Raw genomic sequence first — 461,373 nt, forward strand, 5'->3', positions numbered from 1 at the left:
TAAATTATAATGCTCAAAACCGCTTTTAACCACTACATCAATAATTTTAAAGGATTTACAAGAGAAATTTGGATACTTACTTTAATTACTTTTATAAATCGTGCCGGTACAATGGTACTGCCTTTTTTATCTAAATATTTAAAAGAAGATCTTCATTTTTCATATAATCAGGTTGGATGGATTATGGTTTCTTTTGGTTTAGGTTCTATGCTGGGTTCCTGGCTTGGGGGAAAACTCTCTGATAAAATTGGATTTTACAAAATCATGATTTTTAGTTTGTTTACAACCGGAATTTCAATGTTTCTTGTACAATACATTACTACTTTTTTGGGTTTATGTGCCGCTATGTTTGTTTTAATGGCGATTGCAGATATGTTTCGTCCTGCAATGTTCGTTTCTTTGGGCGCTTATGCAAAACCCGAAAACAGAACGCGTGCCTTAACATTAGTACGTTTGGCAGTTAATTTAGGTTTTGCAGCTGGTCCTGCTCTTGGTGGTTTAATTATCATGGGAATGGGATATTCCGGATTGTTTTGGGTTGACGGAGCTTCGTGTATTCTTTCTATTTCCATTTTTGCCTTACTGGTTAAAGAAAAGAAAAAGACTGATCATAGTGATAAAACCGAAAGTGCTTCTAATACTAAATCAGTTTTTCATGATAAAATATTCTGGGTTTTCTTATTTGTAAGTTTTGTTACAGCTATGATTTTCTTTCAGCTTTTTACAACTTTGCCTTTATATCATAATGAAAAATACGGTTTAAGCGAACTGCAGACGGGGCTGTTAATGACTTTAAACGGACTTTTGATTTTTGCTTTAGAAATGCCCACTGTTGGTTTTATGGAAAGAAAAGCTTTTCCTAAAATCAGAATCATTATTATAGGATCGTTTGTAATGGCTTTTAGTTTCATTTTATTAATGATTAACATCTGGGCCGGAATTCTCGTTATCAGCATGATTTGTATTTCTGTTGGTGAAATCCTTACTTTTCCTTTTTCTAATGCCTTTGCATTAAGCCGTGCCCCGCGTGGTCAGGAAGGTCGTTATATGGCATTATACACGATGAGTTTTAGTCTTGCACACATTGTTAGTTCTAAGGTGGGTTTCGAAATCATCTCTAATTTTGGTTACCAGATCAACTGGCTTTTTATGGCAAGTATTGGAATCTTTGCAACACTTTGCTGCATCTGGATTAAAAAAGCGCTTCTTCAGGAAAAGAAATAATAAATTTCCAATTTTTACATAAATCATTATTATTCAAATCATTAACTTTGGTTCTGAATTGCTTTTCTATGCTTTAAATTCAGCTTAAAACGAAATTTTTAGTTAAATAACTATTTTTATAGTTGCGTAACTAAAAAAATAGTTGTAGGTTTGAATTAAAATTAGAAAACATGCAAAAGTTAACCAACAAAGAAGAAGAGATAATGCAGATTTTATGGAAGCTTAAAAAAGCTTTTGTAAAAGAAATTCAGGCAGAAATTACTGAAGATCAGCCGCATTATAACACGCTTTCGACAATTGTTCGAAATCTGGAGGAAAAAGGTTTTGTGGCGCATAATGCTTTTGGAAATACGCACCAATATTATCCTATTGTAACCCTTGAAGCGTACAGCAAAAAATATATGAAAACTGCTATTGACAATTATTTTAACAGTTCATATAAAAATATGGTTTCGTTTTTTGCTAAAGAAGAAAAGATATCTGCAGCAGAGTTACGCGAAATATTAGATATGATCGAAAATCCAACAGAAAAAAAATAATCATTATGGAAGCACTATTTATTTATATCGCAAAATCGGCAGGTTTAATTACTATGTTTTATTGTGCTTACTACTTTTTACTTCGAAAAGAGACATTTTTTAACAGCAATAGATGGTTTTTACTTTTTGGTTTAATTACCTCAGTAATATTACCACTTATTGTGTACACAAAAGTAGTATGGGTAAATCCTGCTTCTATATCTGATTTAACTTTTTCACAAACCAATTCAATTGAAACTGCGTCAAATACATCATTTACAATCAATTGGGTTTACTTGATTCTTTTTGCTTACAGCATTGGATTTATATCGCTTTTAATAAAGTTTGCCATTGATTTTTACAGTTTAAACTCGGTTTTAAAAGGAAAAAAGATTTACCAGCAGGCTGATTTTAAATTTATTGATACAAACGAAAATATTGCGCCTTTCTCCTATTTTGAATATATAGTGTACAACTCATCAATGTACACAGCATCAGAATTAGAAAATATTATTGAACACGAAAAAATACACAGCGATCAAAATCATACTGTAGATGTTTTGATTTCCAGAGCTTTTTGTATGCTTTTTTGGTTCAATCCCATAATATGGCTTTATAGAAAAGCAATTATTCAAAATCTGGAATTTATTGCAGACAAAGAAGCCGCTAAAAAATTAGAAGATAAAAAAGCGTATCAGTATACACTTTTAAAAATAACAACACATGAAAATTGTGTTGCCATTACCAATCATTTTTTTCAATCATTAATCAAAAAACGAATAGTTATGTTAAACAAAAATCAATCTAAAAAGAGAAATTCATGGAAGTACTATGCGGTAATTCCTGCCCTTGCAGCTTTTGTTTTATTATTTCAAATTGAAGTAATCGCAAAAGAAAAACAGCAGACTGTAAAGGAAGTATCTGGAGAAATTAAGTCTGTAGATGTTTACAAAATCAAGAAAAACTCAACAGATGCAAATTTGAATGAAATTAAGGAGAAACTGAAAAAACTCCACAATGTAGATTTTGAAGTTTCTGAAATAAAAAGAAATTCTAACAGTGATTTGACTTCTCTTAAAGTTAATATCAAAAACGGAAAACAGACAGCACAGTCAATTCAAACTGGAGAAAATAGTCCTATTAAAGATTTTGCAGTTATTGTAACTACCAATAAAGATGACAGCAAAAGCGTAGGCATTCAGACTTATGACGAAATAAAAAATTCTAAAACTGACGGCGAACCTAAAGTCGCAATAAGCAAAAAACTACAAACCAAAACAGAAACTAATGGAAGCAATAATTCTAATGTTAGTTCAAAAACTAACACTAATACTAACACAAATACTAGCACTACTGTAATAGTAAATTCTGATAATGACACCAAAGTAATTACTACTACAAAAGGTTCAACAGCTTCTTATTCAAACGGGACAAAAGTAAGCATCAATGAAACTGACAAACTTATTGTTGTTGATGGAAAAGAAATGCCAAGCGGTTTTGACTATAACGATATTAATTCAAAAGACATTAAATCTGTAAATGTTTACACTGGAACCAATGCAGTGGATAAATATGGAGAAAAAGGTGCCAATGGCGTAATCGAAATTGAAACCCGAAAATAAAAGTCTTTAACTTTTAACAACCAACAAATGCAAAAACTAACCAACAAAGAAGAAGAAATAATGCATATTTTATGGAAGCTCAAAAAAGCTTTTGTAAAAGAGATTCAGGCAGAAATTACCGAAGATCAGCCGCATTATAACACACTTTCGACAATTGTGCGTAATCTCGAAGAAAAAGGTTTTGTTTCGCATAATGCCTTCGGAAATACACATCAATATTATCCCATTGTAACCTTAGAGGCATACAGTAAAAAATATATGAATACTGCAATTGATAATTATTTCAATAGTTCGTATAAAAATATGGTTTCATTTTTTGCTAAAGAAGAAAAGATTTCGGCAGATGAATTGCGGGAAATTCTGGCTATGATCGAAAACCCTAAAGAAGAAAAATAATCATTATGGAAGCACTTTTTATTTTTATAGTTAAATCGAGCAGTTTAATCGCATTATTTTACTTTGCTTATTTCTTTCTGCTTCGAAAAGAAACTTTCTTTAATAGCAGCAGATGGTTTTTACTTGCCGGTTTAGTTACTTCAGTTGTACTGCCTTTAGTAGTTTATACAAAAGTTGTCTGGATTGATCCGGTTCCGGTTTCTGTTTCTTCGTATACAACTGCAGCGAATTTTCAATATGTTTCAAATTTTCATCCGCAAACTGCCGAAAAAGAATCTTTTGAAATAAACTGGAATCTGGTTTCTCTGGTAATTTACGGTATTGGATTTGCTGCATTTATGATAAAATTTGGGATCGATTTTTACAGCTTAAATTCTGTTTTAAAAGGCAGAAAAATAGAACAGCAAGCCGATTTCAAATTTGTAGATGTAAATGAAAACATTGCTCCTTTCTCCTATTTTGATTATATCGTGTACAACTCATCAATGTACAGCGAAAAAGAATTAGAAAGTATTTTGGAACATGAAAAAGTGCACAGCGATCAACATCATACTGTTGATGTAATAATTTCAAGAATCTTCTGTATTTTATTCTGGTTCAACCCAATAATCTGGTTGTACAAGAAAGCTATTCTTCAAAACTTAGAGTTCATCGCCGACAGTGAAGCCGCTAAAAAAATATCAGATAAAAAAGCATACCAATACACACTTTTAAAAATCACAACACATGAAACTTGTGTTGCAATCACCAATCATTTTTATCAATCATTAATCAAAAAACGAATTGTCATGTTAAACAAAAATCAATCAAAAAAATGGAATTACTGGAAATATTATGCTGTACTGCCTGTACTTGCATTATTTGTACTATCATTCCAAATTAAAACAATCGCACAAGAGAAAAAAGAACTTCGCGAAAAAGCGGCGCTGACTTCTAAAAACCAAGATCCAGAAGTTATAAAAATTACAAAATCAACTACAGATCAAGAGCTTAAAGATTTGACGGCAAAACTAAAAACCGATCACAACATTAATCTTGAAATTTCGAATATCAAACGAAATAAAAATAATGAGCTTACAAGTATTAAGATCAGAGTTGTAAAAGATAACGGTAAAGTACAGATTATCGAAATGAACAGTACAGAAGCCTTAAAAGACTGTTCTGTTGTAATTAATACAGATGAAAATGGATCAAAAAGCGTTAGTTTAGTTACTGCAGACCAAATTGAGCATCCTATCGTAATTAAAAGAGACGTTGCAATAAGAGATACTAATGATTCAGCTGACGAGAATGACGACGATGCTATTGCTCCTATAGCTCCTATCGCACCAGCGGCTCCAGCTTTTCCCGCAGGATTAATTCCGCCTTCTCCGGTAGATATGTCGAAAATGCCTAAAGCACCAATTGCTCCAAAAAACATTAATGATAAAGCTGCCTGGAGTAAATTTGAAAAAGATATGGCTGAATTTGATAAAAAAATGAAGGTTATTGAACCACAGCTTACTGCATACGGAGATCAAATTGAAGCTATTATGGCTGAAAGAGAAGCTATCTACGAAAAACAAATGGCTAAATATGAAGTTGCTATGCAAAAATTCAATTTTGACATGGAAAAATACAGCAGAGATGTAGAAATTAGATATGGTCTAGATTCTAAAGATTACGAAAAAAGCATGAAGCAGTATGAAAAAGACATGAAGCAATATGAATTGGACATGAAACAACATGAAAAAGATATGAAACAGCATGCCAAAGACATGAAACAACATGAGAAGGATATGAAGGAATGGGAAAAAGAAAACAGAAAATCTTAATTTTTACTTCTAAACTTCATAAATGAAAAAAATATTTAATGTTTTCTTGTTTCTGTTTGTTCTAAATTTCAGCTTCGGCCAGAACACAAATAACAAATTAACAGAACAAAAAATAGACAGTTACATAAAAGAAGTAATTGAAGTAAATGAAATTCCAGGTGTAGCACTCGCCGTAATAAAAAACGGAAAAGTCATTTATGAAAAGTATTTTGGAAAAGCTTCTCTGGAAGATAATAAAGCAGTGGATAAAAACACTGCTTTTAAAATTTTTTCTACAACCAAACTAATCACAAATGTTGGTGTATTTCAGCTTATAGACAAAGGAAAACTTTCTTTAGAAGATCCTATTTCAAAATATTTAGAAAATCTTCCTAAAGAATGGCAGGATATAAAAATTAAAAATCTACTGACGCATTCTTCGGGTCTGCCTGATTTCGTTAAGTTTAATGATATTTCTATTTCAATTCCATATTCTGAAAAACTTGCGGTTTTATCAAAAAAGCCAATGGAGTTTGCAACCGGAAATGAATATCGCTACAATCAGACTAACTATTTGTTTCTTGCTAAAATTATTGAAAAAATTACGGGACAGACTTTTGAAGATTATATCTTACAAAATCAATTTCCATCAATACAATCTGGTGTTTATTTTTCATCAAACTTTGGCGAAGCACATCCTAACAGCGCTTTTAGGTATGTTGACTATAATTTTGAAACGAAGAAATACACTAAGAGTACAACAAACAGCGGTTTTGATGCTCACTCATCTAATGGCCTGAATATTACATTGCAGAATTTTATAAAATGGAATAAAAATCTGGATAATGATATTTTTCTAAAAAAGGAAACCAAATATTCTATGTGGAAACCATTTTCATATGGTAATCAAACTGATCGTTTTGGGTACGGATGGGAAATTACACCTTTGAACAAAATTTTATCTTACGGATTCAGCGGCGGTAACGAAACAGCTTTTAGAAAGTTCGTCAATAATGATTTGACTATCATATTTTTATCTAACGGACATAAATATTCTAATTTATACATTCACAGCCAGGTGATTAATCATGTGGCTTCAATCGCAGATCCAAGTCTTACGGATGAATATTTATTAGCAGATGAAAAAATAACTCAGGATTTTTTAAAACTTGATATTGATAAATCAACTCAAAACTATTTCAATTTAAAAAAAATTCATCCTGAATGGGATTTTGAATTTCGCTTAAATGCTATTGGTTATACTTTAATGAATTACGGCAGAATTAATGATGCAATAAAAGTATTTGAAATAAATACAAAAGAAAATCCAAAATCAGGAAATGCATTTGACAGTCTGGCTGAAGGATTCTTTAACAACAATCAATTTGAAATTTCGAAAGAAAACTATAAAAAAGCATTAGAATTAAATCCAGACAATACTAACGCCAAAGAAATGCTGGATAAAATCAAAAAGATTACAGAAAAGAAATCGTAAAAGAGTTCTTCCTTAAACCCCAAAAAGACTTTGCCAGCTGCAAAGTCTTTTTTTATATCTTTGAAGAAACAAATCTGCTATGTATAAATTTTTAGCCAAATTAAATAAAATTCTGCTGCCTAGTTTTACCAAACAAGGACTGGACATTTCAAAAGCAAAGAAATGGCAGATGGCGATAATTGGTTATCGCGCCTTTGTTACCAAACGAGCTTTAGGCAATTAAATCAAATATATCTTTTTGTTTAACAGAAATGGGCTCATCTATATTTCTGTATTCCCTTTTATGAAAAATAAAGAAATTAAACTCCCTCCTGTTCCGGCCGTATTATTAGCTATTATTAGTGTGCAGTGCGGCGCTGCAATTGCTAAAACACTTTTTCCCGCAATTGGAGCAGCAGGAACTGCTTCTATACGTATTGGTGTTTCGGCGCTGATTTTATTACTGGCTTACAGACCTAATTTGAAAGCCATAACGCCTGATCAATGGAAAATTGTAATTCCGTACGGTTTGTCTTTAGGAGCAATGAATTTGATTTTTTATTTAGCTATCGAAAGAATTCCTATTGGCTTAGCCGTTACTTTAGAGTTCGTAGGTCCTTTGCTGCTAGCCATTGCAGGTTCAAAACGTTTAGTCGACTATTGCTGGGTTTTATTGGCAGCAATTGGTATTTTATTAATTGCACCCTGGACAAATGACCGCTTAGATCCTTTGGGAATTTTATGCGCACTTTTAGCCGGGGCATTTTGGGCAGCTTATATTGTTTTAGGCGGAAAAATTTCAAAAATAATGAACGATGGTCATGCAGTGTCAACCGGAATGTTGTTTGCTGCTATTTTAGTATTGCCTTTTGGTTTCATTGAAAACGGATTAGCCAATCTTACGCCAAAACTTTTCGGAATGGGTGTCGCATTGGCTCTTTTATCCAGTGCTATTCCGTTTACTTTAGAAATGAAAGCATTAGGACAGCTTCCTCCGCGTACTTTTAGTATTTTAATGAGTTTAGAACCAGCAGCAGCATCTATATGTGCTTTTATTTTCCTGCAGGAAAGTCTTAGTTTTTATGAAATTTTAGCTGTTGTTTGTGTTGTAACTGCTTCTGCCGGAAGTACTTTAACAGCCAAAAAATAAAAAAGTCCTGCTTTATAAGCAGGACTTTTTCAATATAGGTATTCTGTTTTGGAGATCTTATTATTTTTTTGGTAATAATACTGCATCAACTACATGAATAACACCATTTGACTGATTCACATCTGCAATTGTTACTTTAGATTTATTACCATTTTCATCTGTAATATATAAATCTTTTCCTTTCATCCACGCTGTAAGAGTACCGCCGCTAACCGTTTTTAGAGTTGCTTTTCCTTTTCCTTCTTTTATTGCTTTTGCAATATCAGATGCGTTCATTTTTCCTGCAACAACATGATAGGTCAAGATAGTTTGAAGTGTTTTTTTGTTTTCAGGTTTTAATAATGATTCTACAGTTCCTTTTGGTAATTTATCAAAAGCAGCATTAGTTGGAGCAAAAACAGTGAATGGCCCAGCACCTTGAAGTGTTTCTACTAACCCGGCAGCTTTTACAGCAGCAACAAGTGTTGTGTGGTCTTTAGAATTAACCGCATTTTCAATTATATTTTTATTTGGGTACATAGCTGCTCCACCAACCATTACTGATTTTTGAGCATTTGATGTAAATGCAAATCCTAAAGCTAAAACTGCCGCTGCTAAAAATTTTCTAGTTTTCATAATAAATGTTTTTAAGTTATAAGCTCATTTACGGGGATAAAGTTGTTTTGGTTTTATTAAATTTTCAAAAAAGTTTAATAAATATTAAAAGATCATCAAATAACACTGTAAAACAAAGACTTAACTCTCAAATTATTTTTTAATTATTTTTAAATTTGATCATGTCGATATGTTAAATTTATTTTTAACTTTAGTAAATAAATTCATTATTTTATGAAAAATCTACCTAAAAAAATAAGAAGCAAAAAATTAAGTTCAAGAGTTGATTTAACCGCAATGGTCAGCGTTTCTTTTTTGCTGATTATATTTTTTATGGTTGTTGGGGAATTGTCTAAATATAAGGCTATGGATTTGGGTTTACCAGACAAGGATTGTGACGATTGTCATCCTGGCTGTATTGATGCAACAAGACTTTATACAATTTTATTAGATAAAAATGACAAGATAATTACATATTCAGGTCTATTAGAATATCCTACTCATTTAACAAAAGAAATTGAGTTTGGAAAAAACGGTATTCAAAAAGAAGTTTTTCTTAAGAAAAAAGAAATACAGAACTATATGGCTGCGATGGGAAAATACAAAAGTGGTGTCATTGTAATTATAAAACCCAGCAAAAATTCAAACTATGGCAATTTAGTTGATATTTTGGATGAAATGAAAATTGCCAATATAGACACTTATGCTATCGTAAATGATTTTACTCCAGAAGAAGAAAAATTATTAGCTTCAAATTAAAAACAGAATAAGTGCAAACTTAAATTACTGCCGTTATGAAAAATCTACCACAAAAAGTCAGAAGTAAAAAATTAAGTTCTAGAGTTGATTTAACCGCAATGGTCAGCGTTTCATTTATGCTGATTATATTTTTTATGGTTATTGGAGAATTGAGAAAACCAAAGGTTATGGATTTAAGCTTACCGGATTATAATGCATACACTTGTGGATGGCGTGGCGGCTGTCATATGGGCATCGACAATCGCGTAATTACAATTATACTTGATGATAATAATAAAATAATAACCTATTCTGGATTATTTGGTTATTCAGAATATCTTCCAAAAACAATCGAATTTGGAAAAAATGGAATACGTAAAGAATTAGAAAAAAGAAGAAAAAACATTATTGAATACTCTGCTTCAGTAGGAAAACCTAAAAATGGACCTATCGTGATTATAAAGCCAAGTAAAAAGTCTAATTTTAAAAATTTAGTAGATATTTTAGATGAAATGGCTATTACAAAAATAGACACTTATGCTATCGTAAATGATTTTACTCCAGAAGAAGAAAAACTATTAGCTTCAAAATAGAAAAAAATCATTTTCAAAAGGATTCTCGACTCCGCTAGAACTGACAAACGGAACAAACTTGAAACCTAAAATACAAAAAAAGTCCCACATTGCTGTGGGACTTTCTATTTATAAAAAATCTAAGAATTATTTTTTCTCAGTTTTTTCCATTTTAGCTTTTAAAGCAGCTAATACATCATTGTTGTCACCTAAAGTCGCAGCTGGCGCGTTTGTAGATGCAGATGTAGTAGTTTCAGCAGCAGCTTTCACGTTTTTCTCTTCTTCTTCTCTGAAGATAGCAGTGTGAGAAGCAACTACTCTTTTGAATTCTTTGTTGAATTCAATTACTTTGAAATCAGCTGTATCACCTTTTTTCAATTTCTTTCCGTCTTCTTTTTCAAGGTGACGAGTAGGAATGAAAGCAACGATATCATCTCCGAATTCTACAGTAGCTCCTTTGTCAACGATTTCAGAAATCTCACCGTTGTGGATAGTTCCTACAGCGAAAGAATCTTCGTACTGATCCCAAGGATTAGCAGTAGTTTGTTTGTGACCTAAAGATAATTTACGTCCTTCAACATCTAACTCTAATACAACAACATCAAGTTTTTCACCAACGTTTACAAACTCAGATGGGTGTTTAATTTTCTTAGTCCAAGATAAGTCAGAGATGTAGATTAATCCATCAATTCCTTCTTCTAATTCTACGAAAATACCAAAGTTTGTGAAGTTTCTAACGATACCTGTATGTTTAGAACCTACTGGGTATTTAGAAGTAATGTCAGTCCATGGATCTTGAGTCAATTGTTTGATACCTAATGACATCTTACGATCTTCTCTGTCTAGAGTTAAGATAACTGCTTCAACAACATCTCCAACTTTCACGAAGTCCTGAGCAGAACGTAAGTGAGTTGACCATGACATTTCAGAAACGTGGATTAAACCTTCAACACCTTCAGCAACTTCGATAAATGCACCGTAATCAGCGATTACAACTACTTTACCTTTAACTTTATCACCAACAGTTAAGTTAGCATCTAAAGCATCCCATGGGTGAGCGTTTAATTGTTTCAATCCTAATTGAATTCTTGTTTTCTCATCATCGAAATCAAGGATTACAACGTTTAATTTTTGGTCTAATTCAAGAACTTCACTTGGGTGGTTAATTCTGCTCCAAGAAAGGTCAGTAATGTGAATTAATCCGTCAACACCACCTAAGTCAATGAACACACCATAAGAAGTAATGTTTTTAACAACACCTTCTAATACTTGTCCTTTTTGTAATTGACCGATGATCTCTTTTTTCTGTACTTCAATATCAGCCTCGATAAGCGCTTTATGAGATACAACTACGTTTTTGAATTCGTGGTTGATTTTTACCACTTTGAATTCCATCATTTTGTTTACATATACATCGTAGTCTCTAATTGGCTTAACGTCAATTTGAGATCCTGGTAAGAACGCCTCGATACCGAATACGTCAACGATCATACCTCCTTTAGTTCTACATTTAACAAAACCGTTAACGATTTCTCCAGTTTCATTAGCTGCAATAACTCTATCCCAAGATTTGATAGTACGTGCTTTTCTGTGAGATAATACTAATTGACCTGTTTTATCCTCACGGATGTCGATTAATACTTCTACTTTGTCACCTACTTTTAAGTTTGGGTTGTAACGGAATTCGTTTAAAGAAATAACACCTTCAGATTTAGCATTGATATCAACGATAACGTCTCTATCTGTAATTCTAACAACAACTCCTTCAACTACTTCTTCTTGATCTGTAGCGATGAAAGTTTTTGATACTAGTTCTTCAAACTCTTGTAAGTTTTTCTCATCTACTGCATCAATTCCTTCTTGGAAGTTATGCCAGTTAAAATTTGCTAAAAACTCTTCTTGTGATTTTAATTGTTCAGACATGCTGATAAAAAATTTGTATTCTGCTTTTCTCGAGTTTCTCCATGCGATAGAAAATACAGAAGTTGTTTTACATAAATGGTTGATACCTAAAGGAAACTCTTCTCTGCCAAAAGGTCTGCAAAATTACTACAAATATTTGGACTTACAAAATAAATTCAGATTGATTATCAATCATTTGTTTAAGAAGCAGAATGTTTTGTCTCTTTAATAACGTTTAGTCCCGCTTTCACTCCTATCTTTTATGGTGAACCCTACCATAAAAGGATATCCGCTCTATCGGGGCTAGATTAAATCCTTTTGTCTTTCATAACTACTACAGAGGGCCTCATGTATTAATATTAAAAGAAAACAAAAAGCATTACAAACACTGTAATTATAATAACAAGTGCCGTTATAAAAAGAGCTGAATTAATATCTTCTTTTCTTTTTTCATATTCTACGGCAAAAGTATCAGGATTTATATAATACACACTAAAAGCTTTAGGATGAATTCTTAAGTCGGGTCTAAAGTGCGATAATCCTAACAACAAACCTCTTACTAATTCAAGTTTGTTTGAATAAAGCATACTAAAAATATGATTCCCGGAAAATGTTTCTTTGTGAGCTTCTATATTTCCGTTTTCCGAAACGAACCAGAAAAACGCTTCGTGACTATATTTGCCGCTTCCTACCATTTTTGCAAAAACATCATATTGTAAAAGATCTGAATCAGATGAGGAATTTATTCCTGTTATTTTTCCTCTAAAATTGTCGCTCTTTTCAAAACTATTCCATGATATTGTATTTTCAATTTTATGATTAAATCTATTTACATAATGAATACCGCGATTATCAATAATCGTAGTGGTATGCTTCATCGTTTTTCTTAAGTAAATGACTTGAAGAATTATTGGAAGAATCAATAAAATGCATATGTAAATCATATTTTGTTCAAAAGGCAGAAAAAACAAAATAAAAAAGAAAACCCCTAAAACCAATAGAAAAGAAATCAACATTAGAAAACCTAAACCATAATTTTTGATTTTAGACGGACTAGAAGTTACTGAATGAAATGGAGGAAGATTTTTTGTTTGGCTGTTCATAGTCATTAAAAAAACACTAAAATATTGAAAAAATTGTAATCCTAAAAAACTGTTTACTGTTTAGAAAACCAAAAAATATATAATTGTAAAAATCAAGGCGCAAACTAATCCTGCTATAATTCCAATTTTTCTGCGTTGATTATAATCAATTGTATAACTTTCCATATCAATATAATGATTACTAAAAATTTCCGGATTTACAGTAATATCTGGTCTGTAATGCGCCAATCCAAGTAAAAAAGTTCTAATCAATTCTAATCGATTAGCATAGAGCATTGCAAAAAAATGTTTACCTAAAAACATTTCACTATGAACTTCTATTTTATTATTTATTAAAACCGGCCAGAAAAACTGGTCAAAAAAAGATTTTGATTGTCGAATATAAGAAACATCAAATTTTGGAGGTTCTAATATATAGGTGACTTTTTCTCTTTTTGCAAAATTACTCCAGCGAATTTCTTTTCTAACTTTGTTATTGAATGCATTCAAATAGCGAATTCCTTTTTCGTCAATTATAATTGATGTATACATCTTTTTTCTAGAATATATCATCAATCCTATTATCGCTAGAATAATTAGAGAAAAGACACAGAATAAGGCCAAAGTTCCTTTTTCATCCAGTCCGGTTTCTTCACGAGAATTTATTGATAAAAAAACGATTCCTCCTAAAAAGAAAAGCGCAAAGAATACCCAAAACAAACCAAAAACTGCATTTAAAAAAAACATTGGTTTTGAATTAACAGGCCTAAAAGGCGGAAGTATTTTTTTTTGCTGATACTGCATATTAAAAATTAAGAATATTATTTCAAATATACACATAAAGAAAAAAATCCCGTTTTCAATAAATCGAAAACGGGATTTTTTATAGGTCTAAAATATTAATGACTTAAATTTTCTATCTCTTTTGGGTCATGTTTGTGCTTAAACAAAACAGCAAAAGCAATTGCAATTACTAAAGCATAAATTGCAAACGAAAGCCAGATTGTATGCCAGTCTTTCATTAAAACCGGGTTTGAAAAAGCACCATCAGCAGAAATTGAATTTCCCTGACTTTTTACAAATTCAGCCATTTTTTGGTTAGAAGCATCTGTTTGTAAAAAACCTGCCAATTCTACGGTAGTATTAAACGATTTTGTAAAGAATCGATCGATTGCCCATCCAGAAGTCAAACTTCCTAAAACTGCTCCTACTCCATTGGTCATCATCATAAATAAACCTTGTGCAGAAGAACGAATTTTAGAATCTGTATTACTTTCTACGAATAATGAACCCGAAATATTAAAGAAATCAAATGCCATTCCGTATACAATACAAGAAAGAATAATCATCCATAAACCATTTACAGGATCTCCAAAAGCAAATAATCCGAAACGTAAAACCCAAGCCAGCATACTGATAAGCATAACTTGTTTGATTCCAAAACGTCTTAAGAAAAATGGAATCGCCAAAATAAATAACGTTTCAGAGACTTGTGAAATCGACATAATAATAGTCGAATATTGAATTACGAAAGAATCTGCATATTTTGGAAAATGTTTAAATTCATCTAAAAATACATCACCATAAGCATTTGTTAATTGTAAAGCTCCTCCTAAAAACATAGAGAAAACAAAAAACAAAGCCATTTTGTAGTTCGCAAATAATTTAAACGATTCTAAACCAAAAGTTTCTATCCACGAAGCATTTTCTTTTATCAAACGCTGCGGCTCACATTTTGGTAATGTAAAAGCGTAAATTCCTAAAATTAAAGCACCAACTCCAGCTATATAAAACTGATATTCAGTTGCTTTACTACCGCTTAGATTCGTAATCCACATTGCTACAATAAAACCAATAGTTCCCCAAACACGAATTGGCGGAAAATCTTTTACGATATTTTTATTGTTTAATTTTAGCGAAGTGTATGAAATAGAGTTACTTAAAGCAATTGTAGGCATATAGCAGCACATTGCCAAAAGCATTACAAGAATAAAATTATCAGGAGTTACAACTTGTGCAATTCCAAATAAAACTGCTGCGTAAACGATATGTAAAATTCCATATAATTTTTCAGCGTTAACCCATCTGTCGGCAATAATTCCGGTTAATGTAGGCATGAATAAAGAAGCAATTCCCATGGTTCCAAATACTAAACCAAATTGTGTTCCTTCCCAATTTTTGGTTCCAAACCAATAATTTCCAATTGTGATAAGCCAGGCTCCCCAAACAAAAAATTGAAGAAAGCTCATAAAGATTAACCTGTTTTTAATTCCCATATAATGAAATTGTCTTTTTAGTAAAAATGAAGTCGTAAAACTACCATTAAAAATAATATCTACAAAAAATTAATCTATTTTAACAACATCGTTTACTAATTCTAAAACTGCAGCAAATTGCTCTTCTTTATTTAAGTAAGAATTATCAATCTCAATAGCATCATCAGCAATTACCAAAGGAGAATCTTCGCGGTGCGTATCGATGTAATCTCTTTCTACTACATTTTTTAAAACATCTTCATAAGAAACATTATCGCCTTTTTGCTGTAATTCATCAAAGCGTCTTTGAGCTCGGGTTTCTGCACTGGCAGTCATAAAAATTTTAAGTTCGGCATTAGGAAAAACTACGGTTCCAATATCACGGCCGTCCATAACAATTGCTTTATTGGTTCCCATTTCCTGTTGCTGTTCAACTAATTTTGAACGAACTTGAGAAACTTCGGCAACTTTGCTTACAAAATTCGAAACTTCAATAGTTCTAATTTGTTTTTCAACATTCTCGCCGTTTAAGTACATTTCTGCAAAACCTAAATCACTATTAAATTTAAACTCTAATTGAATTTTTGGCAAGGCTTCTATCAAGGCTTCTTTATTAAAAAAATCTGCTCCAATAAACTTATTCTGCATGGCAAAATAAGCCACTGCACGATACATAGCTCCAGTATCTACATACACATATTCCAGTTCTTTTGCCAGCTGTTTCGCTAATGTACTTTTTCCGGTAGATGAAAAACCGTCAATAGCAATGGTAATTTTTTTCAATTGTTTATTTTTAAATTTTTATTCTTAATTCATTCTTTTTTGCGGAAACAAAATAAAACTATTGCAAATGTAGCCATCTTTCTTTTTAAATCGAATACTCAATAATATTAAACTTTTTCTTATACAGAACTGCTCAAAAATGCATTCATTAAAAAATCCTTTTACAGCCGTATTATACGATCACAAAAGGATATATTATTATTGAAAAGTGTTGTTATTGAAGGTTTAAAACCAACCCAAAAAGACTTGTATTTGCTGCTAATGTATATCTTGAATACGAATAGTTAAATTTTAACTTATTCATTCGTAAACCAAACCCTAGTGAAACTCCTGAAAAATTACGCTGTTCTTCAACACGTAATTCTTCTCCTCTTCTAAAATTATATCCTAAACGCACATTAAAAGCTCTTTGCGGAAAAAGCTCGACACCAAATACAACATGTCTCAAAGCATTATTTACAAATGAAACTTTTTCAGCATTTGTTGTTCCGTCTATATTGGTCTCGCCGCGCACAGGATTTGAAAAAGCGATATTCCATTGCTGTAAATTCTCTAAAGTAAGATGCCAGCGAAGAGGAATATGTTCTAATTCCTGAGAAATTCCGGCAGTAATTTCAAAAGGCAGATTTTCTTTTATTCCAGAATAGGTTTTAAATTGTGTGCCTATATTTCTAAATACAAGCGCATAATTTATATCGTTTCTTTCGTCTATATATAAAAATCCTAAATCTAAGGCGCCGCCAATCGAATTATAACTTTCCAGAGTAGAGGTTATCAATTTACCATTTACACCTATATGCAGATCTGTAAAAGGAACATTATAAGCATAACCAACTGATAATGCACCTTCACTTCCTGTAAAATCAGATGTTCTTTGACCGTTTTCATCATAACCTTCAAAAGATCCGTAATTAATATAATTCACTCCTGCATAAAAAGTCTGCAAGTGACGATCGTAAGTATAAGCATAAGAACCCGTTCCGTAAGAAGCTTCGCCGTAATAATTTCCATAATTTAACGCCAAATGATTGTCCATATCTGCGTTTAAGGCCGCTGGATTTGACATAGCCTGATTGACATCTTCATCATAAATGGTAATTATTTTACCGCCCAGTGCGGCCTGACGAGGATTGGTTGTCAGGTTAAGAAATTGATAAGTGTAACGCCCTCCAATCTGCCCGAAAGAAACCGAACATATTAGTATCATTAAAAATAAAACATAGTGTTTTAACATTCGTTTTGGGCGTTCCTATATATGGAAATAACGCAGATGCAAATATAAAATTATATACCTCAAAAAATGAGATACAATAAAAAAAATCCAAACTCCAATACAACAACTGGAATTTGGATTTTTATAGTTTTAAAATTAACAGAAGTTTATTTTAATGTCTTAGCGTTTTTTACATTTTGGTCTGTCAAAGCTATTGTTAAAACTTCGCTCATTTCTTTTACATAATGAAAAGTAAGACCTTCTAAGTATTCTTCTTTAATTTCATCTATGTCGCTTTTATTTTCGTGACAAAGAATAATTTCTTTAATACCTGCTCTTTTCGCTGCAAGAATTTTTTCTTTAATTCCGCCAACAGGCAAAACTTTTCCGCGTAACGTAATTTCTCCTGTCATAGCAAGGCTTTTCTTTACTTTCTTTTGTGTTAATAATGACACTAAAGAAGTAAGCATTGCAATACCGGCACTTGGTCCGTCTTTTGGAGTTGCTCCTTCCGGAACATGCAGGTGAATATTGTATTTTTGAAACAATTCTATTGCCAGCCCAAGTTTTTTAGCATTTGCTTTAATATACTCAAGAGCAATTGTAGCCGATTCTTTCATTACATTTCCAAGGTTTCCGGTAATAGTCAACGCTCCTTTTCCTTCAGAAATTAATGATTCAATAAATAAAATATCTCCGCCTACACTCGTCCATGCTAAACCAGTTACAACACCGGCAACATCGTTATTTTCGTATTTATCGCGCTCTAATCTCGGTACACCTAATACTTTTACGATATCTTCGTCAGTAACTTTTTTATTGTACTCCTCTTCCATCGCTACTGCTTTTGCAGCATTACGAATTACCTGAGCAATTTTTGTTTCTAAATTACGTACTCCAGATTCTCTTGTATAACCTTCAACGATTTTTTCTAATTGTTTTTTACCAATAGTTAAATCTTTAGAAGTTAAACCATGAGCTTCTAATTGTTTTGGAAAAAGGTGTCTTTTTGCAATTTCTACTTTTTCTTCAATTGTATAACCTGACATTTTGATGACTTCCATTCTGTCACGTAATGCCGGCTGAATTGCTGCCATATTATTTGAAGTCGCAATAAACATTACTTTAGATAAATCGTATCCCATTTCAAGGAAATTATCATAAAAAGCATTGTTTTGCTCCGGATCTAAAACTTCTAACAAAGCAGATGAAGGATCGCCGCTGTTCCCGCTTGATAATTTATCAATCTCATCCAGAATAAATACCGGGTTTGATGTTCCTGCTTTTTTCAGACTTTGTATAATTCGTCCGGGCATTGCGCCAATGTAGGTTTTTCTATGACCGCGAATTTCTGCTTCGTCACGCAAACCACCTAACGAAATACGAACATATTCACGTCCTAAAGCTTCTGCTACAGAACGGCCAATAGACGTTTTACCAACTCCTGGAGGCCCTGTTAAACATATAATTGGCGATTTCATATCATTTCGCAATTTTAAAACTGCCAAATGTTCAATCATTCTTTTCTTTACTTCGTCAAGTCCAAAGTGATCTTTATCTAAAACCTTTTGAGCATGTTTTAAATCGAATTTATCTTTTGAGTATTCTCCCCAAGGCAATTCTAAAAACAACTCTAAATAGTTGCGCTGAATTCCAAAATCTGGCGACTGCGGATTCATACGGCGCATTTTAGATAATTCTTTTTCGAAATGTTTCTGCGTTTTTTCGTCCCATTTTTTGGTTTTCGCTTTCTGCCCCATTTCGTCCATTTCTTCTTCCTGCGAAACGCCTCCCAATTCTTCCTGAATGGTTTTCATTTGCTGATGAAGGAAATATTCTCTTTGCTGCTGATCTAAATCAAAACGAACTTTTGACTGAATGTCATTCTTCAATTCTAATTTTTGAAGTTCAACATTCATGTAACGCAATGTTTCTAAAGCACGTTCTTTTAAACCATTTATCGATAAAAGACCTTGTTTTTCTTTTACAGATAAATTCATGTTTGAAGAAACAAAATTGATTAAAAACGACTGGCTTTCAATGTTTTTAATTGCAAATGTTGCTTCAGACGGAATGTTTGGACTTTCTTTAATAATCTGGATTGCAAGTTCTTTTACAGAATCTAAAATTGCTGTAAACTCGCTGTCATTTTCATCCGGACGTTCTTCTGATACTTCTTTAATAGAAGCTGTCATATATGGTTCTTCAGAAACTACTTCGTCTATTTCAAAGCGTTTTTTACCTTGTAAAATAACGGTTACGTTTCCGTCAGGCATTTTTAAAACACGCAAAATGCGTGCTACTGTACCTATTTTGTGAATATCATCTTTTGACGGATCTTCGTCTTCTTCATTAATCTGAGAAACTACACCAATAATTTTTCCGCCCGCGTTGGCATCATTAATTAATTTTATCGATTTATCTCTTCCTGCAGAAATTGGAATTACAACTCCCGGAAATAAAACAGTATTTCTTAAAGGCAAAATTGGCAGAGAAACAGGAAGTTCTTCATTATTCATTTCCTCTTCGTCCTCTGGAGTTAATAATGGAATTAATTCTGCTTCTGAATCGAATTCTTGAAGTGACAGATTGTCAATAGTGAGTATTTTATGATTTGACATAATAATATATAAGTCGTTTTGTCATTAAAAGTTTAAAACTAACTGTAAATAAATTATCAAAAGCCTTAATTTCTATCAGGCATTGTATTTACAGGTTAGGTCGTAAAAATAGACAATCATTATGCCAAATCCAAAAATCGGCAGTTTTGAATTGTTTTAATAGTATAAAAAAAGCCGAAAGTTAATTTCGGCTTTTAAAATCTTTATTTTAAATATTCTTAATTTATTTTGTAAGAAGCTAGTTCTGAAGCTGAATCATTATAATTAAACTTAATAACCCCTACACCTTTAGCAATCCAATATTCTGCTTCGGTAGAACCGGCACTCTGTCCTTCTAATGATGTTTCAAGTTTTAGTTTAAACCTAATAACATCTTTATGAGTAACATTTTTTACAACAGTAGTTATTCCTTTTTCTAAAATTGTACCTGTGTATTTTGTTGTTGTTTTAATAGTTCCAAAGCCAGTATATGTGGTTTCTTGCGTATAAGTTCCTGTCCATGTTTTATTTACATCTAAATAATCCTTAAAGAAAATAAATTCATACCCGCTTATTTTTCCAGAAAAACCATTTGCACTAACATTAATATCATCTAGTTTTATAAAGTAATCTCCCTGCACTTTTTTAATCGATGCTGATGCTGAACCTGCAACTTCACTAGAAGACGACACAAATAATTTGTCGAATTTAAAATAAGTATCGTTGTTTACTTTTTGTGAGCTGACAATTTTCATTGAGGTTTCGGTTCCATTTTGGCTGAAAACCCATTGATTACCAACTGCTGCCGGCCAATAATCTCCTTGAGAATTTTCTGGTGCCGTATCATCGCTTCCAGAATCACTTGAACATGATGTAAATAAAGTTGTTGACACAAATAATGTCATTAACATTAGGCTTTTTAGTTTTTTCATGGTTTTAGATTTGTTAATGGTATATTGTAGGTAAATTTCTAACCAAAAGTAAACCGATCATTTTGTTTTTCCTTACGGCTTGACGTAAAAGCAGAAAAAAAATAAAAAAAGTTTATTCAAACTGTAACATCTTAAAAAAAGTAAAGTCATTATAATAAACCAGCAAAAATTACTTGAGTATAACTAATCAAAATATCGAAGAATTAATCGCGCTTTGTAAAAGCAAGAATCAAAAGGCTCAATTCGAAATTTACAATCGTTATTGTAAGGCTATGTATAACGTAGCTTACAGGATTGTAAAAGACGAGCATTTTGCACAAGACGTCATGCAGGAAGGTTTTTTGAAAGCTTTTACAAAAATTAACGATTATAAACAGGAAGTCGCTTTTGGAGCATGGCTTAAAAGAATCATTATTAATTCTAGTATTGATTTTTATAAAAAGAACAACGCTTTTCAGATGGAAGACATAAACAAAACGCTTTATAAAATTGAAGAAAGCGATTCTATTTTATCTGAAAGCATCGATTTGAATTCTCTTAAAGTGAAACAAGTTTTAGATACTATTTCAGGTTTAAAGGATAATTACAGAATGGTTTTAAACCTTTTTTACATAGAAGGCTACGATCAGGAAGAAATTTGCGAAATATTAAATATTAGTTATGCTAACTGCAGAACAACTATAAGCCGTGCTAAAGAAAGTTTACGAAAAAAATTAGAAGATATTGAAATCATTACTTAAAAGCAGATTAATTACCTGCCAATAAAAAAGATAACAGCAACACTTCTAAAAATAAATTTTGGATATATGAAAAAGGAAAATAACGAATTAGATCAATTATTTAACAAGTTTGAAAATCAATGGGATATTCATGAAATGAATCCGGATCATCAAATTGATTTCTTAAACAAGTTGAACAAAACAACATCAAGAAAAAAGAATTACGCCGGCTGGGCCATTGCCGCAACGATTGCATTGCTTTTAGGGGTATCGGTGCTTTACAATAATAATGAAAAGCCAAAGCAATTCAAATTTGCTTCAAAAGAAACCAAACGTACGGATTCTATCTTTAATATTTTGATTGAAAATGAGCTGGTTAAATTAAAAGAAAAAAATTCTCCCGAAAATGAACAAATCATAAACGACGCCTTAAAGCAAATGAAAGTTTTTGACGCCGATTATGAAAAAATCTTAAAAGAGGTTCAAAAAAATGGAGAAAACAAACAAATTATTTACGCTATGATAAGCAATCTGCAAACTAGAATTTCTTTTTTACAGACCGTATTACAGCGAATTGAAGAAAACGAAAATCTAAAAAACACAACTCATGAAAAAACATTATAACATATTAATCTTATTGCTTTTGATTCCTTTTTTAGGATTCTCAAACGATGACAGTTACATCTCTAAACAAAAAACAATTAAAAAAACATACATAGTAAATTCTAATGCCGGAATTGATATCGACAACAAATACGGCAATATTACTGTCAATACGTGGGATGAAGATAAAATTGATCTGGATATTGTAATTAAAGTAAACGGCCCCAATGAAAACTGGGTAAACGAAAAACTCAACAGCATCGATGTAAATATTACGGCTCTAAAAAGCCTTGTAACAGCCGTAACTTCAATTGGTAATTCGAGTTTAAAAAGCAAAGGAAGCAACAATAGTTTTGAAATTAATTATATAATTAAAATTCCAAAAAACGGTGGTATTAAACTAGTAAATAAGTACGGAAATATTTCTGTTCCAAACGCTGAAGCTTCAACAGATATAAACTGTAAATACGGTAAAGTCACTCTTGGAAAACTTAACGGATCTAACAATCAGGTTGAAATTGCCTATTGTCAAAACTCTACTATAGATTATATACAATCTGGAAATATCGACGCCAGGTATTCTGGTCTTAAAATTAATGATTCTGGAAATATAAATCTGGATGCAAACTACACAGATGTAAATTTGAATGATGGCCAAAACATTAAATACAACTGTAATTACGGAACATTTAAGTTTCAAAAAATAAACTCATTAAACGGTTCAGGAAATTATTTAACGGTTAATATAGGCGAAATATCGAGCAATTTATCTTTTGATACCAATTACAGCAAAATCAATATTGATAATATGAATGAAAAAGCAGGAAATGTAACCATCAATTCTGGATATACTGACGTTTCTATTGGATATGCCGCTAATTATGCTTTCGATTTTGATATTTCCGGAAGATATACCAATATCAAACATGATAATTCTTTAGATATTTCAGTTTCTGAAGTAAAAAGCAACAACAAAAGAATAAGTGGTTTCTATAAGAAAAAAGGACAAAACAAAGTCAATATTACTTCGGTTTATGGAAATATTTCACTGGCAAAAAATTAATCATCTAAAAAATCAAAACAATGAAAAAATCAATTTTACTCTTAGCACTAAGTGCATGTTTTATTACAGCAAAGTCTAATGCACAAACCAAAATAAACGGAAACGGAAACGTTGTAACGCAAACCAGAACAACCGGAGATTATGACGGTGTTAGAATTGCAGGTTTCTTTGATGTTGATTTAGTTTCTGGAAAAGAAGGAAAAATTATTATCAAAGGAGAAGAAAATCTGCTTCAGGCAATTAAAGTAAAAGTTGAAGGAAACGAATTAAAAGTTTATGTTGAAAAAGGAACTCAAATTCGTACCAGTTCTGGAAAAAAAATCGAAATAACGGTTCCTTTTGAAAAGATTTCAGCGGTTACTTTATCAGGTTCAGGCGATGTTAGGACTAAAAACAAAATTAACAGCGATGCTTTTTCTGCTAAGTTATCAGGATCAGGAAATTTTGATTTAGATGTGGATTCTAACAATTTTGATCTGACTCTAAGCGGTTCAGGCGATATTGTTTTAAAAGGAAAAACAGATTCTTTTACCAGCAAAATATCAGGTTCCGGTAATGTAAATGCTTCTAATTTAAAATCAAAAACGGCAGACGTAACAGTTTCTGGTTCTGGAAATAGTGTAGTAAGCTGTGAAACAAGTTTAACAGGAAGAGTTTCCGGTTCTGGAAATATTAAATATTTAGGAAGTCCAGAGAAACGTGATGTAAAAGTTTCAGGCTCTGGAAAAATTTATAAAGGTTGATTATTTAAATAAAATATCACGAATTACAAAAAAATCATCAATCAAATAATTTCGTGTAATTCGTGATATTGGTTGTTACTAAAGACGTTTCGATTAGTTTGAAACGTCTTTTTTATGTACTCTTCTTAAAAGGAAAATAGCTGTAACGAAGAATATCCCTAAAATTACAATTGCTGCACGCGGACTTCCTGTAATTTGATCGATAATTCCGTAAACACACATTCCAATTACAATTCCTATTTTTTCTGCAACATCATAAAAACTAAAGAATGATGCTGTGTCTTCTGTTTCCGGTAATAGTTTTGAATATGTTGATCGTGATAATGCCTGAATTCCTCCCATTACGAATCCTGCAATTGTTGCCATAACATAAAAGTGCATTGGCAGCGTAATAAAAAATGCAAGAGCACAAAATACGGCCCAGATTGCATTAATGAATATTAAAGTTGGAACGTTGCCAAATTTTTCTGAAGCTCTTGAAGTTAGAACTGCCCCAACTACGGCTACCAATTGAATTATTAAAATACACACAATTAAACCAATAGTGCTTTCTTCTTTAGAGGACCATTGTATTTCCTGTGCACCAAAATAAGTAGCAACCAGCATTACAGTCTGAACAGCCATGCTGGAAACAAAGAAACCTCCTAAATAACGTTTTAAAGGAATATTCTGTTTCAATAACGCCCAAACCTTTTTTAATTCTTTAAAGCCGTTAAATACAACAGATCTTGTTAGTTTTTGCCCCGTTTCTTTACTCCCTTTTGGTAAATAGTAATAAGTATACTGGCTGAATAAAATCCACCAAACTCCTACCATTACAAAAGAATAACGCATTGCTTTCATCGCTGCACCATCTCCCGTAATATTAAATACTTCCGGTTTCATTATCATTGCTAAATTGATTATCAATAAAATAACACTTCCAATATAACCCAAAGAGTATCCTTTTGCACTAATTCTGTCTTGCTGCTCTTCAAATGCAATATCCGGAAGGTATGAGTTGTAGAAAACTAAACTTCCCCAATAGCCCAGAAGTCCAAGAAAATAAAATAATAGTCCAACATAAATATTACCTAAATCAAACCAGTATAATCCCATACAAGATAAAGCACCTACATAGCAGAAAAACTTCATGAAAGATTTCTTGTTTCCAACATAATCAGCAATACCAGACAATAAAGGCGAAATAAATGAAACCACCATAAAAGCAAAAGCGGTTATAAAACTTATTAAAGCTGAATTTTTAAGGTGCATTCCAAAAACATCTATATAATGATCGCGATCGCTGAATAAGGCTTCATAAAAGATTGGAAATACTGCAGATGCAATTGTTAAAGTATAAACTGAATTTGCCCAGTCATAAAATGCCCAGGCATTTAAAAGTTTCTTATCTCCTTTTTGTAGGTTTTTCATAGAAATGATTTTGTTAACAGGCTACGAATTTATCTATTTTTTATGATAAACAAATAGAAATTATTCAATTCGTACATTATTAAATTATGAACTTCAACTAAATAAAAAAAGCCATTCAAAATTGAACGGCTTTTAAAATCATACTTTTTGTATGTAATCTTTATTTTATAGTACCAACTTTAAGGGCTATGGCTTTTGCCTCAGGTATTAAAGCTTTAATATTAGCAATTCTTGTAGCATCAGAAGGGTGTGTGCTCATAAACTCTGGTGTGCCTGATCCTCCAGATTTAGCCGACATTCTGCTCCAGAAAGCTACGGCATCTTCTGGATTATATCCTGCGATTGCCATTAATGTTAAACCAATTTTATCTGCTTCACTTTCGTTGCTTCTGCTAAATGGGAGCATTACTCCTACTTCGGTTCCCATACCATAAGCTTGAGAAAATATTTCTCTTGTCTGGGCAGATTTATTAGTTGTTGCAGCATCTAAAACTGCTCCTCCAATTTGCTGCAATTGTGCAGCACTCATTCTCTGTGCTCCATGATTGGCCAATGCGTGTGATACTTCGTGTCCCATTACGGTTGCTAAACCAGATTCATCCTGCGTAACCGGCAGAATTCCAGAATATACTACAATTTTTCCTCCGGGTAAACACCATGCATTTACTTCTTTATTATCGACTAATTTATATTCCCATCTATAATCCTTCAAATATTGTGACTGACCTAAATAGGTTAAATATTTTTCAGCAGCAGCTTTAATTTTAGAACCCACTAATTCTACTCTTTTTGCATCTGCTGTTCCTGTTATCACTTTATTCTCAGACAAAAAAGTGCTGTATTGCTGGAATGAAGTTGGAAACAATTCGCTATTTGAAACAAAATTTAAGTTTTGTTTACCTGTAATTGGGTTTGTAGCACAAGCCATTACAAGTGCTCCAAAAACTCCTAGAAACAAATATTTTTTCATAATTCAAGCTATTTTCAAACAAAAATACAATTATTAAAAATTAATATTTTATACAATTAATCAAAAAAATAACAGAATTTTACTTACTCTCCTACAATATGAAGTTCATTAAACTCTTTATCAACAATTAAGAAATTATTTAATTCGAAACTAACTTTATCAAACTCAATTTTTTCATTATCAATTTCTATTCCTGTAACTTTAAATGGCAGTCCAATAAGATTGATCTTGTATTTCGTGTACGGAGTTGTATATTTTCCTTCTTTGTGAAGCTGGATAATAAGTTCTTTTTCTTTTCCAATATTTCGTAACGATAAATAGCTGTAACGTCCTTTTTTATAATCGTAACCGTCTTGAGCATCTTCATAAACAGCTGACTGTTCTTTACCATTTTTGTAGTAAACATCAAGAGTTAATTCATCAAATTCAAGTTCGCCCACATATTGCTGCACGGGATATTTTGGAATAATTGCTCCCGCTTTTACAAAAACCGGAATTTCATCAAATTTGGTATCAATCCAGATTTCTCTTCCGCCAATAAAAAGTTCATTTGTCCAGTAATTATACCACTCGCCTCTAGGTATATACATACGTCTGCCTACAGCATTAGGTTCAAGTATTGGACATACTAAAATTTGGTTTCCAAAAATAAATTCATCGTTTCTGTAGTGCGTTTGTGTATCGTCCTGATCGTAATAAACAAGCGGTTTTAGCATTGGAACTCCTTCTTCAATATACTGCCAGAACATGGTATATAAATAAGGTAATAATTGATAACGAAGGCTGACAAATTTTCTGGTAATAGTAATTACTTCTTCATCAAAAGCCCACGGTTCCTGATTTCCATGATCTCCGGATGAATGTGTTCTGCAAAATGGATGGAAAACCCCAAGCTGAATCCAGCGTGCATACAATTCTCCCGTTGGCTGTTCTGCAAATCCTCCTATATCAGAACCAGTAAATCCCATTCCCGAAATTGACATTCTCTGCACCTGAATATTAGCAATCCATAAATGTTCCCAGGTTGCTACGTTGTCACCTGTCCATGATGATGTATAGCGCTGTGCGCCAGAATATGCCGATCTTGTAATTACAAACGGACGTTTTGGATAAGTAAAACGTTTTACACCATGATAGGTGGCCCTTGCCATTTGTGTTCCATAAATATTATGTGCTTTTCTGTGGCTGCAAGGATTTCCATCGTAGAAGTGGCGGACATCCATTGGAAATGTTTTATTTGGAACTTCCATTACGGCAGGTTCATTCATATCATTCCAAACTCCTTTTACGCCTATTTCCGAAACTAATTCTTTAAATAATCCAGCCCACCATTCTCTAACAGAGGGGTTTGTATAATCTGGAAAGTTACATTCGCCCGGCCATACTTTACCTTTCATATAAGGTCCGTCGGCTCTTTTGCAGAAATAATCTTTTTCTAAAGCTTCTTTATAAACCCAGTAATCTTTATCAATTTTAATTCCCGGATCTATAATTACAACTGTTTTAAAACCATCTTCAGCTAATTCAGTGACCATTTTTTTGGGGTCTGGAAAATAGTTTTTATTCCATGTAAAACATCTAAAACCATCCATGTAATCAATATCCAGATAAATAGCATCGCAGGGAATTTTAAGTTCTCTAAATTTTGAAGTAATCTCTTTTACTTTACTTTCAGGATAATAACTCCATTTGCATTGGTGATAACCCAAAACCCAAAGCGGCGGTAATTCTGGTTTTCCAGTTAAATCAGTGTAAGTTGTTACAACATCCTGCATTTGAGGCCCGTAAATGAAATAATAATTCATTTCGCCGCCTTCTGCCCAAAAGCTTGTTATATTTCTTCTTTCCTGACAAAAGTCAAAGAAAGTCCTAAATGTATTGTCAAAAAATATTCCGTAAGATTGTTTGTTATGCAGACCAATATAAAATGGAACTACTTTATATAAAGGTTCCTGATCTTTTTGGTAAGCATATTGATCTGTTGCAAAATTCTCAACTCTTTTGCCTTTGAGGTTCATTTGAGTTGCTTTATCCCCAAGACCATAATAACATTCACCGTCTTTAGAAAATTTACTCATTTTTACGATATTCCCGCCATATTCGTAGCTTTCTTCCCAATGAAAACCTAGTTCGTCTTCAAGAATTAGAAAATCATTTAAATCGTAAATTGAAAGGCGTAAATCTGCTTTTTGAATTTTACATTTTACTTTACTGGTTCTTATTTCAAAATAAGTTTCCTGCTCTGTAAGTTCCAGAAAATTATAACCATGAAGCTGGGTTTTATCAATTGCATACGAAAAATCGTTGCTGAAATACCCTTTTGTAGTAAATCGAAATCGAATTAAACTGTCCCTGAGAATAGTGACTTTTAAGATTACTTTGTTATCTGTATTAAAAAAAATCGAATCGCCTTCATGTTCATAAGAAACGATTTTAGATGGATATAAATCGCCTTTATATTCTAATGATGTGTTTGTAATCATATCGCCAATGAATTAATTATAACAATAATCTCTATTTCAAACATACGAAAAAAGTTAGTAAAGCACTATGAATAAAAGGTTTATTCACGAAAACGTTTTTTCTGGCTGAGAATTAAATTACAGCTCAAAAAATCGAAATATCGATAATTTATAATCGATAAAATGACAAAAAAGCACTTCTAAAAATAATTGTAAGATTTTTTCTAACTGAAAGAATATACCGTTACACTTAATGGCGGTAAAATTAATTCGGCCGAAAATTCCCTGCCGTCATACGGAATTGATTCGATTTTTAGAGATTTTCCATTTACTATACCGCTTCCTCCATAAATAGAAGCATCACTATTAAAAATTTCTTCTAATTTTCCTTTTTTAGGAATTCCAATTCTATAATTTTCTCGTATTACCTGCGTGAAATTACAAACTACAACCACATTTTCATCTGGATTATTTCCTTTTCGGATATAAGATAAAACCGCATTTTGATGATCTGAATAATTTATCCATTCAAAACCATCTCCTGTAAATTGCTTTTCATACAATGCAGGTTGAGTTTTATATAGTTGGTTTAAATCTGTAATTAATCTCTTTATTCCAGAATGAAAATCATATTGCAGTAAATGCCAGTCTAAACTTTGCTCAAAATTCCATTCGCCGGTTTGACCAAATTCTGCCCCCATAAACAATAATTTAGTTCCGGGATGCGTAAACATATAGCCATATAATAATCTCAAATTAGCAAATCGCTGCCATTCGTCGCCCGGCATTTTATAAATTAGAGATTGTTTGCCGTAAACAACTTCGTCATGAGAAAACGGAAGCATAAAGTTTTCGGTAAAAGCGTAGGTCATCGAAAACGTCAAATCGTTTTGATGGTATTTTCTATAAACCGTTTCTTTTTGAAAATATTTTAAAGTATCGTGCATCCAGCCCATCATCCATTTCATTCCAAAACCTAAACCTCCGGTAAAGGTTGGTCTGGAAACCATAGGAAATGAAGTGCTTTCTTCTGCAATAGTCTGAACTCCATTAAAATTAGCATAAATAACTTCATTAAATTCTTTAAGAAAACTTATACTGTCTAAATTCTCTCTCCCCCCAAAAATATTGGCTTCCCACTCGCCTTCTTTTCTAGAATAATCAAGATACAACATAGAGGCCACAGCATCTACTCTTAATCCGTCTACATGATAATTTTGAAGCCAGAAAACAGCATTGCTGATTAAAAAAGCACGGACTTCATTTCTTCCATAATTAAAAACCAAGCTTTTCCAATCCGGATGATAGCCTTTTCTTCTATCGGGATGTTCATATAAATGAGAACCGTCAAAATAACCTAAACCATGCGCATCATCTGGAAAATGTGACGGAACCCAGTCCAGAATCACTCCAATTCCTTCCTGATGCAGCCTGTCAACCAAAACCATAAAGTCCTGAGGTTTCCCAAAACGCGAAGTCGGCGCAAAATATCCTGTTAACTGATAACCCCATGAAGGATCATAAGGGTATTCCATAATCGGCATAAATTCTACATGTGTAAAACCGGTTTCTTTAACGTATTTTACCAGATCATCTGCCAATTCTAAATAACTTAAAAACCTGTTATGATCTGCTCGTTTCCAAGAACCTAAATGAACTTCATAAACAGAATACGGTTTATTTAAAGCGTTATGCTGCTGGCGGTTCTGCATCCAGTTTTCATCTTTCCATTTATAGTCTAAATCCCAGACGACAGAAGCCGTATGCGGTGGTTTTTCGCAGAAAAGGGCGAAAGGATCTGCTTTTTCAGTAATTACACCATTTATACTCGATTGAATTTTATATTTATAAAGAGCTCCTTTTGAAATATCGGGAATAAATCCTTCCCAAATTCCAGAAGAATCCCAGCGAACATTTAAATTGTGTTCACCATCTGTCCAGTAATTAAAATCGCCAACAACCGAAACCGACTGTGCCGTGGGAGCCCAAACGGCAAAATAAACGCCTTTTACTCCATTAACTTCAATTAAATGTGCTCCTAATTTTTCATATAATTTGAAGTGTTTTCCCGCTTTGAATAAATCTATATCAAAATCGGTAAATAGAGAATGTACGATTACTTTAGTCATGTTTGGTTTTTAAGGCAAAAATTGATATTGATATTGATATTGATATTGATATTGATATTGATATTGATATTGATATTGATATTGATATTGAAATTTAAAAATTATTCAATTCTAAAGTTATCTGATAAAGTAACTCCTTTTTTAATTACAACAATTCCGTCTTTAATACTGTATAATTCATTTGTAAAATTATCTAAATGCTTTCCGCCGCTAATGTGAACATTGTTCCCAATACGCACATTTTTATCTATCAGTGCATTTTTAATAAAACAATTTTCACCAATACCAACATGAGTTTTGTTAATACTGCTGTCATGATTCAATTCGTCTAAATCCTGATAAAAATCGTTCCCCATTACATAACAATTTTCAAGCACTGTTCCTTCTCCAATTCTTGAACGAATTCCAATTACTGAACTTTTTATTTCTTTTGCATTTATAATGCATCCTTCAGAAATCAAAGATTGATTGATAATGGAGTTTCTAAATTTAGAAGGCGGTAATAATCTTGGTCGTGTAAAAATTTTATTTTCGTTATCAAATAAATTAAATTCAGGAATATCTGCAGTTAAACCAATATTGGCTTCAAAAAATGATTCAATGTTTCCAATATCTGTCCAATAACCTTCATATTGATAACTTAATATTTTGTGTTTTCCAACGGCTTGCGGAATAATTTCTTTTCCAAAATCTTTTGTTTCCTGATCCGTCATTAATTCTTCTAACAGCGATTTATTGAAAATATAAATTCCCATTGAAGCAAGATATTTTTTTCCTTTTTCCTGCATTTGTTCACTTACTTCAGATTCCCATTCAGGAAGTAATGAAGCATCTGGTTTTTCTATAAAAGCATGAATATTATTTTCATGATCGGTTTTTAAAATTCCAAATTCCGGAGCATCTTTAGCATTTACAGGCAGGGTTGCAATCGAAATTTCAGCGTCAGCAGCAATATGTGCTTCCAGCATTTCGTTGAAATCCATTTGATACAGCTGATCTCCTGAAAGAATCAAGGCATGATCGAAATCGTGTTTCAAAAAATGTGACATACATTGCCTTACAGCGTCGGCAGTTCCCTGAAACCAGGTTGGATTATCAGGAGTTTGTTCTGCTGCCAAAATGTCGACAAATGACTGACTGAAAATACTAAAATTGAAAGTGTTTTTAATATGTGCATTTAAAGATGCAGAGTTAAACTGTGTCAACACAAATATTTTAAAAATATCAGAATTGATACAATTCGAAATTGGAATATCGACCAAGCGATATTTTCCTCCAATCGGAACAGCCGGTTTTGATCTTGTTTCTGTTAACGGGAATAAACGTGATCCCTGTCCTCCTCCTAAAATAATGGCAACTACATTTTTCTTTTTAAATTTCATTTTTACTGAATTATTAAGTTGTATATTTCGATATATTCTTGGCACACTCTTTCCCAGGAATGATCTGCTGCCATTCCTCGTCTTAAAACGGTATTAAAACTTATTTTATCGTCATACAATTTAACCGCACGGTTTATTGAATAACAAATATCTCCCACCGAAGCCTGATCGTGACAGATTCCGTTTCCATCATCCCCAAAATCAATAACCGTATCTCTTAATCCTCCAGTTCTCCTAACAATCGGAATCGTTCCGTATCGCATCGCATACATTTGATTAAGACCACAGGGTTCTACTCTTGAAGGCATTAAAATACAATCTGAACCTGCGTAAATCAAATGTGCTAATTCTTCGTTATAACCAATAAAAACATTGTAATTCCCTTTGTAGTCATTACGCAGCTGGGTTAACTGTGATTCTATTTCAGTATTTCCTGAGCCTAGAATTAAAATATTGATCTCTTCAAAATGCTCTGATAATGCTAGTGCAGAAGCTTGCGGGAGTAAATCACCTCCCTTTTCTTCAAACAAACGTCCTATAAAACTAAACAATGGTTTCGAAGGATCGAGTTCAAACTGTTCGCACAATTTTTCTTTATTTTTCTGTTTCCCAGTTTCAAAGTTTTCTATTGAATAATTATCTGCAATCATTTGATCTTTTAACGGATTCCAAACTTCAATATCAATTCCGTTTAAAATACCTTTTGATTTATTTCGAACAGAATTAAACAAAGACTCTAAACCATTTGCACTGTAATTAATTTCATTTAAATAACTCGGAGAAACTGTTGTTACAGCATTTGCACATTTTACACCAACAGCTAGTGAATTAATGCAATTATTCCACTCTAAAAACCCAATATGTTTTAAATCAAATTCTGGTAAATAATACAGCTTATCAAAACCAAACCATCCTTGATACAATCCATTATGAATTGTTATAACAGTTTTTACATCTTTCAGGCTTTCATATTTATAAGCAAATTGTAATAAAAATGGAATTAATCCGGTGTGATGATCGTGGCAGTTAATAATCTCAGGAACTTTATTTCGTGCAATAATCCAATCTAAAACCGCAATTTGAAAAGATAAAAATCGTTCAATATCATCTTCATAACCATAAACATTTAAACGATTAAATAATTCGTTGATTTCTATAAGATATAACTCGTAACCTAATTTATCTGAACTTTCTTTTAAAACACTAAACGGAAAATTAAAATTTCCCAATTTAACCGTTCCCCAATGTACACATTCAAAATTATTCTCTTTTCTAAATTTCGTATCATAAGCCGGAACAACAACTCTTACATCATTTCCTGCATTTTTTTGATATTTGGGTAAAGCGCCTACAACATCGGCCAAGCCGCCAACTTTAGCCATTGGATAACATTCTGCACTAATATGAAATATTTCCATTTAGAATTAATTTGTGATTATTTTTAAGAAACAATCATTAATATGCTACTTTTATGTTTTCTAAATTTAGCAAAAAAATAAGCAAGGTTCAGCTTCTAAATAAGTTTTATTGAAATGGCAAAAAAGGCAATTAATCCTACTAAATCATTAAAAATTCCACAGATAATTATAATATCTGCCAAAATTTGCGCATTTGTATCCACAAAATTGGCAACAAAATTCGCAGCAAGAATATTTACAACACCAATAAAACATAAAGTTCCCAAACGTGAGTTTGAAATGGATCGTAAAAGCATTCAAAAAAATGTTCATGTTCCCGCCATTAATAAAAGTGTTGTAACTTATCATTATGGTCAAAGTGAACGCAAAGTATTGTTGGTTCATGGATGGTCTGGCAGAGGAACACAGTTATTTAAAATAGCCGATGAACTTTTAGCAAATGGTTATTCAACAATTAGTTTTGATGCTCCGGCACATGGAAAATCACAGGGAAAAACAACGATAATGTCTGAGTTTATAGCTTCTATTCTGGAAATTGAAAAACAATTTGGGCCTTTTGAATTTGCAATTGGACATTCATTAGGCGGTATGTCGGTATTAAATGCTGTCAAAGACGGTTTAAAAGTAAATAAAGCTGTTATAATTGGAAGCGGAGATATTGTGCAGGATATTTTAGATGAATTTATTTTTAAATTAAAACTCAATAATGAATACAGCAGCCGACTGAGAATCTTTTTTGAAGATTTGTATAAACTGAAAATGGATGACTTTTCGGCTTACCGCGCTGCACAAAAAATTAAAATTCCTGTATTGGTAATACATGACAATGATGATCCTGAAGTTTCTGTTAAAGCAGGAATTCATATATATGAAAATCTGGAAAACGGCTCTTTATTTTTAACCGATGGATTAGGACACAGAAAAATACTTGGAAATCAAATTGTTATAAAAAAGATATTAGAATTCATTAAAATCAATTAACTTTATAGATAACTATTTCAATATCAACATTAAATAAAGTATAAGATGGATTTGTTTGGCGAAACTGAAAATTGGGAAACTAAATTAAAACCCATTTTAAAAAAATACAAGCACAAAAAGCATCCTTTAGATTATCAAAACACATATCAGCTTTTGGTAATGGTTGTTTTATCTGCACAGGATTCTGATGCCAATATCAACAAGATTGCTCCTGCTTTATTTGAAAAATATCCAACTTTGAAAAGTCTGTCAAAAGCTGATATTGATACTTTTATTTCTTACATAAGCAAAGTACGTAATTATCCGACTAAGGCTCAATGGCTTTTAGAAATTGCACACACCATTCAAAATCATAATGATATTCCTTTAACAATGTCTGGTTTGACCGCCTTGAAAGGAATTGGAAGAAAATCTGCCAATGTAATTTTAAGAGAAACTGAACAGCCGGCTGAAGGAATTATTGCCGATTTACATGTAATTCGTGTTGCACCTAGAATTGGAATAATAAAGGAATCTAAAGATGGTAATAAAGTCGAAAAAGACTTAATGCAGGCTTTACCAAAAAGTATTTGGTCAGAAATTGGAATGGCAATTTCATTTTTAGGTCGTGAAATCTGCAGACCAAAACCAAAGTGTGAAGAATGTCTTTTAACAGAAATCTGCTTGTATTATAACATTGTTGTACTAAAAAATTAGATTATTTTCTACGTGTATCAATCAGGTAAATAATTTTCCAGGAATCTTTTTCTTTAAATAATGTAAAAGTGTTTACTCCTGCATGACTTAATTTATCGTTTAAATAAAATTCATACGGAGCCCAAACATGAGCCATCGAACCGTCAATTTGAATATTATAACTCAAAATTTTCTCTTGAAATTTCATACTTGCAGGAATTGACGCAATTGATTTATAAAACTCTTTAGCCATTTCATTAGATAGTTTATTTCCTTTTAAAGGATTTTCACTAATAGACTGCAAGATAATTTTATCAGAACAAACCAATTTCATTTTAATAGAATCCTTTTGATGGAATCCTTCAAAAAATGTCTCGATGCATTTTTGAACTTCTTGTTTCTGAGCATTACAATAAAATCCCAAAAACATAAAAAATAAAACTAAAAAAACTCTCATAAAATAAATTTAGGTTAAACACCAAATTGAGATAAATGATGATCCAAATGTTTAGCAAACATATTATTCCATTCTTTAGAAGTTAGTTTACCAAAAGAAAGAGATTCTTTACCTTCAAATTCATTTTCCCCTAATTCTTGTGTTTTTATAATATAAGAAATCAGTCTGTTTTTTTCCAATTCAAAATTACAATCTCCTTTAATAATAAACTGTGGAGCTGTGCCAAGATTTCTTGGATAAGGTTTTTCGCTGACTACTTGTTTTTTAGCTAAAAGTTTCAACAAAAGTCTCATTAAAAGATTTGGTTTAGAATGAATATTATCATAAACCATTTCATAAGTAACATTACAATGAGCCAGCATTTGGTCAACTGACATTTTCCCCCAGAGAGGCTGAGAATCTGTTTTAAGCTGATTGATTCTACTAATAAACTGATCGCAATCTTCTTTATGAAAAACGTTTTGCATAGCTGGATTAACATTTAAGATTAAATACAGAAGTAAAAATATAAAATTTCTGATTAAAACTGTTTTACGATTTCTAATTATTTAAAATTTCAGTTTATTCCAAAAAAAAACTTCAACTAGCAAAAGCTAATTGAAGTTTTAGTACTCAGAGCGGGACTTGAACCCGCACGAACATTGCTGTTCACTGGATTTTAAGTCCAGCGTGTCTACCAATTTCACCATCCGAGCATTAAGTGGTACCTCCAGGGATCGAACCAGGGACACATGGATTTTCAGTCCATTGCTCTACCATCTGAGCTAAGGTACCTTTTTTACTTATATTTCTATAAGTAAATGTTAGAATAAAAAACCCCGTTTAATAAACAGGGTTTTCAAAAGAAAGGCGACGACATACTCTCCCACAAAACTGCAGTACCATCTGCGCAGGCGGGCTTAACTTCTCTGTTCGGGATGGGAAGAGGTGAGCCCCGCCGCAATAACCACCTTAAGGTTTTTAGTAATTAGTGCTTAGTGCATAGTAATTAGTGCTTAGACTCTTTGCTATTTACTTTTAACTAGTTACTGCTCTTGCGTCGAGCAAATATTTTAACATACTGAGATAAAGAAAAGTAAGTTTTGTTTTAGAAAGTTTCCTCCCGAGCCTTTCGGCCCGGGAAAAGGGTGTACATAAGCTTACGGATTATTAGTACTACTCGACTATGACATTACTGCCTTTACATCTATAGCCTATCAACGTGGTCATCTTCCACGATCCTTAAAAGAAATCTCATCTTGTGGTGGGTTTCGCGCTTATATGCTTTCAGCGCTTATCCCTTCCCAACGTAGCTACTCTGCGGTGCCCCTGGCGGGACAACAGATACACTAGAGGTTAGTCCAATTCGGTCCTCTCGTACTAGAATCAGATCCACTCAAATTTCTAACGCCCGCAGTAGATAGAGACCGAACTGTCTCACGACGTTCTGAACCCAGCTCGCGTGCCACTTTAATGGGCGAACAGCCCAACCCTTGGGACCTTCTCCAGCCCCAGGATGTGACGAGCCGACATCGAGGTGCCAAACCCCCCCGTCGATATGAGCTCTTGGGGGAGATCAGCCTGTTATCCCCGGCGTACCTTTTATCCTTTGAGCGATGGCCCTTCCATGCGGAACCACCGGATCACTATGCTCTACTTTCGTACCTGATCGACCTGTATGTCTCTCAGTCAAGCTCCCTTATGCCATTGCACTCTACGCACGGTTACCAAGCGTACTGAGGGAACCTTTAGAAGCCTCCGTTACTCTTTTGGAGGCGACCACCCCAGTCAAACTACCCACCAAGCACTGTCCCCCGCAGCACGGGGTTAGGCCTCAGATAAACAAAGGGTTGTATTTCAACAATGACTCCACAACGCCTGGCGACGCCGCTTCATAGTCTCCAACCTATCCTACACATCATTTATCCAAGGTCAATACTAAGCTATAGTAAAGGTGCACAGGGTCTTTTCGTCCCACTGCGGGTAAACGGCATCTTCACCGTTACTACAATTTCACCGAGCTCATGGCTGAGACAGTGTCCAGATCGTTACACCATTCGTGCAGGTCGGAACTTACCCGACAAGGAATTTCGCTACCTTAGGACCGTTATAGTTACGGCCGCCGTTTACTGGGGCTTCAATTCAATGCTTCTCCGAAGATAACATCTCCTCTTAACCTTCCAGCACCGGGCAGGTGTCAGGCCCTATACTTCATCTTACGATTTTGCAGAGCCCTGTGTTTTTGATAAACAGTCGCCTGGACCTCTTCACTGCGGCCCTGATTGCTCAGGGCGACCTTTCTCCCGAAGTTACAGGTCTATTTTGCCTAATTCCTTAGCCATGAATCTCTCGAGCACCTTAGGATTCTCTCCTCAACTACCTGTGTCGGTTTACGGTACTGGTACTAATTACCTGAAGTTTAGAGGTTTTTCTTGGAAGCCCTTAGGCGCACTATCTCTTTGTCCGAAGACTCCGAGTACTATCGTATTTCACCAGTTCCTGCGCATTTTACTACAGGACCTATAGCTAGGTACTTCAACGAACTATTCCGTCAGTTCGCGGCGCTTTCATCACTCCGTCACCCCATCACAGTAATTAGTAGTACGGGAATATTAACCCGTTGGCCATCGACTGTCCCTTTCGGGTTCGCCTTAGGACCAGACTAACCCACAGCTGATTAGCATAGCTGTGGAAACCTTAGTTTTTCGGTGTGCGGGTTTCTCGCCCGCATTATCGTTACTTATGCCTACATTTTCTTTTCTAACCAGTCCAGCCCTCCTTACGAAAAACCTTCAACCCTGTTAGAATGCTCCCCTACCACTTGCAATTACTTGCAAATCCATAGCTTCGGTAATATGCTTATGCCCGATTATTATCCATGCTCGTCCGCTCGACTAGTGAGCTGTTACGCACTCTTTAAATGAATGGCTGCTTCCAAGCCAACATCCTAGCTGTCTGGGCAGACAAACCTCGTTCTTTCAACTTAGCATATATTTGGGGACCTTAGCTGATGGTCTGGGTTCTTTCCCTCTCGGACTTGGACCTTAGCACCCAAGCCCTCACTGTTAGTGAACATTATACAGCATTCGGAGTTTGTCAGGAATTGGTAGGCGGTGAAGCCCCCGCATCCAATCAGTAGCTCTACCTCTGTATAACTTTATAACCAACGCTGCACCTAAATGCATTTCGGGGAGTACGAGCTATTTCCGAGTTTGATTGGCCTTTCACCCCTACCCACAGGTCATCCGAAGACTTTTCAACGTCAACCGGTTCGGTCCTCCACTGTGTGTTACCACAGCTTCAACCTGCCCATGGGTAGATCACACGGTTTCGCGTCTAACACTACTGACTAAAGCGCCCTATTCAGACTCGCTTTCGCTGCGGATCCATACCTGAAGTACTTATCCTTGCCAGCAGCGTTAACTCGTAGGCTCATTATGCAAAAGGCACGCCGTCACCCCACGAAAGGGCTCCGACCGCTTGTAAGCGTATGGTTTCAGGATCTATTTCACTCCGTTATTCACGGTTCTTTTCACCTTTCCCTCACGGTACTGGTTCACTATCGGTCTCTCAGGAGTATTTAGCCTTAGCGGATGGTCCCGCCGAATTCAGACAGGGTTTCACGTGCCCCGCCCTACTCAGGATACCACTATCTATTACATTTATTACCCATACGGGGCTATCACCCTCTATGGCGTCACTTTCCAGTAACTTCCGGTTCTGCATGCATAAAATGTCGTGGTCCTACAACCCCAGCACTGCCGTAACAGCACTGGTTTGGGCTAATCCGCGTTCGCTCGCCACTACTTACGGAATCACTTTTGTTTTCTTCTCCTCCGCCTACTTAGATGTTTCAGTTCAGCGGGTTTGCCCACCTATCGGTGTGCTATATCTTCAATATAGCGGGTTGCCCCATTCGGATACCTGCGGATCAATCTGTGTGTGCCAGTCCCCGCAGCTTTTCGCAGCTTATCACGTCCTTCATCGCCTCTGAGAGCCTAGGCATTCCCCATACGCCCTTATTTTGCTTATTGTACCAATCTTGTTACTTAAAACAAGACCGTTTTTTTTTGTTTTTTACAATAAAATTGTAAAAAACGCTTTCTACTTTCTTATTATTTTCTTATCTCAATATGTCAATGAACTTTATCCAGCCGAAGATCAAAAGTCAAAAGCCGCCAAGTGAATCACTTTGGACTTTATGACTTTAATCTTTATGACTAAAATCGTGGAGAATAACGGAGTCGAACCGTTGACCTCCTGCGTGCAAGGCAGGCGCTCTAGCCAGCTGAGCTAATCCCCCAATCTAATTATGAATTGTGAATTATGAATTAGGAATTATTTGTAATCCGTAATCTTTCAACTCTAGAATTTCCTTCTTTTTAAGCTTTTCAGTCTTTTTAATTAGCAATCAACAATTATTAATTGCCAATTCTTAAAAAGTAGTCCCGGGCAGACTCGAACTGCCGACCCCTACATTATCAGTGTAGTACTCTAACCAGCTGAGCTACGAGACTCTGTTTTACTTAATTTTTATCATTTTTTTTTAAATTAACAGCAAGAGTAATACAATCTAAAATTCAAAACCTTTAAATTTCATCATTTTTCCCAAGCGTGCATTACTGCTAACACCCGGGCTCTAGAAAGGAGGTGTTCCAGCCGCACCTTCCGGTACGGCTACCTTGTTACGACTTAGCCCTAGTTACCAGTTTTACCCTAGGCAGCTCCTTGCGGTCACCGACTTCAGGCACCCCCAGCTTCCATGGCTTGACGGGCGGTGTGTACAAGGCCCGGGAACGTATTCACCGGATCATGGCTGATATCCGATTACTAGCGATTCCAGCTTCACGGAGTCGAGTTGCAGACTCCGATCCGAACTGTGACCGGCTTTATAGATTCGCTCCTGGTCACCCAGTGGCTGCTCTCTGTACCGGCCATTGTAGCACGTGTGTAGCCCAAGGCGTAAGGGCCGTGATGATTTGACGTCATCCCCACCTTCCTCACAGTTTGCACTGGCAGTCTTGTTAGAGTTCCCGACACTACTCGCTGGCAACTAACAACAGGGGTTGCGCTCGTTATAGGACTTAACCTGACACCTCACGGCACGAGCTGACGACAACCATGCAGCACCTTGTAAACTGTCTTGCGAAAGATCTGTTTCCAAATCGGTCAGTCTGCATTTAAGCCTTGGTAAGGTTCCTCGCGTATCATCGAATTAAACCACATGCTCCACCGCTTGTGCGGGCCCCCGTCAATTCCTTTGAGTTTCAAACTTGCGTTCGTACTCCCCAGGTGGGATACTTATCACTTTCGCTTAGCCACTGAACTTGCGCCCAACAGCTAGTATCCATCGTTTACGGCGTGGACTACCAGGGTATCTAATCCTGTTCGCTCCCCACGCTTTCGTCCATCAGCGTCAATAAACTGGTAGTAACCTGCCTTCGCAATTGGTATTCCATGTAATATCTAAGCATTTCACCGCTACACTACATATTCTAGTTACTTCCCAGTAATTCAAGTTCAGCAGTATCAATGGCCGTTCCACCGTTGAGCGATGGGCTTTCACCACTGACTTACTAAACCGCCTACGGACCCTTTAAACCCAATGATTCCGGATAACGCTTGGATCCTCCGTATTACCGCGGCTGCTGGCACGGAGTTAGCCGATCCTTATTCTTACGATACCGTCAAGTCCCGACACGTCGGGATGTTTCTTCTCGTACAAAAGCAGTTTACAATCCATAGGACCGTCATCCTGCACGCGGCATGGCTGGTTCAGACTTGCGTCCATTGACCAATATTCCTCACTGCTGCCTCCCGTAGGAGTCTGGTCCGTGTCTCAGTACCAGTGTGGGGGATCTCCCTCTCAGGACCCCTACCCATCGTAGCCTTGGTAAGCCGTTACCTTACCAACCAGCTAATGGGACGCATGCTCATCTTTCACCGTTGTGACTTTAATTATAAAGTGATGCCACTCCATAATACTATGAGGTATTAATCCAAATTTCTCTGGGCTATCCCTCTGTGAAAGGCAGATTGCATACGCGTTACGCACCCGTGCGCCGGTCTCAAAGCCCGAAGACTTCTACCCCTCGACTTGCATGTGTTAAGCCTGCCGCTAGCGTTCATCCTGAGCCAGGATCAAACTCTTCATCGTATATTTTAATATTATATCTCGACGAATATCTATCGGTTCATTTCGAATCTTTCGATTCTATTACTCTTATTTCTTTTGTTCTAACATGTCTGTTAAAACGGCTGTCAATTCAATATGTCTACGAACGTAATTTCTTTGTCTTACCGCTTGTTTCTCAAAGCGGGTGCAAAACTAAAACTTCTTTTTGTTTCTCGCAAGAAAAATTTAAAAAAATTTGAAACTTTTTTTTCGTCTCTGTTTTTCTTCTTTTCCTGCCAGTCTCTCAATGAACTTTCCGTGTTTTGCGGGGTGCAAATGTAAAAAGCATTTTCAAATCCCACAAGCTTTTTCGAATCTTTTTTTTGAAAATTTCTTCTCTTTTAATTCGTATTGCCTGTCAGTATTTCTGTGAACGTTTTTCGCTGTTGCGGATGCAAAAGTACCACCTTTATTTACATTTACAAGCCTTTTCTTTATATAATTTCAATCTTTTTTAAAACTTTTTCTTAACTAACTCATAACAGCATCTTTACATTTTAAACTTTTTTAAATAACTGTGAGGTTTTTCTTGATTTGCATGTGGATTTCGTACTTTATGCAGGTTTGGGCTTGCCGATTTTGCGGAGTTTTCAGTCTTTAAGCCGTCTTTTTGATGTTATTTTAATCCCGAAAAGACATTGACGCTCAGTTTTCTTCTTCTTTATTCTCAAATCGTCTTTGCAAATCCAGAATTTCTTCTGAAAACTCATTCCCAGCCCCGATAGTTTTGCTTTTTTCTTTAAAAAAAAAGATTGAAACAAATAGCAGGATTTTGCTCCTTATTATATTCAAAATTCTAATCTAAAAATTCCAAAATCCAAAAACTATGGCTTCGACTACGCTCAGCCTGACAAATATTTACTCTTATATAATATAGTATACTTTTCTAATCTTATAATATGTATAAAAAAACAAACCCGACAGGTTTTAAAACCTGTCGGGTTGTACCTATATATAATAGTATATTATTTTTTATTGATCTCTTTAGCTTTTGCTTCCCAGTGCGTCATTAGACTATTATAATTTACCGGATTGGCTGAAGGCTGATTTACTAACCGTCCGGATTCAAATGCTCGGACAAGGATTGTTTCTATTAAATAATCTTCGTTAACTTCAAAAGGTTTGTATTCTGTTTTTAAACTTATATCAAATAAATTTGCTGTTGTATTTGACACAAAGGCCTTAAAACCACTTTTTAGAGTTTTTATTAACTCATAAGTAGTTTTTCCGGTTTGGCGGTGTACTAACTTTACAAGAATCTGCCCTTGTTTTCTGGAAAGCTTTTTAAGTCTGTCTTCAAATTCGTTGTTAAGATAGTCTTCTACAATTTTGAAATACTTCTTTTTTTCACGGCTCGTTTTTAATCTGGCCATTCCATTATTTAAAGCTGTTAGTCTATCTGCTGCAAGTCTTGCATACGGATATACCTTATAAACTCTCATCTGTAAAATCTGAAACTGCTTTAATTCTTCGGCACTCATCTTCTCACCTTTTGAAATAATAATTTCGGGCAATTGAATTGTATCGTTTAGAATTGAATCTTTTTCAGTTAAAATATACCCCATTTCTTGATTTTCTTTTGGAGTAACTTGGGCTTCACTAGTATATGAAATAAATAATAAAAATAAAATACAACAGGTAAATCTCATGGAGTCTTAATTTAGATGTAAAATTATATATTTATACACAACTCTGATACCAAATTTATAAATTAGCGCAAAAATATTTTTATGAGTACAAAATCTATCTTAACTGATACCTCTATAGCTTTTTTGGAAAGCTATCTAAATAATGCTTCGCCGACTGGTTACGAAAGCGAAGGGCAAAAACTTTGGATGAATTATTTAAAACCTTATGTAGATACTTTTATCACTGATACATATGGTACAGCAGTTGGAGTTATTAACCCTGATGCTCCTTTTAAGGTTGTTATTGAAGGACATGCTGATGAAATTTCATGGTATGTTAACTATATTACAGATGATGGTTTATTATATGTAATTAGAAACGGTGGATCTGATCACCAGATTGCACCTTCAAAAAGAGTAAATATTCATACCAAAAAAGGGATCGTAAAGGGTGTATTTGGATGGCCTGCAATTCATACACGTTTAAGAGACAAGGAGGAAATCCCAAAATTGAGCAACATATTTATTGATTTAGGATGTGAAACTAAGGAACAGGTTGAAGCAATGGGAGTTCATGTGGGATGTGTAATTACCTATCCTGATGAATTTATGATTTTGAATGAAAACAAATTTGTGTGCCGTGCGATAGACAACAGAATGGGCGGTTTTATGATTGCCGAAGTTGCTCGTTTATTAAAGGAAAACAAAAAAACACTTCCTTTTGGTTTGTATATAGTAAATTCTGTTCAGGAAGAAATTGGTCTTCGCGGTGCAGAAATGATCGCTCATACAATTAAACCAAATATTGCTATTGTTACTGATGTCTGTCATGATACCACTACACCTATGATTGATAAAAAAGTCGAAGGTGATTTAAAAATGGGTAAAGGACCAGTTATTGCATATTCTCCGGCAATCCAAAATAAACTTCGCGATTTAATTGTAGACATTGCAGAAGAAAAGAAAATTCCTTTCCAGCGTCATGCTACTTCTCGTGCAACGGGTACAGATACTGATGCTTTTGCATATAGCAATGGCGGTGTAGCTTCGGCATTAATTTCTCTTCCTTTAAGATACATGCATACTACTGTAGAAATGGTGCATAGAGATGATGTTGAAAATGTAATTCAATTGATTTATGAGTCCTTATTGAAAATTGAGAATAACGAAACATTCTCTTATTTCAAATAAAAGCACTTTCATGCTAAATTCGGCTGTTTATAAAAATAGCCGGATTTTCTAATTCCTCAAAGAATGAAAATATTACTGCTCGAAGACGATTTTACTTTGTCTAAAGAAATATCGGCTTTTTTTACCACTAAACAATTCGAGTGTACACCGTATTATGATGGATCTTTACTGCTTAAAAAATACTTTCCCTACGAATATGATTTAATAATTCTGGATATTAATGTTCCGGGAATAAATGGTATTGAGGTTTGCAAAGGTATTCGTGAAATTGATAAAAAAACGCCAATTATAATGCTGACGGCTTTTAGTGAAATTGAAGATAAACTGGCTTCCTTTGACAGTGGTGCTGATGATTATCTGGTTAAACCTTTTCATTTTGAAGAATTATATGCCCGTATTTTATCATTGCTTAGAAGAAAAGAAATTCCTCAGCAAACAGAAAAAAAAATCATTATTGAAGATTTAGAAATTCTGGAAGATGAAATGAAAGTTTTACGTTCTGGTGAAGAAATTAAGCTGACTCCAAAAGAGTTTAAGCTAATTCTAATTTTAGCTCATGCAAAAGGAAAAGTTTTATCTAAACAATTTATTGCTGAGAAACTTTGGGATTATCATATTGAAACCAATCAAAATACGATTGAAGTTTATATAAATTTTCTTAGGAAAAAAATCGATAAAGATCACGAAACAAAACTCATAAAAACCAAAATTGGTTACGGATATTATTTAAGTAACGAGGAATGACTTTAAAAAACAGAATATCATTATTAGTAAGTCTTTTGTTCACAATTCTTTTTGGATTGGCATCGACTGTGATATTTGTTTTATATTCTAATTTTAGAAAAGAAGAATTTCGTGAACGTCTTGAAATTAAAGCTCTTTCTAATATTAAACTTTTGGTTGATGTAAAAGAAGTTGATGAACAGCTGCTTAAAATGATTGACCAAAACTCAATCAATAAATTATATGATGAGAAAACTTTAGTTTTTGATTCACATTTTAAACTTATTTACAGCAGTATCGATGATGCAAAAATTAATTGGTCTGTTGAAGATTTAAAATATCTTAAAAAACATAAAACCTTTTTCAAACAACAAGGCGATTATGAAGTTTACGGCGTTTTTTATGATACTAAAGACAAAGACTTTTATGCTTTAATTTCTGCTACGGATGATTATGGAAAAAGAAAACTGCTTTTTTTAAGATATACATTAGTTGTATCCTATATATTCTTTACATGTCTCTGCTGGGTTCTAACTTCTTTTATGGTTAGAAAAGCAATGAATCCTCTTGGATTATTTCATCAAAAAATTAAAAATATCAACGAAAACAATCTTGATACTCGTATTGAATCAAAAAGCAATAAAGACGAAATTGACTTAATTGCAAACGAGTTTAATTTCATGATGGACCGAATTGAAGTTTCCTATCAAAGACAGAAAGAATTTACGGCTCATGCTTCGCATGAATTAAGAACTCCTTTATCGAGAATTACTGCACAAATCGAAAATACTATAGCCGATTCGACGACATCTCTTAAAGGAAAAAACTTTCTAACTGCAATTTTATCCGATGTCAATCATTTAACTGAATTAATCAGCTCATTATTAATATTATCTAAAATTGATACCAATAAAAATAATGAAGACAATGAAATTCACAGAATGGATGAGATTCTTTTCTCGGCTATTGAAAATCTAAAGAAAAGCTTTCCTGATTTTGTTATTTTATTTGAAATTGAAGAAAGCGAAAATTTAGACACAGCTCTGGAAATAAAAGGAAATAAAAACCTTTTGGAAATTGCTGTAATTAATGTTTTAAAAAATGCCTGTGTTTATTCAGATAATCAGCAGGCTTTATTAAAAATAAGCGCACCGGAAGATCATCTTATTATTTCTATTCTAAACACTGGAAAAACTTTAAGCGAAAGCGAACAAAAAAATCTTTTTGAACCTTTTATGAGAGGTGAAAATTCTAAAGGTACATCTGGTTTTGGATTGGGATTACGTATTGTAAACAGAATCTTAAAACTTCATAAATCTCACATAACTTACACTACACCAGAAGATAATGTAAATTTATTCCAATTATTCTTTCATTAATATTTTATTTTAAGCTAATTTTAAGGTAGATTTTAAGCCCGCTTAAAGTCTGCCAATAGCATATTTGTACAAAATAAAATAGATACAATGAGAAAACTATATGCATTATTATTACTTGTACTTTTTAATCAGGTAGTTATGGCTCAAAAAACAGTCACTCTTCAAGATTGTGAGAGCCAGTTTTTAAAAAACAATCTTTTTTTGCTAGCCTCTCATTATAATATTGATGCCGCAAAAGCCATGACCATTCAGGCCCGAATATGGGATAATCCAAACCTTACTGCAGAATTAAATGCATACAATCCTGAAAGGGATAAGTTTTTTGACATTGGTAAGCAAGGACAAAAAGTATTTGGTATCGAACAGTTAATCTATTTAGGCGGAAAGAAACGTAATGAAGTTAAACTGGCAAAAACTAACGAACAATTAGCAGAACTTCAGTTTAATGATTTATTAAGAACATTAAAACTGCAGCTGCGCCAAAGTTTTTACACCGTTTATTACAACACAAAAAGTCTTGAAATAACTGATAAACAATTGGTTCATATTGAAGATTTAATAAACTCCTACTCTATTCAGGCTCAAAAAGGAAATATACCTCTGCGAGATGTTGTGCGTTTACAGTCTCTGTATCTAAACTTTAAGAACGAACGAATGGAAGTAGTTAACAACAGCATTGAAGAGCAGGCAAATTTAAAATTACTGCTAAATTCAACCGAAACTATTATTCCGGATGTTTCAAAAGACGATTTTAATAAATACTTAAAAATAATTCCTTTTGATCTAAAATCTTTTGAAGATGAAGCAATTGCCAATCGTCCGGATTATTTAGCCAAACAAAAAGAAATTGAAGCTAATGAACTGAATGTAAAATGGCAAAAATCGCTTTCTGTTCCAGATATCACTTTGGGCGCTAATTATGATCAGCGAAGCGGTGCATTTAATAATGAAGCTAATATTTCTGTTGGAATTCCGCTGCCGCTTTGGAACAAAAACAAAGGAAATATCAAAAATGCTCAGGCCGTTTTAGCCCAATCTAAAGTAGAAAAGCAAAATTTTAATCTTCAACTGGAAACCGAAATCACATCGGCATGGAATAAATGGGATGAATCCCGAAAAAACTATGCGGTTATAAAACCAACTGTAAACTCAGACTTTGAAGCGGTTTATAACGGAATCTTAACCAATTTCCAAAAAAGAAATATCAGCTTATTAGAATTTACAGATTTTATGGAAAGTTATAATCAGGCTAATATTCAGGTTAATGAATTGAAGAAAAAATTGGCTTTATCCGGCGAAGAATTAAATACTACTATCAACAAGGATTTATTTTAAAACTAAATAATAATGAAACATACACTAATTATAGGAATTGCAATAGTAAGTTTATCACTTGCCAGCTGCAAAAAGGAAGTAGAAAATCCTCAAACTAATACTTCTTTCGCCTTAAGCGATAATATGCTGAAAACTACTACTACGGCAGATGCGAAAACCCAGACGGTGAAAAACGAACTAAGTTTTTATGGAAAAATTACGGCCGATAATAATAAATTAATTGATGTTTATCCGCTTGTGGGCGGAAACGTGATTAAAGTAAATGTAGAACTTGGAGATTATGTAAAAAAAGGCCAGGTATTAGCAACCATAAAAAGTACTGATGTTGCTGATTTTGAAAAACAATCCATCGATGCGAAAAATGATTTGCTTGTAGCAAAAAATAAACTAAAAGTTGCTCAGGAATTATTTGACGGAAAATTAAATTCTGAAAGCGATGTACTTGAAGCAAAATCTGAAGTCAATAAAGCACAGTCACAGCTAAGCAAAATTCAGGAAACTTACAAGATCTATAATATTAAAGCCGGTTCTATTTATGAAGTAACAGCGCCAATAAGTGGTTTTGTTATTCAAAAGAGCATTAATCAGGATATGCTTTTACGTTCTGATCGTTCTGAAAATATTTTTGACATTGCAGAAATCAGCGAAGTTTGGGCAATGGCAAATATTAATGAAATCGACATTAATAAAATAAAACTTGGAATTGATGCCAGCGTAACTACTCTAAGTTACCCAGATAAAGTTTTTAAAGGAAAAGTAGATAAAATCTTCAACGTAATTGATCCCGAAACCAAAGCAATGCAGGCGCGTATTAAACTTCAAAATCCTGGTTTTTTATTAAAACCGGATATGAATGCTAATATCAAATTATCCTATAATGAGAATGAATCAATGATTGCAATTCCAAGCAATGCCATTGTTTTTGATAAAAGTAAAAATTTCGTCATGATCTTTAAAGATCGTCATAACATTGAAACAAGACAAGTTGAAGTTTACCGAGTTGTAGGTGATACAACTTATATTTCAAGTGGTTTAAAGGAAAATGAAAAAGTTATTACCAACAATCAATTATTTATTTATCGCGCTTTAAACGATTAAAAGATGAACAAATTCATACGAAATATAATTGCTTTTTCGCTTAAGAATAAAGCATTTACCTTTTTCTGGGTAGGAATATTGGCTGTTGCTGGATTTATTTCCTTTAAAAATATGCCAATTGATGCTTTTCCAGATGTAACAAATACTCAAATTATTATCATTACGCAATGGAATGGTAAAAGTGCCGAAGAAGTAGAGCGTTTTGTAACGACACCAATCGAGATTTCGATGAACTCGGTGCAAAAGAAAACGAGTGTGCGCAGTATTACGATGTTTGGTTTATCTGTAATCAAAATTATTTTTGATGATGGTGTCGACGATACTTTTGCCCGCTTTCAGGTAAATAATTTACTTAAAAATGTTACACTTCCAGATGATGTTGAACCAGACGTTCAGCCTCCTTATGGCCCGACTGGAGAAATTTTCAGATATATTGTAAAAAGTAACAGCCGTGACAGTCGTGAATTATTGACTTACCAAAACTGGGTTATAGACAAACAATTACGTGCCGTTCCCGGTGTTGCAGATTTGAACGTTTTTGGCGGACAAACTAAAACTTATGAAGTTGGCGTTGACCCAATAAAACTGGCTAAATACAACATTACACCATTACAGGTTTATAATGCCGTTGATGCCGGAAATATAAATGTGGGCGGTGATATTATTGAAAAAAACGGGCAGGCATTTGTTGTTCGTGGTGTTGGTCTTATAAAATCCAGAAAAGACATCGAAAACATTATTGTAGACGAAGCGGGAGGAAATCCAATTTTGGTTAAAAATGTAGCTTCTGTTTATGACAGTTCTATGCCGAGAGTAGGACAAACTGGAATTGGAAACAACGACGATGCAGTAGAAGGAATTGTTGTAATGCGTAAAGGCGAAAATGCACAGGAAACTCTTGCTTTAATAAAAGATAAGATTAAAGATTTAAATGATAATATCCTGCCAAAAGATATTAAAATTGAAACTTTCTACGATCGTGACAATTTGATGAATTTCACTACCGAAACGGTAATGCATAATTTATTTGAAGGTATTATTTTGGTTACCTGCGTCGTATTTCTATTTATGGCCGACTGGAGAACTACTTTTACGGTTTCGATAGTTATTCCGCTTTCCTTATTATTTGCCTTTTTGTGTTTAAAAATGATGGGAATGAGTGCCAACTTACTGAGTTTAGGTGCTGTCGATTTCGGAATTATCATTGATGGTGCCGTCGTAATGGTCGAAGGATTATTTGTGGTTCTGGATCATCGGGCGCATCAGCTGGGAATGACGGCTTATAATAAAATTGCAAAAGGAAGCATAATTAAGAAAACCGGAACAGAAATGGGTAAAGCTATTTTCTTTTCTAAATTAATTATCATTACTGCTTTACTGCCAATATTTTCATTCCAGAAGGTTGAAGGAAAAATGTTCTCTCCCCTTGCCTATACCTTAGGTTTTGCCTTAATGGGAGCATTAATTTTCACGCTTACTCTGGTGCCGGTTTTATCTCATATTTTATTGAATAAAAATGTAAAAGAAAAAAATAATCCGTTTGTAAACTTTTGGGACAGAATTGTAGGCAAAGGTTTTGCATGGACATTTAAGCATAAAGTAAAATCATTAGTTATTTCATTATCTGTAATTGCTGCTACATTTTTCTCTGCTTCATTTTTAGGTACAGAATTTTTGCCTCAGTTAAATGAAGGAGCTTTATGGGTTACGGCAGAATTACCAATGAGTACTTCTCTGCCTGAAAGTGTAAAAACAGCTGCAATGATCAGAAAAGATCTTGAAAGTTTTCCTGAAGTAAAAAATGTGCTTTCACAAACTGGAAGAAGTAACGATGGAACAGATCCAAACGGGTTTGGATTTATTCAGCTCCAAGTCGATTTGAAACCAAAAGCCGACTGGAAACGAAAAATCAGCATGGATGAACTGATTAATCAAATGGACGAAAAACTGAAAGTTCATCAGGGAATTACTTATAACTATTCTCAGCCTGTAATTGATAACGTTGCTGAATCTGTTGCTGGTTTTAAAGCTTCAAATGCAGTTAAAATTTACGGAGATGATTTAGATAAATTAGACGAACTTTCTAATGAAGTTTTAGCAAAAATCAAAGATATTCCAGGTATCAAAGATGTTGGAATTCTTAGAAATGTTGGCCAGCCGGAAATTAGTGTAATTCTTGACAGAGAAAAAATGGCCGCTTACGGTGTAACTTTAAGCGATGCTCAGGCTGTTTTAGAATTAGCTTTTGGAGGAAAAACTGCTACTCAAAAATATGAAGATGAAAAGAAATTTGACGTTCGAGTTCGTTTTTCTAAAGAGTATCGTAAAGACGAAGAAGATTTAGCAGAATTAAAAGTTCCAACTATAAGCGGTGCAAAAATCCCGTTAAAAGAAATCTGCGATATTAAAACCATAACTGGTCCGGCATTTATTTACAGAGACAATACAAAACGTTTTATTGGAGTTAAATTTTCTGTTCGTGACCGAGATTTAGGAAGCACAATTGCCGAAGCACAATCAAAAGTAGCACAAGTAAAAATGCCTCCGGGATATACAACCGGATGGACAGGAGAATTTGAAAATCAGGTTCGTGCCAGTGCACGTCTGGCACAAGTTGTACCAATCAGTTTAATTGGAATATTTGTTTTGTTATTTATTCTCTTTGGAAACTTTAAAGATTCATTACTTGTTTTGGCCAATGTTCCATTTGCTGTAATTGGCGGAATTATAGCTTTACACTTAACGGGAATGAATTTTGGAATTTCTGCAGGAGTTGGTTTTATCGCCTTACTGGGAATTTGTATTCAAAATGGTGTAATCCTGATATCAGAATTTCATCATAATATAAAGGCAAAATTCTCATTAGAAGAATCCATTTTTATGGGAGTAAAAGCCAGAACAAGAGCAGTAGTCATGACGGCACTTATGGCTTCTATAGGTTTAATGCCGGCAGCAATTTCAACCGGAATTGGATCAGAATCTCAAAAACCTCTTGCAATTGTAATTATTGGAGGATTAGTAACGGCAACGATTTTGACATTATTGGTTTTCCCAATTTTATTCTGGATTTTCAATCGAAAAAAACACGCACCGATAGAATAAACGGTTTTATGATAAAATTAATTTGGTTAGATTAATTTGGTTTAGAAAGAAAAAGCATCATTATTTTTAATGGTGCTTTTTTGATTTAGATAATTTCTTAAAACAAGCAGCAAAAAAAACGGCCTTCTGCTCAAAGAAGGCCGTTATACTAACTCAAACGTTTAAACTTTTTAAAGCTTATTTTGCATCTTTTAAAAGTGCAATTGCATCTGCTGCATTTGATAATTCAGCATATTTTAATGCAGTATATCCTTTTTCGTTTTTATCAGATGGACGAGCTCCAGCTGCTAATAAAACTTTTATAATTTCTACTTTATTGTAACGAGCTGCTGTCATTAAAGGAGACATATCGTCTGCTTTTTCATTTACATTAGCACCGTATTCGATAAATTTCTTTACTGTGTCGATATCTCCTTTAGCTACTGCAACTACAAGAGGTGTTCCTTCATATACAGCAGATACTGTAATTTCATTTTTAGCAGCTGATGTGCTGTTTGAAGCCATAGAAACATTTGCAAATGCTACTAAAGCAAGACCTAAAGAAATAACTGATTTTTTCATAATGATTGGGTTGTTAAATTGATTGATAATTATTTGATTGATAATGAATTTTATATTCTATACAAATGTAAATTAAAAGCGGTATATTGTATAACAAAGTACTTTGTTTTAACTAATTCTTAACTTTTAATTAATGAATTCGAAATATTACTCTTCTAAAATTTGAATTCACTATAAAAGACGCAGCAAATGTAAAAATGTTACACCAAAATGAATATTTTTTTAAAATTTGTTATTAAGAAAGTATCAAAAATGAAAGAGAAAACGATACTCTTTTAACTATACAACAACAGCATGTATAAAAAAGGCAGAATTTTTTCATTAAAAGAAAAAAAATAAACCGTTTTTTATGGATTTGTGATGAAAATTATCAATGTAAGTAAAAAAACCAAAAAGAAAGAAAATACTTATTTTACATCGAAATAGTAACTCCTCATTTAATCATTTTAACATGTATTCTTAAGCTATTTTGCAGTATTTTTTAATAAAAATTTAGTTCCATATACATTTATCAAATCGTTTTCGAATAAAGTATACGGATCATTATAAAATTGAAGGAAATCAGGAACACTAATCTGCCCCGGAAAAGGTGCATAATAATGTGTTGAACTTACTGCATCATTTCGCCAGACTAAGACATAACAAAGCTTAATATTTTCTTTCTTTAATGATTGAAGCAAAACTTCTGTCCACCAGTTTTTATTTGGTATTGATTCTAAGCCGGTTTCTGTAAAAGCTGCTAATTTTTTCTTTTTAGTTGCAATGTCAAAAATAATTTTAAGCTTTTTTATTCCGTTTTCTAAGTCATATTTCCCATCTCGTCCAAAATCTCCATAATTATCTATCCCAAGCATATCAACATAATCATCGCCAGGATAACGTTCTAAATATTCTGACTCTGAATTAAATCGATTATCTGGTGAAAATGCATAAATAAAATTATGAACTTTTAAAGTATCTCTCAGGTATGACACAGTAAATTGCCAGACTTTTATAAAATCCTCACGCGATGTATATTTCTTTCCCCACCAGAACCAATCACCGTCAAATTCATGAAAAGGTCTAAAAATCATTGGAACCAATTTCCCATCTTTTGCTTTAGCAGAATTTGCAAAGTCAGCAATTGTTTTTAAAATTTCCTTGTATTGCTCATGATGCGAACCTCCTTTTTTTATTAAAGACATAGATGCGGCTGAAATAGAATCTTTCCAGTAAAATCCACCACCCGAAGCAGGATTATTAAAATGCCAGGAAACCGTTGTGATACCGCCTCGCTCATAAGTATCAATTACATTTTTTCTTAAAGTTTCTTTTGTTTTTTCAATTTCTTCTCTTGAACGTCCCGAAAAATCGCTGAAATCTATTCCTACAACTGCTGGATGTGAACCTGTAACCAATTTAACATCAGATTTATTGGGTTCGTTTGACCAGCCGTGTCCGTATTCTAAAGCGTGTTGATGCCCAAATAAAATATGCTCTTTTGAAATACTTTTTAGATTGCGATATAAGTTTTTTGTTTCTCTTGTTGCGCTTTTATCAATTTGTGCAAAAAGAAAATGCCCTGCTATCATAAATAGAGATAACAAGGCATTTGTTTTATTTAAGTTCATTTTCATGGTTTAAATAGTTAGTTTAAACCCGAAAATTACTATTTAGAAGTAAGGTATTGTAATACGTTTTTTTCAATACGTTGATCAATATTGTCAATATCAGCTTTTACGAATTTTTCTCCTAAAATATTTTCATACAATTCAATATATCTTTCAGAAACAGATTCGATATATTCATCTGACATATCTGGAATCTGCTGTCCTTCCTGACCCTGAAAACCGTTTTCGATCAGCCAGCGGCGAACAAACTCTTTTGAAAGCTGTTTTTGCTCCTCTCCTTTTTCTTGTCTTTCAGCATATCCATCAGCATAAAAATAACGAGAAGAATCCGGAGTATGAATTTCATCAATTAAAACAATAACACCGTCTTTTGTTTTTCCAAATTCGTATTTAGTATCTACTAAAATTAAGCCGCGAGAAGCAGCAATTTCAGTTCCTCTTTGAAACAAAGCACGCGTATATTTTTCTAAAACTAAATAATCTTCTTCAGAAACAATTCCTTTAGATAAAATAGCTTCACGAGATATATCTTCATCATGCGAACCATTATCTGCTTTTGTAGTCGGCGTAATGATTGGTTCTGGAAATTTATCGTTTTCTTTTAAACCTTCGGCCATTGTTACACCGCAAATTTGTTTTCTTCCTGCGGCATATTCACGTGCTGCATGTCCTGAAAGATAACCTCGAATAACCATTTCTACTTTAAAAGGTTCGCATAAATGCCCAACAGCAACGTTTGGATCTGGAGTTGCAATTAACCAGTTTGGAACAATATCCTGAGTTAACTCCATAAATTTTGTTGCAATCTGGTTCAAAATTTGTCCTTTGTACGGAATTCCTTTTGGTAAAACCACATCAAACGCCGAAAGTCTGTCTGTTGCTACCATTACTAAAAGTTCGTCGTTAATATTGTAAACTTCTCTCACTTTTCCTCGGTAAACTGATTTCTGATTCGGGAAATTAAAATTTGTGGTTGTGATTGTATTACTCATTATCTTGTTGTGTTGTTTTTTATGAATGCAAATTTAAAATTATTTCACAGAGTTACATCATCAAAAGAAAGAGATAAAGTAAGAAATGTAAAATATTTCAATTTTAAAGTTTTTGAAATAAAAAATCCCTAAACAATTGTCAGGGATTAATGTTCTAATTGAGATTAAAATCAGCTTGCTGCTAATTCTTTATCTAATATTTTTGAAGCAATATATCTTGCTACGCCGTCTTCGGCATTTGTTTTAATAATTTCTAAATCTGGCAGTGTTTCTTTTAAAACAGCCGGAGCGTTGCCCATAATTAGACCTTTCCCGGATGCTGACAACATTTGAACATCGTTAAAACCATCTCCAAAGGAAACAGCTTGTTCTAAAGTGTAACCTTCTTTTTCCAATACTTGTTCAATAGCAACGGCTTTATCTATAGATTTATCCATAAATTCCAAACAAGTCGGCAGACTAAAAGCATGATGCAGATGTTCTGAAGAATTAGCCAGAACGTCATCTTTTAATTTTACTAATTTCTCATGATCATCACATGAAAAGAAAATTTTAATGGCTCCAAAATCTTCCAGTTTTTTATAGTCAACTAATTCCGGACGGTATTTTAATTCAGCCTGAAAAGAATTAAGTCTTTCATTCCATTTATTGGTCTGCCAAACATTTTCTTTAAATAAAACCACCGTAATAGCCGGATCAATTTCAACATTTAATGCTGCTTTTACTACATCGCTGTCTAAATTAAAAGCAAATAATTCTTCTTTATTTGGTGAATGAATTCTCGCTCCGTTTGAACTCACTAAATAAACCGGCACTTCCAGCGTTTCAATAATTGCCATGGCATCGAGATGATGACGGCCTGTTGCAACAACTATAAGGTAATTTTGATTGTGAAGTTCCTGAAAAATTGATTTTGTATAATCTGAAATTTTGTGTTGAGGGTTAAGTAAAGTTCCGTCAAGGTCACTTACTACAACTTTTATATTTTTAAGTTTTGTCATATTAATATCAAACATTTATGATGTGCAAATTTACGGCTTTAAGCTCAGTTGAGCAAAGATTACAAGCCTTGATAGGCATAATTTAGATAAGTTTATTATTTATTTAACTATTTGGTTAAGCATTGCGTAATACACAATTTAAACTTTTATTATTCCAGATTTGTACAGATTGACTGCTTTTTGAATCACTAATTCAATTTGTTCCAAAGGAAGATCTACCTTAACATCCAGCATCATAATTTTCATTCTGGAACGTTTTTCCTGAATTAGAAAAGATTCTTCGAAATGTTTTCCTTCGACAATACCAATATAAGGCTGCCTGCTTTTTTTATGAATCCATAAATAGCAGAACATTTTTCCTTTATAACAGAAAAATGGCATTCCATATTTTAAAACGTGGGTAATATCTTTGTCTTGTTTTAAAATAATATTACGCAAAGCCAGAAATATCTCTTTTATTGGTTCTTCCTGATTAAAGTAGAAATCATCCAGCTGTTTCATTTTCCTGAATTTTAATTAAAAAAATATTCGTTTTACTCATTCTAAAAAAATGAATAAAACGAATATTAATAAATGTTAAAACACATTTTACGATTTACATTTAACATTTCACTAAAAATTAAATTTAGTCGTGATTTTCTATCTGTTTGTAAGCGTCAATTACTTTTTTCACTAATCTGTGGCGCACGATATCTTTATCATCAAGATAGATAATTCCGATGCCTTCTATATCTTTAAGAACCAAAAGAGCTTCTTTTAGACCAGAAATTGTTCTGCGTGGTAAATCGACTTGTCCTGGATCACCTGTAATCATAAACTTGGCGTTTTTCCCCATACGCGTCAGGAACATTTTCATCTGCGAATGTGTAGTATTCTGCGCTTCGTCAAGAATTACAAAAGCATTGTCAAGTGTACGCCCGCGCATAAAAGCCAGAGGTGCAATCTGAATAATTCCTTTCAGGATATAATCTTCGAGCTTTTCATTAGGGATCATATCACGCAATGCGTCGTAAAGCGGCTGCATATAAGGATCAAGTTTTTCTTTCATATCTCCGGGTAAAAATCCCAGGTTCTCACCTGCTTCTACAGCCGGCCTTGTTAATATGATTCTTTTTACTTCTTTGTCCTTCAGCATTTTTACTGCCATTGCAACCCCGGTGTACGTTTTTCCAGTTCCGGCTGGTCCAACTGCAAAAACCATATCGTTTTTTTTAATTGTATCTACCAGTAACTGTTGGTTAGGCGTCATAGCTTTTACTATTTTACCGCCTACACCGTGAACTAATATTTTGTCATGATCGTATGCTTTTTTTTCATCCTGACCATCACTCATTATTACACGTTCAATTACATTATCATCAATGTTGTTGTATCTGGTAAAATGAAGCATAAGCCTCTGAAATCTCTTTTCGAATTCATCTAAAACTTCTTTTTCGCCAAAGGCTTTTAAAGTTGTCCCTCGCGCTACGATTTTAAGCTTTGGGTAGTACTTTTTTATTATTTCAAGATGAGAATCCTGCGCGCCCCAAAAGTCTTTTGGAGCGATGTCTACTAGCTCAATAATTCTTTCGTTCAAATGAGTAATTTTAAATTAAAAATAAATTTGTTTTTTAAATCTATTGCTGTCGGGTTCTTTAAGTCGCAGTTATCGCCAATTTGCAGTTTTTATTATTATCAAAAAAGTACTTAAAATTTTCTTTAAAATCAACTTTTTATTAAAAGACTGAAAACTGAAACTGCTAACTGTGACTACTATATACGTTTACTATAATTTTATCGCAATTTGTCTTTTCTTTCTTTCAATTTGCATTTACTATTACTAGCTTTGCATTTCTCAAATTTAATAAAAATTCGAGTTAAATACTACCAATAGTTATAAACAAAATGATGTCAATAATTACCCTTACTACTGATTACGGCTTAAAAGACCACTTCGTTGGTTCGCTGAAGGGTAAAATCATTTCTGAACTTCCAGATGCAAGAATTATTGATATTTCACACGACATTGATCCATTCAACACTGCCGAAGCGAGTTACGTAATTGGAGCATCTTATTTGAGCTTCCCAAAAGGTACTGTTCACTTAATTGGAGTTGACATCGAACGCAATAAAGAAAACCAGCATATTGCCATGCAGTGGAACGATCATTTCTTTATTTGTGCCGATAACGGAATCTTAAGTATGCTTACGCAGAAGATTGTACCGCAGAAGATTGTTGAAATTAATATTCATGATCGTTTCCCGGCTGAATTCAGTGATTTGGATATTTTTATTCAAGTGGCCTGCCACATTGCAAAAGGAGGTTTGCTGAATGTTATTGGTAAAGAAATCCCAACTGTTAAAGAAGTAACCGAATTACAAGCCGTTGTTGCTGCCGATGGAAATTCATTAAAAGGTTACGTTATTTATATTGACCATTTTGGAAACATAGTTACGAATATATCAAAACAGCAGTTTTTAGAAGTTGCAAAAGGGCGTCCGTATGAAATTGTAATGAAGCCAAAAAGCATTAAAACCATTCTGCCTAATTATTCGGCAATTGCAACTTCAGACAAATATCCTATCAAAACCTATGAAGGCGAAAAACTGGCTATTTTTAATGAAGCCGGTTTTCTCGAAATTGCCATTTTTAGAAGCAATCCTTCAAAAGTTGGTTCTGCAAATAGTCTGCTTGGTTTGAATTATCGTGATGTAATTACGATCAAGTTTTCATAATAAACAGATCTCACATTTAATGGCTCGCAGATTTTGCTGATTGAACAGATTTATACTGATAACATTCGTATTTTGTCAATCGCGAGAATTTCTACAAAGATTTGTCTTTGCGAGGAATGAAGCAATCTCATTTACTTAAGCAATTAGTGATCTTTTATTAGTGCAGCTGCTTCTAACAATATTGCCGAAAAACTATATTTATAATATTTTATTTTTTATTAAAAAGAACAATCAATTTTGGTATTTTTGCGCACCTGAAATGCTTTTAGACTTCAACTAAATCTAAAAGCAGCAATTTAAAATCTAAAATTGAACACATGTTTGTTAGAATTGTAAAAATGAGTTTTCACGAAGAAAAAATTCCTGATTTTTTGGAGAATTTTGAATCTGTGAAAGATAAAATACGAAATGCAGACGGAAATCGTTTTTTAGAATTGTATCAGGATAAAAATGACAAATGTATTTTCTTTACTTACAGCTATTGGGAAACCGAAGCTGATTTGGAAAATTACAGACAATCTGAACTTTTTAATACAGTTTGGGATTTTACAAAAAAGTTATTCAATGCAAAACCGGAAGCCTGGAGCGTGGATAAAGTAGTTTCTTTAGTTTAAATTGTTTCAAGTTTCAGGTTTCAAGTTATAGGCTGAATCTGAAAATTGAAATGACATAACCGCAAAGAACGCTAAGATTAAATTACATGGTTTTGATGAAACACGAAGTTCGCAAAGAAAGGAACTTCAAACCTGAAACTTGAAACCAAAAAAAAAAATAAACGAATAAACGTTATACATGAAATCAATCATTTTAAGAGAAATAAAATCCTTTTTTGGTTCTCCTATCGGCTACTTGGTCATTGCGATTTTCTTAATCAGCAACGGGCTTTTTTTATGGGTATTTGAAGGAGACTACAATATATTGAATACAGGTTATGCTGATTTGACTCCGTTTTTCACTTTAACACCTTGGATTTTAATTTTTCTGATTCCGGCCGTTACAATGAGAAGTTTCTCTGATGAAAGAAAACAAGGAACGCTGGAATTGCTTTTAACCAAACCTTTATCGATCTGGCAGATTGTAAACGGAAAATTTCTGGGATCATTTTTCCTTATTATTTTAGCCATTATTCCAACCTTTATTTACGTGAAAGTAATTTCAAATTTAGGTTCTCCGGAAGGTAATATCGATATGGGAAGCACAATTGGTTCTTATTTCGGATTGTTGTTTTTGATTGCTTCTTATTCTGCAATTGGAATCTTTACTTCTACTCTATCAGAAAATCAAATCGTTGCCTTTATTATTGCCGTATTTATATGCTTTCTGTTTTATTTCGGTTTCGAAGGACTGGCTTCTTTAGTTCCGGGGCAATCGAATATCATTTCGGCATTTGGAATGCAGGATCATTTTAAAAGTATGAGCCGAGGCGTTATTGATACCCGCGATGTGATTTACTTTTTAAGTATCAGCGTTTTGTTTTTATCTTTTACCGTTTATCAATTAAAATCTTTTAAAGCGTAATGAAAGCATCTAATAAATTAAATCTTAAAACATTAGGCATTACAATTTTTATTTTAATTGTTTTAAATGTTCTTGGAAGCTTATTTTTTCATCGTTTTGATTTGACCAAAGACAAACGATATACTTTATCTGAAACATCTTTAAAAATTGTAAAACAGGTTAAAAACCCGTTGTCAATTAAAATTTATATGCAGGGAGAACTTCCTGCAGATTTTAGACGTTTACAACAGGAAACCAAACAATTATTAGAAGAATTTCAGGCTTACAATAATAATATTGTTTTTGAATTCGTAAACCCAATGGAAAACGAAGACGAAAGCATGGAAATGGTAAAATCACTTTACCAAAAAGGTCTTACTCCTGTAAATATAACAGTTGACGATAAAGGAAAACAATCGCAGGCAATGGTTTTTCCGTGGGCAATTGCGGTTTATAACAACAAAGAAGTTAATATTCCCTTGCTGAAAAACATTATGGGAGCTTCTACTACTCAAAAAGTGATAGGATCTATTCAGCATTTAGAATATTCAATTGCTGATGCGATCAATAAAATTACGAAAGACAGACAAAAGAAAGTTGCCATTATAAAAGGAAATGGTGAATTGTCTGAAATTCATATTGGAAAATTATTAAGACAAATCAAAGAAAGTTATTACATTGGCCCTTTTACACTGGATTCTGTTGCGAAAGATCCAAACGGAACTTTAGATGCTCTTAAAAAATATGATTTGGCAATTATCTCTAAGCCAACAGAAACTTTCTCAGATGAAGAAAAACAAGTTCTGGATCAATTTATCATGAACGGCGGAAAAACATTATGGCTGATAGATCAGGTTGCTGCAGATATGGACAGCTTATATAATGATGCCGGAGCAACACTTGCTTATCCAAGAGATTTGAATTTAAATGATATGTTCTTCAAATACGGTTTCAGAATTAATCCTGATTTGGTTAAAGACGAAAACGGAAGTCCAATAAAACTGGCAACCGGAGAACAAGGAAGTGCAACACAATATCAGGATTTTATCTGGAAATTTGCGCCTCAGGTTTATCCAACAAGCCAGCATCCTATCGTAAAAAATCTGGGCGGCATTAAATTCGATTTTGCAAGTCCAATTGATACTTTGAAAAACGGAATTAAAAAGACGGTTTTATTACAATCGTCTCAATATTCAAAACAAATTGGAACACCTTCAGAAATCAATCTGAACATGGTAACCGAAGAAACGTCTCCTAAGGATTATCTGAACAAAGGAAATCTAGTCCTTTCAGTTTTATTAGAAGGAAGTTTTAATTCGGTTTTTGAAAATCGTGTACTGCCTTTTAAAGAAAGTTCGTTTCAGGCAAAAGGAAAACCAACTAAGATGATTGTCGTTGCCGATGGAGATATAGCCAGAAACCAATTAGACAAAAACATGATGCCTGTTGAGCTTGGTTACGATCAAAGAACAGGGAATCTTTATGATAATAAAGATTTTATGATGAACTGTGTAAATTATCTTCTTGACGATACAGGACTTATTAACATTAGAAGCAAAGATGTCGAACTGCCGTTATTGGATAAAGAAAAAGTTTACGAAAATTACACCACAACGCAATTCATAACTATCGGGCTTCCAATCCTTATTTTATTGGTTTTCGGATTAGTATTTACCTTTATCAGAAAAAGAAAGTACAGTAAATAGATGTTAATAAAAAAATTGCGAAACTAAGAATGTTTACGATATATTTGTAAAACCTTACTTAGTTACAGAAAAACTGAGAAAAAGAGCAAAAAATAAAACAAAAGACGATGAAATTTATAGTATCGAGTTCGTACTTATTAAAACAATTACAAGTATTAGGAAGCGTTATTAACAGTAATAATACACTTCCTATTTTAGATAACTTTTTATTTGAACTAGACAATAATGAGTTGACAGTTTCGGCTTCAGACCTTGAAACTACAATGTCTGCTACATTATCAATCGATTCTACAAGTAAAGGAAGCGTTGCCGTACCGGCAAAACTTTTACTTGAAATTTTAAAGACATTTCCAGAGCAGCCTTTAACTTTTACAGTTGAAGACAATAATACAGTCGAAATCAGCTCTAATTCAGGAAAATATGCATTAGCGTATGCTGCCGGAGAAGAATTCCCTAAGTCTGTAAATCTGGAAGATCCGTCTGTAACTTTAGTTCCTGCAGATGTATTGGCAACTGCGGTAAGTAAAACCATTTTTGCTGCCGGAAACGATGATTTACGTCCGGTAATGTCTGGAGTTTTCTTCCAGTTCTCTCCAGAAGGTTTAACTTTTGTTGCTACAGATGCTCATAAATTAGTAAAATATGCACGTGCAGATGTAAAAGCATCTCAGGTTGCTGATTTTATTATGCCGAAGAAACCTTTAAATATCTTAAAAAGTATTTTAGGAAGTTCTGATGCGGAAGTAAAAATTGAATACAACGATTCAAATGCGACTTTCTCATTTGACAATTATATCTTAATGTGTCGTTTAATCGACGGAAAATACCCTAATTATGAAGCGGTGATTCCTAAAGAAAATCCAAACAAATTATTAATCGATCGTTCTTTATTTTTAAGCTCTGTTCGTCGTGTTGCGATTTTCTCAAACAAAACTACACACCAAATTCGTTTAAAAATTGCAGGAGCTGAATTAAATGTTTCTGCTGAAGATATCGATTACTCAAATAAAGCAGAAGAAAGACTAACTTGTGATTATCAAGGTGATGATCTTCAAATTGGTTTTAACTCTCGTTTCTTAATCGAAATGCTGACAAACCTTCAATCTGATGTGATTATGTTAGAGATGTCATTACCTAACAGAGCCGGGATTTTAACTCCTGCTGATGGCTTAGAAGAAGGTGAAACAGTAACAATGTTGGTAATGCCCGTAATGTTAAATAGTTAACATTAAAGTTTCTTTATGTTACAGGGATTTTTTTTAATTTGAAATTAAAGACATATCATTGTAAAAAAAAATATCGCTATTAACCAACCATTTTTTATACCTAGAAACCGCAATTCTTTTTTAAGAGTTGCGGTTTTTTAGTTTTAGAGATTTTTTGTTTCATGTTTAAAGTTTCAAGTTGAAATACAATCAGACTTGTATCGTTATTCTATCGCAAAGCACGCAAGTTTTTTTACTATGCAGGATTTGTAAATAATGTAAAGTTCGCAAAGCTTTGTGTAAACTTTCCGCTCTCTGCGGTTAAATTTGACAACAAACCTGAAACTTCAAACCTGAAACAAGTTACCAGTCTTTTTTAATCCTTCTTCTTTTTAAATCCTAAATAATAATTCATTCCAAAACCTAAAGTTCTACTGTCGTATCTAGTTTGTGTTCTGTCTGCTTGAGCTAAAGCTTTTCCCATATTTACTCCTGTATAGTATAGATTGACAGCCAATGAATCATAATTTTTATCTGAAAGAATAATGTCTACTCCAATTCCTATTCCTATAGATTGCTGCCACTCGGTTACAATTTTCTTTTCAGTTTTTGACAGAGACGAATTATTCTGGTTGATTAAAGTATATTTTTCCTGAGCTTCAATTCGTGATATATTATAAATTGGCAGAATTTGAAGAAGCGCATCTCCGGCGCTATACTCACCGCAGGAAAGACATATTTTAGGTGTAAAGCCAAAATTTAAAGCACCTGCACTCAATTGTGATGTGCTTATAATATTTCCTGCTGCATCTGGTTTATTATAATCTTCAAGACTACCGTAGTAATAAGTTGTGGCAAATTCAGGCTTCAAAAATTTAAAAGCTTTAACTTCTATTCCTAATCCGCCCTGAAAATAAGTATTTCCTTTAAATTGAGTATTTCGATAAAGTGATAAATCAATTAAACCTCTTATTTGGGCATTTAAACCGACTGATAGCAAAATCAATAAAAAACAGAGTAAGTTTTTCTTCATAAAATGGTAAGTAACTGGTTATATTTTTTGCACTAAAATACTTTCTTTTTATATACAAAAATGAATTTCGTTTACTATTATTTACAGCCAACAAAATCTTAAATTTCAGGCCTTAAATAAATTTTTCTGTATTTTTGTAAAATGAAAATAGAAATTTGGTCGGACATCATGTGTCCGTTTTGTTATATCGGAAAAAGGCAATTGGAAACGGCCTTACAACAGTTTCCAGATAACGACTTTGAAATTGAATGGAAAAGTTTTCAGCTTGATCCAACAATTACGCCTGAGCCGGAAAAAGACGTTTATACGTATTTAGCGGAACGAAAAGGAATGACAGTCGAGCAATCTAAAGAAATGCACAAAGGTGTCGCAGAACGTGCTAAAAGCGTTGGTTTAGAGTATAACTTTGACAAAGCAGTTATTTCAAATTCTTTAGAAGCGCATAGAATTATCCAATTGGGTAAAACTAAAAAATTAGGCGACGAAATTGAAGAAATTTTCTTTAAAGCTTATTTTACAGAAGGACGGGATTTAAACGACGGCCCGACTTTAATTGAATTAGCTGAAAAAGCCGGATTAGATAAAAATGATGTTTTAAAAGTATTAAAAAGCGATAATTTATACTTAAAAGAAGTTGAACACGATATTGAAGAAGCACAGCAAATTGGCGTGCAGGGTGTTCCTTTCTTTGTTTTTGACCGAAAATATGCTGTTTCCGGTGCTCAGCCGGTTGAAGCTTTTGTACAAACAATAAAAGAAGGTTTAAAATAAAATTTCAATTATAAAAAAACGGATGAGTAAATTGCTCATCCATTTTTTTATAGTTTAATCGCAAAGAAAACTTACCGCTCCCAATAAAGCTGCAATTTCATTATCTGTAGAAATTGAAACTGCTGTTTGTAAATTAGATTCTTTTATTTTTTTATTGAATAAAGGCAGGAATAATTCGCTTGCGTTGGCTATTTTACCGCCAATAATAATATGATCTGCTGCAAAATTCTTTATCCACGGAATAACAACTTCTGCTAAATCTTCTCCCATTGTTTCAAAAGCTTTTATAGCCATTTGATCTCCTTGTAAGGCTAAATTATAAAGTTCCAGGCCATTGTTGAGATCAATATTCGTTAAAGATTTATAATCAGCCAAAAGACCTCGTGCTGAAACATAATCTTCTGCAATACCTTTTTTATAAGACAGATTATAAATTTCACCGTCGGCAGGAACAGAACTGCCTGAGTTAATCGAAACACCTTTATCAATAAAACAAGCGCCCAGTCCGGTTCCTAAAGTAACTGCCATTACTTTTTTACAAAGGTTTTCCTGTTGTTTAAAAACTTCGCCTTTTCCAAAACAAACGGCATCATTTTCGAAAAGAACAGGGAAGTTTTCAGGAAATTTTAGACTTTCTAAAAGAAGTTCCCGCACATTCAATCCATAAAAATGTTCGTATTTAGATTGATCTTTAATCCAGCAGATCCCTTTTTCGTAATCAAAAGGTCCAGGCATACAGACCGCTATTCCTGTTATGTTTTCAACTTTTGAATTTTCAATTGCAGTATCGATCACTCTTTTCCAAATATCCATCACCTGTTTTACAGGCAAATTAGAATCGAATGATTCTTTATAAATTGAAGCATCAACAATTTTCATTTCTGTTTTATTGATAACTCCTGCTGTAATATGTGTTCCGCCTATATCTAGCCCAATCGCGTATGATGTATTCATTTTTCCTTATTTTGCTTTAGTACTAGATATTTTTGTCTTTTAAAATTTGAGGATAATGAATGCTCGTATGTACAATCATTTCTCCAAAAAGTGTATTTGCCCACGCAAACCATTTACGGGTAAATTTATTCACGTCGTCTTTATGGAATGATTCGTGCATAAATCCTGTATCTGCATTGGTTTTAATTAAATTGCTGATACAAGCTTTTATTTCTTTTTCGTCTACACTTGTAATGGCTCTTAAAACAATACTCATAGGCCAGATTGTATCGACTCCGGTATGCGGACCGCCAATACCTTCTCCTGCTTTTCCTTTATAGAAAAACGGATTATTTTCTGAAAGCACTACTTTTCGTGTATTTAGATATAAAGGATCATTTGGAGCAATAGCACCTAAATAAGGTAATGATAATAAAGACGGTACATTGGCATCGTCCATCATGTGGAAACTGCCGTATCCGTTTACTTCAAAAGCAATAATTTTCCCGAATTTTGGATGATTGATAATTCCGTGTTCATTAAGCCCTTTTTGAACTTCATCTCTTAATTTTGTGGCTTTTGCAACTAAATCATTGTCTTTTAAAGCCGGTAAAGAGAAAATTTCAATTAAATAACCTAGTATTTCAATCGCAAACATATTACTCGGAATCAAATAACCAAACAAAGTAGAATCGTCGCTTGGTCTGAAAGTCGAAACAATTAATCCGCAAGGTTTTACAGGATAACCGTAACCGCCTAACGGAACTCCGTCTGTTGCCCACGCTGTCTGACGCTGAAAACTATACGGTCCGCCTTTGCCGTCCATTCGCTGCTGCTCTTTAAAAGTCTGCAGAATTAAAAGCATCGCTTCTTTCCATTTGGCATCAAATAAACTGATATCTCCTGTTTCTTTCCAATATCCGTGTGCTAATCTTACTGGATAACACAAACTGTCAATTTCCCATTTTCTTTCATGAATTCCGGGCTGCATTTTAGTAAGGTCATTTTTCCATTCGCTTTCCTTCGTAAAATCTTTATAAAAAGCATTCGCATACGGATCCAGCAGAATACATTTCGCCTGACGATTGATTACTCCTTTTACCAGTTCTGCCAGTTTTGGATCTTCCTTTACAAACGGAATATACGGCCAAATCTGCGCTGTACTGTCTCTAAGCCACATAGCATCAATATCTCCCGTAATTACATACGTGTCCGGTTTTCCGTCAATAATTTCAAAATCAACTGTTGTATCTAGTGTATTTGGGAAACAGTTTTCAAATATCCATGCTAATTCTGGATTGGCAATTTGCTTTTTAACACGTACGATAGCAGCTTCAATTGCTTTGCTTGTAAATTTTCTTTCGGCAACAGGTGGTCTTTTAGAAACAAAATCTTTTAGCGGAAACTGAAAAGTATCTGAATTAAATCCAAAAGCTTCTGTTTGAATTGCTAATAAACCTGCTGAAAAAATGCCTGCGTTTTTTATAAATTTTCTACGTGACTGCATATATATTTTTATTTTGAAGTTGAGTAAGAATATGGGTATGATTCTTTTGTTGTGCCTCTTTTTAAATTTGGAGAACTTGTCATATCAAAATTTAATTCTCCTCCTTTTAATACATCAAAATGATTGATATAATTTTTAGAATAAAGAGCATTATCCCATTTTAATTCATTTACATATCTGCTGGTTTCTGAATTATCAGGCGCGCTGATAATAAGCTTTTTTCCGTTTTCTAACTGCAAAGTTGTTTTCTTAAACAAAGGTGCTCCCAAAACATATTCTTCTGTTCCCGGACAGACCGGATAAAATCCCATTGCTGAAAATATATACCAGGCAGAAGTCTGTCCGTTATCTTCATCTCCGCAATAACCGTCTGGAGTTGGTTTATATAAGCGGTTCATTACTTCTCTTGACCAATATTGCGTTTTCCAAGGTTCGCCTGCATAATTGTATAAATAAATCATGTGCTGAATTGGCTGGTTTCCGTGAGCATATTGTCCCATATTCATAATCTGCATTTCGCGGATTTCATGAATAACAGAACCATAATAACTATCATCAAAAACCGGAGGAGTTGTAAAAACAGCATCTAATTTTGATGTGAAATTTTTCTCTCCCCCCATTAAATCAATCAAACCCTGAATATCATGAAAAACACTCCAGCTGTAATGCCAGCTGTTTCCCTCGGTAAAAGCATCTCCCCATTTAAACGGATTAAAATTAGGCGGAAAACTGCCGTCTTTATTACGTCCGCTCATTAATTCGATAGAAGGATTGTAAAGGTTTTTATAATTCATCATTCGCTTTTCAAGCAGATTAATTTCTTTTTTGGGACGATCTAAGGCTTTGGCTAATTTCCAAATCGTAAAATCATCATAAGCATATTCCAGTGTTCTCGCTGCATTTTCGTTGATCTTCACATCATACGGAACATATCCTAAAGAATTGTAATACTGAACTCCTTTTCTGCCTACAGCATCCATTGGTCCTTCATTATTGGCTCCGTGAAGTAAAGCTTCGTACAAAGTATTGATATCGTAGCCGCGTAATCCTTTCATATAAGCATCAGAAACTACAGAGGCAGAATTATTTCCTACCATTACATTTCTAAAACCCGGACTTGACCATTCTGGCAGAAATCCGCCTTCTTTGTAATCGTTTATTAATCCTTCCTGCATTTCTTTATTGATAGAAGGATAAACCAGATTTAATAAAGGATATAAGGCACGGAAAGTATCCCAGAATCCGGTTCCTGCATACATATAACCCGGCAGAACTTTTCCGTTATACGGACTGTAATGCACTATATCGCCGTCTTTATTGATTTCATATTGTTTTTGAGGAAAACAAACTGTGCGGTACAAACAAGAATAAAAGGTTTTTAACTGCTCTTCATTTGTATCTTCAACAGTAATTTTTCCTAAAACTTTGTTCCATTCATTTTTAGACTGAGCAACAGTTTCTTCGAATGAAGCTGTCCCCAATTCATTTTTTAAATTTAATTCTGCTTGTTCAAAACTGATAAAAGATGATGCAATTTTTACATTTACTTTTTCTCCTTTTTTAGTTTTAAAACTTACCACAGCGCCAGCATGAGTTGCAGTTAGTTCTAATTTGCCTTTTTCTAAAGTTTTATCATTAAAGGTTGAATTTACTGCAAACGGCTTATCAAAATAAAGCACAAAATAGTTTTTGAAATTATCCGGAACACCACCGCTGTTACGAGTTGTATAACCTATAATTTTATTTTCAGATGGTATAATTTTTATGTGAGATCCTTTATTAAAAGCATCCACTACAATTGACGAATTTTCATTTTCAGGAAATGTTATTTGAAAATGAGCCGCTCTTTCTGTTGTTGTAATTTCGGTTGTAACATCATAATCAGCCAGATAAACGCTGTAATAATAGGGTTTTGAAACTTCTGCTTTATGACTGAACCAGCTCGCACGTTCGTCTTCGGCGAAAGCCAATTTACCGGTAACCGGCATAATCGAAAACTGACCGTAATCGTTCATCCAAGGCGAAGGCTGATGCGTCTGCTTAAATCCCCTGATTTTTTCTGCGGTATAAGTATACGCCCATCCGTCGCCCATTTTTCCTGTTTGCGGTGTCCAGAAATTCATTCCCCACGGTCTGCAGATTGCGGGATAGGTATTCCCGTTTGAAAGATTATGAAGGGATTGTGTTCCCATTAACGGGTTTACATATTCTACTGGTTCTTTAACTTGTGCATTTACAGAAATGCAATACTGTATTAATCCAAAAAAAATTAAACTTTTTATTTTCATAGTTTTTACTTTTTTATGCTATACGCTTTAAGCTGCAGGCTATAGGCTTTAAAACTGAACTTTAATTTTAACCTATAAGGTTTTAAAACCTTGCAGGAAACTGAATGGTCTTACTTCTTAAATCTAAAATCTAAAATCAATTAGGCCTGTCCTCTTTCTTAACTCCAAATGTCATTGACGGTTTGCTTCCCATATATAATTTCAGCTCTCCGCCTTTTACAATCATTTCTTGCGTGATATATGATTTTGTATAAGGCTTTCCGTTATATTCTGCTTTTTGAATGTACATATTTGAAGTACTGTTATCAACAGCATTTATCATAAATGAAATCCCTTTTTTATGATGAATTACAGCATTGTTTACGAGCGGACTTCCCAAAACATAAATTCCATTTGCCGGATTAACCGAATAGAATCCCATAGAAGATAAAATATACCAAGCCGACATTTGTCCTAAATCTTCATTACCACACAATCCGTCTGGTTTTGTTGAGTAAAATTTCTCGTCGATTTCTCTAATTAATTTGGCTGTTTTCCAAGGTTGTCCGACATACGCATACAAATACGGTATATGATGATTCGGCTCGTTTCCATGTGCGTATTGACCAATTAAACCGCTGATATCTGGCGAAACATCCTCTCCTTCTACTTTATCAGTGAGCAGGAAAAGCGAATCCAGTTTTGCAATAAATTTGTCTTCACTTCCAAATAAATCGATTAAACCGTACGGATCTTGAGGAACCAGCCAAGTGTACTGCCATGCATTTCCTTCCACATAATCGTCTTTACGATGCGCTGATGAAAGCGGATTAAATGGCGTTCTCCAATTTCCATTTGCCAATTTACCACGCATAAAAGTGGTTTCTTTATCAAAATAGAGCTTGTATAAATTGGCTCTTTTGGTGAAATAATTATAATCGTCTGTTTTGTTTAAAGATTTCGCCATCAAAGCGATGCAATAATCATCTATGGCATATTCTAAAGCATTTCCAACAGATTCTAATAGTTTATCAGCAGGAATATATTCGAGTTTTTGAACATAATCCATTCCGTCACGCGTCTGCATGGCCGTTTTTTTAATGGCTTCGTATGCTAAATTGACGTCATAATCACGATATCCTTTTAAATAAGCATCGACAATAACAGCTATAGAATGGTTTCCGTTCATTGTATTGGTTTCATTGCCCATTAAGTGCCAAACCGGCAATCTGCCCTGCTGCTGGTAAATCGCTAAAAACGATTTTACAATATCATTGATTTTTTCAGGCTGCGTAATGGTATACAATGGATGCAGTCCGCGGTAAGTATCCCAAAGTGAAAAAGTAGTGTAATTGGTAAAATTGGCTTTTTCGTAGACTTTTTTATCTGTTCCAAGATAATCTCCGTTCGCATCATTAAAAATAGAAGGTGCAAACATGGTGTGATACAATGAAGTGTAGAAAACTTTCATTGTTTTTTCGTCTGCTTTTATCTGAACTTTATTTAACTCTTTATTCCATTTTGAATCTGCCAGTTTTACAATCGCTTCAAAATCCCAATTCGGAATTTCTGCTTTTATATTGGCTGATGCATTTTCTGTGCTAACTGGAGAAATCCCTACTTTTACCAGAATCTGTTTATTTTTTAAGGTTTTGAAATCTAAAACAGCTTTTATTTTTAAGCCTTCACCTTCTGTTCCTTTAACCACCGCTGTGCTGTCATAAACCATCATGCTTGTGATTGGCTCAGAGAATTCCATTGCAAAATAAATGCGCTGATCTGCTGCCCAACCTGTCGAATAACGATAGCCTTCAATTTTAGTTTCGCTGATTTTTTTAATGAACGTTTTTACGGGTCTGTCCCAGCCAATTCCATCGGCTAGATCAATTAAAATATGCGAATCGTTTGTGTTTTCAAAAGTATATTTATGAAAACCGACTCTTTCGCTGGCTGTTAATTCGGCTTTAACTTTATATTTATCTAATAAAACACTGTAATATCCTGGTTTTACGACTTCGTTTTTATGAGAGAAATACGAACCGTAACCGTTTACCATATCTTCTTTTGTTCCTTTGGTCAAATCGACTTTTCCGCTGACAGGAAGTACCAAAATATCATTTAAATCTCCAATTCCGGTTCCGCTTAAATGTGTGTGTGTAAAGCCCAAAATAGTATTACTGGCATAATTATACCCGCTGCACCAATCCCAGCCTTCAAAAATATTTACAGGTCCCAGCTGTACAGCTCCAAAAGGAACATTTGCACCCACAAATACGTGGCCATGCCCAGCCGAACCAATAAGCGGATCGACATATTGTGTATAATTTACATCTGCTTGTTTTCCCTTTTTTTGCTGTGAAACTGCTGGATTGGCAAAAAGTAAACTTAAAGCCAGGAAACCACTAAATACTATTCTCATATATTTTTTATTTTTGATTGCGCATTGTTTAGCCCGCTGATGAAACGGATTAAACTGATTGGCGCTGCTATTTTTTTAATTTCTATGTTAGACGCACTGCGATGCGTCCCTACAAAAAACCTTTGCAACTTAGAACCTTAGCTCCTTAGTATCTTTGCAAAACCTCAAACAAAGAATAAATCTTAATTTCCGGCTTCTTTATTTTCCCTTCAAACGAAATTATTTTTTCTTCTCCTGCATTTAGATCAAAATAATTATCACTCCATTTTCCATTATATCCTTTCATCGAGATGTAAACGTATTTTGCCATTTTCTGAGCTTTTATAATTACGTTATTTCCTTTTATTTCCCAGCTGATTTTTGGATCTTCTAAAGATAAATCTCTTGGGTGTATAAAATCAGTTTCTGGCTTTATATCGTCTCTGTACGCTTCTCGTATGGCATACCATGAAGCTCGTGGTTCGCGGTTATAATAATCTGTAATACTCCAGCTTGCTGTTGGCCAGCAGTCGTTTAACTGCCAGATTAAAGTTCCCATATTGTAAGGCGCCTTAGACCGATGCGTGCCTGCGATATTTTTAACAGCATAGTATTGGAGACACTGCGTTAAATAGGTATAATCTTCTAAACTTATATTTTTTATTTTAGCCGAATCGATAAAATACCTGTTCAAATAGGAATCCAGCTTTTCAAATCCTTTTCCTGATTTTTGATGCGCCAATACTATATCCGAATATAAATATCGGTCTTCAGGCAGAGTAAATGCTTCTAAAGACGAATAATTTGGCATCGACAGCATTCCGTATTCACTTACAAATCGTCCCGTTTTTTTCTGCACCGCTTCAATATCTTCCAATCCCCACCAGATTCCCCAATAATGGCTGTCTCCTTCGGTTACACTTTTAGGTTTTGACCAATGGTATAATGGCGAAGAGCTTAAATACGGACGTTTACCATCGACTTCTTTAACCCATTTCGGAATACTGTCATGAAATAAACGTGTGTAATCTTTCCACAAACGAATGGAATCCTGCTTTGAAATTTTTAATTTTTTCATCCAGCCCCAGTTTTTAAAGGCTTCATCAGACTCGTTGTTGCCGCACCATAAAACAATACTTGGATGATGACGCAGCCTTTTTACCTGATATTGAACTTCTTTTTTTACATTATCAAAAAAAGCATCGTCTCCAGGAACCATTGTACCAGCGAACATAAAATCCTGCCAAACATTTATGCCGTATTTATCGCATAAATCGTAGAAATAATCATCTTCGTAAATACCACCGCCCCAAACGCGAAGCATATTCATATTGGCTTCTTTGGCAGATAAAACTATTTTTTCATATTCTTTTTTATCTACTCTAGAAAGAAAAGCATCTGATGGAATATAATTGGCTCCTTTCATGTAAACTGGTTTTCCATCAATTTTAAAATAGAAAGATCTGCCTAAACTATCTGGCTCTTGTATTAATTCGATTTTTCGATTTAAGACATACGGTTTCTCAGGTTCTTTTTCATCATAAGCTTCAAATCTTGGTGTTTTCCATATGCCGCAGGTTGTGAATTTTGGTCCCCAATCCCAGCCAAAATGGTATTGGGCTTTGCGTACATAAGTACGCGGATTGTCTGGAATTACAAATGGGTAATCTTTTTTTGCCAATGAATCTACCACATTTTGTGCCGATTGAAATACGATTCGTAAATCATTATTTCCTGATTTCAAGACTTTTTTTACATCAACCCGCCATTGACGGAACATATTATCGGCTTTTAAAACCAGCTGATTGTTTACATAAACAGCTGCGTAAGTATCTAATCCGTCAAAAACTAATTCAGTATTTTTCTTTTTCAGCATATTTGCCGTAACCTGAAAAGCAGTTTTGTATTCCCAGTTTTTACGTTCGATCCACTGCAGTTTTTTTTCGTTATCTCTGTAAAATGGGTCTGGTATTAATTTGCTGTTTAGCAAATCGGTATGGATTTCTCCCGGAACGCTGGCCGTATACCATTTTTGTGTTTTTTCTTCACGATATGTCCAATTACTTTTTAATTCAATTTTTTGTGCAAAGGCAATTGATGTAAAACCTGCCAGACAAAGGGACATTATACAATGAAGTTTATTTTGATAATTCATTTTACTGAGTAATATATTAATACCTTCTAAAATTAGTAAAAAGGTAAGTAATTCGGACTATTGGCAGTTTCGAGAAGGAAAAGGATGTACTAAATCATTCCTTCTCTTTAGAATTTATTTTTCGTTATTAACTCAAAATACAACTAGAAATATCTTCTTTACCACTGCCTTAGGTTTTATTTTGGTTTTGATATGGATCATTTTAAATTGAAATAAACTTTAAATACAGCATTTTGATTTTTTTTTAAATGCAGAAAATAAATCCATCTTTTTCAGCAGAAACTGTATTGGTTTTATGCGAAAAAAAAGGTATTTGAAACTGCAAAATAAGGGTTCAAATGCTTTTTAAGTTCATTTAATTAAATGATTTAAAAATAAGCCGGGCATGCTCAGTACCCGACTTATCTTAACTAACCAACCAATTTAAAAATTATTTATCCCACCAGATTCTTGTGGTCATTAAATCTAAACCTTGACGTTGAATTGCTTCTTTATAATTAGCCTCATTTGTGATAAGTTCTGACTGATCATAAATTAACCTTCTAGGAATTGTTCCTTTTGTATCACCAGTTGGATCATTAACAGGGACTAATACAGGATAGCCTGTTCTTCTGTATTCAGAGAATGCTTCAAAACCGTTGAATAACAATACGATCCATTTTTGAGTAATAATCTGTTCAATTTTTTCTGCTTCTGTTCCTGCAGATTTAAACGGATAAGTTGTGATATAGGTGTTGTATTCTGCCGGCGTAACAGCAGGTACTTTATCTCCAAAAATGGTTAAAATATTCATTGCCGCTCTTACTCCATTATCATAATAAGTCTGAGCCGATCCGCCCACACTCCATCCTTTTACTGAAGCTTCAGCCAATAAAAACTGAACTTCTGCATAAGACATGATTAAAGTTGGTGCATCATAACGCAATACTGTAGAAGTATTTGGGTCTGAGAAAAGTTTTTTATCTCCTCCCGGAAATTCTTTTGCATCATTTGCCAAACCTTGCTGACTTGCCGGATTGTTATCTCCTGTTGCCTCTAGTTTCGCATAAATTCTTAAACGAGGATCGTTTGTATTTTTCAATAAATCGATAAATGTTTTACTGAATTTAATATTAGATTCTCCTCCGTTTAAATCATTTCTTACCCAAGCCGAAGTAATAGGATTGGTTTTAACTCCCGGAGGCCCTGCATCATGCTGTAAAACAAGACTGTCATCATTTGATGTAAAAACACCTTTTGAATATGCTTTTTCTACAAATTCTTTTGCTTTTGCAGGATTAACTTTAGACAAACGCATTGCTACACGCAGCATTAAAGAGTTTGCCAGTTTTTTCCATCTTGCAACATCACTTTGGTAATACAAATCGGCATTGCCAACAAATGGTTTTGTCGCATCAAGAGCTGTTCCGGCTTCGTCCAATTCTTTTAAAAGATCATTGTAGATCGCTTCCTGCGTATCATATTTAGGAGAAAATACGTTTCCGTTATATCCTTTTCCAGCTTCAAAATAAGGAACTTCACCATAAGTATCTGTCAATTTTTGAAACAAGAAAACTTTCATGATTCTTAATGCCTGAATCATATTGGTGTTTTCCGGAGTATTATCAACTACAGATAATAACTGGAAAATTTGGTTTAATCCTTTACCATACGTTTCTCCAAAAAGTGCTGCCGAATATTCAGAAGAATACGTGTATTTTGAACCTGGCCCGCCAAGTGAAGAAAATTGCTGCACGATTTGCGCTGCATATAAATTGTTTCCTCTGGTGTTAGAAAAATCCTGCCCGTCAACATAAATCTCAGCAAGCGTAAACATTGATTTTACAGCCGGATCTGTTAAAGCATTTGGATTCTTATTCATTTCTTCGAATCCTTTGTCGCAAGAAGCTAATGTCATGGCACTAACAATTGCGGCACAAAATATTTTTATATATCTATTTTTCATCTTTCTTAAGTATTAGAATTTGACATTAAGTGCAAAACCATAATTTCTTGTCAACGGCATTGAAGCTCTCTCCATACCCTGAGCATTACTATTTGAATAGTTTGACTCAGGATCAATGTTTGGAACTTTGTCATAAATAGTCCATAAATTATGAGCTGAGAATGATAAACTTACAGACTGAAATGGTGTTTTTTGCAAATATGTTTTTGGGAAGTTGTAAGCAAATGAAATTGCTCTAAGCTTAACAAAATCAGCATCGTAAACAAAGTTTGATGTAACATCGCTGTAACTTCTCCAATAATCGTATGCCGAAACTGTTGTGTTAACCGGGTTTCCGTTAACATCTTTTCCGCTTACTGCTACTCCTCCTTCACGGCCCGGAAGTGTAATATCGGATAATCCGTAACGTGTTCCTAACTGATTTGTAGCTGAATAGATTTCTCCTCCAAATTTAGCATCAACAAAAACAGAAAGTGTGAAATTTTTATATGAAAAATCATTTGAAAGCCCCATTGATGTTGGCGCTACACCTTGACCCGCAATAATTAAATTTCCTCTTAAGAATTTTCCGTTTGTATCCAGAACAATATTTCCCTGAGCATCTCTTAAATAATCATAAGCCTTAATAACACCAAAAGGCTGTCCTTTTTCTAAAACTACAGAAGCTCTACCGTCTCTGTTTCCTTCTAATGATTTAGTTGTGATTTTATCTGAAAGATTCAAAACTTCACTATCGTTATAAGCAAAATTATAGCCTACATTCCAAGAGAAATTTTCTGTCTTAACTGCTTTTACATTAATAGCAAACTCCACCCCTTTGTTTAGGATTTCTCCAACATTGATTTTTGTAGTTCTATATCCTGAAGCTTGAGAAACATCGGCATCTGTAATATCGTTCGTTGTTTTTTTGCTGTAGAAAGTCAAATCTGTACTTACTCTGTTGTTGAAAAATGTATTCTCGAAACCAAACTCAATTGTGCTTACGTTGTATGGTTTTAAAGTTCTGTTCGGAATTGTTTCTCCATTTACACCCAAAATTGGCTGTCCTAAAGAATCCGTCTGTCCGTCTGGCGTAATATAAGTCAATGCTAAAGCATAAGCTTCTGGAAGTGCACCTCCAACGTTACCCCAGCCTGCTCTAATCTTACCATAAGAAATCCACTCAGGAAGACCTATAACTTCAGAATAAATAAAACTTGAACTTACAGAAGGATAAAAAGTACTGTTATTTGACGGATCTAAAGTTGAAAACCAATCTTCACGTCCTGTTAAACTTAGATATAAGAAATCTTTGTACCCAATATCTGCAGAATAGAAAAGAGAGTTTACTTCGCTTTCTGAAAATAATTTCTCAGTTTTATCAGGCTGTGTATTTCCGTAGAAATATTTAAATGGAACAATAAAGTTGTTTCCTTTCATTTTAATGCCGCTGTATCGGTTATGCTGACGGTTTGCACCAACAAAAGCATCTAACGAAATATTTTTAGCGATATCTCCTCTGTAACCTAAGAAACCGGAAGCATTTACCTCAGAACGAGTTTCTATTCTGTTTTCAATTGATCCTCCTGGACTGTAATTTATTCCGGTAGGTTCAATTTCAGTATATTCATAATTGATATCATCAATACCAATAACAGCTTTAGCATAAATTTTATCTGTAATGTTATAATTTACTTTTGCAGAACCAATAAAACGCTTTCTTAAATCATCGTTTAGCGGCGATTTTGTAGCAAAGTAAGGATTTGTATGATATACGTTTGCTCCTAAATAATCTTCTTCTCCTCCATTTGCATCATAAGGATTACTTAACCATCTAATATCTGTACCCGGAGTCATAAAAGTAGTTGGGAAAGATGGGTTTCTTGGCGAATCATTTAAGTATGGACGGTTATGACTTTTCTCAGAAATGTATTGAGCATTTGTCTCGATGCTGATTTTTTTATTTGGAGCTGAGTTTAAACTCAAAGCTACGTTGTTTCTTCCAAAAGTAGTTTCCGGCATGATCGATTCGTCTTTAGTGTTTCCAAAAGACAATCTGAAATTTGTTGTTTCATTTCCGCCAGAAATTGCCAAAGTGTTACTGAAAGAATATCCGGTTCTGTAGAAATTCTCAACATTATCTTTCCCATAAGCCTGATACGGTCTTGTAGCACCGTCTAGAGATAATGAAGGCGTTCCATCATATTTATCTCCCCAAGCAAAATAGTAAGAATCTCTAAGTTCTTGTAAATTAGTGAATCTGGTTGGCACACCGCTCGCATTTGGAGCTCCAGCACCATATTGATCCTGCCATTTTAAAAGACTTACTGGTGTATTAAAAGTTGAATTTGTACTGAAATCTACTCCAATTCCCGTTCCGTTTTTACCTTTTTTAGTTGTAATTAAGATAACACCGTTTGATCCTCTATACCCATAAAGAGCAGAAGCGGCACTACCTTTTAAAACAGACATCGAAGCAATATCATCTGGATTGAAAGAAGACATACCATCTCCTTTATCAGCTCCACCCCACATTCCTGCATTTCCCTGCTGTGTGTTGTCAATTGGAATTCCGTCTACAACATACAAAGGCTGGTTAAGTCCTGATGCCGAAGTAGCTCCACGAATTACAACTCGGCTTGAACCAGATGGTCCCGTAACCGGCGCCGAAACGTTTACCCCGGCAATTTTGCCCTGAAGTGCGTTTCCTAAGTTAATTTCTTTATTTTTTGTCAGGTCTTCGCCCTTAAGCTCTCCAACTGCGTAACCTAAACTTTTCTTTTGTTTTTTAACTCCAAATGAAGTTACAACAACATCTTTTAATTCCTGTGTAGTTTCTACTAATGTCACAGCAACTCTAATCTCTTTTTCCTGAAGTACTACCAGTTTTGACTGAAAACCTATAGAAGATACATTAAGGGTAACTTTTCCTTCTGGAACATTCATTTTAAATCGCCCTTCGGCGTCTGTAATAGCACTAAATGGTTTTCCTTGAACCTCGACTGATGCAGCAACAATTCCCTTGTTCTCTGCATCTGTAACTATGCCGGTTATTAATCGATTTTGCGCAGCAGCACTTAAACTGCTCAGCAATATCACTCCTAACACTGCTAATATTCGTTTCATAAGCATTTTTTTTGGTTATTGGTTTTGATTTCGTTTTGTGTTTGTTTGTGTTTGTGTTTGCTTTAAATAATTAATAAAAATTTGAACTCTGTTTTCAATATTACAGCACAATCAGTATTTTAATATTGCGGCTGTTTTGGTTTTTAATAAATATCTCACCTTAATTATCGAACTGTAAACAGCAGTAAATCAAGGAAAATATTTACTAAATCGTTTTAGTGAAATGATTAAAAAAAAGTCTCCACTTTTTTCATTTCTAAATTTTAATTTGTTATTCGGTTGGTTAAACGGATTCTCTTATTATCAAAGTTCCTTTTTTGAGAACCTTTTCTATTTTAAAATCTTCAAAATTTGTCATCTGGCTCATCAATAACTGGATTGATTTTACAGCAATGTCTTCTATTGGCTGGGCAATAACCGAAATTGTCGGCGTATGCAATTTAAAACTGTCATGGTCATCAAAGCTGATAACCGAAATATCATCGGGAATTTTATAATTTAAAGTTCTAAAAGCCTGAAGTCCCGCAAGTCCCATATAGTTTGCACAAAAGAGAACGGCATCTATTTCTTTGTTATGATTAAAGAAATTTATAATTTCTTCAATTCTGCTTTTCTCACTTGAATGATAATCTAAAAGCAGCGTATAATTTTCATTATAAATTCCTTCCTCCTTAAGCGCTTCTACATATCCTTTTTCACGTAACTTCATCTGAATCATTCCAGACTTATTATTTACGACAGCTATGTTTTTGCGTCCTTTGCTGATTAAAAATTTAACAGCCGAGTAAGATCCCTCATAATTATCCATTACAACATGACTTACTTTTTGGTTTGCAAAATACCTGTCGATTAACACAACCGGTTTTTGCAATTTTAAAAGCTGGCTTATTGTTTTTTCTAAATTTCGGGTTGGGGTAATAATAAAACCTTCAACATTTGCCTGCAAAAGACTCTGCACTAATTCTTCAGAACGATCATTATCATCTCCTGTACTGCAATAAAAAACCCTGTAGTTAATATTTTTGGCTTCATCTTCGATAACTCTTGCCAAATCAGCAAAAAACTGATTAGAAATATCTTCTACAATAAGCCCAATTGATCTTGTTTTTCCAGTTCGTAAACTGCTTGCAATCATACTTGGCTTATATTGAAGTTTCTGCGCAACATCCTGAACTTTTTTAATAACAGCCGGACTAATAGCCATTTTTTCTCCTTTACCATTGATAACAAAAGACACGGTAGAAATAGAAACTTCTGCTTGTTTAGCAATATCTCTAATTGTAATCTTTTTCATCTGGTAAATAATTTATTATTGGATATTTTAGTACATCGCAAATATATGCAAACGAAACTTACAAAAACGTTTTAGTAAAATTTATTTTCAATAAATCGTTTTTTTATTGCCAAAATAAAATAGAATAATCAGTAAATACAGGTTTTTGATCAGTTATTGTCATTTTGACTTTTAATATTGATTTTATGATTTTCATACAGATTTGATAGGTTTTTGATGTGTTTCTTATCTATTTTTAATGTAGAATATTTCAAAAAAAGTCTCAAAATTTCATTTTTTTTAAAGGCATTATTTTACAGAATAAGTAAAAACTGATAAAATATGTAAATACAAAAAAGGCCAAAAGAATAATGATTACTCTTTTGGCCTTTTTTAAAAATCTAAATTCTAAAATCTAAATTCTAAAATCTAAATTCTAAAATCTAAATTCTAAAATCTACATTCTAAGATTCTAAATAACTCCCATTTTCTGCATCAGGAAGGTAGCGCTTCTATTCTGACAGATGCCGCTGCGAAGTTTATAATCAAAATGCAGTTCGTTATTTTGAATTTCTACTTCAAAACATTGATTGGTTAGAATATCAGGATATTCGTTTGTAGTCAAACAGACTTCTATATCATGCGTTGCAATGGCACCAATGGCGTTTTTCGCAATTACTTTTTTGACTACTTCAATAGTGCCGTTACGTTTATCATCAGAGTTTGTTCCCCTTAAAATTTCATCTAATAAAACAAAAGCAGAACCTTCTTCAAGAGCATCCATAATTTGTTTTAAGCGTTTAATTTCTGCAAAGAAATACGACTCACTATCTGCTAAAGAATCGGATAATCGCATTGAAACTAAAACTGGAAGTGGATGTATGTTAGCTTTTGAAGCACAAATAACTGATCCAATTCCGCCTAAAACCATATTTATTCCTAAGCTTCTCAAAAAAGTACTTTTTCCAGACATGTTCGATCCGGTTAAAATCATAAATGACTGAGGGTAAAAATAGGTGTCATTGCCTACTCTGCCCGCCGGATTTAATAATGGATGGCTTAAGTTTTCAAAACCTATTTTATATTCTGAATTGATTTCAGGAAAAACAAAATCAGGGTTATTATACGATAGATTTGCTAAACTGTTTAAAGCTTCAAATTCGCCAATTATATTAATCCATTTTTCAAGTTCATGCGCATAATTGTCTTTCCATTTTAAAAGAGCCTTTAAAACGTGCAGATTAAACAAAAAAGATCCGTTAAACAAAGTCGCAGTAACAAAATTGTTGATAGTCTCCATTCTTGAAAACAATTCTGACAGCTGTTTTAAATGAGAACTGGCAGAAGCATTTTTAGAAACCAGCTGTTTTTGCAGTTCAATCAGCTTTTTAGATTCAAATTTTTCAAGTTCAATTTTCTGAACCAATAAACTATATTGTTTTATGGTTTTATCGATATTATCAGCTTTAGCAATTTCAGATTGAATTCGCTTTAGTGATCTTCCCAAAACAATTAAATTGAAAATAAAAATATAAGTTACATAGGAAAGAATAATTGCTTTTGAAGTGATAAAATAAGCAATTACAAAACCAAAAAATAGAGTTGGAAGAATAATTGACAGTGCAATTAAAACTTTAGATAAAGAATTATTTTTAAATGAAATCCAATGAATTAATGAGTTATACGAATTCTTACTGTCAGTACTGACAATTGCAAGAGCTTCAAAATCCTGACGCCAGTCTATTTTAGTTTTTAATTCGTTTATGGCTTCCTGATTTTCAAGAATTGTTTCATTAGAAAATAGATTTAATAATTTATTCGCTAATGTTTTTTTGCCAATAAAAGTAGCTGTTCTGTTTAAATTTTGGAATAAGGAATGTTCTCCAAAAATATCTAAATCGTAAGCATAAGGATGATGAAAATGATTAAATTCAATTCCGTTTTCAAAAGGAAGTTTTTCTCTTTTTAAATATGCTATTTCATCTTCATTGATTTTTAAAACAGCTTTTGTCAATTCTTTCTGGAAAGAAAGTTTTGAATGGATTCTCATTAAAAAAAGAAAACCAACAAAAGATAAAAAAGCAGATAAGGCATATAAAGCTTCATTGGTTTTGATGTAGTAAAACAACATAAACAAACAAAAAAATATGCTTAATAGTCTTAAAAGACTTATGCTGTTGTATCTTTTGTTGATTTGAGTAAATATTTTTGAATACTGCCTGACCTTGCTTAAATATACTTCCATTTTTAAAATTTAATGAAATACAAATATAGGTTTTACACTTTCAAAAAAGCTATTCATTTACAGCAGAATTTAATTCTCATGCATTATCAATACTGGAATAGAAACCTCTTTTGTAATTTTCTGGCTAAAACTAGAATCAAAAATCCCTTCAAAGAAAGATCTTTTGTGCGTAATTGTAGTCAGGATGTCAATGTCCTTGTAAAGAATAAAATCAAGAATAGTTTCTTTAACTTCATCGCTTGGCAGAACCAGGAATTCTACATTATCATTTGCAAACTCTCTTTCCCACTCTTTAATTGTTGCATCAGAAACATCTGTGCTTGAAGTTTTAACATAAAGGCTTTTGACTTTTGCGTCTGTTTTTTTAGCAATTTTCAGCACTTTTTTAAGTTCGGCTTTGTCTTTTTCACGATATCTTGTTGTAAAACCTATGGTTTTGATTTTCTTGAATTTAGCATCTACCGGTACACATAAAACGGGAACTTTAACTTCTGAAATAACTGAATTTGTATTAGATCCTGTAAAGAACTTTGTCCAGTCTGAAACACCAGTTGTACCCATAATAACAAAGTCAATCTGATCTTCTTCTACTGCATTTCTTAGGTTATAAATTAAGTCGCCGTCCATTAAACGGTGCTTTATTACAATATCATCCAATTTACGTTCTGCTGCAATAGCGCGCAGTTTTGGAATTTCGTCTTTAAACATTTCAAATTTTGCCAATTCTATAGAACTGTATATCGACGCATAATTTTCTGGAAAAAACTGGCTGTCATAAACCGGAATCTCAAATGTGTGTAATAAAACAAGTTCGGCTTTGACAATTTTCGCAAATTCTAAAGCATGCACAAACGCATTTGTTGCTGCTTCAGAGAAATCTGTGGGGAATAATATCTTTTTCATTTTGTTGAGATTTTAGGTTTGTTACTCAAATTTAATCATTCTAAAAACAAATTGAACTGATAATTATCAGGAATTTAACACTTAATTTTTTCTTAATAAAACACTATTTTGTGTAGAGAATCTTATCAAACTGACGGTTATTAAGACTTTACAATTTTCTGCTTTTTTCATACCTTTGCAGCATGATAAATCAAGATTCTATAGTTGCATTAGCTACTCCATCAGGAGCTGGAGCTATTGCTGTTATTCGTATTTCGGGCGCTGAAGCTGTTTCAATAGGAAATTCTGTTTTTAAATCTATCAAAAACAAAGACTTAACGAAGCAAAAAACGCATACTTTGCATTTGGGCCATATTGTTGACAACGGAAAAACACTTGATGAAGTTTTGGTTTCTGTTTTTAAAGGCCCTAATTCGTATACTGGAGAAGATACAATAGAAATTTCATGTCACGGATCTACATATATTCAGCAGCAGATTATTCAATTATTATTGAGAAAAGGCTGCAGAATGGCCGATGCCGGTGAATTTACTTTAAGAGCTTTCTTAAATGGGAAGTTAGATTTATCTCAGGCAGAAGCTGTTGCAGATTTAATTTCATCTGATAATGAAGCTTCACACCAAATTGCCATGCAGCAAATGCGAGGCGGTTTCAGCAATGAAATTGCCAAATTGCGAGAAGAGCTTTTAAATTTTGCTTCTTTGATTGAACTTGAATTGGACTTTGCAGAGGAAGATGTGGAATTTGCCGACAGAACTCAGTTTCATGAATTATTAAACAGAATTGAATTTGTCTTAAAACGCTTAATTGATTCATTTGCAGTTGGAAATGTTATTAAAAACGGAATCCCGGTTGCTATTGTTGGTGAGCCGAATGTTGGTAAATCGACTTTATTAAATGCTTTATTAAATGAAGAGCGAGCGATTGTTTCTGACATTGCCGGGACAACCCGCGATACAATTGAAGACGAGCTTGTTATTGGCGGTATTGGTTTTAGATTTATTGATACAGCCGGAATACGCGAAACGAAAGATGTTGTAGAAAGTATTGGAATCAAGAAAACTTTCGAAAAAATAGATCAGGCACAAGTTGTTATTTATTTGTTTGATGGTTTAAAATTTAAAGCATCGAGTTCTGAATTTGTTTCGGAAATTGAACAAATTAAAAACAAATATCCTTTAAAACCTTTGATTATTGTGGTCAATAAAAAGGATATTTTATCTGAAGAAGAAGTTTTAAATATTACACAAAAGCTTGCAAATTTAAATGCGAAACTTCTATTAATTTCGGCAAAACAAAAAATTGGAGTTGAAGAATTAAAGAACGAATTATTATCATTTGTAAATACTGGAGCATTACGAAATAATGAAACAATTGTTACCAATACAAGACATTATGACTCTTTATTGAAAGCTTTAGATGAAATACAAAAAGTAAAATTTGGTCTTGAAACTAATCTTTCAAGTGACTTAATTGCACTTGATATTAAAGAAGCCTTATATCAATTCGGACTTATCACAGGTCAGGTCTCTAATGACGAATTATTAGGAAATATCTTCGCTAATTTTTGCATCGGCAAATAGAGAAACGAAAAACTGGTTTAGTACTGCCTGTTAAATTTATTCAAACGTATATATTCAGAGTTCTTTGTTCTATCAGCCAGGTGTAAAAAACTATATGACGGATTTTTCATTACAACGGTTGATAGAAGAAATATAAGTTAAAAAATACTTTCTCACTCTCATGCAGGAGTTTAAGAGACAAGGATTTATAGTGCTAAACGTTAATAAAAGCATAATTAAAAATTATTTTCTAACTTACTACTTTTTAATGGACTACATTTGACCAACATTAAATATTTAAGATGCAAGAAGGTACAGTAAAATTTTTCAATGAAGAAAAAGGATTCGGATTTATTACACCAAATAATGGTGGGAACGAAGTTTTTGTTCATGTTTCAGGTCTATCAGAAAACATTCGTGAAAACGACTTAGTTCGATATGACATACAAGAAGGCCGCAAAGGTCCAAACGCAGTAAACGTAACCATAGCATAACATACTATAGAACGAATTTGTAAAGCATCTGTTTAAACAGATGCTTTTTTATTTAAACTAGTCAGATCTGTTATACGCTATGTATTCCTAAATTAGTTTTTTTTAAGCTTTCCATTAAAAATAAATCCATTAAATGGGAAGACCATGCCAGTCTACTTTAACATAAGTCTCCGTGGTCTAAAAGCAGTAGTCTGATACGCAGTACTATTCATTATTTTAAATCCCTGCCAAGCTTCTCCCCGAAGTTTCATTTCGGCATATAAAATCATTTTAACTTCCTTTTTATTGGCATATACCCACCAGAAATCTTGCGTATATCCCAAAGGTATCAGTTTTATGTGCTCTTCCTCTTCTTGCTGCAACTCCAAAAATCTTACCGATGAATAAGTGTAAATGACACAGTCAACCAGCATAATACAATCCCATTTTTCAGCCTATCTCCCAAATTCCAGCAATGGTATATTGCTTGTTTACATGTTTTTTTTCTTGTCAATGCAACAGCCCTTTTTGAAACCAGCACCATTAGTTATAATCTGTTTTTAAGAAAAAAAAGATATTTCTTACTAAATAATAAATAAAACACATGTCAATTTCAACTAACATGATATCGTAGTGTTAAAGATATTCTTTGTTTAATAATTTTTAAAAAATATTAAACAAATTAAAAACTATTTTATTTAACTTAGCTTTGATCAGCTTGATTTTAACTCATAATTCATCAAAAAAATGTAAACATTAAAACAATAAGACAGCAAATCTTCCGATCGTAAACCGGATCGGATTAAAAGCTTGAATAATGTACTCCTTGGAAGATTTTGGATACCATTTGCGCTTCACTGAGCTGATAAAAAAGCTTTATAAAGAAAGAATAGAAGATAATCATTTCTAAACTTTGGAATAGAAGAGTTTAAATGCAAAACAAGCACATATAAAAATGTATTGAATGAAGTAGTACTTTATATACTTAAATCAGGCAGCTTATAATCTGCATAAAAATACCAAACCAAAAATCAAGGTAGTAATTATTGGAATTGTAATACTTTATATTGAAACGATGTAACTTAAAACCTTTAAGAAACAATAGATTCGCTTAATAACTATACTGAATAAAACCTAACCCCTCATGCATCAATATCCAAGCCTTTTACAAAATATAATTGACTCTATACCACTGCCCATTGGGGTGTATGTGGGAGATAATCTAAAAATTGAACTAGCCAATGCCGCAATGATCAAAACTTACGGCAAAGGAAATAATGTAATTGGAAAAAACTACCTCGACATAGTACCCGAAATTGAAAAACAACAGATTTTGGATCAGGCATTAAGTGTGCTTAAAACTGGAATACCCTTTCATGCTATTGGCAGAAAAGTAGATCTGGTAATAGAAGGAATAATGAAAGAACATTATTTTAATTATAGTTTTATTCCTCTGTTTGATAATGATGGAAATGTGTATGGTGTAGTGAATACCGGCACTGATGTAACCGATTTTCAACTAGCAAAAGAAGAAGTACAAAACTCGAATGAAAGACTTAAAATGGCTATTGACTGGTGCGGAATAGGAAGTTATGAAATAGATCTTACTACAAAAGAAATTAAAACATCTGGAAACTTCGATGCTATATGCTCGATTGACACCCCATTAACTATTGAAGATTTAATTGAAAAACTTCATCCTGATGACCTGACAGTACGTGAAAAAGCACATGAAGAAGCTAAAACAACCGGCAAAATAAGCTATGAGGCCAGAATTATTAAGGATAATGGTGAGCGCTGGGCAAAAATTAACGGTAAGATTATAGCGGATGACGATGGCAAGCCAAAAACCATAATTGGAATTATCCAGGATATACAAGAGCAGAGGGAATTTGAAGAAGAATTAAAAAAACAGGTTGACAGCCGTACAGATGAATTAAAACGATCAAATAATGATTTGATGCATTTTGCAAGTGTGGTCAGTCATGATCTTAGAGAACCATTACGTAAAATAAAAATTTTGGGAGTGATATACTTGTGTAACCTTCTAATTAAAATTTTTATATAATTTATCATATATATTAAAAGCAAAAGCCTTGAATTTCTTCCGGCTTTTAGTTACAGATATTTTAGATAGTTAGTTATTCAAAAAATACCCCTACTAACGGTAATGATCGCTTTCAGGGTTTATTTACAACTTCTAATTTTGGTTCGTATAGCGAAATGATTAAATGAGATCAAATGCTATTTCACTTTCAACTGGTTAAAATTTTGACCGTCATGAAAATTAGATTTTGAAATATGAAAAGCATTTTTATTAGTGCTTTTTCATATTTCAAAACTACAATGCAATTTTATATTAACTATAAACGACAATAAACATTTTATGCTATACTAGTGTATAGCAAAGTATACATTAGTATTGATCTTTGGCAATTAGATTATAAATATTTTCCTTTATATCTGTTTTGCAATTATCATAAGTTTTGAAGATAGGTTCTGCCTCTGCTAAATAAGGCTCTGCATTAATCCATTTTCTAAATTTTTCAGGTTTACAACTTTCATGGATTAATTGATCTAAACTCATTTTTCTGTAAATAAAACTATAGTCAGCCAATTTATGCTTACTGTCTTTAAAAATAAAGTGAAGTTTTTTAAAAATGATGAATGCATTTAAATCGACAAATATGTCCGGGTTTGGGTTTTCAGTAATTGTATCAACTTGAAAATTCTTATTCAGATCTTCACCAGGCTTTACAAAATGAATTTTTCCATCATTAATTGAAACATCGATATTAAATCGTCCAAGATTGATTTTAAATTGTGTCAATTCTTTTTTTAAAGTGGACAGTGTAGTCTTTTTAGAACCTTCATCCTCTTCTAATTTTCTCTTGACGTTTTTAGCAACCCATTCCTTTTCTTCTTTTTCTGAAAAACCATCCAATTTTCTATATGATTCTATTCTGTCTTTTTCCTTTATCCTTATTTGATCTTCAACTTCTTTTTCTGTTAAATCTTCCTCATTCTCTACTTTCGTTATAAGATCAAAAATGCAAACAATTCCTTCTTTTAGAAAAGTTATTTCGTTTAAATTAAAGTCTTGTTCAACCTTCTGTAAATAAAGCTGATCGTAGGTAAATATATCAGAAATATATGGACAGGAAATCCCTAACTTATTTAATCTAGTAATGGCTATTTTTCGATTTTCAAAAAGCCGCATTAAATTCCTCTCATTTTTAGATGGGTAAAATTCCATGGTAAAGTTGTTTGGATTTAAAATTATGAAATCTATTTTAGATAGTGATTAATGAATATAAGTATTTAGAAAGTAGAATTTGTTTTTTTATATATAAAAGAAAAACAAATTAGATAATGGGTAATTTTGATGACAATGGATATAAACCTTCAAGAATGTTTAATATTTTATATTTTCTGCTAGGAAGAAAAGTTTGGGGTTTATTTGAATTAAGAAATAAATTAGGAAGGTTTTTATTTAGAAAATTCGGCGTGAAATTTGTTTGGCTGGATTTACTAGTTAGAAGATTTAAAATAGCATCACATATCGAAATATATGATGCTAAAAGAAATATGATAATTGTTGATGGTAAATTACTTTCCTTTTATTCCAAGGAAGATGGTCATTATATAATGTATGTTTGGAAATATTAATATGAAAACCTGATCGGTTTTTCTAAATCATTACAATCTAAGTTTTGTAATTCTACTTGAAAGTTATCATTTAATTGTCTATTCCTATTGGCAGAATAAATCGATCTTCTATTTTCATCAATGGCAATTCGAGAGATTAAGTAATAAAAATAAGGTTTAAGATTACTTTCTAAGTAACTGAATAGTCTTTGATCATCATCAGTAACTACCCTAATGATTATTGTTGATTCGCAAAACTCAAACATATACCTAATTCTAGGTATTCTATTTAATAGACATAGTAAATATCTTCTAGCTTCGTCGTAACTACTGAAAGCGTCATCACTTAAATTTTCATCATAATCATAAGAAAGATGGTAATTTGGCATAATATTTTTGTTTAAGGTTAATTTTACCAAAATACTTAATTTGTAAATAATTTCTTTACGGTTTTCCGTAACACAAAAGACAGACGATGTTTTTTTATATATAAAGAAAAAATAACTTTTGACTATGAAAGGATTAGGAAAATACTTATTTAGTAAACTAGGGGTTAAATTTGTTTGGATAGATTATCTTATACGCAGATTCAAAATAGCATCACAAATTGAAATATGTGATTACGAAAATAATATCGTCAATATTGATGGTAAGCTTATGTACTTTTATCCACATAGCAAATTCAAATCACATTATCAGTTGTATAAAAAAACGGGAATGAGCATTGAAGAATTACAAAAACTAATGTGCCCCGTAAAAGGTATAAATCCTAAATTTTAATATTCAGCTTTAATTCCTTGAAGTAAATTATCACAAACAATGTTTTGTAATGAGTTCTTAAAATTATCACGTAGTGTTTTATTGCTATTCACCTCAAATTCTAGTTGATTATTAACTACTGATATTTCACTAACTACATAATAGAAATATGGCGATATATTAGTTTTAAAATATTGATAGAATCTATCAGAATCAAAATCGGCTTCTGAAAGTTCTAATATCAGTGTGGATTCACATAATGCACCCATTGATTTTAAATATTTGTTTGGGATAGATAAAAGTGTACAAAGCAAATATCTTTTAGCTTCATCGTAATTACCAGAAAAATGTTTTTTACAGTCAATAGTATCGTAGGAAAAGTGATAATATAGCATAATATATTGATTAAGGTTATTTCTGGCAAAATAAACTATTTGCAAATAATTTCCTTACGGTTTCCCGTAATTTGAGGAAGAATATTCTTTTTCTATATCTCTCTTGTATTCTTCTATTTGTTTTCGATGTTTTTCTTTCTCTATTTCAAATTCTTTCATTCGTTTTTGATAAAGTAGTTCCTTTTGGTAAAGTTCTTTATCAATTCTTTCCTCTTCTCTTTTTAATTCTGCAATATTGTGGCGACGTTTAATAAATATAACAGTCAGCACAACGAGAAGCGTTACTAGAACAATCATCTGAATTTGATAAGTATTAAATCTAATAAATCTTCTAAATTTCATACCATAAATATTTATCAGTTAATTATTTCAGAATGTATAAAGGTACAGCTTCCTCACCTAAAAACTTACTTAACTATGAGTTTTTATCTTTATCCGGCATCTGTTTTGAATTAGGAATATCAATTCCTCTAAAGAATTCTTCTAGACTTACATCTAGTAGCCTGCAGACTTTTATTAGAGTTTTTAATTCAAAGTTCGCCCCCGTTTCAAGTCGCCAATAAGCACTGCGGCTCATTTCTAGAGCAAATGCAATGTGCTCGTAATTAGAGTAGCCTTTCTCTTTTCTCAATTCTTTTAGGCGCAAAGCAATTGCATCTAATTCTTGTAAATTTTCTTTTTTTCTCGAGTGTTCCATACGTCAAATCTCAAGATTTTGTCTTTTCTGTGGTACTCTATTAAAAAGTACACTATATAATAGAATTTTTTCAATATATTTGTCATCGAAATCCTAACATTCCAATAACATAAAACCTTATTAAAATGAGAAAAATTACAATGAAACTATTGCTTTCACCTTTTGTTATTTTGTTTGTACTGCTTACCATAAATTTTGGCTGTTCAAGTAATGAAAAAGATGAAGACAAATCAGTTATTGATTTTGAAATAACCGAAATCACTAATGTGACGGAAAATTCGGCTGTCATAAATGCTGATTTAAAATCAAGCGGAAAGGAAAATATTCTATATCGTGGTGTCTGCGTTGCTATGCAAACTAACCCAACAATTAATGATATAAAATATGAAGAGGAAGGAAATATTTTGGGTCAATATGTTTCGAAATTTGAAAATTTGCAATACAATACAAAATTCTATGCCAGACCTTTCATTACAACAAATTCGAAGACTATCTATGGAAATGAACTAACGTTCACAACCAAAAACATTAGTGTTCCGGCTGTAAACACTTTAGAAGTTTCCTTGGTTACGCAAAATAGTGCAGTATTTAATGGTAAGATTGAAAGTGATGGCTCTTCTAAAATAGTATCTAAAGGTTTCTATTATAGCAAAACAAATCCTAAGCCTGAGTATAAAGATGAAAGAGTTGAAAGCACAGGTAATTTTGAATTTTCCAGTTCTATAACAGGTTTGGAGCAAAATACAACATATTATGTGCGTGCGTTTGCAAGCAATATTGCAGGATCTGCGCTAGGAAATGTTGTTTCCTTTAAAACATCCTCTTATGTTTTACCTATTCTTACGACAGCACAAATTTCTACGATTGGTGAAACAACGGCAATTGGCGGCGGCACAGTTATAAGTGAAGGAAGCCATCCTGTAACTGAAAGAGGTATTTGTTGGGCAGCTTATCCTAATCCTACCATTACCAATTCAAAAACAAAAGACGGAAATGGCATAGGTTCTTTTGTGTCCAATTTATACAGTTTACAACCATATAAGTTATATTACGTTCGAGCATATGCGACTAGTGCAGCTGGAACAGCTTATAGTGAGGGTGTTGTCTTTAACACAATAGGTGGTAATAAACCAAGTGTTGTTGCCTCAGCTAGAGCAACAGGAACAACTCTTTATGCGACTGTAACGGTTAAATCAAAAGGGAGTGATAATATTAAAAGTATAAGTATCGGCTGTTTTGACATGGATGGAAATAGTGTTGGAAAAGTATCCAGCAGTAGTGGTTGGAACAGTCAAGATGCTTCACCGTCTGTAAATTACGAAATTACAGGACTATCACGTAATAACAAGTATTATATTATTGGATATGCAACCAATGGTGTTGGAAAAGGTGCAAGTGAGAAAGTTTACTTCTCAACATTATAACGGATGTGTGAGTATTTTGTTGAAGACACTATTCAGTTTTTTGATGCCATAGCCAAAATAAAGAGTGGAAAAAATGAAGAAGCTTCTATACTTATTGGAAACAATGTGGATCATTGTCATCTTTTAAGATTCTTAGATGCTGTGAAATTGAATATTGTTGGTCGCAATGTGAACTATAATATTTATCTCGATTGTAAGGAATTATCATCAAATCCTGCGTGGAAATTTAATTCAACTTTACTTTTCCATTCTGATAATCATGACATCACTTATTCAGGCTTAAAATTCACTTATAACATTGAATCATATGACTTGATGGATGATCCAATTTTGAATTCGTTCTCAATTGTTTTCATGGAATTTTACAACTCAGAAATAAACTTTAAAGATTGTCATTTTAAAAATAGTACCGATAGGATATTTGAAATTATAGTCAAAAATGAATCAACTATCATTTTTGAAAAGTGCAATTTCGAAGGAAACTTCAATTTTATATTTGATATATCCTCAACCATAACTATCAAATAACTTAACCTTTTAAAAACATAAAACATGAACATTTGCAAGTGGTGTAATGCCAAAGTAGCCGATAGCGATACGGTTTGGTATCGACGAAATTTCGTACTAGGTTATTCCTTCTGTTCCAACAAATGCGCAACTCAATGGAAAAACAGCAATCAGGAATTTACCAACAACCGAAATAATTCTAATGTAGCTAAAACGGTTGAAGAGTTGCAGTACGAGCATGAAGAAAACAAGCTTCGTCAAGAAAAAGACGAACAGGAAAATATCGAAACAGCAAGAAAGACTATGGCTCTAATTCGAAAACTTGCACCACATTGGAAAATTATAATTCCGACGCTGATAGTGATTTTAAGTGTTGTATTTTATTTAAATCCAATGGGTGGACAAATATTATCATATATATACCTTCTGCTTATTATTGGGGCTTTATGGGCATATTTCACAGAGCCAAAAGAATAATCCATTCCTTTTAAAACATGACATAAAAGAAAACCTGGCTTTAAAGCCAGGTTTTTACTTTTCAAGAATATCTTCTTTCGAAAGTATAGTTGTTTCTTCTACGTTATTTGTAGCAACAATGCCATCAGGTCTGATTTCTGTAATTTTTAAATTTTCTTCTTCTGGATGTGTTTCAATATCTTGAATGGATTTTGATTCACTGAATTCCTGGTTTTGAAAATTTTCGTAGCTAAGTATCCTCTTCATAAAAACTCTTTTCTTTTATATATAAAAAAGAGTTTTCTTTCGATTATTAATTTAAAGAAGGAAGTTATGCCATCTTCTATTTACTTCATAGTTTAAATCAGTTCGATAAACAATATTTCTTAATTCTTCACTTTTAAGTATTCTTTCAACCCTCTGAAAATCTGATTTAGTCATTGATTTATCGTGGTCTCTAAGAAAATCATTACAGAAGTATAATACTTCATATCCTTCTGTTTTATCAACCTTTATTCTATCTAAATACTTTTTATAATGTGGATTGTCACCACCATCTGCTGCCCAGGAATAAGTGTAAAATAAATCGTTTCTAGTAAATTCCATAATATTAGATAATTAAGTTAGTTAATTCATGAATATTTTTTGATGATATCATTTAAAACTTCAAGGTGCCATTTGCTATCAATTCTAGAGTTTAATTCGGAACGTAAATCAATATCACTGAGGTCTTTATGACGAAGTAATTTCTCTACTCGCTGAAAATTTTCTTTAGTAGGTTCTTTATTAAAATTCAAAAGAAATGTATTACAGAAATATAATACTTCATATCCTTCGGTTTTATCTACCTTGATTTTATCTAAATATCCTCTGTAGTGTGCGTCATCACCACCATCAGCTGCCCAAGAATAATCATTATAAAACAAATCTTTTTCAGTAAACTTCATGATATTAAAATGTTAGGTTAGTAATATCAAATATATGAAATATTAAAGGAGAGAAATTGATATTTATATATAAAAGAAAATAATGATCATGAAAAAATATCTAAGTAAATTTTTACTATGTTTGTTTGGCTTTTTAAGCATAGCAATACCTTATTTTAAACAGAAATACATGACTTTATACAAAGAATCTATTTTAAGTGCTATAAATAGCCACAATAGAAATCACTTTAATTCATATAGTAATATTAATAGTTTCAATATAAAGGATGGTATTTTTGCTATTTCTAATATGAATTATCATAAAATACAATATGATATACTTTATAATAATTCACTTAGTTTTAAGGTAAATTTAATTTATAATGAGGGTTTAATCATCAAAACATTTTTTATACCCACAGAATGTGAAAATGGTGATCCTGTAAATGACTTTTTTAACCATTTTACATGTGATGTATTTGATTTTACAAACTTATTACAGCAGTTAACTTCTGCTGTATAAAAGTTATTTTTTTGGCTTATTAGGTTTATTTACCAAAGAAGAAAGTACATCTTTAAATTTCGGATTCTTTTCTGGAATTCTAAGATCTTCTTTTGGTTTTTCTATTTCTTTATCTTTTTTAGCCATGGACAAGCGTTTTGTAATCTAATCTTTTGTTTACTGCGTTTGTCAAAGCTACGTCAAATTTTGATGCATCCGAAATTTTTCTGTTATTATATCGAAAGCTAAATTCATTTACATATCTAAATAAGTGTTTTGAACTTATCTGATGATAAATTCCAATAATACCCCTCTTTAATATCGCCCAGAATCCTTCAATATTATTAGTATGGGCAAGCCCCTTTACATATTCAGCTGTATTATGCTTCACAAAATCATGAATAAAGTCTTTAGCTAATGATCTGTATGGTCTGTACTCATCAGTGTACACAGTACTACCTCTTTCAATTTTATCAAGCAATATAGGAAGAATCGTAGTTCTTTTTGTATCTAGAACAGGTGAAGCATAAACATTTCCATTACGATTTAAAATACCTAATATTGCTGTTTTGGTTTTAGTACTTCTACCTTGTGTTCCAGGTGTTCTTTTATGAGCATGCTTATTACTTTCTTTACCACCTATGTATGTTTCATCAATTTCTACTTCATCAGAAAACATTTCAGCATTTTGATTATATGCTTCTTTAACCCTATGAAGCATAAACCAAGCTGTTTTTTGAGTTACTTTAAGATCACGTGATAACTGATGTGAAGAAATACCTTTCTTATGTGCTGTAATAATATAAACAGCAATAAACCACTTTCTTAAAGAGATTTTTGTATCATGGAAAATAGTTCCCACTTTAACACCAAACTGTTTTTTGCATCCATAACATTTTAAGCGTTTGGTAGTTCCGTTTAATACTTTAACCTTTTCGCTTTCGCAATAAGGACAAGTTGGATTCCCATTCCATCTTATTGTAGCAAGATATTCTTCGCATACTTCTTCAGTAGTGAAATAATCCATTAACTCAAATAAACTATCAAAATCTCTTAAATCTTTTACTTTACACATAAACCTAGTATTTTTATAATGCAAATATATGCGTTTTATTTTGCAATTACGAATAATTTGCAAATAAATACGGAATATTTTATATTTGCACCATGAATAAAGATGTCAAATATTTATATATAGTCATAAAAGAGAATAAAGTTGTGTGCTTTGATACAAATTTGAAGAACTTTGTAGAAAAATTTCTTCTCATAGAAGAAGAAGCAAGAAACTATGACTATTTTTATAGGAAGTTTAAAGCAGATGATTATTTTGAATATAAAACAAAAAACGGAAAAAGTTTTATGATGCAAAAAATGCACTAATCATTTATAATAAAGCATACCTGTAAACAGGTATTAATACTCTTGTGAGGGAAATGTTTGTATTTTAAATTTGGCATTTTTCACATACACATGATTATAAATTTTGAAAACAACAAGGATTGTAATTGTTACAGGGATTTAGTATTGAATCCCGCTGATAGACAATCAATGAAGAATTTTGGCAGAAGATTTGATGCAAATTTGATGAGTGCTGCTGTGAAAGTGCACAACAAATTATTAAGTGCACCCAATGCTAGTATTTATAATTTAACTGTTTCTAACGACAACAAAATACAGTTGAAATCCGGAACACCCGATAAGGAATCTTTAATATTAAAAGTCAGAGTTCAAGATGCATACAGAAAATTTTTTAATTTCTACGTGTCGGACTCAACTGGTGTTGAAACATTTTGTCTTAAAAAAGATTGGACAGGACAATTTGATCAAATATCTAAGATATATGTTCATGATGTTAACAAACATGATTACAAAAAGTGATGGAAATAATGAATAAAGTAGAGGTGCTAAACCCTATGACATATTTCAATACCGTAGCAATGGAAATACAAGATATATGTATTGCTAATGATTTTGATTTTGTGCACATTTCTGATGCAATGGGATGGACTACTTCCAATTTAACAGCAATTGAAAAACTGAATAAAAAAGAAATTGGAAACATTTGTAGTGTTTTACAAAAAAGAGAATTGATCGAATATTTGATTTCATTTCAAAAAAATTATAACGAATCAAAGAAGAAAGCATTAGTAGACTACAAAGAGAATATAAGTATATACAAAAAGGTTAAAAGAATAGATGGCTTATTAAAAGGGGAATTTACTTCAAGTATTGATCTTCTGGGCGATATTTCGGACTTCTTGGGCATAGAAAATGAAAAAAATATATTTGAGGAAGTTCAGAAAAATATTGCCTTATATAGAATTTCTAATTTTGTACCGGACAACCTAAACCTATATGCTTGGTTAAAAAGAGGTGAATTAGACTTTTATAAACTAGATTTACCTGATTATAATGAAGAATTATTTTTGAATTGGATTAATTCAAATGTTTGGAAAAAACAATTAACTAATGTAAGTTACTTTTTAAGTATACCAGATATATTGAGAGAGTTTGGTGTTGGTCTTGTTTATACACCTTATTTGGAAAAAACAGTACACGGTGCAGTAAGATGGTTTGACGGAAAACCTTTAGTTCAAATATCTGACAAAGGAAAGTGTTTAGCTACTGCATGGTATACATTATTCCATGAATTTGGGCATATCATTAAGCATAGAAACGATGAAATTTTTGAAGGCAATCTTGATCTTCCAAAATCTAAAATAACTAAAAAGGAACAGGAAGCGAATGCTTTTGCATACGAATATCTGTTCAATGGGGATGGATTAAGGAAATGGTTGTTCGGACAAAAAAACCAGTTTGTAGATTACTCATTTGTAGATAATACATCCGCTAAATTTAATGTGCCAAAAATATTTGTTGCCTACTGGATGAAAAAAGCATTCATAAAATCAAAGACGGTAAATGATAATTTACCGAATGTATCATTTTAAGAATTAGTTATTTGATATATAAGGAAAGTTAAATGTAAAAAGTCATATTAACTAAAAATTGATTTTAAAAAATATACTACTATGATAACTATACATCAAGCCTGTGACTATATAATTTTCAGATTAAAAAGTGAAGAAAGTGGTTCTTTAAATCATTTAAAACTTCAAAAGCTATTATACTATGTTCAATCATGGCATCTTGCTTTTTATGGCACTCGTTTTTTCGATGGTAAGTTCCAAGCATGGATTCATGGTCCAGTTAACAGAGCCATATATGATAGATTTAAAGATACTAAATATATGTATTCCACAATTGATTTAGACGATCTTTCAGATACTGAAATTACTACAACATTACCGATCGAAGTGAAAGAGCACATAGACGTTGTTTTAGAAACGTATGCTGGCTTTTCAGATACAGATCTTGAAAGCAAAACACATCAGGAAGAGCCATGGATAAATGCTAGAAAGGGATTCAAACCCTCAGAAAGATGTGAAGTTGAGTTAGATGAAGAAATTATGAAGTCTTATTTTAAAGCTAGGTTAAGTTAAAATGTTACGTAGAAATAGTGAAAATGGAAAAATTCGCTTAGTTCCAGTTGAACCAACATCACAACATTCAAGGTTATTACCTAAAGATAATTCACAAATAAAGAAAATATATTGGTCATTTGGTTTTAAATTTTACAAACAAATAGATTTATTTGGCTTTAGCAACATTGAGCTGGAATGGTTTACATCTGTATTTGAAAGGTTGAGAGATACTTCTAAAATGGAATACACCGGAATGACAGGAGTTCTTGAAAACGGTTATAGATATCATATTATAAATTGGGACTCTAAAAAATGTCCACTTATTAGAGATCAATTCGATTGGATTGATTCCAATTATCTTCATAATGAAATTGAATACCCTTTTTGTCAATTTCACGTATCAAAAGGTAAAGGAAGAATAATAGGATTTTGGGATGAAAACAATATTTTCCAAATTATATTACTCGATCCATTACACAATCTACAGCCTTCTTCCAAAGTTAATTACGAAATAAGAGATACTTTTCCCATAATGAGTGAATATGATTCATTGTTAGTGGATGTGCAAAAAATACTTCAGAAGCCTTGCAATCATGATGATTGTTCAACAGTAAAAGAATTACAATCCTTACCGAATCGACTTAATGATTCTAATATAATATTGGCTCATCTTGATGATTCTTATTTTGAAGAATATTCCAAAATTTCTAAAGAAAAGACTATTAGTCAAATTTTAGAAGCTGGAATATTACATTATAGTGAAAATCGATGATGACATTTAAAATTTTCTATTATGAAAAGTAAACTAATTTCATTATTACAAGAATTACTTATGGAAACTGACCATATAGATATGATTGGTATAAAGGTCTCTATATTGGAAAGCACAGCATTTTTAGCTAATCCGAGAACAATTGGTGAAATTAGAAATATTTTGGATAATGTAAACGCATATATTGATTTACCTAATGATGCAAATAAGGTTAATATTGAAAAGCTTATTCAACGTATAAATGATAAATACTAAAATATATTAATATGGATTGGAATGTTTATCCGCAAAATAGACCTCATACTTCAAAAACATACCTTGTCTCTATAAAAAGACCTTATGAAAATGGCGACTTTACATTTAACTATATTGCTTATTACAATGCTGAAACTAATCAGTGGCATAAATGTGACGGATTCGATAATGACAGCATTAAAGATGTTATTAAAGGACAAGTTACTGCTTGGGTGAATGTAGTACCATTTCTATCTTAGGCGTATTTATTAAGGTAATGTCATGTTATAAATCTTATGATTGTAATCAAACCACAATATATGGAAACTGGCATTTTTACCAAAAAAACCTAATATTCTTGGTGCTTTATTCTGATCAGTATAAACGGCTATTTGATAAATAGTAGGCAATTTATAAACTTCTACGAATTTGTCGTAACCTAAAAGGGATTTTAATAAGTTAATCAAAAATTTCTTCTGATATAAGTCAACATCATGAAAATGAAATTTACGTTTAATAGCTGAATTATCAAAAAAATCTTTAATTTTTACTTTAGAAATTTGCTTTTTGAATTCAAATAACTTCGCGTAATCTACAGATGTGATAGTGTTATTATTAAAACATAAATCAGTATTGTTTAGAGAAATATAGTCAAAAGCAATTATTAATGACAATTCTTCAATTTCACCAATTTTTATAATTTTGTCGCCCTTTAAATATTTAATATTTTCATGCTCTTCTTCGCTCGCAAATCTATAAGACATTTTGACTAGATGTTAATATTTCTTTATAGTAATTACACATTGTTTTTAATGATATAGGTCGAGAAGATATATCAAAATATTCTAATCCCTCTCGTGCTTCAAGCCATGGCTTTTCTCGGTGGTTAAGAATCTCTAATTCAAAGGCTTCTTTTTTACCATAAGTTAAAAGAACCGAATCTATAAATTCTTTTTGATCTGGATTAAAACCAAAAGAATCAAATAATTTATCTAATTCTTCTCTTTTTAATTGGTTATCAAAAACTATAGGCTTTGCTCTGAATTTCTTATATTGTTGATAGACGCTAGGATAGACAGCACCATGAACCCAAGCTTCAGGAACTTCCTCAAAAAGAGGATTCTCATCAAAATATACTAGATGCCAAGCCTGGCTATAATATAATAACTTTTGAAGTTTTTTATTAGTTATAAGAGAACCTCTACTATTGAAAAAGTATATAATGTATTTTGCGTAATCTTTAATATTAATGTAATCCATAACATATATATAATTTTTCTAAAAAAAAGATTTAGTTTTTAAAGATTGATATCATTACAAATATATTAAAGATAGTAAGAAACAGGATAAGTATAAATACCTATATTAAATTTAATGATTAAATTTAATGCGTAAAATTTTGCGTATCGAAAAGAAGTCTCTATATTTGTATCCGTAAACGTATTACCAAGTAATATTAGTAATACCGTATTACTTAAAGTGCGGTTTTCCGTAATTTTAAGTAAAAAGAAAACCCGATAGCGGTAACTATCGAGTTTTCTAAGGTTAAAATTAGTAACAAGAGATCATCCATCTTATTAATTCAATTATGCCTGTAACACATAAATTGATAAAGATGCTTTCTAACAATTCAATAATTGTTTTTTTAGCCATTTTTGTTTGCTGATTAAAAGTTGATAATTCAGTTTGCAGAAGTAAACTCTACTGGTTTTCCATGAGTTTAGGGTTGCTTTCATAATGGTTGCATTATAAAATTGATTAATAAAAGAACGTAAAAATAAACCCTCTCGCAAAAGTGAGATAGGGTTTTTATTGCTTGGTAAAATTAAGATTTACTTTAAATTAATACAACTGATTCTTGTTAACAAAACATGACAGTTATCAACATATATAAAATAAGAAAAGCCACTTAAATAGTGGCTTTTTTTTAATTGTATTACAAAATTTTAGAATAAGGCTATTACGATATCAATCTCATGATTTATAATGTTCTATTAGGATAAACGACATGTTTTTATTTATATATATAAACATACTACTCTTGTAATTTATCATAAATTTATGCTATTAAATTCTTCGATTGTTTTATAGCCTAAGAATGAATGTCTTCTTTTTTTGTTATACCAATTCTCAATGTATTGATATACTTCCCCTTTCATCTGTTTTCTAGTTAACAGCTTTTTATCCGCAAGTAGTTCCCCCTTGAAAGAGGTAAAAAAACTCTCGCAGACTGAATTGTCAGTATGATTTCCTTTTCGACTCATACTTCTTCTAACACAATTATAAGAGTCTAGAACATCAGTAAAAATTCTATTAGCATATTGAACACCTCGATCCGAATGGAAGATTAGTTCCTCATTTATTTTTCTGTTTTTAACAGCCATTTGCCACGCAGGAAGAGTAGTTTGTTGAGTGCTCATTTTAGAACTTAAATTCCATCCCACAATTTTCCTATCAAATAAATCAATAAAAACTGTGAGATACACAAAGCCTTTTATTGTTTGTATATATGTAATATCTGAAACCCAGACTTTGCCAGGTTCACTAGTAGTAAATTGTCTGTTCAAAATATTAGGTGCAACATAGTGATTATGACGTGAATCAGTTGTTATTGTATATTTCCTTTTAATTTTTCGACGAAGGCCCAACATCCTCATGTATTTTTTTACTGACGAGTTTTTTATTTTAAATCCTCGATCTTGAAGTTCTTTCGTAATTTTTGTACATCCATATCTTCTCTTAAACTCATAATACACAGATGTAATTGCTTGTTTAAGTAATATCACACGAGATTCTGTATCTGTTATCTCTTGTTTTTTTCTTCTGTAATATGTGGTTTCTGATACTTCTAATACGGCTAACATTTTTGCAATTGAAAATTCAGATTTATTATTTTCAATAAATTGTTTAGTCATTGCTTTTCCTTGAGAAACATATATACTTCCTCTTTTTAAAATTTCAAGTGCAATTTTGGAATTTTTAATTTTCTTTTCAAGATTAGAAATTACAGCCTGCTCAGGGGTTAACTTTGGATGTCCTCTCCCACAAAAACTTCCAGATCCATACGTTTTAAAGTCTTTCCGCCAGCTATGTAAATAACCCGGGGGAATTCCCAATTTTCTTGCGAAACTTGCTAATTGGCGTTTTCCACAGTTATAGCTTAATTTTACTGTTTTTACTTTAAAACTTCGTTCATATATTTTCATAGCTTGAAGTTTGATAATTTATATAGGATTTTGCTCAGTGTAGATTATCCAGATATTCTAATATTTTTTCACTCATCTGTTCTTTTGATAAAAGTAGATTTAAGTCTAATAAATCAGATTTTAACGAATTAAAAAAGTTTTCAGTTATAGAATTGTCCGAATAATTACCTTTTTCACTCATACTTATCTTAATAAACTTGTAAGCTTTTAATTTATAAGTAAACATCTTGTTAGCATACTGAGCACCGTGATTAGAATGGAAGATTAATTCCTTATTTATTTTTCTATTTTTTACTGCCATTTCCCATGCTGCAATAGTAGTCTCTTTAATGGTTTGACCATCACTCAAACTCCAACCGATAATTTTCATATCAAATAAATCCATAATAATTGTTAAGGCTAAGAGTCCATTTGCCGTTTTTATTCGTCTTATACCCGAGATCCAAACTTTAGACGATTCTTCAACTGTAAATTGCTGATTTAAAATATTAGGAAAAGCATAGGGATTATAACATATAGTTGTTTTGGGTCGGCGATCTTTTCTAATTTTACTAATCAGTCCTAGTTGTTTCATATACATATAAATTCGTCCCTCTTTCACTTTAAAGCCACGACTTTGCAGTTCCGCAGTAATTCTTGCAACACCATACAACTCCTTATATTCATAAAAAATAGATCTTATTTCTTGCTTTAATAATTGATTTCTACGTTGCCTTGGTGAAAGAACCTGATTTTTCCATTTCGTATATGAGAGGTAGGATATTCCAAATGCTTTGCATATTTTTCCAGCTGTATATTTATCTGCATTACTTTCAATAAATTGATAAAACACTAATCTTCCTTGTGAAATATATTTAGCGCCATTTTTGAAAATCTCAAGTTTTAGTTCTGATTCTTTAAGCTCATTTTTTAGTTTTCTTTTTAGTTTGGAAAATTCTGTTTGCTCTTCATTTAATCTTGTTGAACCACGCCCGCAAAAACTTGATGAACCAAATTTAAGATACTCCTTTCTCCATTTACTCATATAAGAAAGACAAATACCAAGTTCTCTCGATCCTTTTGTGAGACCTATTTCAAATCCTAATTGGACTGCTTTTACTTTAAAATCTCTGTCGTAAATTTTTGGCTGTTCCATTCCTTAAATATCAAATTAAGTTATGTGCTAATTTAAGAAATGTAAAGATAATCAATTACTTACGTGTTTCATTGTCTTGATGATGCAATAGCTAATAAGTGGATTTCTTTTTCATATTTTAGAGTCTCAATATTTATATATATATACTTTAAAATAAAAAGGGTATATGAAAAGAATAATTTATAAATTGATTTTTAATTTTTTTAAAATATTTGGTATGAATAAATCAAATGCAAATTTGAAATTGCAAAACATGAATCGGAATTTAGAGAATATCAAAACAACTACTGCCGAATTAAAAAATGCTGAAGTATTTGATGAATTTTTAATTGCTAATCTTGAACAAAGCATGAACATCATTCAGTCAACTATTGAAAAAATGATAAATGAAAATGATCAAAGAGACGATAGTTTAAAGCATATAAAAAAGTTCTAAGGACTGTTTGAATCTTTACGAGGTTACACACGTATATCACTCCCAAAATTTTTAATACTCTGCTGCGAAATGATATCGAAAATGATGTTAATGAGAAATCTAAAAAATATCTCCAGAAGGTAAGCCAGTCTGCTCAGAGAATGGAAAATATTATCGAGGGAATTTTAACATATTCGACTTTAGATAAAACTTTACAGCATATCGAAACCATAGATCTTAATGAGATTATTAAAAACATAAAAATTGATCTGGAGCTGCTGATAAAAGAAAAAAAAGCTGTTTTAATAACGTCGGATCTGCCTGAAATCGAAGGGGCTCCTATTCTACTCAACCAGCTTTTCTATAATCTGATACAAAATGCCTTAAAATTTTCAAAAGCAGATCAGCCGCCAACAGTTATAATAACCAATACTATTATAAACAGTGATGGCCAGGATTTGTTGCAAATTACAATCAAGGACAATGGCATAGGGCTCGATAAGGCCTTTGCAGAGAAAATTTTTACTGCATTTGAAAGGCTGCATACTAAAGATGAGTACGAGGGTAATGGAATTGGTCTTGCACTATGCAGAAAAATCGTTAAAAGACACAACGGAAAAATCACTGCAGCAGGTGAAAAAGATAACGGAGCTGAATTTACAGTAACGCTTCCTCTTAGCCAAAAAATGGATACTATTTAAAAACCAATTGGAATTAACTTTTGCCACAGGATTTTAATTCTTAAAATAGCTGATTGATAACTAAAAACTCTCAATTTCTATTTTAGGAAGGATTTATCAGCAGCTGCTATCACAACATTAAAGGCTAAGAAAATATCGGTCGTTCCATTGGCAAAAACAACTATACAGCCAGCCTTTCAAGCTGCCGTTTTTATTTGATTTAATTTAGTAAATTTGCAGCTCTAAAGCTCTTACAGATGCTTTCAAAAAGTTATTTTACTTTTGTACAGAGCTATATGCCGCACAACTCTGCATCCAATCCCAATACTATAATCTTTAAAGGATGAAACCATTTCCGTCAGCAGTTAAGTGCTTTCCCAGAAAGACCTCGCCGATTTTATTAATGAAAAATATTCTCTGTCAGGCAAAGCAGAATGCCGCCTGCTCAAGACCGGAATAAATTACGGTATAGCCATTCTTGTAGAGCGTTTTTTATTTAATTGGTATGCAAAAGTCAACAATAGCTTTCCTTTCAGGATGTTCTTTAAAATTATTATAATAAATTTCAAAAGGCTCTCTGTCAGCTTTCTCATATCCATTTTCGTTCATCCAGAAAAACAATCCAGTCCACGACTTTTCAAATTCGTTTAATCCAATTTCAAAACTTCCAACAATAAATTTTCCAGCTTCTATTGTTGTCAGTCCTATTTCTCCATTTGTTTCCACTGGCTTATCAACTAAAATCGAAGCACTCATCCTTACTTTGCTGGCTTCAGTAACTTTAAAACTGTCATGATAAACCGTTATCATTTTTGTTTTGTCATTCATTAATCCTTTTGGTGTTGCCCATTGCACTAATTTTGCATAGCAACTTTCAAGGTTATGAGGACCAATACTTGATACATAAGCCAAATCCATTTTTGACATTTCTTTAATTTCAATTTTTGCTTTCATTTTTATCCAATTTTTAAGATTATTAATGATGCAAATGTATTTTTCATAGTCAGGATATTCTTGTCCATTCTTGCTTTCAAGTTGACGAATCTTGCTAAATCTATTTGGATTTTGGTTTTTAAATTCAGTCGGGCTTACTCCAAAATACTTTTTAAATGCTCTGGAATATGAAGAATTATCACTAAATCCATATTTATGTGCTATTTCAGTTGCTGTTATGTTTTTATGTAACAAATCAGATGCTGATTTTTCTATTCTTCTTCGTTTTACGTATTCATGCAGAGTTTCTTCTGTAACAAATTTGAAAACTCGATGAAAATGAAATGATGAGAAAAAAGCAATTTCCGAAACCACATCTAGTGATAAATATGATTCCAAGTTTTGGTCAATAAACTCAAAAACTCGGTTAATTCGATTTTTGTAATCATCTTGTATTTCTTTATCTTTTACTGTCATTTCTAAAATGCTGCACAACTTGTTTATGTATGAGAAACTACACAAAGCTATCCAAATTTGAATAACTTTATGTGATAATTTATTAAAAAGTATTAAGATTCACGCGGCATAATACTATAATAATCTTCAATTAACTGGTTAAATATTTGAATACTTTCTGCTGCTAAGAAAAAAGCTTCAGAGAAATCTCGAGTTTTTTTATTTATATCATTATGGTCCTCTTTGCGGTCACAGATTACAAATCTGCATTATGGCGTCTAGATGTTTGATTAAATGAGAACCCTTAAATTTAAATATGTATTAAATAATATGAATGAATAAAACGAGAATATTCTTAGATGTTTTATCTCAAGCGGCTCTACTATTCAGCGATAGTCAAGAAATTATCGATATAACAAAAGAAAAAGGAATTGATAATGATTTAAAAGAATCAAACATAAATATTATGGTGATGACCTTAAGCTAATTTATTGTATTTTTATAAATCCGTCTTTTTTAAAAACAAAGCATGGAGAAAACTTCAAGCTTGACAGTAAAAATCTTAAACAAATCTTATAAAAATGCAGCACATAGAAAATAAAGTGGCTTATATAACCGGCGCGTCGAAAGGCATCGGTCTGGGTATTGCAGAAGCTTTAGTGAAAAATGGCGTAAAAGCAGCGATATCGGGAAGGAATAAAGAAGCGCTTGAAAAGGCGCAGCAACAATTAGGAAAGCAGAACGTGCTGGTATTGCAGTCTGATGTCAGAAATTTTAACGACGAATTTAAAGCAGTCGAGCAGATTGTTGCAGAATTTGGAAAACTGGATATTATCATTGCCAATGCAGGGATTGGAAAATTTGCTCCCATAGATGAAATATCCCTGGAGGACTGGAACGCAATGATTGACACCAATCTCACCGGTGCTTTTCATACCCTGAAAGCAGCCTGCGAACAGCTCAAAGCAAACAAAGGCTATTACATATCTATTGCATCGCTGGCGGGAGCTAACTTTTTTGCAAAAGGCGCAGCCTACAATGCCTCAAAATTCGGACTGGTGGGGTTTACCCAGGCTGCCATGCTTGATTTGCGCGATTATGGAGTAAAATGCACCACCATCCTGCCGGGCTCAACTGCTTCAAACTTTAACGGCCATACTCCGGATGAAAATGACCATTGGAAAATCCAGCCCTCAGATATAGGGCAGATGGTTGTAGACCTGTTAAAAATGAATCCTAATGTGCTGCCAAGCAAAATAGAAGTGCGTCCAACAAAAACTAAGTAACTTAAATTTTCGTTAGGTAAAAAAAATACAAAAAGAAAGCAGCCTTTATAGCTGCTTTCTTTTTTCTGTAAAAATTAATACTCCTTAAAAGGTTTATCCCCGGCCGTTTCTTCCCATTTAAGAATTACAAATCCGATTACTTAGAGTCTACGCTCAGCGGCGGAAGATTCACTTTTTTTTCATTCATCATTTTTTTCACCTGTTCGATAGTTCTATAGCGCTCAATCTGCATTTCACCCGTAAAAGTTTCACTCTGCGGTGCTCTTGGAGGTATCTGAGCATATGTTTTCATGAGGTCTGCAATGGCCTGATTAAAAATGATGGCCGTCCATGTTTTCTCTGTCCAGCTGTTCATGAACAAATCATAACGCTCTTGAGGATCCTGCCACAAATTATAAATAGCCGGAACTGTCGCTACATAGGTTTCATCGCCTCTCCAGCCCAGCTGCTGTCCAGGAGCGTCACTGCCTGCAATCGCACCATTATCGCCGCGGGTATTAAATACTGCTTTGAATTTTCCGATTCTCACAGCTCCCGGCGATAATTCAGCCTCAGTAAAATAAAACCATCTATCGCGAAGCGGCGTTCCTTTTTTAAACAATACATTTGACATATCATAACTATCAAAAACCATATCTGCGCCAGCCCTGTCTTTTTTAGGAAGTTCTACTCCTGCAAGACTTGCAAATGTAGCCATAAGATCAAGTCCACCTACAATATCATGGCTTTGGCTTCCTGCTTCAATTTGTCCGGGCCACCAGGCAATTGCAGGCACACGGCTGCCGCCTTCCCTGTCTGTTCCTTTAGTACCTCTAAAAGGAGTATATCCAGAATCAGGATGCACATCCTGCCAGGCACCGTTGTCTACTGTATAAATAACGATCGTATTTTCGGCAATACCCAAAGCGCGAATCTTATCCATAATACGACCTACATTGTAATCCATCTCTACTACAGCATCTGAGTATTTGCTTTTACCTGGGGATTTGCCCGCAAACTGCTTCGAAGGAAGGTTAGGCTGATGGTTTTTAGCAAAATTAATGCACATAAAAAACGGATCTTTGCTTTTTCCATATTCATCAAGCTGTTTCAGGTTGTTTTCCACCATCATCATATCCAGCTCAGCAATATTCTCTTCAGTAACTTTGCTTATCTCGCGGGCTTTTCCGCCTGCTTCTCCTTCAAGTATGCCTGTGGTCACTTTTTTGAAAAGATCCAGCATCTCTGGAGACATCTCGGGATTCCAAGATTGGAAAGCATAAGTGTAAGCATTCAAATGATAAAGCACTACATTCTGCATTTTATCAAAACCATGAGCGATAGGCATAGAATATTCTGCTTCACCAAGGTGCCATTTTCCAGAAAAGTAGGTTTTATAATTGGCTTTTTTAAGCACCGAAGCTAGAGTCCATTCTTCTTTAGGCAGTCCGCCACCTTGTCCCTGAAAAGCAACGGTAGTCATACCGCTTCTATTGGGAATACGTCCTGTAAGCATCGCAGCTCTTCCAGGGGTACAGCTAGGCTGTCCGTAAAAGGACCAAAACTGCATCCCTTCCTTTGCCATTCGGTCTAAATTGGGCGTGGGCATGCCTCGCCCGACTCCTCCTCCATATACTCCCAAATCCCCCCAGCCGGTATCGTCTGAGATGACCATTATAATATTGGGCTTTTTTTTGGTCTGGGCCTCTGCATTAAAAAATGCCAGTACACTTAAAGCTGCAGCTAATAATAAGGCTTTCTGTTTCATAATTGTGATTTATCGGGATTAGTATCGCATAAAATTAGATACCAATTCTCATAATTATGAGCATTTCAATCCTTAAATGGTTTCAAATTATAAAATGAAACCAGTTGTTTTTAAAATGAAACATCATCTCATAAATTAACAGCCGGCAAAAACACCGGTCAAACCACAATAAATAAAATCTTAAAAACAAGAGAGAGAGAAGAAAATAGATTTTCCAGGTTATCAACTTACCGCATTCTCATTAGATTTGAATAACATTACTTTTTATAGTATTAGATATACCAGCCTGTTGCATGATAGCTATTTTATAAATGGAATTCATTATTCTGTAAAAAAAAATATACCTATCCTTTCTACATTTGTTAAAGAAGAAATACAAAGCAAGACAAGCACGGCAATCCGGAAGACTTGTTAGAGTACGCTCCATTAAAAATGATTGTAAAATTTAATTAAAAATATAAAATGATGAATGCAGATAAAAAAGAAAATTACGGTCAGGATGACAAGAATTTTCAAAATGCAGACTCCGGTAATAAGGTACAACAGAAAACTTCCTCCCCAGCAAGCCACCCTTTTACAGACAATGCCGAGCCGGATTACGGAAATGATTTAAGCACCAATGAGATTAGCAATCCCTATGACTCAGAGAATCTTGACAATGAATCGGACAGTGAATCCAAAGATATAACCGAGAAGGACATTGAAGAGGATCTAATACATAATGATCCCTCAGAAGGTTTTGAAACTGACATTGATACTTCAGGGAGCGATGACCCCGAAAACGGCAGCTTTGAAACCATTGAAACTGATCAGGACAATCCCGTAAACAAGGAATTCGAAATTGGGGAACTTGGAAACGAGGAACTTAAAGAAGATGAAATCACCAGAGATGAAACAGGCCGTGGTGCGCCCGGCAATTATAAACCTTCTCAGAGAAAATTTTAAAACCGTTACTAATAACGGTTTTTTTTATGGAGAGCATGTGACTGATCTTCTGTAAGCTGTAATAATACATAAAACAGCATCTATTAAGAGAATTGACAGTTTCTTGCAAATTAAGAAAAAACTAAAAAAAGTCCCTACTTTTACATCATGAAAAGAAATCACGAAATAATTATAATAGAAGACGATGAAGATGACAGAAATTTTCTTAAAGATATATTCGAGAGCCTGGGGTATCCAAACAAAGTAGTTTTTATTGAGGATCCTACCCTGGCTATTACTTATTTGTCTTCTCCTGATACAAATCCTTTTATTATTTTCTCTGATATCAATATGCCAAAAATTGACGGCTTTGAATTACGAAGACAAATTCTTGCTAATGCTGACATAAGCCAGAAATGCGTGCCGTATATATTTCTTTCCACTTCAAAAAATCCTGAGAATGTAAAAAAAGCATACTCTTATCATGTACAGGGTTATTTTAGTAAAGAGGAAAACTTTCCAGCCTATAAGTTAATGATACAAAACATTATGGAATACTGGCTGAAAAGTTTGTCACCTGTGTTTTCTTCCTAATTAATTATTGCTTTTTTATTTTAAATTACTGGCTTATTGGTTTATTAAAACACTATTGAGTTAATAATGTCATTTTTTTTCTTAAAAACCAGAGGGATTAACTACAGTAACACTTCAAACAAGCTAAGGAGTATTTATTCATATACAGTAGAATTTCTTTTATTGTAGTCTAAAAATATCAGATCAGGAAGACTTGCTGAAATTTACAGCTGCTGCAATTTTTTCATTTAAAAAAAGCAACAGCATGCTTAATATTTCAGCATCACCGGGATCATCATCTGCCAAAAGTATCTTTTTATATTTTCTTTACACTTTATTTTGAGCAGAGAACTGCTATTTATATTATACACATTATTCTTTACAGCTTTCATAAATGTTTTAAGATACAGGAAGAAAAATATGAAATGTACTTCCCTTTCCATATTCTGATTCTGCATACATCACCCCATGGTGATTGGTAACAATTCTCCTGCACAGTGCCAGTCCGATACCACTACCTGGATAGATATTCTGTTCGTGAAGACGTTTGAAGATTTCAAAAATCTGTTTCTCGTAGCCTTTTTCAAATCCAATTCCGTTATCGCTGAATAAAATATGATGATACTGTCCTTCAATAAGTGTAGAATCTGTAAACTGGGCTGCATACTGATTGGTTACCTGAACAGCGCTTATTTTTATTTTCGGCACAGTGTCAGGTCTGGTAAATTTCAAGGAATTCCCTACCAAATTATAAAAAAGCTGATTCATCTGCAGACCGACCGCCTTTACAACCGGCAGCTTTTCAACTTCAATTACTGCATTTTTCTCCTCAACAGCCAGCTCGAAATCAATCCAGATATTTTTAATAACTTCATTAAGATCAATCGGCTGCAGGCTCTTTTGAGGTTGTATTAGTCTTGAAAAACTAAGCAGATCGGTAATAAGCTGGCTCATCCTGGCGGCAGAAAAAGCTATTTTTTGAATCATTACTTTAGGGTCTTTTCTCGGTAGATTCTCCTGAAGGATGCCGGCAAAAATCTGAATTTTACGAAGCGGTTCCTGAAGATCATGACTTGCCACATATGCAAATTGTGCCAGTTCCTGATTTGAATGTTTAAGTGCATCATTAGAATGGCGAAGATCTGTATTGGCAGACTGCAGCTCTTTCAGCACTGCTTCAAGCTCATTTGTCCTGAGTTCCACTTCACTTTCAAGGGCAAGCTGAAGTTCTCTGTGAATTGTAATATCCTGAGCAGTCCCCTGAATCACCAACGGTTTCCCATCCAGATCAAAATAAGTCTGTCCTACTGCATGAATAACCTTTTCCTGTCCTGTAATTCCATGAATAATTCTATATTCAGCCTCATATCTGCCTTCTGATCCCGGTTTCTGGGCTGCAAAAAATGCCTCGGTCACCCGATTATAGTCTGAAGGTTTTATGAGTGCACGTATTTCCGAGGACGGCATTTGGTTTGCTTTTAATCCGAACATGGAAGCATGTCGTTCTGATACTGTAGTAATTCCCGAAGATATGTCCAGTGACCATGTTCCCAGCTGCGCCACTTCCACTGCAGAGCGGAGAGCAGACTCCGCCTGTTCCGCTTTTTTTATGGAAACAATTTCATCCGTAACATCCCAACCGACATAAAGCACAGCATAAACTTCCCCGCTCTCATCCGTAAGAGGGGTCAGGCTGATATTATGATAGTGCATTTCTTTCTCTGTTGTATTAATTCCAGGCATGCCGCTTTCATAAAAACTTTCTCCCGAGCGAAGCACCATCTGTACCGATTTTAGGAAATCCTCCGAATTACTGGATTTTAGCACTGTCTTAAGAGGCTGTCCAGCTATCGAACTTCCCTTATTAATGACAGCTGTAAAACGATCATTAGGGTTTTCAATTACTAAATCCCTGCCCACAAATACACTTATGGCAACAGGAGCAGCATCTAAAACAGTGCGAAGCTTGGATTCACTTTCCTTAAGCGCGATTTCTGTCAATTTACTTTGCGTAACATCGGTTGCATGAACAATTACACCTATCACTTCGCCTTCGTTATTTTTGTGGGGTGTATATACAATGCTCAGCCACCTGCTGATTCCCATGCGTGAAGGTGCAAACATTTCATATTTCTCCTGCTCTCCACCGTAAGCAATTTCAAGATGGGGAAGTGTTTTTGCGTACGCAGCTTCTCCTAGAAATTCCTTTACACTTTTTCCTATTGCTTCATTTTCGTCTACAGAAAACCAGTCCATAAAAATCCTGTTGTAACTCTGATAGCGCTGCTTCTTATCTAGATAGAAAATCATGGCCGGAACTGTATCGCGTAATAACTGCAGATGAGCCTCGCTCTCTTGCATTGCTTTCTGAGCGCTGACCTGTTCCGTAACATCGATGGCAATATCTAAAATAGCATAAATTTCTCCTGATTTGTTTCGCAGCGGTGTATAAGAAATATTATAATAATTATCATTCAGCACACCATTCTGCATTATTTTGACTAGTGAAGCAGGAGAAATAAAAGGAATTCCGGTTGTAAAGATATCATCAAGAATTTTAAGGTAAGCCTGGCCTTCAGAAATAAGTTCCGGCATGGCTTCCCTTAACGGCAGTCCTAAAATATCAGGGCCTTTGCCCACTATATCTATAAAAGTCTGGTTTGGGTATTCTATAATCAGGTCGCGGCCAGTAAAAAGACCTATACCTGCAGGTGCGGCTGCAATGAGGTTTTTTAGTTTGGTTTCACTTTCTTCTACTTCTCTACGGCTCATTACCTGTCTGGTAACATCGGTTGCAACTACCAATATAACAGTTTGTTCGCCTTGAGCATTACGGTTAATCTGGTAAGTCAGATCCACATAAATATGTTCAAGCTTTTCATTTCGAAGCAATTCGACCTCCACTTCCTTAGCGGTATAAGCAGTACCGGTGCGGATCACTTCTCTGAGAAGGTCATCAAAACCCTGTCCCTTGATTTCCGGAAGCGCCTCAAGAAGGGGTTTCCCGATAATATCTTTTGCTTTGCGCCCTACCAATTCGCTGTAAAAAGTATTGGCACTTATAAAAACCAGATCATCTCCTATCCCTATTGTTGCAATACCCACGGGCGACTGCTCAAACATAACTGCCAGCTCGTTGTGACTCTCTGCTGCCTGCTGCTGTGCTTTGACTGCAGGTGTTACATCAGAATACATAGCCAAAACTGCATAAACGCAGCCGGTTTTATCAAACAGAGGGGTCAGTGAATAATCGAAATACTGGTTCTTTTCTGATTCTTCTCTTTTTATTCTTGCTGCTGAAGCTTTATATTCTTTCCCAGTCAGATAAACTTCACTAAGTTTTTCATATAAATCATAATCATTTAGATCAGAAAAAACATCTTTTAATTTACTGCCGATAATATCATCTTCTTTTTCCCAGTATTGTAACACTGCATGATTGGCCAGTTCGATGTAAAACTCACTACCCCTGAATAATGCCGTACCTACAGGTGCTTTTTCAATAAGTGTCCGAAAACGAAATTCTCCCGCTTCCAGCTGTTCTTCTCTTTCTTTTTCAGCAGTTATATCGACTGCAATGGCGGTAATATATTTGCTGCCTGCCGTGTCACTTACAATTGAAACATTATTGTTTACCCATAGTATTGAACCATCACGTTTTACATAACGTTTTGTAATCATAAAATCTTTTCCGCTGCTAACGCATTCCCTTAGCAGCTGCATATTGCGCTGCAAATCATCCGGATGTGTCAGCTCACCTAGATTCATCTGTAATATTTCCTCACGGCTGTACCCCAGCATCTCGCAGTAACGGTCATTAACTTCTGTCACGCGGCCATCGATGTTAGCCTGTGCAATTCCTGCCTTGGACTGCATCAGAACACTGTTAAGCTGTGTTCTTAATGAACCTGATTTTATTACATTGGGAATAACCGCAGAATTTTCTATGCAGGTGCCAAATACTCCCTCAGCAGTACCGTTTTGATTAAAAACCGCGCTGCATCCAACAGTGAGGTAAACTTCCTGCATTGTATTATTTCTGCTTACAGCAGTTACAATATTAGATTCTAATCTGGTTGATTTTTGATTTATGACCTGTTCAATGATACCATATATATTTTCCCATCCAGAAGGTAATGCCTCTTTAAAGCTGGTTTTAAAAGGCAGTGGCTTTTTACTGTAATCAGGAAAAAAAGCGCTGAAAGCATCATTGTAAAAAAAGAACCTGTCTTTTCCCCATATCATAAACATCGGAACGCCTGAACCCAGCACAATTGACAATGAGGTACGCAGTGAATCCGGCCATTTCTCCAGCGGGCCTAAAGAAGTTTCTGCCCAATCAAACTCACTGATAAGAGAACCTAATTCTCCCATATTACTTAAAAACGGATGTTTATGTTTAGATTCCCTTCTGTCCAGCTGCACTCTTTCTACTATTTGATTTCAACTGGAAAGGTAGGGTAATTTTAATAAACCAACAATTATTTTCATTATCAAATCCTTCTGATTTTCATAAAATTGAATACTTAAGAAGTTAATTAGCTGCACGCTATCACAAGGAAAAACAAACGGGTAAGACAGGGAAAATTCCTTAGGAGTCTCCCGGGGAAACATTCTTTTCTGAAACAAAAAATAAATTTTTAACAGGGCTCAATAAAGCTTTGGCCCAGTGCAGAAAAAACACTTTTTTTAGTACAAGCACAAAACCGGAAAAAGAATTTGGTTTCTGGACATAGAGGTCTGCACCCTTATCAAAGGAATCTTTAATATCCGAAGGATGGTCCCAGGTAGACAGCATAACGGCAGGAATATCCTTAAGCTCTTTATCGCCCTTTATTTCTTCCAGCGCCTGCTTGCCTCCTTTAACGGGCATATTGACATCTATAAAAATAATATCGGGATCGGGCTGGGATTTATCTTTTAAGACATCCACGAGCTGCTGCCCGTTCTCCACGGTGACTACCTCAGAGGGGACTTGTGCCTCATCCAGGGCATCGATAAATAATTCCTGATCGTCCTTATCATCTTCGGCCAGTATAATCTTTACCGGCTCTTTTTCATTTAAGGGTATAGCGGCTTCGTGGGAATTCTCGGAACTTATCATCTTAAAGCATTTTATAACGTCAAATGTAGTTCATAAATGCCTAATAAATTTCAAATATTTTATAATCTTCAATTAACTGCCGATGATAAGCAGCTGTTGATCCAATACTTGAACATTTTTTATGCTCCAATTAAAAACATTACCAACTCTTTGAAGCAGAATGTTCTTTATGATATCATATCCAGTCGCCTGACTTTTTCCTCCATTCATTAAATTCCTTATCATTATTTAAATGCAGATCTAAAGCATCAGATTACTGCCTTTTTTCTATTACTAACGTACTAACTTCACATTTAAAATCAGGTAAAAATACTTGGCTTAGAAATAAATATTAGTTTTAAATTTAATGAATATTTAAAATAACACACTTATATACAATAACATACAGAAAAATAATTCTTAAATTTTATTAGTGAGTAATAATAATTTAAAAAGAAGAACTTATGAAAATTGGAATCATCGGCGTGAGCAGTCTAACACTTGAATTAGCCCGCAGAGCAGCACAGACAGGTTATGAAGTTATCATGCACAATCCCAGAGGAGGAAGTCTTATAAAGGATGTTATTCAAAAAATGGGAGCAAACGCACGTATTGGAACGCTTGAGGAATCTGCTGCTGCAGAAATTGTCCTGCTGTTTCTTCCAAAGGATGATTTAGAAAATATTATAAAGTCTCTTCCTGATATGTCTAATAAAATAGTAGTGCACACTAGCGGATTGATTTTCGATCCTCATTTACTGCTCCCAGGCATTATAAACGCCATGACTTATAAAATAACTGCTTCACTACTTCCTGAAGCTCATGTAGTAAAACTGTTCAATCCAGTTGAAATTAAGCCGAGACACATCTCCGATACACACGAAACAAAAGAGGAATTATTTTTTATTGCCGACCACTCTGATTCCAGAAACCAGATACGGATTTTTCTAAAAAAACTTCAGTATGTTCCTATGGACATTTCCTCCAGATTTCATCTGCATACTAAGGGGCTGAATCTAAAAAAATATATTAATCCTCTTTCAGTGAAACCTTTTAAAAACAGTCATAATTAAACAGTTTTAAGCACAACTATTACACTCAATCAAAGAAAAAGAAACGGCAAAATTCTGCATTCTAACGTTCTTATGCGCAATTTTTCTTTGCAATACAAACTGTTCTACTTAAAAATTCCGCCTATAATTTTTCCAATATCGGCAAAATCATCAAGGTTGCTTACTGCTCTTTTTTCTATAACTGTATTGTCAATTTTTGAAAAAGGATAAATTAGTATATAGTTATTGTTACTGAGTTTTTTATTTAAAATTTCAGGCACTTCTTTCATCTGAGGAAAATAAGAATGCATACCTCTGTCAGCCATTAAAATGATAAGACCTTCATCTTCTTCCAGACTGGCAGCAGTATTTTCAGCTTCCTGCCATGAGGTTACAGTATTAAAAACAGCTTCAATATTAGCCTTTACTACAATGCTCTTTAATACACCAATGGTTTTCTGGTTGGCATAAAAACTCATTTTGGCCCCCGTATTTTTTCCAATGTTCCAAATTCTTAATAAGCAATGAAAAAATCCTGGTTCGAGTTCAGCATTCGCAGGGATAAGAACTGTATATTTTTTAATGGTTGACACCGGCTGGACTGCATGATAGATAATCAAATTTATATGCTTGTTCTGCAGGTAACCGTTGTAAAGATTATAAATGAAAGATGAGGAAAATCCTTTTTCTTCTTCAAGTCCAATAATCAAATCAGTAATATTCTGTTCTTTTACCACATTATTAATCCCAGCAATCACATCATTATCATGCCGTGTTATTGGATTTAGTTTAACATCGGCGGATGCTGCCATATTTACAGCTGCACCCAGCAATTTTTCTGCATTCTTTGAGGATGATTCACTTTTGTCTTCGTTAATAACATTAAGTGCAAAAAGTTTATCTTTATTACTTCTTCCTTTTATGAGAAGCCCCAGATTAACCATTTTCTCAACGGTATGTTCATGATTTACAGCCAGCAGAATTTTTTCTTCCTGATCACCCGCATCTGCTGCGGTTTCTTCTTTATCTGCATCGGCAATTCTCTGAGCACTTGCCATTGACACAAATGATGAAATAGTACAGGAAACCAGTATAAGCAGAATGCTGCCGTTAAGCACATGTTCATTTAAAAGCCTGACAGGCTCTCCCGCTTCATTTTCGGATAAGATAATATTATATCCCACCATTACAGAGGCGAGCGTTGCCGCTGCAGAAGCTGCACTCATACCGAAAATAAGACTGCCTTCATCATCTGTAAATCTAAAAGTCTTTTTCGTTAAAAAAGCTGCCGCGTATTTCCCTCCTATTGAAGCTGTAAGCATAACTGCGGCTACTCCCAGTGTTTCCCAGCTCTGGATAAAAGCGTTAAAATCAATCAGCATACCAACACTAATAAGGAAAAATGGAATAAAAATAGCATTCCCAACAAATTCAACCCTGTTCATAAGTGATGAACTATGGGGTATAAGCCTGTTAAGTGCAAGACCGGCAAAAAATGCTCCAATAATGGCCTCTATTCCAGCCAGCTCTGCCAGAAGAGCAGCGAGATAAATCATCACAATAACAAAAATATACTGGGAAATCTTGTCTTCGACATTCTTAAAAAACCAGCGCGCCAAGACAGGAAAAAGAAGCAGAACTACTAAAGCAAAAACCAGCATGGAAACAGACAGCTTAACCCAGAACGAAGTTCCTACTTCTCCCTGCGACATACCCACCACAACAGCCAGCACTACAAGAGAAAGCACATCTGTAATCATAGTACCTCCTACCGTTACATTTACCGCCAGCTTTTTTGCTATCCCTAGTCTGCTCACCATTGGGTATACAATAAGAGTGTGTGATGAGAAAAGGCTGGCAAATAATACCGAGCTTAGAAGCGAAAAATGGAGTATGTAATAACCACCCAAAAGCCCCAGTGCAAATGGCACAATAAAGGTATAGAGTGAAAAAGTGATACTTTTCCATTTATTTTTTTTAAAATCCCCCATATCTATCTCAAGTCCGGCAAGAAACATTATATAGAGCAGTCCTGTAGTACCTGTAACCACTATACTGCTGTCTCTCGCAAGAACGTTAAAGCCATTTGGACCAATGATAGCTCCGGCTATAAGAAGGCCCAGCAAGTGAGGCACTTTTATTTTATTGAGTAAAAGAGGAATACATAAAATTATAATAAGCTCGATAAGAAATTTTAATACCGGATCTTCAATAGGAAGACTGACATGCTGTATACTTAGTAACATAAATTATTTTTTTTGAGGAAGTGCAAGTTCAACCGAAAATCTGGCGGAACAGTTGTCCTGTCCGGTAATAGTCTGCGTGCCTTTAATAATATTCTCTTTAATATCATCCAGAACCACATTCATTTTCACTCTGTTTTTTGAAACGCTGTCACTGATGAATTCAAGCAGTATCCTGTCTTTAAGGTATTTTGCCTTAAATACCCTTACCAGCTTTTTATTATTTATAACATTTGTAAAAATTCCAGTCGAATCAGACACAAATTCCCAAGTTTCATTACGCTGATCTCCTATAACATACTGACTGCAGTTTGATTCTCTGCACAGCATCTTACTATTCCAGAAGCCTTTGAGTGTTTCAGGCCATTCCGTAATTAATTCAGTATCATTATTGACAGTGTCTTTTAGGGCAGAGATGCTGTCACGCATGGCTAATAATGCTTTGTAGTCCGTTTCTTTTTTTTCAAATTCTTCTTCCCTTAATATTAAAGCTTTTTCTCTCTTCAGCAGGTCCTGCTCTTTTCTGCTTTCGCATGAGATTAAAATACAGGCAAGAATTAATAATATAGGTAATTGTTTCATAAATATTTTTTTGGATATACAATTTAACCAAAATATACCGCCGTACAAAATAAAAGGCCTCTAAAAAACAGAAGCCTGTACTAAAGTTCTGCACAGTCGGCAATAATAAGTAAATTTCATTTAAAGTAAGTCACACATTTACAAGCTATTTAATAATTCAAAATTATGTAACTCCAAGGCAGAATTCTGTAATTTAAAAGCTTCCCCAATCGGTTATTTTTGCCTCATACAATTATAGAACCACAAATAAATTACATTATGAAAACCACAGCAGCAGTGCTTCCAGTCATTACATCATTATCTCCATCAAGCAGACAGTCTAACAGCAATTTTTCAGACGCGTCAACTCAACGTGAAACACAAAATTTAGATCTTCTAACAGATTTATACCGTAAATTTGAGGATGAACCTGACTTTGACTGCGAATTTCTGCATGCAGCTCATAACCAATCCGAAAACGAAAGTATAATTGATCCTGAATCTGAAGATGATCTTTTGGATGAATTTGATGATAACCAGTGGGATGCAGATATCTACGACCCATACCTGGAGTCAACCTATTATTAAACAGCCAATCTCAAGTGTTTATTCTCAAAATTTTCCCATTATTTCTTTTTAGTTAAAAAAGAATAAACACTTAATTATTTTAAAAATTTTGGTTACCGTTCGTGAAAGACTATGGACAGGAATTAACTTGTCTCATCTTACAAGCCGGATTCCTGAAAACTGCCACTGGTGTCTTGGATGGAAAAAATTACGATAGGAAGCGCGGGTGTGCCCTTCCGGGGTAGCAGTTGAGCCTCCTCGCAGCACCATTTGGTTTACCATAAACTTTCCGTTATATTCGCCGATGGCTCCTGGCTGTTTACTATATCTGGGATAAGGAAGGTAGGCACTTGCTGTCCATTCCCATCTTTCTCCCCAGTAAAAATGATCACAGGCTGCTTCCCACTCTTCTTCTGTAGGAAGGCGCATTCCTTTCCACGCGGCAAAGGCTGAAGCTTCATAAAAATTAACATGACACAAAACTTCATACGGATTAATAGCCTTTAATCCGCCAAGTGTGTAATGCATCCACTTTCCATCGATAAAATGCCAGTATAATGGTGCTTTTGCCTGTTGCTGCTTTATCCAGTCCCATCCTTCAGAATGCCACCAGATAAAATTCTCATAGCCCCCTTCCTGTATGAACTGCAGATATTCTCCATTGGTTACAAGAGAAGACGCGATATCGAAAGCCTCTAAATATTTTTTATGCAGTCCCAACTCATTATCAAAGCTGAAACCAGTACCCTTAAATCCTATTTCATAAATACCCTCAGCCATTGAAATAAAACCAGAATCCATGACAGATAAATCCTCCTCCACACTGTCCGTTTCACGGTAAGCTGGAAAAAGAGGATTATGTCCCAGTATGTATTTAATATCTGTCATGAGAAGCTCCTGATGCTGCTGCTCGTGGTTTAAGCCTAATTCCAGTACAGCAGATACTTCATCTGAAAGTACTGAATTCTCCAGAAATACCTCCATCTGCTCGTCTACATAAGCCCTGTAGGCATAAATATCAGCAACCGACGGACGACTCAAGTTACCTCGGTCGGTGCGCAGGACTCTTGCTCCTACTGTTTCATAATAGCTGTTAAAAACAAAATTATACTGCGCATTAAATTCCTTATAACCTGAAAAGTTGGGAAGAAGAATAAAGGTTTCAAAAAACCAGGTCGTATGTCCTAAATGCCATTTAGGAGGACTCACATCCGGGATGGGCTGCACTACATAATCTTCTGTTTCCAGGGGACTGCAGAGGTGCTCTGACTGCATGCGTATTTTTTTATACTTTGCCAGTAAAAGCCGGGTATCAAAATGTGTTACTGTGTGTTCCATAATTACTCTTATTTAAACGGCTGTCCAAAAAACATCCACAAACCATTCCCTGCTGTCCATAATACTGTAAACCGTTTTAAATCCAGACTGTGAGGCCATTTTATGGGTATCTTCTATGGAAAATTTCTGGGATACTTCCATGTAAACAGGTTCATTTTCAGCAAAATGAAATACATCGCCGTCGAGAGAAACGCTCTGATCCGCCAGACTGATCAGATAACTTCTGCAGGCACCCGTTATGGGATCATAAGTTTCATAATGTTCAAACTGATTTAATGCAAAATCAGCACCAAGCTCTTTGTTAATACGCTCCAGCAGGTTCAGGTTAAACGAGGCAGTCACTCCTTCCGGGTCATTGTAGGCATTTAATATAGTATTAGGTTCTTTTTTCAGGTCAAAACCAATCATGACAACGTCGCCTTTATTAAGATTCTTGCGCAATTCAAAACAAAATCGATATGCTTCTTCCAGTTCCATATTTCCTATATTGCTTCCCAGAAACAAGATCACCTTTCTTCGGGAAGAAAGCTGGGATGCCTTATAAAGCATCTCGAAATATTCTCCCTCAAGACTTACTATATCAAGTCCTGGTATTTCTTTTTTCAGTCTTTCATCTAAAACCGAAAGAATATTGCCTGATATATCAATAGGCATATACCTGAAATCAGTGTCCAGATTTTTCAGGTATCGCAGCAAATGCATGGATTTAGAAGCATCCCCCGCCCCGAGCTCTATTAAATCAAAGGGAGTATTGTCTGCACTAATGCCTAGTGCTATTTCAGCGGTTTTGTTCTTAAAAATATCCATCTCACAGCGGGTCAGATAATAGTCTGGAAGACTCATGATTTCCTGAAAAAGCCGGTCACCGCGCTGATCGTAAAAATATTTTGACTGCAGTTGTTTGGGATGCTGCCGCAGACCCGCAGTTACATCTTCAAGGAAAGTATTGGTATTCTGCAGCTCTGTTTCTTTATTTTGTGCTTCTGATAACTTCATTGTTTTTTGTTTTTGTATTGTGGTACTGCAGCTCTATCCTAACTTAGGTATAAAGCCTGCTATTACATAAAGGTATATCTTGCCGCGCTGTAATGGGTTCTCTATTAAAAAGAATCTTAACTTAAAAAAACTGAAAACAGGGACTTTTTTATATCGAAAACAGTAAAATGGAGTTATAAATTAGATACCAGCCTCAAGTATTTAGTAGAAATTGTCAAAAACAATTTGAAAACTGGATCCTGTTAAATTCTAATAACTGTATCTGTAACCATACGATTAAGATGTGTAGATTTACTGAAAAATATTATAATGAAACTAAATAACAATCATATTTACATAATTGGGAATGGCGTAATTGGAAAAGCTCTGGCTGTCGCTTTAACCCTAAACGGGCGAAAAACCACCATTATTCGTGGAAGCATTGACAATCAGCCGGCAACAATTGAAAAGATACAGGTTGAAATTGAAAATAAGACACTGGATGCGGAAGTTCTTGTGAGTTCCCTTTCTAACTTCGAAAGCCTTGACGGAATTATATTACTCACAAATAAATCATTTGGAAATACCGTCCTAGCTGATAAACTGAAAGATCTAACCGGAAAATCTCCAATTGTTTTTCTTCAAAATGGACTTCATATTGAAAATAGTTTTATTGATAAAGATTTTGATCAACTTTACAGATGCGTTCTATTGGCAACTAGTGAATTTTTAGAGAGCAGCAAAGTCAGATTTAAGTTAGTGGCTCCGTCACCAATCGGCATTATTAAGGGCTCAAATGAAATTCTTCAGGAAATTGTTGATATTCTGGATACTGATCTTTTTTCATTTAGATATGAAAATGATATACAAACAATTATTTGGAAAAAAGTAATAAGCAACTGCGTATTTAACTCCATCTGCCCCTTACTGGAAACTGATAATGGAATTTTCCAGCGTAATGATGAAGTTTTACAGATTGCAAAAACGGTAATTGCCGAATGTTTATCAGCAGTAAAAGAGTATGGCATTGATCTAACAATGGAAGTTGTTTTAGAAAATATACTCGCAATAAGCAAGATGTCGGACGGACAAAAAATATCAACCTATCAGGATATTTTAAATAAAAGGGAAACTGAAATAGAAACTATGAATTTAGCTATTGCCGGATCTGCCATTTTAAAAGGAAATATAGCTGTACCTGTTACTGCTATGCTTGGTCAATTAGTAAAAATAAAGTCCGAAATATCAAGAAACTAATATTATCTTAGAATTATGACAATCCTCTATTACCTGCTCCCCTTTCTTCGTCCAAAATAAAAAACAAAAGAAGTCATAGTACGAATATATTAAACAAATAACATGGAAAAACAATTCTTTCCTGTTGCGTTTGAATTCGTATATTCGGCCTTTATTTTGAAAAAAGAGAATGATTGCAAAATTGAATGAAAAAAAATCCTATCCATGGATTGTTGTTGGCTTGCTGTGGTTTGTTGCTTTATTGAATTATTTAGACCGACAAATGCTGTCGACTATGAAATCCGCAATGATGGATGACATTCCTGAATTGGCTAAAGCTGAAAATTTCGGTCTTTTAATGGCTGTTTTCCTTTGGATTTATGCACTTATGAGCCCTGTTTCCGGAATTATAGCAGATCGGTTTAACCGAAAAAGAATCATCATAGGAAGTCTTTTCATCTGGTCTGGGGTGACTATGGCGATGGGTTATGCCACAACTTTCAATCAGATTTATATTTTGCGAGGCATTATGGGGTTTAGTGAAGCCTTTTACATTCCGGCTGCCTTATCCTTAATTGCAGATTATCATCAGGAAAAAACACGCTCTTTTGCCATTGCGATTCATACCACCGGAATTTATTTAGGGCAGGCACTTGGTGGTTTTGGCGCCACTATTTCTAAATATTTTTCCTGGCATTTCAGCTTTCACTCCGTAGGTTTATTTGGTGTACTTTACAGTTTTATACTGATATTTTTTATACAAGAAAAAAAAACGTACTTCTTAGATCCCACAAAAAAGTCATCTGTTGGCAATGAATTCAAGCAAATGTTCAAAGGATTGGGAATCTTATTTGGTAATATCTCCTTTTGGGTTTTGCTTTTTTATTTCTCTGCGCCAAGTTTACCAGGCTGGGCGGCCAAAAACTGGTTACCCACCTTATTTACTGAAACTTTACATTTAGACATGTCTCTTGCGGGACCAATTGCAACAGTAACCATCTCGATGTCTTCCTTTTTTGGCGTTTTAATTGGTGGTGCTATTTCAGACAGATGGGTGATGAAACATCTTAAAGGAAGAATTTACACCAGCGTTATTGGACTGTTTCTTACCATCCCGGCATTGTTTTTATTTGGCTATTGCTGTGACATAACTGCTATTCTTTTTGGCGCAGTCCTTTTTGGACTTGGATTTGGAATATACGACACCAACAATATGCCTATTCTTTGTCAGTTTGTTGCTCCACGCTACAGGGCTACGGGATATGGAATTATGAATTTTGTTGGTATTTCGGCGGGAGCTGTTATTACAGAGTTTTTAGGAAAAGCTGCTGATAATGGAGGAATGAGACACGTTTTTGTACTGCTCTTATTTGTAGTTTTTAGTGCAATTGTTTTACAACTGGTAAGCCTGCATCCAAAAACTATTGATATGACTGATGAGATTATCTGACAGTGCTTCGTACAAAATGGACTCTATCTGATAATCTCCAGCAATTAAAAGCGATCAGAAAGAAAAAAATAAAGAGAAGAAAATACAATCCTATTAACTAACAGTTTTCATAATCATGTAGAGCAAAATTGATTCTTTATTTTTTTCTAATCAGTGTTTTTACATATTCCATTTCACTATCATATCCTGCAAGATAATCCTTGATGGTTGGCTGTACTTCATAATCAGGTAAAACGCCGCGCCCAAAGGGAATTGTATCAGCTTTAGGTTCTATTACAAATTTACATAAGGGAATACGGCCTGTTACAGCTGAATTAGGAAGAGTGAAACTTAGAAAACTGCCGCTTGAATTCCCGTAATAACCACCGCCGGTTTCTTCGCCGATGAATTTTGCATGGGTATAGTTTTTTGCCAGTGCGGCAAATTCTGAACCTCCCGAAAAAGTAAGACCCGAAATTAAAATATAAAGGTCGCCTTTAAAGTTTTTTATATTCGGTTTCTCCCCAGTATAATGTCCCGCTTTATTTAAATACCTGCCGTCAGTTGAAAGATAAAAATCCTCCTTTAATTCTTCGATCAGGATTTCTTTTTGACCTGCGTAATTAGTATGCTCCAGAAACGAATAGGTAAATCCCGGAATCTCTACATATTTGTATTTTTTATACTCTTCATTAGTCAGGTAAGACAAAAAGTGGTCTTCCATTCCCTGTTCTCCTCCTTCATTTTTTCTGATATCAATAATAAGATGTTTTATTTTTTGAGAAGAAATACTGTCGAATGCTTTTTCCAGAAATAACTGAAATCCTTTTCGCTTATCAGTATAACTTCCAAGGCTAAAAGTGTTGACCGTAATAACAGCTGTTGAAGTTATTGGATCTATAGAAAAATCAGATGATTTGCTAAACGTATAATTAGGAACCTGCTTTTTAATTTCTTCATATAGTTTTGCGAACTCCTTAAAAGTGCAGGAAGGAATGTTTTCATAAACTATTTTAGCATTGTTATCAGGATTTAGAAGTTCCAGTGTAATAAACTTGGAAGCAGGAAAATACCGAGCGTAATATTTAGAAAATGCTCCTTCAATCCATCGGTATTTACTTGTCATATTAAATCCGTCTGCGGGCTCAATTTCCAGCATTTTTGCCATGATATTTTCTATGGCTTCACCGTTTATTTTGGAAAGAACAAGACCTTTTAATTTGAAATCTTTATAATCATTTATGACATATACTTTTTTATCTAAAACTTTAATTCCAAATGGCAGATACGTTCCCTTTTGTTTTAAAAAAGCTGTAGTTTCATCAGAAATTTTAATGTTGCAGTGTCCTTCCTTGGTAAACGAAACCACCGGCGCTAGTATCCTGTAAAATTCTAAAGCATTCATGGGTGCTTTTATTTTGCTTTTCTGTAGATTACAAATACTGTCAAATTGTGTTCTTGAATTGTACCAAAGACCAACTCTGGTTTCGTAGTAGGCATTCTGGAGTAAATCAAAATCAGAAAGAAGATTTTTAACCGGGATTTTTTCAAGTGTATTAGGAACTTTTTCCAGTCGAATTGTATATTTTCCAGACTCTGAATTTGATTTTTCATCAAGAGGTTTAATCCCAACTTCAAATTCATCGGTTTTGTCAGGAGAAAATAAAATTTTCTCAGGACCGTTCTTGCCATTTGGAGAGTCAACTTCGGCCACTAGTTTCCCTTTTTTATTTGTAATCGAAACTACAAGATCTATTCCCTGCTGTTGTACATTTATAGCGTAATAGGTGTCTGCCGTAAGTTTAATTTTAAAAAAATGTTCTTCACATCTTTTTATTTCAAGATCGTCAATCAGCTGATTTAGCTTGATACTCTGCTTTTTATGCTGTGCAGTAACAGATACACAAATGCATAATGCTAAAAATATTGAGAAAAATCCTTTTTTCATTTCATATCAGAATTAGAATACACAAAAATACAATGCTGTAACAAAACTCTGTTGTACGATATTGCAGTATTTAGGATACTTAAGAAATTTTATACTGCAGAGGTGTTACTCCGGTGAATTCTTTAAATTTTCTGCAGAAATGCGCTGTATCGTAAAATCCGCTTTCGATAGCGGCATCGGCTAAATCAATCCCATCATTGAGCAGAATTTTTGATTTTTCGATTCTCTTTAAAATGACATAACTGTTTGGCGTCATTCCTGTCTCATATTTAAATAGTCTCAAAAATTTATATTTGTCAAGCCCAAAACTTTTTGCAGCTTCTTCTAATGAAAATTTTTCACTAATCTTATCTTCCAAAAATCTTGAAAACAAGTTAATTTCGGAGTTTTTAAATTTTTGATTTTTCCCCCAGCGTAGTATAAGACTTTCTAATACTGCCAGCAATGCTTTTTCAATTTCAATATTATCAAAATTTTGTGACAAGAAATAAAACTCCCGAAACAGCTGTTCATCATAAATAATTTTCTGATCAAAAAAAACATCGTTGTTATTGTTGATCATTTTCATAACATCTGGTGCAATATAAAAGGTAAAAAATGAATTGCCGGTTTTTCCATCACAGGGTGTCGCATGGACCTCAAAAGGATTTGTTATTGATAAGGTTCCTGCCGGTGCCTGAAGATATTTATTAGTCAGTTTAGTGTCAAAAGTATGTTTTAAAATTAATGCAATGTTAAATGTATCGTGTGTATGATAGGGAAAACTTACAGTATTGTTTTGGGCATTTAAAAGCTCTAAACCATCTAGAATGGGAAGTTTGTGAAATGTATTATGATTTTTTACAACTGTCATAAATATTTGATTAAACTAATAAAAAACATTCCATTATAATAATTGATCCCTTTAATATTTCATGCAGAAAAAGAGCAGCTTATACTTCATTTACAACACAAATATAAACAGGATTTATTTACTTAATACACCTTCCTGAAATCTGTCTCTATTTATACCACAACAGTCTTTGACTTGATATCTTTTCTGCAATATCTTGACTGAAATGAAAGCTATATAACTACAAATCAAATTGAAATGGTAAAAAAGCTATTGAAATAATCTTCTGCCTTCAAAAATTTATTCTAAAATACATTCACTTTGAAACCAATAGTTTCAATAAAAAACTTTTTTTAACGTTATAAAAATTAATACATTTGCCACACATCAGAAATACAAAATGAAAAACTCAATTAACATCACTATCATTAGCAGTATTATTATCATTTGATAATGATCAGGGATGTTATATAAATAAGTACACAGATACAATTTAAAACCTCCCTTTTTGGGAGGTTTTTTTATTTAAAATATACATGAAAAATTCAGTACAAATTATCATTAGCGCAATTATCATTATTCGTTTGTTATGACGAGGCAGGATTCTATTGTGTAATAAAAACCTTTCTCAGTCATAAATGAGAAAGGTTTTTTTATTTCTAAAAAACACTAACTACTAATAATTCAAAAATCACACACTTTTTAAATGAAACAGGAATATACTTTTACCGCCTACACAGAAGATCAAATGGGGTTACTTAATAAAATAACAATCATACTTTCGCGAAGAAAAATCAGTATAAAAAGCCTCAATATCTCTACTTGCGAAATTGATAAAATGTACAGATGTACTCTGGTTATAGAAGAAACTTTTGAAATCGCCAGAAATATTGCGCTTCAAATCGAAAAAATAATCGAGGTTTTTAGATGCTATTACAGCACTAACGAAGAAATCATCTGGAAACAAATGGGATTGTTTAAAGTAATGACTTCAAGTTTCATTAACGAGGAAAATATGAACCATCTACTTAGAAAACAAAGCGTCAGATTTATAATAATAGAAAAAGATTTCATTGTATTTGAAGCAACAGGACAAGAAGAAGAACTCGATAATGTTGCTGCAGAATTGAGAAGCTTTGGATTAATCGAATTTATAAAAACTGCCCGAATTGCAGTTGCCAACAATAGTCATGCTTTTGATGTTTACTAACATCGGCAAATAGAGAAATATCACAAAACAAATTTATGTAAACGAGTTAAAATATTTAAACAATATTCTTAACTCGTTTTTTATACGTTTGCTTTTACACTAACCTTCAATAATCACTTTGCGATGCTTTATACCCCATTCTGCAAGATCATTTATGATAGTCTTTAATGTCAGTCCATACTCAGTGAGCTGATAATGAATGGTTACAGGCTGAGTATCTAAAACTATACGTTTGATAAGTTTATTGATTTCCAATTCCTTCAATTCTTTGCTTAACATTTTATTGGATATCCCGTTTACATCATTTAGAATATCTGTAAACCTTCTTTTGTTATGATAACAGATGGATGAAATAATAGAAATTTTCCATTTTCCATTTAATATGTCCATAGTATCGTGGACAGCCATTATCTCTTTTTTATGTTCAATCTGACATTCGTTACTCATAGGTTACTTGGTTACTCAAATGTTACTGTTACTTTTAGTTACAAAGTAACAATAATAAACTTCACTAAACTAACTTTGCCTGTATAAAATTTTAAAACATACTAAAAATGGATTTTACCAATAAAAATGTCCTTATTACCGGAGGTACTACAGGAATTGGATTAGCAACAGCAAAAGAGTTTATAAAAGCAGGCGCAAATGTTTGGATTACCGGAAGAAACAGCGAAAATCTTGAAAAAGCTGCGAACGAAATTAATAGTCAGAAATTAAAAACGATAGTTTCTGATACTGCCAATTTATCTGATCTTTCTCTTTTGGAAAAAGCTTTCGCAGAAAACAACGCTCCATTAGATGTTCTTTTCTTAAACGCGGGAATAGCAAGATTTTCTTCAATCGAAGATGTAACAGAAGCCGATTTTGATGCACAGTTTAATACTAATGTGAAAGGTCATTTTTTCACACTTCAAAAATTACTGCCGCATTTAACCGAAGGTTCATCAGTAATATTTACTTCCTCTACAGTAGCGACAGCTTCTAATTTAGGAAGCAGTATATATTCAGCTACAAAAGGAGCTTTGAACAAAATTGCTCAAATTGCCGCAAATGAATTAGCAGGCAGAAAAATACGCGTTAATATTGTAAGTCCCGGTCCGGTTTCTACACCTGGACTTCATAATGCAGTACCTGAGGAAGCAAAAGAATATCTGGCAGGTGCTACAGCAATGCAGAGACTAGGAGATTCATCCGAAATAGCCAAAACTGTATTATTTCTTGCTTCAGAAAATGCAAGCTTTATTACTGGAACAGAACTTTTAGCAGACGGAGGATATATAAACTATGCTCTAAAATAAATTGATCATTAAATATTTAACTGTCATAGTTTGATATAATTAAAATGCTAAATCATGTGATTTAGCATTTTTTATTTTCACATTGACGAAGCTGTCATAAAAACTGAAAATTATATATCATTGGTTTGAGTCTAAACGTTTCAAAATTAACATTCGTAAACGCGCCTCATGCTCATCTCCCCAATTCCCAATAGCTGAAATTACAGGAATTAATGTTTTCCCAAAATCAGTCAGGCTGTACTCTACTTTTGGAGGCACAACAGGATATATAATTTTTGAAACAAGTTCATGTTCCTCCAATTCCTTGAGCTGAATATTCAAAACCCGGCGCGAAGCATCTGGTATTTTACGCTGTAATTCACTTGGTCGTTTGTGTCCCTCGTTTATAAACCAGAGCAAACGTATTTTCCATTTACCGTAAAGTACTTCACCTATCAGGTCAAGACCGCAATTTAAGTTTGGGGTTGTTTTTCTTTCATACATATTGCAAATTTAAACGTATATCCCAATCCGTGCAATAGGGGAAAAATTTATCCCTATATGAATCGTAACTCCGTAATTGTGAGGAACTAACGTACTTCGGAGATTTGTACAATAGAAATTTTAATCAAATACAAGATGGATTATCAAAATGAATTATCAGGAAAAATTGCTTTAGTAACAGGAGGTACAAAAGGCACTGGAAGAGCAATTGCAGAAAGGCTGCAGCAAGCTGGAGCAACAGTTATTATTACCGCAAGAAATGCACCTGAAAAAGAAAACAGTAATATGCGTTTCATTGCTTCGGATTTAAGTAAAGCTGAAGGAACACAAAAAGTAATCAGTGAAGTGTTATCAGTATATGGAAAGCTGGACATTCTAGTAAATAACCTTGGTTTATCAACAACTCCTGCCGGCGGTTTTAAGGCATTAACTGATGAAGACTGGGAATCAACACTGCAGGCTAATCTCCTTGCTCCTGTTAGGCTGGACAGAGGATTTTTACCTCAAATGATAGATCAAAAAAGTGGTATTATTATCCACATAGCTTCAATTCAAGGAAGACTGCCATTATTTGATTCTACTTTACCGTATGCTGCCGCAAAAGCCGGATTGATAAATTATAGTAAAAGTTTATCAAATGAAGTTACGCCAAAAGGTGTTCGCGTTCTTACCGTTTCACCGGGATGGATAAATACAACAGCATCGACAGCCTGGCTGGGTGAGATTTCAAGAAACTCTAATATTACTGTAGAAGAAGCTCAGCAAAATGTCATGAATGCATTAGGCGGAATACCTTACGGAAGACCAGCCCAACCGGAAGAAGTAGCCGAATTAGTTGGTTTTCTTGTTTCACCAAGAGCCAGTTATTTAACAGGTACCGAATTTGTAATCGATGGCGGAACTGTACCAACTATTTAATAATCTATAAAAATAAAAAAACATGAATTTACCGAAAGTAATAACAGACCTGATTAATGCACAGAACAGTTTTGACAGCATTGCCTACGCCAATTGTTTTTCTGAAAATGCCGAGGTGTTTGATGAAGGCAAAATGCATAATGGAAGACTGGATATTCAGAATTGGATCGAAGAATCAAACCAAAAGTACAGATCAGTAATGAAACCTCTTGAATATACAGAAAACGGTACTTCAAGCATCTTATCAGCCGAGTGTTCAGGTACATTTGATGGAAGTCCAATTATCCTAAAATTTCACTTTAATATTGCTGATGGAAAAATCCAGGATTTAAAAGTAACAGGATAAGAAATCGAACGACATTAAAGTGCGAGAAATATCTAAAAAAATCTGAGCAAACAGCTCAGATTTTTTTTTAAACTAATTCAGGATATTCTATTTGCATCCGCTATCCAGTTGTAAGTTTCTGTTTGAGCCCTACGTGGATTTTCGTTATCTTCATTTTCTAATTCATTACCTCCCTGACTATTTACAATTCTTCTTTTGGTATTATCTTCTAACTGCAGCTGAATTATTTTATTGATCTCTTCAATATGTCTTTCATCATACAAAGGGAAAGCCACTTCTATTCTTCTGTTTAAATTTCGGCTTAGCATATCGGCAGAAGATAAATAGATTTTTTCCTGTCCGTTATTGGCAAATTTGTAAATTCTGGAATGCTCTAAAAACATATCGACAATACGATAGATTTTTATATTTTGTGAGATTTTTTTAATTCCCGGCAAAAGCGTGCATATTCCGCGAACTATTAATGTAACTTCAACATCTGCCTTACTTGCTTCAATAAGTTTATCAATAATATCTTTTTCATCAAGTCCGTTTACTTTAAAAAATACCGAAGCCGGCTTACCTGCTTTTTTGTTTTTTATTTCGGTATCTATTAATTCCAGTATTTTTTCTTTCATATTAAACCCAGCGGCTAAAATATGTTTTGGCTCAGTTGTTTTTTTCTTGGTTTTTAAAAATGAAAAAATCTTCTTTAAATCGTTTGTATATGCCGTTTCTGCTGTAAAAAAACCAAAATCTGAATATATATTTGCCGTACTTTCATTAAAATTTCCTGTTGACAGATATCCATAATTCTTTTTATTACCGTATTTATCTTTCATGGTAATCATGGCCGCTTTGGCGTGTACTTTTAAATTCGGCAGGCTTTGAATGATTTTTATGCCTGCTTTCTTCATTTCTTTAGACCAGTACAAATTATTATGTTCGTCAAAACGCGCTTTCACTTCAACAAAAACGGTTACTTTTTTGCCATTTTTTGCAGCGCTGATTAAAGCATTTGCGATTAAGGATTGAGAAGAAATGCGATACAGCGTAATTTTAATCTCGGTAACATTTTTATTAATTGCCGCCTGATTAAAAAACTGGAGCACATAATAATACGATTGATAAGGAAAATGAAGTAATTGATTTTTTTTATTTATGACATCAAAAATTGATTTATTATTTTCAAAAGGCAGATGCGGAAGATTTGGATAATACGCTCCCTGAAGCTTTGGGGTAACCGGATTTGGAAATCTGAATAAATCGAAAAAATTATGATGGCTTCCTCCCTTTATCATTTCACTTTTGTAAAGTTTGAATGCTTTTTTACAGATCGAAAAAGAATCAGCATCCATATTTGAATCATATAGAAATCTTGTGGCGGAACCTCGTTTACGCTCTTCAACCTTTGCTTCAATTTTGGCTATTAAATCGCCTGTATTTTCGTCTTCTATCAAATAATTTTCATCTCGGTTTAATTTTATGGCATTACATGAAATGATTTTATCTGCCGGAAAAATAAGTGATAAACATTTTCGAATTATAGTATCAATTGAAATAATATAATGTATGTTTTCTATACTTTGAAGCTGCTTAAAACGATCTAGTTTATCAGAAGGAATATTTAAATAAACAAAATTATAATTGCCTTTGCTGTCTTTAAGTTTTACTAAAAAGTATAAACTGCGATTGTTTAAAAAATAGGTTTTAGGCTGATTGAGCGTAATATAAACTACTTGTATATAAGAAAGAATAATACTTTTAAAATAATATTCGATCTCATTTAAATGTTCTGGCAATAGTTCCTGATATTCATAATATATAATATCATTTAAAGCCAATTCAGTCAGAATCGAATAACTCCATATTTTTCCAAATCTATTTTGCTGAAGGTTCACTTCATTTAAAACATTTTCCAGAAGATCACTGCTTTTCTTATTCTTCTTTTTTTGGAGTTTATTTATTTTAACTCTGAAAAACTCATCCAGATTAGAGGAATGTATAGCCAAAAATTTAATTCTGTCATATACTGCATTATTTAAGTCTTCAGCTTCATCCAAAGTACAGTTATTAAAAGAAAGCCAAGATATTTCTGAAGGAATAAGATAGTTATGCACGTTTTATATTTTATGATTACAACTGAATTAGTACTACTAACTTCGTAAATTTAAGTCATTATTTTTTCTATACTGCGTCACAAAATCAAGTAATTAACTAAAAAATAAAGTATTACTAACACTGCATACAATTATTCAGTCTGTTACTAATAATATTTACATGAAACATTAACTGTAGTTTAAGAAATCAAAAATTTAAAGAGAGAAAAAACTCTTTTATTGTTTCAGATACAATTAAAATTTAATAGTCAATTTTAAATTCAGTTTGAAGATTTTTTAATACAAATTAGTTCTAATTTACACTTTTGACTTTATTTTTTTATCAATTCCGGCAAAAAAAGCCTTATATTACAAATTGGGAAAGGCCAGTTTTGTTGGGATTTTGGCCAAATATTAATTTTTAAATTAGAAAAATGAAACGATTATTACAATGGACTATTATCATTCCGGCATTATCCTGGATCCTTTTCTTCAGCGGACTTATAGAGGGAAGCAGTATTTTTCAAATTACGGCCAGTATATTACTTATTTTAAGCGTTATGTCTGCTGTACACCATTCCGAAATAATAGCAGAAAGAGTTGGAGAACCTTACGGAACAATTATTTTGGCCATATCAATTACCGTAATAGAAGTTTCGATAATTATATCCTTAATGATGTCAGATGGTCCGGAAGCTGTTTCACTTGCCAGAGATACAGTATATGCGGCAACCATGCTTATTCTTAACGGGATTATTGGACTCTGTCTTTTAATTGGAGGTTTAAAACATTATGAACAGAATTTTTCTGCTTCTTCTGTAACTATTGGTTTGGTATCCCTTATTTCAATTATAGTATTTACACTGGTATTTCCAACTTTTACAGAAAGTGTTTCGGGATCATATTATTCAGAACCGCAGCTTGTTTTTGCTTCTATTGCCTGCATAGTAATTTATTCCTCTTTTCTATTTGCACAAACTACACGATACCGTCAATATTTCCTGACTGAGGGTGAGGATGAAAATGACCATACTGCTAAACGTATTACAATTGATACTAAAACATTCTATACCAGTTTGGTATTTCTAATTGTTAGTTTAGGCATTGTAGTATTACTTGCTAAAACACTCTCTCCTACTATCGAAAGTATTATTGTGAGTTACAGACTTCCAAAAAGTCTGGTTGGAGTTATAATTGCCATTATTATCCTGCTGCCCGAAGCTGTGGCTGCTGTTATCGCCGCAAGAAAAAACAGATTGCAAACCAGTATAAATTTAGCTTTGGGTTCTGCCTTGGCAAGTATTGGGCTCACTATTCCCAGCGTTGCAGCAGTATGCATTATAATGGATATGCCTATTATATTAGGACTGGATATTAAATCTATTGTTTTATTGGCCTTATCAGTATTTACGGTAATGCTGTCGCTTAGTAAAGGAAAGTCGAATATAGTTTACGGAGTTGTACTTCTGGTTAACTTATTTGCTTTTATTTTCCTTATGATATATCCGTAATCTTCTTTTTACTGCATCAAAGAACAAATCATAAGGGTTGTTCTTTGATGCATTTTATTTTTTTTAGAAGATGAAATTCTTTCAATAAAACCTCTATTGAATTTTCTAAAAGGAATGTTTCTCATTCCTATTCTCCACTTATTATTAGATGGGTCTTTAATTTTAAAAATTAAAGACAGTCAATCCTCTTTTTCACTGCATACAACATCTCTTTTACTTTTTTTCAGTCCAAAAGACTGCAAATGCATCATTTGTATTAGATAATGCATCAAATTTACTATTGAAATTATTGTTGTAAAACTAAATTTACAACCTTAAATAATGCCGATTTCGCACAAATAAAACAGCAAAATTATATTATTCATTAAAAAAATAAACTTCAATAACTAATACCAAAAATATTTAAGATATAAAGAAAACCTCCTAATGAAAAAACAAATTAAAAATTATGCCTTTCTACTGTTAGCTGTTTCTATGAACGGATATGCACAAACCAAAAAACATATGGATACCAAAAAACCAATTGAAGACCGTATTTCACTTTTGATGAAAGAAATGACATTAGAAGAAAAGGTAGGTCAAATGAATCAATATAATGGTTCATGGGATGTTACCGGACCAAAACCAGAATCTGGTTCTAATGAAGAAAAATACAATAACATAAAAAAAGGATGGGTCGGTTCTATGCTTACCGTTCGAGGTGTTAAGGAAGTCAGAGCCGTACAAAAAATCGCTGTTGAAGAAACCCGACTTGGAATTCCGCTTATTTTTGGATTTGATGTTATACACGGATACAAAACCCTAAGTCCTATTCCGTTGGCAGAAGCAGCAAGCTGGGATTTAGAAGCCATTAAAAATTCGGCACGAGTAGCAGCACTCGAAGCTTCAGCTTCAGGATTAAACTGGACTTTTGCTCCTAATGTTGATATTTCAAATGATGCCAGATGGGGAAGAGTTATGGAAGGTGCCGGAGAAGATCCATATTTGGGAAGTAAAATTGCAACGGCAAGAGTAAAAGGTTTTCAAGGTGAAAGTTTTAGTAATACCTCTATTGTGGCCTGCGCGAAGCATTTTGCCGCTTATGGTTTTGTAGAAGCAGGCCGAGAATACAATAGTGTAGATATGAGCAATTCTAAATTGTACAATACTGTTTTGCCGCCTTTTAAAGCAACAGTAGATGCCGGAATCCGCACTTTTATGAATTCATTTAATACCTTAAATGGTATTCCGGCAACAGGAAGTGTCTTCTTGCAAAGAGACATTTTAAAAGGTGCCTGGGGATTTAAAGGATTTGTAGTATCTGACTGGGCTTCAATCGCCGAAATGATTACTCACGGTTACGCTGCAAATGCAGCCGATGCGGCTAAAAAAGCGGCTATTGCAGGTTCTGACATGGATATGGAATCGAATGTGTATGTAACAGAATTAGTTCAGTTAGTAAAAAAAGGATCTGTAAAAGAAAGCGTGATTGACGATGCTGTACGCAGAATTCTTCGAGTAAAATTTGAATTAGGTTTATTTGACGATCCTTATAAATATTGTGATGAAGCTCGTGAAAAGGCAAACATTGGCAGTAAGGCAAATAATGATGACGTTCTGGACATGGCCAAAAAATCGATTGTTTTATTAAAAAATGATAAAAATCTTCTGCCTTTAAAAAAATCGGGAGCTAAAATTGCTTTAATTGGTGCATTGGCTAATGATAAAAACAGCCCTTTAGGAAGCTGGAGAATTGCTGCTGATGACAATACCGCAGTTTCTGTACTCGAAGGAATGCAGCAATATAAAAACAGCGCATTAGTTTATGAAAAAGGAACAGATGTAGCCTTAAATAAACAATTATTCGTAGACGAAGTAAAAATTAATACAACCGATTTTTCTGGATTTGAAGCGGCAAAAAAAGCAGCAAAAGAAGCAGAAGTTGTTGTAATGGTACTGGGTGAAATTGGTTTTCAAAGCGGTGAAGGACGAAGCAGAACAGAATTAGACTTGCCTGGAAACCAACAGCAATTATTAGAAGAAGTTTATAAAGTAAATCCAAATATTGTTTTGGTTTTAAACAACGGGCGTCCGTTAGCTTTACCATGGGCTGCAGAACATATTCCTGCTATTGTTGAAGCCTGGCAGTTAGGAACACAATCCGGAAACGCAATTGCACAGGTTTTATACGGAGATTATAACCCAAGTGGAAAACTGCCAATGTCATTTCCCAGAAATGTAGGCCAATGCCCTATTTATTACAATTTATACAATACCGGAAGACCTACAGATAAAGATAAAAATGTGTTTTGGTCACACTATTCTGATGTAGAAAAAACACCTTTATATCCTTTTGGTTATGGATTAAGCTATACATCTTTCGCTTATAAAAATTTAAAAATTGCAAAACCTTCATTTCAAAAAGGAGAAAAAATTGAAGTTACTGTTGAGGTTACCAATACAGGAAAATTTGACGGAAAAGAAATAGTTCAATTGTACATAAACGATCCTGCCGCCAGTATTGTAAGACCTGTAAAAGAATTAAAAGGTTTTGAACTTATCGAATTAAAAAAAGGAGAAACTAAAACAGTTCATTTTACTTTAACCGATGCTGCTCTTGGTTTTTATGACAACGACGGTAATTTTTTAGTAGAACCAGGTTTATTCAATGTTATGGTGGGCTGGAATTCTAACGATGGACTTACGACTAAATTTGAACTAAAATAAAGTATTTCAAAAAAATTAAACACATAGAAACATAGATTTATTATTTGTGAAGAAAGAAGTTAAAAAGAAACTCATTTCTCAAACACAGCTATGTGAATTAAAAATAAGTGAAACGCCTTTTTTTAAGTAAACAAAAGCTATGTTTCTATGTGTTAAAAAAACTATTCTGCTGGAGTAGTTTTTTTAACAGCTCTATATCCTGAGTACGATAATTCCTTATTTGGCTATTTATCATACTCAGGATTTTGGCAATATGCCAGATTTGAATAAAAAAAATTAAGTGTTCTGTTTAGTTTTATTAATATTGTTTTCTATATCCTAAAAAAATCATTTTACAAACAAGCGGATAATCAATACTGTTACATCTAAATGAAAAATACCACCTCTATCCTTTTATGCTTTTTCAGCTTTATAAACTGCCTGTTTTCTCAAGGTAAATTTGACAGCTATCAATTTAGAAGCATACAGGAAACTACCTCAAAACGAGCCGTTTCTTCTATCATTCAGGATAATAATGGTTTTATATGGATAGGCACAAACGGTGCAGGTTTATATCGTTATGACGGTGTAAATTATTTTGGATACAAATACGATAAAAAACCCGGTTCTGTAAACAGCAACTTTATTTATGCCACATTTATCGATTCCAATAATAACCTCTGGGTTGGTACTGATGAAGGTTTGTGTTTGTACAACAGAGATTTAGATAATTTTACCAAAATCAATATTGAAGATGTCATAACAAAAGGATATAGTGAGCCCATTACTGTAAAAACAATTATTGAAGACAATAACGGCAACTTATTCTTAGGCGCTTATGGTTTCGGATTATTCAAACTTAATATAAAGACTTTAAAGGCTTCTTTAGTACAGTCAAAAGTGTTGGACAAGCCCAATTTTTTAATAAAATCTTCGATAAAAAGTAAACAGGGAATTATTTATTTAGGAACCAGTTACGGCCTTTTGGAAATTGACTTAAACGGAAAAGTAAAACAGGTTTATAAAGACAAATTTAAAAGAGAACCTTTACTCGATGATATAGAAAATCTTGTTATAGATAAATTTGGATATATATGGCTGGGAACAACAGAAAACGGTTTGATAAAAATTAAACCCGAAACCGATAATTACCAATTTGAAAATTATCCTATTACCAAAAACAAAATCCTGTCTATTGTACAAAGCAGTCTGGATTATATTGTATGCGGTACAGAAAATGACGGATTACTGGTTGTAAATTACAAAGGACAAGTACTGCGAAAATACCTGCACAGCAAATACAATAATTTCAGTTTAAAATCTAATTCTGTCTGGTCGCTGTATGAAGACAAGGAAAAACGACTTTGGCTAGGATATTTCAATAAAGGACTTGGTGTTTTTGATAAACCAAATAACAAATTCAATTCGCTGGAATCTCTTGCCAATAATGACAATTCTTTGCAGACCAGTTATGTAACATCTGTAATAAAAGATAAAAAAGGAAATTTATTAATAAGCAATGAAGGCGGCGGACTCGACATTTATAACCTTATTGATAAAAGTTACATTCACGTTAACCAGACAAATCAAAACTATTATTCCGGTTTAGATGCAGTTGATATTCAGACCATATTTATAGACAGCAAGCAAAATATCTGGATAGGGAGCTGGGACCGCGGTATTTACTTTTTAAAAAATGGAACTTCCCGATTCGTAAATTACAATACAGCCAATACATCTGGACTGAAATCTAATCGAATTTTTAGTTTTGCCGAAGATTCTAAAGGCCGAATCTGGATTGGAACTTTTATAAAAGGACTGCATTATTTTGATAATAAAACCAGCACAATTGTACATTGCGACTCTAAACCATTTGCAGAAAACACCTTAGATAACGCTTTTATCCGCAAAGTTTTTGTAGACTCAGACAATGTACTTTGGGTAGGAACAATTTTAGGTTTGTATCAGGTTAATTTAAAAGATGAAACGAATTTTAAAGTAACAAAAATGCGCGATGCCATGTTTAGCGGCATAAATAAACACAATAGCATTCAAACTATTTTATCTATTTATGAATCTAACGATAAAACGATCTGGATAGGTACTGACGGTCAGGGATTATTTAGCTACAATAAAAAAAATAAGATATTTTCTAATTATGATGATTTTCCGGGTTTTAAGGAAAAATCTGTTCGTGCTATAATTTCAGACAATAATGGTTCATTATGGGTAAGCGGCGGATCTGGTTTGACAAAACTTGATTTTAAAAATAAAAAAAGCACCAATTTTAATAAAGATGACGGTCTTATTGACAACGATTTTAATAATAATGCCGTTTTTAAAGATGGAAATGGAGAATTGTATTTTGGCGGTTACGAAGGCGTAAATTATTTTAATCCCAACGAAATTAAAAAAGCAGAAAAAGCACCAAGATTGTATTTCAGCGATTTCAAATTATTTAATAAATCTGTAAAACCAAATGAAGAAGGTTCGCCTTTAACCAAAGTAATTTCGCAGACTAAAGAAATTACACTCAATTATACACAATCGGTTTTTACGATTGAATACGTGGGAATTAACTACAATTATTCTAAAAAAAATCAATACGCTTATTATCTGGAAGGTTTTGAAAAAGACTGGAATTATGCCGGAAATAACAGAACGGCAACCTATACCAATCTGGCGCCGGGCAATTATACTTTTAAAGTAAAATCGGCCAATGCAGACGGCACATGGAGTAACAGCCAATTAGAATTAAAAATAAAAATACTTCCTCCGTGGTGGAAAACCATTTGGGCGTATTTAATATATACCGCTATTTTAATTTTCCTGATTAGATACTTAAATAAAATCTATCAAAACCGATTTAAAGCGAAACAGGCCATTATTTTAGAAAAAGAAAAATCAATTCAGCTAGAGAAATTAAACAATAAAAAATTACAGTTTTTTACCAATATCTCACATGAATTCAGAACACCTTTAACGCTTATTATTAATCCGCTGGAAGACATTTTAAGAAGCAAAAAATTATCGCCTGAAATTCATAATAAATTAAAAATTGTACACAAAAGCTCTGACCGACTTTCGAGACTAATTAATGAGCTTATGGATTTTAATAAATTGGAGTTTAATAAAATTTCACTTCAGGCCAAAAAAGTAGATGTCACAGCTTTTACAGAAGGAATTATTGGGTATTTTGATGAAGAGGCAGCTGCCAGAAACATAACCGTTAACTTAGAATCATCCCAAGATGAACTTGAAGACTGGCTTGATCCTAAAATGCTGGAAAAAATACTTTTTAATATTATTTCTAATGCATTCAAATTTACGCCTGATAATGGTTCTATCACCATTTTTATAGACACAGCCGAAACAGATAATGCTTTAATAATTGATGGAGAAAAAGTTCCTTCCTACTCTATAACCATTACAGATACCGGTTCTGGAATACGCAAAAAAGATCTCAATAGAATTTTTGACCGCTTTTATCAGGTCAATAATGTAAACAAAGATTATTATGGCAGCACTGGAATTGGTTTAGAGGTTGTAAAAGAATTTATTGAACTTCATAAAGGAAAAATTGAGGTTGAAAGCCAAGTTGGAGAAGGCACAAAATTCAAAGTCACATTTCCTTTAGGCAATTCGTTTTATAAGAAAAGTGAAATTATCGATGAGGTTTTTAAAATAGAAAAGAACAAAAATCAATTTTTATTTGACGCTGCTAATAATCAAACAGATGAAGATGATTTTACAGAAACGTCAATCGACAACGCTGCAGAAGAAACTGCAAAATCATATACCGTTTTAATTGTTGAGGACAATCCTGAACTGCGAAATTACCTAAAACAGGAATTAAGCAAGTCATACAAAGTTATTACAGCCGAAAATGGTAAAAAAGGGTACGAACTTGCCGTACAAAAATTACCGGATTTAATCATTACAGACGTCATTATGCCGGTCATGGATGGATTACAGCTGTGTAAAAACATAAAAGGAGACTTAAAAACAAGTCATATTCCTTTGTTAATGCTGTCGGCAAAAGCAATGGTCAAAGACCGATTAGAAGGCATAGATTCTGGCGCAGATATGTATTTGAGTAAACCTTTTGAACTGGATATCTTAAAATCAAGTCTGGCGCAGCTTATTACCAGCAGGCAGATCATGTTTAAGAAATTTTACAGCGGTATTACCAAACAAGGAAAAGAAAAAACAACATCACTGGATAATGACTTCATTCAAAAAATTCTGCATTTTATCAATGAAAATATCAGTGAGCCGGAATTGACTGTAGAACTCCTGTCATCTAAAATCTACCTTAGCAGAAGCCAGCTGTACAGAAAAATAAAAACACTGACAGGCGTTTCTGTAAACGAATTTATTCGAAATGTACGATTAGAAAAAGCAAAACAGCTCATAGAACAAGGCAACAATAATATTAATGAAATAAGCTATAAAGTTGGTTTTACTTCTCCCTCCTATTTTGCCAAATGTTATAAAATTAAATACGGCTATCTGCCTACTCAGGAAAAAAGAACAAAAGAATAAAGCAGACAAAAAATTAATTTAAAAAGAGCTTCGATTGTAACCGAAGCTCTTTTTTTTGTCAGTGATTTTTTTCAAAAAACCGACTTTTGAATTTCAGGCAAAAATCAACATATAAAAAATATTGACTCGATATTTTAAAAAAACAGTATTTTTTATGCAAAAAAATTAGCAATACCTCAGTACTTGTTTTGATGCATCAGGGGGTTTATTTTACTGATTTAGGGGGTTCAGATGTTTTTTTTGCATCATCTGTTGCACAATATGCATCATCCGTTCTACAATACAACACCTCTACAATATACTTTCGTTAAGAAATATTTAAGAAAAAAGTGCTGCTGTCAAAACTCAAAAATACCAACAGGCAAAAGACCCAAATTTTAAATGTTTTTTATAAAACTTAACGATTAACTAATTATTAAAGTAAACTAACAACCAAATTTTTATGCAGAAAAGAACATTAAAAAAACTATTGTGCTTAATAGTATGTATGTGGGGGAATTTTTTCTACGCTCAAACTGTTAAAGGTAAAGTAACATCTGGCGGTGCCAGCCTGCCTGGTGTCAGCGTAATAGTACAAGGAACAAAAAACGGAACCGTTACTGATTTTGACGGTAGTTTTGTATTAAACAATGTAGAGCCAAAAGCGTTGCTGCTTTTTAGTTATGTAGGATATAAAAACCTCTCAATACCAGCAGATACAAAATCAGTTATGCAGGTTACTATGATAAGTGACCTCGAAAAATTAAATGAAGTAGTTGTTATTGGATATGGAACATCAAAAAGAAAAGATATAAATGGTGCCGTTTCCTCTATTAAAGCTTCTGAAATTCAGGACAAACCTTTTGTTTCTATCGATCAGGCGCTTGTAGGTAAAGCTGCAGGTGTAAACGTGACTCAAAACTCAGGAACACCCGGAGGAGGAATTTCTGTGCAGATTAGAGGGATTACGTCTATTAACGGAAATGAACCTTTGTATGTTATTGACGGAACTCCGGTTTTTGCTGATAAAAACAACGACACATTTTCATTCAGTGCTTTAGGCGGAGGAAACGGACAAACTAAAAATTCAGCTTTGTCTGGTTTGAATATTTCAGATATTGAAACTATTGACATTTTAAAAGATGCATCGGCAACTGCCATTTATGGTGCAAATGGTGCAAACGGAGTCGTTTTGATTACAACCAAAAAAGGGAAAAAAGGAAAATCAAAATTTACATACGAAACTTATTTAGGAACTCAGGAAATAAGAAATACCGTTGATGTTTTAAACCTGCCTGAATACGCCGCATATCAGGCAAAAATTTATAAATTAAATGGTGAGCCTGTTCCGTATCAATATCAAAAACCTAATTTATTAGGCAATGGAACAAACTGGCAGGATGAACTTTTTAGAACTGCTACCATGTACAATCATCAGCTGTCATTTTCAGGTGAAAAAGAAGGAACACGTTATTATACCTCTTTAAACTATTTTGATCAGGAAGGAATTGTTTTAAACTCAGATTTCAACAGATTATCTATGCGATTAAACGTTGATTCTAATGTAAAATCCTGGCTTAAAATTGGAAACAACCTATCAGTTAGTAAATCGTCTCAGCAAGTCGTACGAAACGATGACAGAGGCGGATTGGTTATGAACGCTTTAAGACAATCTCCAGAGTTACCGGTTAGAACTCCAGATGGTTCTTATGCGGGACCAACAAGCGGTTTAGGATCTTCGGCAAATGAGGCAACTAACCCAATCGCTTTGTCTGAATACAATAATTCGACTACCGAAAGATTTAAAATTAACGGAAATTTATTTGCCGATTTTACGCTGATAAAAGGATTAGTTTTTAGAACTGAATTAGGATATGATTTAAATTTTGCAAAAAGCAGCACTTTTGCCCCTAAATATACTTTAGGAAACGTAAATGAACTTTTAAACAAATCATTCAAACAGCAGGATCAAAGTTATTATTGGAACATCAAAAACTATTTGACGTACAATAAAACTATCGGCGAGAAACACAATTTTACTTTCTTATTAGGTCAGGAAGCGCAGGAAAGCCGTTATGAATATTTAAGCGGTTACAGATCAGGTGAATTTTTAAACAAAAATTTCACAAATTTAAATATTGGTGATATTGATACGGCAGTAAACGGAAATGGTTCTGGCAGATGGTCAATGACTTCTTATATTTCAAGGTTAAATTATAGTTTCTCTGATAGATATTCTTTCTCTGCCTCAATAAGAGCTGATGCTTCATCCAACTTTGGACCTAATAATAAATGGGGTTATTTCCCATCTTTTTCAGGAGGATGGACAGTTAGTAACGAAAAGTTTTTTGAACCTTTATCAAACAGCATCAATTACTTAAAATTCAGAGCAGGTTATGGTACAGTTGGAAATCAAAACATTCCGGCAAACAGATACCAGACTATCTTGTCATTGCTTTCTTCTCCGTTTGGAGGTGTATCGCCGACAATTGACAATTTAGGAAACCCAAATATAAAATGGGAATCTCTTAAATCATTCAATACTGGTTTCGAATTGGCAATGCTTAACAATAGAGTAAAATTAGATTTTGATTATTATGTTAAAAACTCATCTGATTTCTTAACCAAACAAATCAATGACGAATCAAATCAAAGTGCCCTTAATTATTACCTGAATACGGGTGAAATTGTAACAAAAGGTATCGAACTTACTTTGAATACAAGAAATATTGCAACCGAAAATTTTAACTGGGACACTACTATCATTTTTTCAAAATACAATAACGAGCTGACTCGTTTTCAAGGTGAAGGTAAATCGTTATTAGGAAAAGTTCAATTCGATTTATACAACGTTACCAGAACTACAGAAGGACAGCCGGTAGGACAATTTTACGGTTATGTAACCGATGGTTTATTTAAAAACGCTGCAGAATTAGCTGCAGGACCAGTTCAGGAAGCAGGAACAGGAATTGGAGATATTCGTTTTAAGGATCTTAACGGCGACGGAAAAATTGACAGTAAAGACCAGACTGCTATTGGAGATGCTATTCCTGATTTTACCTATGCTGTTACCAATAACTTTAGATACAAAAGCTTCAATCTTGGAATAGTTTTAACAGGAAGCCAAGGCAACCAGATCTACAATTTTACACGTCATTACATTGACGGAATTTATCCGGGATTTGGCGATAGATTTGGAAATGTCAGCACTCAGGCAATACATGCTTTTGAACCTGGTGTAAACGAAAATACTGATGTGCCGAGAATTACTCTTAATGATCCAAATGGTAACGGAAGAATTTCGAATCGATTTGTTGAAGATGGTTCTTACTTAAGAATTCAAAATGTTTCGTTGAGCTACGATTTACCAAGCAAAATATTCGATAACTCTTTTATCTCTAAAGTAAGATTGTATGTAAACGTTCAAAATTTATACACGTTTACAAAATATAGCGGCTTTGACCCTGCCCTTGGAAATTTAGACCAGAATATAACCTTGAGCGGAATTGATTTAGGACGTTACCCAGTACCAAGAACAATTTCTGCAGGAGTGAATTTAGAATTCTAAGATTGATAAAAAACACATTTAACTTAATGATTCATAATCATTAACATAAAAAAATAGTTATGAAAAAACTTTTTAAACTTTTTATGATGGGAATGCTGATACCATTGCTGTCTTTATTTTCTTGTTCAGATGATTTTTTGGATGCACCCTCTGAAAATCAATTAACACCAGGCGATTTACCTGAAGGCGTTATGGCTTTTGACGGAATTGCCGAGAGTTTGTATTTTAAACCGTGGTTTACCTTTAATGATAAATTCCTGATTGCTGTTGGAGACATGTACGCCGGTAATGCTTTTACTTTTGATGGTGCATATGCTCAGTTTAAAGATGCTCAGGTAACGTCACAAAATCCAATTCTGACAGAAGGATATGTTTCATTGTTTTCGGTTATCGATCAATCTAATAATTTAATGAGTTTAGTTGAGGACAGAAAAAGCGAACTGCCGGAAGCATCCTATAAAAATGCTATCGCTATATCAAGATTCATGAGAGCAAATGCTTATTTCTATCTGGTAAGAACTTTTGGAGCTGTGCCAATCATTAACAAAGCAGGTTCTGCAGCACAGCCAAAAAGAAATCTTGTTTCTGATGTTTATAAATTCATCAAACAAGACTTAGAATATGCCGTTGAAAATTTACCAGAAAGAGCCGCAAAAAAAGGATATGTGACCAAATATGCAGCAATGGGAATTTTGGCAAAAGTACACTTGACATTAAATGAATATGGAGAATGTGCTGCTTTAACCCAAAAAATTATTGGTAACCAATATATTTTAATTCAGGATTACGGAAACTTATTCAGCAGTCCGGAAAATAATAACAGTGCCGAAAGTATGTTTGCCCTGCAATGGAAAGCTATTGCAACAGAATGGGGAACACAAAATACCAATCAGGCATATATCGTTCCGGGAGGTACAGGAATTACAGGCGGTGGTGACGGATGGGGAGTTTACCTTCCTTCTATCTCATTACAAAATGGATTTGAACCAAAAGATACCAGAAAGAAAAGCACAATCATGACAGATGGTGACTTCTATCCTGAATTATTAAAAAATCAAGGCGGATTTACGTATAAAAAAATATACTCTTCTACAGCGGCTAATTTCAGAAAATACATTGTAGGTTCTGCCGCAGAAAGAAACGATGTATTCTTTATGAGAACTTCACAAAACACCATCATTTTAAGATATTCTGATATTCTATTAATGAATTCTGAGGCAATTTTGGCCGGGGCTGGTTCTACAACTTCTGCATCTGCTTTAAGTTCTTTTAATGAAGTAAGAGCAAGAGCAGGACTGCCGGCTAAAACAGTATTAACAAGAGATGAATTGTTTAACGAAAGAAGAGTTGAATTTGCATTGGAAGGACAATATTTCTTTGACCTAAAACGCCGCGGACTGGCTGAAGCAACAGCCATTATTTCACAGCAGGAAGTTGGTTTTTATTCTGATGATGCCAGAACAGAATTGATTTCAAGAAAGATAACTCCGGGAAGCAATTATTTTGAACTGCCGTTACCACAGTCTGCTATTGATACTAATCCATCATTATTAGAACCTCCGGTTCCATTTAACTTTAACTAACTTATACCATGATCAATAAAATAAAATATAGAATTCTGATTCTTTTGGCACTGGCTTCTTTTACAGCCTGCCAAAATGACGATGCGGTTACTGCAAACGTAGAAGCTATGGTTGCTGAACCCGGAGATTTACTTAATCAGGCGTTTCCTCAAAACAAAGTCAGAGTTGAAGGCAATGGTTTGCAGGGATTAAAAAAGATTACGCTGGACAATACTATTAACATCACTTTCAATCCCAACTATAATTCAGATAAATCGTTTATTTTCACTATTCCTTTTGATGAAAAATTAGGAAGCAGATTTGGTGTTCAGCCCATTACATTTACAACCGCATCTGGTTCAGTAACTAAGAATATTGAAATTTTACAACCTGATCCAACAATTACAAAAACAATTCCGGCAGCAGCAACTCCGGGATTTCCATTGGAAATTGAAGGAACATGGTTTTATAATATTTCATCAGTTACCTTAGGCGGAAAAGCGGTAAGTTATACTGTAAAATCATCTTCTTCTATTGTTATTGGTTTACCTGCAAATGCCGTTTCAGGATCAGAACTTGCCATTACTACGCCGGGCGGTACCGCAAAGAAAACAATCGATTTTGCAACAATCGTTTTAGTATCTGATTTTGACGGAAATGGCGCCAGAACAGAATGGACTTCTTACGGCGATATAGAAAGTTTTAATACCGCTACAGCAGGCGGTCCAACAGGAAATTACACCACATTAGTCTGGGGCGGTTCAAATGCAAATGGTTATAACGGAAGCAGTGGCGGCGGCGGAGCCAGTTTCTTAAGTGCTTCTAATACAGATGCAACAAAAGCTTTTATCGATATTGATGTAAGTGCAAATGTTGTTGGAGCTAATTTTGCAATCCAGTTAAATACTATCGACGGCGTAAACTATGGATATAACTTTAAAATCACCGATGTAAACTGGGCTACAAAAACCATTTCAATTGCTGATTTTAAAGATAATTACGGTTTTGGATCTAATACAGCTGCAACGTTAAATCCTTCTAAAATTAACGAAATTAAAGTTGGAGTGGCTCAGGGAGATTCACCTAATCCAAGTGCCATTAAATTTGATAATATTAAAATTCGTTATCAATAATTTATTTTAAATTAAAAAGAGGCTGTGGTCAAAACAGCCTCTTTTATAAAGTAAACTATATAACCCCATTGGTATAATTATGTTAACACATAGAAACATAGCTTTTATTTCTTGAAAAAGACTATAAAAAGAAACATGTTTCTAACACATAGCGCACTATGTTTATTTTCAATAAGTGAAACGCCTTTTTTAGGGCTTTGTAATCTATGTTTCTATGTGTTTATTTTTTTATGATTCTAGAAAAACGAATAAAGTAATTACAACCAATGTGTTATATAATAAAAAAACAGAAACTATAAATCAGAGTATTCATCTTAACAATAGAGAATATTCTATAATAAAAAAACAGTATGAAAAGTAAATTTTTATTAATGCTCATAAGCGTCGTCTTTTTTCTAAATGCGTGCTCAAAGGACGATAACGACGCCGCTGAAATTCTGGAAACACCAGTTGCCAACGCTCCAAAAGATGTAAATGATAACGGTTTTAAAGCAAAATGGAATTATGTTTCCCATTCAAAAAGTTATCTTTTAGATGTTTCAACCAGCGAAGATTTTACCACTATTCTTCCTAATTACAATTCAAAAGAAGTTACTGATTTAAATGAAGTTGTAACTGGATTAACCGGTGGAACACAATATTATTACCGAGTGAGAGCTAAGACAGAAGCCCAAATTTCCGATTATTCAAATGTGATTAGTGTGGTTACTACCGGCTCTAACGGCATTCCTGAAGATCCAACTTTTTTAAAGATTAAAGTAAATAAATTAGCGAACCCGTTTTTTGTAGGTATGGCAATAAAAGCTTCACAACTTACAAACGGAACGCCTTATGATGTTATCCTGAGAAATGAATTCAGCAGTATTTCTGCAGAATACGAAATGAAAATGGATCAAATTTCGACAGCAAGCGGTGTTTACAACTGGACCGTGGCTGATAAAATTGTAGCGTATGGAAATACCAATAACATCAATGTGCACGGTCATGCTTTAGTATGGCATAATGCAGTGCCGCAATGGCTGAAAGATTTCTCTGGTACTGATGCTGAGTTTGCTGCAGAAGTAAAAAAATACATTACAGATGTGGTTACACATTATGCAGGAAAAGTAAAATCATGGGATGTGGTTAACGAAGCTGTTGATGATAACGGCGGTGCTATGAGAAATACAATTTTCTTGCAGCGAATGGGACCAAACTATGTAAAAGACTGTTTTCAATGGGCCAGAAATGCTGCAATAGCGGCTGGTGACACTTCGTTATTGTTATTCTATAATGATTATGCTACGTCAACTAATATTGCAAAACAAGATAAAGTGTTTGCTATTTTAGAGGATTTAAAAACTGCAAAAGTTATTGACGGTGTTGGTTTTCAAATGCACAACACTTATTTGAGCCCAACCAAAGCACAGATAGAAACAGATCTAAACAGAGCGGTGGCAAAAGGTTTAAAAATTCATGTTTCGGAATTGGATATACAAGTAAACCAATTTAATGATATTTCTAATTTTACAAACGAAAGAAGACTGGCTCAAAAAGCAAAATATAAAGAAATGGTAAAAATTTATAATGCGCTTCCGGCAGCAAATAAATACGCCTTAACTATTTGGGGAATGAAAGATAATGAATCATGGATTCCGTACAGCACTGAACTGAATCATCCAGGAAATGACTGGCCTTTATTGTACGATTCTAATTTTGCAGTCAAAAGTTCACATACCGGATTTTTAGAAGGTTTAGATTAAATCTGAAGATTATCTAATAAAATAAAAGCCTGTGAAACATAGATTTCGCAGGCTTTTTTATTTGATCGTGATTTATGAGTTATTTTTCTAACAAATAGCCCCTATGTTTATTTTAAATAAGTGAAACGCCTTTTTTAAGGCTTCGGGATCTATGTCTCTATGTGTTAAAATTGACTCTTAAAATGGCAATATTAAATTGGTCTTTTGTAAACCGTAACATCATCTACCCACATCATTACAGTTGAAAATAAGTTTAGTTTATTCGGATCTATAAAATTCGAATCTTTTGAACCTACATTTACATTAAAAATAATAGCATGTGTGCCAAAATTATTAAAATTCAAATTCGACACACTGCTGTTTGTATACGTGGCAACTGTTACATTATCAACCTTAATGGTTACGGTAACTACGTTGTTTTGCATTTTCCAAAAAGATTCATATAAGTGCCATCCGTTATTTGCGTCTATATTAAAATTAGCAGGATAATTTCTTTCAGCAGAATTTCCTAATGAATTGTTTCCAACAGTAGTGCCGTAAAAAATGTTCGAAGTAAAACGACTTGCATTAGGCGCAAAAGAATAACCTTCCATAATATCGATTTCTCCTTTTGTAGGCCAGCCATTTCCTTGTACAGACCAAAAAGCCGGCCACGCACCATAAGTATCCTTAAAAGACTTATAAGTCCCGCCATCCATCGCTATTAATTTAATATTAGCCGAAAGCATATACTCTGTATTATTTTCCGGTTTGTATTGGTAATTAGAAGTAATAAAACCAGATTGGTACTTGTACGTGCTTAATTTTGTAGTCTTAATTTCCAAACATTGTCTTCCATCGCGCCATTGTGTTGTAGGTACAGAACTGGCATAGTCACAATACCAGGAATTGTAATCGGCACGTTGTTCTTTTGTCCATTGTGACAAATTCGAGCCTACATCAAAGGTATCTTCAAATTGTTTTACCCAGGGAGCTCCGGCTATTTTTTTAGTACTTCCATTTGTACTCATCTCTTCTGATGTTTTTTCTGTTACAGAATTTTCAGCGCAGGAACAAAATCCTAAGACACATGCCATCAATAATGTAATACTGTTTAACTTTCTCATAATTTGTGGTTTAGATGTTAATATTTATTAAATAATAAAAATAACTCTATATAATACAACAGAATACTACATTTGAGGCAGTTAATAGCATAGATGTTGTATTTTACGTTATTATGAAAAAATTGATGCAGAAAAACAGAAATTAGAAGCTGAAAAGTCTGCCTTTTTTCAGTAAAGATTAAGCCAGATTTGTGCGTGTAAAACTTGCTTCACAATAAAAAAAGCAGTTAACCTTTTGGGACTATAATTTGGTAATTTCCGCTCAGATGCATTAAACTAAAAAGGTACATTAATCCATCATAATACGGATCAAAGTAACCGTCTTCATAAGGTTCTAATTTCGCATTCCAAACCGCATGAACAAAATCTATACTTGCTTTATCTTTATTTACTAATGATGCTGTGGCAGCTGTTCCTACTAAACCAATTGAATGTCTCAGCTTTTTAACCGGACCTGCCTGAAGAATAAATTCTGGAGTAGAACCATCCAGGTTAAACTGATCTTCATAAGTTTCTAATCCTTTTGACCTCAGGAAATTTTGGAATCGCTTCGCATAATCTTCCTGCCATTCTTTGTCTTTTCCATACCAGGTATAATCCATTGCGATGTTCATAGGAACGCGCCACGAATCATAACGAAATCCGGGAGGAAGCCACGGAGTTGGATGCGGTTCGCCGCTAAACTCAGTATAATCTGAAGTCAGACCTGTTACAGGATGGCAGGCTTTGTGCAAAAATTTACGTGAGACATCAGCACATTCTTTATAAAACTGTTCGTGACCGTCTTTGGCGTACAATGCCCATATTTCGTAAAAAGCAGGAACATGATAAGAAGGATCTGTCCAGTTGTAACCGCCGCCTTCCGGTACAAAGGAAATCTGTTTGTGTTCCGTATTTATAATATTATAGATATTTCCGGTGCCGTCTTTTTTCCACATGGCATCTAAAATTCTTCTGGCTTCTTTATAGTAATTAATTCCTGTATCATTGCCCCATTTATTAGAAGCAAAAAGCAGACTGGTTATATAATACAATTCGCCGTCTGAAGCAGAACCGGCAGAATTCTGTTTTTTCGTCTGCGGATTGACACTCCATGCAAAGTATCCTTCTCTTGGTCCGTCCTGATGCTGCATATATTTTACCGACCATCGCCAGAGACGATCAAAAACATTCTTTTTATTGAATTGAACGGCAACCATCATTCCGTAGGACATGCCTTCGGTACGGGCATCTTTGTTTTTAACATCAGAAACGTATCCTAAAGAATCTCCTTCTTCAAAATAAACTTTATTGGGTCCTTCAAAAATATCATAATACGCTTTGGTTAATTTCTTATCAATATCATTCTGGCTGTAACCTGCTTCCTTAAAAAGATTACGGTATTGAGGCTTTTTGAGTTCTCTATCTGTTTTCTTTTTATTCTGGCTAATAACTAATCCCGGAACAATCAAAGCAAAAATCAATAGCAGAAGACGTATTTTACTCAGGTATCCATTTGTAATATTATGATGTACTGTCATATTTTTTGGTTTTTGATTTTCTTTTATCCTAAAAAAAGCCGAAAGCGCTTAAACTTTCGACTTTTTGAAAAACTAACTAACATAACTCAACTCTATAATAAAGCTATTGTATTGCGTTCAGGTTCTCAGCTTTATTTATAAGTGTATTTATAACAAATATAATCAAAAACAATGAATACGCAACCGATTGTAATTTAATTTTATGCTAATTATTCAAAAAATATCTAATTTAAAAAACATATATTCATTATTAAAGAACAAAAAACAAATAATACGCAACAACATGAATAATTTGCAATTTAAAAATAATGATTAAAATGAGTTTTATTGTTTTTATTAAAGAACTCGCAAAAAATATAAATGATCAAAAAACACATATTAACAACTATTTATCAACATAATACAATTTAAAAGTCCATATCAAAATAAATAAAAACCAAATAAAAACAACTGGTTGTGTAATTATATTTAAATTTTTGAATATTGAAAAAAGAATTTTCATTTTATTCAAATAAAAGTTTGAGTTTTAAAAATTATATTTTTCAATTTCTCAAACAAAAACAAGCATTTATATTCGATAGTTTTACTGAAACAAACTCATGCTTCAAAAATGTTATTATAGGCTTCAAAAATGATACACTTATTTCAACTTTCAGGCTATTTTTACAATAGCGTTCTCTATATAAGGAATGAGATAAAGTGTTTATTCATTTGATAAAAAACACTTTAAAGCAATTAAAATGGTAAAATAAAAGCCAATAAAAAAGCACTTGATATATTTATGAATACTACATTGAAGAAACTTTCTGTACTGGAAAAAATAGGTTACGGTTTAGGTGATTTTGCAGCGAATTTGATTTTCCAGACTCTGCTTACATTTTTGGCTTTCTTTTACACAGATGTATATAAAATTCCTGCCGGGACAGCTAGTGTAATTATTTTTACGGGCGGTTTTATTGGTGCTTTTTTTAATATCATTATGGGAGTTATCGCAGATCGTACTCAAACGCGCTGGGGGAAATTCAGACCCTGGATTTTATGGACTTCTTTACCTTTTGGAATTGCTGCTGTTCTTTCTTTTTTAAGTCCGGATTTTGGAATATCTGGAAAGATAACCTATGCCCTGCTGACTTATTTCTTCCTTGTATTAATTTACTCTGCAAACAATTTACCTTATGTAGCTTTAAGCGGTGTTTTGACAGGCGACATGAAAGAACGAAACAGTCTTTCCTCCTATCGTTTTGTTGCTGTAATGATCGCCCAATTTATAGTTCAGTCACTTTTACTGCCTTTTGTTTTAATTTTAGGAAATGGCGATAAAGCTGTTGGTTTTAAAAATGCCATGATACTATTTGCTGTTATTGGAGTGATTTGTTTTCTGGTTACTTTTTTTACTACCAAAGAAAGAATCATTCCGGCAAAAAATCAGGAATCTACCGTTAAGCAGGATTTTATAGATTTATCTAAAAACGGTCCGTGGCTGGTTATGTTATTGGTTACTATTCTGGTATTTATCACTTTATCTTTAAAAGGCGGTATGTATGTTTTCTACTTTAAATATTATTTAGATCCGGATGCCCAAATTATTTTTTTACATGATATTGGCTTTACAGCATTTATCGAACATTTGAATCATTCTTTAACGGCAATGGGTTTTATAGATTTTCACTGGCCGAAGGATGCACCGACATCTGCATTCAGCCTTTTTAATGCCGGAGGAATTATTTTTATGATTTTCGGAATTATGTTTTCAAAACCTCTTGCTGATGCTTTTGGCAAAAGAAACGTTTATATTACTTTCATTTTTTTATCTGCGTTAAGTCTGCTGGCATTTAATTTCTACAGCAGATCAGCTGTTGCTATGGTATTTTTGACTCAATTACTTCATGGATTTATTTATGGAGTGACTATCCCGCTTTTATGGGCAATGATTGCTGATGTAGCTGATTACAGTGAATGGAAAAACAACCGAAGAGCGACCGCTGTCATTTTTTCGGCCATGATATTTGGATTAAAAATTGGCATTAGTATTGGCAGTGCGTTAGGCGCGGCTTTTCTTTCTAAATATGGTTATGTAGCCGAAGAAGTTAATCAGGTCCCTGCAGCGGTAGAAGGAATTAAACTTTCAATAAGTATTTATCCGGGCTTTATATTTATTATTAGCGCTGTTCTATTATGCTTTTATGTAATAGATAAAAAAATGGAAATTCAAATTGAAACTGATTTGAAAGAAAGACGATAATCATGAGGAAATTTAGATTTTAGATTGCAGATTGTAGATTGCAGACTTTCGACTTTTAACTTTCCCCATCCTTACTAAAAAAATAAACAGCGCATTAAAATGCGCTGTTTACCTAAATACTAACTTACTTAACTCAATCTAACATAATTTAATCATTAATAACCAGGATTGTTATCGCTTGGTTTTATATTTGGATTAGAAGATGTTTCTCTGTTTGGAATTGGCCATAATTCATTTTTACCAGCCTGAAAACCTGTTCCTGCTAATTCTGTACTCGCAATGCCCCATCTGATAATATCATCAAAACGGCTTTGCTCTCCTGCAAATTCTACTTTACGTTCATGCACAATTGCTGCAAAAACAGCCTCTTTTGTTGGAGCAATGGCAGTTGTTAAACCTGCACGATCTCTTACTTGTGTGATATAGGCAATGGCGGCAGTTTGTGAACCTCCGTCTCTTTGGTTTTCACATTCTGCTTTCATAAGCAGTACATCTGAATAACGCATAACTTTGAAGTTGATACTCGATTGTGTGGCTTCATCCTCTTTTTTATAATAATTCTGGTATTTTTTCCAGCCTGCTCTTCTAAGTCCTGCAGATGTATTAAAATTTTGCGCTGTCATAGTTAGGGTTCCTTTTAAATATTTTGAACCCGGAACATAAAAAGTATCATCAAAACGTAAATCCCCAGCCTCATAAGAATCCAGCAGCGCATCTGGCGGATACACATTAAACCAGCTCAAATTACCGTATTCCTGTCCTCTAAGAGTTGACTCGGCAAAACCGGTTCCGCCGCTATTTCCTGCATCATCCCATTTGTTGCCAGTTCCGTTGTTTTCATTAAATTCAATTTCAAAAACAGATTCTTTTCCATGTTCTGTTTCTTCCATGAAGTTGTTGTAAAAACTGCCTTTATCTTCAAGGCTGAATCCTGTAACATTGTTTAAAGCGGCTAAAGCCAGATCGTATTTTTTTTCATAAAGTAATACTTTACCCAGATAAGCATAAGCGGCTTCTTTTGTGGCTCTTCCTGCTTGTTCACCGCTCTTAGAAAGAAGGTTTTGAGAAGCAAATTCAAAATCTGCTCTAATCAAATTATAAACTTCTGCTTTAGGGCTTCTTGCCGCGCCTACAATAGTTCCGGTTTTATAAATTGGTAAATCCCCAAAACGATTTACTAAAAGGAAATAATAATAAGCTCTTAAAAAATGTGCTTCTCCTAAAAATTTATTTTTTCTCTCTTGTGATAAAACTGAATCTGGCAGAGCATTAATCTTATCTGCATTATCCAGTACAAAATTAGCTCTGGAAATTCCCAAAAAGCAAGATTCCCAATAGTACTGAATAATATCATTTCCGGCATTAAAAGAAAAATCCTGAAAAGGTTTTTTATTACCTTCTAACTGCGGATTTCCTGCTGCATCCTGCCCCATAAGATCCATTGCAAAAGCAAGGTTTCGGGCATAAAGTCCTCTAGTCTGCAAATTTGCATACGCAGCATTTACAGAAGATTCTACCTGCGCTGCAGTTTTAAAGAAAGTGTCGGGCGAAAGCGTATTTGGATTTTTTAATTCTAATTCCGCAGTGTCGCATGACTGCATTGCAAAAACTCCCAACAATGCTGCAACTATATATTTTATTTTTTTCATCATCTTATAAATTAAAATTTAACATCAAGTCCAAAAATTACTGATTTAGGCTGTGGATATCTTCCTAAGTCGATACCTGCAGAATTTGCGTTTCCATCTGCACGTGCAATTTCAGGATCTAACCCTGTATACTTCGTAATAGTAATAAGGTTTTGACCGCTTACATAGAATCTTATATTTGAAAAATGATTATCAAATGTTTCTCCTGATAAGGTATATCCTAATGTGATATTTTTTAATCTCGTATAAGAACCATCTTCAATATAGCGCTGGTTTGCTGAAGACCAGTTAATATCTGCTCCCTGCGCTCTAGGCAGAGTTGCCGATGGATTTGTAACGACTCCATTCGCAACTATTGCTCTGTCTAAAACATCAGTACTGGCATTAAACAAACGATTCATTCCTTTTAAGTCAAAAGTGTTGGCATTGTAAATATCATTCCCCTGAACTCCTGTAATGAAACAGTTAAAATCAAACTTTTTATAAGCTGCTGTAATATTTAAACCATATGTAAAATCAGGATATGGATTTCCAATATTGGTTTTGTCGTTTGAATTGATAACTTTATTACCGTCACGATCCACAATTTTAATATCACCCGGCTGTATATTTGTCTGCCCCGGTCCAAAAACAGCATCTACTTCTGCCTGGTTTTGATAAATTCCATTTGTCTGGTAACCATAAAAGTAAAACAACGGCTGGCCTACTTCAAGTCTTGAAAAATTCTCTAGACCTGCTCTTGCAGTTGGACCTCCCAATACACTTGTAACTCCCGGTGCTAAACTTGTTACTTCATTTTTACTTGTTCCTAAATTCGCAGTAGCAGACCATGTAAAATCTCCTTTTCTGTCATTGTAACTTAAACTGATTTCATATCCGGATACTTTTACATCGGCAATATTTTGAATTTGAGTTCCGCCTCCGGCAGATCCAACAGAAGCTGCTAAAGGAACTGCAAAAAGGATGTCACTGCTTTTATTATTAAAATATTCAAAAGATCCTGTAAATTGATCGTCAAACAAACCAAAATCTACACCTATGTTTCTATCCTTTTTAGACTCCCATTTCAAATCAGGATTTGAAGCAACTCCAAGAGATACTCCCGGTGCATTTCCGCCTGCAATTGGGTAATTATAATCAGCAAGCAATGTAGCTGCGTATTGGTAATTGTCTATTCTGTCATTTCCGGTTGTTCCTGTACTTGCTCTAAGTTTTAAAGTGCTGAAAATAGAATTTTCCATAAAACTTTCTTTGGCTATATTCCATCCTGCCGCTATTGAATAGAAATTTCCCCAGCGGTTATTAGCTCCAAAACGAGAAGAAGCATCACGGCGTCCGGAAACAGCCAGCAGGTATTTATCATCATAATCATAATTGATACGGGCAATATATCCAATGTTCTTTTCTACGTAATTTGCAGAACTTAAATTTCCTTCATTATATCGCAGCTGATCAATTTCGTCTGAAATATTGTAACGGCTTCCTGCTACCAGATTTTGTGACTTTCCGTCAATTTTAGTTATAACACCTAAGAGTTCTAAATTGTGTTTTGCAGCAAAAGTAGTCTTGTATGTTAAACTGTTATCGTAAACAATAGTCTGTCCTTGCGAGTTGGTTTCATTTGTTGTAGAAAACGCCTGTCTGTGGTAAGAACCATCAGCGTAGCTGGGTACGAATGTATGATCTTTACCTGTATAGTAATCCAATGAAACTTGTGATTTAAATTTTAAACCTTTTAAAATCTCTAATTCAGCGTAGATATTTCCTATTATTGAGAGATTGTTTATTTTTTGATAGCCTAAATTTGCTACACGAACAGGATTTTCTGCATCATTGCCGTCAATAGCACTTGGTCCCTGATAACCTCCTAAACTAGCATCGTTGTAAACCGGTAAATAAGGCGCCATTTTTATTGCATGTTCAAGTAATGTTCTTCCTCCTGAGCTGCGTTCCGGATTGATTGTACTGAAAGATATTCCGATATTACTTCCTACTTTAAGTCTGCCGATATCCTGTGTATTGTTGGCTCTAAAAGAATAACGTTCAAAACCTGTATTAATAACGGCTCCTTCCTGCTTTAAATATTCGGCAGAATAACGGGCTGTAGAAGTTTCGGTACCATTTGAAAAACTTAAATTATAATCCTGCATTAAACCGCTTTGAAAAATCTGGTCCTGCCAGTTGGTATTAATGTTTCCAAATTCAGCTGCTCTTGCTGTTAAATCACTTCCCAGATCTTTAGCATACTGCAGGTATTGCTGTGTATTTAATACATCATATCTTTTGGTAATAGTTTGAAAACCGGCATAAGTGCTAAAAGTGAGCTGACCTGGTCCTTTTTTTCCTTTTTTTGTGGTTACCATAATTACTCCATTAAAAGCTTTTGAACCGTATAAAGCCGTTGTTGAAGCATCTTTTAAAACAGACATCGATTCGATATCATTAGGACTCAGTCCCGAAAGGTTTCCTGTCAAAACTCCGTCAATAACGTATAAAGGAGCGCTATTTCCCATAGTAGCCAAACCACGAATGGTAACGGTAGGATTAGAACCCGGTGCGCCATTTACAACAGTAACACCGGCAGCTCTTCCCTGTAAAGCCGATTCTGCATTTGTAATGGGCACTGCAGCAATATCTTTTGAGCCTACTGTAGAGATTGCTCCGGTTACTTTAGCTTTTTTTTGCGTTCCGTATCCTACTATAACTTCATTTAAATTTTGTGTGGATAATGCCAGTGTGACATCAATATTGCTTCTTGTTCCTACTGTAATTGTTTGAGAAATCAAACCTACAAACGAAAAGGTAATTTTATCAGTAGGGTTAACATCTTTTAAAGTATACTTTCCGTCAAAATCTGTAGAGGTGCTGTTTTTTGAACCTTCTACATTAACACCGGCACCCGGGAGAGGAAACCCCGAAGGATCTGTAATCACCCCATGTATAGTCTTAGACTGTGCCATTATAGTATGACTGCTGATTATTAGCAATGTAATTATTGCAAATTTTAATTTTAACATCATTTCAATTGGTTTTTTGATTAGTTTAAATAGTTATTCGGTTGTAAAGTTTTTTTATTTATTGCAGGCTTACTTATAAAATTGAAAAGCTGTTGCTCCTCTTCTAATTTTTATTCAAATAAGGATTCAATAAATAAGTTAGTGTTCATTTCATACTGTAATTTTTAAAATTGTTAATACTTGTTTTATGGGTTGTTTTAGTTTTCTTACAATCCAAAAATATAAGCTTAACCTAAATTTTGCCTATTAAAAATGATGCAAAAACTATCAATTTTGTAGCATGAAAACTACAGAAACCGCCTAATTAACGGATATTAAGCCATTTACTAAAAAAAAACAGAAATAGGATTTTAATAATAATGTGTTTCTTTTTTTATGCATGAAATAAAAAAAGATGCTGATTGCAATTATTCGATAATTACTTCAAAAGAAATCTGACGTTAATCATTCTGATTTTCAACAATTAAAACCTTCATATACCAAAAAGAAATCTGTTATTGGAGCGAAAAAAAGACGGTATAAAACCGTCTTTAGGAATAATTAAAAAAGAAACTGACTATTTATTATGAGTAGGCAGTTGTCCGTATTTTTCTTTATAACATTTTGTAAAATATGAAGGAGAACTAAAACCAACTTTAATACTAATCTCGGTTATATTATCATTGCCCAGTTCTATTAATTCTCTTGCTTTTTCTAAGCGTACATTGCGTATAAACTCATTTACTGAAACTCCTGTAAGTGTTTTAATTTTTCGGTACAACTGGCTTCGGCTTAAAAATACCTTCGATGCCAGAACCTCAACGCTGAGTTCATATTCGTTAATATTTTCATTGATATAATGCAGCACCGTTTTTATAAATTCATTATCCAGCGTAGTCGTTTTTTCTTTTGCCTTTGGCGTAATGCCGTTGTAGAATTTATTAAACATAATCTGCCTGCTTTTTAGCAGCTGTACCAGACTGGATCTTAAAATATCCATGTCAAATGGCTTACTCAGATACATATCTGCACCAGAATCTATTCCTTCGAGTTTATCTTTTATTAATGCTTTTGCCGAAAGCATCATTAACGGAATATGGCTTGTTTTTAAATCTGCTTTAATGCTTTTACACAACTCTAAACCATTCATAACCGGCATAATTACATCGGTCAAAATCAAATCGGGCAGTTTTTGTAAAGCAGTTTCTAAACCAATCTGACCATTTTCGGCAGTCAGTACTTTATATTCTTTTTTAAGTTCGTTTTTTAGATAATTTCTAAGTTCTGTGTTATCTTCAACAATCAAAATAGTATACACCCGGTCTTGTTTTTCCTGATCTTCCGGTAATTGAATTTCTTCTTTTTCAACTATGGGCGTGAAACTTATTTTTTTCTCCTTTTTTAATTCTTCATGCAGTATTTCATTTTCACTAAAAAAGTCTTTTCCTGTGGGAAATATTAATTTAAAAGTGGTGCCTGCTCCTAATACACTTTCGACTTCAATAATTCCTTTGTGGAGTTCAACAAAACCGCGAACTACTTCCAGACCTATTCCTGTACTTCCGTAATAGGCTTTATTCAAATTATTTACCTGATAAAAACGATCAAAAATTCGTTTAATATCTTTTTTGTCCAATCCTGCGCCGGTATCTTCAACAATAACCGAAAAAGAAGGATTTGTGTAGGCAGGAGTCAATGACGGAAAATAAACCAATTCCTGATTCATTACTAATTTTACCGTTATTCTTCCATTATCGGGAGTAACCTTAAAAGCATTTGATATTACATTAAAAATAATTTTCTCGAACATTTTAGGATCGATCCAGTCTTTTAATGTTTTCTTGTCCGATTCAAATTTAAGGTCAATACCACGGCTCAGGGCTTCTTCATCAAAATAACTTACAATGTCTTTTGTAAAACCCACTACTTCTAACTGCTGTACTTTGAGCGGCATTTTATTAAACTGCAGCTGATTAAAATCCATCAGCTCGTTGATTAATCTTGAAAGTCTGTCTGAACTTTTTTGAATAGTCTGCAGCTTATTCAAAACAGCGTTTGAAAGTTCTGTGCTGTTATTTTTAATTAAATCGGCTAAGGGATTTAAAATTAAAGTAAGCGGTGTTCTAAACTCGTGTGAAATATTGGTAAAGAACTGTAACTTTTTATCATTTAATTTTTCAATTTGAGCTGCTTTTTTCTTTTCAAATTGTATTAATTGTTTTTGTTTAAACCTGTTTTGATAATATTGATTGCCAAAATGAATTGCTGCTAATACTAATAAAGAATAGAATAAATAGGCAAATGATGTTTTCCACCAGGGCGGCAGGATTTCAATTTTTAATTCTAAAGGTTTTTGGCTCCAGACTCCGTTTTTTTCTGAAGCTTTAACTTTAAAAATATATTTTCCGGGTGCAAGATTTGTGTAGGTTGCTGAGCGTTTACTGCCTACATAGTTCCAGGAATCTTCAAAACCTTCTAAGTAATAAGCAAACTCTGTTCTGGCGGGAAAAGAATAATTTATACCAATAAAATCGATCGTAAAAACAGATTGATCATGTTTAAGGATTATCTTTTTTGTTTCTGATATCACTTTTATAAGCGGTGAGTTTTTTTCCAGCGGTTTTACAGATTTATTAAAAAGCTTCAGGTCTGTGAAATAAATTGGAAGCTGTTTTCGGCTTTTTTTCAAATTTGAAGGATCAAAATAATTTAAGCCTTCATAACCTCCAAAATAAAGAATTCCGTTTTCATCTTTTAATACCGAATTGTTGTTAAAATCATTCCCCAGTAAACCATCATAGGTAGAATAATTTACTGTTGTTTTGCTCTTTAAGTCCAGCCTGCTGATTCCCTTTTTGCCGCTTAACCATATCGCACCATCGTTAGATTCTACAATAGAAGCTATTGATTTTTCCTGAAGGCCGTTAAAATCTATATACCATTTTAGATCCTCCCTTTTTTTATTGTAGGTAAACAATCCCGCACCATCGGTTCCAATCCAGATTTCTTTATTTTTAGTTTGATACAGAGTATTGATAGTATGGGTGCTTTTACGATTTTTAAGCTTTGCAGACATTTTATCTCTTAGGGACATTACTGAAAAAGTTATAAAATTGGTAGTGCTCACTTTATATAAGCCGGTTGTAGACCCAACCCAGACTTCATCATCAGAATCGACCATGACTTTCCGAATGTCTGCATTTGCTAATCCAATTGCATAAAAAGATTTCTGATTGCAATGATGAAAACTACCGTCAGCTGGTGTATAATAATGAAGTCCTTTTGAAAAAGTTCCAATCCATATTACACCTCTGGAATCTTCGGCAATACTCATTATATTATCAGAGGTTAGATCTGGAGTATTTTTTGTGTTGTAATTAATAAAAGTACTGCTTCCTTTTTTTAGAAAAAAGATTCCTTCGTTCCAGCTGGCAAGCCAAATATTTTGTTTTTGATCAATAAAAACTTTTGTGATATTGTCATTTGTTAATCCCGAATAAAAACGGGTGTCTGATTTTGTAATATGTTTAAAGTTTTTGGTTTCGGGGTTGTAAATATCTACGCCTCCCCCTTCCATAGAAATCCATAACTGGCCCAGATGATCTTTGGCAATACCGGTAACACAATTGGTTTGAAGCGACTGCGGGTTTCCGGGAAGACTTTCTATTCCGTTTACCTTACTGTTTATCCGGTCAAAAACTCCCAACCCTTTATTATAATACCCCAGCCAGATTCTTTTTTCTTTGTCTACAAGTAAAGACCATACAGAATTAGATCCCAGACTGCGATTATTGTATTTGCTGTTTACATATTTTTTTTGAACAGCACCCTGTTCATCTACAATAATTAAACCGTCATTTTCGGTAGCACAAAGAATGGTGTGATCATCTGCTTCGCGAATGCACATGATTCTTTTTTTTGTAATTGGAAAAGAGACAGCTTGTTTTACCGCAGCATATAAATTGGCTTTTACCAGTCCTTTGTATCCGTTGCCAATCCATAGGTTTTGACTGCTGTCAAAAAACATAGATACAATTGATCCTGAGATTAAATCATTGTCTTTAGGAAGGATTACTTTTTTGACCTCATTTTTTACAGGATCTACTACTTTTAGTCCAGAATTAGTACCTAAATAAATAGTGCCTTTTTTATCTTTTACTAAAGAATTGATTAAATAATTTGAAACATTTGGAGTATCAAGTTTAAACCTTGTAATTTCATGTGTTTTCGTATCTAACCTAAGCAGACCATTACTAAATGTTCCTAAAAAAATGTTGCCATTATTATCTTCTATGATACTTTTTACAGAAACTACAGTTTCTTTGTCTTCTTTTTTTCGAAGATCAATGTTTTCAAAAGTATCTAAATTGCGATTGTATATGCATAAACCTTCATCAGTACCCACCCACAAATGATTCTGCCTGTCTACATAAACCGTATAAATTAAATTGCTGTTGATAGAATTATTTCGCTTGGAGTCTTGTTCATAACCAATATAATTGATTCCGTCATATTTATACAATCCTGCACCGTTTGTTCCCATCCACATAATGCCAAACTGATCCTTCGCAATGGTATATATACCGCTTTTTGAAGTCGTATTATCTACCAGACGAAATCGATAGTTTTCAAATGTATTTTGAGAAAACAAACTATTGATAATAAAAAACAAAGCAGCAAAACATTTCTTTGAAAACATTTTAAAATGATTTTTAAATTAAAATCTATATATGGCTGATTTTATAAAAACACAATATTCGGTTGATTATATCAGAAGATGTTCTTTCTATAATTTAGTTCACTATTAGTATTCCACCGTTGGCTGGAATTTTTATTTCTATTTCCTTGTTCTTTTTAAGATGTACTGTTTTTACTTTTCCGTTTAGTTTTTCATCATCAAAATAACAGGTTAATGATGCATCAGAAACCATCATTGGAAGTTTTAATTTCACGCTTAAGGTTTCCTTTTGAGCATTAACTCCTGCGATGTACCACTTTGTTCCTTTTGTGCGGGCCAGAATAACATATTTACCCGGATATCCATCTAAAAAACGAACTTCGTCCCAAGTCGTGGGAACTTCTTTCATGAACTTTACTGCCCAATCCGGAGCATCAGTTAAATTATTTGGTGCCAGTGCAAAATGCTGTACACCGCTTTGAAAAAGTACGGCCGTCGCCAAGGCAAACACATCTGAAGTAATTCGTTTTGAACCTTTATTGGGAGTATTGTCACTATTGTAAAATTTGTTTAGAGCGCTTCCGCCAAAATCCATACTTCCTACTGTATTTCTAATAAATGGATGTATCGACGCGTTCATCGCTTCTTTGTCACAGCTTGCTTGTCCAAAATGCAGATTTTCACTCGCTAACACCGCTTCACTTGAAGCATAATTAGGATACATACGCTCCCAGCCTCTTGGTAATGTACAGCCGTGAAAAATAACCATTATTCCAAAATCGTTAGCATCATTCAAAATATCTTCATACAGTTTCATGGTCACTTGTTTGTCTCCGCCAAAAAAATCTACTTTGATACCTTTTATACCAATTTCTTTTAACCACGCCATTTCCTTACGGCGAATGATACTGTTATCCATCATTCCTCTTGGTCCTTGAGGCGCATCGTTCCAATATCCATTTGAATTGTACCATAAATACAAGCCTACACCTTTTTCGACTCCATATTGTGCCAGTTCGGCGATTTTATCTTTTCCTATCTGAGTGTCCCAAAGTGCATCAACTAAAATGGTCTCATATCCCATGCTGGCACTGAAATCTATATATTGTTTCTGCACCGGAAACGTAGTATTGTTATCCATTTTTATAATCCAGCTCCACGAACCTTTGGTATATTTATATTCTTTTGAAGCTTCATATTTTGGTTTCACTAAATCAAAAGGAATTGTAGTTTCTACAATAGGATTCAGAGTTTCGCCCACAGTAATAGTTCTCCACGGCGTTTCGCCAATAAGCGGTATACCGGGAGCTGTTGTTCCGCTTCCGTTATTTTCTCCTGCCATTGGAAAACCAATACTGTACAATCCTTTTTCGTGCCCTATTAATCTGCTGGCGCAATAACCGCTGTCTACACCAGTTTCAGATAGTAAAACCCATCCGTTATTATTCACTTTAAAAAGACAAGGAAATGTATATCCTTCACCAATACCGTTTTTTCCTATAGGTTCGTCTAATGTATATGAGGTTTCATAGCTGGGCATAGTTCTGGCAAATCCGGTCATGGGTTTACTCTGCGGACAAAGAAATGTTGTTGTGCCTTCCGGCAGAAGAAAACCTGAAGCTTCTCCCTCTACCACGCAGGAACGGCTTTCCTTTTGCGGATATACTTTATATTTAAAAGCCGCATTGTTATTGCTCACTCTAAAAATAATGTCAATCGCTGCTTTATTTTCTTTAGTAAAAGATAAAACAGCTTCATTGGCTTCATAATGAACATTGCTGTTTTTTATATTAGGAAGCTGGTAGTTTTCGTTAATTTTATTTTGAACCGGATTTGTTTTTAATGCTAATCCGCTTGTAAAATCTTCAATATTGGTTTTAAGACCAAGCGGCGACTTTTCTAAAAACGTTTTTTCATTATAAGAAATACTATAAAAAGGCTGGCCGTTAGAAACAAAAAGAGAAACTTTAAGTTTTCCGTCGGGGCTTTTTATAACTGATTGTGCATTTAGGCTTAAAAAACTAAACAGACATAAACATAAAACATATTTAAAACTCATAATTCGCTGTAGATTAATTACTTTTTTATTTGATAAAGAAATTTAAGAGGCGGTCTTTTATTTACTGAATAAGCACTTTGGCTGTTTTTAAATCTTTAGTATCCGAACTGTTTCCATAATACACTTCGTATTCGCCGGAAGCTATATTCATTCCTCTGGTTTTAGCATCATAAAACTCAAACGAAGATGCGGGTAAATCGATTGTAACATTTTGTTTTTCGCCTGCCTTTAGCTCAATTCGTTTAAAAGCTTTTAATGTTTTCAACGGGCCTTCTGTATCATTTAATTTTCGGACATACACCTGAACAATCTCTGTTCCGCTGCGCTTACTGCTGTTTTTTATTGAAAATTTCAGCTGTGTATCTTCATTCGGTTTTATTTTGCTTTTACTTAGATTCCCTGCCTGAATATCGAATTTAGAATAGCTTAAGCCAAAACCAAAAGGAAACAAAACATCTGTGGTATAACGATAGGTACGCCCTTTAAGCGAATAATCTTCGAAGTCGCCTAATTTATCTGAGTTTTTATAAAATGAAACTGGCAGTTTCCCCGCAGGGTTATAATCTCCAAAAAGTACATCGGCGACAGCCTGTCCTCCTGATTCTCCCGGATACCACGCCTGCAGAATAGCATCACAGCTTTCTGTTTCTGGTGTTAAAGCAATAGCAGATCCAGAACAGTTTACAAAAATTACTTTTTTACCTGCTGCTTTAAGTTCTTTTAAGCATTTTCTCTGCACAGCAGGAAGTTCAATGTTGGTTCTGTCGCCTCCTTTAAAACCGGGAAAAGAAACAGGCATTTCTTCTCCTTCTAATAAAGTCGAAAGTCCTCCTGCAAAAATTACGGTGTCAATGCCTTTTAATTTTTGAATCAAGGCTTTAAAGTCGATATCAAACTCTTTTCCAAAATCAAATTCTAAGTTAGCCTGCCAATCATTGGATTGTGCAAAAAGAATTTCGATTTTATATTTCATGCCTGCTTCAACCGGAAACGGGATTTTTCCCGGAACAGTACGCCAGTTGGTATACTTTGCGATCGATTTACCGTTAACTAATAATTCAAAAGCACCTGTCGCTCCGGTTTTAAAAACAAGGTTTTCAGTTTTTTTTGCTGTAAATTCGGCTTCATATTTTGCAGAGAATCCTTCTAGTTTAACTCCTGAAGCAAATTCATGCTGACCTGCTGTGGTCATTTTTATAGGATTTAATATTTGCTGCGAAATAACACTGTTTCCTTCTCTATCAGCGTTATTCCAATAAACTGCTTTCATTCCTTTTTTTCCTTCAAAAGAAATTTGATCAAAATACGTCTCTGTTACTTTGTCTTCAACTAAATCACAAGATTTATCATACAGGACTTTATTTGCAGCCAGTTTCCCCTCAATTCCTTTTTTAATGGTAATGGTTTTATTGGGAGTTCCGTTATAATTTCCCCATAACATAGGTTCGTTATCAGCATTTGGACCTATAACTGCCATTTTATTTACGTTTTTATTTAAAGGCAGTATATTATTTTTATTCTGTAAAAGTGTCATTGACTTTTGAGCCATTTCTAAAGCCAATTGCTGATGTTCTTTACTATTCAGCACACTTGCCGGAATTTGAGCCCAAGGTACAATCGAGTCATCGTCCATTTCGCCCAAATCAAAACGGCCTATTAAAACACGAAGCAGACTTTTATTAATTTCTTCTTCCTTGATTAAATCTTTCTCAACGGCTTCCGGAAGTTTTTTAAACGGATATTTATCCCATACACATTCTACATCAGTTCCTGCCAATACAGCTTTTGATGCGGCATGAACCTCATCTGATGAAACCTTATGTGTGGTATAAAAATCAGTAACAGCACCGCAGTCTGAAACTACCAGATATTGAAATCCCCATTCATCGCGAAGAATACGCTGTAATAATCGGGTGTTGCTGCAGCACGGTTCATCGTCTAATCGCTGATAGGCACACATTACCTGTCTTACATCGGCTTCCTGTACTAATGCCTTAAATGCAGGCAGATAGGTTTCGTATAGTTCACGCGGCTTTACATTATTGAGATTCAATTCATGTCTGCTCCATTCAGGTCCTGAATGAACGGCAAAATGTTTAGCGCAGGCCAAGAGCTTTCTGTATTTTGCATCTGCTGGTCCCTGAAGTCCTTTTACAACCGAAACTCCCATTCTGGAAGTCAGATAAGGATCTTCACCATAGGTTTCCTGTCCACGTCCCCAGCGTGGGTCTCTAAAGATATTTACATTGGGCGTCCAGACCGAAAGGCTTAAAAAACGTTTGTTTTCATTTCCGTTTTGTATCCATTGGTTGTATTTTGCACGGCCTTCATCTGAAACGGCATCAAATACACGAAAAACCAATTGATCGTCAAACGATGCCGCCATACCTATTGGTTCAGGAAAAACAGTAACATTATCGTTATTGGCGTAACCATGCAAAGCCTCGCTCCACCAGTTAAACTTTTTGATTCCTAATCGGGATATTGCATCACTCTGATCGCACATTAAAGCTGCTTTTTCTTCGAGCGTTAATCGGGAAATTAAATCTTCTGCACGTTTTTTAGAACTAAGCGACGGATCTTTATAAGGATACTGCTGTGCGTTTAAATTGAAAAAGCATAGTAAACTTAAAAGATACAGATAATTATTTTTCATGTTTTTTCTTTTGAATTAAAGATGCTGCTGTTCGTTTATCATTTAATTTTTGTTCTCAAGATGGAAGTAATCAAAATCGACATAACCTCCTAAGCTTTTCTCTGCATAATTAAAAAGACCAAATCTGTAGCCCATAAAATGAGGAAGCGTGTAAGGCAGTTTTATTTCATTTCCTATTCTCATCCATTCTTTTCCGTTAAGGCTGTAGTAAAAGCGTCCTAAATCTGTTTTGTCTTTAAAATTGCATGAAGCTTTGAAATAGATTTTATTTCCGGAAAAAGGAACGCTTTGAATCTCTTTTGAAATGCCGTTTACTGTTTCAATCATGACAATTCTTTTTGATCCGTTTTCTGCTTTTACGCCGACTAAACCAAAATCTTTTTGAAATAAAGTGAGTCCGGCAAAATCACCTTCTTTCATTTGAGAAACTTCCAAAAGTGTCGTTCCTGAACATTCTGGTCCAAAAGTTCTTTGTGTAAGCGTATTTTTTGCCTGAGTTAAAGTGTTTGTTATAGAAGCGGTTTTTAATCGTAAGTATCCTTTTCTTTCCTGAACAGACCATAACGAATTATCAGGATTATGGTTCCACTGCCAGACTAAAGGCAGATCTTTGTCTTCCTTTTTTCGGCTGAAATCATCTGAATTCACAATTCCCGGAATTAATCCTTTACTTTCGGGTAAATCAAGATATTGAGGCACTTTATTATTTTCACCCAAAACAGGCCACCCATCGACCCATTTTACAGGCACAAAATATGGAATACGGCCAACGCCTCCATAATCTCTAAATAAGTACGAAAACCATTTTCCGTCTGGAGTGTCAATTAAACCTCCTTGTGCCACACCTAAATCCTGTAAACCAATCTTTCCTTCCCACGGTCCCGTAATTTTATCGGCTCTGTGAATAAGCACTGTGCGCATTCCGTCTTTTGGCCAGACAATGTTAAACAGATAATACTTTCCGTTTATCTTGTACAATTGAGAACCTTCTGCTCCCAGCATAATGTTATTTCCTGCCGGACTGCTGGCATTTTCAATTAATACCTGATCTAGTCCGTTTTCTTTTATTCCTGATAAATCTGATTTTAGTTCTTTAATAAAAAGTTTCCCATTTCCATACACCATGTAAACCCTGCTATCGTCATCAAACAAAATACTGTGATCGTGATACGCGGGACTAAAACTAATTTCTTTCCACGGCCCTTTTTCGATATCTTTTGTGGTATATACATACGTCTTTCCGGTAGTCTGGGCAAAAGTGGTTACATAAAACATATTATTATGAAATCTGATATTACTTGCCCATGAACCTCGTCCGTAAGTGTTTTTGCCATTATCCAGATTTAGTTCATCACCGCTTCCTAAAGTATCATACGCATAGTTTATTATTTTCCAGTTAATTAAATCTTTTGATTTCATTATAGGAACGCCCGGATTCATGTGCATCGTGGTACTACTCATATAATAATTACTTCCGATCCTGATAATGGATAAATCAGGAACATCTGCAAAAATTACAGAGTTTTGTGCTTTTTTATCCTGCGCATTAGATCCGGTAAGAATTAAAAAAAATGCTAATAGGTTATAGAGTACTTTCATGGTTTTATTTTCTGAACTTTTAAACTTTCCCTTTAATTTTTCACGATTCGCAATTGGTAAAACTTAGGACTTACTTTTCCGTCTTTAGCAGTTATTTTAATTGCTATAACGTCTTGTTTTGCAATATCGAGCCTGATTTTTTTATTTTCTAAAGAGACTATTTCTGCTGGTTTGCTGTTGATCGTTATAGTAATATCATTGAGACTAATTGTATCTAAAATACTTATATCAAGGAACTTTCCTAATTTGTTTTTGTTTATCATTTGATAGGAAATATAAGACTGGGTATTTCTCCAAAATCGGCCGTCATCATATCCTGAATTACTTTTTTCTCCTCTATACAAATGATCAACTTCCGGCTGTTGTTCTCCGCAGTTAATTTTATCTATGGTATTCGCTTCAAGCGTCATTTCTTTTATTTCCTGTTCTCGCAGTATTTCCTGTTTTTCTTTAAATTCATCTTTAGTAAAGGTTTGGAAATACATTTGATAACGTGCATCATGCAGTTCAAAAAAAGGTTCTAATTCTAAAGAATCCAAAGCAAAACGCATATTGCCAAGTTCTTTAAGTCTGGAAACATAACTTGCTTTTTCGCCTACAAGCGCATAAGCTTTATCCATTGGCATGTATTTTCCCGAAGCGACGTGACCCATACGGCTGTCATCTGCAAATAATCCGTCTAATGCCTCTGTAGAAGTTTTGGCAGCTAAAACAATTGGGCCGTTCACAAAAGCGCTCCAATTAGAACCATCAGGCAATTGCTCTAAATGGGTTTTCGTTTCAAATTCAATACGTACATGGTCTTTTGATTTCCATTTTCTTTTAAGAATGATATAACCCGATGGTTTTAATTCTGTTTTCTGCTCTTTATCGTTGATGAATACTTTAAAGTTTTCTGCCCATTTTGGACGGCGGATATTTAAATCAAAAGTTTTTGCCTTTTTGAGATTTAGAATAATTTCGGTGCTGTTTTCATAAGGGAATTTTGTACGCTGTTCGAATTCAATTCCTCTTTCATTCCAGTTTAAGGTTGATGCTATAAAGAGATTGACAAAAACTGCCTCATCAAAATGGCTGTAAATTAATTCTCCATATTTTGTATGATTCTCCAATCCAGATCCTACACAGCACCACATACTGGTTTCGGGCTGTGAATAAACCCGATAATGATTGGGTCTAATGGGCGTAAAATAAACAAAACCTCCTTTTTCCGGATGCTGGCTTGACAATATATGATTGTAAAGCGTACGTTCGTAGAAATCGAGATAATTCATTTCTTGTTTTTCCAGAAATAAGGCTTTGCTGAGACGTTCCATGTTATAGGAATTACAGGTTTCCGGTCCTTCATTTGACTTAAGCATACCGCTGAAATCATTGACAGGATTAAAATGTTCTGAAACACTGTTACCGCCAAAAGCCACGCTTCGTTTTTGAGTAACATTATCCCAAAAAAAAGTAACTGCTTCTGACCATTCTTTATCTGCTGAAATAGAAGCAATTTTTTCAAAACCAATAACTTTGGGAATTTGAGTATTGGCATGAAGTCCGGTAAGTTTATCTTCTTTCTTTATTAAAGATTCTAAAAAACTCTTTTGGGAAATTTTTTGAGCTGTTTCCAGATATTTTTTATCCTTCGTAATAAGATATAAATCTGCAAAAGACTCGTTAATGCCTCCGTGTTCTGTTTTTAAAATTTTCTGGATCTGATCGTCACTCAGTGGTTTTATCATTTCAATAAACCAGTCTCCCAGCTTTATTAAAACTTCTTTTGCCTGCTGGTTTCCTGTGTATTGATAAGCATCATTTAATCCTGCAAAAAGTTTATGGATATTGTAAATGGGAACCCAGGTATTGTTTAATCCAAAACTGCTTCCGTCGATATCTCCTTTGTGAATGCGGTCCCAAAAAACTTTTCCCTGCGGAATCCCGCCAACATATCCATTTCCGTTTTTTTCCTGACATCTGCCTAATTCAGAAATCATGTAATCTAATCTGCTTTTAAGCTCAGGATTTCCTGTAGAAGCATACATCATAGATAATGCCGATAAATAATGTCCGGCAATATGACCGTCTAGACCCAGACTTTCCCAATTGCCGTAACGATCTGACTTTACCGGAAGACCTGCATCAATTAAATAAGGCGCAAGAAGTTTATCCGTATTAAGGGCAAGCATATATTTAAGATCAACATCTTGTGCCTTTTTAAAGGGTCCGTCTCCTAATCTCACTTCCTGTAACGGAAATGTTTTCATTTGAGCTGCTGCTGAAAATGTAATGCATACTGCTATTAAACATCCTAGTTTATTATATTTCTCAAAGATATTTGCCATGTTTTTATTGAATTAAAACTAATCCTGTGAAACCCTGTCACTTTCGGGCGCACCCAGATAAGACGGTTTTAATCCGCCGGTATTTATTAAAATCTTCTGAAGAACAATTCCGGGATCCAGTACGCGAAAACGCAGTGTATGTCTGCCTGGTTTTAAAATCTGGTGTGACGTAAGGGAATGGATCATGTGTTCTGCCTGCCATTTTCCGAGTTCGCCGCGATATTTTCCGTTAAAATTTACAAGCTGTGGTTTTTCATCATCAAAAGAAACTTCATAACGAAGCCCTTTGTTGCTGTTAAAATTAAGTGTAGGCGCTAGTAATAATTCAACATTAAAAGTTCCGGTCGAAGTAAAATCAATTTCATATTCTACAAAAATATTTTCCTTTGTGTCCGTATAAAGGTTTTGAGGTAATGTCGTAATACCGCTTTTTGTTTTTCCAAAATCAGGAATTGTTTCCCAATAAATTCTTTTTGAATTGTTTGCTTTAGAAAAATGTGCGGCTTCTATAGAAACATAACCGTCTTTTTCTACAAATACTTTTCGTTCAGTTTTTTCAGAGGCTGTAATATATTGTACTTCAGGTAAAATATTTTTAGGAGTATCAAACCAGTTTTTGTAACCAATGCGCATTTGATCCATCATGTGAGGCCATTTTCCATTGGCAATTTCAGTATTGTATTTGTTTTGAAGAACAGAATCGCGCGCGAACTTAGTCTTCACCAAATCGGCATAATAATTAGCATCAATATCTTTCTGTTTGTATAATTTTTTATTCAACGCTTGTGCAAAATACATTTCATAAAGATTACTGCAGGCATCTATAGGATATAAAACGAGTTCGAAATAAGCATCTTTATATTCCTCTGGTAAATCATTATAAACTCTGTAAGCATCAAGTGCCAGATTTTTATAATCGTTTACTACATTTTGAAATTCATTGTAATTTTCAAGACTGTAAGTTTGACTGTCGAGCATTTCTGGTGTTACACGACGATTGAATTTGGGATACGCATTTAAAAATCCGGCAATTTCTTTTGAATGTTTTTCTCCAAACTGCTCTGCAGCCCATTTTTCGGTAAATTCAAATAAATTCTGCGGATTAAATTTCTTAGGGTTCCATGCCATATCGAGAAAAAAGCTGATAGGAAATTCCATTGGTTTAAGATCACCCACATTTACAATCCAGACTTTATCTACACCATGCTCATAACTAAGATTCATTTGTTCCCATACTCTTTGTATCGGACTTATATTAATCCATTTTGAATTTCTTGGACCTCCAACGTAATCAAAATGATAATACATACCGTAACCGCCCTTATGCAGGGGTTTACTTAAATCTGGAAGTTTACGGACATTTCCCCAGTTATCATCACAGAATAATAAAATCACATCATCCGGAACACGCATTCCCTGATCGTAATAATCCTGAACTTCTTTGTATAAAGCCCAAACCTGAGGCGTTTTGTCTGGACTTTGTCCGGTTTCCTGCGAAATAATACGGCGCTGTTCTTTTACTATATTTTCAAGCAGACTTATATTAGTTCCTTCGCTCATGGCTTCGTCACCGTCTCCGCGCATTCCTATGGTTACTAGTTTTTCCCAGTTTTTACTTCGTACGATACCGCTTTTCCAGAATTCATCTAAAACAGTTTTGTTTTTAGAATAATCCCAAACATTAGGGAGATTGTTTTTTTTGATATAACGGTGCCAGTCTGTTTGAGCCAAAGCCATTGGTTCATGGTGGGATGTTCCCATTATAATTCCCATTTCATTAGCAAGAGGTCCGCTTAACGGGTCATCATCATAAAAAGCATTTCCCCACATGGCAGGCCACATATAATTGGACTTTAAACGAAGTAATAATTCGAAAACTTTCTCATAGAACTTACTATTAAATCCGCCGAATGTTTTTTTTGCCCAGCCGCTCAATGCGGGAGCTTCATCATTTAAAAAGATTCCTCTGTATTTTACAGCCGGTTCTCCATCGCTGTACGTTCCTTTTATAAAATAAAGTGTTTCACTTTTCTTTACCGGAACATCTGCCCAGTAATACCAGGGTGAAACTCCTATTTGTCTGGATAATTCATATATGCCGTAAATTGTGCCGCGTTTGTCACTTCCGGCAATTACAATGGCTTCTTCAACTCCTTTAAACGGATTTTTGACGTGCTGGATAATAAATTTTTCATTTTTTCCTTTCAGCTCTTTTCCGTTGATTTTCTTCTGCTTTATTAAATCATCAATGACTGAATTTCCTGCCATTCCAATTATAATAAGAGGAGAAAAATCTGCTGGGTTTTGATTCAGAATAACAGGTTTTGAACCCGTAACTTTTTCAAAATCTGATTGGAGATTATATACGGCGCGCATGATACCAGCATCAAGCGTAGTATTTATGAAAAAAGACGGCTGTACTGATTTTTCTTTCAGCACCATAACGTTAGAACTTTTTTCATGGGTAATGAAAGGTTCTGCTGCTTTTAAAGGGCTGTAAATACAGATAATCAATAAGGCAATCCATGTTGAAAGACTTTTCATTTTATTTTCTCTTAATTAAAAATTACTTCTCGATAGTATAGGCAGATATGCTGTATTTTTGAAAAACTGAGGGATCAACCTCTTTAAATAAAAATTGTGAAAACATATAAAGTCCATTTTTCCAGACTTTAAAGTCGTGTACTCCCGGTTCTATGTAGTAAATATGAGGAACATTGTTTTTAGCCAGATAATCGTGTGTGCGGGTGCTGTTTTCTATAAGCCAGTCTTTATCACCGCATGAAATCCAAAGCAGTTTGAGTTTCTTTTTAGCTTCTTCGGGTTTTGCTAATAATTCTGCTCCTATTTTTGTATTGGGCGCAGCCGAAAAAGCTCCAACCAACGCAAATTGATCTAAATTCCCCAATCCGAAATTTAAAGACTGTCCGCCTCCCATAGATAAACCGGCAATAGCACGATGTTCTCTGTCTTTTAAAACCGGATATTTTTTTTCGATAAAAGGAATTAAATCGTTTAAAAGATCTTTTTCAAAAACACTAAAAGCTTTTACTTTATCTGCCGCCATGATATCACCGCCGGCTCTGTCGTCTTTCATTGCTCTGCCGTTTGGCATTACTACGATCATAGGTTCAAGCTTTCCCTCAGCATACAGATTATCTAATATAACATTGGGCTGTCCGCCGTTTAGCCATTCTTTTTCATCTCCTCCTATTCCGTGAAGCAGATAGAGAACCGGATATTTTTTATTTTTATTAAATCCCGGAGGTGCATAAATGGTTGCTTTTCTGGTTGAACCTACTGTTTTAGATTCGTAACTCAGTGTTTCGACCTTGCCTTGCGGAGCATTTGGGTTTATCTCATCAAATCCAAGAGGGGCGCGAACAATAAAAGGTTCTTTGCCGTTAAATAGCATATATCCTGATAGAGACAGCATTTTATCGGCATAACGTTTTCCTAATTCTCTGTAACCTTCAGGGCTGAAATGCAGGAAATCAGCATCTGCTTTACATCCTTTTGAAGAAATAATATAAGAGTTTGGCAGTACCTGAGGCAGTTTTGCAATAATCTTATTCATACTGCCGCATTTACCATTCTGATCTTCATTTACGGTTTCTCCGGAAAGTAATGGTACCTTTTTAGGATCAAGATTGAGGTCTTTTATTAAATTATCATAGACAACTTTTACTTTTTGAGGCCAGAGTGTATCGCCTGTATTTGATTCTCCCTGATGAAGCAGAATGCCTTTTATGACGCCTTTTTTCTGAGCAATTTTAGCCATTTCTACCAATCTCCCGTATGGATTGCCGTCGTATTGTTTTACGATGTTTTTTAACCAGTCGGGAGAATTAGCAACATAACTTTCGAAATTATTTTTATCAAAAAGTTCTATTTTACAGCCTCCAACAGCAACATTTACAACACCGACTTTTATATTCTGCGGAAGATTCGATATCATGGTTCTTCCAAAATAATCCATTGGGGTAAGTCCTGTGGTACATCTGCATAAAGGCGGAACAGCTGTATACCATTTGCCTTTTTCGCGTCCCATTTCCGGACAGTCAACTGCCGACAAAACCTGAAAGCGTTCGTTGACACCTGTTTTATCCTGAGGTTCTATTTTGGCAAAACCTTCCATATTCGATTGTCCGAAACTTAAATACACATGAAAACTCGGATCTTGGGAATATCCTTTCTGTACTGTTAAAAAAAGAATCGTAAATATTGAAAACCTGATTATTAATTTCATTTTATACTTTAATTAAAATTTGCAATTAAAAATTAGTCTTGTGAAATCGTGTTATTGAAACAAATCTAAATCAACGGTTTCTCCCATTCTTTGATATCCTTTTTCATTGGGATGTAAAAAATCGTTGTCGTGCATATCTGGCAAAATTGTTTTGGAGCCAACGCCTGAAGCCATTGCTTTATCAAAATCAATTACAGCATCAAAATTGCCTTTGGTTCTAATCCATTCGTTTACAATATCTCGTGCATCTTGTTTGTAAGGCGCATCATAAAAGGATTTTTCAAATGGCAGGATTGTACCGCCAAATACTTTTATGCCTTTGGCATGGGCTTTATCAATCATTACTTTATAGCCCTCTATAATTTCTTGTGCTATGGCTGATGCATCCTCAGCTTTTCGAATACCGCCAATGTCATTTATTCCTTCCAGAATAATAAGCCATTTAGTCCCGCTTTGAGAAAGTACGTCTCTGTCAAAACGATTTAAAGCCGTTGGTCCTAATCCTCCTCTTACTACACAATTTCCTCCAATTCCTAAATTAAGCACGCCAATATGGGCTGTGTTTTTATTAGCATTTAGACGTGATGCTAAAATATCTGTCCATCGGTTTTGTTTGTTTGTTCCTGATCCGCGGCCATCGATAATTGAATTTCCTAAGCATACAACATTACTCTCATTTTTAGCTGAACTAATGTCAACTCCCATGATAGAATACCAATGATCTGTTTTTACCGCTCCTGTAAAAGATTCGTTATTGATATGATCGCCTTGCAAAATATAAGAAGTCGTGCGGGAACCGGGATGACCTGATACGTTTGATGAAATTTCGCCATAATGAATGGTAATGGCCAAAAGCTGTCCTGGCTGTAATTCAAAATCAAAAGCGTCTGAATATACTACCTCATCAGCTCCCAATGTTACTTGCGGACTGCCTTTAAAACTCAATATTTTCTGTGTTTTTATATCTACAGCCGGAGCTTCTGTAACATTGGCTACACTTACCGATTTCAGAACGGCAGGCTGATCGCTAAACAGATTAGAAAAACGAAGTCTAATCTGTTTACCGCCCAGCGATACTTTAATAATCTGACGAAGTGTATTGTGTGCTAATCCGGGTTCAGGAGGCATATTTTTTGGTTCAACAAGCATTTGAGCTGCTGTCCACGTGCCTGTCCAGTTTTGATCTTCTTTTTTATCTCCCGTTTTAATTAATGCTTTATTCGATGTACATCCTGCCATTGCAAACAGCAGATTTAAAAGTACGATCCATTTAACAGACTTTATTTTTACATTCATTTTATTAAAAATTATAAGTTCATTTTCGAATAAAAAAATTAATTTTTATCCTGATTATGGATGAGCATCATTTGCCGAAGTAGCATATAAACCTACTAATGCCCCTGTAAAACCTCCGGCAGCATTTGTTGAAAGAATATCGCCTGACACGGTTCCGCCTAAGTTTTCAAAATCTACTCCATTTACAGCATAACCGAATTCATAATTGTCTCCCGCAGCTTTTACCTGCAGACGAAGTGTATTTGTTGTTTTGATTTTAGAACTTGCTATAATTTTTGACTGTCCTTTTTCTGTTCTTTCCAGTATTATAAAAGTATCATTTCCTTTTTTAGTAATCCCAAAAACATAATTAAAACGCTCATTTTGAAGACATACAATTCCTGCTAGATCTTTTTCTGACTGCAGTTTGTAATCAACTGATGCTGTAAATGAGAAAGTATTGTGCTGTTGTCTGTAAAAAAGTGTCGAAGTAGGTTTCATTTCTTTAATGTTTACTTCAAAAGGCGTTATTTCTAAACCTTTTTTACTTACTGCACTAAAATTTTCGCGAGGCCCTCTTAACCCTATCCATCTGTAATCTAATTTTTGAGAAGTGAAATTTTCGGTAAAAGTGAAATTCCCATTTGGGAAAAACCCATTTTTTCCGGTTTGGTTTGTAACTCCGGCCGGCATTTTTAATTTTGGCTGCATAGGAACTAATCCGTTTTCAAAAACAGGAAACTCGCCAGACCAGTCTACAGGCAGTATAAAAGTTTCTCTTCCTATATTTACTCTGTCTTTTTCATTAGGTCGGATTGCCAGGAAAACACCGTAATATTTATTGTCCGGTCCTTGTATTAAATCAGCGTGGCCTGCCCAGTCTACTTTATTGGCTCTGTCTTTTGGAAAATAACGCTGGGTAAGTATCGGATTATTTGATGCTGGTTTAAAAGGGCCTTTTGGACTATCACTGGTGAAAATAACTTCACTGTGATTTCCTCCTGTACCGCCTTCAGCACACATTAAATAGTATTTTCCGTTTTTTTTATATAAATGCGGTGCTTCAATCCAAATAGGTTTTTTAGAAAGGTCTACTCCTCCGTCTACAATAATTTTATCGGTGCCGGGAATTACTTTATCAGTAGTAAGATCATATTCCCAAACTTTAATTACACGGTGTCCTTCGTATAATTCTTTTCCTTTGTCTGGTGCGTCATTATGAACGATATACCCTTTGCCGTTATCATCAAAAAAGATAGAAGGATCGATACCGCCGAAATCTAATTTTATAGGGCTTCCCCATCCTTTCATGGGATCTTTTGTTTTGACAATGATGTTTCCAAGACCTCCTGAAAAGGCTGTCACAATCATATAAAAAGTATCATTATGCGGATTATAGGTAATTCCGGGCGCATATACTCCTGCACTGATTCCGGTATCATGCGGATTAAATTCGGATACATTGTTTAAAACACCTCCTAAATCTGTCCAGTTTACTAAATCTTTGGAATGAAAAATAGGCACGCCGGGAAACATTGCAAATGAAGAACATACCATGTAGTAATCATCTCCTTTTTTGGTAATGGCAGGATCTGGATAACATCCCTGTAAAATAGGCGTATAAAATTCGTCTGGTTTTAATGGATTATTTTTATAAATCTGATCATCACCATTGTAAACCACATTAGAAAAAACAGCTGTTTTTTTTGATTGCATTTTTTTCTGAGCAGTTCCTGTATAAGAACACAAAAGTGCTGCTGCCAGTAAAAAAAAGATATTTCCTTTAATCATTTGTGTATTATTTATTTATTCAAAAAAATATTAAAAAGCCGAGAGAAAATGCCCTCGGCTTTCAACTTACAAACTTAAGATCATCAAAAAGTAACCGTAAAATCAACTCTTATAAATAGGATCTAAATTTGTTTAAAAAGTTAATCTAGTAACCCGGATTTTGATATTTAGCTTTTTCATCTGCACTCATTTCCATACCATCTAACTGTCCTTGAGGAATTGGTCTTAAATAATGATGTGCATCAATAGTTCTGGTTACAACTTCAGGTGTATGCTGACCATAGTTAGATCCGCCAATTGAATATTTTCCTGCAATCTCATTCCATTTTTGAGTTCTTACTAAATCATACCAGCGGTATCCTTCTCCAAAAAACTCACGTGAACGTTCTGCTAAAATGTAATTAATATCAATTATTGCCGGAGTTGCAGTGGTCATAGCTGCACTGTTGTCTGCTATTTTTGCTGTATTTCCGTTATTATCCCAGCGCCATTTTCCTGCTCTCGCTCTTATCACGTTTACAAGGGTTCTTGCGCTTAGTGTTCCCGTTGCACCTTTAACAGCAGCTTCTGCCGCTACCAGATACAACTCAGAGAATTTTGCCACTGGGTAAGGTCTTGTACTTGCAGCATTAGGCTGTCCTAATCCGCCGGCATTATCGGTACGATATGGCCCTAATTTCCAGAAACCTGGATATACAATTCTGCTTATTCCGTTTGGAGAAATAACATAATCAGCTCTTCCCGGTAAAATTCCTGCTCCAACACCACTGTCTCCTTGTCCAGAAGGATAAGTAATTGGTGTTAATGGTTCATCATTTAAAAACGTTAATACAGCGTCGCCAGGTTTAATTGTTAATCCGTTTGCATTGGTTAAAGTCGGTACAGTTGTTAGACCTGTTCCCTGCAAATTCCAGTTACCGCGATAAACTGCTGCAAAAGTTCCGTCATATCTTGAATCATTTGTTTTATCTGCAAAAGTTTTGGTGAAAACTTCAATTGGAGGCGCCATTCTTGTCCATGGACGTCCTAAAAACTGATTGGCTTCACGCTGAACAGAAGAAACCGAAGCGCTTCCGTTTTTACTTCTAATAGAAGTGTAATTCCAGGTTACCATCCAGCCTGCGAAGTTATCAGGTGCTCCGCCGCTTCCGTAAGTAAGACTTCCTCCGTTGTAATATTCGCTTGATTCAGTATGATCTGCATATAACATTACTTCTTTATTTCTGTCATTTGGACCTGCGTTTACATCATAAAAAGAATCCAATAAGGCATAAGGACCAGGATTATTAATTCCTTCTACGGCTAAATCATAAGCCTGCTGAAAATACCATTGTGCGTTATGTCCGTCAGGATCTGTACGCGGTGCTTCAGGATAAGTTGGAATATTATTTGGATTTTCCAGCCACCATGCATAAGTCAAATACGCTTTTGCTAATATTAAACGAGCTAATGTTTTGGTTGCAGTACCTGTTAATCGTGCTGCATCCGGCAGTTCAGCAACTGCTGCTTTTAAATCTGGAAAAACAGCTTTTGTATAAACTTCCGGAACTGTATTACGTTTTGAAGATCTCGAAGGCTTGCTGTTAAATTTCAATTCTCCAGCTCCTAAATCTAATGGCACGCCTCCAAAAGTCTGAACCAATAAGAAATAATCGAAAGCTCTGAAAAATTTTGACTCGGCAATAAGACTGCTTGAAACTCCTACAGCAGCTCCGTTCTCGATTATACCGCTGGCCGTGTTGATATCATTGTATGAATTGTTCCATAAAACATCAGAACGGCTTGAATTAGGGTTAATTACACCAACTCCGGATAAATCATGATCTTTAAAATTTCCGTCTGCACTCTGTGCATACGTTGCTTCATCTGTACCTGTTTGTGTAGCATTATAAAAATAAGCCTGTCCGTAAATATAACGAAGGTGGGCATAATGAGAAGTTAATCCTTGTATTACTCCCTGTTCTGTTTTAAAATAACCCGGTTCATAAAAATCATGCGGCTTTTCTTCCAGAATATCAGTACAGCTGGCAAAGGAGTATAAAACTACTGATCCTATTATTAAATTTCTAAAAATATATCGTTTCATAGTTCTTCTTGATTAAAATGTTAAGTTAAGTCCAAATAAATAATTTCGGCTGCTAGGAGTATTAGTACCAATAACCAAAAATCTTCTTTGGTAAGAGGATACTGCCTGATTTTCATCTCCAAATGAGTTGGTTTCAGGATCCATTCCTGATGCTTTATGATAAGGAGAGAAAAATACAAATGGATTTTGTGCTGTAAAATAAACTCTTAGTTTACTAATACCTAAATCTTTAATAAAATCCTGATCTAATGTATATCCTAAAGTAAGCGCTCTGATTTTAACATAAGAAGCATCAAAATAACCCATTGTCGAAATGTATTTAGGATTATCCCCGCTTCTGATACCTCTTGGGTTAGGAAACTCTGCATCTCTGTTATCTGGCGTCCAGTAATCAACTTCAACATTACTTCTTCGTCCGTTCATTAAGTTAAGGTAACTTGCACCGCCGTAAAGCGTGCTGATTAATACACCGCCGCTTTTAAAAGCTCCAACTGCAGAAAAATCAAAACCTTTGTAAGTTAAATTTGTGTTGAAACCTCCCTGAAAATCAGGATCGGTTTCTATAATTTGTCTGTCATTTGCATTTATAGCTCTGGTTGGTGATCCGTCTGGGTTAAAATCTCCTGTGTATTTTACCTTGATCGATCCTACAACTGTTCCCTGCTGATTAATTCCTGTTGGTCCAGGTTCTAAAATTGACATATAAGGATCACCTTCCTGCCAGATTCCAACTTTTTCATAATCATAAATTGAGTTTATGTTACGTCCCACAAACCAAGAGTTTGCTTCGTCTCTTTCTGCTCCTGAAGCAAGAGAAACCAGTTTGTTTTTGTTAGCATATAAGTTAAATCCAACTGACCAGCTTAATCCTTCCGGATTGTCAAGAATTACTCCGTTTAAAGATATTTCATATCCTTTATTTTCTGTAGCTCCCACGTTAGCCACATAACTGCTTACACCAGATGTTGCAGGAAGTCCTACTCTTTGTAAAAGGTCTTTTGTTTGTGTATTATAATATTCTACAGTACCAGAAAGACGATTATTAAATAATCCAAAATCAAGAGCATAGTTCCATGTAGTAGAAAACTCCCATCCTAAATTTGGGTTTGGCAGTTCTGTTACATAAACACCTGTAGAATTTGTGTTTCCAAAATTGTAAGGTCTCGTGCTTAAAGCTCCCAAAGTAGCATAAGGTGCTACTGCCTGATTAGAAGTTTCTCCATAACCAGCACGCAGTTTCACTAAATTAACTGTTTCCTTAATGCCTTTCATAAATGACTCATTTGAAACATTCCAACCCACAGAAACTGCCGGGTAAGTTACCCATTTATTACCGTCAGATAATCTTGAAGATCCATCAGATCGTATGGTTCCTGAAATGAAATATTTATTGTCATACGAATACATAAGTCTGGCCATATAAGAACGAAGTCCCCATTGTGTATAATCCTGATTTGCCGGATTAATAACTGCTTCTTCTTCACTCTGACCTAAATTGTAAAACTGAAATGCATCAGAAGTAATTCCGTTTCTTGAAATCTGAGAGCTGTTTCCTGTATACTGCTCATTTGAATAAAGACCAACAAAGTTTACAGTATGTTTATCCGCAAATGTTCTGTCGTATGTCAAAAGGTTTTCAATAAGCCATTGAGTAGACAATGCATTCGTTATAGAAGCATTAGACAAAGTAGCCGGGTTTACATCAAAAACTCCCTGCCCTTCATAATAACCGCTGTTTGAAGTACGTAAATTTAATCCCGTATTTAGGCGGTATTTTAAACCTTTAACTCCCGGAATTTTTAATTCGGCAAAGATATTATTGTATGAACTAAAAGCTCTGGTTAAATTAATATACGATTCACCTAAGTTTTTAATTGATTGTCTTGTGTAAACCCATTGATCATCAGCACCCATACTTACTATTCTTTTCAAAGATCCGTCAGCTCTGTAAGGGTTCGCAAGCGGAGAAGTTCCTAAAATAGTTCCTGTTCCAATGTTATCTCCATTTGTTACAGCGTAATTACTATTTGTTGTAAATCCTATACGAAATGCACTTCCAATCTGCTGGTCTACACCCGCTCTAAGGCTGTAACGTTCGAATTTTTGTCCCGGAAGAACCGATTCTTCTTTATAATAACCTAATCCTGCATTGTATGAACCTTTCTCTGTTCCACCCGCAACGCTCACATCATGGCTGATCATTTCACCAGCTCCATAAAGTGAATCCTGCCAGTCTGTATTTGTGCTTCTAGATTCATCAACACCATCAGTATATAATCCGGCATAATCACGAAGAGCTGCAAACCTTTCAGCATTCATCATTGGATATTTGCCAAAAACCTGCTTTATACCGCTGAAACCATTATAGCTAAATGTTGCCTGCTGATTTTTACGTCCTTTATTACTGGTAATCATGATAACACCATTTGCTCCTCTCGAACCATAAATAGCAGTTGCCGAAGCATCTTTTAAAATATCAACAGATTTAATATCAACAGGATTAATATCTCCTATCGAACCTGCAAATGGAACTCCGTCAAGTACAATCAAAGGATCATTACTTCCTGTAAGTGATCTGGTTCCACGAATACGAATCTGCATTGCCGCTCCCGGTTTTGAAGACGTCTGTGTTAATTCAACCCCCGGAAGTCTTCCTTGAAGAGCCTGCGTTATGTTTGCAGCAGGAACTTCATTTAACTCTTTACCTCCTATCGAGGCAACAGAACCTGTTACAGACTCTTTCATTTGAGTACCATACCCAATAACAACAACTTCTTTTAATGTACTTAAATCCTCTTCAAGAGTAACATTAATAGTTTTTTGTCCGTTTACAGCAACTTCTTTGCTTTTCAAACCTATAAAACTAAAAACAAGAGTACCATTTGAAGGAACACTAATAGAATAATTACCATCAAAACTGGTGCTTACTCCATTTTTAGCACCTTTTAAATTTACATTCGCTCCAGGAATTGGTCCATTGGCATCTGATACCATACCTGTGACTGTTGTCTGCGCATCCATATGATAGGAAAACGCAAGCATTAACATCAAAAAACATAAGCATTTAAAACGCTTGTGCTTACTTGTAACAAAAAAGTTAGTCATAAAAATTGATTTAAATTAAGTTAGAACTTTGGTTTAGTTAATAAGTGTATTTAAAACAAATATATAGAAAAACAAATAATACACAATCGGTTGTGTAAATTTTTATTGATAATTACAAAAAAAAAGCCTCTAAAAAAAATGTAAAAACTAATTTTACAATTAAAATATTGATTTTTTATTAAAAAAACATTTCAGAAGCTATCGATTGTTATCAATTATAAAATGATTTTTTATAAAATTTAACAAAAGAATAAAAGAGTAAATATTTGCTGTATTTAGAAAAAATTGAAGTAAAAATAATGTTAAATGCAAGATATTTCAATACAAAAGCTGTAAATAACAATAGAAATTTAAAATAAATTAAAGCCAAAAAGTGCATAAAAAGCCAATTTAAACAATCGGTTGTTAATTTATACGGCATTTAAAATGAGACGATTCGTTTTTTATGAATTATTTCAACCCAACTTTATTTTATATACTATGTAAAGGTTAGTTAGAGATTTATTTGTTTTTAGAATAACTTTTTACAGCTATATATTTTCAAACATTTTTATGTTCAATTAAACCTATTATATATAATTATGAAATCATTTTGGAAGTGCAATTCCAAATATTGAATCACTTCTCTCTTATTAACAATGGCTGGCAATACATAAAAAAGTAATCAGCCAGTTTAAATAATAATTATAAATACCTAAATAAAGTCAATAAAAATCAATAGTATCTTCTATTTAATATAAATACCATTATTTTTTAAGCACAATAATATGTAATTGAAAAAAAATTATTTTATTTACACAATCGGTTGCAATCACCTTTACTATCTAACCTTAATTCTTTTACACCAAAAAATAATTCTATGAAGATGAAAAAAACGATATACTGCCTCTTATTTTTAATTTGTTTTTATTCCCATTCACAAGACAAAAAGTATGATTTTCAATTTCAAAATCCATCACTGAGTTTTGAACAGAGAGTTGATGATCTTGTGAGTCGTTTAACATTAGAAGAAAAAGTTTCTCAAATGCTAAATTCGTCACCTGAAATTTCGAGATTAGGTATTCCTGCTTATGACTGGTGGAATGAAACCTTGCATGGAGTTGCCAGAACTCCGTTTAAAACGACGGTTTATCCTCAAGCCATTGGAATGGCGGCAACTTTTGATAAAAATTCGCTCTTTACAATGGCCGACTATTCTGCTCTTGAAGGCAGGGCTATATACAATAAAGCGGTAGAACTTAAAAGAACAAACGAGCGTTATTTGGGACTCACCTACTGGACTCCAAATATTAATATTTTTCGTGATCCTCGCTGGGGACGCGGACAGGAAACCTATGGAGAAGATCCTTACTTAACAGCGGTTTTAGGTGACGCTTTTGTAAAAGGCCTGCAGGGAGATGATCCTAAATACCTAAAAGCCGCCGCTTGTGCTAAACATTATGCTGTTCACAGCGGTCCGGAATCGCTAAGACATACTTTTGATGTTGATGTAACGCCTTATGAACTTTGGGATACTTATCTTCCTGCTTTTAGAAAATTAATAACCGAATCGAATGTAGCCGGTGTTATGTGTGCTTACAATGCATTTAGAACACAGCCTTGTTGTGCAAGTGATATTTTAATGAATGATATTTTGAGAAAAGAATGGAAATTTGAAGGTTATGTTACTTCAGACTGCTGGGCGATTGATGATTTTTTCAAAAATCATAAAACGCATCCCGATGCAGAATCTGCCGCTGCCGATGCCGTTTTTCATGGCACTGATATTGATTGCGGCACCGATGCTTATAAAGCACTTGTTAAGGCTGTTAAAAATGGAAAAATCAGCGAAAAACAGATTGATATTTCTGTAAAACGTCTTTTTATGATTCGTTTCAGACTTGGAATGTTTGATCCCGTATCGATGGTAAAATATGCGCAGACTCCATCTTCTGTTTTAGAAAGCACTGAACATCAGTTACATGCTTTAAAAATGGCAAGACAATCTATCGTTTTACTTAAAAATGAAAAAAATATTCTTCCTTTAAATAAAAACCTAAAAAAGATTGTGATTCTGGGACCAAACGCCGACAATGCTATCTCAATATTAGGAAATTATAACGGAACTCCGTCTAAACTGACTACAGTTTTGCAGGGTATTAAAGAAAAAGTGAGTCCTGAAACAGAAGTTATTTATGAGAAAGCAGTTAACTTTACAAATGATACTTTACTGGTTTACAAAGACTTGAAAAATCTATATTCATACGAAGGAAAACAAGGTTTTAAGGCTGAATATTACAATAATACTACTCTTTCAGGGCAACCTGAAGCAGTTAGAACCGAATCAGAAATCAATAATTTCTGGCAGGAAGGAGAAGTTGTAATTCAAAACATCAAAGCAAATCATTTCTCTGCGCGTTATACTACAAACTTTACAGCAGATCAGGACGGTTCTGTTACTTTTGAACTTAAAGCCGATGACGGTTATCGCTTTTTAATAAACGGAAAAGAAGTCGTAAATGCCTGGCAGAAGAATAGATGGGGAGAAAAAACTTTTAAACTGGAAACCAAAAAAAATACGGTTTATAAAATAGTATTGGAATATTGGCAGGGAGAAGGAAAAGCAGAAGTATCGCTGCAGACCGGAAATTTTGTAAAAACCAATTTTGCAGATTTAATTGAACGTCATAAAAATGCTGATGCTTTTATTTTTGCGGGCGGTATTTCGCCGCAGCTGGAAGGAGAAGAAATGCCTGTCGATTTTCCCGGATTTAAAGGAGGCGACCGCACCTCTATCCTGCTCCCAGAGGTACAGACCAAACTTTTAAAAGCGCTTCAGTCTTCAGGGAAACCAGTAGTTTTTGCCATGATGACGGGAAGCGCAATAGCAATTCCGTGGGAAGCAGAAAATATTCCGGCAATATTAAATATCTGGTACGGCGGACAATCGGCAGGAACCGCAGCGGCCGATGTAATTTTTGGAGATTATAACCCGGCGGGAAGACTTCCGGTTACTTTTTACAAAAGCGATTCAGATTTACCTTCTTTTGTAGATTATAAAATGGATAATAAAACGTATCGTTATTTTAAAGGAACGCCGCTATACGGATTTGGATACGGACTGAGTTATACTTCATTTAAATACAGTGATTTAAAAACTCCTGTCAAAATTAAAAAAGGGCAATCTGTTTCTATTTCGGTTAAAGTAACAAATACCGGAAAAACAGAAGGTGAAGAAGTAGCACAGCTGTACTTAATTAATCAGGATGCAGCAATAAAAACACCTTTGAAAAGTTTAAAAGGATTTGATCGATTCAATTTAAAACCTGGTGAAAATAAAACAATTACCTTTAATCTTTCTCCTGAAGATCTTTCTTATGTTACACCAGAAGGCAGTTTAAAACAATATGAAGGCAAAATCAAAATTTCGATTGGAGGAAGTCAGCCAAATGAAAAACTGCTGACAAAAAGCAATGTAATTTCTAAAATTATACAATTAGAAAAATAAAAAACAGCTTAAATAAAAAAGGTTTTGAGTATTTCTCAAAACCTTTTTTATTTAAGAATTCTTAGGCATCAGCGCCCAAAATTATAATTTCAAGTCACAATTCTTTTTTTCTTTCCCTATAATTATTTTTTGCAATGATTCAAAAAGCTTTTTAAAGTTTCCATTTTTCTTCAAAAATTTCACCCTCTTGAATTTATCTATTTCATCTTGCAGCATAATTCCTGAATTTCGGGAATAAAGTACAATCGGAATTTTTCTTAAACCTTTAATATCACGAAGTAATTTAAGAAAGCCGCTTCCATCAAAATAAGGCATATTATAATCCAAAAAGATTATATCGGGACATATTTTTGAATCCTGAAGCTTTTTTAAAGCTTCAAGTGCACTTTCCTCTACAGAAGATCTGATTTTATGGCTGATTGCATTCAAGACTGACACAAAAATCTCTGCATCATCAGTATTATCATTGACTAGTAATATGTTTTTGTATTTCATGCCACTACTAATTTAAGGGAATAAGTCTGGAATAAAGTCCTTTTTGTCTTTAAATTGAATACAATTTTATAACAAAATAAAACGATATCACAGCCCACTCACCCTAATTTGTAATAAGTATGAAAAACTTTGTAATAACATGCTATTTACACTTATGTATACTCATGTTAGTGCTAAAAATGGAAATCTAAAAAATGTAAATTTTAAAAGGCTGAAATGAAATTATATAAAACAAATTAAAGTAAAAAAAATAATTTTAAAGAAACTAATATGAAAGAAACTAATATGTCTGAGAGATAGTCTTAAACGAACCACATAAACAAAGAAATCATGGAATACGAAAAACATTATTATGCACCAGAAGGGATTGGAGAAGATACGACTCAGGAAGAAGATCTGCTTTTTTATGAATTAAACTGGGAAGAATAAAACTTCCTTTTACAGGAAACTATCCATTTCTATAAAGATTCGGCTGCAGTTTTTGAAAAAAGAAAACATTCCAAAGCAATGGTTAAAAAGCGATGGAATGCTGTTCTGCAATCTGTATTTTATATAAATTCTGCAATCTCTTTACCTCTTAATTTTTCTAAGATAATTCTGTTTCGGTATGAAGCATACACAGCCAGCGGTCATTTTCTTTTATCCATGTAGACGTACAGGAACATTTAACAGATTTATTTTCTTTTGTATCCAATAATTCGATAACATAGGCTGTTACCGCAGTTTGTTGAGTCGGCAGCTGGGATATAACATCTAAATAACCTAATACTTTTATTTTACTACCTTCGCCGGACTCAAACATTTTTTTAAAACTGGGTTCATCTACACTCTGCACGCCATTTCTTCCAGCTATTATACATGGAAAATGAGTGAGGTTTTTTACTGTTTCATATTGGTGATCCTCCATGCCCTGCCAATATTTTTTTTCTAAATTAAAAATTTCTGTTTCCATAATTAATTCTTTTTATTATTGAACAGTTATACTGGAGTAATGACATTATAAATGATTTTCGAACTCTCGACGATTGTAAAATTTATCATCATCACTGTCATAAAATTCAGGATCGTTAGAAGGATAATAAGATCGCATTACATTTCTTTCATAGTTCCTGTCGAACTTATCCTGGCTGTTATATCTGCTTGTATTTCTAAAAGTGTCATATCCTATGCTGTTGGCCATGACAATCTTTGTGTCTTTATTAATGTTTACCGATCCAATGGGTATGATAATGTGGCTGTCACCATCCTTATAGACAAACTCTTTGCCATTGTCGTAAGCAATAGCATCGTGTACTTCTTTGCGTCCGTCTTCTATTAATTTTTTATCAACCTTAACATCCAGGTAAATTACTCGCTGCATATCCTTATTGACCCAGAGGTTATCAATAGTTCCTATAGTGCGGTTGTCAGCATCTACTATTTTCCATCCTCTTACATCTGAGTAATTAGAAGCAATCTTATAATCAGAAAGTTCATCCAGTCGGTATAAATTTCTTTGTTTCGTATCCATGGTATTTTGTTTATGTGTTACACTTATTTTTTTGACAGACTTAAAATAATTATGTCCGTCTTAATTGTATCGCAGTAAATCTCTGCAGATCATACTGTCTTGCTCTTTATTACTCTGCTATAGTGTCTGTTCCTACGGCGTTTTCAGTTTCTACGCGCATATTCTTATTTGTATCATCATCTTGTATAAAGACATAATAGGCAACTGCCGCAATTAACAGGATGGCCACAATCCACGGCCATAAGGGCTTTTTCTTCTCAATTTTAATTTCTGCCATAACTTATTATTTTGATTATAAATATTTTAACTATCATAAAATTACAAACATCCACAGCTTACAGAAGTATTTAATTTCATTCTGATTTTATAAAATTACCAGTACGTCATTCCTTCAGCAGCCTCTTAATTAAATAATTAACGCTAAAAATTATATAACCGCAACGAAATCTTTTAGCATAATTTTATAATTACCGCAAAACAATTATTCATTATTAAATTATGCGCTATGAAATTTCTAAATCAGAAGAACAGAACACAGAGTTCAAGAACTTCAGAAAAAAAACTTTTTATAAAAAGCACTTCGAGCAGAACTAATGAAAAAAACAGTGTGGCGACATTCAAAAATATACTCACCCACTTCCATTTATAATTTAATCATCTAAATAATACAATTATGACAGATAAAACAGTAGTCCAAAATAGCCTTAAAGGAAAAAACGTTGTCATTACAGGAGCAAGCAGCGGTGTAGGCAGAGCTGCGGCGGAAGCATTTGCCCATGAAGGATGCAACCTAATCCTAGCGGCCAGAGGACAAGAAGGAATAGATGAAATAGTGAAATTATGCCGTGAATTAGGTGTGCAGGCTGTTGGCGTTTCTGCAGATATGTCTATTGCAGAAGAGGTAGAAAAAGTAGCTGCATCAGCTGAGGCAATAGGAGGAAAAATCGATATATGGGTAAACAATGCGGGAGTTATGGCCAGCGGGAAATTTGAAGAAATTCCTTTAGAAATCCATCATCAGGTAATCAAGACCAATTTATTTGGCTATATGCATGGGGCTTATAATGCCATTAAAATTTTTAAAACACAAAATGAAGGCATTTTAATTAATAACATATCGATAGGCGGTTATATGCCTGCACCTTACAGTGCGGTTTATTCTGCCAGCAAGTATGGAATAAGGGGGCTCATGGAATGCCTGCAGGGCGAAATATCAAACCGACAGCACATTCACATCTGCAATCTTTATCCGCAGCTTCAAAACTCTACTGGTAATCTTCATTCAGCAAAATATTCCGGTTTTGATATGACAATACCTTTTATTGCGTCAGATCCTCGTGATACGGCCTCTAAAATGGTAGAGCTGGCTAAAAATCCTAAAAAAGATCTGTTTCCTGATTTTAAGGCTGCCGCTGCCACAAACCTTTACAGATTATTCCCTAAAGTAATCATCAACGCTGCATCTGCCGTTGTACGCACTAAAATGGAATTTAATAAGAATAAAGAAAATAACCCCGGTAACGTTTTGGCGAAGTCAAAAGAACCGCTGCGGGTTTACGGAAATCCGTCTGCAAAAAACACATCAGATCTTAAACTGGCAATGTTTGCCGGAATTGGTATTGGTATCGGCCTGCTTTTATTTCATAAAAAACACTAACGATGTCCATGTTTTTCTAACGCAAAAACACGTTTTAAAATAAGGAAAAATATATCAAGATATAAAATAAAAAAAGATGAGTATTACAGCTCATCTTTTTTATTTCTATTTCATACCCCATTCTATCTGTTTCGACTGCGGTTACATAACTTGAGTCTTTTTAAGAACTATAACATACACTCCGGTAAAAGGTTCTTGATTGGAAGTTGTCTGTTCTGGAATATTCTCGCGAGAGACTACAAAACCAACTACTGAATATTAAAGCTTATTCAATAATTTAAAAAATATTCCCTGAGCTTATTCTAAAATGTCAGCTCTGTTAATGAACCTTTGTCTGAAAAACTGATAAACAGAACCAATAACAAAAAGTAAAAGCAGAAAAAGAAGTGTTCTTCCTATTATTGGATCGGTAATATCTTTGGCCAGAGGCTGACTCACAGGAATTCTGGTAAAAGTTTCATTGACTGTTGGCACCAGAGAAAGAAAGAAACTAAAAGACAACCAGAAATTTTCGAAATAACGGGCTCTCGCACTATTTTTTCTCTTTGCATTTAGAAAATAAGCTCCCAGTACCAAAAAGATTATAAAAATAGAAAAAGCATGTCCCGGATTAAAACCTCCATGTTTAGAGATGCCTAATGAAGTTAACGATGTAATGATCGTTCCGTAAAAATATATCTTACCAGATAATTTGTTCAAATTGATTTTACCATATTTGATAAAATCTACTAACGCCGCGATAATTGCGCCTACACCAATAATAGTGTGAAAAATTCCTAAACTTGATAATCCCATTTTGTATTAATTTAAATTTGTTTGAAAACAGTACAAACTTCCGATAGATTAACAGAAATGGTTTTGTCAAATAGTTCAATTATTTGGTGATTTCGTTCATAAAAACTTTAAACAAAATTCTAGTTAGTATTAATTATTTAAGTTTCTGTCTGTAATTTGTGGGACTGATACCATATTTGCTGGTGAAACTTTTGGTAAAATTTGCCAGATCATTAAAACCGCAGTCAAAAGCTATTTCAGTAATACGCTGGTCAGAAACCTGAAGCATCTCTGCCGCTTTGATAAGCTTTTTAGTTTTAATGTAATTCGCAGGAGTATCATGATATATTTTTGAAAATTCGCGTTTAAACGATGATACACTTAAATTATTCTGTTGTGCTAATTCTTCAATAGTGAGCTGCGAAAATAAATTTGCTTCGATTATTTGTCTGAAACTATAAGTAGTGGGAGAAAAAAGCTGGGACAATATCAGCTGTATTGATTCTGAATTTTGTGTTTGAGACAATAAGAGTATAATTTCTTTTAATTTTAGAACTAATATGTCTTCATTGATTAAAGACGGATTTTCAAAATAAAACAATAATCCTTCGATATACTTTTGAATTAAAAAATCGTTATTTATTCTTTCACTTGATTTATTCGATATTAAACTTTCAGGTCTTTGAAACAATAATGGAAGTTCCTTTTCATATATTTTCTTTAATATTTCAGGATAGAACGTTACAATAACTATTTCACAATTATTATTGGAATTTGAATTATGCAATTGTTTACCAGAATCCATACAATTTACCAATAATGAATAATTTGCAGAAATATTAACATTTTCGTTATCAACATAATAATCAATCTCACCTTTTTTTACATATAAAAAGCAAGCCTGCTCAGTAATTGGAAAGTCAAATTTAAAAGGCGGTGTTAATTCAATTTTTTGAATTAATGTCATTCCATATAAATCATGCTTTTTATAGTCGTTTATCATAAAAAGATCTGCTAATTTTCTTTAAACATTATGAAATACAAATTATTACATTTTCGTTTTAAGATCTTGGTTTGGATAAATTCCTGTCATACATCACAACAGTTCCCGCCACAGCAACATTTAAACTTTTTTCTGATTTAAATTTTACTAAATGATGGCATTTATCCATTGCTTTTTTCGATAAACCATGATCTTCTGCTCCCAATAAATAAACGCATCGTCTTGGGTGTTCAAAGGTTTCTAAATCTACTGCTTTTTCAGATAATTCAACTCCAACCAGACGTGCGCCTTTTGGTAAATTTTCAAAAAAGGCCTCAAAAGTTTCATAATGAAAATAAGGAATTGCTTTTACTGCATCGTGGGTATCACAGGCTTGTTTGGCATATCGGTTTCCTATGGTAAATATAAAAGATGCACCCAGATTTTGGGCAGATCTCCACAAAACACCTAAGTTTTCTGGTGTTTTACCATTTTGTATTCCTATGCCAAAATATTCGTTTGTAAAATTATCACTCATAAGGGCAAAAGTACAAACTGTGAGTATAGAAATCAATTTTTATAAGGATGACTTATATCAAAAAAAAGACGCCAATTAATGGCGTCTTAAATACAATTATAAATATCAGCTATTAAGCTAAATCAAATCTATCCAGATTCATAACTTTAGTCCATACCTTAATAAAATCATTTACAAATTTTTCATTTGCATCAGTGCTTGCGTATACTTCTGCAACAGCTCTTAATTCTGAATTAGATCCAAAAACAAGATCTGCACGTGTTGCAATCCATTTAGGCTGTCCGGTGCTTCTGTCATTTCCTGCATAGAGTTCTTTATCGTTTGAAACAGCCTGCCATTGTGTATTCATATCTAACAGATTTACAAAAAAATCATTGGTCAATTGACCCGGACGATGTGTAAATACACCATTTTTTGAACCGTCTGCATTAATATCAAGTACACGAAGACCACCTAAAAGCACCGTAAGTTCAGGTGCAGTAAGAGTCAGCAAATTCGCTTTATCAATAAGAAGTTCCTCTGTAGAAACTGCTGATTTTGTTTTTCTGTAATTTCTAAAACCATCTGCTTTTGGCTCCAGATATCCAAATGATTCGACATCTGTTTCTTCTGCAGATGCATCCATACGACCTGGATTAAAAGGTACAACAACTGAACTTCCTGCTTCGTTAGCCGCTTTTTCGACTCCGGCAGAACCTGCTAAAACTATTAAATCAGCCAAAGAAACTTTTTTACCATCATTTTGCGAAGCATTAAACTCTGTTTGAATAGTTTCTAATTTACTTAAAACCTGAGCAAGATTAGCCGGGTTATTTACTTCCCAGTCTTTTTGGGGAGCCAGTCTTACACGTGCGCCATTTGCCCCGCCTCGCTTGTCTGAACCTCTAAAAGTAGATGCTGAAGCCCAAGCAGCGGCAACTAACTGAGAAATACTTAATCCTGAATTTAGTATTTTTTCTTTCAGCTGTTTTATGTCATTTTCGTCTATTAATTTGTGGTTTACTTCTGGAATAGGATCCTGCCATAACAATACTTCCTGAGGAACATCTGGTCCAAGATAGCGTGCACGCGGTCCCATGTCACGATGTGTTAACTTAAACCAAGCACGGGAAAAGGCATCGGCAAACTGATCAGGATTTTCTAAAAAGCGGCGTGATATTTTTTCATACTCTGGATCTAACCTTAGAGATAAATCAGTAGTAAGCATTGTTGGAAGATGCTTTTTTGTACTGTCAAAAGCATCAGGAATAATTGCTTCGGCATTTTTTGCAACCCATTGGTGCGCGCCTGCCGGACTTTTAGAAAGTTCCCATTCAAACGCAAATAAGTTTTCGAAGAAATTATTACTCCATTGTGTTGGAGTTTTAGTCCATGTAACTTCAAGTCCGCTTGTAATAGCATCAGCACCTTTACCTGATCCAAAACTATTTTTCCAGCCAAAACCCTGCAGTTCTAAACCAGCTGCTTCAGGTTCTTTATCTACGTGATCAGATGAAGCTGCACCGTGAGTTTTACCAAAAGTATGGCCTCCGGCAATTAAAGCAACCGTTTCTTCATCATTCATAGCCATTCGGCCGAATGTATCTCGTATATCTTTTGCTGCTAAAATAGGATCAGGATTTCCGTCAGGACCTTCTGGATTTACATATATAAGCCCCATTTGAACTGCAGCAAGAGGTTTTTCTAAATTTCTTGAATGAACTTTTCCGTCGGCATCATCATCTGCAGAAACAACTCCATGATCTTTCGGCACACCCTCTGAACCATTACTATAACGTTCGTCGCCTCCCAGCCATGTGGTTTCAGAACCCCAGTAAACAGATTCGTCCGGTTCCCACACATCTGCTCTTCCTCCTGCAAATCCAAAAGTTTTAAAACCCATAGATTCAAGAGCTACATTTCCTGTTAGTATCATTAAATCAGCCCACGAAATTTTTTGTCCGTATTTTTGTTTTATGGGCCAGAGAAGTCTTCTGGCTTTATCAAGACTCACATTATCAGGCCAGCTGTTTAAAGGTGCAAAACGCTGTTGTCCCGCTCCTGCTCCGCCTCGCCCGTCGTGTACACGGTAAGTTCCCGCACTATGCCATGCCATACGGATAAAAAGCCCTCCGTAGTGACCAAAATCTGCCGGCCACCAGTCTTGTGAATCTGTCATAAGTACATGAAGGTCTTTTTTTACAGCTTCAAGATCAAGAGTTTTAAAAGCTTCTGCATAATCAAAATCTTTACTTAAAGGATTTGATAGAGATGAATTCTGTCTCAGGATATTCACCTTTAATTGTTTGGGCCACCAGTCATTATTTTTTGTACCTGATGCGGCTTGATTATCCATACTGCCATTATGAAAAGGGCACTTGCTAATGTCGTTTGATTGATTCTCCATAATTCGAAATTTTTATTTTTTACTAAATTACTAAGTATAGAAAGAGAAAATCCTGAGTATTTATCATTTCTAATTCTTTTCTGATAGATAAAACTTATTGAAAAATATTTTCAAATTAGTTTTGCCATAAATAATATATTAGGGTAGTTTTATAAGCAGATATCTAAAATCAATAATAAAACTATTATATGTTACTAAAGCTTTTTATCATAGAATATTAAAGTTACTATTTTTTATAGATACTTAAAAATAAACTTAGTTATAAAGGCTTTTTTGCATTGGTATTTTCTGCTGTATTAAAGTACAATGCCTTGCATACCGCACATAATAACAGAATAAAAATTAAGTAAACTGGCAATCATATAAAATTGAGAATCAATACTGTAAGCAATAGTCAATTCTTGTTAGTAGCTTTGATATCAGTGATTTGCAAAATCAATTTTATAAATATTAAATGATACAGAATGAAATCAGCTGATAAAATAAACGAAGGAAGTATTACTTCTGGAGATAATGTTTCTTTTTGGATCGATACAACTTCAATTTTAGCTTTTGAGAAACCGCATCAGGATATAGCAGCAGAAGTACTTATTATTGGAGGCGGAATCGCGGGCCTCACCACGGCTTATAAACTTTTAGAAGCCGGAAAGAAAATAGTTTTGGTTGAAGACGGTTTTTTAGGAAGCGGAGAAACAGGAAGAACAACAGCACATTTAACCTGTGCACTTGATGATCGTTATTATTATCTTGAAAATACTTTTGGCAAAGAAAATGCACATCTGGCGGCTGAAAGTCACAGTGCCGCAATAGATGAAATTGAAAAAATAGTAAACAATCTAAAAATAGACTGTTCTTTTAAAAGAGTAAGCGGTTATTTGTTTCTTCATCCTAGTGATAAAGAAAAAAATCTCGAAGAAGAATTTAATGCTGTTCAAAAAGCCGGACTTAATACTACTATGCTCAATAATACGCCATATTTAGCCGGAGCAGAAAATCAAAAATCTATTGAATTTAAAAACCAAGGCCAATTCCACATTCTGCATTATCTAAAAGGTCTTGCCCAAGCTGTTATCAATCTTGGAGGAACCATTTTTACTGAGGCACACGCAGAAAATATTACAAAAAATGGAGCAGTTGTAAATGGTTTTAATTTTCAGGCAAAACAAATTGTCGTGGCAACTAATACTCCAATTAATGATGTTCTAACCATGCACACCAAACAGCACGCTTATAGAACTTATGTAATAGGCGGTAAAATCCCAAAAGGTTCTTTACCCTATGCATTATGGTGGGATACTGGTGATACAAAGTCGAAATGGGTTTCTCAGCCTTATCATTATGTGCGTTTGGAAAGTTTTGACGACGAATACGATTTATTGATCTCAGGTGGTGAAGATCATAAAACAGGACAAGCAGATGAGGAAGGAATTTCTGAAGCTGAACGATATGAAAGACTTGAAACCTGGACAAGACAATATTTTCCAATGCTGGACGAAATTAGCTATAAATGGTCTGGGCAGGTTATGGAGCCTTATGATTCATTAGGCTTTATGGGAAGAAATCCAGGAGATAAAAATATTTACATCATTACAGGTGATTCTGGAAACGGTATGACGCATGCCACGATTGGAGCCATGATTATTACGGATCAAATTCTTGGTATAAAAAATAAATGGGAAGATTTATACAATCCGTCACGAATTACTTTTAAAGCCTTTGGCGATTTTATTAAAGAAGCAGGAAATATGGCATCACAGTATTTAGACTGGATTACGGCATCTGACTTAAATAATACAGCCGATTTAAAAGCTGGAGACGGAGGCATTCTTACCATAGGATTAAAGAAAGTAGCCGTTTATCGTGATTATGATAATACCCTGCAGGCTTTTTCTGCTGTTTGTCCTCATTTAGGTTGTATTGTAAAATGGAATTCTGACGAAAAAACATTTGATTGTCCATGTCACGGTTCAAGATTTGCTGCAGACGGAACAGTTACAAATGGACCTGCAACAAGTGATCTGCACAAATTTCAAGTTAAATAAGTTTCGAAAATAATTAAAATCAAAAAAGCCTCTAAATAATTTTAGAGGCTTTTTTAACGCAGAGAAACATAAAATGAAAAATCTCTATTTTTCATTTTTGCTTTTAGCGGTTTTAGTTTTAGACTTAATACTGTCTTTTTGTAATCCTGAAGATTTTGAATAAGTCGAACCATCTTCAGCGCTTTCTCCGGGTCCGCTTCCTTTTCCGGCAGTTGTTGCAGAACTGTTATTACTACCAGAACTCATTGCCCCAGTATTAGCCCCTTCTTCTCTTACTCCAGAATCATTAGCAGTTTGTGTAGTGTCAGCCGCCATTTTTGTACTGTCAAGTGATGTTTCACTTGTCTGGATTTCATCACTGTATCCGTCCTGATTGTTTTTACAGGAACCTAATAATCCTGTCAGAATCAGAACCAGCATAACGTGTAACTTAATAACTGTTCTCATAATTATATTTTTTGCATGTATATTTCAAATTTAGGCTGTTATAAAGTTTATATGTTTCATAATTGTAAATTGATTTTACAATATTCATAACAATCTATTTATCAGTAAATTGATAAAGCATTAAAATATTTTGTTTTAAAAATGTGAATTATGAAAGTGTTTTAAAAAATAATATAACTAACTGAAAACCAATAGAATTAATTTTACTTCCGAAAGATATATTTAATAAACACAGTGTTTATATCAATAATACTTGTCAAAACATACCCAAACAAAACTTAAACTCATCATATCATGGAAAATTTAAAAATAAAATACAGCCAAAACTACAGCAGTATTTGCGGTACACGGATTTATTCAGGAGATAATAATGAACTAATCTGTATTAAAACATATAAAGGAGATTGGGGAGACTGGGACGAAAAACCCGAAAAAAATAATTTTAATTGCAGTCAGGTTTTAAATGATGCTTCTAAAAGCAGTTCAAATGAAGAAATTCTGTTTTAACTGACTCAATTATAAAAAAAATAAAAAAATCCCTCAAAAGAAATGTTTTGAGGGATTTTTTTATAAACTAAATGTTCAATTTTACAAGCTGTATTTTAAAATTAATCTTGCATTAAATGGTGTTCCGGCGGTAAAATGAATTTCTTCAACAGAATCAGTTTCATTTGCTAATCTTGATTCTGTTAAGAATTGCGTTTCTTTCCATTTTGTATTAAAAATGTTATCGATGTTTAGTCCTATCGATACCTTTTTAATTTGATAGTTTACTGAAAAATCTGTGATGCAGTATCCTTTGGCAACTACCGAATTATCTTCATTTGCCGGACGATCTCCCAAAAATCTTGTTCTTAAACTTCCAGAAAATCCTTTTAGGTCTTTTACAGAAAATCCATTCATTAAAGTATGAGCCGGAGCCAATGGCAGATAATCATTTCCTTTGGGTTCGTCTATTGCTCTTGCGTGTGTATAAGTATAATCAGTATTCCAGAATAACCAATTCGTTAATTGATATCTAAAACCAAAATCAAATCCTTTTCGTTCTGTTTTTCCGCTTGGTTCAACGACAGCTTCGTCACCCACATATACAAATTCCTGCGCCAGATACAAATACCAAACAGCCGAATTGATAATCATTCTTGAAAAAGGTTTCCAGTTAATTCCTAAATCTGCTCCATAGGTTTCCGGAAGGATTTTTTCTCCTTTTTGAGCCACTACTACACGTGTATCATTGCTGTGAAATCCTTTTCCTAATTTTAAAAAGTAATTTATTTTCTCATTCTGAGTGTATAAAAAATTCAGTTTTGGGCTCACAATTGCTTTCGTCTGCGTTTGATTGCTGTAAGTTGGTGCCAATTGGTCTTCGTAACCAAATTTAAAATAATCCAAACGTAAACCTCCATTTACTAACCATTTTCCTGACGTAAAATCAAGGCTCGAATAAGCAAAAAGATTCGTTTGGTTTACATTACCTAAACTCAAATACTCTAAAACAGTTTTACGATTTACGGTATGCGATAATTCTACATCTTTGTTATTGTCATTTCGCAGTCCGGCACCTAATTTAAAAAGCCATTTTTCATTTAGTTTTTGATCGTATTCAGACTGAAAACCTACAATGGTTCTATTTTCTTTTTGTTTGATCTGATCTCCGTTTACAGGATCATTCAGGAAAAAAGTAAAATTCGAATACAATTCAAAATCATATTTGCTTAAATAAACCGTGTTTTTGATCTGGCTGTTTTCATCAATTTTGGCATCGTACTGTAAATTAAAATTGGTTCTTCCTGTATTTCCTCCTTCATTTGGATCGATTGCGCCGTAATGAGAAATTGTTCCGTCGTTTACAGCACGATCCGGAATTTGGCCGCTGGCATCCCATTGGCTTTTAAAATGCGAAACCGAAATTGCCAATCGGTTGCCATTAGTCATTTTAGCCGAATATTTTCCAAATAAATTAATTCGGTTGAAGTTTTGCGGTGCATCAAAATAACCGTCTGTCATCATATATTCGCCTGCAAAATAAGCCGACTGATTTTCCTTATTCAATAAATTGAACAAAGCAGCGGTGCGAAAAGTATCAAACTGACCTCCTTCAAAAGAAACAGAACTATTCTGCAGGGCATTTTTAGTAGTAAAACCAACATATCCGGCTGTTGTAAAATCACCTTTATCAACAAAATAAGAGCCTTTGTCAAAATCTATTTTATCTACCGTTTCCGGAATTACAAAATGAAGATCGGCATAGCCTTGTCCGTGTGCGTGCGAAACCATATTTACCGGCATTCCGTCTACTGTAACATTAATATCTGTTCCGTGATCGCAGTCAAAACCTCTCAGGAAAATCTGTTCTGCTTTTCCCCCGCCCGCATGCTGGCCAATAAAAAGCCCCGGAACTTTTCGCAGTAAATCCTGCGAATTTGAAACAGGCTGAATCTCTAAATCTATTTTAGAAATAGTATTTAAATATTTAAGGCTGTTGGTTATCGTAACTTCTTCTAATAAAAAAGGTTTTTCTTCTAATTGAATAGAAAGAAAAGCATCCGAAGACAGTTTTATTTTTTGTGTAATATAACCTTGTTTAGAAATTTGAAGGCTGTCATTTGTTTTGGTTTGTTCTAATGTAAATTTTCCGTTTATATCCGTATGAGCGTGCGTTTTAGAAACCAAATCCCGAATTAAAACATCTGATAAAGGTTTTCCGTCGGCATTATTTATAATCCCGCTTACAGATTGCGCATTTGTTGAAAAAGAAAGAATAAAAATGAAAAGTAAAAATAAAAATCTCATAGAAGTATAATAAAAATGCGAAATAATAAAATATAAAGTCAAATTACAACTTAATATTGAAGTTAAAAATGAACTTAAAATACTCCTTTGCAAATTCAACCAATTTACTTTAAAATCTAATACAGCTAAGATGTACTGTTTTTATTAAAATCAATATTAGATTCTTTATTTTTGCATGGTTCTGTCTGGCTGATATTTTATATAGTATTTAATAAAATTATCGCTAAACAGTAAATTAATTTTCTACATCAAAAAAGTAAATGACAATACAGGATTTAGTTGGCAATTTTTCCATTTCGGGAAGCAATCAGGACGAAAGCAATCAAATAACATATAAAGGAATTTTGAGTTTGTCGCTTGACAAAAACAATAGAATAACTGCGAAATGGGTTATTAACAATTCACAGATACAAAAAGGCCACGGTTTCTTTAAAGACAATATTCTGGTTATAAATTTCAATTATAAAGGCGACGATAATAAAACCTATAAAGGTGTTGCGGTTTATAGATGTATTACCAAAGATGTTCTGGACGGCTTTTGGTCTGAAAAACACGGCAACCCGCTTTATTTAGGAACCGAGCATTGTTTACGATTGGAAACTACTGAAAAACTAAACTAGTCTTCTCTTTTTTCAAAAATCTTTATAATTGATTATAAAATACATATAAGTGTTTTTACGCAAAACGAAATATCTTATAAAATTCGCCGAAAGTATATTTATTTAATTGAAATTGATTAATTTTCATCTATAGATTTTAAAGCTTGAAATTATAAACTATGAAGATATCTCTTATTTTTATACTGGGATTTGTAACGATTTGTCAGTCTCAAATAAAAATTCCTGCTATTAAAGCTTCATCTAAAACCTGTTATATAAAAGAAGGAAATGAAGAAAAAATAAAATGGAACTTAGATCCCAAAACAAAACCTGATTTGTATGTAACAAACAAAAGTCCGAAAGGAAAAACTGTTACTTTTTACACCAATCAGGATTCCTTAACCGTAAAAGTAAAACCGGGAAAACATTTTGATTTTGTAGTTCTGCTAAATGAAAAAGACAGTTGCTATACGCGCATTGAATGTCCGGCTTTGAAAGATTTCTCAAAACTTAAACCGGAAATACACGATACGATTCCTTTTGTGCTTTCGGAGTATAACAATATTATTTTTAAAGTCACATTAGATGATAAAGAAACGCTTGATTTAAAATTCGATTCTGGAACAACTGATTTTCTTTTAACCAATGAAACACTCGGTCAACTAAAATTAAACAATTTAAAAGGACACCATTTTAAACTTGGAAATCAAGTTTGGGAAAACCAGGAAATTTACCCTGTAGAATTATCAGGACAAGGCACTGCGGGTCGCTTTGGATGGAATTTATTTGATGGCAAAATTGTCGAAATTGATTATGATAAAAAGCTTTTTATAATACATTCGAAACTGCCTAAACGAGACAAAAGTTATACAAAACTGGATATGGAGTTTATGCATACTTTATTTTGCATTCAGGCTTCTATGCAAATAAAAGATAAAGCTTATAAAGGTCGTTTTCTTTTTGATAATGGTTATCAGCGTACTGTGATGCTTGATCAGCAATTAATTAAGGAACAGCAATATCCAAAAGAAAATCTGCCTGTTTTAAAAAGAACAATTCTAAAAAACGGACAAGGTGAAGAAATTCCGGTTTTGACTGTAAAGAATGAAAAAATGTTTTTGGGAAATGTATGTTTGAATGATGTACCGGTTCAGCTGCTTGCTACAAGTAATCCGGCACAATTTAAAACTCATATTTTAGGAAACGAAGTCCTAAAAAGATTCAATACCATATTGGATTTTCAGGAGAATAAAGTCTATTTAAAACCAAATTTATTATGGAATGATCCCTACACAGAAGGCTGAAAACAAAAATTAATAATTAAAAATTGTCAATTTACTTCCTATTTCTCATCCATCTTTCTACAGGTTCTAAGACTGTATTGACAATAATTACCAAAAATGTACAAATTAAAGCTTCAATAAAATAACCAGAAGCAGAAATACAGCCAATTGCCGCACTGCACCATATTGTTGCTGCCGAATTTAATCCGTGTACATTTGAACCTTCCCTAAAAATAACACCGGCACCCAAAAAACCAACTCCCATAACAACCTGAGCCGTAATACGGGTAACATCGATATTTGGGGCATTTGCAGCCACTTTTATAGACAATAAAACAAAAGCAGCAGCTCCGGTCGCTACAAGCATATTAGTTTTTAAACCCGTTTCTTTATGATGCCATTGTCTTTCAAATCCTATAATTAATCCGGCAAATAAGGCAATTACCAATCGTGTAAAAAATTCGGCTGTAGTCATAATTATTCTATTTTTTAAGATTAAAAATAACCTGTTTTTATGGTTTAGGATATTCTTATAATGTTAAAAAAATTGTGTTCAAAAGAGCCTTTAATTTGAGATATAAATTAAAGGCTCTTATTTTTTCAACTAATTTTCAGGAAGCAGATTGTCTAAATCTGATAAGGTGTAGAATTTAAGATTGTTCTCTTTCATGTATTTACATATAAATTCTAAAGTTTCAATCTTAGTCTGATAATTTTCAGTTACATTTTTTACAGGTTTATGACCGCATAAAAGCAGTATTTTATTGTTCTTTTTAGCATAATCCAGCAGTTCTAAAACATACGGAATGCTAAAATGAATGTGACTGTTATCGATATCAAAAGCAAATACGATTTTTGAATTATTAAAATAACTGTCTTGCTTTTCCGGAGCTTCTCCTCCAAAGGCTCTTCCTCTTATAATTTTAAATTTCTTTGACAAAGCTCTATCCAATTCATCCGATCTTTCGCCATACGGATAAGCAAACGAAGTAACTTTAAACGATTTCTTTTTCATAGAAACAATCATAGGATCTATTTCCTGTTTCATATAAGCATCGATTCCGTTTTGCTTTACAAATTTCAAAGCATTATAATGGTGATAACCATGTCCGGCAATTTCATGGCCTTCTTTCTGCATTTGAAGAAGTTTTTTTATTTCGGGCGCTCCAATAGAATCTATTCGGCATACATTAAAAGTTGCTTTCCATCCGTATTTTTTTAAAGCAGCATCGGCTTCAGCCCATTCATCAACATAAGCATCATCAAAAGACAAAATAACACCTGCTTTATAAGCCTTAGGTTCGGCTTTTTGCTTTTTAGTTTCACAAGAAAAAAGAGTTAAGAACATTAAAAACAAAGTCGTTTTTAAAAAGAATATCTTCATATAACAGATTGGAATTAAATTGAGACTTCAAATAAATTTTACAGAAATAACATTTCAAATATAGAAAACTATTTAGAATATTTTACTTACAATAAAACAACTCATTAAAACTCTTATTCTTTGCTGTTTTTTTTCAGGGAATACTACATCTTTTAATTACTTTTATCACATTAATTTCTCATCTGCAATGAACAAAGTATTATTAGTAGAAGATGATCCGCGTGTTGCATCTTTTATTTTAAGAGGTCTTGAAGAAAACCTATATCAGGTAAAAACCGTTTCAAAAGGATATGAAGCTGTAAACGAAGTCATGGAAAATGATTTTGACATTATCATTCTCGATATTATGCTTCCAGATATTACTGGTTTTGAAGTTTGTGAGATTTTAAGAAACAGAAAAATAATCGTTCCCATTCTTATCTTAAGCGCGCTTGATACACCTCACGAAAAGGTAAAAGGTTTACAATCCGGCGCAGATGATTATTTAGCTAAACCTTTTTTGTTTGAAGAACTTTTGGCGAGAATAAATGCACAGCTTCGCCGTGCCGAATTCAGCTCCGGAATTTTAGATTTTCAGTCTTATGCGGGAATAGAAATCAATATGAAAGAACAAAGTGCTTCAAGAGACGGAAAAGAACTTAATCTTTCGTCCAGAGAACTTAAGCTTTTAATTTTCTTTATGAAAAACCGCGAAAAAGCACTTTCGAGAATTGCAATTGCAGAAGCTGTATGGAACCTTGAACTTGACATGAACTCAAATACGGTTGATGTTTATATAAATTACTTAAGAAACAAAGTCGATAAAAACTTTTCTGAACCTTTGATCCATACAGTAAAAGGAACCGGATATATGCTTAAGAAAAAAACACATGAATCTTAAAAATAAACTTTCTGTAAATTCTACGCTGTTATTTGCATTTACTGTTGGACTCGTTCTGGCTGGTTCTTTTTTGCTTTTTAAAAAACACAGACAGGATCTTTATTTTGAAAGACTCGAAGACAGTGCCTTAATAACTGCTTTTTTTTATTTTGAAAAAGATGAAATTACAAAAGTTGACAGTTCTCGTTATCAAAGAATAGAAATTCAATACAAAAAAATTACCAATCAGACGATCAGGATATACAATGCAAAAACCAAAGAGTTGTATTTAAAAGATGATATTGATATTACACTGACTGACAAAGAATTAAAAGCAATTTCTAAAAACAGAATATTGCATTTTATAAAAGAAGACAGACAATTTACAGGTTTATATTATAAGGATAACCAGGGCGATTTTATTATTGTAGTATCTGGAATTGATACTGTTGGTGATCGTCAATTTGATGTATTGGGTTTAATGTTTATTGGGTTTTATCTGCTGGCTATTCCGTTGAATTTTCTTTTAGGCAGATTTTTGGCAAGACAAACTTTCAGGCCTTTTGAAGATGTTATTGCAAAAGTAAATACCATTACCACAGAAAACCTGCATTCGAGACTCGAAATGCCCGCAGTAAGCGGAAAAGATGAAATAAAAGAACTTATAACCACTTTTAATTATTTATTAGAACGTCTTGAAAACGGTGTTACGATACAAAAGAACTTCCTTAAAAATGCATCACACGAACTAAAAACGCCGCTTACTATTATTATTGGCGATATTGATGTGTCGCTCCAACAGCCTAGAACGAATGAACAATACGAAGAAGTTTTAAAATCGCTTAGAAAAGATACGTTTCATCTTAAATCTATATTAGACGGACTTTTGATTTTATCCGGATTACAGATTTCAGAACCAGAACAAATGGAATTGGTGAGAATAGACGAAATTTTATGGAATGTATTAGAAAAAAAAGCAATTGAATATCCCGAATCAAAAGTGTCTGTAAATCTCGACGCTATTGCCCATCAGGAAAATCTGCTTTCTGTTTATGCCAATAAACATATGCTTTTTACGGCGCTTTACAATATTCTGGATAATGCGATTAAATTTTCATTTCCAGAAAAAGTTATGGTTACCGCCATTTCTGAACAAGGCCGACTTTTACTCAAAATAACCGATCATGGTCCGGGAATTTCAAAATCCGATCAGGAATCAATTTTTGAACTCTTTTTTAGAAGCGATCGCACGCGTCATATTCAAGGACAAGGTTTAGGTTTGTTTATAACGATGCAAATTCTAAAGCTTCATAATATTGAAATAAAAGTCGATTCTGAACTCGAAAAAGGCACTACTTTTTCTTTATTATTTCCTTGAAAGAATTAATTATTAGATATTCATACAAAGTAACATAAAGAGCCATGGGCTCAATCCATATTGTAGGGCCGGATTTCAATCCGGTCAATCAAGGAAGATCACGAATCAAAGAACCGTAGGTTCGGCCCATTTTTATAAAGCTAAATTTTAATCCGGTTTCGCTGTAATAAATAATCAACAATATGAATCGTCCGATGGGAACTCTCTAAAATACGCCCCAATTTTCGACGGATTAAAATCCGTCGCTACAATATAAATCATTCCTGCGGAATTTTAATTAATTCTCACTATTTAGGAGATTTAATTAGACAAAAAAATCAGCTATATCACCTAAATCTGTGTGAAAAATTCTTAATAGATTATTACTTTAGAATTTCGATTTTTCTCATCGGTAACATTCACTTAACACTCTAATCTTTTTCTAATCTACTTTAAATATAAGTCTAATCTATTTATTTTTAAACATTTACACAAAGCATTGATTTTAAAGCGATAAAATAATTTCATAATAATAACACGCTCATAATTTTAAGTTAACAATAAATAGTTATATCATTTTAAGTTAACAAAAGCATTAAATCTGATCGAAACAAACTGAGTTTCTTTGTCAAATAAAAACTAAAAAAACATGACAAAACTAAAACTCTTTTTTTCAGCTTTAATGCTCCTTACCATCGGGAACATTTTTGCTCAAATTACCACGTCATCTTTATCTGCTAAAGTTAATGATGGTACAAGTCCTCTTGCAGATGCTGAAGTAACCTTGACTCATATTCCTACTAACGCAGTTTATAGAGCTGTAACGAATAAGCAAGGAAGATTCAGCTTTGAAAATTTAAATGCCGGCGGACCTTACGAATTAGAAATAAAAAGTAAAGACACCAAAGATTACACTAACTCTCAGATTCATTTAGCACTTGGCGACAATGATCTGCCAACAATTGTACTAAGCAAAGTTGATAATACTATATTAGAAGAAGTTGTAATAACAAGTTCAAAACCTTCTTCTAAAAATAACGGAACCAATATCAATGAAAAACAGGTAAATGGTCTTCCGTTAATAAACAGAGGAATTCAGGACGTTACGAAATTAGTTCCTCAAAGTTCTAATAACTCTTTTGCCGGAACCAATTTTAGATACAACAACGTTACAATTGACGGTTCTATAAATAATGATGCTATTGGTTTCAGTCCATCATTAGGCGGGCAGTCCGGAACATCAGGAATGCCTGGAAGCAGTACACGATCTAACTCAATAAGTTTAGATGCAATACAGGATATTCAGGTTTACATTGCTCCTTATGATATTAAATTAGGAAACTTTTTAGGCGGAAGTGTTAATGCTGTTACCCGAAGCGGAACAAATACTGTAAGCGGATCTATTTACAGCTACGGAAGAAATGCTTCTATTACAGGTCCAAACAATGCCGGAGACGGTTCTAAAATGCCAAAATCTTTTGGTGATTACCAAATTGGTTTCAGATTGGGACTTCCTATTGTAAAAGACAAATTGTTTTTCTTTACAAATATGGAATATGCTGAAAGAACAGATCCAATTTTCTACAATGCCGGACAAACTGATGCAAACGGAAAATTAACTTCATTGGTTGATAATGCTACTGCTGATCAGATTTCGAACTTTGTTAAAACAAATTATGGTTTTGATCCGGGAACTTACAATTCATACAACAATTTTGCAATGAGCCGTAAATTTTTCAATAAATTAGACTGGAAAATTAACGAAAAACACTCCATCTCATTACGAAACAATACGGTAGTTTCTCAGGCTACAAACTTAGAGCGCGATGCGGCAAACTTCCGATTCTCAAACATGGATTTTACACAGAAAAACCAATCTATCAGTACGGTTTTAGAATTAAAGAGCCACTTTAACAGCCAATGGTCAAACTCTTTTATAGCAAGCTATTCAGCTATTAAAGATTACCGTGATCCAAAATCAAATAATGTAATGTTTCCTCAGGTAGAAATTGGTTACAACGGCGGTACTATCTTTTTAGGAAACGATCGTGAAGCTACTGTTTTCAACATGAAACAAAATACTGCCGAGATTACAGACAACCTTACTTATAAAACAGGAAATCATACTTTATTGTTTGGTACGCACAACGAATTCTACGATATTAATTACGGATTTGTAAATGCTTTAAACGGAAGGGTTTCTTATAAATCATTAGCTGATTTTTACAATAAACTGCCTTCTCGTGTTCGTGGTACTTATCCTTTTGATGGTTCTACAAGAGATGAAATTTTTAATAATCCTTATGCAAAATTCAAAGTAAATCTTTACAGCGTTTATATTCAGGATGAAATTAGAATTGGAAACAAATTAAAAGTTACTCCGGGTGTTAGAATTGATTATACTGATCTGCCTAATAAACCAAAATTAAGCACACAGGTTCAAAACTCTCCTGCTGATCCAAACTATGGCACAACTTACAGCTATACGCCATTAAGCCAGATAAAAAACAACTTTTTCAGCACTGCTTTAGTTTCTCCAAGAATTGGATTTACTTATAATGTAGACGAAGACAAAACGCTTGTTTTAAGAGGTGGATCTGGAGTGTTTACAGGCCGAGTTCCGTTTGCATGGTTAGGATATGCTTATTATAATGATGGTGTAGGTTACGGAAGTTACGACAAAAACAACCTAACTGCTGCACAGGTTGCAGCGGCTGGTGATCCTTTAGCGACAAATGGATTAAACGGATATCATGATGCAACACCAAAAGTTCAAGCTGACTTAATTGACAATAAATTTAAAATGCCGGCTGTATTAAGAAACTCGCTTGCTATAGATAAAATTATTGCAGGATATAAGTTTACAACGGAAGCTATTTATACAAAAGTAATTCGTGATCTTGAATTCCAACAGGTAAATAAAACAGATAATCCAACTTATTTCTCTTACGATACAAAACACGAAATGCCAATTTATGCGGCTAATATTAATGCTGCATTTTCAAATGCTTACTTACTTTCAAATACAAATAAAGGATATAGATACAGCATTACTGAGATGATCTCAAAAACATACGATTTTGGAGTTAATTTTATGGTGGCTTATACTTACGGAGATTCAAAAGACGTAACAAACGGAATTCGTAATTCGATGGAAAGTAACTTCCAGATGAATCAGTCTTTAACTCCTAATGATCCTCAATTGGCAACTTCTAATTTTAACATCAAACACAGAATTTTTTCTAATGTAGGATATGCTGTTAAATTAGCTGATAACAATACATTCTCTGCCAATGTGTATTTTAATGCACAATCAGGAAATCCGTTTTCATGGGGATTTGTAAACTCAACAATTGCAGGAACAGGACAAGCAGCAGGATTGGCTTATATCTTTAAAGATGCAGCAGAAGCAGCTAAATATATTGGGGTAAATAATGCAGGAGTTCCATCTGCAACAGCTGCACAGCAAGTAGCAGATTACGAAGCTTTTATTAATGGAAATGATTACTTAAAAAGCCGAAGAGGAACATTTACTCAAAGAAATGGTGATACAACGCCTTGGAACATTCAGGCTGATTTGAAATTAATGGACGAAATAAAAGTTGACAAAGTAGGTTCATTCCAAATTTCATTCAGCGTGGCAAATATTGGAAACCTGATTAATAAAGATTGGGGAAGAAGTTATTTTGTTCCAAATACATACAATTCAACAGCCAGTATTGGGTTAACAAAATCTGGAAACTTAGGAGGTCTTGCTACCGGTGATCCTACTTATACTTTCCAAAAACCTACATCTGCACCTTATACTATAGATCAATTAGCTTCACGATTCCAAGGACAGCTTGGTGTGAGATACTCGTTCTAAAGATTGTGTTTTATTTTTTTTAATTTCCCCTGGTTTCTATGCCTGGAAACTAGGGGATTTTTATTTAAAGGAAAATTTAAAACCGTAAAAATTTATTCTTTTTTTGTAAAACCTTTTCTAGTCATTTCGCCCCAGCCTTTGGTTCCCATTACTTTTTCTTTATAACCAATTAAAGCGGCATAAACCGTTAAAGGATGAAAATAAAAAGGCTCGATAAAAGCGGCCAGTAAAAGCTTGAAAAAATCTCTTTGTTTTGGGTATTTATGATACGTTTGTTCTTCGCTGTACAAAGCAATAACCGAAAAGAAAACAGCAAAAGTATATACAAACAATAATAACAGAAGGAAAAAATGCCAATTGAGCAGTCCAAATATAAAAAATACAATAGTAATTACAAGTCCGATAAACTCAATACCGGGAGCCAGAAATTCAAATAAAGTCCAATACGGAATACTCAGCATTCCCAACAATTTATACTTTGGATTCAGGAACATTTTTTTATGAAAATCTAATGTTTCAATTGTTCCTCTCATCCATCGGCTGCGCTGTTTTTTAAATATTTTAAAATCTTCAGGTGCTTCGGTCCAGCAAAGCGGATCCGGAATGTATCGTACAGAATAAGGCAAATTATTTTCGAGCATATAGCGGCGCATTCTTACCACAAGTTCCATATCCTCGCCTACTGTTTTGGTGCTGTAACCGCCTGCAAGCAATGCTATTTCTTTATCAAATGCACCAAACGCACCGCTTATTAGTAATAATCCATCGAGTCTGCCCCACGCCATTCTTCCCAAAAGAAAAGCTCTTAGATATTCTAAAACCTGAATTCTTGGCAGTAAAAGATCCGGCACATTTACTTCTATCAAACGTCCGTTTTTAATAATACACTGGTTTGCAATTCTCACCACACCGCCGGTTGCAATAATACGCTGTCCGCTGGATTCCAGAAATGGTTTTGCAAGTTTTAGAAGCGAATCTTTATCAAGAATACAATCAACATCAATACAAACAACATACGGATTTTGTGCAATATTAAGTCCGGCATTTAAAGCATCGGCTTTACCTCCATTTTCTTTATCAACTACAATTAATTTTTTAAAAGCAGCATTTCTGGAAACATAAAGTCCTCTGATTTTTTTTGTTTCAATCTGCTGATGAAAAGCAAGTTCTGTAAGGACAAGATCATAGGTATTAATTAAAACCTCCATAGAATTGTCCTTGCTTCCATCGTTAACAACAATTACTTCATATTGGTTATAGTTTAGTGAAAGCAGCGATTTTACATTTTCTTCAATAGTAAAACCTTCGTTATAAGCAGGTGCAATTAAGGAAAGTTTAGGAGCAAATTCACTTGTTAGAAGTACATCATAATCTATAAAACTATTCTTTTTTAGATAGCCTCTTAATTCCTTCCCGGAAAGATAAGCCAATATGAGATAAGACGACATAATCAATATCGCATAAGCCAATATTAGAACTAAATATATGTGGGGAAAGATTGTTATTTCGTGATTAAAAAAAGTCATCAGCAATGCTTGTTAAACTGTTAGTGTATGCAGAACATTTTGAGCTTCATACTTTATTAATGTATTTGAAGTCCTTTCTGTTAATTGCTCAACATAAGAAAGTTTTTGAGTCAATTTAAGCTCTTTTATAAGCTTTAAACCAAGTGTAACAACTGTAGTATTTTGTGATTCCAGTAAAAGTTCAATACCTTTTGTATCGCCTATATCATGTTTTTTAAAGGCATGAATAATATTAACCTGAGTCCAGTCGTCAATAGGATTTGTATGTTCAGAAAGGTGAACAATTCCTTTTGTTCCTGCCAGTTTAATACAGGCATTTATTGCCGTAATTTGTAAAATTTTATTTCGCGCACGGGAAAAGGTTATGATAAGATCAAAAGCATGGTAAACATTCATTTCTGCAAGTTCAGTAATTCCCTTGCACTTTACATCCCATTTTAAACTTTTCAGTTTTTTAAATGAGTCGTTTTTAAGCTCAGAATCTTTGTAAAACTGTTCTAATTTTTTTGCATAAATACCATCATAATTTTTATGAAGATTTATAACCGATTCTGTAATAACTTCTCTAAAAAACTTTTTTTGAGACATTAACGCATACTCATTATTCTTTAAAATATCTGAGAATGAAATATCTTCAAAAACTACAGAAAAAAGCAGTTTATCTATAAATGCATCATATTCAATTTTACGTCTTGCTTTTATTATATTTTTATTTCGGCTTTTAATAATTAAAAGGTACAGGAATAACGATGTCAATACAAACAAGCAGATTGACAAAGTTAAAAAAGGTTCTACCCATGTTCCTCTCTTATAAAATTCCCATAAATCAGTCATCTTAAAATCGTTTCGTGATAATTATCTGAGCATTAAACCTGTTTCTGTATTCACCCGGCAGATATTCTTCGTATTCATACAGAAAAATTGGACGTACAAAAAATGAATCACCAAAACGATGCTGATACTGCACCCCTGCTCTATAGGCCTTTAGCGGCTGCGTAAAATTGCTGTACAAGTATAAATAAGGTACGTTTCCATATTGAAGTTCAAATCTCACTACACGCTCTTTTTCTTCGTTAGTATGCTGAAAACTTAAAACATGAGAGAATAACTCGTTTCGGGTATCATAATACGGTCTGTACGCAATTGTATTAGTGCCCATTTTATACGAAATCTGTCCGGTCAGCAATGTTACATCATCAGTTTCAAAATGCATAAATCTGGCCCCTAAAGCATAATCAAATCTTTTTTGAGGTCTAAAATAATATTCGGCACCTACTTTTGCCACAGGAAATATCGTTTCGCCAGTTGAAACACCTGCATTCACATACAAATAATCTTTTTTTGAAAAAGTCTGATAATAATCTGCTTCAAACAATGCCTGAGTATCATTTTCTATATGCCCGATATTAGCACGCCCCACAAGAGCTGATTTGCTAAATTTATGTGCATATTCGACGTAACCGTAATGCATTGGCGCCTGTCCAGGATTTGATGTAGAAATATTTAAATAAGAAGCCGAAACTGCATTTTTTGTCTTACGGCCAATAAGCGTTCGGATTCCTTTAAAAGCCTGAGTGCTGTTTTCGTTTACCGATGCTTTTTCTATAATTTCCAGTGCCTCTTTGTCTCTTCCGATTTTTTCTAGGCAGGTCACTTTTATTTTTAAAACATCAATATTATCAGGATCTGTTACCAGATATCGATCGCAGTACGAAATACATTTTTCAAAATCTTCTGTCCAATAATACACATTTATAATCGCCAGCAAAGCATCAGGATTAGGATTAATACTGTCTGTCATTGGAGATAAGGTTTGTATTGCTGTTTTATATTCTTTTTTCCAGCTGTATACACGTCCTGCAAAAGTTTTTATATCTTCATTTTCAGGATATTTTTTAAGTAAAGGATCAATTAATGATAATGCTTTATCATAACTGCCTTTCTCTGCTTGACTTCTTGCATTTGCCAGAGTTTCATCAATATTAATTTCCTGTCCTGCCGCAGTAATAGAAATAAACAACAGGATAATTGAATAGTATATAAATCTCATTAAACACGTGTTTTTAGTAATTTATTAATTCTCACCAAAAGTACGGCCGGACTTATAGGTTTTGCTATAAATTCATTTGCACCTATGTCAAAAGAATCAAGCTCTGTCTGTTCAACGCCCGAAGAAGTAAGTATAATTACAGGAATATCTGAATTTAGGGTCTGCCTAACATACTGCGTAATTTCCATTCCGCTTATGCCCGGCATATTTATGTCTGTAAGGATTAAATCGCAGCCATTATTTTTAATAGCTTCCAGTGCGTCTTTACCATCAGAAAACTGGTCAACTGTAAATCCTTTAGACTCTAAGAAAAAGGATAATGATTTGCGCAGGATATCATTATCTTCGGCTAAAATTATTCTCATGGCTCAAAATTTGTCTTTGGGGGTAATCTTTATCTTGCAAAATCAAGAAACTTACGTAAAGCTAAAATTTATTTCGCTTTTATCATAGCTCTTTTAAATATTTAACTACTTCAATTATACCGCAATGAAAGATATCTGCCTTGTCTGCAGCTTCACTAGAAAATTTTTCGTTTCTGGCTTCTTCTTCAATAACAGCTAAACAATTACTAAGATCATCAAGCATAAACATATCCATGCTGGATCTCATATTATGCGCTAAATTTTTTACTTTAAGATAATCATTATTTTTAAATGCTTCTTCAAGTAAAGCTTCTTCAGCCGGGATTTTTTCGATAAAAAGATTAATCATATCCTGTCTAAAACCTAAATCACCGCAGGCCATTTCATCAATAAAAGATAGATTTACCCTTCTTTTTCGTGTAAGCTTATAATCTGGATTCAGCACCGTTTTTATGGTTTCTAAAAGTACGGGCTGTTTAAAAGGCTTTGGCACATAACCATCCATTCCTACATTATAGCATCGTTCTTGTTCCCCCATAAGCGAATGCGCGGTCATTGCAATAATCGGAATGGTTGAGTTCATTTCGTTTCGAATATATTCAGTAGTCTGATATCCGTCTTTAATTGGCATTTGAAGATCCATCAAAACCAAATCATATTCATTTTTTAATAAAAATTCGATTCCTTCTTCGCCATTTTCTGCAATATCTAGTTCAAAACCAAAATTCTGCATAACGCTTTTTACCAATTTTTGGTTCAAAACATTGTCTTCACAAAGCAGTATTTTAAGTTTCCCCAGACTTTCTCCTGTCAATTCTTCAATTGTTTCTTCGGTATCATCTGATTTTTTATAATTAATAACAAAAAAAAATTCTGAACCTTTATTCTGCTCGCTTTTTACATTAATTTCGGCATTCTGCAGTTCGATTAACTGCTTTACAATATTAAGACCAAGACCGGTTCCTCCAAATTTTCTTGTTGTACTGTCTTCTGCCTGAGTAAAACGTTCAAAAATAGTTTTAAGTTTTTTGGGAGGAATTCCAATACCGGTATCTTTAACTGAGAATTTAAGAGTATAATGATTTTCTGTTTCTCCAATCATTTTTACAGAAACGGTTACCTCTCCTTCATGAGTAAACTTAAGTGCATTACCAATTAAATTAACTAATATCTGGTTTAATCTTCCTTCATCTCCAATAACCATTTCCGGCATATCGGCATCAAGAAAAAGATTGAATTCGACCTCTTTAGGAACTTTTATTTTAAGTAAATTATAAACATGTTTTAAGGTGTTTTTTAAATTGAAAGGCACAGCTTCAATTGTTAGATTACCCGATTCCATTTTAGACAAATCCAAAATATCATTCACAATCAAAAGCAGATTTTCTCCTGCTATCTGCACACTGTTTATATAATCTCGCTGCACAGCATTAAGTTTTGTCTGCGCAAGCAGATCTGTAAAACCTATAATTGCATTTAACGGCGTTCTGATTTCATGACTCATATTGGCAAGAAAACTATCTTTTGCCAATACGGCTCTTTCTGCAATTTTTTTCTGTGCATCTAGCTGAACGTTCTTTGTTCCAAGTTCCAGCTGGCTGATTACGTGTTTTGCAACAATTCGAAGTGCATTTCGCTGATCTTCGTTTAATTCTTTCGTAACATGGTCAACAGCGCACAAAGTACCAATGTTATAACCGTCTGGTGTTGTTAAAGGAACACCAGCATAAAATCTCACATTAAAACCTCCTCTTACGTTAGGATCGTCTTTAAACCTGTCATTTTTAAATGTATCATTTATTTCAACCATTTTTGATTCCAAAATGGTATATCGGCAGAAAGAAATTTCACGAGGCACTTCAGAAATTCCAATTCCAATTTCAGATTTAAACCACTGCCTGCTTTCGTCTATAAATGAAATATGCGCTATTGGCACACCGCATATATACGAAACAAGTTTGGTAGCATCGTCAAAAGCATTGTCAGGAAGCGTGTCTAGTATATTGTAACGTTTTAAAGCTGCTAAACGCTCAAGTTCGTTGGATGGTATTGGTAATTCTGGAGTTTTCATTGTAACTAGTGGTAAAATGCATAAATATAAAAATAATTTGAGATAAAACGGGATTAAAATATTTTATGACTCACAGTGTTAATTTGACAGAGAAAACCAAAGACCTAAAATTAATAAACAACTGTGTTCTTAAATTAAAACGAAAACAATAATTTTTCCTTGCATTATTTCTAAAACCAATCCGTTTTTACAGACTCAAATAACCTCTATTTTTTCTACTTTTGTTGTAATATCTGCGTATTAATGTGTTTTCATTAAATTCTCAGTCAATATTATCTCCTAATTCTGTGTTGAAAAATGATCATTAAGAAAAAAAACACGTGGTTTAAAATGCTCTTTGAATGGAGAGGTTCAGTTTTACCGCAGCTTTTACCAAGACTTTTATTACTGCTTTTATTTTCGTTTTCAATCGTGTATTTCAAACCGTTTCTTATAGAAAAAAATCTACATATTAATCCGGCGGTTTTTACTTTATTCGGAATTGCGCTTGCTATTTTCCTGGGTTTTAGGAACAATGTAAGTTATGATCGTTTTTGGGAAGGAAGAAAACTTTGGGGAGCCCTGCTTAACGATACACGTTCGCTTGCGCGCCAAAGCATCACGCTTGTAGAAGACAAAGAATACGACGCAAAACGTGACAATTTCATCAATCTTCTTACGGCATTTGTTTACAGCCTTAAACACCAGCTTAGACATACGAATCCGGATTATGATTTAGACCGTCTGCTTTCAAAAGAAACAGCAGGACAACTAAAAAATGCACATTACAAACCTATTGTGCTTTTGAGAGAATTGGGAATTTGGGTAAAAAATGCCAAAGCAGAAGGAAAATTTGACAGCATGGCACAATTGGCTTTTGAAGAAAATTTAAACAAACTTTCGGATATTGTGGGCGGATGCGAAAGAATTGCAAGTACTCCAATTCCTTATACTTACAGTGTTTTACTTCACCGAACAGTTTATATTTATTGTTTCATGCTTCCGTTTGGTTTTGTCGAAACAATGGGCTGGATTACACCATTTGTCATTGTATTTATTGCTTACACTTTTGTAGCTCTTGAAGCCATTGCCGACGAACTAGAAGATCCCTTTGGGTTACAGCCAAATGATCTCGCTCTTGATGCCATGTCGCAAATGATCGAGAATACACTTTTAGAATTAAACAATAAAAAAATGCTTCCCGTTGAAAAACCAAAGGACTATTTTATTACTTAAAATTTATAATCAAAAATTAAAAAACCAGCCAATAAAAATCTATGGCTGGTTTATATGATTCTATTATAAAATTTGTCAATACAATTTTAGACTAGACAATAAATATTGCAAGAGCGGGAAGTTCGCGCCAACAGTAGAGAATAGTATAATGAGTATAATATTTTGTTTCATGACTAATTACTTTATAAAAATAGTTTCTATATATCGCATTAGTTTGTCTATTTTTTATCTTTTTTTTGTTCTAAAAGCGTCATATAAAAAACATGTCCATTGAAGCATTTTCCTGTAGGTTTGCATCCATATTTTTTTAAAGTATCTGATTTATATTCTTTTTTAGAAATTAATAAATCATTACAATTTGAAAACGAGAACATACCATCTTTATCTGTAACAGTATATCTTTTTTGATTTATAAAATCTTTTACTAAAACGCCTTCTATTGGTAAATTAGAATTTATATCTTTAATATATCCATATTGTTTTCTATTTATAGAAAACAATATTATTCCAAGTAAAACCATTCCAATTAAGCACAAAACTTTTTTTTTCATCTCATTAATTTATTCTTTATTGCAATTCAAAATAACTTATGTTCTATATAAAAAGTTAATGGACGAGTATAAGAATACTTAATCGTCTCATAAGCCAAAATATATAATCGAATTTATTTCTGAGGATAAAGATAAATTCTTTGTCCTCTAAAACATTTATTTGATGTCTCTCCTGAATTACTACATCCAAAAGAAGGAAGGGTATCAATTTTATAGTCTTTTGCACTAAAAATTAGCTTGGAGGGGTAATTTTGGGTATATGACAATTCAAAATAACCATCTTTATTTGTATAACTTGTGATATTGTTATCAGCATCAAACACTTTAACATTTTCAATTGGAACATTCATTTTTATATCGTATACATAGCCGTATTTTAATTCATTGTTACATGATACAAAAAAGATATTCATAAAAATAATTAAACAACTTTTCATGATTTTTTTTTATTTAGTTAACCAAAGTAAACTCAAGGCATCTTCTTAATTAACTACTGTTCTTTTCTATTTTTGATTATAGGAGTTTTATTGTAATTAATTCTAGAAAATTACATCTATTCTGGAACAGAACCTCTTTCTATAGATTTTAGATTTTCAAAATAAATTATCCCCAAATCAATTGTGTCTTTTTTGTTGTAATCATTTTTATTGTAATATCTTTTCACATCAATATATTTGTAAATTTCATGATTATTCAGGTAAAAAACTTGTTGAATCATCGTTGAAGCACTTCTCAAATCAGAATAATTATCTACGAAAAAACCATTATATAGAAATGCTCCATTATCATCTGTTTTTATTGTATCATTCATACGGTTAATTGCAAATTTGCTTACAAAAATTCCCACCCCTTTAATTGGCTTATCATCAGCTTTTGAATAAATTTTGCCTTTAATATTAGGCATTATAATATGTTTTTTTTTACTACAACTAAGCAAAAAAAAGAAAATAATAAAATATTTAAAATTCATATAGCAATTATTTATGGAAGGTTTATTTTAAAATTTATAATCTTGTCTCACACAAATTTTTCCTAAAGTATCGATCTTAATATTTGTAGAATTATTTGCTTTGTAAATAATTTTTTCATCTCTTAATTCATAATAGTTTATAGAATCTCTTATCTGATTTAATAAAAATAAATTACTTTTTCTAACTCCAAAAGCATTTGAAATTCCATTTCCAGAGGAGTTCCATTTTTTAAACAAAATTTTTTCTTTACGATTAGAATAAATAATATTATATGTGTTACTATTAACACCTTGATTAAAAGTCTTGAATTCAAATATGTAAAATGAATCCTTGTTAAATTTTAAACAAAAAACATCTTCAAGATTTAAAGAGATATTTTTTTTTCTCTTTTGTAATTTGAGAAAATAGATTTTTTTCACCTTTTTTTGAAGCTGTAAGAAATGAAGATTGATTAGATAAATAAATTTTAACTTTATTATCAATATTGTAACATCTTATGCCATTGTAATTTTATTGTTTATATTTTACAAGCTTTAGCTCTATTTTTTCTGAAATTATTTCATCTAAACTTCCATTAAAACAATTATAAGATTGTCCAAAACAAAGTGATGTTACTAATAGAAATAATATCTTATACATTATTTATTCTTTTTGTTTTTTAATTGATTTACTCTTTATGTCCTGAGCATCATAAAATATATGACTTTTTCCTGAAGCCAAACTATCTCTTTGTTATGCTTTATCTTTGTGCTGTGGATTGGAGAGTCTCGTGCGAGCAATATTCCTTTTAGATTAAAATGCTAATATGATCACGAGAGGTGTGCTCACGTCAGTACCTATAATGTTTATATAAGTTTAAAGTTTATAAAACCATTTTGATTTTTTTTTATCAAACAAATCATATACTAACATTATACCTTGTTCTTTTGTTATCTCTTTTTGTTCCTTTGATTGTTTCATTTTTACATAATGATTTTTATCTATCTGAAAATTATTGCCATTCAGAGAATAAATTGCAATTTTATCCTTAAGGAAATCCCAATTCATGTAATCTAATAGACCATCATTGTTAAAATCTCCAAAACAATCTTTACCTTCAATATAACCATCTATAAAGCAGAAAGATTTTAAAATTTTTCGATTTTTTACATTTAGTAATACCCAATAATTCCGTTCTAAATTCCTAAAGAAACGTCTGTCTCTTGCTGACAACAAAACAAAATTATTTCCTTTGAATTCAAAGAAATCAATACCTCCTGTAAATAGTAAAAAAGTTTCTTTAAAATATACTTGCTTGTTTATATTGTTTTTTAAAAGATAATTGATGTTGACTTTTGAATCATAAAACTGTATATACTCTCCATCATTTTCTTGATTATTGTTCGGTATCGAATCATAACAAAAATGATATATTGGATATTTTTTACTAATTTGTATTTTATAAGTTTTAGATTCAGCTTTACTTCTTGCTTCAACTATACTGGAAATCCTATGATCATAAATTTGCTGACCATTACCCATACTTATATCTGTAAATTGTATTTTCTTTCCTTTTAATAAGTTGAAACTGAATTCATCATTACTGCTGTATTTTGAAAAATTACTAAATACCAGTATTAAAAAACTACTTAATAAAATTTTTATTTTGTTCTTTTTAAAACAATTCATATTGTTATAATTTTAGCTTGTCCAGAATAACTTTTCTTTAATTTAAAAAATCTATGCCAATATTTCGATCCTGGTGGCGCATTTAATTGCATTTCTCCAGATCCTTTTCCTCCTCTCCATTGATTTGAGCCATTTGTTGGATCATCATCTGGGGATATTTGAGTTTTGAATACTGCTGCAATTTCTGCTTGCATTTCAGGAGTCATTTTAGAAAGTTCTTTTCTTAAATTCCAAAAGGCTTTACCACTTTGATTTTCATATACTCCTGATAAATATTTGTCTTTTTCTAATCTTCTTACTTTTTTTGTGTCTGGATCAGTATCTTGCATACCCCAATAGTACATTTCTTTTTCACTACCAGCTACTTTTTTAAAATTATTCATAGCAAACGCATAGTAATCTGGAGCATAACCTTTTCCTTCAGCGTATGCCCAATTTGCTCTATCTAATAATTGTTCATTATTTAACCCATACTTTTCCGTAAAATTTAAAATTTTATCACCAACATCTTTTCCTTTTTGTACTTCTAAAAATGTAGCCTGATCGGTTATATAAACATTATTGCCAGCTCCAATTTTTCCAAGGTAGACTCCTTCTTTGTTATAAAAATAACCACTTATGATGCTATTTATGAGTTTTTTAGTATTTGGCTCTGGCGGGTCTTGTGGCTCACCATAAGTATAATTTTTAGCATAATAATTTATGCTTCTTCCTGAATTAATTTTGATACTCTTCGCAAAAATTCTTGAAGTTTCGCCTGTAATTTCAGTAATTTTTCCTTTTACAATTCTTGTCCTAGACATATTCTTTTAATTTCAATTTAATAGGTTTTAATTCTGTGTAGTATCCTCGGTACTATTATTTTGAATATCATTTTTTGAGTGAAATTCAGCATTTTCTTGACTTAGCGAAGTAAAGTCAGAATGACTTATTGTATTTCTATCTTGTTTTGTCTCAGAATGGAGATCACCGTCAATTTGTTCATGAAAGTCTCCTTTTACATGAAGTAGATTACTGCCTATAACTTGAGTATCCATAATCCCTCCAACCTGTAAAGTTTTATTTATACCCGCAGTTTCGAGAATATTAGTTCCAGCTTTTACAGTAATACTTTCCGTTGCCTCAAAAACAATATTTTTCGCTCTAACGGTAAAAGTTTCCGGCGTCGTGGCGTTTATGTTTTTGTTCTCTTCGTCTAGATGAATTTCATTTCCGCTTGGGTCAGAAAGCCAGATTCCTACTTTTTCAACAAATTTTAGTAACATCCCGAAACGGAGTTTCCAGCCTTTAATACTGTTTTTGCTGTCAAAAAACTCAGGTTTTGCCTGTCCGTTGTAGTGTGAACCGGATACATAAGGAAAGTCAATATTGCCGTTTTCAAAACTTACCAATACTTCGTCTCCAATTTCTGGTCTCCAGTACATTCCTCTTGAAGAACCGGAATAATACTGCATCACACGAATCCATTCGGTTTTTGTGCTTCCTGTTCCCCAGTAAAAGCTGACCTTTACACGTCCTAAACTTTCGGGATCATTGTTGTCTATTACAATAGCAGGCTGATTTTCTGCTTTTGCAAAAATTTCTACATTGGTATAATACGGTGCCGAAACATCGGCAGGAATCGCTTTGAACTCACAGGTGTAATTACCATGAACTTCAGAATGGTGTATAACTTCTACAGCTACAAGTTCATGTTCGACAGTTTCGTTTTGGATAATAAAAATCTGCCCCACGCCTATTGGCAGATACGAAACACCTGTATAAAAAACACTGTTTGCATCTCTGCCTGCCGTTTGCAGTTTTACCATTTCTTCTATTTGAGATGCATTTTTTACCTGATTGGTAAAAGCGGCAACGAACAAATTGGGCTGAGCGACCGATGCCTGCCTGTCTAAAGCTGTTCTGGAAAAACCGTCACCGCTTCCCTGATTTGTTTTGGGCTGAGAACTGACAATTTGTTTTGCATTATTACAATCGTAAGCTCCAAAAGCTGTTTTATGCGATGCTAAATGAGTCTGAATACCAAATTTATGCAGTGAAGCTCCATTGATAAGTTTGACCTTACTGTTTTTGAGCTGTCCGAACTGCATGCGCATTCCGTCAAAATACAGCCATTGTCCGTAACAGGCTGAAAGTCGTTTCAGGAAGTTAAAACTTGTTTCGTTGTACTGCGCTTTGTAATCAAAAATTGTGGTAAAAGTAGGTGCTATTGCCTCTCTGTTATAAAATTCGCCGGCAGTTTCATTGGCAAAAATATCAAGCGCAATTTCCTGCAGGTTACGGTCTAAAAATGTTCGGGCTTTTTTTAAATCATCAAGCAGAATAGTATGGCTTATTCCTTTTACATAAAGTCCGCCCGGACTTCCGCCGACATCATAAGATTCAAGGTTTGTAATAATTCCTTTTGCCATTAAATGGATTCCGGTAAGGCTTTTAAAAGTAAAAATAACTTCCCGTCCCTGGTATCTGCGAATTGCAGCGGCTTGTTTTAGCGGATCAATAACTGCTTCTGCCACATGCTGCCAGACAAAAGAGAAATAATGGTGATCCATCATTTTTTGAGTAATCTCTAAGTCATAATAAACAACATTTTTGCTAAAGTCATCGATAGTTATTTTTACCTGATCTGAAAATCTTGCCATAAGAACATGTTTTTTAGTAATTAATATACTTGTAAACATATCTTTACAAATTTTCAAAAACAGTCGCTAAAAGGTATTATTATAACAGAATAAGGTAAATTTTTAATGAAGGTTTATTAAATCAAAAAAGGCTGTCTAAATTGACAGCCTTTTGTTTTGTATCATTTGTTTTGCTGCTAATTATCGCCTCCATTCATAAAAGTCATTAAAAGCGTATAAGCATTTTTGACTACAATTTTTGAAGATTTATCTATAAAAGATGATTTAATCTGTCGGTATCCGTTACTGGAACTTCCTGTTTCAACCGGAATCATTTTATATTTTTGGTTTTCAGTATTTGAAAAAACATAAAACTTATTCTGCCATTTTACAATCGCATCTTCCGGAACTGTAAGCGCTTTTTCGTTTTCAAATTCAGCTTCGGCATTAATAAATAAACCGGGAATTAATGCATTGTTGTATGCATTCAATTTACAGACAACTTCGGCAGCGCGGTCTCCGTTAAGACTTAGATTGATGTAAGCAATTTTTGCTGTATATTTTTTTGAAGGAGCGGCATTGGTAAAAACAGAAACGGTCTGCCCAACAGAAAGCAGATGAACATCTTTTTCAAAAGCATTCATAACCAAAACTACATCGCTGGTTTCCATTAATTCAAAAAGCATATGGGTTGGAGAAATATATTTTCCAACATTTACATTTACTTTGGAAACCAAACCGTTTATAGGCGAAAGAACCGAAACCGTTTTACTGATATTAGAAGCCGATAATGTTTTTACATTAATTCCTGACAAAGAAAGTTTTTGTGCAAGCGATGCCATATAAATACGCTGTGTCTGCATTTCTGCAGCAGTTTGTTCAAACAATTTATCACTGCTTGCTTTTTTTGCGTTCAGTTCTTTTTGTCTGTTATATTCACTTTGAGACAGCTGGTATTTTTCTTTTGCAGTTAAATAATCCTGTTGCAGCTGAATATACTGCATATCTTCGACTACAGCCAATAACTGTCCTTTTCTAACATGCATTCCGGCCATTAAATCAGTTTTTTTAATGTATCCGCCTAACGGAATACTTACACTTACAACACTTTTGGGAGGCACCGTAACAGTTCCCTGCAGTTCTAAAATTCCTTTTACATTTTTCTCCTCAGGATTTCCTGTTACCAATCCGGCGTTTTTTACCTGCGAATCGCTTAACTCAATTGTGTTTTCCTGCTTTTGCACTTCAGTTTTTTGTTCTTCTTTTTTATCACTTTTGCATGATATCATCAAAACAAGACATAAAACAGCTGTTATATAGGTTTTCATTTTTTATAAATTTTGAAGAGTTTGAAGAGTATTAACAGCTTTATTATAGCTGTTAACCATGTCTAAATATTCGTTTTTTATCGTTACAGCCTGATTGATAACCATTACCCATTGCAGATAATCAATATCTCCATTTTCAAGCTGGCTGTTTGCTGCATCAATAATAATCGAAGCGTTTTTAAGTCCGTCATTTTCATAATACAGCAGACTTTCTTTGTATTTCTCAATCTCGCTTACGGCATTACTGATTTCTGCTTTGGTTTCAATTTTAATAGTTTCTGCCTGTGCTTTGTAATTTTCGTATTCGATCTTTGATGCTTTGTTTCGCGCTGACTGACTGGAAAAAAACAACGGAATCGAAAGCCCGACATTTACATAATTAAACCTGTGGCTGCTGTCGTAATACACATCCTGACCGGCCGAATTGGTCTGAGTGCCTATAATGCTTAAATTGTTATATCCCAAAGTAATATCAGGCATCATTTTGGCTTGTTCTGATCTCCATTTCCATTTTGCGGCTTCGGCTTCATGATTCGAAAGCTGTACCTGTGGAAGTGAAGCAACATCTGATTTTTCATTTACCGAAAAATTAAAATCATTTTTAATTTTATTCGACGCAGGTTCATAAACTGTGCTGTCCTGAAGAACGGCATTAAACGAATTCAGTGTTATTGCCAGATCTTTATTAATCATTGTAAGCTGATTTGAATAAAACTGTCTTGCCGACTGCGAAGCGGTTTTTTCTAAAACATTCGTTTCTCCTACTTTATAGCGTAGCGATGCTTTCTGTTCCATTAATCGATAAATAGAATCTGCATAAGTCAATAAATCCTTTTTGCTTTTCAGCCAGATATAATCGTAAAACAAGTTTCTTACATTTGATTTAATCTGCTGAGAAGTCAATTGAGACTGCGCTTTTGCCGAATTATAATTTTCCTTTAAAGCCTTTTTTTGATGTGCATAAACGGTAGGAAAAGCAAAAGCCTGGCTTACGCCGAAACGGGTATCATTTACGCCGCTGTTAAACTGTCCGTAATCTGCATCGACAACGGTTTTTGGAATATCAAAAGCCGATTTTTGAAGCTGCTCTTTTGATTTTTCATTCAGCTGTGCGGCCTTGATTCTTTTATTATACTGAATTGCTTTTGACAACGATTCTTCAAGCGAAATTGGCTTTTGCTGTGATTGAACCGAAGCTGTAACCAATAAACCAATTAACAATAAAGTCAGTTTATCTATTTTATGTTTTTTCATTTTTTTAGAAAATACTTTAGTGTGAAACGTCATTAAATAAATAGACGGAAGAACAAACAGCGTAAGAAGTGTTGCTGTAATAAGTCCGCCAATTACAACAGTTGCCAGCGGACGCTGTACTTCTGCTCCTGCTCCGTTGCTTAAAGCCATTGGAAGAAATCCTAAAGATGCCACAGCGGCCGTCATTAATACGGGTCGAAGTCGGTTTTTAGTTCCGATAATAATAATTTGAAAAGGATCTGAAACTTCGCCTTGTTTTTGAATTCGGTTAAACTCTGATATCAAAACAATTCCGTTTAAAACCGCTACTCCAAAAAGCGCAATAAAACCAACTCCAGCCGAAATACTAAAAGGCATATCGCGCAAAGCCAGTCCAAAAATGCCTCCAATTGCGGATAAAGGAATTGCGGTAAAAATGATCAAACCTTCTTTAAACGATCTAAAAGCAAAATACAGTAATGCCAAAATCATAAATAAAGCGGCGGGAACAGCAACGCCAAGTCTTGATTTTGCCTGCTGTAAATTTTCGAACGTTCCGCCATACGTAATATAGTAACCCGGATCAAATTTGATCTGAGTTTCGACTTTTTTCTGTAATTCTTCTACAATAGACTGAACGTCGCGTCCGCGTACATTAAAACCAACGATAATTCTGCGTTTAGCATCTTCACGCTGTATTTGGTTTGGTCCTTCGACTTCTTTTACAGAAGCCGCCTGATAAAGCGGAATCTGCATTCCGGATGGTGTGGCAATTAATAAATTACGAACATCTGAAATATCTTTTCTGCCGCTGTCTTCAACCCTAACGACCATATCAAATCGTTTTTCGCCTTCATAAATACTTCCGGCTGCCGCTCCGGCAAAAGCTGCGTTTACGGTTTTATTTATATCAGATACATAAATCCCGTATTTTGCCATTTCTGCCCATTCGTAATCAATTACAATTTGAGGCATTCCGGTTACTTTTTCAACATACAAATCTGTCGCTCCCGAAACCGTTTTGCTTATTTCTCCCAGTTTCTCAGCATATTCCGCCAGTTTATTTAAATCTTCGCCGTAAATTTTGCATACCAAATCTTGTTTGGCTCCCGTCATTAATTCGTTAAAACGCATTTGAACCGGAAACTGAAAACCTGTTGTAACTCCCGGAGCAATCTGCTTCACCGTTTCGGTCATTTTATCAGCCATTTCAGGGAAAGATGATGCGCTTGTCCATTCTGATTTATCTTTCAGAACAATAATCATATCGCCGCCTTCAATTGGCATTGGGTCGGTTGGAATTTCGGCACTTCCAATTCTCGAAACTACTTTTTCAACTTCTGGATATTTATTTTTTAGTTCAGTTGATATTTTCTGGATGGTTTCTGTTGTGGTCGAAAGATTGGTTCCCAGCAGTAATCTGGTTTCTACTGCAAAGTCGCCTTCTTCTAACTGCGGAATAAACTCTCCTCCCATTCTGGCAAACAATACCAAAGCAATTCCGAATAAAACAAAGGCAGAAACTACAATTGCTTTTCTAACATTTAATGCTTTCGAAAGCCAGTTTTCATAATAGATTTCCAGTTTTGCCATAATCCTGTCTGAGAAATTTGGTTTATGGCTTATTTTTTTACTGATGAATAAAGAACTTACCATTGGCACATACGTCAAGGATAATATAAAAGCACCCAAAATAGCAAAAGCAACGGTCTGTGCCATTGGTTTGAACATTTTACCTTCAATGCCTTCTAATGATAATATTGGAAGATATACGATCAGGATAATAATCTGTCCAAAAACAGCCGCGTTCATCATTCGCCCTGCCGATCCGGTAACTTCTTTATCCATTTCTTCCTGCGAAACAGAATCGACGTTTTTATACTTTTTGGCGCTGTGCATATGATGCAGAATGGCTTCGACAATAATTACGGCTCCATCTACAATTAAACCGAAATCGAGCGCGCCGAGACTCATTAAATTACCGCTTACACCAAAAGTATTCATCATAATAATGGCAAATAACATCGCTAACGGAATTACGGATGCAACAATAAATCCGGCTCTTAAATTTCCGAGAAAAAGTACCAGAACCAAAACTACAATCAATGCACCTTCGATTAGATTTTTTTCTACAGTACCAATCGCATTATCTACCATTTTGGTACGATCCAGAAAGGGTTCTATTTTTAAACCTTCCGGCAGGATTTTTTCTATTTCTGTAACACGTTTTTTTACGGTTGCAATAACATTATTGGCATTTTCGCCTTTTAACATCATGACAATTCCTCCCACTGATTCTCCAAAATCATCGGTTGTTAGAGCGCCATAACGTATAGCCGAAGACATTTTTACTTCGGCAACATCTTTTATTAAAATAGGTGTTCCGGCCTGCGTGTTTTTTACAATGATATTCTGTATATCTTTAATGTTTCGGGTAAGCCCCACACTTCGGATATATAATACGGTAGGGCCTTTTTCAATATAAGCACCGCCTGTGTTTTCGTTATTACTGCTCAATGCGGTAAAAACTTCTTTTATAGTCAGGTTTTGTGCTTTTAACCGGGCTGGATTTACTGCAATTTCATATTGTTTCAATTTACCCCCAAAAGTGGCTACATCGGCAATTCCGGGCGTTCCTAAAAGCTGTCTGCGAATAGTCCAGTCCTGGATTGTTCGTAAATCTTCAAGCGAATATTTTTTCTCAAAACCGAGCTGAGGCTTTAAAACATACTGATAGATTTCGCCAAGACCTGTTGTTGCAGGAGCCATTTCGGGTAAACTGGCATTTTCGGGAATTTCTACTTTCTGCAAACGCTCTGTAACCTGCTGGCGCGCCCAATACACATCGGTATCATCTGAGAAAACAATGGTAACAAGCGAAAGCCCGAAACGCGAAATACTGCGGCTTTCTTTTAACTGCGGTATATTGCTTATAGCTTGTTCTATCGGGAAAGTTATAAGACGTTCAACATCTTCTGCGCCCAGTGACGGAGCAGTTGTAATAATCTGAACCTGATTGTTGGTGATGTCAGGAACGGCATCAATTGGTAAACGGGTTACTTCAAACACGCCGTAGATAATCCACAGCAGTGTAAAGATCCCAATTACCAGTTTATTTTTAACTGAGAACTGAATGATTTTATTAAGCATAATGTATTAAAATTTTAGAAATAAATACAATGCCGTTAAAACATAAAGATGCCTTAACTGCAAAGAGAATTCTTAAAAAATAATTATGCTAAAGGAGGTCTGAACACGCCGAATAAAGCGGGATTCGAATGTAAATTTGAAGTGTATGGAATAATACGGTATTCTGAAAATCCGGAATTAAAAGGAAAGCAGATTACCGGTTTTTCTACAGGAACAAAGACAAGCTGTAATGAGTGTCCCGAAATATTCTTGAAAGGAAGCTGCATATCGCGGTCAGCATCATTGTCATTTTCATCTTCGCCCCAATAATGCATTTCCAGAAAATCAATAAAACTTAAGTTTCTTTTTTGCTGATGCTCTTGAAAATGCTCAATTAATACCGGCAGTTTATAAAACTGCTGAAAAATGCCAATGTTAGACATTATAATAAAGACAAATATGTAAGCTATTTTTCGTGGCACAACGCAAATTTACTTTATGAAGCAAAATAAACCTAACTTAAATTATTATATTTTGATTAAGATATTGTTTTTTGGGCACTTTCGTATTAAATAGAAAGAACAAAAATCACGTACAATTACTTGGTTTCAAGTCAATTCATTTTTTTAATTTCACTTGAAAAAAATATTCATTCTATGCCTTGGACTATTCTTGAAAAACTATGGAAACGTTCTTTACAGCCAGTAAAAATTACTGCTGCCGAGACTTCTCAAACCTGGGATCTGGAAATTAAAACTTTATATGAGTTAGGGATAAGCATGGAAGATACTCTGCAGTTTTTGTATTTTGAAAAACCTGATTTTGAAACTTTTAAAACATGGATTACCAACAGGCAAAAGAAAACAACCTTAGTTGATGAAGATTATATACAAGATGTTCTTTCTGAAAAGGATCTTCAATTTTGGAATGAAAACGGTTATGTAATCGTAAAAAATGCTGTTTCAAAAAGTGACTGCGAAGCGGCTCAAAAGGCTATTTGGGAATACTTGGAAATGGAACCTGATAATAACGAAACCTGGTATAAGAGACATCCGGATCAAAAAGGTTTAATGCTTAATTTTTCTGATCACGAAACTTTAAATAAAAACCGATTTTCTCCCAAAATAAAAAAAGCGTATGAACAGCTTTACAATTCAAAGAATATTTACAAAACTATTGACAAAGTAAGTTTCAATCCGCCTGAAAATGAAAGTTTTAGTTTTTTAGGAAGTGGACTTCATTGGGATACGAGTTTAAAACAGCCTATTGTTTTTGGACTTCAGGGACTGCTTTATCTTACGGACTGCGGTCCGGATGATGGTGCTTTTCATTGTGTGCCTGGATTTCACAATAAAATAAATGACTGGCTGAATAATCTGGAACCAGATGAAGACCCAAGACAGAAAGCTCTTCAAACACTAAAACCAGAACCTATAATTGGCAATACTGGCGATTTTATAATCTGGGATAGTACTTTACCGCATTGTGCAACACCAAATAAAGGCAAGAACCCCAGAATGGTACAGTATCTTACTTATTTACCCGGCAATTATGATGCTTCGGGAGAATGGATATAATTACAAAAGGGTTTCTTCCGGGTCACACGGAAAATAAATTTTTATTTCGGTCCCTTCTCCTACTTTCCCAACAGCTTCAATATTACCTCCAACGGTCTGCATGATTTTTTTACATAAAGCCAGACCTATTCCAGAACCGGTATATTCATCCTGATTATGAAGTCTGGAAAAAACTTTAAAAATCGTTTCGGCATACTTTTGTTCAAAACCAATTCCGTTGTCCGAAAAACTAACCCAATGGCAGTAAATTTTATTTAAATGCCCAAACAGTTCAGGTTCCTGAGAGGCCGTAATTTTAATAACAGGAGATTTGTCCGGCGATGCATATTTTAGTGAATTTTGAATGATGTTTGAAAACAACTGTCTCATTAAAAAACTTACGGCATAAACCTCCGGAAGGTTTTCGCTTTGTATTACCGCTTTGCTTTCTTTGATGTTTTCTTTCATGTCTGCCGTTGTAGTTTTTAAAATTTGATTTAAATCTACTTTTTGCAGTACATCTCTGGAATTTTTTATTCTGGTAAATTTTAAAATATCATCGAGCAGAATTCTCATTCTGCCTGCTGATTTTGAAACTCTTACTAATGAGCTGTGAATAGATTCCAGAGGAATAACATCAAGTTCAGTAAGCATTTTTGAAGTAATCATCTGAATTTTACGCAGGGGTTCCTGTAAATCGTGTGTACTAATCCAGTTGATGTTTTCAAGTTCTGAATTGGTTTCTTTCAATACCTCACTCTGCGTACGATATTTTTCTTCTTCCTTGCTGAGCATTATCAGCATTAAATGATTGTGAAGCGTATGCGAATAGCGTATTGCCGTGTTTATTTCATATTGTTTCCAGGTATTGCTCTGGTTTTTTATAATCTGTTTCCAAATATTAAATGAATTTCGAGGATGCAGTCCGTTATTATCCTTTACAATCGCTTTTTCCGGATCTCCTCCCCAATTAATTTCAGATATTGTTTCGGGTCTGTACCAAATAATATGGCTGTGACTGTCTAGAGAATGATACAAAATACCTGCAAAATCAGGACAATGTTCTATTTCAGAAAAATAATCGCTCAGCTTATTGGTAACAAAAGTTTTATCCTGTATTTGTTTGGTAATCTGCTCTGTTAAGGTTTTAATATATTCATCAGAAGGTGCTAAAGCACTTTTATAAATTTTATCCTTTGTTGAAACAGATACACCAGAGGCATTGCATAAATTTAAAATTTCCTGAGTATTGACAATCGTTTCTAATGAGTCATCTGAAAGCGGCAGTTCTAAACTTGTTAATTCTTCAAGAGCTAAAGATGCTCTTTGCGCGCTTACATTCTCATCATTCGATTGTCTGATATCAATTTGAGAAGTTATAAACTGTCCCTGAAGTTTTGCAGCCAGTCTAATTTCCGGCGAAATATTCTTTTTAGAATAATGATGACAGGCAATTAACCCCCAAAGTCTGTCGTGATGAATAAGCGAAATGGTAAGTGTTGCGCCAACTCCCATATTTTTTAAATATTCTACGTGAATTGGAGACGTACTTCTTAATATAGAAAGGCTTAAATCGAGGTTTTTATTTTCTTTATTATCATCAATCGTAAATATTGGAACGGGTTTATAATCAATATCTACAATTAATCGAAGCTGATTTTTGATATACAATTCTCTGGCCTGAACCGGAATATCTGTATGCGGATAATGCAGCCCCAAAAATGGTTCAAGATCTTCACGGCAGCTTTCGGCAAATACTTCACCGTTATACTGCTCGTCAAACTTGTAAATCATTACACGGTCATATCCCGTTATTTCTCGTGTTCCTTCTGCAACCAGCGCACACAAATCTTTAAGAGAAGATGTATTATTCATTTGGGTCACAAACTGAATCGTTTGTGTGTAAACATCGGCCAGTTTTTCTCTGTCGGCAAATTTGGGTTCTGCTTCCAGCACATAAATATCATGACTTTTATGTATGCTGACCTGAAATGACTTTCCTAATAAATTAATTTCTAAAGGAAATACATTCTGAATTTTATCTTCATTGATATAATCAAGAATTTGTTCTTGCTGTTTTGAACCAAAAATAGCTGTAAAATTTTTCCCTAAAATATCGGTATGCTGTAAATCGACAAATAAAGAAATATTTGCTGTGCAGAAATCTATTTTCCAATCAGAATTAAGACCTATCAAAAAACCGTGAGGCTGGATACTTCCCGGAATATGTATGGGTTCGTGTTCACAATTGGTTAAGGTAACAAGATCGCGATTGACTATATCTTTAATATTCATTATTTTTTTATGCTCCCGAAATGATTGTAAATACTATCAAAAGCATATACAGCTCCTTCTATAATACTATTTGCGCAATTATTATTTTGTTCATACTCTGCAAGCACGTTTAGGAAATTTTTCCAATAACTGCCTGTTTTATCTCCATAACCTTTAAAATACGATACGCCCTGATCATTAGAAAGCTGTGGGTTGTTTACAATATTTTTTAATATAAATCGTCCGCCTAAGCTCGACCCTTCTATAACATAAAATACGCCAAGAGCAAAAGGCACGCTCATCTCTGTTCTATCAAAAACTTTAAATGAGTCGGTTTTATTGTGGTTAAGAAATAAAAGATCTTCTTCTATTAAATGTTTCTTTTTTCTTTGGTCTAAATCCGGAATAATTTCTGAAAGCAGCGGATAAACAACCTCTTCTGTATTTTTGTGAACATCGTGCATTAAATTAAGATAATGTATATAATCTTCTATTTTCATATCCGGAGATAATATAGAAGCAGAAACAGGAAGGCTTTCTAATTTTTTATGAGAATCTGAAGTTTGAGTTTTTATATCTGTTAAAAAATCTGAAGACAGAAACGCGGCTGTATTTGTAGTCATAGGAGGTAATAATATTGAATTTTTTAGAAAAGTTAAATTGTTTTTTTACTTCTCTCTAAAACAAATTTATAAAAAAACATTTCCAATTATTAAAAAAAGCAAACCCAATTTCTGTCAATTTTTTGTGTTTTAAAGGCCAACTTTTAAAATTCAAAAATTTTATTGAGTTCAACTATCGTAGTTCCAGAGGAAAGGATTTTTGGAGCTTTCACTATTTTCTTTGCCAAAAGTGAAGTTTCAAGCGGCTTAAATTTTTTAAAAAGTCCAATTTTGTTGAGTATTCCTATAACTTTTACGGCTATTTTTTCGCCCAATCGGTCAGAATCTTGTCGTACTAATGGTCCAGGTCTAAAAATAATGTACTGCTCAAAATTAAGAGCAGCAATATAATCTTCGAGTTTTCCTTTCATCTTAGAATAAAAAACACTGCTTTGAGCCGATGCACCATAAGAAGAAACCAAAACAAACGATTTTACCTGATTTTTTTGTGCTTCTGCAGCAAATGCGGCGGGAATATCAAAATCTATTTTCCATTGTTTTTCTTTTGAGCCTGCTGCTTTTAAAGTAGTTCCGAGGCAGGAAAACAAAACATCGCCTGTAATTAAATTTTTAAGATGCCTAACGTTTTCAAAATCGACAATATGTTCTGTTAATTTAAGATGCGTTTTCCCGGAAGGTTTTCTAACAAAAGTTACAACCGAAGTATAATCGTTATCATTAAGAAGCTCTTCTGTTAAAAACTTTCCTGTTGAGCCTGTCGCCCCAATTACTAATGCTTTCATATTGGAATGTGTTTAGAAAATCAGTATTTATGCTTTTGTTCCGTAAAGCAAAAGTCTTTTAAAAGAATAAATCGCCGGAAGTTTTGGAAAACTTTCTGCTATTCTTTCTTTGTATGTTTTTATAAAAAGTTCTTTCTGTCCGCCTTCAAGTTTTTCCATGTATGGAATTAAAGCTGAACCTGAAATGAAATTATATAACGTATCGTGATCGTTTGCAATTATAGGATACACTTTCTGCATGATTTGGATATCTTCGAGTCCGCTGTCAAATAGTATCTGCGCATATTCATCAATACTCAAAACCGGTGAATCTCTTTTAAATCCTTTCAGATACGTTTTAAAAGGTTCTTCGTTAACTAATTCGATTAAAATTTTGTTGAGTTTATTTTCTGGCTGTACTGGCATTTGTACTGCAAACTGGCCTTTTGAATTAAGAAGGTTTATCAATTTAGGAAACAAAACTTCATGATTATTCGACCATTGCAAAGCGGCATTGCTAAAAATTAAATCCCATTTTTCGGCATTTTCAATCATTTCTTCGGTTGATGCTCTGCGAAAATGCAGGTTTTCTGTTTCTAATGCTTTTGATTTTTCCAGCATTTCTGCCGAAGAATCAACACCAATAAAATGGACTTCTTTAAATTTATCTGCTAAAATAGCGGTTTGTTCGCCTGTACCGCATCCTAAATCAATAGCTTTCTTATTTTTGACTGGCTTTATCAAATCAGCCAAATCATAAAATGGTTTATAACGAATGTCTTTAAACGTATTGTATACTTCTGGATTCCAAGGCATTTACTTCTATTTTAATATTAAAAAAACGACTTGCGGCTTTAACCAAATGCAAGTATTTTACTAAAGTACAAATTTCCTGCTTGTTTTGGTATTCATAATTATTAAATCTTCAAGTGTTTTTTGTTTTTTCCTCACATTATTAATTAATTCTAAGTATTTTTTATTTTTAGGTAGAAATACTTGTGATTTATTACGAAAAGATTTATAATTTTATATCGCTGTTAACTAACCAAAAAATCCCCCGAATGGAAGTTTTAAAGATGAAGACTCCAACTAAAAATGATATTGCTGTACGGAATGCTGGAGTGGTAATTATAAATAGTTACATTCCAATGCTTTTTGAAAGACTTGAACTTACAGTCAATAACAAATTCACTAGTTTAGAAAATCAAAAAAAGGCTGTAAAATATTTGCAGTATGTTGTTACCGGACTGCCTAACACAGATGAAGTGTATTTACCGCTGAATAAAATTTTATGCGGTCTTTCTGTAACTGATAAGGTTGCTGATGAAATAGAAATTACAAATCAGGAAAGAGACTTAATTCAAGGCTTGTTACATGCAGTAATCAGTCATTGGCCTGAAATTGGAGACTGCTCTGTAGATGGTTTTCGAGGAAATTGGTTTATTCGCGACGGAATTCTCAGCGAACTGGAAGACAAATGGGAACTTAGAGTAGAAAAAAGAGCTTATGATATTTTACTCAACAGATCTCCTTTTACGTTTTCAGTTATAAATTTTCACTGGATGAATAAACCGTTATATATTAACTGGGCTTATTAAAAAATAAAAGAGCTGTCCGGCAAAACAGCTCTTTCTAGTCTACAAATTTTATAACTAATTCAAATTTAAAAGAAACATAAGTTTTTTTCTTTCCAGAGACTATTAAAATTAAAGTAAAGAATTGCCGTTCTTAGAATAATGAAAGTCTATTTTAAAGCACTTTCGTTTGTTTTGGGCTGCATTACAACTTGTACTTTATCTGCTTTTGGCAATACTTCGCCTGCATATTTTTTAATGTCTTTTACAGAAATGCTTTTAATTAGTTTTTCATATTCGGCACTGCTTACAAACTTGTCTCCTGTTTTTAACTGATCGACAATAATGTTCATCCAGTATGAATTTGCTTTGATATTCTGCTGATTGCTTTTTATTAAATCTTCTTTTATATCTGATAAATCTTTTTCTGAAACATCACTTCTTACGATGGTATCTAATTCATCATACACAATTTGAAGCAGTTTAGCATCTTTTTCGGGATTGCAGTCAAAACTCACACGCAGAGAAAAAACCGAAGATGGATTTTTAGACAATGAACTTTCTGTTTGTACACCGTAGCTTCCGCCCTCGTCTTCTCTGATTTTATCTAAATAACGTTTGTCTAACAACTGTGAAAGCATATACGCCATGATTTGGTTTTTCTCAGAAAAAATGACGTTTCTGTTTTCAAGATGTACATAAATACTTGTTTTAGGAACACTCATTTCTCTTGCCAGTTTTTCTTTGGCAAATCCTTTTCCCATTCCTATTTTATGATCGGTAAATTTTTCCTGAGTTTGATTTCCTGAAATATTCCCTAAATATTTATTAATGGTTTCAAGATCGCTTTCGGCAATGTTTCCAACAAATACAAATGTAAAATCTGAAGCATTAGAAATGCGCTCTTTATAGATTCTCGAAGCATCATCAAACTTCAGCTGATTCAGGTTTTCTTTGCTTAACAAAAAAGTTCTTTTATTATGATTGGTATCTAATAAAGCAATCGTATCGCCAAATATTTTACTGTTGTTTTCGTTTACATTTTCCAGTGCATTGTTGTAATAATCAATAATACGTTTGTAAGCCTGGGTTTCAAACCTTGGATTTTTAAAGTATAAATAAGTGAGTTCTAAAAGCGTTTCCAGGTCTTTTTTTACTGAACTTCCGCTGAAACCTTCGTAATGTTCGCCAATAAACGGACTTACTTTTACGGTTTTTCCAGAAAGCTGTTTTTGAAGATCGGTTACTTTAAAATCTCCCAATCCTGAGTTTTTGGCTAAAACTGCGGCAATCTGCGAAGATGCCAAATCTTTTTCAGGCAGTACAGAAAGTCCGCCCGGACTAAAAGCTGAAAACAAAATTTGATCCTGAGCTAAAGTCGTTGGGTAAATAATGACTTTTGCTCCGTTTGCCAAAACATATCCTTTTGCTGCTGCAATTCCTTTAATTTCAAATTTCTTAGAAACTGGTTTTGCAGTCAGTTTATCAGTTACTAAATCTGTATTTGCAATTGTTTCGGTGTAAGGTTCTAATTTTTGCTCTTTTATTTTTTTAATTGCGGTTGTATAATCAGTTTCAGCTGGATAAGTCACGTTTTCTTTTTCCGGACCAGAAACGGTTAAAATCTGATTTTTCTCTGTTGGAAGCGCACGGAATAGTTTATTAACCTGATTAATATCTAATTTATCCAAAGTCGATTTTACAAATTCAACTTCTTCTTCCAGACTCATTACAGGCGAGGCTTCTAAAAAGTAATTCTGCAATTGCGAAGCCCAGCTTTCATTACTGATTTTATCTTTGTTTTTTAACTGATTTTGATAACCAGTACGCATATTTTCTTTTACACGATCGAGTTCTTCTTTCGTAAAACCATTTTGAATTGCTCTTTCATATTCAGTATAAGCTTGTTGAAAGGCTTCTAACAATCTGCCGTTTTTAGGATTTACGGTTAAGGTAAATAATGAAGACAAACGTGTTAAACTCGAATGGCTTACACCTGCTGATAATAAAGCAGTTTCATTGTTTACAATATATTCTCTAAAACGATTGTTCATGATTTGCAGCGCTAATTGTTCTGCAATGCTGTTTTCAAATTCTGTAAAATCCTGAACAAGCGGTTTGTTCTTTTTGAAATTGAATGTAATTGAGGTTTTCTGTGCTTCTTTGTCAACTGCCAGTTTGTAGAGCAGTTTATCATTATCAGGAATCGATTCATAAGTACGTTCTGCCGGATTTGAAGGCATTGGAATTGATCCCATTATTTTTTTTACCTGCTGTTCTATTTTTGCAGGATCGATATCGCCCACAATCACTACTGCCTGATGATTTGGCAGATACCACTTTTTATAATAATCCCTAAGTTGTTTGTATTTGAAATGATCGATAAGATCCATATCGCCTAAAACGTCTCTTTTTCCATATTTTGAACCGTTGTATAAAACAGGCTCCAGCTGCGATCCTATTCGCAGATCAGCGTTTCTTCTGGTACGCCATTCTTCGTGAATTACGCCTCTTTCGGCATCAATTTCAGCATCTTTTAAAGACAAAAATCCGGACCAGTCGTGTAAAACATACAAACAGGAATCTAATAAAACAGGATTTTTAACCGGCACATTGCTAATATTGTAAACCGTTTCGTCGTGTGCTGTATAGGCATTAATATCACGCCCGAAAGTAACACCATGTTTTGCCAGCATATTAATGATTCCTTTTCCTTTAAAATGTTCAGTTCCGTTAAACGCCATGTGTTCCAGAAAATGCGCCAGTCCGTTTTGATTGTCATCTTCTAAAATAGCACCTACATTCTGCACAAAATAAAAGTCGGCTCTTTCTTTCGGCCATTCATTATGCAGAATAAAATACTGCATTCCGTTATTTAAAGTTCCGTGCACCACATCTTTCCGCAGCGGAATTGTAGTTTTAAACTGCGCTGAAACCTGAGATAAACCCAGTATTAAAAAGTGCGCTAAAAATATCTTTGCTTTCATTTATTTGATATTTAATGTTCTTTTTTGATTGATTTTTATGATTTGTTGTTTTGAAATTACTATAAGAAATTCCTGCTGTTAGTTTGAAGGCTTCCTAAGAAACCTTCAAATAACAGTCTTCGGGTTGTATAAATGTATCGGCTTATATTACATCCAGTCTGGGCGCGCTGCACCTTTTAAGTAATAATCAAAATACTGCTGCATTTTGATTGTCCAGTCTTTTTTGTTTTCGGCACCATCCAGACTATGACCTTCTTTTTTATAATTCACAAGCCATCCTTGTTTTCCTAAACGGCGAAGTGCAAAAAATAAAGACTGTCCTTCCTGATACGGCACTGCACGATCATTGTCATTATGAAAAATAAGAATTGGCGTTTTGATATTTTTGGCTGAGAAAATTGGCGAGTTTTTGATATAACCGTCTAAATTATCATATAAAGAACTTCCCATTCTGTATTGATCGGCTTCGTATTTAAACATAGTCGATATACCGTTTGATCGCATTACGGGATAGTTTGCCGTAAAATTACTAACTCCCGAACCTACAATTGCACAGCTGAAAATGTCTGTTTTGGTTGTTAAAAATGACGTTTCGTAACCGCCAAAACTATGTCCCTGAATTCCAATTTTTCCTTTTTCTGTAATGCCTTTTGATATTAAATATTCTACACCGCTTACCACATCATTATAAACGCTGTTTCCAACATCTCCGTATGTGTAATGTACATCTGGCTGAAAAACAATATATCCCTGGCTTACAAATAAAGGAATATTAATGTTGGAGCTGCTTAATTCCGGCATTTGATACTGGTTTAAATCGGCAGTATGTTTTTCGTAAAAATGAACAATTACAGGATATGTTTTTTTGCTGTCGTAATTATCCGGCAGATAAAGGTTTCCTTGATTTTCTTTTCCGCTGAAACTTTTCCAGGTCACTAATTTTGAAGTTCCCCAGGCATATTCTTTTTGCTGCGGATTGATGTCTGTAATTTTTTGCTGTGAACCAAAAGCAACAGTTCCCCACCATAAATCAGGGAAAATGGTATAACTTTCTTTAGAAAACAAAACACTAGAATCATCTGCTGAAACGGCTTCGATTCTAACATTATAATCAGGATTTGCAAATACTTTGGTTATTATATTTCCTGCTAGTTTGTAAATACCTTTAGATTTATGCTGGGTGTCAAATCCAGCTAGAGTTACGGTTTTCCTGTTTTCAAAATCGCCTATAAAACCTTCTTCGCCGTAACGAAGTGCAATTTTGTTTTTTCTTCCGTATTCTTTTGTCAAAGTGTACGGTGCTTTTTGATTTAAAAGATCAATTGCCCACATATCAAATTCATCGTAAATTACGACTGTGTTTCCGTTGTTTAACCATCCGGCAATTCCGTAAGCGGTATTGGCTGATTTCATATCGACATTGTCATCTGAAACCGGAAAAGGAATTTGTGCGCTTATGTTCTTAAACTGCATTGAAGAGCTGTCAAAAACAGTCCACACTTTTTGCTTTTCATCATACATAACCGCAAAAGTTCCCTGAGGATTCAAGCTTATGCCGCCAAAAACGCCTGTTAGTATTTTTGTAGATTTTCCTGTTGCAACATCGATCCAGTAAATATCGCTGCGCTCGTTAAATGTCCAGTCAACTTCTACTGCGTATGGTTTTTTATCGATTGCAAAAACGCCTTTAAAATTACCTGATTCCGGTATAATTACCTGATCAAATTCTCCTGTTGCAGCCAGTTTAATGACTTTTTTGTTTTTAATATCATAAATGTATTTTTGTTCGCTTGGCTGCGTTTTTGAATTGCGAAGCATTTCTTGTCTGCGTTCCATAGCGCCTTGTGCCGTTTTCCATATTTCGGCATTTGATTTCGGCATTTGATTGTTTTCAGGACGCTTGTTAGAGAAAAGCTGCAGCTGAATGTAATTGCCATTTTCGTTTAAACTATACGCCGTTTTTGATATTGAATATGACGGATCGTTTAAAACTATATCATCATAATTGAACAATGGTGTTACTGAATTGGTCTTTAAATTGAAATAATACACCATATTAAAATCAGCATTGTTGTTGGTTTTAAGTGTAAAAGTACCGCCGTCTTCTTTGTTGTTTAACTGAAAATCGCCAAAATCTGAAGCTTTTGTGGTGTAAATTGTCTGCTGTTTTCCTCCCGGAATTCCTTGTTTTAAAAATACTTTGTCTTTTTCAATCTGCACATATACAATGGATTTGTTCTTTAAAAAACGTGACGATTTTATGTTGTTTACAAAAATGCTGTCATTGCTTTCTAAATTGTAACAAACCAAACGCTGCAGGAAAAATTCTCCTTTTGCAGATTCTGGTCGTGTATAATAAAGAAAATCTGTTCCTTCTAGAGCATTTGTATAATGTTTGCTTTTCCAGAGTTTTTTTACACCTGTTTTTAGATTTTGTAAAACAGTGCTGTCGTTTACGCTGTACTGAATCCAGTCTTTTTTTCCAATAAACTTTAAATCGCTGGTATTATTTAAAACCAAACGTTTGCCTTTTGGAGCTTCCTGAATGATAATCTGTTTTTGATTTTCTTTTTCTTCATCCTGAAATACGGTGCTGTACGACAACCATTTACCATTATATGACAATGATTTACTGTTGATTCTTTTCCATGTTTGGTAAGCCGATTCGTCAACCGCTTTTTTCTGTGCCGATAAACTATGTACACTCAAAGCGAGTGTACATAGTAAAAATACTTTTTTCATATATTTCTGATTTTCAAAAAACTATTCGTTTTTTAAAGCATTAATAACGTTTGTAAGTTCGTCTACAAGCTGTCCTGGATTTCCTGAATATCCTTCTGATGTAAAACGAATCTGTCCATTCTTGATTACTACTTTTCTAGGAATGCCGCTTGATTTAAAAATCGCCGCATAGTTTGAAAATGAAGCATTGTTTGTGCCGCCGCCTTTTTTTACTAAATCAAAATAAGTGTCAAGCTTTAGACCTTTTTCTTTTAAATAAGCCGCAGCTTCTTTTTTATAGCCTTCTTTTGTTTCCTGTGTGCTTATGAAATAAATCTCAACTTGTTTGTCTTCTTTAAAGTTGTTTACCAATTGCTGCATAGCCGGAAATGCTTTTTTACAAGGTCCGCACCAGGTTGCCCAAAAATCGATTACGATGATTTTACCGCTGCTTAAAGCTAAATCTTTTGTTTTTCCGTCTGCGCTTTGAACTTTAATTGCCGGAGCCGGAACTGGATTCATTAAAGCAATTTTTTCTTCAGAATTGTTTTCTTTTTTCAACTGCTCTAAATAAGCCGGAAAATCAGCTTCTTTTTTTCCTTCTTTTACAAAGGCTTCTTTTAGTTTCGCTGTTAAGCTTTCTGATAAAGTGTTGGCTCTTGCAGCATTTTTCAGTACTTCGGTTGTTGGTTTGTTTAAAGCCTCTAAAGCTCTAACATGAATGTCGTTGATGCTGGCTTTTTCGTAACGTTTTTGGAATGGCAGTAATTCAAAAGTTTCTAAAACTTCTTTGTATTTTTTCAGCATATCGTACATACGAATCTGAATCACCAATTCGTTATTCAACTGTGTTTTTGCATTTTCTGTCGCCTGATTTGGTGACCAGTAAATGCCCTGCATGTATGATAAATCATTTACTTTTTCCTGCATCAGCTTAATCATTGGCACTGCCATTGTTTCGATAACTGCAGGATCTACTACTTTTAGATATAATGCTTTCGAAATATTTTGATGATAAGCATCGTTTAAATTAGCAAAATTCATGGTTGGAATTAAGGCCAAAATACTTTTATAGTCTTTATTGTCAAAGTAATATCCAAACTGCATTTTTACAATGTTGTCATAGAAATATTTTTGCGAATCCGGTACATCCGTCGTGTATGGAAAATCAACTAAAAACTGAGTGATCACTTTGTTTCTCTCTGCAGCATCTGCAATAGGCATAATTTTTTGATAAGCTTTGAATCTTAAAAAAGCGCCTTTTGGAAATTGTTTTACAATTACATTTTCAATAGAATCTGCTTTTGCTTTATCTTTTAATTCATAAGCATAAATGTTATGTACTTTCAGATATACTTCTTCCGGCATTCCTTTCATTTTTTTGGTGAAATCTCCCAAAAAACGGCTTCCTAATTCCTGAAATTTTTCAGGCTTTTGTACTTTCAAAACTTTAAAATAGGTATCAAAAAATTCAGGAAATCTGTTTCCATTATCGGCTACTTCTTTCTTTAACCAATATTCTGCAGCATCTCCGTTGATAGTAAATTCTTTAAAATAACCGCCAAACTGACCATTAAAATCTTTGTTTCTAAAAGTTGCCCAGGCTAAGTCTGCGCCGGGCATTTTTACTTTAGGTTCTTTAAAAGCTACTAAAAGATATCCGGTGTCTTGTCCTGTATCAGTAACCAGACCATTATCGGTATTGCCATAGAATTTGAAAGCCATGAAGGCACAGTTTTTTGGAACCGTAAATTCGACATTCCAAACAGCGCCGTTTTTCTTCATTTTCAGGTCTTCAATTTCCCATCTGTAATCATTAAAAACGTAGGCATAACCATTGATATCTTTAATGTTTTCCAGCGGTCCGCCTTTAGCATCATAGGTCATCTTTAAAACTGCGCCCGGAATGGGCACATCTGCCATTCCGGTTAATCTCAGCTTTGTTTCCTGACTTGTAACTTGTAAGGTAAAGGCACAAAAAACCAATACCAGTAATTTGATATTTATTATTTTTTTTAGCATTGCTGTGTTTTTTATTTCCCTAATTCAGGGTTTAAATCGATATAATTTTGATTGATTGGGAATACATACCCAGCGCTGTTTGGTGCCAGTGTATAGGTTTGTCCTTTAAAAACTCTGGTATATGTTTTTTGGTAAGCAGGATCAAGATTTAATCTTTTTTGATCGAACCAGCGGAATCCTTTTCCTATGAATTCTTTTTGTCTTTCAACCAAAACTAAATCTAATGCTTCTTTGCTTGTTGAAGCCGAAACCTGATATGCCTGTCCTGATTTATATCTTTTGGCTCTTACGATATTTAAATTGTCTATCGCTTTTTGTGTTTGTCCTAATCTGGCATAACATTCGGCAGCAATTAAATACATTTCAGGAACTGATACTCCAACGTTAATTCCCGTTGTCTGGCTGTATCTTGGTATTCCAAAACCTCTTCCGGTATACGTTGGAAAGAAATTTGTTCCGGCCATTGTGTAAAAGTTGTAACGCAGATCATTGGTTTCGAAACTGTTTAATAAATCGTTTGACAAAGGAATGCCAACATAACCGTTTAGTAATGTTTTTGAGAATATAACTTCGGGATTTTGAATTAAAACCGGATAGCTGAATCCTGTCGCTAAACTGTTTAGGTCAATTAAACCGTTTTGCATTGCAAGGGCTTTTTCTGCATTGTCTAAACTTAACTGATATGATCCCATATATAAATAGGTTCTTGCTAAAAGCGCATAAACAGCTCTTTTTGAAGGCAGTACATTAAACTGTGGTGAATCCTGAATATCATTTGCCAATGCATCTTTTAAATCAGAAATAATCTGGTCGTATACCTGCCCTACTGTGCTTCTTTCCAGAGAAGAAAACAATTCTGGCTTTAATAATAACGGAACTGCTTTTTCTGAATTGGCAGAAGCCGGATCAAACTGCGGACCATAAGTATTTACCAATTGCAGATAAGCAAAAGCTCTGTGTACAAAGGCTTCGGCATAAATTTCTTTTTTTTCTGCATCTGTTCCTTTTTCGCTTCCCATAACTCCGTTAAGAATTACGTTGCTGTAATATACTGCTTTGTATAAACCAATCCAGTCTGCATCGCCTTGTGAAGGATCGTATATTCTATCCTGCCATGTATAACTATTACCCCAGATTGTGGAAACACCGTTTTGGTATGTGGTTGGAAATTCGGCGTCTGCATTAGAAAGAAGATAAATTCCTCCTGAGGAAGTCATATCGTTATAATTGTTTGCCAAACCTCTGTAATCAGAAGTATATTTTAAGATTCTGTTGTTTCCCACTGGTTCTACTTCAACATAATCTCTACAAGAGTTTAATAAAAGTACCGGCAGGAAAATATATAGTGTGAATTTTAGAAATTTCATAAAATCTGTTTTTTAAAATTAAAAACTACAATTAAACTGTAAAGTATAATTACGCTGCGGCGGCAATGTATTATAGTTATTATTTGATAAGTACTGCGGATCGATGCCTAAATCATTCTTAACCCACAATAATCCTAAATTTCTCGCTGCCAAATTGAAACTCAATGACTTTATAAAAGTTTTTTCTAACCATTGGCTTGGCACATTATAGCTTAATGAAACCTGCTGTAATCTTACGTTATCTGCCGGTAGTACGTTGATGTCTGCATTTTGATAACGATTCAAACTATTATAACTAATGTTAGCTAAACCAGGAACATTTGTAGTTGCTTCGTCTCCGGCTTGTCTCCATCGGTCTGCAATAAGTTCGTCTTTGGCAACAGCACCATATTGTACTCCTGTATAAGAAGGATAATTCTGTAATACTGTGTTTCTAAATACGTGACCTGCATAATAGGTAATCTGTACTCCAAGTCTGAAATTTTTATATGAGAAGTCGTTCATAAAACCTCCAAAATATGGAGCAAACGTAGTCCCCATGTATTTTAAATCATCTTTATCGATTGTTGAAATTCCCTGATTTGCATTGACAACTGTACCGTCTTTTTTATAAACTGTAGACTGACCATTTGCATCTAATCCTGCCCAATTGTAGGCATACAGATATCCAATAGGTTTACCTAATGTAGTTACACCAGATAAGTATTGATTTGTAGTTGTGGCTGTAAAACGAGAATCTGTAACTTCATTTGTATTGTATGAAATATTAAAACTGCTGTTCCATTTAAAAGCGGCATTTATAATAGTTCCGGCAATATTTAAATCTACTCCGTGCCCTTCAAGTGTTCCGGTATTATAGTTTAAATAGCCCCAGCCTGTTGTTGGGTTAAAAGGCAGATTGGTTAAAATATCTTTTGATTTTTTATAGTACAAATCGGCACCTCCGCGTAAGCGATTATTAAAAACAGCATAATCTAAACCAAAGTTTAAGGTTGATGTTGTTTCCCATTTGATCTCAGGATTTTCGGGAACCGATATATAAGCTGTTGGCAATTGGGTATTAAAATCTACTGAACCTACGCCAATAACTGCACTCTGGCTGCCGAAACCGCCTCCCGGTGCACTTCCTGCTTTTCCATAAGTAATTCTGAATGCTAAGTCGTTTAGCCAAGTTACATTTCTAAGGAAAAATTCTTTATTAACATCCCATTTTGTACCAACAGACCATAATGGAAGCGCTCTGTTTTTTCTTGAAGCTCCTAATAAGTTATAATCGTCAAAACGAATACTTGAAGATAAATGGTATCTGTTTTTAAAATCATAAGAACCTAGTCCATAATATGATAAATAACGGTCTCTGTATTTGCTGATGCTGTTATCTGAAGTTCCAATGATATTCTGCCATCCATAAATTGTAGTATAATAAACGGTTGGGTTTACTGACTGGCCAGAATTAGTATCCAGATTGTATCCGTAAAATCTCTGGCTTGAACCTTCTCTGCGTTCTTCTCTAATTTCTGAACCGGCTAAAAAGTGCAGGCTGTTATTGTCATTGAAATTTTTATTGATATTCATCTGAATACGCATGCTTTGCGAATCATTTCCTGATGTGGTATTGTATAAATACGAACCCACCGGAATACCGTACACTAATTTTCCTGCTGTATTTACAGATGTGGCTTCGTTAATCATGTTTCTTGCAAAATAACTGTCGAGTTCACTTAACGATTTGATTTTGTTTGCAATTGAAGTATACATTCCAGATGCTTCAAAATTTAACCAGTTGGTAACAGTTGCGGTTAAACTGGCATTTAATCGAATGTTGGCGCCTTTTGTTACTACATTAGAGTAGTTTAATTCATCTAAATAATTGTAAGACCAAGGCAGATATCCTTTTGCTTCAAATCCTTTTGCGACTTCTGGTCTGAAAATAATATAACGATCAAGACCATTTCCGTTTTCGTCAGCAATCATATCATACGGACGAAGTGCAAAACTGGATACATTTGATAATGCTTCGTTTGCAGTATTGTTAACCTGATAATTTGTAGAAACGTAATTAAATCCTGTGTTTAATTTTAAAAAGCTTTTTAGCTGAAAAGAGTTGTTAAGCGTGATATTATAAGACTGAGATTCATTTCCTCTCATTGCTGCCTGATCTTTATTATAGCCTAAAGACAAATAATAAGTGCTTTTCTCGTTTCCGCCGCTTACCGATAAATCGTATTGTGTTGTAATTGAATTTCTTAACAAATATTTATTGATTTGCCCCAGATTGTCATTTTGAGATAATTGGTTTAATAACTGATCTCTTTCGGTAAGTGAAATTTCGCCTCTTTTTTGTCTGAACATGATTTCCTGAGCAGCACTAGGATTTTTAGCCTGCCAGTTGCTGATATCGTCTGAAACAAATCCGCCTGCAACTAAATCTTTTTCGTAATCAACATATTGAGCTGTATTCATTACGCGCAGTTTTCCTAAATCCATTTTTTCACCAATTGTAGTCGTGGTGGTAAAACTGATTGTTGGTTCTGCTTTTTTACCTTTTTTAGTAGTTACTACAATTACTCCGTTAGCGGCGCGTGAACCCCAGATCGAACTTGCAGCGGCATCTTTTAAAACAGTAATACTTTCTATATCATCCGGATTAAGATAACTTAAAATAGAAGAACCCGAAACGCCTCTTTTACTAAAGTAAAAATCATTTATAGGCTGCGGAAAACCATCAATAACTACAAGAGGCGATCCTACTCCGCTATAGCTGTTTGTTCCTCTAATAGTGATTGAACCTGTTCTTGGATCTACATTTACACCTGCCATTTTTCCTTCAAGTCTTGACTGAATGTCTACTGTTGGAACTTCGGCCAGTTCTTTGGCTCCAATAACTTCAAAAGCTCCGGTTACTCTTTCTTTTGGAATATCAGTATATCCGTTTGAAGCTACTACTGCCACACCTGTAAGTTCCATAACATCTGGTGTCAGGATAACGTTGATTACTCTTTTGTTATTAATCCTTACCGTTTTTGATTTATATCCTAAATAATCAAAACGTAATGAATCTGAAGCTGTTGCTCTTATTCTAAATTCGCCTTTTTCGCGTGTTATGTCCCAATTGCTTTTATTACTAACGAGAATTACGTTAACGCCAATTAAAGGATTTCCGCTTTTATCGGTTACAGTACCGGTAATATCATATTCCTGCTGTTGAACGGGCTGTATTTTTTTACTTTTTTTAATTACAATTTGTTTGTCAATAATAGTATAGGTTAATCCTGTATTTGACAAAGCTGTATCTAAAATTTCCGTAACAGTGGCATATTGGTTTAAACTTACTTTTTTTGCAGAAGACAATAAATCGTCGTTATAAAAAAATACGTAATCGCTTTTCTGCTGGATGGTTGTAAAAAGAGTTTGCAAAGAAGCTCCCTGAACCTTTACTGAGATTTCATTTTGTGCTTTGGCACTATTAGCGTAGATACTGGTTAATCCTAAATACAGAACTAAAATGAATACTCTCATAATTAAAATAAAAGTAAGGTTGATGATTTTTTTAGGCAATAGCAGGCCTATATCATGATTTTTATTCATAATTTTGTTTTAGTTATTTGAATAATTGCAGACGCAATTAAAATTTCACATAAGCCAAGAGATGTTCCCGCATCTTTTGGTTTTTTTTTTGGTCTGGTTAGATTACTTTATTTTTAAATTTTGTTTTTATATCATAGGCATTCTTAATTTTTAGTCATTCATACTTAGTTAATAGTTATTTTTCTAGTTTCTGCATCGTAAACGAATTCGAATCCTGTAGTGGCTTCTAATGTTTTTACCACTTTATCTAAATCATCATTAAGTTTAAAAGCTCCTGAATATGTTTCGCCGGAACTCACTTTTTTGTTCATTACAAAATCAACATTGTAATAGCGTGTTAATTTGTCTAAAACCAATGGAAGTTTTTCCTGAGAGAATTCGTAATATCCTTTTCTCCATGAAAACAAAGGCTCGACATTTTGTGCAGTGGTTTTTATTGTTTCTCGTTTTTTATCTAAAGAAGCAATTGTTCCCGGTTTTAAAATTGTCTGAAGCGTATCTGAACTAAAAAGACCTTTTTTAGCATAAGAAACCTGTACTTTTCCTCTTAAAAGTGCTGTCGAAACTTTAGCATCTTTTGCATAACAGCTTACATTAAATAAGGTTCCTAATACACGCACGCTGTAATTATTCGCTGCTTTTACATAAAAAGGTTTTGAGGCATTATGTGCTACATCAAAAATTCCTTCTCCTTCTAAAAACACTTCTCTTGATGAACCGTCGAAAGTGGTAGGATAAATTAGTTTTGATCCTGAATTGAGCCAAACCTGAGTTCCGTCGGCAAGGCTGAGCTGTGCTCTTTTTCCATACGGTACTAAAACGGTATTGTATTGCGGTTCAAGAGAATTTATCTGTTTAATCTGTTTGTTGTTAACGCTGATTTTATTTCCTGAGGCATCATAAGCTATTGTTGTGCTGTCGCTTACATTAACAGCTTCTTTATCTGATAAAACCAGCTGCACCTGATTGCTTTTTTCAAAAGAAGAACCGCTTGTTTTATTGCTGTTGGCAAACTGTTCAATTGGGCTTATTTCTTTTTGTTGTTGTTTTAATACAATGGTTATTCCTAATCCTAAGCAAAGTACAGCTGCAGCACTCCAAGAAATTGTGCGAAGCCTTTTTCTTCTGGCACGTTGTTTCTCTAATGCAATGCTTTCGGCAATTCTTGCTTTTAGATCAATTTTATTTTTCTCTGGTAAAATTTTGAAATTTGGGTACAAAATATTTTTCTTTTAGAATCTCTATATTGCTATAAGAACTAAAAGGCAAAAACATAGACAAAAAAAATAATGTTTTTTTAAAGTTTTTTTAAAGCTTAGCTCGCAATTCTTTTAAAGACCTGTAAATCAATGTTCTGCATGATTCCAGACTAATTTCTAAAGTAGAAGAAATTTCCTCATAAGAGAGATCTTCGCTAAAACGAAGATGAAGTGCATTACGCTGTTTTGGGGTAAGCGAAGATAAGGCCAGAGCTAAACTGGCATTTTTATTTAAAGTAGTTTCACTAAAGATAAGTTCATCTTCGGCGGAATCGGTTTTATAAGAACCTTCAGAAACAATATCGAGGTGTACGATTTTGGTCTGCGATTTTAATTTCTTAAAAATATCATTTCGAAGTGATGTGAAAAGATAGGATTTTACAACAACATCTGAGGCAATGGTATTGCGGTAACGGTGAAGGTCTACAAAAATATCATGTATGGCATCCTGCACTAAAGTTTGGTCATTAGTGTACTGCATTCCAAACGTAAAAAGCACATTTATATACCGATCATATAATTCATGATAAGCGTGAACATCTCCTTTTTTTATTTGACTCCATAAATCAATATCTCTCTTTTCACCCTTCATTGAAGATTCTTCCGCTTTATGACTTGTTTTATATACAAATCTAAAGAATTTCAAAAATTTTCAATTAATTTTTCATAATTATTTCAAACAATGTAAAAAATTATCAAAACTCAAAAAAAGGATTACAGTTTTCATTTTTTTGATAATTATTGTTCAGAATAATTTTCTTTTATTTATTGGAATAACAACAAAACTTACAAATTTTTTTACTGAAATTTTCCTTGCTTTTTTTATCGTATAATCTTTATACTACAAAGAAAATTTCATAAACGTCATTCGTATTAATTTTGGATAAAAAAAACATTAATCCTGTGTAAAAGTTTTTAATGTTCCGTCGTCGTTAAACTGTATTGAATATCTTTCGCGGCTGCCGCTGATTGAGGTTGGATACCATCTTATTTTATTGTCCCATATTGAAATGTAAATGTTTGCTGCCGGACTTGCTCCTTCAACTTCTTCTGCTTTTTTATTGTAGATTTCGAATACTTTGGCAGCATTTGTAAAACTGATTGTATTAAGGGACACTAATCGTTTTTGCACATCATCGCGTATTGATAATTGAACCGGTTTAGGATCTGACCAGACACCATTTCTATATTCGTATGTATCGACATATTTTTTATTCTCCGGATGCTGGAGCATAATATTTATTCTTCCATCATTGTAGAAATACAAGGTCGAATAAACAAAGATTTCTTTTCCTGCATATTGAGGCAGTTTTTTTAAAGCTTGTTCGGCTTTGTTTAATTCCTTTTTGTCTTTTAATAAAACTGTAGTTTTGGTTTCTAATTGTTTTACAGCTGCGTTGTGTTTATCGACAGCTTCGTTTATTATTTTCTGGACATCGATTTCCTTAGCTTCGGTTTTCGTATCAGAATTTGTTTCTTTACTTACCAGTGAATCGCTGGGGCTGAATGTTTCGTTTATGCTTTTAGTGATTTGTTCGCATCCTAAAAAAAGAGGAAAACAAATTATAATGATGATTGATTTTCTCATTCTATTACATTTTTTTAAAATCGTCTGCAAGGGCAATCAGATTTGGATTTTCTGCTAAATAAAAAATTTCTACTTGTTCTTTCTTGGTGATATCCAGTTCTAGAAGTCCTACTATTTTTTTAAGGCTCTTTCGATGAACATGATGTTTGTTGTCTGTATATTCGAGTTCAAAACGCATCATAGGCTGTTCGTTTATATAAGTCCCGGTTTGACTTACATTAATTAATTTTGCCCAGGTTTTTATTCCTTTAAATTTAATTAAAACAGAATCACCGTTTGCGCCTGTGAATTTGTTGAGGATAAATCTCAATAAATATCTGTAGAAAATCAGGACTAAAGGACATATAATTAAAGGATGCCCAAAACTCATAAATCTCCAGCCCATTCCGTTGCTTTCGTCCTGATAGGAATAAAAATAATAACCGCTAACCAGAGCCAGAACCAAAAGCCAGCCCAAAACTCTTAAAGCTAAACCTATAGGATTTATTGCTCCTTCTGAATTTGCAATAACAAAAACCGGAAGTTTTTTAGGTTCTCGGTTTAATATTAGGTTTAGTTTTTTTCCTGCTTCGAAACGTCGTTCGTGCGGTTTTGTATCGCTGATTTCTGTTCTATGAGTAATCTCGGTATCTGCTAAATTTTTAAACAGTAATTCGAGTTCATACGTATTGTATTTTGCATTATTTCCTGATATTTTAACTGCTTTTAGAATTTTGGCTTCACGAATTACACCGTTTCTTTTAATGTTTTCCAGATTTTGTTTCGTTATAAAATTCGACAATATCCATTTTTGGAAAAAACCGATTATAACAATCAGCCAAAGAATTAATGATACAGCAACAAGGCTTAATGCCAGCCACGGATCTTTGTCTTTTAATGTTGTGATATCGAATTCGCTGCTTACAGCATAATATATAATCATTGGAAATGGAATTGCAAAAAAGAGCATATAGAGCATCCAAAATCCGGACAAAAGATATTTTTTCATTCCTTAGTATTTGGGGTTATATTGTAAAAACGTTTTTATACCTGCCTGAGTATGCTTGTAAGATTTTTTTCGATACTCATCTAATCAAATTTACATAAAATATGATTCATTTGTGTATTAAATAAAAAAACCGACAGTATAAACTGCCGGTTTTTTAATTAAAACTAAAAATTTAAAAAATGAACTTTGTTATATAGAAATAATCATAAATTCGCTTCTTCTGTTTTTTAAATGTTCTTCTTCAGAACATTTAACGCCGTCCTTACATCTGTTTAGCAGCTGGCTTTCTCCATATCCTTTTCCTCTCAAACGTTTGGCATCGATTCCTTTGCTTACCAGCCAGGCCATAATAGATTTTGCTCTTTTATCTGATAAAACCAAATTTGATTTTGCCGATGATCTGCTGTCTGTATGCGAACGTATATCGATTCTCATTTTTGGATATTCCTGCATTACTGCTAAAATCTTTCCTAATTCAACTGCAGCTGCATCTGTAATATTCCATTTTCCAAGATCAAAATAAATCATCGAGATGTTTAGGGTTTTACCTAAATCTGTTCCAATTTTGATGGCTTTTATTTCCGGAATTTCGATAGCTGCGATTTTTTCTTTTTCTAAAGTAAAATCTAACTTGTTATCGATACTAGTTGTAACCGCAAAACTGCTTTCTTTTGCCGGATATTGTTTTCTTTCAACTCTAACAAAATATTTCTTGTTACAGTTTACTTTAAAAGAATACGATCCGTCTTGTGCTGTGGTTAATTCTTCAATCTGCTGATGGTTTTCATCAAACAAAATAACTTTTGCTCCTTCTATTTTTTCGCTGGCTCTGCTGTCGAAAATAGATCCGGTTAAAGTTCTTTCGCAAACCAGTTTTTTGGTTTCTGTGAATTTGTAAATATCATCGTTGCCAACACCGCCTTTTTTATTTGAAGAAAAATATCCTTTGCGTGTGTGACTGTCTATGATAAAAGCGAAATCATCAAATTTTGTGTTTATTGGTTCACCAATATTCTGTACTTGATCGAATGTTCCGTTTTCTAAAATTTTAGAAACTACGATATCAAGTCCGCCAAGTCCCGGACGTCCGTCGGTTGCAAAATACAATTCGTTGTCTCCAGAAATAAAAGGGAAAGTTTCTCTTCCTTCGGTATTAATTGACGGGCCTAAATTTTGCGGTTTCCCGAATGTTCCGTCTGCATTAATAGTAACGCTGTACAAATCTGACTGTCCAAGAGTTCCCGGCATATCTGAAGCGAAATATAATTTCTTTTCGTCTAAACTTAAAGTTGGATGTGCTGTACTGTAACGGTCACTGTTAAAAGGAAGTTCGGTTATATTTGACCAATTTCCGTCTACAAGAGTGGCTTTATATAACTTTAGTAAAGTGATGTTTTTATCATTTTTACCGCGTTTTCCGTCTAAATAGTTGTTTCGGGTAAAATACATTGTTTTACCATCTTTTGTAAATACCGGTGTCGATTCATTGAACTTAGAATTAATTTCTTTGTTTAAAAGAACCGGATTGTAAACATTTCCGTCAGCTTTTATAGGAGCAATGTATAAATTGGTAAAAGATTTATTGGTCCATTTAAAAGTTTTTCCCTCTGCTTTACCAATTTTTCTGGCTGAACTGAAAACTAAATTGTTGTTATAAAAAGCGCTTCCAAAATCTGAACTTTCTGAGTTTACATTTGCACTCGAAATATCAAATCGGCCAGAATTTAATTTAATCTGCTCTAAGTAATTTTTGTTGTTTTCGAACAAAATTCCACGGCTGTCTGTATTTGTTTTTTTATTGAAGGCGTCCAGCATTTTATCTGCTTTTGCATAATCTCCAATTGATTTTAGAGATTGTGAATAACGGTATAAATATTCTGGTTCCTGCTGTGCATTTAGGGCAAAAAGCTTATCGTACCAAGTGGCGGCTTTTGGCAGTTCGGCATTAAAATAATAAGCGTTTCCTAATCTCTGGAACATTTTTTCATCTTCATAACCTTTGGCTGCAAGCTTTTCGTAAATCGCAATGGCATCCGCGTAAGCGAAATCATTGTATTCTTTTTCGGCTTTAGCTAAAACTGCTTTTTGTGCTATTGCGTTAAAGAAAAAGAAGGATAAAAAAAGTGTATATACTATTTTTTTCATTTTCATAATTAGAAAAATCTTGGTGATGTAATTCGATTATAACCTTTCATAAATTCAAAACGCAGGAAGATTTCATGCGAACCAGAATTGTAATTGTTTAACTTGGTTGTTTCGCGGTCGTAAGCATAACCAATGTACATGCTTTTGTTGATTTGAAATCCTGCCAGTGCACTTAAAGCGGCGCTCCAACGGTATGAAACTCCCACAACAAATTTGTCGTTGAACATAAAGTTTGCCGAAGCATCTAACTGAAGCGGCGAACCTTCGACCATTTTCCCTAAAATTGCCGGTTTGAATTTGATGGTTTCGTAACGATCTAAATTGAATACATAACCTGCAATTAAATAGTAATTGATTTGTTCTTTAAAAATGGCCACATCGTTATCATCATATCGATTGGTCTGGATGAAATTTGGTACAGATAAACCAATATATCCTTTATCTGAATGCCAGTAAACCCCTGCTCCTACGTTTGGTGAAAACTTATTTTTAAAGTCAGAAAACTGCGGGTCTCCCTGATGTTCCGGCGTTAACTTGTTTGGATCAAGGTTGAAAATATTTGCAGATCCTTTAATACCAAATGAAAGTTTTGCTGTTGCAGATGTTTGAATAGAATAAGAGAAATCTACCGAAAAATTGTTCTCGGTTGTTGGTCCGATTTTATCATTTACCAATGAAAATCCTAATCCTACATTACTGCTGTTTATAGGTGTATTTAATGATAAAGTACTTGTTTCGGGCGCTCCGTCAAGTCCAACCCATTGTGTACGATACAACCCAAAAATACTCATAACTCCTCTTGAACCAGCGTAAGCAGGATTTATGTTTATGGTATTATGCATATATTGTGTATACTGAGCATCCTGCTGTGCGAATCCTACGGCAGAACAAAACAATAAAACTAAAGCTATTTTTTTCATTTACTTATTTTTAAGATAATGGCTTAACCTAATGGCTAAGCCATTTTATTGATTTGGACTATTATTTAGTTAGATATAAATATCCTGCCTCCTGTTTAGGATTAGAATTGTTATCCTTATATCTTACTATATAATAATAAGTTCCTTCTGGTAGTCCGTTTGATTCTTTAACAGTAGTTCTTCCTTCTGAGAAACCTTTAAATACAATATCATTATTGTTGTAATGATCTCTTTCGAATACGAGAACTCCCCAGCGGTTAAAGATTTGAACCGTATTATCCGGGTAACATTCGATTCCTCTGATGTAAAATCTCTCGTTCATATTATCTCCGTTTAAAGAAATAGCATTAAAGATTTTAATTTTACAGCCGTTTACATCAATTTCTGTTGGAGCATCTCCGTTTTCATTTGCAGCATCAGACTTGTCTTCTACTTTTATACCGCTTTGAGTAGTTCCAGTAACTGTTGCCTGATTTACTACTGTACCTGCGTTAATATCTGCCTGAGTCAGAGTGTAAGTTCCTGTAAAAGTATGTGAATCACTTTCGCCTACTCCTAAACTTATTGGTCCTCCAGTGATTACAACTCCCGGCAATAAATCCGAAATTGTAATATTGTGAAGCGGAACATTCCCATTGTTTGTAATTGTAAATGTGTAGGTTAATGTTTCTCCAGCTTCTGCATTATCATTTTTGTTATGATCGTTTAATTCTACTTTCATAACTACTGTAATCGATGGCACTTCAACAAAAATCTTAACTATTGCTTCTGTACAGTTTCCAGGATTTGCTTTTTCACAAATTTGATAGGTCAGAGTATGGCTTCCTCCTTTAGTTCCCGGAGCTACATCAATAGTTCCGTCGCTGTTTAAGGTAATTCCTGTTGGGAAATCACGAGGTGTTAAAATAACATCTGCAGGATTTACTGGAACACCGTTTAATTTATCATTGTCTAAAACATTTATTACTTCCGGCGAACCATTAAGTCCGTCTGCAATTATGTTATCATCGTCGTTTTCTGCTTCAATACCAAAATGAGGTCTTGCATTACATCCAGAAACTGCTGCAGGATAATTCACTGTTATAGATTCTGTCGGGTTTAATGAAAACTGCATAGTAACTGCTGGTCTTGTTAATTGGAAACCGTCATTACCTTCAATCCATTGTCCGTTTACGAATATCCATCCCGGCCAGTCAATTGGTTTGTTATTACTGTCAAGAACTGCTCCCGGCCATAAAACATTACCGCTTAAAGGCATATTGGTTTGAGTCTCTACAACATTATTAGCACTGTCGATCCAGGTAATAGTTACTAAACCTTTTGGCGTGAAATTATCAGCCTTTACATTATATTGAACATAAGGCGCATTGTCTGAACAATAACTGCTTGCCGTTACTGTCATTTTTGGAGCTTCAACCGTTACTGTAACTGATGCTGAAGTACAGTTAGAAGAATTTGCTTTCTCGCAGATTTCATAAGTTAAAGTATAGTTTCCTGGAGGAGCATTTGGAATTAACTCAACTGTTCCGTCTGGTTTTAATGTTAATACATTATTTGGATCTGGAACTAAAACATCTAACTTAACATCTGTAAGTAATAATGGATCATTGTTTAGCGTATCGTTATCTAAAACATTTACTACTTCAACTGTTTCATTAATACCTACTACTGTACCTACAGGATCCGGAGTGGCAACTAATACCGTTTTGTCTACCGGAATTGTAATTGTTGCCGGAGTAGCATCTACTGCTCCATTATTGTCTGTTGCTGTAAATGTAAAAGTATCATTTCCTGAAAATGCTCCGCTTGGATCATACGTTAACATTGCAGCTTGTGCAGGAGTTAAAGTTTGATTTACTGTAACTGGCACGCCAGATAAAGCTAATACTCCATGAGCTGGTAAAGTAACTACGATATAGTTTACAATTGTTCCGTCTGTATCTGTTGCAGTCAGCGCTTTAATTGCTGTTGCTCCTGCTCTTGAAGGAATATGTGAATTTGTATCGTCATGTGCAACTGGTGCATTATTACCAACCGGAATTGTTATTGTTGCAGGTGTTACTGCAGATAATCCTAAATTGTCTGTTGCGGTAAATGTAAACGTAACGTTTCCTGTAAATGTTCCGCTTGGCGTATACGTTATCATTGCAGCTTCTGCCGGAGTCAATATCTGGCTTACCACAATTGGATTTCCTGCTAAACTTAAAGTTCCATTTGCTGGTAAGCTTAAAATTGTATAATTAGCAATTGTTCCGTCTACATCTGTTGCTGTTAAAGCATTGATAGTTGTTGGTCCAGCTGTTGAAGCAATTACATTGTTTGTATCGCTGTTTGCAACTGGCGCATCGTTAACTGGATCAACCGTTATTTTAACCGTTACGGTGTTACTGTCAAGGTTTCCGTCATTAGCTTTATAAGTAAAACTATCTGTTGTGGTTTCACTTCCGTCATGAACGTAAGTAAAAGAACCATCTGCATTTAAAGTTAAAGTTCCATGAGATGGTCCTGTAACTAAAATCGCTGTTAAGGCATCACCTTCTACATCCGTGTCGTTTGATAAAACACCTGTAGCTGCAGGAACATTTAAAGTTGCTCCTTCATCTACTGTATAGTCATCTTTTACAGCAACCGGTGCATCATTTACAGCAGTAACCGTGATTTCGATATTCGCTGTTGATGTTAAGCTTCCGTCTGTAATCACATAAGGGAAACTGATTGGCGTTGTTGAATTAAAATCAGCTGAAGGTGTAAATGTAATTACTCCCGAAGCTGAGATGTTAACTCTTCCGTTTGGAACTGTAATTGACTGAACACCTCCTGTTAATGTTGCTCCGTTGATTGACACGATAGAAAGGGTATCTCCTTCAGCATCTGTATCATTTAAAAGTGGAGTCAACGTAACCGTATTGTCTTCTGCAACTGTGTATTCGTCTTTTACAGCAACCGGTGCATCATTTACAGCAGTAACCGTGATTTCGATATTCGCTGTCGATGTTAAGCTTCCGTCTGTAATCACATAAGGGAAACTGATTGGCGTTGTTGAATTAAAGTCAGCTGAAGGCGTAAAAGTAATTACCCCCACTGCTGAGATGTTAACTGTTCCGTTTGGAACTGTAATAACTTGTGCTGAACCTGTTAATGTTGTTCCGTTGATTGACACGATAGAAAGCGTATCTCCTTCAATATCTGTATCATTTACAAGCGGATTCAACGTAACTGTATTGTCTTCAGCAACTGTGTATTCATCTTTTACTGCAACAGGAGCATCGTTTACAGCTGTAACCGTGATTTCGATATTGGCTGTAGCTGTTAAGTTTCCATCTGTAATCACATAAGGGAAACTGATCGGCGTTGTTGAATTAAAGTCAGCTGAAGGCGTAAAAGTAATTACTCCTGCTGCTGAAATATTAACTGTTCCATTTGGAACTGTAATAACTTGTGCTGAACCTGTTAATGTTGTTCCGTTGATTGACACGACAGAAAGCGTATCTCCTTCAACATCTGTATCGTTTACAAGCGGCGTTAATGTAACGGTGTTATCTTCTGCAACAGTGTATTCATCTTTTACAGCAACCGGTGCATCGTTTACAGCAGTAACCGTGATTTCGATATTGGCTGTTGCTCTTAGGCTTCCGTCAGTAATCACATAAGGGAAACTGATTGGTGTTGTTGAGTTAAAATCCGCTGAAGGCGTAAAAGTTATTACTCCTGAAGCTGAGATATTAACCGTTCCATTTGGAACTGTAATTGACTGAACACCTCCTGTTAATGTTGTTCCGTTGATTGAAACAATAGAAAGCGTATCTCCTTCAACATCTGTATCATTTACAAGCGGCGTTAACGTAACCGTGTTATCCTCAGCAACTGTGTATTCGTCTTTTACAGCAACTGGAGCGTCATTTACTGCTGTAACCGTAATTTCGATATTGGCTGTTGCTGTTAAGCTTCCGTCAGTAATCACATAAGGGAAACTGATCGGCGTTGTTGAGTTAAAATCCACTGAAGGCGTAAAAGTTATTACTCCTGAAGTTGAAATATTAACTGTTCCGTTTGGAACTGTGATAACTTGTGCTGAACCTGTTAAAGTCGTTCCGTTGATTGACGAAATTGTCAAGGTATCGCCGTCAACATCTGTGTCATTTGCAAGCGGCGTTAATGTAACTGTGTTATCTTCTGCAACTGTGTATTCGTCTTTTACAGCAACTGGAGCGTCGTTTACGGCTGTAACCGTGATTTCGATATTAGCTGTTGCTGTTAAGCTTCCGTCAGTAATCACATAAGGGAAACTAATTGGCGTAGTCGAGTTAAAATTAGCTGAAGGGGTAAAAGTAATTACTCCTGAAGCTGAGATGTTAACTGTTCCGTTTGGAACTGTAATAACTTGTGCTGAACCTGTTAACGTTGTTCCGTTGATTGACACAATAGAAAGTGTATCTCCTTCAACATCTGTATCGTTGCTTAATGGAGTTAATGTAACTGTGTTATCCTCTGCAACTGTGTATTCATCTTTTACCGCTACCGGAGCGTCGTTTACTGGATTAACCGTTATTTCAACTGTTACAACATTACTGTCTAAGTTTCCGTCATTGGCTTTATAAGTAAAACTGTCTGTTATCGTTTCACTTCCGTCATGAACGTAAGTGAAAGATCCATCTGCATTTAAAGTTAAAGTTCCATGAGATGGTCCTGTAACTAAAATCGCCGTTAAGGCATCACCTTCTACATCCGTGTCGTTTGATAAAACTCCGTTAGCAGTGACAACTGTAAGGGTTCCACCTTCATTTACCGAGTAACCGTCTTTAACCGCAACCGGTGCATCATTTACAGCAGTAACCGTGATTTCGATATTCGCTGTAGCTGTTAAGCTTCCGTCTGTAATCACATAAGGGAAACTGATTGGCGTTGTTGAGTTAAAATCTGCTGAAGGTGTAAATGTAATTACTCCTGAAGCTGAGATGTTAACCGTTCCGTTTGAAACTGTAATAACTTGTGCTGAACCTGTTAACGTTGTTCCGTTGATTGACACGATAGAAAGCGTATCTCCTTCAACATCTGTATCATTTACAAGCGGCGTTAACGTAACCGTGTTATCTTCTGCAACTGTGTATTCGTCTTTTACTGCAACCGGAGCGTCGTTTACTGGATTAACCGTGATTTCAACTGTTACAACATTACTGTCTAAGTTTCCGTCATTGGCTTTATAAGTAAAACTGTCTGTTATCGTTTCACTTCCGTCATGAACGTAAGTGAAAGATCCATCTGCATTTAAAGTTAAAGTTCCATGAGATGGTCCTGTAACTAAAATCGCTGTTAAGGCATCACCTTCTACATCCGTGTCATTTGATAAAACACCTGTAGCTGCAGGAACATTTAAAGTTGCTCCTTCATCTACTGTATAGTCATCTTTTACAGCAACCGGTGCATCGTTTACGGCTGTAACTGTAATTTCGATATTGGCTGTTGCTGTTAAGTTTCCGTCTGTAATCACATAAGGGAAACTGATTGGCGTTGTTGAGTTAAAATCTGCTGAAGGTGTAAATGTAATTACTCCTGAAGCTGAGATGTTAACCGTTCCGTTTGAAACTGTAATAACTTGTGCTGAACCAGTTAATGCTGTTCCGTTGATTGACGAAATTGTCAAGGTATCGCCGTCAACATCTGTGTCATTTGCAAGCGGCGTTAATGTAACCGTGTTATCTTCTGCAACAGTGTATTCATCTTTTACAGCAACCGGTGCATCATTTACGGCTGTAACCGTGATTTCGATATTGGCTGTTGCTGTTAAGCTTCCGTCAGTAATCACATAAGGGAAACTAATCGGTGTTGTCGAGTTAAAATCCGCTGAAGGTGTAAATGTAATTACTCCCGAAGCTGAGATATTAACTGTTCCGTTTGGAACTGTAATAACTTGTGCTGAACCTGTTAATGCTGTTCCGTTGATTGAAACAATAGAAAGAGTATCTCCTTCAACATCTGTATCGTTTACAAGCGGCGTTAACGTAACCGTGTTATCTTCTGCAACTGTGTATTCGTCTTTTACTGCAACCGGTGCATCATTTACGGCTGTAACCGTGATTTCGATATTGGCTGTTGCTGTTAAGTTTCCGTCTGTAATCACATAAGGGAAACTGATCGGCGTTGTTGAGTTAAAATTCGCTGAAGGTGTAAAAGTTATTACTCCTGAAGCTGAAATATTAACTGTTCCGTTTGGAACTGTGATAACTTGTGCTGAACCTGTTAATGTTGTTCCATTGATTGACGAAATTGTCAATGTATCTCCGTCAACATCTGTGTCGTTGATTAATGGAGTTAACGTAACCGTGTTATCCTCTGCAACTGTATATTCATCTTTTACAGCAACTGGTGCATCGTTTACAGCTGTAACCGTGATTTCGATATTGGCTGTTGCTGTTAAGCTTCCGTCTGTAATAACGTAAGGAAAACTAATCGCCGTTGTTGAGTTAAAATCTGCTGAAGGTGTAAATGTAATTACTACCGAAGCTGAGATGTTAACTCTTCCGTTTGGAACTGTAATAACTTGTGCTGAACCTGTTAATGTTGTTCCGTTGATTGAAACAATACTAATAGTATTACCATCAACATCTGAGTCATTGCTTAACGGAGTTAAAGTAACGGTATTATCTTCTTGAACTGTATAAGTATCTAATACTGCTGTTGGATTATGATTCACAGTTGGTGTAGCTGAACCAGAATTATTTCCTGGAGTAGGATCACTCTGCGAACCTGAAATAGAAGCAGTATTAGCATAAGAACCTGTTGCATTTACTCTTGCAGTCATGCTAAGTGTTACACTTGCACCATTGGCAAGATTTCCAATCGTCCAATCTGGTGCAGACCATGTACCAGTAGAAGGCGTCGCACTTATAAAAGTATATCCTGAAGGAAGATTATCTGTAACTGTTACTCCAGTCGCACCACTAGGTCCGGCATTTGAAGCTGTAATAGTAAAAGTAACCTGATCTCCCACATTAGGAGTAGTATTATTTACCGTTTTCGTTACCGAAAGATTCGTCTGAACTAAAGGTGTAGCAGTTGCCGAATTATTTCCTGTTGTACTATCTGGATTATTTCCAGAAATACTTGCCGTATTAGCATACGATCCTGTAGCATTTACTGTGGCAGTTACGGCTAAAGTTGCACTTGAACCGTTTGTAAGAGATCCAACAGTCCAGTTTGGTGCTGACCACGTACCTGTTGAAGGTACTGCGCTTACAAAAGTATACCCAGATGGAAGTGCATCGCTTACTGTAACTCCTGTAGCTTTGTATGGCCCGTTGTTTTTGGCTGTAATTGTAAATACAACATTATTTCCAACACTTGGATTAGAATTATCTGCCGTTTTTGAAATTTGAAGATCTGCAGGACAAAGTGCTCCTTCAAAACTTCTGTTAGTTACAGTAGTACCTCCACACGAAGTAGTAACTGTATATCGAACTTGAACAGTACCAACACCGGTAAAACTTAAAGTGTTTCCATTTAAGGTCCCTGGGCCGCTTACAAGCTCTAATGTTCCTCCTGCAGGAGTTGGATTTAATAAAACAGGATCATCAATACAATATTTAGAATCAGGTCCGCCTCCTAATGAAATTGGCTGAATAACTGGATTTGATTCTGCACCGCAAATTTGTACGTTCGCTGTTGCAAAAGTATAAGTAGTCTCTATTACGTCATCACCTGAGCCATTCCCCATACTACCACTATACCTATGACCAACATAACCAAATCTTGATTCACATCTTTTAACAATCATTGAGGTATGTCCTCCTGTTTCCACAGCTAAAATTCTATCAGAAGCAGATATCCCAAACGGCATAACAGGATCTATAGTGGCGCTCGTACTTACACCTCCAAGTAAACTTTTATTATTTTGTCCAAAAGCATATAGATTATAATTATTATTTATGACATTCACAGCGCTATATTCAGTATCATGTTCTTGGACACTAAACCACTTAATATCATTCATAACAGGACCATTTACAGAGTTATATCTTGGTTGTACCCATGATAATCTGTTTACAGGATCCCAGTCACCTAACTGTTTGTTTGTATTTCTTCCTAGACCGTACAAATTACCATTAGTTGCTAAAACATAATAAGATTTGACACCGTCTGGTCCAGTTGAACCAATCATTTTTGGAGTTATTGAGGCAGGAAGCGTCATTTGCGCTGCTCTAGTCTGATTGCCGCTAGCGCTATTATTTCCTAAATAAACACTAGTTCCCCAAACATACACTGTACCATCTGATTTCAAAGCCATAAGGCTGTTATAACTTCCTCTACAAGCAACAACATTGCTCAAAAATGGATTACCGTTCTCTGTAGTCGTTACTCGATACCAATTTAAAGCATCACCTGAAGCTCCATTTCCTCTAACATTTGCAGTTTGAGAAATAACCCATACATCTCCGCTGCAGGTTGTTATAGCTAATGTTCCATAGGTAGCAAACATCATTTTTACATCACTTGGAATTACACCCGTTGGTAATCCGTTAGCATTTCCAGCAATTGTGATTTTCTGAAATGTTGAATTAGTAGTAATACTGGCAGCTAAAACGGCTCCTGCTGTACCCCATGCATACAATCCATCTGTAGCCAAAACTATCGCTTGAGTAGAACTAGATGAATTACTCCCCAATGCTCCTTTTAGTACTGTAGCTCCAGCGCTTAATGCAGGGAAATTTGTTCTGTTTATTGTTCGAGATGTTGTTAAATTGGCTGTTCCGTTATTTGCCATCCTTTCTCCCCAAACTTGAAGAGAACCATCTGAAGTTCGTACAATAGTACTGTGAAAACTTGATATAAAGTTATCGTATTCTATTGATGACGCATCACTATTAGAATCAGCACCAAAATTCGATAAATTGGTACCTGAACATCCCTGAACAGGAATAGCACATTGTGCATTTGATACCTGACTGAATATAAAAAATACAAAAAACAAAAAAATTGCATTTTTTACATTGAGTACACTATTAAAATTAAAGTAGTTTTTTATCATAAATAACTCGATTATTTTATTACCTGAGGAAGATTATAGGTCTGAACCTGATTATTAAAATCATGAAAATCAAACATCAGATACGTTTCCTGATTGACGATTCCTGATAGTTTATATTTCAATAATTGTGTTTTATTACCAATAGCAATTTCAGTTTCAACTGGTTCAACAGTAAAAGAAACACCTAATCCCGCAACCGACATGCCCGGTGCAGGTAATTTTGTAATGGAATTATCTTTTGTAGAAATTTTTGCCGGAACAGTAATTATTAAATCTGAATAATTTCTTCCCTTCACGATTTTCTCAGAAAAAGTGATTTTAGAAAAATCGAAAGTCAATCTCACAGATTCAACTTTTACTTTAAATCTTTCTTCAAACGCTGGATGATGGCATTCTTCATCATGTTTTTTGTTTTCGTGAAAATTAATTTCGTATTCTCCTGGTTCTTCAAATGAATAGTTATTAATTTCATTACCGCGAATTGCAGCGTGAATATTTTTTGCAGAATTAGCAATGGTCCATGTTACAGATTCATCGATAGTTCCGAAATCAATTTTTTCTCCAAATGAAATCACTTTGTAATATTGATTTGACGCGAAACCAATTTGATTCTGAGCTTCAGATGTATAACCAATTAATAAAATGAAAATAAAAAGAGAAACAACTTGTTTTTTAAAGTTTAAACTTGTTGTTGAAGCATTTTTTCCTGTCTGCATAAAATCATTTTCAGCAGATGAAAACAATAAAAAACTAACTAAGAACTGCTTCAAAGTCCGATCTTTATTACACGTTAAGTTTTTAAAATAAGTAAAGTTCACCATATATAATCAATAATTAAAAATTCACAAAAAAGCATAAAAAATCCCTGTACGCTCAGATTTCATTTTTTTGAAAATCCGGCGCATTTCTGTTTGTAATAAAATTTTATAAAATGCTGTAAGAACAGCAAAGACAAAGGACTGACAGCTGAAATATGTAATTTCTAAAAAGCGTCAATCACTTCTTTCGCGGCCAAATGTAGAGGAAAAATAAAGCTGTGAATAGTCAATTCGGACATATTTTAGTCGAAATGCGAATCTATATAACCTGCGAGAAAAACTCTACGTAAAAACCGCAATAAGTGTTTTTAAAACACTATAAATGAAACAATTATATTTTTACTGATTTACAAAGAATTAAATCAAAAAATGGGAAGAAAATATTTTTTTTGGAAATTTTAGTTTTCAAATCACCTGAAAACGAGCTTCTGAGGGCAGTTTGCCAAATCTTTTCTTAAAACTAGAAGCGAATCTTCCAGCCGAATCATAACCTGCAACTACAGCAATTTCCTGAATACTGAAATCTGATTTTTTAACCAGCTGTTCTGCAAGCATCATGTTTTTTTCTTTATGGTATTGCAGCATCGAAAATCCAAAAACAGCTTTAAAATTTGCTTTTAATTTGGTAGTTGACATGTTAACTTCTTTGGCTATATATTCTATCCCAATAAAAGGAAGATGAAGATTTTGCAGAATAATCTTCTCTGCTCTCGATACGTTCAGATAATCCAGATTGGTTAAAGAAATATTATCTTCAATACGAGTATCAATAAAACAATTATCAAAAAACTCTGTTACTAATTTCATTGACTTCTTTTTGATCGCAATGTTATCTGCTTCAGAATTGTTTTCTTTTTCCAATAAATCAGATAACTCAGCACCAACCTCATGTGCCTTCTGCGAAATGTCAAGCCAGGTATAAGATCCTCTTTTTCCATTCAGGAAATTTAAAATCGTTTTTCTTTGTTTGAATTTTTTAGAAGTTAAATTCTTTTTAGCCCAATCTTTATGAATAGCTATGCTGAAGAATTTTCCATTGGCTTGTTTATAAAAATAACTGGAAATCTCTGTATTAGGTTTGCTTATTGTCCAGCAAGTACTTAAAAGATTTAAAGCACTGCCGTCTTTCAAAGGAAATTTATATTCAAAAATCGAAAAAGTTAAAAGGTAATATTCGCTGCTCTGCTTTTTATCATAACCGGAAAGCGCCATAATGTTTTCCTTCATATTTAGATAAAATGTCAAAAGCCAAAAACCTTGATCCATTTCTCTGTAATACATTTTTGCTTTACACAAAGATGTATTAAAAGTAATAAGACGTTTTTCAGGAAAATGCCTTGTAATAGGCAGTTTCAACATACTATCTAACATTATTTGCGGAGAATTGAACAAATAAGGAAATTGAAAGAAACCATCCTTCAATAAAAAAAGATATTTCTGAATATGTTTAGGCCAATTATCTAAAGTCATAAAAATTAAAGCAGTTCGAGGCGGATATAAATTTGTTCTTACCTTATAGTCAATAAGGAGTATAGCATACAAAAATAAAAAAAATGAATTTTATAACCTTTAAAAAAATATGATTTCATTGATAATTTTAAATAACTTTGAAATTCCTATGCAGTTAAAATTCCGCGAACATATTGAAAAAATTGTACCCCTGACAGATGAAGAATTTTCATTTGTAAGTCAGCACTTTTCTGTAAAAAAATTTAAAAAACATCAGTTTTTAATTCAAAAAGGAGATAAATCCGTTTATTCCTTTTTTATAGTTTCAGGTCTTTTAAAATTGGTTTACACCGATGATTCCGAAAAAGAACATATTGTTTCCTTTGCCATGGAAGATTGGTGGGAAAGTGATTATTATGCGTTTTTTACCCAGACCGAAGCAACAATGTCGTTAGAATGTCTGGAAGATACCGAAGTACTTTGTTTTTCATTTGAAGATTATAAAAACCTATGCAGCGGTCTGCAGAAAATGGAACGCTTTTTTCTGGAAAAAGCCACTTTTGGATTCCTTAGTTCGCAGCGCCGTATTATTTCCTCAATGGCTTTCAGTTCAAAAGAGCGTTACGAGCAGTTTCTTAAACAATATCCTTCACTAATTCAGCGAATTCCTAAAAGTTTAATTGCTTCTTATTTAGGTGTTTCCAGAGAAACCCTAAGCAGATTATCTTCTTGATGTGACAAACCTCACATTTTATTCGTGAGAAATGTCAAGACCTGATTCCGTTTCTTATTTACAATTTTGCAGTATAAATTTTAAATAAAAAAGAAATGGAAAAAAGAATCATAAATCCGTGGGAATGGCAAAATGAACGCAGTTATGTACAAGCCGTAGAAGTTAAAAATCCGCAGGGAACATTATACGTTTCCGGACAAACCGCCATAAGTGCAGACGGAATTTCGAGCAATGAAGATATGGAATCGCAATTAAAACTTGCCATAAAAAACCTCGAACAAGTAATAACAGAAGCCGGTTATGAATGCAGTGGTATCGTGAGATTGAATATCTACACTACAGCAACTCATGAACTGTGGCCTCATTTTTCTATTATCCAGGATTGGGCAGCGAAGCATAATATCAAACAAGCCACAACTTTAATGGAAGTAAAAAGTCTTTTTGAAACCTTAAAAGTAGAACTTGAAGCTACGGTTGTTAAATAAGGTGCTAAGGTACTGAGGTACTAAGATACTGAGCCTTCTTTTTCAAGGTTTTAAGCTTTGACAAAGATTGTAAAAACTTAGAACCTTAGCATCTTAGCACCTCAGTACCTCTTTCTCATTTCACCGAATAAACCCCATCTTTGACCTTAAAAGCCCACGAAGCCATCGCATCTATAACCGGAAGCAAACCTTCACCGGCAGTGCTGAGTCTGTAAGTTACAAAAGGCGGTACAACAGGTTTTGCTTCTCTTATTACCAAACCATCTGCTTCTAATTGTTTTAAATGCTGAATAAGCATTTTTTCGGTTACGGCTGGAATTGCCCTTTTTAATTCGCTGTAACGTTTATCGCCAGTTGATAAATGATACAGAATTATAGGTTTCCAATGCCCTCCTATTTTTTCCATTACAAATGTTATGGGGCATTTTTCTAAGGCATACTTCTTATTTTCCTGAATTGTCGATGTTTCTTTAATTGCTGCCATGATACATACTTTAGGGTAAGTACTTGTATAAAAGTAAGTACAAAGATACCTTTGTAACTGTAATAAAAAAAATTATATATATGAAAATTATAGTATCAGGTTCTTTAGGGAACATAGGAAAACCTTTAACAGAAAAACTTATAGGTGCAGGACACGACGTAACAGTAATCAGCAGTGATTCTAACAAAAAAGCTGCAATCGAAAATTTAGGTGCCAAAGCTGCGATTGGTTCAGTAAGCGACAGTACTTTTTTAACCGAAACATTAAAAGGTGCCGACGCTCTTTTTGCTATGACACCGCCAAATTTGGGAGGCCAGAATGTAATTGCAAATACTACCGAAGCAGGAAACGCTTTCGCGAAAGCTATAGCAGCAGCCAACATCAAACGTGTTGTGATGTTAAGCAGTATTGGAGCTGATTTACCAACCGGAAATGGTCCAATTGCCGGACTTTACAATATCGAAAAATTATACAACGAACTAAACACGTCAATTACATTTTTAAGAGCGGGCTATTTTTATACCAATTTTTATAATGATGTTCCCATGATTAAAGGAGCTGGAATTATGGGCGGAAATTTCCCTTCGGATGCAAAAATACCTTTAGTTCACCCAGCAGATATTGCTCAGGCCGCAGCCGAAGAATTAGAAAAAAATCCATCTGGAAAAAACATCCGTTATATTATCAGTGATGTTCGTACACCGGGAGATTTAGCTAAAGTTTTAGGAACTGCGATTGACAAATCTGATTTACCGTGGATTGAATTTACAGACGAACAATCACTTCAAGGAATGACACAAGCCGGAATTCCTGAAGAAATAGCTAAACTGTATGCTGAAATGGGAACAGGTTTGCGCAATGGAAAAATTGCCGAAGATTTCTTAAAAAGCAATTTATCTGTTGATGGAAAAACAAAACTGGAAGATTTTGCAAAAGAATTTGCTTCAAAATTCTAAAATATAAGTTCTGATATCAATCAAAAAAAGCAGCAAATAATATTTGCTGCTTTTTTTTAAATAACTAAGCTGAAAAAAAATTAATCAGGATTTGCCAGAATCTTATACAATTCGGCATTTGAAATATAAAACTGATTCTCTATTCCTATTTGAGATAACTTGGCACTCACCAGATTATTTTCCCTTGAATTAATCAGGAATATGGAACTTTCTCCAAAAGAGAATAATTTTTCTTCAGAATTAAGCATAGTCGTATAATCTTTTACCAGATTATCAATCACCCTTTTTTGTCTTTTTAAAGAGGCAATTTCAGTCTGCTGTGCTTTAATTTTATTTTTCAGTTCAAGCCGCTGCTGTTCAATATCAAACTTTAAATCCTGAATTTTAAGTTTGGCTATTTTAAGGCTTCCTCTCTCCTTTCTCAGGAAAATTGGAATACTAAAATCTACATTAAACTTATAATCATCGGCATTAAAAGAATCAAAATAAGCAGGTTCTGAAATGTAATTGTAGCCTACATTTAATTTTGGAAGCAATGAATTTGCTTTTAATTTTCTGCCAATTTCAAGCATGTCCATTTTAGTTTCCAGAGCCTGGATTTTAGGGTGAGATTCTAAACTTTCAACATCAACCATCATAGCATCTGTTTTAAGTGTTCCTTCAAGCGTAAGAATTAAGTTTTCTTCAGGTTTTACCATTTCTCCCAATTCAACCGGAACGTTTTCAATCCATAAATAATTAGACAGATACAATTGTGCTTTTGCCAGTTTTAAGTTTCCGTTTTCAACGTTTAATTCGCGGTTTCTAACTGTAATTCCGGCTTCCACACTATCAATTGCAGGCGCATCGCCAAGTTCTATCAGTTTTTTTACGCCCTGAAAACGAGTGCTTGCAAAACCTAAATACCTTTTGTAAAGTTCTGCTTCATTGTAGCTTTTTCTCCACTCAAAATACGCTTCACTTGCTTTGTACAAAACTTCAATTGCTTTGAGTTTTCTTTGTGCATCGCTTAATTTCAACTGCAGTTTTCCTTCCCTGACATCAGCCATACGCTGATTGATAAACATTCCCTGTCCCAGTGCAACGCTGATTCCCAGAGAAGTCAATCCGGCTTCCGGCGTACGATTCTGCGGATTGTAATATTGTCCGTCTGTATCATCAAAACCCGCTTTAATTTCAATTCCGTACCAGGTCGGGATTTTGAAACTGCTGTTTAGTAATGAATAATATTCGGTTCCTTTAAATTCTTTTTTACTGTAATCTACTTCAATTTTCGGATCAAATCCACCACGCGCTGCCATAAGCGCCGCCTGAGCATTGCTTATTTCAAGATTGGCCTGTTTTACCAGCGGATGGTATTTTTTTACATATCCTAAAAACTCGCTGTAACTAAGTTCCTCTTTATTAAAATCCTGACCATAAGAAGTCGAAAAACCAAATAAAAATAATAGAGAAAACAGTCGTACAACGTATTTCAATTTATTTTTTGTCTTTTCCATTTTTTGCGTCTTTTTCGTCTGCTTTATAATAATTTGGAGGGAAACCATTTAGGTTACGCCATATTTCATACCAAACAGAAACTGTTTCAAGCAGAGCAATACTTTGTGCTCCTGCTCCAATACTTAGTTCTTTTGGCCATTTATTATCTACACCATCTGGTGAAATCAGGACTCTGTATTTTCCGTTAGCACTGATAAAATTTTCAATTGCCACAATTTTACCACCATACGTTCCGTATGATAATCCGGGCCATCCAGAGAAAACAATTCTCGGCCATCCGTCAAACCAAACTCTCACTTTTGCACCGCGGTGAACCAGCGGAAGATCGATAGGATCAACATAAGTTTCAACGGCAATATCATAACTAGACGGCATAATACTCACAATTGGAGTTCCTTCTTTGATAGTTTCACCAAGACCAGCCAGTAAAGCACGGTTTACATAACCGCTTTGAGGCGCTGTAATGTAGTACAAACCATTTCTTAATCTGTAATTTGTATACTGGTTTTCCAGTTTATTTACCTGAGCTTCTGTATCATATTGTGTACTCAAAGCGGTAAATTTATCACTTCTTGATTTCGAAATCTTTTCAGAATATTCAGCCGTGATACGATTAATTTCAACTCTGGCATTAATCAATTCGTTTTTACTGCTTAATAGTTTATTTTGCTGTGTAATGATATAAGCTTCAGATTCCTGAAGTTTTAATCTTTTCTGCTCCACATCTGTAAGCGGTTTTAAACCTTCTTTATTAAGCGCTGTAGAACGGTCGAACTGCGTTTTAGCAATTCTTAACTGCGTTTTTACCGCTTCAAGATCCATGCTGTCACTTTTAATTTTCAGCTGGGCTTGTTTGATTTTATTTTGAGCCTGCTGCAGTTTCAGTTCTCTTTCTGTATTAAGCGACTGAGCCTGTACATCAAGAGAGTTTACTTTGTCTCCATAAGATTCTACAGCCATTTTTTTGGCATCGACCTGCTGCTTGGTATTGTTAACCAAATTAGGATCTAAGTAATCTTCTTTTACCTCAGAAATAAAAACGATTGTATCACCTTTCTTTACATAATCACCTTCCTGAACATACCATTTTTCGATACGACCGGCAATTGCATTATGCACTGTCTGCGGTCTTTGGTCTGGTTTTAAAGTAGTAACCGAACCGCTTCCCGAAATATTCTGAGTCCACGGCAGGAACAGACAGGCAACCGAAAATATCAGAAATCCAATGATTACCCTGTTTAAAATTTGATAATGCGGTCTCTTGGCAACACTTGTAATCGACTTGTATTTACCCGGAGTTATAAGTATATTATTATCTTTAGATATATTGAGCATGATTATAGCTTTATGTCGTTAATAATTTTTCCATCGTCAATCGTTATCATACGGCCGCATTTATTCTTCCACATGTCATTTTTAGAAGTAACAATTACCGTCCAGTCATTTTCTTCAGAAAGTAAAAAATCAACAATTTTACCAGAAGTCAATTCATCCATTTTATCAACAGGATCTTCAAGGAATAATATATTAGGTTTGTTCACAATGCTTCTTGCCAAAAGAATTTTTTGAACATCAGAAGCCGAAAGTTCACGTCCGCCCGGATGAATCTGATGTTCCAGTCCGTTCGGGAAAGTTTTAATATCCGGCGTTAAACCAACGTTGTCTAAAGCCCATTTTAAATCGTCATTATTAAGTGTTTCGTTTCCAAAAAGGATATTTTCTCTAATCGTTCCCGCAAACAGCGTATCGCCTTGTAAAAAAGTTCCTGCCTGCGCTCTGTAAGTATCTTCATCCAGACGGTTCATGTAATTGTCTGTAACATACATTGCGCCGCTTTCCGGTTCAAGTAAGCCTGCCAGTAATCGCAATAAAGTACTTTTTCCTGCACCGTTTGTACCTCTTAAAATAATCTTTTCTCCCTGAGAGATTTTCAGGTTAATATTTTTAAGTGATTTTTTACTGTGCTCCGGATAATTGTAAGCTACACTTTCGGTTTCGATATTAATACCAGTATCGCTTACATCTGATGTGTTTGGAATACATGCAGTTTCCATATCTGTAACCTGTCCAATTTTTTCTACAGAGGTTAGTACATCATAAAAAGATTCCAGACCAAAAATTATTTTTTCTACAGAATTGATTAAAAGTACAATTACAATTTCAGCTGCCACAAACTGCCCAATGTTCATTTGATGGTGAATTACCAGAAAACCACCAATTGACAATAAGGCAGCTGTAACAATTACTTTAAAAATAGTAAGCTGAATGTATTGTTTTTTCATTACCTGAAAGTGCTTTTCACGGTAATTAATATATTGACTAACATAACCGTCATTTCTTTCTAATGCATATTCAAAACCTCCCTTTCTGCGGAAGCTTTCGCGGTTGCGTGCAATTTCCTGAAGCCATGCTGCTACTTTATATTTAAACTTCGATTCGTTAAGACTCGTTTCAAGTCCGTCCCTGTACGAAAATTTAAAAATGATATACAAAATCGCAATAAACAAAAGGCCTATTACCATGAAGAAAGAATGGTACAAAACCAGTAAAATAATCCCCAGACCAACCTGCAGAAATGCTGTACAAAAGTCCAATAATAGTTTTGCTGTTCCTTTTTGAACCATTAAAGTATCAAAGAAACGGTTTGCTTTTTCGGGTGCATATTCAGAATACATTTCCTTAAATTTAATTAAAGGCATTCTGTACGCAAATTCAAAAGACGAACGAACGAAAATTCGCTGCTGCAGATTCTCAACTATTCTAAGCTGTAAAATGGTTAAGATACCGCCAAAACCTACACCAATAGTAACCAGAATTACTAAAACAATCCAGGAAACGCTCAGCTGTCCGCTTTGAATAAAATTAATAATCGCCTGTATTCCTAAAGGAAGTGAGAGGTTAACCAAACCGGCAAAAGCAGCATAAAATATAATTTGATATACGTCGCGCTTATCCAGTCTGAGTAAGTTGTAAAAACGTTGTAATGGTGTCATGAATTTATATATAAATACAAGATTAATAGATAGATATTAATATACGGTAAAAACCATATTAAGGATTACAAAAAAATATCTAATCCTTACAAAATTAAGTATTTATATGATAACTCGTGGAGGCGGTATATCAATTTTGCCATGAAACCCAAACGAAAAAACAGAATTGTCTATGTAGTTTTTTTCTTTTGCCTGCAGTTGAAAACCATAACCAGTGAGTGTGGTATGAGCCGGAACAAGATATTCTAATAACAGAATTCCTTTGGCAAGTTTTGTAGTTTTGGTATCTTTTGTTTCGTAATCATCCAGTTCTTCGGGAATACCATCGCATTTAAAAATTTTCTTTAAAAAATTACAAGTCATTCCTTTAACAGAATGTGTTTCGGTATTATTATTTATAATTCTTCCGAAGGTGCCTGATACGTTGATACTGCTCATTAAAAAATAGCCGATCAGCAACGCCTGAAGGCATTTACATAAAATACTATTTTTAATTTGACTCAACATTTTTCCAATCCTTAAAGGGGCGCAAGTTAGAACGAAATCTTGGGTGCTACATTAAAATAACATTAGAATTTGGGTATTTTGGGTACTGATGCTGTTATTTTTTTCTTAAAAGAATGTACAAAAAAAGAGACTCAAAAGCCTCTTTTTTATATCTGTAGAATTTTATTACAAATAACTGATTAACTGTAATATACTTCTGTTTTTATTATTTAATCCCATTTGTTGTTTTTTGAAGCTGCCAGATTTCCTCCGCCTGTAAAAAATAAAGCAAGCGCACCAAAAAAGTATAATCCAACGAGCTCTATTGCCCAGCCTCCGGTATCACTTAATTTAGCTATATCTGCAGAATGAACTAACAGAACAGCGGCTAAACAGTTAACTGCCAAAAGTAAAGCTCCGATTCTGGTTCTAAAACCAATTATTATTAAAATAGGTGCTAGAATTTCGCCTATTAAAGCTCCATAAGCAATGAAACCCGGAATTCCTTTTCCTTCAAGCATGCCGCTTATAAATTCTAAACCGCCGCCAAGTTTTCCAATACCGTGAAGAAGCATCAAAAGTCCTACCGCAATACGAAGTATCAGCAGACCAAAATCGTTGTTTTTTCTCATTTTTTTAGTAATTAAAAGTTAGTAAAACAAAATCAGTATCTCATACAAAATCAGGTTAATATGATAGCTGTTAATAGTAAAAATAATAAAAAAAGCCTAACAGTTTGTTTTAATATAATTATTTCTAAAAAAAATATTTTTCATAAATAAGCAAACATTCATTTATTATTATAACTTTGCATCAACAAAATCCTTTTATATTGAGAACGAGAGATACTAATAAAGAAGAAATAGTCAAACAGAAAACCATTGAAATGATTGTAAAGCATGGCATCGAGGGCTTTGCAATGAATCGATTAGCAAAAGAATGTGGTATATCTGTCGCGACTCTTTATATTTATTATACTGATAAAGAAGATTTGATCAAAAAAGTGGGAACCGAACTGGGCACTTATTTTTTTAAAAGTTCTTTAAAAGGTTTTTCTCCTGACATGCCTTTTGCAGAAGGTCTTGCCAAACAATGGGAAAACCGTTCGTCGTTTATGATGGAAAACACAGATAAAATTGCCTGCTGGGAAATTCTTCAAAACTCTAATTATGGCGAAGATATAATTAAAGAAAGCCTGGCTGATTTTAAGGTAATCATGATGCAGTTTCTGCAGGGAGCAATTGAAAGAAAAGAGATTGTTCCTGTTTCTAAAGAAGTTTTCTGGAGTATCGCTTACGGGCCTTTATACAATTTACTTCGTTTTCATGAAAAAGGAAGAGGACTTGGTGGTAACACGCCTTTCACGTTAACAAAAGAAGTCCAAAAAGAAACATTAAGCTTAATAATTAAAGCATTAACACCTTAATTTTTTATGTTATGAATGTACTGATATTCGCAACTAATATAAAAACAGAGTCAAGTAAAAATAAAATCGCGACGTTTCTAAACGCCAATAAATCAATATTACAATGGACAATCGATCAGGAGGATATTGACTGTGTACTTAGAATTATAAGCGAAAAACTAAACGCAGGCCAAATAATCGATTTATTGAATTTTCACGATTTTGACTGCAAAGAATTACAATAATATATGAACGAAAATCAAACTCAGAAACCCAGTTTTAACGGCTATCAAAAACTGGTTATATTTTTATTAGCCATTACACAATTTACTGTTGTATTAGATTTCATGGTAATGTCCCCTCTTGGAGATATTATGATGAAGACTTTAAAAATCACGGCCTCACAATTTGGTGTAGCCGTTTCTGCTTATGCTTTCAGCGCCGGAGTCTCTGGTTTGCTTACTGCAGGTTTTGCAGATAAATTTGACCGAAAAAAACTGCTGCTTTTCTTTTACATCGGTTTTACTGTAGGAACTTTATTTTGTGCTTTGGCACCTAACTTTTTCCTTTTGGTTGCTGCAAGAATCTTTACCGGATTATTTGGCGGTGTAATTGGTTCTATTTCTCTTGCTATTGTTGCTGATTTATTCAGCTTACAGCAGAGAGGAAAAGTTATGGGATTTATTCAAATGGGATTTGGTGTAAGCCAGGTTCTTGGAATCCCGATTGGTTTATACATTGCAAATGCATGGGGATGGCACGTACCTTTTTTATGGATTGCAGCAATGGCGGCTATAATCACAATCATTCTTTATGCTAAATTACAGCCTATTACAGAGCACTTGAAATTGAAACAAGAAAAAACAGCAATTATGCATTTAGTGCATACCATTTCAAAAAAGAATTATCAAATTGGTTTTCTGTCTACTGCCCTGCTTTCTATTGGCGGTTTTATGATGATGCCTTTTGGAAGCGCTTTTGCCATTAATAACCTTAAAGTTACGAATGAAGAATTGCCTTTGTTATTCATGATTACAGGAATCGCTACTCTATTTACCATGCCTTTTATTGGTAAACTGAGTGACAAGGTAAATAAATTTAAAATCTTTGCTTTTGCAACCGTATCTGCTGTGATTTTAATTAATATTTACTCTCATTTTGGTCCTACGCCTTTCTGGATTGTTTTGGTCATAAATGTATTTATGATGGCGACAATCATGAGCAGAATGGTTCCGTCGACAACCTTAACTTCTGCTGTTCCGGATCCGCAGGATCGTGGTGCGTTTATGAGTATCAACTCCTCTTTACAGCAAATGGCCGGAGGTTTTGGTGCTGTAATTGCCGGATTAATTATCTATCAAAAAGACAGTTATGCACCGCTGGAACATTATGATATTTTAGCAATGGTAGCTTCTGCCATTATGTTACTTACGATTTACTTAGTATTTAAAGTGAGTAAGATTGTGGAAAGCAAACCAAATAAATTCTAATTTCTATAGAACAAAATCTATAAAAAGAAAAACTCCCAATTGTATTGGGAGTTTTTTGTTTTACAACCTAATTCTGAATCTGTGTGATTCTCATATAATCTTTTAAATATTTATCAGGGTCAGTTGCTGCATATTCATTTTCGGGTTCTGGAATCGTGTGAATTTGTGAATCTGTCACGGCCACTACGGCAGAACAAACATAGATTCCTATTTTTCCTTCGCTGTATTTAAAATCCAGTAAAGTCAGCTTTACAATTTCGTTAATCGAAAGTTCGTAATAGTTTCCGTAACGGATTATCTTGAAATAAATTTGTTTTGTTTCGTGAATTTCAAATTGATTGGTCTGAATGTTTTCAAAAATGAAATTGTTCTTCACATCTTTTTCATTAAACCCCCAGGCTCTAAACTGCACAAAACCGTTCATAAAATCTATAGAAATATAATATCCTGTTCCTTCTTTATCACATTCAATTACAAATCCGGTTTTTCCCATTCCTTCTACAGCAAGTGTTCCTTCCCAGACAAAATCTACCGATGGTTTTTCGAAGCAGTAAATTTCATAACCGCTTCGGCATCCAAATCTCCATTTATTTTCATTCTCAATTTCAAATTCGGCAGTTGGGTTTCCTAAAATGGGCATTGGCTGCGGAAGATTTTTTTGCAAAATCGTCTTCTGGTATAAGTTGTTCCAATGATGATAGGTTTTTAAAAGAAGCCTTCCGCTTTTATCTATATCCAATTCTTTTGGAGGCGGAATTACACGATGCGTATTTACATTTCCATCGGCAAAATAAAAATTATAAATTAAAAAGTGGTCACCGTCTTTTACAACCCGCGCAGCATAATTTCCTTGTGGCAGCAATACATTATTATGAAAAGCACAATACTCTGATTTAAAATCAGGAGCCATCCAATATCGCACTTTAATATCTTCTCTAATGGAACCCAAAAGATAATGCGACCCTTTAATTTCGACAACGCAGGGACATTCAACATCATCATATACATACGGAATATGAAGTGGTTTTTGAAGTACAAAACCTTCCTTTTCCAGCTTCGCAACTCCAATACAGCCGCGTCTGTAAGTTGGTCCAGAAGCGCTTCGGGCACAAATCAATAAATAATCTTCTCCTTGATAATGGTATTTAAAAGGATCTCGAAAACTAATCCATTCACGAGGATTATTTGACGGGCTTTCGTAATGCGGCGCTTCACTTTTAAAAGGAAGTCCGTGTAAGTTTTCTTTTTTCCAGATAATTAAATCTTTAGAAAACGCCCTTCCTATTTTCTGTTCAATACCTTTATCCTGACGTTTAAGTCCGGTATAATACATTTCATATCCTTTTCCACCTGATATTTTACTCACATGCATTGTCCACAACATATCATCATCCCATTCACCGGGTTCTCCAACCCAAAGAGCATTTTTTACTCTTTTCCATGAAAGTCCGTCTTTTGATACTGCGTGGGCAATATAATCGTGATTGGGAATAATCAGGTGAAATAAATGATGTACACCATTTTCGTCTATAAATATATCAACGTCTCCTATTTCCCAGTTGCTAAATCCTGATCCTGAATACATTTTTATTACTTATTTAATTGGTTGTTTATAATTTTATTTGCTGTGAAAGCTCCGGAGGAGCATAATATTTATAGCACAATTTATTTTCATTTACATAAAGCTCTAGCGGAGCGGCATATTTTAAACCATATATTTCGCTCCTCCGGAGCTTAAAATCACGGTGTGCATAATTGTTATAAATAGCTATAAATATTATGCTCCGCTGGAGCATTTTTCACATACATGATTATTTAATTATTTTATAATGTTTAACCCTTCCAAATACCTTCGGAAGTTGTCTATTACTTATTTTTTTATTTGCTATGAAAGCTCCAGAGGAGCATAATATTTATAGCACAATTTATTTTCATGTACATAAAGCTCCAGCGGAGCGGCATATTTTTAATCAATATATATTTCGCTCCTCTGGAGCATTTTTCACATACATGATTATTTAATTATTTTATAATGTTTTAATCCTTCTAAAATACCTTCAGAAGCAAAGGTTTGGGCAACATAAATACTTTTGCTTGTTTCATATTCTGCCAGTTCTGCGCTTCGGTTTCCTACTATAATACCTTTTACGGGACCTCTAAACATATCAATATCGTTTCCTGAATCTCCGGCAGCAATTACATTACTTAGCGGAATAGCCCATTTACGGCATAAAAACTTTATGGCATTTCCTTTTGAAGCTCTTTTGGGAATAAAATCCAGAAACTGACCGTGACTCGGAATTATATTTACTTTGTACCAGCCTGTTCCCAGAACCCGAATGAGTTCTTCATGGTCATAATGTTCTTTTTCGTAGTAATAGGAAATCTTATACGGATTCTGAGCATTTTCTTCCTGAAGTTTAATCCATTTAACCTCTTTTAGACGATTGACAATATCGTCTCTTTTCCAACGTCCGGCCAGGAATTTTGCCCATCCTTTGTCCAAAATGTAGTCTTTACCGTTTGTATAATAAATCTCTGTACCAACAGAACAAATTATAAAATCAGGAAGTGGAAACTGTTCTTCGTCTATAACTTTTTTTACGAGCGTTAGATTTCTGCCGGAAGCCATGGCAAAAGCCATTTTTTCTGTACGGTTTACAAGATGTGTTTTTAATTCCTTTAATCCCGGATTGTTCAGTTTGGGTTCGATCAGTGTTCCGTCAATATCCGAAACCAATAAATGATCGATTTTCCTTTTTAAACGATCTACATTGATATTAGGATAATGCAGTTTTTTTATTCCTGCACCAGACGACAAGGATAAATTTTCGTTGACCAATTCTACATATTGGTTTACGTGGCTCAGCCAGCTGTAATGCTTTTGAATGTTTATAGCGCCATTATTCGAATAATATTTCCATTGATTTTCATCGGTCAGAATATTTCGAAGGGCTTTTTTAATTTGATTTTCGTCCTGCGGATCGACCAATTCTCCGTTCTGGCATACCGGAATAATTTCTGAAGGCCCGCCATTCTTCGTAACTACAACCGGAAGCCCTGAACTTGCCGATTCTATAACGGTTAAACCAAAATTTTCATGCAAGGCCAGATTTACAAATACGCCTCTTTTTTCGGCGGCATAACGATAGATAATTGAAACTTCATTTTCGACATCATGTTTTTTTGGAATCGCCATTTTTCCGTACAAATCGTATTTATCCATCAATAATAATAAATCGGTTAGAACGTCTTTTTCAGATTCCGGCATTTTGGCTATGTCTTTACGGATTCCGGCAAAAATGACCAGATTGGCAATACTCTGCAATTCTTTGTCTTTACCATAAACATCAATAAGCGTATGAAGATTTTTATGACGGTCTGGTCTCGAAAGCGCCAGAATAAAAGGTTTATGCGGATTGGTCAGGAATTTAGAAATGGTTTCTGAAACCCAGTATTTTCTTTGGGTTTCTTCCATTTGCTTGTCAATATCAGTTTCCTGAAAATAATAAGGAGCAAATTTTCTGGTATCGATTCCGGGAGAAATAGCGTGGTATTTTCCCAGTTCAAAGTTTTTATAGACTTTGTAGGTTTCTATTTCCTGTTCTGTCGAAGTAACAATAAATTCAGATAATTCTAATGTTTTTTCTTCGGCAGCGATTCTTTCTTTAAACTTAAACTTTTTTTCAAGTTCTTCTTCACTTTGACCGCTTTCGAGCAGTTTTTTCTTTTTATAAAAACCAAGCGAATGTCCTGTATGTGCAAAAGGGATATTTAAAACTGCAGATAATTCTGCAGCCGCATATCCGGCATCGCCATAATGCGAATGAATCCAGTCGGGAAAAATATTATGTGCTTTAATATGCTGTACAACGCCATTTACAAAAGTGTCAAGTCCTTCCCATAATTGTTCTTTTGGTTTGTATTTTTTTCCCAAAAACGGAATTCGGCGTATATCTAATTTGTCATTAACTTTTTCAACAGGAACTGCATATTCCGGCGAAAGTGCAGGATCATCAATTAATCTTGTAAATAAATGAACATGTTCTACATCTTTATGCTGTGATAAAAATTCGGCCAGTTCATACACATATTTCGTTTGTCCGCCATTATCAGCATCCTTTCCTATTTCAAGACCAGACCCTTTTAAAAGTCCGTGTATATTAATTAATGATATTCGTAATTTTTTCATCATTCGTGCATTGTTGTTTGAAAGTTCAATTTACTATGCCTGAAGCGATAAAATAGAAATAATTACATTTAAAATTTACATAGTTCCCACATGAAAAGCCTCTGAAAACATTTGATTTATTAAAACATAACTGTAATTTATTAAGAAGAAAATCAGGTTTATAAACAAAAAACTCCCAATTATTTTGAGAGCTTTTTACTTTTTAACTTAACCAGTCACTTATTAGTTTTCTATAAGTTTCGCCTATTGGCAGAAATTCCCCGTTTGTCATCTTAATCTGGTTGCCTTCGATGACCTTGATTTTGTTTTTGGGAATAATAAACGAACGATGAATGCGCACAAATTGATTTAACGGCAGTTTCTCTAAAATGTCTTTCATATTTTCCAAAACCATAATTTTTTCGTCTTTAGTATGAATTCGGATATAATCTTTTAAACCTTCGATATACAAAATATGATCTGTCGCTATTTTGTGGTGTTTTCTATCGGCTTTTACAAATAAATAATCTTCTGAATCCAGATTTTGAAAGGTTTCCTGCCAGCGTATAAATTTCTCAACGCTTTGATAAAACCGATTAAAAACAATGGGTTTCAGCAGATAATCAATAACATGGAACTGAAAAACATCTAAAGCATATTCCGGATACGCCGAAGTAATAATGAAATTGTGTTTTTGATTGAACATCTGCATTAATTCTAAACCTGTTAACTGCGGCATTTGGATATCAATAAAAACCAAATCGACAGATTCGTTGTTTAGTATTTCAATGGCTTTAAAAACATCAGAATCGGCATATAAAACATTCAGTCTTGGCACTTTTGAGGCATAATCTGCCAGTAATTTTACTGCAAAAGGTTCGTCGTCTAATATGATACAATTTATTTTTTTCATTTTAAATCTATTTCAAGTTCGGCTGTAAACTGATTGTTTTGGTTCGTAAATGTTATCTGATGTTTTTGCGGATAATATATTTCTAATCGCTTTTTGAGGTTTTCTAATCCAATGCCTCCCAGTTTGTCTTTTTTTTGTGTTCCAATATCATTTAGAACTTTAAAAATGAGTTTTTTATCTTTTACTTTTAAATCAATTGCAATAGGATTTTCAGTAGAAGTTTTGCCGTGTTTTAAAGCATTTTCGATTAAAGGTGATAAAATATAAGGCGGAATTTCTTCGAACTCATTTTCGGTTTCAGTTTTCAAATCTACAAAAGCAGTTTCCTGATGTCTTAGTTGTTCGAGCTCGATATAAGCTTTTATATAATCGATTTCATCTGATAATTTAATCTTTTCTTTCTGCGATTCGTAAGTCGTAAAACGCATAATCTGACTCAGTTTTTCGATCGCCGTTAACGATTTGTCCGACTGAAAATAAACCATCGAATAAATATTATTGAGCGTATTAAAAATAAAATGCGGATTTATCTGGGCTTTCAAAAATTTAATCTCCGTGCTTTTGTTTTCTTCCAAAATAATCTGGTTGTACTCTAAAAGACGAATAAAATAAATAACAAACCAAAGCAGGGAACTCAAAATAATCGGCATACTGCTGTACTGCAGATTATCGAACATATAATTTAAAAATGCAGTATTGGTATAATTTATTCTTTGAAATAAAATATGAGTTATAACCTGCTCAATCAGCCATCTTAAAGCTGTAAAAAACAAATAAGAAACGAGAACGCCTGCAAAAAATCTTTTCCATTGAAAGGACTTAAAAACAAATTTCATTACTGCGAAATAATGAAAATAGAAAGTCAGGATAAAAACAATCAGATAGGTTATAAAAAACAAATCCGGTACATAAAGTCTTGCTCGTATTGGGTTTTTAATGAATGTAAAATAGGCCATCAAAAACCAGTAGACAATATGAATTAGTATTTCTGCTTTTTTTGACAATGTTCCCTTATGCATGTTTTTGTAATTTTTTTCAAAGATATACATTCAAAAAAAAGCCCAAAACAGGGTTTGTAGATTATTCGCGGGGGTTTGTCGATAAAAGTAGTTTTGAGCCTTTTTTCGATACAGTTTTGCAGGGTAATTAATTTAAAACCCATGAAAAAAATTATTCTTTTAGTGTTTGTTCTTCTGTTTAAAATCAATTCTTTCGGTCAGCAATTTGAACTGAAAGGAAAAGTAGTAAATCAAAATAAAACCGCTGTCGAATTTGTAATTACGAGTTTATTAAAAGACAATAAAATACTTGTATCTGTTTCTACCGACAGCTTAGGGAATTTTGAAATGAAAGCTGCAAAAGGAACTTACAAACTGTTACTGGAACAATTTGGAACAGAATACCTCAACAAAGAAATTATAATTGACCAAAACATGGATTTTGGATTGATTGAAATTAAAGAAACGGTGCAGCTTGAAAGTGTGACGATACAATCAAGAAAAAAACTGGTTGAACAAAAAGTTGACCGACTTGTTTTTAATGTCGAAAACTCGGTAACGGCTGCCGGCGGAACTGCATTAGACGCACTAAAAGCAACTCCAACGGTTCGTGTGCAAAATGAAGTTATTTCGATTGTAGGCAAGGGAGAAATCCTGGTTATGATTGACGATCGTTTACAAAAAATGCCTCAGGAAGATTTGGCCGCATTTCTTAAATCTATTCCGTCAGATAATATTAAAAGTATTGAAGTGATAACAACCCCACCGGCAAAATATGATGCTGAAGGCAGCAGCGGATTAATTAATATTAAGCTGAAAACGGCAAAAGCAAATTCATGGAATGCTAATATTGGAAGTTCGTACATACAAAAAACATACGCAGGCGGCAACCTCAACGGATTATTTACTTATAATCAGGATAAACTTTCTCTACAGACTTCTATAAGCAAAGGAACAGGAAAGCTTTTAAGAACTTCTGAAAGTAAAATTTATTATCCAAATGAAGTATGGAAACAGGAAACTGCCAATAAAACTAAAAACGATTTATTGAGTTTAAGTTTAGGAATTGATTATAAACTAAGTACTAAATGGTCTGCAGGAATGAGTTATCTGGGCAGTTTTAATAATAGAGTTTCTGTTAATAATCCGTTTACGACTATATATACTGATGATGCTGTAAGCTCTTATATCGCATCTGATGTAAAAGCTGAAAACACTCCAAAAATGAATTCTGTAAATCTTCATAATACTTTTGTTTTGGATAGTTTAGGAAAAAATATTTCGGTTGATCTTGATTATTTCAATTATCAAAAAGACGATTACCGCTTTTTTTCAGGCAGCGAATTAGGTGCTGATAAGAATGTTATTTCTAACAGTTTTTTTTCTTCTACAAACAGCAATCTTAATAAAATAAACAATTATTCAGCCACTGTCGATTTTACATTTCCTGCTGTCTGGGCCAATCTTAGTTTTGGTGCAAAGGCATTTCATACGAACACAAGTAACAATCTTGCGGTGTATGATAATGAAACGGGAAATCCGGTTTTAAATACCAATCAGTCGAATGTTTTTAATTATAAAGAATACAATCAGGCTTTGTATTTTTCAGGAAGTAAAAAAATAAATCCTAGATTGGTCTGCGATTTGAAGCTACACAGACAAAAGGTTTCTCAGAAAATTTAAACCAAACGAATACCAATAATTATATTAAACTATTTCCAACGGCTTACGTGACGTATGTTCCGAATGAAAACAATACTTTTTCGCTGAATTACAGCCGAAGAATCCGCAGACCTGGTTTTGATTATCTAAATCCGTTTGTTATTAAAACAAGCCCGTATTATTACTCTGAAGGAAATCCGTATTTGAAACCTTCTATTATTGATAATTTCGAATTTTCGTTTATTAGAAACCAAAAATGGGTAAATTCTGTTTATTTTTCTCAGGTTTCAGATTTCGGACAGGAATTATCGATTATTGATTACGTTACAAACGTGACCAGAAGTACGCCTTTAAATTATGCTGATACGTATCAAATTGGATTTTCGACTTCCTATAATTTCAACAAATGGTCTTGGTGGAACAGTTTTACAGGATTTAATCTGAACCATCAAAATGTAAAATCTAAAACTGATTTTATCAATTCGATAGAAGGTTATAACGGCTATATTTATACCAATAATGATTTTACAATAAATCATACCAAAACTCTGTTTTTGGGTCTTAATTATGGGCTGCAGCTTCCGGGACGTTATCAGATTTTTAATATTTCGACTTTACATATTTTAGATGTTTCGGTTAAAGTTCTCACTTTAAATAAAAAACTGGCGTTTACCATTGTTGGCGAAGATCTTTTAAATGCACAAAAACCATTAATTAGTTACCAATCAAACGGCATTAAAACCAATGCAAAAAGCTACAGCGATACGAGAGGTTTTAGAATTTCGTTAAGCTATAAATTTGGAAATCAAAAAATCCAGTCTAAACAAAGCAATTTTGGAAATGAGGAAGAAAGAAACAGGGCAAATTAATTTTTGCCCTTATTTTTTATCAAAATTGATTTTCTGCTCAAAATACAGCGTTCCAAACAAAAAAATGGTTGCATTTTATAACTTGAAACATCTAAATAAATTTCTTACATCTTTCTTTATGTAAATTTGAGATTCCCTCTCTACCCCATCCTAACGTCATTTTACCTGAATTTACAAACATAAATTTATTAATATAACGTGGAAATAATCCGTCTCCCATTAAAACATTTCAATTATACAGGTTCTGCTTTTTTTATTTTATTTTTAAATAAGATGACTTACGAATGATATTGATACATTTGTAATTCTGGAAATCCACTTTCAAATAAAAATAAGAAATACAACTACAATGAAACAGGCAATTGTTAATGCCATAATACATACTGGTGACGAAATAATTGATAATGGAGTTATTATCATCGAAAACGGAACTATTCTTTCGGTACAAAAAGAAATTCCAAATGATATAAAAACCATCGATCTGCAGGGAAAACATATTGGTGCCGGATTTATAGATATTCAGATAAACGGAGGAGAAAAATATTATTTCAGCCAGACTCCAAACGAAGAAACCATTCAGGATATTTACGATTCAAGTCTGAAATACGGAACAACACATGTTTTGCCTTGTTTAATTTCATCATCTAAAGAAACCATTTTACAAGGAATTGAAGCCACCCGCAATTACATTAAAAAAAACAATAATGGTGTAATTGGAATGCATTTAGAAGGACCATTCTTAAATCCTTTAAAACGCGGTGCGCACAGCATAGATCAGGTTCGTAAACCAACAAATGCTGAACTGGAAGAAATCATCAAACACGGAAAAGACGTTATAAAAGTAATCACCATTGCTCCGGAATGTTTTACTGATGAACAATTAAATATGCTGCTGGAAAGCGGTATAACAATTTCTGCAGGACATTCTACAATGGGTTATAAAGAAGCACAGCATTATTTCTCAAAAGGAATTAATCTCGTTACCCATTTATTCAACGCCATGACACAGTTTGGTCATCGTGAACCAGGTTTGGTTGGTGCTGTTTTTGAAAATGAAAAAGTGTATGCTCCCATAATTTTAGACGGAGCACACTGCGATTATGCGGCCGCAAAAGTGGCTTACAAACTCAAACAGGAAAAATTCTTTTTAATAAGCGACGCTACTTTCCTGGGACGCAAAGTAGAAAACTTTAAATGGGATAATTTTGATGCCCATTTAGAAAACGGTTTTTACAGAAACGAAGACGGAAACTTAGCCGGTGCCACAATCTCGATGCTTGAAGCTGTACAAAATGCTTACAATCATTTAAATGTTTCGGCAGATGAAGCCCTAAAAATGGCAACATCAAGAGTCGCAGCTGCCATAGGTTTAGAAAATAAAATTGGAAAGATAAAAACAGGATTTCCTGCCAGTTTTGTAAAATTCAACGATAATTTATCAGAAATAGAAACCTTAAATTTTCCTGCTGTATAACAGCATTTAAATCATAAAAAAAGAGACAGTTTTTAACTGTCTCTTTTCAAATCAGAATTATTGTCAGCATTGCGTGCCGTTCTAAACGTCTCAGTAACCTCAATAACAAACTACAAGTTAAACTAATAGAAACTGATCTGTTTTAGTATTCCCTAACAGAGAATAATACTATCCAAAAAAATAAAAAAACACTGCTAAAAGTGTAAAATTGAAGGTTTAGTTAATGAAACCAAATTTACCTTCAAACAACTGCCCAATAACAGGAATAGGTTTCTTTTGCTCATTAGCCGCATTAATGATTCCGAAAATCCATAAAATGAAAATTACATAACCAATGTAGCTTAAAAAATAAAGCGAAGGCACAATTGAGACTACAACAGAAAGTAAAATATTCACCACTAATGAGAATAGAAAAATTCCGAAACCTTGTTTAAGGTGATACGTTACAAGATCACTTTTTGGTGATGCATCTTTGCTTTGTACAAAGGCTACGATCCAGCCAATAATGGTTACATAGCTCAGGATTGATAAAGTTTTATTGTTCATGGTTCTATTATTTGTTACAGGTCAAAAATAGATACAATAAAACAGCTCCCAAACCCGCACTTTGTCATTGGTCACTTTTAATTGGTATTTGCATAAATTGAATACATAAACCGTCAGGAACTATCAGAAATTAAATTTCATCTTTCATTAATTTAAAAAACTGTTCTTTCTTTCCTCTCGAAATCGGCACAACCGATTTATCGTTCATATGTACCATTCCTTCACGCGAATAACTCAAAATAGAATTGACATTAATTAAATGCGATTGATGCACCCTGAAAAACATCGGCGGAAGCAGAATATCCTCATAATTCTTTAAAGGCTTAGAAACCATTATTTTTCTGCCGTCTGTTAAAAAAAACGTTGTATACGAACCCGAAGTTTCACATCTTAAAATCTGATCCAATTTTACAACATACATTGCTTCCTGCGTAGGCAGAACAAGCCGGTCCGGTGTTTTAGATAAATTGGTCTGCAATTCTGTAATCTGCTGTTTTTCTAAAACCCTTTCTTCCAGAATCGCAATGCGGTCTATCGCAGTTTTTAATTCCTGCGGATCAATTGGTTTTAAGAGATAATCTACAGCACTGTATTTAAACGCATTAATAGCATGCTGTTCAAAAGCCGTTGTAAATATCAGGTGAAATGAATTAAATGAAATTTGCTGCAGTACATCAAAACCAGTTCCGTCTTTCAGCATAATATCCATAAAAACCAAATCAGGTTTTAGTCTGTCAACCATTTTTACAGCTTCTGTAACACTTTCAGCATAACCTACAATTTGAATTGTATCGCCGGAAACCATTTCGAGCATAATCGACAAAGCTTCTCTTAATCGATGTTCGTCTTCAATAATTATCGTTTTATAAATCATGATAAAATCGGGATATTTAGAATTACTATACAACCGCGGCCGTCAGTTTCAGGATCACGCTCCTTAACCGTAAATCCGGCACTTGGGTTTTCTTTCTGCATTTTAGACAGCCTTTCGTCAGTAATAGTTGTCGAAAGCGACTGATGCGTATCGTTTATTTTTAATTTTCGCGAAGCCGCTAATCCAATTCCGTTGTCCTTAATTGTACAAATTAAACTGTGCTGTTCTTCATCTTCTTTAAAATAAATTTCGATCAAACCTTTTACACTATTTTCCTGAGGTTTTAAACCATGTTCGACCGCATTTTCTATAAACGGCTGAATCAGCAGAGGCGGTATTAAAAGATCAGTTTCAACATTTTCGTCACATTCAATAACATAATCAAAACCATTATTTAAACGAAGCTGCTGCAATTCGATATAATTTTTTAAAGTATTGATTTCCTCTTCCAGCGAAATGGTTTCTTTTCGCGACTGCTCTAAAACCTGTCTTGTGAGCTTGGCAAATTTATTTAAATACGAAACTGCAGGAATGGTATCTTTTTGTAAAATCATGCTTTGGATATTTCCCAAAGCGTTAAAAATAAAATGCGGATCCATCTGCGAACGCAGCAACCTTCTTTCGAGTGACAACCGCGCAGCCAGATTTTCGATGGTTTCCTTTTCCATCAGCTGCATTTTAAGTTCGTTATGCACCTGTTCCTGTTTTAGAAAATCTTCTCTGTTTTGATAATAACGCTGGCGGTAATAATACGAACGAAACATAAAAACAAGACCAATTAACAATACTCCCGCAATACCGTAACCCAATAATTTATTCTTCTGCTCCAGTTCTTTTTCCAGTTCCAGCTGTTTGATTCTTTCTGCTTTTTTAGAAGATTCATAACGGGCATCAGCATTTTGAAGCAGCGCCTGTGTAGATTCCTTATATTTTAACTGTGTATATTTTGAATAAAGTGTATCGTAACCGTAATACGCCTGAAAATCTTTTCTCTTTACCGCAACATCTTTTAAACTTTTATAAAAAGCAGTAAAAAGATAATTATCTGTATACGGCAGGCTTTTTTGATAATTAATGCCTTCTGTAAAAAGAAGTTCAGCCCTAATATAATCGCCCTTTTGCATAAAATAATATCCTTTGAGTCCAATGGCACTTCGCAGAATAATTTTCACATTATACTTTTTGGCAATACTTTCTGCTTTTTGCAGATTCCACAAAAAAGCTTTTTCATCTATAGGCTTTGGTCCTTTTGTATAAAGATCAGCCAGATTTACATAAGCAATTCCAATATTGCTTTTACTCACAATTTTATCTGCATTTTTTTCCGCCAAAGCGACTGTTTCTTCAAAAAACTTAACCGCTGCATCCCATTCTAAAATCCCGCCGGTTTCTAAGTTATCTGCCAAAAAACCGCCAAAAGCAAGCCTTGCATACAATTGGCTTTCTGCATCGCCGGATTTTTCTGCATGTGCAAGGGCTTCTCTGGCATATTTTTCGACTTTTGTTGGCGATGCGGGAGAAAACAAATACGAGATATCTGAAGCAATTTTAGCACATTGATCGTGCGCATTGACTTTAGAAAATAATGTATAAGCTTCTAATAAATAATTCAACGCCTGAGGTTTGTCTTCAATATAAGATTTTAAAGATCCCATTGCGGCCGATGCATGGGCTTTTGCTCTTATTTTAGTTATATGCTGCGAAAGATAAAAAGCCGTATCTGCATAGTGCATAAACTCTTTTAAATGAAGCAATCGTCTTTGGGTAAGCGCCAGATAAGCATAACTAATCACTTCATCTTCCTTGTTCTTATTCTTGTGTGCAAGATGAAGTGCCTGTTTCTGAATTTTTATACAGGAAACAGTATCCGAAAAACGTTTGGCATATCCTTCTGCTGCTATTTTTTCGATAGGAGAAATATCTTGTGCCTGAATTTTGAAAGCAGTTAAAACCAAAAACAAAACATAAAAAAGCCGTTTTTGTTTTCTGAAATTTTGAAGATCAATTGTGATTTTTTGGAGCATAATTAGTGGTAATTGATGGCAAAGTACAAATTGTCATTATACAAACCAAACAATTTACCTGTGTTTTTAAAGGATAAAACTCTTACTTACAACCTCTTAATTAAGGCTGTAAAACCGCATTATTCCTGATATATTTCAGAATTAACCAAATAAAAATCTAAACACTCCATTTACCAATTCGCAATTGTTAATGGATTTGGTATGAAGTAATCTTGCTGTATAAAATAATTTTAAAATCAAATTTATTATGAATAAGAAAATCCTTTCATTACTGTTAATCTGCTTTTGTTTTCTAACACAAATTTCATTTGGGCAAAGCGATGATAAACGCACCAAAATTGAAATATCAATAAAAGACGGAAACAAAACGATTACAGTTCCTTTGCGTTCGGCTACGGTTTCATTTACCAAAGGAGCCAATTATAAAGATCCTGAAGATAAAACAGATAACAGAAGCTACTATTTCTCTCTGGATTTTGAAAAACAGGACATTAATTTACTGCGCGCTTTTGCAACCAGTAAAAACGGTCTTGACGGACATATTACAATGGTCGATACATACGGAAAAACACCAACTAGAAAATTTGAATTTAAGGGCGCTAAATTAGACAGTTTGAGCGATCAGCTTACCGGAGATTATTCAAGCTCTTATTTTTCATTGTACTGCAGCCTGATAATTATAGATGGTGTAACCATACAATAAATGACAATGAAGCATTTAAAATATTTTGAAAAAAACGGCAGTCAATATACCCTGAAACGAGAATATGGTTTTGGCATTATGGTGAGCGCTGGAATGGCGGCTTTTGCTGCTGCGGGTCTTTGGCTCAACGAAGCTATTATGTTTTGGATTTTTGGCATTCTTGCTGTTCTTTGTTTTATTTCAATTTGGATGAAACACGTGAGTATTGACATGGACAAAAAAGAAATAACAGCAAAAATTGGTCTTATAAATCCGCCGGTTCATATTCCGCTGCAAGATTTTCAAAACTTCGAATTAGTACGTATTAGGCAATATATGCTTACTACAAATACTTCTCTGAATGCTTATTATTTAAAAGACGGAAAGGAAAAATGTGTCATGATTGCACAAGCTTTTACCAGCAGAAAAATTCAAAATCTGGCCAATGAAATTGATGAAATACTGAACAGCAATGAACATTCGTGAAAAATATAATATAACAGAATCTGCCCATTCTTTTTCATTCCAGCCTGTTAAACCACTGCAAAAAATATCGCAGTGGTTTTTAGCTGGTATTATCGCTGCGGCAATTGTACTTTCTTTTTTTGAAGAGAAACTGGGCGAAGTATGGTTTTATTCTCTTTACGTTTTATTAGCTTATGGCGTACTGCATAGTTTGTATGATATTTATATCAGAGCCCAGATTCGCTATACTTTTGACAGCAGAAATAATGCGGTTTACAAAATGTCACCATTATTTCCTGATAAAAAAATCATGAAATTAGAAGAAGCTGTTATCTTTGTAAGTTCCGAAATGGGAAGCTGGCACTATAGTTTAGGCGCCAGAAAAAGCCATTTTATTAAAAATTATTTCATCAGCGAAAACTTCAGCTCAGGGAGAAAAAGCGATCAAAAACAAGCCGAATATGAAAAACATATTCTGGCAAAATTAAACCAGCTGACAGCATCTGTTCAATCTGTACAATCTTAATTATTTTTATATATGAAAATCCAGAAAATCTTCGCCTTAGTATTTGTATCAACCTTATTGTTTTCATGTAATTTTTTTACAGACAGTTCTCCAAACAGAGTTTTTGAACTAATTGGTTTAAATGCCAATAAAATTCCGCAAAGCTTTGAGCGTGTATTTAAAGAATACTATCAGCAGAAACAAAACGGAAGTTTACAAGCTCTTGCCGATGATAAAAAATCAATGCGTTCTTCTAATTGTGTTGATGCAGTTAATTTTTATTACGGAAACACGTTTAAAGAAGACATCAAAAAAATTAACGCCCTAAGCAAAACCGATGAAACAGAACCGATTATAAAAGCCGGAATTGAATTATTTGAATATGCTCAGGAAGTTCAAACAAACGATTTCCCAAAAATTGCCAAAATGATAGACGACGGAAAAAGTGAGGAAGAAATCAATCTTGCAGCAAAACAGCTTGATGATACAAAAGGCATCGAACTGGATAAAAAATACAAAAAAGTAATGGATTTACTTTTGCCTTATGCCGACAAGCACGGTGTAGAATATAAAAGATTCTAAAAAAAGTTATGAGTTATGAATTATGAGTTTTTAAAACGAGATAGCTCATATTTATTTAAAGCCAGCTTTTTATCAAATAAAAAAGGCAGATGAAACAATTCATCTGCCTTTTTAAATTTTTATAAAATCAGTGATAAGTAAGCCTTAACTCATAACTCATAATTAAGAACTCATAATTAAAACTACCACCCTTTTACAGCACCGCCTTTAAATTCATGCTCGGCAGCTTTTTCTACTTCAGGAGATTGGAAAGCCTGTAAAAACTGTTTTACTTTTTCTTCGTTTTTATTGTCTTCGCGGCTTACTACTAAGTTTACATAAGGCGATTCTTTATCTTCAATAAACAAAGCATCACGTGACGGAACCAATCCCGCCTGAGAAGCAAAAGTATTGTTGATAATCGCAATAGAAACATTAGCATCGTCTAAAGCGCGAGGTAATTGAGGTGCTTCTAATTCTAATATTTTTAAGTTTTTAGGATTACTTACTATATCAGTTACTTTAGGTAATAAACCTACGCCGTCTTTCAGTTTTAATAAACCATTTTTCTGTAAAAGTAATAACGAACGACCTCCGTTTGTTGGGTCATTTGGAATAATAATAGTGCTTTCATTTTTTAGTTCAGAAAGGCTTTTGATTTTTTTAGAATATCCGGCAATTGGATAAACAAATGTATTACCAATAATGGCAAGTTTATAACCGCGCTGTTTAGACTGCTCATCTAAATAAGGTTTATGCTGAAATGCATTAGCATCAATATCACCCTGACTTAAAGCTTCATTTGGAACTACATAATCGTTAAAAGAAACCAATTCTACTTCTAATCCAAATTTTTCTTTAGCAACTTTTTTAGCAGCTTCTGCTACTTTTAATTCTGGTCCGGCAGCAACTCCCACTTTTATAAAATGCGGATCATTGTTTTTGCTCTTCCCGCAGTTTGATAAAACAAGTGCCAAAGCCAAAACTCCAGCCGTTTTTAAAATATTACGTTTCATATCTTTTATTGTAAATTGTTAATTATTAATTGATGATTATCTGTGGTCAAATCGTTTTGATAAAGCATCTCCCGCAAATTGTATAAGAAATACTAATAGCACCAGCAAAGCCAAAACCGAATTCATTGTTAAGGCATCATAACCAATATAGCCATATTGATATCCTACTTGTCCTAAACCTCCTGCGCCAACTGCTCCGCCCATTGCAGAATACCCAACAAGAGTAATCAAAGTAATCGATGCTGCGTTTATTAATGAAGGCAAAGCTTCTGGAAGTAATACTTTATATACAATCTGGAAAGGTGTTGCACCTAAAGCTCTTGCCGCTTCAATTAATCCTGACGGAAGTCCCAATAAACTGTTCTCAACCAAACGGGCAATAAACGGTGCGGCGCCAATGCTCAACGGAACTAAGGCTGCACTTACACCAATCGAAGTTCCCACGATAGCGCGTGTAAACGGAATCATCCAAACGATTAAAATAATAAACGGAATGGAACGGAAAACGTTTACCACAACAGACAAAATTCTGTTTAAAACCTTTTGTTCCAATATTTGATTTTTTCGGGTAAGGAAAAGCAAAACTCCCGTTGGAAGTCCGATTAGAAAACCAAAAAAGCCCGACACAAAAGTCATAACAATGGTTTCCCAGGTTCCTTTTACTAATAAGTCAATAAGTGAATCAGACATAACCTATAATTTCTGTTTTAATGTGTTTTGAAATAAAATATTGAATTGCTGCATCGTAGTTTTCACGTTTTCCTGATAATTCAATCAGCATAACGCCAAAATTTACATCTCCAGCCTGATCCATTTGCGCACTTACAATTTTAAAATTGGTATCAAACAATCTTGAAACCTCAGAAATAACAGGTTCATTAACCGATTTTCCGGTCATTTCAAGCTTTAATAACGGATTTAAGGTTCCGTTATCTTCTTTCTGTAATTTTTCTTCGTAAACGCTTGGAATTTCTAAATGAAGAGACGAAGCAATAAACTCTCTTGTCAGCTCATGTTTAGGGTCAGCAAAAATTTCGCCTACACTTCCCTGCTCTATTAATTTTCCGTGGCTGATAACGGCAACTTCATCACAAATCGATTTTACAACTTCCATTTGGTGCGTAATTAATAAAACCGTGATATTTAAACGACGGTTAATATCTTTCAGCAAATTCAAAATAGAACGCGTAGTAGCCGGATCAAGTGCACTTGTTGCTTCATCACACAATAAAACTTTCGGATTATTAGCCAAAGTTCTGGCAATGGCAACTCTTTGTTTTTGTCCGCCCGAAAGACTTGCCGGATAATCATTTGCTTTTTCTGCTAAACCTACTAATTGCAGTAATTCTAAAACGCGCGTTTTAATTTCGGCTTTTGGAGTTCCCACTAATTCAAGTGGAAAAGCCACATTTTCAAAAACAGTTCTTGAAGAAAGCAGGTTAAAATGCTGAAAAATCATCCCGATTTGTCTTCTTTCAATCGCCAGTTCAGCGTTTGAAAGCTGCATTAAAGCCTTTCCGTCTACAATAATTTCTCCAGATGTGGGTCTCTCTAATAAATTGACACAACGGATTAAAGTACTTTTCCCCGCTCCCGAAGTTCCAATTACACCAAAGATTTTTCCTGGCGGCACCGTGAGCGAAACACCATCCAAAGCAGAAACTATCCTGTCTTTCTGATGAAAAATTTTGGTAACATTTTTTAATTCAATCATTTGTTCAAATTCAAGGTTTTAAAACAAAAAAGCCTTTCAAATCTTCATGAAAGGCTTTTTGAAATAAATTGTATTATTTTATATATAAGCCAGATCAGTGAATTTCATAGCAATAGCACAGTACATCATACTACAGCTATAATAATTCAAATTCTGGTTCTTGTTTCTCATTGCGGTTGCAAATTTAAACAGATATTTTTAATTTTTATGTAAAAAGTACAAAACTTTTATTAACCTATCAAAATAGTAGATTACTAAAACGATTCCTTGAAATTAATTACTCCTTTTTTGCATCCAGTAAAACAGCTAACTGAATGCAGGGCAAATCTGAACGATTGCTCCAGGCATGATTTGTACCACGCTGAATTACGATATCTCCAGCTTGTAAAAGTGTTTCTTCTTCATCAACTATCAAATAAATCTCACCTGCCAAAATGACGATGTAATCTAAAGTATCAGTTTGATGCATTAACGGATGAGGCTGACCTTTAGGCGCTTCAATTCCTAGATCTTTATCAGGCGGAATTTGTACATACCGAAAATAACTTCCGTTTTTTGGTGTATTTGGAAAAGCGGTATTTTCAATTCTTTTTTCTTCAAATTTAGCCGGTGTACTATCAGTTGACCAGATATCAGAAATAATTAATCCCGGAAAATGCTCTGATACATTGCTCACGATTTCATCTTGTTCGATAATTGATTTTCCGTTTCGTAAGCCCGTTACGATTCTTCTTGGTATTGTTTTCATTCTTTATTAATCTTCATTATTAATTTTCTTCCGTATGTTTTGTTCTCACGCAAAATAGCCAGCGCTTTATTGACAGTTTCTGTATTTAGTTCACCAATTACAGAAATATTTGGCGGACTAATAATTCCATTTTCTATTAAATAACTCAACTCACTTAAACCATTTTTGTAATATTCATATTGTTTCTCAATTCCGTATGCATAATTAGAAATATTGTAAATAGCTGCGCCTTTAGTAAAAAGAATACTTCGGGATTCTGCCGTTAAAAAATTTGTGACGTCAATATAAGTTCCGTTTATTTTTAAAAGTTTTGCAGCGATATCAGCAATACTGTTTCCAACCAAATCCACAACGATATCGAACTTTTTATTTTCGTTTAAAGAAAGAGCAGTTTCGTATACATCTTCTTTTTTATAATTGACGATTTGCTCTCGCTTTACTCCTAAGTTTATCAAAGAAGAGATACTTTCATCATTTCCGGCTGTTACCCAAAATTTTTTAAAATTATTAGCTGTAAGAAGTTTTATAAACATATTTCCCACTCCGCCGGCAGCACCCGTAATAAATATCGAATCAGCTGCAGAAGCGTTCATTCTTTTAAATGATTGTAATGCGGTTAGTCCTGCCGATGGAATTCCTGCTGTTGCTGCAAAAGAAATATTTTGAGGTTTTTTAACTGCGATTCCTTCCGGAACACAAATGTATTCGGCATAAGTTCCATTAGATCCCATACTGCCTGAACCGCAGAAAACGGCATCTCCAATTTTAAATTCTGTTACTTCTGTACCAATTGCTGTAATTATTCCTGAAAATTCACGTCCCAGAATTGGTGAATGAATCAGTTTTCTTTCAGATTCATTTTCAGTCATTTGATAATCAATTGGATTAAATCCTGAAGCTGCAATCTTTACCTGAATCTGATTGGGTTCTGGCTGTGGAATTACCACTGTTTCGAGCTTAAATTCTCGGTTTTCCTGTAATATAACTGCTTTCATTTTTATCGTTTTAGTTTACAAAAGTATCGCTGTAATACTTTATTTTTGTTATGGGTTAACCCAAGGTAACCGGTTACCAAAGAGAAACTAGTATGGCAAAAATTAATGATAACGGAGTACTTCGGGAAGCCAATTGTTCTGAAGAACTTATGGCAATGCGTGACAGTCTTGACGTTTTAGGCGGAAAATGGAAATTGATGATTCTAAGATTTTTAACTAACCGAACTCATCAGGTTATTCATTTTAAAAAAATGCAGCGTGAAATTGACGGTATTTCGGCTAAAATGCTCAGCAAGGAACTTAAAGAACTTGAAACTAATCTTCTTATTACAAGAACCGAACAAGATACCAAACCCGCAACCGTAATTTATGCTATTACCGAATATGGAAAATCGGTACTTCCGGTTACAGAAACCTTAGTTAACTGGGGATTGGCACACCGGGAAAAGATTATCGAATCGCTTAAATAATTCTAAAAAAAACATTCCGTTGGGAATGTTTGGTCGGTAGAACAAAAATTGAATTTTGATTATACGTTCCATAGGAACGTTTGATGAATGACGTAAATGCCAAATTCAATCAAACAAATGTCCTTACAGGACATAACACAAAACGATACCATTTTTCTACAAGCGAGATATTCCTACGGAATATTACTCATTATAAACCCGACAGGTTTTTGAAAACCTGTCGGGTTTAAAACTTAACTAACTATACTTACACTAACTTAAACCATTCGTTTACTTCTTCTGCTATATTTTCTTTTATTTCAGGATTTTCAAATTCATTTGAAACCGGATTATATTCATAATCTTTCTGCCATTTTTTATAATTCGAAGCTATTTTCTCGATTGCATCACAGATATAAAAAAGCGCTTCATTTGTCATAATCGGATGCAGCGATAAACGCACCCAGCCCGGTTTATTAGATTGATTTCGCTGTAACAACTCATTTGTAATTTCAGCCGATCTTTTTTCATTGATGTTGAACAAATAATGCGCATAGGTACTTGCGCAAGACCAGCCGCCGCGAACCTGAATTCCGAAACGGTCATTTAAAAGTCTTACAATTAAATTGTAATGAATATCTTCGATTACAAAAGAAACACAGCCAATTCTTTCTGTGGTTAAATCGCCTAAAATGGATAATCCCTGTATTTTTTGAAGTCTCGAAAAACAAAGGTCAAGCAGTTCTTTTTCTCTCTTTTTGATTTTGTCAACTCCCATTTGTTGTTTTAATTCTAAAGCCAAAGCAGTTCTTATAACCTGCAGAAACCCCGGAGTCCCGCCATCTTCCCTCACTTCTATTACATCGCTGTAACAATATTTCCCTAATGGATTGGTCCATTTTACATTTCCCCCGCCTGGATTATCTGGAAAATCAGATTGATATAATTTTTCATTAAAAACTAAAATACCGCAGGTTCCGGGTCCGCCCAAAAATTTATGAGGCGAAAAGAAAATTGCATCTAATTGCTGTTCTGGATCTTTTGGATGCATATCAATTTTGACATACGGTGCCGAAGCTGCAAAATCTACAAAACAAAGTCCGCCGTTTTGGTGCATGATTTTAGCTAATTCATGATAAGGCGTAATAATTCCCGTAACATTCGAACAGGCCGTAAATGAACCTATTTTTAAGCTTCTGTCTGCATATTTTTTGATTTCCTCAGAAAGCACCTTCGGATCAACTAAATTATTTTCATCAGGCGGTAAAATCACAACTTCGGCATTTGTTTCATACCACGAAACCTGATTGGAATGATGCTCCATGTGCGTGATAAAAACGACAGGTCTGTCCTGGTCTGATTTTGTTCGCAAAGCCATAATACGCTGCAGTTTCGATAAAGCAGCGGTCATACCGCTTCCGGTTGTTATCAAAACATCTGATTCATTAGCGTTAACCGATTTTTTAATAATATCTCTTGCATACTGATACGCATACGTGGACGTTTTTCCTGTTTGACTTGAAAGTGAATGCGTATTGGCAATCATTGGACCTATTTTGTTGAGCATTATATCTTCGATCGGGATATACAGCCTTCCACTGGCAACCCAGTCAGCATATATCAGATTTTGTTCTCCGTAAACCGATTCGAAAGTATGATCAATTCCTACTGTATTTTCTCTAAACTTAGAAAAGTAACATTCAGACTCTGTTGGTTTTGTTGTTGGCTCAATAGCATTCATTTCCTTTATCATTTTAATTAACTAAATTTATTATTGATTGAATCTTTTTTAAAAACATAGAAACATAGATTATATTCTAAATAATAGATATTTGAAAAAATCTGGATTTTCACACATAGCTATGTTTATTAAAACAAGTGAAACGCCTTTATACATAAAGAAAAACTATGTTTCTATGTGTTTAAATAAATTAATTTGCCTGCACTAAAAGTGATTTAAGTGTAGATTGTAATTCTTCTCCGTGCAGATTTTTCGCTACGATTATTCCTTTAGAATCTACTAAATAGTTTCCCGGAATAGCTCTTACACCGTACAATTTAGCAACGGCACTGTTCCAGAAAAGTAAATCAGAAACATGTGTCCAGGTTAAATTATCGTCCTGAATTCCTTTAATCCAGTTTTCTTTCTTTTTATCTAATGAGATTCCCACAATATTGAATCCTTTGTCATGAAATTCTTTGTAAGCGGCTACGATATTTGGATTTTCTCTTCGGCATGGACCGCACCATGAAGCCCAAAAATCGACTAAAGTGTAACCTTTTAAATTATCATAAAGACGAACTGGCTTTCCGTTAGGATCATTGGCTGTAAAATCTGGGGCTTTTTTACCTACTGCTAATCCGTCTAAAACAACAGCCAGTTCTTTTAATTCTTTCACGTAAGTGGTATTTTGAAGACTTTTATCCAGCAGGGCAATATTTTGTGTAATCTGCTCAGGTGTTAATCTGTACGACCAATTTCTGTATAAGACATAAGCAGAAACAATAGATTTTGGATGTTCAGTTATAAATTTGCTGATTTCTGGATCTTTGCTCTTTTTATAGGTTTCGAATAAATCCTGAGAAGCTGAACCCTCAACGACAGAAGCTGTATAATATTTCTTCGGACTCAGCTTTACTGTAATTGGTTCTTTTTCAAGGAAAACATACAAAGGCGAACTTTCTGTGTTTACACTTAATCCGTATAATTCAGGCGTTTTTACTTTTGTTTTAAAACTAAAATTTCCGTCTTTTACTTTTACTGAATCTATTGTGGTAAACATTTTATTGTGAAATTTCTGTAAGTAAACGTATTGTGCAACGGTATCGACAACAGTTCCTTTTAATTGTAAATTACTTTCCTGAGCCTGAGTTTGAACAGCTCCAAGAAACAAAGCAAAACCTAATAGTATTTTTTTCATTTTATTTTTAGTTTTTAGATTAGACAAAAGGGTTTCAGGCCGATGAAAAAACCATCAGCAGATTGTATTTTAAAAAGAAGGTTTAAGAGAGAATTCGTGTTTTTACATTCGAAAAACGGCCAGACTATTTTCTTCTAAAATTATATTCAAAAGCTCATAACCGGCGTATAAAATTGATTCTGTTTTCATTTTAATAAATTTTAATGGATGAACTTATTCAGATTTTGAGGAAATCTTTCTTATCTGCCCGCTTATAGCGGAAGGATTTAGCACCTTATTCGGCAACAGGTTGCTAAGACTTCATTGGGCCTATTCCCTCAGTCTTTCTGGATAAGTATCATTATATAATTTTTCTGTGATACAAATATATACTAATTCTACCAAATTAGTCAAGTATAAGATAAGTTTTTTTCATTTTTATTAAAAAAGTGTTATTCAACAAAATATAAATCACTGTATTTAAACTAATTATGCCAAAATATAAACTTAAAAGATGCATCAATTTTATAATGGAAATTCATACATCAATCCCAATATGCTTGATTAGCTTGTTTTTATAAGACATAAAAAAAACTCATTTCGGTTATGAAATGAGTTTGTATTTAGAATTATGATTTTAATCCATCAAAATAAGCTGTAGTTTCTTCAATCAAAGCATTCATCAAAACAGAAGCTTTAGTATGTTTTAAAATTGGAGAAATCTGACCGCCCCAAAATAATATCATATCCCATTTTTGTTTATCCAGCGCTGCTTTTCGCAGTGGAGCAATAAAAGTAGTCTGTAATGGAAAAGGCAGAATATCTGATTCTTTTCCCATTATATCTTTAGCAAGCCGGCTTGTAATCCCGCGTCCGAGTCTTCCTGTGTAAGCGCGTGAAAGTGTGGTGTATTTTGCAGCATCAGAAAACAGCATTTCTCTGTGAATTGGCAGTGCATTAGATTCGTTTGTAGCTAAAAAAGCGGTTCCTATCTGGGCAGCACTTGCTCCTAAAGTTAAAGCTGCTGCAATTCCTTTTCCATCAGCAATGCCGCCGGCTGCAATTATGGGTGTTTTTATTTTTTCGCGCATTAACTGCAATAGAACAAAAGTTCCGGTTAAAGAAGCTTCAGATTTATCTAAAAAAGAAGGACGATGTCCGCCTGCTTCAAAACCAGAAGCAATAATCATATCAACGCCTTTGCTGTCCAAAAAAACAGCTTCATCAAGAGTTGTTGCTGCTCCAACCGTTACAATTCCTGATCTTCGGCATTGTTCTAAAACATCATCTGAGGGAACGCCAAACATAAAACTGAAAACTTTTGGCTTAACGTCTAAAATAACCTGCAGCTGATTTTCAAATCTAGATTGAAATGGAGCTGGTTTTTCCGGAAGTGCGATTCCAGCTTCATCATAATACGGTTTAAAAACGGCTTTTGTTTTCTCAAACTGTTCATCGGTTAAACCGCCTTCGGTAATATCGTGGTCTGAAACCAAAAGATTGATATTATAGGGTTTATTTGTGGCTGCTTTTAACTGTTTATCAATGTCGAAAATTTCCTGCGGACTCATTGTATAAGCTCCATAACCGCCTAATCCGCCTGCATTAGAAACTGCAGCTGTTAATTCTACAGTAGATAAATTGCCTCCAAAAGGTCCTTGTAAAATTGGATAATCAATTCCTAAGAGTTCTTTAGCTTTTGTATTGTACCACATTGCTTCAAGATTTAAATTATCTGCTGGTATCAGTCAGCATTTTGTTAACAATCAGCCATCGGCCGTTAATCTTATGGAAAGATAAAAAATCCCGATAATTAAAGTCATACATTTTAACATTTAATTCGGCCACAGCAATAGAATTTACAACGCTTATATGCAGAATTTCTCCTTTAAACGGCTTACCGGAATCCTTTGGACTTTGTCGGTTTTTAACACCATCCAGATACAAATCGACTGTTTTAAAATAAGGCTGCCCATTTACATCCCCAAACAGGAATGTTCCGGGTTGAAAAATACTTCCTAAAAGTATTTCATCACCTTCATAAATGCCTTTAAAATAATAATTTTCTATGGCATCTGTAATAGCCTGAATTTCTATTTGATTTTCCATTTTAATTGTATTTTGAGCTTTTATGCCCTGAAAATTCCAGAGCATAAAAGCAGTTAATAAAATCGTTTTCATTTAATTTAAATTGTGTCCTGCACCTTTTCCGCCGTCAACATTAATAATGGCTCCGGTAATAAAATTACTTTTGGCAACAGTGTAAACCATTTCAGAAACATCATCGGTCTCTCCTACTCTGTTTAATAAATGCAGTCCGGCACTCTGATCAGCATTGTCACCATGCATTGGCGTACGAATTACACCCGGAGCAACGGTATTGACACGAATATTTTGTTTTCCAAATTCGGCCGCTAACTGAATCGTCAAGGCATGAATTGCTCCTTTACTTGAAATAGGTGCCGAAGCGGGCCATCCGCCTAAACCATGATTTACCAATGGTGTTCCGATATTAATTACCACGCCTCCCTGCTGTTTAAGCATTTGCGGAATAACAGATTGAGTTGTGAAATAAGTTCCTTTTAAATTGGTTTTTAGAAAGGTATCTAAATACGCCTCGTCTACTTCTAAAAATGGTTTACTGGCAAAAATTCCGGCATTATTGATTAATACATCTACAGAACCAAATTTTTCTAAAGCAATTCTAACCAGTTGTTCTCCTGTTTTTTTGTCGCTTACATCTCCGGCAAATTTTGCCAGATTATCGCCTGCACCAAATTCATTGAACGTTTTTTCTAATGCGCTTTCTGTTAGCGAATTGATTACAACATTATCCCCTTTGTCTAAAAAATATTTAGCGATTCCTTTTCCAATTCCCGAAGCTGCTCCGGTAACGATTATAGTTTGTTTTTTCATGATTTTATTTTTTATCGGCTGTAATGCCTTTTTCTCTTAATACTGATACTTGTTCTCCTGCATAACCCCAATCGTCGAGTTCTATTTCCTGAATTACAACATGGGTTAAATGCGGATCTTTATTTAATACTTCTGTAATCAAATTGGTAATACCGCTGATTAATTCTTGTTTTTGCCCGCGTGTTACTCCTTCGCGGGTCAATTCGATTTTTACGTAAGGCATGATAATTAGTTTTTAGATTGTCCTGAAAAAACGGCTTCGGCATTGATATTAAAATCAAGCTCAAAGTCATTGTAGATTAAAGTGTCTCCCAAATCTTTGAAGAAATTTCCTGAACGAAATTTGATATCGTATTTTGTACGATCGATAATTAATTTCCCTGCAAGTGAAATGCTATTACTGCTGTTTTTTATTTCAGCTTCAAAACCCACAAGATGTGTAATATCTTTTATGGTCAGGTTTCCTTCCAGGTAATAAACAGTGTTTGATATTTCTTTTACACTTAAAACATCAAAAGAAGCAGTTGGGAATTTTTCGATAGAGAAAAAATCATCTGAAGCCAAATGTCCTGCAAACTGAGCATTTGTTGCCGCATCTGTAACATCGAGAATTTTGATAGAGGTTGTATCGATAATAATGTTTCCTCCTTTTATTTTTCCATCATTAAAGATGAAATTACCTTTTTTGATACCAATTGTACCATTATGAGCACCGGTAACTTTTCTGCCAGTCCATTCTACGCTGCTGTTTGAGCTTACGATATTAAAATTTGTTGTTTCCATTTTTATTGTATTTAAAAGTACAATACAAAGGAACGGCGGTTATAGAAATGGGTTACGTGATGTAGATCACATTCGTTTTTTTAGGTTTAAAAGGTTCTAAGATACTAAGCTGCTAAGGTTCTAAGTTTTTTTATATAGATGTAGAATTAAAACATTATGACACCTAATTTAAAACATTCCCTGCGGTTTCAACCGCAGGGACACAATGTATAGTCCCAATCTAAATTCCCGTGGTTGAAACCACGGGCTATGTTTTACAACGCAAATTCAAATAGAATCTGCTCAAATCAACAAAATCTACTTGAAAACAAATCTGCTTAAAAAAATCATTTTAATCTGTGGAATCTGTGGCTAAAAAAGCTAAGAATTATGAAGCCGGCTTAAGGTTTCTCTGGAAACTCCTAAATAAGAAGCAATTAAATGTTTTGGCACCAAATTGTACAATTGCGGATATAAAGCCAAAAGTTCTTCATAACGCGTTTTTACATTATTATTCATAAATGATAAAAGGCGTTTTTGAGAAGCAATATACCCTTTATTGGTTCTCCAGCGAAAGAAATGTTCTATTTGATGAAATTCTGCACAGAGTTTTTCCCGATCGGTGCTGGATAAACACAGTACTTCGGCATCTGTAATACAGTCTACATTTATTTGTGCGGGAGTTTGGTTATAAAGTGCATTATAATCAGATGTCCACCAGGTTGGCATGGCAAACTGAAGAATGTACATTTTGATTTCATCATTTATAAAAAAAGCTTTTAAACAGCCAGAAATGACAAAATATTCACAATCGACTTTATCGCCTTCGCTGATAATCGTTTGTCCTTTTTTAAAAGTCAAAGATTTGAAATGCGAAAAGAAATAATCAAATTCTTCTTGATTAAGCGAAGCTGTTTTAGTGATATGCTCTTGTAAAAGTGTTTTAGCCTGCATTTTAAATGTCGCCTTTTTGATTTGAAAGTCATTTGTAAAGTTATAAAATCAAATGAACTTATCGATTGTCTATTTCGCATTTCAATTTGTCCGTTTCACCAAAATACCAATATGAAATCGCCTGTCGTTGACGCAATTTTGTCCTGTTTAACAACTTAAAATTTAAAATCATGAATGCAAAAACAACAAAAATTATTTATTGGACAGGAATTATTTTAACTTCTTTATGGTTTGGAGCCAGCGGATTTTTTGAATTGACAACAAACAAATTAGTTTGGGAAATCACACAACTTTTAGGTTATCCTGCACATTTTATTTACATTCTGGGTGTTATGAAAGTTTCCGGAGTTATCACCTTATTAATTCCTAACAAATTATTACGATTAAAAGAATGGGTATTTGCGGGCGTATTTTTTGACATCATCTTCGCTTTCTTTTCAAAACTGGTTGTCTTAGGTTTCCCTGCAACTATTGATGCCATTATTGCCTTTGTAATGGTGAGTGTTACTTATATCATGTTTAGAAAATTATACAGCGTAACTTATACAGCAAGAGTTTCTGAGGAAAATTAAGATTCTGAAGTACCGCATATTTTAATCTCGCAATCCCGATAGCTATCGGGATTGCGAGATTCTTTTTTGTTATCACATTTCAAAACTTTGTACCTCTGTCTCTTTGAACCTATGTCACTTTTTTTCTGAGCTTTAAAACAAATAAAATTGAGCTTTTCAACAAAGCAACAACCTTCCTTCCCGACGTAAATTTGTAATGAATTTAAAAACACAATTACAATGAACAAAATATGGTTTATTACAGGAAGCTCTCGAGGATTAGGTCGTAATCTTACTGAGGCAGTTTTAGAAAGCGGTGACAAAGTTGCAGCAACTGCACGAGACATTAATCAGTTAAATGATTTAAAAGAAAAATTTCAGGATCAGATTCTGCCTTTAAAATTAGATGTTACCAATTATGATGAAGTACATCAGGCAGTAAATAAAGCTATTGAACATTTTGGAAGAATCGACGTTTTGGTTAACAATGCAGGATTCGGAATTATTGGTGCTGCAGAAGCTTACACAAGCGAGCAGGTTCGCAGTCAGTTAGAAACTAATTTATATGCGCCAATTGAAATTACCCGTGCCGTTTTACCTTTTATGCGTAAACAAAAATCAGGACGTATTTTACAAATCAGCTCTGTTGGCGGACGTGTTGGAAATCCGGGATTAACAATGTATCAGGCAGCGAAATTTGGTCTTGGAGGCTTTACAGAGGCTTTAGCCAAAGAAGCTGCGCCTCTAGGAATTTTTGTAACCAGTGTTGAACCAGGCGGTTTCCGTACTGATTGGGCTGGCGCATCAATGACATATGCTGAAGATATTGAAGGTTATGAAATGGTAAAACAGCGTACGGATTTCTTTAAAGGGGGGAATTTTGTTCCCGTTGGTGATCCAGAAAAAGCAGCAAAAGTTATGGTTGATTTGGCTTCGCACCCAAATCCGCCTGTACACCTTGTATTAGGAAGTGAGGCAATTGGAATTTTACAACACGCTGATCAAAACAGGACAGAAGAAATGGAAAAATGGATGAATGTAAGTTTGTCTACAGATCATGAAGATTCTGGAAGTTTTTTTGATACAGCTCAGGGAAAATGGTATACTGGTAAGAAATAAGCATTATCAATAGTTAACGCATATTTTTTTAAACACATAGGAACATAGTTTTTCATTGTCTATAAAGGCGTTTCACTTGTTTAAACAAACATAGACTATTACTTTTTCACAAAGCTATGTGTGAAAATCTAGATTTTTTCAAACATCTTTTATTTAGAATATAATCTATGGTCCCGAAGCTTCGGGATGTGTTTAAAAATATTTGCTAACCTTTAATCAAAACAAAATCAAGCCGTATTAATATTATTTAGTACTGCTTGATTTTTTATAAATTTGTGATATGAACGATTCAAAAATAAATCAGAAAACCTCGCCAATTGCTTATTCCTGCTATTACACACAAAACAGAGAAGGCGAACAGTTTGCCTCACAGCATGTTTTGAGTTTTCAGATTTCGGGAGTACTGACTCTTAATAACGGTAGTAAAGAATATGTTTTCAATCCTGGTGATTTTAGATTCATTAGAAGAAATCAGCTCATAAAATTCATTAAACAACCGGATCCTAATACAGCTTTTCAGTCTATTTCGATTTATCTCAATCAGGAAGCGCTTCGTGATTATTCTATTCAATACAATCAAAAAACGAGTTTGATTAAAAGCCCGGAAACTGAAATGGTTCTTCATTTAAAAGAAGTACCGTTATTAAAAAGCTATATGAATTCGCTGATTCCGTACATAAACGAAGACCAATTAATTACCGAAGAACTTCAGGCTTTAAAAGTAAATGAAGCTATTACTATTTTACTGCAATGCAATCCGGAATTAAAAGATATTCTTTTTGATTTTAACGAACCCGGAAAAATTGACCTGGAAGCGTTTATGAAAAAGAATTTCCATTTTAACGTACAATTAGATCGTTTTGCGTATTTAACCGGAAGAAGTCTTGCAACTTTTAAAAGGGATTTCCAGCGCATTTTTGATATTTCACCAAGCCGATGGCTCATTCAGAAAAGATTACAGGAAGCGTATTATCAAATTAAAGAAAAAGGAAAAACACCTTCTGAAGTTTATTTGGAAGTTGGTTTTGAAGATTTATCGCATTTTTCGTTTGCGTTTAAAAAACAGTTTGGGTTACCGCCTTCTAAGGTTTAGTATTATTTTTTTAAACCGCAAAGCACGCAAAGATTTACGCAATCCCGATAGCTATCGGGAGCAAATTTTTTTTAATCTCGCAAAGACGCGAAGTCGCAAAGTTTTTTTGCCACAGATTAGATTGATTTCCACAGATTTTTTTAAATCATTTTAATCCTAATAATCTGTGGCAAAAAAAGGTCGTAAAGCTATTATTCGTATAGCTTTGTGACCTTCGTTTTTATAGAATTGCTGCTTTAAAAAACTTAGCGAGCTTTGCGGTTAAATCCTTACCTATCGATTCTCCAGCCAGCTCAAAAATGCTGTTGCTTTTTCTTTTCCAACTAATAATTTTTCCTCAGTTGGAATGGTAAGTTTTAGAATCAGTTTTCTAGAGAAATAATGTTCTGCTTCTCTAATTGCCGAAAAGTTCACCAAATACTGTCTGTTGATTCTGAAAAACTGAATTGGCGATAACAGCTTATGAACCTCATCCAGAGATTGTGCAATTTGATATTCTGTTTTATCAAAAGTTACGATGGTTGGTGTTTCGTTTTTGATGTAGAAAAAAGCAATATTTTCTGTTTGTATGGTTTGGTATTTATTGTTTTTAAAAACCAAAAAACTGCTTTTACCTTTGTTTTCGCCTGTTCTGGTTAAGAGATAATCGAAATCAGGCATCATTTTTTTGTTTCTTTGGAAGAAATTTTTCAGTTCGCCTGCTTTTTTAATGGCCTGCGAAATGCTTTCTCTTGAAAATGGTTTTAATACATAATCGATTCCGTTTGATTTAAAAGCGTCGATTGCATAATCATCAAAAGCGGTGCAGAAAATAACCGGCGACAAAACCTCAACGTTTTTGAAAATTTCAAAACTCAAACCATCAGCAAGCTGAATATCCATAAAAATTAAATCGGGCTGATCGTTTTCTAAAAGATAACTTACAGCACCGTCTATACTTTGAATATACGACAAAATCTGAGCATCGGGTCTGATACTCAAAATAAGCTGACCAAGCGCTTTGGCCGTTTTTACTTCATCTTCAATTATTATGATAGTCATAAATTAGTGGTATTTTAACTTTAAAATGGGTTTCGGTTTTGTCAATTTCAATTTCTTTGTTCACCAAATGAAGGAATCGCTGATTGATATTGTTCAGTCCAACACCTGTTGACAAAGTACCTCGTTTCAGCTGGATTGGATTTTCGATTACCAGAAAATCATTTTCCGTATATAATTTAATTTTCAAAGGTTTATCAAGCGAAACTATATTGTGTTTGATACAATTCTCGATCAATAATTGCAAAGAAAAAGGCGGAATTGCACAATCGTACTGCTGGGCATCAATTTCTTTTATAACTTCAAATCCATCTTCAAAACGGGCTTTGAGCAGATATACATACGAATCCAGAATCTGCAATTCTTCTTTTAATGGAATCAAATCCATTTTTCGGCTTTCTAGGGTAAATCGGTAAAAATCAGATAATTTCAAGATAAAATCAGAACTCTGAGGATCCTGCATATCAACCATCGATTTTAAAGTATTCAAACTGTTGAATAAAAAATGCGGATTGACCTGCTGTTTCAAAAGTTCGTACTGCGCTCCCAGATGTACAGCTTTGGTACGTTCCAGTTCTACCCCCATTTGCTGGGTTTGGTAATTTTGAAAAAGCAAATGCAGGAACATGTAGACAATTAAATTGATTAAAACCCCGCGGAGTTCAAACATAATAGGCGCATCCATTTTTGAAACCTGAAAAAGTTCCTGATGTGCGATTACAAGAATCACCATAAGCAAAATTCCCAGTACAACACTAAGCAAAAGTTTCCAGTTAAACAGACTTTTGTTCGTGCGCTGCGATGAAAATTTGGGCAAACTGTAAATGTTGTAATACCATATAAAAAGAGAAAACAGCAGTGTAATCGAAGAATTTATAATAAGGTCTCCAGGCGTAGAATCGGCATCAAATAATTTAGGTATCGAAGCCATAACTGCCAGCGCAATAGAACTTCCCCAAATAACTTTGAGCGAAACCTGAAAACGTTTTGCTTTTTCCATAATGATAGTGGTTTTGTTATTCTGTTAATCAAAGATAGGTTTATTTTGAAAAAACATTTCACGCAGATTTTAAAAGTCAGCCCAGAGTATTGCCATTTCAACGAAGTATTTTTTTTAATCTCGCAAAGCCGCAAAGTTTTATTCGCAAACTTTATGGAAATAGAAACAAAAAAATCTGCAAGATCTGGGTGAAAAACATAGAAACATAGATTAATTTCTTAATAATAAAGAACTAAAAGAAAATCTAGATTTTCACACATAGCTATTATGTGTATTTAAACAAATGAAATGCTTTTTTTATAGACAAAGAAAAACCATGTCTCTATGTGTTTAAAAAAAATTACGCTCGTTTTACTTCTAAAATTGCTCCAGAATTCATATCCTGAACAAATCCAATAATTTCAAAATCATGTGCATTATAATTTTTAGGAAGATGAACCAATGCTGTTCCTTTTTTGGCTTTGTTTAAATCTACAGACTGCAGATTGCGAACAATTTGATAATGTGATAAAACCCTGTGTGCGTTCTCTCCTCTTTTTACATTGCTTTTGGCTTCTTTTTGAACAACCGCAATTAATAAACGACTGTTTTTTGAAGTGCTTTCAACATTATAATTTACAGAAAGTGAATTCGCATTTTGACTGGCTTCTAAACTTAAATTTGTAGAAACAGGTTTAGAAAGTGCCGATTTAATTCCGTTTCGCAGACTGGTTTCCTGAGAACCAACATAATCTATTTTTCCGTTAATAATTACCTGCGGTGTATAAATTGGATCTTTCTCCATATATTTTGCGTAATCGTATTGTCTTTTAGTAAAATCTGCATTGCTGAAAATGTCTTTCCAGCCTTGTTTGTCCCAATAGTCAACGTGATAAGAAAGTACATAAATATTTTTATCTTTTAATTCATTTTGAATTTTACCTAATAATTCGTCTGCCGGCGGACAGCTCGAACAGCCTTCGGAAGTGTATAATTCTAAAAGGGCAAAACCTTTTTTATCTTGATTGCTTTGGCTGAAAATCGTGTTTCCAACTAAAAAAAACAGCATTGCAAAAGCACTTATTATTTTTATCTTTTTCATGATTTTTTAAATTATTAATTATGAGTTATGAATTATGAGTAAAATTTAAGTTTAAAAAAAATCATAACCCATAATTCATAACTTATAACTCTTTAAAGAATATTAATCTCAACGTTTATATTTCCTCGTGTTGCTTTTGAGTAAGGACAAGTTTGATGTGCCTGAGAAGCTAAAGTTTCGGCAGTTTCGAGGTCAATTCCCGGAAGGCTGATGTTTAAACGAGCCTGCAATGAATATTCTCCTTCTGTTACACATAAATCTACTTCTGCATCTACCGCAGTTTCTGCCGGAAGTCTTACGCCTAATTTAGAAGCTGCAATTCCTAAGGCTCCAATAAAACAAGCCGACCATCCTGCTGCAAATAACTGTTCCGGATTTGTTCCCGGATGTGATGATCCTGGTGCACTTAATTTGATATTCAATTGTTCGTCTGAACTTTGAGAAGCTCCTTCTCTACCACCTGTTGTGTGTGTTTTTCCTGTGTATAATACTTGTGTGCTCATGTTATTAATTGTTAATTGTAAATTATTAATTGTGAATTTTATATGTATTATGTTATTTTTTTGAAATGCAAAAAGTGACGAGTGAAAATAATTAACCATTCACCATTTACAATTCACCATTAATTTGCAACGTCTATTATTGCTTGTGCAAATGATTTTGGGTCTTCTTGCGGAACATTGTGTCCTATTCCTTTTAGGATTCTGTGGGCATATTTTCCGGTGAATTTATTGGCGTAGGCTTTTCCATCTGCGAAAGCGCCGTCAAAATCACTTCCTATTGTAATGGTTGGTACTTTAATTTCTGGTCTTGCTGCAAGACGTTTTTCTAAAGCATCATATTTAGATTCTCCTGCTTCCAGAGATTGTCTCCATCTGTAATTATGAATTACGATTGCTACGTGATCCGGATTGTTAAATGACTGTGCTGTTTGGTCGTAAGCCGCTTTGTCAAAATTCCATAATGGAGAAGCAATCTGCCAGATTTGTTTGTTGAATTCGTATGTATTTTGGCTGTAGCCAAGTTTTCCTCTTTCGGTTGCAAAGTAGTATTGGTACCACCATCCTAGTTCTGCTTTTGGAGGCAATGGTTTTAGGTTTGCTTCAAGGTTTACAACTAAATAACCGCTTACCGAAACCAGACCTTTTACACGTTCCGGCCAAAGTGCCGCCATAACTACTGCTGTTCTTGCTCCCCAATCGAATCCGCCAACTACGGCTTTATCGATTTTTAAAGCGTCCATAAAAGCAATAATATCTACTGCTAATGCTGCCTGCTGTCCGTTTCTAAAAGTATCTTTAGAGAGGAAAGTTGTAGTTCCTGAACCTCTTAAATAAGGTGTAAAAACATGATATCCTTTTGAAACTAAAATTGGCACTACTTCATTGTAACTGTGAATATCATAAGGCCAGCCGTGAAGCAGGATTACCGGAGTTCCGTTAGATGGACCGGCTTCGGTATAACCCACATTTAATAATCCGGCATTGATTTGTTTTAAAGTTCCTAGCGAACCTTCTTGTTTTTCTGTCTGTGCAATTGCTGCTGCGTTTACTAAAAGAAAGGCAATTAAAAGAACTGAACTTGTAATACTGTTTTTGATTTTAAATATCGTTTTCATAATTTTTAATATTTTGATTAGTTGATTATCAGTTAATTTCTTAGTCAAAGGTATCTCGACAATCCTCGTTTTAAAAGGAGAAAAAAGCCGAAGTGGACAAAGTAAAAGGTGAAATGGACAGTTGTTTAGTTATGAGTTTTGAATTATGAGTTATGAGTAGTTTAACCGCAAAGGACGCTAGGGTTTACGCAAGGTTCGCAAAGTTTTTTCGCATAGCTTTGCGCTCTTTGCGTTTTTATAGAACCCAATAAGCTAAAAATCTTTGCGCTCTTTGCGGTTAAACTATCCACATTTCAACCTGAAACCTGAAACCTGAAACTTGAAACTTGAAATTATTTCTTCATAACCAAAACTGGTTTTCCTTTTTCTACTATATATGTTGCCAGTTCTGATGCTTTTAAGTTTGTATTATTTTTAGCTGAGTGAATTACTCCAGCTGGAATAAAAAGTACTTCTCCTGCTTTTAAGGTTATGGGTGTCTGGCCTTCCACTTCATATTCAAGTGAACCTTCTAATACATAAATGATTTCTTCACCCGGATGAGAATGTTTTCCGAAAGCGGTATGTCCGTCAAAATCAATTTTGGCCTGAACGGTTTCTCTTCCCGGAATACTTAAATCGTGTTTTTGCAAATCAGTGCGTTTTATTCCGGTTTGTGCTGCTATTTGATTCGGGATTAAAAAGGCGATTATTCCTAAAATGATGATAGCGATTATTACCCATGTTTTTTGTTTTTTAGTTTCCATAACTTTTGATTTAAATTATTTTGTTGTTGTTAATTTCTGTGTCAAAAGTATTTCGATAACCCTTCTTACGAAATGAGAAAACAGTCCAAGCGGACGAACTTTAGGCTGAAACGGACAGTCTTGGAGTTAGGAGTTTTGAATTATGAGTTATGAGTTTGAAATGCGAATAACTGAACCGCAAAGTGCACAATGATTTTGACTAGTAAGACTTAGTATAAACGCAAAGTTCGCAAAGCTTTGTAAATAAAACTTTGCGAACCTTGCGTAAACCATAGCTCCCGATAATTATCGGGATTGCGGTTAAAAAAATCAACTCATAACTTATAACTAATAATTTATAACTTTAAGAAAGAACCATTCCGCCATCCATAATAAAATCTGCTCCGGTAATGAATTTTGCTGCGTCACTGCTTACATACGAAACCATTTTGGCAACGTCTTCGGCTTTACCCATTTGTTTTAGCGGCACTTTTTCTACAACCATATCCATAATACCATTTACAGCGGCTTCGTCTAAACCTACTTTCTTCATAACCTCCGTTTGAGTTGGCCCCGGACTAACAGAATTCACTCTGATTTTTCTATGAGCTAATTCTAAAGCAGCTGATTTCATAACCGAATTCAAAGCAGTCTTACTCGCAGAATAAACCGAAGATCCCGGTCCCGGCATACTGGCAGTATTTGAAGAAAGAAAAACAACCGAAGCACCATCATTCAAAATTGGAATAAATCGGCTTAATGTGAAATACGCACCTTTAAAATTTACGTTCATAATACTATCAAATTGTTCTTCTGATGCTTGTTCGATATTACCTAATCCGGCAATTCCGGCATTGATGAAAAGAATATCTACTTTACCAAAATCCTGTTTAACTTTTAAAGCCAGACTTTCAATATCAGAAATACTCGATTGATCTGCTGTTATTGCCGTAACGCCTAATTCCAGTGCTGCTTTTTCGATTGCTTCTTTTCTTCTTCCGGTAATAATAACTTGTGCTCCCTGTTCTTTTAACTGTTTTGCTGCTGCATAACCTATACCGCTGTTTCCACCTGTTATTACGGCTGTTTTATCTTTTAAATTGTCCATTTTTATATGTTTTAAATTAACAGGACAAAGTTAAATTGCAAAAGGTATTCCTTTTTTAACGATATCATTGAGTATACTGGAAAGCCGATTTTAACATTTAAATATTATCAAAAATCAATTTCAGGCAAAACAGAAAAATTAGTGTTAAATATTTAGAACAATTTTGCAATTATTTGGTTAAAATTCTCCGATATATTGATATTTTTAGTCGTTTTTTCTTAATTTACTTTTAAAACTTCATTAAACAGCTGTTAAATCTTAGTCAGAATTCATTGTAAATACTGTAAGAAAACGTATATTTGAGATAATACTGAATTTTATTATCGTGCAGGAAAAAACAAAATCACATCATTTTATATTCCCAAAGACTCCTACGGGCGTTGACGGACTAGACGAGATTACAGAAGGTGGTTTCCCAAAAGGGCGCCCTACTTTAATCTGCGGTGGTGCCGGCTGTGGAAAAACACTAATGTCAATGCAGTTCCTTATTAAAGGAATTACAGATCATAATGAAAACGGAGTTTTCATGTCCTTTGAAGAACCTTCAGATGATCTTACTTTAAATGTAAAATCTCTTGGTTTTGACCTTGAGCAACTTAAAAAAGATAAAAAGCTCGTAGTAGATCATGTTCGCGTAGAAAGATCAGAAATTGAAGAAGCGGGCGAATACGATCTAGACGGTTTATTTATACGATTAGGTCATGCGATCGATTCTATAAAAGCAACCCGTGTTGTTCTGGATACCATCGAATCATTATTTGCAGGTCTTGACAATCAGGCGATTTTAAGAGCCGAATTACGAAGATTATTTCATTGGCTTAAAACAAAAGGCGTTACAGCGGTTATTACAGGCGAACGCGGCGAAGCAACCTTAACCCGTCAGGGATTAGAAGAATACGTTTCTGACTGTGTTATTGTTCTCGATCATCGTGTTATAGAGCAGGTTTCGACCAGAAGACTCCGCATTGTAAAATACAGAGGTTCTACACACGGAACAAACGAATATCCATTTTTAATTGATGAAGAAGGTATTTCGGTACTTCCTATTACATCATTAAAACTCGATAACGAAGTTTCATCTGATATTATTTCTACAGGAGTTCCCGGATTAAACGAAATGTTTAACAGCGGCGGATTCTATCGCGGAAGCAACATTTTAATATCAGGAACTGCCGGAACAGCAAAAACAACAGTTGCCTGTTATTTTGCCAACGAACAATGCGAAAAAAACGAAAAAACGATTTATTTCGCTTTCGAAGAATCGCCGCAGCAATTGGTTCGCAATATGAAATCAATTGGAATTGATCTCGACAAACATATTAAAAAGGGTATTTTGCAAATCCATTCTTCACGTCCGTCATTGAATGGTCTGGAACTGCATTTGCTTACACTTCGAAAATTAATAAAAGAATTTCAGCCTACCACTATTATTATTGATCCAATCAGTAATCTTATTACAGTAGGAAGTGAACAAGAAGTCCGTTCTATGCTGGTAAGGCTCATAGATATGCTCAAAGCAAATAATATTACGGCTTTGTTTACGTCATTAAATAAACAAACGGATAATTTTAGACCAGATCTGGCAGAAGAATCCGTATCGTCTTTAGTCGATACCTGGATAACGGTTCGTGATATGGAAGGCGTTGGCGAAAGAAACCGCGGCATTTTTATTATCAAAGCCAGAGGAATGGGACATTCTAACCAGGTCAGAGAATTTGTGATCACTAATAAAGGAATTGAATTATTGGATGTAGAATTAGGTCCGCAGGGAATCCTAACCGGAGCAGCCAGAAAATCACATCAGTTTAAGAAAACCATTTCTGATATTAAGCTGCAAAATGAAATCAGCCGAAAAGACAGAGAAATTGAACGCAAACGCAAAGTCCTTGAAGCCAATATTGAAGCTTTGAGAACCGAATTTGAATCGGCAGAAGAAGAACTGAGTATCCTTAAAGCAACAGAAGAATTGCAGGAAAAACTGTCTTCTAAGAAAAAAGAAAATTAAAATGAAAAAAGAAGTAGCCGAATGGCAATTATTGCTTTATATAGCAGGCCAAACGCCAAAATCGATCAAGGCGCTTGAAAACATAAAAAAGTACGCCGAAGAACACTTAAAAGGAAAATACAGCATCGAGATTATCGATTTGCTGAAGAATCCGCAATTGGCAGAAGGCGATCAAATTTTGGCTGTACCAACCCTGGTCAGGAAATTTCCTGAGCCAATCCGTAAAATTATAGGTGACCTTTCTAATGAGGAAAGAGTGCTTGTAGGGCTTAATATTAAACCTATAAACACCTAATTATGGAAGATTCATCTGATGGCACAAGTACAACCAAACATAAATTCATGCTTTTTGTTTCCGGTATGTCTGTTAAATCAGGACATGCAATCGAAAATTTACGCAAAATCTGCGACACTTATCTAAGCGATAATTACGAATTAGAAATAATAGATATAAGCCGTGATAAGGAACAAGCCGTGATTCATCAAATTGTGGCAATCCCAACATTAATTAAAGTTTATCCAGAACCCAGAAGAATTATTCTAGGCGATCTGTCAGATAAAGAAAAGGTTTTATATATACTAAATATAGGCACATAGTTGAAAAGCAAAGAAATAAATATAGAATCATTACTCGCTGAAATAGAATCATTAAAGGAAGAACTTTATGAATCTAACAGCATCGTCAATGCCATAAAACAAGGAGATGTAGATGCTTTGGTAGTGAACAACAATGGAGTTCCTGAACTTTATTCTCTGGAAACGGCAGATTATACGTACCGTCTTTTAATAGAAAAATTCCGCCAGGGTGCGCTTAGTATTTCGCGCAACGGACTCATATTGTATTGCAACGACTATTTTTCAGAACTAGTCGGCATTCCTTCAGAGCAGATTATCGGGACGTATTTAAACGAATATTTTGATAATCCCACGCAGTTTGTACAGATTATTCAGGCGCTTCGATACGGAATCGCCACACACGAAATCCTTTTTAAATCCAATAACGAAAAAAAAACTTTTCCGGCTTATATTGCCTTAACTGATCTCGAACCTGCTGTAGAAGCCATTGGAATCGTAATTACCGATTTAACCGAAAAGAAAAAACACGAAGAAGCCCTCATTCGACATCAGCAGGAATTAGAAGAAAAAATCAAAGAACTAAACCGAATCAATACCAATCTCGAAGAGTTTATTCATGTAATCTCACACGATTTAAAAGAACCGCTTCGGAAAATTGTAATGCACAATGACAGAATCGACGGAAGTTACCTTTCTGAAACCGATGCCAAATCAATGAACGTTCTAAAATCATCGGCCTTGCGGTTAAATTCACTGGTTGACGATTTAGTGCAGTATTCGTCGCACACTGCTCAGGAAGAACGAACCGAAATTAATCTCGCTTCGATAATTGCCGAAGTCATCGAAGATCTCGAAATTATTATTACCGATAAAAAAGCCGATATTCGAATAGGAAAACTTCCCGCCATAAAAGCCTCAAAAGTTCAAATCCGCCAGCTTTTTGGCAACCTTATCACCAATGCCATAAAATACAGCAAAGAAACTGTTGCGCCGCTTATAGAAATTTATCAGGCCGAAAATTTAAATGCGGAAATGCCAAATCAAAATGCTAAATTTGTAAAGATTCAAATTAAAGACAACGGAATTGGCATGGAGTCGAGCCATCTTCTTAAAATCTTTACCATTTTTCAGCGCCTTCATGCCCGAAACGAATATTCAGGAAACGGTATAGGCCTTGCGATTTGTAAAAAGATTATGGAAAACCACTCCGGAAACATTACCGTTGAAAGTACATTGAATGAAGGAACGACATTTAATCTTTACTTCCCAATTTTATAAAATGCCACAAAAAAACAACCTGCATATCATAATTGCCGAAGATGACAATGATGACGCTGATGTAATCTTCGAAACATTCAATCAAAACCCAAATTTTGGCAAAGTAAGCCTTGTAGCCAATGGTGAAGAACTGCTCAATTACCTAAAAAACACATCAAACGAAAGCCCAGACGTAATCCTGACCGACATTAACATGCCTATTGTTGACGGCATAGAAGCCTTACAGCAAATTTTAAACAACTCAGACTTAAAAAACATTCCCTGCTTTGTATATTCTACAAGTATAAATCCCTCATACAAAGAAAAATGCGACGTTCTGGGCGTAAAAGCCTATCTTATTAAACCTTATTCTTTTGAGGCTTTTGCCGAAATTCCAAAAACCATTTTGAGTATTATACAAGCCTAGGTTTTCATTTCCATTTCATATCTTCGTATTTGATTTTTAAGGAGCTGATTCCTGCTTTTCACTATATCTTTTGTGGTGAACCCCACCACAAAAGGATGTCGTTACAATCAGGGCTAGAACACTCATTTTCATAAGAGAATTTTCTGGAAATTTGATTTAGAAACAAAAAACTAAAAAGAAATATTTTTCTTACAATTAAAACATTTTTTGATATCTTTACAGTCCCAAAGTAAAGTTATGATATCAGAAAAAAAGTTTGCCCGTGTGGTATGGTGGCGGTATTGGAAACAACTGCAACGCTCTCTTTACAGCGTGGGACACCTAAGTCACGCGGGTTTCATTTCCCTAAAGTAAATATTATGAGTACCAAAACCCTTTCAAAAGAAACCGAAATCAGGCTTACCAATTTCTTTAATCAAAACGTAACGCCAGAACAAATGGCAAAAGCCCTAAGGCAGGTAAATTTTGTTCTTTCGTTAAGTTTAATAAGAGAAAACGAAACCCTGCAGCAAGAAATACCCAAACTCGAAAACAGCTTTTACTGGCTCAATGAACTAGCCGAAATTTTAAATCCTTATCTGGATGTAGAATAAAATTATACTGCATTTCTAATAAAAACCCTTGATCTTAAAAAGATTAAGGGTTTTGTTTTTTGTCAAAAACCGTCTTTTATTACCAAATCTTCCAACTGCGAGAAAATCAAAAAAAAGCTTATTCTGATACTTTTATGCCGTTTAGGGGTATATTTTGTAATTCACTTCCCTATAATTTTATAGCCAATACTGCATAACAAATTCTTCGAATGCCTATTTCGTAGAAAATCCAACTACAAATATTACGAAATATTCTAATTCTTTTCTTTAAAAGAATCTGGAATGACAATCTATTGTATCAAATCAAAAAAATAAATAATGAGCTTTTTAGCAAAACTACAAATTGACGGAGAAGAATTTAATGTGCTTGATTTTAATATAAAATTCTGGCAGAAAATTGACGGATTAAATAAACCTGTTGGAAACGCCAAAGGAGGCACAATAAAAATAAGTATCGAGGCCAGCCAAAGCACCAGTTTTTTATCCTGGATGCTAAGCGGTGATTTAACCAAAAACGGCAAAATTATTTTTTTTAGAAGAGATGCCATGAGCAAAATGAGGGAATTAACTTTTGATAAAGCCTACTGCATTTCTTATAACGAAGAATTTAAAAGTACAACCCAAACCCCAATGCTTATTTCAATGGAATTAACGGCTAAGCAACTGGTTTTTGGAGATGCCGACTTTTCTAAAAAATGGATTTCACTTAACTAAATCAAACTTATTTTTATACACCAAACCATGTCACATTTTTCAGAACAAGTACAAATTACGATAGAAGGTTTTTCCCAAAATGTTATTTATTACAATCTTCAACTGTCTCAAAAAATGGCAGATCATCACCATTTTTCTTTCTTTTGGCAGTATACCGGAAAACCTATTATAGAACCTCAGGATCAAGAAAAAGCATTTAGTAATTATATAGGCAGTGAAGTAATTTTTACCTTCAAAGTAAATGGCATCAGGCTCATGTCTAAAGGAAGAATTACAAAATTAGGTTCTCTTGACGAAGACGGAAGCCCGGCCGGACTTCAGGTTTCGGGAATCAGTCATACCATAACGCTTGACGACATGCCAAAATCCCGAATATTCCTTGAAAAAAATCTACAGCAAATTGGGCTCGAAATTTTTGCCGAAGAAAGTTCTGGAGAATTCTATCAGCGCGAATCTATTGTTCCTACTTATACAAAAGAATTTAAATTTAAAACCCAGTATAACGAAACCAATTTTGATTTCCTTAAGCGTCTTTCTCAACGTTATGCGCAATGGTTTTATTTTGACGGAATGCGCATGCAGTTCGGAAAAATAAAAAATACCAACATCAGGCTTATAAACGAATCCTCGCTTCATAACTTTAGTATCGAAGCCAATTTGGTTTCGCAAAAAACTTCATTCAGCGGTTACAATTATACTACTGCGTCTAATTTAAAAAACGGTGCCGAAAAAACTTCACAAGGAAGCAGGGACAGGTTTGCTTCTATTGCCAATTTTAAACAACCATATATTGTTCGTCCGGGATTAGAAAACGGTGCTTATACCAACAATGCCCAAAACAAACAAGATATTGAAGAAATGGTAAAAATGCAGACAGCCGGGCACGATGCCAACAGCATATTTTACAGCGGTACCTCCTACCTGCCTATAGGTTTAGGCCAGACTTTTACCATAGAAAACAAAACGGTAGAACATCATTTACTGGCAATTGAAATTGTACACCGTTCTGATGTAAACGGAAATTACACCTGCGAATTCAAAGCCATTCCTGCCGATGTTGCTGCGCCGCATTATACCAATGTAAATGCATTTGCTGCTGCCGAAAGTCAGTCGGCCAAAGTAATTGATAACAATGACGCCGAAAAACTCGGACGCGTAAAAGTACAGTACAATTGGTATACTTATGCTTCTAAAAGCGAATGGATGCGTGTTGCACAATCGTACGGAGGTTCAGGAAAAGGAAATTATTTCAGACCCGAAATTGGCGAAGAAGTTCAGGTAAGTTTTGAAGGCAGTAATACCGACTGCCCATACGTATCTGCCTGTTTTTATAACGCAATGGAAAAACCAGATTTTTTTGATCCCAAAAATTTAATTAAAGGCTTAAAAATGAAATTTGGGCAAATGCTCAAATTCGTTGAAAAATCAGGAATCTGGCTTTCTGACCCAAGCGGAAATGAACTGCACATGAATGAGGAGACTAAAAGCACTACTTTGACAGTTCCTGAAACCTTAATGCTAAACTGCAAGAACTTAATTATAAATGCTTCTGAAAGTATTACAACAAATGCGGGAGTAAATATTTTGGAAACTGCGGGTTTAAATAAAAGCACAAATACAGGACAAAACTTATACACGAATGTTACAGGCAGTAGTAAGTTTTTTGTTGGCGGCAATCATGATGAACATATAGTGGGAGATTTAAATTCAGATATCAAAAAAAATAAAAATTATACTGTTGCCGGAAAAAGTACAGCTCAAAGTGAAAATGGACACGAATTTCATTCTGATAAAACTATAAAAAACAATAGTTCTGAAGATACGAGACAAAATTAACCCAATAACATTTAACATTAAAAGTTATGACCAAAACCAGATATGTTGGTGGAAATGCCACTTATATTACCAGAGGAGTATCGAGAGAATTTGCCAACGAAATAGAAATAAACTCAAACGGGCCTATCAATTATTATGCGCCTGAATATACCTATGGAGAACCAGAACCGAGACCCATTAGAGAAGAACCTGAAATTGCTTTCTCTGGTTGTTGGACATCAGATTATGAAGGAATGAGAAATTTAGAAAAAGATGCCACAAAATCTACGTCAAATCTCGGAGAAACAGTTTACTATCAATTAACTGTCAGCAATGATATACCAATTGGCACAAATATAACATTTAAACTTTGGGATGAAGATTATGGAGATGTACTAGGTTGGTTTTTATCTGATGATGATACATTTGATGGTAAAAAAGTCTATAGAAATGCTGTTGTAAGAGAAGTAAACGGAGCTCATAAAATGACCATTAAATTATTTCTTAACCCAAAATGGTATGATGATCTTGTGGCAGATCTTGGAAGTTTTAAAAACGGCTGTCTGGACTTTTACTGGACTTGGGAATATAATGGTCAACCCTGGGCTTCAAATGCCGATATACTTAATGTATATCCTTCTAAAACTACATTCTTTATAAAACCAGCTTATGAAGGTTATGGTTTTCCAGAAATTAGAACTGCAGACGGTCAGCTTATTGTTTTCTCTGCGGGAATCGTTGCGACTAAAGAGCCATCTAAAGAATTAGAAAATATAATGGATACTATTCTCAACGACATTCAAAATAATGCAATTGCAGATGTTCGCGAAAAGATGGTAAAATACAGTGACAAACTGAGATATTCTATAGCAGTTAATAAACTTAAAAAAGGATATCTGGTTAACAACATGGGAAAAATAGAATTTAGCCGAAGACTTTACACTAAACCAGTATTTGATAACAGCGGTAAACTTTATGAAATTACCCAAGCTGTTAATTTTGGTTATAGAAAAGAAGGAAAACTTATAACAACTAAAGGAATAAGTCAATTGGATTATTTTAAACAAGTTGGGGTTCGTAATGCTGTTTTAAAAAATGCAGAAAAACTAGATTATGTCTTACAAGCCTTAGATCTTTTAAGGTTTGCAATGGATGAAAAAAAAGTAGAGACCATCACAACAATGTTTGTGCCTTTTGACTTTTTAAATGCTATTGTTTATCCAAGTATAAGCAAACCTATTGAAAAAGTTTGGGATGGAATGGTTTCAGATGCTGTTGAAGAAGCAAAAGATAATGGGCTTGACGGCATCTATAATTTGGCACAAGCTAAATGGTTCCATAAAGATAATTATGGAGATTACAAATTTATAAAAGCAAATCAGGAAATTCTTGAGGAATTATTAAAAGGAAAAATTAAAAGTCTTGAGAGTTTAAAAAAAATGTATGAAAATGAATGGATAAAAAATAATTATAATGAAATGATATTTCCATATACTCTTTTTTACTATAAAATAAAAAAAACAGGCGTTGACGAATACATAACATACATAGATTCAATTTTTATAAACAATTAGAATGAAATTATGAAATACATATATAAATATACTTTAATAATACTTACACTCTTTTCTTGCCAACAGAAAAAGCCAATTATTGTTGAACAAATAATTTCGAAAGAAGTTGTTACAATATTACCTAATTTAAAAAATCCATCCATAAAAGACAGTGTAGTAATATCGATTCCAATTGAATTTAAAGTTACAATGAATTCTACTGTTGATTATGTTGTTTGGCTTTTTAGGATTAATAATAAAACCTTATGGGATGATGTAATAGACTATCAAGTTTATAAAAAGCAAAATAAAACAAAATCAATTTATCAATTAGATTCTGATAAATCATTAATTGACAAACCAATTGGTATAATCATTAAAGAACGAAATCACTTAATTTCGAAAACTGATGCTAGAAAACTATTAAGAAAATATAACCAGAATCGGTCGCTGGATAATTTGAAATTTGGAGATACAATAAAATTAGTAACATACGATAAATTTAGAAAGGAAAACAAAATATTGATTGATGATTTTGAAAAGGTAAAAGACTCTATTCACTTTAAAGCTGTAAGAGGTGAAAAAGAGAATTTTTATGTAGTAAAACAAATCAATTGGTAAATTAAAACTATGAAAACCTTGCTTTCTATCCTGTTAAATTTCTTATTATTAACATCTTGTAAAAATAAAGAACCTATAGAAGTCAAACAAATAAAATTAAGAAAATCAATGGACCATTATGAATATCGATCTAGTTTATACTATGTTTTATTATGAGAAACTGGATAATAAAATTGAAAAATTAAAAACATACGTCGAAACTATTTTATAAACTAATACATAACATTATGAAATATTTATGTCTTCTTTTATTTTTAATATTATCCTCTTGTAAGAGTGATCCGATTAGTATTAAACAAATTCCTTGTAAAGAAATAGCGACTTTAGAAGATAATTATCGAGATCATAAGATTGTAAAAGATAGTTTTCGAATTAGTATTCCAATAGAATTTGAAATACTAATCAATTCATCAAAAGTTAAATACATTACTTGGAATGTTAGTATTGATAATAAAATTCTTGATAAAGATTTTTATGATTATGATTTCTATATTAACGAAAATAAAATAAAAAGAATATATCAACTAGAATCTAATTCTTTATCAAATAATAAAAAAATTATGGCCTTAGTAAAAGTAAATAACTATCTGGTTTCCAAATTGGAAGCGTCTAAATTAATAGCAAAGTATACTAATAATAAATCTTTAGATGATCTAAAATCGAATTCAGTTATTGAATTGACAACTTATGACAAATTTAGAATTGATAATAAGTCAATTATTAATCAATTTAATAAAACTACAGATTCAATAAGCTTTAAGGTGACTCGAGGAGAAAAGTATTTTTTCTTGCTAGATAAAAAAATCAATTGGTAAAAAACACAAGAATGAGTAAGCCAATTGGATTATTTTAAACAGGTTGGGATACGTAATGCAATATTAAAAAATGCCGAAAAATTGAACTTCATCATAAACAGTATAGATATAATCAAATTCGCATTGGGTCGTTTATGAAGGGGGATTAACATTTTTTGATGTTCACGGAAATATTACAACTAAAGTAGAACAAGCTAAAAAAGTCTTTTTTAGTATTTATACTTGGGTATGATCCAATTACTCAGGAAACGAACTTCATGCTCCAGCTGATCCAATTAATACATTAATTTATAACAAAGAAAAAATTTATATTGAATCTTTTAAAAGTAATTATTATGGATATATTGAAATTTATTAGTGTATTATTACTCTTGTTTTTTTTTAGCTGTAAAAGGATTACATATACAAAAAAGAAGGATTCTTTTTATGGAATTCATCTAAAAGAATGGAATTCATCAATCTGTCCTAAAAAAGTTATCTATGAGCGTTATCAAAAAAAATCAAATTTTTTAAAAAAAATAAAAACTGATTCAAATTTTGAGGTTAGAGATTGTGATAGTTTGTATAAATCTAGTAATCAAAGAGTTTTTATACCGAGTGTAAAGTTTACAGGACAAATTGATTATGATATTAGACTCGTTATTGATGATAGCATTGAGTATAAGATAACCTCTATTGATAATAAAATTGATACCGTTTTCTATGGCGGACATCCTGGGGATTTAACAATAATGAATAATATTAGATCATTAGTTGTAAATGGTTATAAATTAGATAATTCAAATACCCCTCTTAATATTTTTATTCCAACAAATCTGGGAAAAGTTATAAAAAAAGATAAAAATAAATATTAAGGTTATGTTGAAATGTCTTAAATATTGTGTTTTTCTTTTCTTTATTTTTTCATGTAATATCTTTAGAAACATCACTGGGTAGAAAAAAAGATAATAACCTTCCTGCTAAATCATTTAAATTTAATTGTTATGGATACATTGAAGTTTATTTGTATACTATTTATAAGTTTTTTATTTATTGGATGTAATAACAATGAATATTACAATGATAATAATGCTTTTCATTCTATTTATCTTCTGGAATGGAACTCTTCAATATGTCCAAAAAAAATAATTTTTAAAAAATATAATAAAAATTCCAATTTTAAAACTTTGATTGGAACGAGTACTGATTTTGAAATTCAATGTTATACTCAATATGATAAATTTAATAATAAAATCACAACTCCTAATTCTACTAAACTCAGAGAATTTATTCCCAATTTTAAGAACAATGATAAAATTAATTATGATGTAAAACTCATTATTGATGATAGTCTTGAATACAAGATAACAAACATTGAAAATATTAAAGATACGATTGTTAAAACTTTCACATTAGCTCGTAAATATTTTATTTCTAACACAATAAAATCAATCACGGTAAATGGGCATAAAATGAATAATGATTCTAGAAGTTTGGAAATTCCTTCATCGTTAGGAAGAAAAATAAAATGAACTATTTTATCAATTATTTATACAAAACATTATGATTACATTGAGGTATTTTAGTTTAATATTAATTTTTCATTTACTAATAAGTTGTAATGAATACATTGATAACGATTATTCATTCCAAGGGATTTATTTAAAAGAATGGAACTCTTCTATATGTCCCAAAAAAATAGTTTATGAGGAATATGAAAAAAATACAAATTTTCAAAAAATATTAGATAGCCATTCTAATTTTGAGATACGAGATTGCGAAAATGAAATGCAAAAATACAACCAAAGGTTATTCACTCCAGACAGCTTATACAAAGGAAAAATAAATTATGATATAAGTATTCAATTAAAGTCTAAACCAACATTCCATCATTTATATGTTGTGTATGATGTCAATAATAAAGTTAGTTTAGAGAGACTTAAAAAATATCTTTATGCAGGTCAGTCTGAACAAGGAAAATTATTGAAAAAATTTTACTTAATTGAAGATAACAAAAAATAAAGAACAGATAAATGGTAAAAAAAACAATAACATCAATGATTCTATGCTCTATAATAGGATGTAGTTCATATAAAGAGAAAAAAGATCAAAGAAAGAAAAATCATAAGGCATATGTCTCTTATTTAGTTTCACGAAATATAGATACAATAAAAGCAAATGATCTTGATTATTATGATGATTTTTTTGAATTCAAAGAGCAGAACAAGAGGCATGATTTAATCGCAAATCCATTTTTAAAAACAAATAAAGTTTATGTCTATCAGGGAGGTTCTGTAAAAAACACTTTTTGTATTTTCTCGGATGATGGAAATGAATATTTGGCACGAATTTACAAAGCAGATTCTTTAGTTTTAACTAAACCTGAAAATGGTATTGTAAAACTAAAACGAGCAGTAAAATTGGAGTTCCTTGGTAATTTTGAATTAACAGATACAGTAATTAAAATAAGTCGTAACATAAGAGAACTATCCGGTAAAGAATATAATGAATGCGATATAGGCATATTGCAAAAAGATACTCTCCGATTAATTGAAAATTATGACACAAAACTATACAGTTATAAAAAGAAATGGCTAGCCAAAAGGTATAAAACAAATTATAAATTGGTGTATCAGCCTAACCTAAAAGCAACTAGAATCGAGGCAACTAAAACCCGTAATCCATCTTATCTTGTTGAAGGTTCTTTTGCTCTAGAAGAGAATTAGGAAATCAAAAATATAAAACTGATAAGATGAATTACGATTAGAATTCAGTTAAAATCTAAACTAACTTTTCACCACTTAGAGGTGGTATGATAAAAATAATAAAGTTAGTCCAGAAAGACTTGAAACTTACCTAAATGCAGGACAGTCTGAACGAGGAAAATTATTAAAGGAATTTTATTTATTAGAAGAAAAATTTAAAAACGATGCAGATAAAAACAAATAAAATAGTTTCTCTTTTAGTTTCTCTTTTCTTTATTATAAGTTGTGGTTCTTCAAAAAAAGATTTACAATTAGAAAATGCATTTAAAAAATATTTAAGTACACGTAATATCCAATATGAAAAAAATGATACTATATATTCTAAATATTACTCAGATTTTTTAAATGATGAAACAAAGAATTTAATAATGAAAAATCCGAATCTAAAAACCAATAAAGTATATGTATATCAAGGTGGTAGCAAAGTTATTACTTTCTGTGTTTATGCAGATAATGGCGAATTATATGTAGCAGAAACAAATAAAAATGGAAGTGCGTTCTTGACAGAACCAGAAAATGGAAAAATAGAAATAAAGAGAAGATTGGAATTGATTTTTTTAGGAGCTTTTAAATTAGAAAATAATACTATCAAAAACACACGTTACGAGAAAACTCCTCGTAAAGAATGGTATGATTGTAATGTTGGAATCGTAAAACAAGATACAATCACAATTGTTGAAGATTACAGAACCAATAAGTATGGAAGTTACAAGAAAAAATGGCTTACAAAAACTCTCAAAACAAATTATAATTTAATTTATCAGCCCGATTTGAAAGCAACAAAATTTAAAAATGAATTTGGTTTTGATTCTTATTTTATTGAAGGTTCATTTAATTTTGAAAGAGACTTGAAAGAAGAAAAGATGCTGGAACTTATAAATAGTAGAAAGTATTGAAAATCTAAATATACTTTTCACCACTTAGAGGTTGTATATGATAAAAATAATAAAGTTAGCTTAGAAAGACTTAAAAAATACCTATTTGCAGGACAGTCTGAACAAGAAAAATTTAAAAACGATGCAAATAAAATAGTTTCCCTTTTAGTTTCTATTTTCTTTATTATAAGTTGTGGTTCTTCAAAAAAAAACAGGAGAACGAACACAAACCCGATAGCGTGGATTTGCAATCCGTGCCCTCAAAGATCGGTTTGGTTCTCTATTTTAAATACAAAACAAAAGCTGTATGATTCTTTGTAGCTTCTGTCTTGATAATTTGTATTGTGTCTTAGTGTTACGGGCACAGATTGCAAATCCGCGCTATCGGGGTCAAAATGATAAAAGTTATGTTGTGATTACTTATAATATGCCTGACGAATCTACTAAGAAAATTTTCACGATAGTAGATAGTGTTTTTATTAATATTTAAAAACATTTATGTTTATTTATTTTGCTCCACATAAAGTTTAAAAAGAATAAAAGTTTCCAATGAAAAGAAAAATGTTTTTAATCGCAATGTTATCTCTCGTTTTTATGTATGTAGCCTATTCCTATTTTCAGAATTCAATTACTGTTTATAATGATAGAGAATATAATTATGATTGTAAAAAAATGCCTTTTGGCGACAGTTTAATGATTTATATACCGTATAAAATAACAATTTCAAACAATAGATTTAGATTAATTGATATAGAAAGAATAGATGACGAAAATTATGCAAGAAGCTCAGATCTTTATAGAAATTTAATTTTTAATAATGATGGGATTGAAATTACAAATAATTTTGAAAGAGATTCTGAAATTAATTATTTAAAATATAAATATAGAAAAACAATCTTTCCACTTACAAAACGGACTTTCTATTATTTTAAAGGTGTTCCAATTAAACGCATCATCCAAAATAAAGACTTTGATTTGATTTACAAACAATGGAGTAATTTGAAAACAACTTATAATATCAAAATAAGTAAAAAAACTATTGATAGTCTTTATGAAGCTAATTATAAAAAAAGATTTAATATAAATTTTGGTAATTCAGTACATGATTTTATGCCTGAATATATAATGGCAAAAATCAATGATAAAAAACAAAAACAAGTAAGAATTATTGATTCAGTGAAATACTTGAATAAGCAAGAACAAATAGATTATTTACTTAAAGTCGGAAGAACTAATATTAAAGTTTTGTTAAACGATTTTTAAAGAAAAAAAGGGAAGAAATAAAAGATTCCCACTCCCCCTTGCTGGCGCGAGCGTCCCGCTCGTGCAATATTCCTTGTCTCATCCTAAAAAAAGTTTACATATTTAATCCTAAAAAAGATTTACAGTTTACTTATGAAAAAAACATTAATATTATTATTCAGCTTTTTTGTGAACTTAATTCATTCCCAAAATAAAGCTGAAAATTATACTTTAACTCAAAAGAAGATTGAGCCTTGCAGAATTTCGATCAATGATTCGGTAAGTATTTTTAAGGTACATGAAAAGCTAAAAAATGTTGATTTCGATGTTCTTATTAAGACTGAAAATGTAGTTACCCAAAAATGCGTAGATCAAAAAATAGGAAATGAAATTACAAATGCGATAAACACTAATCAGAATACAGTATTTAAGATAAATAATCAAATTATTAAAGATTTTAGAAATTCAAATTTTAGCAATTTAATCCCAAACAAAATAAGTCTTATTGAAAAAGGCAATTTTAAAGTTTTGATTTTTGAAGCATACAACTTTTCATATTCAACTGTTGGAAATGAATATATCAATTTTTGCTTTAAAATAGATTCAAAAGGAAAAACTCTAAACCAAAAAATATTGGAATCAAAATTATCAATGGAAATTAAAAAATATCAAAACTTTTTTTAGGCTGAAAAAAATCTGTGATTTTCCTAAAAGTCCAAATAAGACCATCAAAAGAAAAATTCAAAAGAAAAATTCAAAAGAACCTAATCCTCCAACCTCAAATAATTACCATCAAAACTAATCACCACCTTTTCAAACTGTCCCAATACATCTTGCCCAATATTTCCAAAATTAACTTCGCCATAAACGCCATAATTCTTTTGGTCAATTTCCATTTTTGGGAGTTGAATTAGTTTTTTTCCAAGATAGAGTTGCTGGTCTTTTAAAACCAAAACTTCTGTAGAAACTACTTCTGCGCCAGCGCTGGAGGATTTAGAGTTTTCTAAAGTACCCATGCGGTCAAGATCGGTTTTGAAGGTTTCATAAAATGCTTTGTTGAAAAGGCTTTCTTTTGCTCCGCTGTCAAAATTAAACGGCAGGGTTTTGCCTTTATAGGTGAGCATTACAATTGCCCTGAGTTCGTCTACAAATAAGTTTTTTTCAGTTGTATTAGCCTCTAATTCTTTAGAAAAAGTAAGTTTATCTTTTTCAATTGTAATCGTTCCTAGCTCTTTTACTATTGGAAAACCAATAATTCCGTTAATCACATAAGCGCCGTCTGCAAATGTAAAAGCCTTATCAGTATATACTAAAAACACTGCATTATGAATTTTCAATTCACCTAAGTTAATTTCGGGTGCAACGCCTATACGAACTTTGTTTTTTTGTCCCGTAAAACTTACCACAGAAATGTTATTATCCGGCAAAATTTTAACTCCCATTTTCTTCGCTATACTTTCGGCAATACAGCTGATTCCTGCTCCGGTATCAAAAACAAAACTGGAAAGTGTATCATTTGCTTTGACTTCGGTTGTAATTAAACCTGCTTTGTCTTTTACCGCAGCAACTGAAATTGTAGAAAATTCATCAATTGTCTGCGAGCGCGTATTGCGTAAAGTCTGCCAGATTCGCTGTGTGTTTAATTCGTCCTGAAGTTCGTCTTCGGTATACTGTTTTTGAAATTTAAGAGTTAAAACTTTAGAAGCCGTATATGCTAAATTGTAATTAAAGAGTTTGATATAGTTATCATTTTTCAGCTTCGCAAATTCGTAAGTATTGGTGAGTTCGTTGTTTTTCAAACTGTCTAAATACAGGTTTGACAACTTGGGTTTATTGCAGACATTGGCATATAAGCCTTTATAGAAATAATAATCTTTGCCTTTTTCCTTATTGTTCAAACTATCCATTTTAGCATACTGATGCTGTTTGCTTAATTGTTTTAAACTAATGTCGGGGCTGGTTTGTCCTAATGCTGTCTGCATTGTAAATAAAAGACAAAGTAAAAGTTTGTTATAGTTCATTTGTCTGATTTTTTGAATGTTAAATATAGGAAATTTGTTTTGTTTCAGAGTTTCAGGTTTCAGGTTTTCATAATCTTTGTGGAGTTTCTAACGAAGATTTCTGGTTCCTCGAAATGACAAAAATGAGTTGGGATTTGGGATTTTAAAATTGAGATTTTAATAAATGTCACCAATCTTTGTAGAGTTTCTTGCGAAGATTTCTCGTTCCTCGAAATGACAAGATTGTGCTTAAATTTTAAATTCCAATAACTAAAAATCCAAATTCCAAAAATCTGAATCTCAAAAAATAAATTCCAACTCTCAAATCCTAAATTCAATACGAGCGATTGGAATTTGGAATTTAAAAATTGGAATTTAAAAAATAATCAACCTTTTACTTTTATTTATCTTCTTCCTCTAAAGCCACCGCCTCTAAAACCTCCACCGCCTAAACCACCTTGATGCTGGAAGTTTTGGAAATTTCGGGTTTGTGATTCTCCACGGTCTCTGGATAATGCTGATCGATTTAAGTCGTTTGTAATGTCTGGATGTCCGGCTTCGCCAAGAGGTTTATTCGGTTGTCCGAGGGTTTGATCAGCTTTAGGGAAATTATCGCGCTGGGTTCTGTCGCCTAATCGGGTTTCGCCTCCTAGGTTTTGTTCTGGTTTCGGCAAGTTATCACGCTGAATCCTCTCTCCTGCTCCATTTGCACCCAATCCCTGATTCGGTTTATTACGCTGAATGGCTTCACCGGATTTTTTCGATGAACCTAAAGTTCCCGCTTGTGTCCAGCCGCCGTTTCCATTGTTATAATGGCTCCAGTTTCCGTTAGCATCTCTTTTATACACATGTCCGTCGTGACCTGCATATACATTATTGTTGGTATGAATTGTCGTTCCTCCGCCTCTTCGATGTGTAATTACGCCTTTATTTCCGCCAGAAGTTTCATAGCCAATTGCTGTACCGCGTCTGGTTGTAATATGTCCTGTCTGTGCCCATTGATTGCCATTTGTGGCAGCAGAATGTCCCCATTGTGCATACGCATTATGTCCCTGATTGGTTCTGGCATAATTTCCCGTCCACGGATTGTACGTACTCGCTGCAGTTCTACCGCCATACCATCCCTGAACACTTGCAGAGCGTCCGTATCTTCCTGTTGCAGGATTGTACCAAGCCGAAGTTCCTGCCACACCATAAGGTCCGTAAACACGTCTTCCAACAGCATAACCACCCGTCCACGGATTGTAAACTGCTCCTCCTCCATATGCATACGGCCACGGACGATAAATTGGATACATGCCGCCATAATACACATAAGGCGGATAATACCATCCTGTACCATACGTTAATATTGCGCCTACTGTTGCACCAATAATAAAAGCGCCAAAATAACCGGCTGTTGTACTGCTTTCTACTGTAGTATCGGTTGTCGTTTGTGTAACGTATGTCACATTATACACAGGTGAACTCGGCGGAATGGTATAAATTTCTTTTGGAACAGAATCGCAGGTTTTCCAAGGTCCGTTAGGACTCGTTGACATAAACCAAACGGCCTGAAAACATAAATAGTACAAATCGCCTACTTTTATAATTTTCTCCTGGGTGTTGCTTGCATATTGCATTTTTGTTCCTTCAATTGGTTTAAACTGAGGCGCTCCGTCGTAGCTTACTTTTACTTTGGCTTCGGCATCAGATTTCTTTAAAATGGCCGTTGCAGGGACCTGCGATAGCATTACGGCATCTTTGGCTTCTTGTGTTCCGGGAACAGACGACAATACATTAGCACGCGGAGAATTTTTAGGAATTTTGGCAAAATCGGCAGGAAGGCTGTTTCCTGCATATTTCCACGGTCCGGTTAATTCTTTAGAACTAAACCATCTTCCTGATAATAATACATAATACTGTCCATTGGCTTCGTCGGCAAAAACATCATTTTCCGTGTTGTCTATGTACATCAATTTGGTTCCGTCTATTTTAATAAATTTTGGATTTCCGTTTACGGCAATTAATTCAGCAGGTTTATTGCTGTAGAAAACTTCTGGTGCTGTTCCGGTTGAAGGTGGCGGAATCATTTTTTTGACATCATCAAAATTTTGCCCGGCTGGCAGATTAATGAGACCGGCAGGCAGTTTGGCGGTTTTAACCCATTTACCTTCTAATTTTTTTGAAGTCAGCCAGACATTTTCTGCTAACAGATAATAATCTTTAGAAGTCTTATCAAAAAACAAATCCCAGTTTGTATTTACTACATATTGTATATCTGTTTTTTCTACAGGCACTAAAACGGGTTCTCCCTGCACGATCAACAAAACTGCCGGATTTGTGCTGTAAAAAATTGCCGGAGGATCATTTTTAGCTGTAATTCCTTTCGCTGGACTTTTGGTTTCGCTTAAATCTGCCAGAATACGATCTACCGAAATAGGATCGCCGCTTACAGGCAGTGTTTCTTTAAAGAGTTTTTCCATTTCGGGAACTTTCTTTTTGTCCAGAGCGGGAAATCTGACATCGGTTACCTGAAGATTTTTAATAAAAGCACTTCGGTTGTCTTTATCTACCAGTGTTTCAGCTTGTAAAGAAGCTACGCCCAAAACCTGTTTGCCGTCTTTTGGGGTTAAAGAAAAAGCAACACGGGCTGTAATTTCTTTATAATCTTTCCAGTCATCGACCTGAGGCTGATAATAAACGAGCTTTGTACCGTTATTTTCTGCTTCACGAGGCCAGCCTTTATCTGCAATTAATGTAGTGTCAGCAGTATCTGACTTTACATTGTCTGTATTTGGCTGATCTGTAGTTTTATCTTTTTTGCAGGAGAACAAAACTGAACTCAAACAAACTACAAGTATTAGAAAAGCTTTTTTCATAAATTTAAAAGTTAGATTATTCATTAAAAATTTATTGCCTGGGGTATTCCTTTAAAATTGTTTTGAATAAAATTAAATCCATAGCACCTATAAAACTATTATTAATGCATTTAGTTGGTTTCAAATTCTAACTTGAAACCAAAAAGGAGTAAATAATCATCCTTTCACCTTAGATTTAAAATTTATCAGAAAAAAAATTAAAACCCAGAGTTTTGGTCAAGCCCTGCAAAACCTATGATTATAAATTATTTTTATAAGTAACAAAAATTATTAATTTGATTAATAAGCAGCGTCGCCATAAATTTGTCTCATCAAAATCAAAGAAATGATTTGATCATCTTAAAAAATAACTTTAAAAAATAGAAATCATGAAATTTACAAGAAGAGCAAACGCAAACTGGAAAGGTACTGGAATGGAAGGAAAAGGAACCATTAGTACTCAAAGCACAACTTTAGATAATGCACAATTATCTTTTAAAACCCGTTTCGAACAAGGTGTTGGAACAAACCCTGAAGAGTTAATCGCAGCAGCACATTCTGGATGTTTTACAATGCAGTTAAGCTTTTTATTATCTGAAGCAGGATTTGTACCAGAGGATTTAGACACAACAGCTAAAGTAACTTTTGAAGATGGAACCATTACTTTAATTCAATTAGAATTAACTGGAAAAGTTCCCGGAATCTCTGAAGAAGATTTTCAAAAAACTGCTCAAAAAGCAAAAGAAATTTGTCCAATTTCGAAATTATTGAACACTGAAATTACTTTGGCGGTAACGTTGAACTAATTTCAAATAAAACAACACAACAATCTAAATCAACAATCTAAAATTTTAAAAATGAAAACAATTAAAAGCTATTTAGCATTTGCAACAATAATTTTTAGTCTGGTATTTGCAACAGCAAATGTAAACGCGCAGACTGCTCCACAAATTAAAAACGTAGTATTGGTACACGGTGCTTTCGCAGACGGTTCAGGATGGAAAGGTTTGTACCAGATTTTAACTAAAAAAGGATATAATGTAACGATCGTTCAAAATCCGTTAAGTTCTTTAGAAGATGATGTTAAAGCAACAAATTTAGCTCTTGACAAACAAGACGGACCAACAATTTTAGTTGGACATTCATGGGGCGGTACTGTAATTACTGAAGCAGGAAATCACCCAAAAGTGGCTGCTTTGGTTTATGTAGCGGCTTTACAGCCTGATAATGGTGAAAACTCAATTCAATGGTTACAAACTGCGCCTCCTGCCCCTGAAAATGGTGTACTGCCTCCAGATGATAAAGGAATTGCTTATTATGACAAAGCTAAATTTCACGCTGGTTTTGCAGGTGATTTAAGCAAAGAAGATGCTGATTTTATGTTTGCTTCGCAAGGTGCTTTTCATGCACAGGGCTTTGGAACACCAATTACTAAAGCGGCATGGAGAACTAAACCTTCATATGGAATTGTAGCAACTGAAGATAAAAGTATTGTTCCGAGTATTCAGTTTGCAATGTACAAACGTTCTAATACCAAAATCACTGAAATAAAAGGAAGCCACGTAGTTTTTATTTCTCAGCCGGCAAAAGTTGCTGATGTCATTATTACTGCATCTAAAAAACAGTAATTACTTTGAGCTGAATATTTAAACACATAGAAACATAGCTCTTTACACTTAAAAAGGCGTTTCACTTGTATAAATGCACATAGGTATGTGTGTTTTAAAACAAGTGAAACGCCTTTATCTACAAAGAAACACTATGTTTTGTATGTTAAAGACTGAGGTCTAATTGTAACAAGCGTTTATTTTTAAGAAACTTTACTAATCGCTTTTACAAAATACGGCGAATCGTTCCAGCGGATTTTCCTGTAGGCAAAGTCTTTTTTGAGTGATTCCGGAAGACAGTTCCAGATGGCTTCGTTCATTTTTTCGAGCAAGAGTTTCTTCGAAAAAGAATCTGAAACTACTAAACTTATTTCTCTTACTGGAATAGGCTCTTTAAAAGGTTTAAAAAGCTCCGATTTTGCTTCGTTTAAAATAGAAAGCTGCGGTATAATCGCAAATCCTAAATGCGCGCGAACGAGGTTTTTTAGGGTTTCTATTGAATTGATATCATATGTAAATTGTTCTTTGATTTTATCTGATGATTTTAATCCGCAGATATCCAGAAGCTGTGCGTTGTAACAATATTCATGATGCAGCAGCAGCAGTTCGGTTTTGTCTCCCGGCTGAAGCTCATAAAAATCTTCTTTTGCCATTGGGTGCGATTCATTCAAATAAGCTACAAAAGGTTCTTTAAAAATAACATGTTCGATCAAATTGGGATTTCCTGTTGGTGTAGCCATAATAGCTGCATCAATTGCACCTATTTCTAAATCTCTCATTAAATGTCCCGTATATCCTTCTTTAATGATGAAATGTACTTTTGGCGCAGCTTTTTTCATTGCATTTATAAACAACGGAATGAGATACGGAGATAAAGTCGAAATAATACCCAGTTTTAATTCTCCTTCAAGAAGATTTTTTTCATTTACCACAAAATCCCTGATTTCATCAGCTTCACGAAGAATTTTTCGGGCTTTGTTGATAATTTCTGTACCGAGAATTGTAGGTGTTAAAGGCACTTTGTTTCGATCGAAAATCTTAATTCCTATTTCTTCTTCAAGATTTTTTAACTGAATTGTTAATCCTGGCTGCGTTACCATACAGACTTCTGCTGCCCTTGCAAAATGGCGCTCTTCATCTAAAGCTACAATATATTTTAACTGTTGAATGGTCATTGTTTCTAAGTTTCTAAGTTTCTAAGATGCTGAGATGCTAAGGTACTAAGATTTTTTTCTTTTTACCGGCGGTTTTCTTTTTGGGTTTCGAATCATTTTTATCTCTTTAGGAAAATTTGTAAAACTTTAACATTATTCTCAAATCCGTATTATAGCTTTTATCGTACATATATAAAATGAGGTTTGGGAATGGGGTAAATTCAAATGGAGTAGTTTTTGGAGCATGTTGGGTTTATCATTCCTGAATTATCATTATCAAATCAAATAACTTCAACAAAAAAGCGATCCTAATAGATCGCTTTTTATTTTTTATAAATCAAAGTCCGACTTTGCCTTCTGCCCAATAAGGCTGGGTGTGAATATTTTTATTAGAAACACCTTTTTCCCGCAGTGCTTTTCGAAAGGCCTGAATTGATTTTGCATTTCCCATTAAATAGAAATAGCCTTTTTTCCACAATTCCCAGATTTCGGTATCCAGATTATGAAGTGATTTTATTGCCCATTCTGCTTTATTGACTGATTTTGGAACAATATCTACAATGAGTCCAAGCTTTTTAGGAATATCTGCCGAAAGTTCGTCTAATTCCAGAATCCCTAAATAGTTATTTTCGGTTCGGTTAATTTCGTCTTTCATGCTCTTAAAAACGCTGATGCAGGTTTCATCTCCAAAAAAGAAATGATATTGGGCTTCATTATTAAAAATCTTAAATCCTCTTGGCATCCCAACGGTAATCTGGTCGCTGGGCTTTAGATTATTGATAAAGGCACTTCCTGGTCCGTTATGGTGAATATGAAAAATGATTTCAAATGTTCCGTTTTCGCTGTCCCATTTACTGGGAGTGTAATTTCGGTAATTGGTGTCGTCAATTCGTATAACAACTGCTTGTCCGAGTTTAAATTTAATATGCGGAAAATTTCCTTTAAAATTGATTATTTTGATATTTGGACTTGGTGTTTCTATTGTCGTAACATTTACTTTAGAAATTTTGTTTGTAAAAGTCATTTCTATAAAATCACCAATAATTTTGGGCATTGAGCTCATAATTTTCAGGTTTTAAAATTCAATTCAAAATTGAGGATAAAAGCCTGAAAAGACATTGAATAATAAAAGGCAATGATTGGACTATTCGCGGAATTTTTTACGAAAAGCAAGCGGGGTTTCTTTTGTAATTTTTTTGAATAGACGCGAAAAATAGGTATGATCCTGAAAACCGAGTGCAAAAGCAATTTCTTTTACTTCACTTTCTGTATAATACAATAATCTTTGTGCTTCGATAATCATCGCATTCTGAAGCCAATAGGTAACAGATTTACCAGAAGAAGCATTGACACAATCATTTAAATGTGAGGTAGTAATATTTAATTTCTTTGCAAAATAAGACGGACTTTCGAGAAAAGTACGATCTGTAATAAGCTTTTTAAAATTAGCATAAATAACTGCCGACTGGTTTTTAAATTCTTTTACAGGGCTTTTTGATTCTGCGTATAAATTGGCAAAATGATAAATCAGGGCATTAAAAAGTCCGTTAATAATTTGTGTTTTATTTGGATTACTGCTGGTAAAAGAGCGGTGCAGCAGTTGAATGGTATCTAAAAGTTCTTCTTGTTTTACCGGATCGATTATATTGAGTTGTTCTGAAACCGTAAGACTTTGAAAAACTTCCAGACAATTATTGGGAATAAGAAAAGGTGCAACGCCAATATAATATCCTGCCGCATCTGGTGTGCCATCCTGCCCGTGATGAATTTGAAGCGGTTTTATCATCAATATATTGCCAGCATTTATTTCTATATCGATCATATCACATTTAAGCACGGCATGACCGTTTGTAAGTACAAAAAATATAAAGAAATCATCACGATGCGCCTCTAATCTGGTTTCAAAATCAGCCAGATCATCGGGAGAATAATAGGCGATAAAAATACCGCCTACAGCATCCGGACTTTGATTATATATAGGTATTTTTTTCAATGGTTGTGGTGTTTTTTATAATATTCAAATTTCAACAAAAAAGCGATCCTTTTGAGATCGCTTTTATATTTTTATAAAATTAAAGTTAAATTGGTAATTTAACATTTTCCAAAGTCTTCTGTGCAAGTGCCGTTTTCTCAGGAAATAAATCTTTTCCTTTCACTTGATCCAAAATTTGAATAAGCCTATTTTTTGATTCTTTAGATATAGGAATCACATTTATTTTTTTCGCTTCTTTTTTCATGATAATCAATCTTGCTTCATACAAAATTATCTATTTTTTCTTACAAATTAGTGTTTCTGTATAGTTGTTTTTAGGTATTTACATTTCAAATATTACTTCTCTCCTTCGCTTTTCAACTGCAAAGCACGCTGTAAAAAACTTTGGTGTACAATTTTATTTTCGGCTTCATTAATTGCCTGAAGCAGATTGTTTTGATTATCGGCAATATCGCTTAAGGCTTGTTTCATAACCTCCCAAACGGGTTTCATTTGTTCGATTAGTTCTTGTCCTTTTGCTGTAAGCTGAATGAGTCTTTTGCGTTCGTCGATTTTATCCTTTTTAGAACGAATCAGTTTTTGTTTTTCGAGTTCTTTGAGCAGACTTATGGTCGATGGATGTGTATAGCCAATTTCGTTAGCAATTTCAACAACACTCAAAGTTTCTTTATGATATAAAGTATAAATAACCGGAAACCATTTAGGTTCAAAATCAATTCCGTATGATTTATAAAACAAAGCACCGTCTTTTCTCAATTGCTCGCTTAATCGCTGCAATCGCGTGGAGATGGCTAATATTCCTGATTCGTCTATTATATTCATCTTTATTTTTTTAAATTTAAATGGCAGAAAACATTGTCTGGCGCCATTAAAGGAAATCCTTCCGGAAGTTTCTCTTTCTGGATTCGCACAAAATTATTCTTTTCATAAAAACGCAATGCTGCTTCGAGTATGGTAATGGTTCCCAAATATAAATCATCAATTCCGTTTTCTTTGCTGTAAGCAATTAAAGTCTCTAATAATTTTTGAGCAATTGCATATTCTTTTCCTCGAAATTCTTTTTTTACAAACATTTTTCTAATTGCTGCCGCATTGTCTGCAAATTTTACCAGTGCAATAGTTCCCACTAATTGGTCATCAATAAAAGCTCCCCAAAATCCGCCTCCGTCTGCATAATAAAAGTTAGGAATATTGAACAAATCCGGCTGGTCTTCAATAGTAATAGGTACATTAAATTCTTTTTGTTGAATAGTTAATACAAGATCAACAATTGCATTTGAATATTGGTTATCGACAGGTTTAATTATAGGTTTCATAATATTTAAAAAATTTACTTTGCAAAACTACGTAGTTAAATACATAAATAAAAACATTTCTTTAATTTTATGATTTCTTTTAATACTTTTGTTTGGATTGTGCTGTTAAAGTGCATCTCAACAATCATGAAAAGCGTAGTTTTTTAATACTGCATTTCAAATGATTTTACAAGATTTATGGGCAGTCAAAAAAATTAAAATTTCTTATATAACTTTTAGGTTTAGAAAATATGGAACGAAATCAAAAAGAAGAATTTCAGGCGCTTCAGGATACTTTATATGTTTTGGGCGGTAAATGGAAACTGCCTATCATTAATTCTATTTGTAACGGAAATAGTCGTTTTAAGGAAATAAAAGACAGTATTCCGGGAATTACTGCGCGAATGTTATCGAAGGAATTAAAAGATATGGAGCTTAATAATCTGGTAAAAAGAACGGAAGACCGTGATGCTAAAGTGCCCATTCTTTATGAGTCAACATCATATTGTCAATCTTTTGGACCTATTATTTCTGAAATGATTAAATGGGGAATTTCACATCGAAATCATATTAAAAAACAGCAGGAAAAAATTTAAAATATAATGTATGAATTTTAGAAATGCCGTTATTGCTGACTTAGCAGTAATAAACGAAATAGAAAATGCTTGTTTTCCGCCAAACGAGGCAGCAGGTTTAGAACGTCTATCAAATAGACTGGAGGTTTTTCCACAGCATTTTTGGCTTTTGGAAGACAACGGAAAAATCCTTGGTTTTATAAACGGAATGGTAACTCCAAACAAAAAGCTGATTGATGAAATGTTTAACAATGCAGGACTGCACGATGAAAATGAAAAATGGCAGGCTGTATTTGGTTTAGCTGTTTCTCCTGAATATCAAAAAAATGGCTGTGCGGGAAAATTAATTCATCATTTAATTTCAAAATCTAAAGAGCAAAACCGAGCCGGAATCACGCTTACGTGCAAAGATTATCTCATTTCATTTTATCAAAAATTTGGATTTGAAGATTTGGGTATTTCGGCTTCTGTTCATGGCGGAGAAGTCTGGCATGATATGGTGCTTTCTTTTTAAAGTTTTTTTTCAGGTTTCAGGTTTCAGGTATCAAGTTTCAGGTTTCAAGTTTCAGGTTTCAGGTTTCAGGTTTCAGGTTTCAGGTTTCAGGTTGCGAACTTTGCGAAAAAACCTTGCGAACTTTGCGGTTAAATTATGTTCAAAGTAAAATAACCTGAAACTTGAAACCTGAAACCTGAAACAAAACAAAACAAAACAAAACAAAACAAAAAACCCTGCCGAACCTAACCAATCGACAGGGCAAAAAAAAATGGAACTAAAAAACTAATTTATTGTTTGATAAACGATTTGTTTACAATGTTTTTTCCTGTTTGAATACGAAGTATATAAACTCCCTGATTCAATTTACTGCAGTTGTATTGTATTTCATATTGTCCTGCTTCATAGTTTTGACTGGTTACAACATCTAATTTTCTTCCGTTGGCATCAAATACAGAAATCGTAACTTTTTCCTCTTCTTTTTGGTTAAATGAAATAGTAAGATTTCCTGCCGTTGGATTCGGGAAAATGCTCAAACCATAATTTGCAGTATCCAAAATTGGATTAGTGATTCCAAGAGTTGGATTTGCACAAACTGGCGTTACACTAAAAGCCATAGATGCTGCAGAAAAATTGGTAAATGCAGTATTTATATCAATATTCGAAGCATCGCTTTCTCCTTTTCCGTCACATTCTGTTCTTCCATTTCTCCAATACGGAAACTGCAGATACACTCCGTTTGTCGAACAGCTTCCTATTTCGGCATCTCCTCCTACTACAACAGAATTTCCAAAATTACCGGCAAACAGCATGGCATTTCCTTTTATATTGGCAGAATTAGTAACAGAACCGCCTTCCATCCATCCGTTTCCTTCAACAATTGCATTTCCTGATAAAGTCGCATTATACACACATGCATTGTCTCTAACTATTGCATTACCGCTTATATTACCGCCTTCGACCATTGCATATCCATCAATTCTGGCATTACCAGAAATTGTGCCGCTTCTAACAATAGCATAAGGTCCAACATATACCGTTGAGGCAACATTAGCACTGTTTGAAACCCATCCGCCTCCGTTGGCATGAATGCGTCCGTTAGTTTTAAGAAATTTTCTAAAATTAGCTGCCGGCTGAAATCCTTCAGGGTTTGCATTGGCGATTTTTAATTCATACGGATATCTTCTTTGTTTAGGATAACCTACATCCATATTGTAATTTACATGGCTTTTTGGAGCAGCAAATACAACCAGAAATATATTTGCTTCTGTTGAAGAATCAAGTGTAAAAGAAGCTTCTCCATCTGAGTTGTACATAGGGCTGTAACGTGAAATTGATCCGTCGGTTTTTGTTGTTACAAATCCATATCGCCATCCTGCCTGAGCCGGATTTACTTCAGAATGTCCTTTAAATTTAATAGTAACTTTTTTTTGCGTTTCAGAACAAGTTGGATATAAAGGAATAATATTCATTCCGTAATCCTGAGGCGCCCAGTCATTATTTGTATAATATTGATCTGTTGTACCATTTACTTTTGTTAGAAGTGTGTATTGTCTGCTTGTATAACGCGGCATTCTGGTTTCGATAAGTTTATATACTTCGCGAATTTTTTTTCCAAAATTGCTCGTGTTGTTAATCTGAGAAGTCCATTGAATAGGATAATCAAACGCAGGCTGTCTCTGGGCATATCCCCACAAATAATCGTTAAGCTGTTCCTGCGTAAAACCTTTTAATCTTTTGATTGTTTCAAGCGGATGTTCCTGATTTTTAGATTCAGCCCACATTCTTCGTGTAAAATCAAAACCATCTTTTTCCTGAACGTAATACATCAAATGAAAATTGGTGTAATGATGACGGTTTGATGACCACATAAAATGTCTTGTTTGTATCCATCTTGTTAAAGTACCGTCAATTTCTGCCCATTGCGGATAAGCTTGTGCCCGCATAAAATTAGCGTGGCCTTCAAAAAATGGACCTGCCCAATCGTAACCCGCAAATGCAGTTCCGTTTCCGGGATTTTCCTGAATACGCATCATCATTTGAAGCGTATGAGCAAATTCGTGCGATAAAGCTCCGCCATCTCGTGTTGCCTGAGGATGCACAAACATAGCCCCGATAACGTTACTAAAAGAACTTGCGTGTGCAAAAGCTTCTAATCTGGTATCAGTTGAGTTCCAGGTATTCATCACCATAATGATGATTTTGTATTTACCCACGTTTGTAGTAGGCGCATTGCTCACAAATTTTAAATCGGTTACAAAACGTTTAAAACTGTGTTCTAATGTATCAGCAACAGCTTTTGGTGTAAATCGCAATGAGGCATCAGAATATGCAGCAGGATTAGTTCCTACTTTATCGCCCCAATAAAGAACGAAGTTTGTTGACTCGTACTTTCTTGAATCAGATATTTTATTGTAAAATTCATTGTTTGGATTGCTCCATTCTGTAGGTATAAAAAGTGTTTTCTGCCCCATTGCAAAACAACTGCAAAGAAAAAGGACGGCTTGTAGTAAAAGTGTTTTCATGTATAAGTGATTTGGGATTTGATCTTATTTTATTCTTAAACCTAATTCTTGCCTAAATTTTAACAAACCTCTTCATTAGAGAATTTCATTTAAAACTGAAACTCTTCTCACCGTATTTTAAAAACAATATGAACTTTATTTTTTTTTGCGAATATATGTATTAATTTCAATAAACAAACTTAAAAATATCGACAAAAAGCAAATTTAATCGATGAAATACACTTTAACCCTTGTAAAACGTACAAGATACACTTAAAAAAAATATTGATTTTTTTTTAATAAAATGAAGTTTCCTGAGTAAAACAATTCATGCAGCAATTGAAATAGAGAGTTAATGCTGCAGATTTATCTTTTAAAATACTGTCAGCATATTTGTGAGGTTAAAACTTTTTAAATATTTTTGGTCAAATTCTAAAAATTATGTGTCAAAAAGGTTGTCTTCCTCCTCCATCATTATAAATTAATCGTTCGACTTTATGCAGCGTTTCATACCGAAATTTCTCGGCAGGTTCTGCTATGCTTACAAGTCAAATTTTAAATTAATTTATAATTCAGTCTTTTTAGGCTTTTAGACAATCTTATGAAAAAATCATATATTTTATTACACATTGCTGTAATACTTGCCGGTTTTACTGGTATTTTTGGTAAACTTATTTCGTTAAACGAAGGGCTTTTAGTCTGGTACCGCGTTTTATTTTCTTCTTTAGTTTTATTCATTATCCTGAAATTATTTAAGGTTTCAAAGGATATTTCTTTAAGAGAAAAATTCAATATTGCAAAAATTGGTCTTTTGATCACTATACACTGGATTTTCTTTTATGCCAGTATTAAATATTCGAATATTTCTGTGGGTGTGGTATGTTATTGTTTAACGAGTTTATTTACTGCCTTATTCGCTCCGCTGATTAACAGAAAGAAATTCAACATTACAGAATTACTGTTAAGTATGTTGACTCTGGCCGGAATTGCTCTTATATTCCATTTTGATTCTTCTTATCAATTAGGAATTATTCTGGGCATAATTTCATCTGCTTTTGCTGCGCTTTATACCATTTTTAATGAGCGATTGGTAACCATTTACGACAGCAGGCTTATCAACTATTATCAAATGAATGGCGGCACCATCGGGCTTGGTCTGCTTATGCCTTTATACCTTTATTTTTTTCCTGTTGAAAGTATTTTACCTAGTTTAAAAGATGTTTTCTACCTCATTATTTTGGCTGTATTCTGCACCGTTGGTTTGTATGTTTTGTTTGCAGAATCATTAAAAAAGATTGCAGCATTTACTGTAAACCTTACTTTCAACCTAGAACCGGTTTATGCTATTGTAATGGCTTTTTTGTTTTTTAATGAAAGTAAAGAAGTCAATATCTTCTTTTACATAGGACTGCTTTTTGTTATCGCTTCGGTAATATCGCAAACGATAATTTCTATTCGAAAATAAAAAAAACTATAAGCCTCTTGCATTTTTGTAAGAGGCTTATTTCAATTTAAACTTCACTATATCGATTTCTTAAAATTAATGTGAATTGTGATAATTATTTATTTGTATTTATTCTAAATAAATATAGATTTGCAACCTAAAATTAAAATAATCGCCCGCCATGAAGTTTACTTATTTATTTTTGATGCTTGCCTTTTTTACCATAGGCCAGGCTCAAAATGCTAAAATTACCGGAAGGATAACTTCCGAAAACAATGAAGCCGTTTCTTATGCTTCTGTCTCAATCAAAAGTCCAAAAAAGAACACAACCTCTGATGATAAAGGAAATTTTGAAATCAGCAATCTAACACCAGGAAATTATACTATTTACTTTTCGGCAATGGGGTTTTCTGTTCAGGAAAAAACCGTAGAATTACATGAAAATGAAAACCTTGAACTTTCTATCTCTTTACAGGAAAACATTAATACACTGCAGACTGTAGAAATTACAGGACGAAAAGAAAAATCATATAAAAACACAAAATCGTTTATTGGAGCTAAAACCGAAATTGCTTTAAAAGATCTTCCACAGGCAGTTTCGTATGCTACAAAAGAATTAATTGCAGATCAGGGATCCATTCGCGTAGGCGAAGTTGTCAAAAATTTCAGCGGTGTGAGCCAGTTTACTTTTTATGATGATATTTCGATAAGAGGTTTTAGAATTAACGGAGGAAGCAACACGCAACTGCTTAACGGAATGAGAACTTCGACCGGTTTCTGGAAACAGCCTCTTGCTAACTATCTTGAGCGTGTAGAGGTTTTAAAAGGTCCTTCTTCTGCTTTGTTTGGAAATGCATCTCCTGGAGGAGTTTTAAACCGTGTTACAAAAAAACCATTAGATCAGGCTGCAAACAGCGTAAGTTTTTCTACAGGAAGTTTTAATACTTTAAGAGCTTTAGCCGATTTTACAGGTCCGTTAACCGAAGATAAATCACTTTTGTACCGTTTGAACCTAGGTTACGAAAATGCCAATTCTTTTAGAGATTTACAATTCGACAAAAATATTGTAATTGCTCCTTCTCTTTCGTTCCTTCCAAATGATAAAACAAGCGTTAACTTTGACTTAATTTACACAGGTTCAAAAAGTAACTTAGACCGCGGACAGTCGACTTATGAAAATAATTTGTACTCGACTAAAATTTCAAACTCTTTAAACTCTACAAATGATTATTTAAATGAGGAAACGTATATCGTTACAACGTCATTAAATCATCAGTTTACAGATCGTTTGTCATTTTCGGCTTCGTACATTCGTACAGGTTACACAGAAGATCTTTTGGAACACCGCGGTGCTAATAAATATGCTTCTGCCGGAGATGGATCTACAATTCCAACGGCAATCGAAATGCAGGTTTTTCAGCGTAAACGTAAGCGTTATATTGACAATCTTTCTGCTTTCTTTAAATATCAGGCAAAAACAGGAGCTTTAGACCACAATTTAATTGCAGGTTACGATTATGCTCAGGAACAAGTACCGTCTGGAGGTTCGCAGTTACAAGCAACCGGATATAGAAATGCTGCAAACAATGGTTCTATTGCAACGTATGATCCGGCAAAAAAGAATCTGTATTTGTTAGATTCTAAAGGAAATCCTGTACCAAACGTGGCGCATTTCGATTTAACAAATCCAATGGCTTCACAGCAGTTAAAAGACATGAGCAAATATTTCTATGCTGCCCGTCCGTTTGATCCAACCTATTATTCGTTGTATGGAGTTTATCTTCAGGATCATATTAAATTTGGTGCTTTTCAGGCTTTAATTGGTCTTCGTTATGATGAATACAGCGATAAGGAAAACTATAAAAAAGCAACTGAAAAGAAAGTAAAACAGCATTCATTCCTTCCTCGTTTTGGTTTAACTTATACACTTAACCCGAACATCAATTTATACGGAACTTATGTAAAAGGATACAATCCGCAGACTGCTTCTTCATTATCAAACCCAAATGCAGGAGGACCGTTTGACCCGTTAGAAAGTAATATGGTTGAGTTTGGAGGAAAATCTTCTTGGTTTAAAGAAAAACTTTTTGTGACTGTGGCTTTGTTTAAAATCCAGCAGAAAAACACTTTATATCCAGCCAACGATCCAACAAATCCAGATTTAATGAGATCAATTGGTCAGGAAGAATCAAAAGGTATTGAAATTGATGTAAACGGAAGCATAACAAGCAACTGGAGCATTTCGGCTGCCTATTCATACAATGAAGCTGCAATTACAGAAAGCCCTGTAGATTCTGAAATTGGAAGACAAAAACCAAATACACCAAAACAGCAGGGAAATGTCTGGACACGTTATAACTTTACAGACGGTGCTTTAAAAGATTTTGGTCTTGCTTTTGGAAGTAATTTTGTAACAACCCGTAACTTAAGCCAGACGGTAACACAAACAATTCCGGGTTATACTTTATTTAATGCTGCTTTGTATTACAACATTAATAAATTTAAAATTCAGCTGAATGCTAACAACATAACCAATAAAACGTATTGGGTTGGAGGTTACGATTATATTCGTTTATTCCCTGGTGCTCCATCGAATTGGCTGTTAACACTTGGATACTCATTTTAATAAATGCTTTATTTATATTTGAAAACATTTTTGGACTATCTATTATGAATAAAACGTTTAAGAAAAATATTGGCTTATTACACCTTTGGCTCGGACTTGCGTCCGGGCTTATTGTTTTTATTGTAGCACTTACCGGAAGCATTCTTGTTTTTGAGGACGAAATCGACGAATTTGTAAATCCTGAGTTTTATAAAGTTTCTGAAATTGGACCAAAAAAAATACCGACAGACGTTTTAATAAGAGATATTGAACTGAAATATGCTCTTAAAAAAATTAATCGTGTTTATGCTTATAACGATCCTGAAAGAACTATGATTGTTACAGGAAAAGACAGCGATAAAAAAAATCAAATCTTTTCTGTTGATCCTTATACCGGTAAAACATTAGGACAAATTCCTGAAAGAAGCCGATTCTTTTCGGTTGTTTTAGATATACACCGTCATTTGGTTTTGGGAGATGCCGGGGCTTTTATTACAGGATGCAGCTGTCTGATATTTGTATTCATGCTCATTTCAGGGATGATTTTATGGTGGCCGAAAAAAGTCAAAAACCTAAAACAGCGATTAACCGTAAAATGGAATGCTTCATTTAAAAGAGTAAACTGGGATTTTCATTCTGTTTTTGGTTTTTATAGTTTTCTTGTTCTCCTCATAATTTCCTTAACAGGTTTAACCTGGTCTTTTAAATGGTTTGAAAGCGGTATTTATTTACTGGCAGACGGAACAACAAAAAAACCGTCGGCTAAAGTTGAAAATCCAACCAAGATTGATCCTAAAGTAGATAAAACCTATTTCTATCAGAACATTTTTTCTAAAACGGACAGCGTTTTTCCATACAAAGGCGATACACAAATTAGAATTCCATCTGATACCATAAACAGTATTACGGTTATTAAACTGAACTTAGAAGAATCGATTCCAAATATTTCGAGTACTGCCTACTTTAATAAATACACAGGTAAAATTTTAGAAGCCAGACCTTATGAAAAATTAAGTAGAGGCGATAAAATCCGACGTTTGATTTATCCTATTCATACTGGAAGCATTTACGGATATCCAACAAAAATCCTGGCTTTTTTAGTCTGCCTTTTTGCCGTAACACTGCCTGTAACCGGCCTTTTAATCTGGCTTGGAAGAAAAAAAAGCAAAAAATAAACGGTATTCTCTATTTGTATAACTAATGAAAATTCAGTTAGTTATACAAATAGTTAATTATATTTGACTATAGTATTTAATTTTTTTTGAAAAGATGGCAAACTGAATTGTCACTTTAAACGTATGTAGCAGAAAAGTTATATAAATTTAAAAGATTCAGCGTGGATAAAGTAAGTATTCAAAGATTAAAAAAAACCTTAGCCTATTTAGAAAGTAAACAACGTGAATTAAAAAGACAATACGAAACCGACACCCGCAGCATTGAATCGATGATTAAATATCTAAAAAAAGATATGCTTGAACAGTTTAGTTTAGCTGATTATGATATTTATATTAAGAATGAAATGAAAAACACTGAAACCTTTATTCGCAGTGTAAAAAATATTATTGACGATCATTCTGAATAAAAATTCTCTGCTAAAATGATTTTTTTAACTCACTTAATTTACAAATTTCAAAATAAATACTTGCTTAAACGTTTAAGTTGATTATATTTGCCTTTCTGAAATCGTTATCGTGAAAAGAATTTCAATTAAAGATGTGGCATTAAAAGCAGGCGTATCTATCGCCTCAGTATCTTATGTACTTAACAATAAGATTGACAGCCGTATTCCGCAGGAAACAATTGACAAGGTAAAACACGCTGCCGAAGAATTAAATTACCGTCCTAACAATATTGCAAAAAGCTTAAAAACACAGCGAACCCATATAATTGGTCTTGTTGTGGCTGATATTGCAAATCCATACTTTTCTCAGTTAGCCCGAATTATTGAAGATGAAGCCAACAAATTGGGTTATACCCTTTTGATTGGAAGCTCTGATGAAAATGTCGAAAAATTTGAAGCACTTATCAATATGTTTGCCGACCGCCAGGCCGATGGATTAATTATTGCTCCTGTTGAAAACAGTGAAAAATGTTTGTTGAAACTGCAAAAACAAAAGATTCCTTTTGTATTAATTGACCGTTATTTATCTGGTGTTGAAGCAGACAGCATACAAATTAACAACTACGATATAAGCCAAAAAGTTACAGAACACCTTATAAACGGCGGCTATAAAAACATTCTTCTTGTTGCTTATAAAACAGAACTGCAGCATTTATTACAGCGTACTCAGGCATTTTTAAATACGCTCGAAAAACATCAAATACAAAACAGTCAAGTGCTTTTAGCAGACAAAGACTATATTGACAGAGACATTAATACCGGCTTAGAAAATATGCTGCAAAATGCAGTAAAACCAGATTCCATCTTTTTTACTAGTAATAAACTTGCGGTTTCCGGACTCAAAAAACTTACACAACTTGGCATAAATATTCCGCAGGATATTGCGGTTGCTGCTTTTGATGAAACAGAAGCTTATGAGCTTTTTCCGGTTCCGCTAACGTATGTAAAACAGCCGCTTTCTGCCATTGGGACAACCGCTGTAAAAATGCTTAACGAAAAAATCAATATCAAAAATCTGCCTTTGCAGAATGTAACTTTACATGCTGAACTTCATATAGGTCAGTCTACAAAATCTAATCACATTTAAACTTTTTTATTTACCACTTTGCTTAAACGTTTAATCAAAAAAAAACCATGAGAGAAGAAATAAATACAAAATCAATCTATTGTTATGGAGAAGTACTTTGGGATATTTTTCCTGAAGGTGCACGTGCGGGCGGTGCGCCGTTTAATGTAGCTTATAATTTAATGCGAATGGGAATCGATTCGCACATGATAAGCCGTGTGGGAAATGACAAACTGGGAACCGATCTTATGGCTCAGTTAAAAGACTGGAACATTTCGACCGAAGACAGCCAGATTGACAACCAGCACCAAACCGGAACTGTAATTGCGCACATCGATGAGCATAACGAAGCTCATTATGATATTATAAAACCTGTTGCCTGGGATTTTATTGAATTTAGAAAAGATTATATCGAAAAAATATCAAATGCCTCGGCTTTTGTTTTTGGAAGTTTAATTACCAGAAGCGAAACTTCCAAAACGACTCTTTTTGAACTTTTGGAAATCGCAAAATTTAAAGTTTTTGATATCAACATTCGTCCTCCCCACTATTCTGTCCCGGTTATAAACGAACTTCTTCATAAAGCTGATCTGGTAAAAATGAACAAAGCCGAATTGCGATTGGTTCTTGATTTTTTTGAAAAAAGTTATGTCAGCGAAGATGATGCCGTGCATTTTATTCAGGACAAATTTGATATAAAGGAAGTACTGGTAAGTAAAGGTAGTAAAGGTGCTTTGTATTACGACGGAAATTCTAAATATGATGCTCCTGCTGTCCCAGTTACCATTCAGGATACGGTAGGAAGCGGCGATGCTTTTTTAGCCGGATTTTTATCGAAAATAATTATGAATGAAAATCCTGTCGAGGTTATGAAACAGGCAACAGCATTGGGTGCTTTTATTACCTCACAAAAAGGTGCCTGCCCAAGTTATGATTTAAATGACTTTGAGCTTTTTAGAAAAGAAAACGAGGCCAAATAAAATGTATAATAGTAATAATGATTTGTAAAAATGTCTCAGGCTAAGTTCACAGAAAAAAAATATATTCTAACACTTACTTTCGTAATCTCGCTTTTTCTTTTTTGGGCAATTGCAATCACGATGGGTGATGTTCTTAATAAACATTTTCAAAACGTACTGCACATCAGTAAATCAGAATCTGGTTTGGTGCAGTTATCCATTTTTGGTGCTTATGCCGTAATGGGTATACCGGCAGGTTTATTCATGAAAAAATACGGTTATAAAAACGGAGTGCTTTTAGGATTAATTCTTTATGCATTTGGTGCTTTCCTTTTTATTCCGGCAGCTCAAAATGAATCTTTCTCTTATTTCAGGATTGCATTATTTATTTTGGCTGCAGGTCTTGCAACGCTGGAAACTGTTGCACATCCGTTTGTTGCTTTACTGGGCGATGAACGCACAAGCGACCAGAGAATAAACTTTGCACAGTCTTTTAATGGTTTAGGCGCTATAATAGGTCCGCTGCTTGGCGGTTTCTTTATTCTAGATTCAAAAGGCGCCGAAGGTCTAGAATCTGTTAAAACCTTATATATGATTATTGGCAGTTTTATACTTTTAATTGCCGTTTTGTTTTGGTTTGTAAAAGTACCGTCTCTTAAAGGCTCTCACAGTCACGAAGAAAAAAGTACAGACGATGAAAATACAAACGTAGTTCCTGATTCGCCTTTGTACATGCAAAGACATTTTATATGGGCCGTAATTGCTCAGTTTTTTAATATTGGAGCACAGGGCGGTACGTGGGCTTATTTTATAAATTATGGTGTCGAAAAAACAGGTTTGGCAGATAATCAGGTTGCTTATTATTTCTCTTTCAGTATGGCTATGATGATGATTGGCCGTTTTATTGGAACATTTTTATTGCGCTATATTGCTGCAAATAAATTATTAGCAATTTATTGTATGTGTAATATTGGGCTTTGTCTGGTTATTTCACAAAGTTTTGGATGGGTTTCGTTTATTGCCTTAATTATGCTGAATTTTTTCTTAAGTGTAATGTATCCAACTATTTTCAGTCTCGGATTAAAAAAGCTTGGAAACAAAACAGAACAGGCTTCCTCTTTTTTAGTCATGGCAATGTTTGGCGGTGCTGTTTTTCCACCAATTATGGGTTTTGTTGCAAATACAAATGTGGCTTACGCCTATCTTTTACCTATAGTATGTTATTTGGTAATTCTTTTATTTGCCATTAAATATTACAAACCATATACACTTGGACAGCCTTATGTACTTTCAAAAAGAGATATTGTGCGTTAAAATTTCAAAATAAAACATTCTTATTCAAAAAATACACAATGAAAATTAAAATAGGTGCTTCACTCCTATCCTGGACAACTCCAAACTGGACTCCGGAATCAGGACATTATGCCATCACCCAAACAGCAAAAAATGGTTTTGACCTGATTGAAATTCTCCTGCCAAATACTATGGAATTTGATGCCGCAACGGTAAAAAAACAGCTTCAGGAAAATAATCTTGATGCTGTATGCTCATTAAATCTTCCTAAAGAAGCGCATATTCCATTTTATCCTAAGGAAGCTTTGACACTTATCTGCAAAGCTTTGGATAAAACTGCTCAATTAGAAACCACTTTTTTAGGAGGTGTTCTGCACAGCGGAATTGGTGTTTTTACCGGAAATCCTGTTACAAATCAGGAAAAGGAAATTATTATAAATGTTTTGGGTGAAGCTGCCCTTTATGCTGCTAAACTTGGCATTACGACTGGAATTGAACCTATAAACCGTTATGAAAGTTATGTATGCAATACAGCATCAAATGTATTGGAAATTATCAATAGAATTAATGCTGATAATCTTGCTGTTCATTTGGATACTTTCCATATGAATGTAGAAGAAAACAACTTTTATGATCCTATAATTGAAGCGGGGAAAAAACTAAAACATTTTCATATTACCGAAAGTAACCGCGGCATGCCCGGCGAAGGAACGGTAAATTGGGATGAACTTTTTAAAGGTTTAAAAGCTATAAACTTTGAAGGAAATCTGGTATTAGAAAACTTTTCTTCATCAATTTCCGGAATGCAGCAAGCGGTTTCTTTATGGCAGACTTCACCTCATAATGCCGAAGAACTAGCCGTAGGCAGTTTAAATTTTATCAAACAAAAATTTTTTGAATATCAAACATAAGCTATTTTCTACATCGCAAAGCGGCACGTAATTTTTATCTACATCAAAAAAGGGATTTCATGACATGAAATCCCTTTTTCGTGACATATTTTCCCTCCTTAATGTATTAGACTTCTAATTTTAGGTCATAATTATTTGTAATACTGTTTTATAAATCGTAAGTAATAATAGCTGCTAAATAGTAAAAAAAAAGAGGCATTTCTTACTTAACAAAAAACACGTATATATACCTGTTTTTTAAAAGGCTTATATACAGTAACTTAGTATTAAAACAAAAAACTGTCAGAAAAATTTTTATCAGTAACCAAATCTGACAAACTATTAACTAACATTAACCTATAAAATCTAAAAATTTATGGAAGGAACAATTGGAGAAATTCGCCTCTTTGCCGCCACTTTTGCTCCAATGACCTGGGCATTTTGTATGGGCCAGCTCGTTGCAATACGCAGTAATACAGCTTTATTTTCTATTCTGGGAACTACTTATGGTGGTAATGGCACCACTACTTTTGGCTTACCCAACTTTGCCGGCAGAACGGCAATAGGAGCTGGTAATGGTCCTGGTTTGTCATCGTATGTGCCAGGAGAAATACTTGGAACAAATACTGTAACATTAACATCTTTAAACCTTCCTGTTCACACGCATGCGGCTACAGCATCAATTTCAATTCCAGTTTACCCGGATTTTGGAGATCTTAATACGCCTAATGGTAATACTTTGGCCTCTAAAACTAATATGTACAGTACAGAACCGGGAACAGACAGCATGAAACCGTCGACTCTTAGTGTTACACTTGCGCCTGCAGGTTCAAATCAGCCTCTTAGTATTATGCAGCCTGCAACTGGAATGAATTTTATTATTTGTTTGACAGGAATATTCCCTGCCCGTAATTAATATTTATTCAGGAAAAACAGTTTAACTAACATTTAAAGAAACTAATTTATGGAAGGATATTTAGGAGAAATCCGTTTATTTGGCGGGAATTTTGCACCAAGAGGGTGGATGTTTTGCAATGGAGCAACATTAAGTATTGCCAATTATGAGGCTGTTTATGTCTTACTTGGTACAATATACGGCGGTGACGGCCAGACTACTTTTAAGCTGCCTGATCTTCAGGGACGTATTCCTGTAGGTACAGGTCAGGGTCCAGGATTACCAAACGTCGTAATTGGACAGATAGGCGGAACAGAATCAGTTACCATGAGTACTGCACAAATGCCTGGCCATACTCATGTGGCAGGTGTAGGAACACTTACAATTCCAACTTGCAGCACAACAGGTAACACAGCATCACCAACAAACAATATTTTAGCTGGTTCAGATAAAGCTTACACAGCTGAAGCTCCAGATGGTAATTTAAAACCTGAAATTACATCAATCACTGTTGGTGTTGCGGGGGCAAGTCAGCCTTTCGATATCATTCAGCCTTCACTATCTACTAATTATATTATTTGTGTAGAAGGAATTTTCCCAACTAGAAACTAAACCAAAATTAACCATGGAAGGAACAATATCCGAAATTCGATTATATGCACCTAACTTTGCTCCAAAATACTGGGCTTACTGTGCGGGTCAACTACTAAGTATAAATACAAACCAAGCCTTATTTAGTCTTTTAGGCACTACATACGGCGGTAATGGTACTACTAATTTTGCATTACCTGATTTTAGGGGAAGAACTGCCGTTGGAACTGGTACTCCTCAAGGAGTAGCTCAATTTGTACTGGGACAGGTAAGCGGAACTAATACAGTAACTGCACTGCTTGGAAATCTTCCGGCACACACTCATGCTGCCACAGGAGCATTTGCACTAAAAGCATATGCTGATACAGGAGATACTGCCGCACCGCAAAATGCTTATCTGGCTTCGGTTTCAAATCTTTACACCAGCCAAAACGCAGATGGTGCTTTAAAACCAATTACACCAACAGTAACTGTAGGAACAACTGGAAGCAGCCAGCCAATTTCAATTCAGCAGCCTTATTTAGGTATTAATTATATAATATGCCTTCAGGGAATTTTTCCTTCAAGGAATTAACAATCTATACCCATTAGAGTTTCTAATGGGTAGTTTGTTTTTAAAAATTATCTATAAAATTATTTATGAAAATAGCTTTACTCTTGCCCCGATCTGTCATTTACCCTTCTATTTCTTTTGATATAATGGATGGTTTAAAATCTTCCCTAAAAAAAATGGGAATTGATGAAAAACATGAAATTGTAACAGCAAGTATAGGACTTGGAGCTGACCATAAAGAAATATATTCCTGCTGTGAGCAATTACTGTTTAGTAATACGGATATTGTTGTTGCTTATATTAACCCTGAAGCTGCAGAATTTATTCAGCCTCTTTTTGAAAGTTCAGGTAAATTGCTTATCGTGCTGGATAGTGGTTATCATTTTCAAAATTTTGAGAAAAAAATATCCAATGTTTATTTTATTTCCTTAGAAAACAGCCTTTGTTCACGTTTAATTGTACGCAAAGCCATCGAAGAAGGCCAGCAGAATTTTGCCTTTACCTGCTCTTTTTATGATGCCGGTTATCGCCCGCCTTATACTTTTGCTACTGCTCTTGAAGATAAAGGAGGATCAATACATTATAATCATATTACTCCGCTAAAAAAGGCCGATTTTAATTTAGGTCCTTTAGAGGAATTTCTGGAACAAAATGATAATATTTCTGTATTGACTTCTTTTTGCGGCGATATGGCCGAAGATTTTTTTCGAGAATCAGCAAAAATAAAAAATATAGCTTCACGCAAAACTTATGGAAGCGGTTTTACTGCCGAAGAATCGTGGCTGAATAAAATTTCTTATCCGGGATATAACTGGAGCTGTGCTGTTCCATGGTCTGCCAATTTAAAAAATAAAGAAAATGAAGAATTTGTAGCTGCGATGCGAAATATTCGCGAACAGAAAGCAAATGTTTTTTCTCTTTTAGGATGGGAAGCAGGTTTGTTTATCAGTAGTTCAAATGGTCAGTCATTAGACAATATCACAATTGATTCTCCCAGAGGAAAAGTACATATTAATCCCAATACTGGTTTTTCTGAAGCACCTTTATATTATGCAACTGTTGCAAAAAATGAAGAAAACGGAAACTGCATTTTAGAAAACATAACTGAAATTACTGATTTAGAAGAAGAACGCATCCGTTTATATCAACATATTCTGGCAGTTCAAAACACGCCTTCTAATTCCTGGTTAAACTCTTATGCCTGTTTAGACTCATGAATCCGATACGCGACATAGTAATTTTATGTAATAACCGTATGGCTTTTCCAGCTATACAAACTTTACATAGTCTTGGAAGACTGCATACAATAGCTGTACCCGCCGAAAATGAAGACGTTAAAGCATTTTGTTCTGTTTTTGCAACAAAAGCCGGCGTAAATTTAATATGGATGGAGAAAACAAAACTCAATATCCAGCTTCAGGAAATTTTGCGAATCAGTTCTTTAAAATATGTTTTTACAATGACTTTCCCTTGGAAGATTCCCGGAGAAATTATTGAAAAACATCCTGACATGTTCTATAATTTTCATTATGGACTTTTACCAGAAATGCGTGGTGCTGATCCTGTTTTTGAATCGATTAGAAAACAAAAACAAGAAACCGGAATATCTGTACATGTTATAGAAAAGGAAATAGATAAAGGAAAAATAATCCTGAAAAAAACAATGCCCCTGCATACTGATTTGACACATGGAATGCTTTGCACTAGTTTATCATATCTGGCTTCTTATATTCTGCCTGAATTATTAACCTTATTATCTATGAATGATAAAGGTGTTCTTCAGGATGAAAACTTAGCTGCATATTATAAAAAACCAACTATCTCGGATGTGAGCATTCAATGGGAAAAACAGGACTCAAAATCAATCCAGGCATTAGTTAACGCCTGCAATCCGTGGAATAAAGGTGCTTATACACAATGGAATGGTCTGAATATACGCTTACTGGAAGTTTCTCAAACCAATTCACCTTTAAGCAGCACAAAACCTCCGGGAACTATTTTAGAAATAGATGAAAACAAAGGCTTAATAATACAATGTTATAATAATACACAACTTCGTATAAATACTGTTTATACAGAAGAAGGCTTTATGAGTGGGCACAAATTGCTCGCTTTTGGTATAAAAAATGGCGAACAATTTGCCTCTTTATAATTTAACTAACTTTATTATGAAACATTTTTACTCTCAAATTAAAAAATGCTTAAATATTGCCCTATTTTTAGGGATATTTTTGCAGAGTTATTTAAGTAACTCACAGACCACACTGGCTGCCGGTGATATCCTTTTTACCGGATATGATGGTACTTATGCCAATGCATTAGGCGATGAATTTAGTTTTGTCTGCCTTAAAACTCTAGATGCTAATACGGTAATTCGTTTTACGGACAGAGGATACTTTTCAGACACAACCTGGTGGCCAGCCAGTAGTTTAGAAGGTACTGTTACATGGACAGTGGGCAGTACAATTCTAGCAGGAACAGAGGTGCATATAAAAGGATTAAGTGCCTTTACCTACAATCAGTCTAATGGTACTTTAACCGCAAACGGTTCTTTAGTAGTAAATAACGGAACAATGCCAAATGGACTTGTTTTGACTGCTGCCGGAGATCAGATTTATGCATTTCAGGGAGGTTCTGGCAATCCTTCTGACGCTGGCGTTGTACTTGTTGCCGGTATACATTTTTACTATTGCCCATCAGGAACTACAACAGCAGCATGGGATACCGGATGTGCAAACGGTTCAAATAGCTCTACTTTAAAAACAGGCACTGGTGGTCTTATTGGAGGTACAAGTGCTTTCTATACAGGAACTCTCCCTGGTAATGTAGTAGCTGGTGTTGGAAGATTTGACAATACACTAAGTTCTCCGCTAAGTACAATAGCAGAAATTAGAACTGCCGTAATGAATCAGGCAAACTGGAATCTTTCAGCAGCTACTCTTGAACTGCCTTCTCGTAAACCATTTTTAAGCACACCTACGACTATTACACTTAATCCTCTTGACAAACTTATATGTCCGGGAGCTAATACAAGTTTTACTGTTGCTGCTACTAATGCCACTGGTTATCAATGGCAGGTAAATACAGGTGCTGGTTTTGCAAATATTACAAATGCAGGTGTTTATTCTGGAGCAACTACTGCAACTCTTACTATTACAGGAGCAGCCGCAGGAATGAACAACTACAAATATCGATGTGTTGCTACAGGAACTGGAACAGCAACTTCGAATGAAGCGAATTTAACTGTGCCAACTGCCATAGCACCTTCTATACAATCACAAAGTAATGTAAGTGTTTATGGAGGTAATAATGGTTCAGCTACTCTTAGTGTTTCAGGAGGTACTGCTCCTTATTTCTATTCATGGTCTCCTTCTGGTGGAACTGGTGCAACAGCATCAGGGCTTAGTGCAGGAACTTATACAGTAACTATTACAGACAGCACTCCAAATGGATTAGGCGGCTGTAGTACAACTCAAACCGTAAATATAGCACAGCCAGGAGGCTCTGTTGTATCTGTAATCTCTTTAAGTGCTTTTTCAAGCTGCGGTGGTGCCTCTACAGAACAGAGTTTTACTGTACAAGCAGGAGGTTTAACAGCTAATCTTGATCTTGCAGCCCCAGCCGGCTTTGAAATATCAACATCGGCAGGAGGAATTTATACTAATAATATATCGTATGTTCCTTCATCAGGAGTTGTCACTACTAAAACAATTTATGTTCGTTTAGCGGCTTCAGCCACAGGAACACCTTCTGGTAATATTACTATTTCTTCTACTGGAATAGTAACTAAAAATGTTGCCGTAACAGGAAGCATGAATACTATAAGTTTTGGAACACAGCCTGCAGCGGCAGGAACCTGTGCAGGAGGCAATGCAACTTTTACTGCTGCAGTCTCAAACGCAACAGGATATCAATGGCAGGAAAATACCGGTTCTGGTTTTGTTAATATTACAGACGGAGGTGTTTATTCTGGTGCAGCTACCTCAACGCTTTCAATTACAGGAGCTACTGCGGGAATGAACGGATTCCTTTATAGATTAGCGGCATCAGGAACTTGTCCTACCGTTAATTCAAACAGCGTTGCACTAAATATTAATGTAGCTGCGTCTATTACAGCACAGCCTTCTTCAAGTACAATTTGTGCAGGAGCTAATACCTCTTTCGCTGTTGCAGCTTCAAATGCTGTAGGATATCAGTGGCAGGTAAATACAGGTTCTGGTTTTACAAATATTACAAATGGAGGTGTTTACACTGGAGCAGCCACTGCAACTCTTACTATTACAGGAGCAACTGCAGGAATGAGCGGTTATCTTTACAGAGTAATTGCAACAGGTTCATGTACACCAGATGCTACTTCAAACGATGCTGCTTTAACAATTAATGTAGCACCAGCTATAACAGCACAGCCGGCAGATAGTTCTATTTGTGTTGGCTCAAACACTACTTTCAGCGTGACTGCTTCGAATGCCACTGGTTATCAATGGCAGGTAAATACAGGTTCTGGTTTTAATAACATTACGAATGGTGCCCCATATTCTGGAGCAACTACAGCAACGCTTACAATAACAGGAGCAACTGCAGCACTTAATAATTACCAATACCGTTTAGTTGCTTCAGGAGGTTGTACTCCTGCTGCCACTTCTAACTCTGGTACATTAAAAGTATCTAATATTCTGGCATCTTCAGCTCAGACTAATATTGCCTGTAACGGAGGGTCTACCGGCTCTATATCTGTTACTCCAAATGGCGGCATAGGAACTTATACTTACCTATGGTCAAATGGAGCAACTAGTTCTTCAATCAGCAATTTAACAGCTGGTAACTACAGTGTGAGTATTAAAGATGCTATTTTATGCGAAAAAGTATTAAACTTTACTTTAACTCAACCACCAGTTTTAGCTGCTGCTCAAGGCACAGTTAACAATGTTAGCTGTCATGGAGGTTCAAACGGTAGTGGTACAGTAACAGTAACAGGAGGAACTCCGGGTTACACCTATTCATGGGCTCCTTCTGGAGGTACTGCAGCTACAGCTTCAGGACTTACAGCCGGAACTTATACAGTAACTGTTACTGATGCTAACAATTGTCAGACTACTGCAACAGTTATCATAACTGAGCCTGCGGTCGCTTTAAGTGCAACTGCGGGATTACAAAATAATATCTTATGTCGTGGAGCCGCAACCGGATCTGCAACTGTAACTGCTGCAGGCGGAACGCCAGGTTACACTTACTCTTGGTCTCCTTCTGGAGGAACTGCGGCTACAGCTACAGGACTTACTGCCGGAACTTATACGGTAACAGTTACGGATGCAAATGCATGTCAGACTACACAATCTTTTACAATTACTGAACCAGCTGCAGCTTTAACTGCGACTCCATTAGCACAAACTAACATAGCTTGTCGTGGTGGAGCTACAGGATCTGCAACTGTAACGGCTGCAGGAGGTGCTGGTGGATATACATATTCTTGGGCTCCTTCTGGAGGAACTGCAGCTACAGCTACAGGTCTTTCTGCTGGAACATATACTGTAACAGTTACGGATGCTAACAATTGTCAGGCAACGCAAAGCTTTACACTTACACAGCCGGCAGCAGTACTTACAGCAGCTTTTGGTTCACAAAATAATGTTTCTTGTAATGGAGGCGCTAACGGAACTGCAACTGTAGCAGTGACTGGAGGAACTCCTGGATACACCTATTCTTGGGCTCCATCTGGAGGTACAAACGCTACAGCAAGTGGTCTTTCTGCAGGAACATATACCGTAACGGTTACGGATGCTAATGCATGTCAGACTACACAAACCTTTACAATTACACAACCTGCCGCTCTAGTTGCAAGCGTTGGTTCTCAAAACAATGTTTCTTGTAATGGAGGTACAAACGGTACTGCAACTGTAGCCGTTACAGGAGGAACAGGTGCACGCACTTATTCTTGGTCACCTACGGGAGGAACTGCAGCTACAGCATCAGGTTTGGCAGTAGGAACTTACACAGTAACAGTTACAGACGCAAACAATTGTCAAGCTACACAAAGTTTTACTATTACACAGCCTGCTGCTCTTACAGCAACTCAATCACAAACTGACGTACTTTGCAACGGCGGTGCTACAGGTACAGCGACAGTTATTCCAACAGGCGGAACACCAAACTATACTTACTCATGGTCTCCTTCGGGAGGAACTGCTGCAACTGCCACAGGATTAACTGTAGGGGTTTACACTTGCACAATAACAGATGCTAATGGATGTTCAGTTACAAAAAGCTTCACAATTATGCAGCCTTCTGCATTAAGCGCAACACAAAGCCAGATCAATGCAACTTGTTCAACAGGTGGTCAGGCAGCAGTAAATGTATCTGGAGGTACTCCTTCTTATAGTTACTTATGGTCACCATCAGGAGCGACTACATCAGTTGTAACAGGGTTGCCAGCAGGAAACCATAGTGTAGTAATTACAGACGCTAACGGATGTACTTTAACAAAAAACTTTACTATTACGACAACTAATACACTTGTTGCTTCAACATTTCAAACTAATGTTTTATGTAATGGAACAAATACTGGATCTGCAGGCGTAATTGCCAGCGGTGCACCTGGACCTTTTACTTATGTTTGGGCTCCTTTCGGAGGTTCTGTTGATACAGCAACTAATCTAACTGCCGGTAATTATTCAGTAACGATTACTTCTGCAAATGGTTGTTCTATTGTTAAAAGCTTTACCATAACAGAGCCGGCTGCTCTTGCTATAACTTCAAATACACAGACCAATGTTTCTTGTAATGGAGGTGCTAACGGAACTGCAAGTGTTACGGCTTCAGGAGGAACAGGGGGATATACTTATTCTTGGTCACCTTCTGGCGGAACTGGAGCAACAGCGAGTGGTCTTGCTGCCGGAAACTATACTGTAACAGTTACAGATAGTAATTTATGTACTACAACACAAAACTTTACTATAACTCAACCAGCTGCACTTAGTTCAACAACATCTAAAACTGATGTTTCTTGTAACGGTGGTTCAAACGGATCAGCAACAGTAAATGTAACTGGAGGAACAGGAACATACACTTATTTATGGGCTCCTTCTGGAGGAACTGCGGCAACTGCAACAGGTCTTGCTGCCGGAACTTATACCGTAACAATTACTGATGCTAATACATGTCAAACAACAGCATCTGTAACTATTGCACAGCCTGCTCTTTTAACAGCATCAATATCTAAAACTGATGTTTCATGTAACGGTGCAAGCGACGGAACGGCTGCTGTAACAGCTTCTGGAGGAACTTCTTCTTATACTTATTCATGGTCTCCATCAGGAGGAACTGCGGCAACAGCTTCAGGATTAAGTCCAAATACGTATACAGTTACCGTGACAGATTCAAACGGATGTTTTACAACTCAATCAGTTACTATTGGTACAACTCCAGATGTAACAGCACCAGTACCTAATGTGGCTGTTTTACCGGAGATTACAAATTACTGCTCAGTTTTAGCATCAGAAATTGCGATTCCAACTGCAACAGATAATTGTGCAGGAACAATAAGCGCAACTACAACTGATCCTTTAACTTATAATGCAACAGGAACTTATACTATTACATGGGCATACAATGATGGAAACGGAAATGTTACTACTCAGACTCAAACTGTAAAAGTATTAGCTTCACCTCTTGATTTAGTTACTTTCAGTAATGCATCAGTAACTTACGATGGAAATGCTCATCCTCTACAGGTTGCAAATCTTCCAACTGGAGCTGCTGTAGCTTACTCTGCAAATAACACATCTGTAAATGCTGGAACTTACACTGTAACAGCTGTAATAACTCCTGCTGCAAGTTCGCCTAACTGTTCTCAAATAACGCTAACTGCAAACCTGACTATTAATAAAGCACCACAAACAATTACGTTTAGTGCTATTCCGGTTAAAACACTAGGAGCAAATAATACTTTTAATTTAACTGCAGCAGCAAGTTCAAATTTACCAGTAGATTATACTTTTAATTATACTTCTGCTCTGCCTCCTGCAAATATTTCTGCGGCTGGTGTTGTAAATATGCTGCGATCTGGAGAAGTTACCATTACAGCACATCAGGCTGGAAATGCTAATTATCTTCCTGCAGCAGATGTTTCACAATTATTGGTAATCCTTAACAACAATATTGATGTTAAGAGAATTACAATAGGAACAAAAGTATTCGAAAATCCAGGAAAAGCCATTACACACGTAATGTCATGTGCTGAGAACAATCCGGCTGTTTCAATTGTAAACGAATCAAATGCTGTAATTTCTCCTTCTGCTAATTTCACGATTCAAACTCCAAAACCTGGAATTTATACTCAAAACGTGACCATTAAATCAGAAGACGGAAGTTTATCTGCAACGTATGCAATTACTGTTGAAAAACCATTCGGATTCTTCGATATCGTTCGTCAGAAATTTAACAATGTACTTCTTGTAAACAATAATCCGGCAACAAACGGAGGTTACGAATTTGTAGCTTACCAATGGTTTAAAAACGGACAATTGATAGGAACTGGTCAATATTATTCTGTAAGCGAAAGTTTGAGTACAACTTTAGACCCTACAGCTGATTACAGCGTAAAAATGACAACAAAAGATGGTAAAGTATTACAGACTTGTTCTGGCAGAATTACACTTACCAACTCACTTCAGGCTAAGCTGTATCCAAACCCAATTCAAACTGGAAAAGCAATCACTGTTGAAGCTGATTTCCCTCAGGAAGAATTAAATAACATGCAGATCAGCCTTTACTCAGTTTCTGGCCAATTGATTAAAACGGTTCAATCTTCATCAGCATTAACTGAGATACAATTACCTCAAACAATCGAGAGTAATATACTTATGGTAGTTCTTGAAACTCCTAATGTAAAAAAATCTTTCAAAGTAATTGTAAAATAGATAAACCTGCCGGCACTCTAAAAGCAGTGCCGGCATAATAAAATTTAAGATGAAAAAATATATCAAATCACTCGCCATTATAACCGCATTTTTTGCAGCATCTCAAAGTTATGGTCAGGATAAAAAACAGGAGTTTTCGATTTCATTGGGCGGTCCGTTTTCATTTATAAAATCTGCCGGAGTAGAATACGTTCCCGGAAACGGTATCAATGCAGGTCTTCGTTATTCTTACTATTTAAATGAAGGTTTGAGTTTAGGTGTTGGAGTTGAATACCAAACCTATACATCTGACTCAAAGTCTAACTTTATTTACGGGCAGTACAACACTGTCGATGCAGAAAATGAAGCTTTTCAGTTTAGATACAGGCTTAGTAATTATAGAGAAGAACAAAAACTGACTTATATTAATGTTCCTATCAACATTCAGTTTGAAACTCCGGGAACCTCTAAGCTTTATGTTTCTGCCGGAGCTAAAATAGGATTTGCTTCAAGCGGTACTTATCAGTCAACTATAGGAAACAGTACTACAAGCGGTTATTATCCACAGTATAATGTAGAACTATTTAGTCCTGCATTTGCCGGATTTGCCAACGTAAATGACCTAAAAACTTCTGAAAGAGACCTTGACACAAAAGTTTCGTATTCAGCAACTTTTGAGACAGGTTTAAAACAAGAATTAGGAAACAGAAATTCAATCTATATTGGAGCTTATCTGGACTATGGCTTAAATGATATTTACGACAAAAAAGACAGCAAAAATCTTGTTCAATACAATGCAGAATTACCTGTAGATTTACAATACAACAGCGTATTTGATTCTGGTATTGCAAGAAACATGAGATTGGTTTCTTACGGTTTAAAATTAAGATTTGCAATTCGTTAATTACTGCTGATTAATAAAAAGCTGCTCAGTTAATTTTGAGCAGCTTTTTTTTATAAGCCCGTTTCAAAATTTAAAGTTCTCAAAACCTAACATTTATCATATTTTAATTTTAGGTGAATACTTTTCTTTGCTGTAACACTACAAAATATATTGGAGTTTAAAAAAGAATGATCCTTAATCATTTTAATTGCAGCAATTGTCGACAAATGCATATTGATACTGATTTACTTTACACCTGGGGAGCCGTTGCAAAAAAAGTCCCAAAACATGCCGTCATCTTTTTCGAGAATGACCAGCCCCTTTCCTATTATCAAATTTTAGAAGGAACCGTTAAAATGAGTTATACCAATGAAGACGGCAAAGATCTTACAATTGGTATTTTTAATGAAGGAAATAGTTTTGGAGAACCGCCCTTATTTATTGAGCAGCCCTACCCTGCTTCTGCAGAAGCTCAAACCGACTGTGTAATTTTAAAACTATCAAAAACCAATTTTTTTTCGCTGCTTGAAGAAAATCCTGAAATACAATCAAGGGTTTTAAAACTATTTGCATGGAAAATTTACAATAAAATTGTTTTCTCAAAAAATATAATAAATCACAAACCAGAATACCGCATTCAATATTTTCTGGATAATTTAAAAAGACAGCACAACAGCAAACCTTCTCAGAAAATGAAAATTCCTTATACAAGACAGGAGATTGCAGATTTTACCGGACTGCGTGTAGAAACCGTTATTAGAACTATTTCAATAATGAATAAAAACAAAAAAATAGAAATAATTAATCATAAATTATTTTATTAAAGCATATTCCCTTTACAACCATTTCAAAATAACAAAGTATGATTCAAATCATATTTCTAAAAAATTGGTTTTTCTTTCTTTGCAAAGGTTAAAGAAAATTATTAATTCAGCTTAATAACATTCAAATGAAAAACGGGAACCTTTAGGAATCCCGTTTTCTTTAATTAATCACTTTATTCATCATTGCTTTTGCAATATTTTTGGCTCTTATTTTTACCTCATCGGCCTTCTCTCCTTCAAATAAATCATCTACCGTTGTACTCCATAATGTAGTCCAGTGCTTAAAGTGAGCTTCATACAAAGTACTCTTTTCATTCAATATTCTGTGTTTCATCATTGGGTTTCCATCAAAATTTCCGGTATGAAAAAGAATATTATCCCAAAAATCATACATAATCGGGAGGTGTTTTTCCCAATTCACAACAGCTATTTTGGTAAACAAATAACCAATCGTTTCGTCAGTTTGAATTTTGTGATAAAAAGCATCTACCAATACCTTGATATCCTCCTTATTTTTAATATCGGTTTTCATATCCTTGTTTTTAATTTCTTTCTATTTCCAAACTTTAGAAAACTTTAGATCAAAAATCCAAAACTAATAGATCATAAAGTATGATTGTAATCATATCCTTTTAAAAAACATTGATTTCAAAAGGTTTACTTCTACAATAAAAAAATAAATGTAAAACAGTATGACTGGAATCATAATTTGAAAAATTTGATGATACTACATTTACCATATCAAAATTAGCTTAACAGCATTTCGAAAAACAAATTCAATAAAAACCACAAACTTTCTCAACAGCAGTATTCCTGAAAATGGGCTTAGCTGTTGAAAAAACAAGACTTTAATAATGGACAAAAATTTTTTGACACAGGAAATCATCCGCTTAAAACAAGAAAAAAATGCAGTAATTCTGGCTCATTATTATCAAAATGAGGAAATTCAGGAAATAGCAGATTTTATTGGAGACAGTCTTGAATTATCAAAAAAAGCACAAAATACAAATGCCGATATTATTGTTTTTGCCGGAGTTCATTTTATGGCAGAAACAGCCAAAATATTAAATCCGGACAAAAAAGTCGTACTTCCGGATTTTAACGCAGGATGTTCTCTCGCTGACGGCTGCGATCCTAAAGATTTTAAATTATTTAAAAAAAAATATCCTGATCATGTTGTCGTAACTTACATCAACTGTTCTGCCGAAATAAAGGCTATGAGCGATTTGGTCTGCACTTCGTCAAACGCAGCAAAAATTATTAGTTCTATTCCTTCTGATAAAGAAATCATTTTTGCACCCGATAAAAATTTAGGCAGTTATTTAAAAAAAGAAACACAACGCGAACTCATCCTCTGGGATGGATCTTGTGTAGTTCACGAAGCCTTTTCGCTGGATAAACTAGTCGAAATTTACAATAAAAATCCAAACGCAAAAATTGCGGCACATCCGGAATCTGAAAGTCATATCTTAAAAGCAGCACATTACATTGGCTCTACTTCCGGCATTATTAATTTTATTAAAACGGATCCTGCTGCCGTTTTCATTGTGGCTACAGAAGCCGGTATCCTGCATGAGCTGTCAAAAGCGGTACCCGAAAAAACGCTGATTCCGGCTCCTTCCACAGAAGATAACACTTGCGCCTGCAGCGAATGTGCTTTCATGAAAGTCAATACTCTTGAAAAATTGTATTGGTGTCTGAAAAACGAAAGCCCGGAAATCCTGGTAAGCGAACCGTTAAGGATCGAAGCACTGAAACCTATACAAAGAATGCTTGAATTGTCTTAAACTTAAAAACAAAGAAAATGCTTAAAACAGATATACTTATAGTAGGTTCTGGTATTTCGGGGTTATTTCTTGCTATGAAAACAGCAAAAAAACGTCCTGATTTATCGATTATGATTATGACAAAGAAAACAGCAGGAAACACTAATACACAGCTTGCACAAGGCGGAATTGCCGTTGTAACCAATCATTTACAGGATAGTTTTGAGCAGCATATAAAAGATACATTAAAATCAGGAGGCGGACATTGCGATGAGGAAATTGTAAAAATGGTAATACAGCAGGCACCGGAAAGGTTAAAAGAATTAATTGAAATTGGGACTTCTTTTGATAAAAATCAAAACGGTCAATGGGATTTAGGTTTAGAAGGTGGACATTCCCAGCATAGAATTCTGCACCACAAAGACAGATCTGGTTTAGAAATAGAAAAAAAGCTGCTCCATATTATAACAGAACTGCCCAACATAAAATTATTCGAAAATTATCAGGTTGTAGATTTAAATACCGAAACAAAAGAAAATGAGACACATTGTACAGGCGCTTTTTTTTATGATAAAAACGAAAACAAAATAAAATATATCCGCGCCAGATCAATAATATTAAGCACAGGAGGATGCGGAACTCTTTTTGAAAACACAACCAATCCTGAAATTGCAACCGGAGACGGAATTGCCATTGCGGCGCGTGCAGGCGTAGAAATTGAAGATATGCAGTACATACAGTTTCATCCTACAGCTTTGTACACTGGCAAAAAAAGTCAGCTCTTTTTAATTTCAGAAGCCGTTAGAGGTTTTGGCGCTTATGTAGTAAATGAAGACCAAAAAAGGTTTTTATTTAAATACGATTCAAGAGGCGAACTAGCTACACGTGATATTGTTTCACACGCCATTCATAAAGAAATGCATGAAACCCAAAAAAAACATGTGTATCTCGATTGCAGGCATTTAGATAAAAAAGCTTTCTATAAAAAGTTTCCCGCTATAACAGCACATTGCAATGAACAGGGATTGTTTCCTGAAAAAGATTTGATTCCAACAGTTCCTGCAGCACATTATCAATGTGGCGGCATAAAAGTGGACCGCAATGGAGCAACAATAATTCCTAATTTATATGCGGTTGGCGAATGCGCCAGAACGGGACTACACGGAAAAAACCGTCTGGCTTCTAATTCCCTGCTCGAAGCTTTGGTATTTGCGCATCAGGCATCAGAGAATATAGACAAAACAATAGATTCGTTTCAGTTTTCATCAAAACTGCTTATACCAAAATTTCCCGATTCGGAAATTAAAACAGATTATGCTGCCTTTTTAATTTTAAAAAAAGAAATACAGGCCCTTATAACCAATTTTTATTCCAGCGAAGAACGCAATACCGATTATGCAATTCAAAAAATAAAATTGATTAAAAGTGCAGCCGAAACCCTTATACACGGTCAGGAAATTACAATTCCGTTTATAGAATTTTCTAATATGCTTACCGTGGCCTTAATTATTATTAAACACTGCAAAAAAAGAAAAACCCCATATATTTTGTCTTTAAACTAAAAACCAATATTATGAAAATAACCAGTAAAACTACAATTGGCGAGATCGCGGCAAATGATTTTAGAACAGCAGCAATTTTTACAAAATACAATATCGATTTTTGCTGCAAAGGCCACCGCACTATAGAAGAAGTCTGCAAAAAAAGAGACATTCCCGAAGCTGTTTTAATTGAAAAACTTGAAGAAGCCAAAACTCAGGCCGCTAACCAATCTTTTGACTATAAATCCTGGCCGTTAGACCTTTTGACTGATTATATTATAAAAACCCATCATCGATACATAAAAGAAAAAACGCCACTACTGCTTCAGTACTTACATAAATTATGCAATGTATATGGCGAAACGTTTCCTGAATTGTTCGAAATATATAAAATTTTCAAAGCATCATCTTTAGACCTTGAAGAACACATGGAAAAAGAAGAACGCGTAATGTTTCCGTTCATCATTCAAATGAAAAGAGCCCAAAGCAAAGGATTTTCTGTTGAAACTACTCCGTTTGGAAGCATTGAAAATCAGGTCATCATGATGAAAGAAGAACATGCCGCAGAAGGACAGCGTTTTAGAAAAATTGCGGCATTGACCAATAATTATGTGCCGCCGGCAGAAGCCTGCAATACTTACAAAGCAGCATTTTCGATGCTGGAAGATTTTGAAATGAATCTGCACAAGCATATTCACATGGAAAACAATATACTGTTTCCTAAAGCAATTATGCTTGAAAAAAACTTTGAGCAAGTGCCTTAAATTATAAATATCATGGAAAAATATGTGATCAAACGAAACGGAGATTATAAACCTTTTGAAGCTTATAAAATTCAGGATGCCATCCAGAAAGCTTTTAAAAGCGTCAATCTGCCGATGGATAAAAAAATTCTGAAAATCGTTCTAAACGGACTCGAATCAAAATATTCGTGGCCTGTTGAGGAGATTCAGGATAGTATAGAACGTGTGCTTTTTGAAAACGGTTATTTTAAAACCATGCGTTCCTTTATTATCTATCGCCATACCCGAAAACTCCAGAGAGAACATATTAACGGCCTAAACGAAGATACAACGTATGTAGACAGCACACAAACGGTTGAAGAATACATCAATCAATCTGACTGGCGTATTAATGCCAATGCCAATACATCGTACTCAAATGCCGGTTTAGTAAGCAATACTGCCGGTAAAATTATTGCCAATTACTGGCTCGATAAAATTTATACTAAAGAAGAAGGCGCCGCACACCGAAACGGAGATATTCACATTCATGATCTGGACTGCCTTACGGGATATTGTGCCGGATGGAGTTTACGTGTTCTTTTAAACGAAGGTTTCAACGGCGTTCGCGGCCGTGTAGAAAGCAGACCTCCTTCACATTTTAGGGAAGCTTTGGGGCAGATGGCAAATTTTCTGGGAATTCTGCAAAGCGAATGGGCGGGCGCTCAGGCTTTCAGTTCTTTTGATACGTATCTCGCTCCTTATGTTTTTAAGGATCAGCTTTCTTACGATGAGGTTTTAAAAGGCATTCGAAGTTTTGTTTACAACCTCAATGTTCCGGCAAGATGGGGACAATCTCCTTTTACGAATATAACCTTAGACTGGAATGTGCCAAACGATCTTAAAGAACAGATTCCGACAAGAAATGACGAACATTTGTTTCTGTATTCAGATGATCCTGAACTGGTTTATAAAGCTAAAAAAAGAGGTGTCACTAAACTGACTGATTTAAAATATGCCGATTTCCAAAACGAAATGAACCTAATCAATAAGGCATATTATACCATCATGACAGAAGGCGACACCAATGGACAGCCTTTTACCTTCCCTATTCCAACTGTAAACATTACGGAGGATTTTGACTGGGAAGGCGAAAATGTCGATTTATTGTTTGAAAATACAGCTAAAATAGGGTCTTCTTATTTTCAGAATTTTATTGGAAGCCAGTATATTTTAGATGAAAATGGAAACAAAATCGAAAATCCCGAAGCTTACAAACCCAACGCTGTCAGAAGTATGTGCTGTCGTTTACAGCTTGATCTGCGCGAATTATTAAAACGAGGAAATGGTCTTTTTGGAAGTGCAGAAATGACAGGCAGTATTGGCGTCGTAACCATTAATATGGCGCGTTTGGGATATCTGTATAAAGGAAATATTATAAACTTATTCGATCATTTAAATGATCTGCTTCAGATTGCCAAATCGACTTTGGAGAAAAAGAGAATCTTTATTCAAAAGATGTACGACCGTGGTTTGTATCCTTATACACAGCGCTATTTGTCACATTTTAGAAACCACTTTTCCACCATTGGCGTAAACGGAATGAATGAAATGGTACTCAATTTTACTGATGGAAAACAAGATATTACAACAAGTTCAGGAATTCATTTTGCTGAGGAAATTTTAGATTACATCCGTTCGAGAATGAAAGAATTTCAGGCAGAAACCGGAAATTTATACAATCTGGAAGCTACTCCCGCAGAAGGAACTACCTATCGTTTTGCCAAAGAAGATAAAAAACGTTTTCCAGAAATCCTGCAGGCCGGACATGGAGAAAATATTTATTACACAAACAGTTCGCAGATTCCGGTAGATCATACAGATGATCCGTTTGAAGCTTTACTGCTTCAGGACGCTTTACAATGTAAATATACCGGCGGCACCGTTCTGCATTTGTATATGAGAGAAAAAATAAGCAGCTCTGCTGCGTGTAAAAACTTCGTAAAAAAAGTACTGACTAATTTTAAACTGCCTTATATAACGGTAACACCAGTTTTCAGTATCTGCCCAATTCACGGATATCTGGACGGCGAGCATGAATACTGCCCAAAATGCGATGAAATATTGTTAAATGAAAATAACCAAAAAACTATACTATATGAAAACAATGTCTCATGAAATTCCTAAAAAACTAAATGCTAAAAGAAGCAAATGTTTAGTATACACGAGAGTAATGGGCTATCACAGGCCTGTAGAAAGTTTTAACATTGGAAAAAAAGGCGAACATCAGCAGCGAACACATTTCAAAGAAATTATGGTCTAATAAAGCTGTTTACAGCATAACCCCTTTTACCTTATTAGACTACCCGGATAGAGCAGCCTGCATTGTGTGGTTTGCGGGCTGTAATATGCGGTGTTCGTATTGTTACAATCCGGATATTGTTTTGGGGAAAGGAAAACTGGACTTTGAAAACATTCTTAATTTTCTAAAATCCCGAATTGGATTATTAGACGGAGTCGTTTTAAGCGGCGGTGAATGTACTATTCATAAAAATCTTATTCCGTTTATTGAAGAAATAAAAGCCTTAGGATTTATTGTAAAAATTGACACTAACGGCTCAAAACCAGCTGTTTTAAAAAAACTGATCGATCAAAAGCTAATCGATTACGCCGCTTTAGATTTTAAATCCCTGCCTTTAACTTTTAAAACCATAACTCAATCTAACCTATTTCCTGAATTTGAAGAAAGTCTGAAACTTTTAATGAATTCCTCCATTCCGTTTGAAATTCGGACTACGCTTCATTCAGCACTTATAACCCCAACACAGTTTTTAAAAATGACCAAATATCTCGAAAACCTGAATTACAAAGGAAATTATTATGTGCAGTATTTTATGAATAACGTTCCCACGATTGGCAGTTTAGGACATTCTGAAAGGCTGTTGAAATCTGAGAATTGCTCAGCCTCAAAAATAAACGTCATTTTTAGGGAATAATAATACACTACTGTTTTTTAACGCTTTCTTCTAAAATATTGTATTATGACACTTCACCATTTTATTTTAATAATTCACCTTCTGGCAGCCTCAATCTGGGTTGGCGGACATCTTACGCTTAGTATTGTTTTTCTGCCTTCGGCTTTAAGGAAAAAAGACCCCAATATTATTTTAAATTTTGAAAGAAAGTTCGAAACTCTCGGCATGTCATCGCTTATTACGCTTGTCATTACCGGAATCTGGATGGCATATGATTTTGGCGTTACAATCGATATCTGGTTTACATTTTCCGGCAGTTTTGAAAAAATAGTTTCTGCTAAGCTGTTACTTCTCTTTCTTACTATAATATGCGCTCTGATTGCCCAATTCAGGATCATTCCAAATCTAAACGAATTCAATATAAAGAAAATGGCGGTGTTAATTATTTCCGTTACTTTAATTGGAGTTACAATGCTTATTTTAGGATCGACTTTGAGATACGGAGGAATTTAAAAGCATAAAAAAAACCGCAAATAATTTTACGGTTTCTGTTGTTTAAACGCATAAAACGTAACATTTGTCTGCTCCAATTTTTTGGCTGTTTCCAAAAGAAACATTTAAACAATTAATTCATGTTTTTCGTTATGACCTTTAAACTGAACTGATATTTTACCGCCAATACTGCATTGGCAAGTAGATTCGCTGGTAAGAATTTTAAAATCGTTAATAGTGTCTTTTTCAGCTGTTTTTTCCCATTTAATGGGTGCAGGACTGCACTGGCTTCGTGTAACAGCACATGCAGTAAAGTTAGGTATATTGGTATCTGCCTTCTTATCGTTTTCTGTTGCAATTAACTTGTTTGCAGCCATACAAAAATCCTGACTTGTTACTTTTAGTTCGCTGGGTTTTGCTCCTTTATCGCAGATTAAAATTGCTTTTTCGGTTATTTTTTCCGGCATATTTTTTGTTTCTGAGTCCATTATTTTTAATTAGCATGGTCTTCTGCTTCTTTTTTTCTTAAATTCACCAAATACTGACTATAGGGGTCCAGTGTTTCATTATCATTACAACCAAAATAAAATAATGTTGTAAATAGTGTCTCTCCAGTATTTCCGTCTACTAAAACAAATTTCCATTTCTGTGATTCATCTTTTAAATCATAAGAAACGCAATATAATGGCTTATTGTTCAACTCAAAAGACAGCCATCTTCTTACGTGCACTGTTTTAGTTTTCTTTTCTATATCCACATCATAGTCCTTTTTAATTTTTTTTATTAATTGGTCTATTGAAAACTTATAGGGAGCATCATTATCTACTTCTTTAGTAACTCTACCGTTTTCATCATAGTATATATCTTTGCCAATACGAAAATTATAGAAATTATTACTTTCAATTATTAATCCTTTTGTAAGATTTGAAAAGCCTTTAACTTTTTCATACCGTGTGTTTATATTACTCAAAGAAACCTTTATCCCACTATTATAAAAACTAATTTCTACTCGATTACTTTCCTTTTTTAAAAATTTTGAAGTTTTATCTGAAAACCAATCAGTATCATATTCCCAGTCTTTGTATTTATCTATATTAAAATATTCCTTGTTTTGTTTTTTTATTTTTTTATTCAGCAGCTGTGATTGGCTGTTACAACCGTAAAGCAGAACAGCCCATAAAAAGAATAGTATTTTTTTCATTTTAAAATGAGTTTTTTCTATAAAAAAATCCAGAATTAATCATCAGTAGAACGGCTAAAGATATCATCCCAAAAACTTCGTTTTTTGTTCTTTTGATAGTTTTCGTGAAATTTCTCTACAAAAATTTCCCATTCTTTTTTCGTATAATCTTTGCCTTTGTAGCTTTTATAATAGGCATTGTCTTCTTTTTCTTTTTTTCTTAAATTCACCAAATACTGACTATAGGGGTCCAGTGTTTCATTATCATTACAACCAAAATAAAATAATGTTGTAAATAGTGTCTCTCCAGTATTTCCGTCTACTAAAACAAATTTCCATTTCTGTGATTCATCTTTTAAATCATAAGAAACGCAATATAATGGCTTATTGTTCAACTCAAAAGACAGCCATCTTCTTACGTGCGTTGTTTTAGTTTTCTTTTCTATATCCACATCGTAGTCCTTTTTTATTTTTTTTATTAATTGGTCTATTGAAAACTTATAGGGAGCATCATTATCTACTTCTTCAACCAATTTTCCCTTTTCATCGTAAATTCTCTTTTTACCGATTTCAGATGAATAAAATTCTAACAAACTGTAATTTAGAACTTTATTTAAGAAATAATTTTTGTAAATTGTATAATTGTTTTGCGTATTAGACATTGTTACTAATATACTCGTATCATCAATACTTATTTTTACACGATCATTGTCTTTTTTTAATTTTTTTGAAGTTGCATTTGAGAAATAGTCTGTATCATATTCCCAGTCTTTGTATTTATCTATATTAAAATATTCCTTGTTTTGTTTTTTTATTTTTTTATTCAACAGCTGTGATTGGCTGTTACAACCGTAAAGCAGAACAGCCCATAAAAACAATAGTATTTTTTTCATTTTAAAATGAGTTTTTTATATAAAAAATCCAGAATTAATCATCAGTAGAACGGCTAAAGATATCATCCCAAAAACTTCGTTTTTTGTTCTTTTGATAGTCTTCGTGAAATTTCTCTACAAAAATTTCCCATTCTTTTTTCGTATAATCTTTGCCTTTGTAGCTTTTATAATAGGCATTGTCTTCTTTTTCTTTTTTTCTTAAATTCACCAAATACTGACTATAGGGGTCCAGTGTTTCATTATCATTACAACCAAAATAAAATAATGTTGTAAATAGTGTCTCTCCAGTATTTCCGTCTACTAAAACAAATTTCCATTTCTGTGATTCATCTTTTAAATCATAAGAAACGCAATATAATGGCTTATTGTTCAACTCAAAAGACAGCCATCTTCTTACGTGCGTTGTTTTAGTTTTCTTTTCTATATCCACATCGTAGTCCTTTTTTATTTTTTTTATTAATTGGTCTATTGAAAACTTATAGGGAGCATCATTATCTACTTCTTTAACCAATTTTCCCTTTTCATCGTAAATTCTCTTTTTACCGATTACAGATGAATAAAACTCTAACAAACTGTAATTTAAAACTTTATTTAAGAAATAATTTTTGTAAATTGTATAATTGTTTTGCGTATTAGATATTTTTACTAATATACTCGTATCATCAATATCTATTTGTACGCGATCATTGTCTTTTTTCAAATTTTTTGAAGTTGCATTTGAGAAATAGTCTGTATCATATTCCCAATCTTTGTATTTATCTATATTAAAATATTCCATGTTTTGTTTTTTTATTTTTTTATTCAACAGCTGTGATTGGCTGTTACAACCGTAAAGCAGAACAGCCCATAAAAAGAATAGTATTTTTTTCATTTTAAAATGAGTTTTTTCTATAAAAAAATCCAGAATTAATCATCAGTAGAACGGCTAAAGATATCATCCCAAAAACTTCGTTTTTTGTTCTTTTGATAGTCTTCGTGAAATTTCTCTACAAAAATTTCCCATTCTTTTTTCGTATAATCTTTGCCTTTGTAGCTTTTATAGTAGGCATTGTCTTCTGCTTCTTTCTTTATTAAGGATTCAATATACCTGCCAAAAGGATAAGATGTTTCTTCATCACCAAAATAAAAAAAAGAGGTAAACAATGTCTCTCCTGTTGAACCGTCTACTAAAATATAGTCCCATTTTGTAGAACCTTCTTTACCTCTAAAAGAAACACTGTAAAACGGTTTTTTGTTTAATTCAGGAGCCAGCCATCTATCTACGATAGTTGTTTTGGTATTCTTTTCTATATCCAAATCATACTCCTTTTTATTTTTTTTTATTAATTGGTCTACTGAAAACTTATATGGGGCATCTTCTTCTTCCTCTTTTATAAGCTTTCCATTTTCATCATAAACCTGCCATTTACCAATATAAAAATCATAAAACCTTCTGCCAATAACTTTTAAACTTTTGTTAGGAAAATATGATTTATATAAAGTATAATGATTTAATGCACTCATTAACTCAACAACACTGCCTCTTTCAGTAAAAAATATTTTCACACGATCATTTCCTTTTTTTAACCTTTTTGAAAATTTACTGGGTGACCAATCAGTATCTACTTCCCACTCTTTGTATTTCTCTATATTAAAATATTCCATATTTTTTTTTGTTTTTTTATTTACCAACTGCGATTGGCTGTTACAGCTGTAAAGCAGGACAGCCCATAAAAAGAATAATAATTTTTTCATTTTAATTATTATTTAATTTATATTAGGATTAATAATTTTCCACTGCCAGTGCCAGCTTGAATAAGAAACATAACTGTAACTCATAATATTAGTTGTAGTTTTAGCATTAAATGTGTATTTCTTGTCAGGATGACTGTCGCCTTTATGCGTATGCCATAAACCAAGACCGTGCAGTGTTTCGTGGGCGGTTGCAGTATTGTTAAAATCAGCGAGTTTAAATATAAATACGTTTTTTATGCCAATTTCTATTACTGACCCCGTTACGGTTAGTAGGTTTGCATCTAACCCAAACTTAAAAACCGTAAAATAGTCTTTGTATTTTTCGTTTATTAAACCAGCATTTTGATCTTTTACATTAAAAAAGGCTGTTTTACAATCAGTAAATGGTTGAATATAAACAAAGATTTTCCCGTCTTTTTCTAAGCCATAATTTATGTATTCCCCTAATATATGTTTACCATTGTCCTTAAAATCAGGATTATTAGACAAATCGAAAATTGTTTTTTCTATTTTAGGAACGATCAGTGCCTGGTGCAGACTGTTGTACAAGTTTAATTCTTCTTTCCAATCAAATTTTACTTCTTTTTTGTTTCCGTCTATAATCATTTTTACCTGAACAAGCACAATTTTTTCCTCCTTACGTATCTTCCAGTCATTTCTAAGCACTATAATTTTTCCGGCTATTTTCCTTTCGGTAATAGTTTGCAATTCCGTTTTAGGAGAGCCTGCTGTATTTTTAGGATATGCGTAAACTATTATTTCATGGTCACGATCAAGATCTTTAAGGCATTCTATTATAACATTGGCGCTGCTCTGCTTTAAGGCTGCAGTTTTTACTGGTTCTATGGCTCTACTGGTTCTTACATTTAAAAATGCATCGTCGTATTCAAACGCTAATTTTTCCAGATTTTTATCTATATCTACCAGCATTCTTAATTGTGCGCAGTATGGTGGTTTTAAGAATGTATCGTTTGGCATAGTATCAACAAATTCCTGAGAAAATAAGGTTAAATACGGCACAAAATAGTCTGTCCTAAAAGCACCGTCAGTCTGCGCTTTTTTTCTCGTCATTGTTATTTTTTGGTATTCTTGTTTTAGTTGTGCATACGCTTCCTGCTTGTTTAAATTGGTTTTTCCGTCCTTATAACCGCTTTCAATTATGCTTTCATAATCAGTTTCGGCTGTTAGTCCATTATCTTTTTCGCGCAGCCAGTCAAAACCAAATTCGCCTTTCCATGAATCCAGCGGTCTAAAATATACAACTGCCAAAGCATCAGCATCGATATTAGAAACTTCTACATTTTTTGCTTTATTGGTGAGGCTGTTGCCTTGTGCGCCATGCATTTTTGCTGTTCCTGTACTGTTTACAACGGCTTCTTTGTCTGAATGCAGCAATGCTGTTTCGCTGCCGTGCAGTTTGGCTGTTCTGGCTTCAATATCTATTTTGTCGCTGCTGTTTATAAGGGCTGTACCGCTAAACAGGTTCATAAAACCAGATATTTTTTGCTGCATGGTTTTACTTAAAACATAAATACGGGTTAAAGCGTTGAGCACATAATCGTTTGTGGTAATTTCAGTGCTTTGTGAGGCGTTTATCAACAGCTTTTTTACATTAATATGCAGTTCATCAGTATTTATTTCTATTTTTCGGCGTCCATCCATGTCAATAAAACTTTTGGACGCGTCTTGTAATAAAACGCTTCCCTGTGCATCGTTCATGAGCAATAGGTTATTGCTTCGGGTATGAAGTGCCTTAATATCATTGTTTTCTGTACTGTACCCGCTTTTTTGTTTTCGGCTGGTCATAGTGCCAACTACAATTGGCATTTCGGCATTGTTTCCCTGAAAATCTACAAAAACCGTTTCGCCAATTTCAGGAATCCAGTGTGAGCCTTTTGCTTCACCGCCGTATTCCTGTACGATTGGTATATAAGGCGTTGTCTGTCCTTTCAATTTCTGCCAGGGCATTTGTACTTGTATGCCGCTAAGTCCTTCGGGATCGGCGTTGGCAATAACCACAGCAGTCTGGCTGCCGCAATAAGGAATTAAATCCGGATTTGTTTTGGGCGAAAAAACCGAATCGCTGGTGTTTACAGCTTTAAAATGGTTTTCATACCCGCCTCCATCATCGCAGGTATGCACAATTTCGGTTACGCGGTAGGTGCTTTCCTGCTGTTTATCAACACCGGTTATTTTAACGTTGTTTCCTACCGTAATGCCGGGAACTTCGCTCAATGCGTTGACCTCCATTAAACTGCCTGAAACTGCCCGCATTTTATTTTGGGCATATACGGCGCCTGTTTTTCGTCCTGATCCGCCGGCAGCATTTTGATTGAGCTGTATTATGGTGTTTTTGTTAAAAACAGCATTTGATTTATTGATAAAATTTTGATGAAAACCGTTTAGTTCTTTTCTGTAATTTAATGTATCATCTTTACTGTAATTTCCGTCGCGGTTGTCATTTTCTAAAACCGTAAAAGATACCGGCAGAAGTTTTATGCTATACTTAAACTCCTGCATATTTACACCATAAATTAAATCCGGCTGTATTACATCGGCAGAATCCCCAAAAATTAAAACACGGCCGTTATCATAAAAATACTGTCCGTAGCGCATTGCCAGACGATTTAAAAAAGCAAAACAGCTTTCGTTATACTGTACAGTGTATGAAAGAACTTCTTTATAAAAAGGTCTTACCTGCATATCGATATTGTAACTTGATTTTACAAAATTTACAATATCGCTCAGCGTCATTGCCGTAAATGAGTTGGATTCCGGTCCGTTTTCTAATAAAATAGAAGTACTGCAGCCTTCTATCAAAAAGCTTTCTTCGATATTGTCTATATTTGATTTTTTCATGCTGACACCGGTAACGATTCCATAAAACTGCATGATATAGTTTTTAGGGTTTGCGTTCGCCATTGGGTCGTCAAGTCCGTCAATAGGTTTTATCTCAATACTTATTTTTTCGCCGTATAATTGCTGCGAAACCGGCATAACACTTCTAAATTCCTCTACTAATAAATCCTGCCGTATTTCCAGGGAAAATGTATGATGATCGTGAATTTTTTGTGTAATTTTTAAGCCGCTAAAATTGGTAATTACGGTTTGGCCAATTTTTATTATGGTACTAGTTTGTAAAGCCATGATACGTCTGGATTAAAGATTATCTGTTTTCCAGCTGCTTTCAAATACAGTACTGCCAATTTTAACCTCGTTTGAAGTAAGCAAAATTTCGGTTGTCATAGGAGAAACCCCTTCACTTTGAAACCTTTTTCTAAAAGAGATGCAGTAGGCTTTTTTAAAAGTCACATTTTTCATCGTGCTCATGGCATCTCTGCGGTAAAAAATAATTTCTCCGTCTTTTACACTGGTCTTAGAAACCATCCAGTCTGAAAATAAATCAGTCTGGGTGCTTTCTACAACTAATTTAATGCTGCCTCCTTTTGTTTTACTGGCTGGTCTGCCATTATTGTCTGTGTGCTGGGTAAAATGAATATTAAACTCTAAAACAGTAAATGTTTCATTGTCTAATTTCAGCTTTGCTAAAAAACTCATATTTATATAGGTATTGATTAAGTTTCAGGCTTGAATAATATTTAACAACCTTAATCAATAAATGAGAAGTGGTATTTAAGTAAATAAAATATTACATAAATGAATTTCAAATGTAGTAAATAAAATTAAAATATAGGAAATATAATACTTTTTAACATTTCAAAGTCTTATACTCCTGTACTACAAAAAGAAAAACCTGCAATGATTGCTCATTGCAGGTTTTTCTTTTCTAATTTTAAAATCTTATTTTTTAATAGAATCTGCCGGCATTGTTCTAACAGTATCTGTAGAAGTTGTATCTACTTCAGGACCAACAGTGTCAATCATAGTTTCTGTAGAATCTGCTGCTGCAGGTTCGATGGTTGTTTCGTTCTTCTTACATGAAAATGCCAATCCTGCCAGCAGGATCAATAATGCAATTTTAGTTTTTAATATCGTTTTCATAATTATATTTTTTACTGTTTGTATTGAACTTAATATTTCAAATTTAAAAAACTGGAAGTCAATACAATTACATAATTATTACTATCATTTATAAAAATCCAAGAAATATTACTCTTCGTACATTTCCATCCAAAGGCGCGTTTCTTCCAGATCGAGTTCTTTTTCTATTTTTCGGAAAATTTCTTCGTTTACAGAACCCTTTTTGTGCATGCTCTCTAGTTTACTGCGTTCAACGTTCAAAAGATCGATTTGAACTCTGGTAAACTCATTAAAAATCTGGCCGTCTAATACTTTTCCGTTTCCAAAAAAGTTAGCCGGAAGTTCTGTTTTTTGCAAACGGTTAAATTTTACTTCGTATTTGCTTTTGATGTTGTGCAGTAATTCATCATCTAATAAAGAAAAATTATCTTCAATATGCGAAATGGTTTCAGAAACGATTACGTTGCGGACATTATATTCTTCTGCTAAAATAGAATAGCGTTCGATTTTGAGTTTTTTAATTAGCCACGGAAGCGTAAGCCCCTGAATAACCAATGTTGACAATATCACACAGAAAACCAAATATATAATTAAATTACGAAGCGGAAATTCATCTGTTTTATTCAACATTAACGGAAGTGCCAGAGCAGCAGCCATCGAAACCACACCGCGCATACCAGACCAGCCAAAAACAATCATGTTTCGATAATCAAATTCTTCTTTTTCACGAATTCTTTTACTTAACATTCTAGGAATAACTGTGGCTGGAATCACCCATAAAAAACGAACAACAATAACTACAATACTAATTACTGATCCCCAGATAAATAAAGCATTACCTGAGTAATTGCTGATGCCTTCCATAATCTGGCGCAGCTGAAGACCAATTAAAATAAAAATTAATCCATTGAGAATGTTATTTAAAACATCCCATATAGTATTGGTCATGATTCGGCTTTCATGAGAAAAAATAGCTCCTGTTCTTGCCGCTAAAAAAAGACCCGTTGCAACTACCGCTAAAACTCCTGAACCATGAAAATGTTCTGCAATTAAATACGATGCAAAAGGTGTCAGCAAAGTAAGCGTTACTTCGATAATGTCATCGCAGACAAATTTTTTATGAATGTAATACATGATAAAACCAACTGCCAAACCTACTGCAATACCCAGAACCGACATTAAAACAAAGTTTAATCCTGCCTGCCATAAAACGAAATTTCCTGCTGTAATAGCCGTAAGAGCATATTTGTAAGCAACAAGACCACTGGCATCATTTACGAGACTTTCTCCTTCTAGAATAGCAATTAATCTGGGATGTAGCCCTAAACCTTTAGTAATGGCTGTTGCCGAAACTGCATCCGGAGGCGAAACAATAGCGCCAAGTAAAAAAGCTAACGGCCAGGAAATATCATCTATAAGCCAGTGCGCCACAACAGCGACCAAACCTGTAGTAAAAAAAACCAAACCAACAGCTGCTAACGTTATGGGGCGTATGGTTTGTTTAAAATCTGACCAGCTTGTATGCCACGCCGCATGGTATAAAAGAGGCGGCAAAAAGATAATAAAAACAATTTCCGGGCTCAGTGCTATTACCGGAAGCCCCGGAATAACGCTGATAATTACACCGCACATTACCAAAACAATAGGAATTGGAAAATTATATCTTTTACTTATTAAACTAAGAAAAGCTACGCCAAAGAGTAACATTATAATTACTGTGATATTTTCCATTTTTTACTGCGGGTATTTTATTGTTTAGGATTATAATTTCTGGGTACTAAATTAAGATTTTATGATAATTAAATTAGAATAACACTAAAAAAGTATATCCAATTTATTGACTTATATCAAACTTTTAGATTCCGGACAACTGTACATTTGAAATCCAATTATTTTAAAAAGTTTCAAAACACAATACAATGATAAGTACAGAAATAAGTCCGTTAGTACAATTTGGAATAACCAGTAAAGAACGGGTAGAAAACGCCCTCGAACAGCTTAAAAACGGAAAAGGAATTATCGTAACCGATGATGAAGACCGCGAAAATGAAGGCGATCTGATTTTTTCTGCACACCACATGAATACTGCAGATATGGCTTTAATGATTCGTGAATGCAGCGGTATTGTCTGTCTCTGCCTTCCAAATGAAAAAGCAGACCAGCTCGACCTTCCTTATATGGTAAAAGAAAATACAAGCAGTTTCCAGACTCCTTTTACCATTACGATCGAAGCCAAAAAAGGCGTTACAACCGGAGTTTCTGCTGCTGACAGAATTACAACCATTAAAGCCGCCATTGCGCAAAATGCTAAACCGGAAGATCTGGCAAGACCCGGACATATTTTTCCGCTTCGTGCGAGAGATAATGGCGTTTTAGAGCGAAACGGCCATACTGAAGGAAGTGTCGATTTAATGAAACTGGCGGGTTTACAGCCCGAAGCCGTTCTTTGCGAATTAATGAATGAAGACGGCAGCATGGCTAAACTGGACAAAATTATTAGCTTTGCACAACAGCACGACTTAGTAGTTTTATCTATCGAAGATATTCTACACTACCGTAAATTTGTGCGTGATTATAACTAAAAATGATATACGAACAGCTTGGTAATTATATTAGAAAAAGCATTGAAGTTTCGGATGAAGATTTAAATACTATTCTCTCCTATTTCAAACCTTTGAAAAAAAGTAAAAATGAGTTACTGCTGGCACAGGGACAAACCAGCCAGCAGACTTTTTTTATTGGAAAAGGCTGTATAAGAATCTTTTTTATTAATGAAGAAGGAAAAGACGTTACCCGATATATTGCTTTTGAAAATCAGTTTGCCACAGCTTTAGTCAGTTTTATAACCAAAATGCCCGCTCAGGAAAATATTCAGGTAATCGAGAAATCTGAATTACTCGCCATCACACACGAAGATTTTAATCATTTAATGAAGATTATTCCGCAATGGCGAGAGTTTTACAGCAATTATTTAGAGAAAGCTTATGTAAATAATGCCAATCGGTTAATGTCGTTTACCACTATGGACGCTTTGGAACGTTACAATCAATTACTCAAAATTAATCCCACTATTGTAAAAAGACTGCCAAATAAAATAGTGGCTTCTTATATCAACATTTCTCAGGAAACGCTGAGCAGGTTGAAATCTAAAGTTTGAGGTTTTTCTTTAACACATAGAAACATAGTTTTTTAACTTGAAAGAAGGCGTTTCACTTGCATTAACAACCATAGTAACTATGTTTGGAAAGCAGGCTTACTTTCGAATTCTTTTAGTAATAGTAAATCTATGCTTCTATGTGTTTAAAAGGACAATCATTGCGGAGATGTCTCCTTCGTCGACATGACAATATGAATAAAAAAGCCGAATCTTATTTAGATTCGGCTTTTATTTTTTTATGACTCACAGCTGCTGCAAGAAACAAGGCTCGTTACTAATTCTTTAGAAACACTCTGGCTTCTTTGGTAGTACAAACTTTTAACTCCTTGCTGCCAGGCTTCGATCATTAAACGGTTTACATCTTTAATCGCTAATTCAGCCGGAATATTAAGATTTAAACTTTGTCCCTGATCTACAAATTTCTGACGAATTCCTGCCTGCTGTACAATTTCTAACTGGCTGATTTCCTTAAATGTTTTAAAAACATCTTTTTCATTTTGAGAAAGCTGTGACATATGCTGAACACTTCCTCCATTTAGCATAATTTCTCTCCAGACTTCTTCATTGTCTAAACCTTTTTCTTCAAGTAATTTTTTCAGGTATTTGTTCTTACGCATGAAATTACCTTTGCTTAATCCAGCTTTATAATAATTACTGCTGAAAGGTTCGATTCCTGGTGAAGTCTGTCCTAAAATAGCAGAAGATGAAGTCGTTGGAGCAATTGCCATTGTAGTTGTATTACGTCTTCCGTAACCTTTTAACAATTCTGGTTCACCGTAAATTCTAGCCAGTTCCTGACTTGCTTTGTCTGCTTTATCGCTTATATGTTTGAAAATCTCTGTTGTTTTCATTTTAGCTTCCATTCCTTCAAACGGAATCATATTTTTTTGCAGGTAAGAATGCCATCCTAAAACTCCTAATCCAAGCGCACGGTGTCTTTTAGCAAATTTATTTGCTGCAGAAAGATAATAGTTGCCTTCTGTTTTTTCGATGAATTCCTGTAAAACAGCATCTAAGAAAAAGATCGCCAGTTTTACAGCTTCAGTATCTTTCCATTCTTCATACAACTCTAAGTTCATAGAAGATAGACAGCAGATAAATGATTCGTCATGAGTTGACGGAAGCATAATCTCACTGCATAAATTACTTGCATTGATTCTTAGGTTTTGATCCTTATAAACCTGCGGTTTGTTTTTATTTACGTTATCACTGAAAAAGATATACGGAAGTCCTTTCTGCTGACGGCTTTCTAATACTTTTGCCCAAATTTGTCTTTTATCTGCATCACCATCAATCATTTCCTGCATCCAGTAATCCGGCACACAGATTCCGGTAAATAAATTCTGGATTGGATTTCCAATACTTTTAATTTTCAAAAACTCCTCGATATCCGGATGGTCAATATCCAAATACGCTGCAAATGCACCGCGGCGCACTCCGCCTTGTGAAATCGTATCCATAGCCGTATCAAAAAGTTTCATAAAACTTACGGCGCCGCTGCTTTTCCCATTATCGGTTACGGCACTTCCACGCTCACGCAATTCTCCAAAATAACCAGATGTTCCACCGCCTATTTTAGTCTGCATGATTACTTCGCCTAATTTATGTGTAATTCCTTCAATTTTATCCGGAACGTGAACGTTAAAACAAGAAATAGGCAGACCTCTTTCGGTTCCCATATTAGCCCAAACCGGCGAGCTGATACTCATCCAGCCGCGTTCGATCATTTCTACAAAAGACTCTTTTAATTCTGGCTTGTATAATCTTCTGGCAGCAGCCGTACAAATTCTGTCAATTGCACCTTCTACTGTTTCTCCTTTTAAAAGATAACCGCGATTTAAAATTTGTTCACTCTCAGAGTTCTTCCACCACATTTTGGTTCCTGCTTCATTATGCGGAAGACTATTTACTTCATTTGGATCTATTGTATTCATATTGTGCTGCTTTTTAGAAAAGGTCGTTTGCCGTGATACTTTTATCGTGTTTGGTATATTCTACAGGGCGTTTTGCAAAGAAATCGTCCAGACTGTTGGCAAAAACTTCTTCTTCAAACCAAGCCAGAGCTTTGTAGTCTTCAATATTAACGTTGAATATTGTTGGAATTCCAATTTGTTTCAGGCTTTCGTCAATTCTAAATTTCATAAAATTGACTAAATCACCTTTTTTAATACTTTCAATTTCACCTTCTTCAAATATCCAGTCTAATATGTCTGATTCGACTGCAATAGAATCTTTAACTGTTTCTCTAACTAACTCTAAAGTTGCAGCATCAAAATAATCCGGGAATTCTTCTCTGATTTTATTGATGATATAGATTCCTCCATTTGCATGAATCTGCTCATCGATAGAAGTCCAGGCAATAATGTTGCTCACATTTTTCATGTAACCTTTAAATCTTGTAAAAGAAAGCAAGATGGCAAACTGGCTGAAAAGCGAAACATTTTCGATCAGAATGCTGAATAAGATCAGCGAAACCATATATTTTCTGTTGTCCTGAGATTTAGTGTCTTTAAGTACATTTGAAAGATAATCTACACGACGACGAATAACTGGTACATCCAGAAGTTTTTCAAATTCATCATTATAACCTAACACTTCCAAAAGACGAGAATATGCTTCAGAATGTCTGAATTCACACTCAGCAAAAGTACTTCCCAAGCCATTAAATTCTGGTTTTGGAAAATGCTCGTAAATGTTTCCCCAAAAACTTTTTACAGCTACCTCGATCTGTGCAATTGCCAGCAGACTGTTCTTTACCGCTGTTTTCTCTGCCAAGGATAAGTGAGCATGAAAATCCTGAGTATCAGCAGTAAAATCAACTTCTGTATGAACCCAATACGCTTTATTTATCGCTTCTGTAAATTGTAAAACCTCCGGGTATTCAAAAGGTTTATAATTGACTCTTTTATCAAATATAGACATATATATAGTATTTATCGGTGACTAATTTAGAATAGAAAACAAACAGGATTTGAGGGTGGGTAACTGCGTTTTCTATACATACAAAATTAACCCCTCAATTTTCTATTGTCTAAGTTTTGATGTTAAAAATCCGGGCAATTATCAACAGTAAAGAACAATGTTAAAAACCATTAAAAAAACTATTTATTAACAGCTGCATAATTTTCCGTAGTTACCGAATTATCAGTTATTTATACTAAATCTAAATAGAGTTGTCAACAAAAAAAACAGAAATATTACTTGAAACAAAAAAACAGTTATCAACAGATAAATTTCAATTTTAGTCATTTTTAGCCAAAATCTGATAAATTTTGAAGGGTATATTTCGTCATGAAAAGGCCTTCATTTAAGTAAGAAAGAAAAACTGTTGATAGTCAAAATGTTATACTTATAAAAAAGTTAAAATACTAATTACCAATATTTTAAATTAATTATAATAAAAAAATATTAAACACTATTAAACTAAAACATAAAATTATTGTCTTACAATTTTAAAAAATCGATATAGTTGAAACAGAAAACCGGAAATGCAGAAATAAATTAAAAAATCATTAGAATTAAACTTTTGGGTACAATAAAACTTGATTTAAAAATATTAATCTTTACATTTGCGATTATTTTGATTTATTCTAAATAGACATTTATTTCATCTATAATTTTTGGACGTTATACTCCAATAAACAACATAACAAAACATGAAAAAGAATCTTTTTATTTCTTTAGCATTAGCGGCAGTGTTCTTTGTTAATGCACAGCAAAAAAACACCTTATTAGAGCAGTCTTTCTGGAAAACATCTCCAACTGTTGAAACGGTTAAAGCTGAAATTGCAAAAGGAAACAATCCAGCCGAAGCAAACATAAATGCTTTTGATGTAACTACGCTGGCAATTAACAATGATGCACCAATTGCAGCAATTAAATTCTTAATTGAGCAGCCTGGAAACTCAATAACAAAATTAACGCATGACAACCGTATTTATTTACACTGGGCGGCATATAGAGGAAATACAGAATTGGTTGAATATTTAATAGCAAAAGGTTCTGATGTTAAATTTGAAGACAGCCACGGAACTACTCCAATAGATTTTGCTGCTTCTAACGGACAATCAAATCCTGCTTTATATGATGCTTTTTTTAAAGCCGGAATCGATCCTAAGAAAAAATATAATAATGGTGCCAACTTATTGCTTTTAGCCATTTCTTCTGATAAAGATTTAAAAGCTGCTGATTATTTTGCAACAAAAGGAATGTCTCTTAAAGATGTAGATAATGACGGAAATACTGCTTTTGTTTATGCGGCAAGATCTGGGAATATTGATCTTTTGAAAAAGCTTTTGGCAAAAGGAGTAAAAACAAATGATAATGCATTGTTTACAGCTGCTCAGGGAAGCCGAAGAGAAACCAATACAATCGAAACTTATAAATATTTAGTTGAAGAAGTAAAACTGAAACCAACGGCACAAAATAAAGCTGGACAAAATGTATTACATATTTTAGCCGGAAAACCAAATCAGGCAGAAATTGTAAAATACTTTTTGAGCAAAGGTACTGATGCTAACAAAGCAGATAAAGAAGGAAACACTCCTTTAATGGCAGCAGCTTCGGCACGAGAAACAGCTGTTTTAGAGATTTTACTTCCTGTCGCTAAAAATATCAACGCTCAAAATCTAAAAGGTGAATCGGCTTTGACAAATGCGGTTAGATATGGAACGCCAGAAGCTGTAAATATACTTTTAAACAAAGGCGCTGATGTAAATGTAAAAGACAAAGACGGAAACAATCTAGGTGTTTATTTAGTACAATCTTACCGTCCGGCAGGAAAAGACAATGCTGCAGATCCGTTTAATACTAAAGCAAAATTATTGCAGGATAAAGGTTTAAATTTAGCAGCGGCTCAAAAAGACGGTAACACTTTGTATCATTTAGCAATTACAAAAAATGACGTTTCGCTTCTTAAAAAAATTACAGATTTAAAAGTAGATGTAAATGCAAAAAACAAAGATGGTTTAACCGCTTTGCACAGAGCTGCTATGACATCTAAAGATGATTCTATCTTGAAATATCTTATTTCTGCAGGAGCAAAAAAAGATATTAACACTGAGTTTGACGAAACTCCTTATGCTCTGGCTAAAGAAAATGAGTTACTTACAAAAAATAATATCTCAATTGACTTTTTAAAATAGCTTTTTAAAGTTATGAGTTTTGAGTTATAAGTTATGAGTTGTAGACTACTTATAAATTATAACTCAAAAAAAACTCATAATTCAAAACTCATAATTCATAACTCAAAACTCATAATTCAAAACTCATAATTCACAATTAATTAAAATGAAATCTATACTTAAAATCGTTCTTATATTCTTTGTTGCTTTACATGCAAATGCACAATCGAGCAAATACAAATGCATGCTGCAAATGACAAATTATATGGGAGAAGGTGCTTATATCGTTGTATCGCTTATTAACCCAAGCGGTGCTTACGAAAAAACACTTTATGTAATGGGCGACGACAAAAAATGGTACAAATCATTAAAAGAATGGAATAAATTCCATGCTCAGAAAAGTGAAGACATCAGCGCAAAAACCGGAGCATCTGTTACGGGAGGTGACCGCAGTGTTACCACAATCGAAATTGAAGATTCTAAAATCAATAAAGGTTACAAACTGCGTTTTGAGTCAGCAGTAGAAGATCAGAAATATTATGTGAGCGATCTTGAAATTCCGCTTACAACAGAAGGTCTTGCTGACAAAACAGAAGGTAAAGGTTATATTAAATATGTAAGACTGAACAAAATATAATCTTATTTTAACTTACATAAGCATGAATTATTTTTCTGCTTAAACTTAAAATCCGAGCTTTGTCAAAGTTGTAAAAACCTTGACAAAGCTTTAAATATTTTATTACATTTTTAGAATACACTAAATGACTCTTTCTTTCTGGCGCTACGCACATTTGGCTCTGGCCTTATTTTCTTCGATATTTCTGCTTTTAGCTTCTGTTACCGGAATCATTCTCGCAGTCGATGCAGCACAGGAAAAAACGCTTCCGTACAAAGCTGCTGATTTTGATAAAATTACTTTGGGAGAAACACTGCCGGTATTAAAAAAAGAATACTCAGAAATTACCGAATTGAGTGTCGATTACAATCAGTTTGTAACACTCCAGGCCATTGATAAAGACGGAAATGATGTGAATGCTTATATTGATCCTAAAACAGGAAAAGTATTAGGAACGCCTGCAAAAAAGAGTGAATTTATTAAATGGATTACAGGTTTTCATCGTTCGCTGTTTCTTCATGAAACCGGCCGATTCTTTGTGGGCGTGATTTCTTTTTGTTTACTGTTAATTTCAATTTCGGGATTTGTACTGGTTTTAAAAAGACAAAGAGGCATACGTAATTTCTTTTCGAAAGTAATTAAAGAATATTTTGCACAATACTATCATGTTGTTTTAGGTCGCCTGTCTTTAATTCCAATTTTGATTATCGCGCTTACCGGAACTTATTTATCGCTGGAAAGGTTTAACTTTTTTATGGGTGAAGAAAAAGTAAAATCGGTAAAAACAGAACTTTCGGCAGAAGCCAAAAAAACTTCGGTATTTAAAACCACATTTCTTTCTGATGTAAAGAAAATCGAATTTCCCTTTACAGATGATCCTGAAGAATATTACATCATTGAACTAAAAGACCGCGAAATTGAAGTCAATCAGGTTGACGGTACTTTACTTTCAGAAAAACGTTCACCTTTTACTGTTCAGTTATCGGCTTTAAGCCTTGACCTGCATACAGGACGAATTAATGCTGTCTGGGCTGTTATTTTAGCCATTGCGTGTCTTAACATTCTTTTCTTTATTTATTCTGGTTTTGCTATTACTTTAAAACGAAGATCAAGCCGGATTAAAAATAAATTCAAAGCCAATGAAAGCAACTATATTTTGCTGGTTGGTTCTGAAAACGGAAGTTCGTTTCGATTTGCCAATGCTATTGCGAAGCAGTTAATGAGCCATGGAAAAAAAGTTTTTACAGCCGAATTAAATAGTTTTTCGGTTTACCCAAAAGCTGAGCATATTATTGTTTTTTCGTCTACGCATGGTTTGGGTGATCCGCCTTCAAACGCCAGAAAATTCAAAACCCTTTTACAAAAACAAAACCAAGAACAGAAAATTCAGTTTTCGGTTGTTGGTTTTGGATCAAAATCTTATCCTGATTTCTGTCAGTTTGCTGTTGAAATCGATCAGCTTCTGGAAAATCAAAATTGGGCAGAACGCTTTTTAGATTTACAGACTGTTAATGATAAATCAGCAGTTGAGTTTACAGAATGGGTAAAATTATGGAGTGAGAAAACCGAAATTCCGCTTGCCTCTACTCCATCGTTGTACAACCATGTTCCAAAAGGTTTACAGAAATTAATGGTTTTAGATAAAACGCCAATCTCAGATACTGAACATACTTTTATTTTAACACTGCGTGCCAATAGCCGAACGAAATTTGCTTCTGGCGATTTACTGGCTGTTTATCCTGCCAATGATTCGAGAGAACGCCTCTACTCTATTGGAAATCATTCCGGAAATGTACAATTGGTTGTAAAACTGCATCCAAACGGATTAGGTTCTGGATATTTAAACAATCTGGAACCAGGCGATACTATTAAAGCCAGAATTATTAATAATCATGCTTTCCATTTCCCAAAGAAAGCGTCAAAAGTGGCTTTTATTTCTAACGGAACAGGAATCGCTCCTTTTCTTGGAATGATTGAACAAAATAAAGCTAAGAAAGAAATACATCTTTACAGCGGATTTAGAATGGAAACGCCGACACTGCTGGCTTATAAAAAGTTTGCCAATATAATGATCCAAAAAGAATATCTGGATAATTTTCATGTCGCTTTATCGCGAGAAGCCGAACATATTTATGTAATGGATTTGATAAAAAGGGATGCCGCATTTTTTGTTAATTTATTGAAAGACGGCGGTGTAATCATGATTTGCGGTTCGCTTGCAATGCAGAAAGATGTAGAAGTGATTCTGGGTGAATTGTGTCGTGATAACAAAATGCTAAATCTCGATGATTACAAGGAAAAAGGACAAATTTTAACCGATTGTTATTAGGAGTGCAATTTTAGATTGTTGATTTTAGATTGTTGATTATTGATATTACAAATAGATACTACCAATCACAGAGATGACATATAGATTAATTGGCAGATCTAAAAAACAAAATTCCACTGGGTAATATATATCGCTTCGCTGGAGCTTATTAACAATAGGTCAATAATTATCTATAAATATTTTGCTCCTCAGGAGCTGTGTTGATTTTAGAAATACAAATCCCAGAGGGATGATATATTTATAGATTAAATTGACAAATCTAAAAAAAATAGCCCCAGCGGGGTGATATATTTATAGATTAATTTAATTCATAACAAGCCAAAGCCCCAGCGGGGCGGCACATATATCTATTCAAATTCTTTAAAAATATGCACAAATTATTGTCACATAAATTCTTAATCCTGCTTGTAATTACCTGTTGTTTTTCAGCACATTCACAGGTTTTGCGAAAAAGAACTACTCTGCTTATGGGCGGACGTTTTGACATTAGTATTGTGGCAAAGGATTCTCTAACTGCCGAACAAAATATAAACGAAGTAATTACCGAAATTACCCGAATTGAAAACCTAATTTCTGACTGGAAACCGGATTCGCAGGTTTCTCAGGTAAATCAAAATGCCGGAATTAAACCCATAAAAGTGGATCGCGAAGTATTTGAACTTACACAAAGAGCTTTAAAATTATCAGAAATAACCAACGGCGGATTTGATGTAAGTTTTGCCGCAATGGACCGAATCTGGAAATTTGACGGTTCTATGACCGAAATGCCTTCGGCGGAAGCCATAAAAAAATCGGTTGAGAAAGTGGGTTATAAAAACATTATTTTAGATTCTGTTCAATCTACAATTTTCTTAAAACTAAAAGGAATGAAGATTGGTTTTGGCGCTTTAGGTGAAGGCTACGCAACCGATAAATGCCGTACAATGATGATTGCAAAAGGCATTGAAGCCGGAATTGTAAACGGTTCCGGAGATATGAGCACGTGGGGAAAACAGCCTAACGGTCAGCCCTGGAAAATTGGAATCACAAACCCGTTTAAACCAGAAAAACTTCTGGCAGTTGTTACTTTAAATCAAGGTGCGGTCACTACATCCGGCAGTTATGAAAAGTTCGTCATTTTTAACGGAAAACGATATTCTCACATTATAAATCCTGCAACCGGATATCCAGCAACGGGCTTGTGCAGCGTGACTGTTTTTGGTCCAAATGCCGAAACCGCAAACGGATTAAGCACTTCAATGATGGTTTTGGGACAGACAGAAGGCTTGCTTTTACTTCAAAAATTTCCAGATTACAGCTGTGTAATGATTACTGATAACGGAAAAGTTATTAAGTCTAAAAATTTCTCAATTAAAAAGTTCAAAGCAAAATTGTAAATTTAAGATACTAAGATTCTAAGGTGCTGAGGCTCTAAGTTTTCAGCACGGTTTTTCATTATAACAATTACTGCTTATTTTCAACATTAAAATCTCTAATGAAAATCTAATAATCTTCTAACAGGTTTATTTAGATCAAATTTAAATAATACTATAAGTTTGCTGCCATATAAAATCAGTACAACTTAAAATATGAGATTTTTTTACTTTCTCCTTTTCATGATAACCCTTTCTGGCTGGTCTCAAACTGGAAAAATTACAGGAAAAGTAACCTTCACTACTAACGAAATTGCCACAGGTGCTTCAGTACAAATCAGCGGTACAAAAAAATTTGCCGTTGTTGATAACGATGGTCAATTTGAATTTAGAAACCTTTCTTACGGAAATTATACATTGGAAATTTCTTCAATGGAAGCCCAAAACAAAAGTGTAAATATTGTTTTAAATCGTCCTTCACAACAAATTACGATTTCTCTGGAAAAAATAACGGATCCAAAAGCTTTAAACGAAGTATTGATTCAGAAAAAAACTGCCAAAAAAGAAATTATCGAAAAAGGCTTTTCTGTAAATGTTATCGAAACTCAGGAGGCGGCCAAAAGAAATATCCAAACCAATGATTTATTAGGACAGTCTGCGGGAGTCAGAATCAGACAAAACGGAGGTTTAGGTTCTAGCGTAAATTACAATCTAAACGGAATGTCGGGCAACGCCATCCGAATATTTATTGACGGAATTCCTATTTCTACTTACGGTTCATCTTTTAATTTAAATAGCATTCCTCCTGCTTTAATTGAAAGAATTGAAGTTTACAAAGGTGTAATTCCGGCACATTTAGCCGATGATGCTTTGGGCGGCGCTATTAATGTAATCCTGAAAAAAGGAGCTAAAAATTCGTTGAATGCTTCTGTATCTTATGGTTCATTTAATACCATTCAATCAAATTTTAATACGACATACCGCGACAAATCTGGTTTTACTTTAAAAGGATCAGGATTTTATAATTACTCTGACAATAATTATGAAATATGGGGGAAATTTGCCCGTGACGTACAGGCCGATGGTGTAATGAAACAAATACGCGCTAAACGTTTTAATGATGCTTATCGTTCTTATGGAGGCCGTTTTGAACTTGGTTTTACAGATGTGGAGTGGGCTGATACTTTTTTGGTGGGCATAAATATGTCTGCTGATTATAATGAAATCCAGCATGGGCAGGCAATGTCTACTCCATATAAAGGAAGGTTTACAGAAGCAGATGCCAAAGTAATAAGCATTAATTACGCTAAAAAAGATTTTATAATAAAAGGCCTTGAATTTAATATTAATTCAGTTTTCAGCCAGAGAAATGAGGTTTTAAACGATACCGTAAAATGGAATTACAACTGGTTTAACGAAAAAGCAATTGGCCTTAAAGGTCTTCCTATTCTAACACCAAACGGAGCACAGCAGGGAGCACCGACAATTCTTCATATTAATAATAAAATTTTCAGTACAAGGGGCGGTTTAAATTATTCTGTAAATGAAAATCACAGATTCGTATTCAGTACAATGCTCTACTCATTTATGAGAGATGATTACGATGAAATGAAATCTGAACTGGAAAGAAATTTTCAGCAGAAACGCGACCTGCAAAAAAACATTTTATCATTTGCCTACGAATTTGAAGGTCTTGGTTCCCGCTTAAGAACAAATGTATTTGGTAAAAGATACAACCAAAAAACGGAGCAGAGAACTCCTGTTTTGACTACAACAAACGGACAGACTACAATTACCGAAAATCTGGAAAATAACAATACGACTTTTTACGGATACGGATTTGCAGCATCTTATTTTGTTCTGCCTAAATTAATGTTATCAACATCTGCAGAAAAGGCAATCAGGCTTCCGTCTGAAAATGAAATTTTTGGTAATCCCGGTGAAAATCAAACTTCAAATAGTTCATTAAAACCTGAGCAGAGTAATAACTTAAATGTTGGTCTTCGATTTGGTCCTTTTAAAATCAATGAACACAAATTCAGCTTTTCGGGTTCAGGATTCTGGAGAAATTCTAAAGATAAAATTGTGCGCCAGTTCAGCACCAGAGTTAATGAGGCTCTGCAGGCAACGCCATCTGTAAATATGGGAACTGCACAATCTCTTGGTTATGAAGCTTCATTAGAATATTCGAATAAAAACAAATTGTTTGTATCAATGAATATGTCACGATTTAATTCATTGTTCAAACTCAAATACGATCCAAACGGTAAAATTTATGACAATTATAATAAGCAGTATCCAAATGAACCTTACTTCATTATCAATGCAAATGCACAATACAACTTTAAAAATGTATTGCAGGAAAAATCAGAATTGAACCTGTACTACAATTTTAGTTATGTAGGTGAATTTTATACAACATGGCTTCAAACAGAAATGGACAAAACTCCATCGCAGTTTCCTCATGATCTGGGTTTAAGTTACATCTTTCCAAGCAAAAGATATATTGTAAGCTTTGATGCTAAAAACATAACCAACGAAGAGGTTTATGACAACTTTGCGGTTCAAAAACCCGGAAGAGCTTTCTATTTAAAAGTAAACTACATACTCAATAAATTTTAGTAACTAATTAATAACTTTTAATGTAATAAATATGAAAAAAAGTACATTTAAACTACTGGCATGTGGATTGGTTTTTACCACATTTGCGCTGACAAGCTGCAGCAGTGACGATAATAAAAATGAAGAAACTCCTGATCCTGCTCCAACAGAAGACAGATGGATAACTGTTGCCGGTGCTGTAATGCAGACTAATCCCGGAGACGGAGACGGCGGAACTAAAGTATTTTCTGTAAGCAAAGCAGATGCAAAAAATCCAAATGTATCTATTGATGTTTACGAAAACGGAGAACCTGTTCAGTCAAGCAGAACAGCGCGTTTACAATCATCTGTAGATGGAAAAACACTTTTTAATATTACTTACACAGGTGCAAACGGAGGTCAGTTTATGACTTATAATGTAAATGGAGGTAAAAACTTCGTTCAGTCAGGACAAACAGTAAGCATTGCACAATATGCAGGAGCATCACCAAGATGGGTAAAACTTTTTGACGGCGACAAAACCGGTGTAGCTGTAAACGTAACCGCTCCTGTTGTAAAAACAGAAGATGATGGAAAAACATACAAATACACAAGAGGTTCTGCAACCGTATTAAGCTTAGATTTCCAAAAAATTAATATTTCTACTTACGAACAATATGAAATTGCTTTATCTGCTGCAGAAGAAGCTTTAGGACATCATATTTTCCGTTTAGATGCTCCAACCTTAAATAAAGCAGGAGACAAACTGATTATTGGAACATGGATGCGTAAAACAAATCCGGCTACAGGAACAAACGAAAGTACATTTGATCGTTTAGGATCTAAATCGGTTGTAGTTGATTATCCTTCATTAAAAAATCCTAAAGTAATTACTTCTACAGTTGGTTTTGGTGATACAAGCGGATACAGAAGTTTTAACAGCTTTGCAGCGAATGATGGAAATATCTATCAGGCAACTCAAAGAGATACTAAAAAAGGTTCTTATATCCTGAAAATCAATCAAAGCAACGAATACGATAACTCTTATTCTTTTAGTTTAGATGCTGCTCTTGGAATTACAGGTTCTTACATCGACGCCTGGAGATATGTAGGAAACGGAATTGCATATGCTGTTTATCACCATAATGCAAATGATCAGGGATACGTTGCAAGACTTGACCTAAACGCAAAAACAGCAAAATTAGTAGATGGAATTGCTTACGATGCGGACTTAAATTTTGGCCAATACCAAGGTTTTGTAGTTGACGGAAACGAAATTTACATTGCGGTTACTCCAGTTGGCAAAGATGGAAATATCTATATTATTGATGCAGTAACAGGTGCCGTTACAAAAGGTGCAAAATTGGTTAACAAACCAGGAAACCACTACATTGGTGTTTTCTAAAAACGATAACTTGAGTTATAGCGATAATTCTTGATTTTTTTTTTAATGGTGACATTCCGCTTCAGTTTTGGAGCGGAATGTTTTTTTTAATTACCTGATAAATATTTACTTAACATATTTTTATTATTAATAATTAAATATAAATGTACTTTTGTAAGATTTTTAATAATTAAATATAACATGAAAAATTATCTATTTCGATCTTTTACCACATTATCAATATTACTTTTTATAAGTTGTTCATCTAACGACTTTTCAGAAGAAGAAAAAGATCAAACATTAACCCCTGAAGCAAATTTTTTATTTACTGGAAATAATCAATCTGCACCGGCAACAATTAATTTTGAAAATACATCTACTAATGCAACAGATTATTCATGGGATTTTGGAGACAACAAATCTTCAATAGAAAAAAATCCTACTCACATATATGTCGATCCAGGTATATATATTGTAAAATTAATTGTAAATCGACCTGGAGGCACATCAATTACAGTAAAAAATATTACTATTACAGCTCCGCCAGCACCAGCAAATGCCGGATAGCTTTCTTAAAAAAAATGCTCCTTTAATAAATATTAAAGGAGCATTTTTTTTAGTTCTTTTACTCTATTTTACTTTTATATCAATTGTTGAAACCGGAATTCCATTTCCTGTAGACGCCTTTAACTGAATACTTTCTTTCTTTCCATTTGATTGAATTATGGCAATACACTTTCCATTAAACAGCTTGCAGGAATTAGCTTTAAAAGAATCCAAATTAGCCTGATAACCATTATCAACACCAACTAATTTTCCTCCGCCAGAAACTTCAAAATTGATTAAATCCATTGCGTTTGGCACTAAATTTCCGTCTTTATCAGTCATGGAAACGGTTACGTAAACCAAATCGTAAGTATCGTTTTTGATTGTAGTTTTTTCAGCTTTTAAATCAATTTTAGAAGCTTCTCCTGCTGTATGGATTTCTTTTTCTAAAACCACTTTTCCGTTCTTTCTGGAAATCGCTTTTAATGTTCCTGGCTCAAATTTTACACGCCAAGAAATATGCAGATCATCATTTTGTTTGGCTTTTTTTCCGAGTGATTTGCCATTTAAGAACAATTCTACTTCATCGGCATTATTGTAATACGCCCAAACTTCCACTTCCTGATCTTTTTTCCAGTTCCAATGCGGTAAAATATGCAGGACCGTTTTGTTCGACCATTCGCTTTGGTACATATAATACACATCTTTTGGTAGTCCTGCTAAATCAACAATCCCGAAATAAGAACTTCTTGCAGGAAAAGGATACGGATCTGGTTCTCCGATATAATCAAAACCTGTCCAGATAAAAGTGCCCGCCATGAAATCCTGACTTTTAATTGTTTTCCAGTTTTCTTCGTGCGTTGCGCCCCAATACGATTTCACCTGATCGTAAGCCGAAACAGTCCAATCGGCATTTCCATCAAACGGAGCACCGTGTTTTGTTGGCCACGCTTTAATTCCGTCAGGAAAATCATAATGCCCGCGCGTTTCTAAAGCAGAAACACTTTCTGAAGCCAATATTTTTTGTCCTTTAAATTTAGTTGGAAAATCTTTATAATCTTCATGTTTGTAATTGAATCCCAAAAGATCCAAGGCTCCGGATTGGTAAATGAAGTTTTTCTCAATTACATTTTCTGTCAAAGCCGAAGTTACAGGACGTGTTGTGTCTAAGGATTTTACAATTTTAGCCAATTCTCTCGTAATTGCAATTCCAGTCGAATCAAACTGTTCCCTAATTTCGTTACCAATACTCCACATCATAACCGATGGATGATTACGGTCTCTTTTGATAAAATCTTCCAAATCCTGTTTGTGCCAGGCATCCCAATCTTTGTGGTAATCGTTGGTTACTTTTTTCTTTTTCCAAACGTCAAAAGCTTCATCCTGAACAATAAATCCCATTTCGTCGCATAATTGCATCATTTCCAACGAATGCGGATTATGAGACATTCTAATAGCGTTTGCTCCCATTTCTTTCATTAAAGCCAGTTTTCTTCTAACGGCATGAATGTTTTCTACCGCACCCAAAGCACCATTATCATGATGCAGACAAACTCCGTAAATTTTCGTTGGAACGCCATTTAATGAAAAACCTTTCTCCGAATCAAAATTAAAATATCTAAATCCAAGTGGCGTTTCATAATTGTCTACCAATTTCGATTTCTCGTACACTTTTGTAATTACTTTATATAGATACGGATTCTCTGTACTCCACAATTTCGGCTGATTTAAAACCAAATCATGAATCTTTTTTTCAGATGTTTTAGCACCGATTTTTTCTGTTGAAGTATAATTGGCAACTTCTTTATTTTCTGCATTTACAATCGAAGTAACGAGTTTAAATTCTTTTGCCGAAGCATTATCATTATCAATGGTAACTTCTAAATGTATTTTTGATTTTGCTGCAGAAACTTCTGGAGTTGTAACATAAGTTCCCCATTTACCAACATGCAATTTTTCACTGGCAACTAAACGCACATTTCTATAAATTCCAGATCCCGTGTACCATCTCGAATTGGGTTGTGCATCGTTATCAACTTTTACTGCAATAATATTTTCTTTCCCGAAGTTTAAATACTGCGTTAAATCATAACCAAAAGAAATATAACCATTTGGACGAATTCCTAATGATTTTCCATTTATAAAAACTTCGCTGTTCTTGAAAACACCATCAAATTCAATCGAAACTGTTTTGTTTTTCCAATTTGCAGGAATAGTAAATGCTTTGCGATACCAGCCTTTTCCTGCTGGTAAAAAACCTTGTGCTTGTTTGGTTTTGGCATCTTTATCAAAAGTACCTTCAATACTCCAATCGTGCGGCAATTGAAGCATTCTCCAATCTGATGCATTGAAATTGGCATTTATTGCTTCTGGATAATCTCCCAGTTTGAAGTTCCAGTTTTTGTTAAAGTCTTCGAAAATTCTGGCTTGTTTTTGGGCAAAAATTGATACCGAAAACAGTATTGTTAAAGCAATTATTATCTTTTTTAAAATCATAATATATTTAAATAACCATTTTTTTTAATTCTAAGTTTCTCCAATCTTGTCATTTCGACGAAGGAGAAATCTTCGCGAGTAACTCCGTAACGTAAATCGTCCATCTTTGTCGAGCTTCTTGTGGAGATTTCTCGTTCCTCGAAATGACAAACTGGACGAACTCAACTTTGCGCGGGCTTCGACTTCGCTCAGCCTGACAAACGATGAAACCCTCTGTTCCTTTGTAACTCTGCTACTTTGAACCTCAAAAAATCACTGAAACTCAAAATTATCCAACATTAATCCCTTCAAATCATCTCCTTCCAACCTAATTTTATACGTTCCTGCGTTAATATAACCACCAGAAGTTGTATTTAAAATCTTCCATTTTTCTGTCGAAGAAGGAAACTCAATTGTATCATTTCGCATTAAAATTCCGTAGGCATCTTCCATTTTAAATTTGACTTTTAATGGTGTTTTATTTCTATTCATAAAACGAAAACGCATTAAATAAATTCCGGCAACTCCAGGTTTAACTTCAAACTCGATGCTATTTTTTGTCTTTTTTGTGAACTCAATATAATCCGCCTTTTTGAAATTTCCTTTTTCTATTCCAGTTCCTGTTGTTTTCGTTTTTTCGGCTTCTATAATTACAACTGGTCTCGAATCGTCTTTTTCGCCCATATCGTAAGTTGGAACGACTGCAATTGTAGAAATGGTTTCAGAATTATCAAACAGAATTTTCTCGCCTTTCTTTACTTTCTTAGTCAAAACTACAAATTCGGTTTGACTGCTATTTTTAGCTTTTTCTTCTAACTTTTTATATTCAGAAAATCGCTCTAAGTTCAAATTTTTATTATCTATAAAAAGATATAATTCTGAATCTTCTTTAGCAGTAAACGAACCTTTATTTTTAGAATGTAATGAAAACTGCAAATAATCTGCTCCAAAAACTTCCGAAGGCAATTCAGTAAAAACAACATCAGAATCTGAGTATTGTTTTGAATTAATATCCAGCCATGAAGCTATTCTGTTAGTTTTATCATAAGAATCTAAAACCAAATTCTGAATGTTTTTTGAAGATTCGGCTGCTGGTCTTGCATGAATATCTTTCGTCGCAATAGCAATGGCCGAAATTATCGCCTGTGAAGCCTTTACATTTGGAAACGAAATCACAATTTTTCCGTTTTTACTTTTTACCTTAAATACCTTTTTTAGTGCATTATCATGTCCTGCTTCTGCCCAAATATCGAAATCTTTTAAAACAACATTTTCGTTGATGGCAACATCAAACAAACGCCATCCTTTGCAGTCTAATCCTCCGCCAGTTCCGTACCAAGGTTCTGTGAAATATAGTTCAATTAAATATTCTCCGTCTGATGCAGGAAATTCATAACGTAATTTATCAACTCCATATCTAAAACTCTGGAATAATTCAGGATCTTTTGTTCCGTTTATTGGATCGAAAGTTTTTCTTTGACTGGCGAAAAAGTCTGGCAATTTTTCAAAATTATCTGTCCATGATGAAGAACCCCAAGTATTTTGACCGTTTTTATGTGTATCGGTAAACCAAGTATTTCCCGCAGAATCTGTCAATTCAGAACCTCCGCAATTTACTCTGTAAATATAATTGTAGCCATTTTTTGCTTTTGTAATATCAGCTTTATTAGTTGTTAAAGCATCAAAATTTGGTGCTTTTGGCAGATTATTTAAAACGATATAATCTTTTGCAACGGCTTTCCCATTTACATAACCAACAGCATATAAAACATTGTACTGGATATTTACATTATTAAACTGAAAATGCTGTCCTATTCCCGGATTTTTTAGTTTTCCTAAAGAAGATTTATTCACATCGTTGAACAATTCTACTTCATCGCAATTGGAGTAAATATCGATTCCGTTTTTAATTCCAGTTGTTTCCCAACGGCTTGGCCAAGTATGCGAAACGATATAAGCCATCGGATTGGTTTTGTTCGAAACATAATTGGCTCGGTACATATAAAAAGCATCCAAAGGCTCGCCCCAAATCGTAAAAAGTCCTTTGTAATTGACTGGCCCAACTTTGTCAATATCTCTAAATCCTTCTCCATTTTGTACTCTTCCTGGATTTTCATGCGAAGCAAAAAGCCAGTTGAATTGTCCTGCAATTTTATCTTTTACCGATTCTGCTTCACGAACTTTAATTTCCATTAATTGAGAAAAACGGTTTTCGCTTAAAGTTCCTTTTTGGTCAAATTCACCTTCTGTATGTAAATCGGCTGAACGCCAAGCGCCATATTCTCCGTTTAAAAGCTGAGTTGTCATTTCCAGATGGTATTTTAACGGATCTCCGCCATACGTTCCAGACCAGTTCTGTACGACATTCCAATCTGTTCCTTCTCCACCGTTACAAGTTGTTACGATTCTTTGCGATGCTGATAACGGATCCATTTCGCGGATTATCTTGGTGCATTCCTCTGCAAATTCCTTCGGAATAGTACTTTCATTCTGCAATCCCCACATGACAACCGACGGACTGTTTCTGCGTTCCTTAATCCATTCTCTTAATAAGGTTTTAAAGTTTTCCTTAAACTCTGGTGTATCGTACCAAATATGCGCCGAAAACTGACTCCAAAATAAGATTCCGTTTTCGTCTAATTCTTTTTGATATAATAAATTATGAGGCTGATGCGCTTCTCTAAAAGCATTAAATCCGCCTGCTTTTATTTGCTCGATTCGAGAATGAATCATTTCGTCTGAAAACGAATGACTTTTTCCAATTAAATGTTCGTATTCGCAGACGCCATTTATAAAAACAGGTTCGTCATTAATGAAAAAACGATTGTCTTTTCCGTCACGACTCACCGGCCAGCTTACCCAGCGAATTCCGTAAGGCGTTGTTAACTGATCGATTATTTTTCCGTTTTCGTAAACTGAAGTAACCAATTTATACAAATACGGATTAGATGGCGACCATAATTTCGGATTCTGAATCTCAGGAAGTGTCTGAGCTATTTCTTTTGTTTCCCCCGAATTGATTTTGTTATCGCTTTTTGTAATGACAACTTTCTTTCCCGAAGCATCCAAAAGGATATTTTCGACAGTTAAGTTTCGTTGTAAAGTGCTGTAATTCTTGATTTCTGTAGTCGTATGAAGAATCGCTTTTTGTTTCGATACCGATTTATCATTCCAAATATGAACACCAAACGGCTGAATTCTCACATCATTTGTAATTACCAAAGAAACTGGCCTGAAAATTCCCATTGGCTGAGAACCTTCTGAAAATCCCCATTCTCCCGAACAGCCTCCGCAAACCCAAGGTAAATCGGCAATAAAGGATGGATGTGAAGCTTTTACTAAAATGATATTTTCTTTGTCGAAAAAAATGGATTTCGTTATGTCTAAAGTAAAAGTAGTTCTCCCGCCTTTGTGTTCGCCCACTTTTTTACCGTTTACCCAAACTGTTGCGTATGAACTAACGCCTTCGAAATAGAGAAAATGTTGTTTTAAACTCTCTTTTTTATCAAGTTTCAGCGTTTTTTTGTACCAGGCAGTACCATGTAAATTTCCATGTTTTGTTCTTCTAAAACCATAATACTGATCCCAATTGTGAGGTACATTCACATTCAGCCATTTATCTGATTTTGGATTGTCAACAAAAGATTTTTCCTCTTGCGGATTATCCAAAATAATGGTTTCCCAAGACGAGTTCAGCGAAACTTCCTTTCGGAATTTCGCTGAACCTTTTGTGCTTTGACTCCAAACAAAGCATGTACTTGAAAAAAAACAAAAAATAAAAAAAACTATTCTATTCATATTTTCAAAACCATATAAGTGATTATAAGGCTGTTTAAGTTATTCTACTAATCTTACCTCGCTTTTTTGTCGAGGCTCTAGCGATGGCGAACTGGCGAAGCAAATCTCCGCAAGTAACTCCGCATAGAAATGCCGTCAATCTTTGTGGAGTTACTTGCTAAGATCCCTCGTTCCTCGGGATGACAAGATTGTGTTTATACTTTGCGAGCAAACCTGACGGGTTTTAAAAACCCGTCAGGTTTAACACTTTCTATATTTTAATAAAACAGCCAATCTATAGCTGCTTTTTCTCCTGCATCGATATATCCAACATCACGTGGCGTTATCGTTTGATCTGCGTCTATAAAACCTAAAATCAATACTTTTCCTTTTCCTAAATCTAATTTATTCTCGCCCGGCTGGAAAGTGTATGTATGAATGTTTACACGTGGTAAATCTTTCAAATTCATCGCACTTGCTAGAATCACTTCGGCCTGACCGTGCGCATTTCCTGCAGCATCTGTCTCTAAACTTGGCGGCAATAAAAATCTCTTTTGATCTGAATTGAAATAACCAACCACTAATTTAACCGCTTTTGTGTTACTAAACTTCAAATGTGTTCCTTTTTCGTTTTGATCGTTTTCTACGAAAGTAAAACCTTTTAAGTTTTGAAGTTCAGGAGCAATTTTAGTTAACTCAGAAATATCTGTTCCGTAGACTTTTGTCCCTTTTTTAACTAAATAAGTTCCCGGTTTTTCGTCAATGAAAGCTACTTCTGCTGGTTTCCAAGGTTTTCCTTCTTTGGTTTCAATTTTACCATCTTTTGAGGCTTTTAGTTTCTCTAAATTTCTTTTAAAATTAGCCAATTCACGCTCGTAATGCGGTAATAATTCAGCCCAAGTTTTGTTGTTTCCGTCGTCTCCTCCAATCGGAATTCGACGTTGAGCCGTCTGCATACTGTTAGCATAGTAATAGGTGTCTTTTGTCAGTTTTACCAATAATTCATAGTATTCGATACTTTTTTCTAAATGAGGCATCGCTTTGTCTAAATCGGTAATATCGTTTGAATAACTGTATCTTAAAACCAATAAAGCTGCTTTTACTTTTTCTGAGAAGAAATCGGCGAAAGCCTTATAAGCATGCATATCATTTTTAAGACGTGCAAATTCTTCTTTGTCTTTGGTTACGCTAGCTTCAGCTTTGTCAATTGCTTCAACCGCTAATCTTCCATGTTCTGTAATTTCAGCAATAATCTGAGTTGGAAGCTCGCCAGAATGTGGTTCTTTATTCCATTCTTTTTTAGCATATTCTAAAAGCAATTCGCCCGCTGGTCCGCATGATTCATGGAATCCCGGATAAACTCTCCATTTTGACGGATTAACCAACTGACTTTCGAACATTCCTAACAATAAAGTTTGGCGGTTTCCTTCGGTGATTCCGAAACGTCTTAATGTTTTTGGAGCTATTTCTCCTGTTTCATCGTATGCTTTTTGGATGTTATTTGCGGCTTCTTGAGTCGTTCCGAATTTCGCAGCTAAATCATTATCCCAGAATTTAACTTCTTCGTTACGATCTCTTTTACTGTCCCAAGCATATCTTGCCCAAGCTTTGTACCAAATCCAATCGCGATCCATTTCTAATAAACGTTCTCCTGATTTTGTTTTATCTGCCGAATACGGCCAATCCCAATAAGATGCCTGCGGATATAAGTGTAATGCATTTGCTCCGTGAACACTGTGCATTGCGTTTACGGTTTTCTGAATAAAATCTGGGGAACCGTATCTGAAAGGTTCTAAATTAGCCAAAATATGAACGTTTTCAATATGAATTGATTTCAGAGAACTCAACTGTTTGTGGGTTTCTCCCCAAGGTCCTCCCGGCGTATAGGTCGTTAAAGATTCTCCTGTATATTTACTTTCTGTATATAAGTTTTTGTATAATGGAAGTGATTTTTCCATAACCAAAGGACCATCAGTATCGTGAGAACGAAGAATAATTGGCGGTTCTTCAGTTTTTCCTAATGCCTGTAAACCATCACGAACACCCGGAATAATAGTTTTAGTAAACCATTCCACATCATCATCAACCGTATTGATTGCTTCTCCCAAACAAACCATTAATCCAACATTTGGATATTTCTCTATGAAAGCAGCAATAGATTTTCTCGTGTAATCTGACAATAAAGGCGTAATTGGTCTTGAACGATCCTGAGTTTTAATGTTGTAATGCTCTGCAAAAGGCTTAGAAACAATAATATTGTAAAACATCTGAATGACCCAGATTCCTCTTTTGTTCGCTTCGACCGTTAAGAATTTATAGATTTCTTCGTTCTTTTTGAAATCTTCGTCGCTTACCTCAACCGCAAACGGATATTCTTTCAATTTTACCAAAGAAGCAAACGGGTGTCCGTTCCATAAATACAGCGAGTTCATGCGGTTTTCAACCAGCATATCTAAATATTTTACCCATAAAGCTTTATCGTAAAACCATGGAAAAGTTTCTGGTGTGTACGGATATTCGTAAACATCACGTCCTGGAAGATAAACCGGTTTCTGCATTCCGATACAAGCGCCTCTCAAAACCATTTCTGGACTATCTTCAATATTCAAATCTGAAGGAAGTTTTCCTGAAGCTTTAATTTTATCTGTTAATTCTAAAGCTCCGTATAAAGTACCAGAAGCATCTGTTCCTTCAATATAAATTACATTATTTTGAGTAAGAATCTGGAAGCCTTCTTTCTTGGTTAATTTGCTGTCATCGATTTTAGCACTTTTAGCATTTTTCTTCCAGAAATCAGTTCCTTTTTCTCCAATTACAATTATTTTATCTTTTGATTTTTTGAATTTATCAGAAGAAGTTACGCTGAATCCTTTTGCTGAAAGGGTTTCTGATAATTTCTCTGCTCCAAATTTTGCTCTTGGCGAACTCGGATCACTAACAACAGTGATGTTTTGAGCTGTCGCGAAAGAGACGTAAAGACATAAAAAAAGTAATTGTAAATATTTCATAGTATTTTAATTTTATTCATTAAAAATTCCCATCTAGTTTGTCATTTCGATGAAGGAGAAATCTCCACAAGTAGCTCCGCACAGTAATATCAATCTTTGTAGAGTTACTTGTGGAGATCCCTCGTTCCTCGGGATGACAAAAAATGAGAATAAAATCTGCGTAAAAAAATCACGCAGATTTATAGTGAAAAATTGTGTTGTTTAACGATTACATATTGATCACTGTTTATTGTTTAATTCTGGAAAATCTTCTTCAAATAAGCTACGTTTGCGCCGTAATTGGCTTTTACATTATGCACTTGTGTCACGTCTCGAGAACGCTCTACAATTAGCCATCCGCTCCATTTCATTTCATCCAAAGTTTGTTTGATTTTTGGCATGTCGATCGCTTTGTCATTTTCTAACCAAAACTGATCGGTGTTGGAAGCGTGAATTTGTGCTAAATATTTCTTTCCTAAAATTTTCAATTCGGATGAAATATCTCTTCTATTATCTAAAGCATTGGCAAAATTGAAAGAGCTTTTAATGTATTTTGAACCGACTTCGTCTAAAAGTTTTTTCTCTTCTGTCGCGTCTAAAGAGGTTTCAATCGCAATTACACCACCAATTTTCCCGACTTCTTTTCCTGCCCATTGCAGTCTTTTAATTACTTCTGGACGTAATTCTGGATTTTTAACCAAATCGGTCTGAGTTCCTAACGGAAGATAAGCCACTTTTACTTTCATGTTTTTCATCGCTTCAATACAATCCACAATCATTGGTGTGATTTCTCTTGTGGCAAAAGATTGTGCATAAAATCCAGACATGGCAATAGAGCTGATTCCAACGCCAGTTTCTTTCGATTTATCTAAGAATTTTTGTCTTTCAACTGGGTCGCCCAATTTGCTGTCAAAAGTTGGTCGGTTTCCTAAACCTCCCATATCGAGTTCTATTCCGTCCGCTTTTATTTCAGAAGCCAAACCAAAAGCGCCTAATTTTTGTCTTTTTAAAATCATCCAATCGCAAACTGCAACTTTGTATTTTTGTTTTTTGGAAGACTGAGCCGTTGCACAGCTATTGAATGTTGTTGATAGAACAACAAGTAGCGCAACAATTAAATTTTTATTTAGCTTCATGTTAATTGGTTTTACCATTAAGGCATTAAGAAAATTAAGCTTCAATACTTTTTATAATTATCATTAGAAGATGAAGAGAATTAAGCTTAATGTTCTTTTTAAAAGAATAAATAGATACATCAACTTAACTTTCTTAATCTCTTAATGGTTCAATTTATTTTACTCTTCTTCGGCTTTTACTGCTGTTACCACTTTTCCTTCTTCGCCTGGCCAGATGCCGTTTTTGATTGGAAGTGCAACCAGTTTACTCGGATCAACTTTTACGTATTTCAGTTTTTCTCTTCTCCAAGTATAAACGATATGCACCATTCCATCAGAACTCTGAATCATTGAAGGATAAGAATATTGGCTGATTTTTGAATCTTCTAAAACCAAAGCCGCGTTCCAGTGAATTCCGTCTTTAGAAACCGAAACATTCAAAGGCGTTCTTGGCCCTTTTGCTTCTTTTCCTGGAGGAAGAACGTGATTATAAACTAACAAATGTCTTCCGTCTTTTAAAGTTACAGCATCAGTTCCTGAGTTGTTATTTGGAAGTCCGATTAATTCTACATCAGACCACGTTTTTCCGTTATCTTTTGAGAATGTGCTGAAAATAGCTCTATTTCTAGTTCTTCCAATAGCTTGAATGCTTCCGTCTTTATGAAATAAAATACTTGGCTGAATCGCATTGATTTTTTGTTTTCCTCTTGGAAGCGTATCGCCCATTACCCAAGTTTTTCCGAAATCTGGAGTAGATTCCATACGAAGTCTCCAGCCATCTCCTTCAATACTTGACGGACATAATAATGTTCCGTTGCTTAATAAAACTGGTTTGTTTTTGATTGGTCCTAAGAAACCGTCTGGCATCTTTTGTGCTTCAGACCACGTTTTTCCGCCATCAGATGAAGTTCTGATTACGCCCCACCATTCAGATGGTTTTGGTCCGATTTTGTAAAATAGCATTAAATCGCCTCCCGGAATTTGATATAAAACCGGATTCCAAGTTGGTAATCTCGGCCCTTCTTTCATCACACCATCAGCTACTTTTACACCTTCGTTCCAAGTATCGCTTCCTTTTGGTTTAATCGCAACGTAAATACAAACATCAGGATTTCTTTCGTGAGTTCCTCCAAACCATGAGGCCACTAAATCACCATTTGTAGCTTCGACGATTGTAATCGCATGGCAAGACGGATAAGGCGCTTTATCGTAAACAAATTGATCTACTAAAATTCCTTCTTTCCAAGTCTTTTTCTCTAAAGCCGATTTACAACTTCCTAAAAGGAAAAGTCCAAACAAGACAAATGCTAATTTTGTTATCTTCATTATTAATTAAATTATGAATTATTTTTTTTGACTTTAAATACATACCTAACATTTTTTTAGGTAAAAATATTTAATAAGTGTAAAAATAACACCAAAAAATTAACAATGTATCCTGTACTGTCCCGAATTATTAAAAATGCAGATTATTTAACGTTTATCGCAAAATTTCCTGACGAAAGTGTGACCTTTATTTGATTTTTTTCTACAGAATAAGCGTAAGAAGTCTTATCCAGCTTCTGTTTATTGATTGAAACAGCTGCAATATTGCTTGCAGGAAGATACACAATTGCAGAAGTATTTGCAGGAACTGTAATATTCCAAACCAAAGCCTTTTTATCTTTTTTCCAATCGCTTTTAATTGTTCCGTAAATCGATTCGTATGAAGCATTTACATAAGTCAATCCTGCATTGAAATCGGGTTTCATGATAATTTGTTTGAAGCCTGGAGTTTCAGGATTACTTTTGATTCCTGCCATATTTTCGTAATACCAAATCAATAAATCGCCTAAAAGCATGACGTGATTTTGCGAATTCATTGCAGGATCGGCGGTGTTTCCGTTCCAAAGTTCCCAAATCGTAGTTGCTCCGTTTTCGACCATATAACCCCAACTTGGATACGTTTTGTTTGAGGCCAATTTGAAAGCCAAATCGCCACGCCCGAAATTAGTTAGTGTTCGCATTAAAAACTGCGTTCCGATAACACCTGTACTTACATGACCGTTTTTAGTCACTTCCACTTCATGAACCAAATTTTCGAAAACTTTTTGCTGTAATTCTTCTGGAACCATTCCGAAAGTCAAAGGCAGTAAATTAGCTGTTACGGTATTATTGGCGTAATTGTTTTTGGCTGCATTAAAATATTTAGCGTTGAATGCTTTTTTGATTCTTGAAGCTAATTCGTCGTAATGTTTAATATAATTTTGTGCATTGGCGATTACTGCAAATTTCTTCATGATATTTAAAAGCTGATAATAAAACGCACTCGAAATCAATTCACCATCTGTTAAACGAGAAGGATCTTTGGAACGAATTAATTCCAACGATTCTGGCGGAACGCACCAGTCACCATATTTATCTTTGGTCATGATATCATCAACCAAATAGTTTTCTTCCATATAATCCATCCATTTTTTCATCGACGGATATTGTTTTTCTACTACTTTTTTGTCTCCAAACTGCTGATACAACATATCTGCAACTGTAATATAAGTTCCCGGCCAAGTTACATTATCTCCATAATAACGCCAGAAAGCTGGTGCTACATCTGGAATTCCTCCATCGATAGTTTGGGCATTTTTAATATCGTCTAACCATTTGGCATATAAAGTCTGATTATCAAATAAAAAACTTTCGCCGTAAGCTCCCGTTGTTCTATCTCCCAACCAAGGCTGACGCTCATTCCTCTGCGGACAATCAATTGGCATTCCTTTATAATTTCCACTGATTCCCCACCAGGCATTCTTAAAAATCTGATTCATTATTGGGTTAGAAGAATCAAAAGTTCCCGTTGTCGCAATATCATCGTAAACGACTTTTCCGACGAAATTTTCTAAAGTTGGTTTGGTTCTGAAGCCCGAAATTTCAACAAATCGAAATCCGTGAAAAATAAAACGAGGTTCCCAAACTTCTTCGCCTTCGCCTTTTAACGTATAAATGTCAGTCGTTTTCGCATCACGTAAATTCGCAATATATAACGAACCATCTGGCTGTAAAGATTCAGCAAATTTCATGGTGATTTTGTTTCCAGCGTTTCCTTTTACTTTCAATTGCAACCAGCCCACCATATTTTGTCCCATATCTAAGATATAAGTTCCTTTTGCGGTTTGTTTTATTGAAATCGGTTTTACTTCGCGTTTTATCTTCATATTTGCCGACATCTGCCCTTCATAGAATCCGCCTGGTTCCTGAACATATTCTGCTGAAAGCCACTTTTTATCATTAAAATTAATGGTATTCCAGCCTTTCATTTCTTTACGGGCATCGTATTCTTCGCCGTCGTATTCGTTATTCGATAATATTGGTCCGTCAGTTGTGATTTTCCAAGTATCATCGGTTCTAATCACCTCTTTGCTTCCATCTGTATATTCTACAAATAATTGCAAAGCTATTTTCGGATATCCAAAAGTTTTGATTTTATAGGGTTTATAGTCTTGACGCATCGTAAAAAAACGTCCGTTTCCTAAAATCGTTCCCAATGCGTTTTTGCCTTCCTTCAATTGTGAAGTCACATCAAAAACATTGTATTTTACATTCTTCGTATAATCTGTAGGAACGGGAGCTAAAACCTGATCGCCAATTTTATTTCCGTTAATGTACAACTCGTACAAGCCCATACCAATAATATAAACTTTGGCACTTTTGACTTTCTTTTTTAAGTCGATTTCTTTTCTTAAATATCTAGCAGATAATCTAGAATACTGTGAAATACTATCTCCCTTCGACGTTTTTTCATAACCAATCCATCGTGTTGATTTCCAATCTGCATAAGTCAAAATTCCGATGCTGAAATGTGCTGTTTCTTTTGATTGAGCCTCGCCTTTATTGGTAAAAACAATTACTTTCCAGTAAATATCTTGTCTGTCTTTTAGCTTTTTTCCGTTGTAAATTACATTTACAGATTCATCACTTTGCACTTTTCCGCTATCCCATAAATCTGCGTTTCCTGTATTTAGTTTTTCTAAAGATGAAGAAGCTAAAATTTGATAATGAGTTTGTTTTACATCATTTACGCTTGCTTTAATTTTCCAGCTTAGTCTTGGCTGTAAAACGTCAATTCCTTCAGGATTAGTCAGCATTTCACATTTTAAATCACTCACAATGATTTTGTTTTGGGCTTTCGCCGAAATTGTGAAAAGTGAAATGATTAAGGTAAGATGTAAAAAAAACTTTTTCATTGTGTTATTTTATTGTCTTTTCAATGATTTTTGTTTCACGCAGATTTGGCAGATTTAAGCAGATGTTCACAGATTTTTAGTATCATTTTACAGATTAGATTATACATCAAAAAATCTATTCTAATCTGCTAAAATCTGTTTAAAATCTGCGTAAAAAATTCTACGTAACAATTTTAATTTTATTGAGAAACTAACTTTTCCAATTTATCAGAAACTGCAATTTCCTTTCCGTTTTTAAAGATTCTGAAACCTTTTCCTTTTTTATATTTTTCTCCTGTTTTATCCCAAAGAATGGTAATAATATTTCCATGATACAAAACATTATCCAAACAAAACCAATCCCATTTTTCTTGTGGAATCAACGGATTTACTTCAATCTTTTCATCAGCTCTCGGGCGTAAACCAACCAAACCTGTAATCACCAAATCATTGAAAGTGGAGTGATTATAGTAACGGCTTCTTTCTCTGTCCCCCATTAACCAATAACCTGTTGTTTCATCCAAATACTCGCCAAGATAAGGTTTTCCTCTATAATATTGTGATTGAACATACAATTCCATTTGTTTGAAATAATCAGGTTTGGCTACAAAATTCTGATTGTAATTATTCAAAACATTCGCCAAAGCCGTTAACGTCTGCGAACTTGCAAATGGCCAAATCGCCCCGTCCCATTCGCAGGTTCCTGTTCCGTGTGTTCTAAATCTCGGGCTTCTTCTTTCAGCCGTTGTCAAACCAAACGGAGCCGAAAATCCTTTTTCATCCTTAATCTGTTCCCAAGCTTTTTCAAAACCTTTGTTTTGCTCTGGAAGATTAAAATACCACGGAATAAATCCGATTGCTTCTCGAACTTGTGCTAAAGTATCTTTTTCTGTTAAAGTTTCAAAGAACTCACTTTTAGAATTCCATAATTTGGTTTCGACTAATTGTTGTAAAACATCAGCTTTCGCTTTGAATTTGGTTTCTGTTTCCTTATCGCCTTTCAATTCAGCCATTTTAGAAATTGCTACAGCATTCCCGTACATATAACTGTTAATCGTTGGTCTCGCATTTTGCACTTTTCTTCCTCCGCTTAAAGATTCTTCCATTCCATCTTTCACATCATGTTGCCAAAACAAACCATCTTTTCTCTGACGATCTTTTTCCCAAACGGCATAATCCGTAACCATGTCTGGATATAAATCCAATAAGAATTTTTCATCTTTATTCACCAAATAACGATTATATAAAGCATCGGCTGTCCAACTGCTGAATTTATACAATTTGTTCATTGGTTTTCCATCATTTCCTCGGTACCAAAGTTTCACATCCTGCTCGATATATTTCGGGTCATGAACCCATCTGAATTCATTGATATGATGTCCCAAAGCACAACTGATCATATTGTATTTATCGGCATACGAACGATCAACTAAAAACTCTGTAATCGCAAACCCTTGTGGTGTATTTTTAATATGTTTTCGAACACTCCACCATCTGAAATAATAGATTTCCTCAAAATTCTGCTGTGGACATTCAAACAACGGAATATTCTTTTCCATCCAAGCCCACGCGCTGTCATTCGGAATCGCAAACTTCAAATTTTCATCTTCCATCGTGTTGAAATAATCCACATAATGTTTGAAGTTTTTTTCTTTTAAAATAACCGATTTCCCTTTTTGAGAATGTTCCGCAGTCGATTTGCAACCGCTGTTTATACAAGCGATTACAATTGAAAGCGTTATTATTTTATGTTTGAAATGTTGTAACATATTCTAATTATTATTTTTAAACTAATTCTTTGGGCGTGTCCCTCCGGGTCGTGCTGTACGTTCCCGCTTCCCGATGAAAAATCGGGAGAGCTCCACTTCCATCACTCACGCAAGAGACCTTTACGTTTTCTCACTCCTACAAGGTTTCCAAAACCTTGTAGGTGCTATATTTTATTTTTTCAACCCAATCTTGTCATTTTGACGAAGGAGAAATCTTCGTTAGAAACTCGACAAAGATTGGCGATTCACTTTACGGAGTTACTTGTGGAGATTTCTCCTTCGTCGAAATGACAAACTGTACGCAAACCCGACAGGTTTTAAAAACCTGTCGGGTTTAATTCCTGATTTTAATTCCCCGTAAAAGTATACGTCTGCCCTGCTTTCATATTCACATCGTAAATATTGTAAGTTGGCAATTGTACTTTAGGCAATTTTGCTTCATTAGAAATAATCGGTTTCTTCACTTCCACATCATAAAACAGCGGATTTGAATTTTTTCCTTTTGCTTTTTTAAGTGAAGAACCTTTTAAAGTGTTCTCAACTTTCAATCGGCAGTTTCCTCCTATTTTCGAATAGATTTTCAACTCCGAAACCTTGTTGTCTTTCCAAGTCATATCAATTACAAATCCGCCTCTGGCCACCAAACCTTTAATACTTCCGTCTTTCCATACAGTTGGCAAAGCAGGCAATAAATGAATCGCCTCTTCCTGACTCTGCATTAACATTTCGGCAAAACCGGCTGTACAGCCAAAGTTACCATCAATTTGAAAAGGCTGATGCGCATCTAACATATTCGGATATGTTCCTCCTCCCTTTCTTTGATCTGCTGTTACCAAATGCAATTGATCCTGAATTAATTTATAAGCGTGATTTCCGTCTAATAATCTCGCCCACAAATTCACTTTCCATCCCATTGACCAGCCTGTAGATTCATCTGTTCTGTAAATCAACGATTGTTTAGCAGCTTCAAACAATTCAGGCGTTTTAATTGGTGAAATCTGATTACTAGGATACAATCCATACAAATGTGAAACGTGTCTGTGATTGTCTTTCGGATTATCCCAATCGTCCTGCCATTCCTGCAACTGACTGTGTTTTCCCACTTTCATTGGAGGCATTTTTGCTAAAGCATCGCTCACTTTTTTCACATAAGCAGCATCTGGTGAAACCAAAGCCGAAGCTTCCATAACATGTGTAAACAAATCAAAAACCAGCTGATTGTCCATTGTCGTTCCTGATGCAATCGTAGATTTTCCTGTTCCTCCTGCATGTGTGTTTTCAGGTGAACTTGACGGAACAACCACTAAATATTTTGTATTAGGATCAATAACCATAAAATCCAAAAAGAAATCGGCCGCACCTTTCATGATTGGATAAATTTCTGCTAAATACTTTTTATCTCCTGTATATAAATATCTTTCCCATAAATCCTGACAAACCCAAGCGCCACCTGTCGGCCACATTCCCGAAGCAGCTGAATCTACTGGAGCGGTAACACGCCAAATATCGGTGTTATGATGTAAAACCCAACCACTAGCATTGTACATTGTTTTGGCCGTTTCTGCACCAGTTACAGCCAACTCTTTTGCCATTTGCACAAAAGGTTCATGCATTTCCTGCAAATTGGTTACTTGTGCCGGCCAGTAATTCATTTCGGCATTTATGTTTGTAGTGTATTTACTGTCCCAAGGCGGAGTGACCATATCGTTCCAAATTCCCTGTAAATTCGCTGGCTGTCCGCCTGGCTGTGAACTCGAAATTAAAAGATAACGTCCGAATTGGAAATATAACGACGCTAATTGGGGATCAAATTGTTTAGAGAAATCTCGGATTCTTTCGTTTGTTGGTTGCTGAACCAAATCATTTGAACCTAAATTTAAAGATACTCTGTTGAAGAATTTTTGGTAATAATCAACGTGTGCTTTCTTAATTGTTTCAAAATCTTTTGTTTCTGCTTTCGCTAAATAATCTTTGCTTTTTGCTATTTCATCTCCTGAAATATCTTGATAGTTTTTGAAGTTGGTTGCAATCGAAATGTACAAAGTCACTTCATCGGCTTTGTTAATGCTTAAAACACCGTTACTCGCATCGATTTCACCGCCTTTGTTTTTAGCGCTTAATCGGCCTTGAAATTTTACTTTTCCTTTTACATTTTCAAAATTAGTTCCAACTCCCGAAAGTATAATCTGGTTTCCTTCTGTTGAAGCGACTGTTTTATCAATCGGACTGTTCATGAAAACATTACACGTAATCTGTCCCGGCTGACTTGCCGAAAGCTTCACCACAATAACCTGATCTGAAAATGCGGTTAGAATTTCTCTTGTAAATTCAACGCCGTTTACTTTGTATTTTACTTTCGCTGTAGCGTTGCTGATGTCTAAATCACGGTAATAATCGGTATATTTTTGATGTCCTGCGAAGGAAACATAAACGCTTCCGAAAGTCTGATACGGCATTCCATCGTTGGTTTGCGACATAATATCTTTGGTAGCCAAATCCTGCGCTTCGTCAAATTTTCCATCAAAAATCAACTGTCTTACTTTTGGCAAAGCCTCTATCGATTTATTATGTGCGTTACTGTTTGGAGAACCCGCCCAGATGGTTTCTTCATTTAATTGTAAACGTTCAACGGCAGGATCGCCAAAAACCATCGCGCCCAAACGTCCGTTTCCTAAAGGCAAAGCTTCGTTCCAAATTGCAGCTGGTTTATCGTACCATAATTTTAGGTCGTTTTGCGCTGTTGCTGTAAAAGAAAAAATTCCAAAACAGATTGCCGTTATTTTAATTTTTAACTTCATAGTATATTTTTTTCTTGCAACGAATTGCACTAATTTATTTTTTAATTTTCATTTCAATTTCTCTAATTTGTTTTACCAGATTAAAATGATTTCCACTGCTTAAAAATCTGCCAGATCTGCTAAATCTGCGTGAAAAAATTTTACTCCCGCAGATTTAGCAGATTAGGGAGATAAAAAATCCTTTTAATCATTTTAATCTGTGGCAGAAAAAAATAATTCGTGCCAATTAGTGAAATTGCTTCGCCTGTTCGCTATCGCTCGGGTCGTGGCAACGTCTATCTTATTTCTTAACCTCGTAAACTTTCAGATTTTTTTCTCCAAACATTTCATATAATTTGTTGATGTCTTTCAAAGCATTTGCAGGCAGTTTTTCTCCTTTATCTCCAAAGACAAACAACTTTTCTTTTGGTTCAATTACACAAGTCGATTCGTCGATTTCGCCTTTTTCATTCTTTATTTTATTCAAATCTAAATTTAAATATTTTGCCATAAACGGATACAACGCCATACGTTTCGAGATTCCGAAATCATGTCCTTCTTTTGCAAAATGAGCATTTTCAACTAAATCTTTCTTTCCATATAATTCATAGGTCCTTTGGATAAAAGGAAATTCCAATTCCGGAACTGCTAATGTCCAGTCTTTTCCGTCAGAAACAATCAATTGTGGTTTTGGCGCCATCATAGCTGAGATTTCGGCATTGTTTGTTCCGTTTCCGCATAAGTGAATGCCGCGTCCGCTTTCACATGGACAACCGCCTGAGAAATGAGAAGAAACCATTACAACAGGAGCTGAAACTTTCACTCGATCATCAATTGCTGCTAAAAACATGGTATGCGAACCTCCGCCAGAACCACCTGTAACACCAACTCTCGACATATCAGCATTTTTTACGGTTGCTAAATAATCCAATAAACGAATTCCTGTAAGCAATTGAACGGTTGATGCAATACTATTTCTATGCGTTTCTTCTGGAAACTGCAATAAAGATTCTCCCCAAGCAAATAAATCATAACCCACTACAATTGCGCCCATTTTAGCCATCATAGCACAACGATATTGCTCGTCTTTTCTATATCTTCCGTCTCCGAAATGTCCGTCAGGCGTAATAATTACAGCTGCTTTTTTATTTAGCGGATACGGTTTGTAAATCGATCCTGTTGCATAAACTCCTGGCAGAATTTCTAAAGCAATATTTTCGACGCTGTAATCTTTGTAAATTCTTTTTGGAGTTAAAAGTGGTTTAGATTTTGGTGTTGGGGGCGCCTTTTCTAATCCAAATGATTCAATCATACAAGCTTTTAACTCCGTTTTGCGTTTCTCCCATTCTTCTTTGGTCGAATAAAGGCTTTCTAAGTAAAACAAACGTTCTTTTCCTTTATCTACCGAAACTTTATGGTTTTCATACTTGCGTATGATGTAGGTTCCATCGGGTTGTTTGAAATACATCAATTCAAACGGTGCCAAAATATTGGTCAGCGAAAGTGGCAGATTTCCAGGTTCAATTCTCCAATCGGCGTAATCCAGTTCTTTTCCTTTTAATAAACCTCTGTCATCGTTGATTGTTACGTTAAAAAGAGTTTCAATCTTTTTCATTGTTTCCAATACTGGTTTTCTAAAATTAGTATCAGAAGTACTTTGCGCATTGGCAAATGTCAAAGCAAAAATGGAAACTAGGATGATGTATTTTATTCTTTTCATTATTACATTTTTTTGATTTTCCTCCAGCTTTAGCTGGAGGAAAACAAATTGTTTTTTTAATTGGCTTTAGCCGAACTTAATTATTTGGCTAAAGCCCTGTGACTTGTCTTATTTTGAACCTCCAGCTAAAGCAGGAAGCAATTAATTTTTCTGTTTTTTTTCGAGTTTAATTACAATTCATAACTCATAACTCATAACTCATAACTACAATTGGCATTCTATTGTATAAATTCCTGATCCTAATTCCAAAACTGGCTTTTGAGCCTTTTCATCAAAACCTACCCTAACCTTTTTATTATCAATTTTTATTTCTGAATTTTTAGCAACTGGTAATTTTACTGTCGCTGTTGTATTCACCGGAATCTGAATTGTCAAAATAAATTTGCCGTCTTTCTTTTCCCAAGAAGAAGCAATTTTTCCATAAACCGATTGATAGTCCGCTTTCGCGAAAGTCATATCGCCTACCACTTCTGGCTGAATAAAAAAATGTTTGAATCCCGGTTTTTCAGGATCAGACATAATTCCGGCTAAACTTTGATAAAACCATTCTTCAATCTGCCCTAACATAAAGTGATTCCATGAATTTCCTTTTCTCGGATCCCATTGCTCCGTTAAAGTCGTCAAGCCAAATTTAATCTGAAAACCATAACCCGGCGCATCGTAATGATTCTGCATTCTATACATCGTTTCGTTTTCTCCATTTCTTGCTAGAGTCTGGAATAAATAACGATTTCCAACATCACCTGTGGTCAAACGATCTCCTTTTTCTTTGATATCGGCTAGCAGATTTTGCATTACAGCTTCTTTATACTGTGGTTCTACGATATCCATAAAAATTGGAACGGCATTGCTAAACTGACTGTTTGTTCCGTATTGTTTGGTTTCTTCGTTGAAAAATTCCTTATTGAAAGCGGTTTTAATCTCTGAAGCCAATGCATTGTATTTCTCAAAATCTTCCGTTTTACCCAATAATTTTGATGCTTTTGCCACTAAATAAGCTCCGTAATAATAATGTGAAGTCGCCGAAAGCGCAATAGGACTATTTTTAGAATATCCTGCAGGATGCGTTCCGTAATCGTACCAATCACCTAATCCATGTGAAACGATATGGTTTGTTGCTTTTGTTCCTAAATAATCCACGTAATTCTTCATAACAGGAAAATATTTCTCTAATAATGAAGCGTCGCCATAATATTCATAATACATCCAAGGCAGAATTACACCTGTAACACCCCATTCTGGCGAATCGGTAAAATCGCCTCCAAAAATTACATATTCTGGAACTATTGTTGGAATTAAACCGTTATCACGTTGTGAATCAGAAATATTCTGCATCGTTGCAGGAAGGAAAGTCTGAAGGTTGTAATTGAACATTAATCCAGGCCCATTTAACTGAATTTCTTCGAGCCAGCCTAACTTTTCACGTTGCGGGCAATCGGTAAAAACACTTTGGAAATTGCTTTTGATTGAGTTGTTAATTAGTTCGTGTGTTTTGTTGAAAATCTCGTTTGAACAGGCAAAACTTCCCGCTTCTCCAGCCGAATTGTAAATAAAATTCGATTTCAACTCTACCAAAGTTGGAAGTTCCTTATTTTTATCTTCTTTATAATTAATATTTTCTATCTGAACATATTGATAACCGTAGAAACTGAATTTTGGTGTCCATTCTTCTACGTCTTTGCCTTTTAAAGTGTAATCGTAATAATATGGTTTTCCAGATCTTCCCTGCGCGATTGTGCCTTCTTCATTTAACCCTTCGGCAACCCAAACACGAATCGTTTGTCCCCTTTTTCCTCTTACTTTGATGGTTGGAAATCCCGAAAGATTCTGTCCCATATCAAAAACATAGAAATTCGGTTTCAGTTCTTTTGCGGTTTTAACTTCATATTGTTTCTGAATCGTAACTGGCGGAGCTGTCTGAGGTCGTAAAACTCCTTTTGGCGCTTCCTGAACCACAACTTTTTTCCAATCTCTATCTTTGAAACCTTTTCTGTTCCAACCTTTTTGTTCTAAATTGGCATTGTAATCTTCTCCTCCAAAAATACTGTTGTAGGTAATCGGACTTTTACTGTATTTCCAAGATCCATCTGACTTAATAATTTCTTCTGAACCATCATTATACTTGATTTTCATCTTAAAGAATAAAGTCGGAGGACCAAAACTCACGAAGAATTTGGTATATCTTTCGGCAAGCGTATTGTACATTCCGTTTCCTAACAAAACACCAATTACGTTATCGCCTTTTTGAAATTCTTTTGCACTTAATTCATAAACATTGTAATTAACCGTTTTATCATAATCTGTCCACAAAGGCGCAAATTGGCTGTTACCCACTTTTTTCCCGTTGATAGTCAATTCATAATGTCCTAAACCTGAAATATAAACAACAGCTTCTTTGACTGCTTTTTCAACTTCGAAAGGTTTACGCAACATAATACTTCTACGTGATAAGGAATCTGAAGCATTTATAAAAGAGTTCTTTTTTTCTCTGTTGAAAGTGGCTGTGTGATAATTTCTTCCTTCTGGTAAATGACTGTCAGCTTTGGTAATGGCACCAATCCAAGTCGGATTTAAATCGGATTCTAATGAAGCTGTTCTGAACGAAGCAGTTCTACTCCATTTTGAAACTTTACCTGACTGATTCCAAACTTTTACTTTCCAGAAATATTTGGTTTCATTTTTTAATGGATTTCCGTTGTAAACAATATGGAGATTTTTATTAGAATCTATTCTTCCACTGTTCCAGATATCGCCTTCGTCATTTTGTAGTTTTTCTTCCGAAGAAGCAACTAAAATAACGTAGGCAATTTGTGATGCATCGGATTCTTTTGAAACCAATTGCCAGCTCAATTTCGGCTGATTCTCCACAACTGCTAATGGGTTTTCGGCCATTTCTGTTGTTAAATGTACAGGCAGAACTTGTCCATTTGAAATGAAAAAGAAAAAAATAAAAATGAAGGTTAATATGGATTTTGAAATATTCACTTTATAAAAATTTTTAATTGAACCATTAAGATATTAAGTAAATTAAGCTCACTATGTCGAAAATCTAAGCCTTAAATTTAGTTCATTAAGTCTTCCTTTACTTAATCTTTCGGTGTGAAAACTTTATGACCTCAAATAAGTCAAACTAAACATTCAGCTTAATTTACTTAATCTCTTAATGGTAAAATAATTATAACTTTTTAGTAATCAACGATTCGATATTGAATACTGCTTCTGGAATTAATTTTCCAGTTTGAGGCAGGTCGTCGTAATCGTCTGTATCTGGCGCTGTGTCTGGATTTGGCGTATGTCCTTGCTCTCCTGTTCGGAACATGATTCGCTCAAAACCATCTGTTGGCGCATAAAATATCTTTGTTGATTCTTTTCCATCATTTACTTTTACAGTGTACTGACGGTTTTTAGCATCTAATTTAACTGTGATTGTATACGCTTTGTTTGCTTCGTATTTTGTAACCGAACTCAAACGCGCACCATTTTTTACCTTTAATTCTCCATCCGAATCAAAAATCAATCTTACCGATGGCAAACCTTGTTTATTTTGGAATTCGACCTGCAATAAACCGTGATTATTTTGTTCTGGTTTTACTGTGAAAACAGCTTCCATTTTTGATGCAAAAGGAATAACTCTTTCGGCACGTGAATAGTCAAAATAATCCTGATCTCTTAACGTCAGCCATTTTTTACCATCGGCTTTCTTTTCGATTTTTGTTGATGCCCAAGAAAGATCATATGTGTTCCACAATTTTAATTCTTGTCCGTCAGGAAGATTATTAAAAACGTCATTTACATTTTCGGTAACCACCGAAGTAACAGGAACTGGAATCGATGCCACCCAAATATCTTCTTTGTTCATACTGTAACCCACCCAGATTTTTCCGTCTGGCGGAGTTCCATTCTTTTCTGTAATTCCGCGAACGTATTGCGGACCAGCAGATTTGTAGTTTCCACCGTAACGCATCGGACTTACTTCTCCGTGAACCAATAATAAATCTTTATAATTCAGTCCATCATCGCTTGTAGAAATTGCCAAAGGCCATCGATATTCTGACGGATTATAAAGCGTCGCATAACGATTGTCTGACGTTTTTTGCCCCCAGATTTTGGCGTTGCTGTTTACAAATCCTGGCGCACGCAATGGCATGTAATCCCAAGATTTTCCACCATCCTTGCTGATAGAAGTTAAAGCGTGTTTCCATAAACCAACTACATTTCCGTTTGGTAAATGATAATAACTAAACGCTTTGTATGGTTTCTGTAGCGGAATCAATTCATCATCACGATCGGCTTCTTCCACCCATTGCTGTAAAACCAATGGTTCTGATAAAATTTCTTCGCAGGCTTTTTTCAAACCTTTATCTTTTGATGTGGTATAAAATGGGAATTTCGATTTCGATTTGTCCCAAGTTTTATTGTATCTAATGAAATAAATTTCGCCAAAACTTCCGTCTTTCTTGATTTCACGGATTACGCGTCCAATTCCTTTTCCGTCGTTTGGATCGTCTTTCTCATCCATGGCAATTCCGTAATAGGCTAAAGCAAAAAGTCTTTTGTCTTTTGACGTATAAAAGCCCATTCTCTGGTGCATAATCGCATCAAGATTTTTGGCAACGCCTTCAACGCCTTCTTTCTTCCATCCGTTAGGAATTCTATAAATTGGGAAAATCACTTCTGGTTTTGTCCAAGTTACACCGTCTTTAGAAGTCATTAATAAAGTTTGGCTTGGCGGAATATGTTCGCCTGATGGATCGCTTAAATAATGTAAATAAAATGTATTATTCCAATACGCCATCATTGGCTGGTGATTGTACGTCCATCCGAAACCATCTGCTTTTTCAGGGTGTTCACGGCTTGCACGCATAATTTGCGTAGCGTGAACTCCAACCGCTGGACTTAACTGTCCGTGATGGTAATCGATGTTTGAAAGTGTTTTGCCAACATAACGAACAGTATCGTTTTGTGCATTTACAGCGGTACAAGCCAAAAAGATTGTGGCTGTTGTAATGATGTTGGTTTTTATATTTTGGAAAGTAATCATTGGTATTTTATTTTTTGCCACAGATTGCACAGATTAAAAAGATTATTTTTTAATTAAATACTAATAATTTAAAAATCATTTTAATCTGTGCAATCTGTGGCTATATAATTTATTTTCTATCAATTAATCCCTTTAAAACGTCTTCAGAGATTGTTGTAATTGTTCCGTGTTTGTGTCCTTCGGGAAGGCTTATTTTGGATGATACATCTTCAAAATGAACAAAATCTGTTGTGCTTAACGCTTTATAATTTTTTGAACCGTAATTATCATAATACAGCAACCAGTTTTTACCGACTTTCACTACTGTTGGACCTTCTGATAAATACTCGGTTAAAGGTTCAGAACTTTTTTGAAACGGACCTAAAGGCGATTTTCCGAAGGCTACTTTTATGTTTCGCATGGGTCTTGTGTTGTCTTTCAAAACCAAAACATAATCTTTCTTTCCTTTTTTGACAATCACACAATCAATTACACTGAAACCTGGATCGTAATATAATTTTGTATCCGAAAACGTTTTGAAATCTTTTGTCGTTACGTAATACATTCTGTGGTTGTTTTTCTCTTCTTCCACTCCTTTTTCAAATTGGAATGGAATTGTAGATGCCCAAATAATAATGTATTCTTTTTTGACATCATCATAAAAAATCTCCGGCGCCCAAACGTTTACCACTTCTGGTTCGTTTTTCATTACTGGAATATATTCCTGTTGCGACCAATGAATCAGGTCTTTTGAACTTGCATATCCAAAACCGTTCCCGCCTTTCCAATCTGTTGTCCAAACCATGTGATAAGTTCCGTCTGCACCTTTTGTGATGGACGGATCACGCATGATTTTACTGGCTCCGATTTCGGGTTTTAAAAATGATCCTTCCAATCCTTTCCAATTGTAACCGTCTTCGCTGTATGCCAAATATAAACCTTCTGTTGCAGGTTCTCTAAAGGACGTAAAAAGATATAAATCTTTCTTTTTCTGCGAATAGCTAATCGCAAAAAGTGAGAGGGTTAATATGATGAGTATTTTTTTCATTTTGTTACGTTTAAAACTTTGTCAAAGTTTCGAACTTTGACAAAGTTGGCTCACCGATTTATTATTCTGTAATTGCTTTTTTATCTAAAGAAGCGCCTTTTTTGATTTTCGTTGTAACGTTATTTAAAACATTATTTTTCAGGAAAATGTTTTTAGTGTCTTTTCCATCCGCTTCGATAAAAATATCGGTTGAATTGAATGGAAAATTATTATTAATCAACGCGTTAGAAACATTGTCTAATTTAATAACTGGGACGCCTTTTATGGCTGTTGAAGATCCAACATTATCTAAAATGATGTTTTTTGAATCTGATATTTTGAAAGAAGAACCTACTGTTGCATTTACTTTTACATCGTGAAATTCAACATCTGTCGCTGTACTTACTGTAAAACCTTCTTTTCCGTCCATATTGATGTTGGAGAAAGTGATGTTTTGAATTGGCATTTCGGTAATTCCCAAAATCTGTCCAGCTTTGTTTACGTTTGAAGCTGTGATGTTGCTCATGTGGATGTTTCTGAAAATCGGCGTTTTATCCGTTACAGGTTCAACCTGAGTTCCTTTATCGTAGAAAAGGCTCAAAACGATTGCTTCTTCTTTGATGTTTTTCATGACGATATTATCTACGCGAATATCTTCTACAACACCGCCTCTTCCGCGAGCCGATTTGATTCGGATTCCGCGATCTGTTCCGTCAAAAACACAGTTGGATATCGTGATTTTTTTAATTCCGCCTGACATTTCACTTCCAATTACAACGCCGCCGTGACCGCTTAGCATGGTGCAGTTTGTAATGGTTACATTTTCTGTTGCTTTTCCATATTTACGTCCGTCGCCGTCTCTACCCGATTTAATCGTGATACAATCGTCTCCAACGCTGATATGGCAGTTTGAAATACGAACATTGGTGCAAGAAGAAGGATTGATTCCGTCAGTATTTGGCGAATGCGGATTAAAAATTGAAATTCCGGTAACCGTTACATTATCACAGAATTCTGGGTTGATTGTCCAAAAAGGCGAGTTTTTAAAAGTTACACCTTCAATTAAAATGTTTTTGCAGTTGTAAGCTTGGAAAAAAGATGGTCTGAAAAACTTTTTATCAACCGTTCTTTTGTAATATGGTTCTGTGTAAAGGCCTTTATTTTGCTCTTCCCACATGGTTTGATATTTGGTTGGAGGAAGCGGTTCTTTGGCTGTTTCGATTCGGTACACTTCATTCCACCATGCTTTTCCTTGTCCGTCGATTACGCCTCTTCCTGTGATGGTGATATTTTCAACGTCTTTTGCATAAAATAAAGGTTGGAAACTCTTCATTACAATTCCTTCGTAACGCATTTCTACATAAGGAAGGAAATCATCAAAGTTCTCTGAAAACTTTAAAAGTGCTCCTGAATCTAAGTGGATCGTGATGTTGCTTCTCAGTGTTAAGGCTCCTGTTAAATATTCTCCTGCTGGAAAAAAGATTGTTCCTCCGCCATTTTTAGATGCTTTTTCAATTGCATTCTGAATGGCTTGAGTGCATTTTATTCCTTTATTGTTTCCTCCTTCGTTTAGGATGTTTAACCAGCCGTCATTTGCGAAAGTGGTGTTTAATCCAGTTATGAAGCAGAGTATTATTAGTATATTTTTCATGGTTGTGTTGTTTTATTTTGCCACAGATTAAAATGATTAGCACAGATTTTTACTCTCATTTTTTGTCATTTCGACGAAGGAGAAATCTTCACAAGAAACTCTACAAAGTTGCTCAATTATGCTGAGCTACTAACGAAGATTTCTCCTTCGTCGAAATGACAAGATTGTGGATAATTCGTGATTCCATATTCACAAATTGCATTTCACTAATTACTTTTTACTTTTCACTAATCACTTAGTAGATTTCAAAATCAAAACCCAATCATTACCATCTTCTTTTTTTCCTTCTGGTTGAAAATTTTGAGTTCCTTTATTATCAAATGTTCCAATTTTAGTTTTCTTGCCATTTCTTGGATTGTACCAAGTTGCTTCGAATTTATCTCCAGCAATTTTTCCTAGTTTTACTTCTATTATTCTTCCGTTATACGTGTAAAATAAAGCGTATTTTTCTCCTCTGATGGCTGGAATATAATCGTATTTCTCTCCTTGATTCACTACTAAAGAAACATCTGGAACTCCTTCTAAAAATGGTAATTCTTCCATTAATTTCTTAATATAAACCATTTGTTTTGCTCCAGGTGCGTTGATCGCTGATGTCCATAATTCTTTGTTTCCGTACGCTGGTTTATCGCCTTTTCTGAACATTTGCATTACGGCGTTGTGTCCGTATGTGTAGCCTGCTCCGCCTGATAAAACTGACCAATATCCGTAACGGCGGACATCGCTTGCGGTCCATTTTGGTTGTAGACTATCGTGCAAACCGTGTGGAATTCCTTCGTAAGATGGTTCTCCATCAAGTGTTGGTTTTGTTGGTTTTAATTCAAAATCTCTTAAGACGAATTTGTAATTGTCTTCTTTGAAATTCGTTTTTATAGAATCCTGATCGTATCTTCTGTGTCCTGATTGGAACATATTGAAATCTAACCATTTTTCGTTGTGAAAATTCTCTGAAGAATCGGTTCTTCCAAAAGGGTGGAAAGTCACTAACTGGTTTGGATTGTTGGTTTTTAAAGTATTTCCGATGGCATTCCAGATATCTGTGAATTCATTTCCGTGTGTGTCTCCACCGTTTAACCAAATTACATTAGTTCTATTTTTATATCGGTTAGCTAAGAACTTAGCATATTCAATTGCCTGTTCCTTACTTACTTTATTTCCTTTTGAAACGTTGGTTCCCCAAACTGGAACCATGGCCAAGTAAATTCCGTTTTTCTGAGCCACATCTAAAGTATAATCTACATGATCCCAGTAATCGTATTGCTTCGCATCTTTGAAATCATTTCCTGCCGTAATTAAGGGTTTTGAAACGTCTTCGTTGATTAAAGCTGCATCGCCATAGACGTTAACGGCATTTATATTGTGCAAAACCATTACCTGAACAACATTGAATCCTTTTTCTTTTCTGTCTTTGAAATATTTATCAACGCCTGCTCTATCCAGTTTACCGAATGCCAGCCAGCCTGTGTCACCCAGCCAGAAAAATGGTTTTTCGTTTTCGGTTACAAAATAATGCTGATTTTTAGATACTTTGATTTCAGGCAGAGATGCTTTTGTTTTGGCAGATTGCGAAAATCCGCTTTGTGCTGTAAACATAAAGCTTATACAAAGAGCGTATAAAGATTTAATTTTCAGATTCATTTTGGTTTGTTTTTGAATTGTGTTTCTATTTTTTTTGCCACAGATTATACTGATTTAATAGATTTTCCAAGCTTTGTCTATAATTTTTTTCACGCAGATTTTACTGATTTTGGCAGATCTACGCAGATTAAAATTTAAAAAATCTACTAAATCTGCTTAAATCTTTTTTAAATCTGCGTGAAAATCTACTCTCGCAGATTTTATTTTAATCCTTTTAATCTGTGAAATCTGTGGCTAACTATTTTTTAAATACAAAAAGCACTTTTTCTTTTATTTCGGCTTGAGAAATTGTTACTTGTTTTCCTCCGTTAATATTGGCTTTTTTTGTTATATTTCCTGTTGTTGCGTTGATTGCAAATACTTCAAATGTTCCTTTTTCATTTGATAAATCGATTGTAATATCTTGGTCGTTTTTCAAGTAAAAAAGATAGCTTTTTCCTTTATTTTCTAATTTCCAAAGATTGTCTGAAAACGTATTTCCGTCAACTAATTTCATTTCGCTTAAAGCGGCATAAAACTGTGGTAATTCGATTTTTGGAATGTTTGGCAACGAAGCTCCAGCCATTAAAGCTGGCCATCCGAATCTTGAAGAACCGTCTGTTGAATATAAAATGACTTTTTCAGGATATTTTTCTCTGTATTCACGAACGGCACGATACACTTGATTATCTGTTTCTTTTCCTGTTTTCAGTTTTCTAGCGTGCTGTCTTGGTGCTAAATTTACGCCTCCTTGCGGAGCGTAAGCTGAACCGTCTTCTTTGTAATACCAATAGCGAATATCGATTACATCAACTGTTTTTACCCTTTTAGCATCTTTTAAAATAGCATCCTGAACGTCTTTTGTCGCACTTAAACCAATTAGCCCTTTTTTACCTGTTTCGTCTTTCCACTTTTGGGCTTGGTCTAACCAAAATTCCATAAAATGTAACGGACCTGTATACTCGGCACTTGTTAACTGAATTACGTTGCTGTTTTCCTGAAAGTTCTCGAATGATTTTCTGATGAAACCTTCATGTAATTTTCTTCTTTGAGCATTCGTAATATCATAAAACTGCTCCGCCATAAAAATACGTTTGTCTCCTGCATAAGGTGGTGGCTCTGGAAATCCTGTACTGTTGATATTGTTTGCTGAACGCCAAGGCGAACTTGCCCAATGCGCTCCTGCCTCTAAAATATTGTGCTGAAAATATTGCTGATTGATTAACAGTTGTCCGTTTGGTTCTGCCAGAGTTGCAAACTGCGCTAAACGGCTCCAGTACCAATCGTTGAATTTTGTTAGATCATATTTGCTTAAATGATCCCAAGCTAGATCTTGCCCGCTTCTTGCAAAAGGCTGTTCGTAAAACGGAGGCCAAACATCATCGTCAACTCGGCGTACACGTTCGTGATCATCCATTCTTCTGTCGTACCATAAACCGTAATTGTGTTCTAAGGCAACGATATTATTTTTAGTCAAATAGTCTACAGTTTCCTGCACTTTATCCGTCAATCCGTTTCCTGTTCTTCCAGGTACAAAACGCGTGATGTGTGGTGTAGATTTGTTAACGAAATCGTCTGTTAAATCGCCTCTCCACCAAGCAACATTGGTTTGTTTTCCTACAATTACTTTTCCTTCAAAGGTCAACCAACCGTTTTCTATTGTTACTTTAGAAGCTGATTTTTCTGTTTTATTTGATGCCGCTTTTAAATCGTTTGCATTTTTTAAACCTTTACTGTCTGTATTAATCGGATTTGCTTTTAAAGCTTCTACAATCAATTCTTGTAAACTTTTTGCCGTTGTGGCTGAGTTTTTAGTCAATTCTGCAGCAACTTCTACACTCGGACTTGAAGAAGCTTCTGAACCTAAATCATAGATAAAAGGCTGAACTGGAAGTTTTCCTAATCTGGCTTCTAGTTGTGTGTAGAATAAACTTCTTGGACTGATATGTTCGTTTACGTTTTTCCAATGTCCGTTTCCTCCAAATTGTCCCCAAACTCCAAAAGCCCAGTTTCGTGCTGTTGGCGGACTGTAACATTCTACTTTTGATGCCGATGATTCCCAGATTACAGAATTGGCTGCTGTCCATCCAGCGCCTCTTCCGCCTTGTTCTCTGTTATTATAACTTAATGCTTTTCCGTCGATATTGGCAATGTCAAATAAAACTCCAGTTGCCCAGCTTCCAATTGTGCCGCTGTTTTCGAAAGGTAAATGTGATTCGCATTGAACGAAAACATTTGGACCTGTTGTTCCGAATCCGCCCACAGCGAAATCATGATATCCAAATTCTGAATAACAACGTTGGAACAAAGTCTGCTGACCTTCTGTATAAAAAGTATGTCTTCTGAATGAAGCGATTTCTGAAATTGGTTCTGTTGCAATACAATCTTCAACTGTAATTTGCTGACTTGTTTTCAAAATCGTAACAGCTCCGCCTGCAAAATGTTTGAAATTCACTTGTTTTACCCACGCATTTCTAGCGCTTTCAATGCTGATTGCCTGCCAACGATGCTCTTCGTCTTTTAAGTTTGAAGGATTGTAGATTGATTTTATTAAGATATTTTCAATTCCGTTATTTTCGATTCTTCCTGCCCATGAATAAACAGTTACTTTTGAAGTTCCAAAAACATCATCCAAAGACATTGTGATTGGCGCGTTTACGGTTACTTCGTTTCCGTTAATTTTGGTAACGACACGATTCCAAGTTGTAATCCAATCGCCTTTTTTCCATCCAATCCAAGAAGTTTCTCCGCCGAAATCCTGCATGTTTACTTCTTTAATGAAATTATCCGTTAAAGGTTTGCTGATTTCAATTTCGTCACCCACTTTTAATTTTGAAGTATTTTTTAATTGGATTTTCTGAGTTCCAAGTGGCGTATAAGCGTTTGCAAATTCAAACGAATCTTTGTACAATTTATCATTTACGCCTAAAATTCTAATTAAAGCTTCTCTTTCTAAACCTGTTCCTAAAAGTACGGTTCCGTTTTCGGAATTTCCGCTTCCTCTTAAAACTACTCCTGATTTTCTAATGTATAGTGTTCCACTGATTTTAAAAGTTCCTTTGTCTAACAAAACTGCTCCACGAAAACCTGATTTATCTGGTTTTAATGCACTTACATAATCAATCGCGTTTTGAATTTTCTGCGTTGCGTCTTCTTCTTGCTGCGAAACAAAAATTTTGTTATCCAAATTCGGAATGGCAACTTCAGAGTTTCTGTATCCTGCAAAAGAAAAATCAGGGATTTGATTTCCTTGATTATCGGTTGTGAAAGAAAGTTTTCCTTCTTTGGTTTTGATGATATCTGGGAAATTGTTTTGGGCTGTGATCTTGCCACACATAGACATAGTAAAACACATTATTACTAATGTGTTTTTGAAGCAAGGGACTATATTTTGTTTAATGAAATTCACTTTTAGTATATTTTTCAATTTTCTAAAGTTAAGCATTTCCGCAATTTTGTCATTTCGACGAAGGAGACCCGAGCGATAGCGAACGGATGAAATAAATCTCACGCGGGATTTACGCACTGTTGCGGAGCTTCTAGTGTGATTCCTCGTTCCTCGGAATGACAAACTAGATGGATTTTCTTTGTGTTATTAAACCTGACAGGTTTTAAAAACCTGTCAGGTTTGCGTTGAGAATACTTAACTATTGTAATAATGATTTCAGCTTCGCTAAAGTATCCGTATTGTTTTCCGTTTTCGTCCAATCTGTTTTGTTGGTTGGATCGATTCCGTTAAAATATTTCTCGATGTTGGTATATCCGTCTCCGTTTGCATCTTTATTGGCATCTGAAGCATCATTTGGATTTAAACCAAATTTCTTTTCCCATGCATCAGGAATTCCGTCATTATCAGAATCTTTATAGGCTTTTCCTTTGTAAGTTGGATAGCCGCCAACTTGATCTGGATGTGTTATAATTCCTTTTTTATAAGAGTCAGCTGGCAGTCTTCTTTTGATATATTCTTTTCCGATATTATTTTCTAAGCCGTCTTTTACTTCGATTTTTCCAGTTTTAACTTGTTTGATAATTCTTTCGTCAACCGCATCTCTTTTCGGAATTGTCGCTCCAACATTCGTCAAAACAAAATCATAAGCTTCTTCTGCCGACATGATATTAAACTTTGGCATTGAGAATGGTTTTGGCTGTTTAATAGCTGCTAAAAATGCTGCCGTTTCTGCTTCTGTAAGGTTTTCCAATTGTACGCCACCATTCCAGTTGTCTGCTGTAACTTCTGGAGAACCGACAATAAAGTTTCCTGAAACATAAGCTCTTCCATATTGCTTTGGTTCAATATAACCAGATTCTGGTTTTACAATTCTATGCGAAATAGGCTCATTTACAGGTGTAATTGGTCCTGGTTTAAAATAATTGTTGATGATATTTAACATCGAACGATAATCTCCACCGTCAAGCGTACGATTCCACCAATTAAATACTACGTTATTCACAAAATTAAAGTCACCATACATTCCGATAGAAGCATTTCTAGAAATGTTATCCGCCCATAAGTTGCGCATAAAAGTACTATTTAATCCGCCAATTGTACTTCCGAAAGCATGATTATAAGTATCTAAACCTTCTGATGAAATAGTATTTTGAATCGTGATATTACAAGCTGGTAATTTTTCCAGTTTTGATTTTGCATTAGCTGCAAACTGATGTCTGTATAACGAAATATTTTCGTCTAATCCCCAGCTTACCGAACAGTGATCAACAATGATATTTCCCATCGGATTTCCGCCCAAAGCATCGTCTCTTCTTGTCACTTCGGTTGCACCACGTCTGAAACGCATGTGTCTGATGATAACGTCATGTGTATCAATTTCTAAAGTTTCTCCGGCAATGCAAATTCCGTCACCCGGAGCGGTTTGCCCAGCAATGGTTACGTAAGGCGCGCGCATGCTGATTCTTTTTTTCAAGTGAATAATTCCCGAAACATTAAAAACAATAGTTCTTGCTCCAACCGCTTCACAGGCTTCACGGAAAGTTCCTTTTCCGCTGTCTTCTAAACTTGTAACTACAAATATTTTTCCGCCACGTCCGCCTTGTGTATATGCTCCGCCGCCTTCAGCTCCTGGAAAAGCAGGAATATCTGCCTGAACAAAATCTTTTGGATATGAAGCCCAAGGCAAATATGGTTTTCCTTGTTTTGCTTCTTCTTTAATGATATGAAGATTGTTTGTCCAAATTTCGCTCAGCCTTTTTTCTTCATCAGCCAAAATAGCATCGGCTTTTTCCTGAACTGGTTTTGGAATTACGGGATATTGGGCATATGCAGATGATACTAGTGAACAAAATGACAACGCCATAAATGTTCTCTTTAAAGTATGGTTGGGAAAAATATTTTGCATTGAATTCTGTGGTGTAGTTAATAGTAGTTAGTTTTTAAGAGATTATTCTTTTGCAGTAGAATCTTTTGTTTTACTCTTCTCTCTTTCTTCTATACGCTTATGCCAGTCGGCACTTTCTTTGTTTAAATCGTAACCTTGTTTCGATAAATAGTTGTTGATTCTTCCTTTGTATTTACCAAACCAGCCGTGTTTTTCTTTAGATGAACCGGCATCCATTGCGTGTTCTCTGGCTTCCACTAATGCTTTGTAGATGTAGTCTTTTTGTTCTGCTGTTAAGTTTGGCAACATATCATTGTAACCTGCAACCGTAATAGGAAGCACACCATAAGTCATTCCGTCTTTTACTTCAGTGATTTTATCTTCAGACAATTCTTTACTTAGTTTTTTGATGTAAGATTTATGCAGTTTTGCAATTGATTCGTCTGCTTTTGCTTTCAGTTTATCAATTTTTTCGTTTTGTTTTTCTTTTGCTAAAGAAGCATCTTCTTTCACTTTTTTAATTTCAGCGTCTCTTCCGTCCTGAATTTCAGTTAAGTCTCTGAATTGCTGCGCGATAATATTTGAAACTGCTTTTTCTTTTGCTTCGTTTTTCAAATCTAATTTGGTAACGATTTTTGCAGCTCTTTCGTTGGTAACTTTTACATATTCAGGATCTAAATGCTGTTGTGCATTTAAAGTTGAAAATGCAAAAACAAGCGATAATAAACCAGCATTTATTTTATTTAGTGCCATGATTTTTTCCTTTTTAGTATAATTATTTTAAACACATAGAAACATAGTTTTTCGTAACGTTTAAAGGCGTTTCACTTGTATTAACAAACATAGCTATGTGTTAGAAACATGTTTCTTTTTTATATTCTTTTGCACATAAAAAAACCTATGTTTCTATGTGTTAAATAATTTTTTCTGTCTTTCTTATTTTAAATCTAATAAAGGTCTAACTAATGTTTCTTTGTTATTAGCTAAATCTTTCCAGTCTACTTTTATTGCAGGATTTACACCGTTGATGTAATCTTCAATATTAGTGTATCCGTCTCCGTTTAAATCTCCTTGTGCATCAGATGGATCGTTCGGGTTTAAACCGTATTTTTTCTCCCATGCATCTGGCATTCCGTCTTTGTCTGTATCTACATAAGGTTTCCCTTTGTATTCCGGATATCCTCCAACTTGAGAAATATCAGTGATGATACCTTTTTTATAAGAATCCATCGGTAAACGTCTGTGTTCGAATTGGTAGAAAGTCTTTTTCTCTAGTCCTTTTGCATATTCTGGAACTCCAGTTTTTACCGTTCTTACGATTCTTTCGTCCACTTTATCTCTAATTGGCAGCGTTGCTCCAACATTTTTAAGAACAAATTCATATGCTTCGTCTGCTTTCATGAATGGACGGAACCATGGCATTGGGAAAGGTTTGTCAGTTTTCATTTTAGCGAAATACTCTTTTGCTTCATCATACGTCATCAATTCCCCTTTTTTATTTTCAAGCTGAATACCGCCGTCCCAATTGTCTTTAGTCACTTTTTCGTTGCCGTCAATAATATTTCCGTTTACATAAGCTCTTCCGAAAACCACATAAGGTAATTTGCTTCTTCCAGATTCTGGTTTCAAGATTCTATAGCTGATTGGCTGAGTTAAATCGGTTACAGGTCCTGGTTTGTAGAAGTTGTTGATGATGTTGTAATTAGCAGTATAATCGCCTCCATCTGTAGATCTGTTGTACCAGTTGAAAACTACGTTATTTACAAAATTGAAAATTCCGTTCCAACCGATAGAAGGGTTTCTTCCTGCATTGTTAGCCCACATATTTCGCATGAAAGAGCAGTTTTCTCCACCTAAAGTACTTCCGAAAGCGTGATTATAAGTATCCAAAGCTTCTCCGAATAAACTATTTTGGATGGTAATATTTACAGTTCCCACTTTAATATCTGGATAACCTGGTCCAGGGTTGTACATGTGTCTGTAAATTGACATGTTTTCGTCTAATCCCCAAGTTGCAGAAACGTGATCGATCATGATGTTTCCAACAGGATTTCCTCCAATAGCATCATCACGACGTCCTACAAAAGTTTCTCCACGACGGAAACGTACATGTCTGATAATTACATCATGCGTATCAATCCAAGTTGATTCTCCTGCAATACAAATTCCATCTCCAGGAGCGGTTTGTCCTGCAATTGTAATGTAAGGCGCACGAATAATCAATGGACTTTTTAATCTGATAATTCCAGCAACATTAAACACTATTATTCTCGCTCCTCCTTGCTCGCAGGCTTCACGTAAAGTTCCTGGTCCACGGTCTTCTAGACTTGTTACCGTGTACACTTTTCCGCCGCGACCTCCAAACGTAAACATTCCACCACCTTCAGCACCTGGAAAAGCAGGAATTTCTGCCTGTGGTAAATCAGTTGGTCTTGCTGCCCACGGAATATATGGTTTTCCATGTTTTGCTTCTTCTTCAATAACTACTAAAGCTTTTGTCCAAGCTTCATCAGAAAGTCTTTGAGCTTCTTCTTTAATAGCTTTTTCCTGAGCCTGAACTTCTGGACTTATCTTCGGATATTGGGCAAAACATTTTGCACTTCCTAAAAAAAGCAGAGATGATGCGATAAATAATGCGGAATTTTTCATGTTAATTTGTAGTTGTGGTAATTCTTTTTAAACAAATCACCTGTATCTTTTGACGAATACAGGTGAAAAGCTTTATATAAATATTCTGTTTTTTAATAGTAAAATTTATTCTTGGTAATCGTAAGTTCCAGAAGCACCATTTGCATCTTTCCATCCAACAGTTTGCTTTAACCATGGATTTTGTGCTAATACAGCCTGACTTAATCCCTGAATATAATAGTTCTGTCTAAAGTTTATATTAGTTGCTGTACCACCAATGTTATCCATAGGTGTTGGAGGTGAACGTAATTCAAAATTAGTAGTATAAAAAGCCGCTAAAGCTGTAATTTGTGCCTGAAAGTTTGCTGCATCCGGATCTACCGATATAGAAGCACGAGCAGATGTTAAAGGATCAGTATTAACTGCACTATTACCTATTTTGTAATGCAGGTAATTACCAACACGTTGTGTACCATTAATTGGCTCTAATCCTAATTTTGAACAAGTTCCTGCATCGTTGCTGTATAACATCCATCTTTGAATATCCCAGAAACGTTTTCCTTCATACGCTAATTCTACTCTACGCTCATATAAACATGCTTCGATTGCTTCGTATTTATTTCCTAAAGTTCCAATACCATAATTGTTTGCTGCAGGAATACCAACACGATTTCTAATTCTGCCTAAATAGGCTAATGTGTTATTTGTTTGTCCTAATGCTGCATAACATTCTGCAATGTTTAACAATAACTCAGCGAAACGATAATCTATGATATCTGTACCTGAATATTGAAAGTTACTCGCATTACCAACTGTAGGACTTGACATTTTACGAACAAAAGCAGGACTTGGAACATCATTACCCATACTAAATCCAAATGTATTTGCAGCTGGAGTAGACCAGCGATATGCCCATACAGTAGGTTGAGTTGTTGTATTAGGAACACTATTTGTATATGGCCAGTAACTTCCAGAGAATGCAAAAGTTCTGTAAAAACGAGGATCACGATCTTTAAAAAATAAGAATGGATCATATAGATTCGCTGCAGTAGGTCTTTTTCCGTTAGCCATAGGAAATAAATCAATCATTCTTTTTGGAGCTTTCACACCACTTCCAGCCGCACCTCCCTGGCTCGCAAGTCTAATAGATTTTTCCCATGAATTATTTGAATTAAGATTTGTAGTACCGTTTGCTAATAAACGAACTGTAATTGCTTCTGGATTGAAACTGTTATCAGAAATATAAAACATTTTTGCCCAATCACTTGCTGATGCTCCATATAAATTATGTCCTGCAGCAATTAATTGTGTCTCCGCTTCTAATCCTGCTTTTAATGCAGCATCCCAACGCTCTGGAGACTCCCAGTTTTTATTAAATAAAGGGCTTGCATACGTTAATAGAACTCTTGACTTTTGAGCCAAAGCAGCTCCTTTTGTGTAACGTCCGTATTCTGCTGCTCCCCATTCCGCTGCTGTAGGTAATAAACTTGCAGCCATATCTAAATCGCTTACAATTTGTGCTACTACTTCAGAAACTTTAGCTCTAGGCAATTGTGTTGCAGGATTGTTATTAGTTGCATTTTCAACTGTAGTTACAATTGGAACTCCGCCATAAGTACGCATTAAATCAAAATACTGAATAGCTCTTAAATAATACATCTGTCCTTTTATACGATTACGGAAAACCTGCGACAAATTAGCTCCTTTAATATCTATATTTTCCAACATAGAATTACAATCTCTAATTCTATTGTAAGGCTCATTTTTAACAGCATCTGCTAAAGGTGTTCCATAGTATGCAGAAGCATCAGCAGCATTTTCCCAGGTAAAATTAGGGTTGATAAAACTTTTATCGCTTGCATTATTTGATATTCCACCCACCTCTTCAGTATAAGAAGCCTGAGTTGTAGCAAATGAACCTACTACTGTACCCATTGGAGATTTGTAAGCATCAAAAAAGTCATAGTATACGTTATTTACATACCAATTTACTCTTTCTTCACTTTGATAAAATTCATCATCAAAATAATTGTACTGCTTTTTCTCTTCTAAAAAATTATCGCTGCACGAAGCACCTACAATAAGTAAAAGTGCCAGTGATATATATTTATTAAATTTTGTTTTCATAATTCTTAAGATTAAATTTTAGAATGTTACATTCAAATTAACTGACCATGTTCTAAGTGTAGGATATCTTGCTGAAGATGTATCGTACATATTACGATAATGGTTTGGATATGGATTATATAAATCCCAAAGGTTATTTCCTGTAACTCCTAAAGTAACTCTTTGTACACCAATTGTTTTAAGAGGCTCTTGAGGCAATTCAAATCCTACAGTTAAATTTCTAACTACACATCTAAAGTTGCTAAGTTCCCAAAAATCTGATGGAGCAAAAGCAGTTCCTTGTTGTCCCATATTAGGATATTTTCCGTTTGGATTATCAGTAGCATCATACATATCTTTCCAAAAAACTTCATGTCCCCAGTCATTTTGAGTAGATCCAGTACCTTGTTGTACTAAGTCGATTGAGTTATACCCTCCCCATGTAGTAGCTATCTGAGTTCTAAAATAAAAAGATTTATAATTTAATCCTAAATTCGAAGTGAATCCGTAAGTTCTGTTACTGTTAGCTAATTTAACATAATCTAATTGTCTTGCAATCTGTCCGTCTGCAGGTGCCTGAGTTTTTGTTGTACCATCATATGCTCCTCCAACATCTTCATAAGCCAGCATACCTTTTCTCATTTGTGAAACATTATTAATACCCAAATAATTTGGAGCTCCGCCAACTGCAGCTGCATTTGCCGCTAAATAATTCCAGTAGTTCGTAACATCTTCATCTGTACGTAAAATACCGTCTCCTGTAGAAGTTCCTTTCCAAGTTCTGAATCCCCATACTGGCATAAAGGTTGAATAACCTGTTTCAATAGTATTATACGATGGATGCTGAGATGGTGCTGTTGGATATTTTTTATATTCATTATCTGAGAAACCAAAGTTGATTCCTACGTTATAGCTTAAATCTCTTTTAATTTTGTCTTTCCAAGTTAAACTAATCTCTGTTCCCCATGCATTTACATCTGCATAATTTTGTTCTGCAAAAGCACCACCAATAGAAATTGGAGTTCCTGCTTCACCAGCTAAACTAATCAGCATATCTGTAGATTTATCATAGTAAAAATCTGTAGTAAGCTGAAGTCTATTTTTTAATAAGCTCACATCAATACCAAAGTTTTGTTTGATTGTTGCATCCCATTTAATATCTGGATTAGGTGTCGCTCTTGGTGTAATAGCACCGCCAAGAGTACCTCCTGCTGAACCAAATTGATTACCCTTATCAGCAATAACATCATAAAGAACAAGCCAGCGCCATGGTTTAATGTTATCTTTTCCGGTTTTACCAATAGAATAACGTAGTTTTAAATTATCAATAACCGGAACTGCTTCTTTAAACCATTTTTCGTTTGAAACAACCCACCCTAACTGAGCTGATGGGAAAAATCCCCAATAATTTTCTGGTGCAAATTTTGTAGAAGCATCACTTCTAAAAAGTAACTGCAAAAGATATTTGTCTTTGTAGCTGTAGTTTACACGTCCTAAGTAAGAAAATGTTCCAGATTCTCCTTTATTTGCTGTTGAGTTTGTTGTAATTGTACCAGCAGTAGTATTACTTCCTAAATAATCTTTTGAAGTACCTTCATAAGCCAATCTGGTATTTTTAAAGTTAGCTTCTGAACGTTCAATACCAAACATTGCATCAACACTGTGATCCCCAAAAGTTCTTGCATAGTTTGCAAAAAAGTTTGCCTGAATTACCTTATCAACATCTGTATTATAATAAACTCTTGAGTTTCTAACATTAGTTTCTATAAGATAATCTCCCGCTGGATTAGTTACTGAATTATAAATAGTTGGATCTGCAGCACCAGCCAGGTGATTTCCTATTGTTTCATAATTTCTAATTCTGGCTAAATCATATGGTAATTGTACTTGCTCAGAATTAGCGCTTGACTGGCTTCTGGCATAACTTCCCTTAAGTGATAAACCTTTAATAAAAGAAACTTTATAATTCAAAGATAAATTCACATTATATGAAAATTCTTCGTCAATTTGATAACCGTTGTCTAATCCTGCAAAATAATTCCATCCTGCGATAGTATTATTTGCGTTTGCACTTTGTAAGTTTCGATCTGTACGAGCGATTGGAGACAGCCAATACTCTTTACCTTCTACAGTAGTAGACCATGGAATATATCTTGGCATATGCAGTAAATATCCATAATCTGCCTGCTCTCCACCTCCTGCTCCACCAAAACTTGAATCGCTGATGTTTGCAGAAGCTTTAGAAAATGATTTTCTAGTATCAACTGTGTTTGCTGAGATTGCAGCAGAAAGTTCAAAATCTTTAGCCAGCTTAGCTGTTAAACCAGTACGGAAATTCCATTTTTTATAATCTTGTTCACCAAGGTTAGCTCCCTGATCAAAATAAGTTATACCTGCAAAGTATGTCGCTTTATCATTTCCGCCACTTGCACTCAATGAGTGTCTTTGTTGAAAAGCAGGTTTCCATGCTTTTTTAAGCCAATTATAATCTAGTCCTTTCATCTGCTCTAATTCCTCTGCAGAAAAGTATTTAGATTTATCAGCCTCAAGATTAGAATTTAAAAATCTGTTTTTCCAAATTCCGTGGTCATAAGCGCTCATTACTTTACTATGACTAACAGCATCATTAAATGCTGACTGGCTGTAATAGTTGAACTTTAATTTACCATCTTGACCTCTTTTTGTTTTTACAAGTATCGCTCCTTGAGAAGCACGAGAACCATAAATAGCAGCAGAACCGTCTTTTAAAACTGTAATACTTTCAATTTCTGAAGGATCTAATCTATTAAATGTTTCAAGTGTTGCTAATCCTGTTGTTGGATCAATCTGCACCATATCATCAATTACAATCAATGGAATAGTAGTGTTTCCATCTTTAGAAAAACCAAAAGATTGACGTATCGAAACATCAGCTCCAACCCCTGGACGACCAGAACCGCCAGATACATTTAATCCCGGAGTTAAACCTCTTAAAGATTCACCTAAATTTGAAACAGGTAAATCCTGAATTTCATCTGGTTTTATTGTAGCAATTGCTCCTGTTATTTTTTGTTTCTTTTGAGTACCATATGCCACAACCACAATATCATTTAACTCATTAGAATCTTCTTGTAATTTAGCATTAAGAGTAGTACGTCCTGCTAGTGGAATTTCTACTTTCTTCATACCAATAAAAGAAAAAACCAATGTTGCTCCTGGCTTCACTGTAATTTGGTACTTACCATTGTAATCTGTAGTAACAGTGTTTTTAGACGATTTTTCAGTTACGTTTACACCAGGTAAAAGAAATCCTGAATTGTCAGTCACTGTACCTGTAATCTTAATTGGAGTGCCTGCGGTTTGAGCATAAGTAATTACACTCATCAGTGCAAACAAAAGAAAACTACATCTCTTTAAAAGTGCTTGTTTCATAAATGCTTTTTTGTTTGGTTAGTTTATTATTGTTAGTTAGTCATGTTTTAAATGCATCTTAAATAATTATTAAGATTTCAAAGAAACGAAATCGTTGTAATTAAATGTTAAAAATACATTTATTTTAATAATCCAAAAATATAACGATCATATATTACAACCGTCCTGCTCTATCCTGTTTTAATGGCATTATCTAAAAAAAAACAACTCAAAAAAACAATATTAATAAAAAATTGAAAGAATAAGTGAGCTAAATAGAAAAAACAGAGAAAATGTTTGAGTATAATCAAATAGAAGAATGCCTTTTCAATTAAAAATCGAAGAAAACGCATCAAAAACAAAATTTATCTATTTTTAATGCAAATAATGCTAATTAGTTACTGTTTCTGAGCAGATTAACTTTACTCAATTTCTACAAAAAAAGCTTACACATTTATATCTGAAAATGCAATTAAAAGTAAAAAACTTACAAGAAAATTAAAGATTTGATATCAAAATCAATTCTTAAATATTTCATAAAAAAATATTTTTTTTAAACGTAAATTCTGACCAATATTTTTTTTGAATGCCTTTTATGATAGGCCTTCACGAGATTTTTGAAGAGAAATTTTAATTTTTAGTGTGGTTTATACACATAAATTCAGGCAGGATAGTTCAATTTTAAATTTATTTGGCAGGATTCCATCCATTCAAAACTAAATCTTTATAGTATTTTTTTATATCATCTTTAGTTAATTGATACGACCATGACACTCGCTGTGAGATATTTTTTGTACTTGCACCTTTACTTCCGTATTCCGCGTAATAAGCTGTTTTATCTTTATCAGGAAAACGAGTATCTATCCAGGCATTCCATCCTTCTGGAATAATGTGCGAACCAATATTGGTATTAATGAAAACAGTTTGTGCATAAGGTCTCCAAGGTCTTCCTAGAAATACTTTGTCTACCGATTTGTCTTTTGCAGTAAGCTTGCAATCAACAAAAACAAAACCATAAGCTTGCCCTTGCGGAGTTGAAGCCGCCGTGATATACGAGTTCGTTAAACTTTCGATGGTACATTTATAAAAATAAGCAGTTGCAGCACCAAAAATAAAATCGGTTGTACCGTTGATAAAACAGTTTTCAAAATAAGTTCGGGTGTTTCCTTCCGACAAATAAAGTGTATCCTGATTGGCTAAAAGATTGCAATTTTTTACAATAATTCTATCTCCCTTAATGTGAAGCGCCACCGCCTGTCCTACTCTTCCTGCTGTATTTTCAACAGTAAGATTTTCAAGCGTACAATCGTTTCCTTTAATCATGAAAGAATATGAAGTTCCCGTTCCGAATTCTTTTTTACCCGACGGATCTGGTTCACGAAGCGGTTTCCCTGAATAATCATCAAATGAAATAATAGTTTTATTTTTATCTGTTCCTTTTAAAGTAATGAAAGTTTTGGAAGCTGGAATTTCCAATTTCTCGACATACTTTCCTGGCTTTATAGTGATTACAACACGTTTCTCTGAATTATCTTTTACATTATTCACCGCTTCCTGAATGGTTTTAAAATCTCCCGAACCGTCTTGTGCAACGGTTAATGCTAATTTATTATCAAGTGTTTGAGCTGATATCGAAAGGGTTGCTATTAAAAATAAGGCTAAAATGTATTTCATATTTTTATTTTATTATATTTTGGTTAGAGACTTTTTGTCATTTCGACGAAGGAGAAATCTTCGCAAGTAACTCCGCAAAGTGAATCACTAATCTTTGTCGAGCTTCTCGCGAAGATTTCTCCTTCGTCGAAATGACAAACTTTATGGTTACTGCAAAAAATCTTTGTCAAAGTTTTGAACTTTGACAAAGTTGATTGTATTTCAATAAAATTAGAAATCCGTTTAAATCCGCGTTTTGCCAAGGGCAATCCGTATCATCCGCGTCCAAAAATTAATGCGACATCCAAACCGTCATTTCTCCTTTTCCTTTATTTCCCCACGCAAAATAAGGAATTAATTTTACTGGAACTACAGTTGCATCCTTAGAAGAAAGCGGTTTGTACAACGTTTTATTCCAAGAATTATTCGAATTTATAACAGCTTCGGCATCAATGCTTACTAAATTTCTATTATTCAATGTAAAATTATTTGTTGCGAAATTTGATTTCAAATTCAAAGCCACATCATTTACACTAATTTTAGCAGGTAGCTGATCTGATTCTAAACAATACACCAAAGGTCCTCTTTTCACAGCAACCTGATTTTTAACTTCTTCTACCAACGGATTAGCTTCCATCAATTCAACCGGCATTGGAAGATTCAATTCGATTACATCTCCTCTTCTCCATTTTTGATTTAATTTCAAGTAAGTTCCAGAAACGATTTTTTCAGTAATCTTTGCGTTATTTATTGAAACTTCAGCATTTTGACTCCAACCTGGAATTCTTAAAAAGAAAGTCTGTAAATCTTTTGGAGCTTTTATAATTTTCAACGTTATTTTTCCGTCCCACGGATAATTGGTTTGCTGTTCAATTTCTATTTCTTCTCCATTTAAAGATTTTGTTTTCAATTGATTACTTCCGTATAAATTTACATACAAACCTTCTTTCGAGATATTATAAGCATAATTTCCAACCTCGGCAACAGTTCTAGTTACGTTTGGCGCACAGCAATTTGATAAAGCAATATACCCTTCACGCTCATTTCCCCAACGCTGATGAAACGGTAAATCATTTGAAACATTCAGCGGATTGTTATACAAGAATTTTTCTCCTTCCAAATCCATTCCAGAAAGTACACTGTTATAAAGAGCTAATTCTACAATATCAGCATATTTGGCATCTCCAGTAATCTGAAGCATTCTCCAATTCCATAACACGTTTCCAATATTAGCACAGGTTTCGGTATGAGCTGTTGCGTTCGGTAATTGAAAAGGTCTTCCGTAAGCTTGGTGGATTTTCTGCACAACAGTTGGATCATAAGATGTTCCGTCTGGCGAAACGCCATCGTATAAAGATCCACAGCCTCCTGTAATATACATTTTGCGATACGTTACATCATCCCAAATCGATTCTAAATTATCCAGTAATTTCTTTTCTCCCGTTTCAGCATATAAATCAGCAACTCCTGCGTACAAGTAATTCGCTCTTACGGCGTGTCCCATTGCAGTTGTCTGCTGTCTAAACGGAACTCTGTCCTGATTATCATCGGTTCCGTCATTTGTAGTTCCGCGAATATCGATTAGATTATTAGCTAATTCCAGATATTTCGGATTCTTAGTCGTTCTGTACATTTCGACAATTCCCATATAATGTGACGGACAAATCGCATTTCGGGCTAATTCTGGCGAAGCTTTTTTGTAGAAATCATACAAGAAATCGGCAACACCTTTTGCGATGTTCAGAAAGTTTGTTTTTCCCGTGGCGCGATAATGAATACAAGCTGCAGTCATTAAATGTCCCATATTGTATTTCTCAAAACCCAATTGTTTTTTTACTTCTTCTGGACCTAAAGTTCCCCAGCGTTCATCAATTAAAACTGGCGTATGAATATAACCATCTTTACGTTGCACTTTCGCGAAAAGCGTAATGGCTTTATCCATTTCAGCATCGAGTTTTTTATCTTTTGTGACAGCATAAGTCGCTGCCATTCCCTCAAAAATCTTGTAGAAATCACCATCATGAAATGAAGGTCCTTTAAAAGTTCCTTTACTCAAACCTGCTGCAATCTCGAAGTTTTTGTAAGCATGCGAAATCTCATCGTTATGATACAAATCCCACATATACGGCAAAGTGTTTTTGTTTTCTACATCAAATTGTTCTTTCCAAAAACCGTTTGTCCATTTTACATCTTGCAAACCAACACTCTGTAATTTCGAATACGGACTTTCTGAATTGGCAACCAAACCTTTGTTCTGCGCAAAGATTACGGTTGAAAGAAATAAAGAGGATATGATGATGTTCTTTTTCATTTTGAATATTTTTTTTCAGCCACGAATTCACGAATTATTTTTTTTAATTTTTGAATATATAAATTCGTGAATTCGTGGCGGACTAATTTTTTATTTTACAAAGAAATTAATGGTTCTGCTCATTGAATCTCCGTCTGCATCTTTTACAGTTAGAACGAAAGAAGCAAATCCTTTTTCAACAGTTGTAAACTGAATTTCTTTTCCTTTTAAAACCACTTTTCCATTTTTAAGATCCGAGAAAGTATAAGCTGGTTTGTTTTCATAGCCTTTGAAATGATCTGAAGCATTTAAAACTTTTTTATCTTTTAAATTGATAAAATAATGAGGCTGAGCCAACCAGTCTAAATAATTATCCAACTGCGTAAATCCGTCTTTGTCTGTATCTTGATTGGCATCTGAGAAATCTCCAGCTTTCGAATTTTCGTTTAACCCAAAAGCTTTTTCCCACCAGTTTGGCAAACCGTCATGATCTGTATCCCAATCTGTCGGACGAGTTTCTGAAGCAAAATTTGGCCATCCGCCTGCATCTTGTTCGTTATCAATCATTCCGCCTAAACCGCTTTTACTCCCTTTGTAAGTGAAAGTTCCTTTTAAAGTTTCCTCTACAATTCTGTTATCATGTTTATCAAAAAACGGCTGATTAGCACCAACATCTGAAAGCACATTTTTATAAGCCGCTTTCGCTGATTGCGTTTCTACATACGAAGGAAAAAATGGTTTGTTTACAAAAGTTTCATAATCTACTTTCTCATTATGACTTATAGTAGATTTTCTGCCTTTATCCTGAGATTTCTCATCAAAGTAACCCGGCATTATGTTTCCGTTAAAATAGTAACGTTGCATTCCTTTTCCAACACCTTCGTGTTGTGCATTTAAGGCTACAAATATGGTAGTTGAAGCACCTGGTTTATAAAAATTGTTTACAAAATTCACTTCATTTGCTCCTCCGTCAGTTGTTCTTCCACCCCAATTGTAAACCACATTGTTTGTGATATCCAATCTTCCTGTGTAATAACCGTCACCGTTTAAGCCACCGCCGATACTCCAGTTACGACCTTGATTATGCGCCAATAAATTATGATGAAAACTACCAATATCTCCACCAATTGTTGCTGCAAAACCATGCATTTTTCCAGCAGGATATTTATCATGTCCCGCAATGTTTAAAGCTTCAGAAATTAAAGTTCGTTGTAAAGTAATATGATGCGCACCACGCGAACTAAACGATTCATCAATTGTCCAGCTAATCGAGCAGTGATCAATAATACTGTAATCTGCACCTGTTAATCCCATTCCGTCAAAAGTAGTTCCACCGCCAATTCTCACTTTCAAAAATCGAATTACACCATCATTTCCTGTCAATCCAATTGGCGCTCTGCTGATCGTGATTCCTTCTCCCGGAGCCGTTTGTCCCGCAATAGTGATATAAGGCTGATTTGCTACTAATCTAGAAGCCAGTTTTATATTTCCTGAAACATTAAAAACGATCGTTCTTGGTCCAATTTCCTGATTAATTGCATCGCGTAAACTTCCCGGACCATCGTCATTTAAATTGGTTACTTCAATTACTTTTCCGCCACGTCCTCCAACTGCATAACGTCCGTAGCCTTCTGCACCTGGAAACGCCAATTGAGCAGGTTTAAATGACCATACATTTCCTAATGTAACTTCACCATTATTATCCACTTCATCGACTCTCCAATAATAAGTTGTTCCCGAATATAAATCAGAAACTGAATACAATTTCTCAGTTAGTTTTCCTTTAAACTCTTTTGAAGATTCGGTTGCGTTTTCTACTGCATTTTTATCTTCACCAAAAAACAACTTATGAGATACAACACTTTTTGGAGCGTCCCATTTCAAAATCACATTTTTAGTTACTTCCACATGTTCGTCTCTGTTTTTTGGTTCGGGAGTACGCGCCTGATTCATAAGGTTTGGCGTATCAATTTCAAAACCATTAATCACAATTTGTTTTACAATATCAGGATTTGTGGTCGGATCAATTTCAAAGCGAACAACTACATCTTTGCCTTTTTCAGCATTAAAAGCGATATACGCCATTGAAGCATCAATTTTAGCATTGGCTCTCTGACTCGCATTTACCGTTTCCTGAAGTTTTCCGTTAACATAGATTTTGATCGGAGAAAAAGTTTTTCCTGTAATGACATCAAATGCGTTATGAAAAGTCAAAAGTGTATGTTTGCCAGCTTTCAATCCACTGATTTTCAATTCTAAATTTTCAGCCGTAACCAATCCATCACTTCCCAATTTGTTATAATGTGGAGCACTCATTCCCACTTTATACCATTTTGAAGTAAAGTTTCCTTTTAATTTAAATGACACATTGTTAAATGATTTTTCGGCTTCTTTTCCTTCATTAATTACCCACGAATCATAACTTGGGTCATGAACTTCTTCTAGTCTTCTTTGAAAAAAGTCAAAGTCCACTCTTACGACTTGTTTATCAGTATTTGCAACTGATTGTGCTTGTCCATTTGTGGTCAAAAGCATGGACAAAACAGCAGCACTTATTAATTTCTTTATCATTTTAATTAGCAATAGTTAGTTTAATTTCGTTTTCTCTGCTTCAGATTTTCCTAACAGATTTATAATGTCTTTTTTTCTTTCTTCTGGAATTACTTTTAAAACCTTCAATTCTCCATTCATAAGCTCGGCTTCAATTGTAGTATTTTGTTTGGCGTGTAATTTAAAATGAACATTCCATTCTTTTGGCCAAGCTGGAAAAAGATAAATCTTTCCTTCTACTTCTTGCAAAAGCATTTCCTGCATGCCAATCATTCCTGATCCACCCCAATTATGATCTGGAACCCAGTCAAATCCTGGTCCCAAAAAAGCTGGAAAACGTCTTTCTGAATTCGCCATTTTTAGCGTATTATATTTTGCTGCTTCTTCGGTTAAACCCAAACGAGCCGAGAAAATATTATCCTGTTTCCATCCAATATGACTTCTGAATTTTAAAGCATCTGGATCGTATTTCCATGTATTTAAAGCCGTTTCCAAATCAGGTTTCCCAATGCCGTAAATTCCCCACGGATAAACGGGATACAATTGCGGAACTTCAGAATTATTAACTCTTTCCCACGTTTTGGCAGGAAGTAAAACTTTATGATTTTCAATCTGCCCAAAGTTTAAAGGCGGAATTCTCGTTTGAAATGCTTTTAAATATTCAACGTCTTCTTTTGACAATTGATTACCAGAAAGGTTTAAAAGATTTTCTGTAATAACTTGCAAAGCCGAAATTGTACTGTTGGCATTATTCGCCATTTTATAAGTTTCTGCTCCCGAACCCGGAAAAAGAATTAATTTCCCGTTTCCGTCCAAAGCTTTTCTTCCCCTTTGTTTTGCTAGATATTGGTAATGTTCATCGAAAAATCGAAGACAACTTATAATAAACGAATTGTATTTCTGAATATCTTCCCCAGCATATTCCTTTTGCTGCAACATCATCTGACAGAATTCTAAAACCGTATCCCATTCATATTCTAGCCACGCATTATATTCCATTCCTGGATCGTAGTCTGCGGGACGTTTCCATTCGTATTCTGCTGGATTTGGAAGCCCAAAATTTTCTAATTGTTCTGTGAATGATGCTCCATTATGATTCCAATATACTTTTGAACGCAATTCAGCATTTTTTTGAAGACTTACATAATAATCCAATTGAGATTTCATCATATCAAAATCACCACTTTTTACCATTGGAAAATAAACCAATCTTTGGTTTTGTGCCGTCATCGTTCCTCCGCCCCAATTTCTGAAATCAGGCGTAAAATTTAAATCTTTATTGCTATAAACAGGATCAACCGTAAAAAGTCCGCCGTTGAATTTTGTTGGATATTTTCCGTACGCATTGCATCCAAGCATGTATCGGAACAATTGATAATTCTGTCCGATTTGATACACTGAATCTTTCTCAATCGATTGATTTTTTTGTGTGAAAATAAAACTGCGGTTCCAAAAATTATTCCACCATTTTTGAGTGTTTTTTTCAGCTTGTTTAGAGCTTTTTTTATTGGATGAAATCAAACTTTTTAATCCATTATCCCAAGTAGAAAAATCAGATTGATTGTTATTTAAATAAATTTCCAATGAATGTTTTTTCGAAGGTTTTATGCTTGACAAATTAAATCCTTTAAAATCAGTTGACTGGTATTTTCCTAAATAAGTTCCATCTGGTTTAAGATTATCGCCTGTCATAAATCCGCCAAAAGTCAGATTCGCAATCGGGTTCATCATCAGGTCTTTAACCGATTCCATTTTCTGCTGTTTTACCGCAACATCAAAAACAGTATTTTCCCTGTTTCTATGATAAAATTTTATTCCGTTATTTTCAAACGAAATAGAATCTTTATACGTAATAAGTTCTCCCTGAGGCGCCCATTTATAAGAATTCGCGTTGTTTTCTTTTCCTTTCGGATAACGATTTTGATAACGCCAGCTTTCATAAGAAGCCGTCATTTTTAATGTTTTTTTACTTTCTAAATCAACATGAATTATCGGTTTAAAAACATCAACCCAAAGTTTGATTTTAGTATCATTCTGTCCAACCAAAACATATCCGTCCTTAAGCTTCAATTCCTGATAAAAACCATCTTTTCCTTCAAACGGATTCGGACTTAAAGTCACTTTTACACGACCTAATTTCAATAAAGTATTGTGTTCATCAAAAGTTCCGCTTCGTGAAAAATAGAAATATAAATCGCCTTTCTCCACCCAGACATTCATACCAATATCTCCGCCTCCCAAAGGCATAGATTCTGATGAATTGTTGCTTTGCGTTGTCCAGATTTGATTGTAATTATCAAGCGCAGGAATCTGCGCTTTAAGGCAAAACGTGATGAAGAGAAGTATGTATTTTATGTATTTCATTTATTTTTTAATTCTTGTTGTCATTCCGAGGAACGAGGAATCTCACGCGTAACCACAAAGATTGTCGATAATTGTTACGGAATTTCTAGTCTGATTTCTCGTTCCTCGAAATGACAAACTGCACGTTAATTTACAATTAACCATTATAAAATTACCAATCGTCTGTTCTAAACGAAGAAACCGGCAAACCTCCTGCGCTAAACAATTCCGCTTTAGTGAAATCTTTCCATAAATATCTTACTGCAACTGGATTTTTTACTTTATCCGAAGTCAAAACAACTGATTTTCTTCTTACCACAGTTTTAGCTGGATAGAAAACTTTGTCTGCTCCTGCGATTTCAAAACCTAAAACTTCTTTATCATAAGACGTAATTCCGTTAGCTACATCATCAAAAGAAACCGTTACAGCACCCTCTTTAATTTCCATCGATTTGTATTTTGGACTTTCGAATTCAAAACCTTCAATTCCATACGTTCTTGCCAAAGCCTGAAAAGCTAATCTATTTCCTCCTTTTTCTTTATCCATTGGATGAATGTTATTTTCTTCACCAACATCCATTAAAACTGCCATTGCTGAGTTTGGAATTTCCTTTGAAGCCTTAAACTGTGCTTCTCTCAAATAAGCCGAATTGTATTTTTCTAAATAATCTTTTGGATGAAATGAAGCGTAATTAAACGGCGCAATCTGAGCGAAATAAAAAGGAAAATCTCCCTGATTCCACAGCGTTCTCCAACTGCTGACCATTTTTTTCATTAAAGCAGTATATTCAGAAGCTCTTTCGTAATTTGATTCTCCCTGATACCAGATACAGCCTTTGATTCCGTAACCAATTACAGGCGAAAGCATTCCGTTAAACAAAGTCGTTGGTACACGATTTGGGTCTTTTACTAATTCTTCTTTTGTAGTCGGGATTTTAGCACTTGTAAAATCTTTCAGCATTTCCTGATTCATCCACGCTTCCATACTTGAACCGCCGTACGAAACATGAATTAAACCAACCGGAACATCTAAAACTTCTTGTAAGAGCGATCCAAAATACCAAGCTGTTGCACTAAAATTTGAAGTCGATTTTGGAGAAGCTTCTTCCCATTTTCCTTCGAAATCTTGTAAAGGTTCTAAAACCGTTGCTCTTGGAATCGTAATTAAACGAATGTTTTTATTGGTTGATCTTACAATGATTTCGTTTCCATTTTTAACAGGCTGACCTTGAAATCCTTTCAAAGGCATTTCCATATTCGACTGACCTGAACAAAGCCATACTTCACCTAGCAAAACATTTTTAATGGTTACTTTCTCGTTTCCTTCTGAAACTTCAATGGTATAAGGGCCACCAAATGAAACCGTTTTTAATTCTGTTTTCCATTTACCTGAAGCATCTGCTTTTACCTTGTAAGTCTTAGAATCCCAAGAAGTTTTGATTACAATGTTGGCATTCTTTTCTGCCCAGCCCCAAATTGGCGCGTTGGATTTTTGCTGCAGCATCATGTTGTCTGTAAACAATGCTGGCAATTTGATTTTGGCATTGATTTGAAAACTTGCTAAAATCGTTAGTAATGCAATAATTGATTTTTTCATTTTTTTTGTTTTTTTTGCCACAGATTAAAGGATTAAAAAGGATTATTAATCTCTGGGAATCCTTTAATCTGTGGCCAATATTTATTTTTCAATTGCCTCCAGCTTTAGCTGGAAGGGCATCAAATGTTTATTTTCAATGGGCTTTAGCCAAACTAACTTTTTGGCTAAAGCCCTGTTGTGTATTCTTCTTAACCTCCAGCTAAAGCTGGAGGCAACTAACTTCTTTCTTTGTCAAAAAAAATCCTTTTTAATCCTTTAATCTGTGGCTAACTTTTATTTTTCTTTTACAATACTCACTGGCCCTAATAATCCCGCTTTTAACAACGGCTCTCCTTCTAATCTAAATGGCGCTGTTGTCCAAGTCAATCTTTCTTCTTTTGGCAATTTTTGATCACCAATTAATCTATTTGCCCAAGTATTTGTAACTTTTATTTCTATCGTATTTTTTCCTTTTTGTAAAGCTTTTGAAATTTCTGTTTTGAAAGGGAAAGTCCAAAGTGTTCCGCAATCTTTTCCGTTGATTTTGATTTCGGCAATATTTGAGATTTCTCCTAAATCCAACCATATTCTATTAGAATCTTTTCCTTTCCAGATAAACTCTTTTTTATAAACTACCGTTCCTGAATAATACTTAATTTGATCATTTTCAGAAGTGCTCCAGTCAAAAAGTTTGTTTGTTTTTACATTTTCTTTCGGGCCTTTAAATTCAGGATCAAATTGCAGTTCCCAGTTTTCATCTAAAGCCTGCACTTTTTCAAATTCAGATGATTTTCCTTGTGCTAAAACTTCTTTCGTTTCCTCTTTAAAAATCACAAAACCAGATTCGTTGGCATCTAAAGCTATCGAAACAATTGATCTTCCGTTTTCTATTTTCCAATTGGATAAAGCTGAAGTTTGATCTGTCACAGGATTGTACCATTGCGGAACTTTTCCAGCTATTCTGAAAGAAGCATCAAATGTTCTTTTTTCTCCTTTTTGATTGGAAATGAAATAAATATCTTCAGTATCCGATTTACGATGCGCCCACGCCAATGTTTCTGAATCAGCTCGGTTTAAATTTGGAAAATAAACATCCTGAGTAATTCCGATTGACGCAAAATCATTTCCTAAATACGGTAATTTGACAACCGTACCTTTTCCGATTTTCCATATTGATGAATTGGCATTATTCCAAATTTCATCAATTACATTTTGCCATTTCTTTTGGTTAGCTTCTGATTGAATTCCTGGCTGAAGATTCGGTTTTTCATCTACAAAAATCGTTGCTCCATCTTTTATTAATTGGAGGATTTTTTCGGCGGAAGCCAAAGAAAGCATCTTATTTGGTGCCATTTTATGACTTCCTGGGAAGAATAAAGCTCCATATTCAATTCCGCCTTCAAATGAGATTTTTCCGTTTACTACTTTCGCTCTATTAATTAAAACATCAACATTAAAAGAATCATATTGATAACCATTTAGCGGATTAATCCATTGTGATAAATCGGTTATATTTTTAGAATAGGTGACTTCTTTTGGCATTTTTGCCGTTGGCTGACCTTCATTTTCTAAACGGATTTTCTCACTTTCCAATCTTTCTATTCCGAACACATTCGGAATAAAAGGCACCAAACGATCCGGAACAAAAGAACGGGAAGGAAAATCTTCGCCAATAAAAACCGCCAAGTCAATTACAGGTTTTCCTTTTTGCAACTGAAACTGTACTCTTTGGCAATAATCAAACCAAGCTTTTCCAGGTTTCCACCAAGTTTGGTCTCTTTGGAAAAAAGTTCCGATATCATCCAAAGTCATTCCTGGTTTCCTGTCCGTCCACGGATTATGTACAAAAACATGATAAAATAAACGGTTAATTCCTAAGGCATAATTGCGGTCTGCTGTTGTTTTTAGATTTCCGGGATGTTCGTCCCAATCCATTCTCAGCGCTGTAAAAGATTCTGCCTGAATAATATCTTTTCCGTAAATATGTCCGCCCGAAATGGCATCGATCATATCAAAAGGTTTGTCGTGTGTCGGGCTTTTCAGCCAAAATTCACCACCTGGATAATCGACATATTTATAATGCAGCAAAGCATCACTCATCATTGTTGGCGCAACGTTTTCTGAACTTAATTTTACGTTATATTTTTTTGCAATTTGAGCGACAGTTCCGTAGAAATTATCAGCTACTAAATCGGCAATTGTTTTACGAACATCGTATAAAACTTTCTCTGAAAAATCGGCATTTTCTATCGGAATTCCTGCCATAACTGGAAGATATTCTACAAGATCGTAGCCACGTCTCTTTTTAAATTCAGCCTGAAAAACCGAAGACCAATTTTGGCTTCCACATTCCCAGCTGTCAAAATGCAGAATTTCTAAAACTTTTGAAGCTAATTCGGGCCCGGCCGAGCGAACGGCTTCTCCAAACCAATGATCCAACTGAAAACGAATTAATTCTGGATCGAATTTATCAACTTCCAGTCCTTTTCCTGCTCCGCCAGTGGCATTTTCATGTCCTGTCGAAGTATGTCCCATTCGGATGATTTTCCACTTTCCTTTTGGTGCTTTCCAGTTCAAATTTCCTTCCGCATCAACAAAATTCGAAATATTGATAATTTCTGATTTTTTGAATGTATCAGAGTTTGGAATTTCTTTTTCTGTAGTCTGTGGAGTCAAACGCCAAATCGCTCCTGATTTCCCTTCGTAATTATCAATCAGAGATTGATTTGAAAGGGTTATTTTACTCACTTTCAAATTTTGTTTCCACTTCGCAAAATCCAAATCTTCTGCTCCAGGTTCAGTTCCTTTTGGATCATAAACAAATCTGAAATATTTTGCCGTAACAGGCGTAATGGTATGTGTGTTTGGGAAATCCATATCCTGCCAACCGTGACGTGGTGCAATCATTCTTTCGTGGAATCTAAAATTGACTCCATCATCACTCACTTCCACAATTAAACGCTGTGCCTGATAATCTCTTCCTTTGGTTTCAATTACAATCGATTTGCAGGTAAAAGGCTGTGCAAATTCGTATTGAATCCAGCCTGCATCTGCAAATTTGAAATTTTCGTCTTTTTTAGGATCAGCCAAAAACGAAGCATCGGTATTGTTTGATGTGGTTACTTTTGGCAGTTGCATCTGCGAAGTGATTTCGTATTCTTTAATTGGAATAGCAAAAGTTGCAATGTCTTTATAATAGTCTTTGTAATGCGCTGGAACTGGTAATTTTGAAGTAAGTTTTTTTCCACCTAAAATTTCAGTTGTTGACCAGACTACTTTCTGCATCGACATCTCTGGCGTAATCCACGGCCCGCCTGCAACAGCAAATCCGTCAGCTCCGTGAAAAGCTAGTTTTAACCCTAAACGATCTGCCTCTTTAAATGCCCAATGAATCATATCCCAAAATTCAGGCGTCAACTGTAAAACCGGCGGATCTATCAATGCTGGATTGGCTGGCCCTTTAATGGTCATTAAATAAGCGCCCGCAATTCCAGCTTGTTTCATAGCTTCTAAATCGGCTGTGATTCCGGGTTTAGAATACGCCGATTTCATCCAATACCAATACACCCAAGGTCTTGAGGATTCTAGTGTTGGCTGAAAAGATTCTTTTTTATGGATTTCCTGTGCCGAGACGAAGCTCGCCAAAAGGAGAATAAAAAAGAGGTGTTTTTTTTGAAACATTATTCTTTGTTTTATTTCGTTTGTAAACCCGACAGGTTTTTGAAACCTGTCGGGTTTGATATATTATTTGCTATTAAAACATAGCCAATGGTTTCAATCATTGGGACGTAACGTGATTAAACAATACGTTTCCCGAGGTTTAAACCTCGGGCTATGTTTGATAATCTTTGTCGAATTTCTTGTTTGATTTCTCCTTACGTCGAAATGACAAACTGTACTTATACTATACTTAAAATATACTTTATCTATAAATACAAAATACCAAACAGGTTTTAGAAACCTGTTTGGATAAGTCGTAATCTAATAATTAAACTTCTTCAAACTACTTTCCAATTCATTCTTCGATCCGCTGAAAGGCGTCAAATAAAAACTATACTCATAATTTCCAGATTTAATTTGATATTGTTCCAACGGCTGTGCTACAATCGTCCAGCTGTCGTTTCCTCCTACTCCCATTTGGATTAAATCGATGTTTACAGTTAAAAATCCAGGATCTTTCAAATCGTATGTATGACCAGATGAACTTAAGTTTTCTTGCGTATAAGGCCATGCACTCATACTTAAAAGTTTAGTATCGTTTACTACTAAAAATCCGTTGTTTTTCTGCGGAGTGCTTAATGCCATCCATCTTACATCACATCTGTTTCCGTTCTCTTGTGGTTTTGGATAATGTTCGATAAAATCATTTATTGGAAGCGAATATTTCCCAACAAACGAACCAAAACTTCTGTCGCTGTAATTTTCTAATTCTCCTTTTCCGTACCATGAAATTTGGTCGAATTTTCTTTGAACTCCCATCTGCATTCCGATTTTTGGAATGTTTGGCAATTTGTTTGAAGCTTTTAAGCTGTAATCTACTTTGATCAATCCGTTTTGTAAAATGCTGTAGATTACTTTTACACTTGCGCTGTCTTTTATAACTTCGTAATCGCTTGTAATTTTGATTTCTGAAGCTGATTTGTCAATTGAAATATTAATCAATTTTGGTTTTGCTTTATACCATTGTTTCAACAACTTTTGCGATTTCCATCCGCGTTT

350 protein-coding genes, 4 tRNA genes, 3 rRNA genes and 1 riboswitch (1 of these 358 cut by a window edge) are annotated in these 461,373 nt (G+C 34.3%); of the genes, 147 read left to right on the forward strand and 210 right to left on the reverse strand.

Annotated elements, in window-relative coordinates; translation table 11 throughout:
• Positions 1 to 9: 9 nt before the first annotated feature.
• The 8 genes from PQ462_RS12225 to PQ462_RS12260 all read left to right on the forward strand — a co-directional run bounded on the left by PQ462_RS12225 (position 10) and on the right by PQ462_RS12260 (position 8,177).
• A complete protein-coding gene (locus PQ462_RS12225) occupies positions 10 to 1,224 on the forward strand; it encodes an MDR family MFS transporter (RefSeq protein ID WP_274250083.1) in 1,215 nt (404 codons plus the stop codon).
• Between the two features lie 170 nt (positions 1,225 to 1,394).
• Positions 1,395 to 1,763, forward strand: a complete 369-nt coding sequence (locus PQ462_RS12230; protein WP_012024833.1) for a BlaI/MecI/CopY family transcriptional regulator — start codon at positions 1,395 to 1,397, stop codon at positions 1,761 to 1,763.
• Between the two features lie 5 nt (positions 1,764 to 1,768).
• Complete coding sequence (locus tag PQ462_RS12235; protein ID WP_274250088.1) at positions 1,769 to 3,364, forward strand: M56 family metallopeptidase; 1,596 nt, start codon at positions 1,769 to 1,771, stop codon at positions 3,362 to 3,364.
• Positions 3,365 to 3,391: 27 nt separating this feature from the next.
• Positions 3,392 to 3,760: a BlaI/MecI/CopY family transcriptional regulator gene (locus tag PQ462_RS12240; RefSeq protein WP_073411215.1), complete on the forward strand. Its 369-nt coding sequence runs from the start codon at positions 3,392 to 3,394 to the stop codon at positions 3,758 to 3,760.
• A gap of 5 nt (positions 3,761 to 3,765) precedes the next feature.
• The gene (locus PQ462_RS12245) at positions 3,766 to 5,574 is read left to right on the forward strand and encodes a M56 family metallopeptidase (RefSeq protein WP_274250092.1); all 1,809 of its coding nucleotides are present in this window, start codon (positions 3,766 to 3,768) and stop codon (positions 5,572 to 5,574) included.
• A gap of 22 nt (positions 5,575 to 5,596) precedes the next feature.
• Positions 5,597 to 7,048 carry a serine hydrolase gene (locus PQ462_RS12250; protein ID WP_274250094.1) on the forward strand — a complete coding sequence of 484 codons (1,452 nt, stop codon included), beginning with the start codon at positions 5,597 to 5,599 and terminating at the stop codon, positions 7,046 to 7,048.
• Between the two features lie 79 nt (positions 7,049 to 7,127).
• Positions 7,128 to 7,271 carry a hypothetical protein gene (locus PQ462_RS12255; RefSeq protein ID WP_012024828.1) on the forward strand — a complete coding sequence of 48 codons (144 nt, stop codon included), beginning with the start codon at positions 7,128 to 7,130 and terminating at the stop codon, positions 7,269 to 7,271.
• Positions 7,272 to 7,331: 60 nt separating this feature from the next.
• On the forward strand, positions 7,332 to 8,177 hold the full coding sequence (locus PQ462_RS12260) for an EamA family transporter (protein ID WP_274250098.1): 846 nt from the start codon (positions 7,332 to 7,334) through the stop codon (positions 8,175 to 8,177).
• A gap of 60 nt (positions 8,178 to 8,237) precedes the next feature.
• On the opposite strand, the gene PQ462_RS12265 is transcribed toward PQ462_RS12260, so the two are convergent.
• On the reverse strand, positions 8,238 to 8,792 hold the full coding sequence (locus PQ462_RS12265; protein WP_274250099.1) for a fasciclin domain-containing protein: 555 nt from the start codon (positions 8,790 to 8,792) through the stop codon (positions 8,238 to 8,240).
• Positions 8,793 to 9,005: 213 nt separating this feature from the next.
• Between PQ462_RS12265 and PQ462_RS12270 the strand changes: the two genes are divergently transcribed.
• The gene (locus PQ462_RS12270) at positions 9,006 to 9,530 is read left to right on the forward strand and encodes an ExbD/TolR family protein (RefSeq protein WP_274250101.1); all 525 of its coding nucleotides are present in this window, start codon (positions 9,006 to 9,008) and stop codon (positions 9,528 to 9,530) included.
• Between the two features lie 35 nt (positions 9,531 to 9,565).
• On the forward strand, positions 9,566 to 10,102 hold the full coding sequence (locus PQ462_RS12275; RefSeq protein ID WP_274250103.1) for an ExbD/TolR family protein: 537 nt from the start codon (positions 9,566 to 9,568) through the stop codon (positions 10,100 to 10,102).
• A gap of 126 nt (positions 10,103 to 10,228) precedes the next feature.
• Here PQ462_RS12275 and rpsA read toward each other — a convergent pair whose 3' ends face one another.
• The 8 genes from rpsA to PQ462_RS12315 all read right to left on the reverse strand — a co-directional run bounded on the left by rpsA (position 10,229) and on the right by PQ462_RS12315 (position 20,848).
• The gene (gene rpsA, locus PQ462_RS12280; RefSeq protein ID WP_274250105.1) at positions 10,229 to 12,004 is read right to left on the reverse strand and encodes a 30S ribosomal protein S1; all 1,776 of its coding nucleotides are present in this window, start codon (positions 12,002 to 12,004) and stop codon (positions 10,229 to 10,231) included.
• A gap of 338 nt (positions 12,005 to 12,342) precedes the next feature.
• Positions 12,343 to 13,086, reverse strand: a complete 744-nt coding sequence (locus tag PQ462_RS12285) for a hypothetical protein (protein ID WP_274250107.1) — start codon at positions 13,084 to 13,086, stop codon at positions 12,343 to 12,345.
• A gap of 60 nt (positions 13,087 to 13,146) precedes the next feature.
• The gene (locus tag PQ462_RS12290; RefSeq protein ID WP_274250109.1) at positions 13,147 to 13,812 is read right to left on the reverse strand and encodes a hypothetical protein; all 666 of its coding nucleotides are present in this window, start codon (positions 13,810 to 13,812) and stop codon (positions 13,147 to 13,149) included.
• 152 nt (positions 13,813 to 13,964) lie between these two features.
• Positions 13,965 to 15,341 carry a nucleoside permease gene (locus PQ462_RS12295; protein WP_012024818.1) on the reverse strand — a complete coding sequence of 459 codons (1,377 nt, stop codon included), beginning with the start codon at positions 15,339 to 15,341 and terminating at the stop codon, positions 13,965 to 13,967.
• Positions 15,342 to 15,410: 69 nt separating this feature from the next.
• Positions 15,411 to 16,103, reverse strand: a complete 693-nt coding sequence (cmk, locus tag PQ462_RS12300) for a (d)CMP kinase (RefSeq protein WP_149207192.1) — start codon at positions 16,101 to 16,103, stop codon at positions 15,411 to 15,413.
• A 214-nt stretch (positions 16,104 to 16,317) separates the two neighbouring features.
• The gene (gene porQ / locus PQ462_RS12305) at positions 16,318 to 17,337 is read right to left on the reverse strand and encodes a type IX secretion system protein PorQ (protein ID WP_073411237.1); all 1,020 of its coding nucleotides are present in this window, start codon (positions 17,335 to 17,337) and stop codon (positions 16,318 to 16,320) included.
• A 146-nt stretch (positions 17,338 to 17,483) separates the two neighbouring features.
• Positions 17,484 to 19,937 (reverse strand): endopeptidase La, encoded by a 2,454-nt coding sequence (gene lon, locus PQ462_RS12310; RefSeq protein ID WP_121361164.1) that lies wholly within the window; start codon positions 19,935 to 19,937, stop codon positions 17,484 to 17,486.
• Between the two features lie 218 nt (positions 19,938 to 20,155).
• The gene (locus tag PQ462_RS12315) at positions 20,156 to 20,848 is read right to left on the reverse strand and encodes a hypothetical protein (protein WP_274250120.1); all 693 of its coding nucleotides are present in this window, start codon (positions 20,846 to 20,848) and stop codon (positions 20,156 to 20,158) included.
• Positions 20,849 to 21,021: 173 nt separating this feature from the next.
• Between PQ462_RS12315 and PQ462_RS12320 the strand changes: the two genes are divergently transcribed.
• The 4 genes from PQ462_RS12320 (at position 21,022) to PQ462_RS12335 (ending at position 23,976) form a co-directional block, all read left to right on the forward strand.
• Entirely contained in the window at positions 21,022 to 21,588 is a 567-nt protein-coding gene (locus PQ462_RS12320; RefSeq protein WP_149207189.1) for an RNA polymerase sigma factor, read from the forward strand.
• 66 nt (positions 21,589 to 21,654) lie between these two features.
• Positions 21,655 to 22,191, forward strand: a complete 537-nt coding sequence (locus PQ462_RS12325; RefSeq protein ID WP_274250122.1) for an anti-sigma factor — start codon at positions 21,655 to 21,657, stop codon at positions 22,189 to 22,191.
• The gene (locus PQ462_RS12330) at positions 22,175 to 23,233 is read left to right on the forward strand and encodes a hypothetical protein (RefSeq protein WP_274250125.1); all 1,059 of its coding nucleotides are present in this window, start codon (positions 22,175 to 22,177) and stop codon (positions 23,231 to 23,233) included. The genes PQ462_RS12325 and PQ462_RS12330 overlap by 17 nt, the downstream gene beginning before the upstream one ends.
• 20 nt (positions 23,234 to 23,253) lie before the next feature.
• Complete coding sequence (locus PQ462_RS12335; RefSeq protein ID WP_274250127.1) at positions 23,254 to 23,976, forward strand: head GIN domain-containing protein; 723 nt, start codon at positions 23,254 to 23,256, stop codon at positions 23,974 to 23,976.
• Positions 23,977 to 24,069: 93 nt separating this feature from the next.
• Here PQ462_RS12335 and PQ462_RS12340 read toward each other — a convergent pair whose 3' ends face one another.
• The 6 genes from PQ462_RS12340 to PQ462_RS12365 form a co-directional block, all read right to left on the reverse strand.
• A complete protein-coding gene (locus PQ462_RS12340) occupies positions 24,070 to 25,389 on the reverse strand; it encodes an MFS transporter (RefSeq protein ID WP_274250129.1) in 1,320 nt (439 codons plus the stop codon).
• Positions 25,390 to 25,549: 160 nt separating this feature from the next.
• The gene (locus PQ462_RS12345) at positions 25,550 to 26,359 is read right to left on the reverse strand and encodes a M48 family metallopeptidase (RefSeq protein ID WP_274250131.1); all 810 of its coding nucleotides are present in this window, start codon (positions 26,357 to 26,359) and stop codon (positions 25,550 to 25,552) included.
• Between the two features lie 83 nt (positions 26,360 to 26,442).
• Positions 26,443 to 28,842, reverse strand: a complete 2,400-nt coding sequence (locus PQ462_RS12350) for a glycoside hydrolase family 31 protein (protein ID WP_274250133.1) — start codon at positions 28,840 to 28,842, stop codon at positions 26,443 to 26,445.
• Between the two features lie 203 nt (positions 28,843 to 29,045).
• Positions 29,046 to 30,950, reverse strand: coding sequence for a 1,4-alpha-glucan branching protein GlgB (gene glgB, locus PQ462_RS12355; protein WP_274250135.1), 1,905 nt, complete (start codon positions 30,948 to 30,950; stop codon positions 29,046 to 29,048).
• 101 nt (positions 30,951 to 31,051) lie between these two features.
• The gene (locus tag PQ462_RS12360; RefSeq protein ID WP_274250137.1) at positions 31,052 to 32,332 is read right to left on the reverse strand and encodes a glucose-1-phosphate adenylyltransferase; all 1,281 of its coding nucleotides are present in this window, start codon (positions 32,330 to 32,332) and stop codon (positions 31,052 to 31,054) included.
• A gap of 2 nt (positions 32,333 to 32,334) precedes the next feature.
• Positions 32,335 to 33,750 (reverse strand): glycogen synthase, encoded by a 1,416-nt coding sequence (locus PQ462_RS12365; RefSeq protein WP_274250139.1) that lies wholly within the window; start codon positions 33,748 to 33,750, stop codon positions 32,335 to 32,337.
• Between the two features lie 114 nt (positions 33,751 to 33,864).
• Between PQ462_RS12365 and PQ462_RS12370 the strand changes: the two genes are divergently transcribed.
• Positions 33,865 to 34,731 (forward strand): alpha/beta hydrolase, encoded by an 867-nt coding sequence (locus PQ462_RS12370; protein WP_274250142.1) that lies wholly within the window; start codon positions 33,865 to 33,867, stop codon positions 34,729 to 34,731.
• Between the two features lie 45 nt (positions 34,732 to 34,776).
• On the forward strand, positions 34,777 to 35,427 hold the full coding sequence (locus PQ462_RS12375) for an endonuclease III domain-containing protein (RefSeq protein WP_274250144.1): 651 nt from the start codon (positions 34,777 to 34,779) through the stop codon (positions 35,425 to 35,427).
• Between the two features lies 1 nt (position 35,428).
• On the opposite strand, the gene PQ462_RS12380 is transcribed toward PQ462_RS12375, so the two are convergent.
• The 10 genes from PQ462_RS12380 to PQ462_RS12425 form a co-directional block, all read right to left on the reverse strand.
• On the reverse strand, positions 35,429 to 35,863 hold the full coding sequence (locus PQ462_RS12380) for a nuclear transport factor 2 family protein (RefSeq protein WP_274250146.1): 435 nt from the start codon (positions 35,861 to 35,863) through the stop codon (positions 35,429 to 35,431).
• 14 nt (positions 35,864 to 35,877) lie between these two features.
• A complete protein-coding gene (locus tag PQ462_RS12385; RefSeq protein ID WP_274250148.1) occupies positions 35,878 to 36,330 on the reverse strand; it encodes a DUF1569 domain-containing protein in 453 nt (150 codons plus the stop codon).
• A gap of 142 nt (positions 36,331 to 36,472) precedes the next feature.
• Positions 36,473 to 36,558 (reverse strand) — tRNA-Leu (locus PQ462_RS12390).
• 6 nt (positions 36,559 to 36,564) lie between these two features.
• A tRNA-Phe gene (locus tag PQ462_RS12395) sits at positions 36,565 to 36,637 on the reverse strand.
• A gap of 70 nt (positions 36,638 to 36,707) precedes the next feature.
• A 5S ribosomal RNA gene (gene rrf, locus PQ462_RS12400) occupies positions 36,708 to 36,817 on the reverse strand.
• Between the two features lie 175 nt (positions 36,818 to 36,992).
• Positions 36,993 to 39,876, reverse strand: a 23S ribosomal RNA gene (locus PQ462_RS12405).
• Positions 39,877 to 40,071: 195 nt separating this feature from the next.
• Positions 40,072 to 40,145 (reverse strand) — tRNA-Ala (locus PQ462_RS12410).
• A gap of 140 nt (positions 40,146 to 40,285) precedes the next feature.
• Positions 40,286 to 40,359: transfer RNA gene (locus tag PQ462_RS12415), tRNA-Ile, on the reverse strand.
• Positions 40,360 to 40,485: 126 nt separating this feature from the next.
• Positions 40,486 to 41,999, reverse strand: a 16S ribosomal RNA gene (locus PQ462_RS12420).
• Together the 16S, 23S and 5S rRNA genes with 4 tRNA genes alongside form the textbook arrangement of a ribosomal RNA operon.
• A gap of 983 nt (positions 42,000 to 42,982) precedes the next feature.
• Positions 42,983 to 43,666: a DUF4294 domain-containing protein gene (locus PQ462_RS12425; RefSeq protein ID WP_274250150.1), complete on the reverse strand. Its 684-nt coding sequence runs from the start codon at positions 43,664 to 43,666 to the stop codon at positions 42,983 to 42,985.
• 81 nt (positions 43,667 to 43,747) lie between these two features.
• On the opposite strand from PQ462_RS12425, the gene PQ462_RS12430 reads away from it, so the two are divergent.
• The 6 genes from PQ462_RS12430 (at position 43,748) to PQ462_RS12455 (ending at position 52,473) form a co-directional block, all read left to right on the forward strand.
• Entirely contained in the window at positions 43,748 to 44,836 is a 1,089-nt protein-coding gene (locus tag PQ462_RS12430; RefSeq protein WP_274250152.1) for a M42 family metallopeptidase, read from the forward strand.
• 63 nt (positions 44,837 to 44,899) lie between these two features.
• Positions 44,900 to 45,580: a response regulator transcription factor gene (locus PQ462_RS12435; RefSeq protein WP_274250154.1), complete on the forward strand. Its 681-nt coding sequence runs from the start codon at positions 44,900 to 44,902 to the stop codon at positions 45,578 to 45,580.
• Positions 45,577 to 46,938 (forward strand): HAMP domain-containing sensor histidine kinase, encoded by a 1,362-nt coding sequence (locus PQ462_RS12440; protein ID WP_274250155.1) that lies wholly within the window; start codon positions 45,577 to 45,579, stop codon positions 46,936 to 46,938. Before PQ462_RS12435 ends, PQ462_RS12440 begins: the two co-directional genes overlap by 4 nt.
• Before the next feature lie 87 nt (positions 46,939 to 47,025).
• On the forward strand, positions 47,026 to 48,273 hold the full coding sequence (locus PQ462_RS12445) for a TolC family protein (protein ID WP_012024794.1): 1,248 nt from the start codon (positions 47,026 to 47,028) through the stop codon (positions 48,271 to 48,273).
• A gap of 12 nt (positions 48,274 to 48,285) precedes the next feature.
• Positions 48,286 to 49,371: an efflux RND transporter periplasmic adaptor subunit gene (locus PQ462_RS12450; protein WP_274250160.1), complete on the forward strand. Its 1,086-nt coding sequence runs from the start codon at positions 48,286 to 48,288 to the stop codon at positions 49,369 to 49,371.
• Between the two features lie 3 nt (positions 49,372 to 49,374).
• Entirely contained in the window at positions 49,375 to 52,473 is a 3,099-nt protein-coding gene (locus tag PQ462_RS12455; RefSeq protein WP_274250161.1) for an efflux RND transporter permease subunit, read from the forward strand.
• Positions 52,474 to 52,650: 177 nt separating this feature from the next.
• Here PQ462_RS12455 and PQ462_RS12460 read toward each other — a convergent pair whose 3' ends face one another.
• The 6 genes from PQ462_RS12460 to PQ462_RS12485 form a co-directional block, all read right to left on the reverse strand.
• Positions 52,651 to 53,034, reverse strand: a complete 384-nt coding sequence (locus PQ462_RS12460) for an ankyrin repeat domain-containing protein (protein ID WP_073411769.1) — start codon at positions 53,032 to 53,034, stop codon at positions 52,651 to 52,653.
• A 464-nt stretch (positions 53,035 to 53,498) separates the two neighbouring features.
• Positions 53,499 to 54,650, reverse strand: a complete 1,152-nt coding sequence (locus PQ462_RS12465) for a glycoside hydrolase family 26 protein (RefSeq protein WP_274250165.1) — start codon at positions 54,648 to 54,650, stop codon at positions 53,499 to 53,501.
• Between the two features lie 32 nt (positions 54,651 to 54,682).
• Positions 54,683 to 55,636: a phosphoribosylaminoimidazolesuccinocarboxamide synthase gene (locus tag PQ462_RS12470; protein ID WP_073411773.1), complete on the reverse strand. Its 954-nt coding sequence runs from the start codon at positions 55,634 to 55,636 to the stop codon at positions 54,683 to 54,685.
• A 170-nt stretch (positions 55,637 to 55,806) separates the two neighbouring features.
• Positions 55,807 to 56,637, reverse strand: coding sequence for a Cof-type HAD-IIB family hydrolase (locus tag PQ462_RS12475; protein ID WP_121361149.1), 831 nt, complete (start codon positions 56,635 to 56,637; stop codon positions 55,807 to 55,809).
• A gap of 138 nt (positions 56,638 to 56,775) precedes the next feature.
• The gene (locus tag PQ462_RS12480) at positions 56,776 to 57,138 is read right to left on the reverse strand and encodes a DUF1801 domain-containing protein (RefSeq protein ID WP_274250169.1); all 363 of its coding nucleotides are present in this window, start codon (positions 57,136 to 57,138) and stop codon (positions 56,776 to 56,778) included.
• Positions 57,139 to 57,262: 124 nt separating this feature from the next.
• Positions 57,263 to 58,213, reverse strand: coding sequence for a PhoH family protein (locus PQ462_RS12485; protein WP_012024786.1), 951 nt, complete (start codon positions 58,211 to 58,213; stop codon positions 57,263 to 57,265).
• A gap of 311 nt (positions 58,214 to 58,524) precedes the next feature.
• On the opposite strand from PQ462_RS12485, the gene PQ462_RS12490 reads away from it, so the two are divergent.
• The 5 genes from PQ462_RS12490 to dnaN all read left to right on the forward strand — a co-directional run bounded on the left by PQ462_RS12490 (position 58,525) and on the right by dnaN (position 63,781).
• Positions 58,525 to 59,352, forward strand: coding sequence for an SAM hydrolase/SAM-dependent halogenase family protein (locus tag PQ462_RS12490; RefSeq protein WP_044047753.1), 828 nt, complete (start codon positions 58,525 to 58,527; stop codon positions 59,350 to 59,352).
• Between the two features lie 317 nt (positions 59,353 to 59,669).
• Positions 59,670 to 59,966 carry a putative quinol monooxygenase gene (locus tag PQ462_RS12495; protein ID WP_012024784.1) on the forward strand — a complete coding sequence of 99 codons (297 nt, stop codon included), beginning with the start codon at positions 59,670 to 59,672 and terminating at the stop codon, positions 59,964 to 59,966.
• Positions 59,967 to 60,144: 178 nt separating this feature from the next.
• Positions 60,145 to 60,870, forward strand: a complete 726-nt coding sequence (gene gldF, locus PQ462_RS12500; protein WP_274250174.1) for a gliding motility-associated ABC transporter permease subunit GldF — start codon at positions 60,145 to 60,147, stop codon at positions 60,868 to 60,870.
• A complete protein-coding gene (gldG, locus tag PQ462_RS12505; RefSeq protein ID WP_274250176.1) occupies positions 60,870 to 62,555 on the forward strand; it encodes a gliding motility-associated ABC transporter substrate-binding protein GldG in 1,686 nt (561 codons plus the stop codon). Before gldF ends, gldG begins: the two co-directional genes overlap by 1 nt.
• A 107-nt stretch (positions 62,556 to 62,662) precedes the next feature.
• Complete coding sequence (gene dnaN, locus PQ462_RS12510) at positions 62,663 to 63,781, forward strand: DNA polymerase III subunit beta (RefSeq protein ID WP_012024781.1); 1,119 nt, start codon at positions 62,663 to 62,665, stop codon at positions 63,779 to 63,781.
• Positions 63,782 to 64,136: 355 nt separating this feature from the next.
• On the opposite strand, the gene PQ462_RS12515 is transcribed toward dnaN, so the two are convergent.
• Positions 64,137 to 64,793 carry a hypothetical protein gene (locus PQ462_RS12515; protein ID WP_274250180.1) on the reverse strand — a complete coding sequence of 219 codons (657 nt, stop codon included), beginning with the start codon at positions 64,791 to 64,793 and terminating at the stop codon, positions 64,137 to 64,139.
• A 141-nt stretch (positions 64,794 to 64,934) separates the two neighbouring features.
• Between PQ462_RS12515 and PQ462_RS12520 the strand changes: the two genes are divergently transcribed.
• Positions 64,935 to 65,564, forward strand: a complete 630-nt coding sequence (locus tag PQ462_RS12520; RefSeq protein ID WP_274250182.1) for a DsbA family oxidoreductase — start codon at positions 64,935 to 64,937, stop codon at positions 65,562 to 65,564.
• Between the two features lie 54 nt (positions 65,565 to 65,618).
• Here the strand turns inward: PQ462_RS12520 and PQ462_RS12525 are convergent, their stop codons facing one another.
• From PQ462_RS12525 to PQ462_RS12570, 10 genes are all read right to left on the reverse strand, one after another.
• Positions 65,619 to 66,518 (reverse strand): ROK family protein, encoded by a 900-nt coding sequence (locus PQ462_RS12525; protein WP_274250183.1) that lies wholly within the window; start codon positions 66,516 to 66,518, stop codon positions 65,619 to 65,621.
• Between the two features lie 22 nt (positions 66,519 to 66,540).
• Positions 66,541 to 68,004: a glycoside hydrolase family 125 protein gene (locus PQ462_RS12530; protein ID WP_121361140.1), complete on the reverse strand. Its 1,464-nt coding sequence runs from the start codon at positions 68,002 to 68,004 to the stop codon at positions 66,541 to 66,543.
• 8 nt (positions 68,005 to 68,012) lie between these two features.
• On the reverse strand, positions 68,013 to 70,292 hold the full coding sequence (locus PQ462_RS12535; RefSeq protein ID WP_274250185.1) for a GH92 family glycosyl hydrolase: 2,280 nt from the start codon (positions 70,290 to 70,292) through the stop codon (positions 68,013 to 68,015).
• 136 nt (positions 70,293 to 70,428) lie between these two features.
• Complete coding sequence (locus tag PQ462_RS12540) at positions 70,429 to 72,690, reverse strand: GH92 family glycosyl hydrolase (protein WP_274250186.1); 2,262 nt, start codon at positions 72,688 to 72,690, stop codon at positions 70,429 to 70,431.
• Positions 72,691 to 72,835: 145 nt separating this feature from the next.
• On the reverse strand, positions 72,836 to 74,824 hold the full coding sequence (locus PQ462_RS12545) for a glycoside hydrolase family 2 protein (RefSeq protein ID WP_274250187.1): 1,989 nt from the start codon (positions 74,822 to 74,824) through the stop codon (positions 72,836 to 72,838).
• Between the two features lie 430 nt (positions 74,825 to 75,254).
• Positions 75,255 to 76,769 (reverse strand): SusD/RagB family nutrient-binding outer membrane lipoprotein, encoded by a 1,515-nt coding sequence (locus PQ462_RS12550; RefSeq protein WP_274250188.1) that lies wholly within the window; start codon positions 76,767 to 76,769, stop codon positions 75,255 to 75,257.
• Positions 76,770 to 76,781: 12 nt separating this feature from the next.
• Positions 76,782 to 79,874 carry a SusC/RagA family TonB-linked outer membrane protein gene (locus PQ462_RS12555; protein ID WP_274250189.1) on the reverse strand — a complete coding sequence of 1,031 codons (3,093 nt, stop codon included), beginning with the start codon at positions 79,872 to 79,874 and terminating at the stop codon, positions 76,782 to 76,784.
• A gap of 283 nt (positions 79,875 to 80,157) precedes the next feature.
• A complete protein-coding gene (locus tag PQ462_RS12560; RefSeq protein ID WP_274250190.1) occupies positions 80,158 to 81,168 on the reverse strand; it encodes a LacI family DNA-binding transcriptional regulator in 1,011 nt (336 codons plus the stop codon).
• 451 nt (positions 81,169 to 81,619) lie between these two features.
• A complete protein-coding gene (locus PQ462_RS12565; protein WP_274250191.1) occupies positions 81,620 to 83,392 on the reverse strand; it encodes a MutS-related protein in 1,773 nt (590 codons plus the stop codon).
• A 69-nt stretch (positions 83,393 to 83,461) separates the two neighbouring features.
• Positions 83,462 to 84,295, reverse strand: a complete 834-nt coding sequence (locus PQ462_RS12570) for a universal stress protein (protein ID WP_012024769.1) — start codon at positions 84,293 to 84,295, stop codon at positions 83,462 to 83,464.
• A gap of 182 nt (positions 84,296 to 84,477) precedes the next feature.
• Here PQ462_RS12570 and mnmE point away from each other — a divergent pair, with 182 nt between their 5' ends.
• The 3 genes from mnmE to PQ462_RS12585 all read left to right on the forward strand — a co-directional run bounded on the left by mnmE (position 84,478) and on the right by PQ462_RS12585 (position 88,398).
• Positions 84,478 to 85,878 (forward strand): tRNA uridine-5-carboxymethylaminomethyl(34) synthesis GTPase MnmE, encoded by a 1,401-nt coding sequence (mnmE, locus tag PQ462_RS12575; protein ID WP_274250192.1) that lies wholly within the window; start codon positions 84,478 to 84,480, stop codon positions 85,876 to 85,878.
• A gap of 281 nt (positions 85,879 to 86,159) precedes the next feature.
• A complete protein-coding gene (locus tag PQ462_RS12580; RefSeq protein WP_274250193.1) occupies positions 86,160 to 86,351 on the forward strand; it encodes a cold-shock protein in 192 nt (63 codons plus the stop codon).
• Between the two features lie 1,123 nt (positions 86,352 to 87,474).
• Positions 87,475 to 88,398, forward strand: coding sequence for a PAS domain-containing protein (locus PQ462_RS12585; RefSeq protein ID WP_274250194.1), 924 nt, complete (start codon positions 87,475 to 87,477; stop codon positions 88,396 to 88,398).
• A 348-nt stretch (positions 88,399 to 88,746) separates the two neighbouring features.
• On the opposite strand, the gene PQ462_RS12590 is transcribed toward PQ462_RS12585, so the two are convergent.
• A complete protein-coding gene (locus PQ462_RS12590; protein WP_274250195.1) occupies positions 88,747 to 89,586 on the reverse strand; it encodes a hypothetical protein in 840 nt (279 codons plus the stop codon).
• Between the two features lie 116 nt (positions 89,587 to 89,702).
• Here PQ462_RS12590 and PQ462_RS12595 point away from each other — a divergent pair, with 116 nt between their 5' ends.
• On the forward strand, positions 89,703 to 89,999 hold the full coding sequence (locus PQ462_RS12595) for a hypothetical protein (protein ID WP_274250196.1): 297 nt from the start codon (positions 89,703 to 89,705) through the stop codon (positions 89,997 to 89,999).
• Positions 90,000 to 90,754: 755 nt separating this feature from the next.
• Here the strand turns inward: PQ462_RS12595 and PQ462_RS12600 are convergent.
• The 3 genes from PQ462_RS12600 to PQ462_RS12610 all read right to left on the reverse strand — a co-directional run bounded on the left by PQ462_RS12600 (position 90,755) and on the right by PQ462_RS12610 (position 91,829).
• Positions 90,755 to 91,132, reverse strand: coding sequence for a hypothetical protein (locus PQ462_RS12600; protein WP_274250197.1), 378 nt, complete (start codon positions 91,130 to 91,132; stop codon positions 90,755 to 90,757).
• 54 nt (positions 91,133 to 91,186) lie between these two features.
• Positions 91,187 to 91,474 (reverse strand): hypothetical protein, encoded by a 288-nt coding sequence (locus PQ462_RS12605; protein WP_274250198.1) that lies wholly within the window; start codon positions 91,472 to 91,474, stop codon positions 91,187 to 91,189.
• Between the two features lie 73 nt (positions 91,475 to 91,547).
• Positions 91,548 to 91,829 carry a helix-turn-helix domain-containing protein gene (locus tag PQ462_RS12610; protein ID WP_012022998.1) on the reverse strand — a complete coding sequence of 94 codons (282 nt, stop codon included), beginning with the start codon at positions 91,827 to 91,829 and terminating at the stop codon, positions 91,548 to 91,550.
• A 125-nt stretch (positions 91,830 to 91,954) separates the two neighbouring features.
• On the opposite strand from PQ462_RS12610, the gene PQ462_RS12615 reads away from it, so the two are divergent.
• From PQ462_RS12615 to PQ462_RS12625, 3 genes are read left to right on the forward strand one after another with little or no spacing between them, the layout of a single operon-like run.
• Positions 91,955 to 93,253 carry a hypothetical protein gene (locus tag PQ462_RS12615; RefSeq protein ID WP_012022999.1) on the forward strand — a complete coding sequence of 433 codons (1,299 nt, stop codon included), beginning with the start codon at positions 91,955 to 91,957 and terminating at the stop codon, positions 93,251 to 93,253.
• 3 nt (positions 93,254 to 93,256) lie between these two features.
• Positions 93,257 to 93,781, forward strand: coding sequence for a hypothetical protein (locus PQ462_RS12620; protein ID WP_274250199.1), 525 nt, complete (start codon positions 93,257 to 93,259; stop codon positions 93,779 to 93,781).
• Positions 93,782 to 93,805: 24 nt separating this feature from the next.
• The gene (locus tag PQ462_RS12625) at positions 93,806 to 94,237 is read left to right on the forward strand and encodes a hypothetical protein (protein ID WP_274250200.1); all 432 of its coding nucleotides are present in this window, start codon (positions 93,806 to 93,808) and stop codon (positions 94,235 to 94,237) included.
• Between the two features lie 54 nt (positions 94,238 to 94,291).
• Here PQ462_RS12625 and PQ462_RS12630 read toward each other — a convergent pair whose 3' ends face one another.
• Genes PQ462_RS12630 through PQ462_RS12640 form a run of 3 tightly spaced genes read right to left on the reverse strand, consistent with a single transcriptional unit; the run spans position 94,292 to position 95,163 of the window.
• Positions 94,292 to 94,483, reverse strand: a complete 192-nt coding sequence (locus PQ462_RS12630) for a hypothetical protein (protein ID WP_274250201.1) — start codon at positions 94,481 to 94,483, stop codon at positions 94,292 to 94,294.
• Between the two features lie 51 nt (positions 94,484 to 94,534).
• The gene (locus tag PQ462_RS12635; protein ID WP_274250202.1) at positions 94,535 to 94,822 is read right to left on the reverse strand and encodes a hypothetical protein; all 288 of its coding nucleotides are present in this window, start codon (positions 94,820 to 94,822) and stop codon (positions 94,535 to 94,537) included.
• Between the two features lie 26 nt (positions 94,823 to 94,848).
• A complete protein-coding gene (locus PQ462_RS12640; RefSeq protein WP_274250203.1) occupies positions 94,849 to 95,163 on the reverse strand; it encodes a hypothetical protein in 315 nt (104 codons plus the stop codon).
• Between the two features lie 88 nt (positions 95,164 to 95,251).
• On the opposite strand from PQ462_RS12640, the gene PQ462_RS12645 reads away from it, so the two are divergent.
• Positions 95,252 to 95,665, forward strand: coding sequence for a hypothetical protein (locus PQ462_RS12645; protein WP_274250204.1), 414 nt, complete (start codon positions 95,252 to 95,254; stop codon positions 95,663 to 95,665).
• 3 nt (positions 95,666 to 95,668) lie between these two features.
• Here the strand turns inward: PQ462_RS12645 and PQ462_RS12650 are convergent, their stop codons facing one another.
• Together PQ462_RS12650 and PQ462_RS12655 are read right to left on the reverse strand one after the other, a co-directional pair.
• Complete coding sequence (locus PQ462_RS12650; RefSeq protein WP_274250205.1) at positions 95,669 to 95,791, reverse strand: hypothetical protein; 123 nt, start codon at positions 95,789 to 95,791, stop codon at positions 95,669 to 95,671.
• Positions 95,784 to 96,719 carry an IS1595 family transposase gene (locus tag PQ462_RS12655; protein WP_274250206.1) on the reverse strand — a complete coding sequence of 312 codons (936 nt, stop codon included), beginning with the start codon at positions 96,717 to 96,719 and terminating at the stop codon, positions 95,784 to 95,786. Before PQ462_RS12655 ends, PQ462_RS12650 begins: the two co-directional genes overlap by 8 nt.
• Positions 96,720 to 96,811: 92 nt before the next feature.
• Here PQ462_RS12655 and PQ462_RS12660 point away from each other — a divergent pair, with 92 nt between their 5' ends.
• From PQ462_RS12660 to PQ462_RS12685, 6 genes are all read left to right on the forward strand, one after another.
• Positions 96,812 to 97,024, forward strand: coding sequence for a hypothetical protein (locus PQ462_RS12660; RefSeq protein ID WP_274250207.1), 213 nt, complete (start codon positions 96,812 to 96,814; stop codon positions 97,022 to 97,024).
• Positions 97,025 to 97,530: 506 nt separating this feature from the next.
• Positions 97,531 to 98,595: an ImmA/IrrE family metallo-endopeptidase gene (locus PQ462_RS12665; protein WP_274250208.1), complete on the forward strand. Its 1,065-nt coding sequence runs from the start codon at positions 97,531 to 97,533 to the stop codon at positions 98,593 to 98,595.
• An 81-nt stretch (positions 98,596 to 98,676) separates the two neighbouring features.
• Positions 98,677 to 99,147, forward strand: coding sequence for a Panacea domain-containing protein (locus tag PQ462_RS12670; protein ID WP_274250209.1), 471 nt, complete (start codon positions 98,677 to 98,679; stop codon positions 99,145 to 99,147).
• A 1-nt stretch (position 99,148) separates the two neighbouring features.
• Positions 99,149 to 99,901 (forward strand): hypothetical protein, encoded by a 753-nt coding sequence (locus PQ462_RS12675; protein ID WP_274250210.1) that lies wholly within the window; start codon positions 99,149 to 99,151, stop codon positions 99,899 to 99,901.
• Between the two features lie 21 nt (positions 99,902 to 99,922).
• Positions 99,923 to 100,156 (forward strand): hypothetical protein, encoded by a 234-nt coding sequence (locus PQ462_RS12680; RefSeq protein WP_274250211.1) that lies wholly within the window; start codon positions 99,923 to 99,925, stop codon positions 100,154 to 100,156.
• A gap of 11 nt (positions 100,157 to 100,167) precedes the next feature.
• The gene (locus PQ462_RS12685) at positions 100,168 to 100,395 is read left to right on the forward strand and encodes a hypothetical protein (RefSeq protein ID WP_274250212.1); all 228 of its coding nucleotides are present in this window, start codon (positions 100,168 to 100,170) and stop codon (positions 100,393 to 100,395) included.
• Positions 100,396 to 100,404: 9 nt separating this feature from the next.
• Here PQ462_RS12685 and PQ462_RS12690 read toward each other — a convergent pair whose 3' ends face one another.
• From PQ462_RS12690 to PQ462_RS12705, 4 genes are all read right to left on the reverse strand, one after another.
• Positions 100,405 to 100,899 (reverse strand): hypothetical protein, encoded by a 495-nt coding sequence (locus tag PQ462_RS12690; protein ID WP_149207997.1) that lies wholly within the window; start codon positions 100,897 to 100,899, stop codon positions 100,405 to 100,407.
• The gene (locus PQ462_RS12695; protein WP_149207996.1) at positions 100,889 to 101,395 is read right to left on the reverse strand and encodes a Panacea domain-containing protein; all 507 of its coding nucleotides are present in this window, start codon (positions 101,393 to 101,395) and stop codon (positions 100,889 to 100,891) included. The genes PQ462_RS12690 and PQ462_RS12695 overlap by 11 nt, the downstream gene beginning before the upstream one ends.
• A 791-nt stretch (positions 101,396 to 102,186) precedes the next feature.
• Complete coding sequence (locus tag PQ462_RS12700; RefSeq protein WP_274250213.1) at positions 102,187 to 103,341, reverse strand: IS3 family transposase; 1,155 nt, start codon at positions 103,339 to 103,341, stop codon at positions 102,187 to 102,189.
• Between the two features lie 34 nt (positions 103,342 to 103,375).
• Positions 103,376 to 104,476: an IS3 family transposase gene (locus tag PQ462_RS12705; protein WP_274250214.1), complete on the reverse strand. Its 1,101-nt coding sequence runs from the start codon at positions 104,474 to 104,476 to the stop codon at positions 103,376 to 103,378.
• Between the two features lie 166 nt (positions 104,477 to 104,642).
• On the opposite strand from PQ462_RS12705, the gene PQ462_RS12710 reads away from it, so the two are divergent.
• Both PQ462_RS12710 and PQ462_RS12715 read left to right on the forward strand, forming a co-directional pair.
• Entirely contained in the window at positions 104,643 to 104,912 is a 270-nt protein-coding gene (locus PQ462_RS12710; RefSeq protein WP_149207993.1) for a hypothetical protein, read from the forward strand.
• A gap of 140 nt (positions 104,913 to 105,052) precedes the next feature.
• Positions 105,053 to 105,592, forward strand: coding sequence for a sensor histidine kinase (locus PQ462_RS12715; protein ID WP_274250215.1), 540 nt, complete (start codon positions 105,053 to 105,055; stop codon positions 105,590 to 105,592).
• Between the two features lie 471 nt (positions 105,593 to 106,063).
• On the opposite strand, the gene PQ462_RS12720 is transcribed toward PQ462_RS12715, so the two are convergent.
• Positions 106,064 to 106,981: an AraC family transcriptional regulator gene (locus PQ462_RS12720; RefSeq protein ID WP_274250216.1), complete on the reverse strand. Its 918-nt coding sequence runs from the start codon at positions 106,979 to 106,981 to the stop codon at positions 106,064 to 106,066.
• Between the two features lie 313 nt (positions 106,982 to 107,294).
• On the opposite strand from PQ462_RS12720, the gene PQ462_RS12725 reads away from it, so the two are divergent.
• Together PQ462_RS12725 and PQ462_RS12730 are read left to right on the forward strand one after the other, a co-directional pair.
• Complete coding sequence (locus PQ462_RS12725) at positions 107,295 to 107,447, forward strand: hypothetical protein (RefSeq protein ID WP_274250217.1); 153 nt, start codon at positions 107,295 to 107,297, stop codon at positions 107,445 to 107,447.
• A 94-nt stretch (positions 107,448 to 107,541) separates the two neighbouring features.
• Positions 107,542 to 108,246: an SDR family oxidoreductase gene (locus PQ462_RS12730; protein WP_274250218.1), complete on the forward strand. Its 705-nt coding sequence runs from the start codon at positions 107,542 to 107,544 to the stop codon at positions 108,244 to 108,246.
• 136 nt (positions 108,247 to 108,382) lie between these two features.
• Here PQ462_RS12730 and PQ462_RS12735 read toward each other — a convergent pair whose 3' ends face one another.
• A complete protein-coding gene (locus tag PQ462_RS12735; RefSeq protein ID WP_274250219.1) occupies positions 108,383 to 109,993 on the reverse strand; it encodes an arylsulfatase in 1,611 nt (536 codons plus the stop codon).
• Positions 109,994 to 110,458: 465 nt separating this feature from the next.
• Between PQ462_RS12735 and PQ462_RS12740 the strand changes: the two genes are divergently transcribed.
• Both PQ462_RS12740 and PQ462_RS12745 read left to right on the forward strand, forming a co-directional pair.
• The gene (locus PQ462_RS12740) at positions 110,459 to 110,938 is read left to right on the forward strand and encodes a hypothetical protein (protein WP_274250220.1); all 480 of its coding nucleotides are present in this window, start codon (positions 110,459 to 110,461) and stop codon (positions 110,936 to 110,938) included.
• A 147-nt stretch (positions 110,939 to 111,085) separates the two neighbouring features.
• Entirely contained in the window at positions 111,086 to 111,511 is a 426-nt protein-coding gene (locus PQ462_RS12745; protein ID WP_274250221.1) for a response regulator, read from the forward strand.
• Positions 111,512 to 111,889: 378 nt separating this feature from the next.
• Here the strand turns inward: PQ462_RS12745 and PQ462_RS12750 are convergent, their stop codons facing one another.
• The 3 genes from PQ462_RS12750 to PQ462_RS12760 all read right to left on the reverse strand — a co-directional run bounded on the left by PQ462_RS12750 (position 111,890) and on the right by PQ462_RS12760 (position 116,819).
• Entirely contained in the window at positions 111,890 to 115,864 is a 3,975-nt protein-coding gene (locus tag PQ462_RS12750; RefSeq protein ID WP_274250222.1) for a PAS domain S-box protein, read from the reverse strand.
• A 217-nt stretch (positions 115,865 to 116,081) separates the two neighbouring features.
• A complete protein-coding gene (locus PQ462_RS12755) occupies positions 116,082 to 116,594 on the reverse strand; it encodes a response regulator (protein ID WP_274250223.1) in 513 nt (170 codons plus the stop codon).
• 72 nt (positions 116,595 to 116,666) lie between these two features.
• Positions 116,667 to 116,819: a hypothetical protein gene (locus PQ462_RS12760; RefSeq protein ID WP_274250224.1), complete on the reverse strand. Its 153-nt coding sequence runs from the start codon at positions 116,817 to 116,819 to the stop codon at positions 116,667 to 116,669.
• 218 nt (positions 116,820 to 117,037) lie between these two features.
• Between PQ462_RS12760 and PQ462_RS12765 the strand changes: the two genes are divergently transcribed.
• The gene (locus tag PQ462_RS12765) at positions 117,038 to 117,646 is read left to right on the forward strand and encodes an NAD(P)-binding domain-containing protein (RefSeq protein ID WP_274250225.1); all 609 of its coding nucleotides are present in this window, start codon (positions 117,038 to 117,040) and stop codon (positions 117,644 to 117,646) included.
• Between the two features lie 104 nt (positions 117,647 to 117,750).
• On the opposite strand, the gene PQ462_RS12770 is transcribed toward PQ462_RS12765, so the two are convergent.
• Positions 117,751 to 119,871 (reverse strand): cation:proton antiporter, encoded by a 2,121-nt coding sequence (locus PQ462_RS12770; protein WP_274250226.1) that lies wholly within the window; start codon positions 119,869 to 119,871, stop codon positions 117,751 to 117,753.
• 3 nt (positions 119,872 to 119,874) lie between these two features.
• A complete protein-coding gene (locus PQ462_RS12775; RefSeq protein WP_274250227.1) occupies positions 119,875 to 120,450 on the reverse strand; it encodes a hypothetical protein in 576 nt (191 codons plus the stop codon).
• 258 nt (positions 120,451 to 120,708) lie between these two features.
• On the opposite strand from PQ462_RS12775, the gene PQ462_RS12780 reads away from it, so the two are divergent.
• Positions 120,709 to 121,017 (forward strand): hypothetical protein, encoded by a 309-nt coding sequence (locus PQ462_RS12780; RefSeq protein ID WP_274250228.1) that lies wholly within the window; start codon positions 120,709 to 120,711, stop codon positions 121,015 to 121,017.
• 132 nt (positions 121,018 to 121,149) lie between these two features.
• Here PQ462_RS12780 and egtB read toward each other — a convergent pair whose 3' ends face one another.
• Together egtB and PQ462_RS12790 are read right to left on the reverse strand one after the other, a co-directional pair.
• Positions 121,150 to 122,334 carry an ergothioneine biosynthesis protein EgtB gene (gene egtB, locus PQ462_RS12785; protein ID WP_274250229.1) on the reverse strand — a complete coding sequence of 395 codons (1,185 nt, stop codon included), beginning with the start codon at positions 122,332 to 122,334 and terminating at the stop codon, positions 121,150 to 121,152.
• 12 nt (positions 122,335 to 122,346) lie between these two features.
• Positions 122,347 to 123,330: an L-histidine N(alpha)-methyltransferase gene (locus PQ462_RS12790; RefSeq protein ID WP_274250230.1), complete on the reverse strand. Its 984-nt coding sequence runs from the start codon at positions 123,328 to 123,330 to the stop codon at positions 122,347 to 122,349.
• Positions 123,331 to 123,639: 309 nt separating this feature from the next.
• Here PQ462_RS12790 and PQ462_RS12795 point away from each other — a divergent pair, with 309 nt between their 5' ends.
• Positions 123,640 to 124,566, forward strand: a complete 927-nt coding sequence (locus PQ462_RS12795; protein WP_274250231.1) for a ketopantoate reductase family protein — start codon at positions 123,640 to 123,642, stop codon at positions 124,564 to 124,566.
• A gap of 169 nt (positions 124,567 to 124,735) precedes the next feature.
• Positions 124,736 to 125,995: an MFS transporter gene (locus PQ462_RS12800; protein ID WP_274250232.1), complete on the forward strand. Its 1,260-nt coding sequence runs from the start codon at positions 124,736 to 124,738 to the stop codon at positions 125,993 to 125,995.
• A gap of 136 nt (positions 125,996 to 126,131) precedes the next feature.
• Here PQ462_RS12800 and PQ462_RS12805 read toward each other — a convergent pair whose 3' ends face one another.
• The gene (locus PQ462_RS12805) at positions 126,132 to 127,922 is read right to left on the reverse strand and encodes a S41 family peptidase (protein WP_274250233.1); all 1,791 of its coding nucleotides are present in this window, start codon (positions 127,920 to 127,922) and stop codon (positions 126,132 to 126,134) included.
• 79 nt (positions 127,923 to 128,001) lie between these two features.
• Complete coding sequence (locus tag PQ462_RS12810; RefSeq protein ID WP_274250234.1) at positions 128,002 to 128,775, reverse strand: AraC family transcriptional regulator; 774 nt, start codon at positions 128,773 to 128,775, stop codon at positions 128,002 to 128,004.
• Between the two features lie 685 nt (positions 128,776 to 129,460).
• Between PQ462_RS12810 and ilvN the strand changes: the two genes are divergently transcribed.
• Positions 129,461 to 129,964, forward strand: coding sequence for an acetolactate synthase small subunit (gene ilvN / locus PQ462_RS12815; RefSeq protein ID WP_274250235.1), 504 nt, complete (start codon positions 129,461 to 129,463; stop codon positions 129,962 to 129,964).
• 99 nt (positions 129,965 to 130,063) lie between these two features.
• Here ilvN and PQ462_RS12820 read toward each other — a convergent pair whose 3' ends face one another.
• On the reverse strand, positions 130,064 to 130,411 hold the full coding sequence (locus tag PQ462_RS12820) for a winged helix-turn-helix transcriptional regulator (protein ID WP_012025823.1): 348 nt from the start codon (positions 130,409 to 130,411) through the stop codon (positions 130,064 to 130,066).
• A gap of 107 nt (positions 130,412 to 130,518) precedes the next feature.
• Here PQ462_RS12820 and PQ462_RS12825 point away from each other — a divergent pair, with 107 nt between their 5' ends.
• On the forward strand, positions 130,519 to 131,262 hold the full coding sequence (locus tag PQ462_RS12825) for an SDR family oxidoreductase (RefSeq protein ID WP_274250236.1): 744 nt from the start codon (positions 130,519 to 130,521) through the stop codon (positions 131,260 to 131,262).
• A 117-nt stretch (positions 131,263 to 131,379) separates the two neighbouring features.
• Here the strand turns inward: PQ462_RS12825 and PQ462_RS12830 are convergent, their stop codons facing one another.
• The gene (locus PQ462_RS12830) at positions 131,380 to 131,745 is read right to left on the reverse strand and encodes a winged helix-turn-helix transcriptional regulator (protein ID WP_274250237.1); all 366 of its coding nucleotides are present in this window, start codon (positions 131,743 to 131,745) and stop codon (positions 131,380 to 131,382) included.
• 135 nt (positions 131,746 to 131,880) lie between these two features.
• Between PQ462_RS12830 and PQ462_RS12835 the strand changes: the two genes are divergently transcribed.
• A complete protein-coding gene (locus PQ462_RS12835; RefSeq protein ID WP_274250238.1) occupies positions 131,881 to 132,663 on the forward strand; it encodes an SDR family oxidoreductase in 783 nt (260 codons plus the stop codon).
• Positions 132,664 to 132,685: 22 nt separating this feature from the next.
• Positions 132,686 to 133,009 (forward strand): nuclear transport factor 2 family protein, encoded by a 324-nt coding sequence (locus tag PQ462_RS12840; RefSeq protein WP_274250239.1) that lies wholly within the window; start codon positions 132,686 to 132,688, stop codon positions 133,007 to 133,009.
• A 77-nt stretch (positions 133,010 to 133,086) separates the two neighbouring features.
• Here PQ462_RS12840 and ppk1 read toward each other — a convergent pair whose 3' ends face one another.
• Entirely contained in the window at positions 133,087 to 135,108 is a 2,022-nt protein-coding gene (gene ppk1, locus PQ462_RS12845) for a polyphosphate kinase 1 (RefSeq protein ID WP_274250240.1), read from the reverse strand.
• Positions 135,109 to 135,521: 413 nt separating this feature from the next.
• Between ppk1 and PQ462_RS12850 the strand changes: the two genes are divergently transcribed.
• The 7 genes from PQ462_RS12850 to PQ462_RS12880 all read left to right on the forward strand — a co-directional run bounded on the left by PQ462_RS12850 (position 135,522) and on the right by PQ462_RS12880 (position 151,812).
• Entirely contained in the window at positions 135,522 to 136,598 is a 1,077-nt protein-coding gene (locus PQ462_RS12850) for a calcium:proton antiporter (protein WP_274250241.1), read from the forward strand.
• A gap of 426 nt (positions 136,599 to 137,024) precedes the next feature.
• Positions 137,025 to 139,304, forward strand: a complete 2,280-nt coding sequence (gene bglX, locus PQ462_RS12855) for a beta-glucosidase BglX (protein ID WP_274250242.1) — start codon at positions 137,025 to 137,027, stop codon at positions 139,302 to 139,304.
• 369 nt (positions 139,305 to 139,673) lie between these two features.
• Entirely contained in the window at positions 139,674 to 143,828 is a 4,155-nt protein-coding gene (locus PQ462_RS12860) for a hybrid sensor histidine kinase/response regulator transcription factor (RefSeq protein ID WP_274250243.1), read from the forward strand.
• A 442-nt stretch (positions 143,829 to 144,270) separates the two neighbouring features.
• Positions 144,271 to 147,375, forward strand: coding sequence for a SusC/RagA family TonB-linked outer membrane protein (locus tag PQ462_RS12865; RefSeq protein ID WP_274250244.1), 3,105 nt, complete (start codon positions 144,271 to 144,273; stop codon positions 147,373 to 147,375).
• Positions 147,376 to 147,434: 59 nt separating this feature from the next.
• A complete protein-coding gene (locus PQ462_RS12870; RefSeq protein WP_274250245.1) occupies positions 147,435 to 148,958 on the forward strand; it encodes a RagB/SusD family nutrient uptake outer membrane protein in 1,524 nt (507 codons plus the stop codon).
• An 8-nt stretch (positions 148,959 to 148,966) separates the two neighbouring features.
• Positions 148,967 to 150,070, forward strand: coding sequence for a hypothetical protein (locus PQ462_RS12875; protein ID WP_274250246.1), 1,104 nt, complete (start codon positions 148,967 to 148,969; stop codon positions 150,068 to 150,070).
• 350 nt (positions 150,071 to 150,420) lie between these two features.
• Positions 150,421 to 151,812 carry an endo-1,4-beta-xylanase gene (locus tag PQ462_RS12880; RefSeq protein WP_274250247.1) on the forward strand — a complete coding sequence of 464 codons (1,392 nt, stop codon included), beginning with the start codon at positions 150,421 to 150,423 and terminating at the stop codon, positions 151,810 to 151,812.
• A 191-nt stretch (positions 151,813 to 152,003) separates the two neighbouring features.
• Here PQ462_RS12880 and PQ462_RS12885 read toward each other — a convergent pair whose 3' ends face one another.
• The gene (locus tag PQ462_RS12885; protein WP_274250248.1) at positions 152,004 to 152,918 is read right to left on the reverse strand and encodes a glycoside hydrolase family 16 protein; all 915 of its coding nucleotides are present in this window, start codon (positions 152,916 to 152,918) and stop codon (positions 152,004 to 152,006) included.
• Between the two features lie 227 nt (positions 152,919 to 153,145).
• Positions 153,146 to 154,438, reverse strand: a complete 1,293-nt coding sequence (locus PQ462_RS12890; RefSeq protein ID WP_274250249.1) for a glycosyl hydrolase family 8 — start codon at positions 154,436 to 154,438, stop codon at positions 153,146 to 153,148.
• 781 nt (positions 154,439 to 155,219) lie between these two features.
• Between PQ462_RS12890 and PQ462_RS12895 the strand changes: the two genes are divergently transcribed.
• Positions 155,220 to 156,680 (forward strand): MFS transporter, encoded by a 1,461-nt coding sequence (locus PQ462_RS12895; RefSeq protein ID WP_274250250.1) that lies wholly within the window; start codon positions 155,220 to 155,222, stop codon positions 156,678 to 156,680.
• Positions 156,681 to 156,835: 155 nt separating this feature from the next.
• Here PQ462_RS12895 and PQ462_RS12900 read toward each other — a convergent pair whose 3' ends face one another.
• The 13 genes from PQ462_RS12900 to PQ462_RS12960 all read right to left on the reverse strand — a co-directional run bounded on the left by PQ462_RS12900 (position 156,836) and on the right by PQ462_RS12960 (position 187,153).
• Positions 156,836 to 158,329 carry a RagB/SusD family nutrient uptake outer membrane protein gene (locus PQ462_RS12900; RefSeq protein WP_274250251.1) on the reverse strand — a complete coding sequence of 498 codons (1,494 nt, stop codon included), beginning with the start codon at positions 158,327 to 158,329 and terminating at the stop codon, positions 156,836 to 156,838.
• Between the two features lie 11 nt (positions 158,330 to 158,340).
• Entirely contained in the window at positions 158,341 to 161,349 is a 3,009-nt protein-coding gene (locus PQ462_RS12905; RefSeq protein ID WP_274250252.1) for a SusC/RagA family TonB-linked outer membrane protein, read from the reverse strand.
• A gap of 553 nt (positions 161,350 to 161,902) precedes the next feature.
• On the reverse strand, positions 161,903 to 166,024 hold the full coding sequence (locus PQ462_RS12910) for a hybrid sensor histidine kinase/response regulator transcription factor (RefSeq protein WP_274250253.1): 4,122 nt from the start codon (positions 166,022 to 166,024) through the stop codon (positions 161,903 to 161,905).
• A gap of 94 nt (positions 166,025 to 166,118) precedes the next feature.
• Complete coding sequence (locus PQ462_RS12915) at positions 166,119 to 168,062, reverse strand: glycoside hydrolase family 97 protein (RefSeq protein ID WP_274250254.1); 1,944 nt, start codon at positions 168,060 to 168,062, stop codon at positions 166,119 to 166,121.
• A 61-nt stretch (positions 168,063 to 168,123) separates the two neighbouring features.
• Positions 168,124 to 170,718, reverse strand: a complete 2,595-nt coding sequence (gene xyl3A / locus PQ462_RS12920; RefSeq protein WP_274250255.1) for a xylan 1,4-beta-xylosidase — start codon at positions 170,716 to 170,718, stop codon at positions 168,124 to 168,126.
• Positions 170,719 to 170,760: 42 nt separating this feature from the next.
• Positions 170,761 to 172,317, reverse strand: a complete 1,557-nt coding sequence (locus PQ462_RS12925; RefSeq protein WP_274250256.1) for a glycoside hydrolase family 43 protein — start codon at positions 172,315 to 172,317, stop codon at positions 170,761 to 170,763.
• Positions 172,318 to 172,349: 32 nt separating this feature from the next.
• A complete protein-coding gene (locus PQ462_RS12930) occupies positions 172,350 to 174,647 on the reverse strand; it encodes a glycoside hydrolase family 127 protein (protein ID WP_274250257.1) in 2,298 nt (765 codons plus the stop codon).
• Between the two features lie 18 nt (positions 174,648 to 174,665).
• Positions 174,666 to 177,191 (reverse strand): glycosyl hydrolase 115 family protein, encoded by a 2,526-nt coding sequence (locus tag PQ462_RS12935; RefSeq protein WP_274250258.1) that lies wholly within the window; start codon positions 177,189 to 177,191, stop codon positions 174,666 to 174,668.
• 22 nt (positions 177,192 to 177,213) lie between these two features.
• A complete protein-coding gene (locus PQ462_RS12940) occupies positions 177,214 to 178,896 on the reverse strand; it encodes a sialate O-acetylesterase (RefSeq protein WP_274250259.1) in 1,683 nt (560 codons plus the stop codon).
• A gap of 51 nt (positions 178,897 to 178,947) precedes the next feature.
• A complete protein-coding gene (locus PQ462_RS12945) occupies positions 178,948 to 180,192 on the reverse strand; it encodes an SGNH/GDSL hydrolase family protein (protein ID WP_274250260.1) in 1,245 nt (414 codons plus the stop codon).
• A gap of 54 nt (positions 180,193 to 180,246) precedes the next feature.
• Positions 180,247 to 181,962, reverse strand: coding sequence for a glycoside hydrolase family 43 protein (locus PQ462_RS12950; protein ID WP_274250261.1), 1,716 nt, complete (start codon positions 181,960 to 181,962; stop codon positions 180,247 to 180,249).
• A 145-nt stretch (positions 181,963 to 182,107) separates the two neighbouring features.
• On the reverse strand, positions 182,108 to 184,048 hold the full coding sequence (locus PQ462_RS12955; protein ID WP_012025858.1) for a RagB/SusD family nutrient uptake outer membrane protein: 1,941 nt from the start codon (positions 184,046 to 184,048) through the stop codon (positions 182,108 to 182,110).
• Positions 184,049 to 184,060: 12 nt separating this feature from the next.
• Positions 184,061 to 187,153: a SusC/RagA family TonB-linked outer membrane protein gene (locus tag PQ462_RS12960; protein WP_274250262.1), complete on the reverse strand. Its 3,093-nt coding sequence runs from the start codon at positions 187,151 to 187,153 to the stop codon at positions 184,061 to 184,063.
• A gap of 859 nt (positions 187,154 to 188,012) precedes the next feature.
• On the opposite strand from PQ462_RS12960, the gene PQ462_RS12965 reads away from it, so the two are divergent.
• Positions 188,013 to 190,640 (forward strand): beta-glucosidase, encoded by a 2,628-nt coding sequence (locus PQ462_RS12965; RefSeq protein WP_274250263.1) that lies wholly within the window; start codon positions 188,013 to 188,015, stop codon positions 190,638 to 190,640.
• Between the two features lie 81 nt (positions 190,641 to 190,721).
• Here the strand turns inward: PQ462_RS12965 and PQ462_RS12970 are convergent, their stop codons facing one another.
• From PQ462_RS12970 to PQ462_RS12985, 4 genes are all read right to left on the reverse strand, one after another.
• Positions 190,722 to 191,135 carry a response regulator gene (locus PQ462_RS12970; RefSeq protein WP_121361021.1) on the reverse strand — a complete coding sequence of 138 codons (414 nt, stop codon included), beginning with the start codon at positions 191,133 to 191,135 and terminating at the stop codon, positions 190,722 to 190,724.
• Between the two features lie 586 nt (positions 191,136 to 191,721).
• A complete protein-coding gene (locus tag PQ462_RS12975) occupies positions 191,722 to 192,087 on the reverse strand; it encodes a DUF4440 domain-containing protein (protein ID WP_274250264.1) in 366 nt (121 codons plus the stop codon).
• 45 nt (positions 192,088 to 192,132) lie between these two features.
• Complete coding sequence (locus tag PQ462_RS12980) at positions 192,133 to 192,645, reverse strand: PRC-barrel domain-containing protein (RefSeq protein WP_012025863.1); 513 nt, start codon at positions 192,643 to 192,645, stop codon at positions 192,133 to 192,135.
• A 109-nt stretch (positions 192,646 to 192,754) separates the two neighbouring features.
• The gene (locus PQ462_RS12985) at positions 192,755 to 192,922 is read right to left on the reverse strand and encodes a hypothetical protein (protein WP_274250265.1); all 168 of its coding nucleotides are present in this window, start codon (positions 192,920 to 192,922) and stop codon (positions 192,755 to 192,757) included.
• 396 nt (positions 192,923 to 193,318) lie between these two features.
• Between PQ462_RS12985 and PQ462_RS12990 the strand changes: the two genes are divergently transcribed.
• Complete coding sequence (locus PQ462_RS12990) at positions 193,319 to 194,302, forward strand: SDR family NAD(P)-dependent oxidoreductase (protein WP_274250266.1); 984 nt, start codon at positions 193,319 to 193,321, stop codon at positions 194,300 to 194,302.
• A gap of 297 nt (positions 194,303 to 194,599) precedes the next feature.
• Here PQ462_RS12990 and PQ462_RS12995 read toward each other — a convergent pair whose 3' ends face one another.
• From PQ462_RS12995 to katG, 4 genes are all read right to left on the reverse strand, one after another.
• Entirely contained in the window at positions 194,600 to 195,097 is a 498-nt protein-coding gene (locus PQ462_RS12995) for a hypothetical protein (protein ID WP_274250267.1), read from the reverse strand.
• A gap of 133 nt (positions 195,098 to 195,230) precedes the next feature.
• Positions 195,231 to 196,079 (reverse strand): helix-turn-helix domain-containing protein, encoded by an 849-nt coding sequence (locus PQ462_RS13000; protein ID WP_274250268.1) that lies wholly within the window; start codon positions 196,077 to 196,079, stop codon positions 195,231 to 195,233.
• 58 nt (positions 196,080 to 196,137) lie between these two features.
• Positions 196,138 to 196,596, reverse strand: coding sequence for an RNA methyltransferase (locus tag PQ462_RS13005; RefSeq protein ID WP_012025873.1), 459 nt, complete (start codon positions 196,594 to 196,596; stop codon positions 196,138 to 196,140).
• A gap of 112 nt (positions 196,597 to 196,708) precedes the next feature.
• Positions 196,709 to 198,982, reverse strand: coding sequence for a catalase/peroxidase HPI (gene katG / locus PQ462_RS13010; protein ID WP_274250269.1), 2,274 nt, complete (start codon positions 198,980 to 198,982; stop codon positions 196,709 to 196,711).
• A gap of 464 nt (positions 198,983 to 199,446) precedes the next feature.
• On the opposite strand from katG, the gene PQ462_RS13015 reads away from it, so the two are divergent.
• The gene (locus tag PQ462_RS13015) at positions 199,447 to 201,024 is read left to right on the forward strand and encodes an FAD-dependent oxidoreductase (protein ID WP_274250270.1); all 1,578 of its coding nucleotides are present in this window, start codon (positions 199,447 to 199,449) and stop codon (positions 201,022 to 201,024) included.
• An 84-nt stretch (positions 201,025 to 201,108) separates the two neighbouring features.
• On the opposite strand, the gene PQ462_RS13020 is transcribed toward PQ462_RS13015, so the two are convergent.
• Positions 201,109 to 201,471 carry a hypothetical protein gene (locus PQ462_RS13020; protein ID WP_274250271.1) on the reverse strand — a complete coding sequence of 121 codons (363 nt, stop codon included), beginning with the start codon at positions 201,469 to 201,471 and terminating at the stop codon, positions 201,109 to 201,111.
• Positions 201,472 to 201,765: 294 nt separating this feature from the next.
• On the opposite strand from PQ462_RS13020, the gene PQ462_RS13025 reads away from it, so the two are divergent.
• Positions 201,766 to 201,978: a hypothetical protein gene (locus PQ462_RS13025; protein ID WP_012025877.1), complete on the forward strand. Its 213-nt coding sequence runs from the start codon at positions 201,766 to 201,768 to the stop codon at positions 201,976 to 201,978.
• Between the two features lie 81 nt (positions 201,979 to 202,059).
• Here PQ462_RS13025 and PQ462_RS13030 read toward each other — a convergent pair whose 3' ends face one another.
• Positions 202,060 to 204,264 (reverse strand): TonB-dependent receptor, encoded by a 2,205-nt coding sequence (locus PQ462_RS13030; RefSeq protein WP_274250272.1) that lies wholly within the window; start codon positions 204,262 to 204,264, stop codon positions 202,060 to 202,062.
• Positions 204,265 to 204,524: 260 nt separating this feature from the next.
• Between PQ462_RS13030 and PQ462_RS13035 the strand changes: the two genes are divergently transcribed.
• Both PQ462_RS13035 and PQ462_RS13040 read left to right on the forward strand, forming a co-directional pair.
• Positions 204,525 to 204,884 carry a hypothetical protein gene (locus PQ462_RS13035; RefSeq protein WP_274250273.1) on the forward strand — a complete coding sequence of 120 codons (360 nt, stop codon included), beginning with the start codon at positions 204,525 to 204,527 and terminating at the stop codon, positions 204,882 to 204,884.
• Positions 204,885 to 205,042: 158 nt separating this feature from the next.
• Positions 205,043 to 206,167 (forward strand): hypothetical protein, encoded by a 1,125-nt coding sequence (locus PQ462_RS13040; RefSeq protein ID WP_274250274.1) that lies wholly within the window; start codon positions 205,043 to 205,045, stop codon positions 206,165 to 206,167.
• A 31-nt stretch (positions 206,168 to 206,198) separates the two neighbouring features.
• Here the strand turns inward: PQ462_RS13040 and PQ462_RS13045 are convergent, their stop codons facing one another.
• Complete coding sequence (locus PQ462_RS13045; RefSeq protein ID WP_274250275.1) at positions 206,199 to 206,621, reverse strand: MgtC/SapB family protein; 423 nt, start codon at positions 206,619 to 206,621, stop codon at positions 206,199 to 206,201.
• A gap of 129 nt (positions 206,622 to 206,750) precedes the next feature.
• Positions 206,751 to 207,530, reverse strand: a complete 780-nt coding sequence (locus PQ462_RS13050) for a polysaccharide deacetylase family protein (protein ID WP_274250276.1) — start codon at positions 207,528 to 207,530, stop codon at positions 206,751 to 206,753.
• A 187-nt stretch (positions 207,531 to 207,717) separates the two neighbouring features.
• Between PQ462_RS13050 and PQ462_RS13055 the strand changes: the two genes are divergently transcribed.
• The 3 genes from PQ462_RS13055 to PQ462_RS13065 all read left to right on the forward strand — a co-directional run bounded on the left by PQ462_RS13055 (position 207,718) and on the right by PQ462_RS13065 (position 213,611).
• Positions 207,718 to 208,410 (forward strand): response regulator transcription factor, encoded by a 693-nt coding sequence (locus PQ462_RS13055; RefSeq protein ID WP_012025894.1) that lies wholly within the window; start codon positions 207,718 to 207,720, stop codon positions 208,408 to 208,410.
• Positions 208,400 to 209,767: a sensor histidine kinase gene (locus tag PQ462_RS13060; RefSeq protein ID WP_274250277.1), complete on the forward strand. Its 1,368-nt coding sequence runs from the start codon at positions 208,400 to 208,402 to the stop codon at positions 209,765 to 209,767. Before PQ462_RS13055 ends, PQ462_RS13060 begins: the two co-directional genes overlap by 11 nt.
• A 628-nt stretch (positions 209,768 to 210,395) precedes the next feature.
• Entirely contained in the window at positions 210,396 to 213,611 is a 3,216-nt protein-coding gene (locus PQ462_RS13065) for a TonB-dependent receptor (RefSeq protein ID WP_274250278.1), read from the forward strand.
• 92 nt (positions 213,612 to 213,703) lie between these two features.
• On the opposite strand, the gene PQ462_RS13070 is transcribed toward PQ462_RS13065, so the two are convergent.
• The 5 genes from PQ462_RS13070 to PQ462_RS13090 all read right to left on the reverse strand — a co-directional run bounded on the left by PQ462_RS13070 (position 213,704) and on the right by PQ462_RS13090 (position 219,623).
• The gene (locus PQ462_RS13070; RefSeq protein ID WP_274250279.1) at positions 213,704 to 215,137 is read right to left on the reverse strand and encodes a glycosyltransferase family 2 protein; all 1,434 of its coding nucleotides are present in this window, start codon (positions 215,135 to 215,137) and stop codon (positions 213,704 to 213,706) included.
• Positions 215,138 to 215,149: 12 nt separating this feature from the next.
• Entirely contained in the window at positions 215,150 to 215,971 is an 822-nt protein-coding gene (locus PQ462_RS13075; protein WP_274250280.1) for a hypothetical protein, read from the reverse strand.
• A gap of 1 nt (position 215,972) precedes the next feature.
• Entirely contained in the window at positions 215,973 to 217,187 is a 1,215-nt protein-coding gene (locus tag PQ462_RS13080; protein ID WP_274250281.1) for a YaiO family outer membrane beta-barrel protein, read from the reverse strand.
• A complete protein-coding gene (locus PQ462_RS13085) occupies positions 217,187 to 217,552 on the reverse strand; it encodes a response regulator transcription factor (protein ID WP_012025900.1) in 366 nt (121 codons plus the stop codon). Before PQ462_RS13085 ends, PQ462_RS13080 begins: the two co-directional genes overlap by 1 nt.
• Positions 217,553 to 217,634: 82 nt before the next feature.
• On the reverse strand, positions 217,635 to 219,623 hold the full coding sequence (locus PQ462_RS13090; protein WP_274250282.1) for a GAF domain-containing hybrid sensor histidine kinase/response regulator: 1,989 nt from the start codon (positions 219,621 to 219,623) through the stop codon (positions 217,635 to 217,637).
• A 297-nt stretch (positions 219,624 to 219,920) separates the two neighbouring features.
• Between PQ462_RS13090 and PQ462_RS13095 the strand changes: the two genes are divergently transcribed.
• On the forward strand, positions 219,921 to 220,838 hold the full coding sequence (locus tag PQ462_RS13095) for a bestrophin family protein (RefSeq protein ID WP_274250283.1): 918 nt from the start codon (positions 219,921 to 219,923) through the stop codon (positions 220,836 to 220,838).
• Between the two features lie 218 nt (positions 220,839 to 221,056).
• Here PQ462_RS13095 and PQ462_RS13100 read toward each other — a convergent pair whose 3' ends face one another.
• The 10 genes from PQ462_RS13100 to PQ462_RS13145 form a co-directional block, all read right to left on the reverse strand.
• A complete protein-coding gene (locus PQ462_RS13100; RefSeq protein WP_274250284.1) occupies positions 221,057 to 221,389 on the reverse strand; it encodes a hypothetical protein in 333 nt (110 codons plus the stop codon).
• Positions 221,390 to 221,502: 113 nt separating this feature from the next.
• A complete protein-coding gene (locus PQ462_RS13105; RefSeq protein WP_274250285.1) occupies positions 221,503 to 221,739 on the reverse strand; it encodes a hypothetical protein in 237 nt (78 codons plus the stop codon).
• Between the two features lie 203 nt (positions 221,740 to 221,942).
• The gene (locus PQ462_RS13110; RefSeq protein ID WP_274250286.1) at positions 221,943 to 222,359 is read right to left on the reverse strand and encodes a hypothetical protein; all 417 of its coding nucleotides are present in this window, start codon (positions 222,357 to 222,359) and stop codon (positions 221,943 to 221,945) included.
• A gap of 27 nt (positions 222,360 to 222,386) precedes the next feature.
• Positions 222,387 to 222,779 carry a hypothetical protein gene (locus PQ462_RS13115; RefSeq protein ID WP_274250287.1) on the reverse strand — a complete coding sequence of 131 codons (393 nt, stop codon included), beginning with the start codon at positions 222,777 to 222,779 and terminating at the stop codon, positions 222,387 to 222,389.
• Between the two features lie 436 nt (positions 222,780 to 223,215).
• The gene (locus PQ462_RS13120) at positions 223,216 to 224,028 is read right to left on the reverse strand and encodes a hypothetical protein (protein WP_274250288.1); all 813 of its coding nucleotides are present in this window, start codon (positions 224,026 to 224,028) and stop codon (positions 223,216 to 223,218) included.
• Positions 224,025 to 224,831, reverse strand: a complete 807-nt coding sequence (locus PQ462_RS13125; RefSeq protein WP_274250289.1) for a hypothetical protein — start codon at positions 224,829 to 224,831, stop codon at positions 224,025 to 224,027. The genes PQ462_RS13120 and PQ462_RS13125 overlap by 4 nt, the downstream gene beginning before the upstream one ends.
• A 27-nt stretch (positions 224,832 to 224,858) precedes the next feature.
• Positions 224,859 to 226,670: a type VI secretion system Vgr family protein gene (locus tag PQ462_RS13130; RefSeq protein WP_274250290.1), complete on the reverse strand. Its 1,812-nt coding sequence runs from the start codon at positions 226,668 to 226,670 to the stop codon at positions 224,859 to 224,861.
• A gap of 176 nt (positions 226,671 to 226,846) precedes the next feature.
• Positions 226,847 to 227,977: an efflux RND transporter periplasmic adaptor subunit gene (locus PQ462_RS13135; RefSeq protein WP_274250291.1), complete on the reverse strand. Its 1,131-nt coding sequence runs from the start codon at positions 227,975 to 227,977 to the stop codon at positions 226,847 to 226,849.
• 3 nt (positions 227,978 to 227,980) lie between these two features.
• A complete protein-coding gene (locus PQ462_RS13140; RefSeq protein WP_274250292.1) occupies positions 227,981 to 232,360 on the reverse strand; it encodes a CusA/CzcA family heavy metal efflux RND transporter in 4,380 nt (1,459 codons plus the stop codon).
• An 83-nt stretch (positions 232,361 to 232,443) separates the two neighbouring features.
• A complete protein-coding gene (locus PQ462_RS13145; protein ID WP_274250293.1) occupies positions 232,444 to 232,782 on the reverse strand; it encodes a hypothetical protein in 339 nt (112 codons plus the stop codon).
• Positions 232,783 to 232,995: 213 nt separating this feature from the next.
• Between PQ462_RS13145 and PQ462_RS13150 the strand changes: the two genes are divergently transcribed.
• A complete protein-coding gene (locus PQ462_RS13150) occupies positions 232,996 to 233,916 on the forward strand; it encodes a phytanoyl-CoA dioxygenase family protein (protein WP_274250294.1) in 921 nt (306 codons plus the stop codon).
• On the opposite strand, the gene PQ462_RS13155 is transcribed toward PQ462_RS13150, so the two are convergent.
• The 4 genes from PQ462_RS13155 to PQ462_RS13170 form a co-directional block, all read right to left on the reverse strand.
• On the reverse strand, positions 233,917 to 236,190 hold the full coding sequence (locus tag PQ462_RS13155) for an ATP-binding protein (protein ID WP_274250295.1): 2,274 nt from the start codon (positions 236,188 to 236,190) through the stop codon (positions 233,917 to 233,919).
• Positions 236,190 to 236,792, reverse strand: coding sequence for a biliverdin-producing heme oxygenase (locus PQ462_RS13160; protein ID WP_274250296.1), 603 nt, complete (start codon positions 236,790 to 236,792; stop codon positions 236,190 to 236,192). The genes PQ462_RS13155 and PQ462_RS13160 overlap by 1 nt, the downstream gene beginning before the upstream one ends.
• A 143-nt stretch (positions 236,793 to 236,935) precedes the next feature.
• Complete coding sequence (locus PQ462_RS13165; RefSeq protein WP_274250297.1) at positions 236,936 to 237,574, reverse strand: NAD(P)H-binding protein; 639 nt, start codon at positions 237,572 to 237,574, stop codon at positions 236,936 to 236,938.
• A 27-nt stretch (positions 237,575 to 237,601) separates the two neighbouring features.
• Positions 237,602 to 238,369: a methyltransferase domain-containing protein gene (locus PQ462_RS13170; protein WP_274250298.1), complete on the reverse strand. Its 768-nt coding sequence runs from the start codon at positions 238,367 to 238,369 to the stop codon at positions 237,602 to 237,604.
• 245 nt (positions 238,370 to 238,614) lie between these two features.
• On the opposite strand from PQ462_RS13170, the gene PQ462_RS13175 reads away from it, so the two are divergent.
• Entirely contained in the window at positions 238,615 to 239,151 is a 537-nt protein-coding gene (locus PQ462_RS13175) for a contractile injection system tape measure protein (RefSeq protein WP_274250299.1), read from the forward strand.
• Between the two features lie 146 nt (positions 239,152 to 239,297).
• On the opposite strand, the gene PQ462_RS13180 is transcribed toward PQ462_RS13175, so the two are convergent.
• The 14 genes from PQ462_RS13180 to PQ462_RS13245 form a co-directional block, all read right to left on the reverse strand.
• A complete protein-coding gene (locus PQ462_RS13180; RefSeq protein WP_274250300.1) occupies positions 239,298 to 242,114 on the reverse strand; it encodes a M16 family metallopeptidase in 2,817 nt (938 codons plus the stop codon).
• 147 nt (positions 242,115 to 242,261) lie between these two features.
• Positions 242,262 to 244,856: an alpha/beta hydrolase family protein gene (locus PQ462_RS13185; RefSeq protein ID WP_274250301.1), complete on the reverse strand. Its 2,595-nt coding sequence runs from the start codon at positions 244,854 to 244,856 to the stop codon at positions 242,262 to 242,264.
• 21 nt (positions 244,857 to 244,877) lie between these two features.
• Positions 244,878 to 246,857 carry a TlpA family protein disulfide reductase gene (locus PQ462_RS13190; protein WP_274250302.1) on the reverse strand — a complete coding sequence of 660 codons (1,980 nt, stop codon included), beginning with the start codon at positions 246,855 to 246,857 and terminating at the stop codon, positions 244,878 to 244,880.
• 11 nt (positions 246,858 to 246,868) lie between these two features.
• Positions 246,869 to 248,224, reverse strand: a complete 1,356-nt coding sequence (locus PQ462_RS13195; protein WP_274250303.1) for a RagB/SusD family nutrient uptake outer membrane protein — start codon at positions 248,222 to 248,224, stop codon at positions 246,869 to 246,871.
• A gap of 18 nt (positions 248,225 to 248,242) precedes the next feature.
• Entirely contained in the window at positions 248,243 to 251,812 is a 3,570-nt protein-coding gene (locus PQ462_RS13200) for a SusC/RagA family TonB-linked outer membrane protein (protein ID WP_274250304.1), read from the reverse strand.
• Positions 251,813 to 251,976: 164 nt separating this feature from the next.
• Entirely contained in the window at positions 251,977 to 253,032 is a 1,056-nt protein-coding gene (locus tag PQ462_RS13205; RefSeq protein WP_274250305.1) for a FecR family protein, read from the reverse strand.
• Positions 253,033 to 253,120: 88 nt separating this feature from the next.
• On the reverse strand, positions 253,121 to 253,663 hold the full coding sequence (locus PQ462_RS13210) for an RNA polymerase sigma factor (protein ID WP_274250306.1): 543 nt from the start codon (positions 253,661 to 253,663) through the stop codon (positions 253,121 to 253,123).
• A 303-nt stretch (positions 253,664 to 253,966) separates the two neighbouring features.
• Complete coding sequence (locus tag PQ462_RS13215; protein ID WP_274250307.1) at positions 253,967 to 254,659, reverse strand: hypothetical protein; 693 nt, start codon at positions 254,657 to 254,659, stop codon at positions 253,967 to 253,969.
• Positions 254,660 to 254,663: 4 nt separating this feature from the next.
• Positions 254,664 to 255,647: a hypothetical protein gene (locus tag PQ462_RS13220; RefSeq protein WP_274250308.1), complete on the reverse strand. Its 984-nt coding sequence runs from the start codon at positions 255,645 to 255,647 to the stop codon at positions 254,664 to 254,666.
• A 189-nt stretch (positions 255,648 to 255,836) separates the two neighbouring features.
• Entirely contained in the window at positions 255,837 to 257,798 is a 1,962-nt protein-coding gene (locus PQ462_RS13225; protein WP_274250309.1) for an OmpA family protein, read from the reverse strand.
• A 2-nt stretch (positions 257,799 to 257,800) separates the two neighbouring features.
• Complete coding sequence (locus PQ462_RS13230) at positions 257,801 to 258,712, reverse strand: PorP/SprF family type IX secretion system membrane protein (protein ID WP_012025927.1); 912 nt, start codon at positions 258,710 to 258,712, stop codon at positions 257,801 to 257,803.
• Positions 258,713 to 258,773: 61 nt separating this feature from the next.
• A complete protein-coding gene (locus PQ462_RS13235) occupies positions 258,774 to 267,734 on the reverse strand; it encodes an Ig-like domain-containing protein (RefSeq protein ID WP_274250310.1) in 8,961 nt (2,986 codons plus the stop codon).
• Positions 267,735 to 267,745: 11 nt separating this feature from the next.
• Positions 267,746 to 268,504 (reverse strand): hypothetical protein, encoded by a 759-nt coding sequence (locus PQ462_RS13240; RefSeq protein WP_274250311.1) that lies wholly within the window; start codon positions 268,502 to 268,504, stop codon positions 267,746 to 267,748.
• A gap of 453 nt (positions 268,505 to 268,957) precedes the next feature.
• Entirely contained in the window at positions 268,958 to 270,022 is a 1,065-nt protein-coding gene (locus PQ462_RS13245) for a helix-turn-helix domain-containing protein (RefSeq protein WP_274250312.1), read from the reverse strand.
• 109 nt (positions 270,023 to 270,131) lie between these two features.
• Between PQ462_RS13245 and PQ462_RS13250 the strand changes: the two genes are divergently transcribed.
• A complete protein-coding gene (locus tag PQ462_RS13250) occupies positions 270,132 to 270,734 on the forward strand; it encodes a Crp/Fnr family transcriptional regulator (RefSeq protein WP_012025931.1) in 603 nt (200 codons plus the stop codon).
• A gap of 95 nt (positions 270,735 to 270,829) precedes the next feature.
• Positions 270,830 to 271,219, forward strand: a complete 390-nt coding sequence (locus tag PQ462_RS13255; protein WP_012025932.1) for a RidA family protein — start codon at positions 270,830 to 270,832, stop codon at positions 271,217 to 271,219.
• 115 nt (positions 271,220 to 271,334) lie between these two features.
• On the opposite strand, the gene PQ462_RS13260 is transcribed toward PQ462_RS13255, so the two are convergent.
• The gene (locus tag PQ462_RS13260) at positions 271,335 to 271,703 is read right to left on the reverse strand and encodes a winged helix-turn-helix transcriptional regulator (RefSeq protein WP_274250313.1); all 369 of its coding nucleotides are present in this window, start codon (positions 271,701 to 271,703) and stop codon (positions 271,335 to 271,337) included.
• Between the two features lie 80 nt (positions 271,704 to 271,783).
• Between PQ462_RS13260 and PQ462_RS13265 the strand changes: the two genes are divergently transcribed.
• Positions 271,784 to 272,659 (forward strand): NmrA family NAD(P)-binding protein, encoded by an 876-nt coding sequence (locus tag PQ462_RS13265; RefSeq protein ID WP_274250314.1) that lies wholly within the window; start codon positions 271,784 to 271,786, stop codon positions 272,657 to 272,659.
• 80 nt (positions 272,660 to 272,739) lie between these two features.
• Here PQ462_RS13265 and PQ462_RS13270 read toward each other — a convergent pair whose 3' ends face one another.
• From PQ462_RS13270 to PQ462_RS13290, 5 genes are all read right to left on the reverse strand, one after another.
• Positions 272,740 to 274,158, reverse strand: a complete 1,419-nt coding sequence (locus tag PQ462_RS13270; RefSeq protein WP_012025935.1) for a TolC family protein — start codon at positions 274,156 to 274,158, stop codon at positions 272,740 to 272,742.
• The gene (locus tag PQ462_RS13275) at positions 274,139 to 275,494 is read right to left on the reverse strand and encodes an HlyD family secretion protein (RefSeq protein WP_012025936.1); all 1,356 of its coding nucleotides are present in this window, start codon (positions 275,492 to 275,494) and stop codon (positions 274,139 to 274,141) included. The genes PQ462_RS13270 and PQ462_RS13275 overlap by 20 nt, the downstream gene beginning before the upstream one ends.
• Positions 275,495 to 275,496: 2 nt before the next feature.
• Positions 275,497 to 277,152: a peptidase domain-containing ABC transporter gene (locus PQ462_RS13280; RefSeq protein ID WP_274250315.1), complete on the reverse strand. Its 1,656-nt coding sequence runs from the start codon at positions 277,150 to 277,152 to the stop codon at positions 275,497 to 275,499.
• A 102-nt stretch (positions 277,153 to 277,254) separates the two neighbouring features.
• Positions 277,255 to 277,590: a hypothetical protein gene (locus PQ462_RS13285; protein ID WP_274250316.1), complete on the reverse strand. Its 336-nt coding sequence runs from the start codon at positions 277,588 to 277,590 to the stop codon at positions 277,255 to 277,257.
• A 278-nt stretch (positions 277,591 to 277,868) separates the two neighbouring features.
• A complete protein-coding gene (locus tag PQ462_RS13290; protein ID WP_274250317.1) occupies positions 277,869 to 278,270 on the reverse strand; it encodes a DoxX family protein in 402 nt (133 codons plus the stop codon).
• 200 nt (positions 278,271 to 278,470) lie between these two features.
• Here PQ462_RS13290 and PQ462_RS13295 point away from each other — a divergent pair, with 200 nt between their 5' ends.
• From PQ462_RS13295 to PQ462_RS13305, 3 genes are read left to right on the forward strand one after another with little or no spacing between them, the layout of a single operon-like run.
• A complete protein-coding gene (locus PQ462_RS13295; protein WP_262410420.1) occupies positions 278,471 to 279,064 on the forward strand; it encodes a TetR/AcrR family transcriptional regulator in 594 nt (197 codons plus the stop codon).
• An 11-nt stretch (positions 279,065 to 279,075) separates the two neighbouring features.
• On the forward strand, positions 279,076 to 279,288 hold the full coding sequence (locus PQ462_RS13300) for a hypothetical protein (protein ID WP_044047958.1): 213 nt from the start codon (positions 279,076 to 279,078) through the stop codon (positions 279,286 to 279,288).
• Positions 279,289 to 279,291: 3 nt separating this feature from the next.
• Entirely contained in the window at positions 279,292 to 280,533 is a 1,242-nt protein-coding gene (locus PQ462_RS13305; RefSeq protein ID WP_274250318.1) for an MFS transporter, read from the forward strand.
• A 67-nt stretch (positions 280,534 to 280,600) separates the two neighbouring features.
• On the opposite strand, the gene PQ462_RS13310 is transcribed toward PQ462_RS13305, so the two are convergent.
• The 4 genes from PQ462_RS13310 to PQ462_RS13325 form a co-directional block, all read right to left on the reverse strand.
• The gene (locus PQ462_RS13310; RefSeq protein ID WP_274250319.1) at positions 280,601 to 282,118 is read right to left on the reverse strand and encodes a glycosyl hydrolase family 32; all 1,518 of its coding nucleotides are present in this window, start codon (positions 282,116 to 282,118) and stop codon (positions 280,601 to 280,603) included.
• A gap of 429 nt (positions 282,119 to 282,547) precedes the next feature.
• Entirely contained in the window at positions 282,548 to 284,728 is a 2,181-nt protein-coding gene (locus tag PQ462_RS13315) for an HAD-IIB family hydrolase (protein WP_274250320.1), read from the reverse strand.
• 199 nt (positions 284,729 to 284,927) lie between these two features.
• On the reverse strand, positions 284,928 to 285,617 hold the full coding sequence (locus tag PQ462_RS13320; RefSeq protein ID WP_012025944.1) for a LytR/AlgR family response regulator transcription factor: 690 nt from the start codon (positions 285,615 to 285,617) through the stop codon (positions 284,928 to 284,930).
• Complete coding sequence (locus PQ462_RS13325) at positions 285,614 to 286,636, reverse strand: sensor histidine kinase (RefSeq protein WP_149206992.1); 1,023 nt, start codon at positions 286,634 to 286,636, stop codon at positions 285,614 to 285,616. The genes PQ462_RS13320 and PQ462_RS13325 overlap by 4 nt, the downstream gene beginning before the upstream one ends.
• 141 nt (positions 286,637 to 286,777) lie before the next feature.
• Between PQ462_RS13325 and PQ462_RS13330 the strand changes: the two genes are divergently transcribed.
• From PQ462_RS13330 to nagA, 3 genes are all read left to right on the forward strand, one after another.
• Positions 286,778 to 288,298 (forward strand): TonB-dependent receptor plug domain-containing protein, encoded by a 1,521-nt coding sequence (locus tag PQ462_RS13330; protein WP_274250321.1) that lies wholly within the window; start codon positions 286,778 to 286,780, stop codon positions 288,296 to 288,298.
• Positions 288,253 to 289,146, forward strand: a complete 894-nt coding sequence (locus PQ462_RS13335) for an outer membrane beta-barrel family protein (protein ID WP_274253723.1) — start codon at positions 288,253 to 288,255, stop codon at positions 289,144 to 289,146. The genes PQ462_RS13330 and PQ462_RS13335 overlap by 46 nt, the downstream gene beginning before the upstream one ends.
• A gap of 349 nt (positions 289,147 to 289,495) precedes the next feature.
• On the forward strand, positions 289,496 to 290,620 hold the full coding sequence (gene nagA / locus PQ462_RS13340) for an N-acetylglucosamine-6-phosphate deacetylase (protein WP_274250322.1): 1,125 nt from the start codon (positions 289,496 to 289,498) through the stop codon (positions 290,618 to 290,620).
• 216 nt (positions 290,621 to 290,836) lie between these two features.
• Here the strand turns inward: nagA and PQ462_RS13345 are convergent, their stop codons facing one another.
• The 3 genes from PQ462_RS13345 to PQ462_RS13355 form a co-directional block, all read right to left on the reverse strand.
• The gene (locus tag PQ462_RS13345) at positions 290,837 to 291,166 is read right to left on the reverse strand and encodes a hypothetical protein (protein WP_012025951.1); all 330 of its coding nucleotides are present in this window, start codon (positions 291,164 to 291,166) and stop codon (positions 290,837 to 290,839) included.
• A 130-nt stretch (positions 291,167 to 291,296) separates the two neighbouring features.
• The gene (locus PQ462_RS13350; RefSeq protein ID WP_274250323.1) at positions 291,297 to 292,040 is read right to left on the reverse strand and encodes a LytR/AlgR family response regulator transcription factor; all 744 of its coding nucleotides are present in this window, start codon (positions 292,038 to 292,040) and stop codon (positions 291,297 to 291,299) included.
• Positions 292,037 to 294,064 (reverse strand): sensor histidine kinase, encoded by a 2,028-nt coding sequence (locus PQ462_RS13355; protein WP_274250324.1) that lies wholly within the window; start codon positions 294,062 to 294,064, stop codon positions 292,037 to 292,039. The genes PQ462_RS13350 and PQ462_RS13355 overlap by 4 nt, the downstream gene beginning before the upstream one ends.
• A gap of 247 nt (positions 294,065 to 294,311) precedes the next feature.
• On the opposite strand from PQ462_RS13355, the gene PQ462_RS13360 reads away from it, so the two are divergent.
• Genes PQ462_RS13360 through PQ462_RS13375 form a run of 4 tightly spaced genes read left to right on the forward strand, consistent with a single transcriptional unit; the run spans position 294,312 to position 296,298 of the window.
• Positions 294,312 to 294,767, forward strand: a complete 456-nt coding sequence (locus PQ462_RS13360; protein WP_274250325.1) for a hypothetical protein — start codon at positions 294,312 to 294,314, stop codon at positions 294,765 to 294,767.
• A gap of 6 nt (positions 294,768 to 294,773) precedes the next feature.
• On the forward strand, positions 294,774 to 295,232 hold the full coding sequence (locus tag PQ462_RS13365; protein WP_274250326.1) for a hypothetical protein: 459 nt from the start codon (positions 294,774 to 294,776) through the stop codon (positions 295,230 to 295,232).
• Positions 295,219 to 295,737 carry a hypothetical protein gene (locus tag PQ462_RS13370; protein WP_274250327.1) on the forward strand — a complete coding sequence of 173 codons (519 nt, stop codon included), beginning with the start codon at positions 295,219 to 295,221 and terminating at the stop codon, positions 295,735 to 295,737. Before PQ462_RS13365 ends, PQ462_RS13370 begins: the two co-directional genes overlap by 14 nt.
• A gap of 12 nt (positions 295,738 to 295,749) precedes the next feature.
• On the forward strand, positions 295,750 to 296,298 hold the full coding sequence (locus tag PQ462_RS13375) for a hypothetical protein (protein ID WP_274250328.1): 549 nt from the start codon (positions 295,750 to 295,752) through the stop codon (positions 296,296 to 296,298).
• 182 nt (positions 296,299 to 296,480) lie between these two features.
• On the opposite strand, the gene metQ is transcribed toward PQ462_RS13375, so the two are convergent.
• The 5 genes from metQ to PQ462_RS13400 all read right to left on the reverse strand — a co-directional run bounded on the left by metQ (position 296,481) and on the right by PQ462_RS13400 (position 300,750).
• The gene (metQ, locus tag PQ462_RS13380) at positions 296,481 to 297,293 is read right to left on the reverse strand and encodes a methionine ABC transporter substrate-binding lipoprotein MetQ (RefSeq protein ID WP_274250329.1); all 813 of its coding nucleotides are present in this window, start codon (positions 297,291 to 297,293) and stop codon (positions 296,481 to 296,483) included.
• 36 nt (positions 297,294 to 297,329) lie between these two features.
• On the reverse strand, positions 297,330 to 297,983 hold the full coding sequence (locus tag PQ462_RS13385; protein WP_012025961.1) for a methionine ABC transporter permease MetI: 654 nt from the start codon (positions 297,981 to 297,983) through the stop codon (positions 297,330 to 297,332).
• Positions 297,976 to 299,007, reverse strand: coding sequence for a methionine ABC transporter ATP-binding protein MetN (metN, locus tag PQ462_RS13390; RefSeq protein ID WP_274250330.1), 1,032 nt, complete (start codon positions 299,005 to 299,007; stop codon positions 297,976 to 297,978). Before metN ends, PQ462_RS13385 begins: the two co-directional genes overlap by 8 nt.
• 277 nt (positions 299,008 to 299,284) lie before the next feature.
• Positions 299,285 to 299,755: a cupin domain-containing protein gene (locus PQ462_RS13395; RefSeq protein ID WP_274250331.1), complete on the reverse strand. Its 471-nt coding sequence runs from the start codon at positions 299,753 to 299,755 to the stop codon at positions 299,285 to 299,287.
• Entirely contained in the window at positions 299,752 to 300,750 is a 999-nt protein-coding gene (locus PQ462_RS13400; RefSeq protein WP_274250332.1) for an NADP-dependent oxidoreductase, read from the reverse strand. Before PQ462_RS13400 ends, PQ462_RS13395 begins: the two co-directional genes overlap by 4 nt.
• A gap of 92 nt (positions 300,751 to 300,842) precedes the next feature.
• Between PQ462_RS13400 and PQ462_RS13405 the strand changes: the two genes are divergently transcribed.
• On the forward strand, positions 300,843 to 301,220 hold the full coding sequence (locus PQ462_RS13405; protein ID WP_012025965.1) for a winged helix-turn-helix transcriptional regulator: 378 nt from the start codon (positions 300,843 to 300,845) through the stop codon (positions 301,218 to 301,220).
• 247 nt (positions 301,221 to 301,467) lie between these two features.
• Here the strand turns inward: PQ462_RS13405 and PQ462_RS13410 are convergent, their stop codons facing one another.
• The 8 genes from PQ462_RS13410 to PQ462_RS13445 form a co-directional block, all read right to left on the reverse strand.
• On the reverse strand, positions 301,468 to 302,940 hold the full coding sequence (locus PQ462_RS13410; RefSeq protein WP_274250333.1) for an aminotransferase class V-fold PLP-dependent enzyme: 1,473 nt from the start codon (positions 302,938 to 302,940) through the stop codon (positions 301,468 to 301,470).
• 190 nt (positions 302,941 to 303,130) lie between these two features.
• On the reverse strand, positions 303,131 to 304,120 hold the full coding sequence (locus PQ462_RS13415; protein ID WP_274250334.1) for a TlpA disulfide reductase family protein: 990 nt from the start codon (positions 304,118 to 304,120) through the stop codon (positions 303,131 to 303,133).
• Between the two features lie 236 nt (positions 304,121 to 304,356).
• Positions 304,357 to 304,457: riboswitch (SAM riboswitch) on the reverse strand.
• A 271-nt stretch (positions 304,458 to 304,728) separates the two neighbouring features.
• Positions 304,729 to 305,814, reverse strand: coding sequence for an NAD(P)H-dependent flavin oxidoreductase (locus tag PQ462_RS13420; RefSeq protein ID WP_274250335.1), 1,086 nt, complete (start codon positions 305,812 to 305,814; stop codon positions 304,729 to 304,731).
• Positions 305,815 to 305,830: 16 nt separating this feature from the next.
• Positions 305,831 to 306,280, reverse strand: coding sequence for a nuclear transport factor 2 family protein (locus PQ462_RS13425; RefSeq protein ID WP_274250336.1), 450 nt, complete (start codon positions 306,278 to 306,280; stop codon positions 305,831 to 305,833).
• Positions 306,281 to 307,015, reverse strand: a complete 735-nt coding sequence (locus PQ462_RS13430; RefSeq protein ID WP_274250337.1) for an SDR family NAD(P)-dependent oxidoreductase — start codon at positions 307,013 to 307,015, stop codon at positions 306,281 to 306,283. It lies immediately after the preceding gene.
• A 4-nt stretch (positions 307,016 to 307,019) separates the two neighbouring features.
• Positions 307,020 to 307,238, reverse strand: a complete 219-nt coding sequence (locus PQ462_RS13435; RefSeq protein ID WP_012025971.1) for a tautomerase family protein — start codon at positions 307,236 to 307,238, stop codon at positions 307,020 to 307,022.
• 5 nt (positions 307,239 to 307,243) lie between these two features.
• Positions 307,244 to 307,798, reverse strand: a complete 555-nt coding sequence (locus PQ462_RS13440) for a YceI family protein (RefSeq protein ID WP_274250338.1) — start codon at positions 307,796 to 307,798, stop codon at positions 307,244 to 307,246.
• A 360-nt stretch (positions 307,799 to 308,158) separates the two neighbouring features.
• A complete protein-coding gene (locus PQ462_RS13445; protein ID WP_274250339.1) occupies positions 308,159 to 308,731 on the reverse strand; it encodes a Crp/Fnr family transcriptional regulator in 573 nt (190 codons plus the stop codon).
• Between the two features lie 170 nt (positions 308,732 to 308,901).
• Between PQ462_RS13445 and PQ462_RS13450 the strand changes: the two genes are divergently transcribed.
• The 3 genes from PQ462_RS13450 (at position 308,902) to PQ462_RS13460 (ending at position 311,494) form a co-directional block, all read left to right on the forward strand.
• Positions 308,902 to 309,303, forward strand: a complete 402-nt coding sequence (locus tag PQ462_RS13450; RefSeq protein WP_274250340.1) for a DoxX family protein — start codon at positions 308,902 to 308,904, stop codon at positions 309,301 to 309,303.
• 219 nt (positions 309,304 to 309,522) lie between these two features.
• Positions 309,523 to 310,401, forward strand: a complete 879-nt coding sequence (locus PQ462_RS13455) for an oxidoreductase (RefSeq protein WP_274250341.1) — start codon at positions 309,523 to 309,525, stop codon at positions 310,399 to 310,401.
• A 280-nt stretch (positions 310,402 to 310,681) separates the two neighbouring features.
• The gene (locus PQ462_RS13460) at positions 310,682 to 311,494 is read left to right on the forward strand and encodes a helix-turn-helix domain-containing protein (protein ID WP_274250342.1); all 813 of its coding nucleotides are present in this window, start codon (positions 310,682 to 310,684) and stop codon (positions 311,492 to 311,494) included.
• A gap of 273 nt (positions 311,495 to 311,767) precedes the next feature.
• Here PQ462_RS13460 and PQ462_RS13465 read toward each other — a convergent pair whose 3' ends face one another.
• The 7 genes from PQ462_RS13465 to PQ462_RS13495 form a co-directional block, all read right to left on the reverse strand.
• Positions 311,768 to 312,535 (reverse strand): LytR/AlgR family response regulator transcription factor, encoded by a 768-nt coding sequence (locus PQ462_RS13465; protein ID WP_274250343.1) that lies wholly within the window; start codon positions 312,533 to 312,535, stop codon positions 311,768 to 311,770.
• Positions 312,516 to 313,532, reverse strand: coding sequence for a sensor histidine kinase (locus tag PQ462_RS13470; RefSeq protein ID WP_012025978.1), 1,017 nt, complete (start codon positions 313,530 to 313,532; stop codon positions 312,516 to 312,518). Before PQ462_RS13470 ends, PQ462_RS13465 begins: the two co-directional genes overlap by 20 nt.
• Before the next feature lie 340 nt (positions 313,533 to 313,872).
• Positions 313,873 to 314,613: a DUF1223 domain-containing protein gene (locus PQ462_RS13475; protein ID WP_274250344.1), complete on the reverse strand. Its 741-nt coding sequence runs from the start codon at positions 314,611 to 314,613 to the stop codon at positions 313,873 to 313,875.
• A 92-nt stretch (positions 314,614 to 314,705) separates the two neighbouring features.
• Positions 314,706 to 315,116 carry an organic hydroperoxide resistance protein gene (locus PQ462_RS13480; protein ID WP_274250345.1) on the reverse strand — a complete coding sequence of 137 codons (411 nt, stop codon included), beginning with the start codon at positions 315,114 to 315,116 and terminating at the stop codon, positions 314,706 to 314,708.
• 119 nt (positions 315,117 to 315,235) lie between these two features.
• Entirely contained in the window at positions 315,236 to 316,231 is a 996-nt protein-coding gene (locus tag PQ462_RS13485; RefSeq protein ID WP_274250346.1) for an alpha/beta fold hydrolase, read from the reverse strand.
• A 332-nt stretch (positions 316,232 to 316,563) separates the two neighbouring features.
• Positions 316,564 to 316,977 carry a cupin domain-containing protein gene (locus PQ462_RS13490; RefSeq protein ID WP_274250347.1) on the reverse strand — a complete coding sequence of 138 codons (414 nt, stop codon included), beginning with the start codon at positions 316,975 to 316,977 and terminating at the stop codon, positions 316,564 to 316,566.
• 343 nt (positions 316,978 to 317,320) lie between these two features.
• A complete protein-coding gene (locus PQ462_RS13495) occupies positions 317,321 to 318,064 on the reverse strand; it encodes an SDR family oxidoreductase (protein WP_274250348.1) in 744 nt (247 codons plus the stop codon).
• A gap of 325 nt (positions 318,065 to 318,389) precedes the next feature.
• Between PQ462_RS13495 and kaiC the strand changes: the two genes are divergently transcribed.
• The 18 genes from kaiC to PQ462_RS13585 all read left to right on the forward strand — a co-directional run bounded on the left by kaiC (position 318,390) and on the right by PQ462_RS13585 (position 333,985).
• Positions 318,390 to 320,069 (forward strand): circadian clock protein KaiC, encoded by a 1,680-nt coding sequence (kaiC, locus tag PQ462_RS13500; protein ID WP_274250349.1) that lies wholly within the window; start codon positions 318,390 to 318,392, stop codon positions 320,067 to 320,069.
• Between the two features lies 1 nt (position 320,070).
• The gene (locus PQ462_RS13505; RefSeq protein ID WP_012025985.1) at positions 320,071 to 320,364 is read left to right on the forward strand and encodes a circadian clock KaiB family protein; all 294 of its coding nucleotides are present in this window, start codon (positions 320,071 to 320,073) and stop codon (positions 320,362 to 320,364) included.
• Between the two features lie 2 nt (positions 320,365 to 320,366).
• Positions 320,367 to 320,666, forward strand: coding sequence for a circadian clock KaiB family protein (locus PQ462_RS13510; RefSeq protein ID WP_121360923.1), 300 nt, complete (start codon positions 320,367 to 320,369; stop codon positions 320,664 to 320,666).
• Positions 320,667 to 321,923: a sensor histidine kinase gene (locus PQ462_RS13515; RefSeq protein WP_274250350.1), complete on the forward strand. Its 1,257-nt coding sequence runs from the start codon at positions 320,667 to 320,669 to the stop codon at positions 321,921 to 321,923. It begins immediately after the preceding gene.
• 1 nt (position 321,924) lies between these two features.
• Entirely contained in the window at positions 321,925 to 322,329 is a 405-nt protein-coding gene (locus PQ462_RS13520) for a response regulator (protein ID WP_274250351.1), read from the forward strand.
• 359 nt (positions 322,330 to 322,688) lie between these two features.
• Positions 322,689 to 322,922: a hypothetical protein gene (locus PQ462_RS13525; RefSeq protein ID WP_121360921.1), complete on the forward strand. Its 234-nt coding sequence runs from the start codon at positions 322,689 to 322,691 to the stop codon at positions 322,920 to 322,922.
• A gap of 318 nt (positions 322,923 to 323,240) precedes the next feature.
• A complete protein-coding gene (gene tssD, locus PQ462_RS13530; protein ID WP_012025990.1) occupies positions 323,241 to 323,636 on the forward strand; it encodes a type VI secretion system tube protein TssD in 396 nt (131 codons plus the stop codon).
• Positions 323,637 to 323,663: 27 nt separating this feature from the next.
• On the forward strand, positions 323,664 to 325,472 hold the full coding sequence (locus PQ462_RS13535; protein WP_274250352.1) for a type VI secretion system Vgr family protein: 1,809 nt from the start codon (positions 323,664 to 323,666) through the stop codon (positions 325,470 to 325,472).
• 26 nt (positions 325,473 to 325,498) lie between these two features.
• Complete coding sequence (locus PQ462_RS13540) at positions 325,499 to 327,025, forward strand: hypothetical protein (RefSeq protein WP_274250353.1); 1,527 nt, start codon at positions 325,499 to 325,501, stop codon at positions 327,023 to 327,025.
• Positions 327,026 to 327,034: 9 nt separating this feature from the next.
• Positions 327,035 to 327,625, forward strand: a complete 591-nt coding sequence (locus PQ462_RS13545) for a hypothetical protein (RefSeq protein ID WP_274250354.1) — start codon at positions 327,035 to 327,037, stop codon at positions 327,623 to 327,625.
• A 227-nt stretch (positions 327,626 to 327,852) separates the two neighbouring features.
• A complete protein-coding gene (locus PQ462_RS13550; protein ID WP_274250355.1) occupies positions 327,853 to 328,440 on the forward strand; it encodes a hypothetical protein in 588 nt (195 codons plus the stop codon).
• Between the two features lie 335 nt (positions 328,441 to 328,775).
• Positions 328,776 to 329,294 (forward strand): hypothetical protein, encoded by a 519-nt coding sequence (locus PQ462_RS13555; RefSeq protein ID WP_274250356.1) that lies wholly within the window; start codon positions 328,776 to 328,778, stop codon positions 329,292 to 329,294.
• A gap of 129 nt (positions 329,295 to 329,423) precedes the next feature.
• Positions 329,424 to 329,951 carry a hypothetical protein gene (locus PQ462_RS13560; protein WP_274250357.1) on the forward strand — a complete coding sequence of 176 codons (528 nt, stop codon included), beginning with the start codon at positions 329,424 to 329,426 and terminating at the stop codon, positions 329,949 to 329,951.
• A 31-nt stretch (positions 329,952 to 329,982) separates the two neighbouring features.
• Positions 329,983 to 330,441, forward strand: a complete 459-nt coding sequence (locus PQ462_RS13565; protein ID WP_274250358.1) for a hypothetical protein — start codon at positions 329,983 to 329,985, stop codon at positions 330,439 to 330,441.
• A gap of 11 nt (positions 330,442 to 330,452) precedes the next feature.
• On the forward strand, positions 330,453 to 331,145 hold the full coding sequence (locus tag PQ462_RS13570; RefSeq protein ID WP_274250359.1) for a hypothetical protein: 693 nt from the start codon (positions 330,453 to 330,455) through the stop codon (positions 331,143 to 331,145).
• A 203-nt stretch (positions 331,146 to 331,348) separates the two neighbouring features.
• Positions 331,349 to 332,080: a hypothetical protein gene (locus PQ462_RS13575; RefSeq protein WP_274250360.1), complete on the forward strand. Its 732-nt coding sequence runs from the start codon at positions 331,349 to 331,351 to the stop codon at positions 332,078 to 332,080.
• Positions 332,081 to 332,608: 528 nt separating this feature from the next.
• Positions 332,609 to 333,322 (forward strand): hypothetical protein, encoded by a 714-nt coding sequence (locus tag PQ462_RS13580; RefSeq protein ID WP_274250361.1) that lies wholly within the window; start codon positions 332,609 to 332,611, stop codon positions 333,320 to 333,322.
• Positions 333,323 to 333,454: 132 nt separating this feature from the next.
• A complete protein-coding gene (locus tag PQ462_RS13585) occupies positions 333,455 to 333,985 on the forward strand; it encodes a hypothetical protein (protein ID WP_274250362.1) in 531 nt (176 codons plus the stop codon).
• A gap of 80 nt (positions 333,986 to 334,065) precedes the next feature.
• Here the strand turns inward: PQ462_RS13585 and PQ462_RS13590 are convergent, their stop codons facing one another.
• Together PQ462_RS13590 and PQ462_RS13595 are read right to left on the reverse strand one after the other, a co-directional pair.
• Positions 334,066 to 335,322 carry a retropepsin-like aspartic protease gene (locus tag PQ462_RS13590; RefSeq protein ID WP_274250363.1) on the reverse strand — a complete coding sequence of 419 codons (1,257 nt, stop codon included), beginning with the start codon at positions 335,320 to 335,322 and terminating at the stop codon, positions 334,066 to 334,068.
• 383 nt (positions 335,323 to 335,705) lie between these two features.
• Entirely contained in the window at positions 335,706 to 338,162 is a 2,457-nt protein-coding gene (locus PQ462_RS13595; protein ID WP_274250364.1) for a hypothetical protein, read from the reverse strand.
• Positions 338,163 to 338,530: 368 nt separating this feature from the next.
• Between PQ462_RS13595 and PQ462_RS13600 the strand changes: the two genes are divergently transcribed.
• Both PQ462_RS13600 and PQ462_RS13605 read left to right on the forward strand, forming a co-directional pair.
• Positions 338,531 to 338,947, forward strand: a complete 417-nt coding sequence (locus tag PQ462_RS13600; RefSeq protein WP_012026002.1) for an OsmC family protein — start codon at positions 338,531 to 338,533, stop codon at positions 338,945 to 338,947.
• Between the two features lie 51 nt (positions 338,948 to 338,998).
• Positions 338,999 to 339,769, forward strand: coding sequence for an alpha/beta hydrolase (locus tag PQ462_RS13605; RefSeq protein WP_274250365.1), 771 nt, complete (start codon positions 338,999 to 339,001; stop codon positions 339,767 to 339,769).
• A gap of 182 nt (positions 339,770 to 339,951) precedes the next feature.
• Here the strand turns inward: PQ462_RS13605 and PQ462_RS13610 are convergent, their stop codons facing one another.
• From PQ462_RS13610 to PQ462_RS13635, 6 genes are all read right to left on the reverse strand, one after another.
• Complete coding sequence (locus PQ462_RS13610) at positions 339,952 to 340,923, reverse strand: hydrogen peroxide-inducible genes activator (protein WP_274250366.1); 972 nt, start codon at positions 340,921 to 340,923, stop codon at positions 339,952 to 339,954.
• Between the two features lie 316 nt (positions 340,924 to 341,239).
• Positions 341,240 to 341,965 carry a siderophore-interacting protein gene (locus PQ462_RS13615; RefSeq protein ID WP_274250367.1) on the reverse strand — a complete coding sequence of 242 codons (726 nt, stop codon included), beginning with the start codon at positions 341,963 to 341,965 and terminating at the stop codon, positions 341,240 to 341,242.
• A gap of 81 nt (positions 341,966 to 342,046) precedes the next feature.
• Complete coding sequence (locus PQ462_RS13620; RefSeq protein ID WP_274250368.1) at positions 342,047 to 342,895, reverse strand: AraC family transcriptional regulator; 849 nt, start codon at positions 342,893 to 342,895, stop codon at positions 342,047 to 342,049.
• Positions 342,896 to 342,980: 85 nt separating this feature from the next.
• Entirely contained in the window at positions 342,981 to 343,139 is a 159-nt protein-coding gene (locus tag PQ462_RS13625; protein ID WP_159436645.1) for a hypothetical protein, read from the reverse strand.
• A gap of 92 nt (positions 343,140 to 343,231) precedes the next feature.
• A complete protein-coding gene (locus tag PQ462_RS13630) occupies positions 343,232 to 343,717 on the reverse strand; it encodes a MarR family winged helix-turn-helix transcriptional regulator (RefSeq protein ID WP_274250369.1) in 486 nt (161 codons plus the stop codon).
• A 2-nt stretch (positions 343,718 to 343,719) separates the two neighbouring features.
• Positions 343,720 to 344,211 carry a GNAT family N-acetyltransferase gene (locus PQ462_RS13635; protein ID WP_012026009.1) on the reverse strand — a complete coding sequence of 164 codons (492 nt, stop codon included), beginning with the start codon at positions 344,209 to 344,211 and terminating at the stop codon, positions 343,720 to 343,722.
• 230 nt (positions 344,212 to 344,441) lie between these two features.
• Between PQ462_RS13635 and PQ462_RS13640 the strand changes: the two genes are divergently transcribed.
• The gene (locus PQ462_RS13640) at positions 344,442 to 344,786 is read left to right on the forward strand and encodes a winged helix-turn-helix transcriptional regulator (protein WP_012026010.1); all 345 of its coding nucleotides are present in this window, start codon (positions 344,442 to 344,444) and stop codon (positions 344,784 to 344,786) included.
• Between the two features lie 10 nt (positions 344,787 to 344,796).
• Positions 344,797 to 345,279 carry a GNAT family N-acetyltransferase gene (locus tag PQ462_RS13645; protein WP_274250370.1) on the forward strand — a complete coding sequence of 161 codons (483 nt, stop codon included), beginning with the start codon at positions 344,797 to 344,799 and terminating at the stop codon, positions 345,277 to 345,279.
• Positions 345,280 to 345,548: 269 nt separating this feature from the next.
• On the opposite strand, the gene PQ462_RS13650 is transcribed toward PQ462_RS13645, so the two are convergent.
• A complete protein-coding gene (locus PQ462_RS13650; RefSeq protein ID WP_274250371.1) occupies positions 345,549 to 347,783 on the reverse strand; it encodes a DUF6055 domain-containing protein in 2,235 nt (744 codons plus the stop codon).
• Between the two features lie 580 nt (positions 347,784 to 348,363).
• On the opposite strand from PQ462_RS13650, the gene PQ462_RS13655 reads away from it, so the two are divergent.
• From PQ462_RS13655 to PQ462_RS13730, 16 genes are all read left to right on the forward strand, one after another.
• Positions 348,364 to 349,227: a DMT family transporter gene (locus PQ462_RS13655; RefSeq protein WP_274250372.1), complete on the forward strand. Its 864-nt coding sequence runs from the start codon at positions 348,364 to 348,366 to the stop codon at positions 349,225 to 349,227.
• A 160-nt stretch (positions 349,228 to 349,387) separates the two neighbouring features.
• Complete coding sequence (locus PQ462_RS13660; RefSeq protein WP_274250373.1) at positions 349,388 to 351,832, forward strand: TonB-dependent receptor; 2,445 nt, start codon at positions 349,388 to 349,390, stop codon at positions 351,830 to 351,832.
• 44 nt (positions 351,833 to 351,876) lie between these two features.
• Positions 351,877 to 352,986, forward strand: coding sequence for a PepSY-associated TM helix domain-containing protein (locus tag PQ462_RS13665; protein WP_274250374.1), 1,110 nt, complete (start codon positions 351,877 to 351,879; stop codon positions 352,984 to 352,986).
• Between the two features lie 161 nt (positions 352,987 to 353,147).
• Positions 353,148 to 353,393, forward strand: coding sequence for a hypothetical protein (locus tag PQ462_RS13670; RefSeq protein ID WP_274250375.1), 246 nt, complete (start codon positions 353,148 to 353,150; stop codon positions 353,391 to 353,393).
• 109 nt (positions 353,394 to 353,502) lie between these two features.
• Positions 353,503 to 354,519, forward strand: a complete 1,017-nt coding sequence (locus PQ462_RS13675; RefSeq protein WP_274250376.1) for a LacI family DNA-binding transcriptional regulator — start codon at positions 353,503 to 353,505, stop codon at positions 354,517 to 354,519.
• Between the two features lie 47 nt (positions 354,520 to 354,566).
• A complete protein-coding gene (locus tag PQ462_RS13680) occupies positions 354,567 to 355,478 on the forward strand; it encodes a carbohydrate kinase family protein (protein WP_274250377.1) in 912 nt (303 codons plus the stop codon).
• A gap of 30 nt (positions 355,479 to 355,508) precedes the next feature.
• Positions 355,509 to 356,771 carry a sugar MFS transporter gene (locus tag PQ462_RS13685; RefSeq protein WP_274250378.1) on the forward strand — a complete coding sequence of 421 codons (1,263 nt, stop codon included), beginning with the start codon at positions 355,509 to 355,511 and terminating at the stop codon, positions 356,769 to 356,771.
• Between the two features lie 38 nt (positions 356,772 to 356,809).
• On the forward strand, positions 356,810 to 357,661 hold the full coding sequence (locus tag PQ462_RS13690) for a sugar phosphate isomerase/epimerase family protein (RefSeq protein ID WP_274250379.1): 852 nt from the start codon (positions 356,810 to 356,812) through the stop codon (positions 357,659 to 357,661).
• 355 nt (positions 357,662 to 358,016) lie between these two features.
• On the forward strand, positions 358,017 to 358,556 hold the full coding sequence (locus tag PQ462_RS13695; RefSeq protein ID WP_274250380.1) for a phage tail protein: 540 nt from the start codon (positions 358,017 to 358,019) through the stop codon (positions 358,554 to 358,556).
• A 48-nt stretch (positions 358,557 to 358,604) separates the two neighbouring features.
• A complete protein-coding gene (locus PQ462_RS13700; protein WP_274250381.1) occupies positions 358,605 to 359,147 on the forward strand; it encodes a phage tail protein in 543 nt (180 codons plus the stop codon).
• 13 nt (positions 359,148 to 359,160) lie between these two features.
• The gene (locus PQ462_RS13705) at positions 359,161 to 359,700 is read left to right on the forward strand and encodes a phage tail protein (RefSeq protein WP_274250382.1); all 540 of its coding nucleotides are present in this window, start codon (positions 359,161 to 359,163) and stop codon (positions 359,698 to 359,700) included.
• 65 nt (positions 359,701 to 359,765) lie between these two features.
• On the forward strand, positions 359,766 to 360,896 hold the full coding sequence (locus PQ462_RS13710; protein ID WP_149206929.1) for a hypothetical protein: 1,131 nt from the start codon (positions 359,766 to 359,768) through the stop codon (positions 360,894 to 360,896).
• Positions 360,893 to 361,831, forward strand: a complete 939-nt coding sequence (locus tag PQ462_RS13715; protein WP_274250383.1) for a formyltransferase family protein — start codon at positions 360,893 to 360,895, stop codon at positions 361,829 to 361,831. Before PQ462_RS13710 ends, PQ462_RS13715 begins: the two co-directional genes overlap by 4 nt.
• Positions 361,832 to 361,847: 16 nt before the next feature.
• Positions 361,848 to 368,594 (forward strand): T9SS type A sorting domain-containing protein, encoded by a 6,747-nt coding sequence (locus PQ462_RS13720; protein WP_274250384.1) that lies wholly within the window; start codon positions 361,848 to 361,850, stop codon positions 368,592 to 368,594.
• Between the two features lie 49 nt (positions 368,595 to 368,643).
• On the forward strand, positions 368,644 to 369,477 hold the full coding sequence (locus PQ462_RS13725) for an outer membrane beta-barrel protein (protein WP_274250385.1): 834 nt from the start codon (positions 368,644 to 368,646) through the stop codon (positions 369,475 to 369,477).
• A gap of 206 nt (positions 369,478 to 369,683) precedes the next feature.
• On the forward strand, positions 369,684 to 370,280 hold the full coding sequence (locus tag PQ462_RS13730; RefSeq protein ID WP_274250386.1) for a Crp/Fnr family transcriptional regulator: 597 nt from the start codon (positions 369,684 to 369,686) through the stop codon (positions 370,278 to 370,280).
• 160 nt (positions 370,281 to 370,440) lie between these two features.
• On the opposite strand, the gene PQ462_RS13735 is transcribed toward PQ462_RS13730, so the two are convergent.
• Positions 370,441 to 370,812, reverse strand: a complete 372-nt coding sequence (locus PQ462_RS13735) for a group III truncated hemoglobin (RefSeq protein ID WP_274250387.1) — start codon at positions 370,810 to 370,812, stop codon at positions 370,441 to 370,443.
• 322 nt (positions 370,813 to 371,134) lie between these two features.
• Between PQ462_RS13735 and nadA the strand changes: the two genes are divergently transcribed.
• From nadA to PQ462_RS13770, 7 genes are read left to right on the forward strand one after another with little or no spacing between them, the layout of a single operon-like run.
• Entirely contained in the window at positions 371,135 to 372,067 is a 933-nt protein-coding gene (gene nadA, locus PQ462_RS13740) for a quinolinate synthase NadA (RefSeq protein WP_274250388.1), read from the forward strand.
• Positions 372,068 to 372,084: 17 nt separating this feature from the next.
• A complete protein-coding gene (nadB, locus tag PQ462_RS13745; protein ID WP_274250389.1) occupies positions 372,085 to 373,608 on the forward strand; it encodes an L-aspartate oxidase in 1,524 nt (507 codons plus the stop codon).
• A gap of 11 nt (positions 373,609 to 373,619) precedes the next feature.
• Complete coding sequence (ric, locus tag PQ462_RS13750; RefSeq protein ID WP_274250390.1) at positions 373,620 to 374,351, forward strand: iron-sulfur cluster repair di-iron protein; 732 nt, start codon at positions 373,620 to 373,622, stop codon at positions 374,349 to 374,351.
• A gap of 12 nt (positions 374,352 to 374,363) precedes the next feature.
• A complete protein-coding gene (locus PQ462_RS13755; protein WP_274250391.1) occupies positions 374,364 to 376,487 on the forward strand; it encodes a ribonucleoside triphosphate reductase in 2,124 nt (707 codons plus the stop codon).
• Positions 376,477 to 376,632 (forward strand): anaerobic ribonucleoside-triphosphate reductase, encoded by a 156-nt coding sequence (gene nrdD, locus PQ462_RS24015; protein WP_337992976.1) that lies wholly within the window; start codon positions 376,477 to 376,479, stop codon positions 376,630 to 376,632. The genes PQ462_RS13755 and nrdD overlap by 11 nt, the downstream gene beginning before the upstream one ends.
• Positions 376,577 to 377,305, forward strand: coding sequence for an anaerobic ribonucleoside-triphosphate reductase activating protein (locus PQ462_RS13765; protein WP_337992962.1), 729 nt, complete (start codon positions 376,577 to 376,579; stop codon positions 377,303 to 377,305). The genes nrdD and PQ462_RS13765 overlap by 56 nt, the downstream gene beginning before the upstream one ends.
• Before the next feature lie 45 nt (positions 377,306 to 377,350).
• Positions 377,351 to 377,797: a copper resistance protein CopD gene (locus tag PQ462_RS13770; RefSeq protein ID WP_274250392.1), complete on the forward strand. Its 447-nt coding sequence runs from the start codon at positions 377,351 to 377,353 to the stop codon at positions 377,795 to 377,797.
• A gap of 104 nt (positions 377,798 to 377,901) precedes the next feature.
• Here the strand turns inward: PQ462_RS13770 and PQ462_RS13775 are convergent, their stop codons facing one another.
• From PQ462_RS13775 to PQ462_RS13815, 9 genes are all read right to left on the reverse strand, one after another.
• The gene (locus PQ462_RS13775; protein ID WP_274253726.1) at positions 377,902 to 378,243 is read right to left on the reverse strand and encodes a DUF4280 domain-containing protein; all 342 of its coding nucleotides are present in this window, start codon (positions 378,241 to 378,243) and stop codon (positions 377,902 to 377,904) included.
• A gap of 26 nt (positions 378,244 to 378,269) precedes the next feature.
• Positions 378,270 to 378,977 carry a hypothetical protein gene (locus tag PQ462_RS13780; RefSeq protein ID WP_274250393.1) on the reverse strand — a complete coding sequence of 236 codons (708 nt, stop codon included), beginning with the start codon at positions 378,975 to 378,977 and terminating at the stop codon, positions 378,270 to 378,272.
• Positions 378,978 to 379,012: 35 nt separating this feature from the next.
• Positions 379,013 to 379,849: a hypothetical protein gene (locus tag PQ462_RS13785; protein ID WP_274250394.1), complete on the reverse strand. Its 837-nt coding sequence runs from the start codon at positions 379,847 to 379,849 to the stop codon at positions 379,013 to 379,015.
• 34 nt (positions 379,850 to 379,883) lie between these two features.
• Positions 379,884 to 380,720 carry a hypothetical protein gene (locus tag PQ462_RS13790; RefSeq protein ID WP_274250395.1) on the reverse strand — a complete coding sequence of 279 codons (837 nt, stop codon included), beginning with the start codon at positions 380,718 to 380,720 and terminating at the stop codon, positions 379,884 to 379,886.
• Positions 380,721 to 380,755: 35 nt separating this feature from the next.
• The gene (locus PQ462_RS13795) at positions 380,756 to 381,583 is read right to left on the reverse strand and encodes a hypothetical protein (RefSeq protein WP_274250396.1); all 828 of its coding nucleotides are present in this window, start codon (positions 381,581 to 381,583) and stop codon (positions 380,756 to 380,758) included.
• Positions 381,584 to 381,595: 12 nt separating this feature from the next.
• Positions 381,596 to 384,730 (reverse strand): phage baseplate assembly protein V, encoded by a 3,135-nt coding sequence (locus PQ462_RS13800; protein WP_274250397.1) that lies wholly within the window; start codon positions 384,728 to 384,730, stop codon positions 381,596 to 381,598.
• A gap of 12 nt (positions 384,731 to 384,742) precedes the next feature.
• Positions 384,743 to 385,141: a type VI secretion system tube protein TssD gene (gene tssD, locus PQ462_RS13805; protein WP_274250398.1), complete on the reverse strand. Its 399-nt coding sequence runs from the start codon at positions 385,139 to 385,141 to the stop codon at positions 384,743 to 384,745.
• A gap of 243 nt (positions 385,142 to 385,384) precedes the next feature.
• Entirely contained in the window at positions 385,385 to 385,585 is a 201-nt protein-coding gene (locus PQ462_RS13810; protein WP_274250399.1) for a hypothetical protein, read from the reverse strand.
• A 108-nt stretch (positions 385,586 to 385,693) separates the two neighbouring features.
• Positions 385,694 to 387,295 (reverse strand): Na+/H+ antiporter, encoded by a 1,602-nt coding sequence (locus PQ462_RS13815; RefSeq protein ID WP_274250400.1) that lies wholly within the window; start codon positions 387,293 to 387,295, stop codon positions 385,694 to 385,696.
• 188 nt (positions 387,296 to 387,483) lie between these two features.
• Between PQ462_RS13815 and ribB the strand changes: the two genes are divergently transcribed.
• Both ribB and PQ462_RS13825 read left to right on the forward strand, forming a co-directional pair.
• Positions 387,484 to 388,146: a 3,4-dihydroxy-2-butanone-4-phosphate synthase gene (gene ribB / locus PQ462_RS13820; RefSeq protein WP_274250401.1), complete on the forward strand. Its 663-nt coding sequence runs from the start codon at positions 387,484 to 387,486 to the stop codon at positions 388,144 to 388,146.
• A gap of 2 nt (positions 388,147 to 388,148) precedes the next feature.
• The gene (locus tag PQ462_RS13825) at positions 388,149 to 388,721 is read left to right on the forward strand and encodes a Crp/Fnr family transcriptional regulator (protein WP_274250402.1); all 573 of its coding nucleotides are present in this window, start codon (positions 388,149 to 388,151) and stop codon (positions 388,719 to 388,721) included.
• Positions 388,722 to 388,957: 236 nt separating this feature from the next.
• On the opposite strand, the gene PQ462_RS13830 is transcribed toward PQ462_RS13825, so the two are convergent.
• Both PQ462_RS13830 and PQ462_RS13835 read right to left on the reverse strand, forming a co-directional pair.
• Positions 388,958 to 390,655, reverse strand: coding sequence for a ribonucleoside-diphosphate reductase subunit alpha (locus tag PQ462_RS13830; protein WP_274250403.1), 1,698 nt, complete (start codon positions 390,653 to 390,655; stop codon positions 388,958 to 388,960).
• Positions 390,656 to 390,668: 13 nt separating this feature from the next.
• Positions 390,669 to 391,643: a ribonucleotide-diphosphate reductase subunit beta gene (locus PQ462_RS13835; RefSeq protein WP_274250404.1), complete on the reverse strand. Its 975-nt coding sequence runs from the start codon at positions 391,641 to 391,643 to the stop codon at positions 390,669 to 390,671.
• Positions 391,644 to 392,377: 734 nt separating this feature from the next.
• On the opposite strand from PQ462_RS13835, the gene PQ462_RS13840 reads away from it, so the two are divergent.
• The 7 genes from PQ462_RS13840 to PQ462_RS13870 all read left to right on the forward strand — a co-directional run bounded on the left by PQ462_RS13840 (position 392,378) and on the right by PQ462_RS13870 (position 402,672).
• Entirely contained in the window at positions 392,378 to 393,865 is a 1,488-nt protein-coding gene (locus PQ462_RS13840) for an ankyrin repeat domain-containing protein (RefSeq protein ID WP_274250405.1), read from the forward strand.
• A 145-nt stretch (positions 393,866 to 394,010) separates the two neighbouring features.
• Complete coding sequence (locus PQ462_RS13845) at positions 394,011 to 394,481, forward strand: DUF2271 domain-containing protein (protein WP_274250406.1); 471 nt, start codon at positions 394,011 to 394,013, stop codon at positions 394,479 to 394,481.
• Positions 394,482 to 394,605: 124 nt separating this feature from the next.
• Positions 394,606 to 396,789: a PepSY domain-containing protein gene (locus PQ462_RS13850; RefSeq protein WP_274250407.1), complete on the forward strand. Its 2,184-nt coding sequence runs from the start codon at positions 394,606 to 394,608 to the stop codon at positions 396,787 to 396,789.
• Positions 396,790 to 397,157: 368 nt separating this feature from the next.
• On the forward strand, positions 397,158 to 398,165 hold the full coding sequence (locus PQ462_RS13855; RefSeq protein ID WP_274250408.1) for an FAD:protein FMN transferase: 1,008 nt from the start codon (positions 397,158 to 397,160) through the stop codon (positions 398,163 to 398,165).
• 219 nt (positions 398,166 to 398,384) lie between these two features.
• Positions 398,385 to 400,763: a TonB-dependent receptor gene (locus PQ462_RS13860; RefSeq protein ID WP_274250409.1), complete on the forward strand. Its 2,379-nt coding sequence runs from the start codon at positions 398,385 to 398,387 to the stop codon at positions 400,761 to 400,763.
• A 31-nt stretch (positions 400,764 to 400,794) separates the two neighbouring features.
• Positions 400,795 to 402,126, forward strand: a complete 1,332-nt coding sequence (locus PQ462_RS13865; protein ID WP_274250410.1) for a hypothetical protein — start codon at positions 400,795 to 400,797, stop codon at positions 402,124 to 402,126.
• 180 nt (positions 402,127 to 402,306) lie between these two features.
• The gene (locus PQ462_RS13870) at positions 402,307 to 402,672 is read left to right on the forward strand and encodes a PKD domain-containing protein (RefSeq protein ID WP_274250411.1); all 366 of its coding nucleotides are present in this window, start codon (positions 402,307 to 402,309) and stop codon (positions 402,670 to 402,672) included.
• Between the two features lie 63 nt (positions 402,673 to 402,735).
• Here the strand turns inward: PQ462_RS13870 and PQ462_RS13875 are convergent, their stop codons facing one another.
• From PQ462_RS13875 to PQ462_RS14005, 27 genes are all read right to left on the reverse strand, one after another.
• A complete protein-coding gene (locus tag PQ462_RS13875; protein WP_274250412.1) occupies positions 402,736 to 405,147 on the reverse strand; it encodes a sugar-binding domain-containing protein in 2,412 nt (803 codons plus the stop codon).
• Between the two features lie 252 nt (positions 405,148 to 405,399).
• Positions 405,400 to 408,924: a malectin domain-containing carbohydrate-binding protein gene (locus PQ462_RS13880; RefSeq protein WP_274250413.1), complete on the reverse strand. Its 3,525-nt coding sequence runs from the start codon at positions 408,922 to 408,924 to the stop codon at positions 405,400 to 405,402.
• Positions 408,925 to 409,181: 257 nt separating this feature from the next.
• Positions 409,182 to 411,911, reverse strand: coding sequence for an alpha-d-galacturonidase (locus PQ462_RS13885; RefSeq protein ID WP_274250414.1), 2,730 nt, complete (start codon positions 411,909 to 411,911; stop codon positions 409,182 to 409,184).
• A gap of 233 nt (positions 411,912 to 412,144) precedes the next feature.
• The gene (locus PQ462_RS13890; RefSeq protein WP_274250415.1) at positions 412,145 to 413,026 is read right to left on the reverse strand and encodes a sugar phosphate isomerase/epimerase family protein; all 882 of its coding nucleotides are present in this window, start codon (positions 413,024 to 413,026) and stop codon (positions 412,145 to 412,147) included.
• Between the two features lie 159 nt (positions 413,027 to 413,185).
• Positions 413,186 to 414,331 (reverse strand): sialidase family protein, encoded by a 1,146-nt coding sequence (locus PQ462_RS13895; protein ID WP_274250416.1) that lies wholly within the window; start codon positions 414,329 to 414,331, stop codon positions 413,186 to 413,188.
• 143 nt (positions 414,332 to 414,474) lie between these two features.
• A complete protein-coding gene (locus PQ462_RS13900; RefSeq protein ID WP_274250417.1) occupies positions 414,475 to 417,225 on the reverse strand; it encodes a glycoside hydrolase family 78 protein in 2,751 nt (916 codons plus the stop codon).
• Between the two features lie 179 nt (positions 417,226 to 417,404).
• Positions 417,405 to 418,973, reverse strand: a complete 1,569-nt coding sequence (locus PQ462_RS13905) for an MGH1-like glycoside hydrolase domain-containing protein (protein ID WP_274250418.1) — start codon at positions 418,971 to 418,973, stop codon at positions 417,405 to 417,407.
• 347 nt (positions 418,974 to 419,320) lie between these two features.
• The gene (locus PQ462_RS13910) at positions 419,321 to 421,771 is read right to left on the reverse strand and encodes a glycoside hydrolase family 95 protein (protein ID WP_274250419.1); all 2,451 of its coding nucleotides are present in this window, start codon (positions 421,769 to 421,771) and stop codon (positions 419,321 to 419,323) included.
• 280 nt (positions 421,772 to 422,051) lie between these two features.
• On the reverse strand, positions 422,052 to 423,470 hold the full coding sequence (locus PQ462_RS13915) for an acetylxylan esterase (RefSeq protein ID WP_274250420.1): 1,419 nt from the start codon (positions 423,468 to 423,470) through the stop codon (positions 422,052 to 422,054).
• 204 nt (positions 423,471 to 423,674) lie between these two features.
• Positions 423,675 to 426,455: a glycoside hydrolase family 78 protein gene (locus tag PQ462_RS13920; RefSeq protein WP_274250421.1), complete on the reverse strand. Its 2,781-nt coding sequence runs from the start codon at positions 426,453 to 426,455 to the stop codon at positions 423,675 to 423,677.
• Positions 426,456 to 426,645: 190 nt separating this feature from the next.
• Positions 426,646 to 428,511: a six-hairpin glycosidase gene (locus tag PQ462_RS13925; protein WP_274250422.1), complete on the reverse strand. Its 1,866-nt coding sequence runs from the start codon at positions 428,509 to 428,511 to the stop codon at positions 426,646 to 426,648.
• 109 nt (positions 428,512 to 428,620) lie between these two features.
• Positions 428,621 to 429,538 (reverse strand): glycoside hydrolase family 43 protein, encoded by a 918-nt coding sequence (locus PQ462_RS13930; protein WP_274250423.1) that lies wholly within the window; start codon positions 429,536 to 429,538, stop codon positions 428,621 to 428,623.
• A gap of 61 nt (positions 429,539 to 429,599) precedes the next feature.
• Positions 429,600 to 431,168, reverse strand: a complete 1,569-nt coding sequence (locus PQ462_RS13935; protein WP_274250424.1) for a glycoside hydrolase family 28 protein — start codon at positions 431,166 to 431,168, stop codon at positions 429,600 to 429,602.
• A 231-nt stretch (positions 431,169 to 431,399) separates the two neighbouring features.
• Entirely contained in the window at positions 431,400 to 432,806 is a 1,407-nt protein-coding gene (locus tag PQ462_RS13940) for a glycoside hydrolase family 140 protein (RefSeq protein WP_274250425.1), read from the reverse strand.
• A 238-nt stretch (positions 432,807 to 433,044) separates the two neighbouring features.
• Positions 433,045 to 436,140, reverse strand: coding sequence for a DUF6298 domain-containing protein (locus PQ462_RS13945; protein WP_274250426.1), 3,096 nt, complete (start codon positions 436,138 to 436,140; stop codon positions 433,045 to 433,047).
• A gap of 292 nt (positions 436,141 to 436,432) precedes the next feature.
• Positions 436,433 to 438,139, reverse strand: a complete 1,707-nt coding sequence (locus tag PQ462_RS13950; protein WP_274250427.1) for a polysaccharide lyase — start codon at positions 438,137 to 438,139, stop codon at positions 436,433 to 436,435.
• 42 nt (positions 438,140 to 438,181) lie between these two features.
• Positions 438,182 to 438,871 (reverse strand): DUF3826 domain-containing protein, encoded by a 690-nt coding sequence (locus tag PQ462_RS13955; RefSeq protein WP_274250428.1) that lies wholly within the window; start codon positions 438,869 to 438,871, stop codon positions 438,182 to 438,184.
• A gap of 183 nt (positions 438,872 to 439,054) precedes the next feature.
• The gene (locus PQ462_RS13960; protein WP_274250429.1) at positions 439,055 to 440,767 is read right to left on the reverse strand and encodes a polysaccharide lyase; all 1,713 of its coding nucleotides are present in this window, start codon (positions 440,765 to 440,767) and stop codon (positions 439,055 to 439,057) included.
• Between the two features lie 105 nt (positions 440,768 to 440,872).
• The gene (locus tag PQ462_RS13965) at positions 440,873 to 442,873 is read right to left on the reverse strand and encodes a RagB/SusD family nutrient uptake outer membrane protein (RefSeq protein WP_274250430.1); all 2,001 of its coding nucleotides are present in this window, start codon (positions 442,871 to 442,873) and stop codon (positions 440,873 to 440,875) included.
• 18 nt (positions 442,874 to 442,891) lie between these two features.
• On the reverse strand, positions 442,892 to 446,263 hold the full coding sequence (locus PQ462_RS13970) for a SusC/RagA family TonB-linked outer membrane protein (protein WP_274250431.1): 3,372 nt from the start codon (positions 446,261 to 446,263) through the stop codon (positions 442,892 to 442,894).
• Between the two features lie 666 nt (positions 446,264 to 446,929).
• Positions 446,930 to 447,916 (reverse strand): pectinesterase family protein, encoded by a 987-nt coding sequence (locus PQ462_RS13975; protein WP_274250432.1) that lies wholly within the window; start codon positions 447,914 to 447,916, stop codon positions 446,930 to 446,932.
• A 271-nt stretch (positions 447,917 to 448,187) separates the two neighbouring features.
• Complete coding sequence (locus PQ462_RS13980) at positions 448,188 to 450,206, reverse strand: aceric acid hydrolase (protein WP_274250433.1); 2,019 nt, start codon at positions 450,204 to 450,206, stop codon at positions 448,188 to 448,190.
• 90 nt (positions 450,207 to 450,296) lie between these two features.
• The gene (locus PQ462_RS13985; RefSeq protein ID WP_274250434.1) at positions 450,297 to 452,756 is read right to left on the reverse strand and encodes a pectate lyase family protein; all 2,460 of its coding nucleotides are present in this window, start codon (positions 452,754 to 452,756) and stop codon (positions 450,297 to 450,299) included.
• A gap of 15 nt (positions 452,757 to 452,771) precedes the next feature.
• Entirely contained in the window at positions 452,772 to 455,099 is a 2,328-nt protein-coding gene (locus PQ462_RS13990) for a DUF5703 domain-containing protein (protein WP_274250435.1), read from the reverse strand.
• A 151-nt stretch (positions 455,100 to 455,250) separates the two neighbouring features.
• Positions 455,251 to 456,675 (reverse strand): sialate O-acetylesterase, encoded by a 1,425-nt coding sequence (locus tag PQ462_RS13995; RefSeq protein ID WP_274250436.1) that lies wholly within the window; start codon positions 456,673 to 456,675, stop codon positions 455,251 to 455,253.
• Between the two features lie 273 nt (positions 456,676 to 456,948).
• Positions 456,949 to 460,335 carry a glycosyl hydrolase gene (locus PQ462_RS14000; RefSeq protein WP_274250437.1) on the reverse strand — a complete coding sequence of 1,129 codons (3,387 nt, stop codon included), beginning with the start codon at positions 460,333 to 460,335 and terminating at the stop codon, positions 456,949 to 456,951.
• Positions 460,336 to 460,635: 300 nt separating this feature from the next.
• On the reverse strand, positions 460,636 to 461,373 hold the 3' end of the coding sequence (locus PQ462_RS14005; RefSeq protein ID WP_274250438.1) for a glycoside hydrolase family 2 TIM barrel-domain containing protein. Its footprint extends 2,604 nt past the window's final position; only the last 738 of its 3,342 coding nucleotides appear in the window; the start codon falls outside the window, past its right edge; its stop codon occupies positions 460,636 to 460,638.

The sequence above is a fragment of the Flavobacterium sp. KACC 22758 genome, assembly GCF_028736135.1.
Taxonomy (GTDB): Bacteria; Bacteroidota; Bacteroidia; order Flavobacteriales; family Flavobacteriaceae; genus Flavobacterium; species Flavobacterium johnsoniae.

Excerpts from the sequence above, each read along its gene's own strand:
- PQ462_RS12695 (WP_149207996.1), bottom strand. The coding sequence starts at position 101,395 with ATGGATTACATTAATATTAAAGATTACGCAAAATACATTATATACTTT.
- PQ462_RS13865 (WP_274250410.1), top strand. The coding sequence starts at position 400,795 with ATGAAAAAAAGTACATTTAAACTACTGGCATGTGGATTGGTTTTTACC.
- PQ462_RS13950 (WP_274250427.1), bottom strand. The coding sequence starts at position 438,139 with ATGCAAAATATTTTTCCCAACCATACTTTAAAGAGAACATTTATGGCG.
- PQ462_RS13325 (WP_149206992.1), bottom strand. The coding sequence starts at position 286,636 with ATGCATAAGGGAACATTGTCAAAAAAAGCAGAAATACTAATTCATATT.
- PQ462_RS12570 (WP_012024769.1), bottom strand. The coding sequence starts at position 84,295 with ATGAAAAAGATATTATTCCCCACAGATTTCTCTGAAGCAGCAACAAAT.
- PQ462_RS13260 (WP_274250313.1), bottom strand. The coding sequence starts at position 271,703 with ATGGCAGCAATTAAAGAAACATCGACAATTCAGGAAAATAAGAAGTAT.
- PQ462_RS12875 (WP_274250246.1), top strand. The coding sequence starts at position 148,967 with ATGATCAATAAAATAAAATATAGAATTCTGATTCTTTTGGCACTGGCT.
- nrdD (WP_337992976.1), top strand. The coding sequence starts at position 376,477 with ATGTCTCATGAAATTCCTAAAAAACTAAATGCTAAAAGAAGCAAATGT.
- PQ462_RS13945 (WP_274250426.1), bottom strand. The coding sequence starts at position 436,140 with ATGTGTTTTACTATGTCTATGTGTGGCAAGATCACAGCCCAAAACAAT.
- gldF (WP_274250174.1), top strand. The coding sequence starts at position 60,145 with ATGAAATCAATCATTTTAAGAGAAATAAAATCCTTTTTTGGTTCTCCT.
- PQ462_RS13940 (WP_274250425.1), bottom strand. The coding sequence starts at position 432,806 with ATGAATCTGAAAATTAAATCTTTATACGCTCTTTGTATAAGCTTTATG.
- metQ (WP_274250329.1), bottom strand. The coding sequence starts at position 297,293 with ATGAAACGTAATATTTTAAAAACGGCTGGAGTTTTGGCTTTGGCACTT.
- PQ462_RS12525 (WP_274250183.1), bottom strand. The coding sequence starts at position 66,518 with ATGAATACATCATACGCGATTGGGCTAGATATAGGCGGAACACATATT.
- PQ462_RS13795 (WP_274250396.1), bottom strand. The coding sequence starts at position 381,583 with ATGAAAAAATTATTATTCTTTTTATGGGCTGTCCTGCTTTACAGCTGT.
- PQ462_RS13245 (WP_274250312.1), bottom strand. The coding sequence starts at position 270,022 with ATGACTTTAGATAATTGGCCTAAACATATTCAGAAATATCTTTTTTTA.
- PQ462_RS13555 (WP_274250356.1), top strand. The coding sequence starts at position 328,776 with ATGGATATATTGAAATTTATTAGTGTATTATTACTCTTGTTTTTTTTT.
- nadB (WP_274250389.1), top strand. The coding sequence starts at position 372,085 with ATGCTTAAAACAGATATACTTATAGTAGGTTCTGGTATTTCGGGGTTA.
- PQ462_RS12440 (WP_274250155.1), top strand. The coding sequence starts at position 45,577 with ATGACTTTAAAAAACAGAATATCATTATTAGTAAGTCTTTTGTTCACA.
- PQ462_RS13425 (WP_274250336.1), bottom strand. The coding sequence starts at position 306,280 with ATGAAAACGATTTTATTAACTGCTTTTATGCTCTGGAATTTTCAGGGC.
- PQ462_RS12840 (WP_274250239.1), top strand. The coding sequence starts at position 132,686 with ATGAATTTACCGAAAGTAATAACAGACCTGATTAATGCACAGAACAGT.
- PQ462_RS12550 (WP_274250188.1), bottom strand. The coding sequence starts at position 76,769 with ATGAAAAATAGATATATAAAAATATTTTGTGCCGCAATTGTTAGTGCC.
- gldG (WP_274250176.1), top strand. The coding sequence starts at position 60,870 with ATGAAAGCATCTAATAAATTAAATCTTAAAACATTAGGCATTACAATT.
- PQ462_RS13785 (WP_274250394.1), bottom strand. The coding sequence starts at position 379,849 with ATGAAAAAAATACTATTGTTTTTATGGGCTGTTCTGCTTTACGGTTGT.
- PQ462_RS13250 (WP_012025931.1), top strand. The coding sequence starts at position 270,132 with ATGATTTCATTGATAATTTTAAATAACTTTGAAATTCCTATGCAGTTA.
- PQ462_RS13460 (WP_274250342.1), top strand. The coding sequence starts at position 310,682 with ATGAACGATTCAAAAATAAATCAGAAAACCTCGCCAATTGCTTATTCC.
- PQ462_RS13970 (WP_274250431.1), bottom strand. The coding sequence starts at position 446,263 with ATGAAACAAGCACTTTTAAAGAGATGTAGTTTTCTTTTGTTTGCACTG.
- PQ462_RS13890 (WP_274250415.1), bottom strand. The coding sequence starts at position 413,026 with ATGAAGCTAAATAAAAATTTAATTGTTGCGCTACTTGTTGTTCTATCA.
- PQ462_RS13355 (WP_274250324.1), bottom strand. The coding sequence starts at position 294,064 with ATGCTCCAAAAAATCACAATTGATCTTCAAAATTTCAGAAAACAAAAA.
- PQ462_RS12915 (WP_274250254.1), bottom strand. The coding sequence starts at position 168,062 with ATGAGTTTTAAATATGTTTTATGTTTATGTCTGTTTAGTTTTTTAAGC.
- PQ462_RS13880 (WP_274250413.1), bottom strand. The coding sequence starts at position 408,924 with ATGAATAGAATAGTTTTTTTTATTTTTTGTTTTTTTTCAAGTACATGC.
- PQ462_RS13050 (WP_274250276.1), bottom strand. The coding sequence starts at position 207,530 with ATGAAGATATTCTTTTTAAAAACGACTTTGTTTTTAATGTTCTTAACT.
- PQ462_RS13860 (WP_274250409.1), top strand. The coding sequence starts at position 398,385 with ATGATAACCCTTTCTGGCTGGTCTCAAACTGGAAAAATTACAGGAAAA.
- PQ462_RS13235 (WP_274250310.1), bottom strand. The coding sequence starts at position 267,734 with ATGATAAAAAACTACTTTAATTTTAATAGTGTACTCAATGTAAAAAAT.
- PQ462_RS13035 (WP_274250273.1), top strand. The coding sequence starts at position 204,525 with ATGACAATACAGGATTTAGTTGGCAATTTTTCCATTTCGGGAAGCAAT.
- PQ462_RS13410 (WP_274250333.1), bottom strand. The coding sequence starts at position 302,940 with ATGAATGCTATTGAGCCAACAACAAAACCAACAGAGTCTGAATGTTAC.
- PQ462_RS13230 (WP_012025927.1), bottom strand. The coding sequence starts at position 258,712 with ATGAAAAAAATAGCTTTAGTTTTATTGTTTTGTTCTGCCGTAGGATTC.
- PQ462_RS13055 (WP_012025894.1), top strand. The coding sequence starts at position 207,718 with ATGAACAAAGTATTATTAGTAGAAGATGATCCGCGTGTTGCATCTTTT.
- dnaN (WP_012024781.1), top strand. The coding sequence starts at position 62,663 with ATGAAATTTATAGTATCGAGTTCGTACTTATTAAAACAATTACAAGTA.
- PQ462_RS13855 (WP_274250408.1), top strand. The coding sequence starts at position 397,158 with ATGCACAAATTATTGTCACATAAATTCTTAATCCTGCTTGTAATTACC.
- PQ462_RS13155 (WP_274250295.1), bottom strand. The coding sequence starts at position 236,190 with ATGAATATTAAAGATATAGTCAATCGCGATCTTGTTACCTTAACCAAT.
- PQ462_RS13270 (WP_012025935.1), bottom strand. The coding sequence starts at position 274,158 with ATGGAAAAGACAAAAAATAAATTGAAATACGTTGTACGACTGTTTTCT.
- PQ462_RS12745 (WP_274250221.1), top strand. The coding sequence starts at position 111,086 with ATGAAAAGAAATCACGAAATAATTATAATAGAAGACGATGAAGATGAC.
- PQ462_RS12885 (WP_274250248.1), bottom strand. The coding sequence starts at position 152,918 with ATGAGAAAGTTAAACAGTATTACATTATTGATGGCATGTGTCTTAGGA.
- PQ462_RS13075 (WP_274250280.1), bottom strand. The coding sequence starts at position 215,971 with ATGACTGATTTATGGGAATTTTATAAGAGAGGAACATGGGTAGAACCT.
- PQ462_RS12985 (WP_274250265.1), bottom strand. The coding sequence starts at position 192,922 with ATGGCAGAAATTAAAATTGAGAAGAAAAAGCCCTTATGGCCGTGGATT.
- PQ462_RS13385 (WP_012025961.1), bottom strand. The coding sequence starts at position 297,983 with ATGTCTGATTCACTTATTGACTTATTAGTAAAAGGAACCTGGGAAACC.
- PQ462_RS13330 (WP_274250321.1), top strand. The coding sequence starts at position 286,778 with ATGAAAAAAATTATTCTTTTAGTGTTTGTTCTTCTGTTTAAAATCAAT.
- PQ462_RS12970 (WP_121361021.1), bottom strand. The coding sequence starts at position 191,135 with ATGAAATACAAAAACATATTACTAGTCAATGATAATACTGATGATGCA.
- PQ462_RS12790 (WP_274250230.1), bottom strand. The coding sequence starts at position 123,330 with ATGAAGTTATCAGAAGCACAAAATAAAGAAACAGAGCTGCAGAATACC.
- PQ462_RS13350 (WP_274250323.1), bottom strand. The coding sequence starts at position 292,040 with ATGATTTATAAAACGATAATTATTGAAGACGAACATCGATTAAGAGAA.
- PQ462_RS13320 (WP_012025944.1), bottom strand. The coding sequence starts at position 285,617 with ATGAAAAAAATAAATTGTATCATATTAGACGACGAACCTTTTGCAGTA.
- PQ462_RS13430 (WP_274250337.1), bottom strand. The coding sequence starts at position 307,015 with ATGAAAAAACAAACTATAATCGTTACCGGAGCAGCTTCGGGAATTGGA.
- PQ462_RS13705 (WP_274250382.1), top strand. The coding sequence starts at position 359,161 with ATGGAAGGAACAATATCCGAAATTCGATTATATGCACCTAACTTTGCT.
- PQ462_RS13930 (WP_274250423.1), bottom strand. The coding sequence starts at position 429,538 with ATGAAAAAAATACTCATCATATTAACCCTCTCACTTTTTGCGATTAGC.
- PQ462_RS13835 (WP_274250404.1), bottom strand. The coding sequence starts at position 391,643 with ATGTCTATATTTGATAAAAGAGTCAATTATAAACCTTTTGAATACCCG.
- PQ462_RS13935 (WP_274250424.1), bottom strand. The coding sequence starts at position 431,168 with ATGAAAAATATACTAATAATACTCTGCTTCATAACTGGATTAAACACC.
- PQ462_RS12940 (WP_274250259.1), bottom strand. The coding sequence starts at position 178,896 with ATGAAATTAATAATCAGGTTTTCAATATTTACGATTCTTTTTTTAACA.
- PQ462_RS12765 (WP_274250225.1), top strand. The coding sequence starts at position 117,038 with ATGAAAATTGGAATCATCGGCGTGAGCAGTCTAACACTTGAATTAGCC.
- PQ462_RS13265 (WP_274250314.1), top strand. The coding sequence starts at position 271,784 with ATGAAAATTATAGTATCAGGTTCTTTAGGGAACATAGGAAAACCTTTA.
- PQ462_RS13800 (WP_274250397.1), bottom strand. The coding sequence starts at position 384,730 with ATGGCTTTACAAACTAGTACCATAATAAAAATTGGCCAAACCGTAATT.
- PQ462_RS13375 (WP_274250328.1), top strand. The coding sequence starts at position 295,750 with ATGAAAATCCAGAAAATCTTCGCCTTAGTATTTGTATCAACCTTATTG.
- PQ462_RS13480 (WP_274250345.1), bottom strand. The coding sequence starts at position 315,116 with ATGAGCACACAAGTATTATACACAGGAAAAACACACACAACAGGTGGT.
- PQ462_RS13830 (WP_274250403.1), bottom strand. The coding sequence starts at position 390,655 with ATGAATACAATAGATCCAAATGAAGTAAATAGTCTTCCGCATAATGAA.
- PQ462_RS13845 (WP_274250406.1), top strand. The coding sequence starts at position 394,011 with ATGAAATCTATACTTAAAATCGTTCTTATATTCTTTGTTGCTTTACAT.
- PQ462_RS13085 (WP_012025900.1), bottom strand. The coding sequence starts at position 217,552 with ATGAGAATAATTTTAGCCGAAGATAATGATATCCTGCGCAAATCATTA.
- PQ462_RS12655 (WP_274250206.1), bottom strand. The coding sequence starts at position 96,719 with ATGTGTAAAGTAAAAGATTTAAGAGATTTTGATAGTTTATTTGAGTTA.
- PQ462_RS12230 (WP_012024833.1), top strand. The coding sequence starts at position 1,395 with ATGCAAAAGTTAACCAACAAAGAAGAAGAGATAATGCAGATTTTATGG.
- PQ462_RS12770 (WP_274250226.1), bottom strand. The coding sequence starts at position 119,871 with ATGTTACTAAGTATACAGCATGTCAGTCTTCCTATTGAAGATCCGGTA.
- PQ462_RS12615 (WP_012022999.1), top strand. The coding sequence starts at position 91,955 with ATGAGAAAAATTACAATGAAACTATTGCTTTCACCTTTTGTTATTTTG.
- PQ462_RS12910 (WP_274250253.1), bottom strand. The coding sequence starts at position 166,024 with ATGTTTTCAAAGAAATGTTTTGCTGCTTTGTTTTTTATTATCAATAGT.
- PQ462_RS12860 (WP_274250243.1), top strand. The coding sequence starts at position 139,674 with ATGAAAAATACCACCTCTATCCTTTTATGCTTTTTCAGCTTTATAAAC.
- PQ462_RS12295 (WP_012024818.1), bottom strand. The coding sequence starts at position 15,341 with ATGGGAATTAAAAACAGGTTAATCTTTATGAGCTTTCTTCAATTTTTT.
- PQ462_RS12670 (WP_274250209.1), top strand. The coding sequence starts at position 98,677 with ATGATAACTATACATCAAGCCTGTGACTATATAATTTTCAGATTAAAA.
- PQ462_RS13840 (WP_274250405.1), top strand. The coding sequence starts at position 392,378 with ATGAAAAAGAATCTTTTTATTTCTTTAGCATTAGCGGCAGTGTTCTTT.
- PQ462_RS12660 (WP_274250207.1), top strand. The coding sequence starts at position 96,812 with ATGAATAAAGATGTCAAATATTTATATATAGTCATAAAAGAGAATAAA.
- PQ462_RS13650 (WP_274250371.1), bottom strand. The coding sequence starts at position 347,783 with ATGAAAACACTTTTACTACAAGCCGTCCTTTTTCTTTGCAGTTGTTTT.
- PQ462_RS12865 (WP_274250244.1), top strand. The coding sequence starts at position 144,271 with ATGCAGAAAAGAACATTAAAAAAACTATTGTGCTTAATAGTATGTATG.
- PQ462_RS13905 (WP_274250418.1), bottom strand. The coding sequence starts at position 418,973 with ATGTTACAACATTTCAAACATAAAATAATAACGCTTTCAATTGTAATC.
- PQ462_RS12285 (WP_274250107.1), bottom strand. The coding sequence starts at position 13,086 with ATGAACAGCCAAACAAAAAATCTTCCTCCATTTCATTCAGTAACTTCT.
- PQ462_RS12740 (WP_274250220.1), top strand. The coding sequence starts at position 110,459 with ATGAATGCAGATAAAAAAGAAAATTACGGTCAGGATGACAAGAATTTT.
- PQ462_RS12335 (WP_274250127.1), top strand. The coding sequence starts at position 23,254 with ATGAAAAAATCAATTTTACTCTTAGCACTAAGTGCATGTTTTATTACA.
- PQ462_RS13065 (WP_274250278.1), top strand. The coding sequence starts at position 210,396 with ATGACAAAACTAAAACTCTTTTTTTCAGCTTTAATGCTCCTTACCATC.
- PQ462_RS13200 (WP_274250304.1), bottom strand. The coding sequence starts at position 251,812 with ATGAATAAAAATCATGATATAGGCCTGCTATTGCCTAAAAAAATCATC.
- PQ462_RS13780 (WP_274250393.1), bottom strand. The coding sequence starts at position 378,977 with ATGAAAAAAATACTATTCTTTTTATGGGCTGTTCTGCTTTACGGTTGT.
- PQ462_RS12240 (WP_073411215.1), top strand. The coding sequence starts at position 3,392 with ATGCAAAAACTAACCAACAAAGAAGAAGAAATAATGCATATTTTATGG.
- PQ462_RS12675 (WP_274250210.1), top strand. The coding sequence starts at position 99,149 with ATGTTACGTAGAAATAGTGAAAATGGAAAAATTCGCTTAGTTCCAGTT.
- PQ462_RS12710 (WP_149207993.1), top strand. The coding sequence starts at position 104,643 with ATGAAAAGAATAATTTATAAATTGATTTTTAATTTTTTTAAAATATTT.
- PQ462_RS13150 (WP_274250294.1), top strand. The coding sequence starts at position 232,996 with ATGCCTTGGACTATTCTTGAAAAACTATGGAAACGTTCTTTACAGCCA.
- PQ462_RS12580 (WP_274250193.1), top strand. The coding sequence starts at position 86,160 with ATGCAAGAAGGTACAGTAAAATTTTTCAATGAAGAAAAAGGATTCGGA.
- PQ462_RS13770 (WP_274250392.1), top strand. The coding sequence starts at position 377,351 with ATGACACTTCACCATTTTATTTTAATAATTCACCTTCTGGCAGCCTCA.
- ribB (WP_274250401.1), top strand. The coding sequence starts at position 387,484 with ATGATAAGTACAGAAATAAGTCCGTTAGTACAATTTGGAATAACCAGT.
- PQ462_RS12620 (WP_274250199.1), top strand. The coding sequence starts at position 93,257 with ATGTGTGAGTATTTTGTTGAAGACACTATTCAGTTTTTTGATGCCATA.
- PQ462_RS12610 (WP_012022998.1), bottom strand. The coding sequence starts at position 91,829 with ATGGAACACTCGAGAAAAAAAGAAAATTTACAAGAATTAGATGCAATT.
- PQ462_RS12370 (WP_274250142.1), top strand. The coding sequence starts at position 33,865 with ATGGCAAAAAAGGCAATTAATCCTACTAAATCATTAAAAATTCCACAG.
- PQ462_RS12625 (WP_274250200.1), top strand. The coding sequence starts at position 93,806 with ATGAACATTTGCAAGTGGTGTAATGCCAAAGTAGCCGATAGCGATACG.
- PQ462_RS12795 (WP_274250231.1), top strand. The coding sequence starts at position 123,640 with ATGAAACTAAATAACAATCATATTTACATAATTGGGAATGGCGTAATT.
- PQ462_RS13755 (WP_274250391.1), top strand. The coding sequence starts at position 374,364 with ATGGAAAAATATGTGATCAAACGAAACGGAGATTATAAACCTTTTGAA.
- PQ462_RS12945 (WP_274250260.1), bottom strand. The coding sequence starts at position 180,192 with ATGAATGTAAAAATAAAGTCTGTTAAATGGATCGTACTTTTAAATCTG.
- PQ462_RS12825 (WP_274250236.1), top strand. The coding sequence starts at position 130,519 with ATGGATTTTACCAATAAAAATGTCCTTATTACCGGAGGTACTACAGGA.
- PQ462_RS13565 (WP_274250358.1), top strand. The coding sequence starts at position 329,983 with ATGATTACATTGAGGTATTTTAGTTTAATATTAATTTTTCATTTACTA.
- katG (WP_274250269.1), bottom strand. The coding sequence starts at position 198,982 with ATGGAGAATCAATCAAACGACATTAGCAAGTGCCCTTTTCATAATGGC.
- PQ462_RS13475 (WP_274250344.1), bottom strand. The coding sequence starts at position 314,613 with ATGAAAAAGATAAAAATAATAAGTGCTTTTGCAATGCTGTTTTTTTTA.
- PQ462_RS12810 (WP_274250234.1), bottom strand. The coding sequence starts at position 128,775 with ATGACAGTTGTAAAAAATCATAATACATTTCACAAACTTCCCATTCTA.
- PQ462_RS12960 (WP_274250262.1), bottom strand. The coding sequence starts at position 187,153 with ATGACTAACTTTTTTGTTACAAGTAAGCACAAGCGTTTTAAATGCTTA.
- PQ462_RS13985 (WP_274250434.1), bottom strand. The coding sequence starts at position 452,756 with ATGATAAAGAAATTAATAAGTGCTGCTGTTTTGTCCATGCTTTTGACC.
- PQ462_RS12340 (WP_274250129.1), bottom strand. The coding sequence starts at position 25,389 with ATGAAAAACCTACAAAAAGGAGATAAGAAACTTTTAAATGCCTGGGCA.
- PQ462_RS12925 (WP_274250256.1), bottom strand. The coding sequence starts at position 172,317 with ATGAAAGTACTCTATAACCTATTAGCATTTTTTTTAATTCTTACCGGA.
- PQ462_RS13625 (WP_159436645.1), bottom strand. The coding sequence starts at position 343,139 with ATGAAAAAAGAAGCGAAAAAAATAAATGTGATTCCTATATCTAAAGAA.
- PQ462_RS12260 (WP_274250098.1), top strand. The coding sequence starts at position 7,332 with ATGAAAAATAAAGAAATTAAACTCCCTCCTGTTCCGGCCGTATTATTA.
- PQ462_RS13255 (WP_012025932.1), top strand. The coding sequence starts at position 270,830 with ATGGAAAAAAGAATCATAAATCCGTGGGAATGGCAAAATGAACGCAGT.
- PQ462_RS13195 (WP_274250303.1), bottom strand. The coding sequence starts at position 248,224 with ATGAAATTTCTAAAATTCACACTATATATTTTCCTGCCGGTACTTTTA.
- PQ462_RS13535 (WP_274250352.1), top strand. The coding sequence starts at position 323,664 with ATGTCACATTTTTCAGAACAAGTACAAATTACGATAGAAGGTTTTTCC.
- PQ462_RS13400 (WP_274250332.1), bottom strand. The coding sequence starts at position 300,750 with ATGAAAGCAGTTATATTACAGGAAAACCGAGAATTTAAGCTCGAAACA.
- PQ462_RS13345 (WP_012025951.1), bottom strand. The coding sequence starts at position 291,166 with ATGAACAATAAAACTTTATCAATCCTGAGCTATGTAACCATTATTGGC.
- PQ462_RS12430 (WP_274250152.1), top strand. The coding sequence starts at position 43,748 with ATGAGTACAAAATCTATCTTAACTGATACCTCTATAGCTTTTTTGGAA.
- PQ462_RS13135 (WP_274250291.1), bottom strand. The coding sequence starts at position 227,977 with ATGAAAACCTATATAACAGCTGTTTTATGTCTTGTTTTGATGATATCA.
- PQ462_RS13995 (WP_274250436.1), bottom strand. The coding sequence starts at position 456,675 with ATGAAAAAATCAATTATTGCATTACTAACGATTTTAGCAAGTTTTCAA.
- PQ462_RS12895 (WP_274250250.1), top strand. The coding sequence starts at position 155,220 with ATGAATACTACATTGAAGAAACTTTCTGTACTGGAAAAAATAGGTTAC.
- PQ462_RS13665 (WP_274250374.1), top strand. The coding sequence starts at position 351,877 with ATGAATAAAACGTTTAAGAAAAATATTGGCTTATTACACCTTTGGCTC.
- PQ462_RS13095 (WP_274250283.1), top strand. The coding sequence starts at position 219,921 with ATGATCATTAAGAAAAAAAACACGTGGTTTAAAATGCTCTTTGAATGG.
- PQ462_RS13025 (WP_012025877.1), top strand. The coding sequence starts at position 201,766 with ATGGAAAATTTAAAAATAAAATACAGCCAAAACTACAGCAGTATTTGC.
- PQ462_RS12475 (WP_121361149.1), bottom strand. The coding sequence starts at position 56,637 with ATGACAAAACTTAAAAATATAAAAGTTGTAGTAAGTGACCTTGACGGA.
- PQ462_RS13395 (WP_274250331.1), bottom strand. The coding sequence starts at position 299,755 with ATGAAAACAATACCAAGAAGAATCGTAACGGGCTTACGAAACGGAAAA.
- PQ462_RS13915 (WP_274250420.1), bottom strand. The coding sequence starts at position 423,470 with ATGAAAAGAATAAAATACATCATCCTAGTTTCCATTTTTGCTTTGACA.
- PQ462_RS12255 (WP_012024828.1), top strand. The coding sequence starts at position 7,128 with ATGTATAAATTTTTAGCCAAATTAAATAAAATTCTGCTGCCTAGTTTT.
- tssD (WP_012025990.1), top strand. The coding sequence starts at position 323,241 with ATGAGCTTTTTAGCAAAACTACAAATTGACGGAGAAGAATTTAATGTG.
- PQ462_RS13360 (WP_274250325.1), top strand. The coding sequence starts at position 294,312 with ATGAATAAGAAAATCCTTTCATTACTGTTAATCTGCTTTTGTTTTCTA.
- PQ462_RS12820 (WP_012025823.1), bottom strand. The coding sequence starts at position 130,411 with ATGAGTAACGAATGTCAGATTGAACATAAAAAAGAGATAATGGCTGTC.
- PQ462_RS13030 (WP_274250272.1), bottom strand. The coding sequence starts at position 204,264 with ATGAGATTTTTATTTTTACTTTTCATTTTTATTCTTTCTTTTTCAACA.
- PQ462_RS12930 (WP_274250257.1), bottom strand. The coding sequence starts at position 174,647 with ATGGCAAATATCTTTGAGAAATATAATAAACTAGGATGTTTAATAGCA.
- PQ462_RS12365 (WP_274250139.1), bottom strand. The coding sequence starts at position 33,750 with ATGGAAATATTTCATATTAGTGCAGAATGTTATCCAATGGCTAAAGTT.
- metN (WP_274250330.1), bottom strand. The coding sequence starts at position 299,007 with ATGATTGAATTAAAAAATGTTACCAAAATTTTTCATCAGAAAGACAGG.
- PQ462_RS13145 (WP_274250293.1), bottom strand. The coding sequence starts at position 232,782 with ATGTCTAACATTGGCATTTTTCAGCAGTTTTATAAACTGCCGGTATTA.
- lon (WP_121361164.1), bottom strand. The coding sequence starts at position 19,937 with ATGTCAAATCATAAAATACTCACTATTGACAATCTGTCACTTCAAGAA.
- PQ462_RS12980 (WP_012025863.1), bottom strand. The coding sequence starts at position 192,645 with ATGGATACGAAACAAAGAAATTTATACCGACTGGATGAACTTTCTGAT.
- PQ462_RS13285 (WP_274250316.1), bottom strand. The coding sequence starts at position 277,590 with ATGAGCAGTATCAACGTATCAGGCACCTTCGGAAGAATTATAAATAAT.
- PQ462_RS12665 (WP_274250208.1), top strand. The coding sequence starts at position 97,531 with ATGAATAAAGTAGAGGTGCTAAACCCTATGACATATTTCAATACCGTA.
- PQ462_RS13735 (WP_274250387.1), bottom strand. The coding sequence starts at position 370,812 with ATGAAAACCGATATTAAAAATAAGGAGGATATCAAGGTATTGGTAGAT.
- PQ462_RS13280 (WP_274250315.1), bottom strand. The coding sequence starts at position 277,152 with ATGACACCATTACAACGTTTTTACAACTTACTCAGACTGGATAAGCGC.
- PQ462_RS13170 (WP_274250298.1), bottom strand. The coding sequence starts at position 238,369 with ATGCCTTGGAATCCAGAAGTATACAATACGTTTAAAGACATTCGTTAT.
- PQ462_RS13630 (WP_274250369.1), bottom strand. The coding sequence starts at position 343,717 with ATGAATATAATAGACGAATCAGGAATATTAGCCATCTCCACGCGATTG.
- PQ462_RS13545 (WP_274250354.1), top strand. The coding sequence starts at position 327,035 with ATGAAATACATATATAAATATACTTTAATAATACTTACACTCTTTTCT.
- PQ462_RS12290 (WP_274250109.1), bottom strand. The coding sequence starts at position 13,812 with ATGTTTTTTTTAAATGCAGTTTTTGGTTTGTTTTGGGTATTCTTTGCG.
- PQ462_RS12560 (WP_274250190.1), bottom strand. The coding sequence starts at position 81,168 with ATGAAAAAGATTACAATTAGAGATATTGCTAAACAAGCAGAAGTTTCT.
- PQ462_RS12700 (WP_274250213.1), bottom strand. The coding sequence starts at position 103,341 with ATGAAAATATATGAACGAAGTTTTAAAGTAAAAACAGTAAAATTAAGC.
- PQ462_RS13365 (WP_274250326.1), top strand. The coding sequence starts at position 294,774 with ATGAAGCATTTAAAATATTTTGAAAAAAACGGCAGTCAATATACCCTG.
- PQ462_RS14000 (WP_274250437.1), bottom strand. The coding sequence starts at position 460,335 with ATGTTTCAAAAAAAACACCTCTTTTTTATTCTCCTTTTGGCGAGCTTC.
- PQ462_RS13900 (WP_274250417.1), bottom strand. The coding sequence starts at position 417,225 with ATGAAAAAGTTTTTTTTACATCTTACCTTAATCATTTCACTTTTCACA.
- PQ462_RS12965 (WP_274250263.1), top strand. The coding sequence starts at position 188,013 with ATGAAGATGAAAAAAACGATATACTGCCTCTTATTTTTAATTTGTTTT.
- PQ462_RS12950 (WP_274250261.1), bottom strand. The coding sequence starts at position 181,962 with ATGATTAAAGGAAATATCTTTTTTTTACTGGCAGCAGCACTTTTGTGT.
- egtB (WP_274250229.1), bottom strand. The coding sequence starts at position 122,334 with ATGGAACACACAGTAACACATTTTGATACCCGGCTTTTACTGGCAAAG.
- PQ462_RS13305 (WP_274250318.1), top strand. The coding sequence starts at position 279,292 with ATGAACGAAAATCAAACTCAGAAACCCAGTTTTAACGGCTATCAAAAA.
- PQ462_RS13525 (WP_121360921.1), top strand. The coding sequence starts at position 322,689 with ATGAGTACCAAAACCCTTTCAAAAGAAACCGAAATCAGGCTTACCAAT.
- PQ462_RS12995 (WP_274250267.1), bottom strand. The coding sequence starts at position 195,097 with ATGGGATTATCAAGTTTAGGAATTTTTCACACTATTATTGGTGTAGGC.
- glgB (WP_274250135.1), bottom strand. The coding sequence starts at position 30,950 with ATGACTAAAGTAATCGTACATTCTCTATTTACCGATTTTGATATAGAT.
- PQ462_RS12520 (WP_274250182.1), top strand. The coding sequence starts at position 64,935 with ATGAAAATAGAAATTTGGTCGGACATCATGTGTCCGTTTTGTTATATC.
- PQ462_RS13225 (WP_274250309.1), bottom strand. The coding sequence starts at position 257,798 with ATGAAAATGAAAAAAATAGTATATACACTTTTTTTATCCTTCTTTTTC.
- PQ462_RS13605 (WP_274250365.1), top strand. The coding sequence starts at position 338,999 with ATGAAAACAATTAAAAGCTATTTAGCATTTGCAACAATAATTTTTAGT.
- PQ462_RS12630 (WP_274250201.1), bottom strand. The coding sequence starts at position 94,483 with ATGAAGAGGATACTTAGCTACGAAAATTTTCAAAACCAGGAATTCAGT.
- PQ462_RS13185 (WP_274250301.1), bottom strand. The coding sequence starts at position 244,856 with ATGAAAAAAGTATTTTTACTATGTACACTCGCTTTGAGTGTACATAGT.
- PQ462_RS12495 (WP_012024784.1), top strand. The coding sequence starts at position 59,670 with ATGTTTGTTAGAATTGTAAAAATGAGTTTTCACGAAGAAAAAATTCCT.
- PQ462_RS13700 (WP_274250381.1), top strand. The coding sequence starts at position 358,605 with ATGGAAGGATATTTAGGAGAAATCCGTTTATTTGGCGGGAATTTTGCA.
- PQ462_RS13440 (WP_274250338.1), bottom strand. The coding sequence starts at position 307,798 with ATGGAAACAACAAATTTTAATATCGTAAGCTCAAACAGCAGCGTAGAA.
- PQ462_RS12555 (WP_274250189.1), bottom strand. The coding sequence starts at position 79,874 with ATGAAACGAATATTAGCAGTGTTAGGAGTGATATTGCTGAGCAGTTTA.
- PQ462_RS13815 (WP_274250400.1), bottom strand. The coding sequence starts at position 387,295 with ATGGAAAATATCACAGTAATTATAATGTTACTCTTTGGCGTAGCTTTT.
- PQ462_RS13615 (WP_274250367.1), bottom strand. The coding sequence starts at position 341,965 with ATGAGCTCAATGCCCAAAATTATTGGTGATTTTATAGAAATGACTTTT.
- PQ462_RS12645 (WP_274250204.1), top strand. The coding sequence starts at position 95,252 with ATGAAAAAATATCTAAGTAAATTTTTACTATGTTTGTTTGGCTTTTTA.
- nagA (WP_274250322.1), top strand. The coding sequence starts at position 289,496 with ATGAAACAGGCAATTGTTAATGCCATAATACATACTGGTGACGAAATA.
- PQ462_RS13955 (WP_274250428.1), bottom strand. The coding sequence starts at position 438,871 with ATGGCACTAAATAAAATAAATGCTGGTTTATTATCGCTTGTTTTTGCA.
- PQ462_RS13965 (WP_274250430.1), bottom strand. The coding sequence starts at position 442,873 with ATGAAAACAAAATTTAATAAATATATATCACTGGCACTTTTACTTATT.
- PQ462_RS13290 (WP_274250317.1), bottom strand. The coding sequence starts at position 278,270 with ATGAGAAAAAACAACGATTTTGGTCTGCTGATACTTCGTATTGCGGTA.
- PQ462_RS13040 (WP_274250274.1), top strand. The coding sequence starts at position 205,043 with ATGAAGATATCTCTTATTTTTATACTGGGATTTGTAACGATTTGTCAG.
- PQ462_RS13520 (WP_274250351.1), top strand. The coding sequence starts at position 321,925 with ATGCCACAAAAAAACAACCTGCATATCATAATTGCCGAAGATGACAAT.
- PQ462_RS12225 (WP_274250083.1), top strand. The coding sequence starts at position 10 with ATGCTCAAAACCGCTTTTAACCACTACATCAATAATTTTAAAGGATTT.
- PQ462_RS13690 (WP_274250379.1), top strand. The coding sequence starts at position 356,810 with ATGAAAATTAAAATAGGTGCTTCACTCCTATCCTGGACAACTCCAAAC.
- PQ462_RS13505 (WP_012025985.1), top strand. The coding sequence starts at position 320,071 with ATGAAAAAAGAAGTAGCCGAATGGCAATTATTGCTTTATATAGCAGGC.
- PQ462_RS13060 (WP_274250277.1), top strand. The coding sequence starts at position 208,400 with ATGAATCTTAAAAATAAACTTTCTGTAAATTCTACGCTGTTATTTGCA.
- PQ462_RS12905 (WP_274250252.1), bottom strand. The coding sequence starts at position 161,349 with ATGATGTTAAAATTAAAATTTGCAATAATTACATTGCTAATAATCAGC.
- nadA (WP_274250388.1), top strand. The coding sequence starts at position 371,135 with ATGGACAAAAATTTTTTGACACAGGAAATCATCCGCTTAAAACAAGAA.
- PQ462_RS13730 (WP_274250386.1), top strand. The coding sequence starts at position 369,684 with ATGCATATTGATACTGATTTACTTTACACCTGGGGAGCCGTTGCAAAA.
- PQ462_RS13720 (WP_274250384.1), top strand. The coding sequence starts at position 361,848 with ATGAAACATTTTTACTCTCAAATTAAAAAATGCTTAAATATTGCCCTA.
- PQ462_RS13110 (WP_274250286.1), bottom strand. The coding sequence starts at position 222,359 with ATGAATTTTAAATATTTTATTATTTTCTTTTTTTTGCTTAGTTGTAGT.
- PQ462_RS13825 (WP_274250402.1), top strand. The coding sequence starts at position 388,149 with ATGATATACGAACAGCTTGGTAATTATATTAGAAAAAGCATTGAAGTT.
- PQ462_RS12375 (WP_274250144.1), top strand. The coding sequence starts at position 34,777 with ATGGATTTGTTTGGCGAAACTGAAAATTGGGAAACTAAATTAAAACCC.
- PQ462_RS12465 (WP_274250165.1), bottom strand. The coding sequence starts at position 54,650 with ATGAAAATGAACTTAAATAAAACAAATGCCTTGTTATCTCTATTTATG.
- PQ462_RS13005 (WP_012025873.1), bottom strand. The coding sequence starts at position 196,596 with ATGAGTGATAATTTTACAAACGAATATTTTGGCATAGGAATACAAAAT.
- bglX (WP_274250242.1), top strand. The coding sequence starts at position 137,025 with ATGAAAAAACAAATTAAAAATTATGCCTTTCTACTGTTAGCTGTTTCT.
- PQ462_RS12535 (WP_274250185.1), bottom strand. The coding sequence starts at position 70,292 with ATGAAAATAAAAAGTTTAATTTTTTTTGGATTAATACAGTATTGCATT.
- PQ462_RS13485 (WP_274250346.1), bottom strand. The coding sequence starts at position 316,231 with ATGAAAACGATATTTAAAATCAAAAACAGTATTACAAGTTCAGTTCTT.
- PQ462_RS12325 (WP_274250122.1), top strand. The coding sequence starts at position 21,655 with ATGAAAAAGGAAAATAACGAATTAGATCAATTATTTAACAAGTTTGAA.
- PQ462_RS13140 (WP_274250292.1), bottom strand. The coding sequence starts at position 232,360 with ATGCTTAATAAAATCATTCAGTTCTCAGTTAAAAATAAACTGGTAATT.
- PQ462_RS13895 (WP_274250416.1), bottom strand. The coding sequence starts at position 414,331 with ATGAAGATAACAAAATTAGCATTTGTCTTGTTTGGACTTTTCCTTTTA.
- PQ462_RS12635 (WP_274250202.1), bottom strand. The coding sequence starts at position 94,822 with ATGGAATTTACTAGAAACGATTTATTTTACACTTATTCCTGGGCAGCA.
- PQ462_RS13580 (WP_274250361.1), top strand. The coding sequence starts at position 332,609 with ATGAAAAGAAAAATGTTTTTAATCGCAATGTTATCTCTCGTTTTTATG.
- PQ462_RS12750 (WP_274250222.1), bottom strand. The coding sequence starts at position 115,864 with ATGGGAGAATTAGGTTCTCTTATCAGTGAGTTTGATTGGGCAGAAACT.
- PQ462_RS13540 (WP_274250353.1), top strand. The coding sequence starts at position 325,499 with ATGACCAAAACCAGATATGTTGGTGGAAATGCCACTTATATTACCAGA.
- PQ462_RS13315 (WP_274250320.1), bottom strand. The coding sequence starts at position 284,728 with ATGATGAAAAAATTACGAATATCATTAATTAATATACACGGACTTTTA.
- PQ462_RS13445 (WP_274250339.1), bottom strand. The coding sequence starts at position 308,731 with ATGCAGGCTAAAACACTTTTACAAGAGCATATCACTAAAACAGCTTCG.
- PQ462_RS12350 (WP_274250133.1), bottom strand. The coding sequence starts at position 28,842 with ATGATTACAAACACATCATTAGAATATAAAGGCGATTTATATCCATCT.
- PQ462_RS12595 (WP_274250196.1), top strand. The coding sequence starts at position 89,703 with ATGGGTAATTTTGATGACAATGGATATAAACCTTCAAGAATGTTTAAT.
- PQ462_RS12780 (WP_274250228.1), top strand. The coding sequence starts at position 120,709 with ATGAAAACCACAGCAGCAGTGCTTCCAGTCATTACATCATTATCTCCA.
- PQ462_RS13450 (WP_274250340.1), top strand. The coding sequence starts at position 308,902 with ATGAATGCAAAAACAACAAAAATTATTTATTGGACAGGAATTATTTTA.
- PQ462_RS13510 (WP_121360923.1), top strand. The coding sequence starts at position 320,367 with ATGGAAGATTCATCTGATGGCACAAGTACAACCAAACATAAATTCATG.
- PQ462_RS13550 (WP_274250355.1), top strand. The coding sequence starts at position 327,853 with ATGAAATATTTATGTCTTCTTTTATTTTTAATATTATCCTCTTGTAAG.
- PQ462_RS13960 (WP_274250429.1), bottom strand. The coding sequence starts at position 440,767 with ATGAAAAATTCCGCATTATTTATCGCATCATCTCTGCTTTTTTTAGGA.
- PQ462_RS12685 (WP_274250212.1), top strand. The coding sequence starts at position 100,168 with ATGGATTGGAATGTTTATCCGCAAAATAGACCTCATACTTCAAAAACA.
- PQ462_RS13570 (WP_274250359.1), top strand. The coding sequence starts at position 330,453 with ATGGTAAAAAAAACAATAACATCAATGATTCTATGCTCTATAATAGGA.
- PQ462_RS12975 (WP_274250264.1), bottom strand. The coding sequence starts at position 192,087 with ATGGAAACAGAAATTTTTAATTTAGAAAAAAAATATTGGCAGGGCATG.
- PQ462_RS12775 (WP_274250227.1), bottom strand. The coding sequence starts at position 120,450 with ATGAAACAATTACCTATATTATTAATTCTTGCCTGTATTTTAATCTCA.
- PQ462_RS12385 (WP_274250148.1), bottom strand. The coding sequence starts at position 36,330 with ATGCAAAACGTTTTTCATAAAGAAGATTGCGATCAGTTTATTAGTAGA.
- PQ462_RS12480 (WP_274250169.1), bottom strand. The coding sequence starts at position 57,138 with ATGAAACAGCTGGATGATTTCTACTTTAATCAGGAAGAACCAATAAAA.
- xyl3A (WP_274250255.1), bottom strand. The coding sequence starts at position 170,718 with ATGAAAAATAATTATCTGTATCTTTTAAGTTTACTATGCTTTTTCAAT.
- PQ462_RS13370 (WP_274250327.1), top strand. The coding sequence starts at position 295,219 with ATGAACATTCGTGAAAAATATAATATAACAGAATCTGCCCATTCTTTT.
- PQ462_RS12275 (WP_274250103.1), top strand. The coding sequence starts at position 9,566 with ATGAAAAATCTACCACAAAAAGTCAGAAGTAAAAAATTAAGTTCTAGA.
- PQ462_RS13435 (WP_012025971.1), bottom strand. The coding sequence starts at position 307,238 with ATGCCTTACGTAAAAATCGAATTGACCCGCGAAGGAGTAACACGCGGG.
- PQ462_RS12450 (WP_274250160.1), top strand. The coding sequence starts at position 48,286 with ATGAAACATACACTAATTATAGGAATTGCAATAGTAAGTTTATCACTT.
- PQ462_RS13655 (WP_274250372.1), top strand. The coding sequence starts at position 348,364 with ATGAAAAAATCATATATTTTATTACACATTGCTGTAATACTTGCCGGT.
- PQ462_RS13495 (WP_274250348.1), bottom strand. The coding sequence starts at position 318,064 with ATGGACAATTTAAAAGATAAAACAGCCGTAATAACAGGTGGAAACAGC.
- PQ462_RS12955 (WP_012025858.1), bottom strand. The coding sequence starts at position 184,048 with ATGAAACGATATATTTTTAGAAATTTAATAATAGGATCAGTAGTTTTA.
- PQ462_RS13975 (WP_274250432.1), bottom strand. The coding sequence starts at position 447,916 with ATGAAATACATTTTAGCCTTATTTTTAATAGCAACCCTTTCGATATCA.
- PQ462_RS13680 (WP_274250377.1), top strand. The coding sequence starts at position 354,567 with ATGAGAGAAGAAATAAATACAAAATCAATCTATTGTTATGGAGAAGTA.
- mnmE (WP_274250192.1), top strand. The coding sequence starts at position 84,478 with ATGATAAATCAAGATTCTATAGTTGCATTAGCTACTCCATCAGGAGCT.
- PQ462_RS12360 (WP_274250137.1), bottom strand. The coding sequence starts at position 32,332 with ATGAAATTTAAAAAGAAAAATGTAGTTGCCATTATTTTAGGAGGAGGA.
- PQ462_RS12270 (WP_274250101.1), top strand. The coding sequence starts at position 9,006 with ATGAAAAATCTACCTAAAAAAATAAGAAGCAAAAAATTAAGTTCAAGA.
- PQ462_RS12755 (WP_274250223.1), bottom strand. The coding sequence starts at position 116,594 with ATGATAAGTTCCGAGAATTCCCACGAAGCCGCTATACCCTTAAATGAA.
- PQ462_RS13715 (WP_274250383.1), top strand. The coding sequence starts at position 360,893 with ATGAATCCGATACGCGACATAGTAATTTTATGTAATAACCGTATGGCT.
- PQ462_RS13210 (WP_274250306.1), bottom strand. The coding sequence starts at position 253,663 with ATGAAGGGTGAAAAGAGAGATATTGATTTATGGAGTCAAATAAAAAAA.
- PQ462_RS13070 (WP_274250279.1), bottom strand. The coding sequence starts at position 215,137 with ATGACTTTTTTTAATCACGAAATAACAATCTTTCCCCACATATATTTA.
- PQ462_RS13125 (WP_274250289.1), bottom strand. The coding sequence starts at position 224,831 with ATGTCTAGGACAAGAATTGTAAAAGGAAAAATTACTGAAATTACAGGC.
- PQ462_RS12890 (WP_274250249.1), bottom strand. The coding sequence starts at position 154,438 with ATGACAGTACATCATAATATTACAAATGGATACCTGAGTAAAATACGT.
- PQ462_RS12990 (WP_274250266.1), top strand. The coding sequence starts at position 193,319 with ATGACAGATAAAACAGTAGTCCAAAATAGCCTTAAAGGAAAAAACGTT.
- PQ462_RS12600 (WP_274250197.1), bottom strand. The coding sequence starts at position 91,132 with ATGCTATATTATCACTTTTCCTACGATACTATTGACTGTAAAAAACAT.
- PQ462_RS13870 (WP_274250411.1), top strand. The coding sequence starts at position 402,307 with ATGAAAAATTATCTATTTCGATCTTTTACCACATTATCAATATTACTT.
- PQ462_RS13045 (WP_274250275.1), bottom strand. The coding sequence starts at position 206,621 with ATGACTACAGCCGAATTTTTTACACGATTGGTAATTGCCTTATTTGCC.
- PQ462_RS13610 (WP_274250366.1), bottom strand. The coding sequence starts at position 340,923 with ATGACCATTCAACAGTTAAAATATATTGTAGCTTTAGATGAAGAGCGC.
- PQ462_RS13175 (WP_274250299.1), top strand. The coding sequence starts at position 238,615 with ATGGAAGTTTTAAAGATGAAGACTCCAACTAAAAATGATATTGCTGTA.
- PQ462_RS12640 (WP_274250203.1), bottom strand. The coding sequence starts at position 95,163 with ATGAAGTTTACTGAAAAAGATTTGTTTTATAATGATTATTCTTGGGCA.
- PQ462_RS12725 (WP_274250217.1), top strand. The coding sequence starts at position 107,295 with ATGAATAAAACGAGAATATTCTTAGATGTTTTATCTCAAGCGGCTCTA.
- PQ462_RS13180 (WP_274250300.1), bottom strand. The coding sequence starts at position 242,114 with ATGAAAGCAAAGATATTTTTAGCGCACTTTTTAATACTGGGTTTATCT.
- PQ462_RS12585 (WP_274250194.1), top strand. The coding sequence starts at position 87,475 with ATGCATCAATATCCAAGCCTTTTACAAAATATAATTGACTCTATACCA.
- PQ462_RS13300 (WP_044047958.1), top strand. The coding sequence starts at position 279,076 with ATGAATGTACTGATATTCGCAACTAATATAAAAACAGAGTCAAGTAAA.
- PQ462_RS12900 (WP_274250251.1), bottom strand. The coding sequence starts at position 158,329 with ATGAAAAAAATAAAATATATAGTTGCAGCATTGTTGGGAGTTTTTGCA.
- PQ462_RS13885 (WP_274250414.1), bottom strand. The coding sequence starts at position 411,911 with ATGAAATATTTACAATTACTTTTTTTATGTCTTTACGTCTCTTTCGCG.
- PQ462_RS12870 (WP_274250245.1), top strand. The coding sequence starts at position 147,435 with ATGAAAAAACTTTTTAAACTTTTTATGATGGGAATGCTGATACCATTG.
- PQ462_RS12705 (WP_274250214.1), bottom strand. The coding sequence starts at position 104,476 with ATGGAACAGCCAAAAATTTACGACAGAGATTTTAAAGTAAAAGCAGTC.
- PQ462_RS13645 (WP_274250370.1), top strand. The coding sequence starts at position 344,797 with ATGAATTTTAGAAATGCCGTTATTGCTGACTTAGCAGTAATAAACGAA.
- PQ462_RS13660 (WP_274250373.1), top strand. The coding sequence starts at position 349,388 with ATGAAGTTTACTTATTTATTTTTGATGCTTGCCTTTTTTACCATAGGC.
- PQ462_RS12565 (WP_274250191.1), bottom strand. The coding sequence starts at position 83,392 with ATGGAAGTATATTTAAGCAAGGTCAGGCAGTATTCAAAAATATTTACT.
- rpsA (WP_274250105.1), bottom strand. The coding sequence starts at position 12,004 with ATGTCTGAACAATTAAAATCACAAGAAGAGTTTTTAGCAAATTTTAAC.
- PQ462_RS12235 (WP_274250088.1), top strand. The coding sequence starts at position 1,769 with ATGGAAGCACTATTTATTTATATCGCAAAATCGGCAGGTTTAATTACT.
- PQ462_RS13575 (WP_274250360.1), top strand. The coding sequence starts at position 331,349 with ATGCAGATAAAAACAAATAAAATAGTTTCTCTTTTAGTTTCTCTTTTC.
- PQ462_RS13710 (WP_149206929.1), top strand. The coding sequence starts at position 359,766 with ATGAAAATAGCTTTACTCTTGCCCCGATCTGTCATTTACCCTTCTATT.
- PQ462_RS12805 (WP_274250233.1), bottom strand. The coding sequence starts at position 127,922 with ATGAAAAAAGGATTTTTCTCAATATTTTTAGCATTATGCATTTGTGTA.
- PQ462_RS12605 (WP_274250198.1), bottom strand. The coding sequence starts at position 91,474 with ATGAAATTTAGAAGATTTATTAGATTTAATACTTATCAAATTCAGATG.
- PQ462_RS12345 (WP_274250131.1), bottom strand. The coding sequence starts at position 26,359 with ATGAAAAAATATTTGTTTCTAGGAGTTTTTGGAGCACTTGTAATGGCT.
- PQ462_RS12380 (WP_274250146.1), bottom strand. The coding sequence starts at position 35,863 with ATGAGAGTTTTTTTAGTTTTATTTTTTATGTTTTTGGGATTTTATTGT.
- PQ462_RS13980 (WP_274250433.1), bottom strand. The coding sequence starts at position 450,206 with ATGAAAAAGAACATCATCATATCCTCTTTATTTCTTTCAACCGTAATC.
- PQ462_RS13215 (WP_274250307.1), bottom strand. The coding sequence starts at position 254,659 with ATGAGAAAATCAATCATCATTATAATTTGTTTTCCTCTTTTTTTAGGA.
- PQ462_RS12690 (WP_149207997.1), bottom strand. The coding sequence starts at position 100,899 with ATGTCTTATAGATTTGCGAGCGAAGAAGAGCATGAAAATATTAAATAT.
- PQ462_RS13420 (WP_274250335.1), bottom strand. The coding sequence starts at position 305,814 with ATGTGGTACAATACAAAAGCTAAAGAACTCTTAGGAATTGATTATCCA.
- PQ462_RS13100 (WP_274250284.1), bottom strand. The coding sequence starts at position 221,389 with ATGAAAAAAAAAGTTTTGTGCTTAATTGGAATGGTTTTACTTGGAATA.
- PQ462_RS12735 (WP_274250219.1), bottom strand. The coding sequence starts at position 109,993 with ATGAAACAGAAAGCCTTATTATTAGCTGCAGCTTTAAGTGTACTGGCA.
- PQ462_RS13105 (WP_274250285.1), bottom strand. The coding sequence starts at position 221,739 with ATGAATGTTCCAATTGAAAATGTTAAAGTGTTTGATGCTGATAACAAT.
- PQ462_RS13310 (WP_274250319.1), bottom strand. The coding sequence starts at position 282,118 with ATGTATTCAGGATCAGGATTTAGCAACTGGGAAATAGGAGACGTTGAT.
- PQ462_RS12720 (WP_274250216.1), bottom strand. The coding sequence starts at position 106,981 with ATGACAGTAAAAGATAAAGAAATACAAGATGATTACAAAAATCGAATT.
- PQ462_RS13990 (WP_274250435.1), bottom strand. The coding sequence starts at position 455,099 with ATGAAATACATAAAATACATACTTCTCTTCATCACGTTTTGCCTTAAA.
- PQ462_RS12455 (WP_274250161.1), top strand. The coding sequence starts at position 49,375 with ATGAACAAATTCATACGAAATATAATTGCTTTTTCGCTTAAGAATAAA.
- PQ462_RS12830 (WP_274250237.1), bottom strand. The coding sequence starts at position 131,745 with ATGTATGAAAGAAAAACAACCCCAAACTTAAATTGCGGTCTTGACCTG.
- PQ462_RS13725 (WP_274250385.1), top strand. The coding sequence starts at position 368,644 with ATGAAAAAATATATCAAATCACTCGCCATTATAACCGCATTTTTTGCA.
- PQ462_RS13685 (WP_274250378.1), top strand. The coding sequence starts at position 355,509 with ATGTCTCAGGCTAAGTTCACAGAAAAAAAATATATTCTAACACTTACT.
- PQ462_RS12650 (WP_274250205.1), bottom strand. The coding sequence starts at position 95,791 with ATGGCTAAAAAAGATAAAGAAATAGAAAAACCAAAAGAAGATCTTAGA.
- PQ462_RS13490 (WP_274250347.1), bottom strand. The coding sequence starts at position 316,977 with ATGGAAACTAAAAAACAAAAAACATGGGTAATAATCGCTATCATCATT.
- PQ462_RS12425 (WP_274250150.1), bottom strand. The coding sequence starts at position 43,666 with ATGAGATTTACCTGTTGTATTTTATTTTTATTATTTATTTCATATACT.
- PQ462_RS13120 (WP_274250288.1), bottom strand. The coding sequence starts at position 224,028 with ATGAATTGTTTTAAAAAGAACAAAATAAAAATTTTATTAAGTAGTTTT.
- PQ462_RS12515 (WP_274250180.1), bottom strand. The coding sequence starts at position 64,793 with ATGAAGAAAAACTTACTCTGTTTTTTATTGATTTTGCTATCAGTCGGT.
- PQ462_RS12445 (WP_012024794.1), top strand. The coding sequence starts at position 47,026 with ATGAGAAAACTATATGCATTATTATTACTTGTACTTTTTAATCAGGTA.
- PQ462_RS13875 (WP_274250412.1), bottom strand. The coding sequence starts at position 405,147 with ATGATTTTAAAAAAGATAATAATTGCTTTAACAATACTGTTTTCGGTA.
- PQ462_RS13595 (WP_274250364.1), bottom strand. The coding sequence starts at position 338,162 with ATGAAAAAAGCTTTTCTAATACTTGTAGTTTGTTTGAGTTCAGTTTTG.
- PQ462_RS13585 (WP_274250362.1), top strand. The coding sequence starts at position 333,455 with ATGAAAAAAACATTAATATTATTATTCAGCTTTTTTGTGAACTTAATT.
- PQ462_RS13560 (WP_274250357.1), top strand. The coding sequence starts at position 329,424 with ATGGATACATTGAAGTTTATTTGTATACTATTTATAAGTTTTTTATTT.
- PQ462_RS12245 (WP_274250092.1), top strand. The coding sequence starts at position 3,766 with ATGGAAGCACTTTTTATTTTTATAGTTAAATCGAGCAGTTTAATCGCA.
- PQ462_RS12530 (WP_121361140.1), bottom strand. The coding sequence starts at position 68,004 with ATGCAGTCACGTAGAAAATTTATAAAAAACGCAGGCATTTTTTCAGCA.
- PQ462_RS13455 (WP_274250341.1), top strand. The coding sequence starts at position 309,523 with ATGAACAAAATATGGTTTATTACAGGAAGCTCTCGAGGATTAGGTCGT.
- PQ462_RS13910 (WP_274250419.1), bottom strand. The coding sequence starts at position 421,771 with ATGAAGTTAAAAATTAAAATAACGGCAATCTGTTTTGGAATTTTTTCT.
- ric (WP_274250390.1), top strand. The coding sequence starts at position 373,620 with ATGAAAATAACCAGTAAAACTACAATTGGCGAGATCGCGGCAAATGAT.
- PQ462_RS12470 (WP_073411773.1), bottom strand. The coding sequence starts at position 55,636 with ATGAGTAATACAATCACAACCACAAATTTTAATTTCCCGAATCAGAAA.
- PQ462_RS13020 (WP_274250271.1), bottom strand. The coding sequence starts at position 201,471 with ATGAGAACAGTTATTAAGTTACACGTTATGCTGGTTCTGATTCTGACA.
- PQ462_RS13810 (WP_274250399.1), bottom strand. The coding sequence starts at position 385,585 with ATGAAAACGATATTAAAAACTAAAATTGCATTATTGATCCTGCTGGCA.
- PQ462_RS12490 (WP_044047753.1), top strand. The coding sequence starts at position 58,525 with ATGTCAATAATTACCCTTACTACTGATTACGGCTTAAAAGACCACTTC.
- PQ462_RS13190 (WP_274250302.1), bottom strand. The coding sequence starts at position 246,857 with ATGCTAAAAAAAATAATAAATATCAAATTACTGGTATTGGTTTTTTGT.
- PQ462_RS13695 (WP_274250380.1), top strand. The coding sequence starts at position 358,017 with ATGGAAGGAACAATTGGAGAAATTCGCCTCTTTGCCGCCACTTTTGCT.
- PQ462_RS12265 (WP_274250099.1), bottom strand. The coding sequence starts at position 8,792 with ATGAAAACTAGAAAATTTTTAGCAGCGGCAGTTTTAGCTTTAGGATTT.
- PQ462_RS12540 (WP_274250186.1), bottom strand. The coding sequence starts at position 72,690 with ATGAGAATAGTATTTAGTGGTTTCCTGGCTTTAAGTTTACTTTTTGCC.
- ilvN (WP_274250235.1), top strand. The coding sequence starts at position 129,461 with ATGAAACAGGAATATACTTTTACCGCCTACACAGAAGATCAAATGGGG.
- PQ462_RS13165 (WP_274250297.1), bottom strand. The coding sequence starts at position 237,574 with ATGAAAGCATTAGTAATTGGGGCGACAGGCTCAACAGGAAAGTTTTTA.
- PQ462_RS12800 (WP_274250232.1), top strand. The coding sequence starts at position 124,736 with ATGATTGCAAAATTGAATGAAAAAAAATCCTATCCATGGATTGTTGTT.
- PQ462_RS12250 (WP_274250094.1), top strand. The coding sequence starts at position 5,597 with ATGAAAAAAATATTTAATGTTTTCTTGTTTCTGTTTGTTCTAAATTTC.
- PQ462_RS13790 (WP_274250395.1), bottom strand. The coding sequence starts at position 380,720 with ATGAAAAAAATACTATTCTTTTTATGGGCTGTTCTGCTTTACGGTTGT.
- PQ462_RS13130 (WP_274250290.1), bottom strand. The coding sequence starts at position 226,670 with ATGGCAAGATTTTCAGATCAGGTAAAAATAACTATCGATGACTTTAGC.
- PQ462_RS12460 (WP_073411769.1), bottom strand. The coding sequence starts at position 53,034 with ATGAAAAAATCAGTTATTTCTTTAGGTCTTGCTTTAGTAGCATTTGCA.
- PQ462_RS13470 (WP_012025978.1), bottom strand. The coding sequence starts at position 313,532 with ATGGAAAAAGCAAAACGTTTTCAGGTTTCGCTCAAAGTTATTTGGGGA.
- PQ462_RS13925 (WP_274250422.1), bottom strand. The coding sequence starts at position 428,511 with ATGATTACTTTCCAAAATATAAAAACCAACATCATTACAACAGCCACA.
- PQ462_RS12850 (WP_274250241.1), top strand. The coding sequence starts at position 135,522 with ATGAAACGATTATTACAATGGACTATTATCATTCCGGCATTATCCTGG.
- PQ462_RS13080 (WP_274250281.1), bottom strand. The coding sequence starts at position 217,187 with ATGAGATTTATATACTATTCAATTATCCTGTTGTTTATTTCTATTACT.
- PQ462_RS13220 (WP_274250308.1), bottom strand. The coding sequence starts at position 255,647 with ATGAAAAAATATCTTTTGTCCGGATTTTGGATGCTCTATATGCTCTTT.
- PQ462_RS13000 (WP_274250268.1), bottom strand. The coding sequence starts at position 196,079 with ATGATAAACGACTATAAAAAGCATGATTTATATGGAATGACATTAATT.
- PQ462_RS12730 (WP_274250218.1), top strand. The coding sequence starts at position 107,542 with ATGCAGCACATAGAAAATAAAGTGGCTTATATAACCGGCGCGTCGAAA.
- PQ462_RS13415 (WP_274250334.1), bottom strand. The coding sequence starts at position 304,120 with ATGAAAAAAATACTATTAGGTTTTGCTTTGTTTCTTGGAGCTGTTCAA.
- PQ462_RS13775 (WP_274253726.1), bottom strand. The coding sequence starts at position 378,243 with ATGCCGGAAAAAATAACCGAAAAAGCAATTTTAATCTGCGATAAAGGA.
- PQ462_RS12590 (WP_274250195.1), bottom strand. The coding sequence starts at position 89,586 with ATGGAATTTTACCCATCTAAAAATGAGAGGAATTTAATGCGGCTTTTT.
- PQ462_RS12715 (WP_274250215.1), top strand. The coding sequence starts at position 105,053 with ATGGAAAATATTATCGAGGGAATTTTAACATATTCGACTTTAGATAAA.
- PQ462_RS12435 (WP_274250154.1), top strand. The coding sequence starts at position 44,900 with ATGAAAATATTACTGCTCGAAGACGATTTTACTTTGTCTAAAGAAATA.
- PQ462_RS12880 (WP_274250247.1), top strand. The coding sequence starts at position 150,421 with ATGAAAAGTAAATTTTTATTAATGCTCATAAGCGTCGTCTTTTTTCTA.
- PQ462_RS12935 (WP_274250258.1), bottom strand. The coding sequence starts at position 177,191 with ATGAAAAGTCTTTCAACATGGATTGCCTTATTGATTATCTGTATTTAC.
- PQ462_RS12330 (WP_274250125.1), top strand. The coding sequence starts at position 22,175 with ATGAAAAAACATTATAACATATTAATCTTATTGCTTTTGATTCCTTTT.
- PQ462_RS13465 (WP_274250343.1), bottom strand. The coding sequence starts at position 312,535 with ATGACTATCATAATAATTGAAGATGAAGTAAAAACGGCCAAAGCGCTT.
- PQ462_RS12545 (WP_274250187.1), bottom strand. The coding sequence starts at position 74,824 with ATGAATTATCAAAATAAACTTCATTGTATAATGTCCCTTTGTCTGGCA.
- PQ462_RS13600 (WP_012026002.1), top strand. The coding sequence starts at position 338,531 with ATGAAATTTACAAGAAGAGCAAACGCAAACTGGAAAGGTACTGGAATG.
- PQ462_RS13405 (WP_012025965.1), top strand. The coding sequence starts at position 300,843 with ATGGCAAAAATTAATGATAACGGAGTACTTCGGGAAGCCAATTGTTCT.
- PQ462_RS12760 (WP_274250224.1), bottom strand. The coding sequence starts at position 116,819 with ATGATAAGGAATTTAATGAATGGAGGAAAAAGTCAGGCGACTGGATAT.
- PQ462_RS13160 (WP_274250296.1), bottom strand. The coding sequence starts at position 236,792 with ATGACTACAAATACAGCCGCGTTTCTGTCTTCAGATTTTTTAACAGAT.
- porQ (WP_073411237.1), bottom strand. The coding sequence starts at position 17,337 with ATGTTAAAACACTATGTTTTATTTTTAATGATACTAATATGTTCGGTT.
- PQ462_RS13640 (WP_012026010.1), top strand. The coding sequence starts at position 344,442 with ATGGAACGAAATCAAAAAGAAGAATTTCAGGCGCTTCAGGATACTTTA.
- PQ462_RS12315 (WP_274250120.1), bottom strand. The coding sequence starts at position 20,848 with ATGAAAAAACTAAAAAGCCTAATGTTAATGACATTATTTGTGTCAACA.
- PQ462_RS13090 (WP_274250282.1), bottom strand. The coding sequence starts at position 219,623 with ATGAAAACTCCAGAATTACCAATACCATCCAACGAACTTGAGCGTTTA.
- PQ462_RS13635 (WP_012026009.1), bottom strand. The coding sequence starts at position 344,211 with ATGAAACCTATAATTAAACCTGTCGATAACCAATATTCAAATGCAATT.
- PQ462_RS13015 (WP_274250270.1), top strand. The coding sequence starts at position 199,447 with ATGAAATCAGCTGATAAAATAAACGAAGGAAGTATTACTTCTGGAGAT.
- PQ462_RS12835 (WP_274250238.1), top strand. The coding sequence starts at position 131,881 with ATGGATTATCAAAATGAATTATCAGGAAAAATTGCTTTAGTAACAGGA.
- PQ462_RS13275 (WP_012025936.1), bottom strand. The coding sequence starts at position 275,494 with ATGCTCAATATATCTAAAGATAATAATATACTTATAACTCCGGGTAAA.
- PQ462_RS13590 (WP_274250363.1), bottom strand. The coding sequence starts at position 335,322 with ATGAACTATAACAAACTTTTACTTTGTCTTTTATTTACAATGCAGACA.
- PQ462_RS12680 (WP_274250211.1), top strand. The coding sequence starts at position 99,923 with ATGAAAAGTAAACTAATTTCATTATTACAAGAATTACTTATGGAAACT.
- PQ462_RS13850 (WP_274250407.1), top strand. The coding sequence starts at position 394,606 with ATGACTCTTTCTTTCTGGCGCTACGCACATTTGGCTCTGGCCTTATTT.
- tssD (WP_274250398.1), bottom strand. The coding sequence starts at position 385,141 with ATGAGTTTTTTAGCAAAGCTGAAATTAGACAATGAAACATTTACTGTT.